Genomic DNA, 454,700 nt, shown 5'->3' with positions numbered 1-454,700 from the left:
ACAACCCCGCCGCCCAGGCATCCCTTCTCATCATTACAACAATGTCAAATATCAACCAGTCGCTTGAACCGGACAAAAAAAACGCCGCCGAACTTATCCTGACCTTCATCAGGCGTATCCGACTGCGTCGTTGCCCATCTTATATAGATAAGCGCGCAACGGCGTCAACAGGTAATTTTACAAAAATATGAAGATCGTATTATATCTTTAACACAGCCTTAATACAACTCTTATCTAATACATACAAGCAACGGATAATCAGCCGTATTTGGCATTTGCCAAAATATACCTCTAGTGCGATTGCCGAGAGTATGGAGTTAATGAGATATATCTGTTAAGGCATAAAACAAGAGAAAATTCTGACTCACAAGGTAGTATATCTATGTCACGGCCGGAAATCGGATTGGCATTGGGCAGCGGTGTTGCGCGCGGTATGGCCCATATTGGCGTTCTGCGTCGACTGGAACAGGAAGGCTTGAAGCCCGACTATATCTGCGGCACGTCCATTGGGGCCCTTATCGGCGGGATGTATCTTGCTGGCAAGCTTGATGAACTGGAAGCCTGGGCACGCGATCTGGGAAAATCCGGCCTGTTTCGCCTGCTGGATATCCGCCTCACAGGTGGCGGGCTGATCTCGGGCGCAAAATTATTCACACTGCTGGAAGACACGATCGGGGATACGAAAATAGAGGACCTTCCGATTCCCTTTGCGGCAGTAACAACTGAACTTGGCACCGGACATGAAATCTGGATACGAAAAGGCAATCTGGCAAAGGCAATAACAGCCTCCTATGCTCTTCCAGGCCTGTTCTCGCCGCAAAAAATCAATGGACGCTGGCTTATTGACGGGGCCCTGACCAACCCCGTTCCGGTATCCGTCTGTCGGGCGCTCGGAGCCCGCCTGGTTATCGCAGTCAATCTGAATGCGGATGTTTTCGGCATGACCAATATCGGCGAGAGCGAAGCGGATTTCGTTGTTGATGGAAACGGCAAGAAAACACGGCTTTTTCATTCCCGCTCCCCGCTCAACTTGATGAAACATCGCTTTTTCGATAAATCAGGCGCAGAACCAAGCATATTCGGCGTCATGATGTCGTCCCTCAATATTGTGCAGGATCGCCTGAGCAGGTCCCGCCTAGCGGGCGACCCGCCGGACATAACAATTGCACCCAGATTGGCAAGTCATGGGTTGCTGGAATTCGACAAGGCGGCGGAAATGATAGCAGAAGGTGAGGCCGCAACCGATCGCTCCCTGTCGTTCCTGAGACATGCGATGGATGTTCTGGCCTGATTTTTATTATCCTGTCGCGATATAATCCCGTAAGGCGGCCGCTTCTCTCTCGACTTCATCCATGCGGCTTTTTACGATATCGCCGATTGAGATAAACCCCGCAAGCTGGCCTTCATCAAGAACCGGCAAGTGACGGATGCGCCGCTCTGTCATCAGGGCCATAACGCTATCGATTGTATCAGACGGTGTTGTCGTTACCAGATCTGACGTCATCAAGTCAGCTGCCGCAAGCTGGAGGCAGCCATTCCCGCTTTCAGAAAGCCCGCGTACGATATCCCGCTCAGAGAGAACACCACATAGTTTGCCCGATTCGTCGACAACCAGAACGGCGCCAATTCGTTTTTCTCCGAGAATGTTCGCCACTGCTTCTATGCTATCAGAAGGGCTTGCCGTGATGATATCGCTCCCCTTCACTTTCAGAATACCTGCTACATTCATAGTGTTCCTCCTTATAAGTTACCGAGAGAGCCGCTGCAAAATCCGCACTTTCAATAAATCTAATTTAACAGATTGATTTACCAAACTCAATTGCAACTGCTTCGGCGCAATACTCAGGGAAGCCCAAGCAACCCGCTCGTTTCACCCTTTGTCGAATCTTCGCGAATGGGTGGGCCAATAACAATAGTGACTTCGCCTTTGATTTTCTGGTCGGAGAATTGCTCGGAGAGGTCGGACAGTGGGCCACGATGAATATTCTCAAATTTCTTCGTAAGTTCGATACAGACTGCGGCAGGACGATCCCCAAGCACCTCATGCGCAATTGCGAGTATCTTGCCCACACGAAAGGGAGATTCAAAAAACACCAGCGCGGACGGTGCTTCGGCAAAGGCCAAGAATAATTTACGCTGTCGGCCCGGTCGTCTTGGCAAAAACCCAAGAAATGTAAATGCCGGAATTGGTAACCCTGAAACGGTCAAGGCCGTGATGACCGCGCTCGCGCCCGGAAGCGAAACAACCTGATATCCTGCCTCAATCGCTGCTGCTGCAGCGCGCTGACCCGGATCACTTACTCCAGGTGCCCCGGCATCGGAAGTAAGTCCAACAGATTTTCCATCGCGAAGCAGTGAAAGAATACGTCCTACCGCCCGGTCTTCATTATGCGCATGACAAGGGAAAATAATGGGCGGGCTGGTGAGAGCATGCCGTTCATATATCTTTCGGGTATGGCGCGTATCCTCACAGGCCAGCGCATCGACCGATTGCAAAATCCGCATTGCCCGAAGCGTAATATCCTCAAGATTCCCAATCGGCGTCGGGATAAGATATAATGTCGGTTCGCTTTCGTCGGGAATATCTGTCATGGCTTAGGACTAATCATATTCTGACGATACGCGCAACGATCCACTTGTTGCTGCGTTCAGATAACTGAAAAAATCTGTTTGCGCAGCCATTTGCTCGCTTCCATTTGATCTGCAGAAATATGCCAGTAAAGATGCAGATCAAGGTTGGGAACATCAAGGGGCACGCGGAATGTCGTGCAATCATATAGTTGAGCCAACTGCCGTGGCGCAGTTACGGCCAAGTCTGTCCGCTCTATCATGTGAAAGGCGGCTTGATAATGTTGCAATCGGATAGCGATGCGCCGCGAATGCGCCGACTTATCCAGTTCGATATCAACAATCCCCCCACCGCGAGGACGGGACGAAACAAGTATGTGCGTCATATTGAGATAATCCGTAAGCGTAATGGCCGCATTTCCGGCAAGCGGATGATTGCGGCCAACTGCGCAGACTTGCTCCTCAACCATCAACTTGTCATGCATCAATTGAGCGTTATCAAGGATCGGGATATCAACGGCAAAGTCGATCTCGCCTAAAGAAAGGCGGCGCGGAATTGATCGCCTTGGGACATGGAACGCCTGTACTTTCATGTGGGGTGCCATCCGTCGCAGCTTTTCAACAAGCCTTGGCAGCAAAATCGTTTCACCAATATCGCCAATTGCAATCCGAAGAACTTTGTCACTGCCTGCGGGATCAAACTGCTCTTCCGCGCTGATACCTGTCTGAAGGAGTCGGAGCGCCTGACGAACCGGGCCGATCATTTTTTGGGCCATCGGCGTCGGGTTCATTTTTTTGCCTGCATGGATGAACAGGGGATCGCCTAATCGCTCCCGCAAACGGTTAAGGGCATTACTGACCGCCGGCTGCGTCACATTCAAGGTACGCGCCGCCAGCGTGAGGTTACCATGGGTATAAATAGCCTCAAAAGTAAGGAATAAGTTCATGTCAATGTGAGTAAGCTGCATTGTCTAACTATAAGTTTTATGAATACTAAATCATCATAAAAATAAATTTTAATGATTTTAAATTCAACGCTATCTTAATAATCGAATTCAGCAAAACCTGATGAGGGCAGAGAAATGAAATTTACCTTTACCGATAAAGTCGACGATTTGGTAAGTCGCGTCGAAGGCTTCATGAACGAAAACGTATATCCGGCGGAGGCTGTGTTCCATGAATTTCTGGAGAAATCCGACAATCGATGGACGATTCCGCCAATCATGGAGGAATTAAAGAAGAAGGCAAAGGCGCAAGGTCTCTGGAACCTCTTCCTTGCGGAATTTGAGGATTACGGCGCAGGATTAAATAACCTGGAATATGCCCCGCTCGCCGAAATTATGGGGCGGTCCCCCATCGGCTCCGAAGCCTTTAACTGCAGCGCGCCCGACACTGGCAATATGGAGGTGCTTGCCCGTTATGGGACTCAAGCGCAGCGAGATGAGTGGCTTGTCCCCCTTCTGAATGGCGAGATCAGGTCAGCTTTTGCCATGACGGAGCCTGCCGTCGCCTCTTCCGACGCAACGAATGTCCAATGCACGATAGATCGCCAAGGCAATGAATATGTCATCAATGGGCGCAAGTGGTGGACATCCGGCGCCTTGGATCCCCGATGCAAAATCATGATTGTGATGGGCAAGACCGATGTGAACGCCCCGCGCCATACACAACAATCCCAGATACTGGTACCGGTTGATACAAAAGGCGTCACCCTTCTCCGGCCGTTGAATGTTTTTGGTTCCGATGATGCCCCGCATGGCCATGCGGAGGTTCTCCTGGAAAACGTTCGTGTTCCGGCATCCAATATTATCGGCGGAGAAGGCGAAGGTTTCGCGATTGCACAAGGGCGCCTTGGCCCCGGTCGCATCCATCACTGCATGCGCCTGATCGGCTGCGCCCAGCGGGCATTGGAACTGATGTGCAAGCGGGCGGAAAATCGTGTCGCCTTCGGCAAGAAATTAAGCGATCAAGGATCGGTGCGAGAAGATATCGCCAAGTCTGCCTGCGAGATAGAGCAAGCCCGCCTGCTCACGCTGAAAGCAGCCGCACGTATGGACGATGTCTCTTATAAGGAGGCCCGGGACCTGATCGCCATGATCAAAATCACCGCGCCAACAATGGCCCAGACCGTGATTGACCGGGCAATTCAGGTGCATGGCGCGATGGGTCTGAGCCAAGACACTTTCCTTGCGGAAGCATTTGCTTACGCCCGGACTGTCCGGCTTGCTGACGGACCGGACCAAGTCCATATGTCCTCCCTCGGCAAGCAGATTGTCGGTCGTTATGCGCACTGAGGAAACAGGAAAGCCGGACAAATCGGGGGAGTTATCAAAACCCTCCGATTTTCTGGCGCTGCTCCCGTTTGTCCAGAGCTATGGTGTCACCATACTGGATGAGACGCCCGGGCATATTGTCATTGAGGCCCCATTTCAGGCGGCTCTATCAACGCCTCCGGACCTCTTTCCGGCATCCTTTATCGGCACGGTTGGCGATATCGCTGCGGTAAGCTCCTGCAATTCCCTGCTGCCTGCGGGATGGGCCTGTGCCACGCTGGATTTTACCGTAAAAATGACAGCGCAGGCACGCGGCGAAAAAGTAATTGCCCGCGGACGCGTTCTGCAAAACGGCCGCAATATTTCCATTGGCGCCGCTGATATATTTACCGTGAAGGATGGTATGGAGCAACTCTGCGGATCGGTTCTGGCATCAACCCGGAATTTTAAAATTCAGTCTGCAGTGTAACGCTACTTCCGCCGACGGACGAGATACCGCTGCTCTCCTTCGAGAACAAGCTCACGGCATTGATTATGAATTGTGGAGCGCACCGTCACGACGCCTGTCGATTTCTGTTCTTTGAGATCCGTGATGACTAGTTCCGGATAGACCGTATCACCGTAATAAACGGGGCCCAGAAATTTTGATGACTGATCTATGAAAGCGACAAGAGCCTCACCGATAACATGCGGAAAAATACCTGCGCCGGAAGCGGTCTGTATCAAAACCTGGAAACCATGGGCGAGCAATTCCGGATGGCCCTGCGACTTGCAATATTCTAAATCATAGTGAATGGGGTGATTATCGCCCGAGGCGGCCTGAAACGCCGAAAAATTAGCGTCACGCAAAGTCCGGGAGGGAATATAGAACCTCTGGCCAACCGAAAGGTCCTCGAAATAGCTTGCCTCGCCATATTTATGGTTTTCTGGATTAAACGGATTTTCCGACATCTCTCACCTCGCTTGTTCATCAAGTCTTTTTCTTAAGAGCATTTATTAAACTGCACTCCTTAGATATAGTTACTGAACTAACCATAGTTACGCAAGGAGGGTTTTATGAAGGGCGACACGTCAATTATCAAGCATCTGAATGTCATCTTGAAAAACGAATTGACGGCAATCAACCAGTATTTTCTCCACGCCCGAATCCTCGAAGATTGGGGCCTGAACGAACTGGGCGATAAGGAGTATCACGAATCCATTGACGAGATGAAACATGCCGACAAGCTCATCAAGCGCATACTTTTCCTTGACGGACTGCCTAATTTGCAGGATCTCGGAAAGCTCATGATTGGGGAGGACGTACAGGAGATCATCGAATGTGATCTCAAGATGGAGCATGTGGCCCATGTCGATCTGAAAAACGCGATAAAAGACTGCGAAAGCAAACAGGACTATGTTTCACGTGATTTGCTGGTCGATATCCTAGAATCGGAGGAAGAACATATTGACTGGCTGGAAACGCAACGTGACTTGATCGGCAAAATGGGACTGGAAAACTTTATTCAGTCACAAACCTCATAGGAAAATCAATCACATAATGTAAAAAAGCGCGCACCGAGAATTCATTGCTATTGACAACCATTCGCAAATACACTAGCTTTTAGGAATGATTGGCACTTTTAACAAAGAAGATACGCGCAATGTATATTTGTCTCTGTAATGGATTAACGGATCGCGACGTAAAAACGGCAGTTGCATCTGGCGCGCAACGTATTGCCAATGTCTATGAATTGCTAGGTGCAGCACCACAGTGCGCGAAATGCTCGGTGAACATTCGGGAAATCATTCGCGAAACTTCAACAAGTGGCATTGCGACAGCGGTCCGCAGCTAACCGCAGCGTCGCTTAATCTCGTTCAATTTTCATCGGAATCTGAAAAGAAATTACCCCCACCCCATAGGGGTGAGGGATAAATTCAGTCTACATGGCCTTATTATTGATTTCAGCCTTGGCCTGGGCATACTGTTCTTTTAATCTGTTCACATATTCTTCAACACTCGGCACATCACCAACACTGCCGATTCCCTGCCCGGAACCCCAAATATCCTTCCAGGCTTTAGACTTTCCAGTGCCACCGCTACCGAAGTTCATCCGGCTCTTATCAGCCCCCGGCAGGTTTTCCGGATCCAGCCCTGCCCGAACAACACTCGGGCGGAGATAGTTTCCATGAACGCCGGTGAATGTATTGGTATACACAATGTCTTCGCCGGCGCTTTCAACAATCATGGACTTGTAATCTTCAACCGCGTTCGCTTCCTTCGTCGCAATGAAGGCGCTGCCCATATAAGCAAGGTCCGCCCCCATCGCCTGCGCCGAGAGAATTGAGTGCCCATTGGCAATCGCGCCGGAAAGGGCAATAGGACCGTCAAAAAACTGCCGGACCTCTGATACCAGGGCGAAAGGGCTTAACCTGCCGGCATGGCCGCCAGCGCCAGCGCAGACAAGTATCAGCCCATCGACACCGGCCTCCAGCGCCTTTTGCGCGTGACGAATAGTTGTTACGTCATGCAGAACAATTCCGCCGTATGAGTGTATCGCGTCGATAACTTCGTTTGGCGCCCTGAGACTGGTAATAATAATGGGCACTTCGTGCTTGACGCAGAGCGCAACATCTTCTTCCAGCCGAGCGTTCGACGCATGAACAATCTGATTGACCGCGAAAGGAGCCACCTTCTTGTCCGGATTGGCTTTCGCATAGTCCGCAAGTTCGGTCTTTATCTGTTGCAGCCATTCATCGAGTTGAGAAACCGGCCGCGCATTCAGCGCCGGAAAGGAGCCTACAATGCCTTGTTTACACTGCGCTATCACCAGTTCCGGATTGGAAACAATGAACATTGGCGATGCAATGACTGGAAGAGAAAGTCGCCCCTCCAGAACAGCTGGCATTGACATATAAAGGATGACTCCTAGTTTATTGGAAAGTTTAGCCAGGCTTGGATCTTCCGCCCAGTTACCCGGCTTGCGGCGATTATTAGCAGGGTTTTTCAAAGATGACAAATTGTCATTATTGACAAAATTTCATTTTTTACCTTCGCACCTGCAGCAATATTGCGAAAAATCCTTTCAAAACAGAATATTATTACTTTTGGTCGAATTTAAAAAAAATCTACACCTCAGGCGGAGACGGAAGAAAATCGGCCCGAAATTGAATCTCAGCCGTACTTATTGATGATTTTGATTCTCTTTCGCTTTCCAAAAGCACCCTTCAAGGGCCCGAAAAACAAACTTGCGGCAAATATTTTCCTTCTGTCAGGACTTTCTTGCCCACCATCAAACGCCGTTGTTCGCTTTTTTGTCTCTTTTCCACCGAACCATATAGAAACCGTTGTGTTTTCCATGAATGTCATTCTGGCACGAACGCTGCATAGTGATTGCTGTACAAACTTTTATGGAGAGAATTGTGCTGCAAGCTGAAATGAATGATCTATCGGTTGAGAACAGATTCGAAAAACGGGGAGCCTTCCGTGTCTCCAAGCCTGTGTTGAGTGTAGAGATTGACGGAACGCAGTTTTCAACCGAAAACTGGTCCCTTGACGGTATGATGCTGAACGGCGTGCTTGGCCAGGCGGAACTCGACAAACCGGTAGAAGGAATTGTCGGGCCAGTTGGCTCTCCCGAAATGTGCCGCTTCGGAGGTCGGATTGTTCGCGTCGATACGCAAAGTATGACGACAGCGATCGAGCTGGACGAGAAAAGTCCCGATGTAGCAGCATTGCTGCCACTTTGGGTCCTGAAATACGGCACCCGCTAAGCGTCAACCTGACATCAGAAGCTTGACAATGGGCAGACACCATACCTAAGGTTGTCACACTTGCCGCTCGATGATCGGCATACCTTGATTTTCCTGATGGGAGAGACCGGTATTACCGGCGCCGAAGGAGCAACCGCCCCGGAAACTCTCAGGCACCTGTATCGTCAGGACAAAAGGCTCTGGAGAGAATACGCCGACGATGGTTGGCGCATCACCGAAGAGGTAAGCTGGAAGTTTCCAGCGTAATCTTTCAGGTACACGGACAGAGGGGGCATCATTTAGCGCATTGGTGAGTTCCACCAAAGTAAAGAAGGGTGCCCGATATGACAACAACTCCCAAAACCGGCCTTGGCAATGTCACACCCGTTGTGCCATCAAGGCCTGCAAGTTCGACAAGCACAACTTCGCAGATGGATGTCAATATAAGTGTCACCGATCTTTACACGATCGGCATTGGCCCTTCGAGTTCCCATACTGTGGGCCCGATGCGCGCAGCGAAACGTTTCGTTGACCGATTGAATAGTGAAGATCTGCTTCTGAAAACTGATCGCGTCCTTGTCGAGTTATATGGCTCTCTTGCGCTTACGGGTCATGGTCATGCAACGGATATGGCTATCCTTCTCGGATTAAGCGGCAAGCGCCCTTCCGCTGTCGATCCCGAAGAAGTCCAGCCCCTGATCGCTAAAATCCGGACGAGCGGGTCGATTTCACTTGACGGGGCCCATGCTATTCCTTTTTTCGAAGATCAAAGCCTCCTCTTCCTGAAAGACGAGCTCCTGCCCGAACATTCAAACGGGATGCGCTTTTATGCGTTCAGTAAAGACGGAGAAGAATTGCTCAGCCGGGATTATTTTTCCGTCGGCGGCGGCTATGTGGTTTCACATAATGAGGGCGACCGCGCGGAAACCCGGGGCCACAATATCAGCCTGCCCTACCCTTTTACATCTGCGGATGAATTGCTTGCACTGGGAAAAGAAAGCGGCCTCAGTATCGCCGAGATGATGCTCGCCAATGAAAGCAGCTGGCGATCAGAAGAAGAAACTTTTGCCTTTCTGGATGATGTGAATGACGCCATGATCAACTGTATAAAGCGCGGATGTGAAGGTGTAGGAGTGCTGCCCGGCGGCCTGAATGTAAAACGTCGCGCTAACAAGCTTTATAAAGACCTGATGGAAAACCCGGAGCGGGCATCGCGCGATCCGCTGACTGTTCTCGATTGGGTTAATCTGTATGCCTTGGCCGTGAATGAAGAAAATGCCGCCGGCGGCCGTGTGGTCACAGCGCCTACGAATGGGGCGGCAGGCGTGATCCCTGCGGTCCTCAAATATTACCAACGGTTCTGCCCAGGTGTCACCAAAGAGGGCAGCCGTAACTTCCTGCTGACGGCCGCCGCCATTGGCGCCATATACAAAAAACGTGCTTCGATCTCGGCGGCGGAAATGGGCTGTCAGGGAGAAGTGGGTGTTGCCTGCTCCATGGCGGCAGGGGCGCTCACCGCCGTCCTCGGCGGCACAAATGAGCAAGTTGAGAACGCGGCGGAGATCGGCATGGAACATAACCTTGGCCTGACCTGCGATCCCATAGGTGGCCTAGTTCAGATACCCTGCATCGAGCGCAACACCATGGGTGCCATGAAGGCAATCAATGCTTGCCGACTGGCACTTTCCGGAGACGGCGTACACGTGGTGTCCCTTGATGAGGTGATAGAGACCATGCGGCAAACCGGCGTCGACATGCTCAGTAAATATAAGGAAACCTCTCAAGGGGGGCTCGCCGTGAACGTGGTGGAGTGCTAGCGGCCTAGAGTTCCCGCGTCAGCATCTTCTGAATATGCAGGGGCAGGGCGAAAGCGGCCTGGTGTATTTCCGGCGTATAATACTCTGTTTCTAATTCCGCTTCGATATATCGTTGCGCCAGTTTGGCAAGGCCGGTTTTTCGGTGATCCGCCTCATCCGTCGCCCACCCATAGGCCATAACGCCCCCGACATAACTCGGAATGGCGGCAAGGTAAAACGTCACGTCCTTAAACAAGCCGCCAAGCCGATCATAACTTTCTCTAAGCTCACTCTCCTGAACAAACGGAACGCCGTTCTGGGTGATGATTATTCCACCCTCGCTCAGGCATGTCTTGCAGTCACGATAGAACTCTTCTGTATAGAGAACTTCGCCCGGGCCATGCGGATCCGTACTGTCAATAATTATGACATCCCAGCGTGCGTCTGTTTCTTCGACGAATTTACAGCCGTCCGCAATCACAAGTTCGAGCCGAGGATCATCAAAAGCGCCGCCAGAGACAGATGGCATATATTTCTTGCTGAGCTCAATGACGGTGCGATCAATATCGACTAGCGTTACCGCTATATTCCTGTGCTTCATCAATTGCCGCGCTGCGCCACCATCGCCGCCGCCAATGATGAGGACGCGCCGCACCTTGCCATGAGCAAGAAGTGGAACATGCACGAACATCTCATGATAAATGAATTCGTCTTTTTCCGTCGTTTGGACCGCGCCATCAAGGGACATGACCCGCCCGAACTGGCTATTCTCGAATATCACCAAATCCTGAAGGTCGGTCTTCTCACGATAGATGACCTTCTCGACATTCAGCGCGAGATTAACACCAGAATGCAACCCCTCATCGAAGAGCTCCATCAACTGACAATTCCCCGCTTGATTTCATTGACCTGAAGCGTAACCGGCTTGAACGCCTCCTTCAAAACCGGAATGGCTTTATAGGGGTCGGCCTTTCCGCACATGAAAATATCCAGCGCCATAAATCCACGCTCGGGCCAGCTGTGAAAACTGATATGACTTTCCGCCAATACTGCCACGCCGGAAAGGCCATCCGGCTCAAATGCATGGACATGGAAATGCAACAAAGTCGCCCCGGCTGCATCGATTGAGCGGCGTAGAGCGCTCTCAATGAGGTCAGGGTCATTGAACCCCTCTCCCTGCCAGAGATCAACTATCAGGTGGGTTCCCGCGAATGTCAGGCCGTCCTTATGCACGAAATAATCAACCCGCATCTCGTCTGCGTCGTCAATTTCGTCATTTTTCCTGATATTTTTCAGCATTTTTATCCGTGAAAAAACCGTTCCATTATCCCAAAAACAGGGTGCCGCGTTATCGCCGAGATGGTCGGCAAGTGCAAGGGAAAAAATGGTATTGCCGCTTGTGTATTCATCATACATCTGGTCAAGATGAACCTAAGAGACAATTACAGTACAGAGCGGCATCCAGAATGACAATTGAACTCTTCAATTTCAAGTTCAGCGCCTATGGACGAATTGTAAAAATCGTACTGGCGGAAAAGAAGATCAAACATGTCATCCGTGACATAAATCCCTTTGATATGGATGCTGCCGACGACTACCTCCAAATTCATCCCTTTAAACGGGTCCCGGCTATTCGTCATGGTGATCTGTTTCTTTATGAAACAAGCGCCATCACGCAATATCTTGATGAAGCTTTTGGCGGCCCCTCGTTACAGCCCACGAGTATACAAGAGCGTGCTAGAATGCGGCAGGTCATGGCGATCGTCGATAACTATGGCTATCGACCATTAGTCAGGAAAGTCTTCTCTGAAAGCGTCTTTAATCCGGTTTTTGACCAACCCGTTGATAAAGAGCTTTTGAAGGAAGGGATTGAAGAGAGCGCATTTGTCCTGCGAGCATTAGAAAAGATCATTAGTGACAATGGATATATAGCGTCTTCCACATTCTCCCTCGCAGATGCTCATCTCATACCGATGGTCGACTATTTCACAATGGCGCAGGAAGGGATTGAAATGTTGGGGGATTATTCCAAGCTATCCGCTTGGTACGAACATATAAAAGGCCGCCCTAGCGTGGAGACTACACGCTCTTTATTAAAGTAAATGCGGTCGCTACGAAGGTGGTGACTAAGAGGATGATGTTATGCGTGTAATCAAGCCAACAGATTTTCAGGGAGAAAAAGCCTGGGATGCCCTCGATATTGAGCAGATTCAAAACGCGACTGTCCGCCTTCACTGGACCGATCAACCCTATATCTGGCATGTGAATGACGGCCCGGAAGTTTTTGTCCTTCTGGATGGTAAAGTTGAGATGCATATCGGGGATGCCGGACTAGAGAGTGTTTTACAACTTTCTCCCGGCGAGATTTTTCATGCCGAAACGGGCGACCGGCACAATGCCGTCCCGTTGGTTCCTTCCCGCATCCTTGTGATTGAAAGCGAAGGTAGCATTTAAACCTGGGACCCGGAATTGCCGCTATTTCAGCACAACATATTCATAGTCGACCGGCATATTATTGATGCCCCGATCCGGCGCGGCGATCCAGCCGGCAATTTTACCAGGCTCTGTCACCTGCCGCATCAAGCTAAGAACATAATTACGATCATCGTCAGAGGGCAAAAACTCGTCTTGGCGGCGATGGAATTCCGCCTCCGATATAAAATCACCCTTCGGTGTTGTTGTTACCCCCGCCCACGATCCGATATTGCGGCGAAATCGACTTGACGGCAGTTCAATCGCATAATCAAATCCGGCCTTCTTGATAAGGCGGTTCCAGCGGGTTACGCCGACCATGCAATCCTTGATATAGGCGTCACGCACCTGACAGTTGATGGCGCTGCGCACGGCGACTTCCTCAATACAAATCCCGCCTTTTTCATCCGGCATTTCAATTTCCAGACTGGTATCGCGGGCAATATGGTCTTCATACTGCCGCTCGTCCGGGCGTCCCTTAATACCATTCGCGAAAGTGATTGCTGCATTAGATGAAATTTCGGCCCCAAACAGATCCATACAGGAGGAAAACCAGTAATTCACGTAGCGCTGAAGCAATGGTAAGTCGATAACACCGGCCTTTCTCAGTATAATAGGGTCGTCCGTTTTGAGTTCCGTCATTTTTTCAAGCGTACGCCGGATGATACGTGTGATCCCGGTTTCCCCCACATACATATGATGCGCTTCCTCCGTCAGCATAAACTGGCAAGTGCGCGCCAAGGGATCAAAAGATGATTCCGCCAGACATTTAAGTTGATACTTGCCGTCACGGTCCGTGAAATAGGTAAACATGAAAAAAGAGAGCCATTCGCTGACCGGCTCGTTAAATGTCTCGAGAATGCGCGGATTGTCTTCTTTCCCCGAATGGCGCAGCAACAGATCTTCCGCTTCCTCCCGTCCATCGCGGCCAAAATAGGCATGCAGAAGATAAACCATCGCCCATAGATGCCGCCCTTCTTCGACGTTCACCTGAAACAGGTTGCGCAAATCAAAAAGCGACGGGCATGTCTGGCCAAGCAGCCGCTGCTGCTCGACTGAGGCAGGCTCCGTATCGCCCTGCGTCACAATCAAGCGGCGGAGAGTGGAGCGATACTCTCCCGGCACCTGCTGCCAGACCGGCTTGCCATAATCATCGCCAAAGCCGATGGTCCGATCCTTTTCCTCCGGATTGAGAAAAATGCCCCAACGATAGTCCGGCATTTTCACCTTACCGAAGCTCGCCCAGCCTTTCGCATCAACCGACGTTGCCGTGCGCAGGTAAACTTCTTTCGACTGAAATCCTTCCGGCCCTAGTTCCTGCCACCAGTCAAGGAAGCGGGGCTGCCAATGTTCGAGTGCCCTTTGGAGGCGGCGGTCGTTACCGAGATCCACATTATTGGGGATTCGCTCCTGATAGTTTATCGCCACCCTACACTCTCCTCTTGTCAAACTCGGCCTTGGTCCCGCTACCGAATAGTTTAAGGGCGCCCTTTTCGCCAACAGCATTGGGGCGATTGAAAATCCAGTTCTGCCAAGCGGACAGCCGCCCGAAAATTTTTGTGGAAGGGGTTTCAGAGCCGCCGAAGCGCAAATTTGCCTCAAGGCCGGACAAGGCATCCGGCGAGAGGCTATTACGTTCCTCAATCAATAGCCGTATTTCTTCTTCCCAGTCGATATCGTCAGGAATAAAGGTGACAAGGCCTTTTTCTTCAGCCTCGATGGCATCCAGCCTGATCTCCATTTGTTGCCTGAGAGCATCAAGTACGTCATCGTCTTCATAAAACCGGTGAGCCAGTCGGCTCTTTCCGTTAACAGCCTCATAGGCGCCGAAATTCTGTGTGCTCAGTGTAATATGTGGCGGCATCCCCTCTTCTTCTGCGATATCCAGCATGTAGATGCGATCGGCAGCAAGCGCGAGTTCATAAAGAGTGCCGGCGAAACAGGATCCTTCTTCCATGAGGGCAAATAAACTGCGGGAGGAAACATCGAGACGCGCCAAAGTGCGCCGTAACATGCCGATCACTTCACAGACAAACCAGTTATCCTGATGCTCAAAAAGCGCCGCATCAGCCTTCAGCACATTATCAATCGAACCGGTTGTCTTGAGAAGAAGCGTCCCGATATCTTCATTATTCGTTCGCAGCATCAGGATTGCATCGTCAAGTTCACGTGCCATGGAAAGCGGCCACCAGTTAGCCCCCGCTTCATAAATGTCCGGAAGTGAAATTTCTATATCATCACCGGGGCCCGCAATGGTCAGGGTCGCGTACCCTTCCTCTGTATTAATCACGGCATCGACATACCGATAATGGTAACCGACGTCATCAATCTTCCTGCTGAGAGGCGGCAAGGTAATGCCGTTTGCCTTTTCCGGTCGTTTACTCTTTGCGGCAAGTTCTTGCGCCCGCGCCATAACTTTTTCGTTAAAGGAATTTCGCGGGACAACCTCATCCACCAGTCCCCATTCCTTGGCTCGCCGACCACGCACACCATCCGGATTCGTGCAGAAAACATCTGCCAGGTCATGGCGGACTTTGCGTTTGTCTGTCAGGCGGGTGAGGCCGCCCGTTCCCGGCAATACGCCGAGAAGTGGAACTTCAGGGAGACTAACGGCGCTGGAGCGATCATCAATCAGAAATATTTCGTCACAGGCAAGCGCAAGTTCATAACCGCCACCTGCGGTCGTTCCGTTGCATGCCGCAATGAACTTAATACCGGAATGTCGGCTGCTGTCCTCCATCCCATTTCGCGTTTCATTGGTGAATTTGCAGAAATTCACTTTCCAGCCATGAGAAGAAGTTCCCAACATGTAGATGTTTGCGCCCGCGCAAAACATTTTTTCCATGCCGCTGGTGACAATAACAGTACGGACTGCGGGATATTCAAATCGTATCCGCTGCAACGCATCGTTAAGTTCGATATCGACGCCAAGATCATAGGAATTGAGCTTGAGCTGATAGCCAGGGACAATCCCGGCATCCTCATCTACCGCCAGCGCAAGAGTTGCAATAGCCCCATCAACAGACAATGTCCAGTGACAATAGTTATCAGGATGCCTGTCGAAAATGATCATGGGCCTTACTCAGAATTATGAATTATACTACCTTTCTAAAATGCACTTTAATTCATGTCAAGCAACTTACAATCACTCCGGCGCAATCAACCCCTTTGCCACATTTTTAAGGTTATGCAAACTTTCTGCAATCGACTTGCCCGATGTACTGCATTTCGCATCAGCGCGGCGGTAAAGGGGTATCCTTGCGGCAAGAATTTGCTTCAAATCCTTCATCGCCTCACGGCTTCCTCTCATTGGACGCATATCACCTTGAGCAACTACCCGAGACATATGTTCCTCGGGCTCGGCCTGCACCCAAACGACATGCGTCCGATTTAGCAACATGGAAAAAGTCTGCTCGTCCGCAACGATACTCCCACCTGTCGCAATGACAATGTCATCATGATTTGCAATGATATCCGTAAGACATTGGCGTTCCAGCCGACGAAAGGAGGGTTGCCCCGCGAGGGAGAAAATCTCGTCCAATCCTGCGCCAAATTCTCTTTCGATACATTTGTTTAGTTCCACGAACTCACACCCTAGATTTTCCGCAAGAAGCGGCCCCAGCGTTGACTTTCCGGCCCCACGCAGTCCAATCAAAGAGATCCGGCGGGCCTTAGCCACATGCTCGGAACGCGCAAGCTGTTTCCTGATCTCTGATATCGCTATCGCCAATTGGTCCGCAGGCAGATGCCGCGCCAGCTGATATAGCTCCTGCATTTCCGGACTGAGCTGATCCCCGACAGCCAGAATGTCAATGAGATTCATATCCATGGCGTCGGCAATCTGCCTCAGTATCGATATGGAGACATTTCCCTGTCCGGTCTCCAGTTTAGCAAGGTATCGCTCCGAAACGTCAGAATCCCGAGCAAGAATCCGCCGTGTCATGCCATGCTGTGCCCGTACTGCCCGCACATGCGTACCAAGATCAACCAGAAACTCATCCGTGCGGCTGCCTTCCCGCCGTGACGGTTCGCTCGCTTTTTTACTCATCTCTATGATCACCAACATTTATTTATAATGCACTGGACAAAGTGCATTATATTTCCTATTCCGGTTTTTGCGTAGGCATTTTTTTGGAGAACCGCAATTTTGGTCGATCATGTAAAAATTCTTGTCAGCACAATGACCGGAACAGCCGAACTCGTAGCCGAGGAAATTGCTGACGCCTTATCCGCAAAAGGTAAGACGGCGGAAATACTTCTGATGGATGACCTCAGCTCCGACATCCTGACCCATGATGCCGCATATGTTATCTGCACATCAACTTATGGACAGGGGGACGTACCGGACAATGGCCAAGCCTTTATTGACAATCTGACAACGGTTGAACCGAACCTTTCCGGCATCCGGTTCGGTGTCTTTGCCCTTGGGGACATTACCTACAACCAAACCTTCTGCAATGCGGGAACTTTGTTCGACACCGCATTTCAGAAACTTGGCGCAACACGCGTCGGCGACATCATGCGCCATGACGCCTCTTCCGGAGAATTGCCCGAAGACCAAGCCGCTGAGTGGGCGGACGGATGGCTTGAGCAACTGACGAATACTTAAAAGTTTATGATAATGCCATACTTGCCAGATGCGCTTAATGAAAGTTAAACTAATAAGCTGTATAAGACTGGCTGCGTAAATGATCGTCAAGGAGAGAAATGCAATGTCCATCGAAGCCGATGAGGCCGAATTTTACAATGCCGCGGTAGATCTTATTGATCATAATCTGGCTGCCGGACGGGGACAAAAAACAGCGATTATCGACAAGTCGGGCTCCCATAGTTATCAGGAGCTAAGCGATAACGTTAACCGCTTCGCCAATGCCCTCCGGGAACTGGGTATTCTGCCGGAACAGCGTATTGTTCTTTGCATGAATGACAGCATTGATTTCCCCGTTTGCTTCCTTGGAGCAATTAAAGCGGGCGTTATTCCCGTCCCGATCAACACGCGACTTACCGCGAATGACTACTCATTTGTACTGGAGGACAGCCGTGCCACAGCGGTTGTCGTTTCCGACATTCTGCTGCCATTATTTGAAGGTCACCTCGCATCACACCCCGAGCTTAATACAGTCATCGTTTCTGGTGAAGCCAGCGGAGACCATCATGCGCTCTCTTCACTTCTGGCATCCCAGAGCAAGGAGGCCATCGCCGCTAGGACAAGGGCCGATGATATGTGTTTTTGGGCTTATACTTCAGGCACAACGGGAATGCCAAAAGGAACTGTCCATATTCATAAAAGCCTGAAAATGACAGCAGAGCTATATGCCATAGGCACTCTGGGTATGAATGAAAATGACGTCGTGTATCCTGCGCCAAAGTTATTCTTTTCCTATGGGCTAGGGGCCGGTTTGATTTTTCCTCTCGCTGTTGGCGCCACATCGATCTTGTTGGAAGGTACTCCGACTGCTGAAGCCGTCGCCGACATTCTGATAAACAAATCACCGACGATTTTCTTTGGTGTCCCAACTCTTTACGGCATGCTGCTGGCAAGTAATCTGCTGCCCGAGGGAGAAAGTCATAACTTACGTTTTTGTATTTCCGCGGGCGAGGCCTTGCCTGCAGAAATCCTGGCACGGTGGCAAAAACTCACTGGTCTTAATCTTCTCGACGGCATCGGCAGCACGGAGATGCTTCATATTTTTCTTTCCAACCGGCCTGACGACATCCGTCCTGGGTCAACCGGAAAACCGGTGAAGGGATATGACATCCGCCTGACGGGAGATGACGGTCTTCCCGTTGCACAAGGTGAGATGGGAGCGCTAGAAATTTCAGGTCCGACCAGCGGGATTATGTATTGGAACCGGCGCGAAAAAAGCATTGAGACATTTCACGGCCCCTGGACGCGCGCTGGGGATAAATACCGTCAGGATGAAGACGGTTATTACATTTATTGCGGACGGACGGACGACATGCTGAAAGTTGGCGGTATCTATGTATCGCCATTCGAGGTAGAAGCTGCCCTGATTGAGCATGAAGCAGTTCTGGAAGTTGCCGTCGTTGGCCAGGCAGATGCAGACGGCCTTATCAAACCGAAAGCCATTATCGTTCCGAAAAATTTTGATATGGACCTCGATAGCCTGGCTGACGAATTGAAAGTTTTTGTGAAAGAGCGTCTCGCCAGCTTCAAGTATCCGAGATGGATCGAATTTGTTGATGAGCTTCCAAAAACAGCCACCGGAAAAATACAGCGGTTCAAGTTGCGCAAAACCGGCTAGACTTGAATAACGGAATGGAAGGTTGAATTTGTCAAATTGAGGGCCAGTTATTTACTCAAGGGCGCATTAACTTGTTTTAGAGGGTCATGATGATAAAAGGACTTCACCACAACGCCTATAGATGCCGAAATTCCGAAGAAACACGAAAATTCTACGAAGATTTTCTGGGCCTCCCCCTCGCCCATGCGCTCTCAATTAGTGAAACGAAAACCGGTCGGAAAACGGAAGTTCTTCATACTTTCTATGAAATGGACGACGGATCTTTCCTCGCTTTCTTTGAAGCACCCGACCGGGAATTCGAGTTCAAGGATCAACACGACTTTGACCTTCACATCGCGCTTGAAGTGGATATGGATAGCCTCCATGCGATGTTTGAAAAAGGAAAGAAGCTGGGCATGGAGACCCGTGGCATTTCCGATCACCATACAATCCATTCCATTTACTTTCGCGATCCAAATGGCTACGTCATAGAGCTTACAGCGAAGATACCCGAGAAAACACCCGATCATGAGACTGCCGCGGCAGAAGCGCATAAAATGCTGCGCGAATGGAATGACGCTCACTTGGTCAGCTGAATTAGGGTGGTCCTCTATTTTTGGGGTGTCCAAAGCAGGGTTTTCCCAATAATCTGTGCCCTTTAGAAAATCTGCTATCGGGAGCGATTTAATGTTGGGACGTACCTTTGCCTGGCTTCTGGCCGTGAGCTGGCCTCTATTGATGATCACTCCTGCCGTCTCAGCAGAGCAGGATCGATATGTCGGATATTATTATCCTGCACCGGCTAAAATCGAGATTTATTGTGCCCGCGTCTCACCATTGCCTGATATGGACAAGCGACGCCGGGTCGGGTTTGTGATTGGCATCAAGGAAGGAATGGCCAATCAACCGTATGAGTCCGCTTATTCTGTCTTCGTGAAAGGAGGCGAATCTCGCAAGCTGATTATCGTTGCCAAAACGGACGGCCATTTGAAGACCATTTACCGGGTGCGTGCCCTGCTTGCAGATCTAACCAACAGCGCCAGGACAACCCCGATATTTGAGGAAACCGGCTCGCCGGAAAATCTGACGTTTCTTGACCTGATTACACTTCTGGGCTTTCAAAACATAACGCTCAGTGACGGGGATCGTTTCACCCACCAGATTGAAATGTGGTCAAAGGACAATAAAAGATGCGGGAACCAGCCACTCACGGACTAATAATGCGGAACGCCGGGAATTCGACAAGCACCACTTGTATATGTCGCCGTGACAGTGCAATTTCGGGACAACTGAACTGTCAGGTTTCCCTTGCAGTTCTCAAAGCCGACCCAACCGTTTAGCTTCTCCGAACCTTCCGAGGCGGCAGAACCTCTGCTGGAAACGACGTAATGAACTTCGGCCTTTCCCAAAGTTGAAATGTCCAACTTTTCCATCTCTGCTTCTATGACCCCGGCACAACCGGTTTTGCGCCACGTTTCAGCCGATGCGGCCCATGGCAGGCAAATGGCACTAATCGCCAACATCAACGACAGGGTATGTCTGCAACGTAATCTTGATATTCTTCCAAGCATGTCAGCTGCCCTCTGGTCGTAATTACAAATTTTTCACGCGATTAATCGTGGCCTTCGCCCCAAGCTATGCTGTAGAATTTGTGTGATTGCAACAACCATAATAAAAAAGGGGAATACCATGTCTGCTGTTAACGTCGTCGCCATCATAACCGCCAAAGCCGGAAAGCGCGCTGAGGTCCTGACCGCCTTCAAGGCGAATACGCCTGCTGTCCATGCCGAAAAAGGCTGCATTGAATATAACGCCGTTGTCGATATGGATGGCGTTGGCGGCTTTCAGGCTAAGCTTGGCGAAGACAGCTTTGCCGTTATCGAGAAGTGGGAAAGCATGGATGCCCTGATGGACCATGCCAAATCCGAGCATATGAAGGCCTATGGAGCTAAAACGAAAGACTGGCTCGAAAGCCGGGTAATACATGTCCTGACACCGGCCTGATCCTGCTCAGTGCCAAAGAAATCAGAAATCACAATTTTCTAAAATCCAATATGTGCTGCAGCGCATTAAAAAAGCCGGGGGAGGCTTGCCCTCAACCCCGGCTTCTATATTGGTGGCTCCTCCCAGACTCGAACTGGGGACACATGGATTATGATTCCACCGCTCTAACCAACTGAGCTAAGGAGCCAAAAGCGACCGCCGACATCGTTGCATTCCAAAGCCTGCAGGCCCATCGAAGCCCGGTTTTTAGGTTTTTTACAAAGACCTGTCAAGCAAGGAAATGACAATTACCCGCTCAGCTGCTGCCGGGCACTAGCGATTTTAACCGGCGCTTCTGTTCCGGCTATCCAGCCACCGCCGAGCAGTCTGTCTCCGTCATACATCACACAGGCTTGCCCCGCGGAAACGCCAGCTTCAGGAACAGCCAGATGCACTTCCGCCCAGTCGCCTGGCGCACCATAAACAGTTGCTTGCATTGGTTCCTGCGTTGATCTTACTTTCACCGTGACCATGACGCCAGATGTCCCGAGTGGCTCATCTCCTATCCAGTTCATCTCCCGCAAGGTAAGTTTGGAGACGAGCAGGGCATCAGCCGGGCCAACAACGATCCGGTTACGCTCAGGATCGATGCGGGTGACATAGAGCGGGCTTCCTGTCGCGACACCAAGGCCACGACGCTGTCCGATCGTATAGTTGATAATCCCGGTATGCTGTCCGAGAACATTATTCTCCAGGTCCACTATATCACCAGTCACGGCAGATCCGGGGCGCATTCGCTCAATTACCTTCGCGTAGTTGCCGTTAGGGACAAAGCAGATATCCTGACTTTCAGGTTTTGCAGCCACAGCCAGATCATATTTATCAGCAAGCGCGCGCGTCTGCTCCTTCGTTAAATCACCAAGAGGAAAGCGCAAATAGTCAGCCTGTTCCTGCGTCGTAGCAAACAGGAAATAGCTCTGATCCTTGATCGCATTGCGCCCCCGAAATAGCTGCGCCTTGCCGCCAGCATCCTCGCGGCGCAAATAATGACCTGTTGCCAGGGCGGCAGCCCCGAGATCCTGCGCCGTTTCCAGCAGATCCCGAAATTTCACAGTCTGGTTACATCGCACACAGGGAACCGGGGTTTCACCGCGCAAATAGCTATCAGCAAACTCATCCATTACGCTGTCCTGAAAGCGGCTCTCGTAATCGAGAACGTAATGAGGAATGCCAATGGCTTCGGCGACGCGCCGGGCATCATGGATATCCTGCCCGGCGCAGCAGGCACCCTTCTTCTGAACGGCGGCACCATGATCATAAAGCTGCAGCGTAATGCCAACTACGTCATAGCCTTGATCCTTCAACAGCGCAGCCGTGACCGAACTATCGACGCCGCCGGACATGGCAACAACGATGCGAGTATCTTCCGGTGCTGTATCAAAACCAAGTGAATTCATGGCGCGCAATATAGAGTGCGCGGCCCAATATGCAAGTCTGGCAATTGCGGAGAAACCGAGTCAGAGGAAATTCAGCAGACTCAACCGGTTAAGCTGGCTCAATACACTGTAGGAGGTTTCAAGCGCGATTTCACGCTGCGTCAGGTTGGCAATCGCTTCCGCTGCATCGACATCTTCGATGTTACTGATGAACACCTTGGCCTGATCAATCTGCAACCCCAAGGCTTCAGTCGTATCTTCTACTGTCTTCTGGTTAAGGCCATTAGCACCACGGAAGGCCGCCATGTTGTCCATCAAAGTCTCTAGATTGGCGATCTCACCGGAGAGAAAACTCTGGTCCTCCTGACTGAGTGGAACGGCAAAACTGCCCGACGGTCCAGCTGGGACCGGCGCTGTCGTCGGTACCGTTCCGTTTGCCCAAAGTGCTAAACGCTGCAGTGCTGTCATAATCTCCAGTCCAATTTCATCGGCAACAACACCTACTTCCAGAGTCCGGTTTTCATCGATCCTAACAGACGCCTTCAGATCATTATTATCAAAGATATCGGCCGGCGGCTGGGCCGCAGCCATTAAGTCATTGATGGACGTGATATTTACGGGTGGCGCTTCACCGTTGGAACCGCTGAACAAATAGCCTTCCGTATTCCGGCTGTTAAGGAAATTCAGAGTTGTCTCAAATGCCCCTTCAATCGCCCCATACAGCCCTTGCGGTGACGCTGTGTTAATCGTTGACATCACAGCAGAAAGAACGTCTCCTCCTGCGCTTTCCATTCCAGCAAGCGCCTGATCATAATGCGCAAGCCGGCCCATGATTTTACCGTTGTTTGCTTCATATTGCTCCAGACGGGACAACAGCGATTTCGAACCTGCGAGACTGGTGACATCCATGTGGATATCCTTGTAGTACTCCGCCACATGACCGGTCGAAACCTGCCGTTGGGAATCCGCCAGCTTGCTTTGACTATTCATCATTTCCTTGATAAGCGTCTGGCTTTGCTGAAATGTAGAAATGCGTGTCATGGTTCTCTCCTAGACGAGATTAATAAGAACGTCATACATCTCGCGCGCGGTCGTGATAATCCGCGCCGAAGCATTATAGGCGTTCTGGTAAACAATCAGGTTCGCAAGTTCCTCGTCCATATTGACGCCGGATACTTCCTGAAGGCGGTTATGAAACTCGCCACTCAGGGCTGCCCGATCACTCTGCAGGCTTTCTGCGCGGGCGGCGTCCAGTCCGGATTTCGCAAGTACCTGCGCCGCATAGTCTCCTAGAGAAACTGTGGACCCTGTCAACCCGCCTACTGAACCAAAGGTAAATCGCGCCGTCGCCAGGTCTTGAAAGGCGAGCGCGCCACGATTGTCTGCGCTGGTGACAGCCGGTGTTCCGGTAGGGTTGATTTTGGCCGTTGCCAAGAGCTGCGGATTTGCAGCTATGGCAGGATCTACAGAGAACTCAAGGCCAGCATCCGCCGGATATTTAAGCCCAACCCCGAACATTTCCGAGAAGCTCATTCCCGTGGCACTGCGATCTGTAGCATCGGCCAGTACATTCACGCTGTAGTCACCAAAACCCGTGCTATTGTTGAATACCAAGGCGCCATTTGCATCAAGTGATGCGGTTGTATAGCCGCCGAGGTTACTGTTAATCTCGTTGACAACGTCCGCCATCGTACCGCCGATCGCGCCGAAATCAAGGGTCATGGAGACCGGTTCTTCGCCATTGGGTCCCCGGAACTCCAGTGTCGTCGTTCCCGTAAAGCCATGGGTGTCACTCGCCATTAACCCGGTATCATATGTCGTATTAATCATGGTGGTGATCAGGTCATTCATACCAAAGAAATGTGAGAAACCGCGTCCACCGCGATCGGACGGACTTCCCGCTTCCTGGGAGATACCAATGCCAGTTGCGCCACCTTGGGCCGACATTGTTAAGACCCCGTTGGCAAGGCTTAAGGTTCCGGCACCCAGCGCACCATTTACCTCTGCAATCACATCAGCCATTGTGGCCGTCCCTGGATTGTCGAAATCGACAGTGTAGGACGCGACCACATTATTGTTCGCATCGAAACTGTAGAAGCTCGCCTGTCCGCTAAATCCGTGTGCGTCCGTCGCAACCACTCCCGTATTCCGACCCGCCATCGCCGCGGGAGGCGGAACAGTAATATTATCATTATGGACGGCATTAAACCGGGCTGCGACCTCGGCTGAAAGAGAGCCAATCTGAGCCGCGAGGTTTGGAAGCTCCGTATTCCGCATATCAAGCCAGCCGCGAAGCGATCCACTTTGCAATTCCGGATCCAGCGCCAAGCCGGTGTCCGCGACGGTCTTGTTAACGGTGTCATATACATTCAGCGTGATCTGGCTAAAAATTGTTTCACTGGTGACAGAGGCGGCTGGCGAATAGACAAGCTGACGCGGCTGGAAATCAAGAAGCTGCTGACCTGCGTCCGTCACAACTGCAACCGCACCATCCCGCATAGGATATGTTTTAATATCCATAATTTTTGAGATTTCGGTGAGCGCCTGATCACGCTGATCCAGCAGATCACCAGTTGGTTTATTGCTTTGGGATGCGGATTTTATCTCAAGGTTTAAATCGTGAAGCCGCAAAATGGCGGCGTTTACAACTTCGATTTCCTCGGCAACACGGGTGTCCGCCTCTTTGCGCAGATCCTGTATCTGAGAAAGTAATCGGTTCGTCTCTATGCCGAAATTTGTGATTTCATTGAGTGCCGCAGTCCGGGATACCGACATCGTTGGATCAACCGTCAGGGCGGCAAATGCTGAATTCAGATTATCCAGCTTTCCGGTAAGGGAATTATTCGCCGCAGGATCGCCAAGTAATGACTGCAACTGCCCATAAATTTCAGACATAGCCTTATACTGTTCGGATCCCGCAGTCGCGAGACGCAGCTCCTTGGCGATAAATTCGTCAGTTATGCGGCGGACTTCGCTAATCTCTACACCGGTGCCGATGCCATTGACGAATATCGAGCTATACTCCACCGTTTTGCGCGCGTAACCTTCGGTCTGGACATTGGCGATATTTGTCGATGTCACATTCAGGGCAGTCTGGTGAGCCAGCATGCCACTTACACCGGAGTTTAAAATTGCGTTCAGGCTCATGATACTTGCTCCAATGCGGTCGGCATTTTTGCTTCGACTACGGAAAATTCGGCCTCGACACGGTAAAACATGCCTGTTTCAGGGCCCCTTCTGATCAAAGGCGCCGAAGACGAGAGAGATGTAACTATATGTTTTTCAAAATGTTTTTTCATAATGGCATGCTATCCGTTAAACGGGATCGCCACACAAGGCGACTGTCTCCTCGATAAGAAGCAATTTTGATGCCAGTATTTAAATTGACTGAAACCGCAGGCACGCTCCTCGCGCGCGAGTCTTTATCTTCCTTAGAATAAATCAGCATATCCGTCACTTACCGGACTTGAGCCGCTGACCATGTACTCAGGTCGGCAAAATCGTCTCTATCGGTTCAGAAGACACCCACCAAACAGGACGAAATTGCCTTTCCGACTAGCTCCAATGAATCTTATCTAATTGTTTTAACTACTTTTTTTTAATTTTAAAAAACTGGCCCAAAGTTTGCTTCATACAGGGACGAGTAAACCGCGCTTGGCGGTAACAATGAAATGAATGTGAGACACGCCATGGATATTGGGCAAATCATCGGGACGACAAAAGAGCCGCCGCGACGCGAGAGTGAACCGCGTAAAGAAGAGAGTGATGATTTCGCGACCTTCTTGAACGAACCTGCTCCAAAACAGGAAGCACTCGCTAAAAAGGAACCCATCCAGGCTGAACCGGTCGCGGAAAAGCAGGAACCGGCTGCGGGGAAGCAGACTGAGCAGGATGCACCTGCAGAGGAGTCCGCTCACGTCGCATCCCGTGACTCCACGACCGAAGCTGCCACGCCGGTAACTGACCAGAAGGCATCAGCCACTGAAGCAAAGGCAGCATCAGTTGCGAGCGCGACCCCTGCCGTACCGGTCGTACCAACATCAGTTACCACTGCACCACAAGCCATGCCTGAACATGGGTATGCCCAGACTGCACGGCCAACAGCCCAGAGCACCATTGAAACTGCAATCGACATAACAGCTGCCGCAGTCTCCAAGCCAAATGTCAGACCGGATGGCAAGCCAGATACGTCCAAAGCAGAAACAATTCCTGTCATGGCGAACGGCAATCCAGTAAAGCCCGTAAAGGTTCAGGCTGAAGTCGCTGCGCAGGTGGCTGCCCCTGCAGCTGCAGCTGCAGCTGCAGCAACAGAAAAGCCTGTCAAGAATAATGCCGCAACGCCTCCTAGCACAGAAAAAGCTGCTACAATCGGCGTGCCAGAGCCCAAACCGGCTCCAACAGCCTCCGATGTATTGGTTGCCGTTCGAACGCAGTCTGAGGCGAAAATGAGCGAAAAGGATATCCTTTCTGCAAAAATTGCGGAGATGCTGCAGGACGGAAAAGGTAAAATCAGCCTGAACAGCGCATCACAATCACAAAGCTTTCAGTCAACCCTTGCCAGCAGCACGAACCTGGTTACCGCTTCTATGGTCGGCAATGCGACCACTCCAGTCATGAGCGCGCTTCCCGGAACGGCAAATAATGCAGACGGCACCGTCCCACAGATAACACCAACTGTTTCGGCAAATGCCGGCGGCCTTCCGACGGAAGCGACTAATCCGACTATGCCGACAGCGCCCACAGGTTCCGTTCAGGGCGTTGAGGCAACGGCGACAAATACTGCCAGTCAGGCGGCAAATGCAGCCAGAGCCTCTGCACATCTGCCCGTGGCGGAGCAAGTCTCCACACAGATAAGTACAGCGATAAAGGAGGGGCATGACCGGATCAAGATCAGCCTCCATCCTTCCGAACTAGGGCGAGTGGAAGTAAAGCTCGACATTGGTCATGACGGACGTGTCCTCGCAGTTATCTCCGTGGACAAGCAGGAAACCCTCGATATGTTGCAACGCGATGCCCGCACTCTGGAGAAAGCCCTTCAGGACGCCGGCTTCGATACCGGATCCAACGGCCTTAATTTCGGGCTTCGTCAGGACACACAGGGTGAAGGAAGAAACTTCGCTGATCTTGATCTGCCGCTCGGCGAAGGAATCGATGAGAGCGATTTTTCAATGCTGCCACAACAACCGCTATCTAGCGGAATCAATGGCGACGGTAGCCTTGATATACAAGTTTGATTTTAGTGAACTAATTTCCAAAAAGTGAGATTTCAACATGCCGGAAATAACTTCGACGTCCCAAGCCCAGAATAGCGCCGCAAGTAAGGCAGCGACAAATCTGGCGAGTAATTTTGACGACTTTCTGACGTTGCTGACAACGCAGCTGACTAATCAGGATCCGCTTAATCCGACAGATTCAACGGAGTTTACTAATCAGCTTGTAAACTTTACTTCTGTCGAACAGGCAATTGCGACGAACCAGAATCTGGAATCTCTGGTTAAACTAACACAAATGTCGCAAGAAAATGCACTGTCGGCTTCAATGATCAACTATCTCGGAAAGTCTGTCACGACTAACCTGAATGTATCGGCGTTGAGCGATAGCGAGGCTACCTGGAATATCGATCTTGGCAGCAGCGCGGCGAAAGTGAAGTACGATATTTATAATCAGGATGGTTCTATCGTTTACTCTAAAACCGAAGATTCTGCCGCGGCCGGCGCCCAGCAATATAATTGGGACGGAACAACCAATAGCGGCACCACTGCCGAAGACGGCGCATATTATCTTGTTGTAACCGCAGAAACCGAGGGCGGAGGCGACATTAACGTCGACTACAGTTTCAAAGGAATTGCCACCAGTATTGACACTGTAAATGGTGAAACCGTCCTTAAGGTGGGCGATGTCCCGATAGGGCTTGGCTATATTACATCCGTAACGCAACCACAGACAACTGATCCGTCCGCTTGAACGCGGCTAACCCAGAACGCTTTCGCCAAATATTAGGCGGGCGGTAAAATAGGAGAGATGAAATGAGTTTAACAGCAGCAATGTTTTCCGGTGTTTCGGGATTGGCCGCGCAGTCAACGGCGATGGCAACGATCTCGGACAATATTTCGAATACTAATACAATCGGTTACAAGGGTACCAGCGCTTTGTTTTCCACTCTCGTGACTGAGAGTGCGACGGACACGACATACTCCGCAGGCGGCGTTCAAGTTCATCCGCGCTCACAAGTGGATCGGCAAGGACTGGTAACAGGATCAAACACCGACACCCATATGGCAATTGCTGGCGACGGCTTCTTCGTTGTAACGGGCACACCCAACCCGACGGCGACAGGCGGAAACTATGTTTTCACTCGCGCCGGTACATTTGAACCGGATGCAACGGGTTTGCTTCGTAATGCGCAGGGTTATTATCTGCAAGGTTGGGAAATTGATGCAAACGGCAATATCCCGGCCAACCGATCAGACCTTGCCGCACTGACGCCAGCCAATGTGACCGGCCTTACAGGTAACGCAGAAGCAACATCAAACATCAACCTGCAAGCAAATTTGTCCTCCAATCAAACGAGCTTCGGCCCCGGATATGTGGCAGGAGACATGACGGCCGGTACAACTGAACCACATTTCGTCCGGTCCTTCCAGATATATGATAGCCTGGGCTCCGCCCATACCATGACGTACAATTTTCTGAGAACCGGTTCGGGTGTGACGCCAAACGAATGGACTGTCGAAGTAACCGCGGATACCGATAACGATGGCGTGGAAGACATGCTAACATCTGCCATTGTTGCGTTTAATACCGATGGCACACTGGATATGAGTGCCACGACACTGAGCAATACCATCAATATTCCCTGGGCCGCAAGCATGGGTATCGGCAGCCCGCAGGCCGTCAATCTGAACTTTGGTAACGATGGCCTTTCCGATGGTTTTACACAGTCCGGTTCTATCTCTCAACTGGTTTCCTCTGACGTAAACGGAGCCCTTTTTGGTGCCTTTGAATCAGTTTTTATCAATGAGCAAGGCACGGTGATCGCGAAGTTTGATAACGGTACGTCAAAAGAAATCTACAAGATTCCGATTGCGACCTTCGCAAATCCAAATGGATTACAAAATCGCGACGGCAATGCTTTTGACGAAACACCGGAGTCCGGCACATTTACACTTCGCGAGGCAACAATTGGCGGCGCCGGAAAGATCATTTCCTCCGCAACCGAGGCTTCCACAGTGGATATTGCTGAAGAATTTACTCGCATGATCGTCACTCAGCGGTCCTACTCTGCTGCCGGCAAGATCATCACCACAGCAGATGAAATGCTGGAAGAGTTGATCCGTTTGAAACGGTAGCTGATAGACGCCTTTAATCGATATCTTCATGGCGGAAAACTGCCAGTCCCGCCATGAAGATAAAATTAACCAACCTCATTAGCTGTTTGTTAAATCGATAGGCATATGATCTCAGTTCAAGACACAATGTAAGTATGAGGTAGTGTGCAGATGCAGTCGCAAATGGACCGCAAAATAAGTCGGATTATTGGTCTGGATGGTCAGCCAATGACGATTCACGATCTGCCGCCAAAGGACACCAAGAGGTGGGTGATCCGGCGGAAGGCAGAAGTCGTTGCCGCCGTTCGTGGCGGATTGATCAGCCTGGACGATGCGTGTCGGCGCTACACGCTTTCCGTCGAAGAATTTTTATCCTGGCAAAAGGCGATCGACAAGCATGGCCTGCCAGGCCTTCGGACAACCCGGATCCAGGAATACCGTCCGAATGACCAGATTTATAAAAATGACTAGTTAAGCTACTTGTTAGTATCTTTTTCTGAAAAGCCCGGTTGACATACCGGGCTTTTATTTTGCCCTGCAGCTGCTTCTGCCAAGGGCCTTTTTCATATGTCGCAAACGATCACCAATGCAACTAGGCAAATTTTTCCGCTCACCCGGCAAATTTTGCCCGCTGTTAACCAGTTGTTTATCTACTCATCGTATCGTTCACGAAGTCGAATAACTTTTACGTTTATTTTAATTGAGTGAGGCACCTACGTGAACGGAATAAGCCAGCTTCTGCAAAGTTTGGGAACAGTCAGGGTCGTCATACTGGGTGGCGTCGCCGTTGGATTGATTGCATTGATCATGCTAATGGCGACCCGTATCAGCAGCCCGGATTACGCCTTGCTTTATGGTGGGCTTGAAGCGGCGGATTCTGCCGCAATTGTCTCAAAGCTTGAAACGGAAAACATCCCTTTCAAGATTTCCGCAAACGGACGCGACGTTCTAATCCCCGACGATCAGGTCGCGTTGATCCGCCTTAAAATGGCGGAAGTCGGGTTGCCGAACGGGGGATCCGTCGGCTACGAAATATTCGACAATTCTGACACGTTCGGAACCACAAGCTTCGTCCAGAATGTGAATTTCGTCCGTGCGCTGGAAGGCGAGCTTGCCCGCACCATCCGCGCACTGAATAATGTTTCGGCGGCACGGGTACATCTCGTCCTTCCGAAGCGTGAAGTTTTCAGTCGCGACAAGCGAGAGGCCAGCGCGTCAATCGTTCTGAAACTGAACGGCCGCGGACGGCTTACGGATGACCAGATTTCCGCTGTACAGCATATAACGGCCTCCGCTGTCCCTTCATTGTCTCCATCGCATATCTCGATCGTGGATGAGAATGGCAATTTGTTGGCGCGGGGTGATGGCAAGGAAACACCCGGCACAGGTATCAGCCAAACGGACTTCAAGCGTGTCGCCTATGAAAGCCGCCTTAAAGAACAAATCGAACAGCTCCTGGAGAAGTCCCTGGGGTCAGGCAATGTCCGCGCCGAAGTCAGCGCTGTCATGGATTTCGACCAGCGTACAATCCAGTCGGAAACATATGATCCGGACAGCCAGGTTGTACGATCCTCCCAACTTGTTGAAGAAAACAGTACGGCGAACGAAGGCATCGCCGGGGATCAGGCGGTGTCAGTGGCAAACAACCTGCCAGAAGCCGGGGCCGATACGGGTACCGGATCAAGTTCCAAGAATGCTTCTTCGCGATCCGAAGAAACAGTCAACTATGAAATATCTAAAACCATTACGACTGAGGTGCGGGAATCCGGTCCTGTACGCCGCCTGACCGTAGCCGTACTTGTTAATGGCCGCTCGGAAATTGCGGAAGACGGAACCCGGACATATGAGTCTCTCAATGAAGAGGCCCTGACCCAGGTCAGCCGTCTGGTCAAATCTGCAATCGGATATAACGAAGAGCGCGGCGATGTGGTCGAAGTTGTCAATATGCCTTTTGCAGAGGTGATCGTGCCGTTCTCTGATGAAGAAATTGTGACGGACGAGATCTTCATGGGATTGACAAAAGCTGATCTCTTCAAGATGGGTGAAATGGGCGTACTTGTCATCGTCGCCATGCTGGCGCTTTTGCTGGTTGTCCGACCGCTGCTCAATCGTGCACTAACAGTGGGCGGCGCTACCCCTGCACTTGCAGGGCCCGGAGGAGCTGCCGCTGCCGGCGCGCTATCTGGCGGTGGTTCTGTACCGGCTATCGCAAATGGTCAGGGCAACAGCAACAACGCCTCTCATGCTGAAACCCTCAATGAAGTCGATAGCATGATTGACATCGACAAGGTCGACGGCCAGGTCAAAACTTCGGCACTCAACAAGGTCAGCGAAATCGTTGACAAACATCCAGACGAAGCAATTTCTATTCTTCGTAGCTGGCTCTATCACGACGCGTAAGGGAACGTCATTTCATGATAATTAGCGATTCAAAACATTTGAACGGGCCGGACAAGGCCGCTGTAATGATGCTGGCCCTTGGTGACGATCATACCAAGGAACTCTGGACCCGCCTTGATGAAGAGGAAATCAAGGAAATTTCTCAGGCAATGTCCAATCTCGGCTCGGTTTCCTCAGATGTCATGGAGGCCTTGTTCGTTGAATTTGCGAGCAAGATTTCCTCAACTGGAAATATTGTCGGCAGCTATGAAGCAACGGAGCGTCTTCTCATGAAGGCACTCGCTGGCGATAAGGTTGAAGGCATCATGGAAGAAATCCGCGGGCCTGCTGGCCGGACGATGTGGGATAAGCTTGCCAATGTTAATGAACAGGTGCTGGCGAACTACTTGAAAAATGAATATCCGCAAACCGTCGCCGTAGTCATGAGCAAAATCAATCCCGGCCATGCCGCCAAGGTGCTTTCCACCCTGCCAGAGGATTTCTCCCTGGAAGTGGTCAACCGGATGTTGCAGATGGAATCTGTGCAAAAGGAAGTCCTCGACAAAATCGAAGATACCCTGCGTAGCGAATTTATGAGCAATCTTGCAAAAACCAACAAGCGGGACAGCCATGAAATGATGGCCGAGATTTTTAACAACTTCGATCGCAACACAGAAGGGCGCTTTATTTCAGCGCTGGAAGAGCGCAATCGCGACTCCGCCGAGAAAATCAAGGCTCTGATGTTTACCTTTGAAGACCTGCTCAAGCTTGATCCGGCGGGTGTGCAAACGCTGCTTCGCAATGTCGACAAGGAACGTCTGGGTATCTGCCTGAAGGGAGCTTCGGAAAGCCTGCGGGATCTGTTCTTTACGAATATGTCTGAAAGGGCCGCGAAAATTCTCCGTGAAGATATGGAAGCGATGGGCCCAGTGCGTCTCAAAGACGTAGACGAAGCACAAATGGAAATCGTCAATATCGCCAAGGAGCTCGCGGATAGCGGCGAAATCATGCTTGCCGATAGCGGCGGCGACGACGAACTAATTTATTAGGATACAAGCAACCATGAGTTCTGCTTCCAGATTTCTGTTCGATACCGAGTTCGGCGCGAGTACCACGCCGAAAAAGGCTGAATCCCAGCCTGTCGTAAGTGAAAAGCCGGTATACACGGAAAGCGATGTTACTGCATTGAAGGCGGAAGCCTTCGAGAACGGAGTACTTCAAGGTCAAGGGCAATCCCTGAAAGGCGTCGAATCCGCAATCAATGATACAATTATCGAGATCAATAGTCAGTTGGGTCAGCTTCTAGAAAACCACGAAATCAGAGTAGCCGGCGTGAAGCAGGATGCCGCAAATCTGGCTCTGGTAATTGCATCTAAACTTGCGCCAGCCCTCATAGAGCTTGCCCCTGAAGCAGAGGTCCGCAAACTGATTGAGGAAAGCCTGGTGGATCTTCAGGACGAGCCAAGGATTGTTGTCCGGGCAAGCGAAACAACCTGCCAGAATATATCAGGCAAGATCGAGGAAATTACCCTGGCAACGGGGTTTCAGGGGAAACTGATCCTGCTTCCGGATGACACCAAACATGGCGGCGACTGTCGGATCGAATGGGCCGACGGCGGAACCGAACGCCGACTTGAAGATATTCAGCAACGTCTGGAAAACGCAATCAATCGCTTTATCCGGTCAACCGGAACAGCAAATCATGAAGATAATAGTTATTCAGATCAGCCGACAGCTGATCAGTTTTAAGGAGTAAGAACGTGGCAGATGATGAAGAGCTCGATCTTGAGGATTTAGGCAGAACCCCGGCGCCCGATCAGGAAATGACAGTCCCGGATGACACCGACGCGAACGCCATGGCGGATAGTTTTGAAGCCGAAGACGATACGGAAATCGCACGAACAGCATCGGATCTCGAGGCTGTCTTCGACATACCCGTACATGTCACCGCAGTTCTCGGAAAATCGCGCATGCGTGTCAGCCAGCTCCTGAAATTGGGACGTGGCGCTGTCATTGAACTCGACCGCAAGGTTGGTGAGGCCATCGATATATATGTAAACAACCGGCTGGTTGCCCGCGGCGAAGTCGTCGTTGTGGAAGATCGCCTCGGCGTCACCATGACGGAAATCATCAAGGCTGATCGCCGCTAGTAAACGGGTAGTACTGTGAATAAAATTGATTTTGCAACAGTTTTCGGCTTGTTTGGCAGCTTTACGCTGGTGACCGGAGCTGTTCTGCTCGGCGGATCGATCGGCTCATTCTTCAATTTGCCGTCAGTTCTGCTCGTGCTGGGCGGAACCTTTCTCGTCACGACGATCAGCTTTTCCCTGTCTGACATCATTCGCGCCCAGAAACTGGTTTTCAATGCCCTGTTCACGCGTACGGTAACGCCGAACTATGCAGCCTACTCCATGCTGGATCTCGCCGATAAATGCCGCGGGAAAGGCGTGCTGCATCTGCAGAACCACCTTCAATCCCTTCATGATGACAGCTTCCAGCGCAAAGCACTTCAGTTGGTCGTTGACGGACTGCCTGTAGAAGAGGTTAATCGTATCCTGCAAAATGATCTCAATGGTATGATCCAGCGCCATAATTCAGGCTCGAGCGTTTTGCGAAAAGCCGCAGAGGTCGCACCCGCCATGGGCCTGATCGGGACATTGGTGGGTCTGGTTCAAATGCTCGGGAATCTTGATGATCCGTCCAGTATCGGGCCGGCAATGGCTGTTGCACTGCTCACCACTTTTTACGGCGCTGTGCTCGCCAACATGTTTTTTAATCCACTGGCATCAAAACTGGAAAGAAGTTCCGCCGAGGAAGTACTGCTGAACCGTGTGTTCATGCTCGGCGCCGCGTCAATTGGACGACAGGAAAATCCCCGCCGTCTTGAAATGTTGTTAAACACCCTGCTGCCGCCCGCAAATCGCGTGCAGTACTATAGTTAAGTTCTTAGGAGAGTAGTTCGATGAGGTTGCTAATTATTGGTTCACTGAATGGTCAAATTGGTGCTGCCAGCCAGATCGCGATATCGCGTGGCGCCAAGGTGAGCCAGGTGGATGATATCGAAATGGCAATGGCCTCCCTTCGCGCGGGCAAGGGTGCCGATATGGCCATGATCGATGTTAATCTTCCGATCAAGAATCTGGTCTCCATGCTGTCCAGCGAGCGGATCAACCTTCCGGTTATCGCTTGTGGCGTTAATGCAGATGCCACTGCCGCCGCCAATGCCATACGAGCCGGAGCCAAGGAATTTTTACCACTGCCACCGGATCCTGAACTCATTGCCGCCGTTCTGGAGGCTGTGTCGCAGGAAAATAACCGGCTTGTTTTTGCTGATCCGATGATGAAAGACGTCGTCGCACTTGCTGAGCAGATTGCTCCTTCCTCCGCGTCTGTTCTGATCAATGGTGAAACAGGGACAGGTAAGGAAGTCATGGCAAGCTACCTGCATTCACACAGCAACCGTGCGGATAAGCCCTTCGTTTGTGTTAACTGCGCGGCAATTCCGGAAAACCTTCTGGAGTCGGAGCTTTTCGGCCATGAAAAAGGAGCCTTTACCGGCGCGATTGCCCGCCGTATCGGCAAGTTTGAAGAAGCCAATGGCGGCACGCTTCTTCTCGATGAAATAAGCGAGATGGATATCCAGCTACAAGCCAAGCTGCTTCGCGCCATCCAGGAAAGATTGATTGATCGTGTTGGCGGAACAAAGCCTGTTCCTGTCGATATCCGGATTATCGCAACATCCAACCGCGATCTTGCCGAAGCCGTTGCGGAAAAAACCTTTCGTGAAGATTTGTTGTTCCGCCTGAATGTCGTAACGCTTAAAATTCCCCCACTTCGGCAGCGCCCTGTCGACATCGATGTCCTTTCACGTCATTTTGCCAAAAAATATTCTGAATCCAATGGTCTCACCGAGCGGCACATAGACGAAGGTGCCTTGGCAAAGCTTAAGGAAAACCCCTGGAAAGGTAATGTACGCGAGCTGGAAAATACGATCCATCGCGCTGTGCTGCTCTGTCGAGGAGATACGATTACCGATGAAGCAATTCTGATGCCGGACGGCAGCGCAACACCGGCAAATTCCTCGGATGCCGGAGCAGCTAGTGCCAGCACGATGACGGGCGATAATGGCCTTGTCGGACGGAAAGTTGCTGATGTCGAGAAAGATCTGATACTGAACACTCTGGATCATTGTTTCGGTAACCGTACTCATGCAGCGAATATCCTAGGGATTTCAATTCGTACCTTGCGCAACAAGCTGAAAATCTACTCCGATGGCGGCGTAAATGTACCCTCTGCCGGCAGTGAGCAGCGATACCCGGTTCGGGCATGATTGACCGCCGTTGTCCTAAAAATTTAATGCTCTGGAAAGTGCCTAGTAAATGAGTGACCCCCAAACAACGGCAGCTCCCCAAACGGGTAGCAACGATTTTATAAAACGTATTGTACAAGTTGTCGGCCGAAGCGATATTGGCCTCGCGCTTGGGGTCGTCTGTATCCTGATCGTGCTTATCCTGCCGATGCCGAGCTGGCTCCTGGATTTCAGTCTGGCAATCTCGATCACCTTTTCCGTGGTGATCCTGATGACCTGCCTGTTTATCTCCAAGCCACTTGATTTCAGCTCTTTTCCAACGGTTCTGCTGATAGCAACGATGTTGCGGCTGGCGCTTAACTTAGCATCAACCCGGCTTATACTATCGGAAGGGCATACCGGACCCGATGCCGCTGGCCACGTCATAGAAGCCTTTGGCAGCTTTGTCATGGGCGGTAATTTCGTTATTGGTATTATCGTCTTTTCTATTCTGGTTCTGGTAAACTTTATCGTCATTACAAAAGGTTCCGGACGGATCGCCGAAGTTGCTGCCCGCTTCTCTCTTGATGCCATGCCAGGTAAGCAAATGGCGATTGACGCCGACCTTTCCGCAGGCATGATCAATGAAGATACCGCCCGTCAAAGGCGCAAGGATCTAGAGGATGAAAGCGGTTTCTTCGGCGCCATGGACGGTGCTTCCAAATTCGTTCGCGGAGATGCCATCGCCGGTCTGTTGATTACCTTTATCAATGTTATCGGCGGTATCATTATTGGCGTCGCACAGGAAGGCATGTCCTTCGCGGCAGCGGCGGACAGCTACACCTTGCTCACCGTCGGTGATGGTCTGGTCAGCCAGGTGCCAGCTCTAATCGTATCCATCGCCGCTGGCCTGCTGGTCTCACGCGGCGGTGTCGTCGGCACGACCGACAAGGCCCTGCTCGGGCAGCTCGGCGGCTATCCCCGCGCCCTTGGTGTCAGCTCCTTCCTATTGGTCGGCCTTTCATTGCTCCCCGGCGTGCCCATGGTGCCGTTTCTTATTCTTGCGGGTGGCATTGGATATTCGGCCTTTGTCCTCAACCGCAGACAGGTCGTCAAGGCTGTTGAGGAAGAACAGCTGATGCTTGAAAGCAAGAAGGCGGCCGTTCCGGCGGAAGAGCCTATTGCCGCTGCTCTCGCAATTGATGATCTCCGCCTTGAGCTTGGCTATGGCTTGCTCTCCCTGATCAACGATAAAGAAGGCTATCGCCTGACCGATCAGATCAAGGCACTGCGCCGCCAGATTGCCAGCGAGATGGGCTTTGTCATGCCAAGTGTGCGCATTCTCGACAATATGCAGCTGCCCGCCAATAACTATCTCGTGCGCGTCAAAGAAGTTGAAGCAGGAGCCGGGGATGTCCGTCCAAACAATCTCCTGATCATGGACCCACAAGGTCAGACAATCGATCTGCCAGGTGAGGAAACGGTCGAGCCGACATTCGGTCTGCCCGCCGTCTGGGTGGATAGTGGGCAACGGGAGGAGGCCTCCTTCCGTGGGTATACGATTGTCGATCCAGCAACCGTCATCACAACCCATCTGACTGAAATTCTGAAAGACCATATGCCAGACCTTCTGTCTTATGCTGAGACACAGAAGCTGCTCGATGACTTACCATCTGCCAATCAAAAGCTGATTGCAGACCTTATCCCAAGTCACATATCCGTAAGCGGTGTGCAACGAATTTTGCAGAACCTTCTTGCAGAGCGGGTTTCTATTCGCGATTTGCCCACCATTCTGGAAGGAATCTCGGAAGCAACCGGATATTCACAGAACATCAATATCATCACTGAACATGTCCGCGCCCGACTCGCCCGGCAGATTTCAGCAACGAATATGGCCGAGGACGGATATATTCCGCTCATCACCCTGACACCGCAATGGGAGCAAAACTTCGCAAATGCTATCATCGGTCAGGGGGATGATCGTCAGCTTTCCATGGCGCCCAGTCAGCTTCAGGAATTCATCGCGCGGGTGCGTGAAGTATTCGATACTTTGGCAAGTCAGGGACACAATCCAGTCATGCTGACAAGTCCGGCGATCCGCCCCTATGTACGCTCTATCGTAGAGCGCTTCCGCCCGACAACCGTTGTCATGTCGCAGAACGAGATCCACCCCAAGGCGCGCTTGAAAACGCTTGCGCAGGTATAGGGGGTAGAGTAGATGCGAATTAAGACCTACACAGCCCCCACCATGGAGAAGGCGATTAATCAGCTTCGCCTGGAAATGGGGCCGGAGGCAATCATCCTGTCCAGCCAGAATCTGAAAACCGGAGAGGTTCAGTTGACGGCAGCCGTTGAGCAATTGGAAGCCCCCGTCCCTTCAAACGCAAATAGCTGGGCATCGGAATGGGACAAGGACTGGAAAGTCGAAGCAACTCCCACGGTTCCGCAAAAACCGGGCATCGAAGTAAAAGAGGAAACTGCAGCAGCGTCTCCGCCTACGGAAATCTCACCGGCGGCACACAACACCAAGATTACGCCAAAAATGGAATTACTGGTTCAATCCATGGCGTTTCACGGTATCCCGACGCAACTGGCCGAAAAACTTTGTCGTATGGCGCTATCGGTCAAGACTGACAATACCACAATGGCGCTCGCTGCTGCGCTGGATACACATTTCAATTACTCATCCCGGATCTCAGGGCGGAAAGCGCCGCTAATGCTTGTCGGCCCGCCCGGCGTCGGAAAAACCGCCACAATCGCCAAATTTGCCGCCGCCGCGAAAATGGATGGCCGCACAGTACAACTTGTCACCACCGACACCCGGCGCGCAGGGGCCATAGAGCAACTTCAAGCCTATACCGACATTCTGGAATTCGACCTTGGTATTGCGGAATCCGCCGACGAACTCAAAACCATCGTGCAGCGAAAAATGCAGGATCCGAGCGCGGACATCCTGATAGATACGGGCGGGGTCAACGCCCATGACGAAGATGAAGTCACAAATCTGACCAAATATATCATCGCCGCCAAAGCGGAACCCGTTGTCGTTCTGGCCGCTGGAACCGATACGGCAGAAATGAGCGACACAGCAGAAGCCTTTTCTTCACTTGGTGCTCGGCGGATGATTGTAACCCGGCTTGATACGACACGTCGTTATGGCGGCATTTTCACAGCCGCCCATACGGCAAAACTCAGCTTTTCATATGCCAGCGTATCTTCATCCGTTGCAAACGGCCTGCATATTATAAATCCGGTAAATCTGGCCCGGCTTCTGCTCAGAGACCCGACCCACACTGAAGTCGGCAAAGAATTTGACAAGGTAAAACCATGATCCAGACTGAAAGCCCCCGCCGTAACCGGCCATCGATACATCCGGCAACGCAACCTGCTGGCAATAACCTGATCACCGTTGCCTCTGGTAAGGGCGGAGTTGGCAAAACTATTTTGGCGGTCAGCCTCACCCACGCCTTGGCAAAAACTGGAAAGAAAGTTCTCCTGTTCGATGGAGATGTGGGACTTGCCAATGTGGACATTCAACTCGGGATCATGCCGGAAAAGGATCTCGCTACTGTCGTTACTGGTGAAATGGAATTAAAGGACGCGATTTTTAATTACGCAGAAGGCGGTTTCGATCTTCTCGCCGGGCGATCAGGTTCCGGTTCACTTGGTACCATGTCAGTCGGTCAGCTGCAAAAAATCCGTCTGGACCTCTCCGGACTGAGTAATAGCTACGACTTTATCATCCTCGATCTCGGCGCAGGTATTGATGAGGCTGTCCGAACATTATCTGGAGGCGCAGGCCCCAAACTGGTGGTCACAACCGGGGATCCGACCTCTCTCACTGACGCCTATGCCTATATCAAAGTAACCTCCCAGACAACGCCGGACGCAGACTTGCGCATTCTCGTAAACATGGTCAAATCCGAATCCGAGGGGCAGAAGGTATATGAAAAACTCCTCACTGCCTGCCGGAATTTCCTAAAAATTGAACCGCCGCTCGCCGGTATTATCGAAACAGACGAAAAGGTGTCAAATGCGATCCGCGCGCAGGCGGGCCTCATGACACGCTATCCAACCAGCCGCGCCGCAAACGCTATCGATAACCTGGCTCGCTATCTCATCAAGGGAGCTGCATAATTACGCAGTTATAGAAAATGAGTGGTATTCGCTCACCTTCCGGCGTTTCGTCGGGTGTTACAGGAAGTTCCAAGTCTCCTGCGTCCGGCCAAGGGCCAGTCAGCGCTACGACCCCGCCTACCCCGACGGGAGGTGAGCGCGGCCTGCCCACAACTAATCCGCAACCAACAACGATTGCGACCGCTGAGGCCACGTTGGTCAATGCCATCGTTACGGCTAAATCATCGAATGAGAATATCATCCTGCATACCGAGCTTGGCAATTTCCGTATTACAACGCCAACCTCCCTGACTGTGGGGAGCCATATCTCCTTCGAAGTGATGAAGGTCGAGGAAGTAATACTGGCAAGATTACTGAACGTAAACGGCAAGGTACTATCCCCACCGCTTGATGTGCGATTGTTGCCGACAATAGAAAAACCGCTATCCGGCGCTGAAGGTTATATAAAAGTCGGTCAACTTCATCCGCTTGAATTAAAGGCCGGGCTACAAACACTGGCAACGCCGATACCCATAGTGAAGGGGGAAGTCCCCCTTCCGCCAACATCGCCCCCCGCGAAACTCTCAACCGCTCCGGCGCCGCCGGTAAATGGGCCAATCGCGGCGGTGGCGCCGAATAATGCCGCTACAATACAGAATGAGGCCGCCTCCCGCATCAATCCGCAGGGGTTTAACGTTTATCAGCGATATCACAGTCCATCCTTAACGGCCTCAACCAGGCCAGTGGGAGAGCCACTTGCCTCTGCAAATCTGCCGACCACAAATCAATTGCCAGTGGTCGAGGCAGATGTCGTTCGTCAGCGCGCTCCCGTAACGGTCGAAACATCAAAGAGCACGCAAGTCTTTACGGAGGGTGACAAAGTCAATCTGATCATCCGTCCGCAAAAAGGGACAACTCCCTTGACACCACGTCCCGGAATTATGCAGGGGACGGTTGTTGCTCTGGCCAATGCGCCGAACTCCGGAGGCCTCGCCAAGGTAACCATGCAAACCCCTCTCGGGACGCTCTCTTACAACACGACAACTCCCCCTGTGATGGGAACAAATGTACAGTTTGCGCTCGCTGATGAGATTAATATATTCCCGTTACCCGGAACAGACGTCCAGCAATCCAGCGCGCGTATGCCGAAACTAAACGCGATGGGTGACTGGAGTAATTTGCGCGAGGCGATAAACCAGATTGCACGTCAGGATCCGATTGTCGCCCAGACCATAATCAGTCAGGTTATCCCACAAGCAAACTCACAGCTTTCAAGCAGCCTGCTGTTTTTCATGGCAGCCCTTAACCTGGGGTCCGTCGAGAAATGGCTTGGGCAGGATTTTATTCAGGCCATGAAGGCGGCAGGGCGAACACCATTGCTACAGGCACTGGAGGAAGATTTCGCCACCTTTTCCCGTTTACAATCCGATAATGGCGGCCAGGATTGGAAAAGTCTGAATTTCCCGTTTTTCGATGGAAACAATCTACGGCAGATCCGTATGTTCCATCGACGTCACAAAAATCCGGAGGGGGTTGATGGAGAGGCTGAAACCACGCGCTTTTTGATAGAGCTTAACCTGACAACATCCGGGCCTCTACAATTGGATGGCCTGTTCAAGAACCGAATATTTGACCTGGCCGTCCGCAGTCACAAGGATGTAAAAGAGGAAATGCGGCAGCACATTGGCAAGCTGTTTAGCGAGCATATGGAAATTTCAGGGTTGAACGGACAATTGACCTTCAAAACTCTCACCCCGTTCCCGATCGATCCGCTAAAGGAATGGGAAGAAAGTGCAGAGACGCGAGCAGGCTCTAAATTCCCAGCTTAGCGCGCACTGCCTTCGTCAGCTTGGCCTTGATAATCGAATAAGCTTTTTCAATATATGCCTTGATATCGTCTTCCGTCATGGCGTCCTTTAAAACCAGTTGAACCCATTTGGCCCGGGCCAGATAGGGAGCAGGAACAATTCCTTCCTGCTCACTAAGAATGGCGTAAGTAAGGTCACTGCACTTAAAACTGATCTTCTCTGTCTCCCCCGGCCCCCAATGCGAGCAAATAGCAAAAATCTTACCGCCGACTTTCCAGACCGAGGCGTTCCCCCATTGCACAACATTTTCAACCGCGGGGAGCGATGCACAAAAATCATCAAAATCTGTTCTATTCACTAAACTTTTCTCCCCGTCGGTAATTCACAGCAACTTCAGAATAACGAACTTTATAGCATGAAATTTCGATCTTGATCGAATAGCTGCGCTGCGTCATATTCCCGCCCAAGACCGGACCGAATAGGAAAACGAAATGTACGTCATTGTGGCGCTATATAAGTTTGTGGCACTGCCAGACTTTGAGAAATTGCAGCAAGAGTTGCTATCTCTTTGCCGTGAAAATAACATTAAGGGCACTCTCCTACTGGCTGAAGAGGGTATTAACGGGACGGTATCCGGCACGCGCGGGACAATAGACGCCCTTCTCGCTTACCTGAAAGCCGATCCGAGATTCGATGGCCTGCAGCATAAGGAATCGATAAATGAAACCCAGCCTTTTTACCGGATGAAGGTTCGCCTTAAAAAAGAGATTGTGACTCTTGGCGCGCCCGGCCTCGATCCACGAGAGGCTGTCGGCACCTATGTCAAACCGAAAGATTGGAATAATTTGATCAGCAACCCTGACGTTCTCCTTATCGATACACGCAATGACTATGAAGTCGAGGTGGGAACGTTCAAGGGGGCGCTCAACCCGGAAACGAAAACTTTCCGGGACTTCAAGAAGTTCGTTGAAGAAAAACTCGATCCCGTCCGCGATAAAAAGGTCGCGATGTTCTGCACGGGGGGAATCCGCTGCGAAAAATCCACATCGTATCTTTTATCGAAAGGGTTTGAAGATGTCTTCCATCTTGAAGGTGGCATCCTCCAGTATCTGGAAGATGTCCCAAAAGCGGAAAGCAACTGGCAAGGAGAATGTTTCGTTTTTGACCAGCGGGTAACCGTTAATCATGATCTTCAAAAAGGATCCTATGATCAATGCTATGCTTGCCGCTATCCGATCACAGAGAAAGACAAGGAATCCCCGCTCTACCTTGAGGGTGTTTCCTGTCCCCGTTGCCATGATAGTCTGAGCGAGGACCAGAAAAAGCGCTTTTCTGATCGCCAAAAACAGATCGAACTAGCGAAGACGCGAAACGAGAGCCATATAGGCAGCAAATAACCAGCACAAAATTTTACGATACCGACTTGATCAATTTTCCAAGCGAGGCGAACGAGGCGGCAGACTTAAAGGATGCAAAAGACCCCGTATCATGAATTTCTACCGCTGCATCAATCATTGCGCCATAAGCGACACGGGCAAGAGCGGACCCGGCACTGATCCGGCGAACACCCGCTTTCTCCAGCTCCGCGACCGTAACACCCGGCAAACCGATACCGGCTACGACATTCACAGGTCGCGAAACAGAACGGCAAACTTCCGATATGGTTTCAAGGTCAGGCAATCCCGGCGCATATAGAACATCCGCCCCGACAGCTTCATACCCCCTGAGCCGTGCCAGGGTATCGTCAAAATCCTGTCTTCCGAAAAGGTAATTCTCAGCGCGGGCTGTCAGCATAAAAGGGCGGTCAAGCTTCGCAACAGCTTCCGCTGCTGCCGCAATCCGCTCAATAGCGAGCGAGCGATCATAAATCGGATTATCCCGGTCATTGGTTGTATCCTCAATCGTACAGCCCGCAAGTCCAATTTCCGCCGCGAGGCGAACCGTTTCTGCAACCGTTTCAGGCGCATCGCCATACCCGTTTTCAAGGTCTGCACTTACTGGCAGCGGGGTCGCCGCAATAATCTCGGCGGCATGATCCAGCGCTTCCTGTCGGCTGATTTCACCGATTGAATCCGCCTTACCGGACGAAAATGCGAAACCCGCACTTGTCGTCGCCAAAGCCTCAAACCCCAGGGCAGCAAGCATCTTTGCGGATCCCACATCCCATGGATTAGGGAGAACGAACGCTTTGTCGCGTTGGTGAAGGGCCTTAAATTTTTCAGCTTTTTCCCACACGTTCACTGCCCCCGCCTATATGTTCATGATATGTTCGATACCATTAATTCACTGGTTGATTCAAGAAAAATAGAAGCAGATATATGTGCAGGCAAGCGCTCGGTTGGTTACAGGGGAGCGGATTTACGACGATGCAATTCGATGGCCATATCATCAATAGCCGTCTGCTCAGCGCGATCCCGTGAATATTTTTCCCGGGTCATTCGGGCCTCAAGCGCGATTTCGTACTTTTTGAGTTCCTGAAAGCATTCCGCCACCTCTTCATTTAACGCGGCGATTTTATCCTCTACATCTTTTATGCTAATGTAGATATTCTCCCTCTGTATTTTTGCCGCCGCCGCGTAGCTTGCGAAAGCAAAACCCAGTTCGGGGTCCTTGTCGGCAATTTCGATCTCTTGCTGCAGTTCTTCGTCCAGCTTATGAAGCCGCGCCAAAAAGCCTTCTCGCATTTCTTCAAAATCTGCGAGTTCACGACGTTTTTCGTCCAGCTTCCATTTATGAACCCGGATCAGATTTTGTAAGCTTTTCATGCTGTCATAGCCATCAAGGTTTCAAGCGAAAAAATTAGGCGGATTCAAGTTCTATTTGCTGTTCCAAGATTGCGGAAAGAGCCGCGTAGCATTCCGCCAGGCTCGACCGTTCTTTCTTGTTCTGGCTCATAAAGTCTTCAAGCAATGGGAAAAAATGGATGGCCTCATCCACCTGTGGATCGGTGCCCTGCCTATAAGCTCCAAGCCGGATCATTTCCGCCATGTCCTCATAAGTAGAGAGATATTGCCTGGCCTTCGAGATAAGAATGTTTTCGTCTTCACTGTTACATCCGGGCATGGTTCGGGAAATGGACTTGAGAACATTGATTGCCGGATAACGACCGCGTTCAGCTATCTGCCGTTCCATGACGATATGGCCATCCAGGATACCCCGAACAGCATCGGCCACCGGTTCATTATGATCATCGCCCTCCACGAGGACGGTAAAAAGGCCGGTTATGCTCCCTTTTCCTGCACCTGGCCCTGCCCTCTCCAGCAACTTCGGCAGTTCACTGAAAACCGTTGGTGTATAACCCTTGCTGGTCGGGGGCTCACCGCCAGAAAGGCCAATGTCCCGCTGTGCCATGGCAAAGCGTGTAACACTATCCATGAGGCAGAGTACGTCGCGCTCCTGATCACGGAAATATTCCGCCAGGGATAAGGTCAGATAGGCAGCCTGCCGTCGCATAAGCGCGGATTCATCGGAGGTGGCCACAACAACAATACTTCGTTTCAAACCTTCTTCCCCAAGGTCGTCTTTTATGAATTCCTGTACCTCACGGCCCCGTTCCCCAATAAGGCCGATCACATTAATATCCGCCGCCGTATTCCGGGCAAGCATGGAGAAGAGTACGGACTTACCGACACCGGAACCGGCAAAAATTCCCATCCTTTGCCCACGACAGCAGGTAACAAAGGTATTCAATGCCCTCACGCCTAAGTCGATTTTTTCGCCAACACGCTGACGCGCATGAGCAGGAGGGGGTGTATTCCGAAAAGGGACTGCAGCACTTCCTGCACTTAAAGGAGGTCCACCATCAATGGGCTCTCCCATGGCATTCACGACGCGGCCAAGCCAGCTTTCATTCGGGAAAACGACAGGATCACGTTCTGCAATCTCTGCCTTGCAACCGATACCAACGCCTTCCAGCGCAGCAAAGGGCATAAGCAACGCGCGGTCATTTCGAAACCCGACAACTTCGCATTTTACACTTCCACCATCGCGGGACCGCAGGTTAACCCGACTTCCAATACTCAGACGTCTTTGGATCCCTCCTATTTCAACCAATAGCCCCTGGATCGCAGCAACACGACCGTAAAATTGAGACGTAGGAACTCTGCTGATTTCGGAAATGATATTTTGCACTAAGGACGCTCCGGGTTTTCAGTTTTATGCATCTGACTTCGATCTGTGCAAACCATTCTGACTTATACCTTTTAAAGTTTCGTAAATGCTGTTTACTCGGGTTAACAAAGATAGTTAATTTTTATCTTTTATTTTAACTATTTGTTAAGTTAAGTTATTAATAATAGTTGCGTACAGGAGGTGATTTATGCGGGTATTATTGATTGAAGACGATAGCTCAATGGCACGCGGCATTGAATTGATGCTGAGTGCGGAGGGCCTTAATGTTTACACAACCGACCTCGGTGAAGAAGGGGTCGATCTCGGTAAACTCTATGATTACGACATTATTATCCTGGATTTGGGCCTGCCTGATATGTCTGGCTATGAAGTCCTCAAAAAACTTCGGACAGCCAAGGTCTCAACCCCCATTCTGATATTGTCCGGCATGTCCGAACCCGACGACAAAGTTAAGGGTTTGGGGTTTGGCGCGGATGACTACCTAACCAAGCCTTTTAACAAAGATGAACTTGTCGCGCGCATCCATGCGATTGTCCGGCGCTCCAAGGGGCACGCCCAATCGACAATCCAGACAGGCAAGCTCACGGTCAATCTGGATTCAAAATCCGTCGAAGTCAGTGGCCAGCGACTGCATCTTACCGGCAAGGAATACGGCATGCTGGAATTGTTGAGCCTGCGAAAAGGCACAACATTGACAAAAGAAATGTTCCTCAACCATCTTTACGGTGGCATGGACGAGCCGGAACTTAAAATCATCGACGTCTTTGTTTGCAAGCTGCGCAAGAAGCTGGCGGCCGCTACCAACGGAGACAATTACATTGAAACAGTCTGGGGCCGGGGCTACGTCCTGCGGGATCCTGACGAAAATGTGCAAGCCAAGGCAAGCTAATCCAATTCATTAGATAATAAGCCACGATAAACCCCGCAGTACTTAAAATACTGCGGGGTTTATTGCGTTGTTAATTTAGAGGATAAGGAAAATGGTCCGCTTATTAGCTCGCTGCGGCCATTATACCGCGCTTGGCTGATGTATAGACACCGCGCTGACCTTCAATCGGTTTGAAGCTGTCACAGATGCCAAGCACAGTTTCCGCTCCGCCAAGGAACAGAGCTCCATCATCTGCCAATATATTATGAACCTGATCCAGAACCTTCCCTTTCGTCGCCTGGTCAAAGTAGATCAGGACATTGCGACAGAATACGACATCGAACTGTCCCATACTGCCTAAATCCTCAAGCAGGTTTTTCGGCTGGAACTTCACCATTGCCCTGATTGAGCTGTCGATCTGCCACATCTCTCCGACCTGCTGGAAATGCTTCATCAAAAGCTGGATAGGCAGACCGCGCTGAACTTCAAACTGCGAATACAACCCTGCCTTTGCTTTCTCAAGCACCTCGTTTGAAAGGTCCGTCGCCAGTATCTCAACGCGCCATCCCGCCATTTTTGCTGCTTCTTCTTTAAGTAGCATGGCGAGAGAATAGGGTTCCTGTCCTGTCGAGCACGCGGCCGTCCAGATCCGCAAACTCTTTTTTGCGGAACGCGACTGAATGAGCTGAGGCAGGATAACCGAACGGAAAATATCGAATGGCTTTGTATCCCGGAAAAAGAACGTCTCGTTCGTGGTCATCGCTTCCGTGATCTCATTTAACAATCGCTCATCATTCGTCCGGCGCACCTCTTCGGCCAACGCTTCAAGGCTTTCAAGGCCGCGTCTGCGCGCAAGCGGAACGAGCCTGCTTTCAAGCAGATATACCTTTTCCTCTGTCAGTACCAGTCCGGAACGTTTCCTGACGATATCGCCAAAGAGCTGGAAATCCTGGCTATTCATGCTGGCCTCCCATTGACGAAATTTTCGATTGCGCCGGGGATTTTCTGTAAAGGCAGAATATTGGTGCATAGACCCGCGGACGCAACCGCCCCGGGCATTCCCCATACTACACTTGTTTCTTCATCCTGACCGATCACCACTGCTCCTGACTCCGCAAGTTTCCTGCAGCCTTCCAAACCATCGTGGCCCATTCCCGTTAAAATAGTTGTCAGTACATGCGTGCCATAAACTGAATGCAGGCTCCGCAGCATTGGATCAACAGACGGGCGGCAATAGTTTTCCGGCGCTTCCTGATTTAATTTAATAACAACATTTCCAATCTGGCCTCTGACAGTCAAATGCCAGTTTCCAGGCGCGACATAGACGCGATTATCCTGAACCCTCTCGCCATCCACCGCCTCAATGCAGTCCTTGCCATAGATCTTGGTCAGATGTTCCGCCAGAATAGTTGTAAAAGTCGCCGGCATATGTTGCGTGATGAAAATTGGAAGGTTCGTTTTATCCTTCAGCTCTGCCAACAATTTGAAGAGTGCCTGCGGTCCGCCGGTCGACGCTCCAATTGCAATTGCCTTGATCTGAGGAATTTTGGAAAGCTGACGTAATGCTAATGGAATTTTTGCAGTAACGGGCACCGTCTTGCGCGCTGTCTGCTGCGGTACAATAGCCGGTCGAGAGACAACTTTTCCGGCCGTGCGGTCTCGGGATCGACGTGTCGCGCCAAGAGCCCTGACTTTTTCCACAAGGCCCCGCTGAAAGATTTCTTTTTCATCAGCTACGCGTGTCGATTCAGGCTTGGCTATATAATCGGCCGCGCCCATGGATAACGCCTTCAAACTGACATCCGCGTTGCGGCGGGTCAGGGTCGACGCCATAATAACCTGCACATCCGGGTCGAGAGATACAAGCTTTGGTAATGCCGTCAATCCATCCATCTCGGGCATCTCAATATCCAGAATAACGAGTTCAGGCCGCACCCTCTCAAATTCACGTAGCGCCACGGCGCCATTACTGGCTATTGCGACAACATGTATATCTGCTTCGGCATCCAGCCATCGCGACAGAAACCCGCGGATGACGGCGGAGTCATCGACGACCATCACCCGATAGGGATCTCCGGATGCGCTCTTCGGACTTTGCTCTATGGTTTCGGCCTGGATCACTTAGAGAACTCCCACCTGCGAGAACTTGGCCTCGATAATTGCCCGGTCAAATGGCTTCATGATATATTCATTTGCACCGGCAGAAATGGCTTCCCGAATATGGGCCATGTCATTTTCTGTGGTGCAAAAAATCACAATTGGTTGCTCGCCATTCTCAGTGCCGCGCAAGGTCCGTAGAAAGTCTATGCCGTTCATGACAGGCATGTTCCAGTCAAGCAAAATAACATCAGGCATTTTTTCCAAACAGGTCGTGAGAGCGCCTTTGCCATCTTCGGCTTCCAGGATTCCAAAGCTCATATCTTCCAATATCCTTCTGGCAACCATACGAACGACTTTGGAATCATCTACGATCAAACACGATGGCATCAATTTTCTCCGTTTTTTCTTATGCTGCGATTGTCGAATTGCCGCCAAAATCAAGCAGCCGCTCGATTTGCAGGATAACTAGCAATTTATCTTCAAGACGATAGACACCGCCCGAAATCTCTTTCCAGCTTGCGTTCAAGGTCACAGGTGTTGGCTGCAAATCATTTACATCCAGCGTGAGAACTTCACCCACGCTATCTATCATCAGACTATAGGGTTCGCTCTGGTGCTCAACAACGATACTCATTCCGTCGCCCTTCTGCTCCAGCTGGGGCAGGCCGAGCCGTTTCCGCACGTCAATCGCGGTCACGATACGGCCTCGCAGATTAAGGGCACCCGCGACCTCGGCCGGAGCAAGAGGAATCTTCGTCAACTTAAGATCCCGAAGGACATCATGCACTTCAAGGACCGGTATACCGAAAAGCTGGTCCGCAATTAAGATCGTTACGTATTCCTGCATGTTACTGGTCGTCATTTTGCACTTCCACTTGCTTTGAGAGTCTGCGTGAGCGCCGACATCAATGAATCCCTGTCAAATTTCGCAATATAATCGGAGAAACCAACTGCCCGACCCCGATCGAAATCACCAGGTGTTGTATGAGATGACAGCGCGACTATCGGAGTTTCGTTCCATCTGTCGTCGCCCTTGACCTTTTCTGCAAAGGTGAAGCCGTCCATTTCCGGCATTTCGATATCACTGATAATGATGTCAAAATGCTCTCCATGATCACGTTTTTGCAAGGCGTCCACGCCATTTTCTGCTGTCGTCACCGCATAACCGGCGGTTTTAAGGAGCGGCACCAGCATGTTACGGAAGAACGGACTGTCATCGACCAGAAGGACTTTCTGTTTTTCGTCTCCATGCCCGAATGGCCGTGTTTCCAATGCTCCGAACCAGCTTCCAAAGCATTTTTGCAGACAATATCCAACGTCGACGATGTCGGTTGCCTTGTCTCGAATAACGGCACTTCCAACAAAACCATCACGATCAGACATCATTTCGATATCGAGATAATCTTCAACAATATCAACAATTTCATCAACGACGAGACCCATGGTACGATCCTGGTCGCTGAAGACGAGAACTGGCTGGCGCCCGTGTTCTACAATGGTTACGCTATCGTCAATCGTCGTAAGTGGCATAAGCTGGCCGCGATATTGTACGACCTTCTTGCCGTTGGTGTCCTCTATCGTATCCACATCAATTTCTTCGAGGCGCGCGACCAGGGACAACGGCACAGCTTTCGGATCTTTTCCACCTGCTCGGAAAACAAGAAGGGCTGTTTTCTCATCTTGAAGCTGGCTCAACTTGGTTTCATCTTTCGTGGAATTGCCCGAGTTTACTGCAGCATCGCCGGACATAGCCGCCATCCCGTTCGGATCAAGGATCATTATAACGCTGCCATCTCCAAGGATCGTATTGCCTGAGAAAATAGAGAGGTTTTTAAGAATTGGCGCTATCGGCTTAACGACAATTTCCTCCGTATCGAAAACCCGGTCAACAACGATGCCAAAAACAAAACTGGCAACCTGGATGACGACAATAAACTCTTCCGCACCTTTGACCTTGCTTTGATCTGCAACTTCATCCGCAGCGGTTTCGAGCCGCATGATGTCATTGAGGTGTAAAAGCGGGAGGAGCTGATCGCGCAGTCGCAAGACGGGAGAGTCATTGATCATTTCAATTGTATGGTCACTACTGCTATTGGTCGACGCCCGGACAAGTTCCAGGACACTTGTTTGCGGAATGGCAAATCGTTCACCACAGCACTCGACAATCAAAGCGGAAACGATGGCGAGCGTAAGCGGAATCTTGATGGTGAAGGTCGACCCTTCCCCTTCTTCCGAAGTGAGTGCAATCGTCCCTCCGATTTTCTCGATGTTGGAGCGGACGACGTCCATACCAACACCCCGGCCGGAGACGTTTGTTACTTTCTCCGCCGTCGAAAAACCTGCCCGCATAATGAAGTTCTGGATCTGCTGCTTGCTCATGCTTTCAAGTTCAGCTTCGCTTGCCAGTCCGTTTTCAATAACCTTTTTCTTGATCTTTTCACTATTCAGGCCGCGGCCATCATCAGTAATCTTGATGATGATATGGCCACCTTCATGGAAGGCCTCAAGAACAATCTTGCCAGTTTCATTTTTGCCGTTTGCAACACGGTCTGCAGGCACCTCCAAACCATGATCAGCAGAGTTGCGTACCATGTGGGTCAGCGGATCCTTGATCAATTCCAGCACCTGCCGATCAAGTTCAGTTTCGGCACCACGCATAACCAGATCTATTTTCTTATCAAGGTCCTGGCTCAAATCGCGGACAATACGTGGCAGTTTGGACCAGGCATTCCCGATTGGTTGCATGCGGGTTTTCATAAGCCCTTCCTGCAACTCCGTCGTCACATGACTTAAGCGCTGAAGCGGTACCGTGAATTCATTATCATCCATACCACGAACCATCTGCAAAAGCTGATTTCGCGTCAGCACAAGTTCGCTGACCATGGTCATCAGATTTTCGAGCATCTGAACGTTCACCCGAATACTCTGATTTGCGATACTTGATTCCTTCGGCGATTTCTCTGCGGCGGGTTTGGCCTCTTCTTTTTCCTTGTCTGCTGGTTTCGATTCCATAACGGGTTCTGGTGCGTCATCGGGACCTTCCGCGGCCTGGAAAGCAGCCTCAAGCTCATCCAGTGTCACCTCGTTGGAGCCTGCCTCATCATCCGGGCCTTCCGCAGCCTGAAATGCCGCTTCGAGTTCTTCTTCTGAAACGCTTCCCACGGGAACACTCTCTTGTTCTACGACCGGTGCCTCCACAACAGGAACTGATTCTGTCCCAAAGGCGACATCGTTCAACCGGGCAATTAGATCGGCATCATTTCCCGCCGGTTCTTCCTCGGTTTCTTCAATCGTGGCGAGAATGTCTTTAATGACATCCATGGCTTCCAGAATGATCGTAACAACATCCGCAGTGACGGTCAGTTCCTTATCGCGGATTTTACCAAGGACATTTTCCCCAGCATGGGCCACTGCTTCTAATCGTGGAAGCCCTAGAAAACCACAGGTTCCCTTAATTGTATGGACCAGGCGAAAAATATTTCCGATATGACTTTCATCGCTTGGATCCTGTTCCAGAACAATTAGTGACGTGTCAACAATGCCAATGCTTTCGTTGGTTTCTGTGAGAAACTCACTCAGAAGATCATCCATTTAACCGCATACTTTCCGTAACTTTGCATGATATCGGGGGGTGTAATTGCCCTGATATTTTCAGATACAGAATGCCGGATATAGGTTAACAAGCGGTTACGGATGGAGCAGTTTTATGGCATTTTTTATCCTGATGGGGATTTCAGCATTTTCATTTTTTCTTTAGCAGAGGAAATAGCAATTTCTATGGCCGATAATATGGATCACCGAGTCATTTAACCGGATCGAACAGCGAGACTCACTTGATTTTCATCCATTTCCTGGATGACGAGATCGACGTTATTATTTTCGCACAGGGCCATAAGATACTGGACGCCAACATTCTGGGCCGTCAGGTCAGCTTCGTTATAGCCGTTTTGCAGGATATAAGTCACATCTTCACGCAGGAGAGCCCGCATTCCTTCCGCCCGGAACATAAAAGACCAATTGCCTCCGGAAACATCGCCTGTAACCTTCAGTTCACCACCTCGCGGCAAGGCTCCGGATGCGACGACCAATACATTGCACAGAATTTTGACAACATCTTTTGGCAGCATTTCAGCCCCGCCCGCTTCATCGGGCCAGTCAAGCCTGACCTTCCCGAAAGACATGAGATCACGACTAAGACTGCGGGCTTCCCGAATAGAAATATCCTGCCCCATGCTTCCGGCGAGTCCAAACGCAAGCCGATAAAATTGAAGCCGGGCTGATGCCTCGCCCGCGCTTTCACTGATCAGCCTGAGAGCTTCCGCCCGCATATCCTCGTTGCCATCATCCGCGACAAGTTCGGCGCCATTGCAGATCGCGCCGATAGGGCCGATGACATCATGGCAAAGTTTGGAACTCATGAGCGACGCGAGTTTCAGATCAATCATATTATCACCGGAATCCAATACATTCAGAACTTTACAAAAAGGAACAACCTTTGTCGTCTGTACGACAATTTGCTAAGGTGAATATGCAACAATCTTGTCTGATATGTTAAGAGAAAAATCATGCTAGCCCAGTTTTCACCAGGTCAATATGTTCGTCATCCACAACAGCCGGATTGGGGTGTCGGACAGGTGCAATCTTCAGTTGCGGACCGTGTCACGGTTAATTTTGAACATGCTGGCAAGCAATTGATTATTGCAAGTGTCGTTGATCTAATCATAGTAAATGACGACGACATACAAGGCAATTGAACGAATATAACTGAAGCCAGAGGAACCTAGAATTGACAGCAGGAAAGTTGAAATTTGCAGTTCCAAAAGCCCCTGGCAAAGGTGGGCGGAAAGCGCGCTACCAGAAGAAAGGCCGACAGGTTGACCCGATTGCCGCCCGTGAAGTAGCCGCGCTACTCGGGGACCGTTCCCGGCAGCCAGACTTGTTGATTGAACATCTGCATTTAATCCAGGATGCCTATGGATATCTCTCCGCGGCCCATCTGACGGCGTTGGCGGATGAAATGCGTCTCGCGCTGGCTGAAGTATATGAGGTCGCCACTTTTTACCATAACTTCACTGTCGTTAAGGAAAATGACGCAACGCCTGCTCCCCTGACAATCAAGGTGTGTGACAGCCTCTCTTGCGAAATGGCCGGCGCAATGGCCCTGAAAGGCGAGCTCGCCGCCAAATACGGGGCTAATATACGCGTCACCCACGGTGCTTGCATGGGTCGCTGCGAACAGGCACCGGTGGTTCGGATAAAAGACCGCTATGTCGGCAATGCATCGCAGGAGTCTGTCGATACTTTATTAGAAGATGAGAAGAGGAATGCACCGCTTGATATTCCTTCATTCAATAGTTTTTCGAATTATAAAAATGCGGAAGGCTTTACTACGATCAAAAATCTCCGTAGCGGAAAGCTGACGCCCTCTGACATAATTGAGATATTAAGTGATAGCGGCCATCGAGGCCTCGGGGGGGCTGGTTTCCCGCATGCTATGAAGCTCAATTCCGTTCTGTCCGTTCCGGGACCGCGCTATATGGCTGTCAATGCAGACGAAAGCGAGCCCGGTACGTTCAAGGACCGGTATTTTATGAACAACAATCCCTTCCAGTTTCTGGAAGGAATGCTGATCGCGGCGGAAATTGTCGAGACCGAGGCAATTTATATTTTCTTGCGGGACGAGTATCCCGAGACGGCGGCGATTCTGGCGAATTGCATCTGGGTTCTGATCGACGAAAACCTCACCAACGGCAAGACGATACATTTACGGCGCGGCGCCGGTGCCTATATATGCGGCGAGGAAAGCGCCATGCTGGAAAGCATCGAAGGCAAACGTGCTTTGCCCCGGCACAAGCCTCCCTTCCCGGCTCATGTCGGCTTGTTTGGACGCCCGACCCTCATCAATAACGTCGAAACCCTCTACTGGTTACCGGATATTATTCGCAAAGGTCCCGACTGGTTCAGAGAGGGTGGACGCCATGGTGGCAAGGGGTTCCGGAGTTTTTCCCTTTCCGGCCATGTCAATAAGCCGGGAGTTTATATTACGCCCGCCGGAATCACGGCAGCGGAACTGATTGAGGAATATGGCGGCGGAATGAAGGCGGGGCATGAATTTAAGGCCTATCTTCCCGGCGGGGCGTCCGGTGGCTTGCTGCCCGCATCCATGGCGGATATTCCGCTTGATTTCGGTACCTTGGAAAAGCATGGGTGTTTTATCGGGTCTGCGGCCGTCATTGTAATTTCAGATCAGGATGACCTCAAAATGGTTGCGCGAAATTTGATGCGTTTCTTTGAGGATGAAAGCTGTGGACAATGCACGCCCTGTCGCGCCGGTACAGAGAAGGCGTTGAAGATAATGCAGAATGACCGCTGGGACTCGGCCCTGCTCGAAGAGCTGAGTGCTGTCATGCGCGATGCCTCTATCTGCGGACTTGGGCAGGCCGCCCCGAACGGCCTGATGTCCATTCTCAAGCATTTCCCGGAGGACGTTCAATGAGCGAATTGATTACCTTCGAACTCGACGGCCAAAAGGTGACAGCCACGCCCGATCAGTCAATTTGGGATGTCGCAAAAGGTCAGGGCACGACGATTCCGTATTTATGCCATGCGGATCGCGTCAGCTTTACAGCAGACGGGAATTGCCGGGCCTGTATGGTGGAAATCGAAGGTGAGCGTGTCCTCGCGGCAAGCTGCATTCGCAAGCCGGCAGACGGTATGATCGTTAAAACGGCAACGGATCGCGCAGTGAATTCGCGCAAGATGGTAATGGAGCTTCTGATTGCGGATCAGCCGGATCGCGAAACGTCCTATGATCCGGAGAGTCATTTCTGGAAAATGGCCGATCAGCAGACCATATCAGACAGCCGGTTTATTCCGCGCGAAATGCCTAAGGATGACCTTTCCCATCCTGCCATGGCCGTCAATCTTGACGCATGCATCAACTGTAACCTTTGCGTTCGAGCCTGCCGAGATGTCCAGGTAAATGATGTAATCGGTATGGCCGGTCGTGGCGTTCATTCCAAGATCGTCTTCGATTTCGATGACCCCATGGGAGACAGTACATGTGTAGGCTGCGGTGAATGCGTGCAGGCCTGCCCCACGGGCGCCTTGCTTGAAAAATCCGTTGTCGGGAATCACCAGATCGACCGCGATGTTGACAGCGTTTGCCCGTTCTGTGGTGTCGGCTGTCAGCTGACTTTCAAGGTGCGCGACGACAAGATTCTCTTTGCCGATGGCCGCGATGGTCCCGCCAATGAGGAGCGCCTTTGCATCAAGGGACGCTTTGGATTTGATTATATTCATAACCCGGAGCGTCTGACGGTGCCGTTGATCCGCAAGGAAGGTATTGCAAAATCGGATGTCGCCAGTCTTGATCCTGCCAATCCCTTCACTCATTTTCGTGAAGCAAGTTGGGATGAGGCGCTGGAATTTGCTGCAAACGGACTAAGCAAGGTCAGGAATACCAAGGGCGGAAATGCCCTGGCCGGCTTTGGCTCCGCCAAAGGCTCCAACGAGGAAGCCTATCTATTCCAGAAGCTGGTGCGCACCGGCTTCGGCACCAACAATGTCGATCATTGCACCCGGCTCTGTCATGCATCCTCGGTCGCCGCCCTGCTGGAAACAGTTGGCTCAGGAGCCGTCTCGGCACCGTTTAACGAGGCGGAGAATGCGGACGTGATCATGGTCATCGGCTCTAACCCGACGGTCAATCACCCTGTCGCCGCGACGTTCTTCAAGAACGCGATCAAAAAAGGCAGCAAGCTGATTGTTATTGATCCGCGCGGACAGGCGCTCTCCCGCCATGCGACGTATATGCTGCAGGAAAAGCCCGGCACGGATGTCGCCCTACTCAATTCCATCATGCATGTCATTATTGAAGACGGGCTGACGGACAAAGACTATATTCGCGACCATACCGAGAATTTTGAAGAGCTGAAAGAACATCTGGCGGATTTCAGCCCTGAGGCCATGGCCGAAATAACGGGCATCGATCCGGTGATGATCCGCGAAGTAGCCCAACTTTTCGCCAAAGCGAAAGCAGCCATTATATTCTGGGGAATGGGAATTAGCCAGCATGTGCATGGTACGGATAATTCACGCTGTTTGATCAGTCTTTCTTTGATGACCGGTCAGGTAGGTCGTCCCGGCACCGGCCTGCACCCCCTGCGTGGACAGAATAATGTCCAGGGTGCGTCGGATGTAGCTTTGATCCCCATGTTCCTGCCCGACTATCAGTCAGTAGAAGATCCGGTCATTCGTACAAAGTTTGAGAAATTCTGGGGCGCAGAGATACAGCCCGAAAAGGGCCTGACCGTTGTCGAGATCACCGAGGCGATACACCGGGGAGCGATAAACGCCATGTATATCATGGGCGAGAATCCGGCAATGTCAGACCCCAACGTCACCCATGCGCGCGAAGCCCTCACTATGCTGGATCATCTGGTAGTACAGGACCTGTTTCTGACGGAGACCGCCGCCTATGCGGATGTCGTCCTGCCTGCGTCCGCATGGCCGGAGAAGGATGGCACGGTGACCAACACAAACCGTCAGGTGCAGATGGGCCGGGCGGCGGTTCCCATGCCGGGCGATGCGCGCCAGGATCTCTGGATCATTCAGGAAATAGCGAAGCGCTTGGGGCTTGACTGGCAGTATAGTCACCCGAGAGACGTCTTTGCGGAAATGACTCAGGTTATGGGGAGTATCCGCGGCATGAGCTGGGAACGGCTGGAAGCACAGGAGTCAATAATCTATCCATGTGAAAGTCCCGACGACCCCGGCCAGCCCCTGATATTCACAGAGAAATTCCCGACCGCAAATGGCCTTGGTAAATTCGTACCGGCCAGCCTGATTTCTCCTGACGAGATTCCGGACAAAAACTTTCCGATCATTCTGACCACCGGCCGCCTGCTGGAGCATTGGCATACCGGTTCCATGACACGCCGTTCTGAAGTGCTTGATGCAGTGGAGCCCGAACCGATTGTTCACATGGCTCCGGGCATGATGGAGCAACTGAATGCAAAGCCCGGCGATATTGTGACCGTACGCTCACGCCGCGGCGAAATTGATATCCGTGTCCGCGCTGATGGCGGCGTCCAGAATGGCATGGTTTTTATCCCCTTCTGCTATGCAGAGGCCGCCGTTAATCTCCTCACCAACGATGCGCTTGACCCTTTCGGCAAAATCGCGGAAGTTAAATTCTGCGCTGTAAATGTCGAAAGGAAATTCGCCTGAAATGTCCGCTGACCTGGAGAGGAAAACCACTGTCGGGATAATCCAGACAGGGCGACTTGGTGGGTCGCTCGGTGTTAAGTATGGCGAGTATCCGCAAATGTTCATGGACCTCTTTGAGGGTGAGCCATTTGACTATATCGTCTATCCCGCCATAGAAGGGAAATTGCCAAAGCACCCGCTGGAATGTGACGCATGGGTTATCACCGGCTCCAAACATGGCGTGTATGAAGACTTCGACTGGATAAAACCGCTGGAAGTCTTTATTCGCAAGCTAATCGCCAGCGGCCAGCCAACTGTGGGGGTATGCTTTGGCCATCAGATTATGGCGCAAGCCATGGGTGGAAAGGTTGAGAAGTTTTCTGGCGGCTGGTGCGTCGGACGTATCAGTTATGCGGATATAGCAAATAATGCTGAGGCAAACCTGCTGGCATTTCATCAAGATCAGGTCATCACTCCGCCAAAAAATACGGACGTGTGGTTAACGTCCGATTTTTGCCTAAATGCAGGCCTGAAATATTCTCCGACCTGCTTTTCACTGCAACCACACCCGGAACATACCCTGCCCTTTCTCGTCGACCTGATCAATCAGCGCCGCGGGATCCAGCTTTCCGTGGAAGTTGCGGATAACGGCCTTGCCTCGCTTGCCGCCTCAAATGATCAACAACAATACGGGGGTTGGATCGCGGAAATCTTAAAAGGAGAGCGACGGATCTAAAGTTCGCGCACCAGCACCTGCTTTTCCATTGTTAATCCCTTTTGAAACCTGAAAGACGTTCATCGTCGCCTTTCGCCCGGCCCGGACTGTTCTCGCATTCGAACTGCAATCCATTCTTCAGACCATAATCCTGCCCTTTGTTCACCAGCATCTTGTCCGCCCGCAACGTATGCCAGGAATTCTCGACAATATCATGCGCCATCTTCAGCGCTTCGTCCGATAGCAAGCTATCCGGCACGCATTTATTCACGAGTCCGATTTCAAACGCCTCAGGTCCGGATACAACCCGACCAGTGAACATCATCTCCTTGGCGTTCAGCACCCCTATCCGACGGGGAAGCCGCTGGCTCATCCCCCAGAGCGGCGTTAATGCCCATTTTCCATGCGTATCCGCAAAGTTCGCACTTTCTCCACAAATCATCAAGTCGCAGGCGAGGGCCAGCTCAAGAGCGCCTGTGTAACAATGGCCAGCAACCTCTGCCACAACCGGTTGCGGCAGATCCTCAATCATCTCGACGGTTTCAGCCTGAAACCGGGGATGCGGCGCCTCTTCCCCTGCCTGCATCGCCTTCAAATCATTCCCGGCAGAAAAGGATCGCCCCTCCCCTCGCAAAATAATACAGCCTACTTTATCAATTTGCTCCGCGAGAGCTTTAACATGCTCGTGCAGTTCAACAAAAAGGGATGGGCTGAGGGCGTTGAGTGCTTCGGGCCGATTAAGACTCAATATCGCAACGCCCTCAACGTCCTGACGTTTGACCAATTCTTTCATCGCTATCCCTCTCCCATAGTTCTTGCATCCGCTTTCTTGTTCATCTGACGAAACAGATTCCTTTCGCGGTAGAATGTATAAACACCGCTGCCGACAATAATAATACTGCCAAGAATTGTCCATTGATCGGGTATGTCCCCAAAGACAAAGAAGCCAAGCAGAATGGCCCAGATCAGGATCGTATACCGAAATGGAGAGGTAAAACTGATATCCCCGACGCGCATGGCCATGATGCTGAAAAGATAGCCGAAAATTACGAAAACCGACGCCATTGCAAGCAATCCGCCGGCTTCAACGGTAACTGGCCGCCATTCCATCGTCATTGATAAGATGGCGCCAACAACCATGACCGCAACCGATGTCAGCAGGGAGACGAAGAGCGATGGCACTCCCACTGACAGCCGGCGGGTTGACAGATCCCGCAATACAATAAAAAACACCGCAACGATGGCATAAATTGAGAATTCGTTGAACCCGTCCGAGCCGGGGCGCACAATCATCAAGACGCCGATAAACCCCGCCGTAATGGCAAGATAGCGCCGCCAGCCAACTGCCTCAGAAAGGAAAATTGCCGCCGCCAATGTCACCGCGAGCGGAAGCGCCTGCAAAATAGCGGTCGCGTTTGCTATCGGCATATGGAACAAAGCGGAAAGATAAAAAATCGCCCCACCGACTTCTCCAATCAATCGAAGGCAAACCAGTCCCCGGTCCCCTTTGGGAATACGGTACAGGAGATGCCCCTTATAGAGGCAAAATCCGGCCAACAGCAGGCTCGTGAAGATGCCGCGCAGAAAAATAGCCTGGAAAATACTGAGATGATCCGCAACCAGTTTCATTGTCGTGTCGTTAACGACAAAAGCGGCCACACTTATCGTCATGAATGCCGCGCCGCGCATGTTGTCGGAGATTTGAATGCCCATAGAATATTAGTCGATCAAATGACCCGAGACCGCAAGCAATATTCCACTGATACCAAATATTTCAGATCATTTTTACTGCATGTGGCGAGTGATGAACGTTTCTATTTTGGACAGCACATCGTCCGGTTTTTCATGCCACGGATTATGACCGCAATCGTTTAGGAGAAGCTTCTCGAAAGGACCTGCAACTGAATTTTCGGTAGCTTCAATTTGTGCAGTTGTCCCAAAACGATCGTTCCGTCCCTGTATGACGAGAATAGGCGCAGTAATCGCAGGCAGAAACTTTTCGATACTCCATTTCCTGAACCGCGGATTGAGCCATGCATCGCTCCAGCCGCGAAAGGCATATTCTATATTAATTCCGTGGAACCTTTCAAGTTTCCACTTTAAATGACCTGTCTCGTAAGCGATTTTGGCCGCCGTAATCCCTTCAATTGATATGTCTTCACAAAAAACATGCGGCGCCATTGCAATCACAGCTTCAGGCGGCGGCAGTTCACCGCTGCCTGAATATATCAAGGCAATAGAAGCGCCGTCAGAATGGCCTACCAAGATAAAACGGGAGATACCAAAATGCTCGATCAATTGCGGAAGAACATCTTCGGCTTCACGCTCCATATAGTCCAGCGGCCGAGGCAATGGACAAGGTGACGATCCGCCGTAACCAGCCCGGCTATAAACAAGTCCTGCAAGCCCCAGCCTCTCGCAAAGCAAACCGGGAAAATCCTGCCAGAGCGCAATACAGCCAAGGCCTTCATGCAAAAATATAAGAACGGGTTTTTGCGGGGTGAAATCTCCGATAATGCGAGTTTCAATCTGCAAGCCCGCAATTGTAACGATATTATCGACTGTCGGCAGAGTCACTTCTTCCGGATCATATTCACGATGCCGGAGAAATCCGCCTCTTGCCCTTCACCACCGACATAGGCTTCATACATTTCCATCGCCGCCTTGCCAAGATCAGTGGACGCACCGAATCCATCCGCCGCATCCTGGCTGAGATGCAGGTCCTTCAGCATGTTCTGCGCTGAAAACCCGGGTTTGTATCCATTGTTCGCCGGGCTCGCCGGAACAGGGCCCGGGACAGGACAGTAGCTTGTCAAGGACCAGCATTGACCGGAGGCCGTAGAAACAATATCGAACATCGTCTGATGTTCCAATCCAAGCTTTTCCGCCAGCACGAAAGCCTCGCACACACCAATCATGGAAATGCCAAGGATCATGTTGTTGCAAATCTTCGCCGCCTGACCGTTTCCGGGGCCGCCCGTATGAACGATGTTTGCACCCATTGCTTCAAGGATCGGTTTGGCCGCTTCAAACGCGCCTTTGCCGCCGCCGACCATAAACGTTAATGTCCCGGCCGCAGCACCGCCGACGCCGCCGCTCACCGGTGCATCGACCATACTCATGCCAGCCGCGGCAGCAGCCTTTTCAACATCTCGGGCCGTCGCCACATCAATTGTCGAACAATCGATGAAAAGCGTCCCTGGATCTGCCGCGGACAGCAGTCCTTGATCACCGAGATAAACCGATCGAACATGATCCCCCTTAGGCAGCATACTGACGACAATGCCTACATTCTTAGATGCCTCAGCAGCGGTTTCCGCCGCTTCCGCGCCTTTTTCAACGCAAGCCGCCACGGCATCCGCCGAGAGATCAAAAACCTTTACCGAGTGCCCGGCTTTCAACAGGTTAAGAGCCATCGGCCCACCCATGTTCCCGACACCTACAAAACCGATTCTGGCCATAGTAAACTCCCCGAAATTTCATGCTCCGACACCAATATGTCGGAGCTGCTATTTAATTTTATTTATGTGTTGGCATGATGAACTCAGCCCCATCCTTGATGCTGTCAGGCCACCGGGATGTTACCGTCTTCACCTTGGTATAGAACCGCACACCCTCTGATCCGTGCTGATTGTGATCACCGAAGGCAGAATTTTTCCAGCCGCCAAAGCTGTGGAAAGCAAGCGGAACCGGGATCGGCACATTAACACCAACCATACCAATCTGGACATTGTTGGAGAAAGCGCGAGCGACATCGCCATTGCGGGTAAAAATCGATGTGCCATTTCCAAACTCATGCTCATCGACCATTTCAATGGCATCGTTGAATGTCGGCGCGCGGACTACCGACAACACCGGACCAAAGATTTCCTCCTTGTAGATGCGCATGTCAGTTTTGACGTTGTCAAACAGGCAGCCGCCCATGTAGTAACCGTTTTCATACCCCTGAAGCTTTAACTCACGACCGTCAACGACCAGGTCCGCTCCTTCCTTGATGCCGAGATCAACATAGCCTTTGACCTTTTCAAGGTGCTCTGCGGTAACCAACGGGCCCATATCACCGTCTGCCGCACTTGGTCCGACCTTGAGGCCCCGGACCTTCGGCGTCAGTTTCTCGATCAGCTCATCGCCTGCATCGCCAACGGCGACAGCAACGGAGATAGCCATACAGCGTTCGCCTGCGGAGCCATACCCGGCGCCGATAAGCGCGTCCACAGCCTTGTCCATATCCGCATCCGGCATGACAAGCATATGGTTTTTCGCGCCACCCATTGCCTGAACACGTTTGCCCGCAGCCGCCGCACGGGAATAGACATATTTCGCGATTGGCGTAGAGCCGACGAAACTCACAGCCTTGATGCGAGGATCATCAAGAATGGTATCGACAGCGACCTTATCGCCATTGATTACATTAAGGACGCCCTTCGGCGCCCCGGCCTCAAGCATCAATTCGGCAAGCCTCATGGGAAGCGAAGGATCCTTTTCAGACGGCTTTAAAACGAACGTATTTCCGCAAGCAATAGCCACAGCAAACATCCACATCGGCACCATAGCCGGGAAATTGAACGGCGTAATACCAGCGACAACACCGAGCGGTTTGCGCATGGAATACATGTCGATACCAGAAGACACATTGTCCGAAAACTCACCCTTCAGCAAATGCGGAATGCCGCAGGCAAACTCGACAACCTCGACACCGCGAATGATCGACCCCTTCGCATCGGAATGAACCTTGCCATGTTCACTTGAAAGCAGAGCTGCCAGTTCTTCAATATTATCCTCAACCAACTGCTTGAACTTGAACATGACGCGGGCACGGGTAATCGGCGATGTTTCGGCCCACTCCGGAAATGCAGCGAGACTGTCGGCAATGGCGTCGCCAACCTCTTCCTCTGTCGCCAGAGGCAGGTCTGCCTTATGCTCTCCTGTGCTCGGATTATAGACGGGGCTGAAACGCCCGGATTTACCGGCAACATACTGCCCGCCGATATAATGTTTTAGTTGCTCTGTCATCAGGTCCACTCCCAAAAAATTCTTGCTGGCTGAACTGTACATAGGTAAAAATGCAAAGTAATTAGATAAGAATGCACATTCCCTGTGTATATTTGCACATACGGTCGTTGTTATTTTTGATTGGAACGATATCCGTTTCTTTCTGGAGCTTAGCCGGAAAGGACGTCTGACGGAAGTGGCTAAAGCACTAAAGGTTGATCACACCACGGTCAGCCGCCGTGTTCTTGCGCTCGAAGAAAAACTCGACGCCAAATTGTTCGAGGCGACGCCGCGCGGATTTGTTCTTACCCAAGCGGGAGAACGGCTTCTTCCTCAAGCAGAGGCAATGGAAAGCGCTTCGGCGGCAATTCAGGATACGGTCGGCGGGGAAAACCAAACATTGACCGGAACGGTTCGCTTGGGCGTACCAGAGGGATTTGGTAGCCAGTTTTTAGCCATGGAATTGGCTACATTTCGCCAACTCCATCCGAAAATCGAGTTGGAGTTCGTTGCCAATGATCGATTTGTCAGCCTGTCAAAACGCGAAGCGGACCTCTCCATTACGCTGGCGCGACCGAAATCCGGACGACTTATTTCCCGCAAACTGACAAACTACCGCTTGCGTCTTTATGCCAGCCGGGACTATCTCTCAACTCACAGCCCCATTTTGTCAATGAACGACCTGAAGGACCACGATTTCATCTCCTATATTGATGAGCTGGTTCCGGATCCGCAGTTGCTTTACTTAACAGACATCATTGCCAACCCGAACGTCACTCTCAAAAGTTCCAGTATCGTCCTTCAGTTTCAGGCAACTTTGGCTGGCGCAGGCCTCAGTATCCTGCACTGCTTTGTCGCCGACGATTATCCAGACCTCGTCTGTCTTCTGCCGGAGGAAGTCGAGATAAATAGGACATATTGGCTCAACACACCTGAAGATATCCATGATCTCGCCCGCATCAAGGCGGTCAGTCAGTTTTTGAGTGATGTCGTCCGGCAACAGCAGAAAAGACTTCTTGGCGAAACCTGATTTGATAATTTCTCTTTCCTGCGAAAGCCTGATGCTGCATCGTACAACAGTTCGACCGCCAGCGAAGCAATAAGAATATCCAGCGGTTATGTTACATCACGTCCAGAAGTTCCAGAACAGAGGCAAAGCCCATATCCGCACCCCAGATCAACCGACCCAAGGAATATCTCCTGCTCCTATTGCTGGCGAGCCTTTGGGGGTCCTCCTATCTTTTTATCCGCATCGGGCTTGAAACCCTCCCACCGACGACATTGGTTGCAATCCGGGTTTCAGTCGCCGCCCTTGTCCTGTTGATTGTTATCTGGCGGCAAGGCTACAGGCTACCTACAGACAAGGAAAACTGGAAAAACTTCGTGATCCAGTCCTTTTTCAACAGTTTCGGCGCGTGGATGCTGGTTGCCTGGGGGCAGCAATATGTCGAAAGCGGACTTGCGGCGGTTTTAAATTCAACCTCCCCTATCTTTGTCTTTCTCCTTACATGGCTGGTGACAAAGCATGAAACGGTCAACGCTCGCAAGATTGTCGGCGCGTTCACTGGGCTTGCCGGTGTTATTCTGATCATCGGTATCGATGCCTTGCAAAATCTCGGTCAGCAAGTCATTGCCCAGCTCGCGCTCCTGCTGAGCGCTATGTTTTACGGATATGCCGCGATTATCGGCAAGAGGTTTGCTGCCTTGCCATCAACGGTGACAGCCGCTGGCGTCATGATTTCCGCCACCTGTGTTCTGGTTCCGGCAAGCCTTGTGGTTGACCAACCCTGGACATTGTCACCATCACTTACCTCCCTCGCCGCCGTTATTGTACTGGGAATATTCGGGACAGCCGTTGCCTTGCTGCTCTATTTCCGCTTGATCAATACTTTGGGGTCGATGAACGCCGCCAGCCAGAGTTATTTAAGGATGGGGATAGGCGTTATCCTCGGCATGGTCATTTTCGGGGAGCAGTTGTCTTTCGTTGTCGCGCTTGGCGTCGTGATCGCTATTCTGGGGGTTGCCTTGATCAATATGCCGACAAGGACGCGTAGATGACAAACTTTCAGAACAACCGCTGACGTGCTTTTTCCAAATCTTCTGGGCGGTTAATATTGAAGAAGGGGTCGCCTTCGTCCTCAGTCCAGTCGACTTCAATACGATTATAACGATCCGCAAACACCAGAATTTTCCGTAAATTTTCGTCCGTCAGCGCCTTGCGTAAATCCGAGGTAAGAGAAATCGGCCATAACGCGACAACCGGATGTACCCGGCCGACAGAGCGCGCCATAACGATGGTTGTTTTGTCGTCCTGCAATCCTTCTGACAGGCGTAAAACCAGATCGTCGGGAATGAACGGCGCGTCTGTCGGAACGCTGAGCATATGACTAGCGGTCTCTCCTTTTGCGCTGAAATACTCAAGCCCCGTCAATATGCCTGCAAGTGGACCGGCAAAGCCACTGACGCTGTCCTGCAATATGGGAAGGTCGGGCACCGCATCTTTGGGGATATCCGCATTCATGTTCAGGACCATTTTTCCGACCTGGGGGCGAAGCGTTTCGACAATCCGGGCGAGAAGAGTTTGCCCCCCAAGTTCCCGCAAAAACTTGGTGCCTCCGCCCATACGCCGCGATTGCCCCCCTGCAAGCAGAAGGCAGGGAAATTTTGCCATTACTTCACTCATTGTGCGGCCTTGCGCTGATGCTTGGGGGACTCTTCCGGCACTGTTGCCGGATCGATATCGAATACCAGTCTTTCGGAGCCGGAAAGGCAGACAAACCGCTTACCCTTGGCCCGGCCGATTAATGTCAGGTTGGCCTGACGTGCGAGTTCAACGCCCCATGCGGTGAAGCCCGAGCGAGAAATGACAATAGGGATTTCCATCTGTACTGTCTTGATAACCATTTCCGACGTCAATCGGCCCGTTGTATAAAAAATCTTGCCGGTGGACGACAGACCATGACGCCACATATAGCCCGCGATTTTATCGATGGCATTGTGCCGCCCCACATCCTCCATATAAATGAGCGGACGGTCTTCCTCACACAGAACACAGCCATGTATCGCGCCTGTTTCCAGATAAAGCGACGGCTGCTGATTAATCTTCCGGGCCAGACTATAAATCCACGAGGTTTTTAAGCTCGCTGTCGGATCTAGATGTATATCCTCAAATTTTTCCATAACGTCGCCGAACACCGTTCCTTGCGCACAGCCCGATGTCTGCGTTTTTTTCTTCAGCTTATCTTCGAAGTCCGTTTCCCGCTCCGTCCGTACGACAACAACGCCAAGATCATCGTCAAAATCGATCCCCGTTACCTCATCATCTGATCGAAGCATGTTTTGGTTCAGCAAATATCCAAGCGCGAGATAATCCGGATAATCCCCGATCGTCATCATGGTCACGATTTCCTGGCCGTTCAGGAAAAGGGTCAAGGGCTTCTCGACCACGACCGGCAGGCTAATTGACCGGCCGTTCTGATCTATGCCACTTAGCACTTCACTGAGACCGGCCGCTTTCGGGTCGGGTGTAATGGAAAATACCTTCATCAGTTACCGCGAACCCCTCACATTCCTTTGCATATCAAACCATTCTAAATTTGCAGTTTAGCAGCCGTGGATCAACCTGTCATTTATGGCGAAACCCGCAGTCGGATTCACGTTTCGGGCCAGACACCTGGGAAATCTCGACTTTTAATGTATGTAAAAATTTATCACATTTATTCTTTCAAGGGTGACAATCCAGCGCTTATCGATATGTTACGTCAGAATGACAGACCGACAGCTCAGGAAAGCTAAATGCCTCTCGATCGCCTATCCCTCACAGAAGCCATCACAAAAATAGCACGAGAGGCAGGCGACAAGATCCTGACGATTTATCATCAGGATTTCGACGTGAAGACCAAGTCCGACGCGTCTCCCGTCACGGAAGCTGATGTTGAAGCCGAAAAAATTATTATTGCCGGGCTCATGACGCTAACTCCGGACATTCCAATTTTGGCCGAAGAAAGTGAGGCCGCCGGTAAGGTTCCCGATTTGTCTGGCGGTATTTTCTGGCTTGTCGACCCGCTGGACGGGACCAAGGAATTTGTTCATAGACGCGGCGAATTCACGGTGAATATCGCACTTGTAGAACAGGGTCGCCCAACCATGGGAGTTATTCATATTCCTGCAAAGAATGTGAGTTACTTCGCGGAAGGTCCTGGAAAAGTCTGGCGGCAGACCGCGGATCAGCCTGCCATCGCTATAAGCACACGCGATACTCCGGCAGATGGCATTACTGTCGTTGCCAGTCGCTCCCACCGGACGGCAGAAACCGATGATTACATTTCAAAATTCAATGTGAAAGAGCTCATTTCCGCTGGTTCATCCCTCAAGCTCTGTCTTGTTGCAGAGGGAAAAGCCGATCTCTATCCCCGCTTCGGGCGAACAATGGAATGGGATATCGGCGCCGGCCAGGCTATTTTGGAAGCCGCGGGCGGTATAGTCGAAACAGTCGACGGCTCTCCGCTTACATATGGCAAGAACGGCCATGACAATCCCTACTTTATTGCCAAGGGCCGCCCCTAAATCATCCAGATCAAGCGTTGACGTCGATTACCACGCGCCCCTTAACCTGACCTTTGAGAATTTCCCCAGCAAGAGTGGGCAGGTTACTCATTGGCTCAACGCGGATCATGTCTTCAAACAATGATTTATCAAGATCCTTGGCGAGCCTTGCCCAGGCTTCTTCCCGCTTTTCCCGTGGCGCCATGACGCTGTCCACGCCAAGAAGGGACACGCTGCGAAGAATGAATGGCAAGACTGATGTCGGCAGGTCATTACCACCCGCAAGTCCGCAAGCCGCAACCGCGCCGCCATAGTTGATCTGCGCGATCACCGCCGCAAGGATATTGCTTCCTACACAGTCAACAGCTCCGGCCCACCGCTCCTTGTCGAACGGGCGCCCTTTCCCCATTGTTTCTTCGCGGCTGATAACTTCGGCCGCGCCAAGCTTCTTCAGATAGTCGTGCGTTTCCTGTCGACCGCTTGACGCGATTACCCGATAGCCGAGCTTGGAAAGAAGGGCTATTGCGACGGAACCAACGCCACCTGCCGCACCTGTTACCAATATATCGCCCTTGTCAGGCGTCACGCCCGCTTTTTCCAGTGCGAGCACGCATAGCATGGATGTGTATCCTGCCGTACCGATTGCCATTGCTTCCTGCATAGTGAAAGCGTCCGGTAATTTTATCAGCCATTCGGACTTGAGTTTTTGCTTCTGGCTGTAGCCACCCCAATAAAGCTCCGACAACCCGTAACCATTTACGACTACCTTGTCACCGGGCTTAAAATCACTTGAGGCACTTTCCAGCACGGTTCCCGCAAGATCAACACCGCCAACCATCGGCAAGCGGCGGGCAATGCCTTTGCCGGAAACGGCGAGGCCGTCCTTATAATTGAGTGTAGAGTATGATATTTCGACGAGCACATCTTCATCCGGCAAATCCGCGACGGTTAGGTCTTTGAATACCGCCTTCTGCTTCCCGTCCTGATCTTCAATCACCAGTGCCCTGAAGGTATCGCTCATCGTATTTTCCTTTTTTATTGGTCTCTGTTGGTCACGTTATAGCCTGTTCAGCGTCTCTATTGAACCACTAACTTATATAAGCAATTGTTTTTTAATGTATATATTTTACTATTAGTAACATTAAGCAATTGAGACTTCCTATGTCGCGTTAATGGAACTGGAGTTGCATATGTTTGAAATGGAGAAAAAGCTGAACGGTTATGTTCTGACAACCGCAGAAATACTATATCATCTTCCCGATTACCCGGAGTTTCTGCAGACTTATATCTGGCAGGATTATGACTTGGACCCAAAATACCCAACCCTCAAAAAATTCCTAGATTTTTGGGAAAAGGAACTGGATGGCCGCCTGCATTCTGTTCGCTTCGCCTCAAATAAACTCATCTACCCCAACGAACTCCGCTTCACCGATGGTGAGTACAAGCTGCATTGAGCTAGGGTCAGAAAAACTGTCAAACCGAACACCCTTTCCCACGATGTGAAAACGGGTTGGAGGAGACATAAAAACGGCCTACAATCCGGATAATATCCGGAAGAGGGAAGAATATGCAGTTGGGGCCCCTAGATCACGTCAATATCCGAACGGCTAATCTTAAAAACATGGTCGCCTGGTACCAGGACATTCTTGGAATGACACTTGGGAAGCGACCTCCCTTTCGAATTCCCGGTGCATGACTCTATACGGGCGAACAGGCGGCGGTGCATTTGATTGGGGTCGACAAACCGGCGGCAGGCGAGGATCCCAAACTCGAGCATTTTGCCTTTTCCGCGGCGGGCTTGACTTCCTTCGTTCAAGTCCTTGAGGATAAGGGAGTAGATTACAGACTGGATCGCGTGCCTGAGTTCGGCATTCTTCAGGTCAATATCTTCGATCCGGACGGCAATCATATTCATGTGGATTTTATCGGACCGGAGACCGAAGAGCAGATTGCCTGACCGGGTTGCGACATAAGTATGTCTGCCTTTATGTCGCGAGGGAACCGGCGAACTGCATTCTCCATGCGTTCTGACACGACCTTCCCCTCATTCAGCGGCAAGGCCGCGAGAATCTGTTATCGATATTCATCCGCAACCGCAATTGTTGTAACTGGTGGCACAAGATTGGGTATTACAATTTCGCAATCTGCATGCCTGCGCATATATTCACATTTTCAATTCTTTTTACTATGAAATATAACGAAGAATTTGATTTTTTAAATCAATAATACAATAAATTTAACTAATAGTACTTTTTGTTAATTTAATACTGTACTATAAGTACATCAAAAAATAGAAATTGTCGTGCACATCAATCTAAAATTTGAACAGTGTCTTATTTATATAAGTACACTTTAAGTATAAAGTTAAAAATTAACCATTTTTTAGAGATTATTAAGCTTAATGTCTCCACCAAGAAATAGTTTTTGGATTTTAGGGAACAGATAAAATCCTATCTGTTCTTTATTTGTAATATGGAGGCCCAGCCATGTTTAACTTTACAAACGGTCGTAATTCCAAAGATACGACCGGCGCTAACAAAAGCGGTTACAGTGTCCGCGAGATGAATGCAATGCTCGCCGCTCTGAATAAATCGCAAGCTATTATTCAATTCAAGACCGATGGAACCAGGCATTCCTGGATGCCATGGGATACCGGATGGAAGAAATTCAGGGGAAACATCATCGTATATTCGTTGAACCTGGCTTCGCCAACAGCAAGGAATACAAAGACTTCTGGGACGCTCTCAGTCGTGGAGAATTCCAGGCGGCCGAATATAAGCGTATCGGAAACGGCGGCAAGGAGATCTGGATACAGGCGTCCTATAATCCGATCTTGAACAAGGCAGGCGAAGTAACGAAAATTGTCAAATATGCGACTGACATCACAGCCCGCATATTGCAGAACGCCAGTTATCAGGGACAGATTGATGCGATGAATAAATCGCAGGCCGTTATTTCCTTTAATCTCGACGGAACCATCATTGACGCCAACCAGAACTTTCTGGATGTCATGGGATACCAGATTGAGGAAATCCGCGGGGAACATCACCGCAAATTCGTGGATCCCGCCTTCGCCAGCAGCAAGGAATATCAGGACTTCTGGAAAGCTCTCGGACGCGGAGAGTTCCAATCAGCAGAATACAAGCGTATCGGAAAAGGCGGCAAGGAAGTCTGGATACAGGCGTCCTATAATCCGATCTTCGATCCAAACGGCAAGCCGATTAAAGTCGTAAAAATGGCAACCGACATAACGGCTCGTACACTACAAACCGCGAGCTATCAGGGGCAGATTGACGCCATCAGTAAATCGCAGGCCGTTATTTCCTTTAATCTCGACGGAACCATCATTGACGCCAACCAGAACTTTCTGGATGTCATGGGATACCAGATTGAGGAAATCCGCGGGGAACATCACCGCAAATTCGTGGATCCCGCCTTCGCCAGCAGCAAGGAATATCAGGACTTCTGGAAAGCTCTCGGACGCGGAGAGTTCCAATCAGCAGAATACAAGCGTATCGGAAAAGGCGGCAAGGAAGTCTGGATACAGGCGTCCTATAATCCGATCTTCGATCCAAACGGCAAGCCGATTAAAGTCGTAAAAATAGCAACTGATATAACGGAGCAGGTATCAGCCCGCAATGAAGCCGCCCGTGTTGGAAAGGTTGTGGACGAGAATCTTGAAAAAATCCTGGTGTCTGTTCGCGATGCAAACCAGCAGGCCACATCCGCGGCATCGGCATCGGGACAGGCATTGCAAACCGTGCAGTCTGTAGCAGCAGCCGCAGAAGAATTCCAATCCTCTGCATATGAAATTGCCCGTAGCATGAATTCATCGAAAGACGAGGTAGACAAAGCAAACGGAGAAGTCGGCAATGCTGATCAGTCAACCAAGGAACTGAGCAACGCCGCCCAGGCAATGAGCAATATCATCGAGGTTATTCAGGATATCGCAGGTCAGATTAATCTGCTGGCCCTGAATGCCACCATTGAGTCTGCGCGCGCCGGAGAGGCGGGCAAGGGCTTTGCCGTCGTCGCCGCCGAAGTCAAATCGCTCGCCAATCAGGTGGGAAGTGCAACTAACCAGATTTCATCCGAAATCAATGGAATGCAATCCATCAGTGAAAATGTCGTAAACAACCTTAACAGCATCAAAACGGCCATCGTCGCGGTTGAAGCAAGCGTTGCCGCGGTTGCCGGCGCGGTTGAAGAACAGACGGCCACAACAAAGGAAATTACCGTGAGCATGCAATCTGCGGCAACGGCGGTTGGGGATATTAACGAAAACCTCAGCTCAATTTCTCACGCGGTAGAAGACGCGAATACCTATGCCCAGGAAGGCGTGGAGTTGTATCGGTCTATCGCACAGGCCTAGGTTTTTCGGGCAGCGTCGCTAATATGTGCCGCTGCCCGCCTTAAACCGCCATTTCAGCTTTTCCCCGGCATGGAAGGGCACAAGACGTCCTGTCGGTATGTCAATATAGTCCGGCACCTTCGTCTCAATCGGCTCCAGAGTTACCTGCTCTTCATTAAGTGGCAGGCCGTAGAAGGTGGGGCCCGCCACTGAAGCAAACATTTCCAGTTGATCAAGGGCGCCTTCCTCCTCGAAAACTGTCGCATAGCTCTCCATTGCATAAGGTGCGTTAAACAGTCCCGCACAGCCACATGCAGTTTCTTTGTCCCTTGCTTCGTGCGGAGCGGTGTCGGTACCAAGAAAAAACTTCGTCGACCCGGAGGTAGCCGCCTTCCGCAGTGCCAGTCGATGCTTTTCACGCTTGGCAACGGGCAGGCAATATAAATGCGGCCGGATACCGCCCTTGAAAATTGCGTTTCGGTTGAACGTTAGATGATGCGGTGTGATTGTCGCTGCAACATTAGGCCCACTCTCGGCAACAAAGGCGGCGGCCTCTGCCGTCGTAATATGCTCGAACACCAGCTTCAACTCCGGAAAATCCTTTAACAGCCCACTTAACACCCGCTCGATGAAGACCGCCTCCCGATCAAATATATCAACTTCATGATCCGTCACTTCCCCATGCACCAGAAGCGGCATTCCGGCGCGCTGCATCGCCTCAAGTACCGGATAGATAAGGCGAATATCGGTGACACCATGGCTGGAATTCGTCGTTGCATTGGCAGGATAAAGTTTTGCCGCAGTGAAGACGCCTTCCTGATGGCCTTTTTCCACTTCCGCTGCAGCGATACTGTCTGCCAGATAGCAGGTCATCAACGGCGTAAAATCAACATCGGACGGCAAGGCCGCGAGAATCTTTGATCGATATTCTTCCGCAGCGGCAATCGTCGTAATGGGCGGCACAAGATTGGGCATTACAATTGCGCGAGCGAACTGCCGTGCGGTGTAAGGCGTAACGGCCTTGAGCATGTCTCCGCTTCGCAAATGCGTATGCCAGTCATCGGGTCGCCGCAAGGTAAGCGCAGACCGCTCTGTTTTGCTTGATGATACTCCATTTTCGCTATTCTGCTGACCCATTGAGAATTCCATTTAATCTGTATGTTGCTTTGCGCATTTCTTCATAATACGCAGCCCGGCTCTTGCCAAGGGTACAGTCGTAGCTTAACTCTGGCATAGAGATTGGTGACAAATCCTGAATTGGGCCTGATTTTATGTCGGAATTGAATATCACAGCTTTAGAAAAGCGGACAGTCCTTGTCCTGACAGGCAAGGATGTCTGGGATTTCTTGCAAAATCTGGTGACCAACGACATGAAAATGGTGAGTGAGTCACAGTGTCTTTATGCAGCGCTTCTGACCGCGCAAGGGAAATTCCTGCATGATTTTATTATCGTGAAACAGGGCGATGCCTTCCTGATCGATTGTACCACAGACCGAAAAGATGATCTGGTCCGCCGCCTAACTCTCTATAAACTCCGATCTGAAGTCGCCTTGAGCGAAAAGGAAGGTAAGGTTTTCGCCCTTTATGGAGACGGCGCAAATAAAGCGGCAAACTTACCCGAGAAAGCCGGGACCGTTATCCAAAATGGCGATAATCTATATCTCGTTGATCCTCGAAATGCGGCTCTTGGCGTCCGAATAATAGCGACACCGAACTTTAACCTCTCAGAAGCCTTTCCTGATGCGATAATAAAGGGCGAAAGTACCTATGACGCCCATCGCCTCCAACTTGGAATACCTGAAGGAGGACAGGATATTATCCCGGAGAAGAACTTCCTGCTGGAAGCAAATTTCGAGGAACTGAATGGGGTCAGTTTCAGTAAGGGCTGCTATGTAGGTCAGGAGCTGACCGCTCGCACAAAACACCGCGCAAAAATAAAAAAACGCTTGTTCCGCGTTGCCTTTGACGGAACGCTCAAACCCGGGGATAAGATCACACTGGATGACCGTGAAATCGCTGAAGTAAGATCTTTCTCGAATGGTCAGGGCATCGCGCTGGTTCGTCTTGAGAATTTGCCGGAAGATTTTGCAGCGCTCAAACCGGCAGGCGTCAAGCTGATTCAACCCGAATATATCAAACTGCCTATAACTTAAAAATACTGACGATTACGCACTTGCAATGCCTGATGTTCCACTCTATAAAAATAGAACAAATCATGAACATTTTATATGGGAGTCAGAAATGCTGGACCATGTATCCATCGGAATTACGGATCGGGAAAAATCCAAAAATTTTTATGATGCGATCTTATCAACGATCGGCTTCAAGAGGGTTGCCGATTATGGTGAAAGTATTGCCTATGGTCCGTCGCGGGAAAACCCATTTTTCTGGTTGATCGAACATAAGGATATCGGCCATGCAGAAGGCTTTCACTGTGCCTTTCGCGCCCCTGACCGAAGCTCTATTCATGCGTTTCACGCGGCGGCACTGAGCAGCGGTGGCACGGATAACGGCGGACCGGGCAAACGAGACTATGAAGAGAATTATTACGCCGCGTTTGTGCTTGATCCTGACGGCAATAAGATTGAAGCTGTCTGCTTCAATCCGGAGTAGATGAATAGTGATCTATGATTCGCGTAGCTGCCGATAACTGGTATCGGGTTCAAAAAGTCGGGGATGACATAACCTTGATTGACGAGCCCCATATCAAGCCCTTTTATCGCTGCAATATATGGCATATCCGCGGTCGCGGCCGGGATGCGCTTGTCGATAGCGGTATGGGGGTTGTCAGCTTGCGGGAACATGTATCGTTGGTGACTGAAAAGCGGCTGACGGCCGTTGCCAGCCACAGTCATTTCGATCACATCGGCTGCCATCACGAATTTGACACCCGCGCCGCCCATCGCCTGGAAGCCGATATTCTTAACCATCCAACACGAGCCAATACACTCGCCGAAGATTATGCGACGGACGATATATTCGACAACCTTCCCCCTGTGCCTTATCGATCAGATCTTTATTCGATTCGCACCGCGCCGGTAACGTATTTCCTTGAGGATGAAGACATTTTAGACCTCGGGGATCGCTGGTTCAGGGTCTTCCACCTGCCCGGACATTCGCCGGGCGGGATCGCGCTTTATGAAGAAGCAACCGGCATTCTCTTTTCGGGCGACACTATTTATGACGGACCGCTCGTCGAGAATGTCTATCATTCCAACCTCGATGACTATCATGCCTCCATGCTCCGGCTTCGTGCCTTATCGCCGCGTATTGTTCACGGCGGGCATTTTGATAGCTTCGATGGTGCCCGCTTCACTGCACTGATAGAAGAATGGCTAAAAGTACATAACTGAGGGGAGTAAGAAATGAGTGGCTGCACCTGGTATGGGGATGACCCCTTTTATAAAGCCTATCATGATGAAGAATGGGGCGTGCCGGAGTATGACAGCCGCGCCCTTTATGAAAAACTGATTCTGGACGGATTTCAGGCGGGCCTCTCATGGATCACGATTTTGCGAAAACGGGACAATTTCCATGCTGCATTCAACAATTTCAACCCGGAACTCATCGCAAGTTATGACGATAAGAAGGTGGAAGCATTGATGCAGGACAGCGGCATAGTCCGCAACCGGGCCAAAATTCTCGGGACCATAAAAGGCGCACAGCTGTTCCTCGAGATTGAGGAGAAAGAAAACGGGTTTTCACGCCTCCTCTGGGATTATCTTGAGGGACAACCCGTACAAAATGACAGGGCCTCAATGGCCGATGTTCCGGCAGAAACAGAACTCAGCCGAACAATCTCGAAGGATTTGAAGAAGCGTGGTTTCAAATTTGTTGGCCCGACTATCGTTTACGCCTTTATGCAGGCTGTCGGCATGGTCAACGATCATGTGGTAAGCTGTCCCCGCCATCAGGAGGTCAAATTGCTGGCAAGATGAGGGAAGTTCGCGAAATTCATGATCTAACCGGTCGCGTTGCAGTCCATTACATGGAAAAGTATGGCGCGGAGGCATGTAATATTCTTGAAGATGCTGCCCGCCAATGCGAAAAGAAATCGGATTTGCGAGGCAGAAATCGCCTGCTACGCCTTCGTGATGAGATACTTATTGCCGGAATGCTGGACGCTGACTGAGAAAGGACAAATCACTGGAACCTCGCCTGAAAGCAGAACTCTGGGTTAAAGCGCATATCCGAAAATGTTCGTTACTCAATGTTCCAGTTATGGTCACCCGACGGGGCGATGACACCGCGGGCTCTGTTCTCATAAAAATCAACCGGCTGGGGCCGGGCTGTATGGTTTTATCGCCAACAACGAATTTTGAGGACGGCTCACGGATGTGGTTGAAAGGAACCGGACCTGACTGGGTCGAAGAAGAAAGCGCCGACGCCTATATCGCACGCCAGATCAGGAATGATCCCGACCTCTGGGTTCTCGAAATTGAGGACCGGGAAGGCCGCGCCTTCCTTGATGAAAAGATAGAGTGAAAATTACCTGGATTGACTACTGACAATCAGGGGTGAATTGCTTTATCTTGCCAGTCTCTTTTATATCGTTTCCAGGGCTTCACCGGATGCAGCAATATCTCGATCTCCTACGAACCGTACGTCAGAGGGGCACTTTTAAGGCAGACCGAACCGGCGTCGGAACCTATAGCATTTTCGGCTATCAAATGCGGTTCAACCTGGCGGAAGGTTTTCCGATGCTGACGACGAAGAAACTGCACCTGAAATCTATCATTCATGAGCTTTTGTGGTTTCTGGCCGGGGACACCAATGTCCGGTATCTTCAGGAAAACGGCGTGCGAATCTGGGACGAATGGGCGGATGAAAATGGCGAACTCGGGCCGGTTTATGGTTCGCAATGGCGATCGTGGCCTGCGAGCGACGGTCAAACGATTGACCAGATATCCAATCTCATCACCCAGATTAAAACAAACCCCAATTCGAGACGGTTGCTTGTCAGCGCATGGAACCCGGCTGAGGTGGATAATATGGCCCTTCCCCCCTGTCATTGCCTGTTCCAGTTCTATGTTGCCGACGGCAAGCTTTCCTGCCAGCTTTACCAACGAAGCGCCGATGTCTTTTTGGGCGTTCCCTTCAATATCGCCTCCTATTCCCTTTTGACACTGATGGTAGCGCAGGTTTGCGAATTGGAGCCCGGGGAGTTCATTCATAGTTTTGGCGATACACATTTATACGCCAATCATCTGGAACAGGCCGACACCCAGTTGTCGCGGATACCAGGCAAGCTTCCCTCCATGAAAATCAATCCGGACATCAAGGATATTTTCGATTTCACCTTCGACGATTTCGAGCTTAGCGGTTATGAGGCGGCGGCGCATATCCCGGCAAAAGTCGCGGTCTAGCCACAATGACGAATATTATCCTCTCTGCTATTGTCGCCGTATCCGAGAATCAGGTTATCGGTGCTGACAACGGTCTTCCTTGGCGCCTTTCGAATGACCTGAAATGGTTCAAGAAAACGACCATGGGAAAGCCGATTATTATGGGGAGAAAGACATTTCAGTCTCTGCCGGGGCTACTGCCCGGCCGGACCAGCATTGTCATCTCCCGTGATCCGGATTTCACGGCAGAAGGCGCCATTATTACCCATTCCCTTGAGTCAGCGCTCGAAATCGGGAATGAAACAGCCAAACAAATGAAGACCGACGAAGTCGTCGTCATCGGTGGCGCTGAAATATTCCGCCAATGCCTTGATCAAATTGATAGAATTTACCTGACTAGGGTCCATGCAACTATTGACGGGGATACCTTTTTTCCTGATTTCAATACTGGTGAATGGCGGGAAATTTCGAATGAATTCCACCCAAAATCGGGAAAAGACATGTTCGATCACAGCTTTATCGTGCTCGAACGGAAGCAGGCACTTTAAATTTAGACGCACTGCCCCCTTTCAAATTCAAACCAAAAGAATTATATTACAGATGTTGGGCAACCAACTATGGCGATAAACGTTGCATGGAATAACCGTTGCGGACCCGGGGGCGGTACCCGGCGCCTCCACCATAAAGACAGCGATAGACAACTCATCGGCTGTCTTTCTGATGGGGGCGAAATAGGCTCGACGCGCGCAGTAAAGATGTAATTTTTGCCCGGCATGATACCACCGTATAACGGGGTCAAATCTATAAATGCTAACGATAATAACGAAGCATTTGCCGTAGCTGCTTAATCGCACTACACGGGGTTCGGAGGGGCACCTGGCAACAGAAGCCCCTTCACTTATTTTTGCGTAGCAAGTTGGAGGTGGGGACTATTCAGCATATGAATGACGAAATCAATTATACCAAAATGGTTGAAACGGCGCTTATGGACGTTGTCCGTAATTCGCTTCGTCATGCAGCCGAATATGGCCTGCCCGGGGATCAGCATTTCTACATCACCTTCAAGACACGCTTTCCCGGCGTTTCCGTGCCCAGCCACCTCGCGGAGCGTTATAAGGACGAGATGACGATTGTTCTCCAGCATCAGTTCTGGGACATCGTGGTGGAGCCAGATTATTTTACTGTCGACCTCAGCTTTAATCATAAACGGGAAACGCTCAAAGTTCCCTTTGATGCGCTGACGGCATTTGCGGATCCATCCGTCCAGTTTGGCTTGCAATTCTCAACCACTCTAGCGGACGCCGAAGCCGAGCCAATGCACGACGACAGTGACGATAAAACTTCGGAAGAGACTGCGGGCGAAACGGAGCAACCACCGGAAAAGCAAGGGGAAATAATTACCCTTGATGCCTTTCGCAAAAAATAGCTAAATTACCCGTCAAAGTTCCCTGTTTCGTTCACAGAATGAAAGCCTGTCCATGCCCGTATTTCATTATCAGGAAGTGTTCTCCCTTGGAAAAGATAGCACGCCCTACCGCAAACTGACGTCGGAGCATGTTTCGACAATAAAGGTTGATGGTAAGGAGGTCCTGAAAATAGAGCCCGAAGCCTTAAGCCTGCTCGCAGCAACTGCAATGCATGATGTCGCACATCTTTTGCGCCCAAAGCACCTGGAGCAGCTTGCAAATATTCTGAAAGATGAGGAAGCTTCTGAGAACGATAAGTTCGTGGCGACGGAACTCCTGAAAAACGCGAATATCGCGGCCGGGATGGTTCTACCTGGATGTCAGGACACCGGCACCGCCATCATCATGGGCAAAAAAGGACAGTATGTATGGACGGATGGCACAGACAAGGAACAGCTCTCCCGCGGGGTTTTCGAGACATACACCGAAACGAACCTGCGTTATTCCCAACTTGCCCCCCTCAGCATGTTTGAGGAGAAGAATACAGGCACGAACCTCCCGGCCCAGATTGATCTTTACGCGACCAACGGTAATGAATATGAATTTTTATTTGTTGCTAAAGGTGGCGGTTCTGCCAACAAGACCTTTCTGCATCAAGCGGTGCCGAGTGTGTTGACACCGGAACGTCTCGTTCCCTCTATCGAGGAAATGATGATGTCTCTCGGTACCGCAGCCTGCCCGCCCTATCATCTTGCGGTCGTGATCGGCGGCACTTCTGCCGAGGATACGATGAAAACGGTCAAGCTTGCCTCGACAAAGTATTATGACGAGCTGCCAACAAGCGGCAATGAACATGGCCGCGCTTTCCGTGACTTGGAAATGGAAAAGGAAATCCATAAAATCTCCCAGAATATTGGCATCGGCGCCCAGTTCGGCGGCAAATATTTCTGCCACGACGTGCGGGTTATCCGCATGCCGCGTCACGGCGCCAGTGTACCCATCGGTATCGGAGTTTCCTGTTCCGCCGACCGGCAGGTGAAAGGAAAGATCACCAAAGATGGCGTCTTTATCGAGCAGTTAGAAACGAATCCGGCTAAATATCTTCCCGAGGTTACTGATACTGATCTCGACAGCAAAGTCGTCAAGGTCGATCTGAACGCGCCAATGAAGGAGATTCTGACAAAACTCTCTCAATATCCAATCAAAACACGGCTAAGCCTGAGCGGAACAATCATTGTCGCTCGTGATCTCGCCCACAGGAAGCTGCGGGAGTTGCTGGAGAATGGCGAAGGGCTCCCACAGTACTTCAAGGATCATATTATTTACTACGCTGGACCCGCCAAAACGCCCGCAGGATATGCCTCCGGCTCATTCGGTCCGACAACGGCTGGCCGTATGGACGGGTATGTAGATCAGTTCATGGCAGAAGGCGGAAGTATGGTCATGCTGGCCAAAGGCAACCGGAGTAAGGTCGTTGTCGACGCCTGCAATAAGCACGGCGGCTTTTACCTCGGCTCCATTGGCGGCCCCGCGGCAATCCTTGCTCAAAACAACATCAAGAAGGTTGAAGTGCAGGCTTTTGAAGAATTTGGCATGGAAGCGATCTGGCGGATCGAGGTGGAGGATTTCCCGGCCTTTATCGTAACGGATGATAAAGGAAATGATTTCTTCGCTCGGAAAAAAGATGGCGCCAACGCCTGATATTTCAAAAGTGGCGCCAGCACAGCTCGTCAAGCATTCGGTTAGCATCGCAGGGCACCGTACCAGTATTTCACTTGAGAAGAAATTCTGGGACCTGATCCGGGCGAGCGCACAGCGTCAGCAAATGAGCATCAATGAACTGCTTACAGAGATAGACGCAACGCGGATCGGCAACCTTTCCAGTTCGATCCGCCTCTATGTGCTCGAAGAACTGTTGGAAAAAGACAATGAACAAGGAGAGTATCCAAAAATATCCCTTTGAGAACTGCTCATTGCGACCCTATATAAAGTCTCAAGAAATTAACCAGCATAGGGTCGACGGCGATATGGGTGATGTTGTCAATCTGAACCAGTTTCGGAAAAAGCAGGGCCGGAAAAAGGCTGAAGAGCTGGCTCGGAACAATCGAGTGCGCTTTGGCAGGACATCCCAGCAGAAAAAACAGGAAAAAGATCAGATACAGCGCGGAAAAACCACACTTGATCAGAAAAAGCTGTCTCCTACCCACGATGAGGACGAAACAACTCCGCCCAAAAATTAGCGCTTTATTTACACATTTGGTTTAAGAAAAACAGATTAGTGTCATAGAAATGACTCAACCTTCTTCTAATTAGAGATCGCGCCCGGCGAAGGCAGGGCAAAAGGAGGTAGTAAATGGAAACCGGTGTGCAGAAATACCCTGAGCCTGCGTTAAAAGACCTGTTGTCGGATCCAGTCATGCTCGCGGTCCTTAAGCGTGACGGACTGTCAATAGATGACCTAAAAAAGGTTGTGACAACCTATCGGGAAAAATTCGACTCCTCCTTTCCCGATTCTGTTTAACGCGCTGATCAAGAGCCTCTATTAGGTCGCAACTTCTTTTGTTGCGCAATTTTACCCCCTCGCGTTATTATCCGGCCAATGCTTTATTGCTCCATCTCATTCAAGGTGCAATCAGGGAGACCGGCATAATATGACGACAGCAAGCAGATATAAAAAGAAATCGGCGACGATCCGAGGTCTTAAAATGTCTTACATCGAGGAGGGTGAGGGCGACCCGATTGTGTTCCTGCACGGGAATCCGACATCCTCCTATTTATGGCGCAATGTCATGCCGCATCTCGAAGGACGCGGACGCCTGATTGCGCCCGACCTGATCGGTATGGGCGATTCAGAAAAATTGCCGGAGAGTGGACCGGATAGTTATACGTTCAAAGAGCATCGCGCATTCCTGCAGGACCTTCTCGCATACCTGATGGTCGACAAGAATGTGACCCTGGTCGTTCATGACTGGGGATCTGCCTTGGGTTTTGACTGGGCGTATCAGAATCAGTCGGCAATGAAAGGCATTGCCTATATGGAGGCGATTGTCCAGCCAATCCCAAGTTGGGATAATTGGCCCGAAGCCGCGCGGAATATTTTTCAGGCATTTCGTAGTCCAGCCGGAGAAGAATTAGTCCTTGAGAAAAATATCTTTGTTGAAAGGGTTCTCCCGACTTCTATCATCCGGACACTGGAGGAAGAGGAACAGCGTGAATATACCCGCCCGTTCCGAAATGCCGGGGAAGACAGGCGGCCAACCCTGACCTGGCCAAGACAGATTCCCATCGCCGGGGAGCCCGATGACGTTGTTAAAATAGTTGATGACTATTCAAGCTGGCTCAGCTCAACGGATTTACCCAAGCTCTTTGTGAACGCTGACCCGGGCTCAATCCTCGTCGGACCTCAGCGGGAATTCTGCCGCACTTGGCCTAATCAAACAGAAGTAACTGTAAAGGGGCTGCATTTCATTCAGGAAGACAGTCCGGATGAGATTGGCCAGGCAATCGCCGAATTTCTCGCAAAAATATAATTTAGGTAGCATAGGTCAGGCAATATCGTGGTTGAAAAACGGATTAAATTGAACGCTTTGCAAAGCAAAACGCTGACCCTTTTACAGATCCTGGCACGCGATCCAGACAGTTCAAGTCCCGAAGGTGATGACGGAGATGTTCATATTACCCGCCTCCCGCATGCACACGGAGATCACATGCATGTTGGTGAATATGTCGTTGGAACCCGCGATGCCAGCGGATTGAACAATAAATCTGTCTGGACCGCGCTCTGCCGAAAAGGCCTTGTAAAAGATAACTGGGAAGACAAGATAGTTCTAACTCCGAAAGGTCTCTCGCATTCTACGGGGCTTGAGAAAAAATTTGTCTCGGCGTCAGACCATTAAGTGCCATCCCTGAATTGAACTGGAGATAGAAACCCCATGAACTCCAGGACCGAGAGGAAACTGACTACGATCCTCTGTGCAGATGTTGCGGGCTACAGCCGCCTCATGAATAAGAATGAAGGGGAAACTCTCGACAGATTAAAAGCCACACGAGAGATTTTCAGCAACTTCATTGCCCAGTACGGCGGACGGATCGTCAACATGACCGGCGATGGGCTTGTATGTGATTTTACCAGCGTGGTAAATGCCGTGCAATGCGCCGTTGAGGTCCAAAACAAGATAAATGAGGATAATGTATCCTTATCCCCCGCAGATCAAATGCTCTATCGTATCGGCATTAATCTTGGTGATGTCCTGATTGAGGGTGACGACATCTTTGGTGAAGGAGTGAATGTGGCCGCCAGATTGGAGTCAATGGCGCCCGTTGGCGGAATCTGCATATCGGGTTCAGTTTTCGAACAGGTCAAAAACAAACTGCCGAAACAGTTTAAATTCCTAGGAAATAAAGCTGTCAAAAATATCGCTGAGCCGGTTCCTGTTTATTCACTCATGCTTACTGAGATGCCAAACGTCCATATGGAAATTCCGGCTTCCCGCCCTGATTCTACCGATACCTCACAGGAAGAAACCGAAGATGACAGGAAAATTCGCGCCTATGTCAAACGGCAAGCTGCCTTCTACCGGCGGGCCACTGCTTTTGGAGCAATTACCCTACTGCTTTTCATCATAAATATGGCGACATCTCCCGATTACTGGTGGTTTCTCTGGCCCGCAGCAGGTTTTACCATTTCCCTGTTAATGGAAGGGATTCGGGTTTTTACCGGAATCCATCATGGAAAAGAATGGCAAGAACGGAAGATAACCGAGCTTAAATCACGCCAGCACAAATCCCGTTCCTAGGATTCGTCAACAACAATCCGCGCTGCGATATCTTCCAATGCCTGCACATCGGGATTTACATAATTATCGATCGTAATGGTGGGTCCATTGGCGACCAGGAATGTCAGGGTTGCCCTTCCGTCAGCTTCCGCCAACTGCCACGCATCCCCGGCGCTTCGATTTTCAGCCAGAATGCCAAGATCATCGAAAATCTGGTCGAGATTAATCACATCTTCCGACGAGTCAAAGTCAGTTATGGTTACGGCCCCGTTATCCGCGCCCGTAAAGACATAAATATCCGCGCCCTGCCCACCGGTCAGAATGTCATCTCCGCCGTTGCCCTGAAGAAGGTCATCGCCGCTTTGGCCAATAATTGTCTCGCCAGCGCTCGTTCCAAAAAGTGCAAGATTTTCGTCATTGATCACGAATGAACTTGCAGCCGGCGTGAATGCCGAGAACGCAGCAAAGGCACCTTCTCCATCTTCCACGAAGGTAAAGGACAGAATCGCGCTGCTTGTATCATTATCCCCGTCGGTCAGGACATATTCGAAACTTTCCATTTCGCCGGGATTTGCCTGAGAGGGGGCGGTGTAGGTGTAGTTACCTTCCGCATCAATGGAGAGCATCCCACCGAGCGTGGTCTCAATGATAAGTGGATCGCCATTTTGCGGAATATCGTACTCAGCGCCATTGTAGATCAGCGAGGTGAGTGTTCCGTCGTCCGCCCCCAGGCGATCGACAGACCCGGAACTGACCACGTTATCAATCTCCACAACCGGAACCGTATCAACGAGGACTGTCTCCAGATCATTAGGATCAACAACCAGCGTCGGCGCATCGCCAGCGTTTTCGACCTTGGCAAGCTCTGTTGTACTGATTCCAGCGCCCAGGCCAACGGCAATAACTTCGATATCATTGCTGTCGACAAATTCCTGCCACTCATTGCCGCCCGCTGTCGGGACCTCAAGATTCGCGCTTGGCTCACCATCCGAGATAAAATAGACATTTGACGCATATCCTGAAAGCGACGGATCCGCGAGCTGTGCCTCAAGAATTCCCTGTGCCCCATCTTCAGTATTACTAACGGCTGCGGCATAGTTTGTCGTGCCGCTTGGAACAAGGTTGGCCGGATTGTTAATGAAATCCTGTGCGGCCGCGACCGACTCCCCTTGAAACACCACCGACGACGCGGCAGCAAAGGCGATAATAGAAATATTCAGATTGCTTGAAACCTGATTATACTCAGTAAGCACATTGCTGACGGCTTCTCGCAAAACCTCGATGCGGGTTTGTGAGCTTCCCAACACCGCCTCGTTCATCGAACCCGACGTATCCAGGACAAAGACAAGATTATAGGTCGGTAATGTCGGTGCGGGTAAATCCACCGCATCCGGGGCGGCAATCGGCACGTCATCCATTATCGAGGCAACAAAGGATCCACTGACGCTCGAGCCGTCCTGATCCACAACATCATAGCCAAAAGGAAGGTCCAGCGCGTCTTGGCCCCCGCCCGCATGATCGACAACATCGTTCAGGGTAAGTGTATATCCATAGTCATCGCTCGATCCTGTTGGCCCGAATTCGAGGACGAAAACCGAACGCGGCGCACCACCGTCAGGAAAGGCCGTTGCTGTAACCTGTTGGGTAACGCCATTAGCAAGAGTAATAACCTCATAAAAAACGGGATCGCCGCCAGACATAATTTCCGGCAACCCGCTAATATCGAGAGTAACCGTCCCCGCACCATCAAGTCCGAAATCTATTTCCGCCGTACCGCTTGCGCTTGTCGCGTCCGGGGTCAGGTCACTTCCGTTCGGCAAGTCATCTTCGTCAACACTGATAGCCAATGCAGCACCCAGTATCGGCGCGCTATCCTCAACTTCAATTGTTATGGCGCCTGACGCCGATGAACTGTTTACATCAAGTACGGTTATCGCAAGGCTGAACGCAAGAGTGGAGAGATTTCCGCCTGCACCGTCAATATGATCAATCGGGCCGTCCAGTGACACATCATATGTCCCGTCCGTATTCAGCGTAACCGTAAAAACCGTCTCCCCGCCGGCCGTGCCGACAACAACATTCGTGCCAAGCCCGCTGAGAGAGACTGGATTGCCTTGGGAAGTCAGGTTCGCCGCATCGAAATCCAGTTGTGCAGTGTCGAAAGTAACAGACGCAATTTCTCCGCTGCCTCCCCCAATTCCGATAGTGGCTCCTTCAATGCCATCCCCATCGACAGCCTCCACCAGGTTCGCAGAGGTTCCTTCATCAACAATCACTGGATCATCATTGTCTTCTATGGTCAGTGTGACGGAATTATCAGTTCCATCTATAACCGCATTACTTGACGCACCCACAAGGGTAAGCGTCAGGGTTTCCGTTCCTTCAAACTGATTGTCATCAATTATCGGGATATTGACAGTCACGGTTGATCCCGGCGCGAGTCCGGTGGTCCCGCCATTAAACGTAATTCTTTGCACACCGTCGACCAGGTAGTCGCTGCCAGCCGTCGTACTGCCGGTAATCGCGTAGTCGACGCTTACCGTCACACCTGGTGCAACAGCTTTATCAAGTGTAAGGGCGAAGGAGAGAACACCTGCACCCTCCCCGACAGTAATTTCACCCCCGCCGACTGGCGTACCGCCAACGGTCACATCGGAGAGCGTGACAACGCCAATATCATCATCCGTGATAACGACAAGCGCCTGCCCGGACGTGACATCAATATCCGCATTGTCGGCCCCTGTCAGCGCGACAATAAAGAATTCCAGATTTTCAATTACATCGTCATCGATCACCTCAACTGTGAACACAGCCTGGGTTGAACCGGGCGGAATCACAATGGTGCCATTCCCGTTGCTGACGAAATCCACGTCACCGGGAAGCCCCGAATCCGATTGAGAAGCAGATCCGCCCCTGATCTCGTAAGTAATCGTAACGGGGAGGTCGGTTGGTTCATTCAACGTTATGACAATTTGGAAACTGCTGAGATTCCCGGATTCCGGATCGACAACCGAAACAACGCTCAGACTCGTTTGCGGACCCAGCCCCACAATTTCATCATCTTCACTGAAATCGCGAAACCTGAGATCTGTCCCATCCAGTAATCCACCCGCCTTCAACAGATCACCAATAGAGAGCCCCCCATCAATTCCACCCTCACTGTATTGCTGGAAGTTGGCGCCGCCGCCTGATTGCGCCCGGCGACCTGCTTCGGGGTTGATTTCATCAGGATCGAAATCATCCTCTTCATTAAACCAGTCCGGATTCACCAGCCTTAGCGCTTCGCCATAAATATTGAAAAGCTGCTCACCCGTCAGGATAAAAGGCACGCTTGGCAAGGTGGAAAAACTTGTGACGACAACAGTTTGGTTAGCCACGTTCAGGACTTGTGAGCCCGCCTCGTTCGTAATCACAATGGCGCCGGTAAAGAGCGTGAAAATTGATTCTTCACCAATGCTCTTTACGTTGCCCGACCAGCTTGTACCCCGAATGCCAATCGTGCCAACGGGGGTTCGCACGTCGACATTTTCAGGGTCGTCCTTGGCAATCTGGCCACTGACGAGGGAGAAAACGCCCTGTAGAAGGGAGACACCAAATTTCCCGCTCCCGGCTGACGGGTCGTATATCATTTCATCGAGAACCGCGCGCCCGTTTTCGCCCATCGTAAATTGCGTGTCATCAGCAAATACGATGATAAAAGACGAGCCCGATTCCGTCTCAATCACATCGCCCTGGAAAACCGTTGCCCCCTGGACCAACTCTTCACCGGTCCCATCTGTATGGCGCGTTGTTACGGTGCCGGTCAAGGCCGTTACTTCACCGATCGGTCCTCCGGCGTCGCTCAGCGTTCCAGAAGATTGTGCGATTGGTCCCGGGCCAGCCAGCTTGCTAACCAGATCCGCCGGTATTCGCGCACCGCCCGCGGTTAAAAGGTCCGCGCCCGGCCCAGACACAAAATAATCATGTATAATAATGTAGTTGCCGACATCGTCCGTCAGGGTCAGGTCGACGCCATCACGACCAAAAACCGCAATAAGCGGTTTGATCTCATCACCAATCTGGATCGCCCCATGGTCAGGCGCCTGATATTCGGCAAGTGCCTTGGTGTCGAGGTCTACTGAAAATCCCTGTTTCATCTCACACGCCCCAACAATAAAAATGTTCACCATATGGTCTGAATTTGCAAATCCATTTCACCAGGCGACCAAGTAATAATCATAAAAAAAGCTGCGCAAACTATTGTCGAAAAAAAACTTATCTGGCAAACAGCGAAGTAATGTAAGCTTTATAGAAGAACTATGCCATATTTTGGACAAATTTCATAAAATTTTTCTCAATCATAGTTAATGCAACTATTTGTTATGGTTTACGATCTGCTTAGTTTAATGAACCAAGAAAAAGGCCAATCCCTGTATGGCGCCAACCACCCCGGCAAAAAAAGCTGAAAAAAGGAATGGAGCCTTCAAATGGCTCTCGTTCGCCAGAGGAGGGCGAGTGCCCGCCTTCATGCTGTTAATGGCGGCCTTGTTTCTTCAGGTTTCCGACCCGCCTTTTCTCTCCAATTTCCGGGATCGGATCTTTGACGTATATCAACAAACCCAACCACGGGAGGTGCAATATCCACGTCCCGTTGCTGTTATCGATATCGATGAAAACAGCCTTTTAAATCTTGGCCAATGGCCCTGGCCCCGCACCTACCTTGCAAAGCTCGTAGAAAATGCGACCAAAAGCGGAGCGGCTGTAATTGGTTTTGATATGCTTTTTGCCGAATCGGATCGATTGTCGCCAACGGAAATGGCGCAAAATATATCCGGACTCCCGCCCGAGGTTAAAGATCAACTTGCGAACTTGCCGTCCTTCGATGATGAATTCGCAAGCGAAATTAGTGAGAGCAGAGTGGTTCTCGGAATATCCGTAAGCCCGGAAAGTGAAGGCGCAAACAACCTTGGTCTTGAACGTATTCCCTCCTTTGCCATGCTTGGGCAAGATCCAAAAAAATTCCTGAAAAATTATCCAGCCTTGATCGGCAATATTGATAAGCTGGACGAAGCCGCCGCAGGGCGAGGAATGATCAGCTTGGATCAGGATTTCGATGGTATTGTCCGGCGTATTCCCCTCGCTAACCAGATCAACGGAAAGATTATACCTTCGCTGGCGCTTGATATGCTGCGAGTGGCGACGGGTCGCAACGTTATCATCCAGACCAATGAAAACGGAATCATCGGCTTCAAAATCGCCGGAACACTTATCCCGACTGATACGCGCGGGCGTGTTTGGGTCAAGTATGCGGAATACGATCCGACACTTTATGTTTCGGCCCTTGATGTCATCAACGGCAAGATTGATGACAAAGCATTTGAGGGAAAACTGGTTCTGGTCGGTACATCTGCAACAGGCCTCAAGGATTTAAGGGCCTCCCCGCTTACATCCAATCTGCCGGGAGTGGAGATGCATTTGCAATTGCTGGAAAATGTATGGATGCAATCATATCTTTTCCGGCCTGAATTCATTGCCATTTTTGAATGGATGGGCACATTGTTGACGGGGTTGGCGCTGATTGTACTGGTGCCCCTAGCCGGGGCCCGAACGACATTGGGACTATTGGTTTTTATTTCGGTAACTGCCATCGGCTCCTCAATATATTTCTTTGTCTATAATTCCGTCCTTATTGATGTCAGCTATACCCTCGCGGTCTCCATCCTTGTCTATATCACGATGGTGTATTCCAATTATCGCGGGACCGAACAGGAACGCACCCGCATTCGGACAGCTTTTGCCCATTACCTCTCGCCGGAACTCGTCAAGCGTCTATCCGCCTCGCCGGATAGCCTTGTCTTGGGAGGTGAGGAACGGGAGATGACGTTTATGTTCTGTGATGTACGGGAATTCACCGTTATTTCAGAAGGTTACAAGCATGACCCACAAGGGCTAACCCATCTTATCAATCGCTTCCTGACTCCCATGACGGGGGAAATTCTTGCGCACAATGGCACAATTGACAAGTATATGGGCGATTCCATTATGGCCTTCTGGAATGCCCCGCTTGACAACCCGCAGCATCCAAAAGATAGCGTCGATGCCGCCCTGAAAATGATTACCCGTTTAGCGGCGCTGAATAAGGAGCTGGAGGCGGAAGCCGTTGCGGACGGTCGCCCCTTCAAGGCACTGCGTGTCGGCATTGGCCTGAACACAGGCGTATGCATCGTTGGAAACCTTGGTTCAGAGCAGCGCTTTGACTACTCGGTTCTTGGCGATCCGGTTAATCTTGCATCTCGCCTTGAAGGGCAAACGAAGGAATATGGCTTCAGCATTATAATGGGTGAGAGCACCGCAACCTCAATTCCGGAATATGCGATGATCGAGCTCGACCTGATCGCCGTGAAAGGAAAAGAGGAAGCGGTGAAGATTTATGGGCTTCTTGGGGACAAAGCGCATGCACAAAACACCGAGTTTATTAATGCTAAAGAAGCAATAGAAACATTTCTTCAGCTCTATCTTGCCCAAAAATGGGATAGCGCCGAGGAAAAGCTGTTATTTATCGCAGGACTGAATCCTCGCCTGGAAAAATTCGTCAAATTATACCAGGAGCGAATTGACAGCTTCAAACTTGAACCACCGCCTGACGATTGGGACGGCGTTTTCCGGGCGGAGACAAAATAGTGCCTCTAAGTTCTCTCAGGAAAAAGAAAGGTTAGAAGCCGTCGCAAGGTCGCGCAAGGCCTGCTCTTCATTGACAACCTTGATTGTTTTCATGCCCATTGCCGCTGCCGGTTTGAGATTGATGCCAAGATCGTCAAGATACACAACCTCTTCCGGTTTGACGCCCATCTGCTCACAGGCATATTCATAGATACGCGGATCCGGCTTGCGAAGGCCAATCTTGCTTGATTCGATAACCTGCTGAAACAGCCCCATTACTGCCTCCACTTCCGCCTGCGCGGCGGCGTCCCGGGTCATACCGGGTCCATTTCCCGCCGCGACATTATTCGTCAGACAGGTACAGATATATTTCTCACCGCACAGCTTCAACGCGTTGACCATGTTAGGGCGAATGTCTCCGGCTAGGAGTTTGATTATCTCGGTGCCGCGAATTGGATGGCCAAGCTCGCCGCTTTCTCCTTCAAAGAGCTTGTCAAACTCATCCAGTGTAACCGCGCTGCGCTCAAACTTTGCCCAGGCATTGGAGTCGGGATTAGTCGAATTAACCCGCCGGATAAAATCCGCAGGCAGACCGCGTTCCGTTTCAAATCGGGCAAAGGCCTCAAACGGACTCGTCGTGAGTACACCGCCAAAATCCCAGAGGACGGCTTTTATCATTTGGAATTACCCTTCTATATAAGCTGACTGGATATGCGCCGTTACGCAGAATATTCTTCTTACTTTTGATAAATAGTGACAGGCGAACTATATACTGTCAAACATCAAGAGTGATTGAAATCGCAACTTTATGGGTTAGTTTATAGAAAACTATAAAGAATTTTTTACAGTTTGCCGGAGCCTCCGTATGAAATTGTCAATTGCCACCGCTGTGTTCCTATTTACAACCGTCACTTCCGTAAATGCCTATGAAGCCAGTGATCTGAACAAGCTGAATGAAAGCGGCAACTGCCGTGATTGCGATTTACGAGGGGTTGAATTGCAATACAAAGACATGAAGGGCGCTCAGCTGAAAAATACCAATTTGCGTGACTCCATGCTGAAGCAGATTGACCTTAGCAATTCGGATCTTTCAGAGGCAGACATGCGGCGCTCCGACCTGGAAAAATCGTCACTTGTCTCCGCTGATCTTGAATATGCCATTCTGCAGGATGCGGATATGGAAAAGGCTGTGATGTCGGGGGCGAGTTTCCGACATGCCAACTTGCGAGGCGCAGATTTCGACAGCGCCGATGTTGAAGGCGGCAAGTTCCAGAATGCGGATATCCGCAAAGCAAACTTCAAGCGCGCCAACCTGAAAAATGCGGATTTCAGTAATGCAAAGGTATCAGAAGCAAATTTTAAACGGGCGATTATGTCCGGCGCCACAATGACAAAAGCAGAGCTGGGTGAAACCAACTTCACACGCACCAACCTGACCGAGGCGCACCTAGAGAATGCTGATCTGAGATACGCAAATTTCTATCGTGCAGTACTCGTAAATACGATCATGACAGGAGCACGGCTCTCCAAAGCAACTTTCTGGGGAGCAAATTTATCCGGCGCGAACCTTGAAAACGCAAAAGGATTGGAGCAAGAGCAACTTGACGGCGCCTGTGGAAACCCGGAAACAGTTCTGCCGGGCAACCTGAAAATCAAGTCATGCCGTAAATAGTTGAGCAATATTATCTGAGCTTCTCAATTAAATCAGGCAATTCACCAAGATGCTCAATACTGTGATACCGTGGCGCATCAACCGGGATATCAGCATGCTCATGAACCCATGTTAGATCATGCGGCACATGGACACCGAAACTGCCAGCCTCAATTGCCGGAATGACGTCGCTTTTTAGTGAATTCCCTACCATCATACTTGTTGATGCAGCCATGCCTGCATTACTAAATATCCTCTTATAGGTCTCCGTCGTTTTTTCGCTGACAATCTGAACGTCATCAAACAACTCGCCCAATCCAGACTGCGCAAGCTTGCGTTCCTGATCGAACAAGTCGCCCTTAGTAATCAAGATAAGCCGGTAGCGCCCACAAAGCTCCATTAGGGTTCTGCGCGCATGGGGCAATGTTTCAACAGGATGGCGCAACATTTCGCGGCCGGCCCGCAGGATGTCATGCAGGACTGCTGCGGGAACCTTGTCATCAGTGATCTCGATCGCGGTCTCTATCATGGAAAGCGTAAAGCCTTTTATTCCATAACCGTAAAACTGCAGATTCCGTCGCTCCGCCTCCAGCAAGCTTTCCGTAATGTGATCACTCTCTGCATAGTCGCTCAGTAATGCCGCAAATTTTTCCTCTGTCATCCGGAAAAAATATTCATTCTGCCATAGCGTATCGTCGGCATCAAAACCGATCACGGATAAAACATTACTATGACCTGCTATCGGCACATTAAAACACTCTCAAGTAATTACGGTTCATTAACTCAAATCACTCCGCCGCTCGCGCCGGAATAATTTTGCCGGGGTTCATAATATTATCCGGATCAAGCGCGTGCTTGACTGCGGCCATTACATCGATGGCATCGCCATGCTCGCGGTACATATATTTCATTTTACCGAGACCCACACCATGTTCACCAGTGCAGGTCCCATCCATCGACAAGGCCCGCTCAATCAAACGACCATTGAGGCGCTCGGCCTCCTCAAGTTCTTCCGGATTTTCCTTCTTGATCACGAATGACAAATGAAAATTACCGTCACCCACATGGCCGACCAAAGGGGCTATCAGGAAACTTTCCGCAAGATCCTTTTTTGTTTCCAGAATGCAATCCGCAAGGCGTGAAATAGGAACACAGACATCGGTTGCCCATATTTGCGCACCATTTCGAAGCGCCATGGCGGCATAGGCCGCATCATGGCGAGCCTGCCAGAGTTTTGTCCGCTCTTCTGCCTGTGTGGTCCATTTAAAACCTTCAGCACCAAACTCCGAACAGATATCGCTTACTTTCTCCGCCTGCTCCTTGACGTAAGCTTCGCTGCCATGAAATTCGAGGAAGAGCGTCGGCTGTACCGGCAGATCAAGGTTGGAGTAACGGTTCACGGCATCCACTTGCACGTCATCCAGCAATTCTATCCGGGCAACCGGAATGCCGCTCTGTATCGTCAGAATAACACTTTGTATCGCGCCTTCAATATCCGGGAAAGAGACGGTGGCTGCCGAAATAGCTTCGGGAATTCCATATAGACGGAGCGTAATCTCGGTAATGATACCAAGCGTCCCTTCCGAACCAATGTAAAGCTTGGTCAGATCGTAACCCGCAGCGCTTTTTTTGGCCCGATGGCCCGTCGAGATAATCCGTCCATCCGGCAACACGACCTTGAGGCTGAGGATATTTTCCCGCATCGTGCCATAACGCACGGCATTCGTTCCGGAGGCGCGTGTCGACGCCATGCCACCAATAGAGGCATCTGCGCCGGGATCGATGGGAAAGAACAGGCCTGTATCGCGTAAATACTCATTAAGTTGCTTGCGCCGTACGCCTGGCTGAACCGTGCAATCCAGATCCTCCGTGCCGACCCGCAGGATATTGTTCATTTCATTTAGATCAATCGAAATACCGCCCGATACCGCATTCACATGACCTTCAAGCGATGTGCCCGCACCGAAAGGAATGATAGGCACTTTATGAGCCGCACATATTTTGACGATCTCGGAGACTTCTTCTGTATTCTGTGCAAAACAGACGGCGTCCGGTGCCTTGGGGAAGTGCCAGCTTTCATCCTTGCCGTGCTGCTCCCGCACGGCAGCTGCAGTCGAGCAGCGCTTTCCCATTAACTCCTTCAACTCAAGAATGGCCTGATCCATCCCGGGATGTTGCTCCGTCATCTCATCTCCCTTGCCCTGTCAGCCAACCGGGGTAGTCAGCCCTTCTCTTTACCAGTATTATATAGTCTATCATGTAGCGAAAAGAAGAAAAGCACAGGAATGGCAAAGAACGTACACACCCTTACTCTATTGCATCAACAACCGGTCCTATCCGAATGGATCGATTATAACAGGCACATGAATGTCGCCTACTATGTGCTGATATTCGATCAGTCGCTGGATGTTTTTCTGGATGATATTGGACTGACCCGGGAGTATCGTGATTCCTCCAATTGCACAGTGTATGTTCTGGAAACTCATGTAACCTATATTCAGGAAGTGCATGAAGGGGATTTACTCGATATCTATATACGGGTCCTGGATTGCGACGAAAAGCGGATGCATCTCTTTCTGGAGATGCGGCATCACGAGAAAGGCTTTCTCGCGGCAACTTCGGAACAGATGATCATGCATCTCGACAAAACCGGGCCGAGCGCTGCGCCCATGCCCGGCTTCCTGCAATCCAAACTAGAGGAACGCAAACGGGAATTTGCAAGTGTTCCTTTCCCGAAACAGTCCGGCGCTGTTATCGGTATTCGCAGAAAGAAATAAAAACGCCGCCCAGGTGAGGCGGCGTTTTCCAGTGAAGAAACCAGATCCGAAACTGCTCAGGCCGCCTTGTGATCTGCTGCAGAGGCATGGCCGAGTTTACCGATGAGATAGTCAACATTTTCGCCATCGAAGCTATCCTGAAAATGCGTTAGGACACGCTCGATAACCTGATTGCGGTAACGTTCCCGATCCCCCGGCGTGCCATCGAAATCAAGCTCATTCGCAACCTCAAGGCCGACTTTCATTATCTCTTGAAGTCCGCCCGGAATATTCGACTTTTCGCAAAGCTGTTTCAGACCTTTTCCTCCGGCGTCGTTGACCAGAATATGAACGTTTGCGACGGCGATATTTGAATACTTCGCCATTGCCGTTTCAAAAAAATCGACATCCCCCATACAAAGCGCCCGCAAAATGATCGTCGGTGTCAGGCGGCCATTAGTATGAAGTTGATCAATAAGCTTTGCTAGTTCGCCATGACTTGCCCCATCCTTGATAAAGCCGATCATGGTCTTTTCGCGACTCTCCAAAATCAGGTCTGTCGCCAACCCCGGAGACATATCATGATGCCGGACAAGGTGGTCGCGAAGCCTGTCAGAAACCAGGGTGACCAGCCTTTCGGTAACCGTAATCGGTAACGTCGCCCGGTGAGCCATAGGCTCCTGAATTTTCTCGTTATCGCCGAACTGGTCCAAAACTTTTTCATAAGTCGTTTCGGAAATTTCCGCGCCCTGATTATGCATTAGGGTCGCAACAACATCTTCAGAGCCGCTTTCCGCGAGCTTATCAGAGACCGCTTCGGAAACAACGCTCCGGCTGGCCACCGCCATTTGATGAAGATCTGACTTAGAGCTGATAATTTCAAACAGGTCATCATCGGTCAGTGCCGTTGAAAAGCTGAGCATCGGCGTTGCCACATCCGCAATATCGCTGGCAAGGCTCTTCGCAATATCATGGGGTAGGTCAGGAACCGCCTTCAAGGTTTCGGCAAGTGTCTGCCGGACCAGGACTTCGGCATCGTTCGCCAGTATCCGGAAAATTTCCTCAGCTTCACGGCGTTCGGTCTCGCTAAAACCCGCATCCGCCATGCCTCCGGCAATTTTCTCGACTGTCTCTGCACGCGCTGACGCGGATCTATCCGTCAGCAACCGCTCTACATCCGCCGGGCTTAAAGAACCGTTATTAGACACGATGGCTCCAGTGTTTAAGTTGTTTGGAAGCTCCAATGTCGCCAAATTATATTAATATTTCTTTAATCCAGGCGCCCTTCAATCACTTCTTTTACTGCCCTGATCTGGTCCTCAACCCGGATATCTAGTGTACTTGTAACCTCCAGTTCCCGGACTTCAAATACGTCTGTATCGGGATTATCGGACTGCCATTCTGCTATCTTCGCATCACGCGCGACGATTAATTGTTCGATCTGCGGCCGGAACAGGACCAGCATCGCGCTAAGCCAGCGATTAACGGGCCATGATGGCGTACTATGATCTATGACGAATCCGTCCAGCATTCCGATGACATCCGCCTTATCATACCAATTCTCCCCTGTAACCCAGCGATTGGTTGTAAAAAGGCTAATTGGAAACCCCGCGCTGTCCATCGAAATCGCGATCAGGTGGCAAATAACCTCATCCTCTGCCGTCGGCCACTCTGCATCGCCATGATATGGAACAGGCGTAACATCCTCTCTCATCCCTTTCTTGCGGAGGAAGGTGTGAAAATGGCCATGTTCTCCTTCTCTGTGCGCATGATAATAATACTGGGCATGAGTTTCATTGTCATAGATATCGCCTTCAGGATAATGGTCCCACTCATAAAAGGTGCCCTCTCCTCGCAGGATTTCACCAACAATGTTTGCTCCCCCCTTTTTAAGGACGCGATAGCATTCCAGAATTTCATCCGCTGCGGCGTTCATCCGCTCAAGCTGAACAGGCGGAAGATCTCTAAGCGTCTGCCGCAACTGAGCCGGGCTTTCTATCCCCGGGATGCTGTCATCCTGCATAAACTTAGCCATCATGTTCATTTCTATTCTCTCGTTTTAGACTGTAATGAATTATATAAACAACACATCAGACAGAGATATAGCATTTCACGGGAAGGTGATGGAATGTGTTTGCAGTCCAGATCGGGCGCGACACTATGTCCCTGTACTCGCGAGTTCGGCTGTGATACCCCGGATTCCATAGTGTCGTATCTCAGCCACCGGCGAAATAGAAAGTTGAGAAAATGAAAAAACTGACAACTCTTGGATTATCGCTTGCCCTGTCATTCTTTGCCATGCCGGCATTTGCTGACGGGGATGTGGCGAAAGGTGAAAAAGTTTTTAAGAAATGCAAGGCTTGCCACACCATCGAGCAAGGCGCAAAGAATAAAGTTGGCCCAAATCTGTTCGGCATTTTTGGCGCCGAGGCGGGTGCCGTCGAAGGTTATAAATATTCAAAGGCCATGATGGATTCCGGCATTACCTGGGATGACACGACGTTGGACGAATATTTGAAGAAGCCGAGAGCGTTTGTCAAAGGGACCAAAATGTCTTTCGCTGGCCTAAAGAAAGAAAGCGACCGGGAAGACCTAGTCGCATATCTTAAGACCTTCAAGTAACCCGTCTTAAAACATCCGCCTGAGGTCGTTGGCCGTTGCTAACGGACGGCCAATAGCTTCAGTCACCTCGCGGGCCTGGCGTACCAACTCCGCATTATTTCCGGCGATATTGCCGGACTTCAGCATCATGTTATTCTCAAAGCCAACACGCACATGCCCTCCCATCGCAAGCGCACAGCTTGCGGCGGCGTGTTCAAGCGGACCAAAAGCGCAAACCGACCAATGCCTTTTCGCATCGAGAGCCTCCACAAACGGGATGAGATCGCGAGGATGAGATTGTTGCCCGGCGGCATACCGGCCGAGAACAAGCTGCAGAAAAGGATTGGAAAACGGAATAATTGCATTTCGTATCAAATCGTCGCAGCGATGCAGATCTTCTACTGAGTACAGGATAAATTGCGGCACAATATTGAGTGCCTGCATTTCGGAAAAAAAGGAAGCGGCCTTTTCTTCCGAACCTTCCGGAACAATTTCCCGAATGGCAAGGGATACTGCTTCCGGCTGAAGTTTAACGACCATATCCATCTGCTCATCGGCGCTATAAATCCCGACCGCTTCACTGGTAACCTGTATGACGATATCGTCCCCCACCTTATCCCTTATCGCAGAGATAGCATCCTGGTATCGCGCGACATCCAATGTATGAGCGTCCTCATCATCGCGCACGTGCAAATGGATCATGGATGCTCCCTCCGCCACACAAGCTTTAGCCTCAGCCGCCAACTCCGCCGGAGTAATCGGCAGGGCAGCGTGATCATGCCGGGATTTTCGCGCACCGTTAGGCGCGACCGCAATGACGGCGGGTATCAATACTGCGTGTTGTTCCATGCTCTGTGCGCCTTTTACTTATTGGAGTTTGTTGTGCGGCCAACATACCGCAAATGCAAATGCCGGAGATGATACCATTTTATAAAAATTAAGACCTTCTTTACATCCTGTCTTTATACATTATTTACGTGGCAATAGTTTACGCGGCAGGCACCGTTGTAATAAACACATTTCGACAGAGAATAGTCCATTGAATACAAGAGGTTTGGCGCCCCATCAACCTTCAAGCTCCGATCCGGCCGGTGCCGATCGTTCGGCAATACTGCAGCCGCATGTCCTTCGGTTGAATTACAGCAAGCTGCGCCTTCTGGTTATAGAGACTGGCGATCGCATCCATGGATTTTGCCGTGACATCAGCATTCCTGTCCTTGCTCGGGAGGTGGATTATACTGATTCCGTCGCAAAAGATATCGCTGCGGGCGTATACAATTGCATCATTCTTGACGGAGCTCGCGGCAACACTGCATATCAGGAAATCTTGACAAGTGTTTCGAGCAAGCCCCCTTTTCTTCCTGTCATCGTCATTGACGGATCCCTGAACTTTCTCCGACAGGGAGCTTCAGAAAATATTGCGAGTAGTGAGCTCTCAGCAGAGCGCATGGAAACTGCGCTCTTTAATGCCGATCGGCTCTGCAAGCTAAACAACCGATCAACCATTTTGGAAATGGAGCTTTCTTCGCTGGTCGAGGAAGACCCGTTAACTGCCCTGCCCGGTCGCAGCAAGTTCCGGGTGCGTATGGCCAAAATCATCGCCAAAGCGCATGAGGCCAAAAAGCCGATTTCACTGATCATTCTCGATTTAAACAGTTTCAAGGAGTTGAATGAGAGTCGTGGACATGATTTTGGCGATAAAGTTTTAAAAACCGTTGCCAGGCGCCTTTTCAAGTTCGCACCGCGCAATTCCATTGTCGGTCGGCTCGGGGATGATGAGTTTGCACTTTTGGCGGTTGATCGAGACCTGTCGACGATAACGCATGAGAATTTCGCAGTAGAGCTGATGCGTGAAATCCGCGAACCCATTTTTATCGACGGTCAAAAAACAGATGTAAATGCAACGATGGGGCTTGCCCAGCTCGATGATCACGACACGGCAGACGGATTATTGCACAAATCCATTTCCGCTCTTTACGCAGCAAAGCGGGACAAGGTTCCCTTCGTTGTTTATACACATGAAGATGATATCGAAAGACGGCAGCAGCTTCGTCTCGCACAGGACCTGCCGGAAGCGATCGCGGATAATCAACTGCTCCTCCATTTTCAACCTATGATCCGAATGAAGGATCAGGAGGTGGTCGGTGTAGAGGCGCTTGTGCGCTGGCAGCATCCGAAACAAGGCCTTCTTTTTCCAGATAGCTTTATCCCTCTCGCCGAAGGGTCCGGTTCTATCCAGGCGCTTACCGAGTGGGTAATGAAAGCTGCCGTAAAGCAGGGTAGCCTTTGGTTGTCGGAAGGGCATAAAATATGTGTTTCAGTCAATATCTCCGCACTCATCCTGCATGATCCAACCTTTCCGGATATAGTTGCGCAATTACTTGAAGAAACTAATTTCCCGGCAGCTTTGCTTAAGCTGGAGATAACGGAAAGCGCCATTATCTCGGATGTCTATCGTGCAAAGGAAATTGTTACCCGTCTGCATGAGTTGGGAACCCGTCTCTCGATTGACGATTTCGGGACCGGCTATACGTCTCTCGGATATCTACGCAAGCTTCCTGTCGATGAAATTAAGATAGACAAGAGCTTTGTCTTGAACATGACACGGATTGCGGATGATGAGGTGATTGTCCGGACATTGTTGGATCTGGCCGGAAACCTTGGACTTTCGGTGGTCGCCGAGGGTGTGGAAGATGCCGAAACGTGGGAAATGCTCGATAGTCTCGGCTGTGACATAGCGCAAGGCTACTTTATGAGTCGGCCGATCGACATCAAGAACTTCGGAGACTGGGTCGCGTCCCAACCGTGGAAACAGGAACTGAATTAGCACTCTCGTGACAACATCCATTTGACGCAGCGGCGTATATCCTTGAAAATGCCCAAAAATCAAGGGAGCCGCGAATGTCAGAATTTGGTCCGGATGTCACCATAAATAACGCTGCCTATCTTCACCCCACTGCCCTGATCTATGGCAGGGTGAACATCAAAAAAGGCGTCTCCCTCTGGCCTTATACCGTTATTCGGTCGGAATTAGAGGAGGTGGTTATTGGCGAATATACCAACATTCAGGATTTCGTCATGATCCATATCGGCTCCTCAACGGGAACATATATCGGATCCCACTGTTCCATCACTCATCACTGCACGATACATGGCTGTACCATCGGCAATAATTGCCTGATCGGCATCAACACGACAATTATGGATGATTGCGTCATTGGCAATAACTGCATCGTCGCGGGACATAGCTTCCTGAAGGAAGGAACGATGATTCCGGATAATTCCATCGTCATGGGAACACCCGGCAAAGTCGTCAGGACGCAGAATAATTATGCCCGTTGCCGGTTAAACGCTTTCATGTATTATCGGAACGCCCTCGCCTATTCGAAGGATCAGCACCGCGAGTGGGCGTCCGACCAATGCCTGAAGGACGTGCAGGTGGAAATCGACAAACTTCAAATAGAACAGGCTGCCCTTGAAAATCAGGCTTGAAGGGCAGATTGGTAATTATTGAATTGAGAGATGCTATGACGGAAATGCAAAACCCCTACCTCATGTTCCTCGGTGACGTGAGCGATCAACTGGCCGCAAAGACCGCAAAAGGTATAGTGGACTGGCGCCCGGACTGGTGTATCGGGCAAATAAAGTTGGCTGGCTGCGTGGCCGATCTTGGCATCCAGGATATGACGATTGCGGAAGGGGTGGCGAACGGCGCAAAAACGCTAATCGTGGGCATCGTGAATTCCGGTGGCTTCCTCCCCGATCACTGGATCTCCGTGATCGTCGAAGCGTTGGACGCAGGCATGGACGTCGCGAGCGGTCTGCATATCCGGTTGGGGAGCATTCCGGAAATCAAGGCGGCTGCCGAACGGAATAATCGCAGCCTATTCGATGTACGTCATCCGACCCATAGCATCCCGACCGGCAAGGGAACGCCGCGAAGTGGCAAGCGTCTGCTTGCCGTTGGAACAGATTGCTCGGTTGGCAAAATGTATACAGCGCTTGCTATTGAGAAAGAAATGCTCAGGCGGGGCATGAAGGCGGATTTCCGTGCGACGGGTCAGACCGGAATTTTTATTGCCGGGACAGGCATATCCATTGACGCCGTGGTTGCCGATTTCATCTCCGGCGCGGTTGAGGAGCTGTCACCGGAAAATGAGTCGGATCACTGGGATATCATCGAAGGGCAAGGGTCCCTGTTTCATGCCTCATATGCAGGCGTCAGCCTCGGCTTGCTCCACGGCGCACAGGCAGATGCACTGGTGCTTTGCCATGAACCAACGCGCACTCATATGCGTGGCCTCCCCCATCATCCCTTGCCAGACCTGGAGGCCTGCATGGAGCTCAACCTGACCCATGCAAAGCTGACAAACAAGGAGGCGAAATTCGTCGGAATTGCCATCAACACGTCCGGCCTGAAAGAAGCAGAAAGGCTGGATTATCTTGCCGGTATTGAAAAGGAATACGGACTACCGACTGTGGATCCTTTCAAGGACGGTACGGCGTCGATCGTTGATAACCTGCCATGAGCGGACGGACAATTTCGGCCGGCTCTGAAAGCTGGCCGATTCGAGGCAGCTTTCGGATCAGCCGTGGAGCAAAAACAGCAGCTGAAGTGGTTGTTGTCGAGATCACAGAAAATGGCATCACCGGACGCGGTGAATGTGTCCCTTATGCACGTTATGATGAGAGTATCCGGTCCGTTCTTGGGCAGGTAACCTCTATTCGCGATTATATTAACGACGGGCTTACCCGGGAAGGATTGCTCACCGTTATGCCCTCCGGTGCCGCGCGTAACGCCGTTGATTGCGCTCTGTGGGATCTGGAAGCAAAAACAAGCGGGAAAACAATTGCGGAACTCGCTGGGATACCCGCACCGGGACCGACAATTACTGCCTATACCCTCTCACTGGATACGCCTGAGAAAATGGGTGAAGCCGCAAAAGCACAAAGCCATCGCCCTCTGATAAAGCTCAAGCTTGCCGGAACCGGTGATGTTGAGCGCGTAGCTGCCGTCAGGAAGGCCGCGCCAAAAACCCGTCTGATCGTGGATGCCAATGAAGCTTGGACCGCGGATATGATGCGTGAATACTGCCCTAAAATGGCGGATCTAGGTGTCGAACTTATTGAACAGCCCCTCCCTGCCGGAGAGGATTCCGTTCTTTGTGATATGGACAGGCCTATTCCTATCTGTGCCGACGAAAGCGCCCATGATACCGCAACCCTCGATGACGTCGCGGAACTATATGACTATATCAATATCAAGCTTGATAAAACCGGCGGACTAACGGAAGCGTTACTGCTGGCTGAGGCCGCACGCGAATTCGGGCTTGGCGTTATGGTCGGCTGTATGCTGGGCACGAGCCTTGCCATGGCACCGGCCATGCTGCTTGGATCATTCGCTCGTTTTGTCGATCTGGACGGACCGCTTCTGCTGGAAAAGGACAGAGAGCATGGCATCCGATTTGATGGCAGCGTGATGCATCCCCCGTCGCGGGACCTTTGGGGATAGCGCTGACGCTACCCCCCTAGTGAATTATCGACCCTTGAATTCGGGTGCGCGTTTTTCCACAAAGGCTGCTGCTGCACCTTTATGGTCCTCTGTTTCGAAAGACCGGACCATCTGGTTCGCTTCCCAGTCCAGCACTTCGCTCAGGGTGCCTTCCGATGCCGTATTGATATTCTTTTTCATATATCCGATAGCAATGGTCGGCAAACTCGCCAGGCGTTTGGCCATCGCGTCGGCGGCTGCGGAAAGTTCATCAGCCGGGACCGACTTGTTGACCATGCCGATCTTTTCAGCTTCCTTGCCGAGAACGACATCGGCGGTGAAATACAATTCCTTCGCTTTCGCCTCACCGAGCAGTTTTGTCAGGAAATAGGATCCCCCAAAATCACCGGATAGGCCGACCTTCGAAAAAGCCGTCGTAATCTTTGCGTCATCAGCTGCAATCCGCATATCGCAAGCCATTGCCAGTGAAAATCCGGCCCCGGCTGCCGGTCCCGGAATAACGGCAAGTGTGGGCTTCGGCATTTCATGAAGTAAACGACTTACTTCTGATCTTTCCCGCAAATCCTGTATGCGTTCATTCAGATCGACCTTCGCGCCCGCATTTGCGGCAAAACTCTTGACATCCCCGCCCGAGCAAAAAGCACCGCCTGCGCCGGTCAGCACAACCGCACGGACAGAGTTATCCTTTGCTAATCGGGTCAGTTTTTCACTTAAGCCTGTCATCATCTCGCGCGTAAAGGCATTGCGCGCCTCCGGACGGTTCATGGTAAGGGTGGCAACCCCGTCTTCAATTGTCTCAAGAAGTACATCAGACATCATTATTTTCCTTTTTTAAGTTTATCTGAAAGAAAGTTCGCGCGCTAACTGCGCGGAAGCTGTTGTTCAACGAGGCGTGCCCATATGCTAGCGCCGATAGAAAGCACCTCGTCATTAAAATCAAACTCGGGATGATGAACCGCCTGGAAATGTGTTTCATCCTTTGTCCCGAGGAAGAAATAGCAACCGGGGCAAGCTTCCAACATAAAAGCAAAATCCTCGCTACCCATACGGATAGGCGTTTCCAAATCCATATTTTCGAGTCCGACGACATCCGATGCAGCGCGGGCTACAATTGCCGTTTCCATCTCGTGATTTACGACGCTGGGATACCGGCGCTGATAGTCCAACTCAATTTCAACCCCATGGGTCGCCGCAACGCCAGCGCATATTTCACGAATACGGTTTTCGATAAAGTCACGTGTTTCGGCAGTCATCGCCCGGATGGAGGCGCTTAACTTCGCTTCCTGGGGAATAATATTAATACCACTGCCCGCCTCAAACATAGTGACGCTGACGACCGCATTTTCAACTGGGCCGACATTGCGCGCAACAATGGTTTGAAGGGCTGTATAAAGCTGCACCCCGGCTGCGATCGGATCATTTGTCAAATGGGGGTAGGCAGCGTGTCCGCCCTTCCCTCGTATCTTCATCACTGCCGTATCGGCGGATGCCATAATCGGGCCAGTCCGGACATTGAATGTACCCCGCGGCATTCCGGGCTGGTTATGTAGGCCGTAGACGCCGTCACAGGGAAAGCGCTCGAACAACCCGTCCTTGACCATTGCATCGCCGCCCCCGCCGCCTTCTTCGGCGGGCTGGAAAATAAAATGAACGGTGCCGTCGAAATTCCGGGTTTCGGATAGATATTGCGCAGCACCCAGTAGAATTGCCGTATGGCCGTCATGTCCACAGGCATGCATTTTTCCATCGATCGTCGATTTATGGGCGAAATCATTCTCTTCCTGCATCGGCAGAGCATCCATGTCCGCCCTAATCCCAATCGTTTTCGAGCTAGACCCCTGACCTTTCAGAACCCCCACAACGCCTGTGACACCAATACCTTCATGTACCTCGATCCCCCAGTTTCGTAGTTTTTCTGCAACGATTGCGGCAGTACGACGTTCCTCAAAGCAAAGCTCCGGATGCTGATGGAGGTCACGCCGCCAAGCTTGCATATCATTATGGGTCTCAGCGATCCGGTTATAGACAGGCATTCCCAGGCTCTTCTTTTTCGTTTTTGATGTAGCGTATCGTGCCATCCTTTAGCTGGAATGGCAATATCAAGCGCACCTTTGTCTTGGTCAGTATAGAAGCTTCCTTTTGTCAAAATTCTTCTTTTATTTTAACTTTTAGCCATTATATGAGAAAACTTGTGTGCAAGTGCGAAAGGATAACTTGCCATTCGCTGGATCGGCGCTATACTGCGCCCGCTTTTTAAAAAGACAAAGTATAAATATCATGGAAATTCGGAACGTTGCGATCATCGCCCATGTTGATCATGGGAAGACTACACTTGTGGACGGCCTCTTGAAACAGAGCGGTACGTTCCGGGACAACCAGAAAGTGGCCGAAAGGGCCATGGACAGCAACGACCTGGAACGTGAACGCGGTATCACGATTTTGGCCAAATGTACTTCCGTCGAGTGGGAGGGATATCGCCTTAACATCGTTGATACTCCGGGCCATGCCGACTTCGGCGGCGAGGTGGAACGTATCCTCAGTATGGTTGACGGTGTCGTTGTTCTGGTCGATGCAGCCGAAGGCCCAATGCCGCAGACGAAATTCGTCACACAGAAGGCGCTTGGCCTCGGCCTCAAGCCTATAATCGTGATCAACAAGGCGGATCGACCCGACGGTCGCCCTGATCAGGTCCTTGATGAATGTTTTGATCTTCTGGTTGCGCTGGACGCCAATGAGGAACAGCTGGATTTCCCCGTTCTATACGCTTCAGCCAAGGAAGGCTGGGCCGTTACGGATCTGTCAGAGCCAAAAGAAAACCTGCATCCGCTGTTCGATCTCATCGTCAGCCATGTCAATGCTCCGAAGGTGGACGAAGAAGCCCCCTTTCGTATGCTGGTCACGACAATTGAAAGCAATCCCTATCTCGGACGGCTGCTGACAGGTCGGGTAGAAAGTGGTGTCCTTAAAACCAATGATCCGATCAAGGGGCTGAGTCGCAAGGGCGGCAAGATTGAGGATGCGCGCGCCAGCAAGATCATGGCGTTCCGCGGGCTTGAAAGGGAAACCATCTCTGAAGCCCGAGCAGGCGACATTGTTTCTGTGGCCGGCCTCTTCAAAACGACCGTTGCCGATACCCTTGGCACACCTGACGAAACTGAACCGCTCGACGCGCAACCGATTGATCCGCCAACCATTTCAATGACATTTGCGATTAATTCCTCGCCTCTTGCCGGCCGCGACGGAGACAAGGTGCAAAGCCGAGTCATTCGCGCGCGCCTGATGAAGGAAATTGAAGGCAACGTCTCCATCCGCGTTGTCGACAGCGCCGATGCGGACGCGTATATCGTCTCTGGCCGTGGTGAATTGCAACTCGGCGTCCTGATTGAAACCATGCGACGCGAAGGGTTCGAGCTGTCCATCAGTCGCCCCAAGGTACTGTTCCGCGAAGGTGAAAACGGCGAAACACTTGAACCACTTGAAGAAGTCGTCGTTGATGTGGATGACGAATATTCCGGGGTCGTGGTCGAGAAAATTGCCCTTCGCAAGGGATCAATGACCGATATGCGCCCCTCCGGTGGAGGCAAGACAAGAATTACCTTCCTGTGCCCCACCCGTGGCCTGATTGGGTACCATGGTGAGTTTCTGACCGACACGCGCGGAACCGGTATCATGAATCGCCTGTTCGATTCCTACGTCCCACACAAGGGCGAGATTCCCGGTCGGCGCAACGGCGTTCTGATTTCAAACTCTACGGGTAAGTCCGTCGCTTTTGCGCTTTGGAATCTGGAAGCACGTGGCTTCTTCTTTGTTGGCAGCGGTATCGACGTTTATGAAGGCATGATTCTCGGCGAACATAACCGGCCGAACGACCTCGAAGTCAATGCTTTAAAAGCGAAGCAGCTTACCAATATTCGTGCGTCTGGCACCGATGAGGCCGTCCGGCTTACGACGCCCCGAAAACTCAGTCTTGAGCAGGCCATCGCTTATATCGACGACGATGAACTGGTAGAAGTGACGCCGAACCATATCCGGCTACGCAAGCGGCATCTTGATCCACATGAGCGGAAAAAAGCTTCTCGCGAGAAAATAGCCAGCTAACACTCTGGCAATATCCGAATGCTCTGATCGCTCTCTAAAAATAAGGGTGGCGATTAAGCGCGTCTTGTGGAAACATATACTTACCTTAAGAACAACAATAACCAAATGAGGATAAGATGGCGCTGATCGATGTAATTGCGGAAGTAACGGGAAAAGTCTGGAAAATTGAAGCCGCAGTCGGGCAGGAACTGGAAGAGGATGACGATGTTGTCATTCTTGAAAGCATGAAAATGGAAATACCTGTCGGCGCACCGGAAGACGGCACACTGAAGGAGATTCTGGTCGGTGAAGGTGACTCGGTATCTGAAGGTCAGGTCATCGCACGAATTGAAACCTGAAACCTCTTTCTATTCCACCTGAAAAGATTACCAGAGCCATGTCGCGGGGTCGGGGATACCTTCCTCGCGCGCATGGAGCTTCAATCCTTTTGCGCATCGAACGATAAACCAGATATAGGCCGCCAGAATAATCAGAAAGCCGATCCCGACAAAAGTCAGTAGTGAACCAATCACAAAATAAAGAAACAGCATCCAAAAGCTGCGAATCTGATAGCGAAAATGAGTCTCCACCCAAGGCGATCCATCGCCCTTGTTGATGTAAGCCATTACGACTCCAACCAAATGCGCAATTGGAATGATAAGCCCCGCCAGATAAATGAAATAAATGATCTGCACCATCTTTGCGGCACTATTCATTCGGGCGTTTTCTTCAGCATCGTTTGTGGTTACTTCATTCATTTTTATCTCCTGAGGGATCCTATTCCAGACCATCCAGTGCTTCTTGCAGCAGCAGGTAGACCTTACCGACATCCGCTGTGATAAAGGCATCCGATAACAACTCCGAATGGTCAACAGTACCGGCCTCGGTCATGATCTCGCGGAATTCGGATACATACTGATCGGCAAAGCGGCGGAAATCCCCATCGTCACGGTATCGTGAGCGAATTTTTTCCGCATCACGCGATTTAAGGAGTTTCCGAGTGAAGATGCTCTTTTCGCCCTTGCGGTAGCGCCGCCAGAGTTCTTCAGACAGGCTGCTGTCCATAATACGATTTAAATCGATCGTCAGAGAATTTAGATTTTCCATTATAAAGGACGTTGATTTCATGAACTGTTCATTCCGAATCTTGTCCTTTCTCTGCGATAGCGTCTCCGCCTCCTGCTTCGCCCGTGTCGCCGCTGCGGAGAGACTTGCTGTCTGCTTCTCTATCTTGTTCCCGGAAATAAGAGCATCCTCAGCTGCTTTCTCCGCGGCCCGCATGAAGGCTTCGCTCTCATCCTTCAGAATTCCCGCAGAATGGCTCAACGTTTCCTCAACTTGCTTTACAGACAACGTCAGTCTCTGATGCTGGCTTTCAAACTGCTCACCAAGCAATCGGGCACTGTCATGGGCCTTGGCAGTAAAACGGATCAGATCTTCTGCCTGCCCATGGAACAATTCCGATGCACCCGATCCCGTTTCCTTTACCTGCTTGCTGGCTTCGGAAATTTTCGCTGTAACGCGGTCAAGGTCCTCATGGATATGACGTCGCGCGTCGTCAATTTCCGTTTTATGTTTTGCCAGCGCCTGATCAGCATACTGAATGCCCTTGATCATCAACTCACTGGCGCGGGCAAGTTCAACGGAACGACGATGGAACCTGTCACTTGCCTCTGAAGCCTGATCGACAGACTGATCCAGCATATAGGATCTTTCAGAGAGGGTTTTCTCCACTGTTTCCACCTGCTCCGTCAATTGGCGGGCAATGTCGGCAAGAGCCTGGGTTTCCTGCTGGAGGATTTCCTCCATCGCTTCCGCATGATCTTTTGCGCGGACGGAAATATCCGCCAATTCCTCCATATGCACCTTTGCCGAACCGCTCGCTTCGCTGATGTTAGCGAGAGACGACCGTGTCACATCCGCAAGGCGGCTACCCTGACTTTCCGCCTTCGATGCCGCCATGTTCAACTGCTCGATATGATCAGATGCCTGATCCCCCATGGCACGCAGCTCGGCAGAGGCCCGTTCTGCGGTTTTGGCAAGTTCCGCCGTCTGGGAATGCGCCGCCTCACCTGATTGCCGCGCCTGTAGCGTGGCCCGCTCCGCGGTGGCCATAAAGTCCTGATGGTATCGGATCGTTTCCTCGATTGCCGCAGCCAGTTTGCCTTTTGAATGATCTGCAGAGGTACCGATTTCCTTTTGCTGTTTCGCCAGAGCTTCACTCGCCGAAGCAAGCGTGCGCGAGGCTTTATCAGCACTAACTTCGATATCTGACCCTTCGCGCCGCAGTTCTTCTCCCGCCTCGCGCATCCGGTTCGTGACCGTATCAGACGTAAGCTTGAGATCTTCTGCCTGCTTTTGAAGATTTGTTCCGACTTCCGAAATCCGACTGTTCGTATCTGTGCTCGCATCGGTCAGCAAGATCACATCTTTCTCGAGGCGGGAACTAATCTCCCGTGACATCTCCAGTATCTGCTCAGATGCCTGTTCAAGCACGGAAATCTGGTTTCGAAGCTGCTCCTGAATGAGGGTCGTCCGTGCGCCCGTTGTTTCGGAAGCTTCATTGAGAGACGCCGCGTGACTTGCCAGCTTTTCGCCAAGCTGGTCCGCATTGCGCAGTGATTTCTCGCCAGCGGCATCCAGCAGTTCGCGCCCCTGTCGGAGGCTCTGGTCTATCGCCTGTAAGCTGTTTCCGGTTGTTTTTAGGACTTCATCAAGCGCGACGGTTTCATCTTTCAGCTTCAAGCTGCTAAGAAGCATCTTCTCCGTCATCGCACTCGTTATGACCGCAAGATCTTCTGTATTCTGACGTAGCTGCTCCGCTGAATTACGAGCGCCGGTTTCAGCATCTTTCGCGACCTGCAACAGTCCGCCTTCCCGGCTTTCCAGCTGCTCCAGTGCCTTATCAACCTCAGAAATGCTGGTCATGAGTGTATTGCGCAGGGCATTCAGTCGGGTTACCCCTTCATCACTTGCAATACTCAGATCTGTGGTGCTCTGTAGCAGGATATCGGCGGTTTTGGATAGCTCGCTCGATGAGTTACGGGATATATCGGCAATCTCCTGACCGCGCTCGCCAAGCTTCGCCGTTCCATCATCAAGTTTCTGGCGCAGCTCGTCCGCCGCTTCTTCGAGACCTTTAATCTGGGTATCCAGAGCGTCCCTCGCCTCATTCGTTTTATCAAGAGTGCCGGTCGCCGTAGAAAATATTTTCTCACTCGTATCCGCAAGGATTTTTGCGATATCCTGCGATTTCTCATCCGCAGTGCGAACAGCATTCTCTAAGGCAGATATCTGAGCAGTCAGGGCATTTTGAACAGCCTCACTGCGCATCTCTGTCTCACTCGCCGCATTATTCAGGCTATTTGTTTGCATGGCGACAGCATCATTGAGCCGCCTTCCCTGCTCATTAATTTTCTCAATCAGTGAGCCAATTTCTTGCTCTCGCGCCTCAAGGTCGCTTTTTAACCTGTCTGATGTTTGTAACAAGCCATCCGTCGCTGACTTGGCCCCGTCGCCCTGTTTTTCCAGACGGCCCGTTGCATACTCAATGCGGCCAGCGGCCTTGTCGGTTGCTTCCTGTACCTCTTTTGACTGGCGTTCAAGCGCAGCTGTCAGGCTGGCAACCCTGGCTTCCGCCTGTGGGCTGGGATAACCAAGATTCATCATGAGCTGGTCGAGCGCATTCCCTTTCAGCCGCGCCTCATGACCACGATGAAAATAGCCAAGCAACAGCCAGAGGAACGAGAGGGGGGCAAAAGCGCCAAGCAGCAGAATACCAAGCCCGAAGGGAGCGACCTGCAAAACATCAGGCCAGCCGATTCTTGTATAAACATAGCCGCCAACGGCAAAAAGCCAACCGAAAGTCAACAGAACCCCCACGGCAAAAAGCCAAGCAGAGCCTGATAACCCCTTATTTTTTACCGTTTTCTGCGGCTCAGCAACAGATTTTGGCGCCGGCGAATTCTCTTCGCTGCGTGTTTGCACATTCTGATGTTTTTGCAACATCACCCCTCTCCTACTAAACTATGACTGAAGGGTTCCGTAAAACCTCCGCTACGTCAAGTTTTCTGAACATACAGGTTGCCTCTCAAAGGCAGAAATCCCTGTAAGAACGGTTACTTGATAACTCCCGCAGAGCGCAATTCCTCAATCGACGCCTCATCTATGCCCCAGTCGAGCATAGCTTCCGTCGTGTGCTCGCCAGGTAGGCAGGGTGGACTCTGGATTGATGCCTCCGTACGGCTGAAGCGAGGTGCCGGAGCTGGTTGAACTATTCCGTCGTATTCAACAAAAGTTTGCCGGTGCCTATTATGCGGGTGCTGTGTCGCCTCCATGATGGATAGAACAGGCGCATAGCATACGTCTGTGCCTAACATGATTTCATCCCACTCATCGCGGGTCTTGGACTTGAAAACTTCAGTCAGGCGCGCCCTGATCACAGGCCAGCTTTTCGGTTCGATTTGCGGCGGCAGATCTTCTTTGTCCAGGCCCGTTCGCTCCAGAAGCTCTTGATAGAATTTTTTCTCGATCGATCCGAGGGATATATATTTGCCGTCTGCCGTCTCATAGACATCGTAGTAGTGCGCGCCGGTGTCCAGAATATTGACACCGCGTTCGTCCTTCCAGTTTCCCGCCGCCATCAGACCGAAGAACATAGTCATAAGAGAAGCCGCACCATCGACCATCGCCGTATCGACGACCTGTCCCTTGCCCGATTTCTGCGCCTCAAGGATACCGCAGACAACCCCGAGCGCCAGATAAAGCGCACCGCCGCCAAAATCCCCAACGAGATTGAGCGGCGGGACCGGTGCCTCACCCTTTCGGCCAATAGCGTGAAGAACGCCGGACAGAGCGATATAATTGATGTCATGACCGGCCGCGTTTGCCATGGGCCCATCCTGACCCCAGCCCGTCATCCGCCCGTATACCAGTTTCGGGTTGCGCGCCAACGCTTCTTCCGGTCCCAGACCCATCCGCTCCATCACGCCCGGACGAAAGCCTTCAATCAGGCCATCCGCCTGTTCGATCAGCTTGAGGACAACCTCACGCCCGGCCTCAGACTTGGTATCCACAGATATTGACCGGCGGCTGCGCATCATAAGGCTATTACGAGAGCTTGGCATACTGCCAAGTCCAGGGTCCGTCAGGCGGTCAATACGAACGATATCCGCACCGAGATCAGCAAGTAGCATGGCACACATCGGTCCCGGTCCAATGCCACCCATTTCAACGATTTTATATCCGGCTAACGGTCCCATTTTCTTTTCCTTTTCTTTATTCAGGCCCAAAATATTTTGTACAATCTAAACTGTTCCGGTTTGATCTGTCATCTCTTAATGCAACAACTTGTTTGTCGATAATCGCAAATAAAGGCCTATCAAAAGAGCCCCGACGCACAAGCCCGCCATAACGAAATATGCCCCGCTGGCAAAAGCTTCATAGAGATAACCGGACACAAATAATCCACCCCCCATGATGAGTCCCAGGGAAATTGCCGAATAGAGCCCCTGAGCGCGGGCCGATACTTCCACCGGCAACTTCTCTACGATAAACCGCATCGCGCCAAGATGCGTTGCCGCAAATGTCACGCCATGAAGAGTTTGTATTATGACGAGAACCGGCAACTCTGGAGCAATCCCCATCACAACCCATCTCAGCAAACCGGCACTTCCCCCGAGAACAAGGAGCCGCAATGGCGTAAAAGAACTAAATACGCGTCGCGCAACGGCGAATAGAATAATCTCGACGATAACTCCCTCAGCCCAGAGGAGCCCGATTGTGGTGTCGTCGATACCCTGCTTTTGCCACTGCAGGGTCCCCGATGAATAAAGAATGGCATGGCTGCCTTGAATGAGCCCGGCCATGACCAGAAAAGCCATGAAATTAGAATTCTTCAGAAGCCGTCGGAGGCCTTTCCGCCCTGTTTCAGTTCGTATTATCCGGACTTCGGGCAACATCAGACAACACAGAAAGAGAAAGAGAAATGCCGCCGACAACATCAGCGGGACAAAGTCCGCACTACGCCCCGACAGCAGCTGCCCACCCCAGAAGGCCGCAACAATGAAGGATACCGAGCCCCATAGGCGAATTCTCGGATAATCGATTTTCTGCGTCCGCGAGAGCGTTAAAACGAGATTGTCGCCCAGCGCCGTAAAAGATGAGAAAAATATCCCGATCGAGATGGAGAGGATCAGAATCTGCCAGAATCCGTCTGCGAGGAAATAAAATTGAAACAGGCCAAAACAGATGGCCGACATGATTACCAGGGGCGCACGTCGGCGGCCCGAATAATCCGCGAGCGCCGCAATCATGGGCGTAAAAATAATTTTTGCCCAAATCGGCGCAGAGAGGACAATTCCGATTTCTTCTGCCGTAAGGCCCTTGAAGGACAGCCAGACAGGCCAGAAAGGCAGTTGAAATCCGACGATCAGAAATAACGCGACATAGAACGGGGCGAGTCGTAATGACGTCAGAATATCGTTTGAGAAAACTAGAGGCACGAAAAACGCCTTTCAGCCAAACAGGTTGAGTTTATCTCTAGGTGAGTGGCCCCTTCCTGTAAAGCTGCCTGTAAAGCGACATGGTTTCATCGGGATAAATATTTGCCTATCGTCATAATCTCTGGCTTAATCAGCGGGCTGGAATTTGCGCAATTTCAACGAGGAGAACAGGGAAATGGGCAAAATAATTGGCGGAATAGTTATTGGCCTGATCGTTATTATCGGCATCGCGGTCGGTGTCCTGTATTTCAATCTCGACAAAGTCATTATTGCCGCGGTTGAGGAATATGGTTCTGAGGTCACGAAAACCGACGTTGTGCTGAATGAGGTAGATTTGGACCTGACCAGCGGCAAGGGCGCATTGAAAGGTTTCAGCGTTGGCAACCCCGAAGGTTTCGATGAAGACCACTCCATCCGCTTTGATACCGTCGCCATAGAGATCAATACATCTGAAACAAATGATGAATTGATCCATATCCGCGAAATCCGCGTTGAAAATCCATCCATTGTCTATGAGGTCAATCAGACCACGAATAACCTGGATACAATCCGTAATAATGTCGATGCCTTCATGAAAGAGAGAGGGTTATCCGGTGGCGAAACGGCGCAGGAAGACAGCTCCGAAGAGGGGCCAAAAGTCATTATTGACAATATTTTTATCGAAGGCGGGCAAGTAACCGTCAAGGCAGCGATGCTCGGCAACCAGAAAGTCGAAGGCAGGCTACCCAATATTCAATTGGCGAATATCGGAAAAGATGAAGGGGGTGCCACTCCTGGTGAGGTCGCCGCAGAAATTATTGATGAGCTGACCAGCAAAGCGATGAACGTTGTCACAAACCTAGGTATCGGCAAGAATATCGGCACATTGTTGGATAACGCGGGTAATCTTGTGAATAAAGCCGGCGTGGGCGAGGCAACCAAGGGTGTGACACAAGGCGCGACAGATGCCGTCGATGGCGCCAGCAAGTCTATCAAGAAGCTGTTGGGCGATTAAACTTCAATCTGAGTAACCCGTTATCATGGAAAATGTGAGTGAGAATATCGACACCGTCTCGATCTGGATCGATTTTGCTGTCGATTTTGCGGTGGAATACGGGTTTCAGATTCTGGGCGCCCTGGTATTCCTGGTTTTCGGGCTTCTGGTCGTCAACTGGATCGGCAACCGCCTGATTAACCTAGCACTTGCCCGAAATATTGACGTGACCCTGTCCCAGTTCATGGGAAGCGCCATCAAATTTGTCCTTATCATCCTGCTGATTATCATCACCCTTGGCAATTTCGGTATCAGTATTGCCCCACTTATTGCGTTGGCAGGTGCCGTTACTTTCGGCGCAACCCTTGCACTTCAGGGGCCAATCTCCAATTTCGGTGCCGGTGTTGCCATAATACTGACCCGTCCGTTCGTCGTTGGAAATGTCATTACTGTGCATGGGGTCAGCGGTGTCGTTGACCGGATTACACTGGGTATCACTTTCTTGACGGGCGAGGACGGGGAACAAATCGCGGTTCCCAATAAAGAAATTGTTGGTCAGGTGATTGTCAATTCAATGGAGATGCGCATTGTGGAAAGCAATTTCTGCATTGCCGCCACCGGGGATACGGACCGTGTCATCAAGCTTGTTCAAGAAGCAATCGAGAAAGTGGTCGACGCTGATAGCCCCCATCAGCCCCAAGTGGGTATTCAGGATTTCACATACGGTGGCCTCGTAATTGGCACCCGCGTCTGGGTCCCGGGTCTTAAATACTTTGAAGACAGGTATGTTATCAATGGCGCCATATATGCGGCCCTCAAGGAGAACGATGTTGAACTGATGCAATTTCAGGGCGCAGGTCTTACCTTGCCACCTCTCAACGAAGGAACGGGCCCCACTGCGCCGCCCCCCATATTGTAGGGACAGCCATTTATAAACTTTGGATGCATGGCGAATTTGTAAGTTCAGATAATATTTCTATCTTTAAGGGATAGGAGAAACTACGAGAAGAATAACGTTCAGGAACCGATTGTATGAAATACTTAATAATGCTGGGTATCGTTTTCCTCGCCGCTGGATGTGCGAATTTCTCTATTGATAACCCCAACCCCTACAGCGTTTATAATTACGACTACCCCGATTGTTGCCAGCAGGACAGCCGACAACGTCCGTAGCAAAATCCCATAGAATCTAAATTGATGCAACAGGGGCAGGCGAACGGAATGTCAAACGGCCGACATATTGGATCTGATTGATCGAACAGGTGTCGTTCTTACTCACAGGATCCATCCCAGGGAATTGACACAAAAACGGTTTTTCCATTGGCGCCCGGGAAATCCTGAAACAAGGCATCAAGCACTTCATCGAACACGCCCGCAAGTGTCGGGCAGCGGCCGGCGGACTGCGCACGACCTTCATATACTCGAACGGGACTGTCCGATTGGGCCGTTCCCCCCTCAACGATGTCTATCGCGATATAACGATTATATTCGGACCACGTCTGGGTGTTATAGGTCCGCCCGACTGACCCGTAAAAAGGGGACCTCCCAACACCGACGCCAAGGCCAAAGCCTCCGAACGCGGGAGAGGCGGTTGTAGTAGAGCGCTGCTCAGTCCCGTCCACACCATAGGAGACAAGGGCGATGTAATCCGGATCAGCCAAATCTTCGCGAACATCAAAGCCAACAAAATCAAGCTTTCTGGCAATTTTCGGACGATAGTTCAAGAATTCGAGGCTCGTTTCGTTCGCCGCCGATTCAGCGCGCACCGCGATTGTTTTACCGGCAATACTGCTTAACTCCGGTGTATAAAATGTTGTGACATTTGCGTTTATTTCGGGCTTTGCGCAAGCTGCCAGATATATGCAGGCGAATATTGCAATCAGGACTCTCATCAAGTAGCTCCAACGAATTTGAAGACGGACTAGCCTTCTAATATTGTCCACATGATCCACGCATTCAACATTAGCACCGTTAAAAGCCGAATTTATGTCCGTTTCGCAAAGGCCAGTATTAACCATAGCTGCCAATTATTTTTACTTCTGCGCATATATTCGATATAATTTAGTTATTATTTTCCGGAGCGGATACCGGTCTGTATCAATTTTAGTTATAAGCAATCTTAAAGAAAAATAGCGTCAATTATTTTCGACGCTGACGAGAAAATAACGGGAAGTTCTAAAAGCTGATTGCTAAGTGGCAGTTTTTTCGTGCGAAGAAAAGGCGGAGTAGATATGAACATAGATCTTATTGGTAAGCCTGCATTCCTCTCAGACATAAAGTATGGCGATTTGTTTTATACGCAGATTGGGGGAAGAATTTATCCGTGCATAAAGGCTTTTATGGTTAAAAATGATACCGAAATCATCGACTATGTTGTCTCTTTCATGCCCTCCGAAAGAGATAGGGCCAAACTTCCCAGATTGCTGGAAGAACGGACGCTGACAGTGAAATCCGCCTATCGCGTTTCGACGCCGGTGTTCCGGTCACTCATCGCAGAGAGTTCCATCCTGATGGACAATGAATACTGGCCTTCGCCGGGAATTGTCATCGAAAGCTCGGATGCGACATATCTGACGGTCAAATCCGGCCGAATGTCACATAATCTGATGTACTTAAATATCAGTACAGGCGAGATAATTGCCAACCCGCCGAAAGCACCTTTCGTCTTTGTTCTTGAATGGAAAATCATCCTGCAGCAGGAGGGGCCAGAACAAACTCTGATCCGCTTCCCGCAAACAAGCCCGACTTTATTGAAAAACGCAGTTGCACAATAAATCTGGCTGCTGAGTTCAGCGGGAATTCCACGCCGTTTGCCTCACCAGAAACAATTTACATGGCGTCCAGAGAGAAATATCTGGGCGTCATTGTGTTCATACTTCGCTGGATTGGGAATGGTGGGCGTAACAAGATTCGAACTTGTGACCTCTGCGATGTCAACACAGCGCTCTAACCAACTGAGCTATACGCCCTCACAGTCGCATTAATTTCGACCAAAGTTGGCGACTTATAATCTGCTGCGAAAACCATTGCAAGCCTAATCTAGGCTATATTGGATAAAGAAAAAATGAAGGGGGATCAGGAGATCGCCCGGTCCTCAAGGGCATTTTGCACAGCATCCACAAGAGAATTAAGGTGAAAGGGTTTGGAAAGCACCTTGCTCACCCCGTCTACTGCATCCAGCGCCTCCATTGCGACCGCTGAAAAACCGGTAATAAAGATGACCGGCAAGTCTGGTTCCTGTTTTCGCGCATAGCGGGCCAGCTCAATTCCATTCATTCCCGGCATGACGAGATCAGATATGAGAATATCCACCTCACCGACATTGAGCGCGGGCAAAGCGTCCTCCCCATCACTGAAAGCGAGGACTTCATGACCTGCATTTTCAAGGCTGCGAGCAAGGAAAGGGCGCAGATTATTGTCATCTTCTGCGAGCAAAATACGGGCCATGGTAAAATCTATATAATTGTCATTCAAATACGGGTACGAATTAGACTATACTATTCAAATTCTGCTGGCAAAACGCCAATGGACGAATTTTTAGGACCGGCAAAAAAAGAGAGCTAACCGATCATGGCGGCCTTTACATCCCCTGTAAAGATTAACTGGCCCGAAGTATGGCGTGTTCCGTTTGTTTTTTCGTCCCCCCACAGCGGACGCAACTATCCAGACAGGTTTGTTGAAAGCTCGATGCTGGAGTTCGACCACCTGCGCCAGTCTGAAGACTTCCTTGTTGATGAATTGTTTGCATGCGCTCCGGAGTATGGTGCCCCGATATTAATGGCTGAATTTCCCCGCGCCTACTGTGATGCCAATCGCGAAGCGTTCGAGCTCGACCCGCATATGTATAATACGCCGCTACCGGACTATGTGATGACAGCGAGTCCCCGCCTGGCGAGCGGCATTGGTACTATCCCCCGGGTTGTTGGCGCCGGTCAGGAAATCTATTCCGGCAAACTCGATTTCCAGGAGGCCCATCGGCGCATCAACGAATGCTACTTTCCCTATCACCATGCGCTGCGTCAGCTACTGGAAGAGGGTGTAAAAAAATTTGGTTATGTCTATCTCATAGATTGCCATTCAATGCCCGCTGCGGCACCCACGTCTGACGCGAGCCGGACATCTCTCGGCGTGCAGCGCCCCGATATTATTCTTGGCAATCGCTATGGCACTTCCTGTGGGCCGCAGCTCTTTAATGCAACACTCGCCAGCTTGGAAAGCTACGGATATAATGTCGGGCAAAACACACCTTACGCTGGAGGCTTCATCACGGCTTGCTACGGTAAACCAGACAAGAACGTACATGCCTTGCAGATCGAAATTAATCGGGGCCTCTATATGGACCAGAAAAACCTCACAACAAATGAGGGGTTCAAAAGGCTCCAGCAAGATATTGCCGCCTTTATCCAGGACATGAGCGAAGGTCGCAGCTCATTGTTGACGGCCTGAACACGCCGATGTCATCCGGTGACATAATTGTGCGTCCCTCAATGTCCGATGATATGGACGCTATCACGGACATCTACTCCGTGTGCGTCAGGACCGGCTTTGGAACCTTCGAGATTGAACCACCCGACGTCATGGAAATGACGGCAAGGCGCAACAATGTGCTACAGCAACAACTTCCTTATCTGGTCGCAACGCGTAACGAAAAAGTGGTTGGATATGCGTATGCGGCCCTCTATCGAACCCGTCCGGCCTACGAAAATACTGTCGAGAACTCCGTCTATGTTCGAGAAGATGCGCAAGGTAGCGGTGTCGGTAAAGTGCTTCTCACTGACTTGATTGAGCACTGTCGGCGTGCTGAGAAAAAGCAAATCGTTGCGGTGATTGGTGACTCGGAAAATCGTGGTTCTATCGGACTCCATCGATCCCTTGGCTTCAGGCTTGTCGGCATTCTGGAAGCCGTTGGCTACAAGCATGGGCGCTGGGTTGATACCGTGATCATGCAAAAAAACCTGGCTGACGACTAAACCTCAAAAACTGGCGCGGTTATTGCTTCCTTCTAGGCAGGAGGAAATAAATGCGTATTTTGATCTGGACAATAACCTTTATCCTGATGGCAGTTGGTACGATGCCCGCCAATGCGACCAGCGTCATCGCCAAATCGCCGGAATATGCGGCTGTCTGTACCGAAGCGGTGGCCGCAGCGGAACGAGAACACAGGCTTCCCAAACGCCTTTTGGCGGCAATTTCCCTGACCGAGAGTGGCCATTGGCACAAGGAAAAGAAGGAAATGATTGCCTGGCCCTGGACAGTATATGCCGAGGGTCGCGGCCGATACCTGCCGAACAAAGCCGCCGCGGTCAAAGAAGTAAGAATGCTGAAAGCAAAAGGTGTCACCAATATCGATGTCGGCTGTATGCAAGTTAATCTTTACTATCATCCAGAAGCCTTCGAAGATCTGGAAAGCGCTCTGGACCCAACCCAGAATACGCATTATGCCGCACAACTCCTGAAAAGCCTTCGCGATGAAAGTCGCTCGTGGAACCTTGCCATTGCTCACTATCATTCCCGCAACAGCAAGTTTTATGTTCCCTATCGCCAAAAAGTCATGAAAATCTGGCAAAAGGAAAGACGCAAGGCCACCGATGCCCGGATGAATGCCGCCCGCAAGGCCTATAAGCTGAAACGGGAACAATTGGCCGAGCGGATAAAAGAAGCAAGCCAGCGCCGTTTTACTGAGGAAAACGCTCGCAAATTGACATCGGCGCCAGCGTCCTGACACATGTCATAGCGTCGCTTCCCACTCCCGTAACGCTTCCTTTCGTTCAAGTCCCCATCGATAGCCATGGAGTTTTCCATCCGTGCCGATTACACGGTGGCAGGGAACAATCAATGAAACGGGGTTGGTCGCGCAGGCCCGCCCCACCGCACGCGCAGATTTAGGAGCCCCCAACTCCTCCGCCAGTTCACGATAGGTTTTCGTTTTACCGGGTCCAATATCAAGCAGTGCTTGCCAGACACGTCGCTGAAAGGCGGTTCCATACATATCTAGCGGAATTCCCGGAAGTGCCTCAGAACTTTTCTGAAGAAAATCCACAATTGACTTCGACCAATCCGCCAGGCGTCCAACATCAGCCGCAATTTCCGCATGAGGAAATTCGCGCATCAACTCATCCAGTAACGCCTGCTGGTTATCACCAAAATAAACAGCGCAGACACCGTTACGCGTGCCCGCCACTAGCATCAGACCGAGAAAGCAATCCGCAAAGGCATAGGCAATTTCCGCCCCTGCGCCTCCCTTGGCATAGGATGCCGGCGTCATGCCGAGCCGAGCATGGGATTTCTCGTAGAGCCGTGATGCCGAACCGAAGCCCGCCCCATAAGCCGCAGCGGCGATGCTGTCTCCTGCCTTTACGTTCTTCTTGAAGAGCTGTGTCCGTCGGTTGTCGTAATAGTCGATTGGTGAAACCCCGAGAATCTTCTTGAAGCTGCGGGAAAGATGATCCTCACTATACCCGGTTTCTTCCGCCAACCAACCCAATGTGACCCTGGAACCTTGCTCGGCAATAATATGCCGCTCAATCAATTGGCAAACCTGGCGGACAAGAGACAGCCCCGGATCAGCGATTTTCACAAGATCTGGCCGACAGCGGCGACAGGCACGAAAGCCCTCTGTTTCCGCGATTTCCGGCAATTCAAAAATTTGGATATTTTCCGGTTTTGGATTTCGCGCCGGACACGACGGACGACAATAAATGCCTGTCGTTGTCACACCATAAACAAACTTGCCGTCCTGGTCTCTATCCCGGGATAAGATCGCCTGCAGCTTTGCTTCTTCTATCATTTTAAAACTCCATCTCATTCGTCATTAAGATGAAAATAGGAGAATCAGACACTGCCAACTATCCGCTTTCCGTGATGAATACTGGCTTCATTGCCCCAACCAGTTCAAGTCGAGGTTTCTTCAAGCTTCGGAGCCTTCTTTTCTTCCTCCATATCCGGATTCTTGCGGCGGATAATAATATCGCCATTTTCATTCATTACCGGCGCTTCATATTGCGGTATGGAGGCAATAAAGGCGCCAAGCGCATCCATTAACCTGGTAATCCCCTCTACGGCCAGATTTCCCGGATCATCCTCCTTGTTATCCGCCAGAGCTGGCTGGGCAAAGGAGACAAGAACTATTACCGCGGATGCCAGCAAGACATGTTTCATCGCATATTCCTTTTGCGGTTGAGTATAATCTGCGTCCTCTTAATGTAGTCAATTACGCGACAAAATCACTTGTTTATCATAACATAATTTTCCTTATCATTACGGCGGCCTTTGCCGCAGAGAAAGACAATGTTTGATCTTGTGATCATGGTGGACTGGTCAGCGGCGGCCTCTGCCGGCCCAGCCAAACCTTCGCCGGACCGATGCTGGCTAGCATGGGCTGCCGGCGGTTTTCGATCGGATGCGGAATATTTTCGAACCCGCCGCGACTGCATGAAGCGCATTCGTGACCTGCTTGTCAGTCACGACACTTCCGCCTGTGTCGGATTCGATTTCCCTTTTGGCTATCCGGCGGGAAGCGGTCTGGGCGGCGGAAGAACCGCAGCCGCGCGAATTGCAAAAACTTTACAGTCGGATAAGCAAGACAGAAACAATCGTTTTGACGTTGCGGCAAGGCTGAATGCAGAAATTTCTTCATCGCCGGGCCCTTTCTGGGGATGTCCGGCTGCGTCGGCATCGCCTCAACTCACCATCAAAAAGCCTGTTTTCTCCCATGATAACTTCCATGAATGGCGCATCGTCGAAAAGTATCTTCGTGAAAAAAAGAAACAAACAACAATTTCATCTGTCTGGAAACTTTATACAACCGGATCCGTCGGTAGCCAGTCCCTCACCGGCCTTAAAGAACTTAGCGACTTTGCTCAAATTCCGGAAACTGCTCATCGCGTCAAATTCTGGCCGTTTGAAACAAACTGGGAAGCAGACATTAATGGCATTGTCCTGACGGAAATCTGGCCGAGCCTGAACAATCATGGGTGTTATGATCATCCGATCAAAGATGCAAGGCAAGTTCTGGCCGCTCGTGATTGGTTACTTGAAAAAATCGCAGACGGAACAGCGCAAGAAGCGTTTTCCCGACCTGCCTGGCTTTCCACCGAAGACGAAAAGAAATGCCGGATGGAAGAAGGATGGATTTTAGGCGTCCGGTAAAAATTCACGAATGAGCGCTGCTTTGGAGAGTTTAAAGCCGGAAGCGATCCAGCGTGCTTCCATTTGTTTCAGGAGGCGCCCGAGGGCCTCACCTTCTGCCATGCCATGGGCCAGCAAATCTCCGCCGTTGACCGGAAAAACAGGAGCCGTCCAACGCGCTGCATCTTCAAGGTAAGGTGTAAGATCATACTGAGAGCCCTCATCCACCCAACGCATCAAAGTCTGATCGACGAAACCGAGTGGCCCAAGCTGGTATAATGCGATATTGCGATCTTGCGGTGACATATTTTCCGTGACCTGACCGGCACACATCACAGAAATTCGCTCTTTCTGTTTGTTTGAGAAACGGAGCTTGTCAACCATAGAATGAAGCGATTTCTGATTCCCCTTATGCAGAACAGCAAACCGCTGCACTGCATCACTTTCAATGTTGAGGGAAAGTAACCGTTTTAGCTTCTGAAGGTCCACAGGGCCGACGAGCGCCTCAAGAACTCCGGTTTCACTCATCAGAACCAGCGCCGGATAGGGGTCCTCCGCCGCGAGCAGAAGCATCAACTCTTTCTGGACTCTCTCCACTGAGAGATTGCCAAGTTCACTGGCAGAATTCGCACAGGCTTGCAACGCGTCTTTATCCGGGTTATCTGCGCCAAAGCCCGCATAAAAACGAAAGTACCGCAACACGCGCAAGCGATCTTCGCGAATTCGTGCCCTTGCGTTCCCGATAAAGCGAACGTAGCCCGCTTTTAAATCTGCAAGCCCGCCGACAGGATCAACAAGATGTCCCGCCGGATCGAGATAAAGGGCATTAAATGTAAAATCACGACGCTCCGCATCCTGTTGCCAATCAAGAGTAAAGGCCACATCAGCATGGCGCCCGTGTCCCTTGGTATCAACGCGGAGCGTCGTTATTTCAAAATGCTTTTTTCCCATGACCGCTGTCACAGTGCCATGTTCAATTCCTGTGGGAATCGCGGTGATATTCGCCTTTTCAAGTTGCTTCAACACCTTATCCGGCAACAGGTCTGTCGCAATATCAATATCCTCCGTCACGATATCGAGCAGGGAATCACGAACACAACCCCCAACAAACCTTACACTGCCGCCATCACTAGTTAGCGCCTCAATGATGGCTTCGGTTTCGGGCCAGCGGCGCCAGCGCGGTGGATGTTGATGAATATCGACAAGGTGCCTTGATATCGGCATTAAGCCGTCAGTCCTTGTTGTCTGCAGGCAGAATTTGCGAATCTATGATACGCCCATCTTCAAACCGGGGTGGAACATAGATTGTGCCTTCACTCGATTCCCCGCTTACCAGCCCAAGCGTGATCAGACTAATCGCCATTAAAAGAAGGCCGGAAATGGTGGCAATCGCAAGGGAGGTTTTCCCCCAGCTTTTATCGCCTCCTGCCCGCGCATTGAAATACAGGTATACGCCATAAACAACGAAGGGAAGAATGAGAGGAATTATATGAAAGAGTATCGCCCTGATCATTTTAATATTACCCGTTCTGACAAATCCTTGATCATCCCTGCCGTTGCACCCCAGATATAATAGTCTCCAAACGGGATTGCATACCAGAATCTTTCAACACCATTATGAAAGCCGCTATGTTTTTCCCGATTTTGCTGGTCCATCAAGAAATCAAGCGGAACCTCGAATATCTCTGAGACCTCTCCCGCTTCGGGGCGCAGTTGAAAGGAAGGCTGCACCAACCCGACAACCGGAGTTACGGAATATCGCGTCACGGTGATATAGGTTGTCAGGGATCCGACCACCTCTACCAGATTTGGATCCAAAGAGATTTCTTCCTGCGACTCTCGCAAGGCCGTCGTAACGGCATTTTCATCTTCCGCATCCGCCCGCCCGCCCGGAAAGCTGATCTGGCCGGCATGCTTGGTCAGATGAGTGGCGCGACGGGTAAGAATAACCGTGGGTCCCGTGTCATGTAAAACGATCGGCACCAGAACTGCGGCGGGGATAAACGGCAGCTCCCGTGACGGCGCGCTTGCGGGGTTGAGGTCATGATCGCCCCGCACCTTCCCGTCCAGACTTAGCGCTGGCGATAATTCTGTTGGCACAGGCCCCAGCACTGTGCGCAACTTCCTTATTAGACCCTGCTCTTCACTTACCAAAGATGTCATTCACCAATCCGAGTTCGAAAAACTGTCCGCTGCTCCAAAATCCGAAACGGGCTTTCCCGTCTATCATCTCTTCGCCAGCCAGATTGACAAGATCATAGAACACCGGACGATTAATCAACGCATCAAGATTTGTCCGAACACGAACATAGGGGGACGGCTCCTTCGTTTCGGGATCAATTTCGAGGCGAAAGGGGTGATCTTCATCCATGATCACGAAATCGTCAACATTCGTTCGAAAGCTGATTATCCGATCGCGCCCTTCCCCTTCGACAAACATTTCAACAGCAACAAACGGGACATCGTCAACGGTGATACCAATCTTTTCCACCGGTGTAACTAGATAATATTTGTCATCATCATCCAGCCGGATAACCCCGGAAAACAGCTTTACAAGCGGCTTTCGGCCGATCGGGGAGCCCAAATAGAACCATGTTCCATCTCGCGCAATCCGCATGTCCAAGTCGCCGCAGAAGTCGGGATTCCACAAATGAACGGGCGGGTGTTTCTGCCCATCAATCTGCTTGATGATAGCGCTTAGTCCGTCTTTTGTATCTGCTGTTGTCATAATTTTTGGCCTTAAACCCTCATAATTTGATACTATATCTAGGTTAGTCGTCGCTGGCTGCCAAGTCGCCAGTCTAGCTTAACCATTTTTCGCTGAGGATGACAGGCTCGCATGAATACCACTCGCATTACGGAACAGCAAATCCTTGCAAAAGTCGATGACCTGTCTGGAAAACTTTCCGCTCTGAAATCTGGCATTGGTGAATTTATTTTCGGTCAGGATCAGGTTGTCGAATTGACTTTAATCACGCTGCTGGCCCGCGGTCACGCATTATTAATCGGGGTGCCGGGGCTTGCAAAAACACGCCTGGTGGAAACACTCGGAGGTGTTCTTGGGCTGGATGACAAACGTGTTCAGTTCACGCCCGATTTGATGCCCGCCGATATCCTCGGGTCTGAGATTCTGGAAACAGCGGAAGACGGCAGTCGACACTTCAAGTTCCTGAAAGGCCCGGTTTTTGGCCAGATCCTTATGGCCGACGAGATAAACCGTGCGAGCCCGAGAACGCAGTCGGCCCTTCTGCAGGCCATGCAGGAGGAGATGGTTACGGTCGCCGGGCAAACCTACCCATTACCGACACCCTTTCATGTTTTGGCGACCCAGAACCCTATCGAGCAGGAAGGTACATATCCGCTACCAGAGGCGCAGCTAGACCGCTTCCTGATGCAGATCAATGTCGGATATCCTGACCGGGCGACTGAGCGGCGTATCCTGCTCGAAACCACAGTAAATGATGAAGCGCGCCCAACACAGGTCCTGTCACCGCAGGAACTAATGGAGGCGCAACATTTGGTTCGCGAAATGCCGGTCAGCGATGCTGTCATTGACGCCATCCTAAAGCTGGTGCGGGAAGGCCGACCCGGCGAGAGTGAAAACGACCTGGTGAACAAGTATGTTTCCTGGGGTCCGGGGCCCCGCGCGAGCCAGGCCCTCATCCTTGCGGTGCGGGCACGTGCGTTGCTCGAAAAAAGATTGAGCCCCTCAATTGACGATGTCGTTGCCCTGGCGAAACCGATCCTGCGTCATCGCATGGCGCTATCATATGCTGCGCGCGCCGAAAATATCACGATGGAGAATATTATCGATTCACTTACCGCCCCGTTGGAGTAATGGATGTTCAAACCGCGCCCTGTAGAAGCCCGAACACCGGACGAAAGGGATAGCGCTGAGAGCCTTGCGCAAACTCTTCCACCCTTGGTGTTAGCCGCAGAGCATCTGGTAAATGCATTTGATATGGGCGTCCATGGCCGCCGCCGCGCCGGAACCGGTGAAGATTTCTGGCAATTCAAGCGCTATGGCCCGGACGATTCGACAACCAGCATTGACTGGCGCCAAAGCGCCAAACGAGAACATGTTTATATTCGCCAGAAGGAACAGGAAACGGCTGAAACAGTCTGGATCTGGCGTGACGAGGCCCGGACCATGGCTTACGGATCAGAGACGAACGGACCGTCGAAACTTTCCCGAGCGACGGTTTTGAGCCTCGCGCTCGCCCTGTCTCTTTCAAAAAGTGGGGAAAAGTTTGGCCTGCTCGGGCAAGAGGAAAAAGCGTCTACCGGGCCTGCTTCATTTAACAGGCTTGTTGATCGCATTGTCAAAATGCAAACTCCGTCTCTTCGCGAACTTACATCCGCGAACCGTCTCTCCAATAAGTCCACAATCGTGCTTATCAGTGATTTTTTACACGAATTACCGGAAATCACGGAAACAGTCCGTCACTTCGTTAATCTTGGCTGCAATGGTTACTTGCTTCATATCGCCGATCCTGCGGAAGTTGATCTGCCATTTCAGGGCCGCACCCGATTTCTCTCGATGGCCGCAGAAGACAGTCTCACCCTTGGACGCGTAGAGGCTGTGCGCGAGGAATATCAGTCGTTATTTGAGGCACATCGCGCAGCGATTATGTCTCTGACGGAGAATGTTTCATGGGACTATGACTTTCACCGCACGGATGAGGCCGCAAGCAATGCCTTTGCCCGATTATATGAAGCCCTTAACATTAGAGGGGCCACCAAGTAATGTTGGCACTTTCCTCCCTCTCCTTTCTGTATCCATGGGTCCTCACAGCCCTGATTGCACTGCCGCTTATCTGGTGGTTGCTGCGAATCGTCCCGCCGCAGCCAAAGTCCGTTACCTTCCCGGCAATCCAGTTTCTCTATAATCTGAAAAAGGACGAGCAGTCATCGGCAACAACCCCTTGGTGGCTTCTGCTGCTGCGACTTCTAATTGCGGCGCTGATCATCATTGCAATTGCCAGCCCCGTTATCAATCTGCCTGAACAGCGAAATAGTTCTGGCGATGTTGTTATGATTGTTGATGACGGCTGGACTGCCGCCGAATCATGGGAAGGCCTGAAAACTACTTTTAGCAAGCTGGTAACCGAGGCCAATCGGCAGGAGCGGCAAATCTATGTTGTAACCACCTCGGCTCTGGCGACCGGCGTACTCCCCGATCTTCAGCCGCTTGCAGATAGAGAAGCACTTGGCATCGCGACATCCATTGAACCAAAATCATGGCCATCAAGTTATGATGATCTTTCGCAACTGATGCCACGTCTGGAGACTCTCGATAACCCGGAATTCATCTGGCTTTCCAGCAGCGTTCTGCCAGAAGATGAAATTTCAGGACTGGTTGAATTTTTCCAAACCATTCGCGCGCTGGGGCCGCTGACGATTTTCCATTCTGAAGAGCTGATCGTCTCGCCGGTTATCGGAACACCGGAAATTGCGGGTGAGATATTGAGTATACCGCTTAGCTTGCCAACTGGCGCAACGGGTACGAGCGGAGTACTGACGGCGCGGAACGGATCGGGGCAGATTGTCGCCTCGGCACCCTTCGTATTCGAGGCAGGCGAGGATAGTACAACCGTCGCCCTTAATGTTCCCAACAAGGTTCGAAATAATATCCGTCGCCTTGAAATAGCCAATAGCCGGAATACGGGCGCGCTTTTCCTGCTTGATCAACGATGGCAGCGACGGCAGGTGGGGCTGATCAGCAGCGATTCTACCCAGCTTGATCAGCCCCTCCTGAACGAGACACATTATCTTGTTCAAGCTCTGGAGCCCTTTTTTGACATTGCAGAAGGCACAGTTGAGGAGCTTCTGGAAGGCGAACATTCTCTCATCGCGCTTGGTGATACGGCAAACTTACCGGAAGGGGTTGAACGGTCACTTGCTGACTGGGCGGCAAAGGGTGGAGTCCTCGTTCGCTTTGCCGGCCCGAAACTTGCGAACTCTACCAGCACCCTAGTCCCGGTTGATCTTCGTTCCGGCAATCGCAGCTTGCAGGGGGCCATGTCATGGAATCAACCCGCGCCGCTTGGTCCGATTCCACAAGACAGCCCGTTCGCCAGCCTTGATATCCCTGACGAAATCACCGTAACAACGCAAGTACTGGCGAACCCATCGCCTGGCCTTCTCGACAAGACATGGGCCCAACTGGAAGACGGCACGCCCCTGGTAACTGCGGCAAGGGAAGGAGCGGGCTGGCTGGTCTTGTTCCACACGACCGCGACACCGGAATGGTCAAATCTGGCTCTCTCCGGGCTGTTTGTTGAGATGCTTCGCGAAATTGGAAATCTCGGGCAGTTCACTGGCCAGAATCTATCGGATCAGCGGAGTTTGCCCCCGTTCCAGATGCTGGACGGATTTGGCCAACTAGGCACCGAAACAGGAGCAGCGGAACCTCTTGATATGTCAGAAATGACAGGGGCATCGTTAAACGCAAGCCATCCCCCCGGCTATTATGGGGATGAGAATTTCAGCATTGCCCTAAATATCGGCCAGTTCGATACAGTTTACTCGGTTATGGATGCCAGCGAGTTTCCGGCAACCGTCCAGTATTTTGACAAGTCCGTGGTGATTGAGCTCGTTATGGCCCTGTTAGTCGCGGCATTACTGCTGGTATTGATCGATCAAATCATTTCACTCCATTTGCAAGGAAGGCTTCCCGCCTTTCGAACAACCGGCAAGGTCTCAGCCATACTCCTTTCTGTCGGCCTCGGTCTTGCCATCTTCCCAATCAATAGCGAAGCTCAGGATGCCGATCTGAGCGGAGATGCCAAGGCATTGGCGGCCACGCTTGACACACGTCTTGGCTACATTCGCACGAATGATCAGACAATCGACGTAATGAGCCGGGCCGGTCTTGTCGGATTAAGCCGGCAACTTCGGAACCGGACTGCAGTGGAGGCAAAGGATCCGATTGCCATAAATATTGAACAGGATGACCTGATTTTCTATCCCCTGATCTACTGGCCGATCACACCTGACTTTCCGACTTTGTCAGAGCAGGCCATCCTCAAGCTCAATGACTATTTCAACGGCGGCGGAACAATCCTGTTCGACACACGCAACCAGAACAGCGTCAGCAGTTACGGCATGGATCTTTATAATAGTCCGGAAAATATCCGACTTCGCCAACTAACGGCACGGCTGGACATACCGCGGGTGCATCAGGTGCCGCCGGATCATGTTGTCACCCGCGCGTTTTACCTAATGCAGGCCTTTCCGGGTCGTTATGACGGCGGCGAAGTGTGGATTGAGGACACCAGCGGAAATCAGGGAAACGACGGGGTCGCATCCGTTGTGATCGGCAGCAACGACTGGGCTGCCGCTTGGGCAATCGATGAGGACGGCCGATATCAGGCCGCAGCACTCCCGGGGAACGAACGTCAAAGGGAACTGGCCTACCGCTTCGGCATAAACCTTGTGATGTATACCCTGACGGGGAATTACAAAGCGGATCAGGTCCATGTTCCTGCCATTTTGGAAAGATTGGGACAATGACGGAAGAAAACTTCGTTTCCGCGCTCGATTTTCATCCCTACATGCCGTTGGGTTGGCTGATCGCACTGGCGATTATTTCCGCTATCATTATCCTTTTCGCATTTTGGCGGCGAGGACGGGGAGCATTCCTGCGGACTGCCTTGCTTTCCCTGCTATTGTTGATGATCGCCAATCCAGTTTTATTGACCGAAAAGCGGAGTTTTCTGGACGATGTTGTGCTCATTGTTCTGGATGAAACCAACAGCCAAAAAATCGGCACCCGCAACGAGACGTCCAATTCTGCCTTTGAAGAACTTAAATCCAGACTTGAAGCCACTCCCAACCTCCAGGTTGAGACCGTTACAGTAAAGAACGAGGCGAGCTCCCTGCAGGGAGAGGAAGACGGTACCCATGCGTTTGCCGCCCGCGAAGAGGCGTTGAAAAATCTTCCGCCAGAACGGATTGCAGCGACCATTTTCATTACGGACGGACAGATACATGACGTACCCGCAGAGGACAGCATCCGAAAAAGCGAGGGGCCGGTTCATTTCCTCCTGTCCGGAAGTCCAAATGAGAAAGACCGTGTACTCCGCATTGTGAAAGCCCCCGCCTTTGGTATTGTGGATCAGCCGTTGCAGCTGACGCTCAAGGTGGAGGATTTTGGACTGGATGAACCAATTCAAGCCGCGCGTGTCTCCGTCAAACTGGATGGTGATCCCCTCGCATCGGAACTCGCAACGATCGGCTCAGAGCTTTCCATAGAACTCACGCTTACCCATGCCGGCGCCAATTTCGTCGAGATCACTGTTGATCCAATGGAAGGAGAGCTCACGGAAAAGAACAACAGCGCCTATATTACCGTCAATGGTATTCGCGACAGGCTTCAAGTGCTGCTGGTTTCTGGCGAACCGCATATGGGGGAACGGGGGTGGCGCAATATCCTGAAGTCGGATCCATCTGTTGATTTGGTTCACTTTACAATTTTACGACCGCCGGAAAAACAGGATGGAACCCCGATAACAGAGTTGTCCCTGATTCCCTTTCCGATCCGCGACCTGTTCGAAAAAAAGTTAAATGATTTTGACCTGATTATCTTCGACCGATACCGTCGGCGCGGTGTCCTGCCGTCCAGCTACCTTCAGAATATCTCCCGCTATGTACAACAGGGCGGCGCCCTTCTTGAGGCGGCAGGCCCCGCCTTCGCCACACCGCTCAGTCTTTATCAGACCCCGTTGTCGGAAGTGCTGCCCGGTCGCCCAACGGGTTACGTTTTTAATGAAGGTTATGTACCGGCCGTGAGTGACATCGGTAAACGGCATCCTGTGACTGGCCTGTTAAAGGCTAAGGCGACAGCCGACGAAAGCTGGGGGCGCTGGTTTCGCATGATCGAGGCGGAGGCTCTTGGCGGAAATACCTTGATGACCGGACCGTCACAACAACCCTTGCTTATTCTGGAACGCAGCGGCGAAGGCCGCGTTGCCCAGCTCCTGTCCGATCATGCATGGCTCTGGGGACGTGGCTATGAAGGCGGCGGACCGCAATCGGAATTGCTGCGGCGCATATCTCACTGGCTGATGAAGGAGCCGGAACTGGAAGAAGAACAGCTGAAAGCTATCGTATCCGGTGACATGCTGAGAATTCAACGGCGCTCTCTCGAAACCGCGACAGCCCAGGTGACAGTGACCGATCCGGACGGGAAAGTCACACAAACGGATCTCTCTGAAGGTGAAAACGGCGTTCAAACCGGGTCGGTGCCACTGCAAACAAGCGGCCTGCATGTCCTCGATGACGGCGCCCGGAAATCACTGGTGGCGGTCGGAGCTCTCAACCCGAAAGAATTGCATGAAATCAGGGCAAGTACAGAGAAGGTTATGGGCGCGGCAAAGGCAACGGACGGCGGAATTCGGTGGCTGGCGACGGATGGATTGCCTGATTTCCGCCGCACAAGACCGGACAACCGTCAGTCCGCCGATTATTGGTTTGGTCTTCGTGCAAACGAAAATTATGAAGTTACCGGCTACAATCGGCAAGCAATGCTGCCTCCTCTGGTCGCACTGCTTCTTGCGCTGACATTTCTATGCGTCGGCTGGTGGCGAGAAGGCCGCTAGTTGTCCTGTCAATCGCTCTGTTTCAGCTTCCGTCGCAACACGACCGGGCGGTAATGACGTGAGCGGCGCTCCGGCAAGCATTCCCGAAACGTCTTTCAAAGCCCCTTGGACACATTCCTTCACCAGAAACCGACGCTCTTCTACCGGTCCCGGCAACAGAAAACCACGTCTGGCTGCATTTTCGAAGCCAAACTGGCCGTAATATTCCGGATCACCAACAAGTACAATAAGACGATGCCCGAGGTCCTGTGCAACTTGCAATGTTTCACGAATAAGCCCAACGCCAATCCCCTTCCCCTGTAGCCGAGGCGATACCGCGATCGGCCCAAGAAGCAAGGCTGGCGTCTTGCCGCCAATGGTGATTGGCCAATACCGTATTGTTGCGAGAAGGCGCTCCCCATCGACAGCGACATAACTTAATTCCGGTTGTGGCGCTATATTCTCACGAACTTTATACGCGGTCTTTTTAAACCGGTCCGGGCCAAAGCATTCATCAAGCAGCGGCTCAATCAGCGCAGCGTCACCGGGGCGTTCTTGAATAAATTGGGGCATGACGGGGTTCCATTTAAATGTCGGGTTGGACGAAAACGCCTCTTAATGAAGCCCCGAACCGTCACGAATTCTCAAATGACCAAAGCAAAGGCAAACTTAAGCGGCAGCACTAAAAAGGGCGGCAGCCTGTCGTCGTCGTATGATCAATTGCATATCCATATGTCGCAGATATCACAAGCATGAGGGCATTGAAAGAAAATAAATCAGAGCTTGCCCCTGCCAAATACAGGGATTAGGTTTCAATGCATCTGAAATGAACCGGGCGCGCAACCCTTCCATTCAATTGGAGAATTCCTGAATGTTTTATAAACCTTCCGAACCCCATGGCCTTAAGCATGGCCCCTTCAAGGCAATAGTTGCTCCGCGTCCCATCGGCTGGATCAGCAGCCTTGCTGCAGATGGAACCATCAATCTTGCGCCGTTCAGCTTCTTCAACGCAATGGCCGAAAATCCGCCGATTGTTGCGATGGCAATCAACGGCAGTCACAGCGAGGGCGGCGCCAAGGATACGTTGGAAAATATCCATGCGACAAAGGAATTCGTTTGCAACATGGTATCGTATGATCTTCGTGAAGAGATGAACCGGAGTTCAGGCATGTATCCGAGGTCGGTTGACGAATTTGACCATTCGGGATTGACGAAGGAACCTTCAACGTTGGTCAAGCCACCGCGCGTTAAGGAAAGCCCAGCCCATCTGGAATGCATTCATTACAAGACCATTGTCTTGCCATCTAATAATGCGAATGTCGTCAACACCATGGTTCTTGGAGAGGTCATCGGTATTAATATCAGTGATGACATTATCGTCGATGGCATGATCAACATGCAGAAATATCGTCCGCTCGCCCGTCTTGGATATATGGACTACTGTCATGTTCAGGATGTCTTCGCAATGCAACGACCGAAGGTCTAACACGCTGCGGGCGGAACCTGCTAGACACCCTGCCAGGTCCCCCGGATTTCCCGCGCGAGTTTTTCGGCGATCGCCCGGGAAAAATCTTCATACCCTTCGGCTTTTTCAGTGAAGGCGCCGATACCGCCGATCACGCGATCCCGATAGTAGGTTTCGAGTTCCGGCTCATCGTTCAGGATTGGCAGGCCGTTGATGATGACGCCGGCAGCAACTATGCGGTCGCGCGCGACCTCCGGGGCACGGCCGATGGAAACGACGCCGTCTCCCGAAATATCAATGACCCGTCTTGCCGATAGGTTCCGGTCCCCGGCGAAAAGGGAAAACGCATGATCAAGGGCGCCGGCAATCGCGGTTCCCCCATAGGGAAAGCTGCGCGGCACTCTGTCAAGCTGGTCGGCATAGGCACGGGCATCGTCGCCGGATGCAATAACCTGCCAGTCCAGGATTGTTTGCTGTTCCCTTAGACCCGCCCAGTGAGTGGCCGCAATACTGATCCGTCCGCGCGGCCCAGCGGTAATCGCCTCAATCACCAGATCATCACGAAATGCAGCGGCGAACCCTCGCATTTGCAGATTATATTCATCATAGTTCACACTGGAAGAAACGTCGATCGCCAGCACAAGCTGCATATCCACTTCTTCTGCGGTTGCCTGTACCGTCAAGCCAACCAGGAAAAATGATATAAAAACCGCGGAAAGCCGTTTCCTTGCCAACCCTGTCTCTCCAATCCATTAAATGCAAGCCTATGGAAAAGTCTAATATATTTCACGGCAAAAGTATGACGAATATTCCAAAGGATCATGACCCGCCATAACTTTTATGGCATGATCAAAAAATAGTCACAAACTGGTGGGAGACTAAGACCATGAAAAAAGCCTTAATTGCAATCGCCGTACTGTTGGTGCTTATCGTCGGTGTAGTGGTGGCTCTCCCGTTCCTGGTGCCCACGGACCGTATTAAGCAGGAGTTGATCCTGGCTACCCAGGATGCCACCGGTCGTAATCTCTCGATAGATGGCGACTTCAGCCTTTCCGTCTTTCCGACATTGGGGGTCACGGCCAATACGGTAACTTTCTCCAACGCGGAAGGTGCGCGTGATGCAAATATGGCGGCCATCGACAGCCTCGCGATCAAGCTCAGCCTGCTCCCCCTTATTACCGGAAATGTTCAGGTTGACGAGTTTGTTCTGACCAACCCGGTTATCAACCTGGAAGTCGACAAGAATGGTAAAGGAAACTGGGTGTTCGATACTGCGGCGAGCGAAGCGCCCAAGCAGGATGAAAAAGCGAGTGAGGATAGCGGCGCGCCCAACCTCGGAATTTCTGACTTGAACCTCGGCGATGTTCGGATTGTCGACGGCGTCGTAAATTTTATCGATCAGAAAAGCGGAACTGACATCAATCTAGATAAAATCAATGTTGAACTTGTCTTGCACGGACTTGATGAACCCTTTGAAGCGAAGGGAAGTGCCGTCTGGAACGAAGAGGAAGTAAATCTGGATGCCAAGGTTGCCGCCCTTCGGGCCATCCTTGAAAATCGCGAGACATCCGCATCGTTCAATGTCGCCTCGACAAATATCAACCTCGATTTCGATGGTTCCGTCAAAAGCACCAAACCGCTTGCGCTCGGCGGCACAACCAGCCTTGATATTCCGTCGGTGCGGGATCTGGCCGCCTGGACGGGAACACCGCTGGAAATGGCAGGCAACGGGTTTGGCCCCCTTAAGATCACTGGTGAACTTGGTGTGAATGACACAAAATACAGCTTCTCCAAAGCGAATATTGACTTTGATGATATTACAGGTGTTGGTGACTTCAGTGTGGATCTCGGCGGGAACGTTCCGGACATTGTCGGCAAACTTGCCCTTGAGACACTCGATCTAAACCCCTATTTGCCTGAAAACAAATCCGAGGGTAACGGCAATGCTCCGGCGGCGCCCGCACAATCAAGCGGAGGCGAGAAATGGGATACAACGCCAATTGATCTTTCGGCCCTTAAAACCGTCAATGCCAAGTTCGATCTATCCGCGCAGGAAATTCTGTTTCAGAAAATCAAGATCGGCAGCAGTGCTCTTCAAACCGCTCTAAAGAGTGGCATTCTCGACGTCACACTCAGTGAAATGAACCTGTATGACGGGACCGGAGAGGCGACAATCCGAGTGAATGCACAGAATCCGGAACTGAAAATTACAAATAATATGACCATCGAGAATATCCAGCTTCTGCCTTTGCTGACGGATGCCGCGGATTTCGATAAACTTGAAGGCAAAGGGATGTTCCAGACGAGCTTGTCCACAAGCGGCAAGTCACAGGCGGATCTGGTTGGAGCGCTTGGTGGTGATGGCCAAATCTTGTTTGAAGACGGCTCTATCTCAGGGATAAACCTCGCCGCAATGGCGCGTAATGTAACCAGTGCCTTTACCAATAGCGGCGAAGCACAAAAGACAGATTTTGCCGAGATTTCGGGAACCTACCAAATCAAAAGCGGCATTCTCACCAATAATGATCTGAAAATGCTAAACCCGTTTGTCCGCCTGTCCGGCGCGGGTACGGTAGAGTTGCCGCCCAAAACCCTGAACTACCGGATTGAGCCGAAGCTCGTCGCGACAACCGAAGGCCAAGGCGGGTCCGAGGCGAGCGGGGTCGCTGTTCCAATTATCGTCAGCGGGCCATGGGATAATCTTAAATTCGCGCCCGATCTCGCGGGTGTTCTCAAAAATGTCAGCAACCCCGAAGGAGCCAAGCAATTGCTTGAGGGCGTGAAAGGTTCCGGCGATGGTGTCAAGGAGACCCTTAAAGGCGTCAAGGAAAAGGATCCTGAAGCCGTAAAGAACCTGCTTGACGCAGCCGGTGGGTTACTCGGCAAGAAGAAAGAGTGATCTAAATCAGATACTAACCCGCGAATACCCTGCAATGGCACTTTCAACCATTGCGGGGTTTTCTTTCTTCAATGGGCCCGTCATTTTCTCTCCAGGCGGTAAACCCGCCTTCAAGATGGCAAACATTTGCCAAGCCCATGTCCTGAACGGCCTTGGTCGCCAGGGCGGAGCGCCATGCTGATGCACAAAAGAAAACGAAACGATCACCACTGGCAAACAGCTCTCGGTGATATGGGCTGTCCGGATCTACCCAAAATTCCAGCATACCGCGCGGAGCGTGAACGGCCCCCGGTACCTGCCCCTCACGTTCAAGTTCGCGGATATCACGGATATCGACAAAAGTTACACCCTCCTGCCCGAGAAGCGTAAGAGCATCCTCCACTGAGAGGGTTTCAATTTCGCTATTTGCCTCTTTAACCAGCTGTTTTACAGATTTTTTCATTTTTATTACTCCTTCTCGCCGATTTGGCGAAAACAGACTTGTCTTTCGCCCTATATATAATGTTAGAATTTAACATAACATGGCGCCCATAGCGTCCGTCGAGATAAAAATAATACGAGGGAGAAAATGGACCTTTCATTCACCACTCAGGATAACGCCTTTCGCGATGAAGTACGGCAGTTTTTGGCAGATGAGTTCGATGACGACCTCAAACAAAAGATGGCGGAAAACAGAAACAGCTACTTGCCGAAGACGGACCATGTCAGGTGGCAGGATTCTCTCGCCAAAAAAGGATGGCTGACACCAGACTGGCCGGTGGAATACGGCGGACCGGGCTGGAACACAACACAGAAGTACATCTTCCAGACAGAAATGGCGAATGCCAATGCGCCGGGCATCATGCCATTCGGGATCAGCATGTGCGCCCCTGTCATCATGAAATTTGGCACGGATGAGCAAAAAAAGCGCTTTCTTCCCGATATTCGGGAGAACAAGGTCTGGTGGTGCCAGGGATATTCTGAACCGGGATCAGGATCCGATCTTGCCAGTCTGCAGATGAAAGCGGAAGACAAGGGCGACCATTTTCTTTGCAACGGGTCAAAGATATGGACAACGCTCGCGCAATATGCCGACTGGATATTCTGCCTTGTCAGGACATCGAACGAAGGCAAGCGCCAGGAAGGTATCTCTTTCCTCCTGATCGACATGAAGTCGGAGGGCGTGAGTGTAGATCCGATCCAGACACTGGACTTGCCCATCAAGGGTGCGCAGGAGGTCAATCAAGTCTTTTTCAGCGACGTAAAAGTGCCGAAGGAAAATCTTATCGGAGAGCTCGACAAAGGCTGGACATGCGCAAAATACTTGCTTGAATTCGAGCGAGGCAATGCCTATGCCGGTCGCCTGAAACGCGGCGTTGAAAAAATACGGGCGATTGCGTCAAAGGAAGTCGATGGCAATGAACCCGTTATCAGGAATGCCGACTTCAACGCCAAGCTGGCGCGGCTCGAAGTTGCTGTTCAGGCTCTCGAAATGACTGAACTCCGGATTTTAAGCAAACTTGGTGCTGGCCAGAATATGGGTCCGGAATCCTCGCTCATGAAATGTCGAGGCACAGATCTCTATCAGGAGGTAGTCGGAATGGCGCTTGAGGCAGTCGGCACCTATGCCCAGCCCTTTACGCCGCTTTATCCGGGGCAAAACGAAGAGCCGGTCGGGGCCGATTATGCGAGCGGTGTTGCTCCTCGCTACTTCAACGCCCGAAAGGTATCTATCTATGGAGGATCAAATGAGATTCAACGTAATATCATGGCCAAACTGATCCTCGGGCTTTAAAATCCCGGCGGCGCCAATCAGAGAGCTAAAAGGGACCGGACCATGACGAATACGGCAGACACAGTCCGTATTTCGATGTGGTCCGGCCCGCGTAACATTTCCACAGCTATGATGCGGTCGTTCTCCAGCCGCCCGGAATACCGGGTGGTGGATGAGCCGTTTTATGCATATTATCTTGCCAGAACGGGCTTGCCGCACCCCATGCATGAGGATGTGATTGCCAGTCAGTCGACGGACTGGCGCGTCGTTGCGGATGAGCTCAATGCACCATTACCGGACGGAAGCAGCCTCTATATCAAGCACATGACCCAACACATGCTTGAAGAAGTCGATGTTGGCGTCTTCCGCGCTCATGCGAATGTTTTCCTTATTCGTGATCCGAAACTTGTCATCGCTTCCTATGCTGCGAAGTGGGATCGAATCTCGACAGACGACATCGGTATTAAGCGGCAAACGGAAATTTTTGAGGAAATCAGAAAGCTGACGGGTTCTCCACCCCCTGTTGTAGAAGCCGAGGACATATTGAAAAACCCTGAAGCAGCATTGAAAAAGCTCTGTGCGACGCTCGATCTCGAATGGCGATCGGAAATGCTGAGCTGGCCAAAAGGGCGGCACCCGGAAGACGGTGTCTGGGCAGACCATTGGTACGCTTCGGTAGAGGCGTCGACAGGTTTTGCACCATTTGAAGAACGTGAAGTTACATTAAGCCCAGAGCAATCGGAACTCCTTGAAGAACAGCTTCCTTATTACGAAAAATTGCGGCGTTACAAAATCTGATCGTCGCGCTTCTTGATTTCTAGGTCCAGCTTACGCATCCAGTCTTTCACCCGCGCCTCATTAACCCCAAAATCACGATATCCGTAATGGGCCCGGCTGAAGACAGCCAGAGTAGAGTTTCCCTCCCCCAGATCAATAAAGCGAACCGTAATTGTATCCGGATAGCCAATAAGTTTGGAGTATTGCACATAGTCAACCTGAAGGTCCGGCTCCAGTTCACGGCTGGTAAGCTTTTCCGTTCGCGGCTCCGCCAGCGCCACACCTTCAAACGTTGCGGCCAGGTCCTGCACTGGTATATTAAAAATCGGGCTGATTGTCTTGGGTGGATATTCACAATAGTCCGGAGGGGACATAAGGTAAGTGTTAGGTTTACGCGGTTTCTTCAGGGTTGGAAAATCCAGCTCAGGCCTCTGGACATTTTTCAAAAGATTCTTCAACATTGCTTAGGTCCACTTCGAAATATGCCTTGCTTTTCCAGATTGAAAATACAGATTAGCGAATTATCGCAAACAAGTTAAAATAAAAGTCATGTTGATACGCGAAGAAATTAATCGAGAACGAATAGACAACCTCATTCGCGAAGCCAAACGCCATGGACCCTTCCATGCCTTGACCCATGAGGAACGGGATGAGACGAGGCGAGAGTTTCTTGCAAATGCAAAGCTGGACGACGGCCTTTGGGTTTTTGGTTATGGGTCGCTGCTCTGGAATCCCGCGTTTCACTACACGGACTGGCAGCCAGCTCGCCTCTATGGATTCCGGCGGCGCTTTTGTCTTGCGGCATCAATAGGACGGGGGAGCCCGGAAAAGCCGGGCCTGATGCTGGCACTCGATCATGGTGGCTCCTGTAACGGACGCGCATTTCATATTGCGCCCGAGAAAATCGAAAGTGAAACGGATATCCTCTGGATGCGGGAGATGATTTCCGGATCCTACAATGCGCAGCATGTCCGCCTCCGCCTGCAAGGAAAAACCGTGGATGGATTGACATTTGTCATCAATCGGGCACACCCGCGTTATATCTCTGACATGGACCTGCGGGAAACAGCGAGGCTTCTTGCCTCCGGCGAAGGACATCTCGGAACCTGTCGCGAATATCTGAATAATACGATTGCGCATCTTGATGAGATGAATGTCAGGGATCGCTATCTCCACGAGCTCCAACAGAAATTACGGGAATTCGACGAGCAGGAAATGTCGTGACAGGCATTCTTGGATATCTAGGCCGGGAAGCCAAAGTACGCAATCAGCTTGATCCCGCGCCTCACATCGCTTAACAATCCGGTTTTATCAAACCAAATGCGGTGAACATTCTTGCAGCCTTCGATTTCAGAAACCTTGCCACCTGTCTTTGTCATTAACAGACTGAATGACGACCATCGACGCGCGGATATGACAGAACGTCTCGCCAAGGTCGGGCTCAGTGCCACTTTTATTGAAGCCGTTGACGGTTATCAGCTCGATATAGACAACCTTCCAGAATACGATAGAGAAAAGCGACGACGTTATTTCGGCAAGGATTTGAAAGCCGGGGAAATCGGATGCCTTCTCTCTCACAAGAAAATCTATGAGAAGATGGTGGCGGAAAACATTCCAAGGGCGCTGATCCTTGAGGACGATGTCTTCCTCGCTGATAAATTCAAGGACGTTCTGGAAGATATCCAGCGCACATCCCTTCCCTGGGACCTGATCCGATTTGTCGGCCATGGCAAAGTCTTTGACATCGGATTTCGTCGGCTCGCGGCGCTGCGTCATGACTACAGCATAACCCGTGTCCCCACTTCTCCAAGCGGTGCATATGCGTATCTGTTGACACTAGGTGCCGCCAATAGACTGCTCAGGTTTATGCAGAAAAATTGGGTTCCAGTGGATATTATTCACAGCCGTGCCTGGCAGACCGGACTGGAAACCCTTCTCATTCACCCCTCGCCCATTACGCCCGACCTTGACGGTCCGTCTACGATCGGAGATGAACGTTTCGACAGAGCAAAGCAAATAACGGGATTGACCAAGCTGCTCCACCCCTTTTATCGCTTCTGGTACAAGCTCAGCAACGGTGTCGGCAAACGACTAGTCTATCTTTTGACCTGGTTTCGGGATAGTAAATATCCATTGAGCTGATTAGGGTAGGCCCTTACTTCTGAATTGTGGCACTGCCTTAAAATGGTAAGAATCCAATTATCAGCAAAGCGGCACTTGAAGCCCCGCCCATAACCGGAACCCAGATTGGCACAACAAAGACACCTTCCGAGGGTTGATCACTGGTCATTTTCAGTCGAATCAGAGAGAGGTTTACCAGAAAAAATACGATTAGAACAATTGTGGACGTAGTCTGGGCCAACCGACCGATAGGTAGCAACGTTGCAAATATCAACACAAGGGCAACAATCAGGGCAGTCGCAACAATCGGCGTTCTGGTCGCCGGATGAACCGCCGCTAGGAAAGATGGTAAATTCTGCTGCTTGGCTAATCCGTATATCACGCGTGACGCCATGATGATCTGAATTAAAACGCCGTTGGTTGTCGCAACGATTGCAATCAGGTGAAAAATTCCACCAGTTGCGTCTCCTGCTTTCTCAAAGACAAGGGCAAGCGGTGCAGCAGAGCCCGCCAGATCCGCCATCGGTACAACAAGGACAACAACAGAGACGACGAGGAAGTATGCAATCGTTGCAACAAGAAGCGTGAGGATAATTCCCAACGGCATTGTTTTATGAGGTTCAACAACCTCCTCCGCCACGTTCGCGATATCTTCGAAACCGACAAAAGCGAAAAAGGCCAATAGACTCGCAGATAGAATTCCGCTCCAGATAGACACCTCAAATGGCGGGACGAGATCACCTAGCTCAGTCAGGATAGCGGGATCGGAACTGATCCCATAATAAATCACCAAGCATAGCCCACCAATCTCAACAAGCGTAAAAACTGCAGCAATAAAAACAGATTCCAATATGCCCCATACCGCCAACGCTCCAACAATCAGAATAATAGCCGTCGTCAGCAGAATCGGAGACAGGGATACAATTTCGCCAACATACGCGGCGGCACCGATTGAGACGGCAGCAGAGGAGACAATTCCAGACGCTGCCACCAGCAACCCGACGATTAAGGTCAAGGTTCTCGAATTCAAGCCAGCGCGCACATAGGCAGCCTCCCCGGCGCTGACCGGATAGCGTGTCGACAATTCTGCATAGGTAAATCCGGTAAAAGAGACAACAACTGCGGCGACAAGAAATGAGACTGGCGCATAGATCCCGGCTTGTGCGGCAGTCGCGCCGACCAGCACATAAATCCCGGCACCGATCGTGACACCTAGCCCGTAAAGCACCAGCAGCGGCAGGGTCAGTTTTCGGACAAGGCCGACCTTTTCCTCTGTCATATTAGCGTTTTCAGTATTTATCATTCTATACTTATACAGACATCACGAATTGAACGAGAGTGACAGAGCTTGCCATGATTATTGAATACATAAAAGTGGATGGCGACTGACGAAAAGCGGCTCCAAATTCCCGGGATCTTCCATAAAGGGGCCACCAGCCGTCATCACAACAATGCACTCCGTAGATGACAGGCTTTTAATAAGCTCCACGCCGTCTGTCGCTGCGACTTGAGCCACATAGACACCGCCGGTAGCGTTCTCGGAAGGATCTGCGTTTAGAGTTTCGCCCATTCTGGATAGTTCCTTCTCGTCTTCAGTACTGAGGTTAAAGGGGACGAGTGTGACATGCGCCGATGACCCGCCAAGAAGATTGGATGCGGCCCTCATGCCCCGTTGAGCGGCATCAAGGGTATCACATACCACGGCCACTTCAGGAGCCAGGCTCTTACTTCCTTTCAAAAACAGGGTCGGACGAAGCAAGCCTACCATAGAGAGGCGGGTGGTAAGATGTCCCCTGAAATTGCGGGAATGCAGACGGCCAGTACTCTCGACGATGACCAGATCAGCATCCTGAAGCTCGTCTTCCTCCGTTTGGACATCACTGCGGATTGCGCGAAATCCCACTGATATCTTACGCCGCCCTCCTTCTCTCTCCAACTGACGCTGAACACTGCGCGCCATGGCCCTTAGCTGTGCCTCAACAGTAAGAGTATCCAGACTATGACCTATCGGAGACGAAAGTCGGAACTCACGAACAAAACCAAGTGTTCCGGCCGCTGCGAGATTACTATCTTGGATAAATATTCCTGTCAGTTTGCCGTCCAGCCGCGCAGCGATATCCATAGCTGTTCCTATCGTCTCACGGCAATGCGTCGCCGCGTCGATCTGAAGCAATATCCGCCGATATGTGTGAGTCATAAGTTCAGACATCACCTGTCTCCGTTTTTGTCACATCACGGCCCTGTCTATTATGTTTTCGCGCAGAGTCAGCGAAGGCCTCAAGACGCGCCTTGACCCTGCCGTTGATCGTATCCGGCGGATAATTACCGGACTTATCTGGTTGTCCCGCAGATGCGTCCGTCAGAATTTCAATCCCCTCGTCAATGCTCATAACCGGGTAGATATGAAATTTCCCCTTTTTCGCAGCTTCCAGAATCTCGTCTTTCAGCATGAGGTTTTTGACATTTGATTCCGGGATCATTACCCCTTGATCACCGGTCAATCCACGAAAGTTACAGAGATCGAAGAATCCTTCAATTTTCTCATTAACACCGCCAATCGCTTGCACCTCGCCAAACTGGTTTACCGACCCGGTCACCGCCAGGGACTGTTTTATCGGAATATCCGACAGCGCAGACAACAGGGCATATAGCTCTGCAGAGGAGGCACTATCTCCATCCACTCCGCCATAAGACTGCTCAAAAACCAAACTCGCATTCAACGATAAAGGCTTGTCCGCGCTATAACGGGCAGCGATAAAGTTTGAGAGGATCAAGACACCCTTGGAGTGGAGCGGTCCGCCAAGCTCCACTTCCCGCTCAATATCGATCACACGGCCACGGCCCAGATGAACCCGCGCCGTTATCCGGCTCGGACGGCCAAAGGAAAAATCTCCAAGTTGCAGAACGGAAAGACCGTTAATCTGGCCGACTTTTATCCCAGAGGTATCCAGCATCATCGTCCCGCGCTGGAACTGCTCTTGTGTTCTCTCCCGCATCCGATCAGAGCGATATATATGGGCCTGAATTGCCTGATTGACATCCTTTCCCTCAATCCGGCTGACCCCACGGGAGGACGCCCAATGGTCCGCTTCCGACAATAGGTCAGAAAGAGAACGTGTATGATTGGAAAGGCGCTCCGAATCCCCTGTAAGGCGGGTCATCCTCTCCATTACCAATTCCACCGCTTCGCGTTCCAACGGCAATAACTTATTCTTTCGTGCTTCAGTTGCAATGTACCGGGCATAAAGACCAATAGCGTCATCGTTAACCTTTAAGCGATCATCAAAATCAACCGGTACTTTAAAGAGATTGTGGAAATCGGGATCATTCTGACTCAGCATGTAATACAGGAACGGATCCCCGATCAGAATAACCTTTACATCCAGCGGAATGGTCTCCGGTTGCAAGCTTACGATACTCCCGAGCGACATCATTTGAGTCAGCGATTCAATCCGAATTTCACAGCTGCGCAACTCACGCTTGAGTGTTTCCCAAGCGTAAGGTTGTAACAGCAATCGGCGCGCATCCAGAATAAGGTAACCACCATTGGCCCGATGAAGCGCCCCCGGTTTGACCAGACGAAAATCAGTCACAAGCGAGCCGAATTCCGAACGGTGCTCAATCCGGCCCAGCAAGTTTTCAACTGTCGGATTATCCTCATACACCACCGGTGCGCCACCATTAGAGTCATGGCTGACAAGCACATTCACTTGGCAATTACCTATGATGCGGTCCTGTTGCTTCACAAAATCCGCGGCCATTTTGGCCGGGATGGTCTCCACAGCCTCATCCCGGCTAAGGCGAAATACGTCACTATGATCGATAACGTAACCCTGCACTTCGTCAAGGAAAACGACAACCGCTTCACAATCGCGCCACTTCTCCCGGGTCTCATCAATCAGATGATCGACGGCAAAACTGGTAACCTCCCTGTTTAGTTTCTTAATCTCCTGGCGCTGCTGTCGTTCCAGTTCCGGCAACATGCGGACAGCTGCTTGGAGTTCCCCCTCTAACTCACTAATTTCCTCTTTAATTCGCTCCTGCTCTTTTGAAGGCAGCTTGGAAAAGACTTCCGGGTCAACAACCTTCCCGTCCCGTGACGGAGCCAAAGCAAGCCCCATAGGCGTTCGTACAAGCGAAATATTTTTCGCCGCCGCCTTTTTTTGCAGATCCTCAAACGCCTCTTCCTGTTGGAGCTTGAATTGCTCGGTAATAACGTCAAACCGAGTACGATAATCTTCACTTTCATAAGCGGCTGAAATCACAACCCGGACCTCTTCAGTGAGGCTTTCCATTTGTCTTGCGAGTTCTCGGCCCCTTCCAGCGGGAAGACGCAATATTTTTGGATGGTCCCGCGCGGTAAAATTGTTCACATAACACCAATCCTCGGGAACTGGTAAGGATGACGCTTCGGGCTCTAGATAATGATGGATTATTTCTGTTTTTCCCGATCCGGGAGGACCAAAGGCGAATAGATTGAACCCCTGATGGCGCACGCCGATACCAAAGCGAATGGCCTGTATGGCGCGATCCTGTCCCAATGGCTCGTGCAAGTCTTCAAGGTCTGACGTTTCCGTAAAGCCCAGTGTCTTCAGATCATATTTTCGGCATAATTTTGAAGCGGGCAGGGCCTTGCTTTCCGCCATTGATCGGTTCCTCTGCTTTTTCACTGGGCTAATACTAATCTATTTATCTATCGCGCAAAATGAGCCAAATCAACTGAGCGAAGAAAAATGCAAGAATTAAGCGATAAACGACTGGTCTTTCTTGCGCAAGATATCTGAAGCTAATTCTCACTCGACAGTCTGGCCTTAAAGTGCGACCCTTTTTGTCGATAAAAAAGACCTAACTGAAAATAAGAAACGAAGCCAGGGTCAAAGAAAGAAACGCTACTTCTTAACAGCGGAGAGGTTAATTCCATGAAAAAATTACAGAAATTTGCGGCAGGCGCCATATTTGGTGCCTTAATGGGGACAATGGCAATTCCGGCGACCCCAGTGTTTGCTGAGACACCCCCGGATATGCTCGTCATTGCCAATCGCATTGACGATATTACCACACTAGACCCCGCCGAATCCTTTGAGTTCGCGGGTAGTGACGTTATCCGAAACGTCTATGGCCGTCTGGTAAATTTTGATCCGCTAGATCTCGATAAAGGATATGAACCCGATCTTGCGGAGAGCTGGGCGGTATCAGAGGACGGCCGCACCATCACTTTCAATATCCGTGAGGGCGTGAAATTTCATTCCGGCAACCCGGTAACTGCAGAAGACGTTGAATTTTCCTTACGCCGGGTTATAACCCTTGCGAAAACGCCTTCCTTTATCCTGACGCAATTCGGCTTCACTCCTGAGAATGTTGGGGAAACGATTGTTGCCGATGGCAATACACTCAAAATCACCACGGACAAAAAATACGCCACATCCTTTGTTCTTAACTGCCTGACAGCGACTGTCGGGGGCATTGTCGATAAAAAGCTGGTGATGGAGAACGAAAAAAACGGTGATCTGGGAAACGAATGGCTCAAAACCAATTCGGCCGGCTCTGGCGCCTATAAGGTCGTCAGCTGGAAGCCGAGCGAATCCGTCACACTGCAATCAAATGATGATTTCTATCTTGGCGCACCGGCCATGAAGCGTGTCATCGTCCGCCATATCCAGGAAAGTGCGACGCAGCGTTTGCTGTTGGAAAAGGGAGATATTGATGTCGCGCGGAACCTGAACCCGGAAGATGTCGCCGGCATTTCCGGCAAAGAAGGCATTGAGGTCGACAGCGAACTACGTGGCCGCCTCATGTATGTCTCGCTCAACCAGAACCATCCGGTCCTTTCCAACCCAAAGGTTGTCGAGGCGATCAAATATCTGATTGATTACAAAGGCATGCAGGACAGCTTCCTGAATGGCCAGTACACAATTCATCAATCCTTCCTGCCAAAGACCTATCTCGGGGCCATCGATGACAAGCCCTACACACTTGATGTCGAAAAGGCGAAAGCCCTGCTGAAGGAAGCGGGCGTTGAAAATCTTGAGGTTGAAGCCGGCGTTCGAGAGGCACAGGAACGTGTGGAGATTGCCCAATCCCTGCAAAACACCTTTGGGCAAGCAGGTATCAAGCTCAACATCACGATAGGAACGGGTAAACAGACATTGACCCGCTATCGGGCCCGCGATCTTGATGTCTATATCGGTGCCTGGGGGCCGGATTACCCCGATCCGCAGACAAATGCGGGTACATTTGCCTATAACCCTGATAATTCAGAAGAAGCGAAAGCAACAGGCCTGCTTGCCTGGCGAAATGCCTGGAACCCCGGCGACTTAACAGCGAAGACGGAAGCCGCTGTCATTGAGGGGGATCGTGACGTTCGAAAGAAAATGTATGAAGATATTCAGCATGAATTTCAGGCAAAAGCGCCGTTCGCCGTCATGTTCCAGAAAATTGAGCAAACCGGCCGTTGGAGTAATGTAAAAAACCTCAACCTGGGTGGCGCAATTACAGCGATTGCCTACTGGCCGGTTACCAAGTAACGCAGGATACATGACCGTAGCCACAGAACCGGAGCAAGGGCGGCGAAAGTCGTCCTTCTCCACCCTCCTGTTCTCCATATTGCGAACAATCGGGACAATCGCCGTGACGATGCTCGGCCTGCTGTTCGTGACGTTTGTTATTGGCCGCGTTATGCCGATCGATCCGGTCATTTCCGTCGTTGGTGAGCGTGCAAGCAAGGAAACATATGAAGCCGCTTATCGGGCAATGGGACTGGACCAACCGATCATTGTCCAGTTTTTCTACTATATAGGAGACATCCTTAAAGGTGACTTCGGACAGTCACTTCTCAACGCCCGCCCGGTCGCAGAGGATATCAGGCGCGTCTTTCCGGCAACGCTGGAACTCGCGACCCTTGGAACATTCATCGGCGTTATCATCGGCGTCCCGCTTGGCGTCCTCGCGGCAGTCCGGCGAGGCAGCTGGATAGACCAGATTGCCCGTCTCGTCGCATTAATCGGATATTCCATGCCCATATTCTGGCTTGGGCTAGTGGGGCTGCTCATCTTCTACGGCATACTGGGTTGGGTTGGCGGTCCGGGCCGGGTTGGCATTTTCTACGTTGATATTGTTCCTTCGGTGACTGGCATGATACTGGTGGACAGCCTTCTGGATGCGAACTGGACTGTGTTCAAGGACGCCATGAGCCATATCATCCTGCCAGCGTCTCTGCTGGGCTATTACAGTCTTGCCTATATCAGCCGGATGACCCGTTCTTTTATGCTCGAACAACTAAGTTCAGAGTATGTCACGACAGCCCGGGTAAAGGGTCTTCCTGAATGGACGGTGATCTGGCGGCATGCCTTTCGCAACATCAAGGTTCAACTGATAACAGTCATTGCTCTCAGTTACGCGGGTCTGCTTGAAGGGTCTGTCCTGACCGAGATCATTTTCGCCTGGCCGGGCATCGGCTCCTATATCACAACGGCGCTGCTTTCCGCCGACATGAATGCAGTTCTTGGAGGCACTGTGGTCATAGGCCTCGTTTTTGTCTGCCTGAATGTGTTTTCGGACCAGTTGTATAAATTCTTCGATCCGAGGGCAAAATGAGTTTATCAGGCCTGCCCACAGGAAAACACCCCAAATGGCGTAGCTGGCTGCTAACCGACACGCCAACCTCCCGGCATCACGCCCGCGTCGCATCCCTCTATCAGGGCTGGCTGTCGTTTCGATCGAACCCGATGGCGATGTTTGGTTTGATTATACTGCTTGCGATGGGCTTAATCGCCATTTTCGCGCCCCTGCTTGCCCCTCATGATCCTTTTGTTCAGGACCTCGGAAATCGCCTTGCGCCACTGGGGTCGGACGGACATCTTCTTGGGACCGATTCCCTTGGCCGCGACATTCTGAGCCGATTGATTTATGGCGCCAGAATTACACTCTATATCGTCATCCTTGTTGCCCTGATCGCACCCGTCGCCGGGCTTTTTGTCGGCACCGTCGCCGGATATGCAGGGGGGTGGGCGGATACAATCCTAATGCGAATTACCGACATATTCCTTGCCTTTCCCCGCCTCGTTCTTGCGCTTGCCTTTGTTGCTGCCCTTGGCGCAGGAATTGAAAATGCGGTGATCGCCATTTCCCTGACAGCCTGGCCGCCTTATGCACGCATCGCCCGCGCGGAGACCCTCACCATACGGAACTCGGACTACATCAGCGCTGTAAAATTACAGGGCGCCGGTCCCTTCCGGATTATCACCCGGCATATCTGGCCCCTCTGCATCTCCTCTCTGATCGTAAGGGTCACACTAGATATGGCCGGAATTATACTGGCGGCGGCCGGTCTTGGCTTTCTTGGTCTCGGCGCTCAACCCCCGTCACCAGAATGGGGGGCAATGATATCGGAGGGACGGAAGTTCATTCTGGATCACTGGTGGGTGGCAACGGTTCCCGGTCTCGCCATCTTTCTTGTCAGCCTAGCCTTTAACCTTCTGGGGGACGGCTTGCGGGATGTGCTTGATCCGAAGGATGGCGGCACATGACACGGCTTGACGTTGAAAACCTCTGGGTGAAATTTCCAACGCGAAATGGCATTTTCGATGCCGTGCGCGGTATCTCCTTTTCACTTGGAGAAGAACGACTTGGCATCGTTGGCGAGAGCGGGTCCGGAAAGTCAATGACAGGCCGGGCAATTCTCCGGCTTATTCGAAAACCGGGCCAGGTAACCGCCAACCACATCTCTCTTGACGGCGAAGACCTCCTCAAAATGAGCGAACGGGGAATACGCAAAATACGCGGCCAGCGGATTTCCATGGTCATGCAGGACCCCAAATTCTCCCTCAATCCTGTGATGACCGTCGGAGATCAGATGATGGAATCCTATATGATTCTCGGAAAGAACTCGCGGACGGAAATCAAGAATAAGGTTATTGAGGCATTGAAGGCCGTTGCAATCCGCGACCCAATGCGGGTTTTCAATGCCTATCCCCATGAATTATCTGGCGGCATGGGACAACGTATCATGATTGCCATGATGTTGATTCCAGACCCGGATATCCTGATAGCCGATGAACCAACATCTGCGTTGGATGTCTCCGTGCAAATTCAGGTACTCGGTATTCTCGATAAGCTCGTGCAGGAACGCGGTATGGGGCTTATTTTCATCAGCCACGATCTTAATCTCGTCTCATCCTTTTGCGACCGGGTGCTGATCATGTATGCGGGGCGGATTGTTGAAGTCTGCGCGGCGGACAAACTGCATGAGGCAACACACCCCTATACCCGCGGCCTTCTGAAATCGCTGCCCCGGCTTGATGCCCCGCAAGAACGGCTGACGGTACTCGCTCGTGACCCGGAATGGGCCCGCGCAGAAAGTGTGAGCGGTGTTAAATGAGCGGCATTGTCATAAAGAACCTGGACGTCTGGTTTGATGGCAAAGAAGAGCGCGTCAATGCAGTGAAGGGCACAGATTTATACGTCGCAGAGGGAGAGAGCTTTGGCCTTGTCGGGGAGAGTGGATCAGGGAAATCGACCATTCTCCGGGCGTTGACCGGCCTTATCCCCACATGGTCTGGGGAAATTGATGTTGCCGGTGAAAAGCTCGGTCGTCATCGTAGCCGCCAATTTTACAAAAAGGTCCAGATGGTTTTTCAGGATCCTTATGCCGCCCTTCATCCCCGCCATTCAGTAGACCAATTTTTAAGCGAAACGCTCCGCCTTCATGGTTTTTCCGATATCGACAGACGTATTGGCAAACTCCTCGATGACGTCGGACTTGGGCCCGCCTTCCGGTTTCGGTACCCGCATCAGTTATCCGGTGGACAGCGTCAGCGCGTTGCCATCGCACGTGCCCTTGCGCCGGAGCCTGAAATACTGCTGCTGGACGAACCGACCTCGGCACTTGATGTTTCGGTACAGGCGGAAATCCTGAACCTTCTGCACGACTTACGCCGTGCGCACAATCTCACCTATCTAATGGTATCCCATGATCTTGCCGTCGTCGGCCATATGTGTGAACGCATTGCAGTGATGCAAATGGGGGAAATTGTCGAGATCATGACCATTGAGCAAATGCGCGCTCTTGATCCTCAGCACCCTTATTCCCGACATCTTCTGGAAAGCTCACTCGGTTACAAGCGCCAACCGGACTAAAGCCTCCATGCAGCAAAGCGGTCATTCTTCTTTTGGAGTGGCCTTATCAAGATTATTGGGGGCGAAGACATCGCCAAAAGCACCCTTGCCGGGGCTTTGCGCCGGTTCGTTCACTTTCGGCTCCGTAGTGGATTTATCCAGGTTGCCCGGCTTAAAAACATTTCCGAATGCCCCCTGACCCGGACTTTGTGTCTTCGATGGGGCGGCATTATCCCCACCGGATGCGCCCGATCCTTGCTGCTGCTTTTGCTGCATCTCAAGCTGGCGCTGTTCCAGAATAGCCCGGATACGCTCTTCCTGAATAAGGCGTTTTTGCTCCCGGACATCAACTTTGCAAACATCCGGGCTATAGGTCTGGGCAAACCAGATGGTCGAGAACCCACCCAAGGCAAGAAGAATGAGAATAATTGCGGCCGGATTACCGCGTAACATCCTGGGAAGTTGAAACCGGCCAGACACGGCCGACACCGGAGCGCCGTTGGCCAGCGCCAGCTGCTGGCGGCGGCGATAAACCTCATGAATAAGGGCGCCGAAAACGGTCAGGGCAATGATGATAAATGCAAGCGAGGAAATGGACGGATTAATGCCGTAGCGCACCTTTTGCGCAAGTTCGATCGTCAGGGTTGGAAACTTGCCGAAGGTAAAGGTTGTTGTATTGTAATTTTCAAAAGACGCTAGGAACGCAAGTACCGCAGCGGAACCAATTGCCGGCTTCATGAACGGCAACAGGATTTTCCAGAAGGCCTGTACATGCGTCGCGCCAAGATCCAGCGCCGCCTCTGTCAGGCCCGTATCAAACCGCTGAAGCCGTGCGACGAATACCAGCATGCAATAGGAAGCAATAAAAGTGGATTGTCCGAGAATCGTCAGGAATATTCCGTTATGCAGAATACTGCCTGTACTCATGCCCAGCATCACACTGATACGATCCCAGAAAACGAGAGTGGAAATACCAAGGACAACGCCGGGAATAAGGATCGGCGCAATAACAACTGTGTAATATGTTGCCCTGAGCTTCGGCCATATTTGCGTCAGCATCAATGCTGCGGCGAGCCCCATAATAACGGAGAGGATAACGGTTCCAACGCCAATGATCAGACTGTTCTCAATGCCGTTCAATATCCGGGTGTCATTCGCAAGAACATCAAACCATTCGAACGTCAGGCATTCCCACGGCGTCATTTTAGGGAAGGACGGTGAATTGAACGCCGTAACGCTCATGACAATCAGCGGGCCCAGCAAGTAACCGAAAAAGACGACGAGATATGCACCAAGCATGATTTTCAGGAAGACATTTTCGGCTCTCATTTGCCAATATCTCCTATCCTGACCTTGAACAGGCGCATCATCGACAGGACGATAATAATACAGGTTACCAGCAGAACAATCGCAAAGGCGGCACCACGCGGCCAGTTGCCCCCCTGATTAAACCATTGATAAATAATCTGCGTAAACCAGAGGCTCGACGGGCCGCCCAGAATCTGTGGCGCAGCCAAAGCACCGGCGGTCAGCATGAACACCATGGTGCAGCCCGACGAAATGCCAGGCTTGGCATACGGGATAACCACACGCCAATGAATACGCCACCAGGGAGCCCCCATATCACGGGCGGCTTCAATCTGGTTGCGATCCAAACTCTCGATGACATTATAAATCGGGAATATCATCAACAGGATATAGGCATAGCCAAGACCCGCATAGAGCGCGACATTAGCGCGGATGAAATCGATCGGGTTATCAATCAGACCCATCGTCATCATCATTTCATTGATGAGGCCGCTGTCTCCAAAAATAATGCGGAAAGCGAAGGCACGGAGAATCTCGTTAATCCAGTATGGAATAATGAGCAGCAATACCAAGACCCGTATAAATCCGCCGCCTTTTGACTGGCCGAGATAATAAGCGAGCGGATAGCAAAGCACGAGATCGAGGATAGTGACGAAAAATGCGGCGAGCAGGGTTCTGCCGAATACACCAAGATCGACGACGTTATATGATGTATCTGCTCCCGGCGCCCCCAGCACCAGATATTTGTAATGCTCCAGCGTGTAGGTATCCTTTGGTCCGCCCATTTCCGGCGGCGGAAGGTGATGACGGAAAGAAAAATCCAGCATCGACAGCTGCGGCAGAATGATCAGGACAACGACCCAGAACAATACCGCCACCAACAGGAATGTGCCAAGGCCGATACCGTTTCGGGTAAAATAGTTCCTGAAAAACTGCGCTATATTCATCAAGCAGTCCTACTCACTGGCCAGTTCACCAGCAGGCAAAACGACGGCTTGTTGCGGTTCATACTCCAGCGTCAGGTTATTCCCTTCAGCCGAGGCCCGTTGCTTTCCGATATTCACAAGGGACATCTTGATTTCCTTGCCTTCAGAGCCTTCAAGGAAAACATTATATATCTGCCCTTCAAATTCCTCATGTTTAACCTTGGCAGAAAACCGGTTGGCGGCAGGCGAAGTATCTGCTGCTATATCGCAAGCTTCAGGACGAATGAACATCATCGCAGAATCACCGACCTTCAGCTTTCCTTTTGCCGAAGTTGCAATCCGCGAAAGCAGCTCCCCGGTACGATTCGTACTAACAAGGGCCATATCGCCATCAATTGACTTTATGGTCCCCCGGAACACGTTGTTCTCGCCCACAAACGACGCGACAAAAGCTGTTGCAGGATCATTATAGATTTTGTGTCCTGTTGCAATCTGGTCGATGACCCCGGCCCGCATCACGGCGACATTGTCAGACATTGTCAGGGCCTCGCCCTGATCGTGGGTAATGTAGATGAAGGTAATTCCAACACGCTGTTGAATTTCGCGCAGTTCTGTCCGCATATGCTGCCGGAGTTTCAGGTCGAGTGCAGAAAGCGGCTCATCAAGCAACAGAACATCGGGCTCCGCGCAAAGTGCGCGGGCAATGGCGACCCGTTGTTTCTGGCCCCCGGAAAGCTCTGAGGGGAGCTTATCTCCCTGATCAGACAAGGCGATCATATCAAGCAGTTCATCTGCGCGTTTTCGCCGATCGGCCTTACCGATGCCTTTAACTTCAAGGGAAAAAGTAATATTTTCCCAAACTTTCATTAGCGGAAACAATGCGAGATTCTGGAAGATAAGAGCAGTTGGTCGCTTATTGGGACCGATCCCAGCCATATCCTTGCCGCCAATCCTCACCTTGCCTTGGCTTGGCTCCAGAAAACCGGAAACGGAGCGTAGAATGGTCGTTTTACCGCAACCTGATGGGCCGAGGAACGAGAAGAATTCACCGCCCTTGATATTTACATTGGCTTCGCGAACAGCGACAAAATCACCAAACCTGATCCAGACATCCTCCAGATCAACGTCTACCCCTTTGGTCATAAAGCATTTCCTGACTGGCACTCTTTTTTCATCGAGACCCCCTCGGTCCAGAAGAAACAAATAAGAGCGCCGACCATCTGCTCGACAGCCGACGCCCTGTCACTAAGCCTAAGAGCTCTTGAACTTGTTGACATACTCCGTACGAATAGCGGCATACCACGGAGCCTGAGGCGGCCATGGATTCAGATTGCTGAGGGAATCGCCCGGATAGGCATCTGCAAAGTTCTTCTTATACGCATCCCCGGCAAATTGATCGGCCCCGAGAACCGGTGAGTTGTATCCATGGGAGTCAATAGCTTTACCCGCATTTTTCGGATTGTACGAGAATTTGATAAATTCATAGATCTGATCGATATTCTTCGCACCGATGGGCATGGACATACCATCAACCCAGGCCATAGCCCCTTCAACAGGCGCCTGATACATAATCGGGTCACCCGCTGTTTTCAGTGCCATTGGCGGCCCGTCCCAGGTTTGGCCAACAATAACGCCTTCGTTCAACAGCCCATTTTTCTGGGTATCAGCGTCATTCCACAAAAGCTTGATGTTGCCTTTACGGGCAATACACCAATCCGTCACCTTTTCCCATATCGGGCGCATGGTCTCTTCAGATTCATACGCCTTCCACATATCGCCGGGATTCAACTCACCGATCGTCTCCATATAAAGGCCGGCGCATAGCATCATTGAATGCGGACGTCCCATGGTCTTCCCTGCATTTTCCTCGGACCAGACATCCCCATAGCTGGGGGCGGCACCTGCCGGGGCCCATTCATCGGTCCGCCATGCAATGCCTTCTGTTCCCCAGATATGCGGCAGCCAATGGGACCCTTTTCCGTCAAAATTCCAATCCTTTGTACCTATCGACGTCATTGCAGGATTCACGGCATCGACCGGAACGCGGCTTAAATCCCACGGCTGCAGCAATTCAAGCGGTCCCCATTCCAGTCCCTGGTTATTTGTCGGCGAGACAATATCAAAGCCCTGACCCTTATTCGCCTTCATCTTGTTGATGATTTCCTCGTTTGAGCCGATACCCGTGTAGTTGATCTTGATGCCCGTCTCTTTCTCAAAATCTGCGAGAAACGGCTCTGGTAGATAATCGGACCACATCAGGATATTGAGCTCGCCAGATGCAGAGAGTGCATTTTTTACGATCGCAGGCCCGGCCGCCGTAAAGGCGCCGACAGCAGTTGCTGTTTTCAGGACGTTCCGTCTGCTGAAAGTTTTTGCCGATTTCACATCAGCAGGGGCGGATTTCTGAGTTTTTTGGATCATTCTTCATTTCCTTCTTATGAGCATTGAGATCACTAATAAATGCACGATTTCAAAGACGCTTTTATTACAAACAGGCTACGGCAAGAACCAACTCAATGGTTAATCTGAATATCATGATAGCCTATCTGCCAATAAATCAAAGTATATTTGTTGCAGCGCCAAAAATTTGTCTTGTTGCGACAAAAGGGGATTTATTCTTTGTGCTTCAATGCTTTAAATTCTAAAAACATTATATGGGTCTATCTTGACCACATCAGACAAGCAAACTACGAGAGCGTCAGGATGAATCTGATTTCGACAGCGCTTCCATTGCTTCGGCCGCTATTTCGAACGCATGGAGGCGAGCCTGATGATCAAAAATCTGGGCCGTCAGAATTATCTCGTCAGCCTCCGTTTCATACTGAAATTCCCGCAATCTCTCTTTTACATCACGGGCGTCACCAAGAGCCGTATGTGTCATAAATCGCGAGATCGCCGCTTTCTCTTGGGGGCCCAGTCTCTCCGCAAATCCATCGACTGGTGGCGGTAGCTTTATCGGCATGCCCCTCGCCAGACCAAGAACCCCTTGCATCAGGGACGTGACAATAACATCTGCTTCTTCACGGGTATCCGCAGCCTGGAGATTCATCGCCGCCATGACATAGGGTTTTTCCAATTGCCTCGAAGGCTTGAAGTTTTGCCTGTAAAGATGAAGCGCCTGCCTGAGGTCTGTCGGCGCAAAATGTGAGGCAAAGGCATATGGCAATCCGAAATGAGCGGCGAGTTCTGCGCCGTAAAGGCTCGACCCCAGTATCCAGAGCGGGACATTCAGACCGGCACCCGGAACCGCCTGAACTCGCTGGCCCGGCTCAGGATCAGCAAAATACTGCTGAAGTTCCAGCACATCCCGCGGAAAATTATCAACGCTTCCGTTCAATGACCGTCTGAGCGCCTGAGCTGTGATCCCGTCCGTTCCAGGCGCTCGACCCAGTCCCAAATCTATCCGGTCTGGGTAAAGTGAGGCGAGTGTCCCAAACTGCTCCGCTATTATCAGGGGGGCATGATTTGGCAGCATCACACCGCCGGAGCCGATCCGGATTTTCGTTGTTTGGGCGCCGACATGCGCGAGGAGAACCGCTGTTGCGGCGCTTGCAATCCCTGGAATATTATGGTGCTCCGCCAGCCAGTAGCGATGGTATCCCAACTTCTCGGCAAGCTGCGCAATTTCAACCGAATTTTTAAACGATTGCGCGGCCGTGCTTCCTTCCGTGATCGGAGCCAAGTCCAGGACAGATAATCGGGTCATTTTTTATCACCGCCTTTATTATTAAATAGCCCCACGACCCGGTTGCTGCGGTGAGTCGTCAGGTAAAGGTTGGTTTCACTCGCGTTAATGCCGTCAATTAACCGCATCTGCCGCAGCACCTTGTCGAGATCCGCCAGTGTTTCTGCCCCGAATTCAACGATAAGGTCCCAACGGCCGTTTGTCGAATGAATAGCCTGTATTTCCGGAAATCCACGCAAGCGGGTAATAATCCGTTCGTTCCCCTTGCCCTCGATTTCGATCAGAGTTATGCCGCGAACGGGCATGTCAGCCATGTCCTCTTTCAGCACAACCGTGAAGCCAAGGATTTCTTCTTCCGCCAGCAAACGATCGATCCGTGTTCGAACAGTGGCACGGGACAGCCGGAGAGAGAGAGCAAGCTCCGACACGGATGCGCGCGCGTTCTGCCGCAGGGCACTCACTAGCTGTCGATCAATATTATCCATAGTGATTAATTTTCATATCCAATTTGATAATAAGAGTGTCAATTTTTAACATTTTTTCCAATTGATACTTCCACTTGATAAGTTCAAATTCTCAATATGAAAAATACAGCAATTAGAGAAAATGGCAAATGAGCAGCAAATCAATATTATTGGTTGGCGTTCCGGCCGATCACGGCAGTTGGCGAAAAGGGTGTTTGATGGGACCCGATGCCCTTAGAACCGCCGGAATTATGGACATGCTGGAACGCCTTGGATATGAGGTGACAGATAGCGGAAATCTGGTGTCAGAACCATCTACGGAAATTCACCATTCAAATCCTCAGGTCCACCATCTCAGCGACTATGCCGCCCTGATTTCAAGCCTGGATCAATTCTGCCAAACGGAAGTTAAAGACCAGCACCTGCCGATCTTCATTGGCGGTGATCATTGTATTGCAGCCGGCATACTTCCCGCGCTCGCCCGACAAAGTGACGACGCTGGTCAGGAGCAGTTTGTCCTCTGGCTGGATGCTCATACGGATTTTCAAACTCTCGAAAGTACGGATACGGGAAATCTACACGGTACGCCCGTGACCTATATGATAGGCGATCCAAGTTTTAAAGGTTTTTTTCCGGCGCCCGCAAAACCTATCAAGCCAGAGAATATATGCATGATGGGTATCCGCTCTGTCGATCCGGCGGAACGGGAGCGCATTGCACGTACAGGCATTGATGTTCACGATATGCGGGCCATTGACGAGTTTGGCATTGCGCCGCCTCTGCGCCGCTTTATTGATCGGGTCCGGCGGGCCAATGGGCGACTTCACGTCAGCCTTGATATTGATTTTCTGGACCCCGGAATCGCCCCAGCTGTCGGCACAACGGTTGCGGGCGGCGTCAACTTCCGTGAAGCCCATCTGATGATGGAAATTCTATACGACAGTGGCTTAGTAACGTCTCTGGATATTGCCGAATTAAACCCATTTCTCGACGACCGCGGGCAGACCAGCAAGCTGGTTGTTGACCTAATCGCGAGTCTTTTTGGCCAGCGCGTTCTTGATACCCAGACAAGGAGCATCTGATCATGACTATCCATCCCCCGAAAGACATCAATATTGTCCCCTTTGTCAGCGTGGACAACATGATGAAGCTCGTCTTAAGCGTTGGTATCGAGACGTTTCTGGCTGAGCTTGCGGACTTCATCGAAGCGGATTTCCGCCGCTGGGAATTATTCGACAAGACACCCCGTATAGCCTCCCATTCATCGGAAGGGGTGATTGAGTTGATGCCAACGAGTGATGGCGAGGTATATGGATTTAAGTATGTCAACGGCCATCCAAAGAACACACGAACCGGACTGCAGACGGTCACTGGTTTTGGCGTCCTCTCGAATGTTAACAACGGATACCCGGTGCTGCTGTCAGAGATGACGATCCTGACTGCCCTTCGAACGGCGGCGACCTCTGCCGTGGCGGCAAAATATCTGGCGCCGGAGGACGCAGACTGCATGGCGATTATCGGTAACGGAGCGCAGGCTGAATTTCAGGCGATGGCCTTCAAGGCGCTCCTCAACATAAAAAAGTTAAGGCTATTTGATATCGACCGACGTGCCACGGAGAAATGCATTAGAAACCTGGCCGGTCGAGGTTTTGATATCACACCGTGCAAAAGCGCAGAGGAGGCCGTTGAAGGCGCACAGGTGATTACAACGGTCACAGCGGACAAACAATATGCCACCATCCTGACCGATAATATGGTGGGAAGCGGCATTCATATCAATGCGGTAGGCGGCGACTGCCCAGGAAAAACGGAGTTGCATTCAGACATTCTTCTGCGATCCGATATTTTCGTTGAATTCCCCCCGCAAACAAGAATCGAAGGGGAAATTCAGCAGCTGGCCGAGGATCATCCGGTCACAGAGCTCTGGCGGGTTATTTTCGGCGATACTCCCGGTCGGCGCAGCCAGGGCCAAACGACACTGTTTGACTCCGTTGGTTTTGCCACAGAGGATTTCTCCGCGTTGCGCTATGTACGGAGCAAATTGCCGGGAACGCCATTTTTTGACAGCCTCGATATGGTGGCCGACCCGGATGATCCGCGCGATCTGTTCGGCATGGTGCTGCGCGCCGCCAAACCGTCCTAACTCATTGAGTTAACCTGACCGGCACCGTTTCATCTTGATATTATAATAATTGAGGGGTACTGTCGCGGCATCTTTTACTATGGGAAGTTTATACTATTTCCAGTTTTTCCGGACAGGGACAGGTTACGCCGTCCACCGACACATCGCTCTTCGACATTAACGCTAGCAGAACATTCGATCGGAAATGGTCGGAAGTTGCTCGGACTTTCGCCCGTCCGGATGCCAAGCGTGGCATTTTCCAGTTACTGACAACGGTTATTCCACTGATCGCGCTTTGGGCCGCCATGATCATTATTGTGGATGATGCTTATTGGCTTGCGCTTTTGCTGTCTGTTCCAGCTGCTGCCTTCACCGTACGGCTTTTTATTATCCAGCATGATTGCGGGCATCATTCTTTTTTCCGCTCACCCCGTTTGAATGACTTGGTGGGCCGCCTGATCGGGATAGTTACTCTGACACCGCACGAATATTGGCGGCGTTCACATAACACCCATCATGCAACATGTGGCAATCTGCAAAAGCGGGGAATCGGTGATGTCAGTTTGCTGACCGTTGCCGAGTATCAAGCTCTCGGCCGCTGGAAGAGACTTGCCTACCGGATATATCGAATGCCTGCCGTCATTCTCGGGATTGGGCCTCTTTATCTTTTTGTCATCAAATACAGGCTGCCTCTTGATCTCATTCGCCAGCGCCCGGCATTGCTAATTGGCATTATGGGAACAAATCTTGGAATTTTGGCCATATTGTTGACACTCGGCTTCAGTTTCGGATTTGTAGACATCCTGATGGTGCAGATACCCGTGGTAATCCTTTCGTCGACGGCAGGAGTCTGGTTATTCTATGTTCAGCATCAGTTCGAGCATACTTACTGGCGAAATAAAGAAGACTGGAATATTCACGAAGCCTCAGTGATGGCAAGCAGCTACTATGATTTACCACAGCCGCTCCGCTGGTTTTCGGGGAATATCGGCATTCACCATATTCATCATCTCTCCTGCCGCATCCCCAATTACCGGCTAGGTGCCTGTCTAGCTGAGATTCCGGCGCTCAAATCCCTTAATCGCATCGGCATTCGCGACAGTCTTTCCTGCCTGCGACTGGCATTATGGGATGAAAATACACAACGCCTTATTTCCTTTAAGTGCCTTCGAAAGCTCGCCCCAACGTCATAGTTATTTCGAGTATTTTCACCAGCATGCAACTAATTCCTTGAATTTAGCTGCATATGCAGCTAAATAATCAAAATGAACGATAATTCGATAACTGACGCGACACCTGCCTGTATTTGCCTGCGATTCCGCAAGGCGGCACGTCGCGTAAGCCAGATTTACGATCAACATCTGGAACCCTACGGACTTACCATTACCCAATATGGCCTACTCGGACATATTCACCGGTTTGAAGGGATAGGTGTTGGTGCGCTCGCGGACAAGCTAGTGATGGACCCAACAACTCTTACCCGGAACCTGCGGCCGTTGGAACGCAAGGGTTTTGTCCTCATGACGCCGGATGAGGATGACCGACGGAGCCGCAATCTGAACCTGACGACATCCGGAAGAAGAATACTTGATGCCGCCCGTCCGGGATGGCGCGCAGCCCAAGAAAAGATCAGAACTGTTCTCGGGCCCGACAACAATAAGCTGATGATCGATACCATTGATCAAATGATCGATGACCTCAGAGAATAATTTTTTTGCTCAATTATCTGCATATACAGATAAATAACAGGAACTCATATGATTCAGGAGAGTGCAATCGTCGCAGAGGCAATCCCGACAAAAAGCAATCCGCTGCTCACAGCTCCTATTCTCGGAACGTTAGCCCGCCTCAGCATTCCCAACGTTATTGCAATGCTTGCAACGTCTCTCGTCGCAGTGGCCGAAACGGCATATGCAGGACAACTCGGCACGCCCGCTTTGGCGGGCCTGGCTTTGGTTTTCCCGATGGTCATGCTCCAGCAAATGCTGTCGGCAGGCGCCATGGGTGGCGGCGTTTCCTCCTCGATCAGCCGGGCGCTCGGCGCAGGAAATGAGGTTCGTGCAGCCCGCCTTGCCCTTCATGCCATACTCATCGGCGGACTGGCTGGGCTTTTCTTCAGTGCGTTCTTCCTTCTCCTCGGGAAGCCCATATACAGTCTGCTGGGGGGAGAAGGGGTCGCCTTGGCAGAGGCGCTGGCGTATTCAAACATCGTGTTTTACGGCGCAATCGGAGTTTGGATGACCAATACTCTCGCCTCGATCATTCGGGGGGGTGGCGATATGAAAACACCCTCCATTACCTTGCTCATCGTCGCAGTGTCGCAATTCATGCTGGCAGGTGCATTCAGTCTCGGATGGGGGCCTTTCCCTGCCCTCGGGATGGCCGGGATCGGCATTGGTCTCGTGATTGCATTCAGTGTTTCGACTCTGTTCCTGTTTTGGTATCTGTTATCCGGCCGTGCCCGTGTAACCCTCTCATTCCAGAATTTCCGACTGCAATCCGAGATGTTTCGCGACATCCTTAAAGTCGGTGCGGTTTCCTGCATCTCTCCGCTTCAGACGGTACTGACCATCTTGATCCTGACCCGCCTCGTTTCAGAATTTGGGCTGGAGGCGCTGGCCGGATATGGGATTGGTGCGCGGCTGGAATTCCTTGTCGTGCCCATCGCCTTTGCCATTGGTGTTGCCTGCGTTCCCATGGTTGGCATGGCCATTGGCGCGGGTAACGTCGTCAGGGCTCGACAGGTTGCCTGGACAGGCGGCATCAGTGCAGGGCTGTCTATTGGGCTTATCGGATTTATTGTCGCCCTTTTCCCGAACATCTGGTCCGGAATGTTTACGGATGTGCCAGCTGTATTAGATTCTGCCGGATTGTATTTTGCCTGGATTGGGCCTTTTTACGGCCTCTTCGGCCTCGGCCTCTGCCTATATTTTTCTTCACAGGGAGCAGGAAAAGTCCTGGGCCCGGTCATTGCGGGCACCGTTCGTCTGGTGATCGTAGCAATCGGCGGGCTCCTTCTTGCGGCAGGCAATGCACCTGACTGGACCATTTTTGCATTGATTGGCATTGCGATGGCAATTTATGGTGCAGCAACGGCATTCGCTGTATATCTTGCCCGCTGGTGACCGGTTAAGACATTCGGTGCCTCAACCGTCCTATCCGGCCAGACTGACCAAGCGGAACGTATGTATGATTACATTTGCTTTTGCCATCCTGTTTCTGATCATTACGCCCGGACCTGGTGTTTTATCAACGGCCGGAGTCGGTTCAGCGTTCGGACGGCCAGCCGGCATTCGCTATGTAACCGGGCTTTGTATCGGCAATAATCTTGTTGCCCTTGCTGTCGTTTCCGGGCTGGCCGCAATAGTTTTGGCCGTTCCTATGGTCCGCAACATCCTGTTTGCGCTATCGGCCCTATATCTATTGTATCTTGCCTTCAGGATTGCGACAGCAGGCGCAAAGATTGCCTTTATTGAGTCAAGCCGTGAACCAGGCATCTGGGCCGGCATTACTCTCCAGCTGATTAATCCGAAAGCCTACGCCGTCAATACAGCAATCTTCAGCGGTTTCCCCTTCATGCAGGACACCCTTGTTATTGAAACAGTTTTGAAGTTTGCAATCTTGAATGCAATCTGGATCCCGATACACCTGCTTTGGCTGGCAGCGGGAATCCTGATCAAGCGTCTCGAGCTTGCACCGCATATCCAGTTTCGCATCAATCTCCTGATGGCAGGGGCGATGCTGTTGGTGGTCGCCCTCGCGGTCTATGCTCAGTTTTGATCATAATGCTAAGCTGAGCAATTTCAGCTATTCCTCTTTCTCGATTGCATCCTGAAAATTAATCGTCCCGTCCTCATTTTTCGTAAACGCTTTTTCAAATGCATTCGAAAAAATACTGATAAATGCTGGCCATAAATCGCCTTCCGGGTTATCGAGATTACCCTCGATCGGAACACGGAGGGCAAACTGATCTTTGGGCTGGTTCTCGAAAAGTTCGACAAAACCCGATACCAGCGTTTCCCATAACGCATTAAGCGGGTTTTCCTCCTGTTCCGTACTCACCATTGTCACGTCGGTCGCGACCAGTTTTATATATCCCGTCACGTCGCCGTCCGCTGCAGCCAACTCACTGAAAATACCGATTTTCCCGCCCTCAAAATCAATTGCAGCATAGGCGCGTCCATAATCGTTAAAGGCCTCGAGATTGGCCTCTTTGAGCTGCGATGTCGTATCGAAATCCGGTATTTCCCTGAAAATATTCAGACGTCCATCAAAGCTCAGTACTCCGTCGCCGATGGACGTTCCTGAAATTGTGATGTGAGAAGGCAAGGGGTTTTCCTTGTCGGTAACATTCCGAAGGTTCGTTACCGTCGCATCTATATCTTTAACGAAGAGATTAATATTGGGCTCGGCGGTATAGTCGATATAGGCAACCCTACCTCCGTGAACGGCAAGGCGGTTTATATTAAAGGGAGACAAGGCATCGACAAGCTCGAGCCAACCGCCTCCCTCACCTGTCTGCGTCTTGGAGAAGTTCAGATCGGCACCATAAATATCGATTTCCGCGACCACTGCGCCCTCGAGAAGCGCTTTCCACTCAACAGATAAGTCAACTGTTCGTGCCGCAGCGAAAGGTACGTCAAGCCCATTCTCCTGTTTCCGAATTTCAAGCGTATGAATTTTATAAGCCCCGCGCCAGAGATTAAGGTCAATGTCCTGTATGCCACCGCGATACCCATCGAGAAGTGCTATCTGTGTATTCACATAGTCCTTAACCCAGAAAGGCAGATACAAACGCCCCGCGACCAACACTGCCGCAATAACAATTACGACAATGACAGCTATCTTTCGCTTAGGGTGAGTTTTGAACATGCCTCAACCTTTCACCGGCGATTATCTATAATGCCGCTCGGCCTAACCTGACGTGCTTTGTCTTCTTCCGTATAGGTCCTGGAAAATTCCGCCCCGATCAGCAGAATCAGACAGGAATAGGAAACCCAAAGCATCACCAGGATCACCGAACCGGCAGCACCGAAGCTGGATGCTGGCTCCGCTAGCTTGAAGTAGAAGTTCAAGGCGTACTCACCGATAGAGAATAGTATGGCAGATATCGCTCCGCCATAAAATGCAACATCCCAATCCACATGCGCATCCGGCAGTATTTTAAAAATAAGGGCAAATAGAGTAACAATTATACAGAACGAGAAAGCGCTGTTTAAAATCATCAACCCCCGCGCCCATTCCGGCGAAAACTGCGCGGCAAACCAGTCACTAAAAATAGTAAAGAAGGCTGTAAAGGTCAGGGAAACGAGCAGCAAGAATCCAACTATCAGAATAAGTCCGAAGGATATCAGACGACTTTTCAAGAAAACCCACAATCCCGCTTTTTGGCTTAATTCCACATCCCAAATGAAATTCAAGGATCGTTGCAGTTGTGCAAACAATCCAGTGGCGCCGAATATCAGTGTCGCTACACCGGCAATCATGGCCCAGAGATCACGATCTCTTTGCTGAGTTTCTTCAACAATTTTCTTGATACTTAAGGAAACATCCCGGCCCAGTATATTGCCAATGTACCCCAGTATTTCCGTTTCCACCCTTTGCTGGTCGAAGAAAACTGCGGCCACGGCCATTACAATGATCAGAAGACCGGGCAGCGAGAAAATCGCGTAATATGCGGCAGCGGCACTTTGTGTGAACGGATCATCGCTCAACCAATTTCGAAAAGTTTTATAAAGGGTCGTGATAAAGAACAATATTCTGCTCCAATATCATTGCTAAGTCTCATTTCTGGCCCCAACCGATCAATTTTAAAACTCCACCCGCAGTGTCGAATTTCTGTGCGGATGGAGTTTCAGGTTTTTCACCCGCGCACAACACTACCTGGTTGCAATGATATACACGGCGTGGATTATGCCAGGTATGTAGCCAAAAATTGTCAGCAGCACATTTATCCAAAAGTGCTTGCCCAAACCAACTTCAAAAAAAACGCCGAGCGGCGGCAAGATCACTGCAAGTATGATCTTGAGAATGTCGCCCAGCATGCTGTCGCTTGTTCTAGCTAGAGGCATTTGTATTTATCCCAGAATGAGAGCTATCAATCAGGTGGCGTCATCGATTTCGTCTGTTACTTCCTCAACCGCTTCACCAACAGGGCTTTCCTGTTCACAGGCGCTAAGCGCCAAAGGGGCGGCCACCAGAACAAACCCCATCAACATCATTTTCAAGACTTTCATAACTTTTCTCCTCTCATCATAAGTTCCGATCAACAAACGTTGGCACTCATATTTGGTTCCCAGAATTATTAATTCATGGCGATACGGTAAAAATTGAAGGATGCATAGACAGGCTTCGGGGAACCATCGGCAGGCTCAAATGTTGGTTTAGCCATTCACTTAATAAAAGGAAAACATCATGAGCGAAGTACGCCCGTCACTGGAGGAAATCTTGAAAGATCCTTCAGCTGTTTTTGATTCACCCCACGATGTAGTTGATGATACGCATCTCAGTGATGAAGATAAGAGCGAAATCCTGAAAACCTGGAAGGAAGACGCGAAAGCCCTTATTCGCGCCGAGTCCGAGAATATGGAAAGTGCAAAACGCACTTCCCCCGCTCCCGAACTACTCACTGAGATTTCGAACATTCAAATCGAATTCGAAGAAGCGCGAGAGAACAATAATGATAGCTGATCTGACGGGTGAACTTGCATATTTATCATGGCAAGAGCTTTTGCTGCGTGTCGGAATGGCAATGGTGTTCGGGTTGATATTGGGCCTTGAACGGGATACGAAAAACAAGCCGATAGATTTCAGGGCGTATATGATTGTTTCTGTTACAACCTGTGTTCTTGCCATTCTGGGACAGGAAATTTATTCAGACTTTTCCGATGCCAGCAAAATCATGCGGGTCGACATCGCCAATATAATCGCCGGGGTCATGACCGGCATCGGTTTTCTGGGTGCAGGCGCGATCATACGTCGTGATAACAGTCGGGTCATCGGCACCGCAACCGGAGCCAGCATCTGGGCGGCAGGCGGAATTGGCCTCACTATCGGTTTCGGATTTTATAGCCTGGGGATTGTCTCATTTATAGCGATTGGAATTATCCTTCTAGCTGGCGGCATCGTAAGAGCGAAGTTTTCCGGCATAGATGACAAGGAAATCAAAGACGAAAAACTGAGGGAAGAATAACAAATGGGGTAAGTGATATAAGTATCTACATGAACAAAAAAAGCGCCGCAATCAACTGCGGCGCTTTCTTTTCGGGCACCTCTTAGGAGGCAACGTCCCGTTCAAATTTATTCAGCATGTCTTCCGCTTCTTCACGAGCCACGCCATACTTTTCCTGTATTCGACCGAGAAAAACTTCTCGGTCACCATCTATTTGATCCAGATCATCGTCAGTCAGCTTACCCCATTTTTTCTGGGCTTCACCTTTGATCTGCTTCCATTTTCCTTTTAGGATATCTTCATTTACCATGATTCATACTCTCTGTTTATTTGTGCGAGATCTAGTTAGTAGGAGAAGACTTATAGTTCGAAATCAGTGACGCCTTCTTTTCAGTCAGCTGATACTCATACTCGTCTTCAACCTGGACAATTTTCGCGGTGTCATAGGGAAGGCTCAATTCTTCACCACCAAGCCCGAGGATTTTATCCACACCGACAACAAGCTGGCTTGCCTTGCCGTCCTTGAAGGTAATGTCTTCGACATCGCCCATGGATTCACCCTTCACATTGACAAGCTTGGCATCAAGAAGTTTCTCGACGCTATACCCGGAATTGGGAATCATGCGCACCTTATCATTCGTGCTATCCTTGTCGTATGTAAACTCGGTTGCACGCTCGATCGCACCCTCAGTGATAGGCATGATAACATCACCATCTGCATTCATGCGGACCATGCTGTCGTAATCAAATGCAGCCAGTTTACCAAGGCCGAAGAAGTCGCCATCGCCCACTACTACTAAGACGGCTTTGCCATCTTGATCCAGGATCACATCCTGGATGACGCCAACTCGTTCCTCTTCGGAATTATATGCAGGTTCGCCAATGATGCCTGTTGCCATCGTACGGGGGTTAATCTGCACGTCTTTAATATCGAGCATGTCATCATTTTCATTGAAGACAAATTCCTTAAGGTCCCTGTAAGCCTCTTTCGTGGCTTCCGCTGTTTCTTCGGCTGCTTCTTTAGTTGCTTCCTTGGTTTTGTCCCAGCCCTCCTTGACTTCCTGTGTCATTTCTTTGGAAGTATTGTCTTCTGTTTTCGCCGTCTCACTATAAGCGGGTGCTGCGCTCATAAGGGCGACTATAGAAGCTGTTGCAAGAATTTTCGTTTTCATAATTTGCTCCTTCATGGTGTCGTAATTTGTCGTACACAGGACGAACGAGCGGTCGGGAAAAAGGTTCCTCATATTTCGGAACCTTTTATTTCTCTTTGTGTTGGTAATTATGCAGTTGTCTACGAAATTCGGGAAAGGAGGTAGGTGACCATGCAAAAACATACGATCAAGATGCTCAACGATCTCGTCAACCGTTGTGAAGACGCTAAGGAGTTCTATACCAGCGCTGCACGCCAAACAAAAAATGAAGAATTGAAAAACACCTTCATGAAAATGGCATCAACGCGAGAGAGTATTATTATAAATTTAAAATCACATGCGAATTCCCTCGCCAGCGAACTTGACGACGGCGGTACCTTTTCGGGCCAAGCGTCAAATATATTCAAGCTCCTGAAAGCCAGATTAGGTGACACAGATGTTTCATTGGTAAAGGAACTGGAAGCTGCGGAAAACAAAACCCTAGAAGATTTTCGTAAAGCGCTGGAAAGCGATCCACCGGAAGCAACTCGCCAGCTGATCGAACGACAGTTGCGTATTCTCACCCAAACACACAATCACATGAAAAACATGAAAGAAAAGCTGAAGAAGGTTGCGTGAGTTTTTAAAATCAATTTATTTGATTATAGATGTATAAAATAATCACCAAATAAAATATTGATATCATTTAACTCTAACCAAATTAGCAAAATTGCCTTAAAGAACGACATTGGCGTATATTGAGGTTTAAAATAGGCTAAAATAAGCTGCCCGCCTATCTCATACAAACCGGCCTATTTTTAAAGGGTTTTCCTCATGACGTACTTTTTATTGGGTATCCCCGCCGCGTTTTGTCTTGCGGCCAGCTTAATGCCCTTTATCCCCATAGCACATGGCATATTTCGTATGTTTGATTTCTGCCGACTGCAAATTGCCGCAATCGCGACATTCCTCTTAATCCTGACGGCAGTGCTTCTACCTTCGAATTTATATTCTCTTACCTTCATTGGGATGTCACTGGGTACAATAGCGATCCAGCTTTATTATATCATACGGTTCACGCCGTTGTGGCCTAAGCAATCTGTTAACCATGACTCGGACCAGCAAAATGCGGCAACCTTCAGCTTGCTTGTTTGCAACGTTAAGCAAGGTAATGAGGATCATTCACGGCTGGCCAGACTGATAGAGAGGCGTGACCCCGATATAATAATTCTCATGGAAACCGACCAAACCTGGCTCAACTCTCTTGCTACCGTTCTCGATCCGTATGAACATAAAGTAAGTTGCCCGCAGGATAACAGCTACGGGATGCATCTGGTATCACGGCTGAAAATGTTAAGCGGCGATATTAAGTTACTCCTGAACGAAGAAATTCCGAGTTTTCATTGCCGCTTTGAGATAGGGGACGGTCATAATTTTGATATGATCTCTATACATCCCGAGCCGCCAATTCCACATCATGATACAATTGGTCGAGATGCAGAGATTTTGCTCGCTGGCGAGTTGGCGACGAAACGGGAACGCCCAATGATTGTTACCGGTGACCTGAATGATGTCGCCTGGTCAGAAACCACACGGCGTTTTCTGAGAATTTCCCGGTTGCTGGATCCACGTCAGGGTCGCGGTATGTATAATACCTTCGATGCACGCATCCCTTTTTTAAGATGGCCACTGGATCATATTTTTCACTCTCAAGAGTTCGAGCTCGTGTCGATCAGCCGCGAACCATCCGTCGGATCGGATCACTTTCCAATGTTTTATGAATTTTCTCTGGTTTATGAAAATGGCAACTCGCTGCCTGATAAGCCCACCGAAGACGATTTAGAGGACGCAAAATCATTAATTGGCACTGAAAATGGCCGGTCTCGAAAACCTGTTGGCGAAAATTGGGAAGACTGAGAAACCTATTTCCCTTCCGGAACGCTCGCTTCGGCGACACGCTTTGCAACTTCTATGTCATTGGATACGCCGCTCGCCACAATTGTTCCGTGATAAACAACAGCCCATTTCCATGAATCTACCGGCTGATCGCATTCCCAATCCCGTTTCTGCTTTTCCACCATTAGCTCATAGTCGCCAGCATCCGCGCATATCTTTTGAGCTTCCCATTGCATTATTCTGTTACCTCAACATATTTCATTCGCCACCAGTAATAGCGAGTGCAGAAAATAAATTTGGCGGAATCGTTATTCGAACAGTAATTCGCCAAATTGCATCGATGGAATGAAGCTAATATGTAACTTCAAAGTAAGGCAGCGTATATCTAATTGTTAATTATCAGCTCAGGCAAGATAAAACCGCCTTGAAAGGCGGTTTTATCTTTCGAAGTTCAGATCATTCGAGGAAGCACGGCCTCCCGGCTATCCTTTTCAGATGCGCTGATTAGTCATCAGCTTCTTTTTGTATGGCCTTGCCGGCCTTTTCAATATCCTCGCCAGCTCCTTCCATGGTTTCACAGGCGGTCAGTGAAAGCGCGGACACTGCAAAGAGTGCCAACACAAGATATCGGAATTGTTTATGAATCGTAAGCATTTATCTGTCCTTTCAATAGGTCCCGGTTATCAGCACTACCAACACAATTCAGGCCGAAAAGTTCCCTATTTCTTAAGATACTTGGCCGCGGCAAATCCCGCGATTCCAGCAAGAAGCAGCGTCGTTTTCGGGTTGCTGTTGATTGAATTTTCGAATTCTTCACCCGCTACTGATGCCGCGACTGCCATCATTTGCGAAACCTCGTCCGCTTGCGGTTGCTCTTTGGGTTTTGAGCGCACTGCAAGATAGGTAATCAAAGCGATGATCAGGCATGCCAAAATGACAACACCCGCTGTGGCCAACGCCGCCAGATGGAGAGACGTATAAAGTCCCATCCAGCTATAAAACGACAATGCCAGGAAGAATAACGCGATAAATGATAGCGCAACAGTCAGCGCAATCGCAGTTATCCCGATTGCCCCACGTTGCAAAATCTCAGATTTTCGCGGCAACAAACTATCCGAGATAACTTGCTGCAGAATTTGGAATAAGGGATTCACAAGCTAGCTCCGATTGCGAAGCAACATACTCGCGAGAAAGCCTGCGGCAAACGCAATCGCAATGCTCTGACCTGGTTTCTCTCTCACATGATCTTCAATGTGGTGAAGACCATCCTGTCCGCGATCTTTCAATTCGCCCAGCTTTTCCTTTGTTTTTGCACTGAGCTTGTCCGCCCCTTCAACTCCATCTCTTTTAAGGCTGGACGTAAGTTCGGATACATGAGTTTTCAAAGACGCAAGGTCCTCTTTAAGCTCATTGATTTCCGGATAGGAATCGGCTGCTTTGGTCATTATAAAACTCCATTATTGATCTAGCTTGTCCTGCAACAAACGAACAAATCAAAAAAGAGTTCCACGATTAATCAGGAGGCGAGAACATATACCCGACACCGCGCATGGTTTTTATGAGGCGCATGCCATCATCTCCAAGCTTTTTGCGGATACGCCCGATCTGTATATCAATCGCACGGTCATATGTATCGTACTCACCATCACGCGTCAGTTCAAATAGTTGTTCACGGCTAAGCGTTCGGTTTGGCGCCATGACCAGGGCCTCCAACAACTTAAATTCCCCGATCGTCATATCGAGAGAATCATGGTTGCTATCAAAAACCTGGAACTGGTCTCTATCCAAGGTGAATTCGCCGAAACTAAGGTTTTCCTTCAAATCCGGCTCCGATGCTTTCGCTTGTGCAGTAGAAGCAGGTATCTTCTCCTCGACACGCCTCAAGAATGCTTTGATGCGTGCTTTCAGCTCCCGGAGTTCAAAAGGCTTGGTCAGATAATCGTCTGCACCCATCTCAAGGCAAATGACCTTCTCGGTTGTATCATTCTTTCCACTGACGACAATAACGGGAGCCTGGGTATGTTGGCGGATCACGGGAATCAAGCTGATGCCATCCGTATCCGACAAAACGAGATCAAGCAAAATGATGTCAGGTTGTTCTTTTGTTAACTTTTCCGGCAGTCCCGAGCCATCCTTCATTGAAACAAAAGAATACCCCTCACCCTCAAGATACACTTCCAAAACGACCTGAAGCCCTGCGTCATCGTCAACTGACAGCACAACTCCCTTACTCATCACGTTAATTCCTTATTACGTTGCCCAAAATATTTATACGGCCAGTTACGAAATTGATACAAACATTTTCACAATTATTACAAAGCCGAAAAACCGACGATACAGACGCCGCCTATCCTTATTGCAAGTTCAGTGACGCAATAGCAATAAGGAAGACAGCAAATGTTCAACAATCAAGAACTGACAATCGAAATGCCCGGTCTGAGAAATTTTGCGCGCCGCCTCACCAAAAACCACCATGAAGCGGATGACCTGCTTCAGTATACCCTTTTACGGGCAATGGAAAAGAAACATTTGTTTCAGGAAAATACAGACCTGTTCAAATGGACATCGAAGATCATGTATAACCATTTTGCATCGGACTATCGCCGCAAGGTCAAATATGAGACGAAATTCGACCCGGAAAGCTATCTTGAGAATGAATCAGTCGATGCGCCTCAGGAAAAGCAGCTCGAGTTGAACGCGGTAACCGAGGCAATGAAAAAGCTTTCTTTTACACATCAGGAAATATTGGTCATGATCTGTGTCCAGGGAATGACCTACCAGGAGGTTGCGGATTGCCTGAATATTGCCGTTGGCACTGTCCGTTCTCGCCTGTCACGGGCTCGAGAGTATTTACAGGAGCTCGTAGAACCTGTTGCCTAGACAGGTAAAGTGGATACCCGGATCAAAAATCCGGGTTCCCGGCCTGTCCGGATGCCCCCGCACTCATATATTTAACAACAGCAGCTTTCAGGTCGATTTCATCAATGGGCTTGGGTAAAAACATATCCATGCCAGCGTCAAGACATTGCGACTTGTCCCCCAACAAGGCGTGGGCCGTCATCCCGATAATCGGTGTGCGATCTATGTCCGTTTCTTCTTCAATTCTCCTTATTAAGCGCGTGCTGGAAAGTCCATCCATTTCCGGCATCTGTATATCCATCAAAATCAGGCCATAATGGTTTTCCTTCCATTGATTAACAGCCTCTAGCCCGGTTCTAGCCACATCAAACTCTACATCCATATCTTCCAGGATATGGCCCAGCACCGTGATGTTCCCTTCATAATCTTCGACCAGTAATGCCTTTGGCGCGCCCTCTATTTGCGCCCTTAATTCATCGATATGTTTTTTTCTGATCCCTTCTTTCTGGCCGCCATCCTTGGAAAAGTCCTCTTTATGAGCGATGAATGGAACGATCAATGAGAACACAGAGCCTTTTCCAGGTTCACTCTTCACCTCGATACTCCCGCCCATTAATCCTGCCAACTTTTTGGAGATTGGAAGACCCAAGCCTGTTCCGCCGAATTTTCGGGAGATACTGGAATCCGCCTGCTTGAAGCGCTCAAAGATCATGTCAATCTGGCTTTCATCTATCCCGATGCCCGTATCCTCGACATCCACACGCAGAACCGAAATACCGCCGAAATCTTCCTTGGCAGCATTGACATATACATGACCGCTCTCGGTAAACTTGACGGCATTGCCGATTAGATTGATCAGAATTTGTCGAATCCGGACCGGATCCCCATAAAATTGCTGAGCCTCCAATCCCTCGAATGAAAAGACAAAATCAAGGTTCTTTTCTTTCATGCGGACTGACATGATGCTGGTAATATGTTCGAATGCATCCTGTAAATTAAACAACGATTCCTCCAGCTCAAGCTCGTCGCTTTCGATTTTTGAAAAATCAAGTATGCTCGAAATAAGATCTTTCAGGCTAATTGAGCTGGAATTCAGTACTTTCACAAGCTTTTGCTTTTTCTCATCCAGCTCGTGAGAATGCTCATTAAGAATTCTTGCCACGCCAATAATAGCTGTCAGGGGCGTACGAATTTCGTGGCTCATATGGGCAAGAAACTCACTTTTAGCTTCATTTGCCTCTTCGGCACGCAATATCGCATCCTGAAGCGACATTTCATACTCTTTCGTAGCGCTAACATCCGTAAGCGCGCCAACAAATCTTAGTGGTTGAGCCTTTCTGTCCCGTATCAGAATCCCCTGCGCCTTTACCCAGATCAGGCGGCCTGACTTATGGCACATGCGAAATGTTGTCGAGTATTCAGACAGCTGTCCGCTGACGTAAAGATTGATATGATTCCAGACTGTCTTTCGCTCCTCCGGATCAAGCTTGTCCGAAAAATCCCCCATCTTTCCCTTGAAATCTTCCGATTCATACCCCAGCATTTCCATGAACTGGTCGGAAAAGAAGACCTCCCCGGATTGAATATTCCAGTCAAGAATGCCGTCCTTAGTGCCTTCAACTGCCAGGCGAAACATTTCTTCTTCAGACATTTGATTGGCTGTGGATTGTCGGGAAGCCTGTTTGAGAAGGAGGACGCTTACAAATGATCCTGAGAACAACATTGCAAGGGAAATAGTAGCCAGCAACCATATAGTGTCCAAACCAGCCATTTCCCCCGGCATTATGGGGAGTACATTTGTCAGCAGAAAAGTCAAACAGACCAAAAACCCTGCTGACAAAGTGGCCATATAGGTCACGAAAATTTTGTCGCGTAGGAACTTCATCTACAAATCTTACTAGAATTGACGTTATTCGACCAACAAAAAACGGCACTTCCATTGAAGCGCCGTTTTATGAGTTTTGCAAAATATCTGCTTTTTTGGTATTCACATTGGAGGCCTGCGCCCGCGAACAAAGTGAATGATTGCCGTAACCACGAATAAAACAATGAACACGACAAACAGAATTTGTGCAATTTCAGCAGATACTGCGGCGACTCCACCAAAGCCCAAAACTGCGGCAATTAGTGCAACCACCAAAAATGTAATAGCCCAACCAAGCATCAGCTCTCTCCTTAATATTTTCTGTTGCGCCATTACCAACGAGGGAGGGAGGATAAAGTTCCATGGAACTAAATATCAACCAAATCCATTTATAATAATAGGAGTGCCAATAGCGGCACGAGATGAAATCCCAAACCTTCACTCATGGAAATGTTGCAGATGAAATGACGTATAGTAATTTTGAAGAGAGCGATATTCAGGCTTATGTTGATAATATGCTGGAACCCCGCGATGCCGACCGCATAAAAAAGATCATAAACCACAACCCCGAGGCAAACCGGCAATATCACAGGTTCGTGCAGCAAAAAAAGATGCTGAGAACCTGGTGGCAAAGGTCGGTAAATTAACAATCTGAGATTTAGTTTTTAGGAAGCGCCAGAAATGTCCCATTGTTTCGTTTGGCTACTTCTCTCATCAAAACGCCAAAGCGCCCTGAAACACCTTGTGAGATAAAGCCGACGGCATGGATTCTGGCAAGGGGCTTGCCATTTATTTTATTGGTATTCAGAAGTTGCAAGCGGTCAATAACATCATTATAGGAGCCGCCCGTGTAATCGTCCCCGAAAATATATATCGAGAGTTTTATGCTGGGGCGGGCGTATTTCTTCAGCGCCACCTCAAGCCCTTCTACCGGGCTACTATTGGAATTGCTCCGCCAGCTGGCGAAGGCTTTGAACACATTATCCCGCCGGTTGGCAGTGTCCGGAATCCATTTCCCGTTATAGGACGAGATTAAATGCACACCATTGTCATTTAGTATCTGGAAGCCTTTCACCTGGGGATGGATAGCGAGGACATTTTTCATTTCCGCCATGACCCTGTTCCAGATCCTCTGCATGCTTCCGGACGTATCGACAATGAACAGGATGTAATCACTGTCCACCGGTATTCCCCCGACTTCATCGTCACGCTTGTTGACAGCCATTTGCGGCCGTATGCTGGCCCGGTTCAACGATTCTTCCACTAATTCCAAACCTTCCAGATCATCCTCAGCCTTCTGATCGGCTGCTGCAGCGGCACTTTTCTGTTCTGCCAGAGCCGCGCGATCCTCTTTCAGCTTATCCAGAAGCTTTTCTTGGCTTTCAATCCGTCCTAGTCGTTGCTCTGCTTCCCGTTCCAGAACGCTGATCGTCCGCTCAACTTCAGTGATCATCGCCAGAACGTCTCTTGCTTCCTCAAGCGTGGCATTATTTACGTCTTCTCCTGTTTTAGAGATGAGGATTAACAGGACAACCGCGCCAAAACCGCAGGAAATCAGGTCAAGAAATGACAGGCTAAAAAGTTCCAATGTCCGATTGCGGCGCTTCATGGCCAGTTTTCCGCCGGACTTATGAGCAGACCCCCTGTCGCATATGTCCATGACCAATAGGACGGCGCTGCACCGGGATCCCCCTCAAGAGGCAATAGAATGACATTCACCGGCACCCCGGCTTGTACACCGTAGTTTCTGACGGTGTACTCAAAAAGCTTCCTTCGGCACTCTCCGGTTATAATTGACGATTTTCCGAATAGGGACGTGCAGCTTGCAAACGGGTTTAAGCTTCCATAGTTTGATTCGCCCTCTGTCGGCAAACCATCCGTAACGACATAATAATTCGTCGGCAAATCAGATTTTTGCTTTGCCGCCTGTAACGCCGCCTCCAGATTTGTTGCATTGGTTGGCACAATCGCATCGATTGACGAGAAGACTTGCTGCACAGAATTCGCGTCCGATCCAGTAAACCAGACAGACGGTCCGATCGCAAAGGCCGTCTCGTTAAACCCGATAAAAATGGCTTTGGAGTTTTTTGGTATCCTGTTCGCGAGCCACTTCACAATCCTTTGTGTCCGCTTCCATTTCGGCCCGTTGATTTTTTCCTGATCCGAACCGGATTTACGCTTGATGATATCGATAAGGTTTTCATCCGTCATCGACGCGCTGGTATCTATGAGAAACGCAATTCGGCGGCCTTCGACCCTCAGCCCGAGCAGATATTCTTCTTCCCCGCCCTTATCGGATTGAACGACATCGGCCTTTTGTGCCAGTGGCTTTTTAAGGATACTCTCTTTCAGGCTGTCTAATTGAGTTACTTTTTCCCTGGTTGTTTCCTCTGTTGCCGCAATCTCCTGTTCAAGCGCCAGCGTCTCTCCTGCCAAGGTGGAAATATCGACCTCAACTTGCTCCTCCTGGCTTTTCTGCTGATCGATAAGTGCCTTGAGCTCCCCTTCCTGTTCCTGACGAAGCGTCAAATACGCCTTCAGGTCATCAAGGTCAAGGGGCGTGTCTTCAGGCTGAAGTTTCAGCAAAATCAAAATCAACACCGCAGCGCCGAGCCCGCAGGCCATGATATCCAGAAAGGAAAGATTAAATCCTTCAGTTGCGCGACGTTTTCTCAGGCTGCACCTATTTGCTGATCCGGTTCAGGAGAAATTTCTCGCAATAGGCCTGGGTCTTGATCAGCTGCCCGTCCTGAAGACCTTGCAATATATGCAGCATCAACATCAAGAAGATCGACAATACCAAGGCCACCAGCGTCGAGTTAAACGCAACACCGAGACTGTCCGTCATCAACGTAATATCACCAGCGAGCGCCTCATCCGCTTGTGACAATGCGGCGCCAATGCCTCTTACGGTCCCGATGAAGCCAATTGAAGGGATGGCCCAAATGACATAGCGGATCATCGTATTTTCCGATTCCTGGCGCATGGCCAAGGCATCAATGCTGAGGGAAATCGCCTCAGACGTGCTGTGCACATCGTCCGTCATCAGATAGCGGCGGATACTCGACAGAAGCGTTTGCACGACTGGGGAAGATGTGAATTTTTCCGGCAGCTTTTCAAATTCCGCCATTGTTTTCCTTAAGGTATCTTTCTCATCCCCCAGACTATTTTCTTCACTGATCAACCCGACATAGTCAATCTTGTCGAGATGGGACTCATTCCAAAGACCCCAGAATTTTCCGGCCATCAAAAGCAGGCACCAGAGCGCTAGCGTAACGCAAGCTTGTTGTTCACCATCCTTCAATATGACCGAAAAAACCTGCGGTGCAGCGGTTCCCGCTGCTCGCGACTGGGAAACCAGCCTCTCCGCATCTGGCGTGATGAAACCGGCATAAATCAACTGCACAGATACGATACTAACGGCCAACAGCACCGTTGCTATGATGACTTTTTTGACCATCTAGATATCCACCGGAAAAGAAACGGGAGAATTCAGGTTGATTTCCGATCCTCCGCTCTGGGCCGTGGCATATTGTAATGTCAGCGCACCAAAAATAGCGACTACTCCAACAATGACCCATCTGGTCTTGTGCTTAAGCCATTTGTTCATTTTGCTTCTCCATATAAAAAGCGTCCCACCCGGAAGCCCACTGTGTCCGAACCTTCTGTTCCGGAACCACGATAAGCCGGCCGGATTTCTGTCAGGGTTCCGCTGGACCAACTCGCCCCCTTGAACATATGCTGATCGCCTCGCTGCTGGCCGAGTGGATCTTTTACAACAGCATCATTTGCGGGCGGAACCAAGCTGTAATAATCATGCACCCATTCCGAAAGATTGCCAAAAACATCATGGAGCCCCGACTTGTCCTCGGCGAAACTTTTCACAGGTGCGACCCCGGCGTACCCATCGACATAATTGGGAACATAGAAGCGAGTTTTCCCATTGGCCGTTTCATCGGCGATATTACCCGCACCTTTCGGGATAACCGGATCGTCCCCCCATGGGAATCGTGTCTGTTTAATGCGTCCGGCTTTTCGCGCCAGCCACTCCCACTCTGCCTCCGTGAGCAAACGATATCCATCGGAATTCGGATCGAACCCCCGATAATTATTGCCGTCGAATTCGTAAAACAGGCTGAGTCCTTCTTTCTTGCTGAGCCAGTTACAATACTGCGCCGCCTGATTCCATGACACATTCGATACCGGCAAAGCGCCCGAACCATTATACGAACGCGCCGAGTTGAATAAGGCGAACTGAGCCTGCGCTACTTCTGTGCTCGACGCATAGAAATGGCGCGTCAGCTTCACGGACCGGATAAATTCATTGGCGCGCTGACCGCTTTCCGACCTCGGCGCACCCAGTGTGATACTGCTTGGCTGAAACAGCACCATTTCCATGCCGACAGAATTGATATATTTCGGCTTTGCCTCGGCAATCTGTGCTGCCTTCTCTGTCTGGAGCGTGATGTGAATCCGTTGAGGGGAATTTGCGGAAGGAACGACGGATTTGGTGACTGTTCTATATCCCTGGCGGATAATCGAAACTTTATGAGTGAAGGACGGCAAGCGAAGCGATAGTGGCGTGTTCCCGACGACCTTCCCGTCAATGTAGACTGCCGCTTCAGGACTGGAGGTAATTCTGACGTCACCGATATTGAGCTTCAGATTGAGGGAGACTTCCGCCTCGTCCCCTGGTTTCAGGATTATCTCCCGCTCTTCCGGTGTATATCCCTTTTTCCTGTAGTCAAGATAGTAGCGCTTATTCGCCGTAAGCCTCTGCTGCCCTTCTGCCGATATGGATTTGCCGTTAAGTGACAACTCTCCCCCGGCAGGAGACACACTCACATTGAGATATGCGGGTCGCAGCTGTAATTGATAGTTACGCGATACAGTACGCTCCTTATTCGTGATCTCAACTTCATCCGTTATGGGCAGATACCCCTCTTTACTGATACGAACGGAATATTTGCCTGCAGGTCTTTTTAAGATAACGGGGTATTCCGCAATATCCTCCCCATCGAAATTCAGATCCGCTCCCACAGGCACAACATTAAGCTCAACCTGTCCCTCAACTCTCGCCAAGGATATTTCGCGAGTTTCCGTTTGTCCCCGTCCTAGTTCAAACTGAAGGGTTTCGGGTTCAAAATACGGATGCTCCAGCTTAATTTCGTATGTCCCCGGCTCCAGCTTTTGATCCAGCGATCTCGATAAAGGCAAAGCCTTCCCATTCAGTTTCCAGGCAACATCGTCATTTAAATCCAAAACAGTCAGGATAAGCCGGGCTTGCAACTCCTGCATTTCAATCAGAGCTGTCTTGCCCTCCTCGCCATTCCCGATAATCCGGCTGACAGGTTCAAACCCCTCTGATGTCACATTGAGGAGCGGGTTGCGGGACAGCGAAAATAATGTGCCTTCCACATAAACGGCGGCCCCCCGCTCAACTGTTATGTCTGCATTGATTGCCGCCGGACCCGGTACGACTTCTATGACAGTCGCTTTGAGCAAGAAAAAGCCTACTATCAAGAGCGTGCCGACAAGCGCAAAAAAAGCCAGCACGCTTATCACAGCAATTTGCTGACGTTTCGCCGCAAGTTCTATCTGACGTTTAAATTCGCTCATCTGTTATGACTTCTATCTCGATCATAGTATCATCCGGATCAATCGTAATCGGCACCAGCTTCGTTTTGAAGCCCTCTCTTTTTCCTTCCAGAATATAGGAGCCCGGTTTTAACCGGATTTTATAGCTGGACACTTGACCAACCCTTCCAACTCCTTTGACTGAAACGGAGGTGATCTCATCGGAGATAATTAGAATATCTATCTGACGGTTCCATCGTTCAATTTCCTTCGCGAGACCCTCTGCTTCCTGCTTTAAGCTTCCACTGAGGGCCCCAAGAACTGCAGAATTCTGCAATGCGTCGAGGGCATCCGTCTTGACAGCGTCGTTCGAGAGTCGCTCGGGCCTGATCATTAAAGCGGCAATCTGCTGCTTTTTGGCAAGGATACTCCGGGATATATCCAGCCCATCTCGCGCGTCTTTACTGTTGGGATAGATCGCCGATGCGTTTTCATATTCCCGCAGCGCGGCTTGCCAGTCATCAGCTTCCATTGCGTTGCCGCCTTTCTGCATAAAATTATCGAATGCTATTTTTTGTTTCAGCGCAACAACCATCCCGGCAAGATTCTTGGTCTCTTCCCTGTTTGGAAAGATAGACTTCGCTTCACTATACGCCGCTTGCAGGCCTGATAAATTGTTTCCCCGGTTTGCATCCAACCCCCTCACCACACTGTCTTCGAAACGGCGTTCGTTAAGAAGGGCTTCTATCTCCGCTATTCGTTCGCGATAAAAACTGCGATCCGGGTCGAGCGCTATAATCTGTTCCGAGAAGCGTTTTTCTGCTTCCAGATTATTTTCAGTACGGGCGACAGAAGCTTGCCTGATGAGTTCCAAAACTTCCGGGAGCGCCTCTATTCTATCTTTCAGATTGAGGGCTTCCTGACTTCTATTGTTCAGCGACAACGCATAATCGATATGTGCCCTTGCTCCCTGAGCATCGTCACTATCATAACTTGCGGCGGCCTCCGTCATCGCCGTACCGAACGCCAATTCAAAATCCCCGACGGCAATGCTCGCAGACTCGATCAAGCGGATAACCTGCTCATAGGCCGCATCAATCGACCCGCTCGCCATTTTGCCAACGACATCATCTTTCAGCGCAATCAGGTCTTCCTGCACGGCTTTATTCCAAGCTGCAAAACCCTCCGTTAGTACGACGGGTTCCAGTGTCTCTTCATACCGCCCGATCAGCGTGATGACTTCCTGACGCTCGTATTGCTGGATTGCTGCCGACTCTTTCTGTTCAGACGACCTCGACTTTTCGGAAGCCTCTTTTTCTTCGTTCTCAACCGGCGTAGCAATATGCGGCGATGTATCATCCGCAGTTTTAAATGGCGAGCCGACAGAAAGGAAAAACAATGCAATTACCAGAACCAATCCGATGACGGTACATATCAACGCAAGTATGAATAGTTTCTGCCTGGACTGTGCGGCCGCTTCTTCAAGTTTTTTTTCAAACATTATCGTTTACTCAAAGCTGCGTTTCCGGCGTTTTTTCCTTTTCGTAAATTTCTTTCAGGAAGGCTCGCCATTCGGCAAACTGCTTTTCCGCATTTCCTGTTATTTTCTTGGTTTCCCCTTCAAATTCGACAACCTGCGGAGCAAGTTCAGAATCTATAGATTCACCAAGCTCTTCAATTGTATTTGCATGAAATTCCAATTCCTTGCTGGTTCTGAAACTTTCGGAAATCATCACGGCGCCGCCGATCCCAGCAGCAATCCCACCTGCCGTCGCAGCCGTGGAACGTCCCGGATTTCCGCTATTCGCACCGCCAACGGCGAGCCCAATAGCGAGGATGGTCAGGAGCCCTCCAACAATCGCTTGTGTAGTTGCTTTTGACTGGGCTTCATCAAGCGCCGTTTCTTCTTTCAGGCCCTGTTCCTGCCAAAGGGCATAGCTGGTGGACATTTCGGCATTAAATTCGGCATAATGGTCCTGCAGGTTGTCGATGAAAAGCTGATCCCTGACGCGGATAGCCCTGATACGGGCGAGCATGGGATCCAACTCACTTGGAAGGCTGACAAGTTCCACCCGTCCGTTTTCTTCCCTGATATATTCAACAAACGCTTCCTCGGAAAAATTAGCTCCGAAGCGCATTTCCGTTACGGACTTCAGAGCGGCAAGATCTGTCGCGTCAGCGTCTGATAAATGCGCCACCAGATCCAGGGCGGCTTCTTCAAAAACAGGCTGATACGGATCCTTGCCTTTGTTTCGATAGGTTTTGTGAAACCTCTCAAGCACCTCATGATCATAGTCTTCGTTATACCAATGCGCGCCGGAAATATCGTAGACATCGATTTCTATTTCCACGTCCTTGCCATTGGATTCAAGGATTTTACCCATTACGTAGAGATCGCCTGTAGCCTCTGAATTCGGCGCAATCCGCACCGCGCCAAAACGACCTGTTTTCTCCAGCTCTTCCTTGAGTTTGAGGGCAAAACGAACAGATTCCGCACGGCGAAGTTCCGGCCAGATCCTCTCCTCCTCCATCTCTTCCGGATCGTCGGGCAAGCCCGGATCGAACACAGGGATTATGATATCCAGTTTTGCTTTCTGATATTGCGGCTGGGATTGTACCGCCGTTTTGACTTCATTCGAGGTTCGCGGCCCGACGCTCGTTGACATTCCGGGCGTGACGCAGCTTGTCACGAAGAAACAAAAGCAAATTGTCCAACCTAGTGTCGCCCTAAACATTTTTTCTCACACCATCGTATCCTGCAATAGGCACTAGCTATCAGATAGGCCTTTATATTTTCTATATTCTTCCCATAAAAGCTCGCGCTTAACCGGATCCGGCTCATTCATGGCAGCTTCACGAATTTTCTTCTGCAATATATTATCGTTATCCGCAGGCGGAATATCTTCCGGTACCTTGCCATTCGCAAGGGTTTCTTGCTGCGGCGTCACAGGAGACTGGGTTTCCTCTCCCTCAACCGTTTTTGCCGGCTGCTCAGCTTGGTTTTGAGAAGGTAAAGGCTCTGAACCTTCTATTCCGGAAGAAGCGGAGGACATACCGGATCCACCAGCGCTGCCTCCTGCAGCGCCGTCACCTCCACCACCGCCCGAAGAGGCGCTATTGTTTTTTTGGCTCACGCAACCGTCATACCTGTTCAGCGATTCATAGAGTGCCTGATCCATTTCGGCAATTATCTCGTCTTTCGTCTTTCCGCTGGATTTGTCGTAATCGACCCCAGCCTCAGAGCAATCCTGTTCCGATCCGGCTTCGCTTGCACGTGAAAATGATGCCGAAGTCAGCGCCAGAACGGCAGAAACAGCTAACACTGATGTCAGATATAACCTTATGCGCATTGCAATATTCACTTCAAAACATCCAAATTAGTAATTCAAGATTGCTTATTTATATATAACGGTCAACCATCACGGGATATTTTTGCGCGATCGCATTCTACCACCTATCCAACGGCACCAATTAGGAGGGAGGTACATCCGGCAATGCAGCCAGCGTCGCCAGTTTTCCCCGGCCTCATCGCGTAAGGCAGTGTATACCTTCACCGATATCGTTTCCATCATATATAGTTTAAACGAACGAAGGCTCGCTTTCCGTCGCGGTAAGTGCTGCGCCCGCAGGGCCAATAGCGATCTCCAAAAGCATATCAATGCCATTGAAATGTGATTAAGCTACTTCGCAGGGAACTTAAGCGGGAGCGCCAAAAGTGCAGCAACTTCACTTCGAGCATATACTTCTGGACACCGGCTGGGCGGAAGGAATGACCCTGGAGATAGACCCGTCCGGATATATCCTGTCTATCGAAAGAACGATGAATAAAGAGACGGGCGAGACTATCACCGGCGCAACGATCCCAGGAATGCCCAACCTGCATAGCCATGCATTTCAAAGGGCAATGGCCGGACTGGCGGAAAAGCGGGCGTCCCCGACTGACAGTTTCTGGAGTTGGCGCAAGGTCATGTACGGCTTTCTGGATATGTTGGAGCCTGAAGACATAACCGCAATCACGGCGCAGCTTTACAAGGAATTATTGCGCGGCGGCTACACTGGCGTTGCAGAATTTCATTACCTCCATCATAGCCGGAGCGGGCAACCCTATGGGGACAAATCGCTTATGTCTCAGGCCGTTATTGAAGGCGCAAAAGAAGCGGGAATGCCAATCACCCTGCTGCCTGTCTTTTATGCTCATGCCGGGTTTGGGGGCCTTCCGCCAGAACCCGGGCAGCAGCGCTTTATCAACAAACTCGATCGTTATCAGGAGTTGTTCTGTGCGTTGCAATGCATTGAGAAGCAGGACCCCGGCCTCACCCTCGGCATTGCCCCCCATTCCCTGCGCGCCGCGACGAAAGACGAAATCGATGAACTTCTGAAGCTTTCCCCGGAATCGCCATTCCACATACATATCGCCGAGCAGCAAAAAGAAATAGAGGATTGTATTGCTTCATACGGCAAACGTCCTGTCGAATGGCTGTATGAAAATTTCAATGTTGACGATCGCTGGTGTCTGGTGCACGCGACCCATATAACGGACGCGGAGATTACTCAAATTGCAAAAAGCAGGGCCGTCGTCGGACTATGCCCCCTGACCGAAGCCAACCTCGGCGATGGTATTTTTCCAGCGAAACGCTTCATCTCAGAAGAAGGAAGTTTCGGAGTAGGCTCCGACAGCAATATCTGCCTGAATGCCGCGCGAGAACTTGAAAGCCTGGAATATGGTCAACGGTTGCTCCATCAGGAACGCAACGTACTGACCTCCAAAACACTGCCTAACGTCGGCCGTTTTTTATATGAAAAGTCTATGTCCGGTGGCGCCCGCGCTCTTGGCCAGCCTATTAGCGGCCTGCAGGTGGGCGCACGCGCGGATTTTATCGTATTGAATTTGCAGCATCCGGATTTTTACGGTCGTGCTCAGGAAAACTTTCTTGATATTCTGCTATTCTCAGCCGCAGCAGATTTCAAAACCGATGTGTACATAGCCGGTGAGAAAATTGTGAAGCAGGGCCAGCATAAACGTGAAGAGGAAATCACGCGCACTTACAAGGCACGCATGAGCAAGCTGCTCGCTAGCTTGTAAGAAATCCGACTTCCTGCTTCACGTGGGTCAAGCTCATCAGCCGCGTTCAAAAACAGCGGCCAGCCCCTGTCCTCCACCAATGCACATGGTCTCAAGGCCATATTTAGCGTCCCGCCGCTCCATCTCTCTGAGCAGTGTCGCAAGGATACGTCCACCGGTCGCGCCGACTGGGTGGCCGAGAGAAATACCTGAACCATTTACGTTCATACGCTCAAAGTCCGACTCAGCCAGCCCCCAATCCCGCGTACAGGCCAGTACCTGCGCCGCAAAGGCCTCATTCAATTCAATCAGATCTATATCCTTAAGGCCGAGCTCCGCTCTTGCGAGAGCCTTGGCTGTTGCGGGCACAGGTCCGATTCCCATAATCTCCGGGCCGACCCCGGCTACCGCCCAGCTAACCAGGCTGCCGTATATTTTCAGGCCCAATTCTTCAGCAATGGCGCGGGTCGTGACCACGCATGCAGACGCGCCGTCATTCTGTCCGCTTGCATTACCAGCCGTTACGGTCGACTCTGAATCAGACCTGCTGAGGATTGGGCGAAGCTTCGAGAGACTTGCCAGGTCGGCTTCCGGACGGGGATGCTCATCCTTGGTAACGATGGTTTCACCTTTCCGGCTATGCACTGTGACTGGAATAATCTCGTCATCAAAGCGACCGGCGTTCTGTGCGGCGACAGCGCGGCGGTGAGACTCGACGGCAAATTTGTCCTGCTCCTCTCGCGGAACACTATGGCTCCGACGCAGATTTTCCGCAGTTTCCAGCATTCCGCCTGGCACCGGGAAATTAATCCCGCCTGCGGTAACACGCCCGCGTGCCAGAGCATCATGAAATGCAAGAGATGTACCCTTGATACCCCATCTTCCCGCTGTAGAATAAAAAGGGGCGTTGGACATGGATTCTGCGCCGCCCGCAATAACGACAGACGAGGCTCCCGTCGCGACCTGCATCACGCCATTGATAATAGCCTGCAGGCCGGATCCACACCGGCGATCCAGTTGATATCCACCAATTTCAATTGGCAGCCCCGCATCCAGACCAACAACCCGCCCCAAGGCCGGCGCATCCATGGACGGATAGCACTGCGCAAAGATAACATCTTCAACCCGTTCAGAAAGACCCTCACATCGATCCAGCAGCCCGCTAATAACGATGCGGCCAAGCTCTTGGGCATGCAAGTCCTTAAACTGACCGCCAAATCGGCCAACAGGGGTACGAACAGGTTCACAGATAACAACGTCTTTAAGCATTATTTTTTTCCTTATTGCTTCAAATGCTGAAACTAGTATCCCCACGTTGTACGAGAGACATCCAAAACATGCAAACGTACTTTATCAAGTATAGGTTGGCAGTCGTGGCAATGCAGACTTGGAGAGAAGCTCCTACCCTGGTTGTATCGTTGCTTCCAAGTTGCAGCATTTTATTTGCATACCCACCGTCTGAGGTTAGAGGGTATGCAAATAGGTAATTCTTTCTAGATCGGACAGTCTTTGCGGAAATTCGGCGCGCGCTTTTCACGGTGGGAGGCACCCCCTTCCTTCACATCCTCGCCCATGAAGCCAAGCATTTCGAGCGCAGTAGACGCATCAAATATCGGTCCTGCCCCGACGCAGCCCGTTATTCAGTGAGTATTTTGTCCAGCGGATGGCGCTTTGAGAACCATTGGCAAGGTCCGTTGCGATACCGAGCGCTGTTTCCTGCAATTCTTCATCTTCAACGCACAAAGAAACCAGCCCAATCCGCTCTGCTTCCTCACCCGATACAGGCTTGCAGGTCAGTAAATAATATTTGGCTTTTGCCGTGCTGCAAAGGAGTGGCCAGACGATTGCGGCCACATCACCGACCGCAACACCCAGTCGGGGATGGCCATCGACAATTTTCGTGCGCTTACCCGCAATAGAAATATCGGCCAGTATACCGACGACCACCCTGTACCGGCCGCAAGGCCATTGATTGCGGAAATGATTGGTTTATTGCAATTGATGATATTGTATACGAAATCCTTCGCTTCCTTCCAGGTTGTCATGATCTCATCGAGATTTCCCGTCATTTTTTCGATCAACCCGAAATCACCTCCGGCCGAAAAGTCGAATTTCAACTTGTTGTAACTGGAGTATCGATCAGTCATTTTATTCGTTCTTCTTTTCTATTAAGCCACCACTGTCTATGACATTTTGTAAAACGAGTTGTGTTCTTCCAAAGGTCATTCCGGAAAATGCACGAGCTTCAATTTGATCGGCGGATTCATACCGCCAACTTCCGGAAACCTATGGTTCCTTGATCAGAACATTACCAACAAAAGCGCAACTTATATCAGCCGTATGGGTCTTATACGAACAGATAAAGAGGCCATCCAGAAAGATATGGAAACGGTTCTCGACTATTTCCCAGTTCTGAAAGATCGGCTGCACATGCCGGCGAATTAACTGAGCGGGGGACAGAAGCAAATGCTGGCAGTAGGTCGCGCTTTGATGGCCTCGCCAAAGCTTCTCCTGCTAAGTAAACCGTCTATCGGACTGGCGCCCTCCGACGCGGCCAGCTCGACCTGCATAGCTTTATAAAGTTTAAGGCAATTTGAACTGTAGATAATATTTGTTTGTCTTTTCAGTCTACTAGTCCGTGAGCTACGCCAAAATTTCGCCCTAATTCAAGTGCTTACTATGTGACAGCAGCGCATTACTGGTTTTGCTTCATTCGATAACGAGTTCACCCTTATCCCCAATAGTGTTTCCAATCGTTCCTATGAAAAGGTCGATGTGAAGCCGGTCGTATAGAGCTAGCGACCCTGTAGTGATGCGCAAGAGTCTTGATGAGTTAGTCAACAGAAAACAAAGCAGATGGAAAAGAAATACTATCCGATCATTGCGGCGCGTAACATCGCCATCACAATGCTCATTGCATTGTCGCCGTTCATGGCGTCAGCACAGACATCCGCAACGGGTTCAGGCCCTGCTGATGCTAAGCCCGTTCCTTCGCTAGAGGCCGAAGTTGTGACTGTTACGCCGGAGGGACTTTTCAATTCCGTGGTGGAGAGGGCCCGCGAGTTGGCAGCCAAGCCTTATGCTGAACCGGTGCAGACGCTCAATGGCAAACTTGGCGATCTTACGTATGAGGATTTCCAGAAGATCCGATTCCGCAAAGAAGCGGCATTGTGGCAGAATCAGACGCTTTTCGAGGTGCAATTCTTCCATCCCGGATTTCTGTATAAGTCGCCAGTTGGGATAAATGTGTTGGAGGACGGTAAGGTGTCCCCTCTGCCGTTCAACAAAGCATCTTTCCGCTATGACGGCGAGGGACTGGAAGAACAGGTTCCGGATGATCTGGGATATGCTGGCTTCCGAATCCAGTACCCGCTCAATAATCCCGATTACAAGGATGAGTTAGCGGTATTTCTGGGCGCATCCTATTTCCGGTTACTGGCGCAGAATCAATATTATGGCCTGTCTGCGCGCGGTTTGGCAGTAGATACCGCCCTTCCGAAAGGCGAGGAGTTCCCCTCCTTTCGTGAATTCTGGTTGGTCAAGCCGACCAAGGAAGCCACAAGCATGGTGGTTTTTGCCCTTCTCGACAGCCCATCGATTGCGGGCGCCTATAAATTTGTCATCAAGCCGGGTACGCGCACGGTGGTGGATGTCAATACTGAGTTGTTCCCGCGCGAAAGCGGTCATCAGATCGGTATTGCGCCCCTCACCAGCATGTTCCTCTATGGAGAAAATAGCACGCGGCATTTCGACGACTTCAGGCCGGAGGTTCACGATTCTGACGGTCTGCTAATGCATACTGGAAGTGATGAGTGGATTTGGCGCCCGCTGACGAACCCACGGCAGTTAAACGTCAGCGCCTTCATGGATTATGATCCCAAGGGCTTCGGGCTCATGCAGCGCGACCGGGACTATAACAATTACATGGATTTCGAGACCCATTATCACCAACGGCCCAGTTTGTGGGTGGAACCGCATGGTGGAGGATGGGGCAAGGGTAGTGTCCGGCTAGTGGAGATTCCGACCGATGAAGAGGTGAATGATAACATCGTGGCTTTCTGGGTGTTTGACCAGAAGTCCAGCACCGATAGACCCCTACAATTGGCCTACCGGATAACCAGCCTGAACAATTTGGATCTGCCCAATCATATGGCGCGGGTCCTGCGCACCCGCACCGGGTGGGGCGGTATTCCCGGCGCCAACCCGCCGCAACCCAGAAGCGTTCGGCGCTTTATGATCGATTTTCAGGGTGGCGATCTTTCTACCCTGCATCCGGAACAGCCGGTCAAACCTGAGATTCAAACCACACATGGTAAGATCGAGGACTTAGTGCTGCACAAGCTGCCGGGCACCGATATCTGGCGCTTATCATTCCGGCTGCAAGAGACCGGGGAACTAAAGGCCGATATGCGTGTTTATCTTACATTGAGGGGGAAGAGGCTGACCGAAACCTGGAGCTATCTCTATGAGCCTGTTAATGCCAAATAAGCGGAAAAACACATCTATCGCCTCGACAGGAGATACTCAGGGGGATCGGTTCTCCATTCCGTTCGGGTTGGAAAGACGCATCCTTTTCTTCACGCTGGTAGTGCTGACCGCTGGCCTTTCTTGCCGTATGATGTTCGACATCCTGGTGGCAAATGGGATGACGCTAATCGAGTTGATGATTCTCGTCCTTTTCACCATCACCTTTTCCTGGCTAGTGATCTCTTTCTGGTCCGCAGTAATGGGCTTCATCTGCCACCTCCTTAAGATCGACCCGCTGTCCCTCCGCCGCCGCATCAATGCGAAAGGCTTGATCGAGCATTCCCTCACGACACAGACCGCCATCGTGATGCCTGTTTATAACGAGGATCCGGAGCGCGTTTTCGCTGGCCTGGAAGCAACATATCGATCGCTCATGGAAACCGGTAAGGGCGAGCATTTCCATTTCTTTCTCCTAAGTGATACCCGCGACGAAGGCATTGCTCAGGCCGAAGAAAGGGGCTGGTGCGAACTGGTAGCACGCTTGAATGCAGAAGGCCGCTTCTTCTATCGCCGCCGCGAAGACAACAGCGGCAAGAAGGCCGGTAATATTGCGGATTTTTGCCGCCGATGGGGTCGCGCCTATGACCATATGCTGGTACTGGACGCCGATAGCGTGATGAGTGGCGAGACCATCGTGACCTTGACCGGCGCCATGGAAACCAATCCGGACTCCGGCATCATACAAACGGTGCCAATGCCAGTGCGGCAAAAGACATTTTTTGGACGCTACGTGCAGTTCGCTTCCCGGCTTTACAGCCCCATGTTGGCAACAGGGCTCAGCTTCTGGCAGATGAAAGAATGCAACTACTGGGGTCATAACGCCATCATCCGTCTGCAGGCTTTCTCCAACCATTGCGGTCTGCCCACATTGCCAGGAAAGGCACCCCTTGGCGGCGATATCCTGTCCCATGACTTTGTAGAGGCCGCGTTGATACGCCGGAGCAACTGGCATGTCTATCTTATGGCGGACCTGCGAGGGTCCTATGAGGAACTGCCAGGCAACCTTCTCGAGTATGCCAAGCGAGACAAGCGCTGGGCACAGGGTAATTTGCAGCATCTCAAACTCTTGGGTGTGCGCGGTCTGCACGGTATCAGCCGACTGCATTTCACCATGGGCGCACTGGCCTATGTGTCATCGCTTTTATGGCTATTGCTGCTGGTACTGACGACCATTGACGGGGTGATGCGCGCCGTCATTCCGCACAATTTCTTTGGCAACGGTCGGCAGCTGTTTCCTGACTGGCAAGTGGTGGAGTATGGCAAGATTGTCTCCCTGTTCACGCTGACGGTGATCATGCTGATTGGCCCCAAAATTGCCGGTCTGTTACTGACGCTGTCCAACAGTCAGGAACGCCGCGGTTTCGGTGGCGGTATCCGTCTCGTCATCAGCGCCATACTTGAAACCACATTCTCTATTTTCCTGGCGCCTGTAATGATGTGCCTGCACGCCTATTTCGTCCTGACCACGCTTGCTGGCCGTGTCGTATCTTGGGATGCCCAGAACCGCGAGAGCGTATATTTGTCGTATAGAGATGCGTCCCAAAGCCTCTGGGTGCCCACTATCGCAGGCATCGTCTGGGCAATTATCGCCTGGATTTGGGTGCCGGATCTCTTTTACTGGCTACTGCCGGTGACACTCGGCATGATGATCGCCATTCCACTGGCCGTCTGGTCGTCCTGTACCGGCTTGGGAAATGGTCTGCGCACTTATGGCTTTCTGCTCACGCCAGAGGAAGTAAATCCCCCGACTGTGCTGGAAAAGCTGGAGCAATGCCTGGAACGGACTAAGACCCGCCAGCGCGTAACCTCCATTCGAGCTACGATGGCGCCTCAGGAAGTGCAGAGTGAGATGAGCCCGGCGTCGATCTCCTATTACACTCAGGATTTCGAGAACTGGATATGGCGACTGATTACAGACCGTCAGCGTGGTCGCCCCACTATGAAAACCAAAAATGAATGAAAGTCAGCTTGCCTGAATCTCTTCGTATTTACCCGCGCGGATATAGGCAAGTTCGCGCAGTAATTTTGTCGTCGGGCGTAGTGCAAAGAAAATTGACCCAATCAGAAACATCCAAGTGCCGATAAATATCGTACTCTCATAAAAAAAGAGGATACTCCCGCCGACAAAGAATATCGCCGCAGAGAAATCAACGATTGTGTATATCAGCGCATAAAAAGCATAGATTTCTGTGTTTTTTTTGCTGCATGTATGGTTATTCGGATCAAACAATTTCATAATTCATCCTCCGCCGCCAGACTAGGAAGAACGGCTTACTCTCCTAAAATTACCCACGCCATCGAAATTAAAAGGCGTATCATTCCCATAATTCGCGTCACACATTTCGAATTCTTTGTATGAACTCTGTGAACATCGACAACAAGCGATCTAGCAATCGAACCTACTTCATCAGCGCTGTAACCTAAACGAAAAGTTAGTAGGAATGGCTATTTCTGTCGGAAATCGGTGAGGCCGTGCTGCCAGAAGAAAACGAACTCGTCTCAGTATTATGTACAAGGCTCTCTGTTAAGCAGCGCCAAGCTGCTGCCCCCCCCCCCGCCATCTGCGACATCTCGTTGAAGCTTGAATATTTCTCATACTGTTTTTTGACATTAGCTCAACAGTCAGCTCAAAAACATTGTCCCTTTGACAGGCGTCTATTCTATCTTTCTATATTCTACTCATGTCCTGTATGTCTTTTTTGACGTTAATCATGACCCTGTCAGGACAATCAAGTATACGGCAGTATGCGATTGTTCAGGCAGCCGTGAAAGGAGCCAGGTTTGCGTTACTCCGCATTCAAACTGTTGATAGAAGGATTGCGGGGTCAATCCGGATGGAAGCCCGTCTGGCGCGATCCCGAGCCACAGACCGAGTATGACTATATTATTGTTGGCGGCGGTGGCCATGGCTTGGCAACGGCACATTATCTGGCAAAGATCTACAAGAAATCGCGGATTGCCGTGCTGGAAAAGGGCTGGATCGGCGGCGGCAATGTTGGTCGGAATACAACGATTATCCGATCCAACTATCTGCTTGACGGGAACGAGCCTCTCTATGAATTCTCTTTGAAGCTCTGGGAGGGGTTGGAGCAGGACCTCAATTACAACACTATGGTCAGCCAGCGCGGCATTCTCAATCTTTGTCACAGCGACGCGCAACGCGATGCCTACCGGCGGCGTGGTAATGCAATGCTCCTGAATGGCGCGGATGCGGAACTGCTCGACCAAAATCAGGTGCGTGAGATGGTCCCCTTTCTCGATTTTGAGAATGCGCGGTTTCCCATCAAGGGCGGGTTGTTGCAGCGACGCGGCGGCACCGTGCGTCATGATGCCGTTGCCTGGGGCTATGCCCGCAGCGCAGACAGCCATGGGGTAGACATCATCCAGAATTGCGAGGTGACAGGGTTCAGGGTCGAGAAGGGCACGATCAAAGGGGTCGAGACGAGCCGTGGATATATCGGCGCAAAAAAGGTCGGCGTGGCGGTCGCGGGCAGCTCCTCTCGCGTCATGGCGATGGCAGGACTCCGACTGCCGATCGAAAGCCATGTTCTGCAGGCCTTTGTCTCCGAAGGACTGAAGCCAGTGATTCCGGGGGTTATCACTTTCGGCGCCGGACATTTTTATGTCAGCCAGTCGGACAAGGGCGGGCTCGTCTTCGGCGGCGATATCGATGGCTATAACAGCTATGCCCAGCGCGGCAACCTGCCGGTAGTGGAGGATGTGCTGGAAGGCGGCATGGCGCTGATGCCGATGATCGGCAGGGCACGGCTCCTGCGAATGTGGGGCGGACTTATGGATATGTCGATGGATGGTTCCCCCTTCATCGATAAAACCCCGATAGAGGGACTCTATTTCAATGGTGGTTGGTGCTATGGTGGGTTCAAGGCAACGCCGGCCTCCGGCTATGTTTTTGCGCATCTGCTGGCAACAGACACGCCGCATGAAACAGCGACCGACCTGCGGCTGGACCGTTTTCGGACCGGCGCCATGATCGATGAAAAGGGCGTTGGCGCCCAGCCGAACCTGCATTGAGGCCTGTATGATTATCAACCATCCCTTACTTGGCCCCCGCGACGCACAGGAGTTTGTCTACCTTGGCGATGCCAACTTGATTGACCGGCCGGACGAGAATGCGGAAAGGGCGCTCAATGATTTTCACGATTATCTCTACCTTCGGGATAACCCCGCAGGCAGCCACAGGGAACTCTGGTTTCATCAGCAAGGGGATCGCTCCTGGCTGGTCGTGACGCGCGACACGACAACCCATGATATTACCCATGTCGAGCTGGCCTCCGATTACGCGAAACGGCGGGGGCGGAACAGATGAGCCAGAAAAACCGCCTCGACGGTGGCCTGATCGACCGAGGCCGTCCTCTCTCCTTCTCCTTCGATGGCAAGAGCTATTCCGGCTACGCGGGCGATACACTTGCGTCCGCGCTCCTTGCCAATGATGTCCGGCTGATCGGACGGAGCTTCAAATATCATCGTCCGCGCGGTGTCTTTTCCGCCGGATCGGAGGAACCCAGCGCCCTTGTCGAACTGCGCAGCGGCGCACGGCAGGAGCCAAATACACGCGCGACCGTAGCTGAACTTTACGACAGACTGGAGGCCCGGAGCCAGAATCGTTTTCCCTCCCTCCGTTTCGATGCCCTCGCCTTTAATGACGCGCTCTCCTCTTTTCTCTCAGCGGGATTTTACTACAAAACCTTTATGTGGCCTGCCGCCTTCTGGGAGAAGGTCTATGAACCGGCCATTCGCCGCGCGGCTGGGCTTGGTCTTCTGTCAGGGGAAGAAGATCCGGACAGTTATGACAAGGGCTTTCTGCATTGCGACTTGCTGATTATCGGTTCGGGCCCGAGTGGACTTGCCGCCGCCCTGACAGCGGGACGGGCAGGCGCAGAAGTTATCATCGCGGAGGAAGATTTCGCCTTTGGCGGACGATTGCTGGCGGAGAAGAATCTATTGATCGAGCAGAATGGCAACGAATGGGCTTCAAACGTCATCGGCGAGTTGTCGGCGCGGCCAAATGTGCGGCTGATGACACGGACAACCGTTTTTGGGCAATATGACCACGGCATTTTCGGCGCGGTGGAGCGGGTATCGGATCACCTTTCGGAGCCATACACCGATAAGCCGCGCCAAATTCTCTGGCGGATTTATGCGAAGCGCGCACTGCTGACCGCCGGAGCGATGGAACGACCCATCGCGTTTGACAATAACGACAGACCCGGCGTCATGCTCGCGGGCGCCATGCGGGCCTATGCCAACCGATGGGCGGTCACAGCATCGAAGGGCGTTGTCGTCTTCACCAATAATGATGATGGCCACCGCAGCGCGAGGGACCTTGCCGCTATGGGGATCAATATTCGCGGCCTCATCGATTGCCGCATTGATGCCCCTCCATCCGGCGAGTTCGAGGTTCTGTCGGGTGCGCAGGTGATCAATAGCCGCGGGCGGCTCGGCCTCGAATCGGTTAAAGTCCGGCTCCAGGACGGATCGAAGAGAGAGATCGCCTGCGGCGCGCTCGGGCTCGCGGGCGGATGGAACCCGAATGTCCATCTCACCTGCCACAAACGTGGCAAACCCGTCTGGAACGAGAATATTTCCGCCTTTGTACCGGCAACAAGCGACGATCGCGTTTTGAGTGTTGCGGGCGCGGCAGCAGGCATATTCTCTACCCATGGTGCACTTCAGTCAGGTGCACAAAACGCAGTCAAAGCGCTGAAGGATCTGGATATCTCCGCTCAAATGCCGGAACTTCCCGAGGCGGAGGACGCACCCGTCAACATTACTCCCTTCTGGTATGTGCAGGGCGAAAAAGGCCGGGCATGGCTTGATCTGCAGAATGACGTGACAGTCAAGGACATCAAACTCGCCCATCAGGAAGGGTTCAAATCGGTCGAGCATGTCAAACGCTACACCACCCTTGGCATGGCGACGGATCAAGGGAAAACCGCCAATATCGGTGCGCTTGCCGTTCTTGCCGATCTGGAAGGGAAATCGATCCCCGATGTCGGCACGACCATCTTTCGACCGCCCTATACGCCGGTGTCCTTGGGGGCCTTCGCCGGGCGGTCCCGCGGTAAGGAATTCCGCCCCTGCCGCCTCACGCCCAGCCACAAATGGGCGGAGGAACAAGGCGCGATTTTTGTCGAAGCCGGCAACTGGCGACGCGCGCAATGGTTTCCGATAGAAGGAGAAAATCATTGGCGGCAATCCGTCGACCGGGAAGTGCTTGCGGTCCGGAAGTCCGTCGGTATCTGCGATGTAACGACTTTGGGAAAAATCGATGTACAGGGCGCTGACGCGGCGGAATTCCTTAACCACATCTATTGTAACGGATTCGCCAAGCTACCCGTCGGCAAGACGCGCTATGGTCTGATGCTGCGCGAAGATGGTCTCGCCATGGATGACGGCACCGCCGCACGCCTTGCCGAGGATCATTTTGTCGTCACCACAACAACCGCCAATGCAGTCTCAATATTCCGCCACATGGAGTTTTGCCGCCAGTGCCTCTGGCCGGATCTGGACGTCCAGCTAATTTCAACAACGGAGGCCTGGGCGCAGTTCGCGGTAGCGGGGCCAAACGCTCGCAAGCTCCTGCAAAAAATCGTCGATCCCGCACATGACATCTCGAACGAGGCTTTTCCTTATATGGCCTGCGGAGAGGTCACCGTCTGTGGCGGTTTGCGCGCACGGCTATTCCGGATTTCCTTCTCCGGAGAGCTGGCCTTTGAGATTGCCGTGCCGACAAGATATGGCGATGCGCTCATCCGCCAGCTGATGGACGCGGGGAAGGAGTTCAATGCTATTCCTTATGGGACTGAGGCCTTGGGAGTACTCCGGATCGAGAAAGGCCACTTCACCGGGAATGAACTGAACGGCCAGAGCACTGCCGCCATGCTCGGCATGGGGCGTATGGTCTCGCAAAAGAAAGACAGCATCGGCCGGGTCCTCGCGGGCCGCCCCCACCTCATGCGGGAGGATGATTGCCGTCTGGTCGGGTTGAAGCCGGTGAAAGTCAAAGATACGATCCTTGCGGGGTCACACCTAATGAACGTTGGCGATACTTCTAATGCGCCGAATGATCAGGGCTGGGTCACCTCGACCACCTATTCGCCGCATATCGGCTCCTCCATCGCGCTTGCCTTCCTAATAAAAGGGGACGCGCGTCATGGCGAAGTCATCCGCATCGTCAGTCCACTCGATAACATCGATATTGAGGCGCAGGTCACCAGTCCTCATTTCATTGATCCGGAAGGAGAACGGCTCCGTGTCTGAACATCTTCTTGCCCCGCTAACCGCCCTCGGAAAAGACACACCGGTTGTCGAGATAATCGGCGGCATCTCCCTCCGCGAAAGCCCCAATCTCGCCATTACCTCACTGGCCGCCCGCAAGGATCACGGCGAGGAACTGCACTCAAAGCTGCAAGCAGTTGCAGGCATCCATTTGCCGAGCCCGGGCAAAGCGATCTTCGCGGATGACGTTACAGTCATCTGGACGGGGGTTAATCAGTGGTTCCTGCTGGCGCCGTTATCCGACCGTCCCGACTATGCGGCGGAGATTAAAAATATCGTCAAGGACACTGCAAGCGTGACCGAGCAAACGGACGGCTGGGTCATTTTTGATGTTACAGGTGATAACCTGATCCCGCTTCTGGAGCGGATATGCAACCTCAACACCAAGGGGATGTCAGCGGGCGATGCAACGCGATGCGTCATCGAGCATCTAGGCTGCTTGATCATTTGCCGTGGATCAGGTACGAATTTCACAATTCTCGGCCCCCGTTCCTCAGCAGCCTCACTACATCATTCTCTCGTCACGGCAGCAAAGAGCATCGCCTGACGCTTATTCAGTCAGGAAAACCCGACACATGCAGACTTTTGCGCTCACCGTAAAATGCAAGTCCACACGCGGAATTGTCGCCGCTATCTCCACATTCCTTGCCACAAATGGCTGCAATATCACCGACAGCGCCCAGTTCGACGATCAGGAAACCGGCAATTTCTTTATGCGTGTCAGCTTTATGAGTGAAAAAGGCGAAGGCCTGGACATCTTGTCTGAAGGGTTTGCAAAGATCAGAGCAGATTTCAATATGGAATACGGTTTCTATGACGAAGCCGAGAAAATGAAGGTCGTCATCATGGTATCCCGCTTTGGACACTGCCTGAACGACCTTCTATATCGCTGGCGGATCGGCGCGCTCCCTATTGATATCGTCGCAGTCATTTCCAATCATTTCGAATATCAGAAAGTTGTCGTCAATCACGATATTCCTTTTCACCATATTCGTGTGACCAAAGAGAACAAACCCGAGGCCGAAGCCCGTCAGATGGCAATCATAGAGGAAACGAACGCCGATCTTATCGTCCTTGCCCGCTATATGCAGGTCCTGTCGGATGAAATGTGCCGGAAGATGTCCGGGCGGATCATCAATATCCATCATTCCTTCCTGCCAAGCTTCAAAGGCGCAAACCCTTATAAACAGGCGTTTGAACGGGGTGTAAAACTGATCGGCGCGACGTCCCACTATGTTACTGCGGATCTGGATGAAGGCCCGATTATTGATCAGGACACAGTCCGCGTCAGCCATGCACAAAGCCCGGCGGATTATGTAAGCCTCGGCCGTGATGTTGAAAGCCAGGTCCTCTCCCGTGCCATTCATGCCCATATTCACCGTCGGGCCTTCCTGAACGGCAATAAAACCGTTGTCTTCCCGGCAAGTCCCGGCAGTTACGCTTCTGAACGCATGGGCTAGAACACTGAATGTCAGGAACTCACAAGAGCATGGTCAAATAACTGACCAAACCCTGACACCTTGCTTCGGTTCTGCATGAGTTGCAGACAATGCCACGCAAGTGCCTGATTGCTTGTCACAACGGGTTTTCCGAGCTTTTGCTCCAATTCCTCAACCACGAGGGCGGAGCGAAGCGCTGTGCAGGAAATAAACAGGGCATCTGCGTCCGCCTCACAGACCTGCAAAGCTGCCTCCGATATGGCACTTAAGGGTATGCCGGTCATCTCAATGTCATCCCCCAGGCCAAAACCGTCGATATTGAGGATATTGAAACCTTCCGCAGCAAAACAGGCTACAATGGCCTCATTTACATCCTCGGTATAGGGCGTGAGGATTGAGATTTTTTTGGCGCCCAGCGCCTGCAGCGCTGCGCTTGCAGCTGCAATGGGATTGGTGCAAGGGATTCCGGGCTGAGCAATCTGGATGAGCCTTTCAAGCTCCTGCTCGCCAATTGCCGCCGTGCCGGATGTACAGCCGTAAATCACGACATCAACCCCGCATCCGGGCAAAATACCTTTTGCGGCACGGGTAATGTCGCCGCTCATCCCGCGCAAATTCTCAATGGTAACCGGATTCGCATTCATCACACGGTTGGTAAAAAGATCCACGCCTGCCGGAAATATGCGTCGCAGATCCGTCTCGCTGTTATAATCTGTGGCGAGAGCAACGAGCCCAACGCGACCACCGGGCGCAATGTCATCAAACACATATTCTATATCCATTTACATCACCCTATGACTGGAAGAACCGGGTCGGCGCGGCGGCTTAACATCCGGGCGCCATCCTCAGTAATGACGATATTCTCTTCATGCACCATCTGCTTGCCAGGAGCGAACTCCATACCCGGCTCAAGTGTCAGGACAACGCCCGGCTCCAGCACCGTTTGGTCTTCAGGCGTATTGGAGGGCCATTCCGTCAACTCTATCCCGAGACCATGACCAAGCCTTCCAACGGAGTTTCCCAGCGCGCCGCCCTTTTCCATAACCGCCCACATCGCCGCCCAGACATCGCTGGTCGTGGCGCCGGGTTGCGCGGCGGCAAAACCTGCCTCCGTTGCCGCATAAACCACATCATAGGCGCGTCGCACCTCGTCATCGGCGGACCCAAAGGCATAATTGCGGTCAAAGTCACAAAAATAACCATCAAAAGTCGTGCCGGTATCAATAATCAACACATCGCCCGTTTCGATAATTCGGTCAGTCGGTCCCATGATTATGCTATCATATCCCCCGGGGCCGGAACCGGAGATCAGATACGGTGTTGTGTCTGCTCCCCGCTCCAGAAGGTCAATACGCATCCGGTGGCAATTCTGTCTCTCGCTCTCACCTGATTTAAGGCTATTGGGTAGATTTTCAAACACATCAGACGTGAGATCGCATATATAGTGGATCTTCTCAATCTCCGCCTTCGATTTCACATACCGGAGGCGATGCAGCAACATGGAAGCATCTGCCACCTCAAAGGCGTCGAGATCATGAAGAAGCCTTTCATAGTCGCCTGCCGGCATTCTTATATGACTCTCATGCCCGAGCGGTACGCCCAACCGGCCAAATTTGCGAGGCAATTGAAGGATAACATCCCGAAGTAAGGTAATCCCGTCATCGGCAGGACGGGGGGCGGGCCATGTATGAATATCGTCTACCCAGGTACTTGCCATTCCCGCCGCCCCGATTTCGGGAATAACAGCAATTGGCTTGCCTGAGGCTGGCAGGACAACAAACCAGGGGCGGGTGGGACTTTCCCAGAATTGCGTAAAAAAGCCGGTGAAGTAGCGAACATCCGGCTCGGTAGTCAACAGGATCGCATCCAGTTTTTCCGCATGCATCCGGGCCTGAGCCTTCTGCAGCCGCATTTCGAATTCGGACTGTTCAAACCCGCGCTTCGGCTTTTGCATCATGGCGTAGGTTCCTTCCTCTATTTAATTAGCTTTTCCGCCGGACCCTGCAATGTGAGGCGGCTCGTGAATTGCCACCTCCGGCGGTTCACCTTCAAAACTTTCAATATCAACAAGGCAGCTCAAGGCTGATGGGCCGCAGGCAATCTCGGACGTTGGAAAATCCCTTGTCAAAACGTTCGGATTTCCATGATTGCAGCATTCGGGGTCATTCTTCCAGTCTGGATCATACCACGCCCCCGTCGCCATCATTATAACGCCTTGTCGGACGTTTTCATCAAGTTTGGCTGCGCTGATGCAGCGTCCTCGTTCGTTAAACAGCCGCACAATATCCCCGTCTCCAATCCCGCGGGCGGCGGCATCTTTCGGATTAAGACGGCAAGGCTCCCGACCTTTGACTTTTCCTGAGCGGCTATGGGCGCTTTGATCAAGCTGGCTGTGCAGTCGGCGCTCCGGCTGATGGGTGATTAGATGCAAAGGATATTGCTCTATGTTTTCAGCCCCAAGCCATTCTTCCGGTTCCCGCCAGACAGGATGCCCCGGATTGTCCTGCAGGCCAAAACCCGAGATCGCCTCACTGAAAATCTCGATCCGTCCAGACGGTGTCTTGAGGGGCGCAGACGCAGGGTCTTCACGAAAATCCTGAAGCATCACCCGCGCTTCGCGTGGCGGATCAAGACCAAGACTGCCATGCTTTATAAATTCCTCAAAGTCTGGCAGATCGTGATCGAATTTTCGCCCCCGTTTCCGGCTTTCATCGTAAAGTCTTCTTATCCAACCCGCTTCATCCAGCCCGCCCCGAAATTCTTTCTCAAAGTCTTTTTCCGCATGGTTCCGTGCGCTCAGACGGCTTGCCAAGCCCGCGAAGATATCATGATCGTTGCGCGACATGGCATATGGCTCCACCACTTTATCCATTGCAATAAGATAGCTGTCTCTGGTTGAGGCCGCCAGATCGTTCCGTTCCAGCGCAACGGTTGTCGGCAGGATAATATCGGCATGTCGCGCTGTTGCTGTCCAGAAAGGGTCATGGACAATCACGGTTTCTATTTTTTGCCATGCACGCCGCAGACGATTGAGGTCCTGATGATGGTGATACGGATTGCCACCGACCCAGTACACCAGCCGGACATCGGGGTAGGTATAAGTCCCACCATTATAGCGGAATGTTTCTTCCGGATTTAATAGCATATCAGCGATGCGGGCGACCGGGATAAAACTCTCAACCGGGTTTTTGCCCGCAGGCAATGCCGCCCAGGGAAGATATGCCCGATCACTGCCAACTCCGTTTACAGCGCCAAGCCCAAGTCCGAACCCGGTTCCGGGCTTCCCGATCCCGCCCAGCAAACATGCCAGCACAACAATCATCCAAATCGGCTGCTCACCGTTCTGCTGGCGCGTCAGGGACCAGCTTGCGTTCAGGAAGGTTGGCCTCGTGACCATTTTTCGGGCCAAAGAAACGATACGATCCGCATCAAGCTCCACAATTGGCGCCGCCCAGTTTGCCGATTTCGGCTGGCCGTCCGTCTCTCCCATCAAATACGGGAGGAATTGTTCAAAGCCGACGCAATTGCGAGCGAGAAACTCACGGTCATGCAAGTCTTCACTGACAAGTGTATGGGCAATCGCCAGCATTAAAGCGACATCTGTGTTCGGACGGATGGGCATCCATTCCGCGTTCAGTTCCTCGTTCACATCAGATTGACAGGGGCCGATATTGACGAACTCGGCGCCCGCAGCCCGTGCAGCCCGCATATCGCCTGGCTGGCTGTGACGCCCGGCCCCCCCTGCGTTCATTTGCGAGTTCCGCGAAGCCATGCCACCAAAGGCCACGACCAAAGAACCGGCTTCCGCAATTGATCGCCAGGAGGTATGTTTTTCCAGTAATTCGGCCATCGGTCCAACTATATGAGGCAGGATGACTTCCGCCGCCGCATAGCTATATGAATCCCGGGACGTTGTGCAACCGCCATACATGTTCATGAACCGTCGGAGCTGGCTCTGCGCATGATGGAACCGGCCCGCACTTGCCCAGCCATAGGAGCCAGCATAAATCGATTCGTGACCAAATGCATCGCGGACACGGTCAAGTTCCTCCGCAACCATATCCAGTGCCGTCTTCCAGTCAACCGGAACAAAGGCGTCCTGTCCGCGCAATGTGCGATCGCTTTTCACTCCTTTTTCGAGAAACCCCCGACGGACCATTGGCTGGGGAATGCGGCTAGGGCCAGTTCGGGTGTCAATAATGGCTCTGCCGATGAGAGACGGCTCCGGATCTTCCTCAAAAGCGTTTAACGAGATGGGCTCGCCACCCTTCATTTCAACCCGGTAAGTCCCCCAATGAGACGATGTAAGTGGGTTTGGCATCCGGCTATCCCGCCTCCGGCCCTTCTGTGACGAAGATCAGGCATCGGCTTTCCGACGGAAGGGAGAGGTTTTCCAGTGCGGCAATGGGCGCCGCGCCGCTGGGTGTCGTATGAATGTTATGGTGCGCCAGCATATCAACCGCCGCAAGCGCCCCGATATCCGAAACCTGAAGGAACTTATTTGCATCGGTCCTGAGCGACTGAAACGCGATAAGAGACGCGTCCTTGCAATCCAGTCGACCCATATTTGATTCCGGCCCTTCAACCCGTGTCAGCTGTTTATTCTTCACGCTCATCATAAGACATGGCGCTGCGTCCGGTTCAACAACAAATATTTCTGGCTGCTCACTCCAATAGTCTCGAATATGCCCAGCCACAGCGGCAGCGAGCCCGCCAACGCCAGCCTGCAGAACAACATGGGTCGGCCAGTGACCGGTTTTGTCAAACTCCCTCCGACATTCCTCCGCCAAGACCGTATATCCTTCCATTACCAGGGCGGGTCGTTCCGTATAACCTTCCCAGGAACCGTCCGCGAGCAGCAACCAGCCATTTACATTTGCAGCGTCAATGGCGGCAGCTACGCTGTCTTCATACGAGCCTGAGATTCGCACTACTTTTGCCTCAAGCGCCCGGATACGATTGGCAAATTCTTCCGGTACAGCCGCCGCGAGATAGATAACGGCATGGGCGCCGAATATCCGCGCACCGGCCGCGACGGAAAGACCATGATTACCGGCACTCGCCGTAATAAAGGTCATTTTGTCCGCGTGACGACGCGCAGTTTCGCTATCCAAATCCGCGGTTTCCGCTGCGTCAGAAATCATCTGCGCAACCGCGAATGCCCCGCCCAGCGCCTTGAAACTGCCCAATCGCATCCTATGGGATTCATCTTTTATAAACAGACGATCAATACCGAAATGGCGGGCAATCTCGGCATGCTCGTGCAGCGGTGTCGGCTTATAAACCGGGCATTGCTGCAATAGTGCCATTGGACGTTCTGATGACGTTCTGAACGCGCGCGGAACAGCTTTTCTTTCTGGGGATTTTTTCAAACTCATAATTATTGCAATTTATAACATTTTTCGACATCTGAAATGTCACGTTAGGACAGGAGTTGACTAAATTTATCAGTAGCAGAACGCATTTGACCGGACACGAATATATCAAATTTTATCGACGTCAGCTGTTGCGGGAGTATCGCCGTTGATATTTCCGTTCAAGCCACATGGCGACATACGCGGATGGAACTGAGACAATAAGGAAGAACAGACCCACCAGCGTCATCGGTTCAAGATATTTGTAGTGACTGTTGCTATAGATGTTTGCAGCGTTAAAAAGCTCTACCACGGTTATAGCAGAAAGCAACGGCGTTTCCTTGAACATCGTAATCAGGTAGTTCGCAAGCGGCGGTATCATCGGCGGAATCGCCTGCGGCAGGATTACATATCGCATAGTTTGATAGGGACGATAATTAAGTGATTTCGCCGCCTCCCATTGGCCTGTCGGCACGTTCTCAATGCCAGCGCGAAAAACCTCGGATGTATAGGTACTGAAATGCAACCCCAGACCGATAATGCCTGCCGCAAGCGGTTCGAGAAAAATGCCAAGGTCCGGCAACACATAAAACAGGAAATAGAGCTGTACGAGCAGAGGGGTGCGGCGAATAAATTCTGAAATCCAATAGGTGCTCAGAGAAATAATCCTGGATTTCGACATTCTCAGGATGGCCAGGATCAGTCCGAGAGCATAGGCAACCAGCGCGCCGATGAGTGTCGCCTGAATTGTGATGACAAGGCCTTCCAGCATTTGCGGCAAAACGTCATATACAACATTCCAACTCCAGTTCATGGACTAGATCCCCTTTCTTATGGTCAAGTTCCGGCCCTTGGAAATCTTCTTCGCGATGAAATCCGTAATCGCTACCAAGCAGGATGCGAGAACGAAATAAATCACCATGATCAAGACGAAAGGTTCCAACGTAAGCGCGGTTTGAACCCGGATTATCTGCGCCATGAATGTGAGATCGGAAATGGTGATGAGTGAGGCGACAGCGGTCAGCTTCAGCAGCTCGATCAACAGGTTGCCAAATGTCGGGATCATGACCGGTATCGCCTGCGGCAGCAGGATATAACGGAACTTCTGGTAACTTGTGTAATTAAGGGCCGTTGCGGCCTCATGCTGGGTACGTGGGACGGATTGAATAGCCCCGCGAACCACCTCCGAGCCGTAGCTCCCTAGATTGAAGCCACAAGCAATAATACCGGCAAGCAGCGGCGCCAGATGGACCCCAAGCAGCGGCAACACATAAAACATGAAAAACATCTGCACAATGGCAGAAGTGCCCCGGAAAAATTCGAGATAAACGATTGCAGCCACACGAACGGCAACAAACCGGGAAAAGCGCGACAAGCCGACAACAAAAGAAATGATCAAGGCGACAATTGCGCTTGCGACCGTTAATTCAATTGTCGTAATCGTCCCATCGATAATTATCGGGGTATATTCTAGGACTTGATCCATTTTAGCTGCTTTCGGAATGCTGCCCCTTGTCAGGAGCAGCATTCATCGTGGACATTAAGCTGGTTAAATCGGCGATCAGTTCCCCGGACAGAAATCATCCCGTTTGACAGCCATCGTCGCTTCAGAAGAAAAACCATAAGGTTCAATAATCTTCGCGAACTCGCCGCTTTCCTTCAGTTCCGCCAGAGCCGCGTCATAGGCATCCCGAAATTCCTTGTCATCGGGATTGAAAGCCGCACCCGCACAGCCCATTGGCACGCCCTTTACAGGCATGACCAGTTCCAGTTCCGGATCATTGGTTTTCTTCAACAGATCGGCTGTACCCAAGCCCGAGAGGGCAAAGACATCAACACGGCCCTGCTGCAACATCTTGATACCACTCGGCGGATCAGTGAAAACCTTGATCTGCTCTCTCTTGACACCGCGTTCCAGCGCATATGCCTCTTCGGCACAACCTGCACAGGTCGTCATGGTGAGTTCCGGGTTCGCGGCGATGTCTTCATAGGTCAGAAGGTTATGCGGATTACCCTTGGGAACAGCAAAGGCTTCCGCCCCACAGAGATCGGGTTCCGAATAGATAATGGATTCGCAGCGCTTGGGTTTGATATACAAGCCGGAGGTCGCCATATCCACGCGGCGAGCCATCAGGGCAGGAATCATTGACCCGTAGGCGACAACCTTTGCTCTCAGCTCAGGCACGCCGAGTTTTGCCATCACAGCGCGGGCAACATCCGGCGCGGCGCCCGTCACATAACCATCACCCTTAATGTCACTATAAGGTGGCTCGTTTGCAACGGCGACTGTTGCATATCCTTGTTCACGTAGCTCATCCAGCGTTCCAGCCATGCCGATAGTTGCTGTTGTCGTTAGGACTATCGCTCCTATTGCGGCTACTTCCAGTGTTTTTCGAACCAGTCTAATCATGACACACATCCCTTTCTCTATTGATTTATCTCGTTAAAATGACGGTACTTCTCTATGGAATTTCCCCGATAATCTGCTTCAGGAAGTTTCGGGTTCTCTCTTCTTTTGGATTTTTGAATATTTCCTCTGGCGGGCCGGCTTCGACAATTTGTCCCTTCTCGAAAAACAGGACGCGATCAGCAAAGTCCCGGGCGAAATTCATCTCATGCGTCACGGTCAGCATGGTTGTGTCGGACGTTTCTGCCAAAAGCCTCAGCACATTGAGAACCTCTTCGACCAGTTCCGGATCAAGCGCGGACGTCACCTCATCAAAGAGCATGATTTTAGGATCCATTGCCAGCGCGCGCGCAATTGCAACGCGCTGCTGCTGCCCGCCTGAAAGCTGATGAGGATAGTGGTTCTGCTTTTCTTCCAGACCAACGAGCGCCAGTAGTTCCTTTGCCTTGTTCGTCGCGTCAGATTTGTCGACACCCTTAATCAGAATCTGCGGCTGTTCGATATTCGCAATCGCCGTTAAATGGGGAAAGAGGTTGAATTGCTGGAACACCATGCCAATATTTTCGCGCATTTTACGCAAATGCTTTTCGCTGGCCGGGACCAGTTCGTCATTCACCTTCTGGTGCCAGAGATAATCCCCCTCAACCATGACATGACCGCTGTTGATTGTTTCCAGCGTCATTAATATCCGAAGTATTGTTGTTTTTCCCGAGCCACTCGGGCCGATAAGTGCCAGCTTCTCTCCCGCCTTGACATGCATATCCAGATGTCTGAGAACCTGCAGATCGCCATAGGCTTTCGATACATTCTGGAATTCAATAATCCGGCTCATATTTTACTATCCCGATGTGCTGGCGTCATATTATTTCATGGTAATGTTTGATGAGATTTTAGGGGCATGAAATATCTAAAATACCTAAAAATATTCCCTTGATAGATGAACGGAATGTTTTTGAGAAAAATTTCTATTTTTCAAAGTTTTAATTCCTCTTTTTAGGCATACTCACTAATTGATACTTTCAATTAATAAGCTTATCGGCATATTTTTATTAATATGTTCAAAAGTGTGCATATTTTGATATAATTTATCATTTTAATATGATATTTGACCTGTGTTTTTCACAATTTAATGAGATTTAACTCATTATATTCGAGGTGATTGGTTTGTTTTCGCCAATAGTCTCGTAAAACGTGCATAAAAATGGAAAATTTTTTGTACTTTTTAAAAAATTTGCTGAAACTAGTATTTAGAACGCTTTAACCGTGTGAAACTGCATAAAATTGGAGAAAATATGAGCGAATTGACAGAAAATGATCATATTATTCTGCGCCTTCTACAGGAAAATGCGCGTGAAAAGCTGGAAACAATGGCATTTGAGACCGGCCTTTCCGTTGCAACAATACAGCGACGCATCAAATACTTGAAAAAGGCTGGTATTATTATGGGAGAAACAGCTTTGGTTGCTCCCGACTCAGTCGGCTATTTGATGACTTTTCTCATCCTCGTCGAACTGGAGCGCGAACGCATTGACCAGGTTGATGCCTTCAAGCGCAAGGTGAAGGCGGAACCTTACATCCAACAATGTTATTATATTACAGGCGAAGCTGATTTTGCCCTGATTGCCCTTGCCAGAGATATTCAGGATTTCGAAAACCTGACAAAGCGTTTGTTCTTTGCCGACGCAAACGTGAAGCGGTTCCGAACATCTGTCGTTATGAACAGGACAAAGGTCGGCCTGACAGTTCCCCTCGCCTAAGGTCAGGACCAACATAAATTTAAAGAGAAAATGGTGCCGCTGGGGTGACTCGAACCCCCGGCCTGCGCATTACAAATTATATTCCATGTCATTTAATGCGTTGCCATTCCTCTTGATACGGAGATTTCGCTTTTAGCTGCTTGGAATGCCTTAATAATGTCCGCCACCAAGATGTGCCGGAAAGACAAACTCCGAACCTTCCCACGGGGTAAAGAGTTTCGCGGTGGAACTGCCAAAATACCGTCTCATCTTGGAGGTGATGCGTCTAAAGCACGAGTAACGACACCAGCGTCCAGCAGTTCATCAATTTCCGGAAACCACATTTCGTCGGAACGGCTTGCAAACATCTGCATCAGGAACCATGGTTTTACATTCGCCGCCGCGTAGAGCATCCGGTCACGTTCTTGCTCTGCGGAAACATCGGCGTTGAGTACGCTATAGGTGGCGTCGATACGATATTGGTGAAACCCTAATTGAGCGTTCGGCATCAGTTCTCGCGACAGCCCGCCAATGAAAACAGTTGTGCAAGCCGAAGTACATAGGGACCGGACAAGCGTGTTGAGCCCGTTCTCACGGATCATTTTTGACAAGCCTCGAGCTTCATAGATGTTGCCACCTGTACTGGATAGAACGATTGTTCGCAGGTTTGGGTAAAGCTTCAGCTGTCTAGCGAAATGTTTGCTGATGCCTAGTTCGATCGAGCCGGTGAATTCAAGGTTCTGCCCATCAGCTGACGGAACAAAGCTAAATTTGCTCGCGCGCTCAATCTCAATGCGCGCCTGGAAGGCCTTGTCATCAGGAGCGGGCAGCGTCATTTGCCATGCGCCAAAGGCATAGGTGGCCGTCAACCAAAAGGCGACTATGGCTCCGAGTTGCGCCCCCCAAATATTTGCCATTGATCCCCTGGCACCAATATGTACGGCACCAGCGCGAAACACGCCCACCAGTTGCCAGACGAAGAATATACCATGAAAGAAGATCGCGAGTAGGAATACAAGTGTACTATGTGTACTGTAATCGCTGCCCTTGACCGGGCTGAACCAGTCTTGCCCTATAAAAACCAGTGCCCGCAACAATACGAGGTTGACCCAAAAGGACCAGGCAAGACTTTGGCGCCCATACCAATGATCTGCGATGTAGTTTCCAGACTTCCCGGCTAACATGTAAGTCGCCATTCCCCCGGTAGAATACCTTCTCCTGCATGTTGTCGCTATTTTGTGCCGCGATCAACCCATTTGGGGCGGCATTGTCATATGTGGACAACGAGTTTAGTTTCCCGAAAAACACGAACTTACTATACAATCGCCAAGAAAAAGGAGACGTGACATGAGGATAGGTGTGATTGGTTGCGGGACGATTGCCAGCGCAGCAGTACACGGCATCTCAGGAGATGGACATAAGATCACCGTATCTAAGCGAACAGCCCGTCACGCACAAGCTCTGGCTGAGACCTATGGGAACGTCACAATTGCTGACAATCAGAGTGTGGTGGATGCGAGCGACGTGATTTTCCTCGGCCTGATGGCTGAGGTCGCACCTGAAGTCCTAAGGCGACTGACGTTTCGTGAGGGGCAGAGGATTATCAGTTTCATGGCAGGTGCGACTCTGGAACAGGCAGATGCGATGGTGCGCCCAGCCCGCGCAGTTGCGATCATGATGCCTTTTCCCGGGATTGCACATGGCGGATCGCCGGTAATGATGCAGGGTGACGCCGATCTGGTGCGAGAGATATTTGGTGTCCGAAGCAGCATTTTCGCCCTAAAAAATAACGACGAAATGGCTGCCTATTTGTGTGCACAGGCGATACTGTCACCTGTGACACGGATGGTCAGTGACGCAGCAGACTGGCTTGGAGAGAGGGTTACGAACAAAGCACAAGGCGAAGCGTTTCTGAGAGCACTCATTTCATCGAGTCTATCGAAAAGCGAGTGCGCTCCGCTGATCGAGGCTCTGAACACACCCGGAGGATATAACCAACGACTGCGACAGCATATGGAGGCATCCGGGACCGGTGAGGCAGTGAGAGCAGGATTGGACGATTTAGAGTGAACGAATAGGTTTTTTGTCACTGTCAGACGAATGCGCCCTCGCGTCTTTATGGCTTTTGAGGGAACAAAACCACCTCAGGTGCCCCGCCGATCCGGCTGGCGGAGATTGCGGCGCTTCTTAAGAACAAGTTTTGCTTCCCAGCGGCCGTCATTCACCGCTTCCTCAATCAGTTCCAAGGCTAGATTACGGACCGCCTCGAGTGCAAATGTGGGGGGCCGGCTGGTAAGTTCGCACATATAGAGTGTTCGCGACAGTTCAGGTTCGACAATCGGTCTGAAATGTACTGTGCCTTTAGCGAGTTGGTCCTGCATGAAAAGTTTTGTACCAATCACGCATCCGAGCCCTGCTTCGAGCGATCCGGCGATCGCCTGGATTGAATTCATCTGCAGTTTGGCGCTTTTTTCAATCTTTTTCAGCAGATTTATATCATCCAGGATGGCCCGTGCAGAAACGCCCTGTCTAAGCAGAATGATCGGCAATTTGAGCAATTCTTCAAAGGTGATAGGCCCCTTGTCTTCACCAATGATCTCCCGCTTTCCCACAAGTACCATCCGCTCCTCAAGTATCGGTTGGGTTCGCAACGATGGATCTAGGGGAGGGTTATAGACGAGGGCAATGTCGACATCGGACGCCAACAAATTCATGAGTGTCGTGCCTGAAAGACTCTCGGTAAGCGCCAGTTCGAGACGGGGAAAATCCTGCAAGACACGCCGCGCCAGATCAACGCCTATTGCCTTCACCGCGGAATACGCCATGCCAATGGAGACGTCGCCCGATATTTCGCCTCCGGCCTCCCGCAAATCGGCCTCCGCAGCGGCCAATGTCTTCAAAATCAGCTTGGCATGTTCATGGAGGCGATGGCCCGCTGCCGTTGGCGCCATGCCCCGGGGCTTCCGGTAAAACAATTTAACGCCAAGTTCGGACTCGAGATTGGCAAGATGGTGGCTTAGGGCCGAGGCCGCTATCCGCAAATTATCGGCCGCATTGGACAGGGTCCCGCTTTCAAAAATAGCAACAAAATATCGAAGCTGTCTTAAATCCATGGTTTCTGTTTTTTATAACGATGTATTAGAAACATTATATTATTCATATGCCGCATATTTTGGTAGCCTTTTCATCGGAGGAATATCTTATGAGTGAATACATGCCCCTCGACGGTGTTCGCGTTGTTGAAATGAGCCATATGATTATGGGACCGTCCTGTGGCATGTTTTTAGGGTTTCTCGGGGCGGAAGTTATCAAAGTCGAACCGCCCGAGGGCGACAAGACGCGGCATCTTACGGGAATGGGCCGGGGATTTTTCCCAACTTTCAATCGCGGCAAACGATCTATCACACTCGATTTAAAATCAGAGGCAGGCCGCGCCGCGCTGGACAAACTTCTTGAAACAGCAGATATATTTGTCGAAAACTTTCGCGATGCATCTTTGACCGAAATGGGTTACTCACCGGATAAATGTCGGGAAAAATACCCGTCCCTGATTTTAGCGTCCTGCAAGGGATTTTTGCACGGCCCTTATGAAAACCGGACCGCGATGGATGAGGTTGTCCAGATGATGACGGGCATGGCCTATATGACAGGGCCGACGGGCCGACCGTTACGCATCGGATCTTCAGCAAACGATATCATGGGGGGGCTATTTGGCGCATTTGCTGTCTTGGGAGCCCTTCTGCAACGGAATAAAGACGGCAAAGGACATGCCGTTCGTGTCGGTTTATTTGAAAATTGCCTACTTCTGGTCGCACAGCACATGGTTCAATTTGATATTGAAGGTCGCGAAGCCCCGCCCATGCCCGAACGGGAATTTTCCTGGCCGGTCTATGACATTTTTGAGTCGAAGGGAGGCCGGCAAATATTTATTGGTGCTGTAACCGAAGGCCAATGGGCTTTGCTTTGCGACATCCTCGGCCTCGAGAAACTCAAATCAGACCCGAGATTGCAAACCCGCATGGACCAGATCAATGCACGCGACTGGACAGTTCCGATCGTCGCGGAAGCTGTCAAAACCCGCGGCTTTGACGATCTGGCAGCGGCCTTCGAACCGGTTGGTATCCCCTTTTCTCCCATCAACCGCCCCGCCGAAATGTATGAGGATCCGCATGTGAACCGGCCCGGAGGTCTGCTTACGTCAAAGCTTCCAGAAGGCGAAACTTACCGGGCGCCGGGATTCCCATTTGAAGTGGATGGGGCTAGCCCAGTACCCTATGGTACCGACATTCCCGATATCGGTGATGACACATCAGATGTACTCGCGGCTTTGGGGTTGGACGATGTGGCCATTGCGGCCGCAAGTGGAAAGAAAAAGGAAAAAGTGGCATGAGCCCCCTATCCCGCATTTATTCCAACGATAGAGTAACCCTGCGCGAAGTCGGGCTTCGTGACGGTTTGCAGTTGGTGAAAATCTGGCCAGATACCAGCGCCAAGATCGAATGGTTGAAACGTGAATATTCTGCGGGCGTACGGCATTTCGAAGTTGGCTCCTTCCTCCCCCCCTCTCGCTTTCCCCAGTTCGCCGATCTGCCTGTGCTGTTGGAGGCAATCGCTTCTCTTGAGGGCGCCTATTCGGCCGTGCTGGCCCTCAATGACCGAGGGGCAGAAGAAGCAATGCAGTCGGTGGCCGATGAAATAGTCTGCGTCGTTTCCGCGACCGAGGAGCATAGCCAGGCCAACATGCGCCGAACACGCGCCGATGCTGTATCTCTTGTCGGCAAGATCGCCGCCATGCGCGACGACGCTGCGCCCCAAAAGATCATTAATGCCGGCATAGCCATGGCGTTCGGCTGCTCGATTGCGGGCACTGTTAATCAAACTGGGGTATTGAAATTGGCCGAAGCTTGCCTTGATGCCGGTGCGGATATTGTCGGGATCGCGGATACGGTTGGCTATGCCGGCCCGCGACAGGTTGGCGAAATGTGCCGCGCCATGCAAAAGCTTTGCGGCGACCGGCCCTTTATCATTCATCTTCATGACACCCGTGGCATGGGTGTTGCCAATGCTGCCGCTGCGCTCGATAACGGCGCGCGGGTACTGGATGGCGCACTGGGTGGCCTGGGCGGCTGTCCGTTCGCCCCCGGTGCAACAGGCAACATCGTTTTTGAAGATCTTGTCTTTCTATGCGAGACGATGGGGTTCTCAACGGGCATAGAACTGGAGGAATTAAAATCAACTCGGTTGATCGCCGAAAATGCGATGCCAGGTGAAGCGTTCTATGGCGCGCTTCACAAGGCGGGCGCGCCGGCAATTTCGGAGTGGAAGGCATAACGCTTTCCAATTAATAGGAACAATAGTCATAAGGGGAGAAATAAAAAAAATGTTCAAGACACTTACACTTTCATTGGCGCTTGCCGCTTTTTCGGTCTTTACGGCCGATGCCGCGACGGTCATGCGTTGCAGTCATCAGCTGCCACCGGCACATCATATTGCAAAAGTCATCGATAGATGGGCCGCAGAAGTTGAATCAGAGTCCAACGGTGAGATCGATGTTCAGATCTTCGGCGCGGATAGCCTGGTCGGTGCGCGTGAAAACATCGTCGCAACGGCGAAAGGCGATATCGAATGCGCCTTCTCGCTGAATTTCCAATGGGGCAAGACGTTACCACTGATGAATGTCACCGTTGCTCCGTTCGCTTTCGGTGATCTCGAAATCTGGCGCAAATGGCCAGACTCAGAAGCCGCCGCGTTTCTCTCGCAAAAGCTTCTGGAAAAAGGCGTGCGCAATGTCGTCTGGATGTTCCAGACAAACACCTCTGTTTTCACCTCCAAGGGCAAGTTTCTTGTGAAACCGGAAGACTTCCAAGGGATCAAGATGCGCGGACTTACACCGCCTTTTGATGCCGCGCTGAAAGCGCTCGGAGTAACCCCCTCCTCCATGCCGGGTTCCGAAGTGTATCAGGCGCTGGCGACCGGCTTAATCGACGCTGGCATCACGGATGTCGCTGCGGCGGTATCGCGCAAATATTATGAGGTCCAGGATCACTTCGTTGTCGTACCGGTTCTCAGCGCCTACCTCCATGGTTATGTAAATCCGTCTTGGTATGACGGATTATCCGACCTGTCCAAAGCTGCACTTGAAGGCGCGGGGAAAAAGGCTGCCGTATGGGCAGTTGAAGCCTCCGCCGCTGCCGGTGCCGCCGGGCCTGGCCAACTGGAGGCCAAGGGTGTTCAAGTGCATATTGCAACGCCTGAAGAAAACGAGGCACTCGAAGCCATCATGCGCCCTGCCTTCAACAAGGCCTTCGGCGAGAACGATCCAGACAGCCAGACACTGATCGAACTTATCGGCAAGATCTAACAATCCGTATGGCCAATGAACAACAAGGAAAGATGGAGGCTGGCAATGCCTCCATCCTACTGCGCATTGCTGAGTTTCTGATCCGGGTCGGTGGTGCCTTATCATCGCTTCTGATTATTTTAATTCTGGGAATTGTCTGCTACGCGGTCCTGCAACGCTATGTATTGGACAAGCCGTTGCTTTGGAGTGACCAATTCATTGGATATCTTCTTGTCGCGACAATCATGCTGGGGGCGGCCGAAGCCCTGCGGCGCGGTGACCATATTTCGATTGAGCTTCTTGCCGAGCGTGTTGACGGCAAGTGGCGATTGTTCATCAGACTTTTGAGCAATTTCGCCGTCATCGCCTTTGCCGCAGTCTTGGGCTGGAGCACCTGGAATTCGATTGAATTTGCCCGGGCATTCGGCTCCTATTCTGTCGGCTATATTGAAATTGAAACCTGGATACCACAAGTGCCTCTCCTGTTCGGCGCGGGGCTTCTCATTCTAGCCGCTACGGTTCGCCTTTTACGTCTTCTCAGCGAAAAGCAACCCTAATGACTGTCTTTCTGGTTTTCGCGGCGGTTATTGTTCTCCTCATCGCGGGGATACCGATTTTTGCGGCACTGGGTCTTGTCGCAATTGGTATTCTGGCGATCTTTGAGGGCAATGTCTCCAGCATCGCGGATACAGTTTTTTCGCATCTGAACAAGCCCATCCTGACGGCAATTCCGCTTTTCGTTCTGATGGCGCAAATCATGATACGGGCAAAGGTGATCGATGATCTCTATAACTTTGCCCATACGGTGGTGGGGCATGTAAAAGGCGGCCTCGGTGTTGCAACCGTCATCGCCTGCACAATTTTTGCGGCAATCTCCGGATCGTCAGTTGCGACAGCGCTATCAATCGGCTCCAGCGCCCTTCCGCAAATGAAACGATTTGGCTATCGCGAGCGCGACGCGCTTGGGGTTATCGCCGCTGGCGGGACGCTCGGCATTCTGATCCCCCCATCAGGGCCCATGATCCTCTATGCCATTGTCTCGGAAGTCTCAATCGGCGCCCTCTTCCTTGCCGGCATCATTCCCGGTCTCTTGCTGGCGCTGGTATTTGCCATTTTCTGCATCATGCAGGCGTCATCGCGCAAAGACGTAAGCGCGCCGGCAAGAGCGAGTTTGTGGACTATAGCACGAGCATTCCGGCGATCCGTTTGGGCGCTTCTCGCGCCGCCACTTGTCATGAGCGGCATTTATTTCGGCATCTTTACCGCCTCCGAAGCAGCGGCTGCGGGAACTCTCTATGCCCTGCTAGTCGCCATATTCATTTATCGTAACTTCGGCTTCCGCGATTTGTATGAGTGTGCCTACGCAACAATGCGCACGTCGATGATGGTTTTCATGATTATTGCCGGTGCCGCCGTTTTCGGCCACGCCATTACCATCATCCGGCTGCCCTTCGGCATAACCGAGGCTGTCGCGGAAATTGGTCTCGGGCCGCTCGGTTTCATCGTTGCGGTCATGGCCCTTATTTTTATTTTGGGTATGTTTCTGGAATCAATTGCCATCATCCTGATCACGACACCCATTTTGATGCCGACCATGGCCCATCTAGGCATAGACCCCGTCTGGTATGGCATCTTGCTTATGGTCAATCTGGAACTTGCGATGATCACACCCCCGGTCGGCATGAACCTCTTTGTCATAAAGGGGATTACCGACGCGCCACTTTCCGAAGTGGTCAAAGGCGCCGCCCCATTTGTCCTTCTAATGCTGATCTGTCTTGCGGTTCTCATAGCCTTCCCTGCTTTGGCAACCTGGCTGCCTTATAGCGCCGGCTTCGGACGCTGAAGAAAAGGCGTTATCACACTAAGTTGCTGTGGCACTGGTCTTTCAGACGAATGCAACCCCGTCTCCGTATGGCGTATAATGGCACAACGATGCCTCTATTGTGCCGCACCAAGTTGCTGCCGTGCAGGTAACGTACAGGACGTCTATTATAAAGGGTCGAAGGACTTTGAGGCTGATAAGCGGCGGTTGGCAGGAGATACGATGCGAGCTGCCAGTATAGATGAGGTACGTGATCTGTGCGCGCAAGCTCGTGATTAAAGGAGGTGATTGCCGAGCAGACATGGAGATGCGTCTTCTCAAAAAAGCAAGATCGCGAAATGAACCGCCAAGGCTTTCCTTCACAACCCCCTATGCTCTTTTGTGGGCCTCTGCGAAAGTAGAACTGATGGCCTCGCCGCACCAGATAATCAAGTCGATATTCGCCCATACTCGGACCTTCTCTGTACCAGTCCGGTGGATTTGCAATTGATCTGATGATTACAAATAATACGATTTTGAATAGAGAGGATAGGCGAGGAGCCTCAAGGATAGAAAGTAAAGGATTTTATAGAATCGAGTATCTTTGGTAATTGTGGTTTAGTGCGCCCCAGCTCTTCTGGGGAAGTGCGGGTCAGCAGTAAATTAATATTTATTAAGATATATGACCGCGAAATTCTTTGGAAAAGCTGCCTTCTACCGATAGAATTCCCTCTTCATTCTCAGGTATTCCATCCCCAAAATACAAGGATTAAACAAATGTCCATTGATGCAAAATTGGCTGAACTCGATATCACCTTGCCCAAAACTCCTTCCGCCATTGGCAACTATATTGGTGGCGTTGTTACCGGTAATTTGCTGTTCATGTCCGGTGTCGGCCCGAGGAAGCCCGACGGCGGCGCTGTGACCGGCAAGGTTGGGGCGGACCTGACTACCGAAGAAGCTTATGATGCAGCCCGGCTTGTCGGCCTCAATATGCTGGCCAATATGAAGTCGGTGATCGGTGATCTCGATCGGGTCACGAAAATCGTCAAGGTCCTCGGGATGGTCAATGCAGTGCCGGATTTTAAGGAGCACCCAAAAGTCATCAACGGTTATTCTGACCTGATGGTCGAAGTTTTCGGAGATAAAGCCGGTAAAGCTGCCCGGTCCGCCGTCGGTATGGGCTCTCTACCCAACCAGATCGCCGTTGAGATCGAAATGATCGTGGAAATTACAGACTAGGTGTAAAGCCCCATTGTTAAGTGCCCTTATTTGATAGAGTTCGGTTTAAATGCAGACGAAAAACTGGCGCCCGGTCTACATCACTTTTGTGCCAGCAGTGATCATCTGCGCCATTTCTTCCAGTTTCATTACGTCGTTAGGACCCTCTGCTCTCCTCTAATAAAGCCAACGGTCCATCCTTTCCAAAATGAGTGTGTCTCCGCTCATGAACAGACGGACAGCCTCGATTGCGCATGGAATACTTGTAGAGCCCAAAAGTATGGAGCACAGGGACAGTCGATCGGGTTCGACATACAGATCTATATCGAACACTGAAATTGAGACACGTCCTTCTAACGCCACGTCATTATTTGCCTTCCACTGCAAAAACCGTTACTTGTAGCAAAACAAACAAAATCAAGCAGAACCAAACCTTCTCAAGGACTACCAATGAATTTTGACGATGTGATCCTTAACCGTCGCAGTATCCGTGGCTATAAACCTGATCCCGTGCCGAGGGCACTAATCGAAGAGATCATTGCCTTGGCGATGCGCGCGCCATCGTCGATGAATACCCAACCTTGGAGTTTCTACATCATTACGGGCGAGCCGCTAGACCGCATTCGCGCTGGCAATACAGAACGCAACTTAGCAGGCGTCCCCCACTCACGCGAGTTCCGTACTGGCGAGCCCTTCACCGGCAAGCACCGTGACAGACAGGTTGGCGTCGCCAAGCAACTGTTTTCCGCCATGGGCATCGCCCGCGAGGACAAGGATATGCGTCAAGACTGGGTATTGCGCGGCTTTCGTCAATTTGACGCGCCAGTATGCGTAATCGTGACTTATGACCGCGAGCTGGCCAGCAGCGACGATACACCCTTCGATTGCGGCGCAGTTGCGACGGCGCTGGTAAATGCTGCGTGGTCACGTGGGCTGGGCACAGTGATTAACAGCCAGGGGATCATGCAATCCCCCGTGGTGCGCGAGCATGCCGGCATTGCCGATGATCAGATCATCATGAAAAGCATCGCGCTCGGCTGGCCCGATGAAACCTTCCCGGCTAATGCGGTAGTTTCAGAACGCAAAAGCATCGAAGAGGCAACCGTGTTTGTCGGCTTTGTAGACTAGGCACTCACTTTCAGCACGATTGAGGGCATAAACTCATTGACGTGAACGGGTCTCAAAAGTGCGCATAACCGACTATGGCTGTTTGATGAAATGGCAACTCTACGACCGATGGTACAAGCGCCCGGTTCGGAATTCTATTGATCGCCCTGCAGCTTATTCATTGTGCGACGTAGAGCCCGCCCGGCGGCCCGGGCCTTGCCTTTCTCTCAGGCAATAAGCTTGGCCTCGGCGACACAGCTCTGATATGCTCGTCTCACCGCACAAGCCTCCTGAATACTGAAGGGGAACATTTCCTATATTAAAACAGCAACTATGCAACCGCCCGCGAGCCATGCGAAGCTCAAGATTGCGAGCCAGAACAGAATTTTCTCCGTTATGCGATCGCTACTCATCATCCCGACACCATGCTGTTTAAGTTTCCAGATCAGGAAGACTATGCTGAGCGCGATAAAGCCAAGGTTGAGAAACATGGTATAATCGACTTTGAAAAATTCCCGATCTGTGACGCTTTTGGCGCTGGAAGTCTCCGGCAATTGATCGAAAGCGGCAAAGCCGTAATGCATAATTAGCGCAGCAGCGATCAAAGCAATTAAAAAAACGCCCAGAATGTAGAGGGCCATTTTCCAGCCGTAATATCGGGCTTGTATACGCAGGACAGGGAAGACAACAAGATCGCTGAAAATAAATGCCATGATTCCGGCAAAGCTTACGCCGTTGCTATACAAAACAGCAGCTAACGGGATATTACCCATTGAGCCGATGAAAGTAAAAAACGCCGCAATCGGGCCAATGAAAGTTTGGGCCAGAATTTGCCAGAAGGCCGGATCATCGCCACCGGATCCAATAAAAAGCATCTGGAAAAAGCTTTTCGGGACAAAGGCTGCAATAATGCCCGCTACCGTAAAGCCGATCGCCACATCCTTCCAGACCATATCCCATTCCATGACATAGCGATTTGAAACTCTCGCCCAGCCCTCTCTAGAGCGGATCAGCTTTTTCCAATCGGGTATTTCCTCTTTTTCTTCTTCACCTGTTTCTTCGCGGGCATGTTTGCGTGCCTTGTCCTCCATGTTTTTGGTCAAGGTCAATCTGACGACAAGCCAGGTTACAAGAATTAAGAGAATGCCGCCCAAATATTCCCCGACAACGAATTGCCAGCCAAGAAAAATTGCGATGATAATGCCAAGCTCAATGACCAGATTGGTCGAGGCCAGTAAAAAGGCCAGAGAGGGAACAAGCGCCGCTCCTTTAGTAAACAAGGATCGCGTGGTGGCCAACGCGGCAAAGCTGCAAGAGCTCGAGATAAAGCCAAAAAAAGTGCCGAGTGCGACACTCTTTGGCCCGGCTTCGCCCATTGTTTGCCTCATCCGTTCGCGCGTAATAAAGACCTGGATCATGGAGCTTATGAGGTAACCCAGCCCAAAGGCCCAGAATGCCATCCAGAATAATCCCAGGGTTGTTGTTGCCGCCTCACCCCATGTTTGTAAAAAGCCGTTCATATTGTGAAGTTGCCCAATTTTACTGCTTGACTATAAAACTTCTTCCAAGGGTCCGCTTTCTGCGGTAAACGGCGGAATATATTTTCCAGTGTGTAATTTTGCGGCCCCAACTCCCTGTCTTTCAATTCCTCCCAATCTATGGGCGTAGCAATTGGTGCGCCCTTCAGCGCCCGCAGAGAATATGGCGCGATAGCTGTCATGCCGTAATCATTACGCAGGTAATCGATAAAAACTTTATCCCCGCGCTTTTTCTTGCGACTTTCCAGTGTGGTCAGGTCAGGACATTCATCACAAAGCTCCTCTGCCAGCTTTCTGACGGCTTTTTTGACTTCGTCAAATTTTTTCTCCGGCTTAATTGGAATATGGATATGCACGCCGCGTGAGCCGGTCGTTTTAAGAAAGGACGGCAAATCACGTTCATCAAGAATAACTTTCAGGGCAAAGGCGGTTTTGCGGACCTTTTCAAAATCATTATCGCTTGGGTCAAGATCAAAAATAATCTGGTCCGGTATTTCCAAGTCCTTTTTGCGCGCCAGTCCCATATGCTGCTCAATGACATTCTGACCGGCAAAATAGACAAGGTCGGCCGCTTCGTCGGCACTGGCCATTTTCATATTTTCCCCGCCCTTGCTTTTCATGGACACGTCCAGCCGCTCCACAAATTCAGGAAAGTGATCCGGAGCATGTTTGTGAAAGAAACCGCTTTCATCAATCCCGTGTGGGTAGTGGCGAAGTGTTAAGGGCCGGTCCTTGATATGTGGCAACATATAATCGGCGATCCGCTTGTAGTAGGAAGCTATATCCGCTTTGGTCAGCTCCGCTTGCGGAAACAAGATTTTATCCGGATGACTGATCTCTATCTTTTCTGTCTTCATGATGGGTCAATATGAATGTTTTTTTCAGGCGGCACGTTTATCTTCCCGTACTACGTCCCCCGGCGCCTTGTCTTTCCGCAGGCCGAGAAAGCGCGGATGGCGCAGTTTTCCGCCATTCGTCCATTCGGTAAATCTGACCTCGCCAACAAAATGCGGCGTGAGCCATGTAATACCGTCCTCGCTTTCGTCAAAGTTATCGAACGGAGAGGTTTTGCGCATATGGGCGTCCATTCGACGCCAGAAATCTTTCAGGAAATTATCGTCGTAGCCGGTGCCTACTTTGCCTGCGTAAAGGAATTGACCCTTGTCATAATAGCCGATGAGAAGCGCTCCAAAGCCAATGCGTTCCCCTTTCGGAGCCGTATAGCCGCCAATCACGAATTCCTGACCCTTGGCACATTTGAATTTTAACCACTTGGTCGACCGGCTGTGAGCATAGGTGCTGTTGCTATCCTTGGCGATAAGTCCTTCCCAGCCGCGTTCGCAGGCATCCTCCAGATATTTTTCGCCCTTTTCATTCTTATGCGCGAGATAAACCAGAGGATCACTAATATCGAATGCGGTTTTGAGAACAGACTTGCGATCTTTAAGCGTCACATGTGTCAAATCATATCCATCGAAATAAATCAGGTCGAAAATATAGGCAAAAACTGGATAATCCTTGAGAAGCTTTTCTCCTGGGTTGCTGACATGCATGCGGTTTTGCAGGGCGGAAAAGCTGGTCAATCTATCAACAAAGGTAACCAACTCGCCATCAACAATAAAATCACCTCGCAGGCTTTTGAGAGCATCTACAATTTCAGGGTAATAATCGTTTTGGTTCTTCTGATTACGTGACATCAGGCGTATGTTTTTACCCTGCTTGAAAAACAGACAGCGCTGACCGTCGAGTTTGCGCTCGAAAATCCACGCAGGATCGGAGAAATATTCATGGGTCAGGGTCGCCAGCATCGGCTCTGTCCACTCCGGCATAGCAGTCTTGCTCAATCTGTCCGACGCATTTTCAGACAATTTCTCCAAAGCTTCATGCATTGTCTTTCTCGTCTTCTTCCTCGGCTATTTCTTTGAGGGACCGATTAGTCAGGACGGAATCCGGTTCCGTGCTGACTGGATTGCGACGGGCATCGGCATGTTCATCATCCAGTTTGAATATCAGCCATTGTTCCTGTTTGGATTTCCTGTCCATGCGCACCAACGCATAGCCGCCTTTCAGTTTTTCGCCCTCTAATGTGAATTTTAGCGCGCCGTCTTCCAAAGCATCAGCCATGGTTTTGTCATGGTCTTTATTCTCAGCAATCGGTTTGTATTCCCCTCGATCCCAGACCATTACGGTACCGCCGCCATATTGATCCTCAGGAATTACGCCTTCAAAACCCGCATAATCCATCGGATGATCTTCAGTGCGGACGGCCAGATGTTTTTCGCCAGCCTTGGTTGAAAGTCCTTTCGGTACTGCCCAGGAGACTAGCGCTCCGTCAATGCTTAGGCGGAAATCATAATGCGGGGTGCTGGCATCATGCTTTTGTATAACGAAGATCGTTTTGCCTTTGCCATTTCCATCCTCCGGTTCTTCAGTATTTTTGAAGTCCCGCTTTCTCCGATATTTTTTCAGAGTGTTTTTTGTCATGGCATTGCCTCAGATTAGTTTGTCCTTGCCAACGACAGGGTGGGAATAAAAGTTCCCCGTTCTTTCATACAGTTGCAATGATCTCACGCACATGGATCGATCTACCCAAAATTTTATTGTCCGACGACGGTTCTGTTGGGATTTATGGAAGCGCTTTCGCTTTTTTGCGCGGCAAGCCACTCTCTGGCCTGCTGTTCCTCGGTGACATCGAAATATCGGATGTCAGACGGAATAAAAATATCCGAAAACTGGGTCATCCATTTTTGAGTAATATCGTCTCCTACCATTGCCATGGGGCCGAATTCGCGCCTGTGTTTCAAGCCAAATCTTAAGTCCTTCCAGATAGCGGAACCTTCCCAGCCTTCAAAATGGTCCAGTTTGATCAGGAATTTAGGCCAGTCGTGTAATTCCAATAGGTTGTCAATAACGGGCAAAACCTCGTCATAGTCCTTCTCTGTCAGCTTCTCACTGGCAATGATTTCAATTGTGTCATTTTTAATGTTCCATTTTATCATTATTACTATCCTTTCAATTTATTGGACAATGGACACAATTTATCGCTGTCGTGTCTGGGAATTATCACCAACGGCAGAGTGCGGCATAATCTGGCGAAGCTCCTTCAGGCATAGGGATAACTCTTCCTCCGTTAAGAAGCGTTTTTATTGCGGCCAGGTTGACCAGTTCATCGCCCGGACCAGTTACGCTTTCATCCTGTTCCTGTTCTTGAATTTTGCTGGTGTCCGGATCGAACCTGCCCCAGTAATAATCCTGCGACTTGTCCGGTAGCATCAATGTTTCAATGCGCTGCGAATGTGCAGCCCGGACTATATCGGGAAGATTGTCCTCAATACTGCCCTCATGTTTTCTCTTGAGGCGTTGATATGTCGCCAATGCGCGTTCGCTTTCCTGCTCGAACCGTTCCTTTAATTGCTGCCTGACATTTTCAATCCATATTTCCGGCTTTTCACTTGAGGGATTTTTCTGGTCTAGCTTATGTAACTGTAAACCACCGCTACGCATTACAGTCTTGTACAACCCCTCCAGTTGGGGCCCGGCGACCAGAAATACTTCCTTGAAATGCCGCTGTTGCAGCGTATCATCTACCCAGTTTTCGAGTTGCTTCAAATACTCTTTCAAATGGGCATTCTTTGTCGCATCATCACCGGCCACTCCCTGGCCGTGATAGCCCGGCGTGGTTGCATTAACGCCGCCGCCATAACCCTGAGAACGAAATTGCAGGGATTCTTCCATGTCATATGTTTTCATAAAATCATCAAAGCTGCTTAACGGCTCGGGCGGGACTTGCGTCTCATAGTGTTCACTTGATCTATCAGAGAAGATCAGGGCGGGGTTATTCATGCTCAGCAGCAAAACAGCAACTTTGCTGTCTTGCTGGAGACGAGGGATAACCGGTCGCAAATAGAAATGACGGTCTACAATGACATTTTCATCAATGGAAAATGGCAGATGATATAATCCCTGCTTATCCTCACTCACACAGACGATAAGCCCGCTTTGAAGATGGGTCCAGAAATCAGCCTCATCCAGAAGCGGCTCCAGCGGCGATAAAAGATCGTCGATTTGTTGCTGCTGACATCCAATTTTCTCAAGTTTTTTTGTTGCGTCCTGGAGGAGGTTTTTAAATCGGATCGCGTTTTGTTGTTGCTGATCGCCACTTTTAATGCATGGCATAGTCAGAGTTAAGCAAAGCGGCGCTTCAAAAGCAGCCAATTCCTTCAATATATCTGTATTTAGGAGTGAAATTTCCGTCATGTCGTCTTTACCTTTTTCCCTTGGGGACTTCAATCTTCCAACAAATAACCATCACAAATGGTTCCCGATTTTTTAATAGAATTCTCAAGAATTTTGTCGGGGTTCTGCCGTCGACCCGCCACGCGCCCTTCATCAGAAAAGCTTGAATGCGTTCCCTAAGGCGTTGTCAGGGCAAAAGTTCTTGGTCGGGGAAGGCTCTGGTTTTACGATCCGCTGATGACAAAACCATTTCGTTATTTCAAGTCATCACCTGAAATCATCCGCCGGGCCGTTATGACGTGACGGTTGGTCAAATTATCGGGGGATTTTCATTGAGACCAACAATTCCGGAAGTTTTCGCTATTCGCACAAAGCGTTCACGAAGCCGCAAGGGGCTTCGTGATAAAATGCAATATCCCTTTACGCCTCGCGGACCATAATCTCAAACAGCCGGCTTTTCTTGCTTGCCTTCACAAAATTCTTCTATGGCTTTGGCGCAAAATTCATCAAGGTCATCCGGCTTTCGACTGGTGACAAGACCTTTGTCAACATGGACATCCTCGTCCACCCACCTGCCACCGGCATTCTCAATATCGGTTTTAAGGCTCGGCCAGGAAGTGACCGTCCGGCCCTTCAAAACTCCGGCCTCGGCCAATGTCCATGGACCGTGACAGATGGCTGCAACCGGTTTTTCCTGTTCGAAAAATTCCTTCACAAATTGCATGGCGCGCTGATTTAACCGCAATGCATCCGGGTTTTGGACACCCCCCGGTAGAACCAGTCCATCATATTCGGCGGAGATCACCTCATCGACTGTTTTATCAACGGAAAAAGTATCTGCTGTGTCGGCATGATTCATGCCCTGAATTTCCCCGGTTTTCAATGATACGAGCTCTACCATTGCGCCTGCATTTTGAATGTCTTCCCACGGGCGGGTAAGCTCAACCTGCTCAAATCCGTCCGTTGCCAGGAATGCGATTTTTTTACCTTTCAATTTCTGCTGCATATAATCCTCCAGATTTAGGGTTGGAATTATCCAATACCTAATCGGGAAGAAAGTTCCTCACATTTACAAAAAACCTGGATTTTTAGCTAGGCGGATCATGCGGATGACGAGATTCATACGCAGACATAATCGCAATGCTTAATAGCTGAATGTTCGGGAATTTATTCAGTGACAGTCATATCAGAGGATACGCTGTAAATCCAAGAAACTAATTCTTCTGTTTCAAATGGCTTCAACAGTATCGTCAAAGGGCTCTACTGTCAGTGAAATAAATTGAAACTGATCGCTGACATCAACTGCAATGTTTGATTTTTAACAGAGGTTCTGCTTTGCATGCATTCATGCAGAGCGTTGCGCAGATCCAGCCGCACATCTTTGCGTGCCATGTCCAGGAGCTGACGGGAAGCTGCACCATGTGCGGGCTCAAGGTACTTGCCGGTGCGTAGCGAATAATAAACTACATCACCGTCACGGTTGACGATAATATGGGCCGAGGTGAACCGTTCCAGAGCCCCCCGTTCAAACGAATTCTGCAAACTTTGCTGATTGGCAGTCGGAGATCTGGTCGGTAGATTGATTGCTTGCGAGTTCGGCCATAGAAGCGAAAAAGGGGCAGAAGTAATGACTTCGTCAGTTTTCTGGAAAATGTGGTGTTTTCTATCAATGCCTTTAAAGAGATCGGCAAATTGCGTTACGTTTTCCGATGCGCCCAAAAATAAATAGCCGCACGTTTTCAACGCGTAATGAAAAACCGGAATAATAGTTTTGCAAGTCTGCGCCGAGATAAATCAGCAAATTCCAGCAGGATATCAAATCAATGCGGGAAAACGGGGGATCACGTACGATGCTGTGTGAGGAGAAAATACATAATTCACGAAGGGCTTTTGTGACGATATGACTTTCGCCCTCCTTGATAAAAAACGCTTAAGGCGTTCAGGTATTTTTCGTCGCCGTCACTTAAAACTTTCAAGGCTTGAAAATTTTCCACATAGTCGACCAGTCCAGACGCGGCGGCACTTGCGGGCATATCCGGATGAAGCGGCGCGGAATGGTTTTCCCCCTGGGCAACCGTAAGGCCACCATGTTGCTTTATCGCTTTTAGCCCCAATGTTCCGTCACGCCCACCGCCCGATAAAACAACACCAATGACATGTTCTTCCTGATCTTCAGCAAGTGATGTGAAAAAACATCGATCGGGTTATGAGCCTGATTATGCTCTTTCAACTTCGAAAATTTTAATTTTCCCTTTCGAAGCATTAAATATCCGGTGCGCGGCATGAAATTAATATGGCTGGCCTTCAATTCCTGATTGTTTTTAACCTCGATAACATTCAGTGCGGCGACGCGCGATAATATATCGCCCATCAAACTTTTACGGTTCCGGGCAAGATGTGTCACAATCACGAACGCAAAACCGCTATCTTCAGGGATGGGTTTCACTAAACCCTGCAACGCTTCCGCGACTCCGGCAGAAGCGCCGATCGCTATGAAAAATGGTCGCTTTTCGTCTGTCTCTGTCATATCCGCATTTCTTGCCTGAGCATATTAAGGTCAAGCGCAACATAGTGGAATCAAGTCTACTAAGCTAAACCAATTAACCATAAAAAACTAAAAATGATCTTTGCTTTTTTATGGAGCTTATACGCGGCCGGCGAGTTCGTGAGCGAGACTCCAATTTAGATTACTGGTGAAAATATGCCTGCATCAATGGTTATTGAACATTCCCGCAATACCATGGTCGACCGACAGACCGACCGGCACGGCATCAAGGGCAGCAATGCCCCGCAGTCTTTTGTGGGAATGCCGTAAGTTGAACAAACCTTGTGGTGCATGTAAGCATCCAGACTCAAAGCTCCCCTTGCTTAAAGCCAGAATAGTGTTTTCAAACCATCGCAAGCCAAAAAGTTTCCGCATAAATTATGGAACTTTAGCGGGTAGATAATGTTGGCAAAGAGAACGCAATAAAGTCAGCGAGGCTCGAGAAAAATGAAAGCAGAAAGTAAATGTTTGAACTTTGGTTTTAATGCAGGCGCATTCCTACTTATTGCAGGCCTGATGATCTGCGGGATAAAGGATGCAAATTCTGAAACCAGTAAAACCGGGAACACGACAAATAGCAGCAATGCTGAAAAGCCTTTTACTGTGCTTGCAGGCGGTAAAGCGCAATTTGTCAGTACGCAGAATGAAGAAATGGGCGTTGCCATTCTGCAGGAAACAGCCAACGGCGTCCTGATAGAACTGAAGCTTCGAGATATGCCTCCGGGGCGACATGCAATTCATGTCCATGAAAAAGGGGCTTGTACGCCAGTAGGAAAAACGGCCGGATCAAACAACAAGGATTATTTTTCTGATGCTGGAGGTCATCTCAATCCTTCCGGTCGTGAACACGGGCTTCTAAACGAGGGTGGACCCCATGCAGGCGACCTTTTGAATATCTATATTCATCAGGACGGGACGCTTGAGACGTACATACTCAATGACCGCATGACTTTAAATTCGGAAAATGAAAGCGGTGCCGCTCAGCTGCTTGATGACGATGGGGCGGCGTTCATTATCCATGAAGGCACAGACGACTATCGCTCACAACCGTCAGGCGATGCCGGTAAGCGCATTGCATGCGCGGTTATCAAGGCGGATTAAAGGCAATTCCTTTCACTAAGGAGGCGTTCAATATGGAATCATCAATAAAGGAAAAAATCCTCAGATATCCTGACCTTCTTGATGACCTGGAGAAGGAAAAAGACCCTCAAACCATGATTGATACGCTGGCCGAGCGCTACGACGCCCCTCGAGATGTAGTTGAGAAAATTATCGCCGAGTGGAGCGCGGGCCGGGAAAAAGTGGATGCGGATGACGAATAAATCACATAAACCTTTGGTTCTTATCACAGGGGCTTCGGGAAATATTGGCGGCGCAATATGTAGACGATTGAAAGAAAATTTCATTCTGATCGGGCTGGACATAAAACCGTCGAAGCAGGCGGATATCAGCCTTGAATGTGATTTGACGTCCGAAGATTCCATAAAATTAAACTGCCATAAGATCAAAGAGCAATATGGCGATAAAATAGCCGCTGTCATCCATCTGGCCGCCTATTTCGATTTCACCGGTGACCAACACCCCCTGTATAAGAAAGTAAATATTGAAGGGACAAGAGCGCTTTTGGCTGCCCTCCAGGATTTTAGCGTTGAGCGGTTTATCTATTCTTCGACCATGTTGGTGCATGAGGCCGGTGTGCCGGGACAAAAAATCAACGAAGATACGCCCATTGATCCCGGTTGGGTATATCCGCAATCCAAAGCGGATACCGAGAAAGTAATTCAGGATGAGCATGGTAACATTCCCTACACGATTTTGCGGCTGGCCGGTCTTTATGATGACGAAAGCGCCGCACCGACACTTTCCTATCAGATCGCTCGGATTTATGAGCGAGCGTTTAAAAGTCGACTTTATGCCGGAAATCTAATGGCAGGGCAGGCCTTTGTTCATAAGGACGATATGGTGGATGTCTTTATGCGTACGGTCGAACGCCGCATGGATTTGCCGAAGGAAAATATCATTCTCGCCGGTGAAGATGAGGTCATGAATTATCAGGAGCTGCAAAATCGCATTGGCAGCCTGATTTTCGGTGAAAAAGAATGGAAAACGATTAACCTGCCGGAACTGATCGCCAAACCGGGCGCATGGGTTGAAGAGAAGGCGGAACCCCTTATTCCCGATGCCTTCGATCAAGGAGAAAAACCATTTATCAAGCCGTTTATGATCGATCTGGCGGACGATCATTATGATCTGGATATTTCCCGCGCAAAGGAAATGCTGGATTGGCAGCCGAAGTATAAAATCTTCGATGGGCTGGGAAAGCTCATTAATAATTTGAAGGCAGATCCGTCCTGTTGGTATGACCGCAACGGGATTGTTCGTCCTGACTGGATTCAGACGGCGGATGAGAAGAATAAAAACCCCGAGGCAATCCGCAAGAAACACGAAAAAAACTATCGGCATTTGCATCGGGAGAACCTTTGGGCACATTTTCTGAATATGGGGCTGGCGTTCTGGCTAATGAGCGCCCCGTTCATTTTAAATTACGAAAGTCAGGCCATGGTCTGGAGCAATATCGGCTCCGGACTGACCCTATTTGTTTTCTCCAGTTTATCCCTATCCTGGCGCAAAGGTTTGATGCGTTGGGCTGCGGGCGCCGTCGGGTTTTGGCTTTTGGGGGCACCTTTAATCTTCTGGGCGCCAACGGCTGCGGGCTATCTGAACGATACTATTATCGGGATGCTGATTATCGGCTTTGCTGTCTGTACCCGTCCTGTTCCAGGGGTGTCAGCCATTGCCGCAGAAACCGGGCCGACCACGCCGCCGGGCTGGACGTTTTCACCTTCGGGATGGTTCCAGCGCCTGCCGATTATCATTCTGGCCTTTGTCGGCTTTTTTATTTCCCGCTATCTTTGCGCCTATCAGCTCGGCCATATTGACGGCGTCTGGGAACCGTTTTTCGCTGGCTCCGCAGAGATGCCGCAAAATGGTACGGAGGAGATTATTACATCCTCTATTTCCAAAGCCTGGCCCGTTCCTGATGCCGGGCTGGGCGCACTAACCTACGCGCTGGAGATTCTGACCGGCATTATGGGCTCGACCCGGCGCTGGCGCACCATGCCTTGGTTGGTCATGCTTTTTGGAATTATGATTGTCCCGCTCGGGGCTATCTCAATATTTTTTATCATTATCCAGCCGATCCTGATTGGGACATGGTGTACCCTTTGCCTGATCGCGGCGGCGGCGATGCTTATCCAGATTCCCTATTCTCTTGACGAGTTGGTCGCAACGTCGGAATTTCTCTATCGTCGCAAAAAGCAGGGGAGGCCGTTGCTCCGCATATTCTTCATTGGTGATACCGATGACGGGAAATGGCAGGATGAGGAAGATGACTTTGAACAGCCACCCTCCGTTATCATCAAGGAGATGCTCAGTGGTGGTGTGACACTGCCATGGAATCTGGCTTTATGTATCCCTGTCAGTATCTGGTTGATGTTTACCCGCCTGACGGTGAATGCGAATACGGAGATGGCAAATTCAGACCATCTGATCGGCTCGCTGGCGCTGACGGTTGTGATTACCGCGCTGGCGGAATCCGGTCGCGCTGTTCGTTTTCTGCTTATTCCCCTAGGCTTGTCACTTTTCGTGACACCTTTCATTTATGATGCGGGAATGCTCTCCATAATCGGTAGCCTCATATGTGGAATTCTACTCGTTGCTTTGAGTATACCAAAAGGAAAAATCTACAACTCCTACGGTTTGTGGGACAAGGCAATTGTTTAACTCCCTGCCTTTGATTTTCAATCTCCTGATTTTTGCTGTGTTGGCGATAATCATATGGACAGCCGGGACGCGGCTGTCCTATTTCATTGACGCCATCGCCGAGCAAACAAAAATTGCGCGGGCCTTCCTGGGCCTGATACTACTTGCTGTCGCGACGGAGTTGCCGGAATTTGTGACGACACTTACGGCATCTTCAACTGGAAAGGGGTCATTGGCGCTCAACAATATGTTTGGCGGAATGATGCTGCAACTGGCCGTACTGGCAATTGCAGATATATTCGTCAAATCCGGCACGCTAAGCTCCAAACTCCACAAGCCGACCGTCGCCATCGCCGGATTACTCTGTATCACCTCACTTTCTGCTGTGCTGATTATAAAAACAATCGGAGATCCGGAGATAGCTCTTCATATCGGTGCGGGCAGTATGCTTGTGACAGTCCTTTACATAATTTCGATGTATATCCTATACCGTTCTCAGGGCCGGGAAACCTGGAGCCCCGTCGATTTGCCCGAAGACCAAATCGCGGAAAGTGAACGTAAAAACCGATTTGATACATTGTCCCTGAGCCGCTTGATCTTTTATGTAGCCATAGCCGGGCTTGCAATCCTGCTGTGTGGCGTTCTGCTCGTTCGCTTGGGGGATACGCTAGCTGCTCAGACCGGCCTGGGCACAAGTTTTGTGGGCGCCTCCTTGCTGGCGCTGACAACCTCTCTACCGGAACTCAGCACATCAATTGCCGCCGTCCGCGTTAAAGCCTATACCATGGCGATCTCCAACGTTTTCGGCAGCAATATGATTATGACCTTTTTGTTGTTTCCGAACGACCTTGTCTTCACGGACGGGCCGATCATCAATGTAATGGACCCGTCAGCCATATTTGCGGTTGGCGCAGGCATCTTCATGACCGCGATTTACTGTATTGGACTTTTGGCGAGGCCTAAGATCAAGACTATGGGAATGGGCGTGGATTCATTGACGGTGCTTTCCTGCTATTTCGCCGGCCTGTTTGCTTTGTATCTTTTGCGCTGATTTAATACGATGCTTGTACTAGATTATGGCGGCGACAATACAGCCGCCTGCTCCCTTGATTTTGCAGGCGGTGTTCCCGCCCGCATTTCTTCTTCCGCCCAGATCAGAATCCAGTCTCGAAGCCGATCCGGCTTCATCAGGCGGTAATTTGCCGTATCAAAATGCAGTTCACGAAGAGCCCTGGCGTGTTTGAGCCTTTCAAGATCATGACGGCTCTGTATCTGTTCGGTGGCCAAGAGCGCGTAGAAGTTCACGCCGCATCAAGGCCACATCAGCACGGGCGCGGCGAATATCCCGCTCGGTTTCTGGCAAGAGCGGCAAAGTCCCGATATGGGTAGACTTGGCGAGTTGATTGAGATTGTTGGCAAGCCGTGATTGGCCAAGAATAGCCAATACGTGAGCGAGCTTCTGTTCATCCTTGATGGGCCTTCGTTGCCGGGAGCGGGCGCGGCGACCTTTGAGCCCTTTACCATCAAAGACTTTCTTCTTGATATAGGAACCCAGAGGCATATCCCCGGTAAGCTGTTCTAACCGCGCGCGCTCTTCAAAAGTCAGTCTGAGGGAAAAAGGAGGGGTTTTCTTCGTCATGTAGCCACCCCGCAAATGCCCATATTTGTATCATTTGCAGGGTTGAAGAGGGCTGTAAGCAGTTGGTTCCATTGCATAAGAGTTTCGAACAAAGCGTTCGAACTTTCTTCGCTCAGGTGCGCCATTGATACAGTGCGAGAACAGCCAATATCAGAACCGGGCAAGCAAGTGCGAAAAATCCGCCGATATCATAAGCAATAGCCCCCGTCAGGGCGCCTGCCGAAAAAGCCATCAATACATGGCAATAATGACGTAGCTGACTTCGGGTTTTGAAAGCCGCGTCCTTATCCTTTTCTGCGTACGCCTGTCCGGAACCGAATATGTCAAGGACACTGATCGCGAAGCGTGCAAAATTGCCTGTCATCACAGTCGTTGGGACATGTTGATGGAAAATCTGCGCCATCGCTGCATTTTGAAGAGTCATTGCGAGCACGGCAACCAGCGCAACCAGAATAGTCTCCGGCGAATCCGCCCCGCTTAACGGAGAAAATATAGCACCTGACAGCATGAATGCGCCCAGTAAAGCGGCCTCTATGGCGAGCACAAAAGCGCGCAAATATTTCCAGCTTTTCAGTTTTCGCAGAAGGATAAGCCAGAAAAATAAGCCTAAGATGAATGAGAAAACCACGAATACTTTCATTATCCACAACTCATCCTGATGGATGATTTCCGACGCCAGAATGATCAATGTGCCTGTTACGAAGGCCGTAAAGGTGCGAAAAAGCGCAAGATAACAGACTACATCGACGAAAGCGGCGATAAAGGACAACAGAATGGGAATATGCTGTTCTTCCCGATAGGATAACGTTTTGGCGGATTTAACCGGCTGGCCAGTCATTTTTGAGTCCCAACTTCAATACCTCGATAAATGTTGCCATGCCGCAGAGGGCATTCTCTTGTAAGTAGGCATCGAGAATAAAATTTGTCAACGCCGCCAGAGATTTGAGAGGAGTTTTTTTTAGCGTGACCTGGGTCCTCATTAAACTTTCTAAATCTCTCTCTACTTGTCTTTTAGACGTCAATCATGACCCTGTCAGGACAATCAAATATACGGCAATATGCGATTGTTCAGGCAGCCGTGAAAGGAGCCAGGTTTGCGTTACTCCGCATTCAAACTGTTGATAGAAGGATTGCGGGGTCAATCCGGATGGAAGCCCGTCTGGCGCGATCCCGAGCCACAGACCGAGTATGACTATATTATTGTTGGCGGCGGTGGCCATGGCTTGGCAACGGCACATTATCTGGCAAAGATCTACAAGAAATCGCGGATTGCCGTGCTGGAAAAGGGCTGGATCGGCGGCGTGGCGACACCGCGCCATTATACCGTTCCCTGGGGCTATGCGCTCCGCTGACAGGGATTGTGAAAATCCGGTTTGAAGACTCCAAAGGCCCGGATATTGTCCATGGGAAGACGTTAAAAACCTCGGTGGAAGCCCAGTCGATCTGGGGGAGGACAACCCCATATTGACGATACCCTTCTATAATCTTATTCGCAATTATCAGGCCTCAAAATACGAGCGATGCTGAGCCATCGACAAGAGTTCAAAATCTTCCCCGCTATTTTACACCGGAAAAGGTCGGGACGCTGCTGGTCACCTATCTGCTGGAAGATCCGGCCAACAGTTCGGCTGGTGCCGCAACGCCTTTTGGTCTGTGGTGGAGGAGCTTCAACTGCCTTTGATACAACAAAAAAACCGAAATCTGCGACGAAAGTAATTTTACGGCGTTGGCCGGACAGGAAATTTACCCACTTTTAAGGATAGTCTCAATCAAGCCGCCAATATCCTTATTCTGCCTGCCATAGGATTCAAATTTATGGCGCGCAGTTCGAAGATTTCGCCTCACCATTCATCTGTTTTATCCCGCCATAAGGAGCTGACGAAAAACTAGCAGGGTGATTTGATCTACATACGCCAAGGGGATAATCGCGTAATATTTCTAAAACACAATATGAACAATAGCATAGTAGAATAGGTGGTGCCGCTGGGGTGACTCGAACACCCGACCTACGCATTACGAATGCGGTGCTCTACCAACTGAGCTACAGCGGCACATCGTGAATTTCGGCAACATATAGTCTGTCGCGAAAAGAAGAGCAAGCGTTTCGTGGACCTGCGCGAGATTGTTTTTGGCCTAGTTCGTTGGCGCGATCTCGCGCACAATTTCCGCCTCGATTACTTCGGGGTCATGAGGGCCACGGTCGACTTTGCGCCAGGTGAAGCTATCAAAACTGTCACAGGCCGGGCAATGAGCATGCCATTTCTCTTCCTGGCGACCGCAGGAATCGCAAATCCAGAGTGGATCCTGTGGCGCGAGAGAGCTTTTTACAATCCATTCACGTGCCGCAAACGCATCTGCATTGGCCTTTTCCTCCAGTTCCGCCAGCATCCGGAAAATACTGGCCGGAGGATTGTCACCGCCAGCTTTCATCAGATGGTCGCGTGCAGGACCCCAATCATTTGACGCCAAGGCTGCCTTGGCGAGCATTAAATGGGTTTCCTTGTGATCTGGATTATGGGGCGCTACCGTCTCTTTTGCCCGGCGGAACCAGTCCCGCGGCTGTTCTCCGGCAACTGTTTTGCGGATTACCTCGGCCAGGTCGCGATGAGGTGCATGCTCCCACGTTTCGCCAATCAGCTTATGAAGCTTGCGCGAAGCCCCTTTATCCGCCGTCAGTTTAACAACCAGGACAGCGGCCGGCACGAAACTTCGATCCAGCTCATGCGCCTGCTCTGCAAGGGAAAGGGCATCCGCATCCCGCTTTTCCTTAACCGCAACGAGTGCCTGTTCATACGTAATCACCGCCTTGGCCCGCCGGACGGCCTCTCCCTTCGCTGCTTTACCGCGCGTCATGCGCGTTAGGGTTTGATCCGCTGTTTCCCAGTCCCGAAGCTTCAACGCAAGTTCATATTGCTCCTTCAGGACCCATGCTGTTCCTGGACGGAGCTCATCCGCCCGTTTGGTAAGCGCCTGCGCCTTTTTGAGGTCACCTTCGGTAATGGCCCGGTTGATGAGCCCGCGCAAACCCAGAAATTCCGTATCCTCGCGCTTCATCATTCGGTCATAATAAATACTGGCAGCCCGATTATCATCATTGAGTTCCGCCGCCTGTGCCGCCAATAGAAGCGTCATGGGCTCACCGGAAAGATGCTTCTCCGCCGCGACAGCCTGCCGCCGGGCCTCCACGGGATCTCCCGCAGCAATGGCAACCATGCCACTTGAAATCGCCTCAAGTCCCTTATTGCGCCTGCGATCGGAAAAGATAGCTCCAATACGTCCGGGCCCATGTTTGATCCAGATCCAGAAACGATACAAAAGGGCCACAAGAACCGCAAAAACAAGGGCCAAGGCGCCGAAGATAACGATAGAGGTTTCAACAACGTATCCTCCCCAGGTCAGGCGCACATCGCCCGGATAGTCCGAGAGCCAGACAGCGGCCGTCGCAATCAGGACAATCAGAGCAAAAACGATGATGGTTCGTAACATGTCTGACCCTCTAGTTTGATGCTGGCGTGGACACCGCTGATGTCGTTGCGTCCTGCAGCAATCCGGTGATGGATTGTTCGACCGTCAGGCGGGCTTTTGCTTTCTCAAGCCATGGGGCAGCCACTTCCGCCGCCGGTCCGGAAAGCGTCTCTATTTCCGCAACGGCGTTATCCAGATCATTGGCATCAAGGGCTTCTTCCGCCCGGGCGACCACTGCATCCACATCATCCCCGTCGGTTTCATCAACACGGCGAAACTTCACCGCGGAGGCGATACGGTGAAGCGCCTGCCCATACCATGTTTCTTCAGAGGGAAGCCGCGCGGATTGGCTTATGTCCGTTGCAATCGCCGTAAAATCCTTCTGCAGGGAAGTCATGGTTGGCGCCCCGACCTCGGCAATCGGTTCAAGCTTTTCTATCGTGCCCGCAAACTTATCGCCACTGACCGCAGATACCTGTTGCAGACCATTTTCAAAGGGTTCATCGCTTCGCGTTTCCCGTTGTAATTGACCAATTGCCAGCAACATAAGCGTGCGCTGGTTCTCCGCCGTCTCCTTGGATTTATCCGCGATTTCGGACTTCAGCGTCGTTTCCAGAGAGGAAATCTGTGAGGACTGCGCTTTTACTTCGTCGCGTTCCGCCGCCAGATCCAATTGAAGGTTGCTAATCTGGGTTTTGAGGTCAAGCAGCGATGTTTTCAAATCAACAATCTGGTTCTGGATTTCTGGGCTTGGATCAACAGCAGCAGGCTCTGTATTTTCAATGCCGGATATCGCCTCCTTCTGCTGCGAAAGCTCCGCGAGAACTGAGGTCAACTTCTGTTCCTGCGCGTCAAGCTGCGAGGACAGATCCGCTATTTTGCCGTCATCTGCTGTGGAAACAGATGCGCTCGTTTGCGGGGTGTCTTCCAACTTCTGGATTCGATCTGAGAGCGCCGCGTAGTCTGACTTCAGCGCCGCCTCAATCTCCTTGATTGCCGTCGTCATATCCGAGGTATCGGCTGTTTCCTGGGTGCCGAACTGTCCGGAAATTATCGCGGCCGTCTCCGCCGGAAGATAGGGCGCCAGTCTTGGATAGAGAAGCGGCCATGCGGCCAATCCAAGGCAAAAAACAACAACCAGCGCCAACAAGACGAGCCCTGCCCTCGATTTCGGTTTTGCTGTTTCGAGTTTAGATACTTTTTCATCTGCCGGGTTGGCGGATGCTTTGCTCTTGTCTTCCGCACCGACAGAGGGCACGGCGGTTTTACCCTCGACCTTGCTTTTGCCGGATTCTTTATCGGACATTTCTCGCTCCCTTAGATTGCCGGGTTTATCGTCTTGTTGCCTAGCTTGGCTGACAGCCGCCAGCAAGGCAAGCAGGTTTTCCTGACTGGGCTCTGTGGAAACCTCGACAGATTGCCACGCGAGGCCGCTAATTTTCTCAGCTACTGCCTTGCTGAGACAAAATGCCGTTACTGACGATAGATAGGTCGTCAATTCTGCTGCTTTTGCAAGATCAGCAAAAATCGCCCCAGTCCGCGGTGAATAGAACAGAACCGCCGAAATATTTCCCGCCTTGATTTCCTTTACTATCTCCGGATCGAGAGACGCTGCGGCTTTTGCCTCATAAAGGACGGCGCGATCGCATTGAAAACCTGCTTCGATCAGCAGTCCGGAAAGATCGCCAGCAACGTGTGATCCCGCAATATGGATAAGTCTCCCGGCTTTAGGATCGCACTCTGATTTGATTTTCGCCGCAAGAGTTGTGACATCACCTCCTGCCACTTTGACGTTCGTAAAGCCTTCATTGTGAAGCGCCTCGGCGGTTGCCTCTCCGACAGCGAAAACAGGAATGTCGCCTGGTTTAAGGACACGTCTCACAGCGCGCGCACCATTTGCGCTCGTCACCAGCAACGCCTGAACCCCGCCAACATCCAATGTTTCGCCCGGAAGGTTTTCAATCTCCATCATCGGCGCAAGGCGGGAATCATATCCCATCTTATTCAGAATTCGCGCAAGTCGGGAGCCATCAGGCTCAGGTCTGGTAATCAGTATGGTCATAATGGCCTACTTTACAGGATGAAAGTCAAATTGGCATCCTCTGCCTGAACTTTTAGCTCCCGGCCAAGCCGCTCACCAAGTGCGACTGCGTCGGAAATATCCGCTTGACCACTCGCATCAAAACGAAGTGAGCCGTCCGTCGCCAAGACGCTGGCCCGAAAATCAAGCATGTTGCCATCCACCAATTCGGCATATCCGGCAATCGGGGTCCGGCAGGAACCGTCCAGAACAGCCAGCATCGCCCGTTCGCATGAAATCCGCGCATAACTGACCGAATCATTGATTGGCGCAAGCAGGGCAGCAATTTCCTCATCCTCCAGACGCCGCTCGATCCCTATAGCGCCCTGCGCAACGGCAGGCAGCATATCCTCGACATTCATCAGTTCCGTAATTACGTCTTCCTTGCCAAGGCGTTTAAGTCCGGCGAGCGCAAGCAACGTGGCATCCGCCTTTCCTTCCGCGAGTTTGCGAAGCCGCGTCTCCACACTGCCACGCAGAATATCGACCCGCAAATCCGGACGGCGGTTCAGAATTTGCGCCTGCCGACGAAGGCTGGCTGTTCCAACAAGTGCGCCGGGCGGCAGATCGGCAAGCCTTTTTCCACTCGCCGAGATAAAAGCATCCCGGGCGTCCTCACGCGGCAGGATGCAGTCGATGACAAGTTCAGGCGACAGCTCCGTTTCCATGTCCTTCATGGAATGAACGGCAAAATCGATCTCGCCGGAAATCAGCGCTTCCTCGATTTCCTTGACGAATAGTCCTTTTCCGCCCACTTCACTGAGGGCCCGATCCTGAATTCGGTCGCCTGTCGTTTTTATCACCCTGATTTCAAGCTGCTCCGGCTCCAGCGCTCCTTCGTGGGCCGCCAGAAGCCGCGTTCGGGTCTCCTCGGCTTGCGCCAGAGCGAGCGGACTTCCGCGGGTTCCAATCTTGTATGTTTTGACAAAGGTCATATTGCGGGATATTTCCTCAAGTGTTAGAGCCTTGTGCAATGTGCACCGCTTTGTAATAGAAAACAAATGCCAAACAAACAAGTGATAGTCCTCGGGCTGGAGAGCAGTTGCGATGAAACGGCCGCCGCGGTGGTAACGGCGGATAAGGAAATCCTTGCCAATGTCGTTCTTTCGCAGACCGACGCGCATGCCCCTTTTGGCGGCGTAGTGCCGGAAATCGCCGCCCGCGCCCATGTTACGGAAATGGACCGGCTCGTGGATCAGGCGATGACCACAGCCGGGATCGACTATTCAGATCTTTCCGCTGTCGCGGCAACCGCCGGTCCCGGTCTGATCGGCGGCGTTCTGGTCGGGCTGATGACGGCAAAAGCAATTGCCTCCGTCACAGGCATTCCGCTGATCGGCGTAAATCATCTGGAAGGTCATGCCCTCACCGCTCGGCTTTGTGATGACGTACCCTTTCCCTATCTTTTATTGCTGGTCTCCGGTGGTCATTCGCAGGTTCTGATCGTGGAGGATGTTGGCCGGTATCGCCGCATCGGCACCACCATCGACGATGCGGTGGGAGAGGCGTTCGATAAAACGGCGAAGATGCTGGCGCTTGGCTTTCCGGGAGGTCCTGCTGTTGAACGCGCGGCGCTGAAGGGCAATCCAGACCGATTTGATTTTCCCCGGCCCATGAAAGGGCGTGAGGGGTGCAATTTCTCATTCTCCGGCCTTAAAACAGCCCTTCGACAAGCCCGTGAAAAGCTGGGAGACGCCGCAACCGAAGCGGACATTTCCGACCTCGCAGCCAGTTTCCAGAAAGCAGCAGTCGAAAGCCTGATAGACCGTCTGGGCAACGCTCTCAACATATTTATCCAGGATTACGGACTGGGGGGAAGCCTTGTCGTTGCGGGCGGCGTTGCCGCCAATCAGTATTTGAAAGGCTCCCTTCAAACTCTGGCGGATGATGCAGGCATCCGTCTGGTAGTGCCGCCCGCGAAGCTCTGCACCGACAACGGCGCCATGATTGCCTGGGCCGGGATCGAACGGCTGAACGCAGGTTTCACGAACACACTTGATTTGGCGGCGCGCGCACGCTGGCCACTGGACCCCAGCGCGGAACCCGCACCTTTTGCGGGTTACAAGGCTTAGAAAACAGGACTGAAACATGACAGAAGACGAGCAGAAACAAGCCGCGGCCGCGAAAGCGGTGACTTTTATCAAGGACGGGATGGTTGTCGGGCTCGGCACCGGCTCAACGGCGGCGAAAATGGTCGACCTGGTCGGAGAAAAGGTTGCGGCTGGCCTCCGTATCACGGGCGTTCCCACATCTGAGGCGACGGCGGCGCAGGCCCGAAATCTTGGTATTCCCGTTGTTGGTCTGGATAAAGTCAGCATCATCGACCTGACAATTGACGGCACCGATGAGGTTGACCCCAAAGGACGCCTGATCAAGGGCGGCGGCGGCGCTCATCTGCGTGAGAAAATTGTCGCCTCCCTTTCCGATAAAATGATCGTCATCGCGGAGGCCAAAAAGAAAGTGGATCAACTGGGTGCTTTCAAATTACCTGTGGAAGTTGTCCAGTTTGTCGCACCGGCTCTGAAACCAAAGCTGGAAGCTCTGGGCTGCCGCCCTGAACTCAGACAGACCAAAGACGGAACGCCATTCGTTACCGATGAAGGAAACTATATATACGACTGCGATTTCGGTAAAATAGACGAGCCAGAATCCCTCGCACTGGAACTCAGCAACATGCCGGGTGTTGTCGAACATGGACTGTTCATCGGCTTTGCAGACACAATCATTATCGGAACGGATGACGGTATCGAGGTGATCGAGGTTTAATCGCGACGCAACCTTATCATTTCTCTACTTCGTGTTACGCGTTGTTCATGTTAATCAACCCTTATCGCGAATTCTGATGGAACAGGATATTCAGGGCGGATGACAAGGATAAATGTTATTGGCGCCGGGGCCTGGGGAACGGCACTGGCGATCACAGCGCGCAACGGCGGGAATGAAGTCCTCCTCTGGACACGGCAGGCGGAGCATGCGAATGCACTCAACCGCGATAAAACCAATCGCAAATATCTCGATAACATCCCAATTCCCGACGGGATAAAGGCCACGGCTGACCTTGCCCACGCTGCCGATGCGGATGTTCTGTTATTGGTGGTGCCGGCCCAGCATGTGCGTGACACCCTTAACCGACTGAAGCCGAATTTGTCGCCGGAAACCGTACTTGTCATGTGTGCTAAAGGAATTGAACAGGACACAAGCCGCCTGATGAGTGAAGTGATCAAGGAAATCACGCCAGAAAATACCCTTGCTATACTCTCAGGACCGAATTTCGCCCGTGAGATTGCTCAAGGACTGCCCGCCGCCGCGACACTAGCAATCAAGGATGCAGCCATCGGCGCAACATTGGTAAAAGCAATCGGATTACCCACCTTCCGCCCCTACCTCTCCGATGACATTATCGGCGCGCAAATCGGCGGCGCCGTCAAGAATGTGCTGGCCATCGCCTGTGGTGTGGTGTCCGGAGGGCGGTTGGGAGAAAACGCCCGCGCCGCACTGATCACCCGCGGCATGGCTGAGATTTTACGCCTCGGGGAAAAACTTGGCGCCCGGGCAGAGACCCTGATGGGCCTTTCCGGGCTTGGAGACGTCGTTTTAACATGTAGCTCGACTGCTTCGCGGAACTTCTCTCTCGGGGCAGCGTTGGGTCAAGGGGATATCCTTGGTGAGATCTTGCAGCAACGCACCGCAGTAACGGAAGGTGTCTATACTGCCTCCGCCATCTGTCAACTCGCAGAGAAGTTCAATATCGAAATGCCGATCTGTTTTGCTGTAGACGAGATTCTGAACGGGGGCATCGCCGTATCGAGCGCAGTCGAAGAATTGCTGGCCAGACCCTTTCGCGACGAAAAGCTCGCCGGTTTCTGAAGAATTAAAGAGGAGAGAGAAAATGCTGTTTATCGCTCATTGCACTGACAAACCCGGTCATTTGAAAGTCCGCCTTGACACGCGCCAAGATCACCTTGCTTTCCTGAAGGCAAAAGGGGATGCCCTTAAGTTGGCTGGTCCGACAACGGAAGCAGACGAGGAAACCCCGAATGGCAGCCTCCTGATATTCGAGGATTCCGATCTTGCTGCTGCCAAAGCCTGGGTCGCCGGAGATCCATATGGGACGGCCGGTCTGTTCGACAGCGTTATCGTAAAACCCTGGAAACACGCAATTGGTGATGGCCTTTAAGGGAACGGTCCAACGATTGCCATTCAACTGATATTATGATGTAGTGGCCACCTTGATAATAATAAAAAAAAGCAATAGGTGGTCACATGCTATTTTCGCAAGAGCATATCGCACTTAAGGATACCGTTAACCGGATTATTGACGAGCATATCAACCCCAATGTCGACGTATGGGAGGACGAGGGCATCTTCCCGGCCCATGACGTGATGAAGATCATGGCGGAGGCAGGCCTTCTTGGCATCGGCAAGCCCGTGCAATATGGCGGACTAGATCTTGATTTCTCCTATGAAATGGTTTTTGCAGAGGCGCTCGGCAGCATTCGCGCGAATGGCGTTTCCACCGCCATCGGCGTTCAGACAACCATGTGCACCCCCGCCCTCACCAACTATGGCAGTGAGGAGCTCAAGCAGGAATTTCTGGTGCCGACAATCGCAGGCGAGATGGTTGGCTGTATCGGTGTGAGTGAGGAAGCCGCCGGATCGGATGTCGCCAATACGAGGACATATGCCAAACGTGACGGCGATGACTATATCATCAACGGTTCCAAGATGTGGATCACAAACGGGGTGCAGGGCGACTGGATCTGCCTGCTTGTCAACACGTCCGAGGAGGGCGGCCCGCACCGTAATAAATCCCTGATCATCGTACCCCTCAAAACCAAGGGGGTTACGGTTGCCCGCAAGCTCGACAAGATGGCATTGCGCTGTTCCGATACGGCACAGTTATTCTTCGATGATGTTCGCGTGCCGGTCCGCAACCTGATTGGCGACGAGAATATGGGTTTCACCTATCAAATGCGGCAATTCCAGGAAGAAAGAATGTATGTAGCGGCACGGGCACTGCGGGGGTGCGAGATGGCAATCGAGGATACGATCGAATATACAAGCCAGAGGAAAGTGTTTGGCGAGACGCTTCTCGCCAAACAGGTCGTTTATCACAAGATGGCGGAGCTGCAGACGCTAGTCGAATCTGCCCGATCACTGCTTTACCGCTCGATCGAGGAATATATCAACGGCAATGACGTCACCAAGCTTGCCTCGATGACAAAGTATCTTGTCGGCACGCTCTGCAATAAAGTTCCTAGCGAATGCTTGCAATATTGGGGCGGACAGGGCTTTATGTCGGAGAACTGGATTTCCCGTGGATATCGCGATCTTCGACTGTCTTCAGTCGGTGGCGGCGCGAATGAGATCATGCTCGAAATCGTCGCCAAGCAGATGGGGATCTTCCCGGGCAAGCGCAAGAAATAGGGGCCTTGATGAAATACTGGCTTGTAAAATCAGAACCGGGCACATGGTCTTGGCAGGATCAACTCGACGCAGGAGAAGACGGCACCTTCTGGGATGGCGTGCGAAACTATCAGGCGTCGAATAATATGAAGGAAATGAAAATCGGCGATTTGTGCTTCTTTTACCATTCGGTCAAGGAAAAACAGATTGTTGGCATTGTCGAGGTCTTAAAAGAATATTACCCCGATCACACTGATGAAAAGGGCCGTTTCGGCATGGTCGATGTCAAGGCAGTCAAATCCATGCCAAACCCGGTAACGTTGGCGGACATCAAGGCCGAACCACGCCTTGAAGAATTGGCACTTGTGCGTCAAAGCCGTCTCTCCGTTGTGCCGGTGGACGAGCCTTCCTGGAAACTGATTTGCAAGATGGGCGGTCTTTAGCTCCAAAAGATCACGCCCGCTTTCTTTTCCCGCGCTTGACGGCCCCATAACCAGTCCCTAATATTTTCAAGCGGAATTCGCGTGTTAGGGGGCTGGCATGGATAACCAGATCAATGAAGTAACGATTGTTGGCGGCGGCACAGCGGGATGGTTGGCGGCCGCTTTTCTCGTCCGCTTCATGAACCTGCGCAATAAGCAGAATCCGATAAAAATTACACTGATTGAATCGCCAAATGTTCCCACAATCGGCGTCGGGGAGGCAACGGTGCCGACCATGCCAGGCCTTTTACGAAGCCTCGGCATATCGGAGAAGGAATTCTTCATTAGGTGCAATGCGTCCTTCAAGCTGGGGGTGCGGTTCTCCAACTGGAATCACGACAAACACGGACGCGGCACCTCCTTTATCCATCCTTTCGATGGCATTTCTACACAATTGGGGGGACAGAATCCGGCCTATCATTTTCATAAATTTGGTGGCCCGCCAGGACGCGACAATATCGATGATTGCTTAGCCGTCAGCGGCGCTGCGATTGCCGCAAAAGTCGGGCCAAAACTGCTAACACATGGCGATTATGAAAGTCAGCTAAATTACGCCTACCATTTGGACGCCGGGAAATTTGCTGAATTTCTTCGGGAGATTTCTATTGAGCGAGGTGTTAATCATGTGCTCGACGATGTTGAAGAAGTTGAGCAGGACGAACGCGGATTTATTTCCGCCCTTAAACTGCAACGACAAGGTCGCCGCCCAGTCGAGCTGGTGATTGATTGCACCGGCTTCAAGGGCGTTATCATCAATCAGGTGCTGGGCGTTCCCTTCCGGGATTACAGCAAATACCTTCTCAACAACCGCGCATTAGCCGTTCAAATTCCTCATCAGGATGTGCGGGAGATCGAACCCTGCACAAATTCGACTGCACTTGGCGCGGGTTGGGTGTGGCGAGTCCCGCTTTATAACAGAATCGGCACGGGCTATGTTTTCTCCAGCCATTTTCGAACTGATGATGAGGCGCGGGAGGAATTTCTGAAGCATCTGGGTGAAGGGGTAAAGGATGCTGAACCTCGCGTTATTCCAGTCCGGATTGGCCGGATGGAGCGGGCGTGGGAGAAAAACTGCATTGCGATCGGACTATCCGCGGGCTTCATAGAACCGTTGGAGTCAACGGCGATCTATATGATCGAGAATTTCGTGAAGCTGCTTCTTATCAATTTCCCGGACAAGAATTTCGCCCCCGCACTCGCCCGACGATTCAATGAAACGACAGAAAAGATGATGCAGGCAATCCGGGATTTCATCATCCTGCATTACTGTACGAATAACCGCGAAGACAGTGAATACTGGCGGGTGGCACGTGAGGAGATGGAAATCCCTGAGAGCGTTGAGAACCTGTTGGAGGAGTATCGCCATACGCTTCCGATAAATACTGATTTTGATGGTGTCTATCTCTTCAACTATTTCAGCTACAATACAATTCTTTTCTCAAAGGGATATCTGGATGGAATTCGTTATCCGGCGGAAAGGTTTATTGTCCGTGAAGACTGGGACAAACGGATTGCGGATTTTCTACAGTATGAGCAAAAGAAGCTCGCCGGGTTACCAAACCACTTTGAGCTGCTCCGGAAAATTCGTGGGGAAGATGAGGTGACCGCGCCTCAAAGCGGCTTTGCACTTAGTGGCTTTAACGGGCTCACATTTGGAAGCCAGTCCAGCAATTTTCAGATGTCGAAAGCGACAGTACAGCTCGGTTCCTCGCCTTTGAAACCAAATATCAATTTCGCTCTTGAGAAAGACAACAGCAAGTCAAAAGACACAGAGAAAGACGACCTCTCAGGCTCTCACATCCTCTGAACACTGCACCGGCCGTGAAAGCGGTTGGCGATTGCTTCCCTTTCGCGTAAGGTCGCAGTTGCCAGACCGGATTAATCGAGCTTACCTATGCCCTCCCCCCCTGAACAATTGCTGCAAAAACCCTCAAATTTGAAGGCTTACTTGCTGCTAACCCTGACAACAACTTGTTGGGCGATGAATGCAATCTTGGGCCGCCTTGCGGTAGACCAGGTGTCTCCATTAGCGTTAGTTAGTTTACGCTGGCTGCTTGTCGTTATCCTGTTATTGATCTTCGCGCAAAGCCATCTCCGCCGGGATTGGGCGATACTGAAAAACCATCTGCTTTATATACTGGTCATGGGGGCATTTGGTTTTACAGGTTTCAATATGCTGTTTTACCTGTCCGCCCATACGACAACCGCCATTAACATCGGTATTTTACAAGGCGCCATCCCTGTTTTTGTCCTCATGCTCGCCTTTCTCATTTTCAAGGAAAGGGTAACAAAACTGCAATCCATAGGCGTTGCTGTTACAATTTTTGGAGTAGTTATAATTGCCTCCGGTGGCTCAGTGGAACGGCTTGCCAATCTGGAAGTCAATGAGGGTGATGCCTTAATGCTTCTCGCCTGTGCGCTATACGCCGGTTATACTGTCTCTTTGCGCTATCGACCGGAGGTTTCCGCCCTCTCATTTCTCTCTATGATGGCGGTAGCAGCGCTGCTGACATCCATCCCCTTCACTTTATTGGAAGCATACATGGGGCATTTTCAGGTCCCAACGCCAACCGGTTGGGCCGTCGTTATCATGGTGGCGTTGTTTCCATCTATTATCGCACAAATTGCGTTTATGACAGGGGTCCGTATTATCGGGCCGGGACGCGCCGGTGTATTCGTTAATCTGGTGCCAATCTTCGCCTCGATATTTGCCGTCACTTTTCTTGATGAACCATTCGAGCTTTATCATGGCGCCGCTTTGGCTCTGGTACTATTCGGGATTTGGCTGTCAGAGCGCGGAAAGCCCGTCTAACGCCAAATCTTTGTCAAAAATCACTAACAATTCCTTTGCGTTCCCAATCGCCATAGCGGGTCGGCTCCAGTCCTTTAGGACCCCCAATTTCGCCTTTCGCCTGCTTTTGCTTGATAGCGGCCGGTTTGCTTTCTTGGGGTGTCGGTTCGCTTTTCGTCTTCTTTTCAGTCATCTGTATCCATTCATCCTGTATAAGGGGTATTCCCATTTAATCGAGTTCAAGTATTTCCGAAGCATCTATAGACCGCAAGGCGAAATTCAGATAGAAGCCGCGCATGAACGCTCCGTCATCCAATTCCCGCAATGCCGCTGTCCGTCTTCTTGGCCGCGTCCTGCAAAAGCATCAACCGCTTGAAGAGGTTCTTGATCCCGTATTGCGGGGCCTAAGCCCGCGCGACCGGGCGCTGGCGAGAGCAATCGCCTCAACCAGTATACGTCACCTCGGGATCATAGATCATCTGATCGGGAAAATGCTGGATCGGCCATTGCCGGAAAAAGCGCAAGACATACGTCATATCCTGCGAATTGGCATTGCCCAGATTCTGTTCATGGAAATTCCCTCACACGCCGCCGTGCATGATACGGTCTCGCTGGTCCCGGAACGCAGCAAACATAAAGGGCTGGTCAATGCCCTTCTCCGGCGCACAGACCGTCAGGGTCAGAAATTACTGGGCCAGATCGATGTTTCGCGCACCAATACGCCAGATTGGCTCTGGAGCACCTGGAAAGAGCATTATGGAGAGGATATCGCCCGCCAGATTGCTTCCGCGCATTTGACTGAGGCCGAACTTGATCTTTCCGTTAAAAGCGATCCGGAAAAATGGGCGGCAGAACTCAATGCGACTATACTTCCAACGGGCACACTCCGTCGCCCAACGATATCGTCGCTGAAAGATCTTGCAGACTTCGATGCGGGCGAATGGTGGGTGCAGGACGCTGCCGCCGCTCTACCGGCCAGATTGCTCGGGGATGTTTCGGGAAAGCTGGTGATTGATCTTTGTGCCGCGCCCGGCGGCAAGACAGCACAGCTTGCCGCTGCCGGGGCAAATGTCATTGCCCTGGATAGATCAAAAAACCGGCTTAACCGTCTTCAGGAGAATATGGAACGGTTGAAGCTGCCCGTCACAACCATTGTCGGCGATGCAACAACTTTCGTACCCGAAAAGACTCCAGACGCAATTCTTCTCGATGCTCCCTGTTCCAGCACCGGAACGCTTCGTCGTCATCCCGATGTTGCCTATCTGAAATCGCAGGCGGATGTCGATAAGCTCACAGAGTTACAAAGCCGCCTTCTGGATGCCGCGGCACGAATGCTCGAACCTCACGGTCAGCTTGTCTATAGTGTCTGCTCCCTTCAGCCGGAAGAAGGAGAAGCCCGGATTGCCGACCTGCTCAAACGTGACCCAAGTCTGGAACGGGAAACAATCCGTCCAATTGAAGTCGGAGGGCTCACTGAACTGATAAATCCGCAGGGTGATATACGAACCCTTCCCTTTCACTTGGGCGGGATGGACGGGTTTTATGCCGCTCGCCTTCGTAAAATATCTACGGGCATAACTTGAGCCCCCTTATTTGTCATGGTAAAGAAATGCTTAATCTGACGTTAGAGCAGATAAGGCGCTCACTTTAAGGAAGTTTCATGCGTAAACCGGTCAGAATAGCTCCGTCCATCCTCGCTGCCGATTTCGCTAAACTCGGTGAGGAAATCTCCGCCATTACCAGTGCCGGGGCTGACTTCATCCATGTCGATGTAATGGACGGTCACTTTGTGCCAAATATCAGCTTCGGCCCGGCCGTAACCAAGTCAGTACGCGGCTACACTGATCTGCCCTTTGACTGCCACCTGATGATATCTCCGGTCGACCCTTTTATCGAAGAATTTATCGATGCGGGTGCAAATATTATCACCGTGCACCAGGAAGCGGGAGCCCATCTTCACCGCAGCCTGCAACTGATCAAATCCCACGGGATAAAGGCCGGTGTCTCGCTCAATCCATCCACCCCCGCCTCTACGCTGGAACATATCATGGATGATGTAGACCTCATTCTGGTCATGAGCGTCAATCCCGGCTTCGGCGGGCAGAAATTCATTCCCGCGCAACTTAATAAAATCAAAACCATCCGTGCGATGATTGATGCGTCCGGGCGCGATATCGATCTGGAAGTGGATGGCGGCATCAATTCGGAAACAGCCCCCAAGGTGATCGAGGCAGGGGCGGACCTCCTCGTTGCGGGCAGTGCCGTGTTCAAGGGCGGGCCTGAACAATATGCCGCCAACATCAAGTCGGTGTTGGGACGCACATGATCAAAACCGCGATAACGCCTGCGAAAGGAGGCCTTCCATCGCGGCGCCTGATTTCTGATGTCATATATGCAAGCCGAGCCTATCAGGCCATGCTTAAAAGCCGCGTTCCCAAGCGGCTTGTCCTCGCACCCGTAGATGTTTTTCCCGGAAACGGAGAGCGCGCCGATAGTATTTTTCAGGGCCATTTTGAGTTCGGCGGCTTCAGTCTCGAGCAGGATGATCAGGAACCCTGGCATGTAGAGGGAATGCCCCTTGCGTGGCACAAGGAGTTACATGAATTTTCCTGGCTTCGGGATTTCGTCGCTAATGGTAGCGATGCCGCAAAACGACATGCCCGCGCCTTGATTACTTCCTGGATCACGGAATTTGGTTCTTTTCGTCCCTATATCTGGGACGAGGAGGTCCTGTCGCGGCGGTTAATCGCCTGGTTTTGCCACAGCCCGTTTCTTCTGGAGGCGGAAGAAACCGACTTTAATTATACATTCCTGTGCTCTTTGCGCCGTCAATATATTCACCTCAGCCGTCTGGCGAAAAGCAAAACGAAAGGCGCAGACCGGATATCTACTTGGCAGGCCTTACTTTACGGAGCGCTCGCCTTCCCTGATATGAGCAAACAATGCGTGAAGATATTAGCGTCGCTTGAAGCGGAACTTGGGCGCGTTGTGCTGGCGGACGGTTGTCACATCTCCCGCAACCCCGAACGGCATTTGATCCTGCTCGGTGATCTGATCGGCATTCGAAATACGCTGATGTCAGCGAATGAAATGGTGCCGGTCACCATCAACAACGCGATTGACCGCCTGGCCCCAGCGATCCGCTTTTTCCAGCATGGCGACGGCGGCCTTGCGCTTTTTAATGGCGGCCTACGGCTGCCGGATGGACTGTGCGATAATATATTGGCCCTATCGGATGCCACCGGACGGCCGCCGCAACGCTTCCCACAAGGGGGGTTTGAACGATTAAAGGCCGGTCGCGCGCTGCTCATATTAGAAAGCGGGGAAGGCGGGCGCGACTCGCTAATACAGCGTGACGCCGGGGTGCTGAGTTTCGAATTCAGTTACGGACGGGAAAGACTCATTGTCAATTGCGGTGCAGTACGTGACCCTGACTCGGCCTGGGGGAAAGCCCTTGCGGCGACTGCCGCATACTCAACGCTCGGGTTCGATAATATCAACGCCATTTTTCCGCCGCTGGAACCTTCCGGTGAAAGCCCGGAAAATGTTACCCGCAATGAAGATGATGGCAATATCTGGTTGGACCTGGAAAGCAGCGGCTATCGCGATTCCGTTGGTGTCGCGCATCGAAGGCGCCTTTATCTGGACGCAAGCGGACAGGCCCTTCGTGGGGAAGACCAGATCATCCCGGAAAGAATGCCACCGTCGGGGCGATCCCATTTCAGCCTGCGCTTCCATCTGCATCCGGATTTAAGCATTTCCCGAAGTGCCAGCGGCAAGAATATCCTGATCCGCACGCCAAGCGGGACGGGCTGGAAATTCCTGACTGCCGCCCCACGCCTCGCGTTGGAAGAAAGCGTATATTGCAGCATACCCGGAGAACGGCGCCATAATCAGCAAATCGTTATCAACGGGCAGCTGATTGATCAGGAACCGATCCTGATCAAATGGGCTCTTACCCGGCTATCAGATTGATATAATCAGAGCTGCCATCGTTTGATAGTTGGTGAAAATTCTGTGTTACGCCAAATACCCTTAACATCGGCAAGCAATCCGTCACCACCCAGCATTTCCTCCAGCGCTGCAGGAGAGAGATCCCGGTAAACGGAATGGGCAACCGCGGCCACAATCGCATCGTAGCCACGCAGGTCAGACAGGCTTTCGATAATATCAATATTAAGGAACTGCTGCGCTTCATGCTTATCCGCAAGCGGGTCATGTACATCCACCTGGTGACCATGTTCATGCAACACGCGGATAATATCGACAACCTTTGTATTGCGAAGGTCGGGGACGTTTTCCTTGAAGGTTACGCCCAGAATGAGGATCTTGCTTTTGCCGTCGAGGTTCCCGTGCACACTGTCGGCGATGAACTTACCCATATTCTCATTAATCCGGCGCCCTGTCAGGATAAGATCGGCGAAATGGCCAACCTCATTGGCCCGATGGGCAAGATAGAAAGGGTCAACACCGATGCAATGCCCGCCGACAAGGCCAGGCGTGAAATTCAGGAAATTCCATTTCGTACCCGCTGTTTCCAGCACATCATAGGCGGAAATGCCGAGCTTCTGAAAAATCATCGTCGCTTCATTGACAAAGGCGATATTGATATCGCGTTGCGCATTCTCGATTACTTTCGCCGCTTCTGCAGTCTTGATATTGCGTGCACGGTAGGTGCCGCCTGTGGTTGCCGACCCGTAGATATCGGCTAGAATATCTGTCACTTCGTCGGTCTGCGCTGAAACGACCTTGATGATCTTATCGACCGTATGGACCTTATCACCAGGGTTAATGCGCTCCGGTGAATATCCAAGATAAAAACCCTCTCCCGATGTCAAGCCGGAGGTTTCTTCCAGAAGCGGTCCGCATACGTCTTCGGTTACACCCGGATATACCGTACTCTCCACGACAACAATTGCCCCGTCCTTCAGGACAGGTCCAATCGCAGCACAAGCTCCTTTAAGAGGGCTCAGGTCAGGTTTATCATTTTCATCGACCGGCGTCGGGACGGTCACGATATGGATATCCGCATCGCGCGTATCATTAACGTCGGTCGTAAAGCGCACACTGCTGGCCCGAAGGTTCGGCGTATCAATTTCCATCGTCCGGTCAAAGCCCTGACGAAGCTCTTTTACCCGCTCCTTGTTGACATCAAAGCCAATGACATCAAAGCTTCGGGCCAGCGCGATCGCAAGGGGAAGCCCGACATAGCCGAGGCCGACAATAGAGATTTTGGTTTTGCTGCTGACCTTGTCGTGTCCTTTGAGGGCCGCCGGTTTTGTTTTCGCCATGGGATACTTGTTCCGTTATATATATGTGTGTCGTTGGTAACGCCGAGATAGTAGTTTGTCCAAGTTTTTTTTTCGTTAAAAGGTTCCGCAAATGCATCCTGCATGCTATAGGGCGCATACTCCCGCAACACCTGCTTCAGAGGATGTATTCCATCGATGTCCCGCACCGATCTGCAACCTGTTTCCCGCGCCCTTATTTCCGTTTCCGATAAATCCGGCCTTGTTGAACTTGGAAAAGCGCTCTCGGCCCTCAACATAGAAATTCTCTCTACCGGTGGCAGCGCCAAAATGCTGATGGAGGCTGGCCTGAAAGTCACAGAGGTGGCCGACCATACGGGCTTTCCCGAGATGATGGATGGGCGGGTCAAAACCCTGCACCCGACAATTCACGGCGGCATTCTCGCCCTTCGCGACAATTTGGATCATGTGAAGGCAATGACGGATCATGACATCGGCGGCATCGATCTTGTTGTCGTCAATCTTTATCCGTTCGAAGAGACCGTTGCGAAAGGTGCCGATTTTCATACTTGTATCGAGAATATCGATATCGGCGGTCCGGCAATGATCCGGTCTGCCGCCAAAAATTACGGTTTCGTCAATGTTATCGTCGATGCCAGCGACTATCAGGCCGTAATTGACGAACTTACCGAGACTGGCGGCAAGACAAGTATTGAACTTCGCAAGAAGCTGGCCGCGAAGGCCTATGCCCGCACCGGCGCCTATGATGCGGCAATCTCTAACTGGTATGCGGACCAGTTGGGAGAACCCTATCCGGACCGCCTTGTTCTTGCCGGAACGCGTCAACAAACGCTGCGATATGGCGAAAACCCGCATCAGTCCGCTGCCTTTTACGCCAATGCCGAACAACGGATCGGAGTCGCCAGCGCAAGGCAGATTCAGGGTAAAGAGCTTTCCTATAACAACTTTAATGATACGGACGCAGCGTTCGAATTGGTTGCCGAGTTCGACCCGAAGGTAAGCGGTCCGACCTGTGCCATTATCAAGCATGCCAACCCTTGCGGTGTTGCCATGGCGCCAACCCTTGCCGACGCCTATAAGGCCGCCTTCGCCTGTGATACCACCTCGGCTTTTGGCGGGATCATTGCCCTCAACCAGACCCTAGATGCGGCAACCGCCGAGGAAATCGTGAAAATCTTTACCGAGGTGATTATCGCGCCAGAGGCGGATGAGGCCGCAAAGGAAATCATTGCCGCGAAGAAAAACCTCCGCCTGCTACTGACCGACGGGCTGCCTGACCCAACCCTTCCGGGACGGCTGGTAAAATCGCTGGCCAGCGGCTATCTCATTCAGGATCGCGATAATGCCCTGACCGCATCGCCCGAGCTGAACGTTGTCACCAAACGCGCACCGAGCGATCAGGAGATGAAGGATCTGAAATTCGCCTTCACCGTTGCCAAACATGTAAAATCCAACGCCATTGTCTATGTCCGGAATGGCGCCACGGTTGGTGTCGGCGCCGGCCAGATGAGCCGGGTCGATTCATCCAAGATTGCTGCCAGCAAATCCCTGGAAGCCGCGCAAAATGCGGGTGAAACGACAGCCTGGGCGAAAGGCTCGGTTGTTGCCTCCGATGCTTTCTTCCCCTTCGCTGATGGCCTTCTTGCGGCCGCGGAAGCAGGCGCCACCGCTGTCATACAGCCCGGAGGCTCCATGCGGGATGATGAAGTGATTGCCGCCGCAGACAAAGCCGGACTTGCCATGGTCTTTACCGGCATGCGACATTTCCGTCACTGATAATTAAAGGGGAAGGGCAAATGATCATAACCACCACCGGATCCATCGAGGGCAGAACGATTTCCGCCTATATGGGCGTTGTTGGCGGAGAGGCCGTTATGGGCTCCAACTTCATCCGCGATTTTTTCGCCCGGGTTACGGATACGCTTGGCGGACGATCTGACGCATATCAGAAGGAAATCCGCAATGCCCGCGCCCATGCGCTTGCGGACATGAAGGAGGAAGCTGCCGATATTGGCGCCGACGCCATCGTCGGGATCAGCGTTGATGTCGAGGTCATCGGAGACAGTATGCTGATGGTGACTGTCTCGGGAACTGCCGTCAAGCTGACCTGATAATCATTCGTGTACGGGTTCGCGTACGAAACTCATCAGCGCCGCGCCAATCATCAGCAAGATAAATATCACTATCATGGCCGGGCGTTGCTGTCCGGTTGCCGACGTAACAATGCCGATCATCAGCGGGGCGACAAATGCTGTTGCTTTACCGGACAGCGCAAAAAGCCCGAAAAACTCCCCTGCTTTTTCGGGCGGGGCCATCCGTGCGATCAGGGTTCGGCTTGCGGCCTGCGCCGGTCCGAAAAACAATCCCATGATAAAAGCAAAAACCATAAAGGCCATTTCGGCCGGGCTTGCAAACAACGCCCCGCCTTCCACCGGCATCGCTGCAGAAAGGCCGAAAAGAATCTGTCCATCGCTGATGGACAGCACACCGACGGACGCGAAGGCGAGCCCGAGAACCGAGATGACAATTGTCGGCTTTGAACCAAGTCTGTCATCCAGAAAGCCGCCGATAAAACACCCGGCAATGGCGAAGAAATTTATCAGAATACCGAAAATACCGAGTTCCGTTGTTCCCCAGTTAAACAGTCCGGCCGCATAGATTCCTGAAAAACCGATAAGCGCAAGGATGCCATCGTTATAAAACATTCTTGCGATAAGGAAGAAAACGATGTTTTTATGATCCTTCAGCGAACGCAGCGTTACCAATAATGCGCCAAGACCACTGCGAACCGCAGACATCTTCGATATTCCTGTAGGCGCCCGATCCGGCGTAAACAGCAACATAGGAATGATGAAGACCAATAGCCATATGGCCGCCATGGGACCGGTGATCCTGTCCGGTTCGTGGGTAACTTTGTTCAATCCGAACAAAGGGACTTCAGGCAGGGAAAATCCGAATAGCACAATAAAGAGCGCGATCAGTCCGCCAATATATCCGAGTCCCCATCCAAACCCGCTTAACCGGCCCATTTTCTTGGCAGGAACGAGACTTGGCAACATGGCGTTATTGAAGACAATACTGAACTCGACCCCGATGGTGCCGAGCACGATCCCCGCCAGTATCCAGAATATGCCACTATCAATGCCGGGTACCGCCCACCAGAGCGAGAAAGCGCCAATTGCGCATAAAGTGCTGAAAAACAGTATCCAGGGCTTACGTGCACCACCGGCATCCGCGATGGAACCGAAAACCGGGCTCAAAATGGCAATCAGAGCGCCGGCGATCGCCTGGGTATACCCCCAATAGGCCTGCCCCTCCGCCGGTGTTGCCGCCACGAAGGAGGTAAAATAAGGCGCAAAAATAAAGGTGGTGACTACAGTAAAGAAGGGCTGGTTTGCCCAGTCAAACATGGCCCAGGAAAATTTCCCAAGCCGATCTGCTTCGCGCGGCATCACCTCACCGATTGCGGCCATGTCATCCCCACTTTTTCCGCTTCCCTTATGGGTTTACGCTACGATAAAGAAACAACGATGACAATCACGTAATCATCGAGCGGAACTGCCGGTTGGCGAAGGCGAGTTTAGCAATATCGAGGGTGCCAGTTGATTTGAATTCCTTTATCAGGTCGCCCGTGCGCTTGATCGTTATCCGATTGTTACCCGCCCAGTGTTTGAATGCATCCCGGCCCTTATGTCCATTCGCACCACCAAAGACAGATGTGGTAATTGCGCGTTGTTGGCCATAGAGGTCATCAATTATTGCCGTGACAGCAAGACGTTCCCAGTTATTATCCGGCTCGATGGTTTCCGCGGCACCGCGCAGCCAGTCGATGTTGAGGTCGGCGCCAACAGCGAAGTAAACCTCGCCGACTTCGGTGATCGGACGCCCTACTGTCTTCCCGGCTTGAACCACGTCCAGTGAAGATCTGAGCGGACCCAGAGCCGCCACCCGCCGCGCCAGTGGCTCCGGAACCCCTTCGGAGACAAGCTGCTCCGCACGAGCGACAAATCGGGTGCGGCCTTCTTCACTTAGCAGATCTTCAAGACCTTTCTCAAGTTTACGCATATCAGCAGAAAGCCGCTTGACCTCAGCAGCGATATCATCGTCGCGGGAAAGATGGCGCAGGCACCAGAGCGTTGCCCGGCGCGCCAGTTTCTGCGTCACGTCAATCATGCGGCCCTGTATGTCCGTGCTGACTTTGTTATCAAGGGCTTCAATTCCTGACCACAGTTTTTCCAGATCAAAAACCGCACAGACGAGAGCAAAGGCACGTGCTACATCCTGTACCTGACAACCCTGCTCTTCCATCATTTGTGCGACAAAGGTCGGTCCGGCGCGATTGACAACCTGATTCACAATGATCGTCGTGATAATCTCACGGCGGAGGCGATGTCCCGCTATATAAGAGGCATATTTTTCCCGCAGCTGCGGCGGAAAATACTCGCTTAGCCAGAGGTCATAATATGGATCGTCCGGCAGGCTGGTTTCCAGAATATCGGCATAAAGTGTCAGTTTCGAATAGGCAAGGAGCACAGACATCTCGGGACGCGTCAACCCGGTATTCGCTGACTGGCGCCGAGCAATTTCTTCATCATCCGGCAGGTTTTCAACGGTCCTGTCGAGACGACCCGCCTTCTCCAGGTTTCGCATGAACAGAACATTTTCCGTGAAATTATCCACGCTTTGTCGTTCCGCCGTCGTCAGCGCCTGTGTTTGCAGGTAATTATCCATCAACACATGTTCCGCCACTTCTTCTGTCATATCGACAAGAAGGCGGTCCCGCTGCTTTTCCGTCATCTCTCCATCATCGAGGACGGCACGCAGAAGGATCTTGATATTGACCTCATGGTCCGAGCAATCCACACCTGCAGAATTATCAATGGCATCTGTGTTGAGGCGTCCGCCCGTTAAGGCATATTCAATGCGCCCAAGCTGCGTTGCGCCCAGATTACCGCCCTCGCCAATTACTTTTGCGCGAACATCACAGCCGTTAACGCGTATGCCGTCATTCGCGCGATCCCCAACCTCACCGTTACTTTGGTGGACCGCCTTGATATAGGTGCCAATGCCGCCAAACCATAACAGGTCCACCTTCATTTTAAGGATCGCTGTAATCAGCTCGTTGGGGGTGACCTGATCAGCCTTGATATCGAGGAGCGCCTTGATTTCCGGCGTTAGCGTGATGGACTTCGCTTTGCGGTCAAATATTCCGCCCCCGGCCGAAATCAGCTTTGTATTATAATCTTCCCAGGATGACCGCGGCAGCTCGAACATCCGCTCCCGCTCCTTGAAGCTTTTCGCAGCATCCGGCGATGGATCAATAAAGATATTACGATGATCGAACGCCGCGACCAGCCTGATCTTCTTCGAAAGCAACATGCCGTTTCCGAACACATCGCCCGACATATCCCCGATACCGGCCACAGTGAATTCCTCTGTCTGGGTATCATGCCCCATCTCGCGGAAATGCCGCTTGACCGATTCCCAGGCCCCGCGAGCGGTGATCGCCATTTTCTTATGGTCATAGCCAGCCGCGCCACCAGAGGCGAATGCATCGCCGAGCCAGAAGCCATAGGAAATCGCCACTTCATTGGCAATATCAGAGAATGTCGCCGTTCCCTTGTCCGCCGCCACAACGAGATACGGATCATCTTCATCATGCCGCACGACATTTTCCGGTGGCACCACCATGCTGCCGACGTAATTGTCCGTAATATCGAGAAGGCCGGAGATAAAAATCTTGTAGCAATTAATGCCCTCTGCCAGAAACTCCTCGCGGTTAGCGGTGCTGGCCAGGTTTTTCGGATAGAAACCGCCCTTGGAGCCAACGGGCACAATGACAGTGTTTTTCACCATTTGGGCCTTCATCAGGCCGAGTACTTCCGTCCTGAAATCTTCACGGCGATCCGACCAGCGCAAACCGCCACGTGCAACTTTACCACCCCGCAAATGCACACCTTCAACCCGCGGACTATAAACAAAAATTTCCACGAACGGTTTCGGCAAGGGAAGCTCATCCAGCTTCTGACTGTCCAGCTTGAAGGAATAGTAAGGTCTGCCCTGCTCATCGACACAACCCTGAAAGGCATTTGTCCGTAACGTGTTAACGATCAGATTGACGAACCGGCGTAAAATCCGGTCTTCATCAAGGCTAGCCACCTCATCAAGCTGGTCCCAGATTCCATCCAGTATACCGGCAACCTTTGCAACACGGTCTCCTTCATATGACGGATCAAATCTCGCATGAAACAGCTCTATCAGACATCCCGCAATTACCGGATTGCTAGACAATGTGTTCATCATATAGGTCTGGCTAAACGTAATTCCCGCCTGGCGCAGATACTTCGCATAGGCACGCAGCACCACGATATTAGACCATTCCAGACCAGCACGGAGCACAAGACGGTTGAATCCGTCATTTTCCATATTGCCGGTCCAGACACGCCGAAATGTCTCTTCGAATTTTGCCTTTAAGTCATGTAGATCAAGCGCATGACCGCCGGGCTCTATCAATTCGAAATCATGTATCCACATTTTCTCCGGAAGCTCGTCCGACGTTACCAGATAAGGGTTTTCCGAAAAGACCTTCAAACCCATGTGTTCGAGCATCGGCAAGCAATCCGAAAGTGTCAGTGGTGTTTCCCGGCTGTAAACCTTGAATCTTACCTTGTTTTCCGGATCCTCCACCCACCGATAGAGGTTGAGGCCAAGTTCCTGAGCCTTGAAGACGGCCTCGATTTTATCTATGTCGTAAAGTGCCAATTCGGCGTTGAAGCGCTCCTTGTATCCAGCCGGGAAGGCGTTTCCGTATCGAGACCGAAGCCGCAAGCCTTTTTCCTCACCCCATTTTTCAAGCAGGGCGTCATTAAGATCATCCGTCCAGCTGCGAGAGGCGTCAATCAATCGCCGCTCCAGCTCCACTTCATCAACTTTTGGTTTATGTTTGCTCTTGAGAGAAATGATATAGTGAATCCGCGCAAGAACATCATCACCGACGAGCGCGTAATGGGAGGACAAAGAGCCGTTGTGCATCTCGGCAAGTAAAGCCCCGAATTTCTGGCGTATGTCCGTATTGAATTTTTCTCTCGGAATATAGACGATCGCAGAGACAAATCGTTCGAACCGGTCCCGTCTCAGCAATACGCCGATCCGCGGGCGCTCCTGAAGAGAGAGGATTTTCGTGGCATTTTCAAGCAAATCCTCAACCGAAATCTGGAACAGCTCGTCACGCGGATAGCTCTCCAGAATATGAGCGAGTGCTTTTTCATCATGGCTGTTTTTCTGCAGGCCTGACAACTCGAGTGTCTGGCTTACCTTCCGGCGCAAATACGGGATATCACGGGGAATACGATTATAAGCCGCCGACGTAAATAGTCCGGTAAAGCGGCATTCACCAATCACTTCGCCCTTATCATTGAATTTCTTCACCCCTACATAGTCAAGATGGACGGCCCGATGGACTGTCGAACGGACATTGGCCTTGGTGACAATGATCAGTTCGCGCCGTCGCAGGAAATCTTTCACTTCCGGCGACATTTCCTTGCCACCTGACATGATGCGGCGTGTCGGGTCGCGCAAAATGCCGAGGCCAGAGCCTTCAACCTGGCCCCAATTGTCCGATTTTCCCTTGCTGTCAACGCTGAATTCAAATTCACGGTAGCCAAGGAAAGTGAAATGATTGTCTGACATCCACTGCAACAATGCCAACGCTTCGTCAATTTCCGCTTTGTCCAGGGGCGGTGGATTTTTTTTCAGCTTTTCACTGATCAACCCGACTTTGGCAAGTATGGGCTTCCAGTCGGCAACGGCAACGCGCACGTCATCCAGAGTCTCCCGCAGGCTTTTCTCAATCTCGAGAAGAACGTCCGGGTTCGTCTGTTCATCAATCTCGAAATGCATAATGCTTTCGAGAATGGATTTCTGCTTGGATCCGGGTTTGCTTTCAAAAGTCTGAACCCGGTTCCCTTTTTCGTCGCGTTCGACGTAAACAACGGGGTGGATAACCTGATGAACGGTCAGACCGCGCCGGTTTAATGCAGCGGTGACACTGTCGACGAGAAAGGGCATATCGTCATTGACGATTTCAACAACCGAATGTGTGGTCTTCCAGCCATGCTCTTCCAGATCAGGGGTGAAGACCCGGAGTTTCGGCGTCTGTGGTTCCCGCACAGCACCAAACTTGTAGAGCGACAAGGCAGATCCATAGAGATATTCCGGCGAGATCCCAAGAATATCCTCCGGTGCCGGGCGTTCATAAAACTGGCGGATAAATTTCTTCGCATCAGCCGCTGTTTTTTTATCCAGCCTACTCTCAACTATTGCGAGAACTTTATCTATCTGTTCTAATTTAAGATCTTGTGCCTTTGCGACCATTTTCTGAATCCCACCCCTTCAGACTTGTGTGGTTACTCATTCCAACATGTAGAACGTAGTCTTAAATTATCTTCTAACGGTTAATTTGAAAAGAATTATCCAAATAAAAACCGTATCTCTTTCAAAGCGTTATTTGTAGAGTTTCCGGTTTCTCGCGGAATGTCAAATGGTCTCAGATCAATTAATTAAATGAAGTCAACTTCCTAGACTGTATCTATTCTTAATCATAACGGCGGAAAATGTAATTACGGAGAACCCCTTACATAAGAGAATTATTCTGAAAGAAAAACGAACGTTTGCTACTTTGTAATTGCCGAGAGCTGATCATTTTGAATCAACCGAAAAATCGCCAAATTCGAGCTCGATACTAAAGCCCTTTATCAGGTGCAGTTCTCTTCCGTTAGGGGGATTCTATAAAGATGCACCGCGTAAGGCGCGAATGTATCCTGAAACTGATCTTCCTGAAGAGCAACCCGTCGTGACTCATCCAGTACATCCACATAGGTCGCCGTCATCTTACCGCCGATGGTAATTTGTGCCTCAGTCGCAAATTTGCTGGTAGAGCCGGCAAATATATAAAGATGACAGCTTTCTTGCCGGGCAAGTATTGAAACACTGTCGTAGGGCGCCGTTACATTGATGTTGATCCGCGCGGTACTCTTTTTATTGAGGATTGGCGCCAGACTTTGTAGTCGTGCATTTATTTCGGCGACCTCCTGACTAAGCGCATTGTTTTGAAGCAGCGACGCCTCGACAAAATAAGGCGTAAACTGATGCACAAAATAAATAATCCCGCGCGCACCATGAATGATACTGAGCCACACGAGACTTCGGATCTGCTCTCCCGTAGGCATAATCTCCGCGTTAGAGACACGGCTCGTCTCGATAATACTCCAGACTGGCTTTGATCCGCCCGTCCAGTTGACGAGACGATCAACCCCCCGCGCCACGTAGTCCAACCGACCTCGAATGCCGCTGTCCCGATGGGTAATCGGATAGATATCGAAAGAAACTATATCGGCGGCCTTGACATAAAGCTCATAGTCTTCCGGATGATTGGTGCGCGTTCCGCGACCATACCACTGGTCCCAGGCAACGCCCTGACCAAGATTAAGAAGTATTGGCCTAACCGGATCCGTTTCTTTCATTCTATGATATTGCTGAATCAATGTCCCTGGCAGCACAGGCGGGCCCAAACTGCCATCCTCCGTCAGTTGGGCGTTATCGGGCTCATCCGGCATCATCCAACCAACAATTATATCCTCATATCGGGGCTTCATTGCGAGCGCATTCTGGGCCGCAAATACAGGCATCTTTGCGGCCTGAAGCTGTGTTAGCTGCTTCTCCGTCGGACCTTTCCAAAGTCCGGCATAGAAGTTTATGCCGAGAGCCTTATATGCCATTGCGTTGCCGGGGTCCTGCAGCCAGACACCAATGGGAAAAATATCCCGTCCGGCTACAATGTCTGCGGGAGCAGGAACATGTTGCTGGGAGAAAGAACTCGATAGCGGAAAGAATAAGAGAAAAAAGAACAGGGCAGGAAAGCAGGCAATACGGGGGCGAAAGCTCATAGGATTTCCTGGGTGTTCCCTTCCAGAACGAGGCAGGTCAGAACATTTGAGTAAAAAGCGCCTGTGTCAATGCCAATTCTGTTTTCCCTGATCTCAGGCTCCGGGATAATACTGTGCCCATGCACAACCACTTTGTCGAAAAGTCCTTCATGGCACAGGAATGTATCGCGGATCCAGAGAAGATCCGTTTCTTTCTGGTTTTCAAGCGATCGGGAAGGATCTATCCCTGCATGCGCGAAGAAGTAATCTCCTAGAGTATGGCTGGTTTCCAGAGTTCCCAAAAACTGCAAATGGGAATCAGGAAGCGTCTTTTTCAAGGCGCGCGCTGCTTTACGGATATCCTCTTCTGTAACCTCTGCAAGCTTCAGGTCCACACCATAACTTCTGAGCGTCGCGTCGCCCCCATAATGAAGCCACCGTTTTCCTTTGACCGGATCCTGTAAAAACGACAGCATTGATGCTTCATGATTGCCTTTAAGGGTGATGATTTTTTTGTTTGACCCATCAAGATTCAAGAGTTTGTCAATTACCTGCGAACTCATGGGGCCGCGGTCAACATAATCTCCAAGAAAGATCAGATGCGTGTCGGCGCTTGTGCGTCGGGATTCTTCCTCATCAATCTTCCCAAGCAAAGGAGTCAGCAAATCCTCCCGACCGTGGATATCACCAACCACATAGGCCCGTTGCCCTTCAGGCATGGCCGCCGTTGCCGAAGAGACAGGACCTTCCGGAATTACTGCCGAACGCCTTGAGATAAACTTGTTGAGCCGAGCCAAAGGCATTCAATCTATTCTTCCAATTTCCGCAATTGCTGACCAATCACGCTATCTTACGTTGATCGTCGCGCTATGTTAACGCGAATAATGGATGCTTTCTACCAACAACTACGTGATCACTTATATAACAAAAAAAGTGGCAGTCGTTAGACTACCACTTTATATAGTTACTGATATGCTACTTTTGAAGTAGGAACCGAAACGGCTCAACTTCTTCTAAAAAATTTATTTTATCAAATATTGTCTATCTTAAAAAATAGGCCTATTCCCAGTTTGCATTTTCTTCCCTGCGGCGTCGACCGAGCCAGAAGATCGCACCAATCGCTCCGCCAAAAAGCAAAACCGCGGGCGGTAATGAAATGGAACTCGTCGTCTCTCCCTTTGATTTGCCGTCTGGGAGAGCGGTCGTCTGATTCTTCTTGACCAAAGCAAAGGCCTGACCTGTATCAGCTACGCTGCTGCTCTTGGCTTTTTCAACAACAGCGTCCTGCCCCGCCATTGCACCTGCTGAACTGACGGCAGTACGCTCAACAGTCGCGGGCGCAGCCATTGAAATAGCCGCACCCGATAGTAGCAGTATTAGCGTCGCCGCTGTAAGTTCACGAACCCGCACTCTTCTGACTCCTTGGTACCTTCAAGACAAAATCCTGACTTCCATTCTGGACGCTGTCGATTGTCTATGTTTCTAAGGCGTTGTCGCTAATCACGCATCCCTCATATGAGGGATACTGCGATAAAAACTGAATTTTTCTGAAAAACCGCGACGTTTATGATGATATTTCTGAGAAAATTTTATTTAACATTACTGCCACGCCAATCGGCAGACTGGTTCTTGTTCGTCTTGAACTTCAAATTGAGTGCGATGAGAACCATTAGCGCTGCCGTTTTCAGACTGGGAGCGCGTACGAACTCTTTCAACAAATGAGTTGTTGCCGCCATTCGGCGACCTTCCCATGCCAGTATTTTCCCGCAGTATCGCGCCGTTGCACGCTTGTTTTCTTCAAGCATCTCCCGGCTTTTCGCGCTAATCGATTTGAGAGAGCTTTCTTTGAGCACTGCCGTCAGGCTGTCAAACCGACTATGCCAGAGCGCAAACCGGTTTTGTGACATGCTCCCGGAGCGCAACCGCCAGATTCCGCATGGATTTTCGATATAGGCAAGCTTGAACAATAAAAGAAGTTCAAGAAGATAATTAAAATCACCGGTCAGGTTACTATCAGGGTCGAATACATTTCCATCTTTTAAAATGGTGTCAATTGCAGATCGCCGGACTAATCCGAAATTGATCAGCGGTGACGTGGAATCATGCAAATACTGCCCCAGAATAGTCTCCGGCTCATAAAAGCGGACGTCAGGATTTACAGGAATGCTGCGATCCTTGATCGAGGAAAACTGGCTTTCAAAGGCACTGTGGAATCCACCGAAACACATCGAAACATCCGTGTTTTCCTTGAATATCCGTTCAGCGGTTTCAAGAAACTGTGGAAAGAAAATGTCATCCCCGTCCAGAAAGGAAATCAGGCTGCTGGTCGAGGCGCTAAATCCAGTATTCCGGGCAGAGCTCACGCCTTTATTCGTGTCATGGCGTATCAGCTTGACACGATCCAGACGCTCGCCAAGCGCCGCCTGAACATCGTCGGGCCCGCAATCATCCACAATAATAATCTCATCCGGGGGGCGGGTTTGGTTCAAGACAGAATCCACAGTCTCGCAAATGGTTTCCGATGAGTTATATGCCGGTATAACAACAGTAATTGTTTCCTGATCCATTGCTAAGCCCTAATATTCCGATCCGCCATACTCGATCTTCTTTTTCTGTAGCCCAAGCGTAACAAGAACAAGCAGGATGAAGGTCTTTATATCCGGTAATCTTTTAAATTCTTCAAACAAGCGTCTGGAGGCCTCTTTACGCTCCCCGCCATTTGCGAGAACCCGTGCATGTTGCCGCGCTGCGGTGGCCCGCATCCGCTTCAGAAATGCAAGATGATAGACAGAAAGCGGCAAAATGTTTGCCTGTGCAATCAGGGAGTCTACCGCTACCGCACGCGATGACCACACTTTTACCAAGTTACGCGAGATACTGTCAGGGCGCAGAAAGTATACTCCCATCGGATTTTTGACATGGAGAACATCAAATTTCGCCAATATCCGGGCAAACATGTGAAAATCCTCATTATTTTTGAGTTCTGGCAGGAACAGGTTGCCGTCTACACATATTTCCTCAAGTGCTGATCTTCGAAAGATGCTGAAAGATGGGATGAAGGCACCTGTGTTATTCAGATAAAAGGTCAGGCCCTCGCCTCGGGATAGCAGGGCTACGTCAGCTTCCTGCTCCCTATGAGTTTCCAAAATAGGGGCTGCATTTCCATCAAAGCACTGATAGAAGCTGCCGAAACACGCGGCTGCCTGTTCATTCTCTTCAAGTGCCTCAAGCATTACAGACAGGAATTCCGGACACAGAATGTCATCCGCATCCAGAAAGTAGACATAGTCCCCGGTTACATGTGAAAATCCGGTATTCCGGGCATGCTGGACACCCTTATTCACCTCGTGGCGCAATATCTGAACGCCAGGATAACGATCCCCCAGAACCTGAATAACTGGATTGTCGCTATGATCATCGACAACGATAATTTCATCAGGCCTGCGACGCTGTCCTATCAGGCTATCAAGGGTTACACAAATTGTCGCATCGCAGTTATATGCTGGCATAACGACGGAAATACGCTTTTTTGTCATGCCTTGTTCGTCCATTACTCATTAATACGTGGGTTCTAAAGACCTAGTGTTTTTCCGTCTCTGGCGACGCCGGTCATTTGGAAAACGGGTTATGACCCCCCAATGCTCTCTTCTTTCAATGGATCTGCCTTCTGCAAATTGCTGAGCAACACAGAAAAGTCATTCCGCCATTTATCCCAGTTAAGCTCATTCACATATTTTTCATGTGCATAGACGGCCATCTCGGCAAGTTTGGTTTTGTCCTGCCATAGCTTGATAATGGCATCCGCATAGTCTTTTCCATCCGCTGAAGAGGGAAGCAGCACACCGGATTTCCCATCATCAACAACGGAGGGGACGCCGCCCGTTGTCGGGGCGACGGAAGGAGTTGCAAATGCTGCCGCCTCCGCAAAGACAAGCCCATAAGCCTCTGCGCGGGTTGGCAGGACGAAGAGAGATGCCTCCGAAAACAATTTATTGTATAAGGCAAACTGCTCCGGATCGCTTTTCTTGAGGTTTTCGTATACCTGAACCCCCTCGGGCGGGCGGGCTGAAAATGGATCACATCCGACAATGGTAAGCTGCGCCTCTATGCCAGCGTCCCGGATATGCTTGAAGGCAGACAGAATTATATCTCCTCCCTTGCGTTCCCAGTCTTTTCCCATGAAAAGAATATTGCATTTACCGCCGAACTTTTTCTCCAGATACGCGTCGGAAATGATCGGTAGTGAGCCGACATTCGCACCAAGCCGTATAAATTTTAACTTCGCCAGATTGGCATCATAATCCTTCTGCGCTGAATTCATCGCCCATTGGGATGGGAAAATGGAATAGAATGACTTTCCTATCACTTCGCGCTCAATCTCATTTCCTTCCCGCCAAAGCCAGTTCGGGATGCGGCTGTGTTCCGGATAATAGTCCGTCATTATGGCATAGGTCGCATCAGAGATATGAAAGATGGGGACATCGGTTCGGATGTGGGCCAACTCCGGTGACGCTGCAATCCCAACGATAACCTCAGGATCGGTAAGATCAATTTTTCTCTGGATTTCCTTGCTGACAGCCTTGCTGAAAGCACCGGTAACAGATAGATCAATACTAAATCCTAGTTTCCTGAACAGGTAGCGGAAGGCTTTCGTCAGCATCAGCAGCCATGCCGTTTTCTGCGCGCGAACGACCACGACATCACCGGAAATTTTCTTTATTTCACGCGTAATAAAATATGGTGTTCCTGACCACGCGCTGACATCCTCAGGGTCATGGCGTGATACAATCGCGATTTTCATTACTGATACTTTCAAGTCCGGATTTGTTTTTCTCAACCTAGAGATTTTAAGTTTAAAAATGGTAAAAATTAATCATCATTCACCGCGCTATCGGATATTCTAGGGATTATAGTTACATAATATGCAAGCGTCTGTCCCAAACGCATATTAAAACGAAGCATAAAACGCGAAAATACGATGTCTGTCTGAAAATCCGGCGGCGGCACGCCAAAGGAAGCGCCAATTCAACCTATACAAATGGACTTCATAATAACAGGAAATAGACGCTAAAACCGGACAGCATGTGAAACATCAAAGCTTCCGGACTGTAATCAATCTTCCCGCAACGCACGGTTAAAGCTGAGAATAATCGGATTGACAAAATAATCCAGTGCCGTGCGCTCCCCTGTCGAGATCATAACATCCGCCTGCATACCGGGGCGCAGTTGGGTAACTTTGATATCAGCGTTTTCCAGATTGTCAATCTCAACGCGCGCCAGATAATAGAAATTTCCCGTCCTCTCATCCTCCAGACTGTCAGCCGACACACTGATCACGGTTCCTTCTGCTGGAAGCGAAAAGCGTTGACTGAACGCAGGGAAGCGGATTCGCGCGGGCGCTCCGATATAGACCGAGTCAATATCCTTTGTATTAACCTGAGCTTCTACAATAAGCTGTACATTATCCGGAACAATATCAAGCACAGTTTCACCCGGCTTTATAACCCCGCCAGCGGTATGGACCTTTAAATTGACGACATATCCGTTCGTTGGCGCCCGAATTTCTGTTCTGTCCAATACATCTTCAGAGGCGCGTGTCTGTTCTTCCAAGTCAAAAATCTGGGCCTGCACGTCACGGAGTTCCGCGACCACCTCGTCCATCATACTATTTGAAAGCTCGTTGATCTGTAGCTGGACTTCTCCGATTGCCTGACGGGTTTGGGCAATTTTCGAAACATTCTGACTGCGGTTCCCTTTCAGTTCCGCCAAGCTGCGCTGCAACGCCCGAAGCCTCGGACGCTTGGCGAGATTTTTTGCAACAAGACTTTCCACATCCTCGATTTCATCGCCGATGAGAACGATCTGGCGATCTGAGGAAGCAACCTGACCTTCCAAACCCTTAATCTCTTCTTCCAGCTGCGACGCCTTTTGTTGGAGAATAGTCACTTGTCCTTCACGAGACGTACGGCGGGATTCGAAAATATTCTCCTGACCCTGCATGGCCTCCCTTATATTCGGCTCATCCTTGCGCTCCATCAGCCATTCCGGAAACTCGATTTCAGCAAGCTCGTCCCGTTCTGCAACCAGTCTCGCTTTCTGGGCAAGTGCGGTGGCATATCGGCTGCGGACAATTTCTGTCGAGGCCTTTGATTGTAGTTCATCCAAAACGATTAACACGTCGCCCTGCTTTACAACGTCACCATCCTTGACCTTGATTTCAGAGACGATCCCGCCTTCAAGATGCTGAATCGACTTGCGGTTTCCCTCAACACTGACAACACCTTGCGCAATGGCCGCGCTCCCCAGCGGAGCGAACGCAGCCCAACCGACAAAGGCGCCAAAGAAAAGAAAAATAATTACCAGACCGAATAGCACCGGTCCGCGCACATTCATCATCGCTTGATTTCCTCAATATATTTCAAAGCACCCGCCTGATCCCCTTTGACAAAAAGCGAATATATTTTCGATATATCCGCATCAGTAAGTGGCTGGGTTGAAAGCGACTGTATCTTGGCCTTGATTTTCTCACTTGGCCCCATGGTCAAGACCGCCGCCTTTTTCACCGTCTTTGTTTTACCATTAACATGTGTTCCATTCACATGCCGGGACGGCGCGGACGTTGCCGTCGCGCGTTGCATATGTGAATACTGCTTGGCCGCTTTGATATCATGTTGTTTGTCCGGCCTAGACGGAGCCGGGCGCATACGAGACTCACTTGGTTGATCGTCAGCTTCAATGGTCTGCGCGCCCGGCTTTGGCAAGGCTTTCTGCACGCCCTGGAGCTTCGCCAGCACCTCATCACGCGACCCGAATTCCTGTACGACCCCATCCTTCAAGACAAGTATCTTATCGACATGCTTCAAGATATTCGGCCGATGGGCGATAACCACAATCGTCATCCCCTCCAGCCTGAGATTCTCCATGGCCCGCATCAAAGCCGACTCGCCTACATTATCGAGGTTAGCGTTCGGTTCATCCAAAACGAGAAGACTTGGGTTGCCGTAAAGCGCGCGGGCAAGGGCGATACGCTGGCGCTGACCGCCTGAAAGCGCCGCGCCGCCCTCGCCGATTTCTGTTTCATACCCCTTATCCATGCGCAGCACCATATCGTGAATGCCCGCTTTCTTTGCTGCCGCAATCACCAGCGCCGGATCGCCATCATTCATGCGAGCAATATTCTCTCGAATTGTGCCAGAGAACAGCTCGATATCCTGTGGCAGATATCCGATATACTGACCACGATCATCCGCGCTCCATTCTGCGACATCCATCTCATCCAGTCGCGCATGGCCGAAGCGCGGCTTGAGGTTGCCAACCAACAACCGCACCAAGGTCGTTTTCCCCGCCGCTGTCGGCCCAATGATTCCAAGAATTTCCCCCGCACCAATTCGGAAGTTAATATTCCTCAGGATCGGTTCCGTCGTATTGATATGAGAATAACTCAAGCCCTCGACGGAAACCGCCCCCTTCGGCCGGGGAAGTGGCATAAGATCGGTTCCCGGCGGGCTGCTATCCAATTGGGCTTTCAAACGGCCATAAGCGGCGCGGGCAGTTAAAAAACCGTTCCATGATCCGATTGCCTGCTCAACAGGCGCCAGGGCGCGGCCCATAATGATGGATCCAGCGATCATGGCGCCAGGACTCATTTCTGCCTGGATGACCAGCCATGCCCCCGCCCCTGTCACACCAATCTGTAGCATGACCCGAACAAATTTTGACGCCGCAGAGAGAATTCCGCCGCGATCACTCGCTTGTGCCTGCAATGCCAGAGAGTCCGAATGGCGGGTATTCCACCGCTTTACCAACTGCGGCATCATGCCCATAGCCTCAATCACATCCGCATTACGCGAGGCCGTCTCTGCCTGCTTCATCGCAATCATCTGCTGGCCGCTGGATTCTGCAAGAAGTTTCCGGGTGGCTCTCTCGTTCACAATACCGAGGGCCAGCAATAGGATGGCTCCGATAAGGGCTATCCAGCCCAGCAGCGGATGCAGCAAGAACATGACGCCCAGGAAAATCGGCGCGAAGGGCGCATCGAGTATTGGAAAAATGCCCGCGCCCGTCAAAAAGGACCGGAAGGTATTAAGATCACGAAGCGCCTGGATGCTGGCTTCTCGTCCCGTCGTTAATGTCGACATGATACTCGCCGTCAACGCCGCGCCGCCGACCTGGCCATCAAGCCATCGACTCATACGTACAAGAATGAACGACCGGACACCCTCCAGCATGGCCATAGTTAACAGAGCCAGCGCCGCAATGAGCATCAGCAACATAAGCGTATCTGTATTGCGGCTTGTGATAACCCTGTCAAATACCTGCATCATGAACAGCGGGGCTGTTAACATCAGCAGGTTAATAGCAAGACCAAACACCGCAATAATAATGAATACCCGGGAACATTTGTCTAAAGTTTCCTTCAGAAGCGGGTTTTTCTGTGTGCTCACGCTTCCCTCTATAAGTCGAAACCAGTCATTGCTGGATCATATTGTTTGTAAGCGTATTTGCCAATGCCCGATGCCACCATCGTACATAAAATACGCTTAAAATAGGATTAAATTTTTGCCGATAAAACGTCCGGGACGGGAATTTCGTGAAGCCGTGCCGTTCGAAACGCATAATCTATTGTTGCATTATGGCCATTTTTAGGGAAATACTAGAAAAAAATATGGCGTTACCCTTAGAAATAGCGAATATGCTGTGCTACAAAGCGTCATTAGCGATATTAACCATTTCTGATGAGTATATCAGATTTTTTAGATAGGGGGAGGCACTTACGTGTTTACATTTCAAAAGATAAAGTCCGCGGCCACCCGGACCATCTTGATCTCACTGGCACTGTTTGTTTCGGCTTGTGCAGCACAAAACCAAGCAGCAACAACAGCGCCTGCTTCTTTGGGCACTGCGCCTCAGTACATAATCGGCCCGCAGGACGAACTTGATGTGTTCGTATGGCAGAATCCGGACCTGTCCGTGACTGTACCAGTCCGCCCCGATGGCCGCATCTCGACACCGCTGGTTGATGACATGATGGCCGCCACGAAAACATCCCAGGAACTGGCACGCGACATAGAGAAAAATCTTTCCAAATATGTGAAAGATCCGCTCGTGACTGTGACTGTCCGCTCCTTCAATGGTCCCTATAATCAGCAGATTCGTATCGTTGGACAGGCGGCTGAGCCCAAAGCTATCCCTTATCGTAACGACATGACCGTCCTTGACGCAATTATTGCCGTTGGTGGCATGACCGAATTTGCCGCTGGTAATCGTGCTGTGATTGTCCGGAACGAAGACGGAGGTCAGCAATCCTATAATGTGCGACTTGATGACTTGATCGTAGATGGCGATGTTTCGGCGAATGTGCCTCTGTTGCCGGGCGATATTATTATCATTCCACAAAGCTGGTTCTAGTTTGTGCGGCAATTTCGATTGCCGTTAGAGTTGAGGGTGGAATCAAATAGAAGGTAGTCGCATTGTGTTAAATGCCAACCAGCTAGTTCATAGAAAACGGTCTCGCATGTCGCTGGCGATAGGATGTGTTGTCGCCAGCAGCGTGCTCGCAATGACCGGAAGCGCCCTTGCCGCCGAATGGATGTTTAATCCCTATGTCGGAGTGGGCGAAACCTACACGGATAATGCCTTTGGCGATTCGACAAACAGGAAAGATGATTTTATCACAACCCTGTCTGCCGGATTCGAGGTCGAAGGCGTCGGACGACGCCTCCGACTTAACGCGGAATATGAACTCGGTTACGATAAGTATGCGCGGTTTTCAGAATTGGACGGCTTTACCCATAATCTGCTTGCCTCTGCAAACACTGAACTTGTGATGGAACATCTGTTTCTGGATACGGAAATCGCCCTGACAGAAGAGCGTTTTTCCAGCGACGGAGACACGTCATTTTCCGATCGCACGACAAAAACCGCCACGCGCGTCCTGAACACCCGGATCAGCCCCTACTATTTGCATGATTTTGGTGGTTTCGCGACGGCAACGGCCCGCTATACGCACTTGATGACCAATTTCTCCAACACGAATTCGGATGTTTCTTCGTCAGAGCCTTCAGATTCCGAGACAAACCGGATTGACCTCTCCTTACAAAGCGGTCGGGAATTCTCCCGGACGAAATGGGGGCTCGAAGCCTTTGCCTTCGACAATGATGTCTCTGATGGAGATGATCTGAAGCGCGCCACATTCAAAGGATCGGGACAAATGCCATTCAACAGGCATGTGGCCCTGATCGGAAGTGCCGGCTGGGACGAGTTTGATGGCGAGAATATCAATAATGACGACATCAGCGGCGCCTTCTACGGTGGTGGTGTGCGCCTGACACCTGGCCCCCGGACAGATTTCAGTATTCAGGTCGGACATCGATTTGGCGGCGGTATCGTCGATTCAGATTTAACGTATATTATTTCGAGCGAAGCCAGTTTCGTTGCCTCTTACCAGGTCGATATCGCGGGATCCGGTGAATCGTTTGCGAATACTCGGGTTCTGGATCAGAACGGGCAGCTTGTAAATCCGAACTACTTCTCAGGCGGCTATGTGACAGACATTACCAAGACCAAGACTTTATCAATGGGGCTGACCGGTGAAAAAGGGCGGAATAGCTATTCCGCATCGAGCAGCTATATCATACGCCGCTTTCTGGACGATGGCTCCGAAGAAGAAGTCGCTTCCATTGACGGTCGCTACGCACGGCAGCTCTCCAGAAAGCTTGAATGGTCTATTCTCGGTGGATATTCAAAGGTCCTGAGGTCTCAAGTCACCGGTGACGAGGACACAAGCTACTATGGACAGACTGGAATTAATTACCAGTTCACGCCGACCCTGAGTGGTGACTTTAGTTACAGCCACTTCAATCGCGAGAGTGAAAGTGGCACGGATGATTATCGGGAGAACGTGATCTCGATTAACATTCGAAAAGACTTCTAGATATTAAATACGCGGCCCGGAAGTATCGACCGATGTATACGGAAGATAATTCCGGGCCGCGTATTTTATCCATGTGCCTTTAGTTTCTTAAAAATCTGCTGTGCAAGTTCCTTATCGTGAATGACGAGAGAGGGTTGATCCTCGTCTGCCTCTTCTTTCGTCTGAATAGGCAGCCGCCGCGTATCCTCCACGCCTTTCGGTGCCGAGACATCAAATATGCCATGTGTTTGCTTATCGCGGATCACTTCGCTGACTATCGCCGCGTCAATTTCCGGAGCCATTCGGGCAAAACCATAAACGAGGCAGGTATCACACAGAATATTGATGATACGGGGAATGCCACGGCTTGCCTCGAACAGCTTCTCGCAAGCCTCCATGGTGAATAAGGGCTCATCACGACCCGCGATTGAGAGACGATGGCCGATATAACTGTGGATATCTTCTGCCGTCAGCGGCGCCAAATGAAAATCAGATGCAATGCGTTGCGCGAACTGAATTAATTCCGGTGCCTGCAGCAAGCCTTTCAACTGTGGCTGGCCCACAAGAATGAGCTGTAGAAGCTGATCATTATCCGCATTGATGTTGGATAGAAGCCTTAGTTGCTCAAGCAATTTCGGTCCCAGGTTTTGCGCTTCGTCAACAATCAGGATTGTCCGTCGCCCTTCAGCATATTCTCGGATCAGGAATTGCTGCAACTCATCATGCAATCCAACGTGGGACTTTCCCTCATAGGGTTGGCCGAACGCCATCAGCACCCACTGCAACAGATCCCCATCCTGAATATTGGAAACCAATCCAACAGTGAACTCTTCGTCAAGCCTGTCAAGGAGGTGCCGGATAAGCGTTGTTTTACCGCACCCTATTTCGCCCGTGACGACGGTAAAACCAGCCCGGTTCATAACGCCGTATTCCAGCATGGAATAGGCCAGAGAATGGCTGTGGCCCCAGTACAGATAGTTGGGGTCAGGCAAAATTGAAAAAGGCTTCTGCGTCAGTCCGTAAAACTCTCTATACATTTATATCTGCCTTCACCCGTAATTTCGGGGCAATCAATGGTGTAATTTTCACAACTTTTTCTTTTAGTTTGTTTTTGGTCCTGAGCGCAGTTCCGCAATAGCTTTCTCCGCTTCTTCACGCGCTGGAAAATGCTGACTGTCCGCAAGTGTCACAGCTTGCTCCAGCTCTTTCAAGGCTTTATCGCGATTATTCTCTGCCTTGTAGGCCATGCCAAGGTGATAGCGAAGTATTGCTCTGTCCGGCGCTCTTTCCACCGCCGATCGCAGAAGCGGCGTTGCCATTTCATATTCTCCGAGCCGGTAATGTATCCAGCCTAATGTATCCATGAAATATGGCACTTTTGAACTGCGAAACCGCTTTGCGAGCGCGTAAGCACGTTGCAGGTCCGCGTCGCTCTGCGCTTCCTCGGCAATCAGGCTAGCCAGATTGTTAGCAACGATTTCTGAGTTCGGCCGCTCTTCGAGCAATTCTTCATATATTTTAATGGCATCGAAATTGGCGCCCGAGACCTCATATATTTCTGCTTGCGTAATTTTCAGCATAAACTGATCCGCTGCAGTCCTCATTCCTTCTGCCAGAATATCTTGCGCCTCTTTCTGGCGATCCTGGGATAAATAGTGCCGTGCCAGCATAACATAACCGGACGCTTCTGCGGGATCACTGTCAATGGCTTCCTTTATCAGCTTTTCCGCCTTTTGCGGATTATTGCTGTGAAACTGGATTTGCGCCATCAATGTCCGTGCAAGATACTTGTTCTCACTACTACCGAGGGCTTCATTCAGGAATCTTTCCGCTTCGGCAACATCTCCATCCTTCAGATAGGCCTGAACCAACGCGGCCATAGCCTGCCCGGCTTCCGGGGTTGCTTCATATGCTTTTTTATACGCCGCCTGGCTTTCTTCCGGATTTTGCATTCCGGCAAGAGCCGCCCCGCTTATCTGATATGCAGCAGCGTTCATATTGTCGACGGCGCGAATCCTATCGGCGATTTTCTCGGCTGCCATCCAGTCTTCTTCTTTCAGCTTAACATCCGCCAGCAACTTGAGCGCGCTTATCTCCGTCGGCTTCGCTTCGGATATTTTTTCCAACAACCTCTCTGCCCGACGGAAGTCGCCCTGCCGAATGAAGAACTGGGCATAGGCCAGCCCGACCCGGGGCGACTGCTTGCTGAATCTGTAGGCGGCGGCGAAGCGGTCTTCTGCCAGTTCGTGACTGCCGTTTATTTCATGCGCCTTCGCCAGGAGTAACGCTGCACGCACGGATTCCGGTTGTTGGCGCATTGAAGACCTTAAAGTCGATATCGCGGAATCAATCTCACCTTCATCAATCTGCATCGCGCCAATCAGAACAAGAGCATCTGTACTTGTGGGATCAAGTTCAAGAGCATTTTTCGCATATGTCCGTGCCTCCTCATATTCTCCCCTAGCGAAATGAAGTTGCGCCAGCTTGTTTCTTGCAGCAATCTCATCCTCGATCGTACTTGCTTTGTCTATAATTGTTCCAAGTATGACCATCGCCTTTTCATCTTTCCCGGCCGCTTCGGCAAGTGTCGCAAGCGCAAATCGGTAGTCAACGACATCGGGATAACTCTCGATGAGCTGTTCCAGCTCGGCCGTTGCCGCTTCATCTCCTTTAAGTGTTTTGACAAAACGGATAACATCCAGGTTTGCGGTAACATCTTCCGGATGCTCTGCTGCTAGTTTGCGAATTTCCTTTTCCGCTTCATTTTGCTGGCCGTTCTTTAAGTAAAATCGAACAAGGCTTTTCCGAAAAGCACCATTATCAGGATTATCTGCGATCAGCTCTTGAAAGACCTGAGTGATGTCCGCTGTCTTGCCAAGCGTTTCCAGGGCCCGTATCTTGATAACCTGGAGCTGTGCATTTCCCTTGCTATGGCTGAGACCCGTGTCCAGAATGTCAATTGCCGCTTCCGGGTCATTCTTTGACAGTTTTTCCGCCGCCAGTATCAGGGTTGAATCAATATTTGACGGATCAAGGGCCAGAGCTGCGTTTGCCGCTTCTATTGCACCCGATTTATCTCCCAGGCGGAACATGACCGCCGCTTTCAGCGCCAGGGCGTCGGGGTTTTCCGGGGCAATTTCATTTACCAACTCGCTGGTTTCCAGCGCTTTTTGCAGCTTGCCGGAGAGCAGCATGATCTTCCCATAACGTATCTGCGCTTTAAAATGCTGCGGCTCAATCTCAATAGCCTTCAGAATATTGCCAGCATATTTTCTCCAGTTTCCGTCGTTTTCCTCCACCAGGGCAAGTCCATACCAACCATCGGCAAAATTCTCATTTAACTGCAGGGCATTTCGAAATTCGACGCCAGCCTTCACAAAATTATCTTCTGCGACAAAAGCCATGCCCGCTTCAAAATGGGCCTGTGCCTTTTCTTCTGGCGTATCACAGGCCGCCACAGAAAACATTATTATCACCAGTGCCAGACCGGCGAGCCGTGATTTCAATTCCGCAAAACTTCTTTTAACGGTCATTCTCTAAACCTTAACCCTGTTTATTTTCGGGCGATAGAGCGACTGCGCTCCGGATACATATAACTATTTGCCAATTCATATTGTCGCTACCGATTTCTGCATATAACAAGAAACGCGAAAAACCGCAAAGAATCAACGAACTACAAAGCCCAAGAATAGGCAAGGATACATTAACCCTAATGTATCAATATATGCTTAATTCAGTCGCTAATTTTCAACGGGAATTACGAGTTATCATATGCTTTCCCGTTATATATGAAGTCGCGGATCGTCTTAATCAACTCGGGTTCCGCAAATTGGCTGGCGGCTTCACTAATTGTAGGAGCAGGGTTGGCCGTCAGTTTATCCAGCAACGGGCCCAGCGCCACCTCATCTTCTGCAACATAAATGCCGCTTCGTTTGGCAAATTGTTCCGCCGTTGCAATCTGGTGATCATTGCGGGTTTCCTTCAGATCGCCCTTGCGCGGCATAATAAGCAGCGGCTTTTTCATCGTCAGAGCCGTAATGATTGTTCCCATGCCGGCATGCGCGACAATCAGGTCCGCCTTTTCAAAGTTGCTTTTAAATGTATCCGGATCCAGAAAGCTCTGCCATTCAAAATTCCGGGGACTGTAGCCATTATCTCCAAGCTCTGCGACCTGCGCGAAAATATCATCGTTTCCGGACGCGAAGGCCCAATCGTCAAGCCCTTTGATTAATCGGTCAAAACGTAGCTCATGGCCAACAGTTGCAAAAATCATACGACTGACCCTTTATATTCCGGTGATCGTTTGGCGCTATCTCCGATAGCGAGATGTTCCCATTGTGTAAGCCAGAGGTCAGCGCAACCACTTGCCTTCTGTCCCGAGAGCGACAAGGCTCCGGCATTGGCAATACTGTCCAGCCATATTGTCCGGGCACCCATGATTTTTCCTACTTTAAGCGCAAAGAACCCGGCGGCCGCACCTGTGGTTACGATCACGTCAGGCCGCTCCCGGATCAGGATCAGTATGATCCCGGCCAATTGCCGCAGTAGGCGGAATTTCTGCCATCTGTTGGCATCCACAACACGATAGAATTTCGGTAAGGGCTGTCCCCGGCGTTTTGCGTCCGCTATCAAGTCATCCCGATAGCCTTCTTTCGTTGTCACATAAATGGCGTCACAAGCATCCCATGCGGCACGCAGCCTTTGCAACTGCACCCAGTGGCCCCCAGCGGAGGAAATTGCCATAACCTTTGGTCTTCTTGCTATTTTCAATCCTTGAACTCCCTCATCGCAATCCATCCCTTCAGATACAGAGTAGAAAAGAAAAACCCACATCTGCAAGCCCGAGAATCTGATAAAAATAGCTGCGCTGCCTTACCATTATCTTAATGGAGAAACTGTCACCTTAATTTTAACAAGATTTTTCTCTTCTTCATGCGCCAGACCAACAAAACGTGGCCGCAGTATGCTGGCCTATGTGTCTCAAATGAGGTATTTTGAATAATACATAAAGAAAATGTTTATAGGTTAATGCAATTTTTAGATGCCGTCGGTATGGTTCCTGTTAACTGAAATCAAAGCCAAGGCCCAACAACCCCATTTATCTGGATTTGCCAAGAGCTAACGAATGATTGAAATTAAAGACGAAGCGATCACGATGATTTTAGCTCTCGCCAAATCGACGCGGGGATTCATTCATGGATGAACAATTTTACGGCGTCACGACGATACAACCCGCCGGCGTCGCAATACTCATTGTCTGCATTATTGCGACGTTGGCGGTCCCCCGTAAATGGGCCGCCTTTCCCCTTGTCATCCTTATGATGGCCATTCCCAGCGCACAACGATTTGTTATCGCGGATCTGGATTTCAATTTTATCCGCCTGGTCGTCATAACCGGGTTTTTGCGTGTTTTTGTGAGGAAGGAGTATTTGGGATTCCAAATTCAGCTTCCTGACAAAGCCGTCGTTCTTTGGATGATCTGGGCCATCATTGCCTTCACCATGCTGCGCGACGGGTTTTCCGGCTTTGTTACGCGAAGCGGCTATATGCTCGAAGCGGTAGGCTGTTATTTCCTTGGCCGTGTCTATTTACGCGATATGTTTGATTTGCGACGCCTCATTGTCCTTATGGGCATTGCCTCAATTCCCATGGTCGGCGTTTTCTTATTTGAAAGATTTAACGGCAGAAATTTGTTCGCCCAGTTCGGCGGTGTTCCGGAATTCACCAAAGTCCGCCAAGGGCGGCTTCGCTGCCAGGGTCCGTTCTCTCATCCAATTCTGGCGGGGATATTCTGGGCGAATATTGTGCCGTGGCTTGGGGCGATGTGGTTTACCAGAGCAATTCCGAGAACAATGCTTGCCTTCTATATCGTCTGTATATTGGGCATCATTGTGAACACGGCGTCAAGCACGCCCGTCATGTCGCTCATCTTTAGCATCATTGGCTTCATATTCTATTTCTATCGCCGTTATATGAACTATGTCCGCTGGGGTTTGGTCACAATGGCTATCACGCTTCATCTGGTGATGGAGGCGCCGGTTTGGCATTTGATCTCACGGGTTAATGTTGTTGGCGGCTCAACCGGATGGCACCGATTTCACCTTATGGATAAGGCTGTTGAGAATTTCTGGGAATGGTGGGCAATTGGTGTTGAGTCGACCGCACATTGGGGTTGGGGGCTTTTTGACGTCACCAACCAATATGTTCTGGAAGGCGTAAGAGGTGGCATTCTTGGCCTGATTTTGTATGTCTTCTTCCTCGGCTCGATTTTCTGGCTTCTTGGTAAGGCAATGCGACATGCAAATTCAAAAGCGGAACTCATAATCTTGTGGGCTTCCGGTACTATGGTTTTCGTCAATGTTGCCGGTTTTTTTGCTGTTTCTTATTTCGGCCAAACGGAATCCGCATTCTTCCTGTTCCTTGGCATTTCTGTTTCATTGGCAACAACGGCAATCCAAACGCGCCGCGCCAAAATGAGGGAGCAGGCTGCGCAGGAATCAATATCAGGCCCGGATCCGGCCCCGTCCATGAACCGATAGTCTGACCAGCGTAAAAGGAAAAAGTTTCGGCTTCATGATTGTTATGAATGTTCATTCGCCACGTATAGCTAGCAGCTTCCCTTATATAACCGGACGGTCCGCCTTCAATGAACGATTATGAGCTGAGCATCATCATCCCGCATTTCAATGATCCCGTGGGGCTGTCTGCCTGTCTGGCGTCACTTCAAGAGCAGCATTTCGACATGCAAAAGGTCGAGGTTATTGTCTGTGACAATAATTCCGACTTTGCGCCCACCGGACTGGAGGAATTCGATCTTAACATCAAGCTGGTTGTCGAAACGAAGCGAGGCGCAGGCCCTGCACGCAATGCCGGTGTTGCTGAGGCCCGGGGCGAATATCTGGCCTTCACCGATTGTGACTGTCTGATTGATCCGGATTTCGTAAAAAACGGCCTCACCCATATGCGGCGTAACGGCGAGAGAAGTGTCCTTGCCGGCAAGATAGTCTATTATCCGAAAAATCCGCATCCTAACTACGTCGAAGCCTTCGATATCATTTTTGCGATGGACCAAGAAGGTCATGCACTTAAAGGCGACGCGGCAACCGGAAACCTGTGGACGAGCCGTTCTCTTTTTACGGAGGTTGGTCCTTTCGTCGCCGACGTCGCGGAAGATACCGACTGGTGTCGGCGTGCATTTACCGCAGGCGCGGCCTTTCAGTTTGGAGCGGACTGTATTGTGCGCCATCCCGCGCGCGCGACATTGGAAGAACTCCGTGCAAAATGGCGGCGTCAATCTGCCATGACGTTCAATGTCCATAGAAAACAGTCTCTTTTCTCAATTAGGTGGCCTTTGCTTTGTGCCGCGACGGCCCTGTCCGCCATCCCTCACAGCCTGAAGGCAGTTCGCAGCGACAAACTCCCCCGCTTATCGGACCGGCTGAAATCCGTTTTAATTCTTTTTTGGTGTCGGGCTTTTCGCGCAAAAATAATGACGGGATTTTATTTGAGCGGACAGGACCGGATCGATCCGAATAAATATTGGACCAATGCTAGCTAAACATACGCTGCTGCGCTCAATTATGTCAAAAATGTGTCGTCCTGCCTAATTTCATCCAAAATTTGAGACCGAGGTCTCATTTTCACAACAGATTAAAAAATAATTTCCATGAAATGCGAAAAAAATTTCAGGCTACTCGCCACTTTGGCTGACTCCATAGGGTGTCGTTATGTGATTTTCACGTAAATTGTTGGCATCAAACAAACCCTCATTCTAAATCAAGATGCAAAAAACCAGAGTTACAGGTTTTATTATAAAAGCAATAATAAAATTATTTATTATTATTAGTTAATATTTTTTATTTTAGCTTTAGCGGTTAATAAAATATTAAATATTATTATTCAGTGTTATCTAGTTCAACAAAAGTAAACAACAAAAATTCTGATATCTTTTACTATTCATCAGAGTCGGCGCCGCACGACACGCGATCCCGTCAAGTCTGAAGCCCGGTTTGAAAATTCCTATTTTCGTGAAAACGTTCGAAATCAGCCATATTGTTGCCCAATTTGGACAAGATGATGCAATCATACCGAAGGCGCAGAACGCGTTTTTGACACTAAATAATTTCATGAATTTTTTATTAATTTTTGAAATCCGCTTTTATTTTTGAATGCTTTCAGAAATAGATTTTGCAGAAACAGATTTTTAAACGACGTAAAGATGTTTTACTTTAAGGTTAAAAATTTATTACTTAATGTTAAAGGGGATTTTTCTTCCGAATTTTGGCAGGTGCATACAAGGTCAATTGGCTTCCTGCAAATTGCCAAAATTCAAATAAAGCGAAATTTTTCCGTAGTTTGTAACCAGATTTTAAATTTTTCACCTTTTAATGCAGTATACAACATCAATACGTGACGCTTGGAGCTCATATAATAATGGCAATAGAATTATCACAATCGGAACTCAATGAATTAGAGTCCGCCGCGAATGCCTTCGGCGCAGGTTTCCAGAATTTGGGCCGCGGCGACGAGCATTTCTCGATGAAGAGCCTGACCCTCAGCGCCACTTTCAGTCTGGACGGCCTCGATAACGGCCGCCAGTATATATACAACAACCATACTCAGGCATCCCTTGCTGTCCGCAATGACGACCTGACCGTCATGCTGAATACCGAAAATGGACAAGCCATGCGGCTTACCTTCCGGGACGCATTCAAGGAAGCCGGTTGGCAGGATATCCAGGTCATCGTGGATGAAGCCACCTCAAAACTTGAAATCTGGGTTAATGGCGAGGTTCTGCATTCCAGTTCCAGCGACGGCATCATGATTGAGGATGCCTCTTACTGGGATGTCACGGCAGGCGGTACGCTTTGGGGCAGCAACCTCCAGGGCCAGATCGCCGACATAACCGTCCTGGATCATGCGGTGACAATCGACCCGGATGATTCCATTGCCAACCGTATGCTCAAACTGAACGGTGAAGACCCGATCGTCGATACAACAGATCCCGTGGACAATACACCAGACCCGGGTGACGACAACAGCGAAGCCGTTGTCACAGGGGCGTCGAGCGGTGATGTCACCGAAGATGTCGATTTGACCACCAGCGGTAAGCTGAACGCGGCGGACCCGGATGCGGGCGAGAGCGGCTTCCAGGCGGACACGGAAAACGGTCAGTATGGCGATTTCTCCATCAATGAGAATGGCAACTGGACTTACACGCTGACCGACTCGGATGAGCTTGACTGGCTCGATTCCGGTGAAACCATCAGCGAGACCTTCACCGTCCGTACAATCGATGGCACAACGTCAGACGTCACCGTCGATATCAATGGGCAGGATGAGCCTGTAGAAGAACCGACAACACCTCCGGCAAATAACAACAACGCTTCGGATCTCGAGATTTTGCAATCCGCCGCGAATGCCTTCGGCGCAGGTTTCCAGAATTTGGGCCGCGGCGACGAGCATTTCTCGATGAAGAGCCTGACCCTCAGCGCCACTTTCAGTCTGGACGGCCTCGATAACGGCCGCCAGTATATATACAACAACCATACTCAGGCATCCCTTGCTGTCCGCAATGACGACCTGACCGTCATGCTGAATACCGAAAATGGACAAGCCATGCGGCTTACCTTCCGGGACGCATTCAAGGAAGCCGGTTGGCAGGATATCCAGGTCATCGTGGATGAAGCCACCTCAAAACTTGAAATCTGGGTTAATGGCGAGGTTCTGCATTCCAGTTCCAGCGACGGCATCATGATTGAGGATGCCTCTTACTGGGATGTCACGGCAGGCGGTACGCTTTGGGGCAGCAACCTCCAGGGCCAGATCGCCGACATAACCGTCCTGGATCATGCGGTGACAATCGACCCGGATGATTCCATTGCCGACCGTATGCTCAAGCTGAACGGTGAAGATCCTGGAGAGGACACATCCGGTCCGGTGATCGACACGCCTGATTCCGGAGACAACAACACCCCGGATACGGGTGACGACAACAGCGAAGCAGTAGTTACCGGCACCTCAAGCGGCGAAGTCACAGAAGATGTCGATTTGACCACCGGCGGCAAGCTGAACGCAGCGGATCCGGATGCGGGCGAGAGCGGCTTCCAGGCGGACACGGAAAACGGTCAGTATGGCGATTTCTCCATCAATGAGAATGGCAACTGGACTTACACGCTGACCGACTCGGATGAGCTTGACTGGCTCGATTCCGGTGAAACCATCAGCGAGACCTTCACCGTCCGTACAATCGATGGCACAACGTCAGACGTCACCGTCGATATCAATGGACGCAACGAACCATCAGCCCCGGGTACGGGCGCTGGAGGCGGAACCGGCGGCAACACGGGCGGTGGTGGCTCAACACCAACGCTTGGTGTTATTGAAGTCAGCAGCATATCCGGCCTTGTTCAGGCCCTTTCCGGGAATGTCGCCGGATATACGATTGAACTGGCACCGGGCAATTACGGTACGCTCAATCTCAATGGCTACAACTTCTCGTCTCCGGTGACGATTACGTCGGCGAACCCGGGTAATCCTGCTCATTTTGAATCCGTGACCGTCAACAACTCCTCCAACATGACTTTCGACAGTCTGGAGATCAGCTCCTACGATGGCGTTTCTGCCAGCTGGGGCGAGTATATGTTTACGATCAACGGAAGCTCCGACATCGTCCTTTCGGACAACGTCTTTGGAAATAATGTCAATGGACTGCTAAACCAGGGAATTATAGGTCTCAAGGTTGCTACTTCAGAAGACATTACCGTTGAGGGTAACGAATTTATGAACCTTCATACCGGCGCTCACTTCCGGGATTCGAGCGGTATTGATGTTCTCGGTAATGCGTTCCACGATCTGCGGACGGACGGCACAACCTTCACCGGCGTGCAGGACATCCAGATTCAAGGAAACTCATTCCGTGATTTCTATCGTCTTGAGGGAGATCACTCGGACTATGTCCAGTTCTATACGACCTCCGGACTTCAATCGAACGCCAATATTGTTATTAGTGACAACCTGATGGTTCAGGGCGATGGCGTGGATGCGCAGGCCATCTTTATGACCTCGTCCGATTCGACCACGACAAATGTCACGATTGATAACAACGTTATTTTCCAGTCCGGGTATCATGGAATTTCTGTCTATGGCACCAATTCACTGGACATAACGAACAACACGGTTATTTCGCCGGAAGACAGCCCGAACGGTAATATCGTCTGGATCCAGGTGAAAGACGGATCGAATGTCTCTATCGATAACAACATCACGAACTCCATTCTCACGGAAAGTAGTAGTGTCAGCCAAAGCGGCAACATCATTGTTGATGACAGCTCATACGGCCGTTATTTCCAGAATGATCTGAATATTCGTTCTGTTGATGCGGAAGACTTCGAACTATTGAGCAATGTCAATGCGGGTGCTGATGTCAGTGATCTGCTGGGAGATATCCTGGGCGGAACGCTAAGTGCTTTCTCATCGACAGTTGCAAGCATTGATGACAACGAGCCGACAGGTGGCGACGACTACATAGAAGGTACGTCCAGCTCCGACCTGCTCTTCGGTTTCGATGGCGATGACGAGCTGTTTGGGTTTGGTGGTGCGGACATTATTGTCGGCGGCGACGGTGCAGACACGCTCTCCGGCGGTGAAGGACGGGATACCTTCGCCTACACAGAAATTGGCGACTCGGGCATTGGCAATGGTAATCGCGATGTCATCATGGATTTTGATGCGACAAACGGCGACACATTATCGTTTGAAGGCTTCGCCACAGATAATTTTGCCTATTCCTTCGATGACCGTACGGATGTGCTTTCCGTCGATCTGGATGGCGATTTTACCATCGACATGGAAATTCAGCTGATCGGTGTTTCCGCAAGCGATCTGGACGGCAGCGATTTCATGACATGATCCGGGGCGGGTCAGAAATGACCCATCCCATTAAGCCAAAAACTATAAGGGCCTCTTTCCGATAGAAAAGAGGCCCTTATTTGTTGATAACTTAGAACGTCAGATCAAGTTTCCGAGTCAGGCGCTGAATCCCGCCAGCCATTCACTCCGCCGCGCCCAGATCTCCTTCCAAGTGTCCGCATTGGTTTTCCGATCCTTCTTGCGCAATAGAGTCGAATAGAGCCAGTGGGTTACAATCTTGCTGAGTGGCAGGCAGTAAAACAGGATATAGCCGAAAATTTTAGCGACAGGATTCCAGTGCTGCTGCATCAGGGTCACTTTCGCCGTGAGCAGCCGGATCATCTTGTCGGCAACAACTTTTTCCGACTGCCCGCCGTAATGGACAATCGTCGCATCCGGTGTGATCATCGGCTGGCCCCCGCGCTTCTTCGCACGAAGGCAGAGGTCCGCATCTTCACCATACATGAAGAACCGGCGATCAAACCCGCCAAGCTCTTCCCAGAGGCTTCTTTTCATCAGTAGGAAACAACCGGTCACAATGTCAATTTCTCGAACTGTATCCCGCTTCCACCCACCATATCCTTCCGTATTGAAAAGGCCGCTTGACGGGAAAATACCGCTTAATCCGGTGGCATAGCAAAAGAGCGACCAAACCGTCATCCGCCGCCAGCAGGAGGTTGTGTTCAGGCTGCGGTCGCCGAACAGGGTCCGGCCTCCCCAGACGGTCGCCTCGGGATGAGCCTTCGCAAACTGTACAATCTTGTCGATGGCATGATCGAGCACGACAGTATCAGGGTTGAGCAGCAGGATATATTCCCCCGTCGCCTGTTTTGCCGCCAGATTATTGCCGTTGGCAAACCCGCTGTTCTCCTTTGAAGCAATCAGATTAATGTCCGGGAATTCCTTTGCAATTGCCTCCGCCGACCCGTCGGTCGACGCATTGTCGAGCAAAATCACCTCAAAGGATACATCCTTAGCCTGGTCAAAAACCGACCGTATACAGTCAAGGGTCAGGTCACGGGTGTTATAGCTGATTACGATAATCGATACTGTCGGGTTTTCCACACTACTCTCTTTCGTCATTCAATGGCCCCAATGGTCGACGGAACTTTCCTGGGATTGCCATATACATCAACATTACTAAACGGTGCCTTCACACGACCGCGCAACGGAGAATCCGGCGCGGGGCGAAAATCACCCTTATTGCCATCTGCAAAGTCGGGGTTTCCTTCCGAATTGTCGGAGCCATCGACCGGCATCCCGCCGCCCCGCAGGCTCATCACATGATTATCCCGGTAGATGATCGCATCCGGGGCGAAGCCATAACCCTTGAAGGTTGTTTTCATTCTTTCAAAAAGAGACCCTTCAATCAGGACATTCCGCACCTCGTTATTTCGCCAGAGAAACGATGAGTTTGGCATGGAGATGCCAGAGAAGATCAGATGATTTGACGGGGCATGCCATTGTGAAAAGAGCGGCGCCTCTGAGCCGAGCGGCCTTACAAGAAGTATATTCACCATTGCGACGTTATCGAGTGACTCACATCCGGCGGCAAAGATGCCCTGCGCCTCTGCATTTTGGGCAATCAGTCCGTAAACAATATAGTTTTCAAAGGATTTCCTGGCGCAATAGATCTGGTACACGTCGGGATGCGCCTCTGTTTGACCGCGGTCGATCCCATTGACTTCACTATTTATCACAAGCCGTGAGCCACTAAAAGCATCCGAGCCGATATCAACGATCTTGACATCCCGCGCAATATTGAGGTTTGTCGCGCCGTTCGGGCTATCGGAAATTCGCACACCCGTAAAAAAGACTTTTCCCCAATTTGAGGCATGATAAAAGCTTTCTCCTGACCACCGCCCCGGTCCTATGACATCCACATTATCGAGCCACAAATAGCTTGCTTTCGAATAGCCGGGCGCAAAGAAGACATTTCTGATCGTGACGCCTGTAACTTTTAAAAGCCCAGTGATAAAGGGGCCGCCACTATCATCACTAAAGATGACGTCACCACGCGCCACATCAGGGGCCGCCGATACCGTAATCCAGCTTTCATGCTTAACGGGGGCCTCTTTGCCGAAGGACCCCCAACTATACTCCCCTTTCGTGAGATAGATTGTGCCAAAGACGGCATGACCCCGATCGTCTTCCGTTTTTCGGAGTAGTTCAAGCGCACGGGCCGGCTGCCGAAAGGGATTGCTTTTCGTGCCGTCGCCGGTGCTGTCATTCCCGCTGGCCGAGACCCAGACAATTGTGTCCTGACCTTCACCCTCGGGTTTTACTTTCAGAAGTATCGTCTCAAGCTGGCGCGGAACGCCGGCCGACTTCGGATAAGCCGTTGCCTCAACCTCCAGATGAGGGTTTTCGGGATCAGCAGGGCCAAAATTCTTGGGATCGAGCGTAAACCAGTACTCGTTTGTATTGGTCCGCTTATTCAGCGTCATTTCGTTCGCGCTGCCGACCGGTTTGCCGTTCACCTGAAACTCAACCCGATCAATCCCGTTGATATGAAAAGCAACAACCCCGATCGTCATCGGACGGCTAAATGCCTGATACGGGACAACATTCCAATGCGCAATCACTTTTGCATCCGCGCCGGTGGGGCCCGCTTTGGCCCGGCTCTCCTGGCCCTGAACACAAAGCAACAGAACCATCATCATGCCGCATAAAAGATGTGATACGGAATCGCTTGCTTTTTTGCCGTTTGCGGAAAGTCGAAACAATTTAGCCTCCGTGCAAACAGGATTCCCGCCTGTCTTAGTAATAGTATGTTTTGGCGACTTCCTCGGATTTGTTGAGGACGACGCCGAGGAGGTTGCTCGATTGGAGCTGCCGGCGACACTCCTTGACCTCGGCGGGCTTGGTTTCCCCGCTCGAGACCACCATCAGCACACAGTCAACCTGCGGAATAAAGGCGATCGCATCGTCCGTCGTCTTCAGCGGCGGCAGATCAAAGATACAGATCCGCTTCTCATACCGGTCCCGCAGGTCCTCAACAATCGCCTTCACCTTCCGCGACGTCAGAACCTCGGTCGAGTTCTTCACCGGACGCCAGTTCGGCAATACAACAAACCGCGGAATGCCCGGGTTCACCAACGCATCGTTAAACTCGATCTTGCCATCAAGGTAATCCGAAAAACTGTTCTCTTTCGGCAGCCCCAGATACGCCGCAACCCGCGGGCGCCGCAAATCAAAATCAACAAGAAGCGCCGTGTAATCCGTCTGCTTCGCAATACTCAGCGCCAGGTTGATCGCGACAACCGTCTTGCCGCACGCCGGCGTCGGCGACGTAATCGCCAGGGTCCGCCAGTTGTTCGCCTCCATCTTCGCCAGCACCTGTGTCCTCAGGATGTCAAAGCTGATCGAGTTCGGATCCTCATTGTCCAGCGTGATAATCCGGTTGCTCTCCATATGTGCCACATCAAGATCAACAACCCGCGTCTGGTTATAGACAATCGGCCCCTCAACAATTTCGTTGTTCTGGACAATCTTCTTCGCCACGCTGCTTCGGCTGTCACTGCCAGCCTGCTTCTCCTTGGCCCTGGCGATCGCTTCCTTAATCCGTTCCACGTCAATCCCCTAAAACAATGTGACTCTGAGTTGATCAAAGGCCACCCAGACCTTGTAGAATATTTCATCCAGCGGCTGATACAGAAAATGCACAATCACCAGCAACAGCGCGATCACCGCAATGGGTATAAGCGCATAAAAAACAATCTTCAGACGCTGCCTGCCCGCTTCCTCCTGGGTGTGAATATAAGGAATCGAAACGATCGGCGGGTGCTTGAGCACCGCTTCCAGCTCCGAGGCGCTGCGTATTCTTTTGTCAAAAAACTCAATCAGGAAGACAAACCCAACCCCGACCGCAAGCGCAAACAAGGCGCCAACGCCCATGATCTTCGGACGATCCGGCGAGATCGGTTCCGTCGGGATGATCGGCGGCTCCAGCAGCACAAACCGCTCCGCCTTCTTCTCTTCTTCCAGATTCTGCGACAGCTGCGCCTGCGCCTGCTTGGTTTCAAGGGAGTTCAGTTTCGCCAGGAGATCCTCATAAGTCCGGTTCAAACTTGCAAATCCGCGCTCGACCTGCGGGATCTCAAGGATGATCGCCTCAAGGTCCTTTAACCGCCCGCTGGCCGCGCTGATCTGACGGCGCAGTTCCGCAATCTTCTCATCCGTCGCCGATATCCGCACCTGCAGCGTCTCCACAACCGGATTATACGCCGTCGGCGCAGACGATTGACCCTGGCTCGCCGCCAAAGCCGCCGCCGTCTCCGCCTCAACCTGCTGCTCAAGCGCCTCTATCCGCTTCTTCAGCGAAATAACCGTCGGATGCGAATCCGTCAGGCGCGAGGACACATCCAGTAGCTGGTCCTTCAGGGTGGCCAGGCTTTGCGCCGGCTCCGACTGCTGAAGGCCGCCCTCCGCCGTTCGCCCCGTCCGCGCCGAGGTCAGCTCAATCTGCAAATACCGCTTCTCTTCTTCCAGCGCCCGGATATCACGCCGCATATCCCGGATCTCCGTCTCCGTCCGCTCCAGCATGTTCTGGCGCAACCCGAGATGTTCCGGAAGCGCATCCTTGTTCTTGCGCTTGTAGTCAACAATCTCGCTTTCAACCTGGGCCAGCCGACGACGCACTTTCTCGGCCTCCTCGGAGATAAACGCTGTCGCCTCCGTCGCCCGCTCCGTCCGCGTCCGTACATTCTCGCTCAGGAACAAGGTCACCAGCTCATTGGCAACATCCGTCGCAATCTGCGGGCTTTCATGAATAAAACCGACCTTGAAGGCGATCGTCGCCTCCCCCCGGCGCCCGCCAAGCGACGACGTGATAACCGCGATCTGGATGTTCTCCTGCATCCAGTCCACCAAGGTAGAGACCGTCATCACCTTCCGGTCATTGCCATAGACATTATATTTATCGATAATCTTGAGCAGGTTCTCCCGTGTCATCACCCGCTGTTCAATCGCCTTGATCCGCTGGTTCGGGTCCGTATTTAACGTCGATTCAACAAGATCAGGCGAAATCTGCTGCGTCTCGACCAGAATGGTCCCCCCCGACAGATAACTCGGCGGCAGGATCAGGCCGACAATAACGCTGCCAACCAGAATAAGTACAAACGGGATCAGAAAAAACAGAAACCGTCTCTTCGCCGCACCGATGATCGACCCGAGGTTTATCGGCGACGACTCTTCTTCCTGTATCGTAAAATCCTGGCTCATTCCAATGCTCAAGCTCTTCAATCAAATCAAAGTAAATATATCTATTGCCCGCAACCGCTAACCAAACCTAGGCCCAGCTACCTTACCGCCCATAACGTCAATCAACAATTACCATCACAAATCATAGACAAAAACTCTTAAGGAATAATTGTAATCGAAATAGTTCAAACAGTTGTCAGTCCAAGGACAAATAGTGATGCACTAGGCCAATTTCGGCTTGTTTTGTTGATCTGAGTTCTTTAGCCAAAGGATCATATCTTTCGCAAAGAGCAAGGAGATCAGCAATGCCGCCAGGGAAAATACAATTGCTAAAGAAATTTCGAAAACCGGGTTCAGAGCGGTTATATAATTTGACGAAATCCACAGCGCCAAGACGATCAACGTGACGGACATAACGATAGAGCCGCAAAGTGGCAGTATCTTTACACTGACAAAGCGCATCATCAAATAAACCGCAAATATAACAGCAAGAGTTTCTCCCACAATTCCACCAATAACGATTCCGGTGACTCCCCAACCCTGCCAAACTGCATATAAAGCAAACAAAATCGCGATGCTTCTAACAATATTGGAGTAGAGAGGCAACTTGGTCTTCCCACAAGCAATCGCTACGGTAATAGGTCCTGCTTTCACCATCCTCATTCCATGCATCAACGCAAGCCATGGAATTATATACGCCCCTTGAAGGTATTTTTCACCAAAAAGCACGACGGACAGCGACGGGCCGCCGATAGCCAGCCCGACGGTTATCAGCATTCCCAGGATCAAGAACGCCTTGATTGACGCCGCCGCACTTTGCGCCAATAAAACCTCATCCGTTTGATTCTTGGCAATCAACGGCGTCATCAGGTTCTGAGCGGTCCTCATCATGAGAATTGCCGGAAACATCGTAAGAGTAAATGCGGCGCTGAACCAGCCCAGCTCTTCCATGTTGTAAGCTATGCCGACAATTCCCCGGTCCGCCTGGAAAATGCCAAACATCAGGATACCGTTCAGCATCAACGGCCATCCAAAGGAAAATATCTGATGAATATATTGCCGGTCGAGCGCCACTCTATATTTCCGCTCGGCAAGCATAAATGTGATAACCACGGATGAAATTGCCTGAAGCGTAATAATCCACAGCATCACCCGATAATCGCCAAAATAGAGCGCTAAGGGTGCCGATACGGCGACTGCCAAAACTTGCGGAACGCTCTCGGAAATCGCCAATGCGCCAAATCTCGATTCACGCTGAAATCGGGCGATATCCATATGGATAAATCCCGTTATCAGCGGCAGGACGGCCAACCATTGAAACGCCCAGATAAGTTCAGGCAGACTGAAAAGATGGGCTATTGGGCTGGCAACAGCATACATAATAATCGCGAGGATCAGCCCACGCAGAATATTAAAGGCCTGTACCGTAGCTTGCAGTCGCGGCTTGTTTCCATCGACTGCCTGAACAATCAACCGGTCGACACCCAGTCCCGTTGACATCTGAACCAACGCCATTGTTAAGGCAAAGGTCGCGGCAATACCGTAATCCTCGACACTGATCATGCGCGTAATGATGATGTTGCGGCCAAAGGTGCATAACGCCCCAATCGCATTCCCGGACGATAAAAGTAATCCGCTTTTTATAAAGCCATGAATACGCAAGCTTATTTACCTTTATTTTCGCTATTACGGGTACTGGACAAATATTCAATTCGGTTCGCTATCAATGATAATTGATTCTCTACTTTTTCCTTGATCTGTGGAAGAGCATTTCCTAGCGATTGCTCTATTTCTTTCCGTCTCAGAAAGGAATCTTTCATTTGTTCGATGATTTCAACTGTATCGAACTTGCGCGGATCAAAGACTTCCCCGCCCTGACCGCATGTCGCAAATACACCGGCGGTTTTATCACTATAGGCGATTGAAGAGGTGGCGACCCCTTGGGACAACGCCGCGATTGTTGAGTGCATCCGCGTTCCGCAAAACCAATCCATTTTGGAAATAACCCATTTAACCTGATTTTGATCCAGCGTATCAGGCGAAATATGCACCCGGTCTTCGAATTCACGGCCCAGTTTTTCAGCGACTTTCTGTGACGCGAGATAATCTGACTCCACATGTTTTGTCCACGCCATAACATGTGGAATTATGACCAATGAGGCATTTGTTGTTTTCAGGAGCCAATCACAGAAGCCATGAATGATTTCACGGTAGTCCGCCTTAAAACCATATTGCGAATAAGCTGCATCGGGGTCATTGTAAATCAGGCCACTGATATTCAGCCCAACAAGAGGTTTTTCTTCCTGGCGCGTCGAAATAAGTGTGTTCAGATTTTCACTCAATAGCTCTTCAGCAGAACGGACACCAAGTCCAAATGCAAAGTCGACACCAGCTTTATGAATGCTTTCATCATACTCATCCCCCAGCATGGTTTTCAAAATCTCAAAGCTGTTTGGGTCTCTGGCCCAGGCCATATCCGCACCCTTGACGGCCTCCGCCGCAACTTTTTTAACCTTGGGTCTGGCATACGGACCATATGTTTGCGGCAGCAGGATAAGGGGAACCTGCCGAATAAGAGAAATCAGTTTCGGACGAACAACCGTCATGAACCGCTTGACGCCATAAATATCGCTAAAGCTGTCACCTCCAGAGATATCTAGAATGACGTCACATTGATCAATATCCCGAACAACATAATTTAGAGCACTGCCTGCCGCACCGAGATGTGATGCAAGCGTAATTGTCATGATGTTTTCTTGTAAATAATAGCGATGGCCTGATCTAATGCCGATATGCTCGACTTCAATATGATTACCTTCAGAAAAATGGTAGGTCTTTACACGTTTCCCCATCTTATTGTCGAAGACAATAAATCGAGCGTTTGGCAGCTTTTCTGTAAGCCCCTCTACAGTCGATGCAAAGAGTGCTGAGACCCCCATATTTGACGTATCGGGCGCCGCACCAAATAATCCGATCTTAATGACATTTTTCAATTTCGACATCACATCTTACTCTAAAAAGGATCCATTTTTAATCAGGAACGAAGGTAGGTAACACACCGAGTAGCGCACGTGAAAATGCTCTAAGCTCTTGATCGGCCACTGCCTCAGATTTGTTTGAATCTATAGGCACAGACAACCGAATAAGCGCTCCATCCGTCCGGGCGGAAGAAATCCCGCCCCAAAGAAGATTGAACTTCGCTATGTATTCGTTCGCTATATACTCTCCGCGTTGCTTGAACCAGTAATAAACCAGAAGCTTGTCTTCACCATGACTGACCAGCACCCGGTTAACCGGCACCCGCTGCCCCGCATTCTGAAGGGTAATTTCCGTTATTCCCTCAATCTCCCAGCCCCCCGACGGGATACAAACCCGGGGTGAGTGCGGTGTACTCCCGGCAGATTGTTGATCGTAATATCCAATGAAGAGTGTGATCGGTGAAACAGTATCTTTACGATAGTGGCCGAGGAAATAGTCGCTCATGTTCAGGATGGTTTGCTCCACGCCGGGCAATACATCCTCCTCCGCAATCATACCGTCTATGGACAGCGGAAAACTGTTGAAGGAGCGGCGATCCGGTATTTCGGGTTCAATATTTCGGAGCATATGCGCTATGGGAACGAAGGCTATACCTAGCAGAATAACACTGATTACAGGACCCATTCGCAATGGCTTTTCCGCTGATACCTCGTCCGGTATCGAGGTTTTCAACACACCGCTGCCGATCGTTGCTTTCTCAGCTCGGTTGAGCATCAAATAACACACCGCCAACATGACTGCGAAGGAAATAAGAAAGAAGACCCAGCCTTCAAACAGATGAAAAAATCCATCCGAAATGGCCGTATCGGTCCATTCGGCAAAAGCACCGGTCAGAAAGATCCGGACACTGTTCATGATTACGGAAACAAGACCTGCAAGAACGACAAAAAGCCCCCTCTTCCAAATCGGGATATCAAACAGCATCGCCAGCAATACGCCGAGCCCGATCATCGGATAGAGATACCGAAGGCCGGCACATGCCTCCACCACCGCAAGCTTAAGCGTTCCCATATCGATAATATTGCCGTCCTGAAATACGGAAATGCCAACGAAACGAAGCATTCCGACGCTCATATCCGTAGACAGAAGTTGCAGGCCATATGTCAGGTTTGCCGTCAGGAATGCCGGAGGCGGCACAACGAACGGAATTAACAAGAGGGACGGAAAAACATAGCGGCCGTATGTCACCCCTCCAAACGTAATGAAAAGGCCAAAGATCATGAGAAGCAGGCTAAGATGGCGGATATTCTCGATACCCGCCTTTATCGCAAGGGCATAAACGGCAACGGCAACCCCACATAGAGCGACGCCAACCCAGTTACCCCGGCGATCATAGGGCTGCAGAAGTGCACGGCGCGCCCATAAAAGATAAAGCGCAACGGCCAGCATCAGGGGGCCATGACTGAACTCTTCAATATTTATCCAGTCGTCCCACAGAAGCAACCCGTCCGGAATATAACTGACAAGGACAATGCACAGAAGGATTGGCAGCAGGAGCCGGGTCCAATCAACGCGTTGCAGTGCCAGTTCCATCTTTAAGCTCGCTATTTTCCGGGCGGCTGTCACGCGACGGGGGTCTGGGGGTGATACCCTGTGGACGTTGCCTAGTAATAGTATGTTTTGGCGACTTCCTCGGATTTGTTGAGGACGACGCCGAGGAGGTTGCTCGATTGGAGCTGCCGGCGACACTCCTTGACCTCGGCGGGCTTGGTTTCCCCGCTCGAGACCACCATCAGCACACAGTCAACCTGCGGAATAAAGGCGATCGCATCGTCCGTCGTCTTCAGCGGCGGCAGATCAAAGATACAGATCCGCTTCTCATACCGGTCCCGCAGGTCCTCAACAATCGCCTTCACCTTCCGCGACGTCAGAACCTCGGTCGAGTTCTTCACCGGACGCCAGTTCGGCAATACAACAAACCGCGGAATGCCCGGGTTCACCAACGCATCGTTAAACTCGATCTTGCCATCAAGGTAATCCGAAAAACTGTTCTCTTTCGGCAGCCCCAGATACGCCGCAACCCGCGGGCGCCGCAAATCAAAATCAACAAGAAGCGCCGTGTAATCCGTCTGCTTCGCAATACTCAGCGCCAGGTTGATCGCGACAACCGTCTTGCCGCACGCCGGCGTCGGCGACGTAATCGCCAGGGTCCGCCAGTTGTTCGCCTCCATCTTCGCCAGCACCTGTGTCCTCAGGATGTCAAAGCTGATCGAGTTCGGATCCTCATTGTCCAGCGTGATAATCCGGTTGCTCTCCATATGTGCCACATCAAGATCAACAACCCGCGTCTGGTTATAGACAATCGGCCCCTCAACAATTTCGTTGTTCTGGACAATCTTCTTCGCCACGCTGCTTCGGCTGTCACTGCCAGCCTGCTTCTCCTTGGCCCTGGCGATCGCTTCCTTAATCCGTTCCACGTCAATCCCCTAAAACAATGTGACTCTGAGTTGATCAAAGGCCACCCAGACCTTGTAGAATATTTCATCCAGCGGCTGATACAGAAAATGCACAATCACCAGCAACAGCGCGATCACCGCAATGGGTATAAGCGCATAAAAAACAATCTTCAGACGCTGCCTGCCCGCTTCCTCCTGGGTGTGAATATAAGGAATCGAAACGATCGGCGGGTGCTTGAGCACCGCTTCCAGCTCCGAGGCGCTGCGTATTCTTTTGTCAAAAAACTCAATCAGGAAGACAAACCCAACCCCGACCGCAAGCGCAAACAAGGCGCCAACGCCCATGATCTTCGGACGATCCGGCGAGATCGGTTCCGTCGGGATGATCGGCGGCTCCAGCAGCACAAACCGCTCCGCCTTCTTCTCTTCTTCCAGATTCTGCGACAGCTGCGCCTGCGCCTGCTTGGTTTCAAGGGAGTTCAGTTTCGCCAGGAGATCCTCATAAGTCCGGTTCAAACTTGCAAATCCGCGCTCGACCTGCGGGATCTCAAGGATGATCGCCTCAAGGTCCTTTAACCGCCCGCTGGCCGCGCTGATCTGACGGCGCAGTTCCGCAATCTTCTCATCCGTCGCCGATATCCGCACCTGCAGCGTCTCCACAACCGGATTATACGCCGTCGGCGCAGACGATTGACCCTGGCTCGCCGCCAAAGCCGCCGCCGTCTCCGCCTCAACCTGCTGCTCAAGCGCCTCTATCCGCTTCTTCAGCGAAATAACCGTCGGATGCGAATCCGTCAGGCGCGAGGACACATCCAGTAGCTGGTCCTTCAGGGTGGCCAGGCTTTGCGCCGGCTCCGACTGCTGAAGGCCGCCCTCCGCCGTTCGCCCCGTCCGCGCCGAGGTCAGCTCAATCTGCAAATACCGCTTCTCTTCTTCCAGCGCCCGGATATCACGCCGCATATCCCGGATCTCCGTCTCCGTCCGCTCCAGCATGTTCTGGCGCAACCCGAGATGTTCCGGAAGCGCATCCTTGTTCTTGCGCTTGTAGTCAACAATCTCGCTTTCAACCTGGGCCAGCCGACGACGCACTTTCTCGGCCTCCTCGGAGATAAACGCTGTCGCCTCCGTCGCCCGCTCCGTCCGCGTCCGTACATTCTCGCTCAGGAACAAGGTCACCAGCTCATTGGCAACATCCGTCGCAATCTGCGGGCTTTCATGAATAAAACCGACCTTGAAGGCGATCGTCGCCTCCCCCCGGCGCCCGCCAAGCGACGACGTGATAACCGCGATCTGGATGTTCTCCTGCATCCAGTCCACCAAGGTAGAGACCGTCATCACCTTCCGGTCATTGCCATAGACATTATATTTATCGATAATCTTGAGCAGGTTCTCCCGTGTCATCACCCGCTGTTCAATCGCCTTGATCCGCTGGTTCGGGTCCGTATTTAACGTCGATTCAACAAGATCAGGCGAAATCTGCTGCGTCTCGACCAGAATGGTCCCCCCCGACAGATAACTCGGCGGCAGGATCAGGCCGACAATAACGCTGCCAACCAGAATAAGTACAAACGGGATCAGAAAAAACAGAAACCGTCTCTTCGCCGCACCGATGATCGACCCGAGGTTTATCGGCGACGACTCTTCTTCCTGTATCGTAAAATCCTGGCTCATTCCAATGCTCAAGCTCTTCAATCAAATCAAAGTAAATATATCTATTGCCCGCAACCGCTAACCAAACCTAGGCCCAGCTACCTTACCGCCCATAACGTCAATCAACAATTACCATCACAAATCATAGACAAAAACTCTTAAGGAATAATTGTAATCGAAATAAATTAGCAACATTACGCTAATTCTTACGGTCTCCCGGCCTGTTCTGATGGTCCGAAAAATGGGAGAAATCATACTTTTCTGCCGCTCTCTTTGTCCGCATCAACGATGCCGATGTCAAGCGATGATATGGTTAATAGGCGTTTTTATTAATAAATCCGACGAACACTGTCATGACTAATATCTGAAGGTCAAAAAACAGTGACCAGTTCTCGACATAGTAAGTATCGTAATTCACCCGAGCTTCCATCTTTTCCAACGTGTCCGTCTCACCGCGATAGCCTTTTACCTGCGCCCATCCGGTAATTCCGGGCTTCACCTTATGGCGGGCAAAATAGCCATCAATGAGGGCCGAATATTCCTCATTATGATCAATGGCATGCGGCCTTGGTCCGACAAGTGACATTGTGCCGTTGACGACGTTAAACAGCTGAGGCAATTCATCGAGGCTGGTCCGACGGATGAACTTTCCAACCCGCGTAATGCGGGGGTCATCCTTCGATGCCTGAACCGTCTTCTTGCGCTCTTCACCGTCATGATACATAGAGCGGAATTTATAAATCTCAAAGACCTTGTTGTTGTAGCCGTAACGCTTCTGCTTGAAAAGGACCGGGCCTCTGCTCTCCAGCCTGATGGCCACGGCAATCATGAGCAAGAACGGCGAGAAAACCAGCAGCGCCAGTGATCCGAGAATACGGTCTTCTAGGGCCTTGACCACGATCTTGAAACCGGACATGGGTGAATCCACCACCTCAATCATCGGAATCCCGCCAAAATGGTTGGGCGACGGCCGATAGGGAAAGCGAAAGCCCACCAAGTCAGAGACCAGATGCACATGGGCTGGCAACTGGCGCAGGCGGCTAACTATCTCAAGTTGCCGTTCATCTGCATTCCAGGGCAGCGCGACAATGATGTCATCAACATGGTTGTTTCTGACGAACTGGATCAGGGCGTCAATGTTCCCGAGCAGGGGATAGCCCGCAATTGTCGGGGCTACACGTCCGATGCGATCATCGAAAATACCAACGACCTTATTGACCACAGGCTTTTCATCCGCCAATTGTCGCAGAAGCTGTTCCGTCTGCTTGCCGCCGCCCAGAACAACGACCTTTCGCGTACATAATCCGCGGCTTGCCAGATAGTTGATAATAAAAAACGCGATTAGCCTGTAGATCAGGATCACGGCGAAGGATGCCAATCCGAAACTGTAAACCCAGATCCGTGAATAGTCGTCCGATACCTTGAGCGAAAAACCGACCGCCAGCAACAGTATGAAGGTTGTCATACAGACAATCGCAAGATTTGGCAGGTTGGTCAGTGGCGCGAGAAGCGTTGAGAAGGAATAGATGCCGCCATAGCGCCCCAGAAAGAAAAATATGAACAGGGTCAGAACCACGGCGTAAAGATACTTATCATGGGTAATCAGGTTACCGCCGATAACCACAGAATAAGTGACATACCCCGCCAGAAACAGCCACAGTAGATCCAGGACATTGAAAATACGGGACAATACTCGTGAAGACAGGGGATACCCGCCAGTGTAAACAGGTCCATCCTCGGCTACGGCATGTTTGCCGTCCAGTCCCTTCTCCGGTATCTTGTTCAACGAGTTACTCCGATAACAGGCGCCATTGTCACACTGCTCAAAAACCTAGTGTCATATTTCGGCTGGTAAAGCTTATCTCGACGGCGCCCACAGAAAATACTACAAACCATGAATCTATCGATAACAATCTACATTGTTTATCGTTAATTTTTTATAAACTGTACGCGACCGGTACACTAATGTCCGTGAATATTACTAAGTTCCAAATTAATTACCGTCTTGCTTATTTCCTTTGGGGATTTGGCGTTATCGCTCTAACGGTGCTATCCCTCCTGCCTCCTGGAAACGAGCCTTCATTCACCGGTCTGGTCAATGATAAAGTCAGACATTTTACGGCTTATGCCCTCCTCGCCCATATAGGCTGTCACGCGGGGCAGAATTGGTATAGACGAAGCCTGCTCTGCGTGCTTACCTTTATCGTAAGCGTCACAATCGAATTTCTCCAGCCATTTACCGGGCGGGACTTTGAACTTCTGGATATTGTGGCAAATTTATCAGGTGTCATGGCAGGAGCGGTCCTGATGGTGCTTGTCCTCTATTGGCGGAACCGCTGAAACCGCCCCTAATCCTGCCTCACGGCCCTATCCCATAAAGAGATCTGCACCCCATAACGATCCTCTTCAATTTCAAGATGCGCAGTCCCCGCTTGCCAAGTAAATATACGCGCGTTTGCCGTTGACTTGGCCGCTCCGTATTTGCGTTCCATCTCTTCAATAATGCCCAGGGTTTGGAGACTTTCGTCCGGCAGGCTTGCATCAATTTTCCATATCCGATGACCGGCTGCCGGAGGGCTGTAGTTTATGCGATACCGAATTCGTCTGTCTTCTTTTTCCAAAGGTGCAACACAGACCAGCACCAGGATGGGGCCGCTATCGCCCTGATAGCGGCTTTCCGCTGCGCATGCCGCGCCGTCAGTTCCATAGGCGGGATTTTCGGGCCCAAGTTCATATCCTGTTTCCTTAAGCAGGGCCTGACCGAGAGACATTTTCATTTGCGGGGGTACCGTACAGCTGGTTAAAAGTATCATGCTGGCGCCAGCGACCAAAAGGCGCCCCAAACCTATATCAAATGCCACCAAACGTCCCCCATATACTCATTTTTAATCGCCTGATAACTTCTAAGCGGCCCTGAAAACCCGCTCCTGTGTCAATTCGACTTCACGCAGGATTTCGTCTGGGCTATCAAACCGGCGGATTGCCATGAATAGCGGCCCGGCTTCTTCATAGTTTCGTGCCAGCAACTTGATCCATTGCTTCAACCTGCCAGCTTGCCGTGGCGGATTATTCATTGCCTTGATCAGGTGATGATATTCGGCAATCACCTCCAGAATTCCTATCCAGTCGAACATTATCTGCTGACTGCTGTTTCCTCGGCTTGCGGCAATTTCCCGGCCAAGGCTGGGCCGGGCGATAACACCGCGACCAACCATGACATGCTCTGCACTGCTTATTTTCCGGCAGTTGCGGTAATCGTCCGGCGTCCAGATTTCGCCATTGGCGACAACGGGGATGTCCAGTTGCTCGACAATCGGTCGGAGATACTCCCAATGCGCTGGTGGCCTGTACCCTTCCAGCTTGGTGCGCGCGTGAATGGTCAGTTTTCCTGCGCCCGCCTCCGCGATGGCAAGGGCATTTTCCATGGCCAATGTCTTTTCGGAAAAACCGAGCCGCATCTTCGCGCTGACCGGAACCGTATCGGGGACTGCCCGGCGGACAGCAGACACGATATTATGCAACCGTTCAGGCCATTGCAGCAAGGTTGCCCCGGCGTCATGCCTGTTCACGGTTTTAGCGGGACAGCCGAAATTAATATCGATCCCCGGCGCACCAAGTTCAGCGACAAAGGCGGCATTTTCGGCCATGACCTGAACTTCGCCGCCCATGATCTGAACATGTACGGGAACGCCCGCCGCGGTTTTTCCGCCCTGTTTCAATTCGGGGCAGTAGTTGTAAAAAACCGACGCCGGAAACAGATTCTGGCTGACGCGCACGAATTCGCTGACGCAAAGATCAAACCCGCCAATGCGAGTCAGAATATCGCGCATATATACATCGACAACCCCTTCCATCGGAGCCAGCGTCACTGTCGCCAAAGCGTCTATTCCTCTATTTTCCTTGTCATCTTTTAATGATAAAATAACCATAAACATAGAGAATGAAAGTTATTTGGGCTGTCATAGGGGCAGTCCGCCGTAGAAGGACGATATTTATGAGTGAATTTCTGGTTGGCGTGGATCAAAATCATGGAAATGTGACGGATCTTCAGGAATTCTCGGATGAAAACGCAGCCTTTAACCGGATTACGGCGCTTTATGAAGAAAATGTTGAAAAAATAAAAACACGCTTTTCCGAGTTCGAGGCCGGAGACCGGACAAGTCCCGCCGATCCCGCTTACTATCCCTATCTCGGTCTTACCGTTGAATCCACGGATATCAACCGCACAGGAAAACGCTCTTACGGGAAAATCGATGCCGCCGGTACTTTCGGCGCCACCCTCACGCAGCCAAAGCTTTTCGAAAGTTATTACAAGGAGCAGATCCGGCTGATCCTGAAGAATCATCAACGCCCGATCTATGTCGGTCTGAGTGACAGGTCAATGCCGCTCCCGTTCGTAATTGAATCCGCATCCTCAGATGTTTCCGCCAATGATATACCGGCACTTCAGGCCATCTTCACCATGCCGGACCTTGCGAATATCAATGATAGCATCGCCAACGGCACTTATGTCCCTGTGGAAGGAATGCCGCGCCCGCTGGCGCTTTTTACAGCAGAGCGGGTGGATTATTCCCTTGCCCGCCTCTCCCACTACACCGGCACCGTCCCTGAGCATTTCCAGCGGTTCGTACTGTTCACCAACTATCAGCGCTACGTCGATGAATTTATCGATTACGGTAAGAAACAGGTCCTGGAAGGGAGCGAATATCGCGCCTTTGTTGAACCGGGAAATGTTGTTACGCCAAACCCGAAACTAACGGGTGAACCAGCGAGCGGAATCGCACCGAGCCACCTTCCCCAGATGCCGGCCTATCACCTGGTCGGTGAAAAGCATATGGGTATTACATTGGTCAATATCGGCGTCGGACCGTCCAACGCCAAGACAATTACCGACCATATCGCTGTCTTGCGCCCCCATTGCTGGCTGATGGTCGGTCATTGCGGCGGCTTGCGCCATACGCAGCGGCTTGGCGATTTTGTCCTCGCCCACGCCTATGTCCGCGAGGATCATGTCCTGGATGAGGATATTCACTCTTCCGTACCGCTTCCCGCTATCGCCGAAATACAGGTTGCCCTGACCGAGGCGGTCGCGCGCGCCGCCGATGTTTCCACCGGCGGCAGCGATATCAAGGAACATTTCCGTACAGGTACAGTCTATACGACAGATGACCGCGACTGGGAGCTTCGCCATAAGGAGCTGGCGGTGAGATTCAACCAGTCCCGCGCGATTGCCGTCGATATGGAAAGCGCCACCATTGCCGCCAACGGGTTTCGTTTCCGGGTTCCCTACGGCACCTTTTTATGTGTCTCCGACAAGCCGATCCACGGGGAAATCAAGTTGCCCGGCATGGCCAACAAATTCTATGAGGGGCGCACGGCAAAGCATCTGCATATCAGCATCGACACCTTGCAACAGCTCCGCCTGCGCGGCGTTGAAAGCCTGCATTCCCGAAAACTGCGCAGTTTCGACGAGCCCGCCTTTCGCTAGCCTGATCTGTTCGCGGAAAGATGCGGAATTACCAGACTTGCGAGATGCTCACACAGGGCTGGCGACAGGTCATGCCCCATTCCCGCAACCAGTTCCAGCTTCGCACCCGGAATCAGTCGCGCCGTGTCCATGCCCGCTTCCGGCGGCACTAGCGGATCGTCTTTTCCATGAATCACGAGGGTTGGCGCCGTGACGCCCGGCAACTCCGACACCCGCGGGTTCGAGGCAAGCACCGCAGCATATTGGCGCATATATCCTGCCGGTGAATAGTTCCTTGTCACACAGGTACGAATATGATCTTTCAGCGCGTCTCGGTCCCAGCGATACCCCGGACTGCCAATCACGTCATTCACCTTCAGGCCGAAATCAACCACATCCTCAACATCCTGGCTTGCGGGTGCCGACATCAGGACAGACGTCGCCGCGGGCGTTGACGGAGGAAGCTGCCGGTTGCCGCTGGAGGACATGATGGAAGTCAGGGAAAGAACCTTTTCCGGATAGAAAATCGCCATCAGCTGCGCGATCATGCCCCCCATCGACATGCCGATAATATGTGCCTGGTGAATAGAAAGCCCCTCCATCAGCGCGGCAAGGTCTGCGGCCATCTGGCTTAAATGGTAAGGCACAGCGGGCACTTCCCCATTTTGAAGCTGCTGCATGATCCGGCCGAGATCCGGGATGCCTTTTTCATTCAGCTTTTGTGAGAGGCCAATATCCCGGTTATCGAAGCGGATGACATGAAATCCCTCCGCCGCGACGCTCTCGCAAAATGCTACTGGCCAGTCAATCAACTGGAATCCCAGTCCCGCGATCAGAAAGACAGCTGGTTTGTCTGCATCACCGAATGCTTCATACTCAAGCGAGAGGCCGTTGCATATCATATTCGCCATGGATCGCAATTTCCTTCTAATTAAAAAAGCGGGCCTGAAAGACCCGCTTTTCACATTCATTTTATCGTGTTTCGCGTCAGCTGGCTGACCTGATCCAGTCCTCAATCACACTTTTTGGCGAAGCGCCAACTTTGGTTGCGGCAATCTGCCCGTCCTTGAACAGCATCAATGTCGGAATTCCACGCACGCCATACTTCGACGGCGTACCCGGATTTTCATCAATATTGACCTTGGCAACCTTCAGATTTTCGCCCATTTCCTGGGAAATTTCGTCAAGAGCCGGGGCAATCTGCTTACAAGGACCGCACCATTCTGCCCAGAAATCGACCAGAACCAGGCCTGAGTTATCTAAAACATCTTCCTTGAAGGAAGCGTCGGTGACTTTCGTAGTGGCCATAATATCCTCATTTCAGTCAATGAATAACAAAGTTCTCCGGCACCCCGGCGAAAACTCCTTACGACTATAATTACGTATCGCATATCGTAACGTCAAGTGAACAAGCTCACAGAATTTCCGGCGGCAGACTCATCAGATGCGGGCCCTCTGTCCATAAAAGTGCGCATTTTACCACTTTTCCAGGATACATTTCGGCCATGGAGCGCCGATAAAGCGACATTTGCCTTATATATATGGCAGGAACTTTCTCAATTTCCCTCGGAGAGGGGCGGTTTGTCTTGTAATCGATAATCAGGATTTCTTCCTCCCCGACGAGCAGGCGGTCGATCTGCCCCGAGAGTACACGCCCATCAACGACACCGGTGATCGGAACTTCGGCCATGCTGTCAGGACCAAAGATCGCCGAAAACTCCGGATCATTGATAACGGCCATGGTCTCCTTCAGGATTTCCGCCTGTCCGGCCTCATCAAGTCCGTGGACAGGCCGGGCCAGCCAGCTCGCGGCGGCCCTTTCTCGATTCTCAGGCCATATGGAAGGCAATGTTTCCAGCAACCGGTGAATTAACAGGCCGCGATGAAAGCGTTTTCCATCTTCCCCGCCAAGGGGAGAGGAAACCGTGGTCTCGTCCGGATCCCGGGAGGGCACCAACGGGCGCGGCGGCAATGGTTCTTCCGGCGCAGGACGTTTGATCCAGTCGGGCAACGGCACTTGTGTTTGCGGGGCGACAACCTGCTCAAGCTGTTTCTCAACCACTTCACCACTCGACCAGCGCCGCGCCACTTCGCCCCAGGGAAGCTCAACCTCTTGGACCCCCTCGCCGAATGCCGGATCGATCAACTCGTACCAGCAGTTTTCACTTCGCTTGTTCTTGCCTTCCCATCCGCAAATATAAAGCCGGTCTTCTGCCCGGGTAAGCGCCACATATAACAGGCGCTTTTTCTCCTCCAGCTGCCGGTCTTTCGCCATTTGGCGGGCCGCGGCAGAAAGCGGGTCGTCATTGCCCGTCTTCACCGGCCAGAGCGGGAACGGAGCTGCCCCTTCCGTCCAGAAAACCGTCGAATTTTTAGACGATCTGGAAGTCTGGCAGGTATCGGGAAGGAAAACGATGGGGGCCTGCAGGCCTTTCGACCCATGCACGGTGAGCACCCGCACCTCGTTGCGCCCCTGCTCCATATCACGCTTGACTTCGGCCGCCCCGGCTTCGATCCAGTGCAAAAACGCCTGAAGAGAGCTCGCCTCGGTCCGCTGGTACCCGAGCGCAAGCGACAGAAATTCTTCAATCGGATCGGCCGCTTCCTCGCCAAGCCGCGCAAGCAGCTTCTCCCGTCCGCCCAGCCGGCCCAGAATATCGGCAAAGAACTCATAGACCGGCACAAAGTCGGCACGGGCCAGCAGCTCGCCGAGGAACGCCCGGGCTTTATCGAAGACGGGTAATCCCGTTCTGTTGTCGCGTAGCACCCGCCAGAGACTGTCTTTGCGGTCATAGGCCAGCTCGAACAGCTGATTATCGTCACAGCCGACAAAGGGGCTTTTGAGAATAACGGCAAGAGTGAGATCATCTTCGGGCAACAGGACAAAGCGCGCAAGCGCCAACAAATCCATCACCGCGAGCTGCTCTGTCAGCACCATCCGGTCTGTTCCCGCGACCGGGATATCGGCAAGCTTGAGCGCGCGCACAATGTTGCTGAAAAAACTGTTCCGGCTTTGCACCAGAATCATGATATCCCGCGGGGCAATCGGTCGCCCGGTTGCACTTAAAATCTCGCCCTTTTCCAGCCAGCGCCGAATCTGCAGCGCGATATTTTTCGCAAGTTGCGCCGCGGGCTTGCTGTCGAGATTTTGTGCCAAAGGCATTTCCCAGGGATCCGTCGCTTCAATATCCGGCGGTTTCACCGTCGGCCAGATTTCAACCAGCCCGGCCTCCCCGGTCCGGCGGACCAAATGCTTGATCGTATCGCCCGCCGCTGTAAGACCGCGCCGCGCCGTCTCATCCGCAAAAACCCGATCAACAAGATCGAGGACGGCATCCGTTGACCGAAAAGAAAGGTCAAGCGGGACGTTCCGCCAATCCTTACCCGCACTTCCGGCGCGATCCTCGAACTCGCGGCGCATAACATCGAAGGTCGCCGGGTCGGCACCCTGAAAGGAATAGATGGACTGTTTCTCGTCGCCGACAACAAAAAGGGTGCGGTCAGTCTCCACAGCGCCATATCCGGTAAAGAATTCTTCGGCAAGTGCGGCAATAACCTGCCACTGTTCGGCGCTCGTATCCTGCGCCTCGTCAACAAGGATATGCTCAATTCCGCCGTCGAGTTTGAACATCACCCAAGGGGCAACTCCGTCACCAGTGAGCAAGTCTCGGGTTTTCAGAATCAGGTCGTCATAATCGAGCCGTCCGCGCCGTGCTTTCTCCGTCTCATAACGATCCACTAACGCCGAGCCAAGCCGTATCAGCGCGGATGTTGACGCAAGTACCCTGGCTTTTTTTATGCTCTCCTGGACGCGCTCCAGCCGCTCCGCCTCGGCGGAGAGCACATCCAGAATTTCCGGCATTGAATCGACAACGGCATTGGTTGCAAGCTTCGCCTTGATTGTTCCGGCTTGCGTGAAAAACGCGGAGACATAGTCCCAGAAGAACTCATCCCGCCGATCCGGCTGAAGGAGCCATGGCGCCATTTTTTCCGCCATTTTAACATCGCTCTTGCCACCCGGCAGAAGATGGTCCACCGCCCGGCGTAAGGCGGTCCCGTCAAAGGTGGTCTCACGGGAGGCGCGATTGATCAGATGCGCTTCTGTTGCATCCGCGTCTATGCCGATTTTCTTTGCAAGCGCCGCGATCACGGCATTTGTCCCGCCCAACTCCCGCCGGAGCGCCATAAGGCGACTGCGTTTCTGTGCGATGGTTCCCAGCAAATCCGTAAAACTTTCCTCGTCCACTTTTTCACTGATCAGTTGCAACGCGGACCCGAGAGAGACATTTTCGGGTTTACGGCAGTCAAGCAGGGTGTCGTCGCGGGCGATCTGCATAATCTCGCCCGCGCTCCGTTCATCCATGACTTCAAAGTTCGGGGACAGCCGGGCTTCCAGCGGAAACCGGCCAAGAACGGATTCGCAGAAAGAATGAATGGTCTGGATCCTGAGCCCGCCCGGCGCATCCAGAACACTTGCGAAAAGCCGCCGCGCCCGCATCACCTCTGTGTCCGTCGCCGTCCGGCCCATTAGGTTCCTGAGACTGGCCGCCAGCGCGGTATCGTTCATGATCGACCAGCCGCCAAGCATCCCGTTCAGGCGATTAGCCATTTCCGCCGCCGCCGCCTTGGTGAAGGTGATGCAGAGAATCTTTTCAGGCCGCGTCCCGGCGAGCATGAGGCGAAGACTGCGCTCCACCAGCACCCGCGTCTTTCCTGATCCGGCGGAGGCCGAAACCCAGACAGATTTTTCGGGATCTGCCGCCGCCTTCTGTCGGGCAACACCGCTTTCAAGCAAACCGTCGAGGCTCATTCCGGATCCTCCCCGCTCGACCATTCCTTGACCCGTGCCAGATGCTCATAGTCATTAAAGCGATAGGGCAGATCAGGGCGCGGACAGCTCAAATAAGGCGTCGCCTGCCGATCGAACTGCGCAATCAGGCGCACCAACCCCTCATATGCCTCATCCGCTAGCGTTTCAGTCGGAGGGCTCTTGCTGCCACCGGCATTACGGAACTCACCAGCCGGATCGGCGCCACTCAGCTTGATGTAGGCAAGCTCGCTGACCGGGGCGACAGTGATCCCGGGAAATCCCCGCCGCGCCAGCATGGCCGCTTCCAGCGCGAGCTGCGGGGAGACGCCGGTCTCCACCTCCGTCGGCGAGGGCAGCATGCCGGTTTTATAATCGAGAATGGACAGGCTGCCATCAGACACCGCCTGATCAATCCGGTCCGCCGTCCCGCTTAAGGTAAAATCCGCTGCCGGCGACGGAATCCGGATTTCCCCGTGCGCCTCCGTCCGCAATGTCCTGAAGCTCTTGCGCCGCCCTGACTCGAACGCGATAAACCAGTCCGTGATCCGCTCAAAGCGAGGCCACCAGAAGGCCCAGACGGACGGATAGGAGAACATATCGCCGAAAGCCTCGCGGCCATATTCAAGAAGTTTCTCCCGCCCGTTTTCCGGCAGACGGCCCGGAAATTCCTCAATAAATCTCTCAAGGGCAGCGTGAATGAAGGTGCCTTTGTCTGCGGCGGAAGGATCCATCGCAATCTCATCCAGCGGACGGAGTTTCAATATCTGCGCGGCAAAAATAGAATACGGATCCTTGATCCATTGCTCAATGCGGGTGACCGACAAACGGCGCGGGCGCGCCGCAACGGGCGGGGTCGGGCGCGGCGCAAGAACAGGTTCATACGTCACCGGCTGGTCAAACTGCCGCTGCCAGCTCAAAATTTTCTCCGCCCCTGTCGTATCAAGTGTCATATCGAACTTTTCGAGCAGGGTTTCGAGACGGAGAAGCCATCGCGAAGGGACCGTCGGAGTTCCCTCGATTTTAGCCGCCCGCGTCATCACGACTTCCGCCGCGCCGAATGCCTGCTGGAAATCATGGGCGGAAAGGCCGATTTTCTGCTCCGGCAGCGGCAATCCGAATTTTTCGCGCATCGGACGGCTCATCCATGGATCGCTTCCCGCATCCGGCGGCCAGCTTCCCTCATTCAGGCCGCCCAGAATGACCAGATCAGCGCGGCCAAGCCGCCCTTCAATCGGGCCCCAAATTTGCAGACGCGGATGCAGCCCGTATTGCGGACGCACCATCCGACCGCGCATCAGGTTATCGAGAAGCTCCGGCCAGGCCGCGGGATCAAACTCATCAATAACGTCGGCAGCGCGCAGTAGTTCAGAGATAAAACCTGCCGTGGCTTCCCCAAAATTACCCTGCCAGAGAGCCGACCCCTCTTCCCCCTCGGGACGGGACAGGGTTTCCGCAAAGGCGATGAAACGGGTGAGGAATTCAGAAAAATCAATCGCTCGCCGCGCTGCCAGCTGTTCGAGAGAGGCCGCTGTTTTCGTCAGTTCCTGAAACCAGTTCCTGAGCTCTTCCCCGGCCTCACTGTCCTCCAGTGCCCGTGCAATTCCGGCAAACCCTGATGCCGGGCGGGGCCCCCGCAATACCGCCATTTCCAGCGCCCGCACATGGCGGCGGAATATTTGTGGCACCACGCCGCCCATGGCCAACGGATGTTTCAACGCGGCAAGGAGGGAGACCGGTTCAGCTTTACTCTCAATCATGCGCGCCAGAAGTCGCAGGAAAACACCAGGCGGTGACTGATCGAGGCTGATACCGGCGCTGTCATCCACCTCAATATCCCAACGGCGAAGCTCCGCACTTACCCGCCGCGAAAGGTCCCGATCCGGTGTAATAAGCACAGCCGTCTTGCCCTCGGTCTCCAATGCCTCCCGCAGGAGCAGCGCGATCGATTGCGCCTCACTCTGCGCATCCAGGCAATCCAGCTTTCGGAGCCCGGAAAGAGCCTCCTTGTCCGGCGCTTTCGCCTGTTGCCACTGATCGCTTGTCTCTGCCGGCCGGAGCACCTCCGCCAACAATGACGTTCGCGCCGCGGTAGATGTCCGCGCGCTTTCATCAGTGAGATCACTCACATCGTCCCGCGACAGTCCTAACTTGTCGAGAAGAAGCGCGAGGCCGTGCTGAGCGTGAGTGGCGTCGTTTCGAACGGCGTTCCAGCTTTTTTCATCAAGCTGACGATCCAGCCCGGGCAGGACCACCGTACCGTTCGGCATTTCCGCCACTGTTTTCAGCAGGAGCGCAGTGGCCGGGATCGAGCCGGTTGACCCGATCGCATAAACCGGCGCGTCCGGCGGGTTGTGCTGCCAATGGTCAACCTGAGCCCGCATCAGCAAATCACGGCGAAGAGCCGGATCTACGGCCCCTTCCGCCGTCAGGATCGCAGGCCAGTTCAAACTCAGGATTTCGAGGAATTCCAGCGTGATCTGCCAATGTTCGGCATATTCCGAAGGGACGAGGTTTTTGAGGTCCTTGAGGTCCAGCCCTTCCGTTTGCACCTGATCGAGAAAGCGGGCAAGCGCCGATGCAAGGCCCGCCGCCTCGGCAAGACCGCCCGAGCTATCATTTCGCGCCTGTATCAAGCGACTCAGCAACAACTGCCGACGGAGCGGGTCGATAGCGGGAGGGAGTGCCAGCAGCTTCTCCCCCACTCCGCCGATGCCCATGTCACTTTCCAGCAGGAGTTCGTCTTCTTCGACATCCCCGATCGGGCGCATGCGCGGCAGCATCATGGGACGGCCGGCCGTTTCCCGCAAGAATGCCTTTTGCAGCGCTCGCGCGGCGCGGCGGGTCGTGGTAAGCACGGTGATCTCGCTCAGGCTCCGGGTGTTGGCGCCATGACGCCTTAAAAGCTCCTTCGCCATTACATCGACGAAGCCGAATTCCGCCGGGATATTAAGGACAGTGCTTTTTTTAGCAGGCTTGGCCATTATGCCCTTTCTATTAGCCGGCTTGCCTCCGCCAGCGCGTCCGGCGTGCCGACATGCAGCCATTGTCCCTCATGGGTGACCCCGTAAAGGCGGCCCGTCGTCGCCGCCTTGTCATACAAAAGGTTCAGGGAAAACGCGCCTTCCGGCATCCCGTCGAAGAGCTGCGGGTTGATCAGCTGCACACCGGTGAACAGGAAGGGCGCGGCTTCTCCCTGTGTGCGCCGGATCAGCTTGCCGTTTTCTTCCATATGGAAGTCACCGCTTCCCGCGTATCCGACGGCCGTTTCAACCGGATGCAACAGCAGCAGAATATCCATCTCTTCGGGCTGCCAGCGGGCATGCATCTTGCGAATGGAGCTGGGTCCGTTGTCACGGACAATGACGTCAGAGTTGAGCACGAAAAAGGGGGCCGATCCGAGAAAAGGCAATGCTTTCCTGACCCCGCCTCCGGTTTCCAGCAAGGCCTCCGTTTCATCGGAAACCGAGATGTCGAACCCCGGAACAGCCTCCACATAAGCCGAAAGCTGCTGCGCCAGATGATGCTTGTTAACAACGACATGATGAATGCCGGCGACCTCCAGCAACTCGAAGCAATAATCGATCAGCGCACGGCCCGCGACCTTTACGAGGGGCTTTGGCGTTCTATCTGTTATCGGACGCAGGCGGCTGCCCAGCCCTGCCGCCAGGATCATCGCCCGCATATCGGAAATTTCCGGCAATCCCGTCATGAGCGCCCCTCGCCAACCGTGAGATCCAGCCAGTTACGCAATGCCGCAAGTCCCGGATGGGCGAGGTTGCCAACAAGGTGTTTCTGCATGCGCGGGATCATATCAAGATATTTTCTTTTTCCTTCAACTTTTGCAAGACGGATAAATATTCCCATGATCCTGAGCGCCCGGTGCACCCCGAGGATGGCATAGGATTCTCGAAACGCCGCCTCTTCCACTCCCGTTGCATCGAGGTAGCGGTAAAACATCTCATCTGCCATCGGTTCCGCCACATCACGGCGCGCATCCTGTAGAAGGGAGACGAGATCGTAGGCCATCGGGCCGGAAAGGGCGTCTTGAAAATCGAGCAAACCGAGTGCCCTCAAGCCCTCGCGGTCTTTTAGGTAAATCAGGTTTTCAGAATGAAAGTCACGAAGCAGCATAACATCGGGACCGACGCGCATCCGGGGCAGCAAATTCTCCCAGATTTCAAGATAAAAGGCACGCGGTTCCGCGTCCAGCGGTTTGCCGATTTTTTCCGGGACGTAATACTCCAGAAACATCTCGTTCTGCTCGCGGACATAGTCGTCGGAAAACGCTGGCAGGAACGGCGGGACCGGTGATTTCGCAAGTTCGACAAGAAAATCCACGGCGAGCTTATAGAGCGGCCCTTCCGACTCTCCAGCCTCAAAAAGCCGCGCAAAAACATCATCACCCAGATCTTCGAGCAACAAAAAGCCCTGTTCCGCCTGTTCGGCTATTATCTCCGGTACCGAGTATCCGAACCCTCGCAAGGCCCGGGCAATGGTCACAAACCCCCGGACATCCTGAGGGGGCGGCGCATCCATCAGGATCAGACTCTCGTCGTTTGCGGTAATCCTCTCATACCGGCGGGAAGAGGCATCCCCGGCCAGCGGCTCACGCGTCGCGCCCTCAAGATTGTTTTCCGCCAGAAAAGAAATCAGCGATTCTTCACGCATTTTCGTGCCCCGCGATGTCATCCAGCCTTTGTCGCCACCGGTCATCACCGTAAAAGCTGAACAGACGCGCTTCGCTGTTCCCAGCATCCTCCGCCGTTATTTCTATGCGCAGGTGGTCCTCCGGCAGGTAACGGCCGAGGCGATCCGGCCATTCAATTACGGAAACCCCGCTGTCAAATGCCTCGTCGATATCCAGCTCGAACGCCTCTTCCGGTGCCTCCAGACGATAGAGATCGTAGTGATAGAGACAGAAATCATCAAAATCATAGGTGAGGAGGAGATTGTAAGTCGGACTCGGCACGTCAATATCCTCCCGCGCCAGAGCGCGGACAAGGGCACGGACAAACGCCGTTTTTCCAGCGCCAAGAGTCCCGCCAAGCGCAATGATATCGCCCGGCTTGAGGAGTTCGGACAAACGCTCCGCCAGTGCCGCTGTCTCGGCAAGTGAATTTGCTCGGCTTTGGAAAATCAATGGATGCGCCATGACGCCGTTCAGGATCTTTCCGCCATCGGCAACGGCTCTACGGCAAGGGAGGCCGGCAAGTAACAGGAGACTGTCGTCCCAACATTTTCCTTCGATGTCAATTCCACGCGACCGCCGTGTAGCTCGACAAAGCTTCTAACCAGCGAGAGCCCAAGGCCGGCCCCGGCGTTCTGCTTCGTTGTATCACCCTTGGAGAATCGCTCGAAAATCTGTTCGATCTGGTCTTCCGCAATGCCTTTGCCGGTGTCCTTGATTGTAACATCAAAGCCTTCCGCGGTTTTATGGGCAGAGAGGATGATTTGCCCTTTGGCCGGCGTGAACTTGATTGCGTTGCTGAACAGATTGAAGACGACCTGCTTGATACGGCGCTCATCTACTTCGACAAGGCCGAGATCGTCGTCAATTTCAGTCCTGATCTCAAGGTGCCGTTTTTTCGCCCGCTCCTGAACCATGGTAACAACATTTTGCAAGGTCGAGGCAAGATCCACAGGCGCCTTGTCAAGTTCCATCCTGCCGGCCTGGATATTCGCCATATCAAGAATATCATTGATCAGAAGCAGAAGGTGGTCGGAACTGTCGAGGATTCCCTGACCATATTCCACCTGCTTGTCGTTGAGCGGGCCGAAAAACTCCTTCACCAGAATTTCCGCAAAGCCAATGATGGTGTTGAGCGGCGTCCGCAATTCATGGCTCACGCTTGCCACGAATTCGGTTTTCATCTTATCGGCCGCTTCCAGCGCCTCATTCCGTTCCCGCAAGGCCCGTTGCGCCCGCAATTCATGGGTCACATCGACATAGGTAAAGAGCACATTGCCATCGGGAAGCGGTACCCGGTTGAAGTCGATAATATTTCCGCCTGGATGGTCGATCCGGCCACTGGCGGCGTCACGACGTGTGACATTGGCGATATATTTCTCCCTGTAGGCATCGCTCCAGGTCGCGCCCGTCTTTTCAAGAAAATGCTCTATGATCTGCGATATATGGGAATCTTCCTGCAAAAACCCTTCTTCAATGCCCCAAATTGCGCAATATGCTGCATTATAGAGCTTCAATCTTGCATCGGCACCAAATACTGCAACGCCCTCATACAGATTATCGAGAGTTGCGCGCTGCACGGCAATCTGGGTATTTCGCGCCCGTTCCAGCCCCACTTTGTCCGTCACATCCTCGAACAGGAAAAGCAGGCCGCCGAAAGGGTGCGGCGTGATAATCGTCCGCAAGACCGTCTCGTCGGGAAGCTGAACCAGCTCTTCGCGCATCTCGATCACATTGGTAAACAGCGCCCGCCGCTTTTCCTTGTAGGATGAGAAATCCGCCTGTTCGGGCAGTCGCCGGAGCTCCCGCTGTTTGTCCAGGACTTCACTGATGGTCGGCTTGCCATACAGGAAGTCATCGCTGATCCGCCACAGCTTGGCATAGGTCTGGTTGAAGAATTCCAGCCGCTGGTCCGGCCCGTAGATGGCAATCGCGCTGGTGATATTTTCAAGCACGTCGGCATGGCCGTCGATATGCCGCTTGAGTTCTTCGGAAAGCTCGGCCTCTGTCGTCGTATCAAGGGCGAACCCGGCCAACTGGTTATCAAATTCAAGCGGCGTTTCGACAATCTTGAAGCTGAGTCGGTCTCCTTCGACGATATAGCGCCTGACCTCGCTTTGCGTCACCCCCGTCACCCGCGCCTTCGTCGCCAGTTTGCGCGCCTGATCCGGATCCCGGCTTGGTGCAAGCTCCGGCACAGTCGTCCCTTCTTCCTTCAGGCCGACAATGTCCGCATACTTTCTGTTCTGCCAGATTATTTTTGAATTCTGGTCCCGCCGCCAGATGGCAATTGGCGCGACATTCAGCAGTTCGATGAAATCATCCCGCTCACCGCGCGCCGTTGCCAACGAGGACTTAAGTGAGATCGTCTCGGTCTTCTGGCGCTCCTGTTCTGATTTCAGGTTATCAATTGTCTCTTCCAGCGACAGCAATTTGTCATTGTCGCGATCCCCTTGCGCCAGCAGCGCGAGCGCCTTCTTGCGCATGACGAGAAAGGCCATCGCCAGACCGACGAGCCCGAGCACCAATATCCAGACAAGCATCAGCTGTGTTGAGGTAAAATCTTCTATCATCCCTGCCAGTTTACGGCCTTTACTGTCTAACCTACCATCTTGGTGCCGAACATTATGGTGTCACCCGGTGAGTCCGGCGCCAACAACCAGAGAATAGAAAAAAAATGGCCGGAGGGATAGTCCCGCCAGCCATTTCTCTCAATTCATGGATTTTTATCCCAGCAACGTTAGTAGCGATAATGATCCGGCTTGAACGGACCCGCCTGCGGGACGCTGATATATTTCGCCTGCTCCGGGCTCAGTTCCGTCAAAGTCACGCCGAGTTTGCCGAGGTGCAGCCGGGCAACTTTCTCGTCAAGATGCTTGGGCAGGACATAAACCTCGTTTTTATAGGTATCATGCCGCTCCCACAGTTCGATCTGCGCCAGCACCTGATTGGTGAAGGAAGCACTCATGACGAAGCTGGGGTGACCGGTCGCGCAACCAAGATTGACCAGACGTCCCTCGGCAAGGACAATAATGCGCTTGCCATCGGGGAACTCAACCTCGTCGACCTGCGGCTTGACGTTATGCCAAGTGTAGTTGCGAAGCGCGTTGATCTGGATTTCACTATCGAAATGACCAATATTGCAGACGATGGCGCGGTCTTTCATGTCCCGCATGTGATCAAGGGTAATGACGTCGATATTGCCGGTCGTGGTGACGAAGATATCGCCGTATTTCGCGGCCTCATCAAGGGTGACGACTTCATATCCTTCCATCGCCGCCTGCAGCGCACAGATCGGATCGATTTCCGTGACCATGACGCGGGCGCCCTGACTGCGAAGCGAGGCAGAGGATCCCTTGCCGACATCGCCATAGCCGCAGACAACCGCAACCTTGCCCGCAATCATCACGTCGGTGGCGCGCTTGATCCCGTCAACAAGGCTTTCGCGGCAGCCATAGAGGTTGTCGAATTTTGATTTGGTAACGGAGTCATTGACGTTGATCGCCGGGACCTTAAGCGTCCCCGCCTTCGCCATTTCATACAGGCGATGAACGCCGGTTGTCGTCTCCTCGGAGAGGCCCAGAACATCTTTCATCAGTTCCGGATAGTCATCATGCATGACCTGCGTCAAGTCGCCGCCGTCATCAAGGATGAGGTTGGGGTGCCAGCCATTCGGCCCTTCGATCGTCTGGATAATGCACCAGTGGGCCTCTTCTTCCGTTTCCCCTTTCCAGGCGAAAACGGGAACGCCGGTTGCGGCAACAGCGGCAGCAGCCTGATCCTGGGTCGAGAAGATATTGCAGGACGACCAGCGTACTTCCGCACCCAGCGCCGTCAGTGTCTCGATCAAGACCGCCGTCTGGATGGTCATATGGAGGCAACCGGCAATGCGCGCGCCTTTCAGCGGCTTTTTACTGCCAAATTCCTCACGCAGCGCCATCAGGCCCGGCATTTCGGTTTCGGCAATGGCAATTTCCTTGCGGCCCCAGTCGGCCAGCGACATATCCGCGACCTTGAAGTCTTCAACTTTTGTCATGTTCTGCTCTTTCGCATCAAAAACTCGTCATAGCGAGATACCTGCGCAGTGCGCCGGCACCATAGTTGTTGCCTGTATAGCAAGCCCGCTCCGCATAATCAATAGTCATATAAAGAAATATTTATATCGTTATAACGACAAATGTTTGTCCATATTCACTCTTCGCCGAACTTATCCGTCACCAGCTCGGTGAGGGCGTCCAGCGCCGGTTCCGCTTCCGGCCCGGAGACTGCAACGGATATTGTGGTGCCATTAGCGGCGGCGAGCATCATCAAGCCCATGATTGAGGAGCCGGAAACCTCGCTCTCACCCTTGGTGACGCGGATATTCGCATCAAATTTTTCGGCGCATTTGACGAATTTAGCGGCGGCTCGCGCATGCAGTCCGCGAGCATTTCCGATGACCAAATCACGTTTCACCGGCATCGGCCTTGGTTGAAGAAATCAGCAAGCGTCATCATGTCAGGATTTGTCGGCAAGCAAATGGGACGCGACATTGATGTATTTACGGCCTGATTCTTGCGCAGCAGCGACAGCATTCGCCATGTCGTCATCCCCGCGCACGCTTGCCAGCTTGATCAGCATCGGCAGGTTAATCCCGGCAATGACTTCGACATTCGCCTTTTCCATGACGGAAATCGCCAGGTTGGACGGCGTGCCGCCGAACATGTCGGTAAGGATGATCACGCCGGCACCGCTTTCAACGTCGGCGACAGCGCCCAGAATATCCTGGCGTCGCTGTTCCATGTCATCATCGGGCCCGATCGAGATCGCCCGCACCTGTGTTTGAGGCCCCACAACATGCTCCGTTGCGTTGACGAACTCTTCTGCGAGCCGACCATGAGTGACCAGTACCATTCCGATCATTGTGCCCTCATCCTTTGTTGAAATGGCATATCTCGTTTCACTTTACTGTTCCTCTCGCATCGGCAAGATCGCGATGCACCAAATTAGCAAAATAACCGGATTTTACGACAAGGTCATGGATTTTTTCCGTGATGCAAACCGACCGGTGTCGCCCGCCGGTGCACCCAAAGGAAATGGTCAGATAGGACTTTCCTTCTTCCACATAACGAGGCAGCAAAAGCATGAGCAGCTTTTCGATCTGTTCCATGAAATCATCAAAGACCGGATCCTGGGCGATGAATTCGACCACAGCCTCATCCTGACCGGTGAGGGGCCGAAGGTTGCTCTCGTAAAACGGATTTTGCAAAAACCGGACATCGAACATCAGGTCGGATTCGCGCGGGATGCCGTTGACATAGGAAAAGGACATCACCGTAACCGCCAGACGGGAGGATCGCTGCAGGCTGAAATGCCCGGTAAGAATACGCTTGAGTTCCGGTTGCGACAGGTTGGAGCTGTCTATTCGAAGGTCAGCCGCACTCTTGAGGCCTTCGAGCCTCTGTACTTCCTGCCGAATCCCATCCCCCACCGGGCGGTCCTTCGCCAGCGGATGGCGGCGCCGGGTCTCTGTAAACCTCCGTTGCAGGACGGCCTCATCACAATCCATAAAAAGAAGGCGAACGGGATCGTGCCCTTCATTTCGCAATTCCTCAATGGATGAGAGCACCTGTTCCGATGAAAATCCGCGGGTTCTGAGATCAATGCCAATGGCGAGATTGGCGGTCCCGGCCGCACCCACATCCCGGACCATCTGGACCAGCAGCGTCAGCGGAATATTGTCCGCAACTTCCCACCCCATGTCTTCAAACTGGCGGAGGGCGGTGCTTTTCCCGGCACCGGACATACCGGACACAATGACGACCTGATTTGCCGATTGACGGGGATTTTCCATATTACTCATAGCCGGTCATCAAGGGACTTTGTTTCAGTGCAAGGCGAACAATTGCCGCCGCCGAGGCCATAAAGGGATCAAGATCTCGCCGGGGAATGTCGATGCCGTCAAATGTCACTACTTCTGCCGTTGGTGCGCGTTCAATTTCCTCATAGGGCACCAGATCGAAGACGAGCGCAAGCGGAATGTCGTGAACATAGGCAAGCGACATCAACCCGAGGCCCCGGACTTCAATCCGACCGGCGATATTCTCCGGCGGGCTTAAAAAGGCGCATCCGTGTCGAAATGTGATGTCGGTGTAATCATCTGAAATAAGCGTCCCGCCGCCGTCCACGAGCCGCAGCGCCAGGTCCGATTTGCCGGCGCCGGAAGGTCCGCGCAGCAGGACACCCCTGCCCTCTATTTCGACTGAACTGGCGTGACAACTGATCATGCGCGCGACCCTATGCCAGAATTTCCTATCTTGGCAACCTTATTAGGAAAAGGGCGCCCAGGATCTCGCCATCCTCCCCAATTCTGTTGCGCGCGGTAATTTTTCCACCATGCGCCTCGACAATGAGACGGGAAATACTGAGCCCAAGCCCGGAGTGACGTCCAAAGCCCTCTGCCTTCGGTCGTTCCGTGTAAAACCGATTGAAAATTGCATCGAGCTTACTTTCCGGAATGCCCGGTCCGCTGTCCGCGACACTGAGGTCAACCGTTTTTTCGTGAGCTTCAACCCGGATTTCAACCTGGCCCTTCTCCGGCGAAAAGGATATCGCGTTATCGATCAGGTTGCGCAGCACTTGCCCCAGTCGACCGGGTAAGCCGTTTACGGTAACCTCTTCTTCTGGCTGCTTGAATTCGAAGGAAATGGTATCGAACATCTGGGTCGTTCGATACCCATCAAGAACGCCTTCCACCAGCTTGACAACGTCAACGGCCTCCCCTTCCGCCCGGGAAAGCTCCGCATCGAGGCGGCTTGCGGCGGAAATGTCAGTTATCAGGCGATCCAGCCGTTTCACATCGCTGTAAATCACCACGCGGAGCTTTTCCCGGGTCTCCTCATCCTTGACCCGCTCAAACGCCTGAACTGCCGTGCCAAGTGATGTCAGCGGATTCTTAAGTTCATGAGCCACATCCGCGGCAAAGGCCTCAATCGCATCGAGCCGGTCATAGAGCGCCGTCGTCATCGCGCGGAAGGAGGTGGACAAGTCGCCGATTTCATCCTTTCTCTCCGAAAAATCAGGGATGACCATGCGCCTCCCAATGCCCCGACGGACTTTGTCCGCCGCTTCGGCGAGGACATGAATGGGCGCGGCGATGGTTCGCGCAAGGAACAGGGACAGCAACAGGGTAATAACAAGCGTTACGGCAAAGACAATCAGCGTCGTCACCTGCGCCGAGCGCACCGCGTCATCAATACCACTCCCGCTTTCCGTCAGCAGCAATCCGCCCAGAATATGCTTGAACCCCTGCACCGGAACGGAAACAGAGAGGACCAGTTCGCCCCGCTGCGTCTGACGTGTCATGCGGCCGTTTTCACCATTGATCGCGGTTCCGATCTCCTGAAAATCCGCGCCGGTCGGAATGGGGTTTGTCGGGAAGAGAGGATAGTCATATTTGGCGGGGAAGAGTTTCTCCCAGCCGTCATAGAGCTCCTCGAAAAAGAGGCGGACAGGGCTTTTTACTTCGGGTGGCGGCAGTTCCTCGAAGACGATATTGCGGCCAGCAGAAATTAATCGCCGACTGTCGGCAATCAGCACTCCTTCCCGATCAAACAACAGTGTCGGCGTGTTGGTGATCAGGGACAGGCGTCGCAGAACCCGCTTGATGGGGAGAGAATCGAGCGTCAAATACTGGACCTGCCCATCAAGGGAGACTTCCTGCAGCGCCGCCTCGCCTAGGGCACCGGCAATCATCCGGCCATTCGTGGTCAAAGCCTGGAATCGGGCCTCGATCAGGCCGTCGCGAAATTGATCCAGATACAGGATCCCGCCTGCCAGAAAGATAACGGAGAAAAGGTTGATCGCCATGATCCGGCGTCCAAGGGAGGAAAAAGGACCGCGTCTTGTCTTTTTCTCCCGCTTCTCCGCTTTTCTGTCAGGAATTGATTTTCCGACATAGGGCTTGGAGTCCGCAGTCATACAGTGTGAATCGCTCCGATGTTATTTTTCCTTGAACCTGTATCCGACGCCATAGAGAGTCTCGATAGCGGAAAAGTCGGGGTCCGTTGCCTTGATCTTCTTGCGCAGCCGCTTGATATGGCTGTCAATCGTGCGATCGTCCACATATATATTGTCATCATAGGCCGCGTCCATAAGCTGGTCCCGGCTTTTTACATGGCCTGGCCGAAGCGCGAGGGCATGCAACAGCATGAACTCGGTCACCGTCAGGGTGACTTCCTTGTCATCCCAGAAGCAGGCATGGCGGACACTGTCCAATTTCAGCTTGCCGCGCGACAAGATTTCTTCCTCGCCTTCCTTTTCACTTTCCTTCACCGTGCCATGGCGACGGAGAACGGTGCGGATACGCTCAACCAGCAGCCGTTGCGAGAACGGTTTGCGAATATAATCGTCGGCACCCATTTTAAGGCCGAGAAACTCGTCAATCTCATCATCCTTGGACGTCAGGAAGATGACCGGCAGGGTCGTCGTACGACGCAACCGGTTCAGCAGCTCCATTCCGTCCATACGGGGCATCTTGATATCCAGCACCGCCAGATCCGGCGGGTTTTCGGCGAGGCCTTTCAAGGCTTCCTCCCCATCTGAATACTTTGACACCTCGAACCCTTCGGATTCGAGAAGGATAGATACAGTCGTCAGAATATTTTGGTCGTCATCGACCAAGGCTACTTTCGTCGCCATGTCAGTCCCCAGATTCATGTCGTTACCTTATTGTATGATCTGTTGCTGTGAATTGCCATCTACATTTATCCAAAATAAGGCAATTGCATGTCAGAACAGGAATTAGCATTCGATACCGATCATAAATCCTGAAAATAGTAATTTTCTCGCCCTCTTTGATTTTTCCTTTTGCATTTGTGGAAAATTTCCGCAAAACACTTCCATGCCGGATTCGACTGAAATGCAAACGCGGGCCCTGACCATACGCGGCCTGCTTCGCGGCGCGACAACCGCCTCCCTCGCAACCAATATGGCAGAGGACGCAAATCCCTATGCGTCACTGGTCTTGGTTGCGACGGATCCTGTCGGACGGCCCTTGATGCTGCTCTCGGACATGGCGGTTCACAGCCGCAATATCGTAAAGAACAGCAATGTCTCCCTGTTAATTGCGGAGGAGCCAAACGGTCGCGATCCACTTACGCTCTCGCGTGTCTCTATTGAGGGTACTCTCGGTATTATCGAGGATGCGAAGATCACGGAACGCTACCTGCGGCGCTTCCCCTCCGCCCGTGGCTTTGTCGGGTTCAAGGATTTCAATCTGTACCGGATGGAGGTCCGGCGCGGTCATCTTGTTGCCGGGTTTGGCGATATTCACTGGGTCGACGAGAGCGATTTTCTCCTTCCGCCCGGATTTCTGGATGACATTGATGTTGAAATGGATGTCGTAGACCATATGAATACAGATCATCTGGATGCGGTGCAGGAACTCTGCAATACACACGGAAACGATACCGAAGACTTCGAGATAACCGGTATCGATCGGGAAGGAATTGATTTCCGATGCGGCTGGACCTATCAGCGGATTCTCTTCGATGAGCCGGTTTCAAGCCCGGACAGCATTCGAACCAAGATTATTGAAATGCTGAAAAACGTAAGAAATTAACAAAAAATTTAGCGGTTACGACGTAAGTGAAACAAAATTAAGGGAAATTTGAAACAGCCTTAAAGAAATCAAGATTAAGAGTTACTTTTTTAGTGATAGTTATGTTGCACCAGTATAACAAGCAACTTATTCTGAAACAAAAAGCCCGGATCCGGGCCCCGATAGACAGCGCTGGAGAAAGAATGTGGAGCAATTAGGACCCCGTAAGAGCAGTTATGGGCTGGATAAGAATGGCCTTGGCAACGTAGGCAAGGCTTACTGGAATTTATCAACACCCGCCCTTTATCAGGAAGCCCTCAAACGGGGGGAAGCCTCTCTCGCCGCCGGAGGGCCGCTTGTCGCCCTGACCGGGCAGCATACCGGCCGTTCCGCCAATGACAAATTTATTGTCCAGGAACCGGGGAGCGAAAAGAACATCTGGTGGGGCAAGGTCAACAAGCCGATCGGTGCCGATAAATTCGCAAATCTTCACCAGAAAATGTGCAATTACCTGAATGGACGCGAAGTCTTCGTTCAGGACTGCTATGCCGGCGCGGATCCAAATAACCGCCTGCCCGTCCGTATCATCACGGAATGCGCCTGGCACAATCTCTTTGCCCGGAACATGTTTATACAGCCGACCTTTAGCGAGCTGGAAAATTTCAAGCCTGAGTTCACGATCCTTCAGGTGCCCTCTTTCGAGGCTGACCCGGCCGTTGATGGAACGCGCTCGGAAGTCTTCGTACTGCCGAACTTTGCCGAAAAACTTGTGATTATCGGCGGTACGTCCTATGCGGGTGAGATCAAAAAATCGGTTTTCTCCATTCTCAACTATCTCCTTCCGGAGAAAAATATCCTGCCGATGCATTGCTCTGTCAATGTCAGTGAAGAAGGCAATTCCAGCGTTTTCTTCGGTCTTTCCGGAACCGGAAAGACTACGCTTTCCGCCGATGCCAGCAAGATGCTGATTGGCGATGACGAGCATGGCTGGTCCGATGACGGCGTCTTCAATTTTGAAGGCGGCTGCTACGCCAAAGTCATCAATCTCTCGAAAGAGGCGGAACCGGAAATCTATGAAACCACCCGCCGCTTTGGCACGGTGCTTGAAAATGTTGTCATGGATCCGGACACCGGGGAACTTGACCTGGATGACAACAGCCTGACGGAAAACACCCGGGCTTCGTACCCGATCGAGTTTATCCCGAACGCGTCAGAGACCGGCGTTGCGGGCTTTCCGACCAATGTCGTCATGCTGACCGCCGATGCGTTCGGCGTTCTGCCTCCGATCTCCAGGATGACCCCGGAACAGGCAATGTATCACTTCCTGTCCGGTTACACGGCGAAACTTGCGGGAACTGAAAAGGGCCTCGGGAATGAACCGCAGGCGACCTTCTCTACCTGCTTCGGCGCGCCGTTCATGCCACGTCACCCGGCTGTCTACGCGAAGCTTCTTGGTGAAAAAATTGCCAAGCATGGCGTCAATTGCTGGCTGGTCAATACCGGCTGGACCGGCGGCGAATATGGCACCGGCCACCGCATGCCCATCGGCCATACGCGCGCGTTGGTCAATGCGGCACTGGACGGCACCCTTGCCAATGCCGAGACGGAGAAAGACCCGTTCTTCGGTCTGGCCATGCCCACGTCCTGCCCCGGCGTTCCTCCGGAAATTCTCAACCCGCGCAATACCTGGGCGGACAAGGCAGCATATGACGCGAAAGCGAAAGATCTCGTTGCCCGCTTTATCGAAAATTTCGAGCAGTTCACCGATTATGTTGAAGACGACGTCCTGCAATCAGCCCCGAAGATTGCATAAACGTCAGTATTAGCTCAACAGGCTTTCAAAAGTCCGGCGGTTACCAATAGGGAACCGCCGGGCTTTTTGCATTCAACCCGACCAATTCCACATTGCACAGCAAATATCTACCAAACGATAGCACCAGACCATTTTCTTCTGGCCAAACGGTGTAATTTCGACCACAAAACAGGCTGACCCCTGCCCCGTCCAACAATAAGCAAAGGATGTAAATAAAGACATGTGGGCGATTTCGCTTTCCGTGCTGCCTATTTTCCTGTTGCTGGTTGTCGGAAACCTGCTGAGACGCAACGGCTTTCCGGGTGGCGATTTCTGGCACAATGCGGATCGCGTGGTCTATTGGGTCCTGTTCCCGGCGCTGCTTTTCTACAATACGACAACCGCCCCCTTTCAGGATGAGATCGTCGGCACCTATGCGCTGGCCCTGCTCGGCGGACTGTTGGCGACGGGCCTGATATCGCTTGCGTCGGTCAAGCTGTTCGGCATCTCGGCCCCGATTGGCGGTGCGGTTTTCCAGGGCGCGGCGCGCCATAACACCTTTATCGCCTTTGCGGTCGCCGATTATCTTTTTCATGCAGAGGGGATCCTGCTTGCCGCTGTCGCGACGGCGGTTCTGGTGCCGCCAACCAACCTGTTCTGCGTCACCGTTCTGGTCGGGTATCAGGGAAGCGCCTCCGGGATAAGCCTGCCACGGCGATTGTTCCAGGAGATCATCCGAAACCCCCTTCTCATCGCGATTGGCGCCGGGGCGTTTCTTAATTTCTCAGGCATCGGCCCCATTCCGGTTGTTAATGATTTCGCCGGAATTCTGGCAAAGGCCGCGCTGCCCATCGCCCTTTTGTGTGTCGGCGCCGGACTCAGGATCAAGGCGATTCATACCGGCGCGCTTTATGTCGTGATTTCCACGGTCTGCAAGCTCGCGGTTTTCCCGGCCGTTGTCGCTGCAACGGCAATACTGGTCGGGCTTGATGGCATTCCGGCAATGATTCTGATCATCTATGGCACGATCCCGACCGCAAGCTCCGGCTACGCGCTGGCCAAGCTCCTGGGCGCAGATGCCGAGGTGATGGCCGGGATCATCACGGTACAGACCCTTATCTCCATGGTCACCCTGCCTCTCTCGCTTACCCTTGCGGCAGCTTATTTCCTGAGCTAACGGCCGGCAGACAATTCCGTTATCGACGGCTTTTCACCGCAAAGCGGACAGTTCGGATCACGAGGGATCTTGATTTTCCGGAACTCGACAGCGAGTGCATCGTAGAGGAGCAACCGACCCGAGAGTCCCTCCCCGATTGCAAGGAGTTCCTTGACCACTTCGACCGCCTGAAGACTTCCGACCACACCGGCCAGCGCGCCCAGAACTCCCGCCTCACCGCAGGTTTGCGCCACTTCGGGCGGCGGCGGCGCGGGAAAGAGGCAGCGATAGCAGGGGTTAGGCCCCTCTTCATACGCCTTGAAGGTGCTGATTTGTCCGTCGAACTGCAATATTGAACCGGAAACCAGCGGTTTTCCGGCAAAATAGCAGGCATCGTTCAGCAGGAAACGCGTCTCGAAGTTATCCGTACCATCCGTTATGAGGTCATAATCCCCGATGATTGCAGCCGCATTCGCCACATTAAGCCGCTCCCCGTGGTCGATCACCCTGACATCCGGATTAAGACGCGCAATAGCCTTTGCAGCACTTTTCACCTTTTCAGTCCCGATATCCGCCGTGCCATGGGCAATCTGCCGCTGCAGATTGGAAAGATCGACCACATCGTCATCGATAATGCCAATTGTCCCGATCCCCGCCGCGGCAAGATAAAGGGCCAGCGGAGACCCCAGCCCCCCTGCCCCGACAATCAGGACTTTTGATCGCAGCAGCTTCTGCTGACCGCCGCCGCCGATTTCCCGCAAGATAATATGGCGCGCGTACCGGTCAAGCTGGTCATCACTGAGCGCCATGGCGTTACAGGCCGTCGAACAGGGCGGTGGTCAGATATCTCTCGGCGAAGGACGGGATAATGACAACGATGATCTTGCCATCCATTTCCGGCCTCTCGGCGATCTCCAGCGCCGCAGCGACCGCCGCACCAGATGAAATGCCGACGGGAATCCCCTCAAGGCGGGCGACTTCGCGCGCTGTTTCGAACGCGGTCTCATTGCCGATGGTTAAAACCTCATCGATCAGGCTTTCATCGAGGTTCTTCGGAGAAAATCCAGCCCCGATCCCCTGGATTTTATGCGGGCCGGGCTGTCCGCCGGACAAGACAGGGCTGTCTTCGGGCTCGACAGCGACAATGCGGATATTCGGGTCCCGCTTCTTCAGGACCGTTCCCACACCCGTCAGGGTGCCGCCGGTACCGACACCCATGACCACCACATCGACCTTGCCGCCGGTATCAGCAAGTATTTCATCTGCCGTCGTTGCCTTATGGACGGCGGGGTTTGCCGGATTCTCGAACTGCTGAGGGATCACGGCATCGCCGATTTCGCCTTTGAGCTCTTCCGCTCGTGCAATAGCCCCATTCATCCCCTTCGCCGCGTCCGTCAGTTCCAGATTGGCACCAAGCAGTTTCAGCATCTTGCGCCGTTCAAGTGACATGCTCTCCGGCATCACGAGGGTAAGGTGATAGCCTTTTGCGGCGCAGACAAAGGCGAGACCGATCCCGGTATTGCCGGATGTGGGTTCGATAATTGCCGTGTTTTCATTGATCAGGCCCGCCTCCTCCATCGCCTCAATCATGGAGGCGGCAATCCGGTCTTTTACCGACGCCAGCGGGTTGAAAAATTCCAGCTTGAGCAGGATCTGCACGTCATTTGGGCAGTCCCGCGTGATCCGCCGGGCGCGGACCAGAGGCGTTGCCCCGATTGTATCAACAATGGAGTCATAGATCTTGCCTCGGGGCGGGTCGTTTTTCATTTTTCAGCCCAATCTGTCGTTCTTATTCTAAATTTCGAAATACGATCCTTCGGCGGGCGCATCTGCCGCGTCTTTTTTCATGGCCCGCTGACAGAGATCTTCAAGCGTAACGGAATCCAGTTCCGCCAGCAAGGACGCCTGCGCGTCATCCCACAACGGTCCGACGACGCTCTGCCCGATCTCGGAGGTGAATATTTGCGCGTTTTCCTCCGCTTCCGCGGCGCTGATCACCCGGATCACATCCCCCGCCGTAATGCGTCGCCGCTCCCGCGCCAGACGATAACCGCCGCGCGGGCCGCGCACGCCCTTGAGAATACCGCCATGGACAAGCTGTTGCATGACCTGTTCCAGATAACGAAGCGGGATGCCCTGCCGTTTTGTGATTTCCTTCGACTGAACCGGATCGGGGCGCGCGTTAAACGCGATATCAACAACCGCCTCCAGCGCATAGAGCATCTTTTTCGGCAAATGCAGCATGGTCAGGATACCTTTTCCGCAACACCGGTGGAGCCAAAGCCGCCTTCGCCGCGGGCTGTTTCATCAAGGCTCTCGACCTCGTTCCAGCTTGCCTGCAACACGGGGGCGATCACCATCTGCGCAATGCGATCGCCGCGTTCTATGGTAAAGGTTTCTTCCCCGGCATTCAGCAGGATGACCCCGACTTCCCCGCGATAATCCGCGTCGATGGTACCCGGGCTGTTGGGAAGCGTGATCCCTTTTTTGAGCGCCAGGCCCGACCGGGGCCGGATTTGTGCTTCAAACCCGCGCGGCAATGCCATCTTGAAGCCCGTCGGGATAAGAGCCCGGCCTCCGGGTAAGATTTCAATCGGTCGATCGACCGCGGCACGGATATCCATGCCGGCGCTCTCCGCCGTTTCATATCCCGGTAGCGGCAGATCCATCCCATGGGGCAGGCGGGTGATTGAAACGACAACGTCACTCATGCTTTAACACCTTGAAAATATGTAGCAATTCTTTCCACCAATGTCCTTGCCACCAACTCTTTGGATTGCTTCGGCCAATCCTCGACATCGTCTTTCGTCAGCAGGAAAACCCGGTTGTCGTCGCCGCCAAAGGTGCCGGTGCCCGTGCCGACATCATTTGCGACAATCCAGTCGCAACCTTTTCGGGCAAGCTTGGCCTGACCATTTTCGACGACCTTCTCGGTTTCCGCCGCAAACCCGATAATCAGGGATGGACGGCCGGCGTCAAGGGCACTAACCGTCGCCAGAATATCGGGGTTTTCCGCGAGGGTGAGTTCAGGAAGCTTCCCATCCTGTTTCTTGATTTTGTGACCCGACTCCGTTGCCACCCGCCAGTCGGCAACCGCAGCGGCGAAAATTGCAGCGTCAACGGGAAGCACGGCCTCGCAGGCGGCCAGCATTTCCTTGGCGGACAGCACATCGTGACGGGTGACTCCGCGTGGGGTGGTCAGCCGCGTCGGCCCGGAGACCAGCACCACCTCCGCCCCGAGGTCCGCCAGCGCGGAGGCAATGGCATAGCCCTGCTTGCCCGAAGAATGATTGGCGATAAAGCGGACAGGATCAATCGGCTCATGGGTCGGGCCCGCGGTCACCAGGACTTTCCGCCCCGTGAGGGGCTTTACAGTGCTCTTGCGAAAAAAATCGAGGATGCCCTCACAAATCGTCTCCGGCTCCGCCATCCGGCCGGGTCCATACTCGCCGCAGGCCATATCTCCGTCTTCCGGACCGACGACAAGGACACCGTCGCCCTGAAGTGTTGCAAGATTCCGCCTGGTTGCCGGATGCTGCCACATCCGGACATTCATCGCCGGTGCGATCAGGACCGGTTTGTCCGTCGCGAGAAGGGCGGTTGTCGCCAGATCACTCGCCTGCCCGGTTGCCATTTTCGCCATGAGATCCGCGGTTGCGGGCGCCACCACCAGCAAATCCGCACTCCGCGAGAGCTGTATATGGCCCATTTCCGCCTCATCCGTGAGGGAGAACAGGTCATCATACACTTTCTCGCCTGTTAGGGAGGATACGGAGAGAGGGGTCACAAATTCCTTTGCCGCCCGCGTCAATATGGCACGGCAGCGAATTCCCTCTTTTGTAAGCAGGCGAATAAGCTGAAGCGACTTATAGGCCGCAATTCCCCCGCCAATGATCAGCAGAACAGACCTGTTTTCTATATTTGCACCCAAAATATACCATTCCTGAAGTTTTACTGATCTTTTATGTAAAACCTAAATATTACACAAGCGTCCCGCAAGCTAAATCTTGCTCTTAACGCGAATTTGCGAAACTTTGAGTTCCTGGATTTTACGTGGCAAGCACAGCGAGATAGGCGGCAAGAGCGCCGAGAACAGCGCCGCCCAATAGGTAGCCGCCACGGATTCGGCGTTTCTGCGCAACGCTTTCTTCCATATCCATGAGCTCCGTCCGCGCTTTTTCCCGCGCCTCCATCTCCGACAGCAGGTCATCGGCGCGTGTCACAATCGCCGGGATCTTGCGCAAGAGCGCAATGCCGTCTTTCACCATGTCGGCGGCCTGCGCCTCGATCCCCATATTTTCGCGCATCCAGTGAGCGACGGTGGGTTCCGCTGCTTCCCAGAAATTGATCTCAGCATTCAGGCTTTGCGCGACCCCTTCCGCCGTGACCATGGTTTTTTGCAGGAGCAGGAGTTGCGGCTGGGTCTCCATCTCAAAGGTCTCGGTGATCTGGAATAGCTGCACCAGTAGCCGGGCAATCGATATTTCACTGACCGGTCGGCCGAGAATCGGCTCGCCAATGGACCGGCAGGCCTGTGCAAAACTGTCGAGAGACTTGTGACGCGGCACATAGCCCGCCTCAAAATGGATTTCCGCCGCGCGCTTGTAATCGCGGGTCAGGAAGGCATGCAGCATTTCCGCCATAAACAGGCGCGTTTCCCGGCTCATTCGCCCCATAATGCCGAAATCCACGGCAACCAGACGCCCGTCCGCCGTTACGAACAGGTTGCCGTGATGCATATCCGCATGGAAAAAGCCGTCGCGCAGCACTTGATGGAGGAAGACACGGATGACATTATCGCCAAGTGCCTTGAGGTCATGACCCGCGGCGGCCAGCTCCTCTTTCTTGGAGATACTGATCCCGTCAATCCGGCTTTGCGTCATGACGCGACGTGCTGTCCGCTGCCAGTCGATTTCCGGTACATCGAACTCCGGATCATCCGCAAAATTCTCTGCCATTTCGGAAGCCGCTGACGCCTCCATCCGTAAATCCATCTCCAGCTCGACGGAGTCGGCCATGGTCTCGACTATCTTGGTCAGGCGCAGGCGGCGAAAATGCGGCTGATACCGCTCCGCCAGTTCTGCGAGCCAGAAGAAGAGCTGCAGATCGCTCTCGAAGGCGCTTTCTACGCCAGGCCGCAGGATTTTAACCGCAACCTCACGCAGGATTTCCTCTGTGGCGCCGGGATCCGCCTCGGTCGGCGCGGGCACCGTCTCACGCACCGTCGCAAAATGCACCTGGGCGATGGACGCCGCGGCAACCGGTTCAGGATTGAAGTCCGCGAAGAGTTCTTCCAGCGGTGCCTCCAGTTCATATTCGACTGTCTCGCGCGCTTTTTCAAACGGGAAGGGGGGCAGGCGGTCTCGCAGATTGCCAAGATCGAGCACCATTTCCTCGCCGATCAGATCGGCCCGTACCGAGAGGGCCTGGCCGAGTTTGATAAAGCTGGGGCCCAATTCGCGAAGGGCATTGGCGAGCCGCTCTCCGTCGCGCAGGTCCTTGCTTCGAGTGGCGCCCAGCGCAAAGACCGGCATTATTTTTCGGAGCAACACCACATAAAAGGGCAGGCGCTCGAAATTATCGAGAAAGAATAACGCATCATGGCGCGCAAGCGTCCGGGCGATAAAGAGAAGACGCAGGAAATTATTGAAAATCCGGATCACGAATACCTGCTCCCTTCAGAGCCGCCAGGCGGAGTGCAGCGCCGCTATACCGCCGGACAGTCGGCGATACTTGACCTGGCCGAAACTGGCCTCTACGAGCATCTCAGCAAAGCGATCCGCATCCGGAAACTGGCGAATGCTCTCGACCAGATATTCATAGGATGGCTTGTCCTTCGCGACAACGCCCCCAATTTCGGGAAGTATTTTGAAAGAATAGAAGTCATAGAACTCTTTCAGGACCGGCGCTTCCACCTTGCTGAACTCAAGACAGAGGAAACGGCCGCCCGGTTTTAACACCCGATATGCCTCTTCCAGCGCGCGGGGGATGTCCGTGACATTGCGGATGCCGAAGGCAATTGTGTAGGCATCGACTGATTTGTCGGGCAGGGGCAGGCTTTGCGCGTCGCCATTGACCCACTCAAGCCCGGCGAGACGCCCCTGATCGATGGCCCGGTCCTGGCCGACGCTCAGCATGGCATGGTTGATGTCAAGAACTGTCACTTTGCCGTCCCCATCGACCGCATCCAGAAAGCGGAAGGCGATATCGCCGGTTCCGCCCGCCACATCAAGGAGATGCTGACCCTTGCGCGGCATCAGCCAGTCGATCATTGCCGCCTTCCACAGGCGGTGGATGCCGCCGCTCATCAGGTCGTTCATCAGGTCGTAATTTTCGGCGACGCTTTCGAAAACACCACGTACCATCCCGGCTTTCTCATCCTTCGGGACTTCCCGAAATCCGAAATGAGTGCTGTCTGATGATTTGTCCGAAGCTGCCATAGCGCCTTCCGTCCGTTGGCTCTGTTAATCGCCTTGTTTGGTTGAAATAAGAGCATAGCGCAAGGGCTAAAATAAGGCTACTGTCGCGCCATGCCGGAATTACCAGAAGTCGAAACCGTCTGCCGCGGCCTTGAACAGGCCCTTGTCGGCGACCAGTTCACGTCCGTGACGTTACGGCGGCCGAATTTGCGCTTTCCATTTGCCGACGGATTTGCCGCCGCGCTGACGGGACGGCGAATTGACGCCATAACCCGGCGGGCGAAGTATATTCTGATGTCCTTCGACGGAGGCCCGATCATGATCGGCCATCTTGGCATGTCCGGCAGCTTTCGTATTGAGCCCAAATTTGATCCGGCCAGCCCCTTCGACAAGCATGATCATGTCATTTTCGAGACCAAGCGCGGGATACGCGTCCGATATCATGATCCGCGGCGTTTCGGCTTTATGCTGCTGAGCGCGCCGGATGGACTGGCGACACATCCGCAACTTGCCGGAATCGGGCCGGAGCCCCTTGGAAACGAATTCAGCGGCCCTATCCTTGCCGAACGGCTTCGGGGCCGGAAATCCCCGATTAAAATCGCCCTTCTTGACCAGCGGGTCGTTGCGGGGGTCGGTAATATATATGCATGCGAGGCCCTTTATCGAAGCGGAATATCCCCGCGCCGCCGGGCGGAGAATGTCAAGGGGCGCCGCGCCGACGATCTTGCCGCCGCCATCCGCGCTGTTCTGCTGGAGGCAATTGAATCGGGCGGATCGACTTTGCGCAACTACAGCCATACGACGGGCGAGCTCGGCTATTTTCAGCATCGTTTTCTGGTGTATGACAGGGAAGGGAGCCCGTGCCCGAAAGCAGATTGCGCCAGTGTGATCCAGAGAATCGCGCAATCGGGGCGGTCGACATTCTTCTGCCCGAAATGCCAGCGCTAGAATTTGGCGCAAGGGCTGGACAAAGACCTTCGCATCAAGATAATGGGCGCGAAATTACGCAACAAAGCAACAGACAGGAAATTCCCATGGCCTATAACAATATTGCAATCGATACGAAGGGCGCCGTCGGCGTCATACGTCTTGACCGGCCAAAGGCGCTGAACGCTCTCTGTGCCGAGCTTTTCGTGGAGCTTGCGGACGCCCTTGATAATTTCGAGGCGGATGAGAATATCGGTGCCGTTGTCCTGACCGGCTCCGAGAAAGCCTTCGCGGCCGGGGCCGACATTCTCGAAATGCAGCCCAAGACCTATATGGACGTGTACACCGACAACTTCCTGACAGGCGAGGCAGAGCGGCTTTCCACCTTTCGCAAGCCCGTGATCGCCGCCGTTGCCGGATATGCCCTCGGTGGTGGCTGCGAGATTGCAATGATGTGCGATTTCATTCTTGCCGCCGATAATGCCCAGTTCGGCCAACCGGAAATCAAGCTCGGTACCATTCCGGGCCTTGGCGGGACCCAGCGCCTGACTCGCGCCGTCGGCAAATCAAAGGCCATGGAAATGTGCCTGACCGGACGGATGATGGGCGCGGAAGAGGCGGAGCGCGCCGGGCTGGTCAGCCGGATCGTCCCGCTCGATGACTTGATGGAGGAAGCGGTGAAGGTCGCTGGCGAAATCGCCAAGCTTTCCCTGCCGTCGGTCATGATGTGCAAGGAAAGCGTGAACAAGGCCTATGAAACCACATTGCGGGAGGGAATCATGTTCGAGCGCCGTGTCTTCCATTCGACATTTTCGACGGAAGACCAGAAAGAAGGCATGTCTGCCTTCGCCGAAAAACGGACCCCTGATTTCAAAAACCGCTAAAAACCTGCCCGAAACCAGAAGAATACCGTGTCTTCCGGGCCTGAATGGCCGAAATATGCGAAATCCGGGCGATAATCGATATTCTTCTGTTGACGGCTTATTTGTCGCTGGTTATAACCCGGCTTCCGAATTTCGAAGCTAAAAGACAGGATTGTCATGGCGCATCATAAATCTGCATTGAAACGCATCCGGCAGACAGACACCCGGACCGAACGCAACCGGGCCCGCCGCAGCCGTATCCGCACCTATGTGAAAAAGGTGGAGCTGGCTGTCACCGAAGGGGATCAGACGAAAGCGAATGACGCACTTCGCGTTGCGCAGTCAGAACTCACCCGCGGCGTGGTCAAGGGCGTGTATAATAAGAACACGGCCTCACGCAAGATTTCACGCCTGAATGCGAGAGTGAAAGCCCTCTCCGCCTAAGTCGGGAATCAGCGAAAGAATCAAACCGCGGTCCATTTACGGGCTGCGGTTTTTTTGTGGGTTTTGCGCTTTTTAAGCGTGTCCTTTCCGGGTAGTTCCCGCCCGTTTTTTACCAGTTAAGGGCATTCCTGTGGAAGCGATTACCACATATTGTAGGTCAAGATTTTGTTGGATCAATTCGAAAAATAATTTTCACATTTTCCACATCCAGTCCCTTGCATGGTGCATGTGGATAAGATTAGTCTGCCCGTTCTCAAGGGAACACTCCCAATCCTAAATTGCCGGTTGATAAGCGATGAAGGGGCCAATCGCCCTGCGGGAGATGTCGTATCCAGTAGCTTGACATGTATAAATGAGTATTGCGTAAAATCCAGACGGCTCTTGGGGGAGACGCCGCTGAAAAAACTTTAATACCGATGCCCGAATTCTTACGGGTATTTGTCCGCATTTAAGAGCGAAGGAAACTTGTGAATGACAAATGGGGGAAAGCCGGAAGGTGCCGAAACCTATGCAGGGGATTTGACGGTTCAGGAAACCTGGGAATTGCTGGAGAACAACCCGGATGCCGTCCTGATCGATGTCAGAACTACCGCAGAATGGGCGTATGTCGGAATGCCTGACCTTTCCCTGCTTAGCAAGGCTGTTCACCCGGTTTCCTGGGTTCTGTTCCCGGACATGTCAAAAAATGCCAGTTTCATTGACGAGATTTCCGCCATTCAGCCGAAAAAATCCGCGCCGATGGTTTTTCTCTGCCGGTCCGGCGTGCGCTCCATCGCTGCCGCCGAGGCCGCGACGCGTGCCGGATATGAGAAAAGCTATAACGTTCTTGAGGGGTTTGAGGGTGGGCCCGATGCGGAAGGTCACCGTGGAAAATTGGGCGGATGGAAAGTTGCCGGTCTGAAATGGAAACAGGGCTGATGACAACGAACAGCGGTCACTGGGAGCAGATCAGGGAAAAACTTCGCGAGGAATATGGCGAAGCAACATTCAATTCATGGCTCAAGAATATCGAGCTTGACCGAATTGAAGGGGAGCAGGTCTGCATGACCCTGCCAACGCGGTTCTTGCGGGACTGGGTCCTCAATAATTACGCCAATCGCCTCCGCCAGCTCTGGACCACATCTGACAAATCCATCAAGTCTGTCGATATCCGGGTCAAGCCGCTGGACAAGAAGAATATCGCACCCCAGAAACCAACCTTCGGTCTTGGCGAGGTAACAGCGCCATTCAAGTCGCAGGCCGAGGCAGCAGCAGGCCCGACAAATCCGGATCCGTCGCTGATGGCCCCGCTGGACCCACGCTTCACTTTCGAGAATTTTGTCGTCGGCAAGTCGAATGAGCTGGCCCACGCCGCGGCCCGCCGTGTGGCGGAAGCGAAAGACTCCGTGCCCTTCAACCCGCTATACATCTATGGCGGTGTCGGTCTCGGCAAGACCCATCTGATGCATGCCATCGGTCACGCCATTGCCGCCAATAGCCCGAAGAAACGTGTGCTGTATCTGTCGGCTGAAAAATTCATGTATCGGTTTATCCGGGCGCTCCGTTTCAAGGATACGATGAATTTCAAGGATCAGTTCCGCTCTGTCGATGTGCTGATGATCGACGATGTACAGTTCATTGCCGGCAAGGACAGCACGCAGGAGGAATTTTTCCATACGTTCAATGCGTTAGTCGACCAGAACCATCAGATTATCATCTCCGGCGACCGCTCACCGACGGACCTGGAGGGGATGGAGGAACGGATGCGCTCCCGTCTTGGCTGGGGTCTCGTCGCTGATATCCATCCGACCGATTATGAGCTCCGTCTCGGCATCCTGCAATCGAAGGTCGAGCAGGGCAAGATCACCATCGATCCGCGCATTCTTGAGTTTCTGGCCCATCGCATAACGTCCAATGTGCGCGAGCTGGAAGGGGCGCTGAACCGGGTGCTGGCCTATTCCGATCTGGTCGGGCGCGCCGTCACCCTTGAAAGCACGCAGGAAGTGCTGAGCGATCTTTTGCGCGCCAATGACCGCCGGATTACCATTGAGGAAATCCAGAAAAAGGTCGCGGAGCATTTTAATATCCGGATGTCGGACATGCATTCCGCCCGCCGCGCCCGTGCCGTTGCCCGCCCGCGTCAGGTGGCCATGTATCTCGCCAAACAGCTGACCTCCCGTTCCCTGCCGGATATCGGCCGGAAATTCGGGGGCCGCGATCATACGACGGTAATGCATGCACTGAAAAAAATCGAGGAGCTCCGCCAGCAGGACGTCGCCTTGTCGGAGGATCTGGAATTGCTCAGGCGGATGCTGGAATAATCTCGGCACTCTCCGCATTTACCAAATATGCAGGGCGCTAGTCGCCCCACCTTCTCGCCTCAGACAGGTGAATTGCCTGATCACACCGTCTGTTGTATAACTTTTAAAAAAATCTGACCCGAAATAACAAAAAACACAGCGGGGCCTTTCATGGATCAATCTCCGAAAGATGAAGCGGTTCGCTGGCGTGAAATCCTCAACCGCAAATATGGTGTCTCCCTTGCCCTTGTTTGCCTCGGGATCTGGCTGCATGCGGCGGACAGCCTGCTGGTGGCGACAATGGTCCCGGCCATCGTCGCCGATATCGGCGGCGCAGAGCTGATTTCCTGGACCGTCGCGCTGTATGGCATCGGCTCCATCGTTGCCGGTGCGTCCAGCGGCCTGCTGGCGGTTCAGTATGGCTTGCGGGGGCCCATGAGCCTCGCAGCGCTTCTCTTCGCCTTTGGATGTGCCGTTAGCGCCCTGGCACCGGAAATGTGGGTTGTTCTTGTCGGGCGCCTGTTTCAGGGGCTGGGCGGCGGCGGATTGATGGCGCTGGCCTTCGTGTCAGTTAGCGCCCTCTTCCCGAGACGACTAACAGCACGGGTTATGGGCGCCATAGCGACCCTTTGGGGCACTTCCGCCTTTATCGGACCCCTGGTAGGTGGTCTTTTCGTGGAATACGGCACCTGGCAGGGCGGTTTCTGGTTTTTTGCCATCCAGGCGGTGCTGATGGCCATCTGGGTTTTGGTTACGCTGCGGAAAAGCAAAAAGCCGGACGTGGCGGAGCGCATCCGATTTCCGTTCTGGCGGTTACTCTGGCTCTCCCTCGGGGTGTTCTTCATCGCCTATGGCGGGATCGAAGTCTCGATCCTGCAAACAAGCCTGTTTGTCCTTCTTGGTATAGGCGCCTTGACCGTCTTTTTGTTTCTCGACGGACGGAAAGATCAAAGTCGCCTGCTGCCGCCTGCACCACTCAACCTTATGCGGCCGCTCAGTGCGGCCCTGGTGCTTGTCCTGTCCTTTTCCATTACTACGGTCGCCATCACTGTCTACGGGCCTTACCTGATCACGATTATCCATCAGCAGCCTCCCATCGTCGGTGGCTATGTGATGGCCTGCATGTCGATCGGTTGGGCGTTTGTCGCCTTCCTTATCTCCGGCGTGCCGGAGAGACACGACGGCAAGATGATTATCATCGGCATGCTGATGGTCACCGCCAGCCTGCCGGGGTACGCCTACAGCTTGCCGTACGGCCCGGTGTGGCTAATTGCGATCTTTGCCGCGCTTCAGGGCGGCGGCTTCGGCGCGGCCTGGACCTTTATCCTGCGGCGAGCCATCACGCTCGCCCCGAGATCCGAGCATGAACGCGTCTCTGCCGCCATCCCCACCCTGCAACGGCTGGGCTACGCGATCGGTGCGGCCTATGTCGGAATTCTGGCAAATGCGGCCGGCATATCAGACGCGGCGGACAGCTCTTCCCTCACGCTCGTCGCCGGCCTGCTCCCGCTCGCGTGCCTGCCCGCGGCGGCCATCGGTCTTGTGGCAACGGTTCAATTTGTTCGCGCGCGAGCTCCCGAGTAACCCACGCGTTCGAAGCCCTCCCTTCAACCCTCTGATATTGCTGATAATTTCAGCCTGTTTTTCGACCTTTGCCGTGCGGCGAATTACCTGTTTTTCCGCCCTTGTCTCTGATATACTGCCGCAGCTGCGTCCTTGACGGGTCAAAATTCGATTCAGGTTTATGAATCAATTTCTTACGGTCGGGCAGATTTGCCGGTTACGGGAGAATTTTGTTGAAGTAACTGACGTTTATCGGGCATAATAAGAGCCCATTTTAAGTAACCTATTTGAAGCCTGATTGAGCCCATGAAACTGACAATAGAACGCTCCGCTTTGCTGACGTCTTTGAGCCATGTGCAAAGCGTTGTCGAGCGCCGCAACACAATCCCGATCCTCGCCAATATCCTGCTGATTGCCGAGGACGGGTCGCTTGGCCTGACGGCAACTGATCTTGACATTGCCATCAATGAAAAAGTCGCGGCGAATATTAGTGCCGAGGGTGCGATCACAGTCCCGGCTCATCTGCTTCATGATATCATCCGCAAGCTGCCGGACGGCAGCCAGGTCGAGCTTGACTACAAGAGCGCCGAGGGTCGGATCTATATCCATTGCGGTCAATCAAAGTTCGCGCTGGCATGTCTGCCGCAGGATGATTTCCCGGTTATGGAAACCAACCAGCTCCCCCATAACTTCACCATTCCGGCGACTATTCTCAAGCGGCTGATCGACAAGACCCGCTTCGCCATCTCGACAGAGGAAACGCGTTATTATCTGAACGGTATTTATCTGCATACTGCCGATACCGACGGTGTGCCGATGCTGCGCGCCGTGGCAACAGACGGGCACCGGCTGGCCCGCGTTGAAACGCCCATTCCTGCCGATGCGGAAGGAATGCCGGGTGTTATTGTGCCGCGCAAGGCTGTTAATGAAGTGCTCCGCCTGATTGATGAGCGGAACGAAGACGTGTCCATTTCGCTTTCCGACACCAAAATCAGTTTCTCTTTCGGCGATACGTTGCTCACCTCCAAACTGATCGACGGCACCTTCCCGGACTACGAACGGGTCATCCCCGACGGCAATGACAAGCTGCTGGAGCTCGATGGAAAGTCATTTGCGCAGGCCGTGGATCGCGTTTCCACTGTCGCAACCGAGAAAACACGCGCGATCAAGCTATCGCTCAGCAACGACATGATCACCCTGTCCGCAACGGGAGCGGATGCCGGTAGCGCCACGGAAGAGGTCGCCGCGTCCTATAGCGCAGGCGATATGGAAATCGGTTTTAACTCGAAATACCTGTTGGATATCACCGGTCAGATCGATGGCGACAATGCCCGCTTTCTGTTTGCTGACTCTGGATCGCCAACCATTGTCAAGGATGGCGCCGACGACGGCGCGCTCTATGTCCTGATGCCAATGCGGGTTTAAGGTGGCAATCGTCGCAGTATCATGGTCCGGACGGCCAAAGCGAAGGATGACGCCATAGAGGAGCCGTTTGTGTCCGCCTATGTTATTACGCGCCTGATTTTGACAGATTTTCGCAATTATACGCATTTGAAAGTTGAGACAGATAGCCGCCCGGTCGTTCTGACCGGCGCAAATGGCAGCGGTAAGACCAACCTCCTGGAAGCCATCTCCTTTCTGACGCCGGGGCGGGGATTGCGGCGGGCGAAACTTCTGGAGGCGGCGAACACTAATGGCGATGGCGGATGGGCCGTCGCAGCGAATGTCTTTTCAGACGGTGGAGAGAGCACGCTTGGAACCGGGCTTGTCAACACGCCGGCAACCGAGAGCCGGGAGGGGTCGGAGCGGCGCATGGTCCGCATTGACGGACAGAACATGAGCGGATCAACCGCCCTCGCGGACCATATCAGGGTCAGCTGGCTGACTCCGCAGATGGACCGGCTGTTTCAGGAAGGTCCCGGAGGCCGCCGCCGGTTTCTGGATCGGTTAGCTTTCGGGTTTGATCCGGCCCATGGCAAACGTATGACATCGTTTGAGAAAGTCATGCGTGAGCGAAACCGGCTGTTGAAGGAGGGGCGATATGACCGTCACTGGCTCGCCTCGCTGGAACGAACATTGGCGGAAACGGGAACAGCCATCGCCGCCGCCCGGCGAGAAACAACGGCGCGGTTGAACGACGCAATGACCGCCGCGGAGTCAGGCGCCAGCGCCTTTCCGAAAGCCGAATTGAGCGCGGAAGGGTTGCTCGAAGGCTGGCTTGAGGAGATGGCCGCGCTGGCGGTGGAAGACAGATACCGCGCCGAACTGGAGGCGTCCCGGCGCCTGGACAGTGCGGCGGGAAGCACAACGATCGGTCCGCACCGGAGCGATCTTTCGGTGCTGCACAAGGATAAAGGCATGGCCGCCGGCCTTTGTTCGACGGGGGAACAGAAAGCGCTGCTGATCTCCATTATCCTGGGGGATGCGCGCCTTCAGGCGGGACGGCAGGGGCGGGCGCCAATCCTGCTGCTGGATGAGATTACGGCGCATCTGGATCAAACGCGGCGCGTCGCCCTGTTTGACGAGATTGATGAAATGAAGACACAGGCCTGGATGACAGGCACCGATTATGCCCTGTTTTCCGAACTTGGAAACCGGGCGCAGTTTTTGACGGTTGATAATGGCAGCGTTTGCCAGACGGCCGTCCGCTGAAAGGGAAGACAAGGTAATGAGTAACACACCGGAGCATTTGGACGCGGCAGAATATGGCGCGGATTCCATCAAGGTCCTGAAGGGGCTAGATGCGGTGCGCAAGCGCCCGGGCATGTATATCGGCGACACCGATGACGGGTCCGGCTTGCATCACATGGTCTACGAGGTCGTGGATAACGCCATTGACGAATCTCTCGCTGGCCATTGCGACCTGATTTATGTCGCGCTCAACCCCGATGGCTCCGTCACGGTGCGCGATAACGGGCGCGGCATCCCGGTTGACATGCATGAAGAAGGGGTTTCCGCCGCCGAGGTGATCATGACCCAGCTTCATGCCGGTGGTAAGTTCGACCAGAATTCCTATAAAGTTTCCGGCGGCCTGCATGGGGTTGGCGTTTCCGTCGTGAATGCGCTCTCCACCCGCCTCGACATGACCATCTGGCGGAATGACAAGGAATATCGTCTCAGTTTCGCGCATGGGGAGCCTGTCGGCGCGCTTGAGATTGTCGGCGATGCCGCGGACAAGAGCGGAACCGAGATTACCTTCACGCCGTCGCCCCAAACCTTCACCAATATCAAGTTTGAATTCGCGACGCTTGAACACCGCCTGCGGGAGCTCGCTTTCCTCAATTCCGGCGTGTATATCCAGATTAACGACCTGCGTTCGGCCGAACCCGTGACCGTAGACCTTCACTATGACGGCGGCATTTCCGCTTTTGTAAAATATCTGGACCGGTCGAAAAATCCGCTGATCACGGAAACCATTGATCTTTCAACGGAAAAAGAAGGGGTGACGGTCGAGGCATCGCTGGAATGGAACGACAGCTATCATGAAAATGTGCTCTGTTTTACCAACAATATCCCGCAGCGCGACGGCGGCACCCATCTTGCTGGTTTCCGCGCGGCATTGACCCGCTGTATCAATCAATATGCGACCTCCAGCGGGATAGCGAAGAAAGAAAAGGCCGTCATCACCGGGGATGATGCCCGCGAAGGACTGACCTGTGTCGTCTCGGTCAAGGTCCCGGACCCGAAATTCTCGTCCCAGACCAAGGACAAGCTGGTCTCCAGCGAAGTGCGCCCGATCGTTGAAAGCTCTGTCTATGACGCACTGACCCAATGGTTCGAAGAGCATCCGAATGACGCCAAAATCGTGATCTCCAAGGTTATCGAGGCCGCAACGGCCCGTGAAGCCGCCCGCAAGGCCCGCGAACTCACCCGCCGCAAGGGCGCGCTCGATATTTCCAGCCTGCCCGGAAAGCTTGCCGACTGTCAGTCGAAAGACCCCGCCGTCTCCGAACTGTTCCTCGTCGAGGGCGACAGCGCCGGCGGCTCCGCCAAGCAGGGGCGGGATCGTCATAATCAGGCAGTACTGCCGCTGCGCGGTAAAATCCTCAATGTCGAGCGGGCGCGGTTCGACCGCATGCTCTCTTCCAATGAAATCGGCACAATGATCACGGCGCTTGGCACCGGCATCGGGCCGGAAGAGTTCGATATCGAAAAAGCGCGTTATCACAAGATCATCATCATGACGGACGCCGACGTGGACGGATCGCATATCCGGACCCTGTTGCTCACCTTCTTCTACCGCCAGATGCCGGAACTGATTGAGAAGGGCTATCTCTATATCGCACAGCCGCCGCTTTACAAGGTGGCAAAAGGCAAGTCCTCGGTTTACCTCAAAGACCAGAAGGCCATGGATGACTATCTGATCGATCAGGGGCTTGAAGAGGTGGTGCTGGAGCTTGCTTCCGGCGAACAGCGGAGCGGGGAGGACTTGCGCGCCCTTGTCGCCCGTGCGCGCCAGGCCCGCGATCTCATTGATGCCATTGCCCGTATCCAGAACCGCCCCGTAGTCGAGCAAGTGGCAATTGCCGGGGCGCTGAGTGACGAGGTTCTGAGCGATCCGGTCCGCGGACCGGAAGCCGCCGATTTTGTCGCCAGACGGCTGGATGCCATTTCTTCGGAGACAGAACGGGGCTGGACTGGCGAAATCCTGCCGGACTACAGCCTGAAATTCAGCCGGGAGGTTCGCGGCGTGACCGAGGTTCAGATGGTTGACAGCAACCTGATCCATTCCGCCGAAGCGCGCCAACTTAATTCAATGAAGGACGAGTTGCAGACAATCTACGCCCAGGCCTCTACCTTTATTCACAAGGACAAGCGACAGGTTATCTACTCACCGCTCGAACTGATGGAGGCGGTGACCAATCTCGGCAAGCGCGGCCTGACGTTCCAGCGCTACAAGGGTCTCGGCGAGATGAACCCCGAACAGCTCTGGGAAACCACGCTCGATCACGAAGCGCGGACACTCCTTCAGGTGCGCATTAATCATGGGGACGAGGCGGATGAAGTCTTCTCGACCCTGATGGGCGATGTGGTGGAGCCACGACGGATTTTCATTCAGGATAACGCTCTGAAAGTCAGTTTTCTGGACGCCTGAGGAGATTCTGAAAGGATTGGCTATCTCATTTTTGCCTTATATGTAGGTGATAACGGGCGGCTTGAATGGGAATTTCGCCAATATTAGAGTAGCAATCGAGTTCGATTATGAAGAAGGCATCAAAAGGATCAGGCGGCAAGTCATCGGCCTCCAGACCGGGAATGGCGAACTATCCGCAACGTCCCAAACCTGCCGCGAAAAAGAAAAAAAGCGCGGCAAAAGCTACCCCCCGGAGGAGCCCGAACCGCGGCGCCGCCAAGGGGAAGCGTAAATCACAGCGCAATTCCGGCATTTGGGCGCCAATCGTCAATTGGGGCGGAGCAGTAGCTCTCTGGGGCCTTCTGCTGGGCGGCCTTTTTCTGGGTTATTTTGCCTATACGCTGCCGGATATTTCCGGGATCGGGGTGATCGAGAAGCGTCCCTCCATGGTGCTGCAAACCGCTGATGGCATCCGTTACTCCACCTACGGCGACCTCTATGGCGATATGCTCCCGATCGAGGAAATCCCGGAAAATATCAAGCAGGCGGTCCTCGCCACGGAGGACAGCCATTTCTATGATCATTTTGGTCTCAACCCGGTCAGCCTTGTTCGCGCCGCCTGGCGGAACTATGAAGCCGGCCGCGTGGTTCAGGGTGGCAGCACCATCACCCAGCAGCTCGCGAAGAACCTGTTCCTGACGCCGGAACGCACTTTGGGCCGGAAAATCCGTGAAACCCTGCTCGCTTTCTGGCTGGAGGCGGAATATTCAAAGGATGAAATTCTCGCGCTCTATCTCAATCGCGTGTATTTCGGCTCCGGCACCTACGGAATTGATGCGGCAACCCGGAAATACTTCTCAAAACCGGCACCGGAGATGACAATGGCCGAGGCGGCGATGCTGGCAGGCCTGCTGAAGGCCCCTTCCTACTATGCGCCGACCCGCAATCTGGAGCGCGCGCAGGACCGGGCAAGTGTTGTGCTGAACCGCATGGTGGTAGAAGACTACCTTACAGCGTCGGAAGCGGAGAAAATCCGGGCGAATCCGGCCATTCTGGTGAATGCCAGCGGCGACTTCCGCAATGTCCGTTATTTTGCCGACTGGGTGGTCAGCGAGGTACAGGCCTATATCGGCCGGACCGGAAAGGACCTGGTGATCACCACGACACTTGATCTTGACATGCAGGCGGATGCGGAGAAGGCGATCGAGGCGCGGCTGAAAGCAGAAGGAACCGCCATGGACGTCAGTCAGGGGGCCTTCGTCGCCATGTCGCCCACGGGTGCCGTCAAGGCGATGATCGGCGGGCGATCCTACTCGGAATCGGTCTTTAACCGGGCAACGGTCGCGCGGCGCCAGCCCGGCTCGGTTTTCAAGACCGTTGTCTATCTTGCCGGCTTCGAAAACGGTCTCGCGCCTGATGACATTTTCAATGACGGGCCCATCAATATCGATGGCTGGACACCGAATAACTACACCAACAAGTACAACGGCGCCATGAGCCTGCGGGAGGCTTTCGCCCGTTCCATCAATACTGTTGCCGTGAAGGTGACAGAACAGGTCGGGCGGGACAAGGTCTCGGGAATGGCTAAAAACCTGGGGCTTACCGGCAACTTTCCGCTGCATCCCTCGATTTCCCTCGGCACTTATGAAGTCTCCCTTCTGGAGATGACGGCCGCCCATGCGGTGATCGCCAATGGCGGCACGGCGGTGCTTCCCTATGGTGTCCTCCAAATCCGGGAAAAGGACGGGCCGGTCCTCTATCAACGCCAGACCTCGGGACAGGGGCGGATTATCAGCGCCGCAACCATCAACAAGATGCAGGATGTTATGTCCGCCACTATCCAGTGGGGCACGGGCAAGGCCGCGAACCCGGGCTTTGCGGCCGCCGGCAAGACGGGCACGACGCAGGATTACCGCGACGCCTGGTTCATCGGTTTTACACCGGATCTGGTCGCCGGTGTCTGGTTCGGCAATGATGACGGGTCCGCCACGAAGCGGGTCAACGGCAGTAATCTGCCCGCCATCACCTGGAAGGACTTCATCACCCATTCGGAAACCGCCCACGCAGTGGCCTTCAACCAGCTTAAAGAGGAAACATCGACCGACAGCATCTGGGACAGAATTGTCAGCGCTTTTTCAAACAGGAATACTGTTACGCAGAGCAACGGAGAACCGTCGTCGGAAGACCTGAAAATCCCGGGAAAAAAGGATTCCTTTGACTATCTGGAAAAGGAGCGGCAAATGCCGTAATCCGTCAGTTTTTATCCCAATGCTCTTCCGTTGATCCGCTTGCCGTCAAGAGGAATATCAGCGCGGAGCCAATGCCCATCAGGCCGATCGCCATCACCATCGCCATCTCGGTTCCGTCATAGAAATAGGCGACAAGGAATCCGAGCAGGGCGGCAAAGCCCAGCATCAGGAACCCCATCAGGGCCGAGGCAGAGCCCGCTTTTTCTGGAAAAGGCGCCATGGCGCCCGCTTGCGATTGCGGCAGCACAACCCCGAGGCCGAGCGTATAGACGATCATTGGGATAATGACGGCCGAAATGCTGTGCAACCCTGCCCAGGCGGCGACCAGCATTGCAACACCGCCAAGCGCGCAAATCACTGTTCCAATCCCGACCGAGAAGGAAAGCCCCCGGCTTTTGGTGACATAGGGACCGAGCAGGGTTCCGGCCATGTAGCCGAGAACCACAATCCCGAAAAAATATCCGAAGTTATTGGCAGGCACTTCGAAAACCTCAATCAGGACCAGCGGAGAGCCGGAAATGAACGAGAACAGTCCGCCAAAACACAAGCCGCCCGTCAGGGCATAGCCCAGAAACTCCCGATGGCGGAGCAAGTCCGAATAATTACGGACAATATGACGCGGGCGAATGGCATTCAGATCCTTCACTTTCAGAGATTCATCCACCAGGAACAGCGTGATCAGCGCCATGATGAAGCCAAACAGCCCGAGAATGAAGAAGATGGACTGCCAGCCATAGAAAACCACGATATAGCCGCCGATCACCGGCGCTATGGCAGGCGCGAGCCCCATGATTGTCCCCATCCGCGAAAGTTGCCGGGCCGCCTGTTCCCGGGCAAAAAGATCGCGGACCATGGCGCGCGGCGCGACCATCGCCGCGCAGGCGCCAAGGGCCTGAAAAAACCGTGAGATTACCAGTTGGTCGATATTGACCGCCACCACGCAGGCAAGGCTTGCCAGAACATAAATCAGCAACCCGCCAAGGATGACCGGCTTTCGCCCGAACCGATCGGTGAGCGGCCCGTAAATCAGCTGGCACCCGCCAATTCCAAAGGTAAATATACTGAGGGTAAGCTGAACCTCCGCCGGGGTTGCGCTAAAAAAGGCCGCCAGCTGCGGAAATGTCGGCAAATACATATCCGTCGACAGCGGCCCGAGCGCAACGGCCGCGGCAAGGTAGAAAGTAAAGGTAACCGAAGATGGTATGAGTCGATTCATGAGGGGCTTTCAACAGAGGGCCTCCCTGTCATACCCCTTCTGCTTTCTCAACGCCATATTTATGTAAGTCCGCCCCATTGGTTTTCAGCCATTTCTTAGCCGGTGCGACTGCCGAGTGAAGCTCGTCCACCACCTGCCAGAAGTCTGAAGAATGGTTCATATGACGCAGATGCGCCACCTCATGGGCGACAATATAGCTCATGACCTCCTCCGGCATGAGCAGGAGGCGCCATGAGAAATTCAGATTCCCCGTCGAAGAACAGCTGCCCCAACGGGAAATCTGGTCGCGCAAGGTGATGCCGCTATATCGAACATCGATTTTCCCGGCATAGTCGGCAGCCCAGACGCTGATTTCCGTTTTCGCCATTTTGCGGGACCAGTCCTTGACCCGGCGCGGCAGATGCTCGGCGCCGCCGGCGACATAGATATGCCCATCTTCCGCCCAGACAAACCCGCGCTGCTCCGGCACATGGGTGATCCGGTGTGGCCGGCCCAGAACGGGCAGCATGGCGCCATCGCGAAACGGAACCGCCGACGGTAACTTGTTAATATTGCTGGCAATCCAGTCAATTTCCTGCTTCAGGAAGCTTAACCCGGCTTTGAGGGAGGCCCGTTTCGGCAGCAGCAGGACGATCCCGCGTCTGGGATCGATGCGGACCTTGATCCGTGCCGAGCGGGCAGGGCGCGATATCTCTATGGGAATTTTCCGGCCGTCATAGGCAAGATAGGGCGGCGGACCCGTCACCAGGAGCGGTGCCGATCTCTCAGTCAATGTCTTCATCCGGCCAGTCAACGATATGATCTTCCAGATCCCCCGCCCGGCGTTCCGAAATCACCCGCCCGCGCACAGAGACGCCCGCCCGGTGAACGGTGTCCGGATCGCCGGAAACCAGCGGATGCCACCAGGGCAACGGCTTACCTTCCGACAACAGGCGGTAACCGCAGGTTTTCGGCATCCAGTGTAACTTCGGGATAATTTCCGGAGTAACGGTGATACAATCAGGCACAAGCCGCGACCTTTCCGGATAGCGCGTACAGGCACAGGTTCCAAGGTCGAGCAGGCGGCAGGCCACATCGGTGTAGGCAAGCTCAAGGGTATCTTCGTCCTCAAGCTTGAGAAGACAGCATTTCGCACAGCCGTCACAGAGGGATTCCCACTGCTCCGACGTCATGTCCTCAAGGGCTACAGTCTCCCAAAACGGTTGGTCACTCACACCAGCTTAAGCCTTTTTTGTCGGTTTCCGTCGTGCCTGAGCCGTCGTTTTGGCTCTGGTCGGCGATTTTTGCGCCTTCAGGGGCGCAGGCGAGCTGACCGTAGCTGTTTTTTTCACCGTTGTCTTGGGTGTTGTTTTCCGAGCCGCAATTGCTTTCTTCACTGCTGGTTTTTTGGCCGCGGTCCGCACTGGCGCTTTCATTGCGGCAGGTTTGCTCGCCGCTGTTGTCGCCGGCATCTCCGGAGCCGCTTTCACCGCTGCTTTGGCAGCCATTGCCGCCTTTTCAGGGACGGGCTTTTTAGTCTCTTCTGCCGTTTCCTTCTGCGCCTGAGAGAAACGGGCCCGGTTTCTCGGCTCCTGGTTCAGGATGAAATCGCTGATGCGCGGGGCAATCTCGCTTCTGAACTTGCTGCCGTTGAACACGCCATAATGGCCGACGCCTTTTTGTTCATAATGGGTTTTCATGCTTTCCGGCAGGGCCGTGCAGATATCATGGGCGGCCACCGTCTGACCAATGCCGGAAATATCGTCAAGCTCACCTTCAACCGTCATGATCGCGGTTTTCTTGATGAGGTCGGTTCGTACCGGCCGGTCTCCACGATACATCATCTCGCCCTTGGCCAGCGCCTGTTTCTGAAAGACGGTTTCGATCGTCTGCAGATAATATTCCGCTGTCAGATCCATGACCGCGTTATATTCCGCATAAAAGGCGCGATGCTTGTCCGCGCTATCGCCATCGCCTTCCACCAGATGATCGAACTGCTTTACATGGGCTTCCATATGGCGGCCGAAATTCATGCTGACGAACCCGCTAAGCTGCAGAAAGCCTGGGTAGACACGCCGAAACGCCCCGGGATAGCCAAGCGGCACATGGTTGATCACTGTATGCTCGAACCATTCGATAGAGTGGTTCATGGCCAGTTTGCAGGGTTCCGTCGGGTGGCGACGGGTATCGATGGGGCTCCCCATCAGGGTTATCGAGAGCGGCACATTGGGGTTATTGTCTTCCGACATGAGGGCAACAGCGGCCAGAACCGGCACGCCGGGCTGACATACCGCCATCACATGGGTTTCCGGCCCCATTATTTCGAGATAATCGATGATGTAATCGATATAGTCATCAAGATCGAACCGGCCCTCATAGAGGGGCACATTCGCCGCATCCCGCCAGTCTGTAATATAGACATCATGGTTCGGCAGCATTGTTTCCACCGTCCCGCGCAGCAATGTCGCAAAATGGCCGGACATGGGCGCAACGATCAGGAGCTTGGGATCTTTTCGCGTCGTGTCCCGCTTAAAGTGCTTGAGCTGGCAAAAGCTTTTGCGGTGCAAAATCTCTTCCGTCACGGCGACGGTCCGCATGTCAATATTGGTTGATGTAATATCAAAGGCCGGTTTTCCGTGATACTGTGTCGTTTCCGAAAACAAATCGAAACTCGCGGCCAGGGTCTGCGCCTGCGGCGTTTCGGAAAGCGGATTAAACGGATTCCTCAGTACCTGAGAGTAAAGTTGTGCGGCCATACGGACCGGAGAAAGCGCCAATTTCTGCATTTCGTTAAATTGGTAAAGCACGTTGTACTCTCCTAATTTGACAAGGCCCTCTTCACATGGGTCTTGTTATTGTTATATGCGCAAATTTTCGCTGCACTGCAGCATAATATAGGAAAATTCGCGGCAGTGTCAGTATTTTTTGCGAAAATACAGAGAATTGATTAAGATTTAGGCTCGATTCTGTGTGAAACTTCACACAGAAGAGTGTGTTGAGGAAATTTTTATGCGGTTCTTTTGGTCTGTTTTTTTCCTGATTCTCCTGATTCCACCGTCGGTATCTGCCCAGTCGTCCCTGCTTGGCGAGGATCCTGTCTTCCGCAGCGCGGCCTATGGCGATGCGGCGGCAGTGGAGACATTCCTGCTGACGGGAAACAATCCGAATATCCGTGATTTGAAGAAAGTCCCGCTGTTGCATCATGCCGCGATTGCCGGTGTCCCGAAGACCGTGCGCACATTGCTTCGTCACGGCGCGCGGGTGGACCTGGCCGATCCGTTTGGGAATACGGCCCTGATGCAGGCGGCCGCCTATGGCTCAACAGCCGCCGCCCTTCTCCTGATTGAGGCGGGATCGAAGCTGGATGAAGAAAACCGTCAGGGAGAGACCGCGTTGATCAAGGCCGCGAAGACCGGTCATTATGATGTGGCAAAGCTGTTGCTTGAAAAAGGCGCAACGGCCGACCAGACAGACTTTACCGGAAGGACGGCGCTGGACCATGCCCGGCAAAACCGCCATCCCGATGTTGTGCGCCTCTTGTCAGACGCGAAAAGCTGATCGCGCCTGACGGACAGGGCGGCGTGATCTTTATTTCGCCTCTGCAGCAACCAGAGCCGCCCGCAATCCATCCGCATGCGGATTTGAAACTGTCCTGTCGATCACGATCTGCTGGGACGTCACTGGCTGTCCGTAATAGGATTCATTTGAATCCGCATTTGATGACAGGATCGAACCTTCCACCGACGCACCAATAAACAGGCCTTTTGAAATTGCGAAGGAGAACACGTCGACTTTCAGATTCGTGGTCGTCGACGCCCCGAGGGTGGTGCCGACCGGGCCAACCGCCGCCGACAGGTCACCGCCGAGCTTCACCTGGTTGCTGATAATCGCCTGCAATGCCTTGTCGGTCATGACAACAAGCACAAGCTCATTGGCCTGGGCTCCGAATTGCAGGCCGATGCTGCCCTGTCCCATTGTGTAAAAGGCCGGAGACGACCAGTTTCCGGCAGCATCCTTGCCCAGCAGAACGCCGCTACCACCCGCGCCGCCAACAAAGAACCCGGCTTTCAGGACTTGCGGAAAAACAACGACACCCTTGGCAACGGCCAGCAGCTTGCGAAACTGTTCCATCTCGGATTTTGCGGCAACATCCCCGATCGTGAACTTGGCCTTTTCAACGAGTTGATCCTGCGCCTCCCCGGCGGTGGCAAGGCTACCAGAACTCATGAGCAGCGCCCCTGCGGTCACAAGCGACAGGAAGGTTCGACGGCTCGCCCTGATTGTCTTCTGCATCTTCTCAATCCTTTTTGACTAATCGTTGGAAAACGGGATACTGCTATAAAATAAGTGTCCAATGATGGCATTAATATGTCTAAAATTCTTCAGAAAAAAAGGGGGGCGCGAAAGTTCCCGAGTATATGAACAAAATGACCCGCCAACCGGGCTCGCTTGAAGACCCGTCAGACGCCATCAACCAGACGGCGCCGGGCATGCGGCTGGAAACACTGGTGTATATTCGCTGGCTCGCGGTTCTGGGTCAGGCGCTGACCGTTGTCATCGTTTTGGCCTTCTTTGGCTATAACCTGCCACTTTTGCCGGTCGCCCTCCTGATCAGCGCGAGTGCCATTCTCAATTTGCTGGTCAGTTTCAGCCGGAAACCATCGGCGCGGCTGCCGAACCGCGGCGCTATCCTCTATCTTTTTTATGATATCCTGCAACTCGCCGGTCTTTTATATTTCACCGGCGGCCTGACAAACCCGTTTTCGGTCCTGTTTCTGGTCCCGGTAACCATTTCTGCAACAAACCTGTCCCGGCAGGGAACCTTTTTTCTTGGCCTGGTGACGCTCGTCTGTATTTCCATCCTGGCGCTCTTTTTTGAGCCGCTACCGCTTCCCGCGAGCTCATTGGTGCTGTCAGATACCTATATTCTGGCGATATGGGCGGCGCTGGTGCTGGGAACGGCGTTTCTCTCCGGCTATGCTTGGCTAATTGCGGCGGATTCCCGGAAAATGACAGATGCCCTGACCGTCGCGCGGGCGGAGCTGGCGCGCGAGCAACAACTTTCTGCTGTTGGCGGGATCGCCGCCGCCGCCGCCCATGAGCTCGGCACTCCGCTCAACACCATCCTGCTTGTCTCCGAGGAACTGGCGCAGGCCTTGCCGCCGGGAAGCGATGCCGCAGACGATGCCGCGCTGTTGCACAATCAGGCAAAAAAATGCGCCGAAGTCCTGGCGCAACTTTCCAAGGGGCCGGAAACGGAACGGTTCATTCAGGGAACCGCCCATCACAACTTTGTCGCGCTGGACAATCTTTTCACCCTGATCACCGAAAAATACAAGGAAGGTGGCAAGGAATTCATTATTCAGACCGAGGGCGACATGTCCGACATCCCGCGTCTTTACCTCAGTCCGGAACTGCGCCACGGTCTGGGCAACCTGCTCAGCAACGCCGCCGAGTTCGCGGCCAGCAAAGTCACCATTGACCTATACTGGAACGAGAGCCTGGTGCGGGTGGAGATCAGCGACGACGGGCCTGGTATCTCGGAAGAAATCCTCAGCCGGCTGGGCGAACCTTATATGTCCAGCCGCCGCGGCAAGGGCGGCATGGGCCTGGGCGTCTTTATTGCCGATATGCTGATCAAGCGAAGCGGCGGCGAGCTCAGCTTCAGTAACAGGGCGGGGGGTGGCGCGGTAGCTGAAATCCTCTGGTCGCGGCAGCGGCTCGAAAAATCTGATCCTTTTAGTAATTAAAATATATGCTAATCTTCAAATCGCAGGTGATGCAGCGTGAACAAAAATAAAGACCGGACCATGGACGAGATAAAAACTCTGCTGATTGTTGATGATGATGAAATTTTCCTGAACCGACTTGGCAGGTCGCTGGAACGCAAGGGTTTTACGCCAACACTTGCCAATTCTGTCGCGGAAGGAAAAAAGCAGGCAGCGGAAATTTCGCCCGCTTATGCTGTTGTCGATCTCCGCCTTCAGGATGGAAACGGCCTCGAAGTAGTGGAAACCATCCGCAATGTCAACAAGGACGCCAGCATTGTGATGCTGACTGGCTACGGCAACATCGCATCAGCGGTGGCGGCCGTGAAAGCGGGGGCCATCGACTATCTTGCCAAGCCCGCTAATGTCGACGATATTGCCAATGCCTTGCTCGCAGACAAGGGCGCCACGCCGCCACCGCCGGAGAACCCGATGTCCGCCGATCGGGTGCGGTGGGAGCATATCCAGCGCGTCTACGAGCTGTGCGACCATAATGTTTCCGAAACAGCGAGACGGCTCAACATGCACCGGCGCACCTTGCAACGCATTATGGCAAAGCGCTCCCCTCAATAGCCTTGATGGAACAAAATCTCCCGAAAACCACCCTGATCTGCGGCGATGCGACAGCAGAAATGTCCAAAATGCCCGCAGAAAGCATTGATCTCATCGTGGCGGACCCGCCCTATAACCTTGGCAAGAACTATGGCAACAATATCGACCTCAAGGACCGTGACGATTACCGGAAATTCACCCGAGACTGGCTGACGGAGGCTGTGCGCATCCTCAAGCCCGGCGGATCGCTCTATTGTTTTATGGGGGTCAAGTTCATTGCCCGGCTTTATTTGATGCTGGAAGAAGAGTTTGACCTTACGCCGCAGGGCTGGATCACCTGGCATTACACGCAAGGCATGGGCCGCAAGCGCGGCTTTTCTCCGCGCCATGAGGATATTCTCTGGTTTTCGAAGGGAAATGACGCGCAGTTCAATCTTGATGACGTGCGGGTGCCGCAGAAATATTATCGCAAGCGCAACAACATGGCAGGGGCCAACCCCGGCGATGTCTGGCAGTTCAGCCATGTGCATTATTGCGCGGCCGAACGCCTGCCGCATCCCACACAAAAGCCCGAGGCCCTGCTGGAACGGGTGATCAAGGCCTCGTCCAGCGTTGGCGATATTGTTCTGGATCCCTTTCTCGGCAGCGGGACGACGGCGCGGGTGGCCACAATTCTCGGTCGGAATGCCATTGGCATTGAGGTTAATCCGGACTATATAGGCATGGCCGAAACCCGCCTGAAAGCGCCTTTCTCGTCCTTTGACAGCACTGATCCGCGGGCCGCGCGACAATCGATGGATTTGCCGAAGGACCCGCTTTAAGTTCAATGAAGATATTGTTTCTGCACAATAATTTTCCGGCGCAGTACCGCCATGTTGCGCGCCACCTTGCTGCCGATAAGGAAAACCAGGTGGTGTTTGCCTCGCACCGGGCCCCCGCCGGTATTCCCGGCGTTAAAAACATTCTCTACAAGCCGCATCGCGACGCCAAAGCGGAGACCCATCATTACCTCCGGACCGTGGAGTCGGCGGTCCTCAACGGCCAGGCCGTCTTTCGCACTTGCCTTGATCTGAAACAGAAGGGATTTGTGCCGGATATCATCTGCGCCCATTCCGGATGGGGCAACAGCCTCTATGTGAAGGAAGTTTTCCCCAAGGCGCGGCTGCTCAGCTATTTCGAATGGTATTATCACGCGCGCGGCTCCGATGCCGACTTTCTTGATCCGGACAGCATCGGCCATGATGACACCGCCCGTATCCATAGCAAGAACATACCGCTGCTGATGGATCTGGCCACATCGGACTGGGGGCAGGTGCCAACGGGGTTCCAGCTATCGCAGATTCCCGCCATTTTTCATTCTAAGCTTTCCGTCCTTCATGATGGGGTGGATACGGACTTTTTCAGGCCGAACCCGGATGCGCCCGCGAAAATCGGCAATCTGGACCTCAGCCATGCCGGAGAAATTCTCACCTATGCCACCCGCGGGATGGAGCCGTACCGCGGCTTTCCGGAATTCATGCGCGCCGCCGCCCTTCTGATGAAACAGCGGCCGAATTTGCATGTATTGGTGGTGGGGGAGGACCGCGTGGCCTATGGCAAGCGGCTTCCGGAGGGCGATAGCTGGGGCAAGCGCATGGTCGCGGAACTCAAGCCCGATCCCGAAAGGCTTCATTTTACCGGGCCGCTTCCCTATTCGGAATATGTGAAGGTTCTGCAGTTTTCCACTGTCCGCGCCTATCTCACCGTGCCCTTTGTGCTCAGCTGGTCGTTGATTGAGAGCCTGGCCTGCGGCGGCCTTGTTGTCGGGTCCGATACCGCGCCGGTGCGCGAGATTATCCGGCATGGCGAAAACGGCTTTCTCGCGCCGTTTCATGATCCCGACGCCCTTGCCGCCCATATTGAGGAGGTGCTGGACAGCGTCTCCGAGCTTCAGGATATCCGCAACGCCGCCCGGAAAACCGCCGTTGACAGATATGCCTTGAAGAAAATGCTGCCGCGTCAGCTCCATCTGATTGAAGACGTCGCCGCGGGCCGCCTTCCGCCCCGGGAAAAGGCGGCGAATTGACGGTCACATAAACTCCGTATTTGCAGGGGCCGCCAGTTTATACTATGACCAATACACTTCTTTCATTCAGGGCGATGTAATTTGAACCCGCAAGACTATTTTAACGATGAGCTTGAAGATCATGGCGAGGTTCTGGCCAAAACCCGCGCCGCGCTCGGTCCGTCCTTTCAGGAAATGCTCAAATGCTGGATCGCCGCCATCGAGGGTGGCCACAAGATCCTGTTTTTCGGCAATGGCGGCAGCGCCGCGGATGCCCAGCATCTCGCGGCCGAGCTCGTCATCCGTTTTATCGAGGATCGCAGGCCCATCGCCGCCATTGCCCTCAATACCGATACCTCGGCGCTGACCGCCGGGGCCAATGATCTCGGGTTCGACGAGGTTTTCGCCCGTCAGGTCGATGCGCTGGGACAGCCCGGCGATGTCGCGGTCGGCATTTCCACCTCCGGCACCAGCCCCAATATTGTAAAAGCCCTTGAAATGGCGCGCAAAAATGGCTTGGTCACCAATGCTTTCACCGGACGCGATGGCGGAAAGATGCCAAGCCTCGCCGATGTCTCTCTGATCGTGCCCGCACAGTCCACCCGGCGGATACAGGAGATGCATATTACCCTCGGTCATATGCTGTGCGGCGCGCTCGAAAAATCCCTGAAACTGGTGTGATTTCTCATGGAAAACCGTTCTTCCCTGCTGACTATCCTGGACAACACAGCCAAGATTAACGCGCTGGTTCTGGGTGATATCATGCTGGACCGCTTCGTTTATGGCAATGCCGGGCGTATCTCCCCCGAAGCGCCCATCCCGATCCTCAATATCACCCACCAGTCGCAGATGCTGGGCGGTGCAGGCAATGTCGGGCGAAACATCACCTCGCTCGGGGCGCGGGCCGGGCTTATCTCTGTCATTGGCGAGGATGCAGAAGGCGTTGAGATCGAACGTATTTTCAGCAACCAGAGCGCCATAACGCCCCATCTGGTGAAATCAGTCGGTCGACCGACTACGGTCAAGACACGCTTTATCGCCGATGGGCAGCAACTCCTCAGGAGTGATCATGAAGCAACCCATCAGCTGCAGCCGAAAACCGCCGGCATGGTCCTCAAAACCTTTCGGGAGGCGATCGAGACTGCCGATATCCTCGTCCTTTCCGATTACGCCAAGGGGGTTCTCTCCGATACCGTGCTGCGGCAGGTGATCGCAAGCGCAAGGGAAAAGAATATCCCCGTCATTGCCGATCCGAAATCCCGGGATTTCAGCCGCTATGCGGGCGTCACCCTGCTCACCCCGAACCGCAAGGAAATGATCGCGGCAAGCGGCATGCCTTGCAGCACCAACCGGGAAGTTGAGCTTGCCGCCCGTTCGGTGATCGAGAAAACCGGTATTTCCGCCCTTCTCGTCACCCGGTCCGAGGCGGGGATGAGCCTGATCACCGCCACTGACGCCCATCATATCGGCGCCGAGGCGCAGGAGGTTTTCGATGTCTCCGGCGCAGGCGATAGCGTGATTGCCGCCCTGTCCCTCGCGCTTGCCGCCGGGGCTTCGATGCTGGAAGCGGCGCAAATTGCCAATCTTGCGGGCGGGATTGCGGTTTCGAAAGCCGGTACGGCGGCGGTGACCAGGGCGGATATAAAGGATGCCCTGCATAACCTGGAGCTCAGCGGACTGGAGAGCAAGATCACCAGCCTCAAGGACGCACTGGACCGGGTCTCCAACTGGCGCAGCCGCGGATTGAAGGTCGGTTTTACCAATGGCTGCTTCGATCTGGTGCATCCGGGGCATATTTCCCTGATGAGTCAGGCGCGCGGCGAATGCGACCGGCTGATCGTCGGGCTCAATACCGATGCCAGCATCCGCCGCCTGAAGGGCGAGGGGCGGCCCATCACCAATGAAAACTCCCGCGCCATCGTGCTCGCCAGCCTTTCCGATGTCGATCTGGTCATCCCCTTCGCCGAGGATACGCCGATCAAGCTGATCGAGGAAATCAAGCCCGATGTTCTGATCAAGGGCGCGGATTATACGGTGGAGACCGTTGTCGGCGCCGATATCGTTCAGGCGTATGGTGGACGGGTTCATCTCGCGTCCCTGAAACAGGGGTTCAGCACCACCGGCACCATAGAGCGGCTGCTCGCGGCCCAGAAAGAGGCGTGAAAATGGGGAATCTGATCCTGGTCACGGGCGGCGCGGGTTTTATCGGCTCCAATATCGTTGCGGCCCTTTCGGAACGGGGCGAGAAGATCGTTATCTGCGACTGGCTGGATCAGGGCGAGAAATGGAAGAATATTGCGAAATCAGTGGTCTCCGACTTCGTCGATCCGGATCACCTGGAAAGCTGGCTTCACAAGAATGACAGCCGCCTGCGCGCGATCATCCATATGGGCGCGATTTCCGCAACGACCGAGACGGACGGCGACCTCATCCTGAAACGCAACTTCGGCCCGACGCGGATGCTCTGGCGGTTTGCAACGGAAAACGCCACGCCGTTTATCTTCGCCTCCTCCGCCGCGACCTATGGCGATGGCGGCGCCGGGTTTGACGATGACGAGAACGAGGCCGCCCTTGAAAAGCTGCAGCCGCTCAATCTCTACGGCTGGAGCAAGCATGCCATCGACAAGTTCATTGCCCGCGAGATTGCCCGTGGCGCCATGACGCCGCCGCAATGGGCGGGGCTCAAATTTTTTAATGTCTATGGCCCGAATGAATATCACAAAGGCGGGATGAAAAGCGTCATTGCCCAGAGTTACCCGAAAATCGCCGCCGGGGAGGCCGTCACCCTCTTCAAGTCCCACAATCCCGATTATGAGGATGGCGGACAGCTCCGCGATTTCGTCTATGTGAAGGATTGCGTCGATGTGGTGCTCTGGCTGCTCGATAACGGATCAGTCTCCGGGCTGTTCAACCTCGGCACCGGCAAGGCGAGAAGCTTCAAGGACCTCGCCGCCGCCACCTTCAAGGCCGCGGACAAGCCCGAAAAGATTACCTATATCGACACCCCGGCGCAAATCCGCGATAAATACCAGTATTTCACCGAAGCCAATATGCAAAAACTCCGCGCCGCCGGATTTGGCGGCAATTTCCACAGCCTGGAAGACGGCATCCGCGACTACGTCACTAACTATCTTTCGACAGACGATCCGTATCGGTGAGTAAGTTTGAGAATTGAAGGGCCTTTTATCGCAAGGTTCGAATAACGTCCGATTTGATTTCAATATAAAGCCGTCGCGCTGCTTTTTTGTCACTATAGTCCCATTCATGCTCAATTAGTGACATTGCTTGCTCGACTCTCTTGTCAGCCATCGGGGCCTTACAAGAGAGCTTAATCAAACTCATTTTAGCAAACCTGCTTCCTGAAACGCCGCTCTTCTTTGCTATTTTCTTCATATCACCATCAAGAGCAACCAAGATAGATTCATTTTCAATTGCAGCGACACAAACAAGCTCGTCAGGAGAACCTGTTGCAATAGCCTCTCTCAAATAAATCACGTGATGGCCATGCTTTTCGAACACTCTGCCCACTGCGTCTGGCACGCCTTCATCTAAAAATAATCGAAGACAGGCCTTTTTTTCTGTCACGCAGCGTTACCAAATTCTATCGCAGCTCGAATATCCCTTTCTGTAAGTGTTGGATATTCTTTCTTAATTTGCCGAACACTGTATCCTGCATCAGAAAATGCCTTAATTGTGTGCACTGGAATCCGTGTACCAGAAACTACAGTGGAACCGTGTGATACGCCTCTTCTTTTTTCCACCGCTCCATATTGCTGGCTATTCCGTTGACTAAGAAGACCTACGGCTTCCTTCATATCTGACCGAATTACTTCAAGCTTAATTATCTCCATAACAAGTTGACCACTTACTACTTCTCTTGGCTTCCCTTCTTTTTGATCAACAAAAACGACCTTTTTGTTTACAACATAAAGCGTCGTTGTCGACCATGCCTTGTCTCCAAGATGACCAAGCTCTTCTTTCACAGCGCGTAGATGTGGAAGGGGTACATTTAATTCATTTCTTAGTCTCCCAAGTACTTTCAATGAGAGAACATCTTGAAATGAATAAACTCGACTATATGGGCGGCGTCTGTTTTCGTCAGCAAAACTTGGCTTAAAAAAGTTCGTCCTATCCCAGTACCGAAGCTGGCGCTTACTGACATTAGTCAGGCGTTCAACATGGTCTTCACTGAATGCCGAAATGACTATATTCGAGCTTGACGTGGTCATTTATCAATCGCCTCAAAACTTTCGATGAGTATCCCCTATAATCTACCTAGATAGATTCTTTTTCTAATTAGTTAACACGAATCGGTCCAATTGCCTATTATTTTTTACCATCTTAAGGTGAATAGATGAAATATATACTTTTATAAGGTGTAATCTCCTCAAAACCCCTTCGGTTCTACCGTCAAAAACTCCACCTCGATAAAGGCGCATTCGAAATCGTTGCCGTTCTTGACGTTATGTTCGACGCCGGTCTCGCGGAAATAGGGGACGCCGGTTTTCAGCTCGGCGCGGGTTGTTTCGCCATTCGGGAGCTCGATATCGAGAAAACCGTCGAACAGCGGAACGACGACATAGTCATACTGATGGGTATGCCATCCGGTAGCATCGCCGCGCTTTTTGAACCGCCATTCCGTCACGCGGGTGCGGGGATTGTCGATAAAGACGCTGGGGAGGGCTGTGCCGTCGGGGGTTTCAGAACACATTGAACTTCTCCTTTATCGGGTTTTCTAAACTAAACAGGCGACGGGCAGCAATCCGCGCAAAACGGAGCGTGACATTGCGCCGCCGCGCCGCATTGAGGTTGAAATCAGCAGAGGCGCGCAGGATCGCCCCGCCGAAATTATCGGCAACGATCAACCCTTGCGCCTCGGGCAGCAGGGTTTGCGGGAAATCCGTATCAACGGCGAAGTAAAACTCATCGCAGAATTCCAGATAATCGGTCCATTTCTCGTCAACGCGGAAATCGGCGGGGCCGGATTTCACCTCGACCACAATAATCCGCCCCTTGTCGTTAATGCCCATCACATCGACGCGGCGGCGAATGCGGAGCTTGACCTCGGTCAGGCTGTCATAGCCCATCTGATGGAGGAGGAGTTGCACGCCGCGCGCGAGGCGCAGGCCCTTATCGGATCTTGCCTCGCTCATCGCTTGGCCGAAATATTCTTGAGATAATTCAGCATTTCCTTAAGCCGTGCTTCGGGCACATTGCGAATTTCATTGGCCAGCAGGTTGGCGAATTCCGTCGCCGTCGGGTTCAGGCCGCTGGTATCCAGCGTGACTTTGGGGTGGGAGAGGGAGGCGAGACGCTGCAATTCCTCCGCATCGTCCCAGATGATGTTGAAATAATCACAGATCTGCGCGACCAGCGACCAGGACGGGCGGCCACGGTGACCATGCTCCAGCGCCGAGAGATAGGCGGCACTGATGGCAAGATCCGCCGCCATTTTTTTGAGCGTAATCCCGCGACTTTTCCGAAAAGCACGCACCCGAAGGCCGAAAGGGGTCATGAAACTGTCCTTATCCGCTGGTTCTTCTCATTGGCGGCTCCGCCTCAGCAGGACATAGAGCGCGCCGCTGCCCCCATGTTTCGGCTGCGCGGCGCGGATGTCAATAACCAGATGCCGTAAATCCGGCGCACCCAGCCATTTCGGCACGGCCTCGCGCAGGATTCCGGTTTTCTCCGGCGCCATGAAGGGGGCATCCTCGGTTTTCTGCTTTGACGATCCCTTGCCGGTGATGACGAGGACGCAGCGTTTACCCTGAATTTGCGCCGCGGTGATAAAACTCCGAAGCCGCCGATGCGCCTCGGCCCGCGTCAGGCCATGCAGGTCGAGCTTTCCGTCGATCTCCATCTTGCCCTTGCGCAGCCGCTCCGCACTCCGCCGGTCCAGCCCCGGCACATTTTCGCGGCGCGACGGGCTCGGGGCATTGGTGCCGGTATCGCCCGAAACCAGCGCGTTTGACCAATCCGCCATGGCTTTCGCCATGGCCTCCACGCTCATGTTTCGGGAGGGTGTCGGTTTAGTCACCTTGGACGAAGGTACCATTATGGTGGGTGTTTTTGCTGCGGGCGGCACCATATTGGTGTCATTTCCCCCCTCAACGAAGCGGTTGCTTGTCAGCGGTTCGATATTGCGGGCGACATGATCCCAGAGATCACGGTCCTTCTCCGAAAGCCCTTTGGGGCGGCTGCTCTTCCTATTTTTCATCGTCAACGATTAGGATATGAAGGCGGCGGGGCCCGTGCGCGCCCATGATCAGGGTCTGCTCGATATCCCCGGTGCGCGAGGGGCCGGAGATGAAATTGATGGTGCGCGGCAGGTTGCCTTCCCCAAATTTCGTCCGGAGCTGCGCCCAGCTGTCTTCCATCGTGCCGGTAATCTGGCTCTTGCGGATCACCACCACATGATTTTCGGGGAGGAAATTGAGGGTGGACGGCGTTTCCGGTCCCGACGCCATACACAGCGTGCCCGTCTCGGCGATCCCGGTGAAGGCCGGGGTCAGGCTCACCTCGTCCTCCGGTGTTGCGGCGCCGCGCGTAATCTCCAGCATCGGGGTCCTGTCGAACGGCAAGCCGTCCAGCGCCGTATCGGGCGCCATCTTGATCCGGGTGGAAAGATTATGGGCCGCAAGGTAATCGCGCACCGCCTCCGGCACATCCTCAAGCGAGGGAACCCGCGCCACCGTTGCCGCCAGTGCCTCGGCCTTTTCCTGGAAGAGATCCACCTGCTTGTTTCGGGTAATCGCGGTGCGGGTCGGAATGGTATGGGGCGCATGCCCCTCAATCCGCGCCTTCAGGGCATTGACTTCCGTCTCGGGGAGCGGGCCGCGGCCAAGGTTATGGCGGATGCGAGCGAAAATCCTGTCACGCGCGGGCATTATTTCCCCTCCCGCGACTGTTTTTTCCATTGGTCCATAAAGGTTTTTCCTTGCGGCGCGGGAAAATCACGAACGGAACTCCATCCCTTCAAGAGCGGGAGCTTGCGAATGACGCCCTTCTTCCCGGCCATCAATTTCAGCGTGCGGGCGCTGATCCGCGTAACAAGGCGGTATAATGTCGGTCTTTTGGCGAAAAAGGCCCACAAGCCAATACCCCAGCGTTCCGGTTTCGGCGTGATCTGCGTCTCGAACGCCTGTTCACGCCAATGCCGCATAATCTTGGGAAGCGGGATGCGCACGGGGCAGACTTCCTCGCACCGACCGCAGAACGTCGAGGCATTGGGCAGGTCTCGCGCTTCCTCCAATCCCACCATATGCGGATTGAGCGCCGCACCGATGGGCCCGGGATAAACCCAGCCATAGGTATGCCCGCCAACCGCCTGATAAACCGGACAATGATTCATGCAGGCCCCGCATTTCAGGCATCGGAGCAGATCCTGCTTATCCGTACCGAGAAGGTCGCTGCGTCCGCTATCGACCAGTACCACATGGAAATTCGCCGGACCGTCAATATCCTCCATCCGCCGCGGGCCGGTGGAAAAGGTCGTATAGACGGACATCTCCTGTCCGGTCGCGGAGCGCGCCAGCAGCCTGAGAAACAGGCTTGCATCCTCCAGCGTCGGCACGACTTTCTCGATACTGGAAACGGCGATATGGGTTTTGGGCAGGGATTGCGTCAGGTCGCCATTGCCTTCATTGGTAACGATGACCGTCGATCCTGTCTCGGCAATCAGGAAATTGGCGCCCGTAATCCCGACATCGGCGGCAACATATTTATCGCGCAGGACGCTGCGTGCCTCGTTGACCAGCGCTTGCGGGTCGGTAATCCGCTCGGTCAGGCCGTATTTTCCGTGATTTTCGTGAAAAAGATCGCTGACCTGATCCTTGGTCTTATGCAGCGCCGGGGCGATGATATGGCTCGGATATTCATGGGCGAGCTGGATAATATATTCGCCAAGGTCGGTTTCGATCGGCTCGATCCCGTTCTTTTCCAGATGATCATTGAGGGCCATTTCCTCGGTGATCATGGATTTACCCTTGGTCACCGTCTTCGCGTTGGCCTCCTTGCAGATATCAAGAATAACGTCGCGCGCTTCCGTATAGGTGCTGCACCAATGGACGCGGCCCCCCTGAAGCATCACCTGATCCTCGAAATACTCAAGATAGTAATCGAGATTTTCCAGAATATGGTTCTTGAGGTCCCGCGCTTCGTCGCGCAAGCCCTCAAACTCCGGGAGTTCACTTGCCGCTTTCGCGCGGGCAAGCGGAAATCCACTTTTCACCCGGGAAAAGGCACTCTGGATATTCTCATCATGAAGCGCCTCATGGGCGCCCTTCTTGAAGCGTCGGCTGGTGACTTGCATCAGTGATCGCCCTCCCCTAGGCCCGGCTTGTCGCCCATCCCGGCGAGGATTTCCGCCACATGCAGCACTTTCATATCGGCGCCACGGCGTTTGAGGCGCCCGGCAATATTCAACAGGCAACCGAGATCCCCGGCGGCCAGGGTCTTCGCGCCGCTGGCAATCAGGTTATCGATTTTGGTGTCGACCATTTTTTCCGAAATCTCGGAATATTTCAGGCAGAAGGTTCCGCCAAAACCGCAGCAGGCCTCGCGGTCTTCCGCCTCGCAGAGCTCAAGCCCTTTTACGCTGCCCAGAAGCGCACGCGGCTGATCTCTTACCTTCATCTCGCGCAGGGAACTGCAACTGTCATGATAGGTGAGGGAGGTTTCAAGCTGCACATCCGCGGGCGCATAGCCGCAGACATCATGCAGAAACGAGGTGAGCTCATAAGTCCGGCCGGATAACTCCTCAATTGCCACCATCATGGTATCATCGCCGTCGAACAGTTCCTTATAATGATGGCGGATCATGCCGGCGCAGGAACCAGACGGCGCCACCACATAGTCAAAGCCCTCAAACGCGCGGATTACCTGGGATGCAATCGCTTTTGCGCTTTCCTTATCGCCGGAATTATAAGCGATCTGGCCGCAGCATGTCTGGACATCAGGCACCTCTATGGTGCACCCCGCCGCCTCCAGCAACTTGACGGCGGCAAAACCGACGGATGAACGGTTCAGATCGACCAGACAGGTGACGAAAAGGGCCACATTTTTCTTCTCATTTGCCGCAGGCATGCGTTTCTCCCTGTTACTTCCCGGAACTATACCGTTTGTGCCCGCGTTTCGCCAGCCATCTTGGCGTTACTTCCGCCGGACCATCATATTCAGGACTTCGACGCCGAGCGAGAAGGCCATGCCGAAATAGATATAACCGCGCGGCACATGGAAGCCGAGGCCTTCGGCCACCAGAAACACCCCGATCATCATGATGAAAGTGAGGGCGAGCATTTTCAGCGTCGCATGTTTGGCAATGAAATCCGCGACAAACTTCGAAGAGACCATCATCACAATCATGGCAATGACCATCGCGGCGACGATCACCGGGATATTGGTTGTCAGGCCAACCGCTGTGATGATGGAATCGAAGGAAAAGACGAAGTCGATCAGGATAACCTGAAGAATGGTGATCGCAAACCCGCCTGACGCCCCCTTAAAGCCTTCCTTCTGATCTCCGGTGACTTCCTCGCGAATGCTGGAGGTGCCTTTGGCGATCAGGAACAGGCCGCCGCCCAGCATCAGCATATCCTTCCCCGACAAGGAAAAGCCGAGGAATTCAATCCAGGGCTCCTTCAACCCGATCAGCCAGACCGCGCTGAACAGCAAACCAATCCGCATGAACAGCGCCAGCAACAGGCCGATGACCCGTGCCTTCTGCCGTCTTTCCTCGGGCAGGTGATTGACCAGAAGGGCAATGAAAACAACGTTATCAATCCCCAGAATGATTTCCAGCGCCGTCAGCGAGAGAAAACTGGCCCAGATCTGATAATCCGTCAGGAATTCCATGATCTAGTTCATGTCCGCTTGCCGCGCGGCCACCGCATTCGGCAGCAGAATCCACAGCTTTCCGTCACTTTTCATGCCGCCGGACATGTCATAGGCATAGTCGCCATGGCCCCAGAAGACATCGCCGCGCACCGGGCCGACAATGGCCCCGCCGGTATCCTGCGCCATCATCAACCGTTCGAATTTTTCAACTTCCAGGCTGGAAGAGGCGGGGGCGACTTCTGTCGCCAGCCAAAGCGGCACGCCAAGCGGCAGCCATTTGCGATCAACGGCAAGGCTACGCTCCGGTGTGAGTTCCACGCCCTGCGCCCCGATCGGGCCGCCTGTCTCAAGCTCCCGGAAAAAGACGTAGGATTTATTTTTCTGCATCAGTTCCGTCGATTTATCGGGGTTTTCCTCAAGCCATGTCCGGATAGCCTGCATGGACATCTCTTCCCTCGGCACATAGCCCTTCTCGATCAGGTCGCGGCCAATTGCGAAATAGGGATGGCCGTTCTGGGCGGCATAGCCGACCCGGCGGAGACTGCCGTCTTCCATTTCCACAAGACCGGAGCCCTGTATCTGCAGGAAAAAGGCGTCGATATCGCTATCGACCCAGAGAAGTTCCAGCGCCCGCCCGTCCAGCGCGCCCGTCTCTATCCCGGTACGATCAGGATAGGGCACCAGATTGCCGCCTTCCACCCGGCCGGCAATGCGCTGGCCTTTCAACTCGTCGCGAAACCGGCCAAGATCCACCATCACCAGTTCGGGCGGACGCAGATAAAGCGGGGTAAGATAAGGCTCTTTCCGCTCGGTGCTGCCTTTCAGGCTGGCTTCGTAATAGCCGGTGAAAAGCCCGGTTTCCTCATCGTTATTGAGGATCTGAAAGGGGGTGAAGTTGTTTTCGAAGAACGCTTTTTGCACATCGGCATCGGGGGGCAGCGCAAGCGCAGCGGCACAGAGAGGCTTCCAGTCGCCCGCGGTGCCCGCCAGATCGGCACCGCCCATGGAGCGGGTTTCAGGCAGGGTCTCGATTTTCGCGCAGGATTTGAAAAAAGCCTCAAAAAAGCCGGAGAAATCTTCTTCTTGCCAACCGGGAAGCTTTGAAAACGCGGTTTTCTCAAGTTCAAGCTGGTCTTCCGTCGGCACCGTCTCCGAGAATAGCCAATAGCCCAACCCGGCAACGGCAGCTACGGCGATCGCGAGGCCGACGCCTGCTTTCTTGTTAAGGGAAAAACTGCGAAGACGCGTCACGACCGGGACCGGATACTAGTTTGCGCGGCGCGTGGTGATCAACAGCCAGTTCGGGTTGCGGGAACGGAGATTCCGGGCAAACGTCCAAAGCTCATGCACTTTATGGGGTTGCGGATCACCGGCAATGACAACGCCGTCCTCATCCTTGGTCATACTGATCATTTCCGCCTCGAAACTGATCGTGATCTCCGCCTCGGACCCTTCCAGCGTCGCTTCGGTTATCTCCGCGGAATGAATGGTGAGTATATCCGTGGACATTTCCTCGTTGCGGTCTTCCCGCTCCTGAATGGAGGCTTCGAAATTTTCATACACGGTTTCAGACAGAAGCATTTTCAGAGTGTCCCGATCGCCCTTGGCAAAGGCAACGACAATTGCCTCATAGGCGGATTGGGCCCCCTGGACAAAGGTGGTCTGGTCGAAAGACTTGTCTTTCTGCCGAATCTGGTTCAGCGTCCGCATCAAAGGAGTGCCGGCAAAGGGGCTGTTCTCAGACGTCTTTGACTTGTCTCCCAGAAGAACCACGTTGTCTTCTTTCGGCCCGTCATCGAAATCGGCCTTATGCCCTTCAGCCGGGCGCCGGGCCTTCTCTTCGGGCGGAGATTGCTCATGCCCCATGCGTCGTCCGAGCACACTGCGCAGGCGCAGGAAAATAAATCCGGCAACCGCGGCGAGCAATATAATGTCCAGGAACTGAAATCCGTTGTCCATGCTGTTATCTTCAAATTGGGTTTGGTAAAATTTCCAATAGCCCTTATGTAAAGGTTAGGTCTGTACAAGAGGTTAAAGGGTTACACGGCCAAGGTCCAGTACCTTAGTGTAATCCCGTCTCTCGTACGCCTGTCTGTTACATAGAAACTTATCCGGAGATAAACAAGTTTGGCTTTACTGTTTTTAGCGGCACTGATCGGAATTCCGCTGATCGAAATAATGGTCTTTATCGAAGTCGGCAGCGAAATCGGCGCGCTGAACACGATTATTATTACCGTGGTCACCGCAATTATCGGCGTTTTCCTGATCCGAATTCAGGGAATTGGCGTCCTGATGCGCGCCCGCGCCACGCTGGACCGGCAGGAAACGCCGGTCAATGAAATTTTCGAGGGGATTTTCCTCGCGCTTGCCGGTCTATTCCTGATTATCCCGGGATTTGTCACGGATACAATCGGCTTTTTTCTCCTGATCCCGCCGCTTCGCCGGTCCCTCGCGGCCTATATGGCGCGGAATTCAAACTTCGTTGCCGCCAATATCCGGCGTCCGGGCGGGCGGACATCCCGCGGCGGGACGGTCATTGATGGCGAGTATGAAGTGATCGAAAAGGAACCGCCGACGATTGAACCCACGGACAAGCCCAATCCGGACAGTCCCTGGCGAGGCGAAAAATAACAGTAACGGACTTGTCGGTTTATTACATCCGTGCTAGCCAATTCGGCAATCTCAACCGGGCCGGACGATCGGCCAAACAGTATAAGGAGTGACCCGTTCATGTCAGATGAAGGTCAAGACGGCGCAATTGGCGGCGGTGTAGACGAAAAGGCAGCCGCAACGCAGCCATCCCTGGCAATTGTCCGCCAGTACATAAAGGATATTTCCTTCGAAAACCCGAATGCGCCGGGCAGCCTTGATCCGGACAAAGGACCCCCGCAGATCCAGCTTGGCGTCAATATCCAGGCCCGGGCCGGCGAAAACAGCCTCTATGAAGTCGAACTCCGGATTGAGGCAAAGGCCAATCATGGAGAGGATACCGCTTTCGTTGTCGAGCTTGTCTACGGGGCGCTGTTCCAGCTCAAGGATTTTCCGGCGGATACCGTTGAAATGATCTGCATGATCGAATGTCCGCGGCTTATTTTCCCTTTCGCACGGCGAGTCGTGGCCGATATAACTCGGGATGGCGGTTATTCACCGCTGCTGCTTGATCCCATCGATTTTTCTGCGCTCTATCGCGATCACAAGAACCAGATGGCCGCCCAGCAGATGCCGGCAGGTCACGCCTGACGCAGACAATCAGGAGGATTTCCGCCAGAGCGGGTCGGTGATCGTCTCAAGAAAGGCGGCGTGCGCGGCGCGTTCCGCCTCGCTCGCCTCATGCGGACGGGGGGGCCGGATTTCCAGCGAGACAGCCGCAGCCATGCCGCTGTCCTCCTCTTCCAGTGAAAGGCCCCGCTGCCGCCCGCCGATCAGTTCCAGATAAACCTCGGCCAATAATTCCGCATCGAGCAGGGCGCCATGCTTGGTTCGGGCGGAGTTGTCGATGCCGAAACGGCGGCAGAGCGCATCCAGGTTTGCCTGCGCGCCCGGAAATTTCCGCCGCGCCATGCTGACCGTGTCGATGGATTGCGTCATCGGCAAGGTCGGGCGGTTGAGCCGGGCCAGTTCCGCATTCAGGAACTTCATATCAAACTGGGCATTATGGATCACCAGTTTTGACTCTCCGATAAACTCCAGGAATTCATCGATTTCCTCGGCAATCACCTTATGGCCACGCAGAAACTCCTCACTCAGCCCATGCACCTTGAAGGCGGATTCCGGCATGTCCCGTTCCGGATTGATATAGCGATGAAAAACATTCTCGGTCGGGATATGGTTGATCAGCTCGATACAGCCGATTTCGACAATCCGGTCGCCTTCATTGGGATCAAAGCCCGTCGTTTCCGTATCGAGAACGATTTCACGCATCCTGCAGCCTCTTTACCAGTGCCTTTACCTGTTCGAAGGTTTCCTCTTCAGTCAGGTTCGTATCGATCACGAAATCCGCGCGCTTTCGCTTTTCCGCATCATCCACCTGCCGTGCCAATATAGCCTCGAACTTGTCCTCGGTCATTTGCGGACGGTTCAGCACCCGCGCCCGCTGCACATCGGACGGGGCCGAGACAACGGCGATTTTATGCACCCGGTCCTCTCCGCCCGTCTCGAAAATGAGCGGGATATCGAGGACCACAAGATGATGCCCCTCGGCTTCGGCTTTTTCAAAAAAAGCGGCGCGGCCATCACTCAACAACGGGTGGATAACCGCTTCCAGCTTTTTGATCTCTTCTTCATTGCCGACGACGATCTTGCTGAGGCGCTGCCGGTCCACCTGATCGTCCACCACGGCATCTGGAAAGACAGCGCGGATCGGCTCTACCCCGGCACCCCCCTTGGCATAGAGTTTATGGATTTCCGCATCCGCGTCATAGACCGGGATACCGAGCTTTCGGAACATTTCCCCGACGGTTGATTTTCCCATGCCGATCGAGCCGGTCAGTCCCAACAGCAGCATTCTCAAAATCCCTTCAATCCATCCAGTACATGGGCGCGCAAGGCGGCGTCCACCTCCGGTTTAACGCCGAACCATGCCTCAAATCCCGCTTTTGCCTGATGCAACAGCATCCCGAGGCCATCGACCGCGACATGTCCCTGTCGCCGCGCCCGTTTCAATAGCTCCGTTTCCAGCGGAACATAGACAATATCGCTGACAATCGCCGTCTTTTTCAAGCCTCCCAGAGAAATTTCGAGCGGCGGCTGCCCGGTCATGCCGAGGCTGGTGCAATTGACCAGGATATCCGCCTTTTCCAGAAGGGAAGAGCGGCGATCCCACGGCGCGGCGCGCGCAACATCACCGATATGCCCGGCGAGAGATTCTGCTCGCGAAGGCGAGCGGTTGCAGATAATGATTTCCGATATGCCAAGATCAGAAAGCGCCACAGCAATGGCGCGCGAGGCCCCGCCTGCGCCGAGAATAAGCGCTGTTCCGCCGTTGAGCGTCGTGACGTCCGTCTCTTCGGCCAGCGAATCCGTGAACCCGATCCCGTCCGTATTTCTTCCCGTTAGGCCGCCGTTTTCATCAAGGACAACCGTGTTTACCGCCCCGATCCGCGTCGCCGATGGATCAAGGGTATCGACCACGTCAAATGCCGTTTCCTTTAGGGGAATGGTGAGATTGGTGCCGCGAAAAACGGCCTCTTCAGCGGCGCAGTCGGATTTAAGCGCGGTCAATTTTTTGGCGAGTTCCTCCGGCTTGACCGGCCAGGCGCGGTATTCCGCGTTAAGACCGTATTTTTCGATCCAGTACCCATGCAGACGCGGGGAGAGGGAATGGCTGATCGGCCAGCCCATGACACCGGCGATTTTCTTCATATCCTCGCTCATGCGGCCAATCCAATTTTATGGCCGCGCAGAAAATCAAGCAGCGGCAGGAGTGGCAGGCCCAGGATCGAGAAGAAATCCCCCTCGATCCGGGCGAAAAGATGGGCTCCTTCCGCTTCCAGCTGATAGGCTCCGACGGAGGAGAGGATTTTATCTCCCGCAACATCCAGATAGCGGTCGAGAAAGTCGTCATCAAATTGTCGCATCGTCAATTTTGCCTCATCCACATATCGCCAGAGTATCGATCCGCCCTTCGCCACGCATACCGCATTGGCAAGCCGATGGGTCTTGCCTTTCAGGCTGACAAGGTGCGCACGGGCATGATCCATATCCACGGGTTTATCAAACCAGATCCCGTTACAGTCAAGTATCTGGTCGGCGCCGATCACATAGCTTTCCGGGAACCGGCCCGAAATCCGCCCCGCTTTCAGCTCCGCCAGTGCCACCGCCGTGTCCTTTGCCGGCGCCTTGGCGCCCTGCATGGAATGTTTCACCTCATCCTCATCGACGCGGGCAGGCAGGATATCGAAGCGTAGACCCGCCTGTTCCAGCATTTTCGCCCGGGACGGGCTTTGCGATGCCAGGATCAGGGATATTTCTTCTGTCATGGAGGGGGTTATCTCACTTCTTCCATGCGCTTGTTATAGAGGGTGATAATCTGCGCGGCCGTTTCCTCCACAGAGCGGCGGGAGACATCAATCGCCGGCCAGCCCTGTTTCGTGCAGAGTTTCCGCGCAAAAATAACCTCCTCCTTGATCCGGTCGCGGTCGATATAGTCGGTTTCAACCGTCTGATTGAGGCTGAGAAGCCTGTTTTTACGAATTTCGGACAATCGCTCCGGACTGGTCGTCAGGCCGATCACCGTTGTCTTTTTTCCAAGATTGAACAGGGACTCCGGCAGGGCAATGTTCGGAACAATCGGGATATTCGCCGTCTTGTACCCGCGATGGGCAAGATAAAAGGATGTCGGCGTTTTTGACGTGCGCGAAACCCCGACAAGGACGATCTGTGCCTCATAAAGGTCATCCGCCATCTGCCCGTCATCATGGGCCATGGTGAAGTTCAACGCCTCGATCCGGCCAAAATAGTTTTTATCCAGCATATGCTGGCGTCCGGGCAGACGTCGGATTTCCTTGCCGAGAAAACTGGAAAAGGCCGTCAGCACCGGATCGAGCACGGAAACGCAGGGCACCCCGACCCGTTGACACCCCAACTCCAGCACATCCCGCATTTCCTTGCTGACCAGGGTGTACAGCACCAGACCCGGTTTTTTTACAATGGATTCAAGGATATCATCGAGCTGCCGCACGGTCCGTGTCAGGGTCCAGACATGCTCGACCGGGGAAATTCCCTCAAACTGGACCAGCGCCGCTTTCGTCATGGATTGCAGGGTTTCGCCGGTTGAATCCGAAACCAGATGAAGATGAAATTCCGCCATGTCGTTGCTTGAGACCCTGTGAATAATGTGAATAATAGGGATAACATGGCTGTTCAGGAAATCCCAAAATTTTTCTCCCCATAGACCGTTTTTTTAGACGCCGCTTTCCCCGCCTGTGCACAACGAAATACTGTTCCGACTGAAAACGTGGATAAATGGGGTGCCTCTCTACCAGAAGCGAGTTATCCCCGTAATTCCCTTTTTCAGAGTGACCCAAAGCCGTATTTATTCCGTATTTATCACCAGAACGGAACAACACTGGATTTTATCCCCAGAAAATCTATAAAGGGCGGGGATAAAATTTAATCCCCATGTCCCACAGGGAACAACCACAACTACCACCTTTTATTAAAATATATAATTGAAAGGGATAAGATTTTGAGAAGGTATCAAGCGTGAGTGCACTTAAAAACAAACCCCTGCTCAAAAGCTTGTCAGGCGAGAAAATGGAAAGGCCGCCGTTCTGGCTTATGCGGCAGGCCGGACGCTATCTTCCCGAATATCGCGAAACCCGGGCGAAAGCCGGTAATTTCCTTGATCTTTGTTATAATCCGGAGCTGGCCGAGGAGGTCACCTTGCAGCCTCTCCGGCGATACGGCATGGATGCGGCCATCCTGTTTGCCGATATCCTGCTGATCCCCCATGCGTTGGGACAACCGCTTGCCTATAAGGAAGGTGAGGGACCGGTGCTCGATCCTATCCGCGCGGCGACGGAGCTTGGCAGGCTTGATCTCTCGGTCATTCACAAGACCCTCGATCCGGTTTACGAGACCGTGGCGCGGCTCAGCCAGTCGATCCCGAAGGACTGTACCCTCATCGGTTTTGCCGGTGCGCCGTGGACGGTGGCAACCTATATGGTGGAGGGGCGCGGATCAAAGGATTATGCCAATATCAAGCAGTGGATCTATAGCGATCCCGCCGGGTTTTCCGCGTTGATAGATATTCTTGTCGAGGCAACGATCGAGTATCTCCTGAAACAGGTTGAGGCGGGCGCGGAAGTGGTCCAGCTGTTTGATACCTGGGCCGGTGTCCTGCCCGATGATGAATTCCGTAAATGGTCCATAGAGCCGACTAGACGCATCGTGGAGGGTCTCCGTGCCAAACATCCCGATTTGCCTGTCATCGGCTTTCCCAAGGGCGTGGGGGGCAACATTATGGCGTTCGTGAAGGAGACCGGCGTCACCGCCGTCAGCCTTGATCCGGGTACACCGCTCGACTGGGCGGCGCAGGAAGTGCAATCCCTCGTCCCGGTGCAGGGTAATCTGGACCCGATGCTGCTGGTCACGGGCGGGGTGGCAATGGAAAAAAGAATTGCAACGATCCTTGAAACCCTAGGCAAGGGCCCGTTTATCTTCAATCTCGGTCACGGGATCGTCCCGCAGACACCACCGGAGAACGTGGCGCGGCTCAGCGAACTCATCCGCGGCAAATAGGAAAGCTCATGGCGAAAAAGGCAATTGTGCTGTTTAACTTGGGCGGTCCGGACAAGCCCGCGTCGGTAGAGCCATTCCTGTTCAACCTCTTCAACGATCCGGCGATAATCCGCCTGCCAAATCCGTTTCGCTGGCTGGTGGCAAAGCTGATATCGCGGCGGCGGGCACCGGTTGCAAAAGAAATCTACAGCTATATTGGCGGCGCGTCTCCTATCCTGGAACAAACGAAAGCGCAGGCTGATGCTCTTCAGGCGAGCCTTGAGACGAGCGGTGATGATGAATACAAAGTCTTTATCTCCATGCGTTATTGGCATCCGTTCTCCAATGAAACCGCGGCGGAAGTGAGAGATTGGGCGCCGGATGAGGTTATACTCCTTCCCCTATATCCGCAGTTTTCCTCAACCACGACAGGCTCTTCCTTCTCCGACTGGCAAAGCGAGGCGAAAAAGGCAGGGATCACTTTACCGACGACAAGCCTGTGCTGCTATCCGATGGAAGAAGGGTTTATCGCTGCCTATGCCAACCAGATTTCCGAAAAATTGAAGGAAGTTCCAGACGGACAGCCTGTGCGTCTTCTTTTCTCTGCCCATGGATTGCCGCAGAAAATTGTCGATCAGGGAGATCCCTATCAATTTCAGGTCGAGGAGACTGCAAAGCGGGTGGCGGCAAAACTGGATATGCCCGATCTGGACTGGAAGGTCTGCTACCAGAGCCGGGTCGGTCCGATGAAATGGCTTGAGCCCTCGACCGAAACTGAAATTCACCGTGCCGGGGAAGAGAAAATAGGCCTGGTCATCGTTCCCATCGCCTTCGTATCGGAACATTCCGAAACACTGGTCGAGCTGGATATCGAATATGCAAAACTCGCCAAGGAAAAAGGCGTTGTTGGTTATTATCGGGTGAATACCGTGGGTGTTCATGCGGACTTTATTACTGGCCTTGCGGCGATGGTTCTCAAAATGCAAACGGCAAATGTGTCAAGCGAGGCCGGTGCCCGCATATGCCCGACAGGTTTCAAAGACTGTTTGATGCTGGCGTCATGACGCAAAATCCCGTAAACAACGGAAGTGATTGACGAATTGAAGAAAAGGGGCCGACCTTGGACGACATTCTGGCTGATATTTATCCCTGGGTGAAAGCCCTGCATATCATCTCGGTTATTGCCTGGATGGCGGGAATGTTCTACCTGCCGCGGCTTTTTGTCTATCATTCGGATGCGGAAATCGGCTCGGATATGTCGGAAACCTTCAAGATCATGGAACGGCGGCTGCTCCGCGGAATTATCAATCCGGCGATGATCTTCACTTTTTTCTTCGGCGGGTTGCTCCTTCTGACGCCGGGGATCGTCGATTGGAGTGAGCCCTGGATCTGGCTGAAGCTGACATTGGTGTTCCTGATGGGCTGGTTCCACGGCGAACTCTCCAAATGGCGCAAGCAGTTCGAGGCGGACAAGAACACGCGTCCGGCGAAATTCTATCGTCTTGTCAATGAGATACCGACTGTTCTGGTCATTGGCATCGTTATTCTGGTCGTCGTCAAACCCTTCTGACGGGCACTTAAAGCTGCATATTTCGGTTGACTAATGCGGCCAAAAATGGCATGAGGGGCAAATCTCTTTGGACAATTCCTGTTCCACGGTCTCATTGCATCGCGAGTATACTAGCAATTTTCATCAGACCCTTTTCTTCGGCAATGGCCGATAATCCCGCTATAAATCTATTGGTTTATTCTTTTATTCCCCGAAATTGAGCGCAGAAAACATTATGAATCTTCAAGAGCTTAAGAAAAAATCTCCCGCCGAAATCCTCACCCTGGCGGAAGAGCGCGAGATCGAGAATGCCTCGACCTTGCGTAAGCAGGAACAGCTTTTCGCCATCCTCAAATATGAGGCGGAAAACGGCGCCGAAATCACCGGCGGCGGGGTGCTTGAGATTCTCCAGGATGGTTTCGGCTTTCTCCGCTCCCCCGATGCGAATTATCTTGCGGGACCCGATGATATTTACGTCAGCCCGAGCCAGATCCGGCGTTTTTCGCTTCGAACCGGGGATACGGTGGAAGGACAGATCAGAAGCCCGAAGGACGGAGAGCGATATTTCGCCCTTCTGAAAGTGCAGAATATCAACTTTGAAGATCCGGAAAAAGGCCGACACAAGATCAATTTTGATAACCTGACCCCGCTTTATCCGGATGAGCGTATCAAGCTGGAAACACCTGATCCGACAAGTAATAACATCAATTCCGCCCGCGTGATCGACCTGGTCTCACCACAGGGTAAGGGCCAGCGGGCATTGATTGTTGCCCCGCCCAGAACCGGTAAAACCGTTCTTTTGCAGCATATCGCCAATTCCATCACCACCAATAACCCGGAAGTCTATCTCATTGTGCTGCTGATCGACGAGCGGCCGGAGGAAGTGACGGACATGAAGCGTTCCGTGCGCGGCGAAGTGGTGAGTTCCACCTTCGATGAGCCTGCTGCCCGCCATGTTCAGGTGGCTGAAATGGTGATCGAGAAGGCAAAACGGCTGGTTGAGCATAAACGCGATGTCGTTATCCTGCTCGACAGTATCACGCGTTTGGCGCGCGCCTATAACACGGTTGTCCCGTCCAGCGGCAAGGTGCTGACCGGTGGTGTGGATGCCAATGCGCTGCAGCGGCCGAAACGCTTCTTCGGTGCCGCCCGGAATATCGAGGAGGGGGGATCGCTGACCATCGTCGCCACTGCCCTGATCGAGACGGGATCGCGCATGGACGAGGTTATCTTCGAAGAGTTCAAGGGCACCGGTAACTCGGAAATCATCCTGGATCGCAAGCTGTCTGACAAGCGTGTCTTCCCGGCCATCGACATCACCAAATCCGGCACCCGGAAAGAGGAACTGCTGGTCGACAAGGCGACCTTGCAGAAAATGTGGGTCCTCCGCCGTATCCTCAACCCGATGGGCACTACCGACGCCATGGAATTCCTGCTCGACAAACTCAAGCAGAGCAAAACCAACGACGATTTCTTCGATTCCATGAATACGTAGTAAAATCATATATTTACATGAAAAAAGGCGCCTCAATCGGGCGCCTTTTTTAGTCGATGAGGGAGATCGATTTCTCGCGACAATAATCGACAAGTTCGTTCTCGCTCATGGATCCATCGGCAATTTCAAGGGTCATGTTGATGGCCTGATCGTTGGTGATATCCAGCGACGAGCCATTTGAGCGCAATGTCAGCAACAGCATGGCGAGCCCGACCCGTTTATTACCATCGGCAAAGGGATGCCGGTTCTTGGTGATGCTGTACATAAGAGACGCCGCAATCTGGAAAATATCGACATCTTCGCCGCCGCCGTAGGCAACAAGTTGGTGCGGCCGGGCGAGGGCGGCATCAATCCCGCCGTCATCGCGGATACCGGGCGCCCCGCCAAACCGTTCCAACTGTCGTTTATGGATTTCGAGCATCACCGCCTTCGACGGCAAATGAAGCGTCATTATTCTGCGAGTTTCCGAAAAGCCGGGGCGAAACGATCCTCGATCACCTCATAATGCGCCATGTCAGTATCGAAAGCCGGGTCAGATTTGACAATCTTCACGCCGTCGTCCTCAACACTGACAGTTACATTGTCGCCTTCCTGCAAATCAAGCTGACGCAGGAAATCCGCGGGGATTGTCGCCCCCACGGCACTTCCGGTCTTGCGCAGCTTGGTTTCGAAGCCCGCCGGTTTCTTGCTGTAATCTTTTAACATCGCAATATCCAGTTGTTATGCGGACTTATGTAATTACAAAGGTAATTACTGTCAAGATATATCACACCGTAAACACCGTTGAGCCCGTGGTTTTGCGCCCCTCAAGGTCTTCATGAGCCTTGCGGGCCTCGCTTAAGGGATAGGTCTGGCCGATATTGACCTTGATGGTGCCGTCGCCGACGAGTTTCATCAGGTCGCCCGCGGATTTTTCGAGCTCCTTGCGGGTCGCGTTATAGACCATCAGGGACGGGCGGGTGACATAGAGGGAGCCTTTCGCGCCCAGAATGGCGAGATCGACGCCGGTGACCGGCCCGGAGGAATTCCCGAAGGAGACCATCAAACCCCGCGGGGAGAGGCAATCGAGGGATTTTTCGAACGTATCCTTGCCGATGGCATCATAGACGACCGGAACGCCCTTGCCGTCGGTGATGTCCATCACCCGTTTCTGGAAATCCTCCTCCCGGTAGAGGATTGTATGGGTGCAGCCATGGGCTTTGGCCAGTTCCGCCTTTTCCTCCGATCCGACCGTGCCGATTACCGTGGCACCAATATGCCGCGCCCATTGGCAGGCAAAGAGACCGACGCCGCCCGCCGCCGCATGAAACAGGATGGTATCACCTTGTTTCACGTGAAACGTTCGCTGCAGCAGATATTCCGTCGTCATCCCCTGCAGCATCATTGCTGCGCCGGTCTTGTCATCAATGCTGTCCGGCAGAACAATAAGATTGTCGACAGGCATGATCCGCGCCTCGGAATAGGCGCCGACGGGCCGCCCGGCATAGGCCACGCGATCCCCGACCTTGAAATCCGTCACCCCTTCGCCCAGTTCCTCGATCACGCCAGCGGCTTCCATCCCCGTGGTGAGCGGAAGCGGGGCAGGATAGAGCCCGGTCCTGAAATAGACATCGATGAAATTGAGGCCGACGGCCGTATGGCGCACTTTGGCTTCGCCCCTACCCGGGCTGCCAAGCTCGACATCCTGCCATTTCATGGTTTCCGGACCGCCGACTTCGGTTTGTACAATTGCTTTTGTCATTGTTCTTCCCTTTTTAACTGCGCCCACAGTTTATTCTTATAAATCAAGCCGTTGCTGTTCATGCGGCAGGGCTTTTTCTAGCCGGAGCAGTGCCGTTTTCGTCTCCAGCCCGCCAAGGCCCGAGTATCCCCCCATCTTGCCGCCCGCCGCAAGCACTCTGTGACAGGGAATGATGATCGGGATCGGGTTGGCGCCGCAGGCCGTGCCCACCGGCTGAGCGGCAGAGTTGAGGGCTTTGGCGATCTCGCCATAGCTTTTCGTCTTTCCCGCCGGGATTTTCAGCATTTCCGACCAGACTTTTTTCTGAAAATCTGTACCGGGCGGGGCCAGCGGCAGATCAAAATCGCCGATGTCCCCATCGAAATACTGGTTCAGCTGGTCAACAGCCTTTTCCAACAAGGGCGTGGTGCTTTGCCATTCCGCCGGAACCCATCCCCAATCAAGGGAGATGATAACGCCGTCTTCCTCGGTGACAGTCAGATCGCCAACCGGGCTGTGCAGGCTAAGCTGGGGCATGTTGTGTTGCTTCCTTCAGCAGGGCGGCAAAATCAACCACGGAGTTGGCGGGCAGCGAACAGGTCGGTCCCGTGCAGAGATAGGCTGTCGGCTTGCCGTCCAGCTTGGTCTTGTCCTTTGCCGGATGATCGAAGGGGAGGTTGCTTGTGTCCTCTAACACGTTCACGACTTTTGACGGCAGGCTGAAATCCCGTAAAACATTCATCAGGTCAATGACTTCAGGGTCACTACGCTGGCCGATGATAATGACCTGGCGCGCATTGACCAAAGTCTCGAAATTATTGAGCAGTGTTCCGAGGGGGAAGAAATTCCGGCCCAGTTCCGCCGTGAAACAGCGAAGAAGCTCTGTTGCCTTCTCGAATGGCTCCCGCTTTCCGGTCAGCAGATGCAGCTTCGCCAGAACCTCCAGCATTGTGCCGTTCCCGGCGGGAACCGCATTGTCATGCGCGTTCTTGCTGCGCACGATCAGGGCTTCCGCATCATCGGCAGTGAAGAAATAACCGCCGCCGTTATGATCCCAGAAATGCTCATCAAGAATATCGGTCCATTGTTCGGCGCGCTCCAGATAAAAACCCTTGCCGGTGATTTCATAGAGCGCGAGGGCCGCGCGCGCCATATTGGCGTAATCATCCAGAAGCCCCGTATGCTGCGCTCGATTGAGGCGGAAACTGTGATTGAGGCGGCCAGTCTCTTCCATGGAATGGGTGGTGATGGCGACAAAGGCATTCTCCGCCGCCTCGATCCAATGGGCTTCCCCGAAATATTGTCCGGCGCGGGCGAGTGTGGCGATCATCAGGCCGTTCCAGTCGGTCAGGACCTTGTCATCAAGGCCAGGCCGAATGCGGTTCTCCCGATGCTCGAACAATTGCTGGCGCCATGGCGCCAACGCCGCCTCCGCCTCGATATCGATCCGATCCGGATACTTTAACCGATTGAGAATATTGGTGTTTTCCCAGTTTCCTTCGGGGACGACACCATAGATTTCCTCGAAATGCGGCGCGTGATCGCCAAGGATTTCATCAATTTCATCCTTGGACCAGACATAGAACTTGCCTTCAACGCCTTCCGAATCCGCATCGATGGTGGCGGCAAATCCGCCTTCCGACGTTGTCATTTCGCGGAGCAGCCAGCCGATTGTCTGATAGATGCGCTCCTCGAACAGCTCCGATTTCGTCTCATGATGCACGATCAGGAGCAGATCGAGAATTTGCGCATTGTCATAGAGCATCTTCTCGAAATGCGGGGCGAGCCAGAAGGTATCGGTGGAATAGCGCGCGAACCCGCCGCCAAGATGATCGTAGATCCCGCCTTGCGACATGGCGGTCAGCGCCTTGACCACAACCTCTGACAGCGCGGTATTACCGGTGCGCAGGTAACTCCGCCAGATATTCTCCAGCACATAGGTTTGCGGGAATTTCGGCGCCGAGCCGATGCCGCCATGCACCGGGTCCGCTTCCTCGGCATAGCGGGCGGCAATCCGCTCCAGGACTTCCATGGTGAGTTTCGGCCGCTCTCCCTCCACACCTCGGTTAAGGTTTTTTAGTGCTTCTTTCAGCGCATCACGGTTTTTGGTGACTTTTTCAGGCTCGTTCTTGAAGATATCCGAGACGGTCTGCAGGACATTCTGAAATCCCGGCCGGCCGTAGGAATTCGCCGGCGGGAAATAGGTGCCGCCCCAGAACGGCTCACCGCTGGAATTGAGGAACATGGTGAGCGGCCATCCGCCCTGTTCGCCAAGAAGGGCGAGGGCAGTCTGGTAAATCTGGTCGATATCGGGCCGTTCCTCCCGGTCCACCTTGATATTGATGAAGAGATCATTCATCAGCGCCGCGGTATTTTCGTCCTCGAAGCTTTCATGCGCCATCACATGGCACCAGTGACAGGCCGCATAACCGACACTGAGCAGGATCGGCTTGCCCTCTTTCTTCGCAAGCGCCAATGTATCCGCGCTCCAAGGCTGCCAATGCACCGGATTGTCCTGATGCTGGAGAAGATACGGGCTTGTTTCCGCGCCAAGTAAATTTTTCATCTCAAACCTGTTCTTGTACCCCTGTTTCGGTATATAGGAACCTATGGGGTTTGTTGTACCAAAGCAACCGCCGCTGCATCAATGAGGAGTATGCCGCTCATGAAGATAACAGTTGATATTGATTGTACACCGCAGGAAGCAAGGACTTTTCTCGGATTACCAGACGTCGAGAAGATGCAGGAGGCGGTGATGAAAGAGTTGCAGGCCAAGATGCTGGAGAATATCGGCAATCTCGATCCGGAAAATATGATGAAGACATGGCTTCCGGCCGGCATTCAGGGCATGGAGCAGATGCAGAAGCTGTTCTGGTCGCAATTTTCCAAAGGCGACGATGACGGAAAATAGCCGCGCGTCTTTTGCGCGGATTTGGTCATGAGTTTCACCGATACCATTTACGCGCTGGCGAGCGGACGGGGCCGTGCCGGGGTCGCCATCGTGCGGGTGTCCGGGCCGGGCGCCGTGGCGTCCCTGGAGGAACTGACGGGGAAAGTCGCCCCTGATCCCCGCGTTGCGAGCTTGCGAAATGTTTATCGAGCGTCAAGAAAAACCATTATAGATCAATCACTTGTTATCATTTTTCGGGCACCGGAAAGTTTCACCGGGGAAGATGTGGTGGAACTGCATCTGCATGGCGGTCCGGCCATTCTTGCGGCGGTGATGGAGGAATTGTCCGGTTTTCCCGGGCATCGTCCGGCGCTGCCGGGGGAGTTTACGCGGCGTGCCTTTGAACATGGCAAGATGGATTTGACCGAGGCGGAAGGCCTCGGCGATCTCGTCAATGCCGAGACGGAGGCGCAGGCCACACAGGCGCTTCGCCAGATGCAAGGGGAACTCGGCCGGATTTATGAAGGTTGGCGTTCGGCGCTGGTTTCCTCTCTCGCGCATCTTGAGGCGGATATCGATTTCCCCGATGAGGATCTGCCAGGCGGGGTCGCCGCGGCCGTCGCCCCGAAAGTCGCGCTGTTAAAGGAGGAGATCAATTCACATCTCTCCGATGGTCATCGCGGGGAGAAAATCCGCGAGGGATTGGAGGTCGTCATTCTCGGGCGGCCCAATGTCGGAAAATCAAGCCTGCTCAACGCCTTGGCCCGGCGCGATGCGGCGATTGTCTCGGAAGAGGCCGGGACGACCCGCGATATTATCGAGGTGCCGATGGATCTAGCAGGCTTCCCGGTATCGATCATTGATACGGCGGGCTTGCGGCTTTCGGAGAATGTGATTGAACGCGAGGGCGTCCGGCGGGCGCGGGATCGCGCGGCGCGGGCGGACATCCGTCTTTTCATGACAACAGCCGATGCGCCCGATATTCCGGATGAATTCGCCGACCTGATGAAAGAAGGGGATTACCGGCTGGTCAATAAGACCGATCTTGTCTCGAAAAGACCGAAAACCAAGACCGCGCCGCGTCTTTTCCCGCTCTCGGTGAAGGAAGGCGAGGGACTGGACGATCTTCTGTCTGCATTGGAGGCGGATGTGACGAACCGCCTCGATCTGTCCGGCGCGCCGGCCCTCACGCGTGTTCGCCATCGCCAGGCGCTGGAGGAATGCGTGGTGGCGCTTGATCGATTCGATGCATCGATGGAGCCGGAACTGGCGGCGGAAGATGTCCGCCTTGCCGTCCGCGCGCTCGGGCGGATTACCGGGCGGGTCGATGTCGAAGATGTTCTGGATGTCATCTTTGGCGACTTCTGTATCGGAAAATAGGGGCGGGAGGAAATGTTTCACGTGAAACATCGGCCCATATCGGACATTCGATGTTTCACGTGAAACATTTTGACGGACACGGACGCTCCCGTCTTGTAAATGCCTTGGATTCCCTTTATGTAGGGGCAGAATTTCAAGGGTACCGCGATGAAGCGATATGATGTCATTGTAATCGGGGGGGGACATGCGGGCTGCGAGGCGGCGGCGGCTTCTGCGCGTCTTGGGGCGGCGACCCTCCTGATTACCCACAAGCTGGAAACCATCGGTGAGATGTCCTGTAATCCGGCCATTGGCGGGCTGGGCAAAGGCCATCTGGTCCGGGAGATCGATGCGCTGGACGGCGTAATGGGGCGCGTGGCCGATGCGGCCGGTATCCAGTTCCGGCTTTTGAACCGCCGCAAGGGGCCTGCTGTCCGGGGCCCGCGCGCGCAGTCGGATCGTAAACTCTATCGGGAGGCCATGCAGGCCACCCTCCGGGATCAGGCAAATCTCGACATCCACGCGGCAGCGGTGGAAGACCTGCTGGTAACAGATGGCGTTGTATCCGGAGTTATCACCGCAGACGGAACGGAAATTCCCGGTGGCAAGGTGATTTTGACCACGGGAACCTTCCTCCGGGGTCTAATCCATATGGGGGAGACGAAAATCCCCGCGGGTCGGATCGGCGATGCGCCCTCTAACGGGCTGTCCGATACGCTGGAGCGGGCGGGGTTCGAGCTTGGGCGGCTCAAGACCGGCACACCGGCGCGGCTCAAAGGCGGGACGATTGACTGGTCCGTCCTTGAGGAGCAGGCGGGGGATGAGACCCCCGTTCCCTTCTCCTTTCTGACGAAGAGGATCACGACACCGCAGATTTCCTGTCATATCACAACGACGACAGAGGAAACGCACCGGATTATCCGCGAGAATCTGCATCGCGCGCCCATGTATTCCGGGCAGATCGAGGGCACGGGCCCGCGTTACTGCCCGTCGATCGAGGATAAAGTCGTGCGTTTTGCGGAAAAGACAGGGCATCAGATCTTCCTGGAGCCGGAGGGCCTTGACGACGATACGATCTATCCCAATGGCATTTCCACGTCTCTGCCCGAAGATGTGCAGATCGCCTTTCTGCGCTCCATTCCGGGGCTGGAGAAGGTGGAGTGGTATCGCCCGGGCTATGCGATCGAGTATGATTTCGTTGATCCGCGGGAACTCAAACCCACATTGGAGACGCGGCGGCTGAAAAACCTGTATCTTGCCGGACAGATCAACGGGACCACCGGGTATGAGGAGGCGGCGGCGCAAGGCCTGATGGCCGGGCTGAATGCCGCGCGAAGCGCTGGCGGGGGAGAGGATGTGATCTTCGATCGGGCCGATGCCTATATCGGGGTGATGATCGACGACCTGATCACACGGGGCACGAAAGAACCCTATCGGATGTTTACGTCCCGCGCGGAGTACCGCTTGATCTTGCGGGCGGACAATGCGGATCAGCGCCTGACCGGGCTCGGATTGGATATTGGATGTATTGGCGCCGAGCGGGAGGCGGCCTATCGCGCAAAACGGGAGGAGCTCGACGCGGCCCGCGAACTGTTCGATCGCCTCAACATGACCCCCAACGAAGCCCGGCGTCATGGGTTCAACGTCAATCAGGACGGCGTGCGCCGGACAGCGTCGGACCTGCTGGCCTACCCGGAGATTACGACGGCAGATATTTCTCGTGTGTGGCCTGAAGTTTCTGTTTTTAAACCAGAAACTCTGGAGCAAATAGCCATTGACGCGCAATATCGCGGGTATCTGGAGCGGCAGAAGTCGGACATCCGCGACTTTCGGAAAGACGAGACGCTGCGGCTTCCCGATGATCTGATGTTCGAAGACGTGGCCGGCCTCTCCATGGAAGTCCGGACGAAGCTCGCAGCGGTCCGCCCGACAACATTGGGGCAGGCGGCACGCATCTCCGGCGTGACTCCTGCGGCCCTGACGGCGCTTATCTCTTATGTGAAGCGCGGGGCGCATCGCAAACATGGCTGATCCGCAAAGTTCGTTCGGGCCGGAAGAATTTTTGTCAGAGGTGAATGTTTCACGTGAAACATTGGACCGGCTTCTCATTTATGCGGAGCTGCTGCAGAAATGGCAGAAGGCGATCAACCTCATCGGAAAATCGACGCTTCCGGATCTCTGGCGTCGGCATATGCTCGACAGCGCACAGCTCTTAAGTCATACGACAAGATCCAGCGGCATTTGGTTGGACCTGGGAAGCGGGGCGGGCTTTCCGCCTCTGGTGATCGGCATCTGCAGTGGCTTCGAGGTTCACGCGGTCGAAAGTGATCAACGCAAATGCCTGTTCATGCAAAATGTTTCACGTGAAACATCGGCGGGAGTCACGGTTCACAATCGCCGGATTGAGGAAATGGAGCCCTTTACCGCCGATATTATTTCCGCCCGGGCGCTGGCCCCGCTCGAAAAGCTGCTCACCCTTGCGGCGCCCTTTGTCCGGAAAGACACAGAATTGTTCTTTTTAAAGGGACAAGATGTAGATGAGGAATTGACGATAGCCTCTAAATGTTGGAATATGGAGGTCGAGAAACTCCGTAGTTTAACAAGTGAAGACGGTTGCATCCTGAAAATATCAAAGCTGCACCGCCGATCATAGTCTAGAGAGGCCTGAAAATCATGAGTAACGATGTGGCAAGTCTTCATAATCTGGTATCTGCGCGTATCCTGGCCATTGCGAATCAAAAAGGCGGCGTTGGTAAAACCACCACCACCATAAATCTGGCGACGGCTTTGGCGGCGATTGGCCAAAAAGTCCTGATTATTGATATTGATCCGCAGGGGAACGCGAGTACGGGCCTCGGGATTGGCCGTGAGGATCGCGGCGAGAATGTTTATGGGGTCCTTATGGGCGAAACGACGATCCGCGCCGCCATTCACAAGACCAATATACCGCAGCTTGATGTCGTTCCGTCGACGGCGGACCTGTCCGGCGCGGAGCTGGAGCTGATCGAGCTGGACCGGCGCAGTCACCGGCTGTATGATGCGGTGTCGGAAGTGCGCGGCGAGTATGACTATATCCTCGTCGATTGCCCGCCGTCGCTCAATCTCCTGACGCTGAACGCGATGGTGGCCGTGCATGCGGTTGTTGTGCCGCTGCAATGCGAGTTTTTCGCGCTTGAGGGCCTCAGCATGCTGATAAAAACGATTGAGCGGGTGCGGCTCACCCTCAATCCCGGCCTTGAAATCCAGGGGGTTGTCCTGACCATGTTCGACAAGCGGAACAATCTGTCGCTTCAGGTGGCGCAGGATGTCCGCGATTTTCTTGGTGACAAGGTCTACCGGACGGTGATCCCGCGCAATGTCCGGATTTCGGAGGCGCCGAGCCACGGCAAGCCGGTTCTGATCTATGATCATCGCTGCGCCGGCAGCCAGGCCTACATCCGCCTCGCCAGCGAAGTGATCCGGCGGGAACGCCACCTCAATGCGGCCTGAGGGCCGGAATGCGAATAAAGTATGACTGACGATATTTCAAAGAAAAAGCTCGGACGGGGTCTCTCCGCTCTTCTGGGCGACGATGTGGCCACGGATTATGCCGATCTCGACAAGGTGCGCTCGGCCAAGGAAGTCCCGGTGGAGCAGATGCGCGCGAACAGGTTTCAGCCACGTCTCGACTGGGATCAGGAGGCGCTGGAAAGCCTCGCCGCCTCCATCGCGGAAAAAGGTGTCTTGCAACCTATTCTGGTGAGACGAAACCCGACTTCCGACAGTGAGTACGAGATTATCGCCGGAGAACGGCGGTGGCGCGCGGCGCAGATGGCGCAGCTGCATCAGGTGCCGGTCATCATCAAGGAACTGACCGACGCCGAGACCATGGAAATCGCGCTGATCGAGAATATCCAGCGCGAAGACCTGTCGCCGATAGAAGAGGCGGAAGCCTACAAGCGCCTCATGGGGGAATTCGATCACACCCAGGAAACCCTGTCCCAGCATGTCGGCAAGAGCCGGACCCATGTTGCGAATATGATGCGGCTGCTGACCCTGCCGCTGTCCGTGCAGATGATGGTACGGGAGGGCAAGCTGTCTTCCGGGGCGGCCCGGTCGCTCATCAATCAGGATAATGCCGAGGAGTTGGCGAAAAAGATTGTGGCGGAAGGACTTAGCGTCCGCGCCGTGGAAAAGCTCGTCAAGAAAAAGGGCCATCGCAAGGACGGGGAAGGGCCGCTTGGCGTCATGGCGCGCCGGGTGATGAAAAGCCCGGATGTTCGCGCGCTGGAGGACGATCTCGGGGCGGCCATCGGGATGGATGTCTCCATCGATCATTTCGATACGGGCAACGGCACGCTGACCATCACCTATGGGGACCTCGACCAGCTCGATGAAGCCTGCCGCCGCCTGACGCGGGAGCCGCTGAATTTCTTCCGCGACCAGCCGGAGGAGGATCCGCTCGACGAGGACGATGATCTCGAGGATGAATTCGCCGAAGACGCCGAGGAAGACACCGAAGATGAACCCGCGCCCGACCCCGAAGAGGCTTCGGAAGAGGAAGATGAGGACGACGAAAAGGGCTATGAATACGACGACGAAATCAAAAACGCCCTCGGTGATGCATTGAAGGATTAATTCTATTTAAAGATGTTTTATCGATTGTATAAATTACCGTGAGTCCAAAAACCTAATATGCTCAACACCGAAGAAACAAAGCTTGTTGGCGGTTGGAGAAAAAAAGTACGGCCCTCTTTTTACTGAACGTACTGACCCGTCCTTTATTGTTTCAGTAATCAAATCTATGACCTGTCCTTCAACATTGATTCCGAATCTTTTTGTCGTTGTCGTAATATCGTCATGTTGCGTCACGTCCTTTTCGTCTGTTTGATCTTTCGCTCTTTGCAGAAGGAGCACGCCAGTATCTTTCTGGTTAAATTGATATATGCCTTTCGTTTTGACCGCAGGGATCACATAGTCCAACGAAATATGAAAGAGTTCCGAATCTCTTAAAGCGAAGAAGTCTGGATTTGTAACTGCTGGAATATTTTGTGCTACATCGCCCGTAAAGGGCATCCCTACACCTGGAAAGGGCCTTCTAAACGGATAGTCAAATCCCTGTACATCGAATGCATAAACTGGCACAGCAACGCCATCAAATGCCCTCGCATTCCCCGTCCATTGTCCCTTAAACTCATCAATCGGAAGACAAACTAATCTGGCGCTGTCGAAGAACAGATAATCGTTGGAGCGTTTAAAGACCGTTCCACCCCTGAACCAGCCGAAGTCATCCTTCAGGCTCGGAAAGGAACCTTTTTCAGCAGGCCTAATATCGTAGGACAGAACCTTCACTTCCGCATCGTCCCGCGCGTAATAACTGCGCGCGCCAAACACCTTCATCAGCTGCGGATCATCAAAATCATCCATCAGGGCCGTCATCGGCAAGAAGTCTGCCGGAGCAATATTGCCTGTCTCTCCGGCTTTCATCGCGTCCTTTATTTCCCGGCAAACATCCGGAATAATGCTGAGAACCGCGCGGCCATTTTCAAGATGCGCACCCGTAGACAAATCCCGTGCGCGATATGTGAAAGGCCGCTTCTTAAATATGTACTGAAGAGGTTCCCCTCTCGGAATTTCGAGGCAAGGGACCGTGCGATTTATCTCGACCAGTTCGTCGCCGACCTTGAGCTTGATGGCGACGTCGTACATCGGCGTCTGGCCGGAGAGGAGCTTGTAGTAATCCCAGACGTGTGACGCGGTCCAGAAACCGGCGATGACGAGGAGAAACCAGACCCATTTCTTCCGCATAAGGCGGGAGAGCGCCGTTTTAATCCGCGAAAGTTCCATTTTTTCCGACGAGCCACCCTGAAAACACCATTTATAAGAATAATCAGAATATAAAAACAATTCTAAAGATATTCTTAAAACGTGATAGCGAAATACGGATGCTCGCGGCGCGCCTCAATGGGGGAGGGGGCGGAAATGTTCGACGAGATAGTCGATAAAGACCCGGACCTTGGGGGAGAGGTTGCGTTTGTCGGAATAGACGGCGAAGATATCGGTGGCTTTTTCCTCATACTCCGGCAGCAGCGTGATGAGGCGGCCTGCGGCGATGTCCGGATCCACGAGATAGGAGGACAGCTGCGCAATACCGAGCCCGGCGAGGGTCGCGTGATAGACCGCATCGGCGCTGTTGGCGTCGAAATTGCCGGTCGCGGCGAAGGTCCAGGTTTCCTCCCCTTTGCGAAAATGCCAGTCATTCCAGTTCGCGACCGTTGAAATCCTGAGGCAGTTGTGATCTTTAAGATCATCCGGTGTTTGCGGCGCGCCATGCGCCTCGAGGTAGGCTGGGGAGGCGCAGAGATGGCGCTTGCTGCTGGACAGCTTGCAGGCAACGAGAGACGTATCGGTTATCTGCTCGGGAAAGCGAATGGCCAGATCATAGTCGGAGTCGGAGAGATCAATTTGCCGGTCCGTCAGCTCCAGCGCGACCGTCACTTCCGGGAAACTGGCGGTAAAGGCGGGCATCAGTGGCATCAGGCAGGCCTTGCCGAACGCCACCGTCGCCGCGATACGCAAATTTCCCTGCGGCCGGCCGCTGAAGGATTGCGCCAGCTCCTCGGCGCGGGTTACCCCCGCAGAAATCTCGGCACAGCGCTCATAGAATGTCCGCCCTTCCAATGTCGTTGAAATATGCCGGGTGGACCGGTTCAGGAGCCGAACGCCCAGCCGGTCTTCCAGCTGGCTTATCTGTTTGCTGACGGCCGAGGGGGTCAGGCCAAGGGCGCGTGCCGTGGCTGAAAAGCTGCCATGATCCACGACATTCGCGAAAAGGATCATCTGGCTGGCGATATCCATGGGACCTGTGTCTCCATCTTTTCCTGCCGGGCAAAACAGTTTTGACCAGTCAGGCCATTATCGAATGGTGCAGTGCCGTATATATTGTTGCAATGCAGCATAAATATGGCTGCTGTAAATGTCTTTCGCAAGCGTAAAAAGGAAATTTCGATGAATGACTTGTTAAACGAGAACAATTCAGGAGTTCTATCCCTTGCGGACATAGATCGTTGCGTCCGGGAGGGCCGCCGACTTCGGGCTGAGGAAATTCTGAGGTTGATGGGGCGCGCTAACGCGTTGGTCCGCAAATTCTTTTCCATGCTTTACCGGGGAATGAAAATCACCGGAAAGTGGATGACAGCTTGGTTAGAAGCATCCACCCTGCGTCATCAACAGACGAGGCTCCATTATGACTGAGCCGTTAAACGCCGCCGGACTGAAAAGCCTGCCGGGCTATATCCCGCCCTTGTGCCGGGAACTTCGTCCGGCGGAGCATGGTCTGTTATTGCCGCATTTACAACGGCTTGGCCCGGACAGTCTGAGACTGCGTTTCGGATCACCGGTCTCACTCCATACAGTAACGCATTATTGCCGGAACGAAGGGCGGCCCCTGCCGATCATTTGCGGCGCGTTTCTGGGGTTTGACCTTCGCGGTGTTGTCGAGCTCAGGTTCGCAAGCGGCGTTTCGCCCACAGAGGCGGAGCTCGCCATCAGTGTCGAGGATGATTGGCAGCAGATCGGCATCGGAACAGAGCTGATGACCCTCGCGCTTCGATGTGCGCGTGACAGTCATATAGATGCTCTGGCGGTAAACTTCGTGCCCAATAACATGGCCATCCGCCGGCTTGCCCAGAAGTTCGGCGCAGGTTTCTCCCACCAGGCTGGCTTGGTGAAAGGGGTTTTTCCCCTAATCAAGCCGGGTTATGCGGTTATCGCCGGGTCCAAGAGACCGCAATAGCTCTCGTCTGGTGACCCCCGCCCGCCGCTCAACCTGTCATCTCTCTAATAGAGGGAAGATTGTTGGCGGGCGGGGAGCTCGGCGTCGTATTTCTCGGCTTCGAAGTCCGGTTTGGCGCCGCGTGTCATCTGCCCCGCCGTCGGCACGTCGCCGCAGGCGCGAAACGCGGTGGGATCCCAAAGCTTTGAGCGTTTGAGCGCGCGGGCACATTGAAAATACACCGCGTCAATTTCCACCAGAATGACCGAGAGCGGCGTCGTGGCGCCAACGCTAAAGCTTTGAATTAATTCGGATTCTGTCGTTATGGTCGCCCGGCCGTTGATGCGAAGCGTCTCCTCGATCCCCGGAATGAGGAAGAGGAGCGCGACTCGCGGATCATGAAGAATGTTCCGCAAGCTATCGAGGCGGTTATTCCCCCGCCGGTCCGGAATGGCGATATGCCGGTCATCGAGAATGCGGAAAAGCTGCCCCGCCGCATCCCCCCGGGGCGAGCAATCAAGCCCGCCGGGCCCGCTGCTCGCCAGGGCAAAAAACGGCGCCTCCTCGATCCAGCGTCGATATTCCGGCGTAAGAGACGGCGTCTCCTTCGCCAGTGAGTTGGGATTAACGCCACCATACAGCGCCTCAAGCGCCTCGATGGTGGTGATTTTGCTGGATTTCGGCATTTGTTGTACCTGATATGTTATTTGTCGGGGGCAAACATGTTTATTTAGGGCCTTAGTATCCCACAGAGAACCACAGGATTATGACATAATCCTGCGATTTTCTCGAACAGCTCTTCTTTACAACGCCAGCAGCTGTTCTAACTCCCGCATTTCCTTGAAAACCCGCGCGCCGGTGGCAGCGAGGTCGGCGCCGTCGTGATGAGGGGCGTAGCCGTAGCAGGGGATGCCGGCGCGGGCCGCGCCGGTTGCGCCGAGAACGCTATCCTCGATCACCACGGCGCGAGCCGCTTCCACATTGAAGGCGGTGAGCGCGGCCTGAAACAGCGCTGGATCGGGTTTCGAAGTTTTGAGCGTATGGGCGGAGAACATTGCGCCCCGAAACCGCGGGAGCAAGTCTGTCTGGCCAAGGGTAATCGCCATCTTCTCCTCGCTCCCGTTGGAGGCGACACAAAAGGGAATGCCAGCCGCCTCCAGCCGGTCGAGGATTTCGGAAATGCCGTTCACCGCGTCCACACCCCGTTTCAATGCTTCGAATTCCTCGGCATAGACGGCGGCGATCCAGCCCTCGGGGAGGGTCGCGCCGAGACGGATTGCCTCCTGCTCGACACTGACCATGCTCCAGCCGGTAAACATCCCGATGCAGTCTTCCGTTGAGAGCAGCAAGCCATGGCGCGTCAGGTTTTCCGCCAGAACCGCGTTGGAGACCGGTTCCGTATCCACAAGGACGCCGTCACAATCGAAAATAACGAGATCCGGCCGTTTCATCTATCTTTTCCGGTTGGCCATGGCGATGCGCATCAGGGCCCGGCGGCAGATGGCCTCCTCTGGATACCCCGTTGTCTTGCATTTGATTTCCGCCTCCATTGTGATGTCGAGACAGATGGCCATATGGCGGCTCGATTTGCCGGAAATCTGCACGGCGGCCTTTTTCTGGTTGAAATAGGCAATACCTGCCTTGCGGATGGCATCCTCGCTTCGCTGACCGGCATCGCGGAGGGCGGCGGCCTTATGCAGCTGTTTCAATTGCCCCTGAATCATGCGGAGGAAGCCGATGGGGCTTTCGCCCGCGGAAAACGCCTTGTTGAGCTGCCTCTCCAGGGCGTCGAGATTACCCAGAAGCGCCGCATCCATGATATCGAAGATATTCTGCGCCGAGGAATCCCCGATATTGGCGCGCACATCCTCCAACGTCATGGGATCGGTGCGTCCGCGCATATAGAGCACCAGCTTGTCCAGCTCCTGACGGGAAATGGCACGATCACTCCCCAGATTTTCCCGAAGATAATCAATGACTTCCCGCGGCGGATCGATGTTTGCGGCGCCGAGAACCTCGCGGATCAGGCTGAGAATGTCCTGCGATTTGTCATGGGCGCAATGCGTCACGGCGCCATGGGGGGCCTTGTTGATCATCTTGACAAGGGCGCTGTCCTTTCGGATGTCGCCCGCCTCGATCACCAGAAGGCTGTCCGGCAGGTCCTGCTCCGTCAGCGGCTCCAGATAGTCTTTCGAATTATTGTTCGCCCCGCGCAGGCGCACCACCCGCTCTCCCCCCATCATGGAAATGGCCGTGACCTCATCCATCAGGCGGGCGGGGTCTGCGGACAGCTCAGACGCCTGGATGTCGATAAAACGGAAGGGATCTTCAAGGCTGTCCACCACACTCAGGCAGAGGGAGCGGGAGAGTTCCCGCACGAGGCCTTCATCGGGGCCGAAAAACAGGAAAATCCGGACTTTCGGATCGCGGGACTTGAGGAAAGCGGGCAATCTGCTACTGGCCAGTTCCACCGGCTCAACGCCCTGAGAAGTAGACAGAAAGCTGCTGGTTTATCTGTTTGGCGGCGACAAGGGCGGCGCGCTTTTCCGCGTTCTTTGCCGCCGACAGGTTCGCAAATTCCGACTGCACCACATTGTAGGAGGCGATGTTCTGCGTTGATCCGGTATAAAGGACCTCCTGCGCCGCAATATTGACCAGAGAGAATTTGCTGGTCAGGGTCAGGTTAAAGCGGGTTTTCGTGTCGTCACTCTGGATCGCGAGGCCTTCGGCGCGGGTTTCCGTGGTGACCTTCAGCCGATAGACCGGCTCTTTCGGGATCCCGCGTGGATTGGCAAGGTCGAGAAGTTCATTGCGCAGGATCTGACCGATGCGTCCCGGCATCGGTTCGATATATGTTTGCGCCAGCTTTTCCTGAACATCGGCATTGCGGGTTGCGCTGCCGTAGAGCGGCTGGAACCCGCAGGCCACCGCGAGACTCATGATCAGAAAAACAAGACTTACCCTAAATAACGACATTGACGATCCGGTTCGGGACAACGATGACTTTGCGAATGGCATTTTCGCCGATCGCATTCTGGACTGATTTCTGCGCGAGCGCAATTTCTTCCACTTTCGCCGCCTCCTCATCAAGTGCAACCTCAATGGTGGCGCGCAGCTTGCCCTTTACCTGAACGGCCATGGTGACCCTGTCTTCCACAGTCAGTGCCGGGTCCGCTTTCGGCCAGGGCGTGTCCACCAGCATGGTGTCATGACCCAGAATCTGCCAAAGCTCTTCCGCTAGGTGGGGCATCATCGGCGCGATCAGCTTGACGATCGTCTCCATGCTTTCGCGCAGCGCCCATTTCACATCGGCACTGTCTTCAAACTTGACCTCCCCGAGCGCTTTCATGAATTCATAGATACGGGCGATGGCGTTATTGAAATGCAGATCCTCGATATTCTGGGTGACCTGGGCGACCGTTTTATGGGCGATCTTTCGAAGGCCCAAGGCGGCATCGGAAAATTCAGCCGGCTCCGGTGCGTCCGTCGCCGCAGCCATGTCGAGATTCTCCGAAATATAACGATGCAGGCGCTGGACAAAGCGCCAGGCGCCCGTCGCGCCCGCGTCGGTCCATTCCATGTCGCGATCGGGCGGGCTGTCGGAGAGCACATACCAGCGGGCGGCGTCGGCGCCGAATTTCTCGATAATCGCGCCGGGATCAACGACGTTCTTTTTCGATTTCGACATCTTCTCAACGCCACCGATGGTGACAGGCTTGCCGGTGGCGAGCTCGATCAGGTCTCCGGCGTCGTTATGGTCCACCTCGTCCGGCAGTAACCATTCGCCGCTTGTGGATTTATAGGTCTCGTGGGTGACCATGCCCTGCGTGAACAGCCCGGCAAAGGGTTCCTTCACATCGGACCAGCCGGTTTCCATCATGCCGCGGGAATAAAAGCGCGAATACAGCAGATGCAGGATCGCATGCTCGATCCCGCCGATATACTGATCGACGGGCAGCCAATAATCGACTTTTTCCCGGTCTACCGGTACGTCGGCGCGCGGGGAACAGAAGCGCGCGAAATACCAGGAACTATCGACGAAAGTATCCATGGTGTCGGTTTCGCGTGTCGCCTCCCCGCCGCATTTCGGGCATGTGACATGTTTCCATGTCGGATGATGATCGAGCGGATTGCCCGGTTTGTCGAAAGTGACGTCCTCGGGCAGGGTGACGGGAAGGTTTTCCTCCGCCTCTGCGACCGTGCCGCATTTGTCGCAATGAATCATCGGGATCGGGCAGCCCCAGTAGCGCTGACGCGAAAGGCCCCAGTCCCGCAAGCGGTAATTGATCTTTTCCGTGCCCTTGCCGATGGCTTCAAGCCGCCGGATTACCTCGGCTTTCGCGGCCTCGACCTCCATGCCGTTCAGGAAATCCGAATTGATGATCTTGCCGGGGCCGGTATAGGCCTCGGTGCCGATTTCGGGGTCTTTCCCCTCAGGCGCAACGACAGGGGTGACTTCCAAGCCATATTTCCGAGCGAAATCAAGGTCGCGCTGGTCATGAGCCGGACAGCCGAAGATCGCGCCGGTGCCATAATCCATCAGGACGAAGTTGGCGACATAGATCGGCAGGGTTTTTCCCTCAATAAAGGGATGTGCAACTTTCAGGCCCGTATCCACGCCCTTTTTCTCCGCTTTTTCAATGGCTTCCTCGCTCGTGCCCATCTGGTGACACTCGGCGACGAAGGCCGCGACTTTTGCATCATCCTTCGCGAGACGCTGGGTCAGCGGATGATCGGCGGACACCGCCATGAAACTCGCTCCGAAAAGCGTGTCGGGGCGCGTGGTATAGATATTGAGGGGCTCGTTCTCGCCGATAATGTCGAAGGCGACATGCGCACCCTGGCTACGGCCGATCCAGTTCTGCTGCATCAGGCGGACGCGATCGGGCCAGCGATCGAGGGTGTCAAGCGCGTCCAGCAGTTCCTCGCTATAGTCGGAAATGCGGAACATCCATTGATCAAGCTTGCGTTTCTCGACCACGGCGCCAGAGCGCCAGCCCTTGCCGTCGATCACCTGCTCATTGGCCAGCACGGTCATGTCGATAGGGTCCCAGTTGACCCAGCTTTCCTTGCGGTAGACGAGGCCTTTTTTAAAGAAATCGAGGAAGAGCTTCTGCTGATGCCCGTAATAGCCGGGATGACAGGTGGCGATTTCCTTGCTCCAGTCGAGGGAAAGGCCCATGCCCTTCAGCTCATCGCGCATATGGGCGATATTGGCATAGGTCCATTCCGCGGGATGCACGCCCTTGTCACGGGCGGCATTTTCCGCAGGCAGCCCGAACGCGTCCCAGCCCATCGGATGCAGCACATTGAAGCCTTGCGCCTTTTTATAACGGGCGACCACATCGCCCATGGTGTAGTTGCGCACATGGCCGATATGGATACGGCCGGACGGGTAGGGGAACATCTCCAGCACATAATATTTCGGTTTGGCCGGATCGGCCTCCACTTCGAAACTCTTATGTTCGGCCCAGCCGGCCTGCCATTTGGCTTCTACTTCTTTTGCATTATAGCGGGACATAGCCTGTTTCCCGTTCCATCCTGGTCATCATGTCATAAAAGAGGGGCGATCCGTGTTCGCCCGTGGGTCGTTAAAAGCGGCGTGTCCCTTAAAATTCAGTACAAGACCGGACCTTATAAGGTTATTCGCCTTCGCGCGCTACCCTGAGGCCACGGGCTCTCGATAGAATGGCATTTTCAAGGTCTGCCGTTACCTTCGGTGCGAGCGGGACGGCAATCCACTGGTTCGCTGTATCCAGGTTCTGTTTGAACGCCGTCACCCTGATCCCGTCCGCGCGCAGGCGCCGGTCAAGGATGTAGACGGTCACCTTGAAGCGCTCATTCGGGGAATCGGGGGAGGAATACCAGTCCGTTATGATCACGCCGCCAAACGGATCCGCCGATGAAAGCGGCATAAAGGAGAGGGTATCGAGAGACGCGCGCCAGAGATAGGCGTTGACGCCGAGACCCCCGCCGCCGCCGCCAAGGCCATCCTGAAGGTCCTTCTCATCACCGCCAAAAAGACCGCCCTTGCCGAAGATCGTGTCATCCGGCGCATTTCCCGTCTGATAGACCTGACCGCGACTTGAGGTCGGAAAGGTCGAATTCGAACTCATATCAGATTCACACCCCGCCAGCAAAAGCGCCAGGCAGCATCCGCCCGCCAGTGCAAATTTTCCTCGTCGTGTCATATCTGTCAAAACCCTCATGTTTCTTGGCTACTAGACGCTTGAAATTGGGCAAAATCAAGAACGGTGAGTTTATGCCAGCTTTCTTGCCCCGACAACAGCAGAAATTAAGGGAGTTGCCTTCTTTTCGGGATTCGGGCCCGCGCCCCGCAAATCCGCAGTGCGGCAGAAATGTGACTTTTTAAGCACAGTCCGGTAATTTTGGTAAAAACGCCATCGTCTTGCGCTTGACCGGGAGGCCATTAACCTTCTTTACTCCGTCTTGACTAACGGGCCAACCGGCCTTGCGTCTGTATTTTAATCTAGTTCTCTAGCTTGTGATGAGCAGAGGGGAGACAAAATGAAAAAAGCAATCTTGGGTACAACAGCGCTTGTCGCAGTTGGTGCATTGGCTGCATCACCTGCTTTGGCCGCTGAAAAAATCAAACTTAATGTTGGCGGCTATATGCAATCCACATACTTCTATCAGGATTCAGATGAGCCGGCTGGCACGCCGAGCCGTACTTCTGACCGTGTAACGCAGGAAGGTGAAATCCACTTCAAGGGTTCCACTACTCTGGACAACGGTATCCAGTTCGGTGTTGAGGTTCAGCTCGAAGCCTATACAAATGCCGACCAGCTTGACGAAACCTTCATCTTTATTGAAGGTTCCTTCGGTCGCGTTCTGATCGGTTCAGAAGACAGTGCTGCATACCTGATGCATTACGCCAGTCCGTCACCGGTTCCGATGTATGGCGCGGATTCGCCCAACATTTGGCCGACGGGTCAGGTGAACACCACCCGTCCGAACCTGTTCGGATTCCGGGACGTGGACAAGATTACCTATTTCACACCGCGTTTCGCCGGCTTCCAGTTGGGTGGTTCTTATGTTCCCGATGGAACCTCTGAAACGGGTTCCCTTGGAAATGGCCAGTATTCGGCCCCGAACCCCAAAGCCGGTCTTGATCGCAGTTGGTCAGCTGCGGCCAACTATGTCAACAAATTTGGTGCTGTTGACGTAGCGTTCTCCGCAGGTTATCAGGAGGGGAAAGTTTTTGGTGCTGCTGAAGATATGAGCGAATACTCTTTTGGTACTTCTATTGGCGTTGCAGGCTTCACAATCGGTGGTGGTTATAAACAGGTAAAGGACATAGCCGGTATTTCTGATAATGACAGCAAGGTATGGTCCGCAGGTCTGAAATACGGCATGGGTCCATGGGCAGTTGGTGTTCAGTACGCCAAGACGACTTTCGATCAGCTTCAGACTGTTGGTACGGGCACTCTTGATGATCAGGATACCTGGATCATCGGTGGTCAGTACACACTCGGCCCCGGAATCACGGCCTTCGGTGGTGTGCAGATGGACGACAACAACCTGACTGCAAGCTCGTCAACTCGTATGGCTGGCGAGACGAATACGTTCTTCGTTGGTACAGCTCTCTCCTTCTAATCTGAAGGTTTGTAAGACTGAGGAGGGCAGGTTTCCTGCCCTCCTTTTTTATTGCCCATCCATAGTCAGCTGATTATTTTGTCCACAGAAATTTTAATTCAGAAAAGCGATAACACTATGGGCGGGATTATCTGGCTGGCGTCATATCCGAAATCGGGAAACACCTGGGTGCGGACGTTTCTGCATAACCTGCTGCTCAATGCCAACCGGCCGGCGGACCTCAATGAGCTGACCAAATTCACCATCGGCGATGGTAACAAGGCCTGGTACGAACAGGTGACCGGAAAGCCGTTCGACAGCTTTTCCGATGAGGAGGTCGCCGCGCTGGTCCCCCGGGTTCATCAGGCCTATGCCCGCACACGCCCGGATTCGGTTTTTGTTAAAACCCATAACTGGCTCGGTACGGCGCATGGCGTGCCCCTGATCACGCCGGATTTCACGGCGGGCGCCGTTTACATCGTGCGAAATCCGCTGGATGTAGTGATTTCCCTCTCCGATCATTATGGCATGCCGATTGACCAGGGCGTGGAGATGATGACGGATGTCGAGGCCTATAGCGCCGAGACGGACCGCAAGCTTCCGGATTATCTCAGTTCCTGGTCCAACCATGTGACCTCCTGGCAGGCAATGGAGAAATCGCGGCGGCATATCATGCGCTATGAGGATATGCTCTACAAACCGGAACAGACCTTTGGGGCGCTTGCGAAATTCCTCGGCCTGAAACCCCCGAAGGAACGGCTTCGCCGGGCGATCAAGTTTTCCTCCTTCGATGCGTCGCGCAAGCAGGAGGACGAGAAAGGCTTTAACGAACGATCCGACAAGGCCGAGAAATTTTTCCGTGTGGGCAAGGCGGGGCAATGGAAGACGACCCTGACCCCGGACCAGATCGAGAAAATCGTCACCGCCCATCGGGATGTGATGAAGGAATTCAAATATCTGCCGCCCGGATACAAGTGAATTTTTACAAAAAATTAACCATAAAACCGGCTGAAATGCAGAAATCAGGCTCTTATATATCACAAAATGCCTGTTTTTAGAGTTTAAGGGAAAATTCGCCAATGACCAGCGACGCTTCGGACATAGACCGCGATATCGCCGCAAATTTTGAGGAAATCCGCGCCCGGATCGATAAGGCAGCAAAAAAGTGGGAACGCAATCCGGGCGATATCGACCTCATCGCCGTCAGCAAGCGGCATCCGGCTGCCGCCGTAGAGGCTGCCTTGCGTCTCGGCCACCGGCAGTTCGGTGAAAATCGCGTGCAGGAAGCGCAGGAGAAATGGCCGGACTTCCGCGCGCAGTACCCGAATGTGGAGTTACGCCTGATCGGCCCGTTGCAGACCAACAAGGCAAAGGACGCCGTGGCGCTTTTTGATATTATTGAGACGGTCGATCGACCTAAACTCGCGCGAATCCTCGCCAAGGAGATGGCCTCGGCGGATCGGTCATTGCCGGTGTATATTCAGGTGAATACGGGCAAGGAGCCGCAGAAAGCCGGCGTTTTCCCCGAAGATGCCGATGCGTTCATTACGGACTGCCGGGACAACCTTGGCCTCGACGTTATCGGCTTGATGTGCATTCCGCCACTGGAGGAGCAACCGGCCCCGCATTTTGCCCTGCTTGCGAAAATTGCGGCGCGGAACGGGCTTGAACGCCTCAGCATGGGAATGAGCGCGGATTTTGAAACGGCGGTGCAGTTCGGCGCAACCTCTGTGCGGGTGGGAACGGCCCTTTTCGGAAGCCGCGCCGACAAATAACCCTACGCTGCTATGATGCGGATTGCGGTGTTGTCCTCAATCGCCGCGAGCAGTGTCAACAGATCGGTTTTTTCAAGGGCAACACAGCCCTCCGTCGGGCCGTAGTCCTGCCGCGCGACATGCATGAAAATGCAGCTTCCGGCGCCCTTGACGACGGGATTATCATTATGGCCGAGGACGACAACAAGATCATACAGCTCATCCTCCCGCCAGAGGGTTTCATGGCGTGCATCAAACGGCAGGCGGACGGGGCGGTTATAGGCTTCATGATCCGGATCATCGCACCAGCCGTCATTGCGGTCGATTTCTTGCGCAGGAAGGATGGTTTGGGGTTTTGCACCCCTGTCGGCGCGATATAAAAGCTTTCGAAGGGCAAAACGCCCCGACGGGCTCGCATGATCGCCTTCGTGCTTGTCAGCTGCAACCCCGCCTTTGCCGAGGGCGCAGTCAAATGTCAGATCTTTATAGGACAGAAGGCCGCGCGATCCGTCCTGTTGCGTTACATAGATATCCATTCCGCAAGTTTAATGCAGTCGCATCCGGCTGTCATGCCCTTGATTGCGGTCTTAAGGAGAGGGATTGTCGTTTATCTGTCGATACCCTGCAGTGGCGGGCCGGCTATTTTCCATAGCGTCAGCGGTTTTTTGATAAGCGCTACTCGCCTGCTGGGCGGCTATCGCCTTTTCCGGCGGTGTGGCGAGCCGGAAACTCTGAAAGACGGCGTGAAGCTGCTCTTCCGTCAGCTCCTGAGTTTGCAGGGCCTTGGCCTTTTCCACATTCTGCAGAAGGTCGGGTTTCTCGCCCTTCCATTCCAGACCGATCGGGGTTGTCATTGTCCGGGGAGCCTCATTCACCGCTTCCGGCTCTGGTAGCGGCGCCTGCATTACGGGAGCGATCGCCGTTGGCGCCATGACGCCAGGCGTTGTTTCTTCTGCTTTGGCAGGGGCGGCCATTGCGTCCCCGTCAGGGGCGGCGGCAATCATCTCGGCCGGAGCAGCCTCGTCGTCATCGGAGAAAAGCGCCAGCATATGCCCGCCGATATCGTGACCGGTCGCATCCTCAATCGCGGAGTTGATAAAAGAGGCGGCAAGGCCGATGCCACCACCGAAAATGGTGCCGCCAATCATGCGCGCGCCCGGGCTAAGCTCATCACCTGTAATTTCCCGGTAGAGGGAAGAGATACCCGGTATATGCTGAAGCGGGTTGATGATGTCGAGAAAATCATCAAAACCGAAGCCATCCTCGCCAAAGCCGCCTTCGTCGGCGACCTTGTTGCCCGCCTCGTCCAGTTTTTCCGCCGGAACATATTGGGCGACCGGGCTGTTCGGCAGGTCCCGATCAAGATAGGCATAGGGGTTGTTGGTTACAGCATTTGTCAGCATTCATCTCTCCTTGCCTGTAGTATTTAGCAAGGAGCGTGCCAGTCTGGGCGAGAGAAATCGCCGGAATTCGCACTATATATCAACAGCAACCGGCAAATACTGCCGCTTATGCCGTTATTTCCTACAAATAATGCCCACTGCGCTTTTTCTTGGTGGCGAGATACAGCTCGTTATGGGTGTTGGAGGGGAATTTGTGCGCCACCCGTTCCGTCACGGCAATACCATGGCGTTCAAGGCCCTCAACCTTTTCCGGGTTATTGGTCATCAGCCGGACGTTTCGGAAGCCCAGAAGCTTGAGCATTTCGGCGGCGGGCTGGAACACCCGTTCATCCGCATCAAAACCGAGCCGCTCATTGGCGTCAATGGTATCGAAGCCCTGCTCCTGCAGTTTGTAGGCGCGAAGCTTGTTGATCAGGCCGATACCGCGGCCTTCCTGTGCGAGATACAAGAGGACGCCGCCACCTTCTTCCCCGATGGCCTTGAGCGCGCCGCGCAGCTGTTCCCCGCAATCGCATTTGAGGGAGCCAATGAGATCACCGGTAAAACATTCCGAATGGAGCCGTGTGAGAACAGGATCGCGCGCGCTCGGTGTGCCGACGACGATTGCCAGATGTTCGATTCCGCCATCCTTCGGGCGGAACGCATGGAATGTACAATTTTCCGCCGCCTGCAACGGCACTTTGGCGGAGGCGACACGCTTGAGCTGCAGGGCAGCGACTTCTTCGAAGGCAAGAATATCGTCCAGGCTGACGACGGAGAGATCAAAATCATTTTGCAAATCGGTCACTTTCGCAGGTGAGAGCGGCGCGGCGAGAACCGAGGGCAGCAACCGGCCGAGCTTGGCAAGCTTGATGGCGGCAGGGATTGTGGGCGGCACGCTTTCCTTTATGCGCGTAAAGGGCCCCCGAAATGGCTGGTCCAGGTCATGGACAGCGTCGGCCAGCGCCCGCATCAGCGGGGCATCCATCCAGTCCTCGATCACCACGCGCACAGCGTCGTCTCCGGTCGGCTGGATATGCAGGACATTGGCACGATGGGCGGTCAGGGCCAGAACCGGTGTTGCGCCGCTGCGCTCGGCAAGCGTTTCAAGTTCCGCATCAAACGCCATTTCCGTTGCGAGAACGAGCGAGGTTTCCTCCGGACCTGTGACGATGATGCTCAACCCCCGGCGTAAATCCGCGATAGCGCGGTCAACGGCCCGCAGCCGCCTGAGATCGGTTTCATTCTTGTTGTTGCTGCTCATATACCTGATTTCCGGTGCGGACAAAAAGCGATGTTGCAAGATTATTAGCAGGCATGAGTGGATGGCCGCAAATGTAATATTATCACAATCGTCATAGGGAGAACGTTTTTCTGTCCTGTTCGTGAATTTTGGGGCGCTTCCGTGATCGCGGCGATCAATGTGCTTCACATTCGCGTGAAAAAGGGGGCCTTTGACCCGTCCTTGCCCTTGAATGCCCCCTTATGCTACCAATTTTTAGCATGGCAGGGTAAGGTCAGCATACGGCCGAAAACAGTAATCAGGGTGGAACAAGATGACGAGCGGCAAAAAGATTCTTCTGGTCGATGATGATAACAGCCTGCGGGAAACGCTGGCGGAACAGCTTGATCTGCATGAGGAATTCCTGACACATCAGGCGGAAACCGCCTGTGATGCGCTGAAAATGGTCAAGAACAGCCATTTCGACCTGATCCTGCTGGATGTCGGGTTGCCGGACATGGACGGGCGCGAAGCCTGTAAATTGATCCGGAAGTCCGGGAACAAGGCGCCGATCATCATGCTGACGGCCCAGGACAGCGACAGCGACCAGATTCTCGGCCTTGAATCCGGGGCCAATGATTATGTGGCGAAACCGTTTCGCATTGGGGTGCTGCTGGCCCGTATCCGCGCCCAACTTCGCCAGCATGAACAGAGCGAAGATGCGGTTTTTACCATCGGCCCCTACAGCTTTCGCCCGGCGGGCAAGCTGATGCTGCATAAGGAGTCGGGCCAGAAGGTCCGCCTGACCGAGAAGGAAACCTCCATCCTCAAATATCTCTATCGCGCCGGCAACAAGGTGGTGACCCGCGATATCTTGCTTAATGAGGTCTGGGGATATAACGCCGGGGTGACGACCCACACGCTGGAAACCCATATCTATCGGCTGCGCCAGAAAATCGAGACGGAACCGTCGGACGCGAAAATCCTCATCACGGAGCCGGGCGGCTATCGCCTTGTGCCGTAAAGCCCTGTTTCAGCCGTTGTCCCGGAGCACCTGACCGGCCAGATAGAGGCTTCCCGTGATCAGTAGTCGGGACGGCTTTTCTGCGAGATCGGGCGCCAAAGCCTCCACTGCTGCCATCATGGATGGCATTTCCCTCGCCGCCAGGCCGCCCGCCCGGGCAAGCGCGGCAAGGTCCTCCGCCGAGGTGCTCGCGGCCTCACCCGGGATGGCGATGCAATGCCCTTTTTCAACAATCCCGGCAAGCCGGGCGAAATAGGATTTCTGATCCTTGGTATTCAGCATCCCGGCAATCAGGTAAGTCGGCTTCGGGTCGCGCTCGTTCCAATCGGTAAAGCTGGCGGCAATCTGTTCCGCCGCCGCCGGGTTATGGCCACCGTCAAGCCAGACGTCCACATGCCCCGGCAGCGCGTCGACAATCGGGCCTCTGTTTAACCGTTGCATTCGCGCGGGCCATTCGACGGTTTGCAACCCTTTCGCAATGGCGGCGTCTGAGACCGTAAATCCGCCAAGCTGGTCGAGGCAGGCCACGGCCGTTGCGGCATTCTCAATCTGGTACAGGCCATGAAGCGAGGGAGCGGTAAAGCGGCGCGCGCCACTTGCGCCCCGATACTCCCAGCCATCAGCGGTTCTGCGGCAAGACCATTCCCTGTCATATATATAAGGTTGAGAGCCAAGCTTTTCTGCGGTTTTCTGCAAGACCTCAAGGGCAACGGGATCTTGCGGGCCGATAATAACCGGCACATCCGGCTTGATAATCCCGGCCTTTTCCCCGGCAATTCCGGCAAGATCGGTCCCGAGAAACTCCGCATGATCATGAGAGATCGGCGTGATTGCCGTAAGCGCCGGGCGTGCCACCACATTGGTGGCGTCATAGCGCCCGCCGAGCCCGGTCTCGAGTAGGAGAATATCGCCGGGTGTCTCGGCAAAGGCCTTGAAGGCGGCGATGGTGGTAATCTCGAAATAAGTGATGGGGGTGTCGCCATTCGCCTTTTCACAGTCGAGGAGAAGATCGCTTAAAGAGTCTTCCTCGATGATCTTTCCGGCAAGACGAATGCGTTCGGCAAAACGGACGAGATGCGGGGACGTATAGACATGAACGCGATAGCCCGCGGCCTCCAGCATCGCACGAAGATTGGCGAGAAGGGAGCCCTTGCCATTGGTGCCCGCCACATGGATGACAGGAGGCAGGCGCTGCTCCGGATGATCGAGCTTCGCAAGCAGCGGCAGCATCCGGTCAAGGGTGAGGTCGATGACCTTCGGATGCAAGGTCATCATCCTCGCCAGAATCCGGTCGCTGTTACTCCCGGTCATGGCAGGGTCAGGCTATTTAATGTTGGAGACAGTATTTTTGCCCGTCTCCGCCTTCTTGCCTGTTACGGTCTTATCGGCGGGTTTTTTACCGCTTTCCTTGATTGCGGGCGGCAGTTTCAGCTTGCTGGCGAGCAGTTCGACGACGCGGGTCAAGGTTTCGCGCATGTCCCGGCGATGAACCACCATGTCGAGCATGCCATGCTCCAGCAGGAATTCCGCGCGCTGGAACCCGTCGGGCAGGGTTTCGCGAATTGTCTCCTCGATCACCCGCGGTCCGGCAAAACAGATCAGCGCACCGGGCTCGGCAATCTGGATATCGCCCAGCATCGCATAGGAGGCCGTCACCCCGCCCGTTGTCGGATCGGTGAGAACGACGATAAAGGGGAGGCGATGTTCCTTCAGGCGCTGGATCGCGACCGTGGTGCGCGGCATCTGCATGAGGGAGAGAATTCCCTCCTGCATGCGGGCGCCCCCGGCGGCAGAGAAGAGGATCAGCGGGGCTTTCTGCAAAATCGCAAGCTTGGAGGCAGAGACGATGGCCTCTCCCACGGCGAGGCCAAGGGAGCCGCCCATGAAATCGAAATTCTGCACAGCTATGACCGCGGGATTGCCGCCCATCTTGCCATGGGCGACCTTCATGGCGTCACTATCGCCGGTTTTATGGCGCGCATCCTTCAGCCGCTCCGTATAGCGCTTGGAATCGCGAAATTTCAGTGGATCTACCGGCACTTCGGGCAGCTCGATCAGGTCGTATTTTGATCCATCGAAGAGGGCCTCGAACCGTTCCTGGGGCGAGATCCGCATATGGTAGTCACAATGGTTACAGACGTTCTGGTTGGCTTGCAGGTCGTTATGGAACAGCATCTGGCCGCAATCGGGGCATTTTACCCAGAGATTGTCGGGCGTGTCCTGTTTCGTGGTCAACTGCCGGAATTTCGGCAGGACCTTGTTCGTCAACCAGTTCATAATCCTGTCCTGTTACGTCTTTTTTACGCTCCGGATGCCCGCCGAAATCTCGCGGGCGAGGCCGAGTACCCGTTTTACCGCATCTTTATCATCCCTGCCAAGAGCGACCTGCTCGACAAGGGCGGTGCCCACCACCGCGCCTTCGGCAATTTTCGCAATTTCCGCCGCCTGCTCCCCGGTTCTGAGACCGAATCCCACGGCGATCGGCAGATCCGTCGTTTTGCGTATCCGGGCGAGGGCCTTTGCTACGTCACTTGGCTTTGGTGCCGCGGCGCCTGTCGTTCCGGCAATGGACACATAGTAAAGGAAGCCGGATGAATTGGCGAGAACCTTCGGCAGACGCTTGTCATCTGTCGTCGGCGTTGCCAGGCGGATGAAGTTAAGACCGGCGTCCCGGGCCGGGAGACAGAGCTCGCTATCCTCCTCGGACGGGAGATCGACAACGATCAACCCGTCAACCCCGGCAGCCGTTGCATCAATGAGGAATTGGTCAACGCCATAGTTATAAATCGGATTGTAATAGCCCATCAGTACGATCGGTGTGTCGTTATCGCCCTCACGAAACTCGGAAATCAGTTTCAGGGTCTTTTTGAGGGTCGTGCCGGAGGCAAGCGCGCGCAAGCCAGCCTTCTGGATTGCCGGGCCATCGGCCATCGGGTCGGTAAAGGGCAGGCCCACCTCGATAATATCTGCCCCGGCAGCGGGCAGTCCTTTCACGATTTCGAGGGCGGTCTCGTAATTCGGGTCCCCGGCCATGACATAGGTGACAAAGGCGGCGCGCCCCTCGGCCTTCAAGGCCGTGAAACGACGGTCAATACGGGTTTCGCTCACAACTCAACTCCCAACGCATCGGCAACAGTGAAAATATCCTTGTCGCCACGACCGGAGAGGTTGACGACGATGAGATGATCCTCTGGCAGGCCGGGCGCGAGTTTTTCAAGATAGGCAAGCGCATGGGCGCTCTCCAGCGCCGGGATAATTCCTTCCAGCTTGCAGCAGAGCTGGAACGCATCGAGCGCCTCCTGATCCGTTGCATTGACATATTTGACCCGCCCGACGTCATTGAGCCAGGAATGCTCCGGACCGATCCCGGGGTAATCAAGACCGGCGGAAATGGAATGCGCCTCCAGTATCTGTCCGTCGTCATCCTGCAACAGATAGGTCCGGTTGCCATGGAGAACGCCCGGCCGCCCGCCTTTCAGCGACGCGGCATGTTTGTCGGTGTCGATCCCGTGGCCGGCTGCCTCAACGCCGATAATACTGACTTTCTCGTCATCGAGGAACGGATGGAACAGGCCCATGGCGTTCGATCCACCGCCGATGCAGGCAAGCAGGGTGTCGGGAAGGCGTCCTTCCGTGGCCATGATCTGACGGCGGGTTTCCTCGCCGATCACGCATTGAAAATCACGGACAAGCTCCGGATACGGGTGCGGTCCCGCGACCGTGCCGATAATATAGAAGGTATCGTCCACATTCGTGACCCAGTCGCGCAGCGCCTCGTTCATGGCGTCTTTCAGGGTGCGCGCGCCGGACTTCACCGGGATAACCTCCGCACCCAGCAGCTTCATGCGGAAAACATTGGGTTTCTGCCGCTCGATATCCGTCTCACCCATATAGATCGCGCATTTGAGACCGAAACGCGCGGCGACAGTAGCCGTGGCGACACCATGCTGGCCCGCGCCGGTCTCCGCGATGATGCGTTTCTTGCCCATGCGCCGGGCGAGCAGGATCTGCCCCATGCAGTTGTTGATCTTGTGCGCGCCGGTATGGTTCAGATCCTCCCGCTTGAGGTAGATTTTCGCGCCGCCGTAATGCTCGGTCAGCCGCTCAGCGAAATAGAGCGGGGATTCGCGCCCGACGAAATTCTTCAAAAGACCTGAAAGCTCTTCGGCGAACTCCGGATCTTTTTTCGAGGCTTCATAGGCGGCATCCAGTTCCAGGATAAGCGGCATCAATGTCTCGGCGACGAATTGCCCGCCGAAAATGCCGAAATGGCCCGTTTCATCCGGCCCGGTGCGATAGCTGTTCAGTTTCGACATGGTTTTCTACGTTTCAGCCTGTTTTCTGTGTTTCGATAGCGCGTGTTGCCATCAGGAATGCCTCTATCGCCGCGGGATCTTTACATCCCGGCTGGAACTCGACGCCCGAGGAGGTGTCGACGATATGTGCGCCGGATACACGGACCGCTTCGGCGATGTTCTCCAATTTCAGCCCACCTGCCAGCATCCAGGGGCTTTTGATCTTTGTGTTTGCCAGTAATTTCCAGTCGAAGGCGAGGCCATTGCCGCCCGGGAGCGCATTCTTCATGGCTTTAGGCTCTTTCGCGTCAAAAAGTAACATATCCGCAACCCTCTCATAAGATGATGCGGTCGCAATCGACGCGGCACTGTCGATCTTGATAGCCTTCATCACGGGAAGATTGAATGCCTGTTTGATGTCGCGCACCCGTTCCGGCGTTTCCGATCCATGAAGCTGTATCCAATCCAATGATACGGCATCCAGCACATTGCGGATCAGCTCATCAACGGGATCGACAAAAAGCCCGACCTTCTGAACGGTTTTGGGGATATCTGCCGCAAGTTCCGCGGCCTTTTCCGGTGAAACATTGCGCGGGCTGGGTGGATAGAAGACAAAGCCGACGAAGGCTGCGCCATTTTCGACGGCGGCGGCAACGGCCGCGGCGTCATTCAACCCGCATATTTTCGCAGCAACAGTCATCTAGGCGGCCAGGTCCCCGACAATCGTACTGACGGCGGCGGCGGGGTCTGCAGCGCCAGTAATGGGGCGGCCGATCACCAGATAGCTCGCGCCGTCGGTCATGGCCTCGACCGGGGTTTTCACTCGCTTCTGATCGCCATGATCGCTGCCGAGCGGACGGATGCCGGGGACGACCAGCTTGAAGTCCGGGCCGCAAACGCGACGAAGGGCCTGAATTTCGCGCGGGGAACAGATAACCCCGTCGGCGCCGTTCTTTTGCGCAAGCTCGGCAAGACGCAGGACCTGTTCTTCGGCAGGGCTATCCACACCAACGGCTTTCAGATCGGCATCATCCATGCTGGTCAGTACCGTAACGCCAAGGATCAGGGGACGTTCTTCGCCAAACTCGGCGGAAGCATCGGCCGCCGCGCGGATCATGGCCGGGCCGCCGCTTGCATGAATAGTCAGCATCGTCGGCTTGATGAATTTCGCCGCCGCGCGCACGCCACCGGCAACGGTGTTGGGAATATCGTGGAACTTGAGATCGAGAAACAGCGGCGTTGCCTCTCCCGCGACCGCCATCACGCCCTGCGGGCCATGGGAGGTGAAGAACTCCTTGCCCAGCTTGATCCCGCCGGAGATCGGAGCGATTGTGCGTCCAAGAGCTATGGCCGCCTCCAGATCAGTCGTATCGATGGCGGTGAAAACGGCATTTTGCGGCGTCTGTCTCATGTCCATACATCCTGTTTTCTGAGATATAGGTGAAATCTGCCGCGATAATAGAGGCTTTCGTCAAAATGAAAAGCGATAGACGCAGAAAATGACATGATTTTCACAGCTATTTCTGACCAGTTGCCTCATAGGCAAGGATTGCAGCGGCAAGATCCTCCAGCGCGGCCCCGGTCGACTTGAATAGCGTGATTTCCTCGCTACTGCTGCGCCCCGGGTGGCGGTTGCGGCAGAGGTCATAGAGATCGGCCTTGAGATCCTGCTCCGTGATCGCACCCGCCTTCATGGCAAGGACGATATCCCCGGCCTCGTTCAGGCCGCCTTCGCGCGTATCCACGAAGACATTGGCGATCCGGATGGCGGCATCATCGGTTTCGCGCATGGTCGGGGTAAAGGCGCCGACAAGATCGACATGGACGCCCGGTTTCAGCCAGTCCCCATGGATGAGAGGTTCGGTGGATAGCGTGGCGCAGGAAATAATGTTAGTCGTTGCGGCAGCAGCCTCCAGATCGGTCACTGCGTTTGCCTGAAATCCTTCGCGCGCCAGCTCCTCGGCGAGGCGTTCTGCTTTTTCGGCGCGATGGTTCCAGATGGAGACCTCTTTTATCGGGCGGACGGCGGCATGGGCGCGCACGAGACACGGCGCCATGGCGCCAGCACCGACCATCAGCAATTTGCTCGCCTCTTTCCGCGCGAGGAAGGAGGCCGCGAGCGCAGAGGCGGAGGCCGTGCGGCGGGTTGTCAACTCGCCAGCGTTCATAAAGGCGAGGGCTTGCCCATCCACCGCATCAAACAATTGGTACGTACCCTGGACCGACGGCAGGCCCCGGCTTCCGTTTTCCGGCATCACTGTCACGGTTTTAAGGCCGAGATATTTTCCCGACTGCCATGCGGGCATGATCAGCAGGGTGCCTTTTTTCTCATTGTCCGGGTCCAGCGAATGATGGTGACGGAGCGGCTGGGTACAGCCGGAAGTGAACATCTTACGCAAGGCGTCGATCAGCGCAGGGTAAGCGAGGGCGGCCGATATTTCGGAGTTTTCGATGATCCGCATCTGGAAACCTTTTCCTGGCCTAATGGCCCGCCTGGTGTTCGATCTGGTGCTTTTCCGCAATCGGGGGCGTCAGGGCGTCAGGCGCCGGGCCACGGATGTTGCGGGCTCTTGCTTCTTCAAGATCGCGGGTCAGCGCCATGTTCTTGCCTTTCAGCTCCTCCACCTCGCGTTTGTGAAGCCGGTTCTCGTGGCGCACCGGATGGCCCCGCAGCCAGGTGACGATGGATCCTGTCAGGAGGCCGATGAAAGCGGCGGCCAGCAACAGGGCGTAGAGCGGCAGGTCAAAGGCGAAGGGGAGCGGATCGAGCGAAAACACGACCAGTTCGCTATTGGCGATACTGAGGGCGGCGATCGCAAGAGCGATGACAAGGAACACAATCCAGAAAATAAACTTCAGCATGAACAGCCTTCTGGTTCAGATATGGGTTTCTGACAGACTACCGGTTTTCCGGAAAAATGGCGACCTTTATTACCCCTCGGCGTTGAGCCGGTCGCGCAGGTCTTTTCCGCATTTGAAATAAGGCACATATTTCTTTTCCACCTGCACGGCTTCCCCGGTGCGGGGATTGCGGCCGACACGCGCCGCCCGTTCCTTGGTGGAAAAGGCCCCGAATCCGCGCAGTTCGACCCGATCGCCGCGTGCGAGAGCATCGGATATTTCGTCAAAAATCGTGGTGACAATACGTTCCACATCGCGCTGGTATAAATGGGGATTATTTTCCGCGATGATCGTTATGAGTTCAGATTTTATCATTCGACACTCCCCGCCCCTGTAAATTCTTTTCTTTGATTTATTTAAGATACTTTCCCAACTATCCGTCAGGTTGCCAAAGGGAGAGCAGTCCGTCAAGTGTAAGTCGTTCAGATAAAACGCTTTTCCCCATCATTTCCCCTAAAAGCCGCGCGATCAGAGGTTTTGGCTCGCTATAATCGATGGTCCGAAGGGGCAGGCTGGACGGAATCTGCCGGACTGATTCCAGCCAGCCTTGCGCTTCCGTGATGCCGCCGATCTCGTCAATCAGGCCATTATCGACCGCCACAAGGCCAATGACGACCCGCCCGTCAGCAAGTCTGCGAACTTCATTTTCATCCAGCGGACGGCGGTCGGTTACAATGCCGACGAACCAGTTATAGGTGGCGGTGACCATCTCCTGCAGATTTTCCCGCCCGGCTTGTGAAATCGGCTTGAAGGGCGACGGCTCGCCTTTCAGCGCGCCGGAGGTGATCGCCGTCGCGCTGACGCCGACCTTTTTCATGAGCTCGGAAATCTCGGTCAGCTGCACAATCACGCCGATGGAACCGACGATGGAGGATTCGCCCGCAAAAATGCGGTCTCCGGCCAGTGCCGTCATATAGCCGCCCGACGCGCCGACAGTACCGATCACGGTGACAACGGGCTTCGTTTCGGCAACGCGGCGGAGCGCCTTGTAAAGCCGCTCGCTGCCATAGGTGGAGCCGCCGGGGCTGTTGATATAGACGATCAGCGCCTTGGCGGAGGCATCCTGGATAACCCGGTCAAGGGCCTCCTGCCGGCGGTCATTCTCGACGATGATTTCTGTGATATCGAGGCGGGCCACATGATCCGTGACCTCGTCCTCTGTCATCTCGCTAAAAATCCAGACGCCGACAATGATCAGCAACAGGATTGCCAGAAGGCGCCAAAGCGTCAGGCGCCGCTTTAAACGGCGCCTGACTTTGTAATCTTCGCTATCGGCGGACATTTTCAATCACCCGACGAAAACAGATATGACCGATAGCGACAGTAGTCATGAACGGATTACCCGTCTTTCTTGTCATCGGCAGATGCGTCGTCATCCTCGTTGGCCTTGCGCATGGCCGCGCCAAGGATGTCACCAAGCGAGGCACCGGCATCGGAAGAACCATACTGGGCAACTGCCTGTTTCTCTTCCGCCACTTCGCGGGCCTTGATTGACAGTGTGACCTTGCGGGTCTTGTTGTCAATCGCCGTGATCTTGGCGTCGATCTTGTCACCAACGGCGAACCGGTCCGGGCGCTGTTCGGCGCGATCGCGGCTCAGCTCACCCTTACGGATAAAGCCGACAACACCTTCGCTGATCTCGACGTCGAGGCCGGCATCCTGAATCTTGGACACCGTGCAGGTAACGACGGCGCCCTTCTTCATTTCTGCCGCCCCGGCAAACGGATCTTCCGCAAGCTGCTTGATCCCGAGGCTGACGCGTTCCTTCTCGACATCGATGTCGAGAACCTTGGCTTTGACCGTATCGCCCTTCTTGTATTCCTGAATGGCTTGCTCGCCCGGCTGGGTCCAGTCGATATCCGACATATGGACCATGCCGTCGACATCGTTTTCAAGGCCGACGAACAGACCAAACTCGGTGATGTTCTTGACGATGCCTTCAATCTCGGTGCCGACAGGGGTTGTCTGGGCGAAGCTGTCCCATGGGTTATCCATGCACTGCTTCAGGCCAAGGCTGATCCGGCGGCGGGCCTGATCGACCTCAAGAACCATGACTTCCACTTCCTGGGAGGTGGAGACGATCTTGCCCGGATGCACGTTTTTCTTGGTCCAGCTCATCTCGGAGACATGAACGAGACCTTCGACACCGGCTTCCAGTTCAACAAACGCACCGTAATCGGTGATGTTGGTGACGCGACCCGTGAATTTGGCGCCGACCGGATATTTGGCTTCCAGGGCTTCCCAAGGATCTTCCTCAAGCTGTTTCATGCCAAGGCTGATGCGCTGGGTTTCCTTGTTCAGGCGGATAACCTGGACCTTGACTGTTTCGCCAATGGTCAGGGCTTCCGACGGATGGTTGACCCGGCGCCATGCGATATCGGTCACATGGAGCAGGCCATCGACACCACCCAGATCGACGAACGCGCCGTAATCGGTGATGTTCTTGACGACGCCTTCCAGTGTCTGGCCTTCTTCCAGCGTACCGATCAGCTCGGAACGGGCTTCGGCGCGGCTTTCTTCCAGAACAGCACGGCGGGACACAACGATGTTGCCGCGGCGACGGTCCATTTTCAGGATCTGGAAAGGTTGCGGAATACCGCGCAGCGGGCCGATGTCACGGACCGGGCGGACATCCACCTGGCTGCCGGGCAGGAAGGCGACGGCGCCGGAAAGATCGACCGTAAAGCCGCCTTTCACGCGACCGAAGATAATGCCTTCGACCCGCTCGTTCTTGTCGAACGCAACTTCGAGTTTTTCCCACGCTTCCTCGCGGCGCGCCTTGTCCCGGGAGAGGACGGCTTCACCGGCGGAGTTTTCGATGCGTTCCAGAAAGACCTCGACGGTATCGCCGATGCTGAGTTCGGCGTCCTGTCCGGGCGCAGCGAATTCCTTGAGCGGAATGCGGCCTTCGGACTTCAGTCCGACATCAATGATCGCAAGATCATTCTCGATATTGATGACGGTTCCCTTGATAACGGTGCCTTCAAGGCTGTCGCTGGCACCATAGGATTCGTCGAGAAGCGCCGCAAAATCTTCAATTGCGGGCATGCCTTCTTCGGCAGTAGCTGTATCTGTCATATTTGATTTCCTAGCAATCCTGATATCAGGCCAAACCGGTTCTCCGGCGGATTGATGGCCTCAGGCTTCTCCAAAAAAGGTACGCACGCGAGAGAAGCACTATTTTCAATGTTCCGGCGTGGTCGGAACGGTTCATTTTCAATGTCTAGGCGGCGTCGATAATCTTGCAAGCCGCGTTAACAGCCGCCTCTATATCCAATTTTGATGTATCAAGCAAGTGGGCATCGTCAGCTTTTTTAAGCGGGGCCGCGCCCCGGCCGGTGTCGCGGGCATCGCGCGCCAGCAGATCGTCAAGCACAGCGTCGAAGTTCGTCTTGACGCCTTTGGCGGTCAGCTCCTCAAACCGGCGGCGGGCACGTATCTCGGCGCTGGCGGTCACGAACAGCTTCACATCGGCATCGGGGCAGACGACTGTCCCGACATCCCGGCCGTCCAACACCGCACCTTTCTCCCGTTTTGCGAAATCCCGCTGATACTGAAGGAGCTCGGCGCGGACGCCTTCATTGGCGGCGACGACGGAGGCGGCCTCGCCGGTTTTCTCGTCCCGAAGGGCGGGGTCGTCCAGCGCGATTTCCCCGACATGACGGGCGGCATTCATGGCGGCGGCGGTATCTGCGGGGTTTTGTCCGGCGCGTAACAGATTAAGGCCAACGGCGCGATAAAGCGCGCCGGTATCAAGATAATCGAGCTTATATATATCAGCGATTCGCCGTGCCAGCGTGCCTTTTCCGGCGGCGACCGGTCCGTCGACGGCGATAATCATGAGGCGTCTTCCTCGCGGATATCTCCGCCAAGGCCGCGCAACAGATTGGCAAATCCGGGAAAGCTTGTCTCCATCACCCGACCATCGTCTACCGTAACAGGGTTCTTTGCGGCCAGACCCATGACAAGGAAGGACATGGCAATGCGGTGATCGAGATGGGTCTCGATCTTTCCGCCGCCGGCGGGCGGTGTGCCGTTGCCGTCGATGATCAATCCGTCGTCCAGTTCCTCCAGTGCGACGCCGCAGGCTTTCAGGCCCGCCGCCATCGCGGCGATACGATCCGATTCCTTGACGCGGAGCTCATGCAGTCCACGCATAACCGTCTTGCCGGTCGCGAAGGCCGCGGCAACAAACAGCACGGGAAACTCATCAATCATGGTCGGCGCGCGCTCCGGCGGCACCGTTATTCCCGTGAGGGCGCTGCCGCGCACGTGAAGATCGCCGACGGGTTCCCCGGCCTGATCGCGTTTATTGCTGATCTCGATATCCGCGCCCATTTCCTTCAGCGTGATGAAGAGCCCGTCGCGGAGCGGGTTCAGCCCGACATTGGTAATGGTCACGTCGGATTCGGGCAGGATCGCCGCCGCAACCACCAGAAAGGCCGCCGAAGAAGGATCGCCCGGCACGATGATATCGGCGGCATTCAGTTCCTGCTGGCCCTGATACTCGATAACGCGGCCGCCAGTATCAAGGTGCGTCACCGTGACGGACGCGCCGAAATGCCGGAGCATGTTTTCCGTATGGTCGCGGGTTGGTTTCGGCTCGGTTATCCGGGTGATGCCCGGGGTATCGAGGGCGGCGAGCAAGATTGCAGATTTCACCTGGGCCGAGGCAACGGGGAGTTCATAGTCGATGGGCATCAGCTCCCGCCCGGTCACTGCCAGCGGGAATCGCCCGCCGGACCGACTGGTAATCTGCGCGCCCATTTCTTCAAGCGGAGTTCTTACCCGTCCCATGGGGCGTTTGTGCAGGCTGGCATCACCGGCGAAGAAGGTCGTGAACGGGCAGGCCGCCACCAACCCCATCAGCAGTCGCGCGGCCGTTCCGGAGTTCCCCATGTCGAGCACCCGTTCCGGTTCGGCAAGCGCACCAATACCGTTGCCGGTGACCTGCCAACTGCCGTCATCCCCTTTAACGACGGTCGCGCCCAGCTGACGCATCGCGGCGGCAGTACAGAGCACATCCTCCCCCTCCAGCAAGCCGTTGATCGACGTTGTGCCAGCGGCGAGCGCGCCGAAGATAAGGGCGCGGTGAGAAATCGACTTGTCGCCGGGCACAGTGATCGTGCCGGTCAACGGCCCGGAGGCACGCGCCGTTACCGGAATGGAGGATGAGGAATGAGAGGTCATGGATCTCTGGCCAGAATTTGCTACAGGGGCTTGAAAAACCTGTCGGTTTTAGCAAGGTTTTTTCCCGATGTCACATAAAGCTGCGGCCAAATGAAAGAAACTTTTGACAGCGAACAGTTATTCTGGCAATTCACCCACTCTTAATGTGCTTTGGGGCGCCGATTTAGCCGACATGGCGCCAACACAAGGATGAGGTGACAATGGCAAAACCGGAATGGGGCGAAAAGCATCGTTGTAGTGCTTGCGGAAAGCCTTTTTACGATATGAAGAAGAAGCCGATTATCTGTCCGGCCTGCGGGGAAGAAAACACGCCAGAGCGATTGTTGAAGCCGCGCCGGTCCGCCGGTCCATCGGAAGCCGCGAAAAAAGCCGCTGCCGCCGCCGCGAAGAAGAAGGCGGATGAACTGGCCGATAAAGACGACGATGATACGGATGACGACGATCTCGTCGATCCGGATACAGTCGACCTTCCCGATGATGACGATGACGATGATGATCTTTCCGGTGTTGTGATCAAGCCGAAATCGGACGACGAAAGCTGATTTTAGCCCGGCGTCACTTTTGACTTGAATCTGAAAGGGCTTCGGCATAATTTCCGAACCCGCGGCGGGCATACCCGCCACTATGGGGCCATAGCTCAGTTGGGAGAGCGCTTGAATGGCATTCAAGAGGTCGACGGTTCGATCCCGTTTGGCTCCACCATTATTCAAAAAGCTCAGCCGGAAACGGCTGGGCTTTTTTTGTTAAAGATTGAAGAGGGCCCGTTTTGGGAAGGTCGCGAAAGACTATTGACCTGCCAGCAACTTCAATCGTTGCATCGCTTCTGAGGCGAGGTTGCGGGTGAGCTCCCCGGCGTCCGTATCCCGGCCGAGTGCGGCGGCCTGACCCGACCAAAGCGAGGTGAAATCCCCTGAGCCGCCCTTTTCCGCCGTCGCTTTCAAAGGAGCGAGCGCGGCACCTGCCGTCGGGAAAGGCGGAACATTATCCGAGATCGGCCCGACTTCGCGGGTTGCCCGGTTGATGATGCCGCGCGCAGGTTTTCCCGAGAAAACGTTGGTCAGCACTGTCTGGTCGTCCTGGGCGTGATGCAGGGCGGCGCGATGGACATCCGAAATCAGGGATTGCGGCGTAAAAAGAAAGGCTGTGCCGATCTGCACGCCGTCGGCGCCGAGCGCAAAGGCCGCGGCGATGCCTCTGCCGTCGGCAATGCCGCCTGCCGCGATGACGGGAATTTTTACGGCGTCAACGACTTGCGGTAAAAGCGCCATGGTGCCTGCTTGCGCGGTCACGTCCTTGGTCAGGAACATACCGCGGTGCCCGCCCGCTTCATATCCTTGCGCGATAATGGCGTCACAGCCGTTCGCTTCCAGCCAGCGGGCCTCGGTCACCGTCGTTGCGCTGGAAATGACCCGCACACCTGCGGCCTTGACCCGTGCGAGAAGGGCGGCGTCCGGCAGACCGAAATGAAAGCTGGCCACAGCTGGTTTGATATCCTCGACCAGCGTGCACATGCCGTCATCAAAGGCACGACGAATGGGGGCGGAGGCGACATCGGCCGGATCAAGCCCGAATTCCGAATAATATGGCGCAAGCCGCTCCGCCCAGGCAGCCTCCTGCTCCGGCGTCGGAGCAACGGCAGTATGGCAGAAAAAATTCATACCGAACGGTTTTGCCGTTTGCTGCTGAATGATGCCGGCTTCGGCGCGCATCTGGTCTTCGTTTAACATGGCGCAGGGAAGAAAGCCGAGGCCGCCCGCCTCGCTTACCGCAATTGCCATGGCGGATCCGTTGGCGCCGGCCATGGGCGCCTGGATTATCGGCAGTTCGATTTGGAGCAGATCAAGCAGTTTTCGACTAGGCCACACAGCAAACCCTCCCGATAGTTTAGGACCTTGACCAAATTGTACGAAAATTTGCCGATTTGCAAGAAAGTGCGTTATTTCCCACCTGTCAGCCTGTTTTTTGTTTCGGGCGAGACCGGGGCGATGACGGCGGCGCTGGCCATGTCGATCAGGTTTTCGACCGCCCGGTCAAAGTTGAACATGCCGGTTTCCTTCAGTTTGCGGGAGCGTACGGCCTCGATATCCGCGACGGCGAAGATGAGCATCGATCTTATGGTTGCGATCCTTGTCATGCGCAATTCGGCGGGAATATCGTCAAGCTGACCCAGCAATAGCTCGTTCATCCGCTTGATACCGCGGTCGGCCTTGCCGGCGATGATATCATCAAAGCTGACGGTCGGGCTGCGGTGCACCTCCAGCAGGAACCGGTTGTAGTAGCTGGGCTGGACGGATTCCTCAATCGGGCGGACGAACGGGATAACCGCAGTCTCCAGAATGCCGCGGATGTCGTTGCCGCGGTTCTGTGCCAGCAATTCGTCGATCATCCTGTTGCGATGGGCATCGATTTTGGTAACCCGCCACATGAGGATGGCCTCGACCAACGCCTCGCGGGAGCCGAAATGATAATGCATGGCGGAGGAGTTGCGCTGGTCCGCGCCTTTCAGGATTTGCTGAAGCGTCACCCCGTCGATGCCGTGGATCGCAAATAACCGCTCCGCTGCGGTGACAATCCTGAGCTTCGTTCCCTCAAGCGGATGCGAATGAACGTCCGGATGCTCAACGGTCAGCTGTTCGAGGGTAGTGCTGTTTGTCATAAAGGCTGCTTCCCGAAATACAATTATATCTCCTCCTATATTATCGCCTTGACAAATTAATCACAAGCAATTAATCAATATCAATTAATTGGAATCGATTAAAGCATAAAAAGAATAAGGAGAGGGAAATGGTGATGTTGAATGTCGTGGCGGACAAGCTGCATTTTGAGCCGATGACGGTGCGTCTGGGCGCGGTTGTCTCGGGCGTGGATTTGCGCGAATCCCTCGATCAGGACGTTATCGACCAGCTCTCCGATGCGCTTGTTAGATACAAGGTTCTGTTCTTTCGTGATCAGGATATTACGCGCGAACAGCACCTCGCCTTCGGCAGACGGTTTGGCGATCTTGAAGTGCATCCCCTCACCCAACATAAGGAAGGGTTCAAGACGCAGGATATCGCTCCGCAAATCATGGTCGTGGAAAGCACGGCAAAAACACCGATCACGGCGGATGAATGGCATAGCGATGTCACCTGGCGGAGAGATCCGTCGCTCGGGTCCATCCTGAGATGCATCATTTCACCGAAGGTTGGCGGCGATACGTTATGGGCGGATATGGAAGCGGCGTATGAGGGCCTTGATGACGCGACCAAGGAAGAGATTGAAGGCCTGACCGCCATGCATGACTGGAAACCTTTCCGTCAGGCAATGTATGCCAAACCGGGCACCGAGGAGCTGGTGAAGGAGCTGAAGGCAAAATACCCGCCATCGGAGCATCCTATCGTCCGCACCCATCCCGTTTCGGGCCGCAAGGCGATCTATGTGAACAACCCGTTCACGACGAATATCACGGGCAAGACCCGGCAGGAAAGCATGGAGCTTCTGACAAAGCTCTATCGGACCGCCTCGACACCGGATTATCAGGTGCGCTTCCGCTGGGAACCCGGCTCTATTGCCTTCTGGGACAATCGGAGCACCCAGCATTATGCAGTCGGGGATTTCTTTCCGGAACATCGCCTGCTGGAGCGGGTGACGGTTGCCGGCGACCGCCCCTTTTGAGAAGTGCGGCTCTTCATCGGTCGCGTATTCGCGTGGACAAGGCGCCTTCTGATCTGTAATGTGCCAGCGTCATGGGGGAGTAGTCTGCTCAATTTCAAAGAGTGACCCTGTCAACATACTCGGGCCCTCAAGGCCTGTGGCAGGGTTGCGGAGCGTTTCGGCGCGCCGTCGACAAGACCCAAGACAAACAGCGGTCCCATCTGCGGGAGGCCGGTGTTTGTTCTTGGTTGATTGTCCCGCTTGAAAGTCCTTATGGAAGCGTTTCTTACCTCTACCTTCACCGTCGCACTTGCCGAGATTGGGGATAAAACCCAACTTTTGTCGCTGTTCCTGATTGCCCGGTTCAACAAACCATGGAGCATCATCGCCGGCATATTTGTCGCGACCCTTGTTAATCATGCGGTGTCGGCAGGGGCAGGGGTCTGGCTTGGCCAGTTCCTTGAAAGCGAGATGGGGCAGTGGCTTATCGCCGGAAGCTTTATAGTGTTCGGGCTCTGGCTCCTCATTCCCGACAAGGACGAGGAACCGACGTCGCGCTATGATGGCTATGGTGCCTTCATGGTATCCACAGTGCTCTTCTTTCTGGCGGAAATCGGCGATAAAACACAGATCGCGACGGTCTTGCTGGGCGCGCATTTTACCGCGATCGTGCCAGTCACCTTAGGGACAACGCTCGGGATGCTGCTCGCAAATGTGCCGGTCGTCCTGCTCGGCGCGGCGCTGATGAAGCATATTCCGCTTAAAATCGGCCGTGTTGTCGCCGCTGCGGCGTTCGTTCTGACCGGCTTGCTTGCGCTTCTGGTTTAGCTGGTGGGGACAGTATATCGAGATATTAAAGCAACATATGTCCATCTTCTTGGCGACACGGTGCCGCGAATTCGCTTGCTATCGGGGGATATGTGTGGTCTACGGCAGATACAAATGCGTTGCGCGTAAGTGACAGAGTGTTATTGCAACATGTTTGGGAGCAGCTATTACACAGATCGTTGCTGAATAAATCGTACAGTTTGTACATAAAATTATTGCAGCCGATTTACGCTAATCTGCCATAGAATTTAAATCGTCCCCGTGACATGGATTGTCACCGTGCGGACGTGATTACAGAAAGACTCTTCTTGAAAAATTTTGATAACTTCGGCCTTGCCGACGTAATTCTTCGCGGCATTTCCGCAGAAGGTTACACCACCCCGACCCCAATTCAGTGCGAAGTCATTCCGGCCATTATGGCCCGCAAGGATGTTCTTGGCATCGCCCAGACGGGCACCGGGAAAACAGCGGCCTTCGTTCTGCCGCTGCTTCAGGCGCATAATGCCGCAAAGGCGCGGCCACAACCCAAATCCTGCCGGACCCTGATCCTGACCCCGACGCGGGAGCTTGCCTCCCAGATTGCGGCGAACGTACGTGCCTACGGCCAGTTCACGCCGGTTTCCGTCGTCGAAATCGTCGGTGGCGTCAAGGCGGGACCGCAAATTCGTGCCCTCAACAAAGGCGCGGATATCGTCGTCGCAACGCCCGGACGGCTTGAAGACCATGTGCAGACCGGCGCATTAAAGCTTGATCAGGTGACTTCTGTTGTGCTGGATGAAGCCGACCAGATGCTGGATCTTGGTTTTGCCCCCTCCATTCGGCGGATCATCTCTAAGCTGCCGAAAAACCGGCAGACGATCCTCCTCTCGGCCACCATGCCCAAGCAAATTCATAAACTCGCGCAGGATTTCCTGACCGACCCGGTCGAAATCTCGGTGACACCGGCTTCCAGGCCCATCGAGCGGATCGAGCAATCGGTCCTCGCGGTTGAAGTGATTGCCAAGCGGGATGCGCTGGTATCCTATCTCTCATCCAACGATATTGAACGCGCGATTGTCTTTGCCCGCACCAAGCGCGGTGCCGACAAGGTGACGAAATTTCTTGGCGCATCCGGGCTTGCGGCGAATGCAATCCATGGGAACAAGAGCCAGAGCCAGCGTGAACGCGCCCTTGGTGCTTTCCGGGACGGCAGCATGAAAATCCTGGTGGCGACCGATATCGCCGCGCGCGGGATCGATGTTGATGATGTCAGCCATGTCATCAATTATGACCTGCCCGAAGTAGCGGAGGTGTATGTGCATCGCATCGGGCGTACTGCCCGCGCCGGAAAGAGCGGCATTGCCCTTACCTTGTGCACACCGCCGGAAATCGGGCTTTTGAAAGCGATCGAAAAACTCACCGGAAACAAGATCGCGACGGAAGACCGGACAGAGGACGGCCTGGCCAACGCGGTTCCGGCGGCGCCCGAGCGCCGATCCAACGCACCCCGGCCTAACAATAACAAAAGGCGGAACGGGCGGCCGCAATCAGCGCAAAAATCAGCGGGAAATCGGCCCTCGTCGCAAAACCAGCGAAAATCGGGCAAACCCGGCGCGAAACCTCGCTCCGACATGCCGACATCCGGCCTGAACCGGATGCTTAACAAATCCGGCAAGCAACAGGCGGCACGGTCACTCTAGCGAATACAGGGGCGGTCCCGGACTCAGATTCCGGGCCGCTCCCGCGTGATCCTGAAGTTAATCTTGTTGCCATCGCTATCAAAACCGTTCCCCTTGGATCCCTTCCCAGAGGCTAAGGTCTGCAGGTTGCCCTTGGCCCTGGTGCCGTCCGTGCAGGTTACTTCCCAATCTCCCTGCCCGCTCTCATCGTAGCGGAAGATTGCATCGCATTTCTTGCCGCCGATCAAAGAGGCGGATTTGACATGTCCGGTTCGGCCGACCTCTTTGACTTTCACCGGAAAAACCTTTCGCGTCGGCAGAAGACCCTCCCATGCGAGGTCAAGATAGTATTGTAACTCAGCCCCTTTACTTGTTTCCCCGTTGTAAACCGCATTCAAAACCGCTTTCGCCTTGTCGCAATGTTTAAGACCGGTAACGGTGTCATAAGCGAAGAGATTACGATTATAGTCATATCCTCTATTGAAGCTGTCAGACCATTTGAAACGCTCTCTGATCGCATGGATGACTTCAATGTCCGCGCCGCTTCCATTATAGGTCCGGCAGATGTCACTGTAAGTCACATACCAGCCAATGACATAGGCGTTGTTCAGATCTACATCGGAAATATCCACCGGCTTGTCATTGCTCGCGCAGCCTGCAAGCAGAAATATCCAGATAATCGAAAAATATCTCATTCTGTTCCCTCAATAAGTGTTCTTCCTTAAATAGATCAATCATGTCTTTTGTCGCAACCTTTAGTTTTGACTGGATGCGTTTCAGACATGATTTTTGAACTGAATCCGGGAGTTTGCAGAGATAGGGCGGTCGCTCGCTATAGCGGAGGGGGTTCCCCGCCCGGCGCCGGCTTTTGCCGAAGCAGCCCGAGGATGCGGCCGTCAATGAGGGCGAGGCCGGCAAAGATAACGGCCGTGCCGATCAGGGCGAAGGGATGGACCGTCTCCCCCAAGACGCCGACGCCGAGGACCAGGGCGGTCACCGGGATGAGGAACGTCACCAGCAGCAGATTGACCGCCCCTGCCAGCACCAGAACGCGGAAATACAGAATATAGGCAAGCGCCGTTCCGGCGAGGGCGAGGCACAGCATCGCCCCGATGCTGATCAAAGAGGGCGTTGCGCTGAACGGGTCCTCTACCACAAGCACGACGGGAAGCATGACAAGGCTGGAGCAGGCGAGCATGCCGAAGGCGTTGACCAATGCCGAGCTGCGGCCCAGCCGCTTGCCCCATATACCGGCAAAGCCATAGGAAAGCGCGGCCCCGAGAATGGCAAGCTGGCCGAGGCTCTGAAGGCTGATACCATCCACCAGTGTTGGCTGCATCATAATGAAGACGCCACAATAGCCGAGAAGAATTCCGAAAAGTTTATGCCGTTTGAGCTTTTCATCGCCGGTGAGAAAATGGGCGAGAATGGCCGCAAACAGGGGCGTTGTCGCATTCAGGATCGAGGCGACGCTTCCCGTGATATGTGTTTGTCCCCAGGTAATCAGACTGAAAGGGATAATATTGTTCAGCAGGCCCATCACCAGAAAGGTCGACCAGATCGCCGCGTCGCGGGGAATTGCCTCCCCTTTTATGAGCAGATAGGCCAGCAACGCCAATGCAGCGATGGAGACCCGCAGAAAGACAATCGTGAAAGGAGTGAAGTCAACGAGCGCCAGCTCGATAAAGAAAAAGGTCCCGCCCCAGAGAAACGATAAGGCGATCAACAATCCCCAGGTTCGTAACGACATCCTTAATCCTTATCACCAGTGTGCTCTAAAGGAGTATATTGTCATCTAAGGGCGCGGGAAACTATCCGTATTCTGACATGGAACTCTGGAATCCCTTTTTTGCGGGAAGGCTTGGATTGATTCATATCAATGCTATTATCTTTGTTAAGAGTAATCTAGGTGACAAAAGTTTGTACAGGAGGATGGTCCGTGGATATGAAAGCCGCCGAAAAACAATTACAGGATATGCTGGCTGAAGGGGAACAGCGGTTAAAGGACATAGAGCAACGTCTTCGCGGGAGCCATAGTGCGTCTTTCAGCGAGCAGGCAGTCGAGCGCGAAGGCGATGAGGTTGATGAAAGGCTCGAAGAAAGCGTGACCCGTGAAATTGCCCTGATCCGGTTCGCCCTTGAGCGAATTTCCAGCGGGGAGTATCAGACCTGTTCTTCCTGTGGTGAAGAGATCAACGAGGCCCGGCTGGAGGCACTGCCCTATACGACCATCTGCATCAACTGCGCGGAAAAGGGCAGCGCGTCAGCCTGACAACCGCTTAGGCTGTTTTCAGGCGCTCGACCCCCGCCAGAGAAAAGGAAAAACGGTCAGTTACCCAGGCAGTCCGCGAGATTGTGCGCCAATCTGGTCAGTAAATTGAAATACAGATCTTCTCCGGGTTCCATATCCGCCCCCAGCGGGTCGAGGGTTCCGAATTTTATATCCATCCCTTCCGCCGCTGTCTGGACCAGCCGGTCATCGAACTGCGGTTCGCGGAAAATGCAGCGAGCCTTCGTTTCCTCCAGTTTTGCCCGGATGTCCTTAAGCTTTTTTGCCGAGGCGGGCACCTCCGGATCCAGCGTCAGGGAACCAACTGCCATCAGGTCATAGCGACGCTCGAAATAGGGGTAGGCGTCGTGAAGCACGACATAGGGCTGGCCCTGAACCGGTGTGAGCTTTTCCTTCAGATTTGCATCCAGTTCCTTGAGCCGGGCTGTCATCGTTTCGGCGTTGCTCCTGTATATGTCGCGGTTTTCAGGATAAAGTTCGGCAAGTTCCTCGGCGACGGCAAGGACAATACTCTTTGCGATTTCCGGATCCAGCCAGATATGAAGATTGTCTTCTTCCAGCCCATGCTCTGCCCCCTCTCCATGATTATGTGCATCACTATGTTTATGCTCATGCTCATCGTCGTACGCGTGTTTGTGGCCATGATCGTGATCATGCTCATCCCATGCGCCGCCCTCGCGCCGTTCCAGCAGCTCAATACCGGAGAGGCGGGCGAACGGCACCTTGTGAACATCATCAGGCAGGGAGTCGAGCGCGGTTTTCAGAAAGCTCTCCATCGTCTTATCGATATAAAAAACAACCTTGGCTTCCTGCAGAGATTTCACCTGAGAAGGCTTGAGAGAAAAGCCGTGAAGGGACTGTGCGCCCTCGATCAGCAAGGTCGCCTCTCCCGTATCTCCCATCACCCCCTGAACCAGGGAATGCAGGGGTTTGATCGTCACCACAACATTCTGCTCGGACGCGGCGGATGCGGTGCCGGTGATCAGGAGAGAAAATATCAGGCTTATAAAAATTCTGGTCATGGGCTATATTTCGACTTTTCGGTTGCGAAGACGTGCAATGTTATATTATAACATAACCATGTCAATTGCCCTTTTGGAATTTTTTTGATGCATAATTGCACGACCCATAATGACTGCATTGCCGATGCCCTTGAACGAGCGGAGGAAATCTGTACAGAGCGGGATTTGCGTTTCACGGATGTGCGGCGCAAGGTGCTGGAGCTGGTCTGGCAAAGCCATGGGCCAATCAAGGCCTATGATATTCTCGACAGGCTGGATCAGCGGATTGCCGCGATCAAGCCGCCGACGGTTTATCGCGCGCTGGATTTCCTCACCGAAAACGGGCTTGTCCATAAGATCAGCAGCCTCAATGCCTTTGTCGGCTGCAGCCATCCGCTCAAGCATCGCGAATGCTATTTCCTGATCTGTTCCGATTGCGGGGAGGCGAAGGAATGCTGTAACCCCGATATTACGGACGTTATTTCGAAAACCAGCGAGCGGAACGAATTCCTCACGGATCATGTCACCCTTGAAATCACCGGCGAATGCGGTGATTGCCGCAGGACGCATTAAGTCGATGGGCGAGTTACTCTCGGCCCGCGGGGTCAGCGTATACCGTGACGGGAATACCATCCTTGAGGATGTCTCGCTCAGCATTGGCGAGAAGGATTTCATCACTATCATCGGCCCGAACGGCGCGGGCAAGTCCATGCTGCTCAAATGCATGATGGGATTTTACGCACCCTCCAAGGGGGAGGTGTTCCGCCGGGACGGCCTGAAAATCGGCTATGTGCCGCAGCGGCTGGTGGCGGACCATACGGTGCCGATCCGGGTGCGGCGTTTCCTCACGCTCCGCAAAAAGGCCACGAAAGCGGCGCTGGCAAGTGTCGCCGGGGAAACGGCAATAGAGGACATTCTCGATAAACCGCTTCATGTCCTCTCAGGAGGAGAGCTGCAACGGGTCCTGCTGGCGCGGGCGCTGCTGGATGATCCGGACCTTCTGGTGCTGGACGAGCCGGCGCAGAATCTCGATGTGACCGGGCAACTCGCCTTTTACAAACTTATCGAGCAAATCTACGCCGAGAGAGATGTCAGTATCCTGATGGTGTCCCACGATCTTCATCTGGTGATGTCAAGCACGCGGGAGGTTGTCTGCCTTTATCACCATATCTGCTGCTCCGGCGAGCCGCATATGGTGACGCGGGACCCGGAATTTATCAGCCTGTTCGGCAATGACATGGCGCGATTGATGGCGGTTTATAATCACAGCCACGATCATGACCACGACCACGGGCATGATCATGCACATGACCATAGCGGAATACCTGGTCACGACCATAGCCATTCCCATGATGAAGAGGCGGCGCGATGATGGATGATTTTATCCTGCGGGCGCTGGCCGCAGGGATCGGCGTTGCGCTGATTGCCGGGCCGCTCGGCTGTTTCGTGGTCTGGCGGCGGATGGCCTATTTCGGTGATTCGCTGGCCCACAGCGCGCTTCTCGGCATTGCGCTCGGCCTGCTGTACGGTCTCAATATAAATCTCTCGACGGTCATCATCTGCGCCGTTTTCGCACTTTTACTAGTCTGGTTGCAGCAACGGCGGGTGCTGGCGACTGACACATTGCTCGGCATTCTTGCCCATGCGGCGCTGTCCATCGGCATGGTGGCGCTCAGTTTCCTGAACAATGTCAGCTTCGATCTCTACAGCTATTTGTTCGGCGATATCCTCACGGTCCGGATGATCGACCTTTACTGGATTTATGGCGGGGGGTTGCTGGTAATCGGACTTTTGTCGTTCAACTGGTCCTCCCTCACCCTGATGACATTGCATGAAGACCTGGCCCGGGCGGAAGGGGTAAATACGGTCTGGGCCAACATCCTCCTCATGCTGCTGATGACCATTGTCGTGGCGGTCTCCATCCGTATTGTCGGCATTCTGCTGATAACCTCGATGCTGATCATTCCGGCGGCGACGGCGCGGCAGCTTGTCACCTCGCCCGAGAGCATGGCAATCTGGGCGGCGGTCCTCGGTCTGATCGCGGTTGTCGCCGGGATATCGGGCTCCGTCGAGTTTGATACGCCCTCCGGTCCCAGCATCGTAACCGCCGCCGCTATCATGTTTGCCCTGTTGTCGTTGTTAGGGGCGCTAAAACGGCGCAGCTAAGTCAGGCGGTCATAAAACGACAGTAAAATCTTGCGATTAGCTTGCCTGTGCGATTTAGTAGGATCATATAATGATCCAACGAAAATAATCCGAAGGGAAGACAATGGCGGAAACGCTTAGAACCAGGGCAGGCGGACAGATACTGGCGGATCAGCTGGCAATACAGGGGGTAGACACGGTTTTCTGTGTTCCCGGTGAAAGCTATCTCGCGGTCATCGACGGGCTTTACAGCTACGCGAACAGTATTCGCATGATCAACACGCGGCATGAAGGCGGCGCCTCCAACATGGCGGAAGCCTATGGCAAGCTGACGGGCCGCCCGGGCATCTGCATGGTGACGCGCGGGCCCGGCGCGACAAATGCGTCCATTGGCCTGCACACCGCGTTTCAGGACAGCACACCAATGATCCTGTTTGTCGGACAGGTCGGGCGGGATGCGCTGGACCGCGAAGCCTTTCAGGAGATCGACTATCGCCGGATGTTCGGTGAAATGGCCAAATGGGTGGCCGAGATCGACGACGTGCGCCGGATTCCCGAATATGTCAGCCGCGCCTTTCACACCGCGCTTTCCGGCCGCCCGGGTCCGGTCGTGCTGGCGCTGCCTGAGGATATGCTGACCGATATGGCGGACATTGCCGATATCGCCCATCCGGCAATTGCGCCGAGCATCGCCCCCGCCGCGGCGGACATGATGGCGCTGGAGGCGCAGTTGGCGGTGGCGGAACGCCCGTTCATGATTGTCGGCGGCTCTACATGGAGCCAGGATGCGGTGAACGATATTCAGGCCTTCGCTGAAAGCCACGGCATTTCGGTCGGGGCCTCGCTCCGGTCGCAGGACTGCTTCGATAACCGTCATCCCAACTATGCCGGGGATGTCGGGATCGCCCTCAATCCCAAGCTCGCGAAGCGGATCAAGGAAAGCGATTTGCTGATGGTTGTCGGACCGCGCCTCGGGGAGATGACGACGCAGGGCTACACATTGGTGGATGTTCCGAACCCGTCGATGACGCTGGTGCATGTCCATCCTGGCGTTTCCGAGCTGGGCCGCGTCTATCTTCCGGATATTGCGATCAATGCCCGTATGCCGGAGTTTGCCGCCGCGGCCCGCGCCATGGCGCCAGGGGGCGTGAAGGCACGCGAAGGCTGGGTTATGAACGCCCGTGCCGACTATCTGGAGCGGATCAAGCCGACAGAGGTGCCGGGCCCGGTCAACCTTGGAAAGATTGTCGCCTGGCTGAACGACACCCTGCCCGAGGATGCGATTATCACCGCCGGGGCGGGCAATTACGCTGTCTGGGCCCATCGTTTCTTCCAGCATAAGAAATACCGCACCCAGCTTGCGCCCACCAGCGGCGCCATGGGCTACAGCGTCCCGGCGGCGATCAGTGCCAAGCTGACAGAACCGAACCGAACGGTAGTCAGTTTCAACGGCGATGGTTGTTTCATGATGCTGGGGCAGGAACTGGCGACGGCCATGCAGTTTAATGCAAATGTGATCTTCATCATTGTGAATAACGGCATGCTCGGTACTATCCGTATGCATCAGGAGAGGGAATATCCAACTCGGGTTCATGCAACAGGGCTTTCCAATCCGGATTTTGCTGCGCTAGCCCGGGCATACGGGGCCTTCGGGGAAAAAGTGGAGAGAACGGAAGATTTCGCGGACGTATTTGCCGCCGCGCAAGCCTGCGGGACCGCGGCAGTGATCGAGCTGGTGGTCGATGCGGAGGCGCTAACGCCGGAACAGAGTCTATCCGGTATGCGGGCTCAGGGCGAGAAGGCAAAAGCCTGACCGTCGTCAAGAGGGAGGGGGGACAATGATTGAATTCTATACCTGGGGAACACCCAACGGCCGCAAGGTCTCAATTCTGCTGGAAGAGCTGGGTCTCGACTATCGTGTCCATCCCATCGATATTACGGCGGGTGACCAGAAATCACCGGAATTTGTCGAGATATCGCCAAATGGCCGGATTCCGGCGATTGTCGATACCGATACCGGAACACAGATGATGGAATCCGGCGCGATCATGCTGTATCTGTCGAAAAAGGCGGGCGGCAAGCTGGTCCCGACGGAGGAGAAAGCCTACTGGCAGATGATGGAATGGCTGATGTGGCAGATGGGTGGTCTCGGCCCCATGTGCGGTCAGGTCCATCATTTCGTGCGCTTCAATCAGGGCAAGGCGCCCTATGCCGAGGAGAGGTATCTTAACGAGGCAAAACGGCTTTACGGCGTGCTGGACGCCGCCCTTTCGGAGCGGGCATATGTCGCCGGTGACTACAGCATTGCCGACATTGCAATCTGGCCCTGGATTTCCCGGTTTGAGTGGCAGACAATTGATTTGGAACAATTTCCGAACATAAAGAGTTGGTATCATCGGATTGCGGATCGTCCCGCGGTGCAGAAGGGCTATCACATTCCGAAATATGTCTCGGATATTCCGCGCGCCGACTAACATTCTCTGCCAGAAGATTTTGAGCTCTCTTAAGGGTTATTAAACAGGTTATTTCTATGGTGCGTAAAAACAGACTATTTTAAGAAAAACAATAATGGCTGAAGGACCTATGTGTTTGTGATGAACGGGTTATTCGTTGGTGAGGGGACCCTCCTTGTTCAATGTGCCGAGGCGTTTCGGCGTGCAGGCGGTGAGATTACGGGTATTTTAAGCCATGAGCCGCGGGTTCGCGCCTGGGCCGAGGCTGAAAGCTTACCACTGTTCGACGCAGTGGATGATGAAAAGCTGAATGGCCTTGCCTTTGATTATCTTTTCAGCATCGTCAACCTGACCATCTTCCCGCAGCACCTGCCGGTCCAGCCTGCAAAGTTCGCCATCAACTTCTTCGACGGACCGTTACCGAAATATTGCGGGGTCAATGTCACTTCCTGGGCGCTGATGAACGGGGAGGCGGAGCACGCCGTTACCTGGCATGAAATGAAGGATACGCCGGATGCCGGCCGAATCCTGAAATCCCGCACTGTACCCGTTGCTGCAGATGAAACCTCCATGAGCCTGAACGCGAAATGCTATGAGGCCGGGCTCGCTTCCTTCACCGAACTGGTGCAGGAGCTAAAAAACAATTCCGTTCACCCGCAGGAGCAGGGAGCTGAGCGGAACCGCTATGATGCGGCGATGCGTCCTGAAAAACTCGGGGCGCTCGACCTCACGAAACCGGCTGCAGAGCTGGACCGGCTCGTCCGCGCGCTGGATTTCGGGGCCTATGCCAACCCGCTCGGCGCCGCGAAGCTGTGGACGGGCAAGGGGATATCCCTTGTCGGAACCCTCAAGATTGCAGAAGGCCCCGCCAGTGCCACAGCGGGACAGGTTGTCGCTATTGATAACGAAACTGTCCGGATTGCGGCGCAGGATCATGATGTCATACTGGGCGCGTTTCGTTGTCTGGCGGGAGAGCCCCGGCACCCCAATGCACTTGGCCTTCAGGCCGGAACGACAATTCCGGCGCTTGCCGATATTTCCGATGATCTTCTGGATGCCGCAGCGGGCGCGGAACTTTACTGGCAGGAGGCGCTCGCGGGCGCCATGCCGCCGCAATCACCCTATCCGTCCAACCGGGATATGGCCTCCGGTGCTGTCACGGCGCCTGTGTCCGTTACCCAGCCCATCGACACGGACGAGGCAACAGCGGCATTTCTGGTCTGGCATTCCCTCCTCATGGGAGCGAAGACGGTGTCTTGCGGAACGGATATCGCAGGGAAAGCGCATCCGCTGATCTCCGATAGCCAGCTTGCAACCCTGTCCGTGAACGGGGATGACAGTGTTCGCAAAACCATTGATAGCTATAAAAAAATCAAAGCCGAAGGAGAGGTCGCGGGGCCGAGAAGTATCGATCTTGTTGCCCGGATTCCGGATTTGGCCGTTCGGGATTCGGCTCTGCGTGCCCTTGCAGTTGCCGTAACGGCGAAGGACGGCAGTGATCAGGAGCTTTTGCAGGATCGTAATCTGGTGCTTGCCGTGGGCTCATCGCCCCGTCTGATTGCGCGCACCGGACTGTATGCCCGGGATGTGCTGACGGCAATGGGGCGTGATATCGCCTTTTTCCTGAATGCCTTTGCGGCAAATAAAGAGATGGCGCTTAAAGCCCTGCCGCTCACCGATCCGGGTGAAAAGCAGGTCGGTATGGATCATATGGGCGTCGCCTATCCGCGCGACAAACGCATTCATGAGGTCATTCGCGAACAGGCCCAAAAAACACCGGAGGCGATTGCCCTCAAGGCCGATGGAGATGTGCTGACATATGCGGAACTTGACCGGCGCACGGATGCCCTCGCCGCGGCTCTCATTGAGCGGGGCGCGGCGCGCGGAAGTGTTGTCGGGCTCTGCCTGGAACGCTCGACAGAACTGGTGGTTTCCCTGCTGGCCATCCTGAAGACGGGGGCCGCCTATCTGCCGCTTGATCCGTCCTATCCGGCGGAACGAGTCGCCTTCATGATCGAGGACAGCAATACGCCGATTATCGTCGCGAGCCAGACGACGGAGTTCAAGTTCCGCCTCGACCCGAAAAAGATTGTTTATCCGGACGCCAAAGCCAATAAGGTAGCCCTTCCCGAGGGCGATCCTTCCGATCTTGCCTATCTGATGTACACGTCCGGCTCGACCGGTATTCCGAAGGGTGTCATGCTCACCCACCAGAATATCGTCAATTTCTTCACCGGGACCGATCTGACGGTCCCGCATGACGGTGAGGTGCGCCTGCTGGCGATCACCTCGGTGTCCTTCGATATCTCGGTACTGGAAATTTTCTGGACGCTGGCGCGCGGATTTACGGTTGTCCTGCAGACGGATGGTGTCTCCTCGACCGCAGTTCCGGGGTTCAGCCTGTTCTATTTTGCCTCCGAAGCGGCGGGCAGTGGCCCGGAAGCCTATCGCCTGTTGTTACAGGGGGCGAAATTCGCCGATGAAAACGGATTTGAGGCGGTCTGGACGCCGGAGCGGCATTTCCATGCCTTTGGTGGCCTGTACCCAAATCCGGCGGTCAGTTCCGCAGCGGTCGCCTCGATGACCAAGAATATCGATATCCGGGCGGGTTCCTGCGTTTTGCCGCTGCATCATCCCATCCGCGTGGCGGAGGATTGGGCGCTCGTCGATAATATCTCGGGCGGCCGCGCCGGTATTGCAATTGCCAGCGGCTGGCAACCGAATGACTTCGTGTTGCAGCCGGATAATTTCGACAACCGCAAGGATGTCATGCTGGACGGCATCGACATGCTGCGAAAACTGTGGCGGGGCGAAAGTGTCTCTTTCCCCAATCACAAGGGCGAGGAGATTGAGGTATCCACCCTACCGCGACCGGTGCGCGGGGACATTCCGCTCTGGCTGACGGCGGCGGGAAATCCGGAAACCTTCGCGGCCGCGGCGGAGAAGGGCTGCTATGTGCTGACCCATCTGCTGGGCCAGAAGTTCGAGGATGTGGCCGAGAAAATCCGCGCCTACCGCATGGCCTGGCGCGAAGCCGGGCATCCGGGCGCGGGCAAGGTCACGCTGATGCTGCATACCTTCGTCGGTGAGGATGAGGAACAGGTGCGTGAAGCAGTGCGTGAACCGATGAAGGGCTATCTTAAAAGCTCGGTCGATCTGTTGCGCCGCGCATCCTGGAGCTCGCCGACCTTCAAGCAAAAGGCCGATGCGACGGGCCTGACGCCGCAGGAAGTTTTTGAAAAACAGGAACTTACCGAAGAAGAGACCGAAGCCCTGCTTGATCACGCGTTCGAGCGGTACTACCAGACAAGCGGCCTGTTCGGCACTCCGGACAGCTGCCAGGAACTTGTGCGGGAAATCGCCCGCATGGGGGTTGATGAAATCGGCTGCCTGATCGATTTCGGCGTCGATACGGACCTTGTATTGCAGCACCTCACCTACATAAACGAACTTAAAAATAATCTGCTGGCCGAAGGCGGCGTTGCGCGTCAGGCTTCCGTTGCCGAGCAGATCGCCGAGCATGACATTACCCATTTCCAGTGCACGCCGTCGATGGCGTCCTTCCTGGTGGCGGAACAGGCAGGCCGGACGGCGCTTGGCAAGCTGGATGTCATGATGGTTGGCGGGGAGGGATTTCCGCCGGACCTTGCCCGGAACCTGCGCTCCCACCTCAAGGGAACGTTGCTCAATATGTATGGCACAACGGAAACGGCTGTCTGGTCCTCGGTTGCCAACCTTGAAACGGTCGGCGAGACCATCCCGCTTGGAGAGGCAATGGCCAACACGGTCTATTCCGTTCGCAATGAATATGGACAGGCGCTGCCGAGCGGCGTTGCAGGCGAACTCTGGATTGGCGGCGACGGGGTCGCGAAAGGCTACTGGAACCGCGAGGAACTGACGGCGCAGCGCTTCCTCGATACAAATGAAGGCCGGTTCTACCGGACCGGCGATCTGGTCCGGCATATGCCCGATGGGCGCCTCGAATTCCACGGCCGCATGGATAATCAGGTCAAGGTCCGCGGTCACCGGATCGAACTGGGCGAGATTGAAGCCAAACTCGGATCACTTGATGAGGTGAAGGACGCGGCAGTCACCGTGTTCGAGACCGGCGACAGCGATAAACGGCTGGTTGCCTTTGCCACCGCCGCGCCCGGACAACGGATCGATCCGCAGGAGGTTCGCAAAAAACTTGGCGCCATGCTGCCGGAATTCATGACACCGTCGCAGGTGATCGTGCTGGATGTGATGCCGCAGACGCCGAATGGCAAAATTGACCGCAAAGCCTTGCCCAAACCGCAGGCACAGGCCAGCGCCTCAACGGAAACCGCACAGAGTGACACCGAATCCGCCATCGCCAAGATATGGTGCGAGGCGCTGGGACTTGGCGAGGTCGGGGTGACGGATAATTTCTTTGACCTTGGCGGTCATTCCCTGTTGGTGGTTCAGGTTCAGCGCCGCCTGAAGGAGCTGTTCGACAAGGAAGTGGCGATTACGGACATGTTCCGCTTCTCGACCATTCAGGCGCTGGCGCGGCATCTTGATGGCGCCGGGACGGCGGAAGGCAAAACCACGGCAGCGATGCGCGGCGCTCAGCGGGCGGCGGCGCGACGGGCGCGGATGACCCAAAGAACAGGGACATCTGTACAATAGGACAGTTTTTTGGCAGGATAGAGTTCTGTCACCAGTAACAATACCGCCGGTTCGGGCGGGGATGAACAAGTATTATGACAGACAGTGTTGAGGGAATTCAGGCTTCTGAAAAGATCGCTATCGTCGGCATGGCCGGACGATTTCCGTCGGCACGGAATGTCGCACAGTTCTGGAATCTGCTGTCGGACGAACGTATGGGCACGCGCTGGTTCAGCCCGGAGGAAATGCTGGAAAACGGGGTCAGTGCGAAAGAGCTTGCCGATCCCAACTATGTAAGGGCCGCCAATTATCTCTCCGACATGGAATGTTTCGACGCCGGGTTTTTCGGTTTTTCGCCGCGTGAGGCGTCCATCCTTGATCCGCAGCACCGTCATTTTCTTGAATGCGCCTGGGAGGCCTTCGAGGACGCCGGCCATATGCCGGAGAATTTCGACGGGCGCATCGGCGTTTTCGCGGGCTCCGGCATGCAGGCGTATTTACCTTTCAACCTGCTGACCAATCCGGACCTTGTTGAGGAAATCGGCCTGTTTCTGCTGCGCCATACGGGCAATGACAAGGACTTCCTGACAACGCGTCTTTCCTACATCCTGAACTTGCAAGGCCCATCCGTGGCGGTCCAGACGGCTTGCTCCACATCGCTTGTCGCCGTGCATCAGGCGGCCGCCAGCCTGCTGTCCATGGAATGCGACATGGCCATTGCCGGGGGGGTTACCGTCGAGCTACCGCACCGACATGGCTATAAGTTTGCGGAAGGGGAAATCCAGTCACCGGACGGGATCTGCCGGCCCTTCGACAATGATAGTGAGGGGACTGTGTTTGGCTCCGGCGCGGCCCTTGTTGTCCTCCGGCGCCTTGAAGACGCAATCGCCGACGGGGATGATATCAAGGCGGTGCTGATTGGCTCTGCCATCAATAACGATGGGGCGCAAAAGGCGGGCTATCTCGCACCAAGTGTCGATGGGCAGGCGGAAGCGGCGGCGGAAGCCCTCGCCATTGCCAATGTCCCGGCGGAAACCATCAGCTATATCGAGGCTCATGGCACCGGCACGCCGGTGGGCGATCCGATTGAACTTGCGGGCCTGTCGCAGGTATATGGCGCGGGCGGCACTGGCTTTTGCGGGATCGGTTCCGTCAAGAGCAACGTCGGCCATCTCGATACGGCGGCGGGGACCACGAGCCTGATCAAGGTCGTGGAGGCCTTGCGTCATGACGTCATTCCGGCCTCCCTCAACTACAAGACACCAAACAATCGCTTCGATATCGCAAATAGCCCCTTCTATGTTGTGGACGAAAGCAAACCCTGGCCGCGCGGGGAAATACCGCGCCGGGCCGGAATCAATTCCCTCGGGGTTGGCGGCACGAACGCCCATGCCATTGTCGAGGAAGCACCGCGTCGTCCCGAGATGATTTCCAAAAGCTGCTGGCGGCTGTTTCCCTTCTCGGCCCGCACCACGGCGGCGCTCGATGGCATACAGGAGAAATGGCGGGATTTTGTGTCCTCTGACGATATGCCGCCCATGGCGGATGCGGCCTTCACCCTGCGTCATGGACGCCGCGAGTTCGCCGAGCGCCGCGTAATCGTCGCCAGGGAAAAGGACGACCTGTCTAGGGCTCTCTGGAACGAAGCCCCGAGCCGGATTGCAGGGGGCAAGACCGGAACCGGCAAGGCGGAGGTCGTCTTCATGTTCCCGGGCGGCGGGGCGCAATATCCGGGCGCTGGCGCCGGATTGCTGGAAACGTCAGATGCGTTTCGCAACGCTGTTGATGAATGCTTCGCGCAGATGCCTGCGGATGCTCCATCCGATTTGCGCACGGTCATGTTCGAACGTTCTTCGGATGATGAAAAAGCCCGCGCCAGCATGGAAATGTCCGGCTACGCCATTCCGGCGCTTTTCATTCTGGAATATGCCTATGCCATGATGTTCATGAGCTGGGGTGTAGAGGCCGCCGCCCTGCTTGGCCATAGTGCCGGGGAATATGCGGCGGCGGTGATTGCCCGGGTGATGTCGGTCGCCGATGCCCTTAAAATTGTTGTCTGGCGCGGAAAAGTTATGGATGCCGCCGCCGCCGGGGCGATGACGATTATTCCGGCGCCGCATACAAAGGTAAGAGAGCTTATCGGGGAGACCCTTGATATTGCGGCCTTGAACGCCCCAGATCTCTGCGTTGTTTCGGGCGAGGTCGAGAAAATCGGCGCACTGGAAACGCAACTGAAAGATACGGAATTCGAGGCGACGCGGGTGCGTATCAATGTTGCTGCCCATAGCCGTATTCTCGATGATCAGCTGGAGAATTTCCGGGGCGGAATTGACGGAATTAACTTGAAATCGCCGGAGATTCCCTTTGTATCAAGCCTGCGCGGTGACTGGGGGCAGGAAGGGGACTTTTCCACCATCGATTACTGGGTGCGCCACCTGCGCCATACTGTTCGGTTCGCCGATACGGTGGAGACAGTCTTAAAAAAACCGGGCCAGGTTCTTCTGGAAGTCGGCCCCGGGCATACACTCGGCCCGCTTGCTGAAATGAACCCGGGCAAGAATGAGCCGCTCGCTGTGATTTCCTCCGGCCGTCCGCCGAAAGAGGCCGATGACGATATGGCGCTGGCGCTTGTCGCTGCGGGAAATATCTGGGCCGTTGGCGGGGAGGTGAACTGGGATAAACTGCCGGGAGCGGGCGGGCGCCGGGTGTCCCTGCCGACCTATGCCTTCGCCAAGGATCGCCATTGGATCGAGCCTGGCACAGGGCGTCTGTCAGAGACCGGGGAAATTGAGGAAGAAACCGCCGTTCATCTCACCCGGAAGGAAAATCCGGACGACTGGTATGTCTCGAAACGCTGGGACCTTGCGCCGGTTCCGCCGGCAGAGCCACAACATGGCGGGGGTTGGCTTCTGTTCCATGGCGGCGATCCCGTTTCCGATGCGCTGGTAAAGGCGCTGGAGGCACGACGCGAGAAGGTCACGCTCGTCCGTCCCGGGGACGCCTTTGTCCGTGAGGGAGATGACTACCGTCTCGCTCCGGATGTCGCCGAAGATTACGAGGCTCTTCTTGCAGACTTCAAGGAGGTTCCGGCCAATATCCTGCATTGCTGGCCTATGGCATCCGCAGCAGACGGGCAGAAAGGCCTGTTTGACAGTGCCTTTTGTCTCGCCAGAGCCATCCAGTCGGCCGATCCGGCAGAAGATATCCGTTTGACCTTTGTCGGGAGTGGGGGCTTTTCCGTTGCGGGGGAACCGGTCTCCTATCCGGCACTCGGGACACTGCTCGGCCCGGTGCGGGTTGCGCCGCGGGAAATTTCCGGACTGACGGCGCAATATATCGATCTTGAGGCAAAGGAAGATCCGGCCTGGTCGGGAAAAGCAATCCTTGATGAGCATGACGGGGCGACTTCGGATGACTGCATTGCTCTCAGGGGCCGCAAGCGCTATGCGCAAAAACTGGCGCCGCTTCCCGCGGCGGCACCGACGGCACTTCCAAAACGGATCAAGGAAGGCGGACGTTATGTCATTACAGGCGGTATCGGCGGTATCGGACTCGCGCTCGCCCGCTATCTCGACGGGGAGGCAAAGGCGCAACTCGCCCTGATCGGCCGGTCTGCTTTTCCGGCTAGGGACGAATGGGACGCTATCCTGAAAACCACGCCGACATCTTCCGTTGCAGGCGCTATTAATGCGCTCCGGGAAATTGAAGAAGCTGGCGGGAACGTCCTCGTCCTGAGTGCCGATGTTACGGATAAAACGGCACTGGCTGTGGCACTTGATGAGGTCAAGGCGCAGTTTGGCGGTATTGACGGTGTGTTCCATGGCGCCGGGATCATGGATGATGCCCCGATGCTCGGCAAAAGCCTCGACGATACGCATCGCGTGCTGTCGGCGAAGGTAACCGGCGGCGGCAACCTTGCGGCCCTGCTGCCCGAGGGAAGCCTCGACTTTTTTGCCGTCTTCTCATCCACCTCCGTGGTGACGGCGCCGCCGGGACAGGTCGATTATGTGGCGGCGAACAGCTATCTTGAATCTCTTGCCGCATCCCGGTCCGACGGGCTGGCAATATCATGGGGTGTCTGGCGGGATATCGGCATGGCGGCGCGGGCCTATCGCACCGTGGAAGAGAGCGCGGAGGGCGCTCATCCGCTGCTGGGGCCGCTTGAAAAGGATGACAATGGCGTTATTTCCTTTACCTCCTATTATGATCCGGCGCAGCTTTGGGTTCTGAGCGAGCATGTGGTGGGCGGCATTCCGGTGTTGCCGGGTACCGCCTATATCGAGATTGCCCGCGCCACTATGCAGGCCGCAGCCTCAAACCGGAAATGGGAGTTGCAGTCCCTGTCGCTGCTCAGCCCGATGGTGTTTCCGGAAGGGGTGCGCGCTCGCGTTACCGTTTCCCTGACGCCAAATGAACAGGGCTATGAGTTTCAAGTGCAAAGCGCCCTCACTGCTGATGGCCCGATGACAGAGCATTGTCGCGCCCGTCTCGTCTTCAAGCGATTGAATGACCGCAAGATTCCCCGCGCCCTGCAAACGGTGTCGGCGTTGTCGGTTTCGGATAACAGCGGCCGGGATTCGCAAGCCGAACTGATTGATTTCGGCCCGCGTTGGGACAATGTCGGCGAAATCCGACTTGGCGACGGTGAGGTAGAGGGCAATTTCGCCCTTGCGGATGCATTTGTCTCCGATCTGGAAACCTATGCGGCGCATCCGGGGCTTACCGACACGGCGGCAACGATCGGGCTGAACCTTTTGTCGGATGTCGGCAAGGAAGGCGCGTTTTATGCGCCGATGTCCGTGGATCGCCTGCGTATTTTCGCGCCCCTGCCACAGCGTTTCATCACCCGCGCCCGGATGGTTGCCGAAACGCCGGGCCGGTTTGCAAGTTTTGATGTGCTGTTCCTGGATGAAAAGAACAATCCCTTGATGGTAATGGAAGGATTCGCGCTCAGCCGGGTTGAGGGAACGACATTTGATCTTGAATCAGCGCCCGAACAGCTTGTCGACATCATGATTGCGCAAGGCATCGGAGCGCAAGACGCCCCAGCTGTTTTCAGCCGCATGCTGGATTCCGATGCGCGCTCATTGGTGATCTCACCCACCTCCATGTCCGATATCAGCCGGGAAATGGCCCGCATCGGTGTTCAGCGCAAGAAAAAGAGGGAACGCCCGGAAGAAGACGGTGGTGCATCCGGTGGCGATTACGCGAATAGTATTGAAGAAAAGCTGGCAGGATTCTGGTCAGACTTGCTGGGCGTTGGCCAGCCGGAACCCGATGCTGACTTCTTTGACCTTGGCGGCCACTCTCTGGCGGCGGTGCGGCTGTTCGCCAAGATACGCAAGGAGTACGGGACGGACCTGCCGCTTGCTACATTATTCCAGGCCCCGACCCTGCGCCTCCTGTCAGATGTCGTTATTACCAAAGGCAATTTGGTGGTGACATCAGCAATCGAGTCCACCCCAAATGACAATGCGTCAGTGGATGGAGAATGGTCGCCGCTTGTGCGGATCAAGCCTGGCGATCCGGCGGTGAAACCGTTGTATCTTGTCCATGGGGCGGGCGGAAATGTGCTTAACTTCCGCTCGCTTTCCGGATATCTCGATTCGAAACTGCCTTTCTACGCCTTGCGCGCGCTCGGTTCCGATGGCGGGACGGAAATACATGAAACGATTGAGGAAATGGCCGCCTGCTATGTCGATGCCATTCTCAAGCAACAGCCCGACGGGCCCTACCACCTGGCAGGATACTCAGGTGGCGGCGTTATCGCCTTCGAGATGGCGCATCAGTTGCGTAATGCCGGGCATGAGGTCGGCTATCTTGTCCTGTTCGATACCCTGGCGCCGGAAATAGACGGCGAGCCGCTCGGCATTCTCGGGAAAATCTGGATGGCACGCCACTGGAGCCTGGCTTTTGCCCTGAAATGGCCGCTTCGAAAATGGAGAAGCCTGTCGGCAGGGCGTGAAATGCAGCAGATTGAGGCGCATTTGGCGAAAGGTGAGCATATTCCGGATGAACTGGTCGGCCAACGCATGACACAGGCCTATCTGACAGCCGAGCATCAGTATCATCCGCCGGAGTATCCCGCCGATGTCCTGTTATTCAAGGGCAGCCAGGCAAGTGTGGAGTTCCTGCGGGCCGGACCGCAGCTCGGATGGGACAAGTTCGTGTCCGGAAACATCGAGGTTATGGCTTTCGATTGCGACCATTTCAATATGATGATCGATCCGACGATCGGAGAAATCGGTAAAATCCTGAACGAACTCCTGCTTACTCGTTGACCCAGTTTCCGGGGATATGGATTTGATAGAAGGTCAGGCTGTCTTCAACAAAGCCGAGTTTATTGAGATTGACATGGTCTCCGTCCGGGTAGGCCTTGAATTCCTTTGGCTGTGAAGCTGCGTCGAACAGTCTTTTGCCTGAGTCAATGAGGACGGCGGCGTCTCTCTCTCCGTGCAGCATCAGGAGGGGGGTGTTTATGTCCGCTATCCGGTCGATGGAATCATATCTTTCCTTCGTCATGATCGCGCAGAACGGCAGGCCATAGTAGCGGTTCGTGAAATAGTCGCAAAACCGCGCATATGCCGCCTCCAGCGTGAGGACGGCAACCTCCCGTTCCGACGCCAGACGAGTGGCAATCCCAGTTCCCAGACTGTAACCATGGGCAAGCCGTTGTTTTGGCGGAATTTCTTGTCCCATCAGGCTGTCCAGCTGATCATACAGGGCGCGGGCATCAGCCGCGAAAGTCTCTTCGGATGGGGTGCCACCCTTACCGCTTGATCCCCGATAGACCAGCGCAGCAAGGCCAAGTCCCTCATCCAGAAAGGGTTTCAGGCGGAACATGGACGGGCCGATCGACGTAAAATTGCCCATAAAATAGAGAATGACCGGCGCGTCGCCTTCAGGCGGCTTGATCCAGGCCGATATCGTTGAGCCGTCCTCGGAGGTAAAAATGACTTCCTTTACGTCATCATGCCCGTATTTTTCCGGCCCGTCCGTAGACTGATCAAAAAGGTAAATGGACTTATAAAAATAATTCAGCCCGGCATATCCGGCGACAGCTGCCAAAGCGATTATGATACCCAGGATAATCAGGCCACTCTGAAGGGACATGAAGAACTCCATTTTTTCAGGATTTTTACGCGCGCAATATGAAGAGGTAGGGCGGCACGGTCAAGGCTGAAACACGCCTTCATGATACCATAATGGTATACCATCGCGCCGGAGACGTCACAAATTCCACCATTATGGTTGTGGCCTTAACGGGTTATTAACCATAATGGTGGGAGTAGCCTAGACATCTCTTGCCGCAAAAAACGGCTGGCGGCTGACCCGAACCCAGCTTTTTGAGAGCGAGAGAGCTGTCCGGTAGGACGTCAGAATTTCCTCCGCCATGGCGTCGCCGGAGACGAAATTGTCAATCATGTCCGGTGTCAGCGACCGGGCCCGTTGCAAGAGGTCGGCCGGAAACTGACGAACCTTAACCTTCTTGTTCTCAATAAGGTCGTCCAGCGCGCGGGCATTCTCCCAGTCGGACTCGGACAGGCCAAAGGCGTTTTCTGACTGGCAGGCATTGGCCACTACTGCTTTCAGATCGTCGCTTAGCCCTTCAAAGGCAGTACGATTGACCAGGCATTCCGCCGTGCCGTTGGGTTTGTTGAACGATGGCCAGTAATAATAGGGGGCGGCCTTGTAAAATCCGAACGCCCGGTCGCTCCAGGGGCCGAGGAATTCCGCCGCGTCGATCAGGCCGTTTTGCAGGCCGGGGTAAATATCGCCCGGCGGCAGTAGTACAGACGTAGCACCCATTGCCTCGTACAGCTCTCCGCCAAGACCGGCGCTGCGGATTTTAACACCCCTCAGATCATCGAGGGAATTAAGCTCCTTCTTGAACCATCCGCCCATCTGTATCCCGGTATTTCCGGCCATAAATGGTTTTATATCAAAGGGTTGGTAGAGCTTGTCCCAAAGCTCCTGTCCGCCGCCCTGATTGATCCAGGCCATATGCTCAAGGGCGGTCAGGCCGAAGGGAACAGTGGTAAAGAAAACGCTGGCTTTAGCCTTTCCCTGCCAGAAGAAAGAGGCGGTATGGCCAAGCTCGGCAGTTCCGCCGCCTACCGCCCCAAAAACCTCGAGGGCAGGCACCAGTTCGCCGGCGGCATAGAGTTTGACGGAGAGCTTGCCGCCGCTCATGGTCGTGATCCGGTCGGCAAGCCGCTGTGCGGTCACGCCGACGCCGGGGGCCCCTTTCGGCCATGATGTCACCATCTTCCATTGCCGGGCGCCGCTGGCGATGGCCGGCGTGCTGAACAGACCGGCCCCCGCGACACCGAGGCCGGACGCTGCCATGAATTTGCGTCGGGACAGGGATTTTTCAGTCATGATTCCTTCCTTTCCTGAAGGCTGGATTGGCTTGATTTGTAGATTTCATCGAGGATATCTGCGGCGAAACTGCCGGGCCCGCTCGATGTGTTTGCGGCTCTCTCTCCGGCGTCGCCAAGAAGACGCAAGCCGATGGCAACGGCCTCCAGCCGTGCCGACGGGTCTGCGATCGCAAGACAGGATCCCAAAAGGGCCGTGCCGGCGCAGCCGATGCCCGTAACCCGGCTCATAAGCTCATGACCGCCGGTGACGGTTTTTTCGCTTTGGCCATCGGTGATAAGATCTTTAACGCCGGTCACCGCGACGATAGCGCCGGTTTCCCGGGCGAGAGTATGCGGATTGGCGTTCAGGGCACTGATTTCCCCATTGTTCCCGCGAATAAGCGCCGGATTCCGCGTCATAAGCTCTTTGGCATAGGCAAGGCGCCCCGGCGCCCTGTCGATCAGGACCGGGTCGAGAATCCAGGGAATATCCTTCTTTTTGGCCGCGCTTATCGCTGATTCTATGGCGGATTTACGATTTCCGTCGAGTGTTCCGAGGTTGATCAAGAGAGCATTTGCGCCGGAAACAAAATCGGCCACTTCGGAAATATCGGAGGACATGGAGGGAATGGCCCCGACGGCCAGCAGCATATTCGCCGTCAGAGCCTGGACGACCGTGTTTGTCAGGCAGTGAACGGCGGGACGACGACGGGCAATAGCCTCAAGCAGTTCATCTGTCGTTATTTGACGCATTTTTCCTCCGTTTCACATCGGAGGGAAGGGGCGCGAATACTCTGTGGGAATGAATCGGCCTCATTTCCCTCCGCCGGTTCTAGCCGGATCAGGTTCGACGGGTCGACATTTCTCATGTCTCTCAGCCTTGAAAGGCACCCCGATGAGCAGCCCCCATACTATGGAATTACGGCTTTAATGCAATGCGAAAAATTTCGTTAGAAAAACTAAAGCGACAGGACATAAAATGTACTGTGACAGCTTCAAAACCTTTATGATAACCTGAAACGATAATAAAGCGCGGAAAAGGCCGCCTCCGGCCGCCGCTATAACAGGAACAATCCAGTGACCAGTCAGCAGCTACGCTTCACTTACCTGAACGTCGGACATTTTGTCGACCATCTGTTCATGCTGATTTTTGCCAAGGCCGCGTTTAGCGCTGGCATTTCCTTTGGTCTGGCAGAAGACGGCGCCTATGCGGAGATGATCCCTTACGGCATCCCCTCGCTTGTTCTGTTTGGTGCGGGTGCGCCACTGGCTGCCTATATCGCCGATAAATGGAACCGCAACGGCATGATTATGGTCTTTTTTGTCGGTATCGGGCTTTCGGCGATCGCGACCGGTTTTGCGCAGTCGCCGTTGCAAATTGCCGTAGGACTTGCGGCAATCGGCCTGTTCGCGTCGATCTATCATCCTGTCGGAATTGCCATGGTCGTACAGGGCGGCGGTAAGATCGGCTGGCGCCTCGGCCTCAATGGCGTGTGGGGAAATATGGGCGTGGCGGCGGCGCCGTTGATCACCGGGTTCATTCTGGCCGATTATGACTGGCGCGCGGCCTTCATGATTCCGGGCGCTGTGGCTGTCGCCTTCGGCATTGGGTACATGATGTTCGTTCGGCGCGGCGGCGGCAAACCGCCGGTGCATGCGGCCGGGGAGAAGGAAATCGTCGGCTTCATGCCGGGTTGGAAACGGGCGCTGTTCGCTATATCGCTGGTGACATCCGCGGGCGGGTTCGTGTTTGGCACCATGACGTTCGTCATTCCGCGGATGTTCGAGGTCAGCATGCCGGACGTGACGGTGGATGTGGCGACGACGGGTCTGCTGGCGGCGCTGGTATATGCGATTGCGGCCTTTGCACAGATGGTGGTCGGTCGTTTGATTGACAAATACCGCGTCAAGCCGGTGCTCTTTGTTATTGCGCTCGCGCAGCCGATCCTGATCGGGATAATGGCGACGCAGATGAATTATGCGTTGTTTTTTGCCACCCTTCTTGCCATGGCCTTTGTTTTCGGCCAGATACCGATCACCGATACGGTTATTTCCCGCTATGTGCCCGATGCCTGGCGATCGAAGGTCATGGCGGTGAAGCTTATGCTCAATCTGGTGATCGGTGCGCTCTCCCTTCTGGCGGCGCGATATATTCTGGAATCCGGCGCGGGATTTTCCGGCGTGATTGCCGTTGTCGCGATTGTCGCCGCCTTGATCTCGCTTGCCGCCCTTTTGCTGCCGGGACGGGTTCGCCGTGAAGTCGCCGTACAGACGATTTCCCCGGCGGAATAGACATTTATCCGCAGTTAAATCGGCATGACACAGTTCTTTACCGAAGAGGCGTCTTTATGGCATACTACCCGTAAAAAAGGAAAAGCCCATGACTGTTTCCCTTGCTGTCCGCCCCAAGCATCTTCTGGCCCCTCCCGTCCGTCTTGAACCGGCATTCGATGATCCGGACGGTGTTGTTGATCTGATCAAAAAGGGAAGCCCCTATAAGACCCTGTCGGCGGTTCACCGTGATACGGGTGAGACATCCGGCGGCTGGTTCCGCAATTTCTGGGCTCTCGGCGGGAAGGTGATCTTCGACGGTGCGGAGCCGTTTTTCTATAACCAGCGGTTTATCGACGCCGCGAAGAAGTCCTTCAAGGCGGACATTATCCGCCCTGTCGCGATGATGACGAACCTTAACCTGCCGGCGGAGGGTCTTCCCTACCATCAGGATCTGCCGTTTTTCCGCGGCGCGCAAAACCGGGAGGTGCCGAGCTGGATGCTGGCGCCGATGGGTTATTCCGACCTGTTTCATGACTGGGCGATTCCCGTCGCGTCGGCGATTACCTGGTTCTATGACGGTGAAGGCGGGGAGTTTGAATACTGGCCCGACGGGCTGGGTGCGCCCTCCCGGACCGAGCGGCCACCCTATAACAACTGCTGCGTCCTTGCGGATAATGAATATATGTTCCATCGGGTCGGCAGCGTTGGCCCGAAAGCCGAGCAGCACCGTTATGACAATCTCGGCCATGATGCGAAACTTGAACTGACCGAAGATAACCGCTGGCGAGTTATCGATGAGGGAGAGGAAGTCGCGCTCGTCGATTATGGGACTGTCCGCCTTTCGGTTCTCTGGAAGGGATACTGTTTCAAGAACGAGGCGGAGGCGGAAGCCTATGACGATCACAGCCATGACCTGACACCGGACCTGATCAAGGAGATTTTCTGTGAGGATCTGATGGCGCGCGGGATCAGGGTTTCAAGCCCGGCGGATTTCGAGACGGACATGGCGTGGAAAGAGTTGATTACCAGTACCTATACTCCGCCGACGGCAGAGCAGGGGTAGTAACGCGGCAATCAGGGGACGGAGGGCCGGTCCTTCCCGAGACGGTTTCACCTAGGGCGGCGAAAATGTCTGACATTCATCAAAAGGCTCTTGCGCTGGATAAGGCATACCGGGAGGGAGACCTCGGGGAAGTGCGCCGTTTGCTTGGTGATCCACGCGGATTTCCCAATTGTGAACAACCTTTCGAGCTTGGCTGTGGCGGCACGCCACTGGAATATGCGTTCTGCTGGAGCCCGCAACGGCTCATCCTTGATCTTTTGCGTCTCGGGGCGGATGTGAACCATACCGAAGATGACGGCTTTCCGCCGCTTTTCACCCTCCTCTCCTCGGATCGTGACGATAAATACGAGCTGATGACGCTGATTCTCGATCATGGTGCCGATATTCACCAGCGAGGCTTTAATGACTGGACACCGCTCCATTATGCCGTGGCCCAGCGGGATATCGAAGCGGTCACGCTCCTCCTCCGGCGCGGCGCCGATCCCCATAGGCCGACGCGGATCGACGAAGGCAATTCACCCCTTGAAGATGCCGAGGCGTTGGGATTTGACATGGCCGTCGCCGTCATGAAAGAACGGGCCGCTAGTGAACCGGATAACAGGGACTGATTTCAATGGCCGTACAACGGATTGTCACCAACATCGCGACCGAGGATATTCAACGGGCCAGTTCTTTTTATGGCGACATTCTGGGCATGGAAGTTGCGATGGACCAAGGCTGGATACAGACCTATGTCGGTAGCGGACAGGCACGGGTGCAAATCAGTTTCGCGAGCGAGGGCGGGTCCGGCACCGAGTTACCCGACCTCTCGATCGAGGTGGATAACCTGGACGAGGTTTATGAGAAGATATGCGCGGCGGACATTTCCGTCGTCTATGGCCCGGCGGACGAACCCTGGGGTGTCCGCCGGTTTTACGTGAAAGACCCTTTCGGGCGGCTTGTGAACATCCTTACCCACATGGATGCAGGTTAAGAAGGCGCTTGTTGACTGCTGTCAGGCCGCCGCTCCCGGTATGACCTCGGGAAATTCGGCCATGGCATTTCCGGCAGCGACGAGATCGCCATCCTGATTGGTGACTTCAATATCGAACAGCAGCCAGTATCCCTTCTCTGTCTTGCGCTTTCGTGAAATTTTGGCAACCGGGGTAATAGTGTGGCCGAGCTGTACCGGTTTCAGCCAGCGGGTCTCCAGCCGCCGGTGGAAACCGCCGCGCGGCAGCAGCCAATCAGTGAGTGTGCGTGAAATAAGCGCGAAATTTTGCATTCCGTGCATAATAACGCCATCAAACTGCGTTTTTCCGAACTTGTTCTTCATATAGTTATCGTCGAAATGCAGGGGATTATAGTCGAGGGAGGCGTCGGCGAAAGCCTGGATGGTGTCCCGGGTGACGGTGAAGTCCTGACCGGTAATGACGTCGCCTTCGCTTACTTTTTCGAATTGTTCTTTTGCTGTCATGATATTGTTCCTTTTCCAGTCCGGTTCACGCGGGACGTATTGTCTGGCCACGGCCGGTGCAGACGATCTGGCCATGCTGGTTGGTGAATGTATTTTCATGAACCGCGAACAGCCGATCCTTGCGAATGAAGCGATCCAGTGCGGTCCCCCGCATGGTGATCGTATCGCCGGGACGGATCGGGACATGGTAGGACCAGTTTTGTCCGGCGTTGATGGTTCCGGGAGAACGCATCCAGTCCTCTGTCGTCGTACAGGCGAACATCAGCAGGATATGGATGGAAGGCGGGGCAATAATGCCGCCGTAGGGGGTCGTTTTCGCATATTCCTCATCGAAATAGATCGGGTTGTCCTCGCCGACACCCTTGGCATAGCGGGCGATCACTTCCTTGCTGAGGGTCACGGGCCGGGTGTCCCGTAATTCTCCCGGAATGATCTCATCCCAGGTTTTTCGTTTGTCGACATCCTTCCAGAAATCGGTTTCGAAATTATCAAGGTCCAGTACGGTCATTTTAACCCCTCCCGAGGTAACAAATTATGGCGCAATTGCACATTTTCCTTTTTCTTTGGTGTCAGGCGGCGGCCGGCGAAAGCCGAAAACGCACGCCGCAAAAATCAAATCCGTTGTCTGTAACATGACAACCGGCAGCTTTTGCTTTCTCCTGCATTTCTTTTGGATCCTTTGCCGTCAGATCAATCGCTGTGAACAATTCCTCCGCCCGATCGGGCGTTTGCCTGAAATGGATCAGGCCGTAATCCAGCTCAATTTCAAAACCTTCCGGCGCGGGCTTTACAGGTCGGTCACATATCTGGCCCCACAGTTTTGCGCGGGAGTTTGCGCCGGGGCTGCTAATCTCGATCCCGAGAATGTCCCCCGTGACATCCGTGCTGACATATTTTTGCCAGTCATCACCGGCCCAATGATAGTTACCCATCATGTCATCGCCGCCATTATGGTGGTCAAACTCCATCATGGTGGCACCGGTCTGCTTGGGATTGAGTTGTAGTAGGTCGGCCTTTTCATTGCGTCTTTCGAAAATGGGGGCGACGCCCGCCGCCGCGGCGAGGGATTTATGATGGTCAACATCAGCACAATCAAAAATCGCCATATACCCGCCCCGCCCGTTATTGCGGGCAAGAAACCGGTCAACGGCGGTGTCCGGCTGGATCGGGGCGACGATCTCCAGAAAGCAGCCATTTATAGCATACATGATATTTTCCAGACCGAACTGCGGCAATCTTGATCGGTGACAGACGTCAAGGCCGAGAATATCCGAAAAGACGCGTTCCGTATGGGCGATATCAGATGCCGCCAGGCAGATCTGCCTGAGACGAACATAGTTTGAGTCTGACATGATTCCCTCTTTCTCCCGATGGGGACTGGCCGGTTATTGTTACTTGTTCTTTACCGACGCCTGAGTATTTCAAATTTATTGAGTAAGGTAAAGGGTGCTTATTCTTCCCGATAGTCCGTTGTTTTCGATAGTCGGTATAAAAAAAGCAGTAGCAAATTTATCCGATACTGGTAGGCTACGGCCTTCAAATAGCCGGATATTTTCTGAAGAGAATGAACAGACCGACAGCGGGCTCGTATAATACAGAATGACGAAAAGCCTTCCTTCCCCCATAACCCGAATGAGCCAGGCAATGATCGCCCTCGGCATTTGCGCCGCGCTGATTGTTGCGTTTGTGAATTTGCGGGACAAGCCGTTCATTCAGTTGATTGAGGGGCAACTGTTGGACTGGCGGTTTGTCCTGCGCGGACCGATCGCAGCGGATTCGAATATTGAACTGGTGCTGATAGATGGCGGCCAGACGACCTCGGACGATGGGTCCGCAATCTCCGCCAATACACTGATCACGGGAATTGAGACCCTCGCGGCACAGAATGCGAGAACAATTGTTCTTGATCCACGGCTGTTGAAAATGACGGCACCTAATACGGCGGGCGCGGAATCGACCGCCGGGGATGAACTGGCACAGGCGATGGGTCAGGCCGGAAACATTCTTGTTCCCTATGTTTTCAGCATGACGCCCTCTGCGGGCGGGCGAACGGCCCTTCCTGTTGCTGTTCAACGCACAGCCTACAGCGTTTTCCGCACACGGGATGCGACATCCGTCAAGCGCCCCCCTGAGGCAGGCGGCTATATCGCACCGAGTTCAGGGCTGTTGGCAGCCGGACTGCCCGGCCATGTCACCTATACGCATCAATATACAAAGAGCAGGCAGTTCGCCTATCCTGTGATTGGCTATGGCGGATCCTATTTCCCGTCTCTCGCAATAGAGGCGTTCCGCCAGTCTGTCGGGATGAATACCGCTGATATCGAGGTGAATTTCGGGGAAGGGCTGAGTATCGGCAGCCTGTATCTGCCTACGGACAATCGCATGCGTCTCGCCGTCAACTACCATGGACCCGGTGGAACCTACAAGCAGAACAGCTTTGCCGACCTTATCGGCGGAAACCTGCCCGCGGATACCTTCAACGACAAGCTGGTGCTCGTCGGGCTTGCGCCGTCCGCGGTGGGCGGCGCGTTTGCCACACCCTATGATCCGGCAATGTCGGAGGTAGAATTCCTGGCCAATGTTATCGACAACATCAGCCGGTTGAACCCGTTAATCCGGTCACAGCAGATCATCGTTCTCGATATTCTGCTGCTGGCGCTAATTGGTCTCTATTTTGCGCTGGTTGCGGCGGCCAGGAAAAACTGGGCGGTGTGGACCCTGGGAGGGCTGGCGACGGCGGTCATACTGGCCGGCAATATGCAGGCATTCTTGTTGTTTAACCTCTGGATGGGGCTCACCTTCCCCCTGATGGCGATGATTTTATGTACCATTGTGCTGGTGGTAACGAAGCGCATTTCAGAGCGGCGCCGGATTGCGCTGGAGGCGGCGCTCCTCGCGGAAGAAACGCAATTTGATGCCCCCTGGACATTTGACCGGGTTGCCAAAACCGGGAAAGGAGCTGAGGACAAAGAGCACAGCCGGGACGCAGAAAGCCCGGATGAGCCGTCTCCTGAAGACGAGAGAGTGGCTTCGACCGGCGCCGACGACAAGTCGGTGGCCATGCCACGGCTGGAAATTCCGCCAGAGAACATGCCAGTGACTCCGGAAAAAGAGACGCAGGTCGTCAAACCGGAAGAGAATGAACTGGAAAGCCCGGTTGCACCGGAAAGCGCCAAGGCACCTGACCGGGCGACCCCGGAAAAGATGGTATCTCCTTCCAAGACCCGGACCCCGGGCCCCAGCCCGCTTCCCGTTCCACCACCCGAGGCTGAAAAAGCACCGGAGCCAGAGGAGAAATCAGCGGAGGCTCCACCGGCTCCGGCACAGAAAAGCAAAAAACCGGCGTCCCTGATACCGGTGATGGAATCTTCCGCACGGCGGGATAAAGCTCCCCTTGCCGGGGACGCGAGCGGTAATGGACAATTCGATGTCGCCGTGCTCTATATCAATATGGGCGGTTTTCGCAAAATGGCGCGCGGCCTTGGTCCGATGCGGGCATCCGAGTTTATCCACACGGTCTACCAGCTAATCGGGAAAACAGTTGCCAAGCATGACGGGTTCCTTGAACAGTTCGGTGAGGAAAATGTCATGGCGCTCTATGGCCTGCCGGAGGGAAGCCCGAAGGATGCAGAGAATTGCCTTCGTTCTGCACGGGAACTGTCGGTGGCGCTCTCGGAATGGGGTGTGCGAGAGGGCTTTTCCGGCGACAAAGCTGCGGATTTTTGCATTTGCGCGGATTACGGGCCGGTCCGAATCCATGCAAAGGGTGAGAGCGCCGAAGAGGAAGTAAGTGTCTCGGGCCATACCATCGGTCTGGCAAGTCGGCTTGAGAAGGCTAGCGCCGCCAAGGGGGCAGGCGTCATCGCGTCGGCCAAACTGATGGCGAAAGTACGGGAAACCGATGCAGGCGGTGAATTGAAACAGGGGTTCAAGGAACAGCCCATGCAGGATATCCCGGGCTCGGCCGAGCAAGTCGGGCTCTGGCGGGCGGAGCATCAGACCTCATAACATCGAACAGCGTTGTTCACTTGTTGCAAGCTTGGGGATTTACTTCTTTCCCTCAATCGTGCCGTCGAACATCTTCTCCAGATTATCCCAACACGCGATATAATCCTTTTGCAGGCTGTCATGGTTGGCCGCGAATTCCGTTACGATCTGCGGCAGGCGGGTTTCGAACATGAAGGCCATTGTCTCTTCCAGCTTTTGTGGTGACAGATCGGCATTAGCCGCCTTGTCGAACCCGTATGCATCCGGACCGTGGGGAAGCATCATGTTGTGCAGGCTTATCCCGCCCGGGACAAAACCTTTCTCCTTCGCATCATACTGTCCCTGTATCAGCCCCATGAACTCGCTCATGATGTTGCGGTGATACCAGGGCGGACGGAAGGTGTCTTCCGCAACCATCCAGCGGGGCGGAAAAATCGCGAAATCTATATTGGCGGTGCCGGGCTCGCCCGAAGGTGCGGTCAGGACGGTGAAAATTGACGGGTCCGGGTGATCGAAGGAAATGGATCCGATGGTGTTGAACTGCCGCAGATCATATTTGACCGGGGTGTAGTTTCCATGCCATGCGACAACATCCAGCGGAGAATGGTTGATACTGGTCTCATAGAACCGCCCACCCCATTTCGCCGTGACGCGAGAAGATGTTTCCTTGTCTTCGAAGGCCGCAACAGGTGCTTTAAAATCACGGGAGTTGGCAAGGCCGTTGGCACCGATAGGTCCCCGTTCGGGCAGGGTAAAGCGCTGTCCGTAATTTTCGCAGATATATCCGCGCGCGCCTTTATCGAGGCAAATGACGCGGAACATCATGCCCCGCGGCAACAGGCATATCTCAAGCGGCTCTATCTCAAGAATGCCGAGCTCAGTGACGAGGCGGAGCCGCCCAAGCTCCGGCACCAGTAACATTTCCCCGTCCGCATTGAAGAAATATTCATTCTCCATGCTGGCATTAGCCATATATATATGCGTCGCCATGCCGGAATGATCGAGTGCGCTCCCCGCCGTGGTAATGGTCCTGATGCCCTCGATGAAAGTGGTTTTTCTCTTCGGCAACCGGATCGGATCCCAGCGAAACTGACCGAGCGGGGCATCGGAATAGTCGGACGGGGCCGATTTCCAGCGGGGGAAGGAGACGGAGTCAAACCGCTGCATATGCTTGACCGACGGGCGTATCCGGTAGAGCCAGCTGCGGGCGTTTGTTGCGTTTGGCGCGGTGAAGGCTGTGCCGGAGAATTGCTCCGCATAGAGGCCATAGGCGCAATTTTGCGGGCTGTTGCGCCCTTCCGGCAAGGCGTCCGGCAAGGCTTCCGTTGCGAATTCATTCCCGAAGCCGGTCATATAGGTCAGGGTCATAACGGCAATCCTTGTCGATGAGATCAGGCCAGATAGTTGCAAATGTAACTATCTGGCCTCGCCATATCAAGAAAGAATTTTGACGGTCGCCAGCGGATAAAAATGCAGAAGAAAAAGGCGTTAGCGTTGCCAGACGAGCGGAAACAGGTCGCTATCCAGCGGAGCGCCGATCGGAATCATCGGATCGCGCAGCATTTTCTGCAGATTTGGCCGCGGGTTGTAGGTCACGTCATGGCCGGTCCAGCGTTGGATATAGGCGCGGCGGCGTACATTGGCGAGGCGGTTTGGCTGCGCTCCGTGCAGGGTCAGGCCATGATGCAGGGTGCAATCGCCAGGCTCCAGTTCAAAGGACACAATATCGTAATCGTCGCGGTTGCCTTCAACATCCGGGACTTCGGGGAGTTCTTCCTCATATTTCTGATCCGGGTCAAAGCTGATGGCGAGGAATTTCTTGCCCCAGCGGTGGGAGCCCCGCAAATACTCAACCGCGCCGCTCTCGAAGGTGACCGGATCAAGGGCGAGCCAGAGGGTCGCGACCTGATCCCCGGCGACGGGCCAGTAGGTATAATCCTGATGCCATGGTGTCGGGGTCGAGGTATCCGGTTCTTTGACCAGAATCTGGTCAAACAGCAAATTGACCTTTTCCGCCTTGAGGACGGAGGCAGCGATTTCCGGCGCCGGGGAGTTGAATACGGCGTCCTTGAAGCCGTCAAGATGATGGCAGACAAAAGTATCGCCAAAGAAAAAGCCCGTTGCCCCCTCCGCATCGATGTTCTTGACCATGCCTGATGGCGCTGCGATATCCTCATCTATCAAGTCGCGCAGTCGCTCTACCCAGTCGGCATCAAAAAAGCCGCGAAGGCAGACAACGCCATCTTCCTGAAATGTCCTGATTTCCTCGTCGGTCACCTGCCGTATCGGTTTATTATTCATTTTTCAGCCTCGGAGTTGTTTACGCGCGCCCTTTGCCATTAATATATAGCAAATCATGAGGAAATGAAATGACGCCAGCCGAGCCGCTTCGCTCTCCCGCAGAAACCTGGTTCCAGAAAACGGTTCTGTGGCCGGATGAGACAGTGTTATGGAGAGGTCGGCCGGATATTTTCCGCTCTCTTTTCTTTAATCTCTGGTTTTGCGCCATTGGGGCGGTACTTACGGCTTTTCTCGTCATGTTATGGCTCAGCTCGGATGAAGTAAGTGATGTAAGACTGCCGGAAATTCTGCTGGTACTGGGGTCTCTATGGCTTCTGTTCAGTCCTCTTCGTTATGGATGGCGCGCCTATCATACAGCCTATTTCGTCACGGATCAGCGCGTTGTCATCCTGCGCAAGGGTCTGTTCCGGGTTTATGAAACCGTGTTTTTTCCGGACGACATCACGGATTTCAACGTCAAGAGACGCGCCGGAAACCGGGGAGATATCCGCCTCCGGCTCAGCAAGGCAAAAGCACCCAACCCCTATCAGGAAGACAAGGAAAAATGGGTGAGCGGGCGGAGTGGTGGAATAGCGGCATGGTCGGGCTCATCGCCGTTTGTGATGTATAATGATGGACTCTGGGGCGCAGAAAATATCTCGACCGCCGCCGACGCGCTAAAAAAACTGACCACATCGTCAGCGAGATAGCGGTCAAGTCCCAAGTCGCTCCCGCAATTCCGTCTTTAGAACCTTGCCGTAATTATTCTTGGGCAGCTCCTCGACAAAGAAATATTCCTTGGGGCGTTTGAAGCGGGCGATTTGCTCAATACAATGGCGGTCCAGCTCCTCCGGCGTCACGGCACCACCTTTGCGAACAACGACGAAGGCGACAACCTCTTCCCCCCAGTCGGCATGCGGCCGCCCGATGATGGAAATTTCATCGACCTCTGGATGGGTGAGCAGGGCCTCCTCGATCTCGCGCGGATAGATATTTGTGCCGCCGGAGATGATCATGTCCTTGGATCGGTCTTTGAGGGTCAAAAAGCCCGCTTCATCGAAACAGCCCATATCGCCTGTATGCAGCCAGCCGCCACGCAAGGCTTCCTCGGTCGCCTCCGGGTTTTTCCAGTAGCCGAGCATGACCACATCACCGCGCACCACTATCTCGCCGATTTCCCCGACGGGGAGCGGCTTGTCGTGGGAATCGACCACTTTTACCTCGACATCGGTGCGCTCGGTACCGACAGAGGCAAGGATCTCGCTTCGCCGCGGGTGGGTTTCATCCCGGATCATGTCCATGGAAAGCCCGGTAATGGTCATCGGCGATTCCCCTTGCCCGTAAATCTGGACAAACCGCGGACCGATTGCATCAATAGCACGGCGGATATCCGCCTCATACATCGGGCCGCCCCCATAGATAATGACTTTGAGGTTGCGGGTGTCTGCTCCCTCAAAGGCCGGGCTGGAAATCAACCGATGGATCATTGTGGGCGCGAAAAAAAAGCAGGAATTCGGATAATGGGCAATCAGTTCCAACGTCTCGGCCGGATCGAACCCGCCGCTTTCCGGTGTCACCTGTATCCCGCCCTTGGCGATCAGCGGCAGGCCATAGAGCCCCGATCCGTGGGTCTGCG

Annotated in this window: 427 protein-coding genes, 4 tRNA genes, 1 other RNA gene and 2 riboswitches (1 of these 434 only partly in view); of the genes, 200 read left to right on the top strand and 232 right to left on the bottom strand. The window is 52.9% G+C overall.

Annotation, left to right across the window (positions count from 1 at the left end):
• Together AACZ19_RS10665 and AACZ19_RS10660 are read left to right on the top strand one after the other, a co-directional pair.
• On the top strand, nt 1-191 hold a 191-nt coding region (locus tag AACZ19_RS10665), incomplete at its 5' end, for a hypothetical protein (protein WP_339633723.1).
• A 191-nt stretch (nt 192-382) separates the two neighbouring features.
• Nucleotides 383-1,291 carry a patatin-like phospholipase family protein gene (locus AACZ19_RS10660; RefSeq protein WP_339633721.1) on the top strand — a complete coding sequence of 303 codons (909 nt, stop codon included), beginning with the start codon at nt 383-385 and terminating at the stop codon, nt 1,289-1,291.
• Nucleotides 1,292-1,297: 6 nt separating this feature from the next.
• Here AACZ19_RS10660 and AACZ19_RS10655 read toward each other — a convergent pair whose 3' ends face one another.
• The 3 genes from AACZ19_RS10655 to AACZ19_RS10645 all read right to left on the bottom strand — a co-directional run bounded on the left by AACZ19_RS10655 (nt 1,298) and on the right by AACZ19_RS10645 (nt 3,536).
• Nucleotides 1,298-1,729 (bottom strand): CBS domain-containing protein, encoded by a 432-nt coding sequence (locus tag AACZ19_RS10655; protein ID WP_339633719.1) that lies wholly within the window; start codon nt 1,727-1,729, stop codon nt 1,298-1,300.
• A 113-nt stretch (nt 1,730-1,842) separates the two neighbouring features.
• A complete protein-coding gene (gene rsmI, locus AACZ19_RS10650; protein WP_339633717.1) occupies nt 1,843-2,592 on the bottom strand; it encodes a 16S rRNA (cytidine(1402)-2'-O)-methyltransferase in 750 nt (249 codons plus the stop codon).
• A gap of 56 nt (nt 2,593-2,648) precedes the next feature.
• Entirely contained in the window at nt 2,649-3,536 is an 888-nt protein-coding gene (locus AACZ19_RS10645) for a LysR family transcriptional regulator (RefSeq protein WP_339633715.1), read from the bottom strand.
• 114 nt (nt 3,537-3,650) lie between these two features.
• On the opposite strand from AACZ19_RS10645, the gene AACZ19_RS10640 reads away from it, so the two are divergent.
• Both AACZ19_RS10640 and AACZ19_RS10635 read left to right on the top strand, forming a co-directional pair.
• Nucleotides 3,651-4,862: an acyl-CoA dehydrogenase family protein gene (locus AACZ19_RS10640; protein ID WP_339633713.1), complete on the top strand. Its 1,212-nt coding sequence runs from the start codon at nt 3,651-3,653 to the stop codon at nt 4,860-4,862.
• Nucleotides 4,852-5,310 carry a PaaI family thioesterase gene (locus AACZ19_RS10635; RefSeq protein WP_339633711.1) on the top strand — a complete coding sequence of 153 codons (459 nt, stop codon included), beginning with the start codon at nt 4,852-4,854 and terminating at the stop codon, nt 5,308-5,310. The genes AACZ19_RS10640 and AACZ19_RS10635 overlap by 11 nt, the downstream gene beginning before the upstream one ends.
• Nucleotides 5,311-5,312: 2 nt before the next feature.
• Here the strand turns inward: AACZ19_RS10635 and AACZ19_RS10630 are convergent, their stop codons facing one another.
• Nucleotides 5,313-5,792, bottom strand: coding sequence for a MaoC family dehydratase (locus tag AACZ19_RS10630; RefSeq protein WP_339633710.1), 480 nt, complete (start codon nt 5,790-5,792; stop codon nt 5,313-5,315).
• A 105-nt stretch (nt 5,793-5,897) separates the two neighbouring features.
• Between AACZ19_RS10630 and bfr the strand changes: the two genes are divergently transcribed.
• The gene (gene bfr, locus AACZ19_RS10625; protein ID WP_339633709.1) at nt 5,898-6,365 is read left to right on the top strand and encodes a bacterioferritin; all 468 of its coding nucleotides are present in this window, start codon (nt 5,898-5,900) and stop codon (nt 6,363-6,365) included.
• Nucleotides 6,366-6,763: 398 nt separating this feature from the next.
• Here bfr and AACZ19_RS10620 read toward each other — a convergent pair whose 3' ends face one another.
• Together AACZ19_RS10620 and AACZ19_RS10615 are read right to left on the bottom strand one after the other, a co-directional pair.
• Entirely contained in the window at nt 6,764-7,735 is a 972-nt protein-coding gene (locus AACZ19_RS10620; protein WP_339633707.1) for a nitronate monooxygenase family protein, read from the bottom strand.
• 260 nt (nt 7,736-7,995) lie between these two features.
• The gene (locus tag AACZ19_RS10615; protein ID WP_339633705.1) at nt 7,996-8,181 is read right to left on the bottom strand and encodes a hypothetical protein; all 186 of its coding nucleotides are present in this window, start codon (nt 8,179-8,181) and stop codon (nt 7,996-7,998) included.
• A gap of 62 nt (nt 8,182-8,243) precedes the next feature.
• Between AACZ19_RS10615 and AACZ19_RS10610 the strand changes: the two genes are divergently transcribed.
• Both AACZ19_RS10610 and AACZ19_RS10605 read left to right on the top strand, forming a co-directional pair.
• A complete protein-coding gene (locus AACZ19_RS10610) occupies nt 8,244-8,594 on the top strand; it encodes a hypothetical protein (RefSeq protein WP_339633703.1) in 351 nt (116 codons plus the stop codon).
• An 87-nt stretch (nt 8,595-8,681) separates the two neighbouring features.
• Nucleotides 8,682-8,768, top strand: a riboswitch (glycine riboswitch).
• A 149-nt stretch (nt 8,769-8,917) separates the two neighbouring features.
• A complete protein-coding gene (locus AACZ19_RS10605) occupies nt 8,918-10,390 on the top strand; it encodes an L-serine ammonia-lyase (protein WP_339633701.1) in 1,473 nt (490 codons plus the stop codon).
• A gap of 4 nt (nt 10,391-10,394) precedes the next feature.
• Here AACZ19_RS10605 and speE read toward each other — a convergent pair whose 3' ends face one another.
• On the bottom strand, nt 10,395-11,246 hold the full coding sequence (speE, locus tag AACZ19_RS10600; protein WP_339633744.1) for a polyamine aminopropyltransferase: 852 nt from the start codon (nt 11,244-11,246) through the stop codon (nt 10,395-10,397).
• On the bottom strand, nt 11,246-11,785 hold the full coding sequence (speD, locus tag AACZ19_RS10595) for an adenosylmethionine decarboxylase (RefSeq protein WP_339633699.1): 540 nt from the start codon (nt 11,783-11,785) through the stop codon (nt 11,246-11,248). The genes speE and speD overlap by 1 nt, the downstream gene beginning before the upstream one ends.
• Before the next feature lie 50 nt (nt 11,786-11,835).
• Between speD and AACZ19_RS10590 the strand changes: the two genes are divergently transcribed.
• Together AACZ19_RS10590 and AACZ19_RS10585 are read left to right on the top strand one after the other, a co-directional pair.
• Nucleotides 11,836-12,471 carry a glutathione S-transferase family protein gene (locus AACZ19_RS10590; RefSeq protein WP_339633697.1) on the top strand — a complete coding sequence of 212 codons (636 nt, stop codon included), beginning with the start codon at nt 11,836-11,838 and terminating at the stop codon, nt 12,469-12,471.
• Nucleotides 12,472-12,511: 40 nt separating this feature from the next.
• Nucleotides 12,512-12,823 (top strand): hypothetical protein, encoded by a 312-nt coding sequence (locus AACZ19_RS10585; protein WP_339633695.1) that lies wholly within the window; start codon nt 12,512-12,514, stop codon nt 12,821-12,823.
• 21 nt (nt 12,824-12,844) lie between these two features.
• Here AACZ19_RS10585 and boxB read toward each other — a convergent pair whose 3' ends face one another.
• The 3 genes from boxB to AACZ19_RS10570 form a co-directional block, all read right to left on the bottom strand.
• Entirely contained in the window at nt 12,845-14,269 is a 1,425-nt protein-coding gene (gene boxB / locus AACZ19_RS10580; RefSeq protein ID WP_339633693.1) for a benzoyl-CoA 2,3-epoxidase subunit BoxB, read from the bottom strand.
• A 1-nt stretch (nt 14,270) separates the two neighbouring features.
• Nucleotides 14,271-15,914, bottom strand: a complete 1,644-nt coding sequence (boxC, locus tag AACZ19_RS10575; RefSeq protein ID WP_339633691.1) for a 2,3-epoxybenzoyl-CoA dihydrolase — start codon at nt 15,912-15,914, stop codon at nt 14,271-14,273.
• Nucleotides 15,915-15,986: 72 nt separating this feature from the next.
• Complete coding sequence (locus AACZ19_RS10570; protein ID WP_339633689.1) at nt 15,987-16,889, bottom strand: helix-turn-helix transcriptional regulator; 903 nt, start codon at nt 16,887-16,889, stop codon at nt 15,987-15,989.
• A gap of 99 nt (nt 16,890-16,988) precedes the next feature.
• Here AACZ19_RS10570 and AACZ19_RS10565 point away from each other — a divergent pair, with 99 nt between their 5' ends.
• The 5 genes from AACZ19_RS10565 (at nt 16,989) to AACZ19_RS10545 (ending at nt 21,090) form a co-directional block, all read left to right on the top strand.
• Nucleotides 16,989-17,450: a flavodoxin domain-containing protein gene (locus AACZ19_RS10565; RefSeq protein ID WP_339633686.1), complete on the top strand. Its 462-nt coding sequence runs from the start codon at nt 16,989-16,991 to the stop codon at nt 17,448-17,450.
• 103 nt (nt 17,451-17,553) lie between these two features.
• Nucleotides 17,554-19,107: a benzoate-CoA ligase family protein gene (locus AACZ19_RS10560; RefSeq protein ID WP_339633683.1), complete on the top strand. Its 1,554-nt coding sequence runs from the start codon at nt 17,554-17,556 to the stop codon at nt 19,105-19,107.
• A gap of 86 nt (nt 19,108-19,193) precedes the next feature.
• Entirely contained in the window at nt 19,194-19,682 is a 489-nt protein-coding gene (locus tag AACZ19_RS10555) for a VOC family protein (RefSeq protein ID WP_339633681.1), read from the top strand.
• Between the two features lie 91 nt (nt 19,683-19,773).
• The gene (locus tag AACZ19_RS10550; RefSeq protein ID WP_339633678.1) at nt 19,774-20,304 is read left to right on the top strand and encodes a hypothetical protein; all 531 of its coding nucleotides are present in this window, start codon (nt 19,774-19,776) and stop codon (nt 20,302-20,304) included.
• Between the two features lie 471 nt (nt 20,305-20,775).
• Nucleotides 20,776-21,090, top strand: coding sequence for a putative quinol monooxygenase (locus AACZ19_RS10545; RefSeq protein WP_339633677.1), 315 nt, complete (start codon nt 20,776-20,778; stop codon nt 21,088-21,090).
• A 110-nt stretch (nt 21,091-21,200) separates the two neighbouring features.
• Here AACZ19_RS10545 and AACZ19_RS10540 read toward each other — a convergent pair.
• From AACZ19_RS10540 to flgK, 4 genes are all read right to left on the bottom strand, one after another.
• Nucleotides 21,201-21,277: transfer RNA gene (locus tag AACZ19_RS10540), tRNA-Met, on the bottom strand.
• A gap of 100 nt (nt 21,278-21,377) precedes the next feature.
• Nucleotides 21,378-22,526, bottom strand: coding sequence for a tRNA 2-thiouridine(34) synthase MnmA (mnmA, locus tag AACZ19_RS10535; protein WP_339633676.1), 1,149 nt, complete (start codon nt 22,524-22,526; stop codon nt 21,378-21,380).
• 60 nt (nt 22,527-22,586) lie between these two features.
• Nucleotides 22,587-23,546, bottom strand: a complete 960-nt coding sequence (locus tag AACZ19_RS10530) for a flagellin (RefSeq protein WP_339633675.1) — start codon at nt 23,544-23,546, stop codon at nt 22,587-22,589.
• A 9-nt stretch (nt 23,547-23,555) separates the two neighbouring features.
• Nucleotides 23,556-25,652, bottom strand: a complete 2,097-nt coding sequence (gene flgK / locus AACZ19_RS10525; protein WP_339633674.1) for a flagellar hook-associated protein FlgK — start codon at nt 25,650-25,652, stop codon at nt 23,556-23,558.
• 542 nt (nt 25,653-26,194) lie between these two features.
• Between flgK and AACZ19_RS10520 the strand changes: the two genes are divergently transcribed.
• From AACZ19_RS10520 to AACZ19_RS10455, 14 genes are all read left to right on the top strand, one after another.
• The gene (locus AACZ19_RS10520; protein WP_339633673.1) at nt 26,195-27,739 is read left to right on the top strand and encodes a flagellar hook-length control protein FliK; all 1,545 of its coding nucleotides are present in this window, start codon (nt 26,195-26,197) and stop codon (nt 27,737-27,739) included.
• A gap of 37 nt (nt 27,740-27,776) precedes the next feature.
• Nucleotides 27,777-28,469: a flagellar hook capping FlgD N-terminal domain-containing protein gene (locus tag AACZ19_RS10515; RefSeq protein WP_339633672.1), complete on the top strand. Its 693-nt coding sequence runs from the start codon at nt 27,777-27,779 to the stop codon at nt 28,467-28,469.
• A 62-nt stretch (nt 28,470-28,531) separates the two neighbouring features.
• The gene (gene flgE, locus AACZ19_RS10510; protein ID WP_339633670.1) at nt 28,532-29,854 is read left to right on the top strand and encodes a flagellar hook protein FlgE; all 1,323 of its coding nucleotides are present in this window, start codon (nt 28,532-28,534) and stop codon (nt 29,852-29,854) included.
• Between the two features lie 150 nt (nt 29,855-30,004).
• Nucleotides 30,005-30,304 (top strand): DUF1153 domain-containing protein, encoded by a 300-nt coding sequence (locus AACZ19_RS10505; protein ID WP_339633668.1) that lies wholly within the window; start codon nt 30,005-30,007, stop codon nt 30,302-30,304.
• Nucleotides 30,305-30,550: 246 nt separating this feature from the next.
• Complete coding sequence (gene fliF, locus AACZ19_RS10500) at nt 30,551-32,233, top strand: flagellar basal-body MS-ring/collar protein FliF (protein WP_339633667.1); 1,683 nt, start codon at nt 30,551-30,553, stop codon at nt 32,231-32,233.
• 14 nt (nt 32,234-32,247) lie between these two features.
• Nucleotides 32,248-33,261 (top strand): flagellar motor switch protein FliG, encoded by a 1,014-nt coding sequence (gene fliG / locus AACZ19_RS10495; protein WP_339633665.1) that lies wholly within the window; start codon nt 32,248-32,250, stop codon nt 33,259-33,261.
• Between the two features lie 13 nt (nt 33,262-33,274).
• Nucleotides 33,275-33,961: a hypothetical protein gene (locus AACZ19_RS10490; protein WP_339633663.1), complete on the top strand. Its 687-nt coding sequence runs from the start codon at nt 33,275-33,277 to the stop codon at nt 33,959-33,961.
• Nucleotides 33,962-33,972: 11 nt separating this feature from the next.
• The gene (gene fliN / locus AACZ19_RS10485) at nt 33,973-34,362 is read left to right on the top strand and encodes a flagellar motor switch protein FliN (protein WP_339633661.1); all 390 of its coding nucleotides are present in this window, start codon (nt 33,973-33,975) and stop codon (nt 34,360-34,362) included.
• A 15-nt stretch (nt 34,363-34,377) separates the two neighbouring features.
• Nucleotides 34,378-35,154, top strand: a complete 777-nt coding sequence (locus AACZ19_RS10480; protein ID WP_339633658.1) for a MotA/TolQ/ExbB proton channel family protein — start codon at nt 34,378-34,380, stop codon at nt 35,152-35,154.
• A 20-nt stretch (nt 35,155-35,174) separates the two neighbouring features.
• Nucleotides 35,175-36,542, top strand: coding sequence for a sigma-54 dependent transcriptional regulator (locus AACZ19_RS10475; RefSeq protein ID WP_339633656.1), 1,368 nt, complete (start codon nt 35,175-35,177; stop codon nt 36,540-36,542).
• A gap of 49 nt (nt 36,543-36,591) precedes the next feature.
• Nucleotides 36,592-38,706: a flagellar biosynthesis protein FlhA gene (gene flhA, locus AACZ19_RS10470; RefSeq protein ID WP_339633654.1), complete on the top strand. Its 2,115-nt coding sequence runs from the start codon at nt 36,592-36,594 to the stop codon at nt 38,704-38,706.
• Nucleotides 38,707-38,718: 12 nt separating this feature from the next.
• Nucleotides 38,719-39,831 carry a hypothetical protein gene (locus AACZ19_RS10465; RefSeq protein WP_339633652.1) on the top strand — a complete coding sequence of 371 codons (1,113 nt, stop codon included), beginning with the start codon at nt 38,719-38,721 and terminating at the stop codon, nt 39,829-39,831.
• Nucleotides 39,828-40,637 carry a MinD/ParA family protein gene (locus AACZ19_RS10460; RefSeq protein WP_339633650.1) on the top strand — a complete coding sequence of 270 codons (810 nt, stop codon included), beginning with the start codon at nt 39,828-39,830 and terminating at the stop codon, nt 40,635-40,637. The genes AACZ19_RS10465 and AACZ19_RS10460 overlap by 4 nt, the downstream gene beginning before the upstream one ends.
• Nucleotides 40,638-40,654: 17 nt before the next feature.
• Complete coding sequence (locus AACZ19_RS10455; RefSeq protein ID WP_339633648.1) at nt 40,655-42,445, top strand: hypothetical protein; 1,791 nt, start codon at nt 40,655-40,657, stop codon at nt 42,443-42,445.
• On the opposite strand, the gene AACZ19_RS10450 is transcribed toward AACZ19_RS10455, so the two are convergent.
• Nucleotides 42,429-42,782: an MmcQ/YjbR family DNA-binding protein gene (locus AACZ19_RS10450; RefSeq protein ID WP_339633646.1), complete on the bottom strand. Its 354-nt coding sequence runs from the start codon at nt 42,780-42,782 to the stop codon at nt 42,429-42,431. The two genes, AACZ19_RS10455 and AACZ19_RS10450, sit on opposite strands and share 17 nt — an antisense overlap.
• A gap of 133 nt (nt 42,783-42,915) precedes the next feature.
• Here AACZ19_RS10450 and AACZ19_RS10445 point away from each other — a divergent pair, with 133 nt between their 5' ends.
• The gene (locus tag AACZ19_RS10445) at nt 42,916-43,821 is read left to right on the top strand and encodes a rhodanese-related sulfurtransferase (protein ID WP_339633644.1); all 906 of its coding nucleotides are present in this window, start codon (nt 42,916-42,918) and stop codon (nt 43,819-43,821) included.
• 13 nt (nt 43,822-43,834) lie between these two features.
• On the opposite strand, the gene AACZ19_RS10440 is transcribed toward AACZ19_RS10445, so the two are convergent.
• The 3 genes from AACZ19_RS10440 to fliI form a co-directional block, all read right to left on the bottom strand.
• Entirely contained in the window at nt 43,835-44,659 is an 825-nt protein-coding gene (locus AACZ19_RS10440) for an isocitrate lyase/phosphoenolpyruvate mutase family protein (RefSeq protein WP_339633742.1), read from the bottom strand.
• 107 nt (nt 44,660-44,766) lie between these two features.
• Complete coding sequence (locus tag AACZ19_RS10435) at nt 44,767-45,189, bottom strand: hypothetical protein (RefSeq protein WP_339633641.1); 423 nt, start codon at nt 45,187-45,189, stop codon at nt 44,767-44,769.
• Between the two features lie 34 nt (nt 45,190-45,223).
• Nucleotides 45,224-46,555: a flagellar protein export ATPase FliI gene (fliI, locus tag AACZ19_RS10430; RefSeq protein ID WP_339633638.1), complete on the bottom strand. Its 1,332-nt coding sequence runs from the start codon at nt 46,553-46,555 to the stop codon at nt 45,224-45,226.
• A gap of 187 nt (nt 46,556-46,742) precedes the next feature.
• Here fliI and AACZ19_RS10425 point away from each other — a divergent pair, with 187 nt between their 5' ends.
• Nucleotides 46,743-47,444 (top strand): response regulator transcription factor, encoded by a 702-nt coding sequence (locus AACZ19_RS10425; protein WP_293960570.1) that lies wholly within the window; start codon nt 46,743-46,745, stop codon nt 47,442-47,444.
• Between the two features lie 103 nt (nt 47,445-47,547).
• Here the strand turns inward: AACZ19_RS10425 and AACZ19_RS10420 are convergent, their stop codons facing one another.
• From AACZ19_RS10420 to AACZ19_RS10395, 6 genes are all read right to left on the bottom strand, one after another.
• Nucleotides 47,548-48,384, bottom strand: coding sequence for a protein-glutamate O-methyltransferase (locus AACZ19_RS10420; protein ID WP_339633635.1), 837 nt, complete (start codon nt 48,382-48,384; stop codon nt 47,548-47,550).
• The gene (locus tag AACZ19_RS10415) at nt 48,381-49,544 is read right to left on the bottom strand and encodes a chemotaxis response regulator protein-glutamate methylesterase (RefSeq protein ID WP_339633633.1); all 1,164 of its coding nucleotides are present in this window, start codon (nt 49,542-49,544) and stop codon (nt 48,381-48,383) included. The genes AACZ19_RS10420 and AACZ19_RS10415 overlap by 4 nt, the downstream gene beginning before the upstream one ends.
• Entirely contained in the window at nt 49,545-49,910 is a 366-nt protein-coding gene (locus tag AACZ19_RS10410; RefSeq protein ID WP_339633740.1) for a response regulator, read from the bottom strand.
• Nucleotides 49,911-49,929: 19 nt separating this feature from the next.
• On the bottom strand, nt 49,930-50,385 hold the full coding sequence (locus AACZ19_RS10405) for a chemotaxis protein CheW (protein ID WP_339633631.1): 456 nt from the start codon (nt 50,383-50,385) through the stop codon (nt 49,930-49,932).
• Complete coding sequence (locus tag AACZ19_RS10400) at nt 50,382-53,114, bottom strand: chemotaxis protein CheW (protein ID WP_339633629.1); 2,733 nt, start codon at nt 53,112-53,114, stop codon at nt 50,382-50,384. The genes AACZ19_RS10405 and AACZ19_RS10400 overlap by 4 nt, the downstream gene beginning before the upstream one ends.
• Before the next feature lie 215 nt (nt 53,115-53,329).
• A complete protein-coding gene (locus tag AACZ19_RS10395) occupies nt 53,330-53,968 on the bottom strand; it encodes a histidine phosphotransferase family protein (RefSeq protein WP_339633627.1) in 639 nt (212 codons plus the stop codon).
• A gap of 120 nt (nt 53,969-54,088) precedes the next feature.
• On the opposite strand from AACZ19_RS10395, the gene AACZ19_RS10390 reads away from it, so the two are divergent.
• From AACZ19_RS10390 to AACZ19_RS10375, 4 genes are read left to right on the top strand one after another with little or no spacing between them, the layout of a single operon-like run.
• Nucleotides 54,089-54,277 carry a DUF3553 domain-containing protein gene (locus tag AACZ19_RS10390; RefSeq protein WP_339633625.1) on the top strand — a complete coding sequence of 63 codons (189 nt, stop codon included), beginning with the start codon at nt 54,089-54,091 and terminating at the stop codon, nt 54,275-54,277.
• Nucleotides 54,278-54,309: 32 nt separating this feature from the next.
• Nucleotides 54,310-56,019 (top strand): NAD(P)H-dependent oxidoreductase subunit E, encoded by a 1,710-nt coding sequence (locus AACZ19_RS10385; protein ID WP_339633623.1) that lies wholly within the window; start codon nt 54,310-54,312, stop codon nt 56,017-56,019.
• Nucleotides 56,016-58,754 (top strand): formate dehydrogenase subunit alpha, encoded by a 2,739-nt coding sequence (gene fdhF, locus AACZ19_RS10380; RefSeq protein WP_339633621.1) that lies wholly within the window; start codon nt 56,016-56,018, stop codon nt 58,752-58,754. Before AACZ19_RS10385 ends, fdhF begins: the two co-directional genes overlap by 4 nt.
• Nucleotide 58,755: 1 nt before the next feature.
• On the top strand, nt 58,756-59,469 hold the full coding sequence (locus AACZ19_RS10375) for a type 1 glutamine amidotransferase (protein WP_339633619.1): 714 nt from the start codon (nt 58,756-58,758) through the stop codon (nt 59,467-59,469).
• A 31-nt stretch (nt 59,470-59,500) separates the two neighbouring features.
• On the opposite strand, the gene AACZ19_RS10370 is transcribed toward AACZ19_RS10375, so the two are convergent.
• From AACZ19_RS10370 to AACZ19_RS10350, 5 genes are all read right to left on the bottom strand, one after another.
• A complete protein-coding gene (locus AACZ19_RS10370; protein WP_339633617.1) occupies nt 59,501-60,241 on the bottom strand; it encodes an enoyl-CoA hydratase/isomerase family protein in 741 nt (246 codons plus the stop codon).
• 2 nt (nt 60,242-60,243) lie between these two features.
• Nucleotides 60,244-61,137, bottom strand: a complete 894-nt coding sequence (locus AACZ19_RS10365; protein WP_339633737.1) for a DMT family transporter — start codon at nt 61,135-61,137, stop codon at nt 60,244-60,246.
• A gap of 96 nt (nt 61,138-61,233) precedes the next feature.
• Nucleotides 61,234-62,025 carry an alpha/beta hydrolase gene (locus AACZ19_RS10360; RefSeq protein WP_339633615.1) on the bottom strand — a complete coding sequence of 264 codons (792 nt, stop codon included), beginning with the start codon at nt 62,023-62,025 and terminating at the stop codon, nt 61,234-61,236.
• The gene (gene mmsB / locus AACZ19_RS10355; RefSeq protein ID WP_339633614.1) at nt 62,022-62,909 is read right to left on the bottom strand and encodes a 3-hydroxyisobutyrate dehydrogenase; all 888 of its coding nucleotides are present in this window, start codon (nt 62,907-62,909) and stop codon (nt 62,022-62,024) included. Before mmsB ends, AACZ19_RS10360 begins: the two co-directional genes overlap by 4 nt.
• A 58-nt stretch (nt 62,910-62,967) precedes the next feature.
• Nucleotides 62,968-64,461 (bottom strand): CoA-acylating methylmalonate-semialdehyde dehydrogenase, encoded by a 1,494-nt coding sequence (locus tag AACZ19_RS10350; protein WP_339633612.1) that lies wholly within the window; start codon nt 64,459-64,461, stop codon nt 62,968-62,970.
• A gap of 82 nt (nt 64,462-64,543) precedes the next feature.
• On the opposite strand from AACZ19_RS10350, the gene AACZ19_RS10345 reads away from it, so the two are divergent.
• Nucleotides 64,544-65,470 (top strand): LysR family transcriptional regulator, encoded by a 927-nt coding sequence (locus tag AACZ19_RS10345; protein ID WP_339633735.1) that lies wholly within the window; start codon nt 64,544-64,546, stop codon nt 65,468-65,470.
• 38 nt (nt 65,471-65,508) lie between these two features.
• Nucleotides 65,509-66,498, top strand: a complete 990-nt coding sequence (locus tag AACZ19_RS10340; RefSeq protein ID WP_339633734.1) for an EamA family transporter — start codon at nt 65,509-65,511, stop codon at nt 66,496-66,498.
• Nucleotides 66,499-66,505: 7 nt separating this feature from the next.
• Here the strand turns inward: AACZ19_RS10340 and mobA are convergent, their stop codons facing one another.
• Both mobA and fdhD read right to left on the bottom strand, forming a co-directional pair.
• Nucleotides 66,506-67,123 (bottom strand): molybdenum cofactor guanylyltransferase MobA, encoded by a 618-nt coding sequence (gene mobA, locus AACZ19_RS10335; protein WP_339633610.1) that lies wholly within the window; start codon nt 67,121-67,123, stop codon nt 66,506-66,508.
• On the bottom strand, nt 67,120-67,986 hold the full coding sequence (fdhD, locus tag AACZ19_RS10330) for a formate dehydrogenase accessory sulfurtransferase FdhD (RefSeq protein WP_339633609.1): 867 nt from the start codon (nt 67,984-67,986) through the stop codon (nt 67,120-67,122). The genes mobA and fdhD overlap by 4 nt, the downstream gene beginning before the upstream one ends.
• A gap of 249 nt (nt 67,987-68,235) precedes the next feature.
• Between fdhD and cysQ the strand changes: the two genes are divergently transcribed.
• Nucleotides 68,236-69,006, top strand: coding sequence for a 3'(2'),5'-bisphosphate nucleotidase CysQ (cysQ, locus tag AACZ19_RS10325; protein WP_339633608.1), 771 nt, complete (start codon nt 68,236-68,238; stop codon nt 69,004-69,006).
• A gap of 10 nt (nt 69,007-69,016) precedes the next feature.
• On the opposite strand, the gene AACZ19_RS10320 is transcribed toward cysQ, so the two are convergent.
• Nucleotides 69,017-70,006 carry an MDR family oxidoreductase gene (locus AACZ19_RS10320; RefSeq protein WP_339633606.1) on the bottom strand — a complete coding sequence of 330 codons (990 nt, stop codon included), beginning with the start codon at nt 70,004-70,006 and terminating at the stop codon, nt 69,017-69,019.
• Nucleotides 70,007-70,175: 169 nt separating this feature from the next.
• Between AACZ19_RS10320 and AACZ19_RS10315 the strand changes: the two genes are divergently transcribed.
• The 3 genes from AACZ19_RS10315 to AACZ19_RS10305 all read left to right on the top strand — a co-directional run bounded on the left by AACZ19_RS10315 (nt 70,176) and on the right by AACZ19_RS10305 (nt 73,357).
• Entirely contained in the window at nt 70,176-70,439 is a 264-nt protein-coding gene (locus tag AACZ19_RS10315; protein ID WP_339633604.1) for an aspartate-semialdehyde dehydrogenase, read from the top strand.
• Nucleotides 70,440-70,705: 266 nt separating this feature from the next.
• Nucleotides 70,706-70,942 carry a hypothetical protein gene (locus tag AACZ19_RS10310; RefSeq protein ID WP_339633603.1) on the top strand — a complete coding sequence of 79 codons (237 nt, stop codon included), beginning with the start codon at nt 70,706-70,708 and terminating at the stop codon, nt 70,940-70,942.
• A gap of 633 nt (nt 70,943-71,575) precedes the next feature.
• The gene (locus tag AACZ19_RS10305) at nt 71,576-73,357 is read left to right on the top strand and encodes a PAS domain-containing methyl-accepting chemotaxis protein (protein ID WP_339633732.1); all 1,782 of its coding nucleotides are present in this window, start codon (nt 71,576-71,578) and stop codon (nt 73,355-73,357) included.
• A gap of 18 nt (nt 73,358-73,375) precedes the next feature.
• Here the strand turns inward: AACZ19_RS10305 and pyrC are convergent, their stop codons facing one another.
• Complete coding sequence (gene pyrC / locus AACZ19_RS10300; RefSeq protein WP_339633602.1) at nt 73,376-74,473, bottom strand: dihydroorotase; 1,098 nt, start codon at nt 74,471-74,473, stop codon at nt 73,376-73,378.
• A gap of 134 nt (nt 74,474-74,607) precedes the next feature.
• Between pyrC and AACZ19_RS10295 the strand changes: the two genes are divergently transcribed.
• The 17 genes from AACZ19_RS10295 (at nt 74,608) to AACZ19_RS10215 (ending at nt 84,883) form a co-directional block, all read left to right on the top strand.
• Nucleotides 74,608-75,489 (top strand): hypothetical protein, encoded by an 882-nt coding sequence (locus AACZ19_RS10295; protein ID WP_339633600.1) that lies wholly within the window; start codon nt 74,608-74,610, stop codon nt 75,487-75,489.
• Between the two features lie 88 nt (nt 75,490-75,577).
• Complete coding sequence (locus AACZ19_RS10290; protein WP_339633599.1) at nt 75,578-75,949, top strand: VOC family protein; 372 nt, start codon at nt 75,578-75,580, stop codon at nt 75,947-75,949.
• A 14-nt stretch (nt 75,950-75,963) separates the two neighbouring features.
• A complete protein-coding gene (locus AACZ19_RS10285; protein ID WP_339633597.1) occupies nt 75,964-76,689 on the top strand; it encodes an MBL fold metallo-hydrolase in 726 nt (241 codons plus the stop codon).
• A gap of 12 nt (nt 76,690-76,701) precedes the next feature.
• Entirely contained in the window at nt 76,702-77,274 is a 573-nt protein-coding gene (locus tag AACZ19_RS10280; protein ID WP_339633595.1) for a DNA-3-methyladenine glycosylase I, read from the top strand.
• Nucleotides 77,271-77,468 carry a hypothetical protein gene (locus AACZ19_RS10275; protein WP_339633593.1) on the top strand — a complete coding sequence of 66 codons (198 nt, stop codon included), beginning with the start codon at nt 77,271-77,273 and terminating at the stop codon, nt 77,466-77,468. The genes AACZ19_RS10280 and AACZ19_RS10275 overlap by 4 nt, the downstream gene beginning before the upstream one ends.
• Nucleotides 77,465-77,821, top strand: coding sequence for a DUF1491 family protein (locus AACZ19_RS10270; RefSeq protein ID WP_339633731.1), 357 nt, complete (start codon nt 77,465-77,467; stop codon nt 77,819-77,821). The genes AACZ19_RS10275 and AACZ19_RS10270 overlap by 4 nt, the downstream gene beginning before the upstream one ends.
• Nucleotides 77,822-77,907: 86 nt before the next feature.
• Nucleotides 77,908-78,702: a thymidylate synthase gene (locus AACZ19_RS10265; protein ID WP_339633591.1), complete on the top strand. Its 795-nt coding sequence runs from the start codon at nt 77,908-77,910 to the stop codon at nt 78,700-78,702.
• A gap of 5 nt (nt 78,703-78,707) precedes the next feature.
• A complete protein-coding gene (locus AACZ19_RS10260) occupies nt 78,708-79,229 on the top strand; it encodes a dihydrofolate reductase (RefSeq protein ID WP_339633589.1) in 522 nt (173 codons plus the stop codon).
• A gap of 15 nt (nt 79,230-79,244) precedes the next feature.
• Nucleotides 79,245-79,580: a transfer-messenger RNA gene (ssrA, locus tag AACZ19_RS10255) on the top strand.
• 41 nt (nt 79,581-79,621) lie between these two features.
• Nucleotides 79,622-80,107 carry a ClpXP protease specificity-enhancing factor SspB gene (locus tag AACZ19_RS10250; RefSeq protein ID WP_339633587.1) on the top strand — a complete coding sequence of 162 codons (486 nt, stop codon included), beginning with the start codon at nt 79,622-79,624 and terminating at the stop codon, nt 80,105-80,107.
• A gap of 52 nt (nt 80,108-80,159) precedes the next feature.
• Complete coding sequence (locus AACZ19_RS10245) at nt 80,160-81,788, top strand: fumarate hydratase (RefSeq protein WP_339633585.1); 1,629 nt, start codon at nt 80,160-80,162, stop codon at nt 81,786-81,788.
• On the top strand, nt 81,772-82,050 hold the full coding sequence (locus AACZ19_RS10240) for a ribbon-helix-helix domain-containing protein (RefSeq protein ID WP_339633583.1): 279 nt from the start codon (nt 81,772-81,774) through the stop codon (nt 82,048-82,050). The genes AACZ19_RS10245 and AACZ19_RS10240 overlap by 17 nt, the downstream gene beginning before the upstream one ends.
• A gap of 64 nt (nt 82,051-82,114) precedes the next feature.
• Nucleotides 82,115-82,327: a DUF4169 family protein gene (locus AACZ19_RS10235; RefSeq protein ID WP_339633582.1), complete on the top strand. Its 213-nt coding sequence runs from the start codon at nt 82,115-82,117 to the stop codon at nt 82,325-82,327.
• Nucleotides 82,328-82,440: 113 nt separating this feature from the next.
• Entirely contained in the window at nt 82,441-82,608 is a 168-nt protein-coding gene (locus tag AACZ19_RS10230; RefSeq protein WP_339633580.1) for a hypothetical protein, read from the top strand.
• Between the two features lie 130 nt (nt 82,609-82,738).
• Nucleotides 82,739-83,617, top strand: coding sequence for a haloalkane dehalogenase (locus AACZ19_RS10225; RefSeq protein ID WP_339633578.1), 879 nt, complete (start codon nt 82,739-82,741; stop codon nt 83,615-83,617).
• A 27-nt stretch (nt 83,618-83,644) separates the two neighbouring features.
• Complete coding sequence (locus AACZ19_RS10220) at nt 83,645-83,983, top strand: hypothetical protein (RefSeq protein ID WP_339633576.1); 339 nt, start codon at nt 83,645-83,647, stop codon at nt 83,981-83,983.
• 36 nt (nt 83,984-84,019) lie between these two features.
• A complete protein-coding gene (locus AACZ19_RS10215; protein WP_339633575.1) occupies nt 84,020-84,883 on the top strand; it encodes an adenylate/guanylate cyclase domain-containing protein in 864 nt (287 codons plus the stop codon).
• Here the strand turns inward: AACZ19_RS10215 and AACZ19_RS10210 are convergent.
• Nucleotides 84,880-88,998 carry a Calx-beta domain-containing protein gene (locus AACZ19_RS10210; RefSeq protein ID WP_339633573.1) on the bottom strand — a complete coding sequence of 1,373 codons (4,119 nt, stop codon included), beginning with the start codon at nt 88,996-88,998 and terminating at the stop codon, nt 84,880-84,882. The genes AACZ19_RS10215 and AACZ19_RS10210 overlap by 4 nt on opposite strands.
• 358 nt (nt 88,999-89,356) lie before the next feature.
• On the opposite strand from AACZ19_RS10210, the gene AACZ19_RS10205 reads away from it, so the two are divergent.
• Nucleotides 89,357-91,522 carry an adenylate/guanylate cyclase domain-containing protein gene (locus AACZ19_RS10205; RefSeq protein ID WP_339633571.1) on the top strand — a complete coding sequence of 722 codons (2,166 nt, stop codon included), beginning with the start codon at nt 89,357-89,359 and terminating at the stop codon, nt 91,520-91,522.
• A 15-nt stretch (nt 91,523-91,537) separates the two neighbouring features.
• Here the strand turns inward: AACZ19_RS10205 and AACZ19_RS10200 are convergent, their stop codons facing one another.
• On the bottom strand, nt 91,538-92,179 hold the full coding sequence (locus AACZ19_RS10200) for an HAD-IA family hydrolase (RefSeq protein ID WP_339633569.1): 642 nt from the start codon (nt 92,177-92,179) through the stop codon (nt 91,538-91,540).
• 187 nt (nt 92,180-92,366) lie between these two features.
• Here AACZ19_RS10200 and AACZ19_RS10195 point away from each other — a divergent pair, with 187 nt between their 5' ends.
• A complete protein-coding gene (locus AACZ19_RS10195) occupies nt 92,367-93,173 on the top strand; it encodes a pentapeptide repeat-containing protein (RefSeq protein WP_339633567.1) in 807 nt (268 codons plus the stop codon).
• A 10-nt stretch (nt 93,174-93,183) separates the two neighbouring features.
• Here the strand turns inward: AACZ19_RS10195 and AACZ19_RS10190 are convergent, their stop codons facing one another.
• A complete protein-coding gene (locus AACZ19_RS10190; RefSeq protein ID WP_339633565.1) occupies nt 93,184-93,900 on the bottom strand; it encodes an HAD family hydrolase in 717 nt (238 codons plus the stop codon).
• Nucleotides 93,901-93,940: 40 nt separating this feature from the next.
• Complete coding sequence (locus AACZ19_RS10185) at nt 93,941-95,338, bottom strand: FAD-linked oxidase C-terminal domain-containing protein (RefSeq protein ID WP_339633563.1); 1,398 nt, start codon at nt 95,336-95,338, stop codon at nt 93,941-93,943.
• A 99-nt stretch (nt 95,339-95,437) separates the two neighbouring features.
• Here AACZ19_RS10185 and AACZ19_RS10180 point away from each other — a divergent pair, with 99 nt between their 5' ends.
• Nucleotides 95,438-95,929 carry a thioesterase family protein gene (locus AACZ19_RS10180; RefSeq protein ID WP_339633561.1) on the top strand — a complete coding sequence of 164 codons (492 nt, stop codon included), beginning with the start codon at nt 95,438-95,440 and terminating at the stop codon, nt 95,927-95,929.
• Between the two features lie 56 nt (nt 95,930-95,985).
• Here AACZ19_RS10180 and AACZ19_RS10175 read toward each other — a convergent pair whose 3' ends face one another.
• Nucleotides 95,986-97,116, bottom strand: a complete 1,131-nt coding sequence (locus AACZ19_RS10175; protein ID WP_339633559.1) for a DUF2336 domain-containing protein — start codon at nt 97,114-97,116, stop codon at nt 95,986-95,988.
• Nucleotides 97,117-97,178: 62 nt separating this feature from the next.
• Nucleotides 97,179-97,946 carry a hypothetical protein gene (locus AACZ19_RS10170; protein ID WP_339633557.1) on the bottom strand — a complete coding sequence of 256 codons (768 nt, stop codon included), beginning with the start codon at nt 97,944-97,946 and terminating at the stop codon, nt 97,179-97,181.
• A gap of 209 nt (nt 97,947-98,155) precedes the next feature.
• On the opposite strand from AACZ19_RS10170, the gene AACZ19_RS10165 reads away from it, so the two are divergent.
• Complete coding sequence (locus AACZ19_RS10165) at nt 98,156-98,530, top strand: cytochrome c family protein (RefSeq protein ID WP_339633556.1); 375 nt, start codon at nt 98,156-98,158, stop codon at nt 98,528-98,530.
• A 6-nt stretch (nt 98,531-98,536) separates the two neighbouring features.
• Here the strand turns inward: AACZ19_RS10165 and AACZ19_RS10160 are convergent, their stop codons facing one another.
• Complete coding sequence (locus AACZ19_RS10160; RefSeq protein WP_339633554.1) at nt 98,537-99,358, bottom strand: 3-keto-5-aminohexanoate cleavage protein; 822 nt, start codon at nt 99,356-99,358, stop codon at nt 98,537-98,539.
• Nucleotides 99,359-99,548: 190 nt separating this feature from the next.
• On the opposite strand from AACZ19_RS10160, the gene AACZ19_RS10155 reads away from it, so the two are divergent.
• The 4 genes from AACZ19_RS10155 (at nt 99,549) to dgcA (ending at nt 104,021) form a co-directional block, all read left to right on the top strand.
• On the top strand, nt 99,549-101,336 hold the full coding sequence (locus tag AACZ19_RS10155; RefSeq protein ID WP_339633551.1) for a bifunctional diguanylate cyclase/phosphodiesterase: 1,788 nt from the start codon (nt 99,549-99,551) through the stop codon (nt 101,334-101,336).
• A 74-nt stretch (nt 101,337-101,410) separates the two neighbouring features.
• Nucleotides 101,411-102,001 carry a gamma carbonic anhydrase family protein gene (locus AACZ19_RS10150; RefSeq protein WP_339633548.1) on the top strand — a complete coding sequence of 197 codons (591 nt, stop codon included), beginning with the start codon at nt 101,411-101,413 and terminating at the stop codon, nt 101,999-102,001.
• A 35-nt stretch (nt 102,002-102,036) separates the two neighbouring features.
• Complete coding sequence (gene dgcN / locus AACZ19_RS10145) at nt 102,037-103,038, top strand: N-acetyltransferase DgcN (protein ID WP_339633546.1); 1,002 nt, start codon at nt 102,037-102,039, stop codon at nt 103,036-103,038.
• Nucleotides 103,035-104,021 (top strand): N-acetyl-D-Glu racemase DgcA, encoded by a 987-nt coding sequence (gene dgcA, locus AACZ19_RS10140; RefSeq protein ID WP_339633544.1) that lies wholly within the window; start codon nt 103,035-103,037, stop codon nt 104,019-104,021. Before dgcN ends, dgcA begins: the two co-directional genes overlap by 4 nt.
• Before the next feature lie 24 nt (nt 104,022-104,045).
• Here the strand turns inward: dgcA and AACZ19_RS10135 are convergent, their stop codons facing one another.
• Both AACZ19_RS10135 and AACZ19_RS10130 read right to left on the bottom strand, forming a co-directional pair.
• A complete protein-coding gene (locus AACZ19_RS10135; RefSeq protein ID WP_339633542.1) occupies nt 104,046-104,837 on the bottom strand; it encodes an enoyl-CoA hydratase in 792 nt (263 codons plus the stop codon).
• Nucleotides 104,838-104,881: 44 nt separating this feature from the next.
• The gene (locus AACZ19_RS10130; RefSeq protein WP_339633540.1) at nt 104,882-106,054 is read right to left on the bottom strand and encodes a M20 aminoacylase family protein; all 1,173 of its coding nucleotides are present in this window, start codon (nt 106,052-106,054) and stop codon (nt 104,882-104,884) included.
• A gap of 244 nt (nt 106,055-106,298) precedes the next feature.
• On the opposite strand from AACZ19_RS10130, the gene typA reads away from it, so the two are divergent.
• A complete protein-coding gene (gene typA, locus AACZ19_RS10125) occupies nt 106,299-108,119 on the top strand; it encodes a translational GTPase TypA (protein WP_339633538.1) in 1,821 nt (606 codons plus the stop codon).
• 116 nt (nt 108,120-108,235) lie between these two features.
• Entirely contained in the window at nt 108,236-108,457 is a 222-nt protein-coding gene (locus AACZ19_RS10120) for a biotin/lipoyl-binding carrier protein (RefSeq protein ID WP_339633537.1), read from the top strand.
• 27 nt (nt 108,458-108,484) lie between these two features.
• On the opposite strand, the gene AACZ19_RS10115 is transcribed toward AACZ19_RS10120, so the two are convergent.
• From AACZ19_RS10115 to AACZ19_RS10100, 4 genes are all read right to left on the bottom strand, one after another.
• Nucleotides 108,485-108,856 (bottom strand): DUF4870 domain-containing protein, encoded by a 372-nt coding sequence (locus AACZ19_RS10115; protein ID WP_339633535.1) that lies wholly within the window; start codon nt 108,854-108,856, stop codon nt 108,485-108,487.
• Nucleotides 108,857-108,875: 19 nt separating this feature from the next.
• Nucleotides 108,876-112,106 (bottom strand): hypothetical protein, encoded by a 3,231-nt coding sequence (locus AACZ19_RS10110; protein ID WP_339633533.1) that lies wholly within the window; start codon nt 112,104-112,106, stop codon nt 108,876-108,878.
• Nucleotides 112,107-112,216: 110 nt separating this feature from the next.
• Nucleotides 112,217-113,359, bottom strand: coding sequence for a CaiB/BaiF CoA-transferase family protein (locus tag AACZ19_RS10105; protein ID WP_339633531.1), 1,143 nt, complete (start codon nt 113,357-113,359; stop codon nt 112,217-112,219).
• Nucleotides 113,360-113,434: 75 nt separating this feature from the next.
• Nucleotides 113,435-114,601: an MFS transporter gene (locus AACZ19_RS10100; protein WP_339633529.1), complete on the bottom strand. Its 1,167-nt coding sequence runs from the start codon at nt 114,599-114,601 to the stop codon at nt 113,435-113,437.
• Nucleotides 114,602-114,776: 175 nt separating this feature from the next.
• Between AACZ19_RS10100 and AACZ19_RS10095 the strand changes: the two genes are divergently transcribed.
• From AACZ19_RS10095 to AACZ19_RS10085, 3 genes are all read left to right on the top strand, one after another.
• Complete coding sequence (locus AACZ19_RS10095) at nt 114,777-115,595, top strand: hypothetical protein (RefSeq protein ID WP_339633527.1); 819 nt, start codon at nt 114,777-114,779, stop codon at nt 115,593-115,595.
• 25 nt (nt 115,596-115,620) lie between these two features.
• A complete protein-coding gene (locus tag AACZ19_RS10090) occupies nt 115,621-116,493 on the top strand; it encodes a mechanosensitive ion channel family protein (protein ID WP_339633525.1) in 873 nt (290 codons plus the stop codon).
• A 113-nt stretch (nt 116,494-116,606) separates the two neighbouring features.
• The gene (locus AACZ19_RS10085; protein ID WP_339633524.1) at nt 116,607-116,747 is read left to right on the top strand and encodes a hypothetical protein; all 141 of its coding nucleotides are present in this window, start codon (nt 116,607-116,609) and stop codon (nt 116,745-116,747) included.
• Between the two features lie 98 nt (nt 116,748-116,845).
• Here the strand turns inward: AACZ19_RS10085 and AACZ19_RS10080 are convergent, their stop codons facing one another.
• Nucleotides 116,846-117,466, bottom strand: a complete 621-nt coding sequence (locus tag AACZ19_RS10080; protein ID WP_339633522.1) for a hypothetical protein — start codon at nt 117,464-117,466, stop codon at nt 116,846-116,848.
• Between the two features lie 447 nt (nt 117,467-117,913).
• Here AACZ19_RS10080 and AACZ19_RS10075 point away from each other — a divergent pair, with 447 nt between their 5' ends.
• Nucleotides 117,914-118,348 carry a hypothetical protein gene (locus AACZ19_RS10075; RefSeq protein WP_339633520.1) on the top strand — a complete coding sequence of 145 codons (435 nt, stop codon included), beginning with the start codon at nt 117,914-117,916 and terminating at the stop codon, nt 118,346-118,348.
• 118 nt (nt 118,349-118,466) lie between these two features.
• On the opposite strand, the gene AACZ19_RS10070 is transcribed toward AACZ19_RS10075, so the two are convergent.
• Nucleotides 118,467-118,543 (bottom strand) — tRNA-Val (locus AACZ19_RS10070).
• A 106-nt stretch (nt 118,544-118,649) separates the two neighbouring features.
• Nucleotides 118,650-119,021, bottom strand: coding sequence for a response regulator (locus tag AACZ19_RS10065; RefSeq protein WP_339633518.1), 372 nt, complete (start codon nt 119,019-119,021; stop codon nt 118,650-118,652).
• Between the two features lie 123 nt (nt 119,022-119,144).
• Here AACZ19_RS10065 and AACZ19_RS10060 point away from each other — a divergent pair, with 123 nt between their 5' ends.
• From AACZ19_RS10060 to AACZ19_RS10050, 3 genes are read left to right on the top strand one after another with little or no spacing between them, the layout of a single operon-like run.
• Nucleotides 119,145-120,020 carry an N-formylglutamate amidohydrolase gene (locus tag AACZ19_RS10060; protein WP_339633516.1) on the top strand — a complete coding sequence of 292 codons (876 nt, stop codon included), beginning with the start codon at nt 119,145-119,147 and terminating at the stop codon, nt 120,018-120,020.
• An 8-nt stretch (nt 120,021-120,028) separates the two neighbouring features.
• A complete protein-coding gene (locus AACZ19_RS10055; RefSeq protein ID WP_339633514.1) occupies nt 120,029-120,544 on the top strand; it encodes an N-acetyltransferase family protein in 516 nt (171 codons plus the stop codon).
• Between the two features lie 50 nt (nt 120,545-120,594).
• Nucleotides 120,595-121,296: a transglycosylase SLT domain-containing protein gene (locus AACZ19_RS10050; protein ID WP_339633512.1), complete on the top strand. Its 702-nt coding sequence runs from the start codon at nt 120,595-120,597 to the stop codon at nt 121,294-121,296.
• A gap of 6 nt (nt 121,297-121,302) precedes the next feature.
• On the opposite strand, the gene AACZ19_RS10045 is transcribed toward AACZ19_RS10050, so the two are convergent.
• Nucleotides 121,303-122,361: a methylated-DNA--[protein]-cysteine S-methyltransferase gene (locus tag AACZ19_RS10045; protein WP_339633511.1), complete on the bottom strand. Its 1,059-nt coding sequence runs from the start codon at nt 122,359-122,361 to the stop codon at nt 121,303-121,305.
• A gap of 104 nt (nt 122,362-122,465) precedes the next feature.
• Entirely contained in the window at nt 122,466-122,732 is a 267-nt protein-coding gene (locus tag AACZ19_RS10040; RefSeq protein WP_339633510.1) for a hypothetical protein, read from the bottom strand.
• 129 nt (nt 122,733-122,861) lie between these two features.
• Between AACZ19_RS10040 and AACZ19_RS10035 the strand changes: the two genes are divergently transcribed.
• Nucleotides 122,862-123,722: a hypothetical protein gene (locus AACZ19_RS10035; protein ID WP_339633508.1), complete on the top strand. Its 861-nt coding sequence runs from the start codon at nt 122,862-122,864 to the stop codon at nt 123,720-123,722.
• Here AACZ19_RS10035 and AACZ19_RS10030 read toward each other — a convergent pair.
• From AACZ19_RS10030 to AACZ19_RS10015, 4 genes are read right to left on the bottom strand one after another with little or no spacing between them, the layout of a single operon-like run.
• Nucleotides 123,708-124,925, bottom strand: a complete 1,218-nt coding sequence (locus AACZ19_RS10030; RefSeq protein WP_339633505.1) for a CCA tRNA nucleotidyltransferase — start codon at nt 124,923-124,925, stop codon at nt 123,708-123,710. The two genes, AACZ19_RS10035 and AACZ19_RS10030, sit on opposite strands and share 15 nt — an antisense overlap.
• A gap of 7 nt (nt 124,926-124,932) precedes the next feature.
• Nucleotides 124,933-125,214: a DUF6111 family protein gene (locus tag AACZ19_RS10025; RefSeq protein ID WP_339633503.1), complete on the bottom strand. Its 282-nt coding sequence runs from the start codon at nt 125,212-125,214 to the stop codon at nt 124,933-124,935.
• Complete coding sequence (locus AACZ19_RS10020; RefSeq protein WP_339633501.1) at nt 125,211-125,864, bottom strand: CoA pyrophosphatase; 654 nt, start codon at nt 125,862-125,864, stop codon at nt 125,211-125,213. Before AACZ19_RS10020 ends, AACZ19_RS10025 begins: the two co-directional genes overlap by 4 nt.
• Nucleotides 125,845-126,429, bottom strand: coding sequence for a DUF1285 domain-containing protein (locus AACZ19_RS10015; RefSeq protein WP_339633499.1), 585 nt, complete (start codon nt 126,427-126,429; stop codon nt 125,845-125,847). Before AACZ19_RS10015 ends, AACZ19_RS10020 begins: the two co-directional genes overlap by 20 nt.
• Before the next feature lie 111 nt (nt 126,430-126,540).
• Between AACZ19_RS10015 and AACZ19_RS10010 the strand changes: the two genes are divergently transcribed.
• The 4 genes from AACZ19_RS10010 to AACZ19_RS09995 are packed head-to-tail and all read left to right on the top strand — an operon-like array spanning nt 126,541 to nt 133,303.
• On the top strand, nt 126,541-127,539 hold the full coding sequence (locus tag AACZ19_RS10010; RefSeq protein ID WP_339633497.1) for a MoxR family ATPase: 999 nt from the start codon (nt 126,541-126,543) through the stop codon (nt 127,537-127,539).
• Nucleotides 127,540-127,542: 3 nt separating this feature from the next.
• Nucleotides 127,543-128,448: a DUF58 domain-containing protein gene (locus AACZ19_RS10005; RefSeq protein WP_339633495.1), complete on the top strand. Its 906-nt coding sequence runs from the start codon at nt 127,543-127,545 to the stop codon at nt 128,446-128,448.
• A complete protein-coding gene (locus AACZ19_RS10000) occupies nt 128,448-131,216 on the top strand; it encodes a DUF4159 domain-containing protein (protein ID WP_339633492.1) in 2,769 nt (922 codons plus the stop codon). The genes AACZ19_RS10005 and AACZ19_RS10000 overlap by 1 nt, the downstream gene beginning before the upstream one ends.
• The gene (locus tag AACZ19_RS09995) at nt 131,213-133,303 is read left to right on the top strand and encodes a hypothetical protein (protein WP_339633490.1); all 2,091 of its coding nucleotides are present in this window, start codon (nt 131,213-131,215) and stop codon (nt 133,301-133,303) included. The genes AACZ19_RS10000 and AACZ19_RS09995 overlap by 4 nt, the downstream gene beginning before the upstream one ends.
• Here the strand turns inward: AACZ19_RS09995 and AACZ19_RS09990 are convergent.
• Nucleotides 133,271-133,855, bottom strand: coding sequence for an N-acetyltransferase (locus tag AACZ19_RS09990; RefSeq protein WP_339633488.1), 585 nt, complete (start codon nt 133,853-133,855; stop codon nt 133,271-133,273). The two genes, AACZ19_RS09995 and AACZ19_RS09990, sit on opposite strands and share 33 nt — an antisense overlap.
• A gap of 298 nt (nt 133,856-134,153) precedes the next feature.
• Between AACZ19_RS09990 and AACZ19_RS09985 the strand changes: the two genes are divergently transcribed.
• Nucleotides 134,154-134,768, top strand: coding sequence for a flavin reductase family protein (locus tag AACZ19_RS09985; RefSeq protein ID WP_339633486.1), 615 nt, complete (start codon nt 134,154-134,156; stop codon nt 134,766-134,768).
• A gap of 20 nt (nt 134,769-134,788) precedes the next feature.
• Here the strand turns inward: AACZ19_RS09985 and AACZ19_RS09980 are convergent, their stop codons facing one another.
• Entirely contained in the window at nt 134,789-135,481 is a 693-nt protein-coding gene (locus AACZ19_RS09980; protein WP_339633484.1) for a DUF1194 domain-containing protein, read from the bottom strand.
• Between the two features lie 152 nt (nt 135,482-135,633).
• Between AACZ19_RS09980 and AACZ19_RS09975 the strand changes: the two genes are divergently transcribed.
• Nucleotides 135,634-137,646, top strand: coding sequence for an AsmA family protein (locus AACZ19_RS09975; RefSeq protein WP_339633482.1), 2,013 nt, complete (start codon nt 135,634-135,636; stop codon nt 137,644-137,646).
• Nucleotides 137,647-137,689: 43 nt separating this feature from the next.
• Here AACZ19_RS09975 and AACZ19_RS09970 read toward each other — a convergent pair whose 3' ends face one another.
• The gene (locus AACZ19_RS09970) at nt 137,690-138,088 is read right to left on the bottom strand and encodes a rhodanese-like domain-containing protein (RefSeq protein ID WP_339633481.1); all 399 of its coding nucleotides are present in this window, start codon (nt 138,086-138,088) and stop codon (nt 137,690-137,692) included.
• 126 nt (nt 138,089-138,214) lie between these two features.
• Between AACZ19_RS09970 and AACZ19_RS09965 the strand changes: the two genes are divergently transcribed.
• Nucleotides 138,215-139,420 (top strand): acyl-CoA dehydrogenase family protein, encoded by a 1,206-nt coding sequence (locus tag AACZ19_RS09965; RefSeq protein WP_339633477.1) that lies wholly within the window; start codon nt 138,215-138,217, stop codon nt 139,418-139,420.
• 42 nt (nt 139,421-139,462) lie between these two features.
• Entirely contained in the window at nt 139,463-140,197 is a 735-nt protein-coding gene (locus tag AACZ19_RS09960) for a hypothetical protein (RefSeq protein ID WP_339633475.1), read from the top strand.
• Here the strand turns inward: AACZ19_RS09960 and AACZ19_RS09955 are convergent.
• Entirely contained in the window at nt 140,185-140,637 is a 453-nt protein-coding gene (locus tag AACZ19_RS09955; RefSeq protein ID WP_339633473.1) for a DUF1499 domain-containing protein, read from the bottom strand. The genes AACZ19_RS09960 and AACZ19_RS09955 overlap by 13 nt on opposite strands.
• Before the next feature lie 88 nt (nt 140,638-140,725).
• On the opposite strand from AACZ19_RS09955, the gene AACZ19_RS09950 reads away from it, so the two are divergent.
• On the top strand, nt 140,726-141,400 hold the full coding sequence (locus tag AACZ19_RS09950; protein ID WP_339633471.1) for a gamma-glutamylcyclotransferase: 675 nt from the start codon (nt 140,726-140,728) through the stop codon (nt 141,398-141,400).
• A gap of 111 nt (nt 141,401-141,511) precedes the next feature.
• A complete protein-coding gene (locus tag AACZ19_RS09945) occupies nt 141,512-142,318 on the top strand; it encodes a glycosyltransferase family 25 protein (protein ID WP_339633469.1) in 807 nt (268 codons plus the stop codon).
• A gap of 37 nt (nt 142,319-142,355) precedes the next feature.
• Here AACZ19_RS09945 and AACZ19_RS09940 read toward each other — a convergent pair whose 3' ends face one another.
• The 3 genes from AACZ19_RS09940 to AACZ19_RS09930 all read right to left on the bottom strand — a co-directional run bounded on the left by AACZ19_RS09940 (nt 142,356) and on the right by AACZ19_RS09930 (nt 146,943).
• Entirely contained in the window at nt 142,356-143,576 is a 1,221-nt protein-coding gene (locus tag AACZ19_RS09940; protein ID WP_339633467.1) for an amino acid permease, read from the bottom strand.
• 78 nt (nt 143,577-143,654) lie between these two features.
• Nucleotides 143,655-144,506 carry a universal stress protein gene (locus AACZ19_RS09935; protein ID WP_339633464.1) on the bottom strand — a complete coding sequence of 284 codons (852 nt, stop codon included), beginning with the start codon at nt 144,504-144,506 and terminating at the stop codon, nt 143,655-143,657.
• Nucleotides 144,499-146,943, bottom strand: coding sequence for an ATP-binding protein (locus tag AACZ19_RS09930; protein WP_339633462.1), 2,445 nt, complete (start codon nt 146,941-146,943; stop codon nt 144,499-144,501). Before AACZ19_RS09930 ends, AACZ19_RS09935 begins: the two co-directional genes overlap by 8 nt.
• Before the next feature lie 273 nt (nt 146,944-147,216).
• Between AACZ19_RS09930 and AACZ19_RS09925 the strand changes: the two genes are divergently transcribed.
• From AACZ19_RS09925 to AACZ19_RS09905, 5 genes are read left to right on the top strand one after another with little or no spacing between them, the layout of a single operon-like run.
• A complete protein-coding gene (locus AACZ19_RS09925) occupies nt 147,217-148,821 on the top strand; it encodes an ABC transporter substrate-binding protein (protein WP_339633459.1) in 1,605 nt (534 codons plus the stop codon).
• Nucleotides 148,822-148,831: 10 nt separating this feature from the next.
• Nucleotides 148,832-149,890 (top strand): ABC transporter permease, encoded by a 1,059-nt coding sequence (locus tag AACZ19_RS09920; protein WP_339633457.1) that lies wholly within the window; start codon nt 148,832-148,834, stop codon nt 149,888-149,890.
• A complete protein-coding gene (nikC, locus tag AACZ19_RS09915; RefSeq protein ID WP_339633455.1) occupies nt 149,887-150,822 on the top strand; it encodes a nickel transporter permease in 936 nt (311 codons plus the stop codon). Before AACZ19_RS09920 ends, nikC begins: the two co-directional genes overlap by 4 nt.
• Nucleotides 150,819-151,673 (top strand): ABC transporter ATP-binding protein, encoded by an 855-nt coding sequence (locus tag AACZ19_RS09910; RefSeq protein ID WP_339633453.1) that lies wholly within the window; start codon nt 150,819-150,821, stop codon nt 151,671-151,673. The genes nikC and AACZ19_RS09910 overlap by 4 nt, the downstream gene beginning before the upstream one ends.
• Entirely contained in the window at nt 151,670-152,431 is a 762-nt protein-coding gene (locus AACZ19_RS09905; RefSeq protein WP_339633451.1) for an ABC transporter ATP-binding protein, read from the top strand. Before AACZ19_RS09910 ends, AACZ19_RS09905 begins: the two co-directional genes overlap by 4 nt.
• Nucleotides 152,432-152,452: 21 nt before the next feature.
• Here AACZ19_RS09905 and AACZ19_RS09900 read toward each other — a convergent pair whose 3' ends face one another.
• The 6 genes from AACZ19_RS09900 to AACZ19_RS09875 form a co-directional block, all read right to left on the bottom strand.
• Nucleotides 152,453-153,739 carry an ABC transporter permease gene (locus AACZ19_RS09900; RefSeq protein WP_339633449.1) on the bottom strand — a complete coding sequence of 429 codons (1,287 nt, stop codon included), beginning with the start codon at nt 153,737-153,739 and terminating at the stop codon, nt 152,453-152,455.
• The gene (locus tag AACZ19_RS09895) at nt 153,736-154,665 is read right to left on the bottom strand and encodes an ABC transporter permease (protein ID WP_339633447.1); all 930 of its coding nucleotides are present in this window, start codon (nt 154,663-154,665) and stop codon (nt 153,736-153,738) included. Before AACZ19_RS09895 ends, AACZ19_RS09900 begins: the two co-directional genes overlap by 4 nt.
• Before the next feature lie 9 nt (nt 154,666-154,674).
• Nucleotides 154,675-155,787 carry an ABC transporter ATP-binding protein gene (locus AACZ19_RS09890; RefSeq protein WP_339633445.1) on the bottom strand — a complete coding sequence of 371 codons (1,113 nt, stop codon included), beginning with the start codon at nt 155,785-155,787 and terminating at the stop codon, nt 154,675-154,677.
• Between the two features lie 108 nt (nt 155,788-155,895).
• Nucleotides 155,896-157,065, bottom strand: coding sequence for a substrate-binding domain-containing protein (locus AACZ19_RS09885; protein ID WP_339633443.1), 1,170 nt, complete (start codon nt 157,063-157,065; stop codon nt 155,896-155,898).
• A 277-nt stretch (nt 157,066-157,342) separates the two neighbouring features.
• Nucleotides 157,343-158,350: an LLM class flavin-dependent oxidoreductase gene (locus AACZ19_RS09880; protein ID WP_339633441.1), complete on the bottom strand. Its 1,008-nt coding sequence runs from the start codon at nt 158,348-158,350 to the stop codon at nt 157,343-157,345.
• Nucleotides 158,347-158,814 (bottom strand): Lrp/AsnC family transcriptional regulator, encoded by a 468-nt coding sequence (locus tag AACZ19_RS09875; protein WP_339633440.1) that lies wholly within the window; start codon nt 158,812-158,814, stop codon nt 158,347-158,349. Before AACZ19_RS09875 ends, AACZ19_RS09880 begins: the two co-directional genes overlap by 4 nt.
• 128 nt (nt 158,815-158,942) lie before the next feature.
• Between AACZ19_RS09875 and rocF the strand changes: the two genes are divergently transcribed.
• From rocF to AACZ19_RS09845, 6 genes are all read left to right on the top strand, one after another.
• Nucleotides 158,943-159,875, top strand: coding sequence for an arginase (gene rocF / locus AACZ19_RS09870; protein WP_339633439.1), 933 nt, complete (start codon nt 158,943-158,945; stop codon nt 159,873-159,875).
• A 2-nt stretch (nt 159,876-159,877) separates the two neighbouring features.
• Nucleotides 159,878-160,936 carry an ornithine cyclodeaminase gene (locus AACZ19_RS09865; protein ID WP_339633438.1) on the top strand — a complete coding sequence of 353 codons (1,059 nt, stop codon included), beginning with the start codon at nt 159,878-159,880 and terminating at the stop codon, nt 160,934-160,936.
• Nucleotides 160,937-161,232: 296 nt separating this feature from the next.
• Nucleotides 161,233-162,108, top strand: a complete 876-nt coding sequence (locus AACZ19_RS09860; protein ID WP_339633436.1) for a fatty acid desaturase — start codon at nt 161,233-161,235, stop codon at nt 162,106-162,108.
• 72 nt (nt 162,109-162,180) lie between these two features.
• A complete protein-coding gene (locus AACZ19_RS09855; protein ID WP_339633434.1) occupies nt 162,181-162,624 on the top strand; it encodes a MarR family winged helix-turn-helix transcriptional regulator in 444 nt (147 codons plus the stop codon).
• A gap of 48 nt (nt 162,625-162,672) precedes the next feature.
• Nucleotides 162,673-164,040 (top strand): MATE family efflux transporter, encoded by a 1,368-nt coding sequence (locus AACZ19_RS09850; RefSeq protein ID WP_339633432.1) that lies wholly within the window; start codon nt 162,673-162,675, stop codon nt 164,038-164,040.
• Between the two features lie 64 nt (nt 164,041-164,104).
• Nucleotides 164,105-164,695, top strand: coding sequence for a LysE family transporter (locus AACZ19_RS09845; RefSeq protein WP_339633431.1), 591 nt, complete (start codon nt 164,105-164,107; stop codon nt 164,693-164,695).
• 27 nt (nt 164,696-164,722) lie between these two features.
• Here AACZ19_RS09845 and AACZ19_RS09840 read toward each other — a convergent pair whose 3' ends face one another.
• From AACZ19_RS09840 to AACZ19_RS09830, 3 genes are all read right to left on the bottom strand, one after another.
• On the bottom strand, nt 164,723-165,787 hold the full coding sequence (locus AACZ19_RS09840) for a DUF748 domain-containing protein (RefSeq protein WP_339633429.1): 1,065 nt from the start codon (nt 165,785-165,787) through the stop codon (nt 164,723-164,725).
• An 11-nt stretch (nt 165,788-165,798) separates the two neighbouring features.
• Complete coding sequence (locus AACZ19_RS09835) at nt 165,799-166,671, bottom strand: YihY/virulence factor BrkB family protein (protein WP_339633427.1); 873 nt, start codon at nt 166,669-166,671, stop codon at nt 165,799-165,801.
• Between the two features lie 345 nt (nt 166,672-167,016).
• Nucleotides 167,017-167,151, bottom strand: coding sequence for a hypothetical protein (locus AACZ19_RS09830; RefSeq protein WP_339633425.1), 135 nt, complete (start codon nt 167,149-167,151; stop codon nt 167,017-167,019).
• A gap of 178 nt (nt 167,152-167,329) precedes the next feature.
• Between AACZ19_RS09830 and AACZ19_RS09825 the strand changes: the two genes are divergently transcribed.
• Together AACZ19_RS09825 and AACZ19_RS09820 are read left to right on the top strand one after the other, a co-directional pair.
• Nucleotides 167,330-167,605 carry a hypothetical protein gene (locus AACZ19_RS09825; protein WP_339633423.1) on the top strand — a complete coding sequence of 92 codons (276 nt, stop codon included), beginning with the start codon at nt 167,330-167,332 and terminating at the stop codon, nt 167,603-167,605.
• Nucleotides 167,595-168,107: an MgtC/SapB family protein gene (locus AACZ19_RS09820; RefSeq protein ID WP_339633421.1), complete on the top strand. Its 513-nt coding sequence runs from the start codon at nt 167,595-167,597 to the stop codon at nt 168,105-168,107. Before AACZ19_RS09825 ends, AACZ19_RS09820 begins: the two co-directional genes overlap by 11 nt.
• Nucleotides 168,108-168,189: 82 nt before the next feature.
• Here AACZ19_RS09820 and AACZ19_RS09815 read toward each other — a convergent pair whose 3' ends face one another.
• On the bottom strand, nt 168,190-168,396 hold the full coding sequence (locus AACZ19_RS09815; protein ID WP_339633419.1) for a CsbD family protein: 207 nt from the start codon (nt 168,394-168,396) through the stop codon (nt 168,190-168,192).
• Nucleotides 168,397-168,427: 31 nt separating this feature from the next.
• Nucleotides 168,428-169,258, bottom strand: a complete 831-nt coding sequence (locus AACZ19_RS09810) for a PRC-barrel domain-containing protein (RefSeq protein ID WP_339633417.1) — start codon at nt 169,256-169,258, stop codon at nt 168,428-168,430.
• 150 nt (nt 169,259-169,408) lie between these two features.
• Here AACZ19_RS09810 and AACZ19_RS09805 point away from each other — a divergent pair, with 150 nt between their 5' ends.
• Both AACZ19_RS09805 and AACZ19_RS09800 read left to right on the top strand, forming a co-directional pair.
• Nucleotides 169,409-169,855, top strand: a complete 447-nt coding sequence (locus AACZ19_RS09805) for a PA2169 family four-helix-bundle protein (RefSeq protein ID WP_339633415.1) — start codon at nt 169,409-169,411, stop codon at nt 169,853-169,855.
• Between the two features lie 195 nt (nt 169,856-170,050).
• Nucleotides 170,051-171,133 carry an endonuclease/exonuclease/phosphatase family protein gene (locus AACZ19_RS09800; RefSeq protein ID WP_339633413.1) on the top strand — a complete coding sequence of 361 codons (1,083 nt, stop codon included), beginning with the start codon at nt 170,051-170,053 and terminating at the stop codon, nt 171,131-171,133.
• Nucleotides 171,134-171,138: 5 nt separating this feature from the next.
• Here AACZ19_RS09800 and AACZ19_RS09795 read toward each other — a convergent pair whose 3' ends face one another.
• The 5 genes from AACZ19_RS09795 to AACZ19_RS09775 all read right to left on the bottom strand — a co-directional run bounded on the left by AACZ19_RS09795 (nt 171,139) and on the right by AACZ19_RS09775 (nt 173,347).
• Nucleotides 171,139-171,348, bottom strand: a complete 210-nt coding sequence (locus tag AACZ19_RS09795) for a hypothetical protein (RefSeq protein WP_339633411.1) — start codon at nt 171,346-171,348, stop codon at nt 171,139-171,141.
• Nucleotides 171,349-171,616: 268 nt separating this feature from the next.
• Nucleotides 171,617-171,766 (bottom strand): entericidin A/B family lipoprotein, encoded by a 150-nt coding sequence (locus tag AACZ19_RS09790; protein ID WP_339633410.1) that lies wholly within the window; start codon nt 171,764-171,766, stop codon nt 171,617-171,619.
• A gap of 65 nt (nt 171,767-171,831) precedes the next feature.
• A complete protein-coding gene (locus tag AACZ19_RS09785; RefSeq protein ID WP_339633409.1) occupies nt 171,832-172,266 on the bottom strand; it encodes a hypothetical protein in 435 nt (144 codons plus the stop codon).
• Nucleotides 172,267-172,269: 3 nt separating this feature from the next.
• On the bottom strand, nt 172,270-172,557 hold the full coding sequence (locus tag AACZ19_RS09780; protein WP_339633407.1) for a hypothetical protein: 288 nt from the start codon (nt 172,555-172,557) through the stop codon (nt 172,270-172,272).
• A 67-nt stretch (nt 172,558-172,624) separates the two neighbouring features.
• Entirely contained in the window at nt 172,625-173,347 is a 723-nt protein-coding gene (locus AACZ19_RS09775) for a response regulator transcription factor (protein WP_339633406.1), read from the bottom strand.
• 162 nt (nt 173,348-173,509) lie between these two features.
• Between AACZ19_RS09775 and AACZ19_RS09770 the strand changes: the two genes are divergently transcribed.
• Complete coding sequence (locus AACZ19_RS09770) at nt 173,510-173,992, top strand: sigma-70 family RNA polymerase sigma factor (RefSeq protein ID WP_339633404.1); 483 nt, start codon at nt 173,510-173,512, stop codon at nt 173,990-173,992.
• Nucleotides 173,993-174,014: 22 nt separating this feature from the next.
• Here AACZ19_RS09770 and AACZ19_RS09765 read toward each other — a convergent pair whose 3' ends face one another.
• The 10 genes from AACZ19_RS09765 to AACZ19_RS09720 form a co-directional block, all read right to left on the bottom strand.
• Nucleotides 174,015-175,622 (bottom strand): ATP-binding protein, encoded by a 1,608-nt coding sequence (locus AACZ19_RS09765; RefSeq protein ID WP_339633402.1) that lies wholly within the window; start codon nt 175,620-175,622, stop codon nt 174,015-174,017.
• A gap of 336 nt (nt 175,623-175,958) precedes the next feature.
• Nucleotides 175,959-176,135: a DUF1328 domain-containing protein gene (locus AACZ19_RS09760; RefSeq protein ID WP_339633400.1), complete on the bottom strand. Its 177-nt coding sequence runs from the start codon at nt 176,133-176,135 to the stop codon at nt 175,959-175,961.
• A 358-nt stretch (nt 176,136-176,493) separates the two neighbouring features.
• Nucleotides 176,494-177,444, bottom strand: coding sequence for a hypothetical protein (locus tag AACZ19_RS09755; RefSeq protein WP_339633398.1), 951 nt, complete (start codon nt 177,442-177,444; stop codon nt 176,494-176,496).
• Nucleotides 177,441-178,460 carry a hypothetical protein gene (locus AACZ19_RS09750; RefSeq protein ID WP_339633396.1) on the bottom strand — a complete coding sequence of 340 codons (1,020 nt, stop codon included), beginning with the start codon at nt 178,458-178,460 and terminating at the stop codon, nt 177,441-177,443. Before AACZ19_RS09750 ends, AACZ19_RS09755 begins: the two co-directional genes overlap by 4 nt.
• 58 nt (nt 178,461-178,518) lie before the next feature.
• The gene (locus AACZ19_RS09745; RefSeq protein ID WP_339633394.1) at nt 178,519-179,295 is read right to left on the bottom strand and encodes a MotA/TolQ/ExbB proton channel family protein; all 777 of its coding nucleotides are present in this window, start codon (nt 179,293-179,295) and stop codon (nt 178,519-178,521) included.
• Nucleotides 179,296-179,445, bottom strand: coding sequence for a hypothetical protein (locus AACZ19_RS09740; RefSeq protein WP_339633392.1), 150 nt, complete (start codon nt 179,443-179,445; stop codon nt 179,296-179,298).
• Nucleotides 179,442-181,454 (bottom strand): SUMF1/EgtB/PvdO family nonheme iron enzyme, encoded by a 2,013-nt coding sequence (locus AACZ19_RS09735; RefSeq protein WP_339633390.1) that lies wholly within the window; start codon nt 181,452-181,454, stop codon nt 179,442-179,444. The genes AACZ19_RS09740 and AACZ19_RS09735 overlap by 4 nt, the downstream gene beginning before the upstream one ends.
• A complete protein-coding gene (locus AACZ19_RS09730; protein ID WP_339633388.1) occupies nt 181,441-182,913 on the bottom strand; it encodes a hypothetical protein in 1,473 nt (490 codons plus the stop codon). The genes AACZ19_RS09735 and AACZ19_RS09730 overlap by 14 nt, the downstream gene beginning before the upstream one ends.
• Before the next feature lie 10 nt (nt 182,914-182,923).
• A complete protein-coding gene (locus tag AACZ19_RS09725; protein ID WP_339633386.1) occupies nt 182,924-184,078 on the bottom strand; it encodes a hypothetical protein in 1,155 nt (384 codons plus the stop codon).
• A gap of 102 nt (nt 184,079-184,180) precedes the next feature.
• Entirely contained in the window at nt 184,181-184,774 is a 594-nt protein-coding gene (locus AACZ19_RS09720; RefSeq protein ID WP_339633384.1) for a hypothetical protein, read from the bottom strand.
• Between the two features lie 353 nt (nt 184,775-185,127).
• Here AACZ19_RS09720 and AACZ19_RS09715 point away from each other — a divergent pair, with 353 nt between their 5' ends.
• Nucleotides 185,128-186,495, top strand: coding sequence for a formimidoylglutamate deiminase (locus AACZ19_RS09715; protein WP_339633381.1), 1,368 nt, complete (start codon nt 185,128-185,130; stop codon nt 186,493-186,495).
• 36 nt (nt 186,496-186,531) lie between these two features.
• Here AACZ19_RS09715 and AACZ19_RS09710 read toward each other — a convergent pair whose 3' ends face one another.
• Nucleotides 186,532-187,743 (bottom strand): acetyl-CoA C-acetyltransferase, encoded by a 1,212-nt coding sequence (locus tag AACZ19_RS09710; protein WP_339633379.1) that lies wholly within the window; start codon nt 187,741-187,743, stop codon nt 186,532-186,534.
• Between the two features lie 336 nt (nt 187,744-188,079).
• Complete coding sequence (locus AACZ19_RS09705; protein WP_339633377.1) at nt 188,080-188,421, bottom strand: enoyl-CoA hydratase-related protein; 342 nt, start codon at nt 188,419-188,421, stop codon at nt 188,080-188,082.
• Nucleotides 188,422-189,330: 909 nt separating this feature from the next.
• Between AACZ19_RS09705 and AACZ19_RS09700 the strand changes: the two genes are divergently transcribed.
• Nucleotides 189,331-190,962 carry a glucan biosynthesis protein gene (locus AACZ19_RS09700; RefSeq protein ID WP_339633375.1) on the top strand — a complete coding sequence of 544 codons (1,632 nt, stop codon included), beginning with the start codon at nt 189,331-189,333 and terminating at the stop codon, nt 190,960-190,962.
• Nucleotides 190,940-192,961 carry a glucans biosynthesis glucosyltransferase MdoH gene (mdoH, locus tag AACZ19_RS09695; protein ID WP_339633372.1) on the top strand — a complete coding sequence of 674 codons (2,022 nt, stop codon included), beginning with the start codon at nt 190,940-190,942 and terminating at the stop codon, nt 192,959-192,961. The genes AACZ19_RS09700 and mdoH overlap by 23 nt, the downstream gene beginning before the upstream one ends.
• A gap of 3 nt (nt 192,962-192,964) precedes the next feature.
• Here mdoH and AACZ19_RS09690 read toward each other — a convergent pair whose 3' ends face one another.
• A complete protein-coding gene (locus AACZ19_RS09690; protein ID WP_339633370.1) occupies nt 192,965-193,237 on the bottom strand; it encodes a YrhK family protein in 273 nt (90 codons plus the stop codon).
• Between the two features lie 545 nt (nt 193,238-193,782).
• Here AACZ19_RS09690 and AACZ19_RS09685 point away from each other — a divergent pair.
• The 5 genes from AACZ19_RS09685 to purU are packed head-to-tail and all read left to right on the top strand — an operon-like array spanning nt 193,783 to nt 199,760.
• The gene (locus tag AACZ19_RS09685; RefSeq protein ID WP_339633368.1) at nt 193,783-195,033 is read left to right on the top strand and encodes a sarcosine oxidase subunit beta family protein; all 1,251 of its coding nucleotides are present in this window, start codon (nt 193,783-193,785) and stop codon (nt 195,031-195,033) included.
• A 7-nt stretch (nt 195,034-195,040) separates the two neighbouring features.
• Nucleotides 195,041-195,328, top strand: a complete 288-nt coding sequence (locus AACZ19_RS09680; protein WP_339633366.1) for a sarcosine oxidase subunit delta — start codon at nt 195,041-195,043, stop codon at nt 195,326-195,328.
• The gene (locus AACZ19_RS09675) at nt 195,325-198,282 is read left to right on the top strand and encodes a sarcosine oxidase subunit alpha family protein (protein ID WP_339633364.1); all 2,958 of its coding nucleotides are present in this window, start codon (nt 195,325-195,327) and stop codon (nt 198,280-198,282) included. Before AACZ19_RS09680 ends, AACZ19_RS09675 begins: the two co-directional genes overlap by 4 nt.
• The gene (locus AACZ19_RS09670) at nt 198,275-198,847 is read left to right on the top strand and encodes a hypothetical protein (protein ID WP_339633363.1); all 573 of its coding nucleotides are present in this window, start codon (nt 198,275-198,277) and stop codon (nt 198,845-198,847) included. Before AACZ19_RS09675 ends, AACZ19_RS09670 begins: the two co-directional genes overlap by 8 nt.
• A gap of 28 nt (nt 198,848-198,875) precedes the next feature.
• Nucleotides 198,876-199,760 (top strand): formyltetrahydrofolate deformylase, encoded by an 885-nt coding sequence (purU, locus tag AACZ19_RS09665; RefSeq protein WP_339633361.1) that lies wholly within the window; start codon nt 198,876-198,878, stop codon nt 199,758-199,760.
• Between the two features lie 11 nt (nt 199,761-199,771).
• Here the strand turns inward: purU and AACZ19_RS09660 are convergent, their stop codons facing one another.
• From AACZ19_RS09660 to ehuA, 8 genes are all read right to left on the bottom strand, one after another.
• Complete coding sequence (locus tag AACZ19_RS09660) at nt 199,772-200,521, bottom strand: hypothetical protein (RefSeq protein WP_339633359.1); 750 nt, start codon at nt 200,519-200,521, stop codon at nt 199,772-199,774.
• A 5-nt stretch (nt 200,522-200,526) separates the two neighbouring features.
• Complete coding sequence (locus AACZ19_RS09655; protein WP_339633357.1) at nt 200,527-201,696, bottom strand: Xaa-Pro peptidase family protein; 1,170 nt, start codon at nt 201,694-201,696, stop codon at nt 200,527-200,529.
• 21 nt (nt 201,697-201,717) lie between these two features.
• The gene (locus tag AACZ19_RS09650) at nt 201,718-204,060 is read right to left on the bottom strand and encodes a molybdopterin guanine dinucleotide-containing S/N-oxide reductase (RefSeq protein WP_339633355.1); all 2,343 of its coding nucleotides are present in this window, start codon (nt 204,058-204,060) and stop codon (nt 201,718-201,720) included.
• A 4-nt stretch (nt 204,061-204,064) separates the two neighbouring features.
• Entirely contained in the window at nt 204,065-205,048 is a 984-nt protein-coding gene (locus AACZ19_RS09645; RefSeq protein ID WP_339633353.1) for a diaminopropionate ammonia-lyase, read from the bottom strand.
• A 190-nt stretch (nt 205,049-205,238) separates the two neighbouring features.
• On the bottom strand, nt 205,239-205,907 hold the full coding sequence (gene ehuD, locus AACZ19_RS09640; RefSeq protein WP_339633351.1) for an ectoine/hydroxyectoine ABC transporter permease subunit EhuD: 669 nt from the start codon (nt 205,905-205,907) through the stop codon (nt 205,239-205,241).
• Between the two features lie 3 nt (nt 205,908-205,910).
• Nucleotides 205,911-206,579 carry an ectoine/hydroxyectoine ABC transporter permease subunit EhuC gene (gene ehuC, locus AACZ19_RS09635; RefSeq protein ID WP_339633349.1) on the bottom strand — a complete coding sequence of 223 codons (669 nt, stop codon included), beginning with the start codon at nt 206,577-206,579 and terminating at the stop codon, nt 205,911-205,913.
• A 75-nt stretch (nt 206,580-206,654) separates the two neighbouring features.
• Nucleotides 206,655-207,503, bottom strand: a complete 849-nt coding sequence (ehuB, locus tag AACZ19_RS09630) for an ectoine/hydroxyectoine ABC transporter substrate-binding protein EhuB (RefSeq protein ID WP_339633347.1) — start codon at nt 207,501-207,503, stop codon at nt 206,655-206,657.
• 52 nt (nt 207,504-207,555) lie between these two features.
• Entirely contained in the window at nt 207,556-208,332 is a 777-nt protein-coding gene (gene ehuA / locus AACZ19_RS09625; RefSeq protein ID WP_339633345.1) for an ectoine/hydroxyectoine ABC transporter ATP-binding protein EhuA, read from the bottom strand.
• A 460-nt stretch (nt 208,333-208,792) separates the two neighbouring features.
• Between ehuA and AACZ19_RS09620 the strand changes: the two genes are divergently transcribed.
• Nucleotides 208,793-209,257, top strand: coding sequence for an Lrp/AsnC family transcriptional regulator (locus AACZ19_RS09620; protein WP_339633343.1), 465 nt, complete (start codon nt 208,793-208,795; stop codon nt 209,255-209,257).
• Between the two features lie 245 nt (nt 209,258-209,502).
• On the opposite strand, the gene AACZ19_RS09615 is transcribed toward AACZ19_RS09620, so the two are convergent.
• The gene (locus tag AACZ19_RS09615; protein WP_339633341.1) at nt 209,503-210,420 is read right to left on the bottom strand and encodes a hypothetical protein; all 918 of its coding nucleotides are present in this window, start codon (nt 210,418-210,420) and stop codon (nt 209,503-209,505) included.
• Nucleotides 210,421-210,583: 163 nt separating this feature from the next.
• On the opposite strand from AACZ19_RS09615, the gene AACZ19_RS09610 reads away from it, so the two are divergent.
• A complete protein-coding gene (locus AACZ19_RS09610) occupies nt 210,584-211,306 on the top strand; it encodes an NAD(P)-binding domain-containing protein (RefSeq protein WP_339633340.1) in 723 nt (240 codons plus the stop codon).
• 74 nt (nt 211,307-211,380) lie between these two features.
• On the opposite strand, the gene AACZ19_RS09605 is transcribed toward AACZ19_RS09610, so the two are convergent.
• The gene (locus tag AACZ19_RS09605) at nt 211,381-212,349 is read right to left on the bottom strand and encodes a LysR family transcriptional regulator (protein WP_339633338.1); all 969 of its coding nucleotides are present in this window, start codon (nt 212,347-212,349) and stop codon (nt 211,381-211,383) included.
• A gap of 89 nt (nt 212,350-212,438) precedes the next feature.
• Between AACZ19_RS09605 and AACZ19_RS09600 the strand changes: the two genes are divergently transcribed.
• From AACZ19_RS09600 to AACZ19_RS09570, 7 genes are all read left to right on the top strand, one after another.
• Complete coding sequence (locus AACZ19_RS09600; RefSeq protein ID WP_339633336.1) at nt 212,439-213,626, top strand: CoA transferase; 1,188 nt, start codon at nt 212,439-212,441, stop codon at nt 213,624-213,626.
• Nucleotides 213,623-214,567, top strand: coding sequence for a hypothetical protein (locus AACZ19_RS09595; RefSeq protein ID WP_339633334.1), 945 nt, complete (start codon nt 213,623-213,625; stop codon nt 214,565-214,567). Before AACZ19_RS09600 ends, AACZ19_RS09595 begins: the two co-directional genes overlap by 4 nt.
• A 49-nt stretch (nt 214,568-214,616) precedes the next feature.
• Complete coding sequence (gene dctP, locus AACZ19_RS09590; RefSeq protein ID WP_339633332.1) at nt 214,617-215,597, top strand: TRAP transporter substrate-binding protein DctP; 981 nt, start codon at nt 214,617-214,619, stop codon at nt 215,595-215,597.
• Between the two features lie 8 nt (nt 215,598-215,605).
• Complete coding sequence (locus AACZ19_RS09585; protein WP_339633331.1) at nt 215,606-216,133, top strand: TRAP transporter small permease; 528 nt, start codon at nt 215,606-215,608, stop codon at nt 216,131-216,133.
• Nucleotides 216,133-217,419 carry a TRAP transporter large permease subunit gene (locus AACZ19_RS09580; RefSeq protein WP_339633330.1) on the top strand — a complete coding sequence of 429 codons (1,287 nt, stop codon included), beginning with the start codon at nt 216,133-216,135 and terminating at the stop codon, nt 217,417-217,419. The genes AACZ19_RS09585 and AACZ19_RS09580 overlap by 1 nt, the downstream gene beginning before the upstream one ends.
• A 735-nt stretch (nt 217,420-218,154) precedes the next feature.
• Nucleotides 218,155-218,619 carry a RidA family protein gene (locus AACZ19_RS09575; protein ID WP_339633328.1) on the top strand — a complete coding sequence of 155 codons (465 nt, stop codon included), beginning with the start codon at nt 218,155-218,157 and terminating at the stop codon, nt 218,617-218,619.
• Nucleotides 218,620-219,048: 429 nt separating this feature from the next.
• Nucleotides 219,049-219,726, top strand: a complete 678-nt coding sequence (locus tag AACZ19_RS09570; protein WP_339633326.1) for a nitroreductase — start codon at nt 219,049-219,051, stop codon at nt 219,724-219,726.
• Between the two features lie 293 nt (nt 219,727-220,019).
• Here AACZ19_RS09570 and AACZ19_RS09565 read toward each other — a convergent pair whose 3' ends face one another.
• From AACZ19_RS09565 to AACZ19_RS09525, 9 genes are all read right to left on the bottom strand, one after another.
• Nucleotides 220,020-221,225 carry a permease gene (locus tag AACZ19_RS09565; protein ID WP_339633324.1) on the bottom strand — a complete coding sequence of 402 codons (1,206 nt, stop codon included), beginning with the start codon at nt 221,223-221,225 and terminating at the stop codon, nt 220,020-220,022.
• Nucleotides 221,222-222,100, bottom strand: coding sequence for a non-homologous end-joining DNA ligase (gene ligD, locus AACZ19_RS09560; RefSeq protein ID WP_339633322.1), 879 nt, complete (start codon nt 222,098-222,100; stop codon nt 221,222-221,224). The genes AACZ19_RS09565 and ligD (AACZ19_RS09560) overlap by 4 nt, the downstream gene beginning before the upstream one ends.
• Nucleotides 222,101-222,124: 24 nt before the next feature.
• Complete coding sequence (gene ligD / locus AACZ19_RS09555) at nt 222,125-223,132, bottom strand: non-homologous end-joining DNA ligase (protein WP_339633320.1); 1,008 nt, start codon at nt 223,130-223,132, stop codon at nt 222,125-222,127.
• Nucleotides 223,125-223,727 (bottom strand): DNA polymerase ligase N-terminal domain-containing protein, encoded by a 603-nt coding sequence (locus tag AACZ19_RS09550; RefSeq protein WP_339633318.1) that lies wholly within the window; start codon nt 223,725-223,727, stop codon nt 223,125-223,127. Before AACZ19_RS09550 ends, ligD (AACZ19_RS09555) begins: the two co-directional genes overlap by 8 nt.
• Nucleotides 223,728-223,840: 113 nt before the next feature.
• Nucleotides 223,841-224,242: an STAS/SEC14 domain-containing protein gene (locus tag AACZ19_RS09545; RefSeq protein ID WP_339633316.1), complete on the bottom strand. Its 402-nt coding sequence runs from the start codon at nt 224,240-224,242 to the stop codon at nt 223,841-223,843.
• Nucleotides 224,243-224,306: 64 nt separating this feature from the next.
• The gene (locus tag AACZ19_RS09540; RefSeq protein ID WP_339633315.1) at nt 224,307-225,500 is read right to left on the bottom strand and encodes a hypothetical protein; all 1,194 of its coding nucleotides are present in this window, start codon (nt 225,498-225,500) and stop codon (nt 224,307-224,309) included.
• 421 nt (nt 225,501-225,921) lie between these two features.
• The gene (locus AACZ19_RS09535; RefSeq protein WP_339633314.1) at nt 225,922-226,485 is read right to left on the bottom strand and encodes a type 1 glutamine amidotransferase domain-containing protein; all 564 of its coding nucleotides are present in this window, start codon (nt 226,483-226,485) and stop codon (nt 225,922-225,924) included.
• 260 nt (nt 226,486-226,745) lie between these two features.
• Entirely contained in the window at nt 226,746-227,198 is a 453-nt protein-coding gene (locus tag AACZ19_RS09530; RefSeq protein ID WP_339633313.1) for a hypothetical protein, read from the bottom strand.
• A 385-nt stretch (nt 227,199-227,583) separates the two neighbouring features.
• A complete protein-coding gene (locus AACZ19_RS09525; RefSeq protein ID WP_339633311.1) occupies nt 227,584-228,006 on the bottom strand; it encodes a chemotaxis protein CheB in 423 nt (140 codons plus the stop codon).
• Nucleotides 228,007-228,471: 465 nt separating this feature from the next.
• Between AACZ19_RS09525 and AACZ19_RS09520 the strand changes: the two genes are divergently transcribed.
• The 4 genes from AACZ19_RS09520 to AACZ19_RS09505 are packed head-to-tail and all read left to right on the top strand — an operon-like array spanning nt 228,472 to nt 232,837.
• A complete protein-coding gene (locus AACZ19_RS09520; RefSeq protein WP_339633309.1) occupies nt 228,472-229,125 on the top strand; it encodes a superoxide dismutase family protein in 654 nt (217 codons plus the stop codon).
• A 32-nt stretch (nt 229,126-229,157) separates the two neighbouring features.
• Complete coding sequence (locus AACZ19_RS09515; RefSeq protein ID WP_339633307.1) at nt 229,158-229,346, top strand: hypothetical protein; 189 nt, start codon at nt 229,158-229,160, stop codon at nt 229,344-229,346.
• Nucleotides 229,336-231,807 (top strand): vitamin K epoxide reductase family protein, encoded by a 2,472-nt coding sequence (locus AACZ19_RS09510; RefSeq protein ID WP_339633305.1) that lies wholly within the window; start codon nt 229,336-229,338, stop codon nt 231,805-231,807. Before AACZ19_RS09515 ends, AACZ19_RS09510 begins: the two co-directional genes overlap by 11 nt.
• Nucleotides 231,800-232,837, top strand: a complete 1,038-nt coding sequence (locus AACZ19_RS09505) for a hypothetical protein (protein ID WP_339633304.1) — start codon at nt 231,800-231,802, stop codon at nt 232,835-232,837. Before AACZ19_RS09510 ends, AACZ19_RS09505 begins: the two co-directional genes overlap by 8 nt.
• A 204-nt stretch (nt 232,838-233,041) precedes the next feature.
• Here the strand turns inward: AACZ19_RS09505 and AACZ19_RS09500 are convergent, their stop codons facing one another.
• Nucleotides 233,042-233,425, bottom strand: coding sequence for a hypothetical protein (locus AACZ19_RS09500; RefSeq protein WP_339633303.1), 384 nt, complete (start codon nt 233,423-233,425; stop codon nt 233,042-233,044).
• A gap of 112 nt (nt 233,426-233,537) precedes the next feature.
• Nucleotides 233,538-234,263 carry a YoaK family protein gene (locus AACZ19_RS09495; RefSeq protein ID WP_339633301.1) on the bottom strand — a complete coding sequence of 242 codons (726 nt, stop codon included), beginning with the start codon at nt 234,261-234,263 and terminating at the stop codon, nt 233,538-233,540.
• Nucleotides 234,264-234,519: 256 nt separating this feature from the next.
• On the opposite strand from AACZ19_RS09495, the gene AACZ19_RS09490 reads away from it, so the two are divergent.
• Nucleotides 234,520-234,777 carry an FAD-dependent oxidoreductase gene (locus AACZ19_RS09490; protein WP_339633299.1) on the top strand — a complete coding sequence of 86 codons (258 nt, stop codon included), beginning with the start codon at nt 234,520-234,522 and terminating at the stop codon, nt 234,775-234,777.
• 623 nt (nt 234,778-235,400) lie between these two features.
• Here AACZ19_RS09490 and AACZ19_RS09485 read toward each other — a convergent pair.
• The 4 genes from AACZ19_RS09485 to hemC form a co-directional block, all read right to left on the bottom strand.
• A tRNA-Thr gene (locus AACZ19_RS09485) sits at nt 235,401-235,476 on the bottom strand.
• Nucleotides 235,477-235,558: 82 nt separating this feature from the next.
• A complete protein-coding gene (locus tag AACZ19_RS09480) occupies nt 235,559-236,911 on the bottom strand; it encodes a heme biosynthesis HemY N-terminal domain-containing protein (RefSeq protein ID WP_339633297.1) in 1,353 nt (450 codons plus the stop codon).
• Nucleotides 236,912-236,921: 10 nt separating this feature from the next.
• The gene (locus tag AACZ19_RS09475; RefSeq protein WP_339633295.1) at nt 236,922-238,952 is read right to left on the bottom strand and encodes a uroporphyrinogen-III synthase; all 2,031 of its coding nucleotides are present in this window, start codon (nt 238,950-238,952) and stop codon (nt 236,922-236,924) included.
• Nucleotides 238,953-238,963: 11 nt separating this feature from the next.
• Complete coding sequence (gene hemC, locus AACZ19_RS09470) at nt 238,964-239,905, bottom strand: hydroxymethylbilane synthase (protein WP_339633294.1); 942 nt, start codon at nt 239,903-239,905, stop codon at nt 238,964-238,966.
• Between the two features lie 66 nt (nt 239,906-239,971).
• Here hemC and tsaD point away from each other — a divergent pair, with 66 nt between their 5' ends.
• The 8 genes from tsaD (at nt 239,972) to AACZ19_RS09430 (ending at nt 247,670) form a co-directional block, all read left to right on the top strand.
• Complete coding sequence (gene tsaD, locus AACZ19_RS09465; protein ID WP_339633292.1) at nt 239,972-241,042, top strand: tRNA (adenosine(37)-N6)-threonylcarbamoyltransferase complex transferase subunit TsaD; 1,071 nt, start codon at nt 239,972-239,974, stop codon at nt 241,040-241,042.
• A gap of 16 nt (nt 241,043-241,058) precedes the next feature.
• A complete protein-coding gene (rpiA, locus tag AACZ19_RS09460; protein ID WP_339633290.1) occupies nt 241,059-241,736 on the top strand; it encodes a ribose-5-phosphate isomerase RpiA in 678 nt (225 codons plus the stop codon).
• 99 nt (nt 241,737-241,835) lie between these two features.
• Complete coding sequence (locus AACZ19_RS09455; protein ID WP_339633289.1) at nt 241,836-242,837, top strand: NAD(P)H-dependent glycerol-3-phosphate dehydrogenase; 1,002 nt, start codon at nt 241,836-241,838, stop codon at nt 242,835-242,837.
• 22 nt (nt 242,838-242,859) lie between these two features.
• Complete coding sequence (locus AACZ19_RS09450; RefSeq protein WP_339633288.1) at nt 242,860-243,147, top strand: YciI family protein; 288 nt, start codon at nt 242,860-242,862, stop codon at nt 243,145-243,147.
• 86 nt (nt 243,148-243,233) lie between these two features.
• The gene (locus AACZ19_RS09445) at nt 243,234-244,397 is read left to right on the top strand and encodes an acyl-CoA dehydrogenase family protein (protein ID WP_339633287.1); all 1,164 of its coding nucleotides are present in this window, start codon (nt 243,234-243,236) and stop codon (nt 244,395-244,397) included.
• Nucleotides 244,398-244,405: 8 nt separating this feature from the next.
• The gene (locus AACZ19_RS09440) at nt 244,406-244,819 is read left to right on the top strand and encodes an EVE domain-containing protein (RefSeq protein WP_339633286.1); all 414 of its coding nucleotides are present in this window, start codon (nt 244,406-244,408) and stop codon (nt 244,817-244,819) included.
• Between the two features lie 97 nt (nt 244,820-244,916).
• Complete coding sequence (locus tag AACZ19_RS09435) at nt 244,917-246,665, top strand: tryptophan halogenase family protein (protein ID WP_339633285.1); 1,749 nt, start codon at nt 244,917-244,919, stop codon at nt 246,663-246,665.
• A gap of 87 nt (nt 246,666-246,752) precedes the next feature.
• On the top strand, nt 246,753-247,670 hold the full coding sequence (locus AACZ19_RS09430) for a DMT family transporter (RefSeq protein WP_339633284.1): 918 nt from the start codon (nt 246,753-246,755) through the stop codon (nt 247,668-247,670).
• A 13-nt stretch (nt 247,671-247,683) separates the two neighbouring features.
• Here the strand turns inward: AACZ19_RS09430 and AACZ19_RS09425 are convergent, their stop codons facing one another.
• Nucleotides 247,684-247,842, bottom strand: coding sequence for a succinate dehydrogenase assembly factor 4 (locus tag AACZ19_RS09425; RefSeq protein ID WP_339633282.1), 159 nt, complete (start codon nt 247,840-247,842; stop codon nt 247,684-247,686).
• A 103-nt stretch (nt 247,843-247,945) separates the two neighbouring features.
• Here AACZ19_RS09425 and AACZ19_RS09420 point away from each other — a divergent pair, with 103 nt between their 5' ends.
• The 3 genes from AACZ19_RS09420 (at nt 247,946) to AACZ19_RS09410 (ending at nt 251,624) form a co-directional block, all read left to right on the top strand.
• Nucleotides 247,946-249,232, top strand: a complete 1,287-nt coding sequence (locus AACZ19_RS09420) for a transcription antitermination factor NusB (RefSeq protein WP_339633280.1) — start codon at nt 247,946-247,948, stop codon at nt 249,230-249,232.
• 77 nt (nt 249,233-249,309) lie between these two features.
• Entirely contained in the window at nt 249,310-249,975 is a 666-nt protein-coding gene (gene rpe / locus AACZ19_RS09415; RefSeq protein ID WP_339633278.1) for a ribulose-phosphate 3-epimerase, read from the top strand.
• The gene (locus AACZ19_RS09410) at nt 249,972-251,624 is read left to right on the top strand and encodes a heparinase II/III family protein (RefSeq protein WP_339633276.1); all 1,653 of its coding nucleotides are present in this window, start codon (nt 249,972-249,974) and stop codon (nt 251,622-251,624) included. Before rpe ends, AACZ19_RS09410 begins: the two co-directional genes overlap by 4 nt.
• Before the next feature lie 5 nt (nt 251,625-251,629).
• Here the strand turns inward: AACZ19_RS09410 and AACZ19_RS09405 are convergent, their stop codons facing one another.
• Nucleotides 251,630-252,940 (bottom strand): nucleotide sugar dehydrogenase, encoded by a 1,311-nt coding sequence (locus tag AACZ19_RS09405; RefSeq protein WP_339633274.1) that lies wholly within the window; start codon nt 252,938-252,940, stop codon nt 251,630-251,632.
• A gap of 156 nt (nt 252,941-253,096) precedes the next feature.
• Between AACZ19_RS09405 and purH the strand changes: the two genes are divergently transcribed.
• Together purH and AACZ19_RS09395 are read left to right on the top strand one after the other, a co-directional pair.
• The gene (gene purH / locus AACZ19_RS09400; protein ID WP_339633272.1) at nt 253,097-254,695 is read left to right on the top strand and encodes a bifunctional phosphoribosylaminoimidazolecarboxamide formyltransferase/IMP cyclohydrolase; all 1,599 of its coding nucleotides are present in this window, start codon (nt 253,097-253,099) and stop codon (nt 254,693-254,695) included.
• Nucleotides 254,696-254,715: 20 nt separating this feature from the next.
• Nucleotides 254,716-255,030, top strand: coding sequence for a heavy metal-binding domain-containing protein (locus AACZ19_RS09395; protein ID WP_339633270.1), 315 nt, complete (start codon nt 254,716-254,718; stop codon nt 255,028-255,030).
• A 3-nt stretch (nt 255,031-255,033) separates the two neighbouring features.
• Here the strand turns inward: AACZ19_RS09395 and AACZ19_RS09390 are convergent, their stop codons facing one another.
• The 10 genes from AACZ19_RS09390 to AACZ19_RS09345 all read right to left on the bottom strand — a co-directional run bounded on the left by AACZ19_RS09390 (nt 255,034) and on the right by AACZ19_RS09345 (nt 271,286).
• Nucleotides 255,034-256,392, bottom strand: coding sequence for an MFS transporter (locus AACZ19_RS09390; RefSeq protein WP_339633268.1), 1,359 nt, complete (start codon nt 256,390-256,392; stop codon nt 255,034-255,036).
• A 64-nt stretch (nt 256,393-256,456) separates the two neighbouring features.
• Complete coding sequence (locus tag AACZ19_RS09385; protein WP_339633266.1) at nt 256,457-261,292, bottom strand: NAD-glutamate dehydrogenase; 4,836 nt, start codon at nt 261,290-261,292, stop codon at nt 256,457-256,459.
• A 380-nt stretch (nt 261,293-261,672) separates the two neighbouring features.
• A complete protein-coding gene (locus AACZ19_RS09380; protein WP_339633265.1) occupies nt 261,673-262,863 on the bottom strand; it encodes a hypothetical protein in 1,191 nt (396 codons plus the stop codon).
• Complete coding sequence (locus AACZ19_RS09375) at nt 262,860-263,561, bottom strand: metallophosphoesterase family protein (protein ID WP_339633263.1); 702 nt, start codon at nt 263,559-263,561, stop codon at nt 262,860-262,862. The genes AACZ19_RS09380 and AACZ19_RS09375 overlap by 4 nt, the downstream gene beginning before the upstream one ends.
• A gap of 340 nt (nt 263,562-263,901) precedes the next feature.
• Complete coding sequence (locus tag AACZ19_RS09370) at nt 263,902-264,252, bottom strand: hypothetical protein (RefSeq protein ID WP_339633261.1); 351 nt, start codon at nt 264,250-264,252, stop codon at nt 263,902-263,904.
• A 179-nt stretch (nt 264,253-264,431) separates the two neighbouring features.
• On the bottom strand, nt 264,432-265,409 hold the full coding sequence (locus tag AACZ19_RS09365) for a glycosyltransferase family A protein (RefSeq protein WP_339633259.1): 978 nt from the start codon (nt 265,407-265,409) through the stop codon (nt 264,432-264,434).
• A gap of 9 nt (nt 265,410-265,418) precedes the next feature.
• Entirely contained in the window at nt 265,419-266,378 is a 960-nt protein-coding gene (locus AACZ19_RS09360) for a glycosyltransferase family 2 protein (RefSeq protein WP_339633257.1), read from the bottom strand.
• An 89-nt stretch (nt 266,379-266,467) separates the two neighbouring features.
• A complete protein-coding gene (locus AACZ19_RS09355) occupies nt 266,468-267,643 on the bottom strand; it encodes a glycosyltransferase family 4 protein (RefSeq protein WP_339633255.1) in 1,176 nt (391 codons plus the stop codon).
• Between the two features lie 311 nt (nt 267,644-267,954).
• On the bottom strand, nt 267,955-269,238 hold the full coding sequence (locus AACZ19_RS09350; protein WP_339633254.1) for an HlyD family type I secretion periplasmic adaptor subunit: 1,284 nt from the start codon (nt 269,236-269,238) through the stop codon (nt 267,955-267,957).
• Nucleotides 269,235-271,286: a type I secretion system permease/ATPase gene (locus AACZ19_RS09345; protein ID WP_339633252.1), complete on the bottom strand. Its 2,052-nt coding sequence runs from the start codon at nt 271,284-271,286 to the stop codon at nt 269,235-269,237. Before AACZ19_RS09345 ends, AACZ19_RS09350 begins: the two co-directional genes overlap by 4 nt.
• A 331-nt stretch (nt 271,287-271,617) precedes the next feature.
• Here AACZ19_RS09345 and AACZ19_RS09340 point away from each other — a divergent pair, with 331 nt between their 5' ends.
• The gene (locus AACZ19_RS09340) at nt 271,618-272,250 is read left to right on the top strand and encodes an XrtA/PEP-CTERM system exopolysaccharide export protein (protein WP_339633250.1); all 633 of its coding nucleotides are present in this window, start codon (nt 271,618-271,620) and stop codon (nt 272,248-272,250) included.
• Between the two features lie 106 nt (nt 272,251-272,356).
• Nucleotides 272,357-273,775 (top strand): TIGR03016 family PEP-CTERM system-associated outer membrane protein, encoded by a 1,419-nt coding sequence (locus AACZ19_RS09335; protein ID WP_339633249.1) that lies wholly within the window; start codon nt 272,357-272,359, stop codon nt 273,773-273,775.
• A 65-nt stretch (nt 273,776-273,840) separates the two neighbouring features.
• Here AACZ19_RS09335 and AACZ19_RS09330 read toward each other — a convergent pair whose 3' ends face one another.
• The 4 genes from AACZ19_RS09330 to AACZ19_RS09315 all read right to left on the bottom strand — a co-directional run bounded on the left by AACZ19_RS09330 (nt 273,841) and on the right by AACZ19_RS09315 (nt 278,524).
• Nucleotides 273,841-274,791, bottom strand: coding sequence for an AAA family ATPase (locus AACZ19_RS09330; RefSeq protein ID WP_339633247.1), 951 nt, complete (start codon nt 274,789-274,791; stop codon nt 273,841-273,843).
• A 63-nt stretch (nt 274,792-274,854) separates the two neighbouring features.
• Complete coding sequence (locus AACZ19_RS09325) at nt 274,855-277,287, bottom strand: tetratricopeptide repeat protein (protein ID WP_339633245.1); 2,433 nt, start codon at nt 277,285-277,287, stop codon at nt 274,855-274,857.
• 224 nt (nt 277,288-277,511) lie between these two features.
• On the bottom strand, nt 277,512-278,027 hold the full coding sequence (locus AACZ19_RS09320; RefSeq protein WP_339633244.1) for a glycosyltransferase: 516 nt from the start codon (nt 278,025-278,027) through the stop codon (nt 277,512-277,514).
• Nucleotides 278,024-278,524, bottom strand: a complete 501-nt coding sequence (locus tag AACZ19_RS09315) for a hypothetical protein (RefSeq protein ID WP_339633242.1) — start codon at nt 278,522-278,524, stop codon at nt 278,024-278,026. Before AACZ19_RS09315 ends, AACZ19_RS09320 begins: the two co-directional genes overlap by 4 nt.
• A 425-nt stretch (nt 278,525-278,949) precedes the next feature.
• On the opposite strand from AACZ19_RS09315, the gene AACZ19_RS09310 reads away from it, so the two are divergent.
• The 3 genes from AACZ19_RS09310 (at nt 278,950) to AACZ19_RS09300 (ending at nt 285,664) form a co-directional block, all read left to right on the top strand.
• Nucleotides 278,950-280,293 (top strand): hypothetical protein, encoded by a 1,344-nt coding sequence (locus AACZ19_RS09310; protein ID WP_339633241.1) that lies wholly within the window; start codon nt 278,950-278,952, stop codon nt 280,291-280,293.
• Between the two features lie 107 nt (nt 280,294-280,400).
• The gene (locus AACZ19_RS09305) at nt 280,401-281,312 is read left to right on the top strand and encodes a glycosyltransferase family 2 protein (protein ID WP_339633239.1); all 912 of its coding nucleotides are present in this window, start codon (nt 280,401-280,403) and stop codon (nt 281,310-281,312) included.
• 875 nt (nt 281,313-282,187) lie between these two features.
• Complete coding sequence (locus tag AACZ19_RS09300; RefSeq protein WP_339633238.1) at nt 282,188-285,664, top strand: VCBS domain-containing protein; 3,477 nt, start codon at nt 282,188-282,190, stop codon at nt 285,662-285,664.
• A gap of 117 nt (nt 285,665-285,781) precedes the next feature.
• On the opposite strand, the gene AACZ19_RS09295 is transcribed toward AACZ19_RS09300, so the two are convergent.
• From AACZ19_RS09295 to AACZ19_RS09250, 10 genes are all read right to left on the bottom strand, one after another.
• On the bottom strand, nt 285,782-286,747 hold the full coding sequence (locus AACZ19_RS09295; RefSeq protein ID WP_339633236.1) for a glycosyltransferase family 2 protein: 966 nt from the start codon (nt 286,745-286,747) through the stop codon (nt 285,782-285,784).
• Nucleotides 286,744-288,390: a hypothetical protein gene (locus tag AACZ19_RS09290; protein WP_339633235.1), complete on the bottom strand. Its 1,647-nt coding sequence runs from the start codon at nt 288,388-288,390 to the stop codon at nt 286,744-286,746. The genes AACZ19_RS09295 and AACZ19_RS09290 overlap by 4 nt, the downstream gene beginning before the upstream one ends.
• A 34-nt stretch (nt 288,391-288,424) precedes the next feature.
• Nucleotides 288,425-289,237 carry a CpsD/CapB family tyrosine-protein kinase gene (locus tag AACZ19_RS09285; protein ID WP_339633227.1) on the bottom strand — a complete coding sequence of 271 codons (813 nt, stop codon included), beginning with the start codon at nt 289,235-289,237 and terminating at the stop codon, nt 288,425-288,427.
• 9 nt (nt 289,238-289,246) lie between these two features.
• A complete protein-coding gene (locus tag AACZ19_RS09280; RefSeq protein ID WP_339633225.1) occupies nt 289,247-290,887 on the bottom strand; it encodes a hypothetical protein in 1,641 nt (546 codons plus the stop codon).
• A 201-nt stretch (nt 290,888-291,088) separates the two neighbouring features.
• Nucleotides 291,089-292,528, bottom strand: coding sequence for an oligosaccharide flippase family protein (locus AACZ19_RS09275; protein ID WP_339633233.1), 1,440 nt, complete (start codon nt 292,526-292,528; stop codon nt 291,089-291,091).
• 2 nt (nt 292,529-292,530) lie between these two features.
• Nucleotides 292,531-293,868 (bottom strand): polysaccharide pyruvyl transferase family protein, encoded by a 1,338-nt coding sequence (locus tag AACZ19_RS09270; RefSeq protein WP_339633231.1) that lies wholly within the window; start codon nt 293,866-293,868, stop codon nt 292,531-292,533.
• Between the two features lie 28 nt (nt 293,869-293,896).
• Nucleotides 293,897-295,438, bottom strand: a complete 1,542-nt coding sequence (xrtD, locus tag AACZ19_RS09265) for a VPLPA-CTERM-specific exosortase XrtD (RefSeq protein WP_339633229.1) — start codon at nt 295,436-295,438, stop codon at nt 293,897-293,899.
• 71 nt (nt 295,439-295,509) lie between these two features.
• Nucleotides 295,510-296,322, bottom strand: coding sequence for a CpsD/CapB family tyrosine-protein kinase (locus tag AACZ19_RS09260; protein ID WP_339633227.1), 813 nt, complete (start codon nt 296,320-296,322; stop codon nt 295,510-295,512).
• Between the two features lie 9 nt (nt 296,323-296,331).
• Complete coding sequence (locus AACZ19_RS09255) at nt 296,332-297,972, bottom strand: hypothetical protein (protein ID WP_339633225.1); 1,641 nt, start codon at nt 297,970-297,972, stop codon at nt 296,332-296,334.
• Nucleotides 297,973-298,264: 292 nt separating this feature from the next.
• Entirely contained in the window at nt 298,265-299,737 is a 1,473-nt protein-coding gene (locus AACZ19_RS09250) for an undecaprenyl-phosphate glucose phosphotransferase (RefSeq protein WP_339633223.1), read from the bottom strand.
• Here AACZ19_RS09250 and AACZ19_RS09245 point away from each other — a divergent pair.
• Nucleotides 299,647-300,291, top strand: a complete 645-nt coding sequence (locus tag AACZ19_RS09245; RefSeq protein ID WP_339633221.1) for a VanZ family protein — start codon at nt 299,647-299,649, stop codon at nt 300,289-300,291. The genes AACZ19_RS09250 and AACZ19_RS09245 overlap by 91 nt on opposite strands.
• Before the next feature lie 8 nt (nt 300,292-300,299).
• On the opposite strand, the gene AACZ19_RS09240 is transcribed toward AACZ19_RS09245, so the two are convergent.
• Nucleotides 300,300-300,728: a hypothetical protein gene (locus AACZ19_RS09240; RefSeq protein WP_339633219.1), complete on the bottom strand. Its 429-nt coding sequence runs from the start codon at nt 300,726-300,728 to the stop codon at nt 300,300-300,302.
• 126 nt (nt 300,729-300,854) lie between these two features.
• Entirely contained in the window at nt 300,855-301,820 is a 966-nt protein-coding gene (locus tag AACZ19_RS09235) for a tRNA-dihydrouridine synthase family protein (RefSeq protein ID WP_339633729.1), read from the bottom strand.
• A gap of 125 nt (nt 301,821-301,945) precedes the next feature.
• Between AACZ19_RS09235 and AACZ19_RS09230 the strand changes: the two genes are divergently transcribed.
• Nucleotides 301,946-303,439 carry an AMP nucleosidase gene (locus AACZ19_RS09230; RefSeq protein WP_339633217.1) on the top strand — a complete coding sequence of 498 codons (1,494 nt, stop codon included), beginning with the start codon at nt 301,946-301,948 and terminating at the stop codon, nt 303,437-303,439.
• Here AACZ19_RS09230 and AACZ19_RS09225 read toward each other — a convergent pair.
• From AACZ19_RS09225 to AACZ19_RS09155, 15 genes are all read right to left on the bottom strand, one after another.
• The gene (locus AACZ19_RS09225) at nt 303,436-304,329 is read right to left on the bottom strand and encodes an alpha/beta fold hydrolase (RefSeq protein WP_339633215.1); all 894 of its coding nucleotides are present in this window, start codon (nt 304,327-304,329) and stop codon (nt 303,436-303,438) included. The two genes, AACZ19_RS09230 and AACZ19_RS09225, sit on opposite strands and share 4 nt — an antisense overlap.
• A gap of 76 nt (nt 304,330-304,405) precedes the next feature.
• Nucleotides 304,406-304,726 (bottom strand): thioredoxin TrxA, encoded by a 321-nt coding sequence (gene trxA, locus AACZ19_RS09220; RefSeq protein ID WP_339633213.1) that lies wholly within the window; start codon nt 304,724-304,726, stop codon nt 304,406-304,408.
• A gap of 106 nt (nt 304,727-304,832) precedes the next feature.
• Nucleotides 304,833-308,228 (bottom strand): double-strand break repair helicase AddA, encoded by a 3,396-nt coding sequence (addA, locus tag AACZ19_RS09215; RefSeq protein ID WP_339633211.1) that lies wholly within the window; start codon nt 308,226-308,228, stop codon nt 304,833-304,835.
• On the bottom strand, nt 308,225-311,209 hold the full coding sequence (addB, locus tag AACZ19_RS09210) for a double-strand break repair protein AddB (protein ID WP_339633209.1): 2,985 nt from the start codon (nt 311,207-311,209) through the stop codon (nt 308,225-308,227). The genes addA and addB overlap by 4 nt, the downstream gene beginning before the upstream one ends.
• The gene (locus AACZ19_RS09205; protein ID WP_339633207.1) at nt 311,209-311,937 is read right to left on the bottom strand and encodes a nucleotidyltransferase family protein; all 729 of its coding nucleotides are present in this window, start codon (nt 311,935-311,937) and stop codon (nt 311,209-311,211) included. The genes addB and AACZ19_RS09205 overlap by 1 nt, the downstream gene beginning before the upstream one ends.
• A complete protein-coding gene (locus AACZ19_RS09200) occupies nt 311,934-312,896 on the bottom strand; it encodes a phosphotransferase (protein ID WP_339633205.1) in 963 nt (320 codons plus the stop codon). Before AACZ19_RS09200 ends, AACZ19_RS09205 begins: the two co-directional genes overlap by 4 nt.
• Complete coding sequence (tsaE, locus tag AACZ19_RS09195) at nt 312,889-313,380, bottom strand: tRNA (adenosine(37)-N6)-threonylcarbamoyltransferase complex ATPase subunit type 1 TsaE (protein ID WP_339633203.1); 492 nt, start codon at nt 313,378-313,380, stop codon at nt 312,889-312,891. The genes AACZ19_RS09200 and tsaE overlap by 8 nt, the downstream gene beginning before the upstream one ends.
• A gap of 8 nt (nt 313,381-313,388) precedes the next feature.
• Nucleotides 313,389-315,488, bottom strand: a complete 2,100-nt coding sequence (locus AACZ19_RS09190) for a PAS-domain containing protein (RefSeq protein ID WP_339633201.1) — start codon at nt 315,486-315,488, stop codon at nt 313,389-313,391.
• 167 nt (nt 315,489-315,655) lie between these two features.
• The gene (ahcY, locus tag AACZ19_RS09185; protein WP_339633199.1) at nt 315,656-316,951 is read right to left on the bottom strand and encodes an adenosylhomocysteinase; all 1,296 of its coding nucleotides are present in this window, start codon (nt 316,949-316,951) and stop codon (nt 315,656-315,658) included.
• Between the two features lie 155 nt (nt 316,952-317,106).
• The gene (locus AACZ19_RS09180) at nt 317,107-317,376 is read right to left on the bottom strand and encodes an HPr family phosphocarrier protein (RefSeq protein ID WP_339633197.1); all 270 of its coding nucleotides are present in this window, start codon (nt 317,374-317,376) and stop codon (nt 317,107-317,109) included.
• 36 nt (nt 317,377-317,412) lie between these two features.
• Nucleotides 317,413-317,817, bottom strand: coding sequence for a PTS sugar transporter subunit IIA (locus AACZ19_RS09175; protein WP_339633194.1), 405 nt, complete (start codon nt 317,815-317,817; stop codon nt 317,413-317,415).
• 37 nt (nt 317,818-317,854) lie between these two features.
• The gene (gene rapZ / locus AACZ19_RS09170; protein ID WP_339633192.1) at nt 317,855-318,757 is read right to left on the bottom strand and encodes an RNase adapter RapZ; all 903 of its coding nucleotides are present in this window, start codon (nt 318,755-318,757) and stop codon (nt 317,855-317,857) included.
• Nucleotides 318,750-319,181, bottom strand: a complete 432-nt coding sequence (locus tag AACZ19_RS09165) for an HPr kinase/phosphatase C-terminal domain-containing protein (protein WP_339633190.1) — start codon at nt 319,179-319,181, stop codon at nt 318,750-318,752. The genes rapZ and AACZ19_RS09165 overlap by 8 nt, the downstream gene beginning before the upstream one ends.
• A gap of 25 nt (nt 319,182-319,206) precedes the next feature.
• Nucleotides 319,207-320,874 (bottom strand): sensor histidine kinase, encoded by a 1,668-nt coding sequence (locus AACZ19_RS09160; protein ID WP_339633188.1) that lies wholly within the window; start codon nt 320,872-320,874, stop codon nt 319,207-319,209.
• A 21-nt stretch (nt 320,875-320,895) separates the two neighbouring features.
• The gene (locus AACZ19_RS09155; RefSeq protein ID WP_339633186.1) at nt 320,896-321,594 is read right to left on the bottom strand and encodes a response regulator transcription factor; all 699 of its coding nucleotides are present in this window, start codon (nt 321,592-321,594) and stop codon (nt 320,896-320,898) included.
• A gap of 220 nt (nt 321,595-321,814) precedes the next feature.
• On the opposite strand from AACZ19_RS09155, the gene AACZ19_RS09150 reads away from it, so the two are divergent.
• The 3 genes from AACZ19_RS09150 to AACZ19_RS09140 all read left to right on the top strand — a co-directional run bounded on the left by AACZ19_RS09150 (nt 321,815) and on the right by AACZ19_RS09140 (nt 325,464).
• Nucleotides 321,815-322,516: a DUF2470 domain-containing protein gene (locus AACZ19_RS09150; protein ID WP_339633184.1), complete on the top strand. Its 702-nt coding sequence runs from the start codon at nt 321,815-321,817 to the stop codon at nt 322,514-322,516.
• A 184-nt stretch (nt 322,517-322,700) separates the two neighbouring features.
• Nucleotides 322,701-324,308 carry a phosphoenolpyruvate carboxykinase gene (locus tag AACZ19_RS09145; protein ID WP_339633182.1) on the top strand — a complete coding sequence of 536 codons (1,608 nt, stop codon included), beginning with the start codon at nt 322,701-322,703 and terminating at the stop codon, nt 324,306-324,308.
• 220 nt (nt 324,309-324,528) lie between these two features.
• On the top strand, nt 324,529-325,464 hold the full coding sequence (locus AACZ19_RS09140; protein ID WP_339633180.1) for an AEC family transporter: 936 nt from the start codon (nt 324,529-324,531) through the stop codon (nt 325,462-325,464).
• On the opposite strand, the gene moeB is transcribed toward AACZ19_RS09140, so the two are convergent.
• The 7 genes from moeB to ubiE form a co-directional block, all read right to left on the bottom strand.
• Complete coding sequence (gene moeB, locus AACZ19_RS09135; protein WP_339633178.1) at nt 325,461-326,252, bottom strand: molybdopterin-synthase adenylyltransferase MoeB; 792 nt, start codon at nt 326,250-326,252, stop codon at nt 325,461-325,463. The genes AACZ19_RS09140 and moeB overlap by 4 nt on opposite strands.
• A gap of 4 nt (nt 326,253-326,256) precedes the next feature.
• On the bottom strand, nt 326,257-327,210 hold the full coding sequence (gene cysK, locus AACZ19_RS09130) for a cysteine synthase A (RefSeq protein WP_339633176.1): 954 nt from the start codon (nt 327,208-327,210) through the stop codon (nt 326,257-326,259).
• A 27-nt stretch (nt 327,211-327,237) separates the two neighbouring features.
• Nucleotides 327,238-327,687 carry an Rrf2 family transcriptional regulator gene (locus tag AACZ19_RS09125; protein WP_339633174.1) on the bottom strand — a complete coding sequence of 150 codons (450 nt, stop codon included), beginning with the start codon at nt 327,685-327,687 and terminating at the stop codon, nt 327,238-327,240.
• Between the two features lie 2 nt (nt 327,688-327,689).
• Nucleotides 327,690-328,154, bottom strand: coding sequence for a dUTP diphosphatase (dut, locus tag AACZ19_RS09120; protein ID WP_339633172.1), 465 nt, complete (start codon nt 328,152-328,154; stop codon nt 327,690-327,692).
• The gene (coaBC, locus tag AACZ19_RS09115; protein WP_339633170.1) at nt 328,151-329,374 is read right to left on the bottom strand and encodes a bifunctional phosphopantothenoylcysteine decarboxylase/phosphopantothenate--cysteine ligase CoaBC; all 1,224 of its coding nucleotides are present in this window, start codon (nt 329,372-329,374) and stop codon (nt 328,151-328,153) included. The genes dut and coaBC overlap by 4 nt, the downstream gene beginning before the upstream one ends.
• A 118-nt stretch (nt 329,375-329,492) precedes the next feature.
• The gene (gene ubiB, locus AACZ19_RS09110; RefSeq protein WP_339633168.1) at nt 329,493-331,106 is read right to left on the bottom strand and encodes a 2-polyprenylphenol 6-hydroxylase; all 1,614 of its coding nucleotides are present in this window, start codon (nt 331,104-331,106) and stop codon (nt 329,493-329,495) included.
• A gap of 15 nt (nt 331,107-331,121) precedes the next feature.
• Nucleotides 331,122-331,883: a bifunctional demethylmenaquinone methyltransferase/2-methoxy-6-polyprenyl-1,4-benzoquinol methylase UbiE gene (ubiE, locus tag AACZ19_RS09105; protein ID WP_339633166.1), complete on the bottom strand. Its 762-nt coding sequence runs from the start codon at nt 331,881-331,883 to the stop codon at nt 331,122-331,124.
• Nucleotides 331,884-331,973: 90 nt separating this feature from the next.
• On the opposite strand from ubiE, the gene mutM reads away from it, so the two are divergent.
• From mutM to AACZ19_RS09055, 10 genes are all read left to right on the top strand, one after another.
• Nucleotides 331,974-332,810, top strand: coding sequence for a bifunctional DNA-formamidopyrimidine glycosylase/DNA-(apurinic or apyrimidinic site) lyase (gene mutM / locus AACZ19_RS09100; RefSeq protein WP_339633164.1), 837 nt, complete (start codon nt 331,974-331,976; stop codon nt 332,808-332,810).
• 86 nt (nt 332,811-332,896) lie between these two features.
• Nucleotides 332,897-333,673, top strand: a complete 777-nt coding sequence (locus AACZ19_RS09095; RefSeq protein WP_339633162.1) for an enoyl-CoA hydratase — start codon at nt 332,897-332,899, stop codon at nt 333,671-333,673.
• A gap of 156 nt (nt 333,674-333,829) precedes the next feature.
• On the top strand, nt 333,830-334,096 hold the full coding sequence (gene rpsT / locus AACZ19_RS09090) for a 30S ribosomal protein S20 (protein WP_339633160.1): 267 nt from the start codon (nt 333,830-333,832) through the stop codon (nt 334,094-334,096).
• 471 nt (nt 334,097-334,567) lie between these two features.
• Nucleotides 334,568-335,014 carry a rhodanese-like domain-containing protein gene (locus AACZ19_RS09085; RefSeq protein ID WP_339633158.1) on the top strand — a complete coding sequence of 149 codons (447 nt, stop codon included), beginning with the start codon at nt 334,568-334,570 and terminating at the stop codon, nt 335,012-335,014.
• On the top strand, nt 335,014-336,396 hold the full coding sequence (gene dnaA / locus AACZ19_RS09080; protein WP_339633156.1) for a chromosomal replication initiator protein DnaA: 1,383 nt from the start codon (nt 335,014-335,016) through the stop codon (nt 336,394-336,396). The genes AACZ19_RS09085 and dnaA overlap by 1 nt, the downstream gene beginning before the upstream one ends.
• 150 nt (nt 336,397-336,546) lie before the next feature.
• On the top strand, nt 336,547-337,959 hold the full coding sequence (locus AACZ19_RS09075) for an MFS transporter (RefSeq protein WP_339633154.1): 1,413 nt from the start codon (nt 336,547-336,549) through the stop codon (nt 337,957-337,959).
• Between the two features lie 285 nt (nt 337,960-338,244).
• Nucleotides 338,245-339,363 (top strand): DNA polymerase III subunit beta, encoded by a 1,119-nt coding sequence (dnaN, locus tag AACZ19_RS09070; RefSeq protein ID WP_339633152.1) that lies wholly within the window; start codon nt 338,245-338,247, stop codon nt 339,361-339,363.
• Between the two features lie 69 nt (nt 339,364-339,432).
• Nucleotides 339,433-340,590, top strand: a complete 1,158-nt coding sequence (gene recF / locus AACZ19_RS09065) for a DNA replication/repair protein RecF (protein ID WP_339633149.1) — start codon at nt 339,433-339,435, stop codon at nt 340,588-340,590.
• A gap of 16 nt (nt 340,591-340,606) precedes the next feature.
• A complete protein-coding gene (gene gyrB, locus AACZ19_RS09060) occupies nt 340,607-343,033 on the top strand; it encodes a DNA topoisomerase (ATP-hydrolyzing) subunit B (RefSeq protein WP_339633148.1) in 2,427 nt (808 codons plus the stop codon).
• A 107-nt stretch (nt 343,034-343,140) separates the two neighbouring features.
• Entirely contained in the window at nt 343,141-345,261 is a 2,121-nt protein-coding gene (locus AACZ19_RS09055; protein WP_339633146.1) for a PBP1A family penicillin-binding protein, read from the top strand.
• A 4-nt stretch (nt 345,262-345,265) separates the two neighbouring features.
• Here AACZ19_RS09055 and AACZ19_RS09050 read toward each other — a convergent pair whose 3' ends face one another.
• Genes AACZ19_RS09050 through phaZ form a run of 4 tightly spaced genes read right to left on the bottom strand, consistent with a single transcriptional unit; the run spans nt 345,266 to nt 349,263 of the window.
• Nucleotides 345,266-346,477 carry a multidrug effflux MFS transporter gene (locus tag AACZ19_RS09050; RefSeq protein WP_339633144.1) on the bottom strand — a complete coding sequence of 404 codons (1,212 nt, stop codon included), beginning with the start codon at nt 346,475-346,477 and terminating at the stop codon, nt 345,266-345,268.
• A gap of 28 nt (nt 346,478-346,505) precedes the next feature.
• Entirely contained in the window at nt 346,506-347,249 is a 744-nt protein-coding gene (locus AACZ19_RS09045; protein WP_339633142.1) for a SprT family zinc-dependent metalloprotease, read from the bottom strand.
• Nucleotides 347,242-347,691 carry a YcgN family cysteine cluster protein gene (locus AACZ19_RS09040; protein ID WP_339633140.1) on the bottom strand — a complete coding sequence of 150 codons (450 nt, stop codon included), beginning with the start codon at nt 347,689-347,691 and terminating at the stop codon, nt 347,242-347,244. Before AACZ19_RS09040 ends, AACZ19_RS09045 begins: the two co-directional genes overlap by 8 nt.
• 6 nt (nt 347,692-347,697) lie before the next feature.
• Nucleotides 347,698-349,263, bottom strand: a complete 1,566-nt coding sequence (gene phaZ / locus AACZ19_RS09035; RefSeq protein ID WP_339633138.1) for a polyhydroxyalkanoate depolymerase — start codon at nt 349,261-349,263, stop codon at nt 347,698-347,700.
• A gap of 202 nt (nt 349,264-349,465) precedes the next feature.
• Here phaZ and AACZ19_RS09030 point away from each other — a divergent pair, with 202 nt between their 5' ends.
• Complete coding sequence (locus AACZ19_RS09030) at nt 349,466-350,014, top strand: ankyrin repeat domain-containing protein (RefSeq protein WP_339633136.1); 549 nt, start codon at nt 349,466-349,468, stop codon at nt 350,012-350,014.
• A 30-nt stretch (nt 350,015-350,044) separates the two neighbouring features.
• Here AACZ19_RS09030 and AACZ19_RS09025 read toward each other — a convergent pair whose 3' ends face one another.
• Complete coding sequence (locus AACZ19_RS09025) at nt 350,045-350,749, bottom strand: lipid-binding SYLF domain-containing protein (RefSeq protein WP_339633134.1); 705 nt, start codon at nt 350,747-350,749, stop codon at nt 350,045-350,047.
• Nucleotides 350,750-350,874: 125 nt separating this feature from the next.
• On the opposite strand from AACZ19_RS09025, the gene AACZ19_RS09020 reads away from it, so the two are divergent.
• From AACZ19_RS09020 to rfaD, 7 genes are all read left to right on the top strand, one after another.
• On the top strand, nt 350,875-352,206 hold the full coding sequence (locus AACZ19_RS09020) for an ActS/PrrB/RegB family redox-sensitive histidine kinase (RefSeq protein WP_339633133.1): 1,332 nt from the start codon (nt 350,875-350,877) through the stop codon (nt 352,204-352,206).
• A gap of 36 nt (nt 352,207-352,242) precedes the next feature.
• Nucleotides 352,243-352,797, top strand: coding sequence for an ActR/PrrA/RegA family redox response regulator transcription factor (locus AACZ19_RS09015; RefSeq protein ID WP_339633132.1), 555 nt, complete (start codon nt 352,243-352,245; stop codon nt 352,795-352,797).
• A gap of 5 nt (nt 352,798-352,802) precedes the next feature.
• Complete coding sequence (locus AACZ19_RS09010) at nt 352,803-353,597, top strand: site-specific DNA-methyltransferase (protein ID WP_339633130.1); 795 nt, start codon at nt 352,803-352,805, stop codon at nt 353,595-353,597.
• 5 nt (nt 353,598-353,602) lie between these two features.
• A complete protein-coding gene (locus AACZ19_RS09005) occupies nt 353,603-354,841 on the top strand; it encodes a glycosyltransferase family 4 protein (protein ID WP_339633128.1) in 1,239 nt (412 codons plus the stop codon).
• An 81-nt stretch (nt 354,842-354,922) separates the two neighbouring features.
• On the top strand, nt 354,923-355,501 hold the full coding sequence (locus tag AACZ19_RS09000) for a D-sedoheptulose 7-phosphate isomerase (protein WP_339633126.1): 579 nt from the start codon (nt 354,923-354,925) through the stop codon (nt 355,499-355,501).
• 6 nt (nt 355,502-355,507) lie between these two features.
• Nucleotides 355,508-356,983: a D-glycero-beta-D-manno-heptose-7-phosphate kinase gene (rfaE1, locus tag AACZ19_RS08995; protein ID WP_339633124.1), complete on the top strand. Its 1,476-nt coding sequence runs from the start codon at nt 355,508-355,510 to the stop codon at nt 356,981-356,983.
• A gap of 2 nt (nt 356,984-356,985) precedes the next feature.
• The gene (gene rfaD, locus AACZ19_RS08990; protein ID WP_339633122.1) at nt 356,986-357,978 is read left to right on the top strand and encodes an ADP-glyceromanno-heptose 6-epimerase; all 993 of its coding nucleotides are present in this window, start codon (nt 356,986-356,988) and stop codon (nt 357,976-357,978) included.
• Between the two features lie 25 nt (nt 357,979-358,003).
• On the opposite strand, the gene AACZ19_RS08985 is transcribed toward rfaD, so the two are convergent.
• The 12 genes from AACZ19_RS08985 to AACZ19_RS08930 all read right to left on the bottom strand — a co-directional run bounded on the left by AACZ19_RS08985 (nt 358,004) and on the right by AACZ19_RS08930 (nt 366,613).
• Entirely contained in the window at nt 358,004-358,405 is a 402-nt protein-coding gene (locus AACZ19_RS08985) for a DUF5615 family PIN-like protein (RefSeq protein WP_339633120.1), read from the bottom strand.
• The gene (locus AACZ19_RS08980; protein ID WP_339633118.1) at nt 358,402-359,049 is read right to left on the bottom strand and encodes a DUF433 domain-containing protein; all 648 of its coding nucleotides are present in this window, start codon (nt 359,047-359,049) and stop codon (nt 358,402-358,404) included. The genes AACZ19_RS08985 and AACZ19_RS08980 overlap by 4 nt, the downstream gene beginning before the upstream one ends.
• Nucleotides 359,050-359,207: 158 nt before the next feature.
• Nucleotides 359,208-359,531, bottom strand: coding sequence for a cupin domain-containing protein (locus AACZ19_RS08975; RefSeq protein ID WP_339633116.1), 324 nt, complete (start codon nt 359,529-359,531; stop codon nt 359,208-359,210).
• Complete coding sequence (locus tag AACZ19_RS08970; RefSeq protein ID WP_339633114.1) at nt 359,521-359,973, bottom strand: MmcB family DNA repair protein; 453 nt, start codon at nt 359,971-359,973, stop codon at nt 359,521-359,523. Before AACZ19_RS08970 ends, AACZ19_RS08975 begins: the two co-directional genes overlap by 11 nt.
• Complete coding sequence (locus tag AACZ19_RS08965; RefSeq protein ID WP_339633112.1) at nt 359,970-360,335, bottom strand: helix-turn-helix transcriptional regulator; 366 nt, start codon at nt 360,333-360,335, stop codon at nt 359,970-359,972. Before AACZ19_RS08965 ends, AACZ19_RS08970 begins: the two co-directional genes overlap by 4 nt.
• 27 nt (nt 360,336-360,362) lie before the next feature.
• Complete coding sequence (locus AACZ19_RS08960; RefSeq protein ID WP_339633110.1) at nt 360,363-361,037, bottom strand: Smr/MutS family protein; 675 nt, start codon at nt 361,035-361,037, stop codon at nt 360,363-360,365.
• On the bottom strand, nt 361,027-361,707 hold the full coding sequence (locus AACZ19_RS08955; protein ID WP_339633108.1) for a lactate utilization protein: 681 nt from the start codon (nt 361,705-361,707) through the stop codon (nt 361,027-361,029). The genes AACZ19_RS08960 and AACZ19_RS08955 overlap by 11 nt, the downstream gene beginning before the upstream one ends.
• Nucleotides 361,707-363,131, bottom strand: coding sequence for a LutB/LldF family L-lactate oxidation iron-sulfur protein (locus tag AACZ19_RS08950; protein WP_339633106.1), 1,425 nt, complete (start codon nt 363,129-363,131; stop codon nt 361,707-361,709). Before AACZ19_RS08950 ends, AACZ19_RS08955 begins: the two co-directional genes overlap by 1 nt.
• Complete coding sequence (locus tag AACZ19_RS08945) at nt 363,131-363,904, bottom strand: (Fe-S)-binding protein (protein ID WP_339633104.1); 774 nt, start codon at nt 363,902-363,904, stop codon at nt 363,131-363,133. The genes AACZ19_RS08950 and AACZ19_RS08945 overlap by 1 nt, the downstream gene beginning before the upstream one ends.
• Before the next feature lie 66 nt (nt 363,905-363,970).
• Nucleotides 363,971-364,672: a TerC family protein gene (locus AACZ19_RS08940; RefSeq protein WP_339633101.1), complete on the bottom strand. Its 702-nt coding sequence runs from the start codon at nt 364,670-364,672 to the stop codon at nt 363,971-363,973.
• A 3-nt stretch (nt 364,673-364,675) separates the two neighbouring features.
• On the bottom strand, nt 364,676-365,905 hold the full coding sequence (locus tag AACZ19_RS08935; protein WP_339633100.1) for an MltA domain-containing protein: 1,230 nt from the start codon (nt 365,903-365,905) through the stop codon (nt 364,676-364,678).
• Nucleotides 365,906-365,920: 15 nt separating this feature from the next.
• On the bottom strand, nt 365,921-366,613 hold the full coding sequence (locus tag AACZ19_RS08930; protein WP_339633098.1) for a Tim44/TimA family putative adaptor protein: 693 nt from the start codon (nt 366,611-366,613) through the stop codon (nt 365,921-365,923).
• A gap of 168 nt (nt 366,614-366,781) precedes the next feature.
• Between AACZ19_RS08930 and AACZ19_RS08925 the strand changes: the two genes are divergently transcribed.
• The gene (locus AACZ19_RS08925) at nt 366,782-367,285 is read left to right on the top strand and encodes an FxsA family protein (protein WP_339633096.1); all 504 of its coding nucleotides are present in this window, start codon (nt 366,782-366,784) and stop codon (nt 367,283-367,285) included.
• Between the two features lie 99 nt (nt 367,286-367,384).
• Complete coding sequence (gene secB, locus AACZ19_RS08920; RefSeq protein ID WP_339633095.1) at nt 367,385-367,894, top strand: protein-export chaperone SecB; 510 nt, start codon at nt 367,385-367,387, stop codon at nt 367,892-367,894.
• Nucleotides 367,895-367,903: 9 nt separating this feature from the next.
• Here the strand turns inward: secB and dnaQ are convergent, their stop codons facing one another.
• Genes dnaQ through AACZ19_RS08895 form a run of 5 tightly spaced genes read right to left on the bottom strand, consistent with a single transcriptional unit; the run spans nt 367,904 to nt 371,462 of the window.
• Nucleotides 367,904-368,575, bottom strand: a complete 672-nt coding sequence (dnaQ, locus tag AACZ19_RS08915) for a DNA polymerase III subunit epsilon (RefSeq protein ID WP_339633093.1) — start codon at nt 368,573-368,575, stop codon at nt 367,904-367,906.
• Nucleotides 368,568-369,158: a dephospho-CoA kinase gene (gene coaE, locus AACZ19_RS08910; protein WP_339633091.1), complete on the bottom strand. Its 591-nt coding sequence runs from the start codon at nt 369,156-369,158 to the stop codon at nt 368,568-368,570. The genes dnaQ and coaE overlap by 8 nt, the downstream gene beginning before the upstream one ends.
• Before the next feature lie 2 nt (nt 369,159-369,160).
• Nucleotides 369,161-370,027 carry a shikimate dehydrogenase gene (locus AACZ19_RS08905; RefSeq protein WP_339633089.1) on the bottom strand — a complete coding sequence of 289 codons (867 nt, stop codon included), beginning with the start codon at nt 370,025-370,027 and terminating at the stop codon, nt 369,161-369,163.
• Entirely contained in the window at nt 370,024-370,632 is a 609-nt protein-coding gene (locus AACZ19_RS08900) for a Maf family protein (protein WP_339633087.1), read from the bottom strand. The genes AACZ19_RS08905 and AACZ19_RS08900 overlap by 4 nt, the downstream gene beginning before the upstream one ends.
• Nucleotides 370,633-370,640: 8 nt before the next feature.
• Nucleotides 370,641-371,462, bottom strand: a complete 822-nt coding sequence (locus tag AACZ19_RS08895; RefSeq protein WP_339633085.1) for a pyruvate, water dikinase regulatory protein — start codon at nt 371,460-371,462, stop codon at nt 370,641-370,643.
• A gap of 395 nt (nt 371,463-371,857) precedes the next feature.
• Here AACZ19_RS08895 and hemE point away from each other — a divergent pair, with 395 nt between their 5' ends.
• The 4 genes from hemE (at nt 371,858) to rho (ending at nt 375,918) form a co-directional block, all read left to right on the top strand.
• The gene (gene hemE, locus AACZ19_RS08890) at nt 371,858-372,895 is read left to right on the top strand and encodes a uroporphyrinogen decarboxylase (RefSeq protein ID WP_339633083.1); all 1,038 of its coding nucleotides are present in this window, start codon (nt 371,858-371,860) and stop codon (nt 372,893-372,895) included.
• Nucleotides 372,896-372,903: 8 nt separating this feature from the next.
• Nucleotides 372,904-373,938 (top strand): ferrochelatase, encoded by a 1,035-nt coding sequence (gene hemH, locus AACZ19_RS08885; RefSeq protein WP_339633081.1) that lies wholly within the window; start codon nt 372,904-372,906, stop codon nt 373,936-373,938.
• Between the two features lie 56 nt (nt 373,939-373,994).
• A complete protein-coding gene (gene hemJ, locus AACZ19_RS08880) occupies nt 373,995-374,444 on the top strand; it encodes a protoporphyrinogen oxidase HemJ (RefSeq protein WP_339633079.1) in 450 nt (149 codons plus the stop codon).
• A gap of 214 nt (nt 374,445-374,658) precedes the next feature.
• Nucleotides 374,659-375,918, top strand: a complete 1,260-nt coding sequence (gene rho / locus AACZ19_RS08875; RefSeq protein ID WP_339633078.1) for a transcription termination factor Rho — start codon at nt 374,659-374,661, stop codon at nt 375,916-375,918.
• A gap of 49 nt (nt 375,919-375,967) precedes the next feature.
• Here the strand turns inward: rho and AACZ19_RS08870 are convergent, their stop codons facing one another.
• The 5 genes from AACZ19_RS08870 to AACZ19_RS08850 form a co-directional block, all read right to left on the bottom strand.
• Nucleotides 375,968-376,369, bottom strand: coding sequence for a type II toxin-antitoxin system death-on-curing family toxin (locus AACZ19_RS08870; RefSeq protein ID WP_339633076.1), 402 nt, complete (start codon nt 376,367-376,369; stop codon nt 375,968-375,970).
• A complete protein-coding gene (locus AACZ19_RS08865; RefSeq protein ID WP_339633074.1) occupies nt 376,369-376,623 on the bottom strand; it encodes an AbrB/MazE/SpoVT family DNA-binding domain-containing protein in 255 nt (84 codons plus the stop codon). Before AACZ19_RS08865 ends, AACZ19_RS08870 begins: the two co-directional genes overlap by 1 nt.
• Nucleotides 376,624-376,684: 61 nt before the next feature.
• The gene (locus AACZ19_RS08860) at nt 376,685-377,659 is read right to left on the bottom strand and encodes a quinone oxidoreductase (RefSeq protein ID WP_339633072.1); all 975 of its coding nucleotides are present in this window, start codon (nt 377,657-377,659) and stop codon (nt 376,685-376,687) included.
• Between the two features lie 36 nt (nt 377,660-377,695).
• Nucleotides 377,696-378,175 (bottom strand): methylated-DNA--[protein]-cysteine S-methyltransferase, encoded by a 480-nt coding sequence (locus tag AACZ19_RS08855; protein WP_339633070.1) that lies wholly within the window; start codon nt 378,173-378,175, stop codon nt 377,696-377,698.
• Nucleotides 378,162-380,204 carry a thioredoxin domain-containing protein gene (locus AACZ19_RS08850; RefSeq protein ID WP_339633068.1) on the bottom strand — a complete coding sequence of 681 codons (2,043 nt, stop codon included), beginning with the start codon at nt 380,202-380,204 and terminating at the stop codon, nt 378,162-378,164. Before AACZ19_RS08850 ends, AACZ19_RS08855 begins: the two co-directional genes overlap by 14 nt.
• Nucleotides 380,205-380,303: 99 nt before the next feature.
• Between AACZ19_RS08850 and AACZ19_RS08845 the strand changes: the two genes are divergently transcribed.
• The 6 genes from AACZ19_RS08845 to AACZ19_RS08820 all read left to right on the top strand — a co-directional run bounded on the left by AACZ19_RS08845 (nt 380,304) and on the right by AACZ19_RS08820 (nt 386,504).
• Nucleotides 380,304-380,549 carry a DUF6489 family protein gene (locus tag AACZ19_RS08845; protein WP_339633066.1) on the top strand — a complete coding sequence of 82 codons (246 nt, stop codon included), beginning with the start codon at nt 380,304-380,306 and terminating at the stop codon, nt 380,547-380,549.
• A 27-nt stretch (nt 380,550-380,576) separates the two neighbouring features.
• Nucleotides 380,577-381,908, top strand: a complete 1,332-nt coding sequence (gene mnmE / locus AACZ19_RS08840; RefSeq protein ID WP_339633065.1) for a tRNA uridine-5-carboxymethylaminomethyl(34) synthesis GTPase MnmE — start codon at nt 380,577-380,579, stop codon at nt 381,906-381,908.
• Between the two features lie 147 nt (nt 381,909-382,055).
• Entirely contained in the window at nt 382,056-383,918 is a 1,863-nt protein-coding gene (mnmG, locus tag AACZ19_RS08835) for a tRNA uridine-5-carboxymethylaminomethyl(34) synthesis enzyme MnmG (RefSeq protein ID WP_339633063.1), read from the top strand.
• Nucleotides 383,911-384,540: a 16S rRNA (guanine(527)-N(7))-methyltransferase RsmG gene (gene rsmG / locus AACZ19_RS08830; RefSeq protein ID WP_339633061.1), complete on the top strand. Its 630-nt coding sequence runs from the start codon at nt 383,911-383,913 to the stop codon at nt 384,538-384,540. The genes mnmG and rsmG overlap by 8 nt, the downstream gene beginning before the upstream one ends.
• 20 nt (nt 384,541-384,560) lie before the next feature.
• Entirely contained in the window at nt 384,561-385,376 is an 816-nt protein-coding gene (locus tag AACZ19_RS08825) for an AAA family ATPase (protein ID WP_339633060.1), read from the top strand.
• A gap of 21 nt (nt 385,377-385,397) precedes the next feature.
• A complete protein-coding gene (locus AACZ19_RS08820; protein WP_339633058.1) occupies nt 385,398-386,504 on the top strand; it encodes a ParB/RepB/Spo0J family partition protein in 1,107 nt (368 codons plus the stop codon).
• A gap of 33 nt (nt 386,505-386,537) precedes the next feature.
• Here the strand turns inward: AACZ19_RS08820 and AACZ19_RS08815 are convergent, their stop codons facing one another.
• Both AACZ19_RS08815 and AACZ19_RS08810 read right to left on the bottom strand, forming a co-directional pair.
• Nucleotides 386,538-387,713: a hypothetical protein gene (locus tag AACZ19_RS08815; RefSeq protein WP_339633056.1), complete on the bottom strand. Its 1,176-nt coding sequence runs from the start codon at nt 387,711-387,713 to the stop codon at nt 386,538-386,540.
• A gap of 114 nt (nt 387,714-387,827) precedes the next feature.
• Entirely contained in the window at nt 387,828-388,724 is an 897-nt protein-coding gene (locus tag AACZ19_RS08810) for a LysR family transcriptional regulator (protein ID WP_339633054.1), read from the bottom strand.
• Nucleotides 388,725-389,112: 388 nt separating this feature from the next.
• Between AACZ19_RS08810 and AACZ19_RS08805 the strand changes: the two genes are divergently transcribed.
• Entirely contained in the window at nt 389,113-389,661 is a 549-nt protein-coding gene (locus tag AACZ19_RS08805; RefSeq protein WP_339633052.1) for a GNAT family N-acetyltransferase, read from the top strand.
• A gap of 44 nt (nt 389,662-389,705) precedes the next feature.
• Here AACZ19_RS08805 and AACZ19_RS08800 read toward each other — a convergent pair whose 3' ends face one another.
• From AACZ19_RS08800 to AACZ19_RS08775, 6 genes are all read right to left on the bottom strand, one after another.
• Complete coding sequence (locus AACZ19_RS08800) at nt 389,706-390,326, bottom strand: pyridoxamine 5'-phosphate oxidase family protein (RefSeq protein ID WP_339633050.1); 621 nt, start codon at nt 390,324-390,326, stop codon at nt 389,706-389,708.
• 117 nt (nt 390,327-390,443) lie between these two features.
• Nucleotides 390,444-391,091 (bottom strand): HAD family phosphatase, encoded by a 648-nt coding sequence (locus AACZ19_RS08795; RefSeq protein WP_339633048.1) that lies wholly within the window; start codon nt 391,089-391,091, stop codon nt 390,444-390,446.
• Nucleotides 391,092-392,111, bottom strand: a complete 1,020-nt coding sequence (gene holA / locus AACZ19_RS08790; RefSeq protein WP_339633046.1) for a DNA polymerase III subunit delta — start codon at nt 392,109-392,111, stop codon at nt 391,092-391,094.
• 4 nt (nt 392,112-392,115) lie between these two features.
• Nucleotides 392,116-392,616, bottom strand: a complete 501-nt coding sequence (lptE, locus tag AACZ19_RS08785; protein WP_339633044.1) for an LPS assembly lipoprotein LptE — start codon at nt 392,614-392,616, stop codon at nt 392,116-392,118.
• Nucleotides 392,603-395,161 (bottom strand): leucine--tRNA ligase, encoded by a 2,559-nt coding sequence (gene leuS / locus AACZ19_RS08780; protein ID WP_339633042.1) that lies wholly within the window; start codon nt 395,159-395,161, stop codon nt 392,603-392,605. The genes lptE and leuS overlap by 14 nt, the downstream gene beginning before the upstream one ends.
• A gap of 121 nt (nt 395,162-395,282) precedes the next feature.
• Complete coding sequence (locus AACZ19_RS08775) at nt 395,283-395,831, bottom strand: DUF3576 domain-containing protein (protein WP_339633039.1); 549 nt, start codon at nt 395,829-395,831, stop codon at nt 395,283-395,285.
• A gap of 337 nt (nt 395,832-396,168) precedes the next feature.
• Between AACZ19_RS08775 and AACZ19_RS08770 the strand changes: the two genes are divergently transcribed.
• From AACZ19_RS08770 to AACZ19_RS08760, 3 genes are all read left to right on the top strand, one after another.
• Nucleotides 396,169-397,257, top strand: coding sequence for a porin (locus AACZ19_RS08770; protein WP_339633037.1), 1,089 nt, complete (start codon nt 396,169-396,171; stop codon nt 397,255-397,257).
• Nucleotides 397,258-397,374: 117 nt separating this feature from the next.
• Nucleotides 397,375-398,214 (top strand): sulfotransferase domain-containing protein, encoded by an 840-nt coding sequence (locus tag AACZ19_RS08765; protein WP_293962105.1) that lies wholly within the window; start codon nt 397,375-397,377, stop codon nt 398,212-398,214.
• A gap of 101 nt (nt 398,215-398,315) precedes the next feature.
• Nucleotides 398,316-399,011, top strand: coding sequence for a YggS family pyridoxal phosphate-dependent enzyme (locus AACZ19_RS08760; RefSeq protein WP_339633032.1), 696 nt, complete (start codon nt 398,316-398,318; stop codon nt 399,009-399,011).
• Between the two features lie 2 nt (nt 399,012-399,013).
• Here the strand turns inward: AACZ19_RS08760 and AACZ19_RS08755 are convergent, their stop codons facing one another.
• The 3 genes from AACZ19_RS08755 to ribA form a co-directional block, all read right to left on the bottom strand.
• Entirely contained in the window at nt 399,014-399,526 is a 513-nt protein-coding gene (locus tag AACZ19_RS08755; protein ID WP_339633030.1) for a L,D-transpeptidase family protein, read from the bottom strand.
• Between the two features lie 51 nt (nt 399,527-399,577).
• The gene (locus AACZ19_RS08750; RefSeq protein WP_339633028.1) at nt 399,578-400,393 is read right to left on the bottom strand and encodes a hypothetical protein; all 816 of its coding nucleotides are present in this window, start codon (nt 400,391-400,393) and stop codon (nt 399,578-399,580) included.
• A 121-nt stretch (nt 400,394-400,514) separates the two neighbouring features.
• Complete coding sequence (ribA, locus tag AACZ19_RS08745; RefSeq protein WP_339633026.1) at nt 400,515-401,636, bottom strand: GTP cyclohydrolase II; 1,122 nt, start codon at nt 401,634-401,636, stop codon at nt 400,515-400,517.
• A 292-nt stretch (nt 401,637-401,928) separates the two neighbouring features.
• Here ribA and AACZ19_RS08740 point away from each other — a divergent pair, with 292 nt between their 5' ends.
• Nucleotides 401,929-402,618, top strand: a complete 690-nt coding sequence (locus AACZ19_RS08740; protein WP_339633024.1) for a response regulator transcription factor — start codon at nt 401,929-401,931, stop codon at nt 402,616-402,618.
• Between the two features lie 9 nt (nt 402,619-402,627).
• On the opposite strand, the gene AACZ19_RS08735 is transcribed toward AACZ19_RS08740, so the two are convergent.
• The 13 genes from AACZ19_RS08735 to aroA all read right to left on the bottom strand — a co-directional run bounded on the left by AACZ19_RS08735 (nt 402,628) and on the right by aroA (nt 415,004).
• Nucleotides 402,628-403,929: a folylpolyglutamate synthase/dihydrofolate synthase family protein gene (locus tag AACZ19_RS08735; RefSeq protein WP_339633022.1), complete on the bottom strand. Its 1,302-nt coding sequence runs from the start codon at nt 403,927-403,929 to the stop codon at nt 402,628-402,630.
• A gap of 12 nt (nt 403,930-403,941) precedes the next feature.
• Nucleotides 403,942-404,895: an acetyl-CoA carboxylase, carboxyltransferase subunit beta gene (accD, locus tag AACZ19_RS08730; protein WP_339633020.1), complete on the bottom strand. Its 954-nt coding sequence runs from the start codon at nt 404,893-404,895 to the stop codon at nt 403,942-403,944.
• Between the two features lie 12 nt (nt 404,896-404,907).
• Nucleotides 404,908-405,726, bottom strand: coding sequence for a tryptophan synthase subunit alpha (gene trpA / locus AACZ19_RS08725; protein WP_339633018.1), 819 nt, complete (start codon nt 405,724-405,726; stop codon nt 404,908-404,910).
• Complete coding sequence (trpB, locus tag AACZ19_RS08720; protein WP_339633016.1) at nt 405,723-406,934, bottom strand: tryptophan synthase subunit beta; 1,212 nt, start codon at nt 406,932-406,934, stop codon at nt 405,723-405,725. The genes trpA and trpB overlap by 4 nt, the downstream gene beginning before the upstream one ends.
• 13 nt (nt 406,935-406,947) lie before the next feature.
• On the bottom strand, nt 406,948-407,613 hold the full coding sequence (locus AACZ19_RS08715) for a phosphoribosylanthranilate isomerase (protein ID WP_339633014.1): 666 nt from the start codon (nt 407,611-407,613) through the stop codon (nt 406,948-406,950).
• The gene (gene pyrF / locus AACZ19_RS08710; RefSeq protein ID WP_339633012.1) at nt 407,614-408,324 is read right to left on the bottom strand and encodes an orotidine-5'-phosphate decarboxylase; all 711 of its coding nucleotides are present in this window, start codon (nt 408,322-408,324) and stop codon (nt 407,614-407,616) included. It abuts the gene before it with no gap.
• Between the two features lie 106 nt (nt 408,325-408,430).
• Nucleotides 408,431-409,375 (bottom strand): ornithine cyclodeaminase family protein, encoded by a 945-nt coding sequence (locus AACZ19_RS08705; RefSeq protein WP_339633010.1) that lies wholly within the window; start codon nt 409,373-409,375, stop codon nt 408,431-408,433.
• Nucleotides 409,376-409,394: 19 nt separating this feature from the next.
• Nucleotides 409,395-409,775, bottom strand: a complete 381-nt coding sequence (locus AACZ19_RS08700) for a lipopolysaccharide assembly protein LapA domain-containing protein (RefSeq protein ID WP_339633008.1) — start codon at nt 409,773-409,775, stop codon at nt 409,395-409,397.
• 69 nt (nt 409,776-409,844) lie between these two features.
• Entirely contained in the window at nt 409,845-410,129 is a 285-nt protein-coding gene (gene ihfB, locus AACZ19_RS08695) for an integration host factor subunit beta (protein WP_293960421.1), read from the bottom strand.
• Nucleotides 410,130-410,187: 58 nt separating this feature from the next.
• On the bottom strand, nt 410,188-411,096 hold the full coding sequence (sppA, locus tag AACZ19_RS08690; protein ID WP_339633003.1) for a signal peptide peptidase SppA: 909 nt from the start codon (nt 411,094-411,096) through the stop codon (nt 410,188-410,190).
• A gap of 56 nt (nt 411,097-411,152) precedes the next feature.
• Complete coding sequence (rpsA, locus tag AACZ19_RS08685) at nt 411,153-412,892, bottom strand: 30S ribosomal protein S1 (protein ID WP_339633001.1); 1,740 nt, start codon at nt 412,890-412,892, stop codon at nt 411,153-411,155.
• Between the two features lie 145 nt (nt 412,893-413,037).
• Nucleotides 413,038-413,655 carry a (d)CMP kinase gene (gene cmk / locus AACZ19_RS08680; protein WP_339632999.1) on the bottom strand — a complete coding sequence of 206 codons (618 nt, stop codon included), beginning with the start codon at nt 413,653-413,655 and terminating at the stop codon, nt 413,038-413,040.
• Nucleotides 413,652-415,004, bottom strand: coding sequence for a 3-phosphoshikimate 1-carboxyvinyltransferase (gene aroA, locus AACZ19_RS08675; protein WP_339632997.1), 1,353 nt, complete (start codon nt 415,002-415,004; stop codon nt 413,652-413,654). The genes cmk and aroA overlap by 4 nt, the downstream gene beginning before the upstream one ends.
• Before the next feature lie 200 nt (nt 415,005-415,204).
• On the opposite strand from aroA, the gene AACZ19_RS08670 reads away from it, so the two are divergent.
• On the top strand, nt 415,205-415,546 hold the full coding sequence (locus AACZ19_RS08670) for an FYDLN acid domain-containing protein (RefSeq protein ID WP_339632996.1): 342 nt from the start codon (nt 415,205-415,207) through the stop codon (nt 415,544-415,546).
• A gap of 84 nt (nt 415,547-415,630) precedes the next feature.
• Nucleotides 415,631-415,706 (top strand) — tRNA-Ala (locus AACZ19_RS08665).
• A gap of 83 nt (nt 415,707-415,789) precedes the next feature.
• On the opposite strand, the gene AACZ19_RS08660 is transcribed toward AACZ19_RS08665, so the two are convergent.
• Nucleotides 415,790-416,869 carry a nitronate monooxygenase gene (locus AACZ19_RS08660; protein ID WP_339632995.1) on the bottom strand — a complete coding sequence of 360 codons (1,080 nt, stop codon included), beginning with the start codon at nt 416,867-416,869 and terminating at the stop codon, nt 415,790-415,792.
• A 71-nt stretch (nt 416,870-416,940) separates the two neighbouring features.
• Nucleotides 416,941-417,660 carry a helix-turn-helix domain-containing protein gene (locus AACZ19_RS08655; RefSeq protein ID WP_339632994.1) on the bottom strand — a complete coding sequence of 240 codons (720 nt, stop codon included), beginning with the start codon at nt 417,658-417,660 and terminating at the stop codon, nt 416,941-416,943.
• Nucleotides 417,661-417,788: 128 nt separating this feature from the next.
• Here AACZ19_RS08655 and AACZ19_RS08650 point away from each other — a divergent pair, with 128 nt between their 5' ends.
• The 3 genes from AACZ19_RS08650 to AACZ19_RS08640 all read left to right on the top strand — a co-directional run bounded on the left by AACZ19_RS08650 (nt 417,789) and on the right by AACZ19_RS08640 (nt 421,144).
• Nucleotides 417,789-418,658, top strand: coding sequence for a TauD/TfdA family dioxygenase (locus AACZ19_RS08650; protein ID WP_339632993.1), 870 nt, complete (start codon nt 417,789-417,791; stop codon nt 418,656-418,658).
• Nucleotides 418,659-418,910: 252 nt separating this feature from the next.
• Nucleotides 418,911-419,465, top strand: coding sequence for a TMEM165/GDT1 family protein (locus tag AACZ19_RS08645; RefSeq protein WP_339632992.1), 555 nt, complete (start codon nt 418,911-418,913; stop codon nt 419,463-419,465).
• Nucleotides 419,466-419,773: 308 nt separating this feature from the next.
• Nucleotides 419,774-421,144 (top strand): DEAD/DEAH box helicase, encoded by a 1,371-nt coding sequence (locus AACZ19_RS08640; protein ID WP_339632991.1) that lies wholly within the window; start codon nt 419,774-419,776, stop codon nt 421,142-421,144.
• Between the two features lie 23 nt (nt 421,145-421,167).
• Here the strand turns inward: AACZ19_RS08640 and AACZ19_RS08635 are convergent, their stop codons facing one another.
• Together AACZ19_RS08635 and AACZ19_RS08630 are read right to left on the bottom strand one after the other, a co-directional pair.
• Entirely contained in the window at nt 421,168-421,818 is a 651-nt protein-coding gene (locus AACZ19_RS08635) for a hypothetical protein (RefSeq protein ID WP_339632990.1), read from the bottom strand.
• Between the two features lie 137 nt (nt 421,819-421,955).
• Nucleotides 421,956-422,873, bottom strand: a complete 918-nt coding sequence (locus AACZ19_RS08630; protein WP_339632989.1) for a DMT family transporter — start codon at nt 422,871-422,873, stop codon at nt 421,956-421,958.
• A 195-nt stretch (nt 422,874-423,068) separates the two neighbouring features.
• On the opposite strand from AACZ19_RS08630, the gene AACZ19_RS08625 reads away from it, so the two are divergent.
• Nucleotides 423,069-423,395, top strand: a complete 327-nt coding sequence (locus AACZ19_RS08625) for a TraR/DksA C4-type zinc finger protein (protein WP_339633727.1) — start codon at nt 423,069-423,071, stop codon at nt 423,393-423,395.
• A 56-nt stretch (nt 423,396-423,451) separates the two neighbouring features.
• Here the strand turns inward: AACZ19_RS08625 and AACZ19_RS08620 are convergent, their stop codons facing one another.
• Nucleotides 423,452-424,435 (bottom strand): zinc ABC transporter substrate-binding protein, encoded by a 984-nt coding sequence (locus AACZ19_RS08620; protein ID WP_339632988.1) that lies wholly within the window; start codon nt 424,433-424,435, stop codon nt 423,452-423,454.
• Nucleotides 424,436-424,522: 87 nt separating this feature from the next.
• Here AACZ19_RS08620 and AACZ19_RS08615 point away from each other — a divergent pair, with 87 nt between their 5' ends.
• From AACZ19_RS08615 to AACZ19_RS08585, 7 genes are all read left to right on the top strand, one after another.
• A complete protein-coding gene (locus AACZ19_RS08615) occupies nt 424,523-424,987 on the top strand; it encodes a Fur family transcriptional regulator (RefSeq protein WP_339632987.1) in 465 nt (154 codons plus the stop codon).
• Entirely contained in the window at nt 424,935-425,786 is an 852-nt protein-coding gene (locus tag AACZ19_RS08610) for an ATP-binding cassette domain-containing protein (RefSeq protein WP_339632986.1), read from the top strand. The genes AACZ19_RS08615 and AACZ19_RS08610 overlap by 53 nt, the downstream gene beginning before the upstream one ends.
• Nucleotides 425,783-426,580, top strand: a complete 798-nt coding sequence (locus AACZ19_RS08605) for an iron chelate uptake ABC transporter family permease subunit (RefSeq protein WP_339632985.1) — start codon at nt 425,783-425,785, stop codon at nt 426,578-426,580. Before AACZ19_RS08610 ends, AACZ19_RS08605 begins: the two co-directional genes overlap by 4 nt.
• A gap of 103 nt (nt 426,581-426,683) precedes the next feature.
• Nucleotides 426,684-428,372, top strand: coding sequence for a thiamine pyrophosphate-binding protein (locus AACZ19_RS08600; RefSeq protein ID WP_339632984.1), 1,689 nt, complete (start codon nt 426,684-426,686; stop codon nt 428,370-428,372).
• Between the two features lie 25 nt (nt 428,373-428,397).
• On the top strand, nt 428,398-429,033 hold the full coding sequence (locus tag AACZ19_RS08595; protein WP_339632983.1) for a glutathione S-transferase family protein: 636 nt from the start codon (nt 428,398-428,400) through the stop codon (nt 429,031-429,033).
• 120 nt (nt 429,034-429,153) lie between these two features.
• Nucleotides 429,154-433,662 carry a MupA/Atu3671 family FMN-dependent luciferase-like monooxygenase gene (locus AACZ19_RS08590; RefSeq protein ID WP_339632982.1) on the top strand — a complete coding sequence of 1,503 codons (4,509 nt, stop codon included), beginning with the start codon at nt 429,154-429,156 and terminating at the stop codon, nt 433,660-433,662.
• Nucleotides 433,663-433,736: 74 nt separating this feature from the next.
• Nucleotides 433,737-439,922, top strand: coding sequence for an SDR family NAD(P)-dependent oxidoreductase (locus AACZ19_RS08585; protein ID WP_339632980.1), 6,186 nt, complete (start codon nt 433,737-433,739; stop codon nt 439,920-439,922).
• On the opposite strand, the gene AACZ19_RS08580 is transcribed toward AACZ19_RS08585, so the two are convergent.
• The 3 genes from AACZ19_RS08580 to AACZ19_RS08570 form a co-directional block, all read right to left on the bottom strand.
• A complete protein-coding gene (locus AACZ19_RS08580) occupies nt 439,912-440,754 on the bottom strand; it encodes a hypothetical protein (protein ID WP_339632978.1) in 843 nt (280 codons plus the stop codon). The genes AACZ19_RS08585 and AACZ19_RS08580 overlap by 11 nt on opposite strands.
• Nucleotides 440,755-440,934: 180 nt before the next feature.
• Complete coding sequence (locus AACZ19_RS08575; RefSeq protein ID WP_339632976.1) at nt 440,935-442,023, bottom strand: TRAP transporter substrate-binding protein; 1,089 nt, start codon at nt 442,021-442,023, stop codon at nt 440,935-440,937.
• A complete protein-coding gene (locus AACZ19_RS08570; RefSeq protein ID WP_339632974.1) occupies nt 442,020-442,757 on the bottom strand; it encodes a hydroxyethylthiazole kinase in 738 nt (245 codons plus the stop codon). Before AACZ19_RS08570 ends, AACZ19_RS08575 begins: the two co-directional genes overlap by 4 nt.
• Nucleotides 442,758-442,804: 47 nt before the next feature.
• Nucleotides 442,805-442,909, bottom strand: a riboswitch (TPP riboswitch).
• Between the two features lie 172 nt (nt 442,910-443,081).
• On the opposite strand from AACZ19_RS08570, the gene AACZ19_RS08565 reads away from it, so the two are divergent.
• From AACZ19_RS08565 to AACZ19_RS08550, 4 genes are all read left to right on the top strand, one after another.
• Nucleotides 443,082-444,296, top strand: a complete 1,215-nt coding sequence (locus AACZ19_RS08565; protein WP_339632972.1) for an MFS transporter — start codon at nt 443,082-443,084, stop codon at nt 444,294-444,296.
• 88 nt (nt 444,297-444,384) lie between these two features.
• Entirely contained in the window at nt 444,385-445,341 is a 957-nt protein-coding gene (locus AACZ19_RS08560; protein ID WP_339632970.1) for a hypothetical protein, read from the top strand.
• Between the two features lie 65 nt (nt 445,342-445,406).
• Nucleotides 445,407-445,949, top strand: coding sequence for an ankyrin repeat domain-containing protein (locus AACZ19_RS08555; RefSeq protein WP_339632968.1), 543 nt, complete (start codon nt 445,407-445,409; stop codon nt 445,947-445,949).
• A 5-nt stretch (nt 445,950-445,954) separates the two neighbouring features.
• Nucleotides 445,955-446,314: a VOC family protein gene (locus tag AACZ19_RS08550; RefSeq protein ID WP_339632966.1), complete on the top strand. Its 360-nt coding sequence runs from the start codon at nt 445,955-445,957 to the stop codon at nt 446,312-446,314.
• 21 nt (nt 446,315-446,335) lie between these two features.
• Here AACZ19_RS08550 and AACZ19_RS08545 read toward each other — a convergent pair whose 3' ends face one another.
• The 3 genes from AACZ19_RS08545 to AACZ19_RS08535 all read right to left on the bottom strand — a co-directional run bounded on the left by AACZ19_RS08545 (nt 446,336) and on the right by AACZ19_RS08535 (nt 448,149).
• The gene (locus tag AACZ19_RS08545; RefSeq protein ID WP_339632964.1) at nt 446,336-446,797 is read right to left on the bottom strand and encodes a MaoC family dehydratase; all 462 of its coding nucleotides are present in this window, start codon (nt 446,795-446,797) and stop codon (nt 446,336-446,338) included.
• A 25-nt stretch (nt 446,798-446,822) separates the two neighbouring features.
• Nucleotides 446,823-447,305, bottom strand: coding sequence for a MaoC family dehydratase (locus tag AACZ19_RS08540; protein ID WP_339632962.1), 483 nt, complete (start codon nt 447,303-447,305; stop codon nt 446,823-446,825).
• 61 nt (nt 447,306-447,366) lie between these two features.
• A complete protein-coding gene (locus AACZ19_RS08535) occupies nt 447,367-448,149 on the bottom strand; it encodes a VOC family protein (RefSeq protein ID WP_339632960.1) in 783 nt (260 codons plus the stop codon).
• Nucleotides 448,150-448,396: 247 nt separating this feature from the next.
• Between AACZ19_RS08535 and AACZ19_RS08530 the strand changes: the two genes are divergently transcribed.
• Nucleotides 448,397-450,805 (top strand): adenylate/guanylate cyclase domain-containing protein, encoded by a 2,409-nt coding sequence (locus tag AACZ19_RS08530; RefSeq protein WP_339632958.1) that lies wholly within the window; start codon nt 448,397-448,399, stop codon nt 450,803-450,805.
• 39 nt (nt 450,806-450,844) lie between these two features.
• On the opposite strand, the gene hmgA is transcribed toward AACZ19_RS08530, so the two are convergent.
• Entirely contained in the window at nt 450,845-452,152 is a 1,308-nt protein-coding gene (gene hmgA, locus AACZ19_RS08525; protein WP_339632956.1) for a homogentisate 1,2-dioxygenase, read from the bottom strand.
• A 120-nt stretch (nt 452,153-452,272) separates the two neighbouring features.
• Nucleotides 452,273-453,085 carry a phytanoyl-CoA dioxygenase family protein gene (locus tag AACZ19_RS08520; protein ID WP_339632954.1) on the bottom strand — a complete coding sequence of 271 codons (813 nt, stop codon included), beginning with the start codon at nt 453,083-453,085 and terminating at the stop codon, nt 452,273-452,275.
• Nucleotides 453,086-453,153: 68 nt separating this feature from the next.
• Between AACZ19_RS08520 and AACZ19_RS08515 the strand changes: the two genes are divergently transcribed.
• Nucleotides 453,154-453,774 carry a hypothetical protein gene (locus AACZ19_RS08515; protein ID WP_339632952.1) on the top strand — a complete coding sequence of 207 codons (621 nt, stop codon included), beginning with the start codon at nt 453,154-453,156 and terminating at the stop codon, nt 453,772-453,774.
• A 3-nt stretch (nt 453,775-453,777) separates the two neighbouring features.
• Here AACZ19_RS08515 and AACZ19_RS08510 read toward each other — a convergent pair whose 3' ends face one another.
• A protein-coding gene (locus AACZ19_RS08510; RefSeq protein WP_339632949.1) for a long-chain fatty acid--CoA ligase crosses the window boundary here: on the bottom strand, nt 453,778-454,700 show its 3' portion. Its footprint extends 604 nt past the window's final position; 923 of the gene's 1,527 nt are visible here — the last part of the coding sequence; its start codon lies beyond the right edge, outside the window — the gene reads right to left on this strand; its stop codon occupies nt 453,778-453,780.

The sequence above is a fragment of the uncultured Sneathiella sp. genome, assembly GCF_963973085.1.
In the GTDB taxonomy this organism is placed as follows: Bacteria; Pseudomonadota; Alphaproteobacteria; order Sneathiellales; family Sneathiellaceae; genus Sneathiella.
Note: the sequence above shows the minus strand (reverse complement) of the source record. Positions and strands in the feature narration are given on the sequence as shown.

Bases quoted from the DNA above. Each gene is read 5' to 3' on its own strand.
- AACZ19_RS10660 (WP_339633721.1), top strand. From the start codon at position 383: ATGTCACGGCCGGAAATCGGATTGGCATTGGGCAGCGGTGTTGCGCGC.
- AACZ19_RS10655 (WP_339633719.1), bottom strand. From the start codon at position 1,729: ATGAATGTAGCAGGTATTCTGAAAGTGAAGGGGAGCGATATCATCACG.
- rsmI (WP_339633717.1), bottom strand. From the start codon at position 2,592: ATGACAGATATTCCCGACGAAAGCGAACCGACATTATATCTTATCCCG.
- AACZ19_RS10645 (WP_339633715.1), bottom strand. From the start codon at position 3,536: ATGCAGCTTACTCACATTGACATGAACTTATTCCTTACTTTTGAGGCT.
- AACZ19_RS10640 (WP_339633713.1), top strand. From the start codon at position 3,651: ATGAAATTTACCTTTACCGATAAAGTCGACGATTTGGTAAGTCGCGTC.
- AACZ19_RS10635 (WP_339633711.1), top strand. From the start codon at position 4,852: ATGCGCACTGAGGAAACAGGAAAGCCGGACAAATCGGGGGAGTTATCA.
- AACZ19_RS10630 (WP_339633710.1), bottom strand. From the start codon at position 5,792: ATGTCGGAAAATCCGTTTAATCCAGAAAACCATAAATATGGCGAGGCA.
- bfr (WP_339633709.1), top strand. From the start codon at position 5,898: ATGAAGGGCGACACGTCAATTATCAAGCATCTGAATGTCATCTTGAAA.
- AACZ19_RS10620 (WP_339633707.1), bottom strand. From the start codon at position 7,735: ATGTCAATGCCAGCTGTTCTGGAGGGGCGACTTTCTCTTCCAGTCATT.
- AACZ19_RS10615 (WP_339633705.1), bottom strand. From the start codon at position 8,181: ATGGAAAACACAACGGTTTCTATATGGTTCGGTGGAAAAGAGACAAAA.
- AACZ19_RS10605 (WP_339633701.1), top strand. From the start codon at position 8,918: ATGACAACAACTCCCAAAACCGGCCTTGGCAATGTCACACCCGTTGTG.
- speE (WP_339633744.1), bottom strand. From the start codon at position 11,246: ATGGAGCTCTTCGATGAGGGGTTGCATTCTGGTGTTAATCTCGCGCTG.
- speD (WP_339633699.1), bottom strand. From the start codon at position 11,785: ATGTATGATGAATACACAAGCGGCAATACCATTTTTTCCCTTGCACTT.
- AACZ19_RS10590 (WP_339633697.1), top strand. From the start codon at position 11,836: ATGACAATTGAACTCTTCAATTTCAAGTTCAGCGCCTATGGACGAATT.
- AACZ19_RS10585 (WP_339633695.1), top strand. From the start codon at position 12,512: ATGCGTGTAATCAAGCCAACAGATTTTCAGGGAGAAAAAGCCTGGGAT.
- boxC (WP_339633691.1), bottom strand. From the start codon at position 15,914: ATGATCATTTTCGACAGGCATCCTGATAACTATTGTCACTGGACATTG.
- AACZ19_RS10570 (WP_339633689.1), bottom strand. From the start codon at position 16,889: ATGAGTAAAAAAGCGAGCGAACCGTCACGGCGGGAAGGCAGCCGCACG.
- AACZ19_RS10560 (WP_339633683.1), top strand. From the start codon at position 17,554: ATGTCCATCGAAGCCGATGAGGCCGAATTTTACAATGCCGCGGTAGAT.
- AACZ19_RS10555 (WP_339633681.1), top strand. From the start codon at position 19,194: ATGATGATAAAAGGACTTCACCACAACGCCTATAGATGCCGAAATTCC.
- AACZ19_RS10550 (WP_339633678.1), top strand. From the start codon at position 19,774: ATGTTGGGACGTACCTTTGCCTGGCTTCTGGCCGTGAGCTGGCCTCTA.
- AACZ19_RS10545 (WP_339633677.1), top strand. From the start codon at position 20,776: ATGTCTGCTGTTAACGTCGTCGCCATCATAACCGCCAAAGCCGGAAAG.
- mnmA (WP_339633676.1), bottom strand. From the start codon at position 22,526: ATGAATTCACTTGGTTTTGATACAGCACCGGAAGATACTCGCATCGTT.
- AACZ19_RS10530 (WP_339633675.1), bottom strand. From the start codon at position 23,546: ATGACACGCATTTCTACATTTCAGCAAAGCCAGACGCTTATCAAGGAA.
- flgK (WP_339633674.1), bottom strand. From the start codon at position 25,652: ATGAGCCTGAACGCAATTTTAAACTCCGGTGTAAGTGGCATGCTGGCT.
- AACZ19_RS10520 (WP_339633673.1), top strand. From the start codon at position 26,195: ATGGATATTGGGCAAATCATCGGGACGACAAAAGAGCCGCCGCGACGC.
- AACZ19_RS10515 (WP_339633672.1), top strand. From the start codon at position 27,777: ATGCCGGAAATAACTTCGACGTCCCAAGCCCAGAATAGCGCCGCAAGT.
- flgE (WP_339633670.1), top strand. From the start codon at position 28,532: ATGAGTTTAACAGCAGCAATGTTTTCCGGTGTTTCGGGATTGGCCGCG.
- AACZ19_RS10505 (WP_339633668.1), top strand. From the start codon at position 30,005: ATGCAGTCGCAAATGGACCGCAAAATAAGTCGGATTATTGGTCTGGAT.
- fliG (WP_339633665.1), top strand. From the start codon at position 32,248: ATGATAATTAGCGATTCAAAACATTTGAACGGGCCGGACAAGGCCGCT.
- AACZ19_RS10490 (WP_339633663.1), top strand. From the start codon at position 33,275: ATGAGTTCTGCTTCCAGATTTCTGTTCGATACCGAGTTCGGCGCGAGT.
- AACZ19_RS10475 (WP_339633656.1), top strand. From the start codon at position 35,175: ATGAGGTTGCTAATTATTGGTTCACTGAATGGTCAAATTGGTGCTGCC.
- flhA (WP_339633654.1), top strand. From the start codon at position 36,592: ATGAGTGACCCCCAAACAACGGCAGCTCCCCAAACGGGTAGCAACGAT.
- AACZ19_RS10465 (WP_339633652.1), top strand. From the start codon at position 38,719: ATGCGAATTAAGACCTACACAGCCCCCACCATGGAGAAGGCGATTAAT.
- AACZ19_RS10460 (WP_339633650.1), top strand. From the start codon at position 39,828: ATGATCCAGACTGAAAGCCCCCGCCGTAACCGGCCATCGATACATCCG.
- AACZ19_RS10455 (WP_339633648.1), top strand. From the start codon at position 40,655: ATGAGTGGTATTCGCTCACCTTCCGGCGTTTCGTCGGGTGTTACAGGA.
- AACZ19_RS10445 (WP_339633644.1), top strand. From the start codon at position 42,916: ATGTACGTCATTGTGGCGCTATATAAGTTTGTGGCACTGCCAGACTTT.
- AACZ19_RS10435 (WP_339633641.1), bottom strand. From the start codon at position 45,189: ATGAAAAGCTTACAAAATCTGATCCGGGTTCATAAATGGAAGCTGGAC.
- AACZ19_RS10425 (WP_293960570.1), top strand. From the start codon at position 46,743: ATGCGGGTATTATTGATTGAAGACGATAGCTCAATGGCACGCGGCATT.
- AACZ19_RS10420 (WP_339633635.1), bottom strand. From the start codon at position 48,384: ATGAATAGCCAGGATTTCCAGCTCTTTGGCGATATCGTCAGGAAACGT.
- AACZ19_RS10410 (WP_339633740.1), bottom strand. From the start codon at position 49,910: ATGCCATCGTGTTTGATCGTAGATGATTCCAAAGTCGTTCGTATGGTT.
- AACZ19_RS10405 (WP_339633631.1), bottom strand. From the start codon at position 50,385: ATGACGACCAGTAACATGCAGGAATACGTAACGATCTTAATTGCGGAC.
- AACZ19_RS10400 (WP_339633629.1), bottom strand. From the start codon at position 53,114: ATGGATGATCTTCTGAGTGAGTTTCTCACAGAAACCAACGAAAGCATT.
- AACZ19_RS10395 (WP_339633627.1), bottom strand. From the start codon at position 53,968: ATGATTGATCTGAAACTCGCGTCGCTCATGAGTTCCAAACTTTGCCAT.
- AACZ19_RS10390 (WP_339633625.1), top strand. From the start codon at position 54,089: ATGCTAGCCCAGTTTTCACCAGGTCAATATGTTCGTCATCCACAACAG.
- fdhF (WP_339633621.1), top strand. From the start codon at position 56,016: ATGAGCGAATTGATTACCTTCGAACTCGACGGCCAAAAGGTGACAGCC.
- AACZ19_RS10375 (WP_339633619.1), top strand. From the start codon at position 58,756: ATGTCCGCTGACCTGGAGAGGAAAACCACTGTCGGGATAATCCAGACA.
- AACZ19_RS10370 (WP_339633617.1), bottom strand. From the start codon at position 60,241: ATGAAAGAATTGGTCAAACGTCAGGACGTTGAGGGCGTTGCGATATTG.
- AACZ19_RS10365 (WP_339633737.1), bottom strand. From the start codon at position 61,137: ATGCGCGGCGCGGCATTCATGACGATAAGTGTGGCCGCTTTTGTCGTT.
- mmsB (WP_339633614.1), bottom strand. From the start codon at position 62,909: ATGGCCAGAATCGGTTTTGTAGGTGTCGGGAACATGGGTGGGCCGATG.
- AACZ19_RS10350 (WP_339633612.1), bottom strand. From the start codon at position 64,461: ATGACAGAGCAACTAAAACATTATATCGGCGGGCAGTATGTTGCCGGT.
- mobA (WP_339633610.1), bottom strand. From the start codon at position 67,123: ATGAGTGAAGTAATGGCAAAATTTCCCTGCCTTCTGCTTGCAGGGGGG.
- fdhD (WP_339633609.1), bottom strand. From the start codon at position 67,986: ATGAAGGTATTTTCCATTACACCCGACCCGAAAGCGGCCGGTCTCAGT.
- cysQ (WP_339633608.1), top strand. From the start codon at position 68,236: ATGCCTCTCGATCGCCTATCCCTCACAGAAGCCATCACAAAAATAGCA.
- AACZ19_RS10320 (WP_339633606.1), bottom strand. From the start codon at position 70,006: ATGAGCGATACCTTCAGGGCACTGGTGATTGAAGATCAGGACGGGAAG.
- AACZ19_RS10315 (WP_339633604.1), top strand. From the start codon at position 70,176: ATGTTTGAAATGGAGAAAAAGCTGAACGGTTATGTTCTGACAACCGCA.
- pyrC (WP_339633602.1), bottom strand. From the start codon at position 74,473: ATGGGTCAGCAGAATAGCGAAAATGGAGTATCATCAAGCAAAACAGAG.
- AACZ19_RS10295 (WP_339633600.1), top strand. From the start codon at position 74,608: ATGTCGGAATTGAATATCACAGCTTTAGAAAAGCGGACAGTCCTTGTC.
- AACZ19_RS10290 (WP_339633599.1), top strand. From the start codon at position 75,578: ATGCTGGACCATGTATCCATCGGAATTACGGATCGGGAAAAATCCAAA.
- AACZ19_RS10285 (WP_339633597.1), top strand. From the start codon at position 75,964: ATGATTCGCGTAGCTGCCGATAACTGGTATCGGGTTCAAAAAGTCGGG.
- AACZ19_RS10280 (WP_339633595.1), top strand. From the start codon at position 76,702: ATGAGTGGCTGCACCTGGTATGGGGATGACCCCTTTTATAAAGCCTAT.
- AACZ19_RS10275 (WP_339633593.1), top strand. From the start codon at position 77,271: ATGAGGGAAGTTCGCGAAATTCATGATCTAACCGGTCGCGTTGCAGTC.
- AACZ19_RS10265 (WP_339633591.1), top strand. From the start codon at position 77,908: ATGCAGCAATATCTCGATCTCCTACGAACCGTACGTCAGAGGGGCACT.
- AACZ19_RS10260 (WP_339633589.1), top strand. From the start codon at position 78,708: ATGACGAATATTATCCTCTCTGCTATTGTCGCCGTATCCGAGAATCAG.
- AACZ19_RS10250 (WP_339633587.1), top strand. From the start codon at position 79,622: ATGAATGACGAAATCAATTATACCAAAATGGTTGAAACGGCGCTTATG.
- AACZ19_RS10245 (WP_339633585.1), top strand. From the start codon at position 80,160: ATGCCCGTATTTCATTATCAGGAAGTGTTCTCCCTTGGAAAAGATAGC.
- AACZ19_RS10240 (WP_339633583.1), top strand. From the start codon at position 81,772: ATGGCGCCAACGCCTGATATTTCAAAAGTGGCGCCAGCACAGCTCGTC.
- AACZ19_RS10235 (WP_339633582.1), top strand. From the start codon at position 82,115: ATGGGTGATGTTGTCAATCTGAACCAGTTTCGGAAAAAGCAGGGCCGG.
- AACZ19_RS10230 (WP_339633580.1), top strand. From the start codon at position 82,441: ATGGAAACCGGTGTGCAGAAATACCCTGAGCCTGCGTTAAAAGACCTG.
- AACZ19_RS10225 (WP_339633578.1), top strand. From the start codon at position 82,739: ATGACGACAGCAAGCAGATATAAAAAGAAATCGGCGACGATCCGAGGT.
- AACZ19_RS10215 (WP_339633575.1), top strand. From the start codon at position 84,020: ATGAACTCCAGGACCGAGAGGAAACTGACTACGATCCTCTGTGCAGAT.
- AACZ19_RS10210 (WP_339633573.1), bottom strand. From the start codon at position 88,998: ATGAAACAGGGATTTTCAGTAGACCTCGACACCAAGGCACTTGCCGAA.
- AACZ19_RS10200 (WP_339633569.1), bottom strand. From the start codon at position 92,179: ATGATAAAAGCCGTCCTCTGGGATTTTGGCGGTGTACTCACGACGAGT.
- AACZ19_RS10195 (WP_339633567.1), top strand. From the start codon at position 92,367: ATGAAATTGTCAATTGCCACCGCTGTGTTCCTATTTACAACCGTCACT.
- AACZ19_RS10185 (WP_339633563.1), bottom strand. From the start codon at position 95,338: ATGACGGAGCAACATCCCGGGATGGATCAGGCCATTCTTGAGTTGAAG.
- AACZ19_RS10180 (WP_339633561.1), top strand. From the start codon at position 95,438: ATGGCAAAGAACGTACACACCCTTACTCTATTGCATCAACAACCGGTC.
- AACZ19_RS10170 (WP_339633557.1), bottom strand. From the start codon at position 97,946: ATGATGGCTAAGTTTATGCAGGATGACAGCATCCCGGGGATAGAAAGC.
- AACZ19_RS10165 (WP_339633556.1), top strand. From the start codon at position 98,156: ATGAAAAAACTGACAACTCTTGGATTATCGCTTGCCCTGTCATTCTTT.
- AACZ19_RS10160 (WP_339633554.1), bottom strand. From the start codon at position 99,358: ATGGAACAACACGCAGTATTGATACCCGCCGTCATTGCGGTCGCGCCT.
- AACZ19_RS10150 (WP_339633548.1), top strand. From the start codon at position 101,411: ATGTCAGAATTTGGTCCGGATGTCACCATAAATAACGCTGCCTATCTT.
- dgcN (WP_339633546.1), top strand. From the start codon at position 102,037: ATGACGGAAATGCAAAACCCCTACCTCATGTTCCTCGGTGACGTGAGC.
- dgcA (WP_339633544.1), top strand. From the start codon at position 103,035: ATGAGCGGACGGACAATTTCGGCCGGCTCTGAAAGCTGGCCGATTCGA.
- AACZ19_RS10135 (WP_339633542.1), bottom strand. From the start codon at position 104,837: ATGTCTGATGTACTTCTTGAGACAATTGAAGACGGGGTTGCCACCCTT.
- AACZ19_RS10130 (WP_339633540.1), bottom strand. From the start codon at position 106,054: ATGCCTGTCTATAACCGGATCGCTGAGACCCATAATGATATGCAAGCT.
- typA (WP_339633538.1), top strand. From the start codon at position 106,299: ATGGAAATTCGGAACGTTGCGATCATCGCCCATGTTGATCATGGGAAG.
- AACZ19_RS10120 (WP_339633537.1), top strand. From the start codon at position 108,236: ATGGCGCTGATCGATGTAATTGCGGAAGTAACGGGAAAAGTCTGGAAA.
- AACZ19_RS10115 (WP_339633535.1), bottom strand. From the start codon at position 108,856: ATGAATGAAGTAACCACAAACGATGCTGAAGAAAACGCCCGAATGAAT.
- AACZ19_RS10110 (WP_339633533.1), bottom strand. From the start codon at position 112,106: ATGTTGCAAAAACATCAGAATGTGCAAACACGCAGCGAAGAGAATTCG.
- AACZ19_RS10105 (WP_339633531.1), bottom strand. From the start codon at position 113,359: ATGGGACCGTTAGCCGGATATAAAATCGTTGAAATGGGTGGCATTGGA.
- AACZ19_RS10095 (WP_339633527.1), top strand. From the start codon at position 114,777: ATGGGCAAAATAATTGGCGGAATAGTTATTGGCCTGATCGTTATTATC.
- AACZ19_RS10090 (WP_339633525.1), top strand. From the start codon at position 115,621: ATGGAAAATGTGAGTGAGAATATCGACACCGTCTCGATCTGGATCGAT.
- AACZ19_RS10085 (WP_339633524.1), top strand. From the start codon at position 116,607: ATGAAATACTTAATAATGCTGGGTATCGTTTTCCTCGCCGCTGGATGT.
- AACZ19_RS10080 (WP_339633522.1), bottom strand. From the start codon at position 117,466: ATGAGAGTCCTGATTGCAATATTCGCCTGCATATATCTGGCAGCTTGC.
- AACZ19_RS10075 (WP_339633520.1), top strand. From the start codon at position 117,914: ATGGTTAAAAATGATACCGAAATCATCGACTATGTTGTCTCTTTCATG.
- AACZ19_RS10065 (WP_339633518.1), bottom strand. From the start codon at position 119,021: ATGGCCCGTATTTTGCTCGCAGAAGATGACAATAATCTGCGCCCTTTC.
- AACZ19_RS10060 (WP_339633516.1), top strand. From the start codon at position 119,145: ATGGCGGCCTTTACATCCCCTGTAAAGATTAACTGGCCCGAAGTATGG.
- AACZ19_RS10055 (WP_339633514.1), top strand. From the start codon at position 120,029: ATGTCATCCGGTGACATAATTGTGCGTCCCTCAATGTCCGATGATATG.
- AACZ19_RS10050 (WP_339633512.1), top strand. From the start codon at position 120,595: ATGCGTATTTTGATCTGGACAATAACCTTTATCCTGATGGCAGTTGGT.
- AACZ19_RS10045 (WP_339633511.1), bottom strand. From the start codon at position 122,361: ATGATAGAAGAAGCAAAGCTGCAGGCGATCTTATCCCGGGATAGAGAC.
- AACZ19_RS10040 (WP_339633510.1), bottom strand. From the start codon at position 122,732: ATGAAACATGTCTTGCTGGCATCCGCGGTAATAGTTCTTGTCTCCTTT.
- AACZ19_RS10035 (WP_339633508.1), top strand. From the start codon at position 122,862: ATGTTTGATCTTGTGATCATGGTGGACTGGTCAGCGGCGGCCTCTGCC.
- AACZ19_RS10030 (WP_339633505.1), bottom strand. From the start codon at position 124,925: ATGCCGATATCAAGGCACCTTGTCGATATTCATCAACATCCACCGCGC.
- AACZ19_RS10025 (WP_339633503.1), bottom strand. From the start codon at position 125,214: ATGATCAGGGCGATACTCTTTCATATAATTCCTCTCATTCTTCCCTTC.
- AACZ19_RS10020 (WP_339633501.1), bottom strand. From the start codon at position 125,864: ATGACATCTTTGGTAAGTGAAGAGCAGGGTCTAATAAGGAAGTTGCGC.
- AACZ19_RS10015 (WP_339633499.1), bottom strand. From the start codon at position 126,429: ATGACAACAGCAGATACAAAAGACGGACTAAGCGCTATCATCAAGCAG.
- AACZ19_RS10010 (WP_339633497.1), top strand. From the start codon at position 126,541: ATGAATACCACTCGCATTACGGAACAGCAAATCCTTGCAAAAGTCGAT.
- AACZ19_RS10005 (WP_339633495.1), top strand. From the start codon at position 127,543: ATGTTCAAACCGCGCCCTGTAGAAGCCCGAACACCGGACGAAAGGGAT.
- AACZ19_RS10000 (WP_339633492.1), top strand. From the start codon at position 128,448: ATGTTGGCACTTTCCTCCCTCTCCTTTCTGTATCCATGGGTCCTCACA.
- AACZ19_RS09995 (WP_339633490.1), top strand. From the start codon at position 131,213: ATGACGGAAGAAAACTTCGTTTCCGCGCTCGATTTTCATCCCTACATG.
- AACZ19_RS09990 (WP_339633488.1), bottom strand. From the start codon at position 133,855: ATGCCCCAATTTATTCAAGAACGCCCCGGTGACGCTGCGCTGATTGAG.
- AACZ19_RS09985 (WP_339633486.1), top strand. From the start codon at position 134,154: ATGTTTTATAAACCTTCCGAACCCCATGGCCTTAAGCATGGCCCCTTC.
- AACZ19_RS09975 (WP_339633482.1), top strand. From the start codon at position 135,634: ATGAAAAAAGCCTTAATTGCAATCGCCGTACTGTTGGTGCTTATCGTC.
- AACZ19_RS09970 (WP_339633481.1), bottom strand. From the start codon at position 138,088: ATGAAAAAATCTGTAAAACAGCTGGTTAAAGAGGCAAATAGCGAAATT.
- AACZ19_RS09965 (WP_339633477.1), top strand. From the start codon at position 138,215: ATGGACCTTTCATTCACCACTCAGGATAACGCCTTTCGCGATGAAGTA.
- AACZ19_RS09960 (WP_339633475.1), top strand. From the start codon at position 139,463: ATGACGAATACGGCAGACACAGTCCGTATTTCGATGTGGTCCGGCCCG.
- AACZ19_RS09955 (WP_339633473.1), bottom strand. From the start codon at position 140,637: ATGTTGAAGAATCTTTTGAAAAATGTCCAGAGGCCTGAGCTGGATTTT.
- AACZ19_RS09950 (WP_339633471.1), top strand. From the start codon at position 140,726: ATGTTGATACGCGAAGAAATTAATCGAGAACGAATAGACAACCTCATT.
- AACZ19_RS09940 (WP_339633467.1), bottom strand. From the start codon at position 143,576: ATGACAGAGGAAAAGGTCGGCCTTGTCCGAAAACTGACCCTGCCGCTG.
- AACZ19_RS09935 (WP_339633464.1), bottom strand. From the start codon at position 144,506: ATGTCTGAACTTATGACTCACACATATCGGCGGATATTGCTTCAGATC.
- AACZ19_RS09930 (WP_339633462.1), bottom strand. From the start codon at position 146,943: ATGGCGGAAAGCAAGGCCCTGCCCGCTTCAAAATTATGCCGAAAATAT.
- AACZ19_RS09925 (WP_339633459.1), top strand. From the start codon at position 147,217: ATGAAAAAATTACAGAAATTTGCGGCAGGCGCCATATTTGGTGCCTTA.
- AACZ19_RS09920 (WP_339633457.1), top strand. From the start codon at position 148,832: ATGACCGTAGCCACAGAACCGGAGCAAGGGCGGCGAAAGTCGTCCTTC.
- nikC (WP_339633455.1), top strand. From the start codon at position 149,887: ATGAGTTTATCAGGCCTGCCCACAGGAAAACACCCCAAATGGCGTAGC.
- AACZ19_RS09910 (WP_339633453.1), top strand. From the start codon at position 150,819: ATGACACGGCTTGACGTTGAAAACCTCTGGGTGAAATTTCCAACGCGA.
- AACZ19_RS09905 (WP_339633451.1), top strand. From the start codon at position 151,670: ATGAGCGGCATTGTCATAAAGAACCTGGACGTCTGGTTTGATGGCAAA.
- AACZ19_RS09900 (WP_339633449.1), bottom strand. From the start codon at position 153,739: ATGAGAGCCGAAAATGTCTTCCTGAAAATCATGCTTGGTGCATATCTC.
- AACZ19_RS09895 (WP_339633447.1), bottom strand. From the start codon at position 154,665: ATGAATATAGCGCAGTTTTTCAGGAACTATTTTACCCGAAACGGTATC.
- AACZ19_RS09890 (WP_339633445.1), bottom strand. From the start codon at position 155,787: ATGACCAAAGGGGTAGACGTTGATCTGGAGGATGTCTGGATCAGGTTT.
- AACZ19_RS09885 (WP_339633443.1), bottom strand. From the start codon at position 157,065: ATGATCCAAAAAACTCAGAAATCCGCCCCTGCTGATGTGAAATCGGCA.
- AACZ19_RS09880 (WP_339633441.1), bottom strand. From the start codon at position 158,350: ATGACCCGATTATCTGTCCTGGACTTGGCTCCGATCACGGAAGGAAGC.
- AACZ19_RS09875 (WP_339633440.1), bottom strand. From the start codon at position 158,814: ATGGATAATATTGATCGACAGCTAGTGAGTGCCCTGCGGCAGAACGCG.
- rocF (WP_339633439.1), top strand. From the start codon at position 158,943: ATGAGCAGCAAATCAATATTATTGGTTGGCGTTCCGGCCGATCACGGC.
- AACZ19_RS09865 (WP_339633438.1), top strand. From the start codon at position 159,878: ATGACTATCCATCCCCCGAAAGACATCAATATTGTCCCCTTTGTCAGC.
- AACZ19_RS09855 (WP_339633434.1), top strand. From the start codon at position 162,181: ATGAACGATAATTCGATAACTGACGCGACACCTGCCTGTATTTGCCTG.
- AACZ19_RS09850 (WP_339633432.1), top strand. From the start codon at position 162,673: ATGATTCAGGAGAGTGCAATCGTCGCAGAGGCAATCCCGACAAAAAGC.
- AACZ19_RS09845 (WP_339633431.1), top strand. From the start codon at position 164,105: ATGATTACATTTGCTTTTGCCATCCTGTTTCTGATCATTACGCCCGGA.
- AACZ19_RS09840 (WP_339633429.1), bottom strand. From the start codon at position 165,787: ATGTTCAAAACTCACCCTAAGCGAAAGATAGCTGTCATTGTCGTAATT.
- AACZ19_RS09830 (WP_339633425.1), bottom strand. From the start codon at position 167,151: ATGAAAGTCTTGAAAATGATGTTGATGGGGTTTGTTCTGGTGGCCGCC.
- AACZ19_RS09825 (WP_339633423.1), top strand. From the start codon at position 167,330: ATGAGCGAAGTACGCCCGTCACTGGAGGAAATCTTGAAAGATCCTTCA.
- AACZ19_RS09820 (WP_339633421.1), top strand. From the start codon at position 167,595: ATGATAGCTGATCTGACGGGTGAACTTGCATATTTATCATGGCAAGAG.
- AACZ19_RS09815 (WP_339633419.1), bottom strand. From the start codon at position 168,396: ATGGTAAATGAAGATATCCTAAAAGGAAAATGGAAGCAGATCAAAGGT.
- AACZ19_RS09810 (WP_339633417.1), bottom strand. From the start codon at position 169,258: ATGAAAACGAAAATTCTTGCAACAGCTTCTATAGTCGCCCTTATGAGC.
- AACZ19_RS09805 (WP_339633415.1), top strand. From the start codon at position 169,409: ATGCAAAAACATACGATCAAGATGCTCAACGATCTCGTCAACCGTTGT.
- AACZ19_RS09800 (WP_339633413.1), top strand. From the start codon at position 170,051: ATGACGTACTTTTTATTGGGTATCCCCGCCGCGTTTTGTCTTGCGGCC.
- AACZ19_RS09795 (WP_339633411.1), bottom strand. From the start codon at position 171,348: ATGCAATGGGAAGCTCAAAAGATATGCGCGGATGCTGGCGACTATGAG.
- AACZ19_RS09790 (WP_339633410.1), bottom strand. From the start codon at position 171,766: ATGCTTACGATTCATAAACAATTCCGATATCTTGTGTTGGCACTCTTT.
- AACZ19_RS09780 (WP_339633407.1), bottom strand. From the start codon at position 172,557: ATGACCAAAGCAGCCGATTCCTATCCGGAAATCAATGAGCTTAAAGAG.
- AACZ19_RS09775 (WP_339633406.1), bottom strand. From the start codon at position 173,347: ATGAGTAAGGGAGTTGTGCTGTCAGTTGACGATGACGCAGGGCTTCAG.
- AACZ19_RS09770 (WP_339633404.1), top strand. From the start codon at position 173,510: ATGTTCAACAATCAAGAACTGACAATCGAAATGCCCGGTCTGAGAAAT.
- AACZ19_RS09765 (WP_339633402.1), bottom strand. From the start codon at position 175,622: ATGTCTGAAGAAGAAATGTTTCGCCTGGCAGTTGAAGGCACTAAGGAC.
- AACZ19_RS09760 (WP_339633400.1), bottom strand. From the start codon at position 176,135: ATGCTTGGTTGGGCTATTACATTTTTGGTGGTTGCACTAATTGCCGCA.
- AACZ19_RS09755 (WP_339633398.1), bottom strand. From the start codon at position 177,444: ATGAAGCGCCGCAATCGGACATTGGAACTTTTTAGCCTGTCATTTCTT.
- AACZ19_RS09750 (WP_339633396.1), bottom strand. From the start codon at position 178,460: ATGGCCTGCGGGCTCGGCGCTGCGGTGTTGATTTTGATTTTGCTGAAA.
- AACZ19_RS09745 (WP_339633394.1), bottom strand. From the start codon at position 179,295: ATGGTCAAAAAAGTCATCATAGCAACGGTGCTGTTGGCCGTTAGTATC.
- AACZ19_RS09740 (WP_339633392.1), bottom strand. From the start codon at position 179,445: ATGAACAAATGGCTTAAGCACAAGACCAGATGGGTCATTGTTGGAGTA.
- AACZ19_RS09735 (WP_339633390.1), bottom strand. From the start codon at position 181,454: ATGAGCGAATTTAAACGTCAGATAGAACTTGCGGCGAAACGTCAGCAA.
- AACZ19_RS09730 (WP_339633388.1), bottom strand. From the start codon at position 182,913: ATGTTTGAAAAAAAACTTGAAGAAGCGGCCGCACAGTCCAGGCAGAAA.
- AACZ19_RS09725 (WP_339633386.1), bottom strand. From the start codon at position 184,078: ATGTCAACGAGCGTCGGGCCGCGAACCTCGAATGAAGTCAAAACGGCG.
- AACZ19_RS09710 (WP_339633379.1), bottom strand. From the start codon at position 187,743: ATGCTTAAAGACGTTGTTATCTGTGAACCTGTTCGTACCCCTGTTGGC.
- AACZ19_RS09700 (WP_339633375.1), top strand. From the start codon at position 189,331: ATGGAAAAGAAATACTATCCGATCATTGCGGCGCGTAACATCGCCATC.
- mdoH (WP_339633372.1), top strand. From the start codon at position 190,940: ATGAGCCTGTTAATGCCAAATAAGCGGAAAAACACATCTATCGCCTCG.
- AACZ19_RS09690 (WP_339633370.1), bottom strand. From the start codon at position 193,237: ATGAAATTGTTTGATCCGAATAACCATACATGCAGCAAAAAAAACACA.
- AACZ19_RS09680 (WP_339633366.1), top strand. From the start codon at position 195,041: ATGATTATCAACCATCCCTTACTTGGCCCCCGCGACGCACAGGAGTTT.
- AACZ19_RS09675 (WP_339633364.1), top strand. From the start codon at position 195,325: ATGAGCCAGAAAAACCGCCTCGACGGTGGCCTGATCGACCGAGGCCGT.
- purU (WP_339633361.1), top strand. From the start codon at position 198,876: ATGCAGACTTTTGCGCTCACCGTAAAATGCAAGTCCACACGCGGAATT.
- AACZ19_RS09660 (WP_339633359.1), bottom strand. From the start codon at position 200,521: ATGGATATAGAATATGTGTTTGATGACATTGCGCCCGGTGGTCGCGTT.
- AACZ19_RS09655 (WP_339633357.1), bottom strand. From the start codon at position 201,696: ATGATGCAAAAGCCGAAGCGCGGGTTTGAACAGTCCGAATTCGAAATG.
- AACZ19_RS09650 (WP_339633355.1), bottom strand. From the start codon at position 204,060: ATGCCAAACCCACTTACATCGTCTCATTGGGGGACTTACCGGGTTGAA.
- AACZ19_RS09645 (WP_339633353.1), bottom strand. From the start codon at position 205,048: ATGGCACTATTGCAGCAATGCCCGGTTTATAAGCCGACACCGCTGCAC.
- ehuD (WP_339633351.1), bottom strand. From the start codon at position 205,907: ATGAACTGGAGTTGGAATGTTGTATATGACGTTTTGCCGCAAATGCTG.
- ehuC (WP_339633349.1), bottom strand. From the start codon at position 206,579: ATGGATCAAGTCCTAGAATATACCCCGATAATTATCGATGGGACGATT.
- ehuB (WP_339633347.1), bottom strand. From the start codon at position 207,503: ATGATTAGACTGGTTCGAAAAACACTGGAAGTAGCCGCAATAGGAGCG.
- ehuA (WP_339633345.1), bottom strand. From the start codon at position 208,332: ATGAGCCGGATTATTGAATTCCAGAATGTATCGAAAGCCTATGGCGAT.
- AACZ19_RS09620 (WP_339633343.1), top strand. From the start codon at position 208,793: ATGAGCGAATTGACAGAAAATGATCATATTATTCTGCGCCTTCTACAG.
- AACZ19_RS09615 (WP_339633341.1), bottom strand. From the start codon at position 210,420: ATGTTAGCCGGGAAGTCTGGAAACTACATCGCAGATCATTGGTATGGG.
- AACZ19_RS09610 (WP_339633340.1), top strand. From the start codon at position 210,584: ATGAGGATAGGTGTGATTGGTTGCGGGACGATTGCCAGCGCAGCAGTA.
- AACZ19_RS09605 (WP_339633338.1), bottom strand. From the start codon at position 212,349: ATGGATTTAAGACAGCTTCGATATTTTGTTGCTATTTTTGAAAGCGGG.
- AACZ19_RS09600 (WP_339633336.1), top strand. From the start codon at position 212,439: ATGAGTGAATACATGCCCCTCGACGGTGTTCGCGTTGTTGAAATGAGC.
- AACZ19_RS09595 (WP_339633334.1), top strand. From the start codon at position 213,623: ATGAGCCCCCTATCCCGCATTTATTCCAACGATAGAGTAACCCTGCGC.
- dctP (WP_339633332.1), top strand. From the start codon at position 214,617: ATGTTCAAGACACTTACACTTTCATTGGCGCTTGCCGCTTTTTCGGTC.
- AACZ19_RS09585 (WP_339633331.1), top strand. From the start codon at position 215,606: ATGGCCAATGAACAACAAGGAAAGATGGAGGCTGGCAATGCCTCCATC.
- AACZ19_RS09580 (WP_339633330.1), top strand. From the start codon at position 216,133: ATGACTGTCTTTCTGGTTTTCGCGGCGGTTATTGTTCTCCTCATCGCG.
- AACZ19_RS09575 (WP_339633328.1), top strand. From the start codon at position 218,155: ATGTCCATTGATGCAAAATTGGCTGAACTCGATATCACCTTGCCCAAA.
- AACZ19_RS09570 (WP_339633326.1), top strand. From the start codon at position 219,049: ATGAATTTTGACGATGTGATCCTTAACCGTCGCAGTATCCGTGGCTAT.
- AACZ19_RS09565 (WP_339633324.1), bottom strand. From the start codon at position 221,225: ATGAACGGCTTTTTACAAACATGGGGTGAGGCGGCAACAACAACCCTG.
- ligD (WP_339633322.1), bottom strand. From the start codon at position 222,100: ATGAAGACAGAAAAGATAGAGATCAGTCATCCGGATAAAATCTTGTTT.
- ligD (WP_339633320.1), bottom strand. From the start codon at position 223,132: ATGCATGAAGCTTTGGAGAAATTGTCTGAAAATGCGTCGGACAGATTG.
- AACZ19_RS09550 (WP_339633318.1), bottom strand. From the start codon at position 223,727: ATGACAAAAAACACTCTGAAAAAATATCGGAGAAAGCGGGACTTCAAA.
- AACZ19_RS09545 (WP_339633316.1), bottom strand. From the start codon at position 224,242: ATGATAAAATGGAACATTAAAAATGACACAATTGAAATCATTGCCAGT.
- AACZ19_RS09540 (WP_339633315.1), bottom strand. From the start codon at position 225,500: ATGACGGAAATTTCACTCCTAAATACAGATATATTGAAGGAATTGGCT.
- AACZ19_RS09535 (WP_339633314.1), bottom strand. From the start codon at position 226,485: ATGCAGCAGAAATTGAAAGGTAAAAAAATCGCATTCCTGGCAACGGAC.
- AACZ19_RS09525 (WP_339633311.1), bottom strand. From the start codon at position 228,006: ATGACAGAGACAGACGAAAAGCGACCATTTTTCATAGCGATCGGCGCT.
- AACZ19_RS09520 (WP_339633309.1), top strand. From the start codon at position 228,472: ATGAAAGCAGAAAGTAAATGTTTGAACTTTGGTTTTAATGCAGGCGCA.
- AACZ19_RS09515 (WP_339633307.1), top strand. From the start codon at position 229,158: ATGGAATCATCAATAAAGGAAAAAATCCTCAGATATCCTGACCTTCTT.
- AACZ19_RS09510 (WP_339633305.1), top strand. From the start codon at position 229,336: ATGACGAATAAATCACATAAACCTTTGGTTCTTATCACAGGGGCTTCG.
- AACZ19_RS09500 (WP_339633303.1), bottom strand. From the start codon at position 233,425: ATGACGAAGAAAACCCCTCCTTTTTCCCTCAGACTGACTTTTGAAGAG.
- AACZ19_RS09495 (WP_339633301.1), bottom strand. From the start codon at position 234,263: ATGACTGGCCAGCCGGTTAAATCCGCCAAAACGTTATCCTATCGGGAA.
- AACZ19_RS09480 (WP_339633297.1), bottom strand. From the start codon at position 236,911: ATGTTACGAACCATCATCGTTTTTGCTCTGATTGTCCTGATTGCGACG.
- AACZ19_RS09475 (WP_339633295.1), bottom strand. From the start codon at position 238,952: ATGACCATACTGATTACCAGACCTGAGCCTGATGGCTCCCGACTTGCG.
- hemC (WP_339633294.1), bottom strand. From the start codon at position 239,905: ATGACCTTTGTCAAAACATACAAGATTGGAACCCGCGGAAGTCCGCTC.
- tsaD (WP_339633292.1), top strand. From the start codon at position 239,972: ATGCCAAACAAACAAGTGATAGTCCTCGGGCTGGAGAGCAGTTGCGAT.
- rpiA (WP_339633290.1), top strand. From the start codon at position 241,059: ATGACAGAAGACGAGCAGAAACAAGCCGCGGCCGCGAAAGCGGTGACT.
- AACZ19_RS09455 (WP_339633289.1), top strand. From the start codon at position 241,836: ATGACAAGGATAAATGTTATTGGCGCCGGGGCCTGGGGAACGGCACTG.
- AACZ19_RS09450 (WP_339633288.1), top strand. From the start codon at position 242,860: ATGCTGTTTATCGCTCATTGCACTGACAAACCCGGTCATTTGAAAGTC.
- AACZ19_RS09445 (WP_339633287.1), top strand. From the start codon at position 243,234: ATGCTATTTTCGCAAGAGCATATCGCACTTAAGGATACCGTTAACCGG.
- AACZ19_RS09440 (WP_339633286.1), top strand. From the start codon at position 244,406: ATGAAATACTGGCTTGTAAAATCAGAACCGGGCACATGGTCTTGGCAG.
- AACZ19_RS09435 (WP_339633285.1), top strand. From the start codon at position 244,917: ATGGATAACCAGATCAATGAAGTAACGATTGTTGGCGGCGGCACAGCG.
- AACZ19_RS09430 (WP_339633284.1), top strand. From the start codon at position 246,753: ATGCCCTCCCCCCCTGAACAATTGCTGCAAAAACCCTCAAATTTGAAG.
- AACZ19_RS09425 (WP_339633282.1), bottom strand. From the start codon at position 247,842: ATGACTGAAAAGAAGACGAAAAGCGAACCGACACCCCAAGAAAGCAAA.
- AACZ19_RS09420 (WP_339633280.1), top strand. From the start codon at position 247,946: ATGAACGCTCCGTCATCCAATTCCCGCAATGCCGCTGTCCGTCTTCTT.
- rpe (WP_339633278.1), top strand. From the start codon at position 249,310: ATGCGTAAACCGGTCAGAATAGCTCCGTCCATCCTCGCTGCCGATTTC.
- AACZ19_RS09410 (WP_339633276.1), top strand. From the start codon at position 249,972: ATGATCAAAACCGCGATAACGCCTGCGAAAGGAGGCCTTCCATCGCGG.
- AACZ19_RS09405 (WP_339633274.1), bottom strand. From the start codon at position 252,940: ATGGCGAAAACAAAACCGGCGGCCCTCAAAGGACACGACAAGGTCAGC.
- purH (WP_339633272.1), top strand. From the start codon at position 253,097: ATGTCCCGCACCGATCTGCAACCTGTTTCCCGCGCCCTTATTTCCGTT.
- AACZ19_RS09395 (WP_339633270.1), top strand. From the start codon at position 254,716: ATGATCATAACCACCACCGGATCCATCGAGGGCAGAACGATTTCCGCC.
- AACZ19_RS09390 (WP_339633268.1), bottom strand. From the start codon at position 256,392: ATGGCCGCAATCGGTGAGGTGATGCCGCGCGAAGCAGATCGGCTTGGG.
- AACZ19_RS09385 (WP_339633266.1), bottom strand. From the start codon at position 261,292: ATGGTCGCAAAGGCACAAGATCTTAAATTAGAACAGATAGATAAAGTT.
- AACZ19_RS09380 (WP_339633265.1), bottom strand. From the start codon at position 262,863: ATGAGCTTTCGCCCCCGTATTGCCTGCTTTCCTGCCCTGTTCTTTTTT.
- AACZ19_RS09375 (WP_339633263.1), bottom strand. From the start codon at position 263,561: ATGCCTGAAGGGCAACGGGCCTATGTGGTTGGTGATATCCACGGTCGG.
- AACZ19_RS09365 (WP_339633259.1), bottom strand. From the start codon at position 265,409: ATGGATCAGGAAACAATTACTGTTGTTATACCGGCATATAACTCATCG.
- AACZ19_RS09360 (WP_339633257.1), bottom strand. From the start codon at position 266,378: ATGACAAAAAAGCGTATTTCCGTCGTTATGCCAGCATATAACTGCGAT.
- AACZ19_RS09355 (WP_339633255.1), bottom strand. From the start codon at position 267,643: ATGAAAATCGCGATTGTATCACGCCATGACCCTGAGGATGTCAGCGCG.
- AACZ19_RS09350 (WP_339633254.1), bottom strand. From the start codon at position 269,238: ATGATGAATGTGCGCGGACCGGTGCTATTCGGTCTGGTAATTATTTTT.
- AACZ19_RS09335 (WP_339633249.1), top strand. From the start codon at position 272,357: ATGTCGCTGGCGATAGGATGTGTTGTCGCCAGCAGCGTGCTCGCAATG.
- AACZ19_RS09330 (WP_339633247.1), bottom strand. From the start codon at position 274,791: ATGTATAGAGAGTTTTACGGACTGACGCAGAAGCCTTTTTCAATTTTG.
- AACZ19_RS09325 (WP_339633245.1), bottom strand. From the start codon at position 277,287: ATGACCGTTAAAAGAAGTTTTGCGGAATTGAAATCACGGCTCGCCGGT.
- AACZ19_RS09320 (WP_339633244.1), bottom strand. From the start codon at position 278,027: ATGATTTTTGCAACTGTTGGCCATGAGCTACGTTTTGACCGATTAATC.
- AACZ19_RS09310 (WP_339633241.1), top strand. From the start codon at position 278,950: ATGGATGAACAATTTTACGGCGTCACGACGATACAACCCGCCGGCGTC.
- AACZ19_RS09305 (WP_339633239.1), top strand. From the start codon at position 280,401: ATGAACGATTATGAGCTGAGCATCATCATCCCGCATTTCAATGATCCC.
- AACZ19_RS09300 (WP_339633238.1), top strand. From the start codon at position 282,188: ATGGCAATAGAATTATCACAATCGGAACTCAATGAATTAGAGTCCGCC.
- AACZ19_RS09295 (WP_339633236.1), bottom strand. From the start codon at position 286,747: ATGACGAAAGAGAGTAGTGTGGAAAACCCGACAGTATCGATTATCGTA.
- AACZ19_RS09280 (WP_339633225.1), bottom strand. From the start codon at position 290,887: ATGAGCCAGGATTTTACGATACAGGAAGAAGAGTCGTCGCCGATAAAC.
- AACZ19_RS09270 (WP_339633231.1), bottom strand. From the start codon at position 293,868: ATGTCGAAATTGAAAAATGTCATTAAGATCGGATTATTTGGTGCGGCG.
- xrtD (WP_339633229.1), bottom strand. From the start codon at position 295,438: ATGGAACTGGCACTGCAACGCGTTGATTGGACCCGGCTCCTGCTGCCA.
- AACZ19_RS09255 (WP_339633225.1), bottom strand. From the start codon at position 297,972: ATGAGCCAGGATTTTACGATACAGGAAGAAGAGTCGTCGCCGATAAAC.
- AACZ19_RS09240 (WP_339633219.1), bottom strand. From the start codon at position 300,728: ATGAAAATGTCTCTCGGTCAGGCCCTGCTTAAGGAAACAGGATATGAA.
- AACZ19_RS09230 (WP_339633217.1), top strand. From the start codon at position 301,946: ATGAGTGAATTTCTGGTTGGCGTGGATCAAAATCATGGAAATGTGACG.
- AACZ19_RS09225 (WP_339633215.1), bottom strand. From the start codon at position 304,329: ATGGCGAATATGATATGCAACGGCCTCTCGCTTGAGTATGAAGCATTC.
- trxA (WP_339633213.1), bottom strand. From the start codon at position 304,726: ATGGCCACTACGAAAGTCACCGACGCTTCCTTCAAGGAAGATGTTTTA.
- addA (WP_339633211.1), bottom strand. From the start codon at position 308,228: ATGAGCCTCGACGGTTTGCTTGAAAGCGGTGTTGCCCGACAGAAGGCG.
- addB (WP_339633209.1), bottom strand. From the start codon at position 311,209: ATGGCCAAGCCTGCTAAAAAAAGCACTGTCCTTAATATCCCGGCGGAA.
- AACZ19_RS09205 (WP_339633207.1), bottom strand. From the start codon at position 311,937: ATGACGGGATTGCCGGAAATTTCCGATATGCGGGCGATGATCCTGGCG.
- AACZ19_RS09200 (WP_339633205.1), bottom strand. From the start codon at position 312,896: ATGCGTGAAGAATCGCTGATTTCTTTTCTGGCGGAAAACAATCTTGAG.
- tsaE (WP_339633203.1), bottom strand. From the start codon at position 313,380: ATGGCGCATCCATTGATTTTCCAAAGCCGAGCAAATTCACTTGCCGAG.
- AACZ19_RS09190 (WP_339633201.1), bottom strand. From the start codon at position 315,488: ATGATAGAAGATTTTACCTCAACACAGCTGATGCTTGTCTGGATATTG.
- ahcY (WP_339633199.1), bottom strand. From the start codon at position 316,951: ATGACAAAAGTTGAAGACTTCAAGGTCGCGGATATGTCGCTGGCCGAC.
- AACZ19_RS09180 (WP_339633197.1), bottom strand. From the start codon at position 317,376: ATGCCGGTGAAACGTGATTTGGTCATCGGAAATGCTCGCGGACTGCAT.
- AACZ19_RS09175 (WP_339633194.1), bottom strand. From the start codon at position 317,817: ATGATCGGAATGGTACTGGTCACTCATGGTCGGCTCGCAGAAGAGTTC.
- rapZ (WP_339633192.1), bottom strand. From the start codon at position 318,757: ATGAGTAATATGGAAAATCCCCGTCAATCGGCAAATCAGGTCGTCATT.
- AACZ19_RS09165 (WP_339633190.1), bottom strand. From the start codon at position 319,181: ATGATCAGTTGTCACGCCAGTTCAGTCGAAATAGAGGGCAGGGGTGTC.
- AACZ19_RS09160 (WP_339633188.1), bottom strand. From the start codon at position 320,874: ATGACTGCGGACTCCAAGCCCTATGTCGGAAAATCAATTCCTGACAGA.
- AACZ19_RS09155 (WP_339633186.1), bottom strand. From the start codon at position 321,594: ATGGCGACGAAAGTAGCCTTGGTCGATGACGACCAAAATATTCTGACG.
- AACZ19_RS09150 (WP_339633184.1), top strand. From the start codon at position 321,815: ATGCAAACGCGGGCCCTGACCATACGCGGCCTGCTTCGCGGCGCGACA.
- AACZ19_RS09140 (WP_339633180.1), top strand. From the start codon at position 324,529: ATGTGGGCGATTTCGCTTTCCGTGCTGCCTATTTTCCTGTTGCTGGTT.
- moeB (WP_339633178.1), bottom strand. From the start codon at position 326,252: ATGGCGCTCAGTGATGACCAGCTTGACCGGTACGCGCGCCATATTATC.
- cysK (WP_339633176.1), bottom strand. From the start codon at position 327,210: ATGAAAAACGACCCGCCCCGAGGCAAGATCTATGACTCCATTGTTGAT.
- AACZ19_RS09125 (WP_339633174.1), bottom strand. From the start codon at position 327,687: ATGCTGCATTTGCCGAAAAAGATGCTCTATGCGCTGGAGGCGGTTGTT.
- dut (WP_339633172.1), bottom strand. From the start codon at position 328,154: ATGAGTGACGTTGTCGTTTCAATCACCCGCCTGCCCCATGGGATGGAT.
- ubiE (WP_339633166.1), bottom strand. From the start codon at position 331,883: ATGGCAGCTTCGGACAAATCATCAGACAGCACTCATTTCGGATTTCGG.
- mutM (WP_339633164.1), top strand. From the start codon at position 331,974: ATGCCGGAATTACCAGAAGTCGAAACCGTCTGCCGCGGCCTTGAACAG.
- AACZ19_RS09095 (WP_339633162.1), top strand. From the start codon at position 332,897: ATGGCCTATAACAATATTGCAATCGATACGAAGGGCGCCGTCGGCGTC.
- rpsT (WP_339633160.1), top strand. From the start codon at position 333,830: ATGGCGCATCATAAATCTGCATTGAAACGCATCCGGCAGACAGACACC.
- AACZ19_RS09085 (WP_339633158.1), top strand. From the start codon at position 334,568: ATGACAAATGGGGGAAAGCCGGAAGGTGCCGAAACCTATGCAGGGGAT.
- dnaA (WP_339633156.1), top strand. From the start codon at position 335,014: ATGACAACGAACAGCGGTCACTGGGAGCAGATCAGGGAAAAACTTCGC.
- AACZ19_RS09075 (WP_339633154.1), top strand. From the start codon at position 336,547: ATGGATCAATCTCCGAAAGATGAAGCGGTTCGCTGGCGTGAAATCCTC.
- dnaN (WP_339633152.1), top strand. From the start codon at position 338,245: ATGAAACTGACAATAGAACGCTCCGCTTTGCTGACGTCTTTGAGCCAT.
- gyrB (WP_339633148.1), top strand. From the start codon at position 340,607: ATGAGTAACACACCGGAGCATTTGGACGCGGCAGAATATGGCGCGGAT.
- AACZ19_RS09055 (WP_339633146.1), top strand. From the start codon at position 343,141: ATGAAGAAGGCATCAAAAGGATCAGGCGGCAAGTCATCGGCCTCCAGA.
- AACZ19_RS09050 (WP_339633144.1), bottom strand. From the start codon at position 346,477: ATGAATCGACTCATACCATCTTCGGTTACCTTTACTTTCTACCTTGCC.
- AACZ19_RS09030 (WP_339633136.1), top strand. From the start codon at position 349,466: ATGCGGTTCTTTTGGTCTGTTTTTTTCCTGATTCTCCTGATTCCACCG.
- AACZ19_RS09025 (WP_339633134.1), bottom strand. From the start codon at position 350,749: ATGCAGAAGACAATCAGGGCGAGCCGTCGAACCTTCCTGTCGCTTGTG.
- AACZ19_RS09020 (WP_339633133.1), top strand. From the start codon at position 350,875: ATGAACAAAATGACCCGCCAACCGGGCTCGCTTGAAGACCCGTCAGAC.
- AACZ19_RS09010 (WP_339633130.1), top strand. From the start codon at position 352,803: ATGGAACAAAATCTCCCGAAAACCACCCTGATCTGCGGCGATGCGACA.
- AACZ19_RS09005 (WP_339633128.1), top strand. From the start codon at position 353,603: ATGAAGATATTGTTTCTGCACAATAATTTTCCGGCGCAGTACCGCCAT.
- rfaE1 (WP_339633124.1), top strand. From the start codon at position 355,508: ATGGAAAACCGTTCTTCCCTGCTGACTATCCTGGACAACACAGCCAAG.
- rfaD (WP_339633122.1), top strand. From the start codon at position 356,986: ATGGGGAATCTGATCCTGGTCACGGGCGGCGCGGGTTTTATCGGCTCC.
- AACZ19_RS08980 (WP_339633118.1), bottom strand. From the start codon at position 359,049: ATGACCACGTCAAGCTCGAATATAGTCATTTCGGCATTCAGTGAAGAC.
- AACZ19_RS08975 (WP_339633116.1), bottom strand. From the start codon at position 359,531: ATGTGTTCTGAAACCCCCGACGGCACAGCCCTCCCCAGCGTCTTTATC.
- AACZ19_RS08970 (WP_339633114.1), bottom strand. From the start codon at position 359,973: ATGAGCGAGGCAAGATCCGATAAGGGCCTGCGCCTCGCGCGCGGCGTG.
- AACZ19_RS08965 (WP_339633112.1), bottom strand. From the start codon at position 360,335: ATGACCCCTTTCGGCCTTCGGGTGCGTGCTTTTCGGAAAAGTCGCGGG.
- AACZ19_RS08960 (WP_339633110.1), bottom strand. From the start codon at position 361,037: ATGAAAAATAGGAAGAGCAGCCGCCCCAAAGGGCTTTCGGAGAAGGAC.
- AACZ19_RS08955 (WP_339633108.1), bottom strand. From the start codon at position 361,707: ATGCCCGCGCGTGACAGGATTTTCGCTCGCATCCGCCATAACCTTGGC.
- AACZ19_RS08950 (WP_339633106.1), bottom strand. From the start codon at position 363,131: ATGCAAGTCACCAGCCGACGCTTCAAGAAGGGCGCCCATGAGGCGCTT.
- AACZ19_RS08945 (WP_339633104.1), bottom strand. From the start codon at position 363,904: ATGCCTGCGGCAAATGAGAAGAAAAATGTGGCCCTTTTCGTCACCTGT.
- AACZ19_RS08940 (WP_339633101.1), bottom strand. From the start codon at position 364,672: ATGGAATTCCTGACGGATTATCAGATCTGGGCCAGTTTTCTCTCGCTG.
- AACZ19_RS08930 (WP_339633098.1), bottom strand. From the start codon at position 366,613: ATGGACAACGGATTTCAGTTCCTGGACATTATATTGCTCGCCGCGGTT.
- secB (WP_339633095.1), top strand. From the start codon at position 367,385: ATGTCAGATGAAGGTCAAGACGGCGCAATTGGCGGCGGTGTAGACGAA.
- dnaQ (WP_339633093.1), bottom strand. From the start codon at position 368,575: ATGCGTGAAATCGTTCTCGATACGGAAACGACGGGCTTTGATCCCAAT.
- coaE (WP_339633091.1), bottom strand. From the start codon at position 369,158: ATGCTGCTGTTGGGACTGACCGGCTCGATCGGCATGGGAAAATCAACC.
- AACZ19_RS08905 (WP_339633089.1), bottom strand. From the start codon at position 370,027: ATGAGCGAGGATATGAAGAAAATCGCCGGTGTCATGGGCTGGCCGATC.
- AACZ19_RS08900 (WP_339633087.1), bottom strand. From the start codon at position 370,632: ATGACAGAAGAAATATCCCTGATCCTGGCATCGCAAAGCCCGTCCCGG.
- AACZ19_RS08895 (WP_339633085.1), bottom strand. From the start codon at position 371,462: ATGGCGGAATTTCATCTTCATCTGGTTTCGGATTCAACCGGCGAAACC.
- hemH (WP_339633081.1), top strand. From the start codon at position 372,904: ATGGCGAAAAAGGCAATTGTGCTGTTTAACTTGGGCGGTCCGGACAAG.
- rho (WP_339633078.1), top strand. From the start codon at position 374,659: ATGAATCTTCAAGAGCTTAAGAAAAAATCTCCCGCCGAAATCCTCACC.
- AACZ19_RS08870 (WP_339633076.1), bottom strand. From the start codon at position 376,369: ATGACGCTTCATTTGCCGTCGAAGGCGGTGATGCTCGAAATCCATAAA.
- AACZ19_RS08865 (WP_339633074.1), bottom strand. From the start codon at position 376,623: ATGTTAAAAGATTACAGCAAGAAACCGGCGGGCTTCGAAACCAAGCTG.
- AACZ19_RS08860 (WP_339633072.1), bottom strand. From the start codon at position 377,659: ATGACAAAAGCAATTGTACAAACCGAAGTCGGCGGTCCGGAAACCATG.
- AACZ19_RS08855 (WP_339633070.1), bottom strand. From the start codon at position 378,175: ATGCCCCAGCTTAGCCTGCACAGCCCGGTTGGCGATCTGACTGTCACC.
- AACZ19_RS08850 (WP_339633068.1), bottom strand. From the start codon at position 380,204: ATGAAAAATTTACTTGGCGCGGAAACAAGCCCGTATCTTCTCCAGCAT.
- AACZ19_RS08845 (WP_339633066.1), top strand. From the start codon at position 380,304: ATGAAGATAACAGTTGATATTGATTGTACACCGCAGGAAGCAAGGACT.
- mnmE (WP_339633065.1), top strand. From the start codon at position 380,577: ATGAGTTTCACCGATACCATTTACGCGCTGGCGAGCGGACGGGGCCGT.
- mnmG (WP_339633063.1), top strand. From the start codon at position 382,056: ATGAAGCGATATGATGTCATTGTAATCGGGGGGGGACATGCGGGCTGC.
- rsmG (WP_339633061.1), top strand. From the start codon at position 383,911: ATGGCTGATCCGCAAAGTTCGTTCGGGCCGGAAGAATTTTTGTCAGAG.
- AACZ19_RS08825 (WP_339633060.1), top strand. From the start codon at position 384,561: ATGAGTAACGATGTGGCAAGTCTTCATAATCTGGTATCTGCGCGTATC.
- AACZ19_RS08820 (WP_339633058.1), top strand. From the start codon at position 385,398: ATGACTGACGATATTTCAAAGAAAAAGCTCGGACGGGGTCTCTCCGCT.
- AACZ19_RS08815 (WP_339633056.1), bottom strand. From the start codon at position 387,713: ATGGAACTTTCGCGGATTAAAACGGCGCTCTCCCGCCTTATGCGGAAG.
- AACZ19_RS08810 (WP_339633054.1), bottom strand. From the start codon at position 388,724: ATGGATATCGCCAGCCAGATGATCCTTTTCGCGAATGTCGTGGATCAT.
- AACZ19_RS08805 (WP_339633052.1), top strand. From the start codon at position 389,113: ATGACTGAGCCGTTAAACGCCGCCGGACTGAAAAGCCTGCCGGGCTAT.
- AACZ19_RS08800 (WP_339633050.1), bottom strand. From the start codon at position 390,326: ATGCCGAAATCCAGCAAAATCACCACCATCGAGGCGCTTGAGGCGCTG.
- AACZ19_RS08795 (WP_339633048.1), bottom strand. From the start codon at position 391,091: ATGAAACGGCCGGATCTCGTTATTTTCGATTGTGACGGCGTCCTTGTG.
- lptE (WP_339633044.1), bottom strand. From the start codon at position 392,616: ATGTCGTTATTTAGGGTAAGTCTTGTTTTTCTGATCATGAGTCTCGCG.
- leuS (WP_339633042.1), bottom strand. From the start codon at position 395,161: ATGTCCCGCTATAATGCAAAAGAAGTAGAAGCCAAATGGCAGGCCGGC.
- AACZ19_RS08775 (WP_339633039.1), bottom strand. From the start codon at position 395,831: ATGACACGACGAGGAAAATTTGCACTGGCGGGCGGATGCTGCCTGGCG.
- AACZ19_RS08770 (WP_339633037.1), top strand. From the start codon at position 396,169: ATGAAAAAAGCAATCTTGGGTACAACAGCGCTTGTCGCAGTTGGTGCA.
- AACZ19_RS08765 (WP_293962105.1), top strand. From the start codon at position 397,375: ATGGGCGGGATTATCTGGCTGGCGTCATATCCGAAATCGGGAAACACC.
- AACZ19_RS08760 (WP_339633032.1), top strand. From the start codon at position 398,316: ATGACCAGCGACGCTTCGGACATAGACCGCGATATCGCCGCAAATTTT.
- AACZ19_RS08755 (WP_339633030.1), bottom strand. From the start codon at position 399,526: ATGGATATCTATGTAACGCAACAGGACGGATCGCGCGGCCTTCTGTCC.
- AACZ19_RS08750 (WP_339633028.1), bottom strand. From the start codon at position 400,393: ATGCTGACAAATGCTGTAACCAACAACCCCTATGCCTATCTTGATCGG.
- ribA (WP_339633026.1), bottom strand. From the start codon at position 401,636: ATGAGCAGCAACAACAAGAATGAAACCGATCTCAGGCGGCTGCGGGCC.
- AACZ19_RS08740 (WP_339633024.1), top strand. From the start codon at position 401,929: ATGACGAGCGGCAAAAAGATTCTTCTGGTCGATGATGATAACAGCCTG.
- AACZ19_RS08735 (WP_339633022.1), bottom strand. From the start codon at position 403,929: ATGACCGGGAGTAACAGCGACCGGATTCTGGCGAGGATGATGACCTTG.
- accD (WP_339633020.1), bottom strand. From the start codon at position 404,895: ATGAACTGGTTGACGAACAAGGTCCTGCCGAAATTCCGGCAGTTGACC.
- trpB (WP_339633016.1), bottom strand. From the start codon at position 406,934: ATGTCGAAACTGAACAGCTATCGCACCGGGCCGGATGAAACGGGCCAT.
- AACZ19_RS08715 (WP_339633014.1), bottom strand. From the start codon at position 407,613: ATGACTGTTGCTGCGAAAATATGCGGGTTGAATGACGCCGCGGCCGTT.
- pyrF (WP_339633012.1), bottom strand. From the start codon at position 408,324: ATGAGACAGACGCCGCAAAATGCCGTTTTCACCGCCATCGATACGACT.
- AACZ19_RS08705 (WP_339633010.1), bottom strand. From the start codon at position 409,375: ATGCGGATCATCGAAAACTCCGAAATATCGGCCGCCCTCGCTTACCCT.
- AACZ19_RS08700 (WP_339633008.1), bottom strand. From the start codon at position 409,775: ATGCTGAAGTTTATTTTCTGGATTGTGTTCCTTGTCATCGCTCTTGCG.
- ihfB (WP_293960421.1), bottom strand. From the start codon at position 410,129: ATGATAAAATCTGAACTCATAACGATCATCGCGGAAAATAATCCCCAT.
- sppA (WP_339633003.1), bottom strand. From the start codon at position 411,096: ATGTCCGCCGATAGCGAAGATTACAAAGTCAGGCGCCGTTTAAAGCGG.
- rpsA (WP_339633001.1), bottom strand. From the start codon at position 412,892: ATGACAGATACAGCTACTGCCGAAGAAGGCATGCCCGCAATTGAAGAT.
- cmk (WP_339632999.1), bottom strand. From the start codon at position 413,655: ATGATTATCGCCGTCGACGGACCGGTCGCCGCCGGAAAAGGCACGCTG.
- aroA (WP_339632997.1), bottom strand. From the start codon at position 415,004: ATGACCTCTCATTCCTCATCCTCCATTCCGGTAACGGCGCGTGCCTCC.
- AACZ19_RS08670 (WP_339632996.1), top strand. From the start codon at position 415,205: ATGGCAAAACCGGAATGGGGCGAAAAGCATCGTTGTAGTGCTTGCGGA.
- AACZ19_RS08655 (WP_339632994.1), bottom strand. From the start codon at position 417,660: ATGACAAACAGCACTACCCTCGAACAGCTGACCGTTGAGCATCCGGAC.
- AACZ19_RS08650 (WP_339632993.1), top strand. From the start codon at position 417,789: ATGGTGATGTTGAATGTCGTGGCGGACAAGCTGCATTTTGAGCCGATG.
- AACZ19_RS08645 (WP_339632992.1), top strand. From the start codon at position 418,911: ATGGAAGCGTTTCTTACCTCTACCTTCACCGTCGCACTTGCCGAGATT.
- AACZ19_RS08635 (WP_339632990.1), bottom strand. From the start codon at position 421,818: ATGAGATATTTTTCGATTATCTGGATATTTCTGCTTGCAGGCTGCGCG.
- AACZ19_RS08630 (WP_339632989.1), bottom strand. From the start codon at position 422,873: ATGTCGTTACGAACCTGGGGATTGTTGATCGCCTTATCGTTTCTCTGG.
- AACZ19_RS08625 (WP_339633727.1), top strand. From the start codon at position 423,069: ATGAAAGCCGCCGAAAAACAATTACAGGATATGCTGGCTGAAGGGGAA.
- AACZ19_RS08620 (WP_339632988.1), bottom strand. From the start codon at position 424,435: ATGACCAGAATTTTTATAAGCCTGATATTTTCTCTCCTGATCACCGGC.
- AACZ19_RS08615 (WP_339632987.1), top strand. From the start codon at position 424,523: ATGCATAATTGCACGACCCATAATGACTGCATTGCCGATGCCCTTGAA.
- AACZ19_RS08610 (WP_339632986.1), top strand. From the start codon at position 424,935: ATGTCACCCTTGAAATCACCGGCGAATGCGGTGATTGCCGCAGGACGC.
- AACZ19_RS08605 (WP_339632985.1), top strand. From the start codon at position 425,783: ATGATGGATGATTTTATCCTGCGGGCGCTGGCCGCAGGGATCGGCGTT.
- AACZ19_RS08600 (WP_339632984.1), top strand. From the start codon at position 426,684: ATGGCGGAAACGCTTAGAACCAGGGCAGGCGGACAGATACTGGCGGAT.
- AACZ19_RS08595 (WP_339632983.1), top strand. From the start codon at position 428,398: ATGATTGAATTCTATACCTGGGGAACACCCAACGGCCGCAAGGTCTCA.
- AACZ19_RS08590 (WP_339632982.1), top strand. From the start codon at position 429,154: ATGAACGGGTTATTCGTTGGTGAGGGGACCCTCCTTGTTCAATGTGCC.
- AACZ19_RS08585 (WP_339632980.1), top strand. From the start codon at position 433,737: ATGACAGACAGTGTTGAGGGAATTCAGGCTTCTGAAAAGATCGCTATC.
- AACZ19_RS08580 (WP_339632978.1), bottom strand. From the start codon at position 440,754: ATGTCCCTTCAGAGTGGCCTGATTATCCTGGGTATCATAATCGCTTTG.
- AACZ19_RS08575 (WP_339632976.1), bottom strand. From the start codon at position 442,023: ATGACTGAAAAATCCCTGTCCCGACGCAAATTCATGGCAGCGTCCGGC.
- AACZ19_RS08570 (WP_339632974.1), bottom strand. From the start codon at position 442,757: ATGCGTCAAATAACGACAGATGAACTGCTTGAGGCTATTGCCCGTCGT.
- AACZ19_RS08560 (WP_339632970.1), top strand. From the start codon at position 444,385: ATGACTGTTTCCCTTGCTGTCCGCCCCAAGCATCTTCTGGCCCCTCCC.
- AACZ19_RS08555 (WP_339632968.1), top strand. From the start codon at position 445,407: ATGTCTGACATTCATCAAAAGGCTCTTGCGCTGGATAAGGCATACCGG.
- AACZ19_RS08550 (WP_339632966.1), top strand. From the start codon at position 445,955: ATGGCCGTACAACGGATTGTCACCAACATCGCGACCGAGGATATTCAA.
- AACZ19_RS08545 (WP_339632964.1), bottom strand. From the start codon at position 446,797: ATGACAGCAAAAGAACAATTCGAAAAAGTAAGCGAAGGCGACGTCATT.
- AACZ19_RS08540 (WP_339632962.1), bottom strand. From the start codon at position 447,305: ATGACCGTACTGGACCTTGATAATTTCGAAACCGATTTCTGGAAGGAT.
- AACZ19_RS08535 (WP_339632960.1), bottom strand. From the start codon at position 448,149: ATGTCAGACTCAAACTATGTTCGTCTCAGGCAGATCTGCCTGGCGGCA.
- AACZ19_RS08530 (WP_339632958.1), top strand. From the start codon at position 448,397: ATGACGAAAAGCCTTCCTTCCCCCATAACCCGAATGAGCCAGGCAATG.
- hmgA (WP_339632956.1), bottom strand. From the start codon at position 452,152: ATGACCCTGACCTATATGACCGGCTTCGGGAATGAATTCGCAACGGAA.
- AACZ19_RS08520 (WP_339632954.1), bottom strand. From the start codon at position 453,085: ATGAATAATAAACCGATACGGCAGGTGACCGACGAGGAAATCAGGACA.
- AACZ19_RS08515 (WP_339632952.1), top strand. From the start codon at position 453,154: ATGACGCCAGCCGAGCCGCTTCGCTCTCCCGCAGAAACCTGGTTCCAG.